This window comes from Lacibacter luteus (assembly GCF_004118265.1).
Lineage (GTDB): Bacteria > Bacteroidota > Bacteroidia > Chitinophagales > Chitinophagaceae > Lacibacter > Lacibacter luteus.
Map to the genome: position 1 here is coordinate 173,015 of NZ_SDHW01000003.1, position 383,663 is coordinate 556,677.

328 protein-coding genes, 1 pseudogene and 1 riboswitch (1 of these 330 cut by a window edge) are annotated in these 383,663 nt (G+C 40.0%); of the genes and pseudogenes, 188 read left to right on the forward strand and 141 right to left on the reverse strand.

Going from position 1 to position 383,663, the window contains the following annotated elements; genetic code table 11:
• The 4 genes from porK to porN all read left to right on the forward strand — a co-directional run.
• Positions 1 to 224 carry the end of a T9SS ring complex lipoprotein PorK/GldK gene (gene porK / locus ESA94_RS11830; RefSeq protein ID WP_129131117.1) on the forward strand. It extends 1,045 nt beyond the left edge of the window, so 224 of the gene's 1,269 nt are visible here — the last part of the coding sequence; the start codon falls outside the window, past its left edge; the stop codon is at positions 222 to 224.
• Between the two features lie 105 nt (positions 225 to 329).
• Positions 330 to 1,079, forward strand: a complete 750-nt coding sequence (porL, locus tag ESA94_RS11835; protein WP_129131118.1) for a type IX secretion system motor protein PorL/GldL — start codon at positions 330 to 332, stop codon at positions 1,077 to 1,079.
• A 66-nt stretch (positions 1,080 to 1,145) separates the two neighbouring features.
• Positions 1,146 to 2,669 (forward strand): type IX secretion system motor protein PorM/GldM, encoded by a 1,524-nt coding sequence (gene porM, locus ESA94_RS11840; RefSeq protein WP_240671042.1) that lies wholly within the window; start codon positions 1,146 to 1,148, stop codon positions 2,667 to 2,669.
• A gap of 59 nt (positions 2,670 to 2,728) precedes the next feature.
• A complete protein-coding gene (porN, locus tag ESA94_RS11845) occupies positions 2,729 to 3,802 on the forward strand; it encodes a type IX secretion system ring subunit PorN/GldN (protein ID WP_129131119.1) in 1,074 nt (357 codons plus the stop codon).
• Between the two features lie 258 nt (positions 3,803 to 4,060).
• On the opposite strand, the gene uvrC is transcribed toward porN, so the two are convergent.
• From uvrC to gpmI, 7 genes are all read right to left on the reverse strand, one after another.
• Positions 4,061 to 5,875: an excinuclease ABC subunit UvrC gene (gene uvrC, locus ESA94_RS11850; protein ID WP_129131120.1), complete on the reverse strand. Its 1,815-nt coding sequence runs from the start codon at positions 5,873 to 5,875 to the stop codon at positions 4,061 to 4,063.
• Between the two features lie 2 nt (positions 5,876 to 5,877).
• Positions 5,878 to 6,447, reverse strand: a complete 570-nt coding sequence (locus ESA94_RS11855; RefSeq protein ID WP_129131121.1) for a hypothetical protein — start codon at positions 6,445 to 6,447, stop codon at positions 5,878 to 5,880.
• A gap of 58 nt (positions 6,448 to 6,505) precedes the next feature.
• The gene (locus ESA94_RS11860; RefSeq protein ID WP_129131122.1) at positions 6,506 to 7,870 is read right to left on the reverse strand and encodes a hypothetical protein; all 1,365 of its coding nucleotides are present in this window, start codon (positions 7,868 to 7,870) and stop codon (positions 6,506 to 6,508) included.
• A gap of 32 nt (positions 7,871 to 7,902) precedes the next feature.
• Positions 7,903 to 8,487, reverse strand: a complete 585-nt coding sequence (locus ESA94_RS11865) for an RNA polymerase sigma factor (protein ID WP_129131123.1) — start codon at positions 8,485 to 8,487, stop codon at positions 7,903 to 7,905.
• Positions 8,488 to 8,597: 110 nt separating this feature from the next.
• Positions 8,598 to 10,871 (reverse strand): TonB-dependent receptor, encoded by a 2,274-nt coding sequence (locus ESA94_RS11870; RefSeq protein WP_129131124.1) that lies wholly within the window; start codon positions 10,869 to 10,871, stop codon positions 8,598 to 8,600.
• Positions 10,872 to 10,966: 95 nt separating this feature from the next.
• Entirely contained in the window at positions 10,967 to 11,419 is a 453-nt protein-coding gene (locus ESA94_RS11875) for a hypothetical protein (RefSeq protein WP_129131125.1), read from the reverse strand.
• A 46-nt stretch (positions 11,420 to 11,465) separates the two neighbouring features.
• Positions 11,466 to 12,983 carry a 2,3-bisphosphoglycerate-independent phosphoglycerate mutase gene (gene gpmI / locus ESA94_RS11880; RefSeq protein ID WP_129131126.1) on the reverse strand — a complete coding sequence of 506 codons (1,518 nt, stop codon included), beginning with the start codon at positions 12,981 to 12,983 and terminating at the stop codon, positions 11,466 to 11,468.
• Positions 12,984 to 13,162: 179 nt separating this feature from the next.
• Here gpmI and ESA94_RS11885 point away from each other — a divergent pair, with 179 nt between their 5' ends.
• The 4 genes from ESA94_RS11885 (at position 13,163) to ESA94_RS11900 (ending at position 15,150) form a co-directional block, all read left to right on the forward strand.
• Complete coding sequence (locus tag ESA94_RS11885) at positions 13,163 to 13,543, forward strand: DUF4783 domain-containing protein (RefSeq protein WP_164972724.1); 381 nt, start codon at positions 13,163 to 13,165, stop codon at positions 13,541 to 13,543.
• An 87-nt stretch (positions 13,544 to 13,630) separates the two neighbouring features.
• Positions 13,631 to 14,491, forward strand: a complete 861-nt coding sequence (gene nadC / locus ESA94_RS11890; RefSeq protein WP_129131128.1) for a carboxylating nicotinate-nucleotide diphosphorylase — start codon at positions 13,631 to 13,633, stop codon at positions 14,489 to 14,491.
• Between the two features lie 3 nt (positions 14,492 to 14,494).
• A complete protein-coding gene (locus ESA94_RS11895; protein WP_129131129.1) occupies positions 14,495 to 14,839 on the forward strand; it encodes a translation initiation factor in 345 nt (114 codons plus the stop codon).
• Between the two features lie 62 nt (positions 14,840 to 14,901).
• Positions 14,902 to 15,150 (forward strand): hypothetical protein, encoded by a 249-nt coding sequence (locus ESA94_RS11900; protein ID WP_129131130.1) that lies wholly within the window; start codon positions 14,902 to 14,904, stop codon positions 15,148 to 15,150.
• On the opposite strand, the gene ESA94_RS11905 is transcribed toward ESA94_RS11900, so the two are convergent.
• On the reverse strand, positions 15,140 to 15,385 hold the full coding sequence (locus tag ESA94_RS11905; protein WP_129131131.1) for a (4Fe-4S)-binding protein: 246 nt from the start codon (positions 15,383 to 15,385) through the stop codon (positions 15,140 to 15,142). The genes ESA94_RS11900 and ESA94_RS11905 overlap by 11 nt on opposite strands.
• A 79-nt stretch (positions 15,386 to 15,464) precedes the next feature.
• On the opposite strand from ESA94_RS11905, the gene apaG reads away from it, so the two are divergent.
• Complete coding sequence (gene apaG / locus ESA94_RS11910) at positions 15,465 to 15,851, forward strand: Co2+/Mg2+ efflux protein ApaG (RefSeq protein WP_129131132.1); 387 nt, start codon at positions 15,465 to 15,467, stop codon at positions 15,849 to 15,851.
• 113 nt (positions 15,852 to 15,964) lie between these two features.
• A complete protein-coding gene (locus ESA94_RS11915) occupies positions 15,965 to 17,047 on the forward strand; it encodes a fatty acid desaturase family protein (protein ID WP_129131133.1) in 1,083 nt (360 codons plus the stop codon).
• Here the strand turns inward: ESA94_RS11915 and gldB are convergent.
• Positions 17,044 to 18,087, reverse strand: a complete 1,044-nt coding sequence (gldB, locus tag ESA94_RS11920; RefSeq protein ID WP_129131134.1) for a gliding motility lipoprotein GldB — start codon at positions 18,085 to 18,087, stop codon at positions 17,044 to 17,046. The genes ESA94_RS11915 and gldB overlap by 4 nt on opposite strands.
• A 191-nt stretch (positions 18,088 to 18,278) precedes the next feature.
• On the opposite strand from gldB, the gene ESA94_RS11925 reads away from it, so the two are divergent.
• The 3 genes from ESA94_RS11925 to serS all read left to right on the forward strand — a co-directional run bounded on the left by ESA94_RS11925 (position 18,279) and on the right by serS (position 21,912).
• Positions 18,279 to 19,961 (forward strand): NAD+ synthase, encoded by a 1,683-nt coding sequence (locus tag ESA94_RS11925; protein ID WP_129131135.1) that lies wholly within the window; start codon positions 18,279 to 18,281, stop codon positions 19,959 to 19,961.
• A gap of 76 nt (positions 19,962 to 20,037) precedes the next feature.
• Positions 20,038 to 20,472 (forward strand): GNAT family N-acetyltransferase, encoded by a 435-nt coding sequence (locus ESA94_RS11930; protein WP_129131136.1) that lies wholly within the window; start codon positions 20,038 to 20,040, stop codon positions 20,470 to 20,472.
• A gap of 168 nt (positions 20,473 to 20,640) precedes the next feature.
• Complete coding sequence (gene serS, locus ESA94_RS11935; protein WP_129131137.1) at positions 20,641 to 21,912, forward strand: serine--tRNA ligase; 1,272 nt, start codon at positions 20,641 to 20,643, stop codon at positions 21,910 to 21,912.
• A gap of 62 nt (positions 21,913 to 21,974) precedes the next feature.
• Here the strand turns inward: serS and ESA94_RS11940 are convergent, their stop codons facing one another.
• Together ESA94_RS11940 and ESA94_RS11945 are read right to left on the reverse strand one after the other, a co-directional pair.
• The gene (locus tag ESA94_RS11940) at positions 21,975 to 22,955 is read right to left on the reverse strand and encodes a zinc metalloprotease (protein WP_129131138.1); all 981 of its coding nucleotides are present in this window, start codon (positions 22,953 to 22,955) and stop codon (positions 21,975 to 21,977) included.
• Positions 22,956 to 23,100: 145 nt separating this feature from the next.
• On the reverse strand, positions 23,101 to 24,090 hold the full coding sequence (locus ESA94_RS11945) for a zinc metalloprotease (protein WP_129131139.1): 990 nt from the start codon (positions 24,088 to 24,090) through the stop codon (positions 23,101 to 23,103).
• A 259-nt stretch (positions 24,091 to 24,349) separates the two neighbouring features.
• Between ESA94_RS11945 and ESA94_RS11950 the strand changes: the two genes are divergently transcribed.
• The 4 genes from ESA94_RS11950 (at position 24,350) to ESA94_RS11965 (ending at position 29,111) form a co-directional block, all read left to right on the forward strand.
• Positions 24,350 to 25,006: a hypothetical protein gene (locus tag ESA94_RS11950; protein WP_129131140.1), complete on the forward strand. Its 657-nt coding sequence runs from the start codon at positions 24,350 to 24,352 to the stop codon at positions 25,004 to 25,006.
• Positions 25,007 to 25,147: 141 nt separating this feature from the next.
• Positions 25,148 to 26,572, forward strand: coding sequence for a DUF1800 domain-containing protein (locus tag ESA94_RS11955; protein WP_129131141.1), 1,425 nt, complete (start codon positions 25,148 to 25,150; stop codon positions 26,570 to 26,572).
• Positions 26,573 to 26,648: 76 nt separating this feature from the next.
• Positions 26,649 to 27,848, forward strand: a complete 1,200-nt coding sequence (locus ESA94_RS11960) for a DUF1501 domain-containing protein (RefSeq protein WP_129131142.1) — start codon at positions 26,649 to 26,651, stop codon at positions 27,846 to 27,848.
• 204 nt (positions 27,849 to 28,052) lie between these two features.
• Positions 28,053 to 29,111, forward strand: a complete 1,059-nt coding sequence (locus tag ESA94_RS11965; protein ID WP_129131143.1) for a glycosyltransferase family 4 protein — start codon at positions 28,053 to 28,055, stop codon at positions 29,109 to 29,111.
• Between the two features lie 90 nt (positions 29,112 to 29,201).
• On the opposite strand, the gene ESA94_RS11970 is transcribed toward ESA94_RS11965, so the two are convergent.
• The 5 genes from ESA94_RS11970 to ESA94_RS11990 all read right to left on the reverse strand — a co-directional run bounded on the left by ESA94_RS11970 (position 29,202) and on the right by ESA94_RS11990 (position 34,430).
• Positions 29,202 to 31,259 carry an OPT family oligopeptide transporter gene (locus ESA94_RS11970; RefSeq protein WP_129131144.1) on the reverse strand — a complete coding sequence of 686 codons (2,058 nt, stop codon included), beginning with the start codon at positions 31,257 to 31,259 and terminating at the stop codon, positions 29,202 to 29,204.
• A gap of 121 nt (positions 31,260 to 31,380) precedes the next feature.
• On the reverse strand, positions 31,381 to 32,139 hold the full coding sequence (locus ESA94_RS11975) for a Bax inhibitor-1/YccA family protein (protein ID WP_129131145.1): 759 nt from the start codon (positions 32,137 to 32,139) through the stop codon (positions 31,381 to 31,383).
• Positions 32,140 to 32,211: 72 nt separating this feature from the next.
• The gene (locus ESA94_RS11980) at positions 32,212 to 33,018 is read right to left on the reverse strand and encodes a hypothetical protein (RefSeq protein WP_129131146.1); all 807 of its coding nucleotides are present in this window, start codon (positions 33,016 to 33,018) and stop codon (positions 32,212 to 32,214) included.
• 84 nt (positions 33,019 to 33,102) lie between these two features.
• Positions 33,103 to 33,960 (reverse strand): polysaccharide deacetylase family protein, encoded by an 858-nt coding sequence (locus ESA94_RS11985; protein ID WP_129131147.1) that lies wholly within the window; start codon positions 33,958 to 33,960, stop codon positions 33,103 to 33,105.
• Between the two features lie 170 nt (positions 33,961 to 34,130).
• Positions 34,131 to 34,430 (reverse strand): hypothetical protein, encoded by a 300-nt coding sequence (locus tag ESA94_RS11990; protein ID WP_129131148.1) that lies wholly within the window; start codon positions 34,428 to 34,430, stop codon positions 34,131 to 34,133.
• A 133-nt stretch (positions 34,431 to 34,563) separates the two neighbouring features.
• On the opposite strand from ESA94_RS11990, the gene ESA94_RS11995 reads away from it, so the two are divergent.
• The 6 genes from ESA94_RS11995 (at position 34,564) to ESA94_RS12020 (ending at position 41,138) form a co-directional block, all read left to right on the forward strand.
• Complete coding sequence (locus ESA94_RS11995; RefSeq protein ID WP_129131149.1) at positions 34,564 to 35,913, forward strand: T9SS type A sorting domain-containing protein; 1,350 nt, start codon at positions 34,564 to 34,566, stop codon at positions 35,911 to 35,913.
• Between the two features lie 309 nt (positions 35,914 to 36,222).
• The gene (locus ESA94_RS12000; RefSeq protein ID WP_129131150.1) at positions 36,223 to 38,067 is read left to right on the forward strand and encodes a 2-oxoacid:acceptor oxidoreductase subunit alpha; all 1,845 of its coding nucleotides are present in this window, start codon (positions 36,223 to 36,225) and stop codon (positions 38,065 to 38,067) included.
• Positions 38,068 to 38,256: 189 nt separating this feature from the next.
• Complete coding sequence (locus tag ESA94_RS12005) at positions 38,257 to 38,694, forward strand: hypothetical protein (protein WP_129131151.1); 438 nt, start codon at positions 38,257 to 38,259, stop codon at positions 38,692 to 38,694.
• Positions 38,695 to 39,435: 741 nt separating this feature from the next.
• Positions 39,436 to 40,383 carry a DUF2975 domain-containing protein gene (locus tag ESA94_RS12010; protein ID WP_129131152.1) on the forward strand — a complete coding sequence of 316 codons (948 nt, stop codon included), beginning with the start codon at positions 39,436 to 39,438 and terminating at the stop codon, positions 40,381 to 40,383.
• A 1-nt stretch (position 40,384) separates the two neighbouring features.
• Entirely contained in the window at positions 40,385 to 40,621 is a 237-nt protein-coding gene (locus ESA94_RS12015; protein WP_129131153.1) for a helix-turn-helix domain-containing protein, read from the forward strand.
• A gap of 70 nt (positions 40,622 to 40,691) precedes the next feature.
• Positions 40,692 to 41,138, forward strand: coding sequence for a RidA family protein (locus ESA94_RS12020; RefSeq protein ID WP_205755971.1), 447 nt, complete (start codon positions 40,692 to 40,694; stop codon positions 41,136 to 41,138).
• Here ESA94_RS12020 and nth read toward each other — a convergent pair whose 3' ends face one another.
• The 4 genes from nth to eno all read right to left on the reverse strand — a co-directional run bounded on the left by nth (position 41,139) and on the right by eno (position 43,814).
• Positions 41,139 to 41,783, reverse strand: a complete 645-nt coding sequence (nth, locus tag ESA94_RS12025) for an endonuclease III (protein ID WP_129131154.1) — start codon at positions 41,781 to 41,783, stop codon at positions 41,139 to 41,141. It abuts the gene before it with no gap.
• Positions 41,784 to 41,822: 39 nt separating this feature from the next.
• Complete coding sequence (locus ESA94_RS12030) at positions 41,823 to 42,068, reverse strand: anti-sigma factor (protein WP_129131155.1); 246 nt, start codon at positions 42,066 to 42,068, stop codon at positions 41,823 to 41,825.
• A 91-nt stretch (positions 42,069 to 42,159) separates the two neighbouring features.
• The gene (locus ESA94_RS12035; RefSeq protein ID WP_129131156.1) at positions 42,160 to 42,453 is read right to left on the reverse strand and encodes an FtsB family cell division protein; all 294 of its coding nucleotides are present in this window, start codon (positions 42,451 to 42,453) and stop codon (positions 42,160 to 42,162) included.
• A 68-nt stretch (positions 42,454 to 42,521) separates the two neighbouring features.
• Positions 42,522 to 43,814 (reverse strand): phosphopyruvate hydratase, encoded by a 1,293-nt coding sequence (eno, locus tag ESA94_RS12040; RefSeq protein ID WP_129131157.1) that lies wholly within the window; start codon positions 43,812 to 43,814, stop codon positions 42,522 to 42,524.
• Between the two features lie 228 nt (positions 43,815 to 44,042).
• Here eno and ESA94_RS12045 point away from each other — a divergent pair, with 228 nt between their 5' ends.
• Positions 44,043 to 44,609, forward strand: coding sequence for a DUF4126 domain-containing protein (locus ESA94_RS12045; protein WP_129131158.1), 567 nt, complete (start codon positions 44,043 to 44,045; stop codon positions 44,607 to 44,609).
• A 15-nt stretch (positions 44,610 to 44,624) separates the two neighbouring features.
• Here ESA94_RS12045 and ESA94_RS12050 read toward each other — a convergent pair whose 3' ends face one another.
• The 5 genes from ESA94_RS12050 to ESA94_RS12070 form a co-directional block, all read right to left on the reverse strand.
• Positions 44,625 to 45,053, reverse strand: a complete 429-nt coding sequence (locus ESA94_RS12050; RefSeq protein WP_129131159.1) for a DUF3592 domain-containing protein — start codon at positions 45,051 to 45,053, stop codon at positions 44,625 to 44,627.
• Positions 45,054 to 45,119: 66 nt separating this feature from the next.
• The gene (gldA, locus tag ESA94_RS12055; protein WP_129131160.1) at positions 45,120 to 46,013 is read right to left on the reverse strand and encodes a gliding motility-associated ABC transporter ATP-binding subunit GldA; all 894 of its coding nucleotides are present in this window, start codon (positions 46,011 to 46,013) and stop codon (positions 45,120 to 45,122) included.
• 46 nt (positions 46,014 to 46,059) lie between these two features.
• Complete coding sequence (locus tag ESA94_RS12060; RefSeq protein ID WP_129131161.1) at positions 46,060 to 47,967, reverse strand: gliding motility-associated C-terminal domain-containing protein; 1,908 nt, start codon at positions 47,965 to 47,967, stop codon at positions 46,060 to 46,062.
• Positions 47,968 to 48,155: 188 nt separating this feature from the next.
• Positions 48,156 to 48,401: a DUF6814 family protein gene (locus ESA94_RS12065; RefSeq protein WP_129131162.1), complete on the reverse strand. Its 246-nt coding sequence runs from the start codon at positions 48,399 to 48,401 to the stop codon at positions 48,156 to 48,158.
• A 42-nt stretch (positions 48,402 to 48,443) separates the two neighbouring features.
• The gene (locus ESA94_RS12070; RefSeq protein ID WP_129131163.1) at positions 48,444 to 49,973 is read right to left on the reverse strand and encodes an MFS transporter; all 1,530 of its coding nucleotides are present in this window, start codon (positions 49,971 to 49,973) and stop codon (positions 48,444 to 48,446) included.
• Positions 49,974 to 50,201: 228 nt separating this feature from the next.
• Here ESA94_RS12070 and acs point away from each other — a divergent pair, with 228 nt between their 5' ends.
• On the forward strand, positions 50,202 to 52,142 hold the full coding sequence (gene acs / locus ESA94_RS12075) for an acetate--CoA ligase (RefSeq protein WP_129131164.1): 1,941 nt from the start codon (positions 50,202 to 50,204) through the stop codon (positions 52,140 to 52,142).
• 70 nt (positions 52,143 to 52,212) lie between these two features.
• Here acs and ESA94_RS12080 read toward each other — a convergent pair whose 3' ends face one another.
• The 7 genes from ESA94_RS12080 to ESA94_RS12110 all read right to left on the reverse strand — a co-directional run bounded on the left by ESA94_RS12080 (position 52,213) and on the right by ESA94_RS12110 (position 58,014).
• Positions 52,213 to 53,856, reverse strand: coding sequence for a hypothetical protein (locus tag ESA94_RS12080; protein WP_129131165.1), 1,644 nt, complete (start codon positions 53,854 to 53,856; stop codon positions 52,213 to 52,215).
• 66 nt (positions 53,857 to 53,922) lie between these two features.
• A complete protein-coding gene (locus tag ESA94_RS12085) occupies positions 53,923 to 54,483 on the reverse strand; it encodes a L,D-transpeptidase family protein (protein WP_129131166.1) in 561 nt (186 codons plus the stop codon).
• A gap of 173 nt (positions 54,484 to 54,656) precedes the next feature.
• Complete coding sequence (locus tag ESA94_RS12090) at positions 54,657 to 55,064, reverse strand: DUF4332 domain-containing protein (RefSeq protein WP_129131167.1); 408 nt, start codon at positions 55,062 to 55,064, stop codon at positions 54,657 to 54,659.
• Positions 55,065 to 55,181: 117 nt separating this feature from the next.
• Entirely contained in the window at positions 55,182 to 56,039 is an 858-nt protein-coding gene (locus ESA94_RS12095) for an outer membrane beta-barrel protein (protein ID WP_129131168.1), read from the reverse strand.
• 24 nt (positions 56,040 to 56,063) lie between these two features.
• A complete protein-coding gene (locus tag ESA94_RS12100; protein WP_129131169.1) occupies positions 56,064 to 57,143 on the reverse strand; it encodes an anti-sigma factor family protein in 1,080 nt (359 codons plus the stop codon).
• 97 nt (positions 57,144 to 57,240) lie between these two features.
• Entirely contained in the window at positions 57,241 to 57,726 is a 486-nt protein-coding gene (locus tag ESA94_RS12105; protein ID WP_129131170.1) for an RNA polymerase sigma factor, read from the reverse strand.
• A gap of 87 nt (positions 57,727 to 57,813) precedes the next feature.
• On the reverse strand, positions 57,814 to 58,014 hold the full coding sequence (locus ESA94_RS12110; RefSeq protein WP_129131171.1) for a hypothetical protein: 201 nt from the start codon (positions 58,012 to 58,014) through the stop codon (positions 57,814 to 57,816).
• A 201-nt stretch (positions 58,015 to 58,215) separates the two neighbouring features.
• Here ESA94_RS12110 and kbl point away from each other — a divergent pair, with 201 nt between their 5' ends.
• Entirely contained in the window at positions 58,216 to 59,415 is a 1,200-nt protein-coding gene (kbl, locus tag ESA94_RS12115; RefSeq protein ID WP_129131172.1) for a glycine C-acetyltransferase, read from the forward strand.
• Positions 59,416 to 59,483: 68 nt separating this feature from the next.
• Here kbl and ESA94_RS12120 read toward each other — a convergent pair whose 3' ends face one another.
• Entirely contained in the window at positions 59,484 to 60,395 is a 912-nt protein-coding gene (locus ESA94_RS12120; protein WP_129131173.1) for a hypothetical protein, read from the reverse strand.
• A gap of 95 nt (positions 60,396 to 60,490) precedes the next feature.
• On the opposite strand from ESA94_RS12120, the gene blaOXA reads away from it, so the two are divergent.
• The 10 genes from blaOXA to ESA94_RS12170 all read left to right on the forward strand — a co-directional run bounded on the left by blaOXA (position 60,491) and on the right by ESA94_RS12170 (position 71,926).
• Positions 60,491 to 61,315, forward strand: coding sequence for a class D beta-lactamase (gene blaOXA / locus ESA94_RS12125; protein ID WP_240671043.1), 825 nt, complete (start codon positions 60,491 to 60,493; stop codon positions 61,313 to 61,315).
• 155 nt (positions 61,316 to 61,470) lie between these two features.
• Positions 61,471 to 62,493 carry a VWA domain-containing protein gene (locus ESA94_RS12130; RefSeq protein ID WP_129131174.1) on the forward strand — a complete coding sequence of 341 codons (1,023 nt, stop codon included), beginning with the start codon at positions 61,471 to 61,473 and terminating at the stop codon, positions 62,491 to 62,493.
• Positions 62,490 to 63,122, forward strand: a complete 633-nt coding sequence (locus ESA94_RS12135) for a tetratricopeptide repeat protein (protein ID WP_129131175.1) — start codon at positions 62,490 to 62,492, stop codon at positions 63,120 to 63,122. The genes ESA94_RS12130 and ESA94_RS12135 overlap by 4 nt, the downstream gene beginning before the upstream one ends.
• Before the next feature lie 103 nt (positions 63,123 to 63,225).
• Positions 63,226 to 65,328: a (E)-4-hydroxy-3-methylbut-2-enyl-diphosphate synthase gene (gene ispG, locus ESA94_RS12140; RefSeq protein ID WP_205755972.1), complete on the forward strand. Its 2,103-nt coding sequence runs from the start codon at positions 63,226 to 63,228 to the stop codon at positions 65,326 to 65,328.
• Between the two features lie 32 nt (positions 65,329 to 65,360).
• On the forward strand, positions 65,361 to 66,134 hold the full coding sequence (locus tag ESA94_RS12145) for a hypothetical protein (RefSeq protein WP_129131177.1): 774 nt from the start codon (positions 65,361 to 65,363) through the stop codon (positions 66,132 to 66,134).
• A 423-nt stretch (positions 66,135 to 66,557) separates the two neighbouring features.
• Positions 66,558 to 68,159 (forward strand): L-aspartate oxidase, encoded by a 1,602-nt coding sequence (gene nadB, locus ESA94_RS12150; RefSeq protein ID WP_129131178.1) that lies wholly within the window; start codon positions 66,558 to 66,560, stop codon positions 68,157 to 68,159.
• 5 nt (positions 68,160 to 68,164) lie between these two features.
• Positions 68,165 to 69,079: a lysophospholipid acyltransferase family protein gene (locus tag ESA94_RS12155; RefSeq protein WP_262708032.1), complete on the forward strand. Its 915-nt coding sequence runs from the start codon at positions 68,165 to 68,167 to the stop codon at positions 69,077 to 69,079.
• A gap of 298 nt (positions 69,080 to 69,377) precedes the next feature.
• Positions 69,378 to 69,854: a hypothetical protein gene (locus ESA94_RS12160; protein WP_129131180.1), complete on the forward strand. Its 477-nt coding sequence runs from the start codon at positions 69,378 to 69,380 to the stop codon at positions 69,852 to 69,854.
• Between the two features lie 622 nt (positions 69,855 to 70,476).
• Positions 70,477 to 71,283 (forward strand): sensor histidine kinase, encoded by an 807-nt coding sequence (locus ESA94_RS12165; protein WP_129131181.1) that lies wholly within the window; start codon positions 70,477 to 70,479, stop codon positions 71,281 to 71,283.
• Entirely contained in the window at positions 71,261 to 71,926 is a 666-nt protein-coding gene (locus ESA94_RS12170) for a response regulator transcription factor (RefSeq protein ID WP_129131182.1), read from the forward strand. Before ESA94_RS12165 ends, ESA94_RS12170 begins: the two co-directional genes overlap by 23 nt.
• A gap of 35 nt (positions 71,927 to 71,961) precedes the next feature.
• On the opposite strand, the gene ESA94_RS12175 is transcribed toward ESA94_RS12170, so the two are convergent.
• The 4 genes from ESA94_RS12175 to ESA94_RS12190 all read right to left on the reverse strand — a co-directional run bounded on the left by ESA94_RS12175 (position 71,962) and on the right by ESA94_RS12190 (position 75,186).
• A complete protein-coding gene (locus tag ESA94_RS12175) occupies positions 71,962 to 73,368 on the reverse strand; it encodes an MBL fold metallo-hydrolase (protein WP_129131183.1) in 1,407 nt (468 codons plus the stop codon).
• 84 nt (positions 73,369 to 73,452) lie between these two features.
• Positions 73,453 to 73,776, reverse strand: a complete 324-nt coding sequence (locus ESA94_RS12180) for an ArsR/SmtB family transcription factor (protein WP_129131184.1) — start codon at positions 73,774 to 73,776, stop codon at positions 73,453 to 73,455.
• Between the two features lie 100 nt (positions 73,777 to 73,876).
• Positions 73,877 to 74,551 carry a tRNA (adenosine(37)-N6)-threonylcarbamoyltransferase complex dimerization subunit type 1 TsaB gene (gene tsaB / locus ESA94_RS12185; protein WP_129131185.1) on the reverse strand — a complete coding sequence of 225 codons (675 nt, stop codon included), beginning with the start codon at positions 74,549 to 74,551 and terminating at the stop codon, positions 73,877 to 73,879.
• A gap of 2 nt (positions 74,552 to 74,553) precedes the next feature.
• Positions 74,554 to 75,186, reverse strand: a complete 633-nt coding sequence (locus ESA94_RS12190) for a 3-hydroxyacyl-CoA dehydrogenase family protein (protein ID WP_129131186.1) — start codon at positions 75,184 to 75,186, stop codon at positions 74,554 to 74,556.
• A gap of 68 nt (positions 75,187 to 75,254) precedes the next feature.
• On the opposite strand from ESA94_RS12190, the gene ESA94_RS12195 reads away from it, so the two are divergent.
• The gene (locus ESA94_RS12195) at positions 75,255 to 75,638 is read left to right on the forward strand and encodes a RidA family protein (RefSeq protein WP_317127873.1); all 384 of its coding nucleotides are present in this window, start codon (positions 75,255 to 75,257) and stop codon (positions 75,636 to 75,638) included.
• Between the two features lie 40 nt (positions 75,639 to 75,678).
• On the opposite strand, the gene ESA94_RS12200 is transcribed toward ESA94_RS12195, so the two are convergent.
• From ESA94_RS12200 to ESA94_RS12210, 3 genes are all read right to left on the reverse strand, one after another.
• Positions 75,679 to 77,226 (reverse strand): Rne/Rng family ribonuclease, encoded by a 1,548-nt coding sequence (locus ESA94_RS12200; RefSeq protein ID WP_129131187.1) that lies wholly within the window; start codon positions 77,224 to 77,226, stop codon positions 75,679 to 75,681.
• Positions 77,227 to 77,516: 290 nt separating this feature from the next.
• Positions 77,517 to 78,419, reverse strand: coding sequence for a tetratricopeptide repeat protein (locus ESA94_RS12205; RefSeq protein WP_240671044.1), 903 nt, complete (start codon positions 78,417 to 78,419; stop codon positions 77,517 to 77,519).
• Between the two features lie 61 nt (positions 78,420 to 78,480).
• Positions 78,481 to 78,807 (reverse strand): HU family DNA-binding protein, encoded by a 327-nt coding sequence (locus ESA94_RS12210; protein ID WP_129131188.1) that lies wholly within the window; start codon positions 78,805 to 78,807, stop codon positions 78,481 to 78,483.
• 180 nt (positions 78,808 to 78,987) lie between these two features.
• On the opposite strand from ESA94_RS12210, the gene mutY reads away from it, so the two are divergent.
• The 7 genes from mutY to ESA94_RS12245 all read left to right on the forward strand — a co-directional run bounded on the left by mutY (position 78,988) and on the right by ESA94_RS12245 (position 85,957).
• Positions 78,988 to 80,103 (forward strand): A/G-specific adenine glycosylase, encoded by a 1,116-nt coding sequence (mutY, locus tag ESA94_RS12215; RefSeq protein WP_129131189.1) that lies wholly within the window; start codon positions 78,988 to 78,990, stop codon positions 80,101 to 80,103.
• A 63-nt stretch (positions 80,104 to 80,166) separates the two neighbouring features.
• A complete protein-coding gene (locus tag ESA94_RS12220) occupies positions 80,167 to 80,598 on the forward strand; it encodes a single-stranded DNA-binding protein (protein ID WP_129131190.1) in 432 nt (143 codons plus the stop codon).
• A 64-nt stretch (positions 80,599 to 80,662) separates the two neighbouring features.
• Positions 80,663 to 82,006 carry a gliding motility-associated protein GldE gene (gene gldE, locus ESA94_RS12225; RefSeq protein ID WP_129131191.1) on the forward strand — a complete coding sequence of 448 codons (1,344 nt, stop codon included), beginning with the start codon at positions 80,663 to 80,665 and terminating at the stop codon, positions 82,004 to 82,006.
• A complete protein-coding gene (gldD, locus tag ESA94_RS12230) occupies positions 82,007 to 82,627 on the forward strand; it encodes a gliding motility lipoprotein GldD (RefSeq protein ID WP_240671045.1) in 621 nt (206 codons plus the stop codon).
• Between the two features lie 49 nt (positions 82,628 to 82,676).
• Positions 82,677 to 83,273, forward strand: coding sequence for a DUF3109 family protein (locus tag ESA94_RS12235; protein WP_129131192.1), 597 nt, complete (start codon positions 82,677 to 82,679; stop codon positions 83,271 to 83,273).
• A gap of 9 nt (positions 83,274 to 83,282) precedes the next feature.
• Positions 83,283 to 84,659 (forward strand): LutB/LldF family L-lactate oxidation iron-sulfur protein, encoded by a 1,377-nt coding sequence (locus ESA94_RS12240; protein ID WP_129131193.1) that lies wholly within the window; start codon positions 83,283 to 83,285, stop codon positions 84,657 to 84,659.
• Between the two features lie 8 nt (positions 84,660 to 84,667).
• The gene (locus ESA94_RS12245; RefSeq protein ID WP_129131194.1) at positions 84,668 to 85,957 is read left to right on the forward strand and encodes a polysaccharide deacetylase family protein; all 1,290 of its coding nucleotides are present in this window, start codon (positions 84,668 to 84,670) and stop codon (positions 85,955 to 85,957) included.
• 31 nt (positions 85,958 to 85,988) lie between these two features.
• On the opposite strand, the gene rluF is transcribed toward ESA94_RS12245, so the two are convergent.
• The 12 genes from rluF to carB all read right to left on the reverse strand — a co-directional run bounded on the left by rluF (position 85,989) and on the right by carB (position 100,665).
• Positions 85,989 to 86,723, reverse strand: a complete 735-nt coding sequence (gene rluF, locus ESA94_RS12250) for a 23S rRNA pseudouridine(2604) synthase RluF (protein ID WP_129131195.1) — start codon at positions 86,721 to 86,723, stop codon at positions 85,989 to 85,991.
• Between the two features lie 18 nt (positions 86,724 to 86,741).
• A complete protein-coding gene (locus tag ESA94_RS12255; RefSeq protein WP_129131196.1) occupies positions 86,742 to 87,749 on the reverse strand; it encodes a DMT family transporter in 1,008 nt (335 codons plus the stop codon).
• 77 nt (positions 87,750 to 87,826) lie between these two features.
• Positions 87,827 to 89,329 carry a bifunctional phosphoribosylaminoimidazolecarboxamide formyltransferase/IMP cyclohydrolase gene (gene purH, locus ESA94_RS12260; protein ID WP_129131197.1) on the reverse strand — a complete coding sequence of 501 codons (1,503 nt, stop codon included), beginning with the start codon at positions 89,327 to 89,329 and terminating at the stop codon, positions 87,827 to 87,829.
• A 64-nt stretch (positions 89,330 to 89,393) separates the two neighbouring features.
• Positions 89,394 to 91,463: a ComEC/Rec2 family competence protein gene (locus tag ESA94_RS12265; RefSeq protein WP_129131198.1), complete on the reverse strand. Its 2,070-nt coding sequence runs from the start codon at positions 91,461 to 91,463 to the stop codon at positions 89,394 to 89,396.
• Between the two features lie 144 nt (positions 91,464 to 91,607).
• Positions 91,608 to 92,078 (reverse strand): DinB family protein, encoded by a 471-nt coding sequence (locus tag ESA94_RS12270; protein WP_129131199.1) that lies wholly within the window; start codon positions 92,076 to 92,078, stop codon positions 91,608 to 91,610.
• Positions 92,079 to 92,309: 231 nt separating this feature from the next.
• Positions 92,310 to 93,503 (reverse strand): carbamoyl phosphate synthase preATP-grasp domain-containing protein, encoded by a 1,194-nt coding sequence (locus ESA94_RS12275; protein WP_129131200.1) that lies wholly within the window; start codon positions 93,501 to 93,503, stop codon positions 92,310 to 92,312.
• Between the two features lie 93 nt (positions 93,504 to 93,596).
• Entirely contained in the window at positions 93,597 to 95,171 is a 1,575-nt protein-coding gene (locus ESA94_RS12280; protein WP_129131201.1) for a hypothetical protein, read from the reverse strand.
• A 73-nt stretch (positions 95,172 to 95,244) separates the two neighbouring features.
• The gene (locus tag ESA94_RS12285) at positions 95,245 to 95,601 is read right to left on the reverse strand and encodes an SxtJ family membrane protein (RefSeq protein ID WP_129131202.1); all 357 of its coding nucleotides are present in this window, start codon (positions 95,599 to 95,601) and stop codon (positions 95,245 to 95,247) included.
• On the reverse strand, positions 95,601 to 95,753 hold the full coding sequence (locus ESA94_RS21445) for a DUF5989 family protein (RefSeq protein ID WP_164972725.1): 153 nt from the start codon (positions 95,751 to 95,753) through the stop codon (positions 95,601 to 95,603). Before ESA94_RS21445 ends, ESA94_RS12285 begins: the two co-directional genes overlap by 1 nt.
• Positions 95,754 to 95,766: 13 nt before the next feature.
• Entirely contained in the window at positions 95,767 to 97,632 is a 1,866-nt protein-coding gene (locus ESA94_RS12290; protein WP_129131203.1) for a carbamoyltransferase family protein, read from the reverse strand.
• Between the two features lie 64 nt (positions 97,633 to 97,696).
• The gene (locus ESA94_RS12295; protein ID WP_129131204.1) at positions 97,697 to 98,791 is read right to left on the reverse strand and encodes an SGNH/GDSL hydrolase family protein; all 1,095 of its coding nucleotides are present in this window, start codon (positions 98,789 to 98,791) and stop codon (positions 97,697 to 97,699) included.
• A gap of 227 nt (positions 98,792 to 99,018) precedes the next feature.
• On the reverse strand, positions 99,019 to 100,665 hold the full coding sequence (gene carB, locus ESA94_RS12300) for a carbamoyl-phosphate synthase large subunit (RefSeq protein ID WP_129131205.1): 1,647 nt from the start codon (positions 100,663 to 100,665) through the stop codon (positions 99,019 to 99,021).
• A 556-nt stretch (positions 100,666 to 101,221) separates the two neighbouring features.
• Here carB and ESA94_RS12305 point away from each other — a divergent pair.
• Together ESA94_RS12305 and bcp are read left to right on the forward strand one after the other, a co-directional pair.
• Positions 101,222 to 102,928 (forward strand): peptidoglycan DD-metalloendopeptidase family protein, encoded by a 1,707-nt coding sequence (locus ESA94_RS12305; protein WP_129131206.1) that lies wholly within the window; start codon positions 101,222 to 101,224, stop codon positions 102,926 to 102,928.
• A 2-nt stretch (positions 102,929 to 102,930) separates the two neighbouring features.
• A complete protein-coding gene (gene bcp, locus ESA94_RS12310) occupies positions 102,931 to 103,515 on the forward strand; it encodes a thioredoxin-dependent thiol peroxidase (protein WP_129131207.1) in 585 nt (194 codons plus the stop codon).
• An 8-nt stretch (positions 103,516 to 103,523) separates the two neighbouring features.
• Here the strand turns inward: bcp and ESA94_RS12315 are convergent, their stop codons facing one another.
• Entirely contained in the window at positions 103,524 to 104,597 is a 1,074-nt protein-coding gene (locus ESA94_RS12315) for an acyltransferase family protein (RefSeq protein WP_129131208.1), read from the reverse strand.
• 178 nt (positions 104,598 to 104,775) lie between these two features.
• Between ESA94_RS12315 and ESA94_RS12320 the strand changes: the two genes are divergently transcribed.
• Both ESA94_RS12320 and ESA94_RS12325 read left to right on the forward strand, forming a co-directional pair.
• A complete protein-coding gene (locus tag ESA94_RS12320) occupies positions 104,776 to 105,156 on the forward strand; it encodes a hypothetical protein (protein WP_129131209.1) in 381 nt (126 codons plus the stop codon).
• A gap of 87 nt (positions 105,157 to 105,243) precedes the next feature.
• Positions 105,244 to 105,510 (forward strand): DUF4157 domain-containing protein, encoded by a 267-nt coding sequence (locus ESA94_RS12325; protein ID WP_240671046.1) that lies wholly within the window; start codon positions 105,244 to 105,246, stop codon positions 105,508 to 105,510.
• Between the two features lie 19 nt (positions 105,511 to 105,529).
• Here ESA94_RS12325 and ESA94_RS12330 read toward each other — a convergent pair whose 3' ends face one another.
• Positions 105,530 to 106,981 (reverse strand): NADP-dependent isocitrate dehydrogenase, encoded by a 1,452-nt coding sequence (locus ESA94_RS12330; RefSeq protein ID WP_129131211.1) that lies wholly within the window; start codon positions 106,979 to 106,981, stop codon positions 105,530 to 105,532.
• Positions 106,982 to 107,062: 81 nt separating this feature from the next.
• Positions 107,063 to 107,803 carry a biotin--[acetyl-CoA-carboxylase] ligase gene (locus ESA94_RS12335; RefSeq protein WP_240671047.1) on the reverse strand — a complete coding sequence of 247 codons (741 nt, stop codon included), beginning with the start codon at positions 107,801 to 107,803 and terminating at the stop codon, positions 107,063 to 107,065.
• Between the two features lie 96 nt (positions 107,804 to 107,899).
• On the opposite strand from ESA94_RS12335, the gene rsfS reads away from it, so the two are divergent.
• From rsfS to ESA94_RS12370, 7 genes are all read left to right on the forward strand, one after another.
• Positions 107,900 to 108,313 (forward strand): ribosome silencing factor, encoded by a 414-nt coding sequence (gene rsfS / locus ESA94_RS12340; RefSeq protein WP_129131213.1) that lies wholly within the window; start codon positions 107,900 to 107,902, stop codon positions 108,311 to 108,313.
• A 99-nt stretch (positions 108,314 to 108,412) separates the two neighbouring features.
• Positions 108,413 to 110,458, forward strand: a complete 2,046-nt coding sequence (gene ftsH / locus ESA94_RS12345; RefSeq protein ID WP_129131214.1) for an ATP-dependent zinc metalloprotease FtsH — start codon at positions 108,413 to 108,415, stop codon at positions 110,456 to 110,458.
• A gap of 8 nt (positions 110,459 to 110,466) precedes the next feature.
• On the forward strand, positions 110,467 to 111,102 hold the full coding sequence (locus tag ESA94_RS12350) for a LutC/YkgG family protein (protein ID WP_129131215.1): 636 nt from the start codon (positions 110,467 to 110,469) through the stop codon (positions 111,100 to 111,102).
• 171 nt (positions 111,103 to 111,273) lie between these two features.
• Positions 111,274 to 111,699 (forward strand): gamma-glutamylcyclotransferase family protein, encoded by a 426-nt coding sequence (locus tag ESA94_RS12355; RefSeq protein ID WP_129131216.1) that lies wholly within the window; start codon positions 111,274 to 111,276, stop codon positions 111,697 to 111,699.
• 34 nt (positions 111,700 to 111,733) lie between these two features.
• Positions 111,734 to 112,489 (forward strand): UDP-2,3-diacylglucosamine diphosphatase, encoded by a 756-nt coding sequence (locus ESA94_RS12360; RefSeq protein WP_129131217.1) that lies wholly within the window; start codon positions 111,734 to 111,736, stop codon positions 112,487 to 112,489.
• Complete coding sequence (locus tag ESA94_RS12365) at positions 112,486 to 113,289, forward strand: hypothetical protein (RefSeq protein WP_129131218.1); 804 nt, start codon at positions 112,486 to 112,488, stop codon at positions 113,287 to 113,289. The genes ESA94_RS12360 and ESA94_RS12365 overlap by 4 nt, the downstream gene beginning before the upstream one ends.
• Before the next feature lie 35 nt (positions 113,290 to 113,324).
• The gene (locus ESA94_RS12370; protein ID WP_129131219.1) at positions 113,325 to 114,398 is read left to right on the forward strand and encodes a mechanosensitive ion channel family protein; all 1,074 of its coding nucleotides are present in this window, start codon (positions 113,325 to 113,327) and stop codon (positions 114,396 to 114,398) included.
• A 120-nt stretch (positions 114,399 to 114,518) separates the two neighbouring features.
• Here ESA94_RS12370 and ESA94_RS12375 read toward each other — a convergent pair whose 3' ends face one another.
• The 3 genes from ESA94_RS12375 to ESA94_RS12385 form a co-directional block, all read right to left on the reverse strand.
• Positions 114,519 to 115,031, reverse strand: a complete 513-nt coding sequence (locus ESA94_RS12375; RefSeq protein WP_129131220.1) for a thioredoxin family protein — start codon at positions 115,029 to 115,031, stop codon at positions 114,519 to 114,521.
• Positions 115,032 to 115,052: 21 nt separating this feature from the next.
• Entirely contained in the window at positions 115,053 to 115,505 is a 453-nt protein-coding gene (locus ESA94_RS12380) for a MerR family transcriptional regulator (protein ID WP_205755973.1), read from the reverse strand.
• Positions 115,506 to 115,687: 182 nt separating this feature from the next.
• A complete protein-coding gene (locus tag ESA94_RS12385) occupies positions 115,688 to 116,659 on the reverse strand; it encodes a M23 family metallopeptidase (protein ID WP_129131221.1) in 972 nt (323 codons plus the stop codon).
• 109 nt (positions 116,660 to 116,768) lie between these two features.
• On the opposite strand from ESA94_RS12385, the gene alaS reads away from it, so the two are divergent.
• The 5 genes from alaS (at position 116,769) to ESA94_RS12410 (ending at position 123,927) form a co-directional block, all read left to right on the forward strand.
• The gene (alaS, locus tag ESA94_RS12390; RefSeq protein WP_205755974.1) at positions 116,769 to 119,384 is read left to right on the forward strand and encodes an alanine--tRNA ligase; all 2,616 of its coding nucleotides are present in this window, start codon (positions 116,769 to 116,771) and stop codon (positions 119,382 to 119,384) included.
• A gap of 103 nt (positions 119,385 to 119,487) precedes the next feature.
• Entirely contained in the window at positions 119,488 to 120,033 is a 546-nt protein-coding gene (locus ESA94_RS12395; RefSeq protein WP_129131222.1) for a GNAT family N-acetyltransferase, read from the forward strand.
• 49 nt (positions 120,034 to 120,082) lie between these two features.
• Complete coding sequence (locus tag ESA94_RS12400) at positions 120,083 to 121,135, forward strand: PDZ domain-containing protein (RefSeq protein WP_129131223.1); 1,053 nt, start codon at positions 120,083 to 120,085, stop codon at positions 121,133 to 121,135.
• A gap of 203 nt (positions 121,136 to 121,338) precedes the next feature.
• The gene (gene gatB / locus ESA94_RS12405) at positions 121,339 to 122,793 is read left to right on the forward strand and encodes an Asp-tRNA(Asn)/Glu-tRNA(Gln) amidotransferase subunit GatB (protein WP_129131224.1); all 1,455 of its coding nucleotides are present in this window, start codon (positions 121,339 to 121,341) and stop codon (positions 122,791 to 122,793) included.
• Positions 122,794 to 122,796: 3 nt separating this feature from the next.
• Positions 122,797 to 123,927, forward strand: coding sequence for an AhpC/TSA family protein (locus tag ESA94_RS12410; protein ID WP_129131225.1), 1,131 nt, complete (start codon positions 122,797 to 122,799; stop codon positions 123,925 to 123,927).
• A gap of 67 nt (positions 123,928 to 123,994) precedes the next feature.
• On the opposite strand, the gene ESA94_RS12415 is transcribed toward ESA94_RS12410, so the two are convergent.
• The 5 genes from ESA94_RS12415 to ESA94_RS12435 all read right to left on the reverse strand — a co-directional run bounded on the left by ESA94_RS12415 (position 123,995) and on the right by ESA94_RS12435 (position 136,060).
• Positions 123,995 to 125,440 (reverse strand): RagB/SusD family nutrient uptake outer membrane protein, encoded by a 1,446-nt coding sequence (locus ESA94_RS12415; protein WP_129131226.1) that lies wholly within the window; start codon positions 125,438 to 125,440, stop codon positions 123,995 to 123,997.
• Positions 125,441 to 125,460: 20 nt separating this feature from the next.
• Complete coding sequence (locus ESA94_RS12420) at positions 125,461 to 128,604, reverse strand: SusC/RagA family TonB-linked outer membrane protein (RefSeq protein ID WP_129131227.1); 3,144 nt, start codon at positions 128,602 to 128,604, stop codon at positions 125,461 to 125,463.
• 295 nt (positions 128,605 to 128,899) lie between these two features.
• A complete protein-coding gene (locus ESA94_RS12425; protein WP_164972726.1) occupies positions 128,900 to 130,333 on the reverse strand; it encodes a RagB/SusD family nutrient uptake outer membrane protein in 1,434 nt (477 codons plus the stop codon).
• Positions 130,334 to 130,356: 23 nt separating this feature from the next.
• Positions 130,357 to 133,476 (reverse strand): SusC/RagA family TonB-linked outer membrane protein, encoded by a 3,120-nt coding sequence (locus ESA94_RS12430; RefSeq protein WP_129131229.1) that lies wholly within the window; start codon positions 133,474 to 133,476, stop codon positions 130,357 to 130,359.
• Between the two features lie 178 nt (positions 133,477 to 133,654).
• The gene (locus ESA94_RS12435) at positions 133,655 to 136,060 is read right to left on the reverse strand and encodes an efflux RND transporter permease subunit (RefSeq protein ID WP_129131230.1); all 2,406 of its coding nucleotides are present in this window, start codon (positions 136,058 to 136,060) and stop codon (positions 133,655 to 133,657) included.
• 184 nt (positions 136,061 to 136,244) lie between these two features.
• On the opposite strand from ESA94_RS12435, the gene porZ reads away from it, so the two are divergent.
• The 3 genes from porZ (at position 136,245) to ESA94_RS12450 (ending at position 143,204) form a co-directional block, all read left to right on the forward strand.
• Positions 136,245 to 138,539, forward strand: a complete 2,295-nt coding sequence (gene porZ / locus ESA94_RS12440; protein WP_129131231.1) for a type IX secretion system anionic LPS delivery protein PorZ — start codon at positions 136,245 to 136,247, stop codon at positions 138,537 to 138,539.
• A gap of 6 nt (positions 138,540 to 138,545) precedes the next feature.
• Entirely contained in the window at positions 138,546 to 139,295 is a 750-nt protein-coding gene (gene recO / locus ESA94_RS12445; protein ID WP_129131232.1) for a DNA repair protein RecO, read from the forward strand.
• Between the two features lie 96 nt (positions 139,296 to 139,391).
• Positions 139,392 to 143,204 carry a TraB/GumN family protein gene (locus ESA94_RS12450; RefSeq protein WP_129131233.1) on the forward strand — a complete coding sequence of 1,271 codons (3,813 nt, stop codon included), beginning with the start codon at positions 139,392 to 139,394 and terminating at the stop codon, positions 143,202 to 143,204.
• Positions 143,205 to 143,255: 51 nt separating this feature from the next.
• Here ESA94_RS12450 and ESA94_RS12455 read toward each other — a convergent pair whose 3' ends face one another.
• Positions 143,256 to 144,410, reverse strand: coding sequence for an amidohydrolase family protein (locus tag ESA94_RS12455; protein WP_129131234.1), 1,155 nt, complete (start codon positions 144,408 to 144,410; stop codon positions 143,256 to 143,258).
• A 67-nt stretch (positions 144,411 to 144,477) separates the two neighbouring features.
• Between ESA94_RS12455 and prfA the strand changes: the two genes are divergently transcribed.
• From prfA to ESA94_RS12470, 3 genes are all read left to right on the forward strand, one after another.
• Positions 144,478 to 145,539: a peptide chain release factor 1 gene (gene prfA, locus ESA94_RS12460; RefSeq protein ID WP_129131235.1), complete on the forward strand. Its 1,062-nt coding sequence runs from the start codon at positions 144,478 to 144,480 to the stop codon at positions 145,537 to 145,539.
• A gap of 318 nt (positions 145,540 to 145,857) precedes the next feature.
• Entirely contained in the window at positions 145,858 to 146,781 is a 924-nt protein-coding gene (locus tag ESA94_RS21800) for a thrombospondin type 3 repeat-containing protein (RefSeq protein ID WP_129131236.1), read from the forward strand.
• Positions 146,782 to 146,924: 143 nt separating this feature from the next.
• Complete coding sequence (locus ESA94_RS12470) at positions 146,925 to 147,500, forward strand: hypothetical protein (protein ID WP_129131237.1); 576 nt, start codon at positions 146,925 to 146,927, stop codon at positions 147,498 to 147,500.
• Positions 147,501 to 147,874: 374 nt separating this feature from the next.
• On the opposite strand, the gene ESA94_RS12475 is transcribed toward ESA94_RS12470, so the two are convergent.
• From ESA94_RS12475 to ESA94_RS12490, 4 genes are all read right to left on the reverse strand, one after another.
• A complete protein-coding gene (locus ESA94_RS12475) occupies positions 147,875 to 148,252 on the reverse strand; it encodes a VanZ family protein (protein WP_129131238.1) in 378 nt (125 codons plus the stop codon).
• Positions 148,252 to 148,629 (reverse strand): glycine cleavage system protein GcvH, encoded by a 378-nt coding sequence (gene gcvH, locus ESA94_RS12480; RefSeq protein ID WP_129131239.1) that lies wholly within the window; start codon positions 148,627 to 148,629, stop codon positions 148,252 to 148,254. The genes ESA94_RS12475 and gcvH overlap by 1 nt, the downstream gene beginning before the upstream one ends.
• A 151-nt stretch (positions 148,630 to 148,780) precedes the next feature.
• Positions 148,781 to 149,440, reverse strand: a complete 660-nt coding sequence (locus ESA94_RS12485) for a peptidylprolyl isomerase (protein ID WP_129131240.1) — start codon at positions 149,438 to 149,440, stop codon at positions 148,781 to 148,783.
• Positions 149,441 to 149,785 (reverse strand): hypothetical protein, encoded by a 345-nt coding sequence (locus ESA94_RS12490; protein WP_129131241.1) that lies wholly within the window; start codon positions 149,783 to 149,785, stop codon positions 149,441 to 149,443.
• A 193-nt stretch (positions 149,786 to 149,978) separates the two neighbouring features.
• Here ESA94_RS12490 and ESA94_RS12495 point away from each other — a divergent pair, with 193 nt between their 5' ends.
• The 4 genes from ESA94_RS12495 to ESA94_RS12510 are packed head-to-tail and all read left to right on the forward strand — an operon-like array spanning position 149,979 to position 153,763.
• Positions 149,979 to 150,980, forward strand: coding sequence for an AAA family ATPase (locus ESA94_RS12495; RefSeq protein WP_129131242.1), 1,002 nt, complete (start codon positions 149,979 to 149,981; stop codon positions 150,978 to 150,980).
• 26 nt (positions 150,981 to 151,006) lie between these two features.
• Positions 151,007 to 151,879, forward strand: a complete 873-nt coding sequence (locus tag ESA94_RS12500) for a DUF58 domain-containing protein (protein WP_240671048.1) — start codon at positions 151,007 to 151,009, stop codon at positions 151,877 to 151,879.
• Entirely contained in the window at positions 151,876 to 152,766 is an 891-nt protein-coding gene (locus ESA94_RS12505) for a hypothetical protein (RefSeq protein WP_129131243.1), read from the forward strand. The genes ESA94_RS12500 and ESA94_RS12505 overlap by 4 nt, the downstream gene beginning before the upstream one ends.
• Complete coding sequence (locus ESA94_RS12510) at positions 152,759 to 153,763, forward strand: vWA domain-containing protein (protein WP_129131244.1); 1,005 nt, start codon at positions 152,759 to 152,761, stop codon at positions 153,761 to 153,763. Before ESA94_RS12505 ends, ESA94_RS12510 begins: the two co-directional genes overlap by 8 nt.
• A 29-nt stretch (positions 153,764 to 153,792) precedes the next feature.
• Here ESA94_RS12510 and ESA94_RS12515 read toward each other — a convergent pair whose 3' ends face one another.
• The gene (locus ESA94_RS12515; RefSeq protein WP_129131245.1) at positions 153,793 to 154,185 is read right to left on the reverse strand and encodes a GxxExxY protein; all 393 of its coding nucleotides are present in this window, start codon (positions 154,183 to 154,185) and stop codon (positions 153,793 to 153,795) included.
• A gap of 116 nt (positions 154,186 to 154,301) precedes the next feature.
• On the opposite strand from ESA94_RS12515, the gene rsgA reads away from it, so the two are divergent.
• Entirely contained in the window at positions 154,302 to 155,228 is a 927-nt protein-coding gene (rsgA, locus tag ESA94_RS12520; protein WP_129131246.1) for a ribosome small subunit-dependent GTPase A, read from the forward strand.
• Positions 155,229 to 155,271: 43 nt separating this feature from the next.
• On the opposite strand, the gene ESA94_RS12525 is transcribed toward rsgA, so the two are convergent.
• Genes ESA94_RS12525 through ESA94_RS12530 form a run of 3 tightly spaced genes read right to left on the reverse strand, consistent with a single transcriptional unit; the run spans position 155,272 to position 156,395 of the window.
• On the reverse strand, positions 155,272 to 155,583 hold the full coding sequence (locus ESA94_RS12525; protein WP_129131247.1) for a DUF3630 family protein: 312 nt from the start codon (positions 155,581 to 155,583) through the stop codon (positions 155,272 to 155,274).
• 54 nt (positions 155,584 to 155,637) lie between these two features.
• The gene (locus ESA94_RS21450; RefSeq protein WP_164972727.1) at positions 155,638 to 155,814 is read right to left on the reverse strand and encodes a hypothetical protein; all 177 of its coding nucleotides are present in this window, start codon (positions 155,812 to 155,814) and stop codon (positions 155,638 to 155,640) included.
• 47 nt (positions 155,815 to 155,861) lie between these two features.
• The gene (locus tag ESA94_RS12530; protein WP_129131248.1) at positions 155,862 to 156,395 is read right to left on the reverse strand and encodes a gamma carbonic anhydrase family protein; all 534 of its coding nucleotides are present in this window, start codon (positions 156,393 to 156,395) and stop codon (positions 155,862 to 155,864) included.
• Between the two features lie 168 nt (positions 156,396 to 156,563).
• Between ESA94_RS12530 and ESA94_RS12535 the strand changes: the two genes are divergently transcribed.
• Complete coding sequence (locus ESA94_RS12535) at positions 156,564 to 157,745, forward strand: aspartate aminotransferase family protein (protein WP_129131249.1); 1,182 nt, start codon at positions 156,564 to 156,566, stop codon at positions 157,743 to 157,745.
• Positions 157,746 to 157,764: 19 nt separating this feature from the next.
• Here the strand turns inward: ESA94_RS12535 and ESA94_RS12540 are convergent, their stop codons facing one another.
• Positions 157,765 to 160,263 carry a DUF5686 and carboxypeptidase-like regulatory domain-containing protein gene (locus ESA94_RS12540; protein WP_129131250.1) on the reverse strand — a complete coding sequence of 833 codons (2,499 nt, stop codon included), beginning with the start codon at positions 160,261 to 160,263 and terminating at the stop codon, positions 157,765 to 157,767.
• Positions 160,264 to 160,433: 170 nt separating this feature from the next.
• Between ESA94_RS12540 and ESA94_RS12545 the strand changes: the two genes are divergently transcribed.
• The 6 genes from ESA94_RS12545 to ESA94_RS12565 are packed head-to-tail and all read left to right on the forward strand — an operon-like array spanning position 160,434 to position 164,287.
• Positions 160,434 to 161,099 (forward strand): hypothetical protein, encoded by a 666-nt coding sequence (locus tag ESA94_RS12545; RefSeq protein ID WP_129131251.1) that lies wholly within the window; start codon positions 160,434 to 160,436, stop codon positions 161,097 to 161,099.
• 20 nt (positions 161,100 to 161,119) lie between these two features.
• On the forward strand, positions 161,120 to 161,422 hold the full coding sequence (locus tag ESA94_RS12550; protein ID WP_129131252.1) for a winged helix-turn-helix domain-containing protein: 303 nt from the start codon (positions 161,120 to 161,122) through the stop codon (positions 161,420 to 161,422).
• A 51-nt stretch (positions 161,423 to 161,473) separates the two neighbouring features.
• Positions 161,474 to 162,820, forward strand: coding sequence for a cell envelope integrity protein CreD (creD, locus tag ESA94_RS12555; RefSeq protein ID WP_129131253.1), 1,347 nt, complete (start codon positions 161,474 to 161,476; stop codon positions 162,818 to 162,820).
• On the forward strand, positions 162,817 to 163,293 hold the full coding sequence (locus tag ESA94_RS21455) for a Coq4 family protein (RefSeq protein WP_164972728.1): 477 nt from the start codon (positions 162,817 to 162,819) through the stop codon (positions 163,291 to 163,293). Before creD ends, ESA94_RS21455 begins: the two co-directional genes overlap by 4 nt.
• Positions 163,294 to 163,299: 6 nt before the next feature.
• Complete coding sequence (locus tag ESA94_RS21460) at positions 163,300 to 163,641, forward strand: diacylglycerol kinase family protein (RefSeq protein WP_164972729.1); 342 nt, start codon at positions 163,300 to 163,302, stop codon at positions 163,639 to 163,641.
• Positions 163,642 to 163,645: 4 nt separating this feature from the next.
• The gene (locus tag ESA94_RS12565; protein ID WP_129131254.1) at positions 163,646 to 164,287 is read left to right on the forward strand and encodes a DUF1361 domain-containing protein; all 642 of its coding nucleotides are present in this window, start codon (positions 163,646 to 163,648) and stop codon (positions 164,285 to 164,287) included.
• Between the two features lie 4 nt (positions 164,288 to 164,291).
• Here the strand turns inward: ESA94_RS12565 and ESA94_RS12570 are convergent, their stop codons facing one another.
• A complete protein-coding gene (locus ESA94_RS12570; protein ID WP_240671049.1) occupies positions 164,292 to 167,738 on the reverse strand; it encodes a hypothetical protein in 3,447 nt (1,148 codons plus the stop codon).
• Between the two features lie 70 nt (positions 167,739 to 167,808).
• Between ESA94_RS12570 and ESA94_RS12575 the strand changes: the two genes are divergently transcribed.
• Positions 167,809 to 168,450 carry an MBL fold metallo-hydrolase gene (locus ESA94_RS12575; RefSeq protein WP_129131255.1) on the forward strand — a complete coding sequence of 214 codons (642 nt, stop codon included), beginning with the start codon at positions 167,809 to 167,811 and terminating at the stop codon, positions 168,448 to 168,450.
• On the opposite strand, the gene ESA94_RS12580 is transcribed toward ESA94_RS12575, so the two are convergent.
• The gene (locus ESA94_RS12580; protein ID WP_129131256.1) at positions 168,439 to 169,950 is read right to left on the reverse strand and encodes an oligosaccharide flippase family protein; all 1,512 of its coding nucleotides are present in this window, start codon (positions 169,948 to 169,950) and stop codon (positions 168,439 to 168,441) included. The two genes, ESA94_RS12575 and ESA94_RS12580, sit on opposite strands and share 12 nt — an antisense overlap.
• 100 nt (positions 169,951 to 170,050) lie before the next feature.
• On the opposite strand from ESA94_RS12580, the gene ESA94_RS12585 reads away from it, so the two are divergent.
• Positions 170,051 to 170,689, forward strand: coding sequence for a hypothetical protein (locus ESA94_RS12585; protein ID WP_129131257.1), 639 nt, complete (start codon positions 170,051 to 170,053; stop codon positions 170,687 to 170,689).
• A gap of 40 nt (positions 170,690 to 170,729) precedes the next feature.
• Here the strand turns inward: ESA94_RS12585 and ESA94_RS12590 are convergent, their stop codons facing one another.
• Together ESA94_RS12590 and arfB are read right to left on the reverse strand one after the other, a co-directional pair.
• Positions 170,730 to 171,761: a cytochrome-c peroxidase gene (locus tag ESA94_RS12590; RefSeq protein ID WP_129131258.1), complete on the reverse strand. Its 1,032-nt coding sequence runs from the start codon at positions 171,759 to 171,761 to the stop codon at positions 170,730 to 170,732.
• A 2-nt stretch (positions 171,762 to 171,763) separates the two neighbouring features.
• Positions 171,764 to 172,168: pseudogene (gene arfB, locus ESA94_RS12595) on the reverse strand (alternative ribosome rescue aminoacyl-tRNA hydrolase ArfB); the annotation flags it as partial.
• A gap of 62 nt (positions 172,169 to 172,230) precedes the next feature.
• On the opposite strand from arfB, the gene dtd reads away from it, so the two are divergent.
• The 5 genes from dtd to ESA94_RS12620 all read left to right on the forward strand — a co-directional run bounded on the left by dtd (position 172,231) and on the right by ESA94_RS12620 (position 175,975).
• Positions 172,231 to 172,683: a D-aminoacyl-tRNA deacylase gene (dtd, locus tag ESA94_RS12600; RefSeq protein ID WP_129131259.1), complete on the forward strand. Its 453-nt coding sequence runs from the start codon at positions 172,231 to 172,233 to the stop codon at positions 172,681 to 172,683.
• A 36-nt stretch (positions 172,684 to 172,719) separates the two neighbouring features.
• Complete coding sequence (locus ESA94_RS12605; protein ID WP_240671050.1) at positions 172,720 to 173,058, forward strand: nucleotide pyrophosphohydrolase; 339 nt, start codon at positions 172,720 to 172,722, stop codon at positions 173,056 to 173,058.
• A complete protein-coding gene (locus ESA94_RS12610; RefSeq protein ID WP_129131260.1) occupies positions 173,055 to 173,996 on the forward strand; it encodes a hypothetical protein in 942 nt (313 codons plus the stop codon). The genes ESA94_RS12605 and ESA94_RS12610 overlap by 4 nt, the downstream gene beginning before the upstream one ends.
• Before the next feature lie 61 nt (positions 173,997 to 174,057).
• A complete protein-coding gene (locus ESA94_RS12615) occupies positions 174,058 to 175,515 on the forward strand; it encodes a glycine--tRNA ligase (RefSeq protein WP_129131261.1) in 1,458 nt (485 codons plus the stop codon).
• 106 nt (positions 175,516 to 175,621) lie between these two features.
• Positions 175,622 to 175,975 (forward strand): hypothetical protein, encoded by a 354-nt coding sequence (locus ESA94_RS12620; RefSeq protein ID WP_129131262.1) that lies wholly within the window; start codon positions 175,622 to 175,624, stop codon positions 175,973 to 175,975.
• 64 nt (positions 175,976 to 176,039) lie between these two features.
• On the opposite strand, the gene ESA94_RS12625 is transcribed toward ESA94_RS12620, so the two are convergent.
• On the reverse strand, positions 176,040 to 180,953 hold the full coding sequence (locus ESA94_RS12625) for a S8 family serine peptidase (RefSeq protein ID WP_164972730.1): 4,914 nt from the start codon (positions 180,951 to 180,953) through the stop codon (positions 176,040 to 176,042).
• Between the two features lie 310 nt (positions 180,954 to 181,263).
• On the opposite strand from ESA94_RS12625, the gene mfd reads away from it, so the two are divergent.
• From mfd to ESA94_RS12655, 6 genes are all read left to right on the forward strand, one after another.
• A complete protein-coding gene (gene mfd / locus ESA94_RS12630) occupies positions 181,264 to 184,683 on the forward strand; it encodes a transcription-repair coupling factor (protein WP_129131264.1) in 3,420 nt (1,139 codons plus the stop codon).
• A 77-nt stretch (positions 184,684 to 184,760) separates the two neighbouring features.
• Complete coding sequence (locus ESA94_RS12635) at positions 184,761 to 185,801, forward strand: sensor histidine kinase (protein WP_129131265.1); 1,041 nt, start codon at positions 184,761 to 184,763, stop codon at positions 185,799 to 185,801.
• Positions 185,801 to 186,508 carry a LytR/AlgR family response regulator transcription factor gene (locus ESA94_RS12640; RefSeq protein ID WP_129131266.1) on the forward strand — a complete coding sequence of 236 codons (708 nt, stop codon included), beginning with the start codon at positions 185,801 to 185,803 and terminating at the stop codon, positions 186,506 to 186,508. Before ESA94_RS12635 ends, ESA94_RS12640 begins: the two co-directional genes overlap by 1 nt.
• 226 nt (positions 186,509 to 186,734) lie before the next feature.
• Complete coding sequence (locus ESA94_RS12645) at positions 186,735 to 189,362, forward strand: TonB-dependent receptor (RefSeq protein ID WP_129131267.1); 2,628 nt, start codon at positions 186,735 to 186,737, stop codon at positions 189,360 to 189,362.
• Between the two features lie 153 nt (positions 189,363 to 189,515).
• A complete protein-coding gene (locus ESA94_RS12650; RefSeq protein ID WP_129131268.1) occupies positions 189,516 to 189,881 on the forward strand; it encodes a DUF4870 domain-containing protein in 366 nt (121 codons plus the stop codon).
• A 120-nt stretch (positions 189,882 to 190,001) separates the two neighbouring features.
• Positions 190,002 to 190,658, forward strand: a complete 657-nt coding sequence (locus ESA94_RS12655) for a hypothetical protein (RefSeq protein WP_129131269.1) — start codon at positions 190,002 to 190,004, stop codon at positions 190,656 to 190,658.
• Positions 190,659 to 190,725: 67 nt separating this feature from the next.
• Here ESA94_RS12655 and ESA94_RS12660 read toward each other — a convergent pair whose 3' ends face one another.
• Both ESA94_RS12660 and gyrB read right to left on the reverse strand, forming a co-directional pair.
• On the reverse strand, positions 190,726 to 190,923 hold the full coding sequence (locus ESA94_RS12660; RefSeq protein WP_129131270.1) for a hypothetical protein: 198 nt from the start codon (positions 190,921 to 190,923) through the stop codon (positions 190,726 to 190,728).
• 173 nt (positions 190,924 to 191,096) lie between these two features.
• Entirely contained in the window at positions 191,097 to 193,085 is a 1,989-nt protein-coding gene (gene gyrB / locus ESA94_RS12665; RefSeq protein ID WP_129131271.1) for a DNA topoisomerase (ATP-hydrolyzing) subunit B, read from the reverse strand.
• Positions 193,086 to 193,341: 256 nt separating this feature from the next.
• Between gyrB and ESA94_RS12670 the strand changes: the two genes are divergently transcribed.
• The gene (locus tag ESA94_RS12670; protein WP_129131272.1) at positions 193,342 to 194,274 is read left to right on the forward strand and encodes a helix-turn-helix domain-containing protein; all 933 of its coding nucleotides are present in this window, start codon (positions 193,342 to 193,344) and stop codon (positions 194,272 to 194,274) included.
• 6 nt (positions 194,275 to 194,280) lie between these two features.
• Here ESA94_RS12670 and ESA94_RS12675 read toward each other — a convergent pair whose 3' ends face one another.
• Positions 194,281 to 194,886, reverse strand: a complete 606-nt coding sequence (locus ESA94_RS12675; protein WP_129131273.1) for a hypothetical protein — start codon at positions 194,884 to 194,886, stop codon at positions 194,281 to 194,283.
• Between the two features lie 381 nt (positions 194,887 to 195,267).
• Here ESA94_RS12675 and ESA94_RS12680 point away from each other — a divergent pair, with 381 nt between their 5' ends.
• The 11 genes from ESA94_RS12680 to ESA94_RS12730 all read left to right on the forward strand — a co-directional run bounded on the left by ESA94_RS12680 (position 195,268) and on the right by ESA94_RS12730 (position 214,849).
• Positions 195,268 to 197,619 (forward strand): TonB-dependent receptor, encoded by a 2,352-nt coding sequence (locus tag ESA94_RS12680; RefSeq protein ID WP_129131274.1) that lies wholly within the window; start codon positions 195,268 to 195,270, stop codon positions 197,617 to 197,619.
• An 11-nt stretch (positions 197,620 to 197,630) separates the two neighbouring features.
• The gene (locus ESA94_RS12685; RefSeq protein ID WP_129131275.1) at positions 197,631 to 198,752 is read left to right on the forward strand and encodes a PepSY-associated TM helix domain-containing protein; all 1,122 of its coding nucleotides are present in this window, start codon (positions 197,631 to 197,633) and stop codon (positions 198,750 to 198,752) included.
• A gap of 152 nt (positions 198,753 to 198,904) precedes the next feature.
• The gene (locus tag ESA94_RS12690; RefSeq protein WP_129131276.1) at positions 198,905 to 201,256 is read left to right on the forward strand and encodes a TonB-dependent receptor; all 2,352 of its coding nucleotides are present in this window, start codon (positions 198,905 to 198,907) and stop codon (positions 201,254 to 201,256) included.
• Positions 201,257 to 201,322: 66 nt separating this feature from the next.
• Positions 201,323 to 202,477, forward strand: coding sequence for a PepSY-associated TM helix domain-containing protein (locus tag ESA94_RS12695; RefSeq protein WP_164972731.1), 1,155 nt, complete (start codon positions 201,323 to 201,325; stop codon positions 202,475 to 202,477).
• Between the two features lie 142 nt (positions 202,478 to 202,619).
• On the forward strand, positions 202,620 to 205,079 hold the full coding sequence (locus ESA94_RS12700) for a TonB-dependent receptor (protein ID WP_129131278.1): 2,460 nt from the start codon (positions 202,620 to 202,622) through the stop codon (positions 205,077 to 205,079).
• Positions 205,080 to 205,179: 100 nt separating this feature from the next.
• On the forward strand, positions 205,180 to 206,574 hold the full coding sequence (locus ESA94_RS12705; RefSeq protein WP_129131279.1) for a PepSY-associated TM helix domain-containing protein: 1,395 nt from the start codon (positions 205,180 to 205,182) through the stop codon (positions 206,572 to 206,574).
• A 273-nt stretch (positions 206,575 to 206,847) separates the two neighbouring features.
• On the forward strand, positions 206,848 to 209,160 hold the full coding sequence (locus ESA94_RS12710; RefSeq protein WP_129131280.1) for a PSD1 and planctomycete cytochrome C domain-containing protein: 2,313 nt from the start codon (positions 206,848 to 206,850) through the stop codon (positions 209,158 to 209,160).
• Between the two features lie 263 nt (positions 209,161 to 209,423).
• Entirely contained in the window at positions 209,424 to 210,869 is a 1,446-nt protein-coding gene (locus ESA94_RS12715) for a DUF1501 domain-containing protein (protein ID WP_129131281.1), read from the forward strand.
• Positions 210,870 to 210,877: 8 nt separating this feature from the next.
• On the forward strand, positions 210,878 to 211,909 hold the full coding sequence (locus ESA94_RS12720; protein WP_129131282.1) for a 6-bladed beta-propeller: 1,032 nt from the start codon (positions 210,878 to 210,880) through the stop codon (positions 211,907 to 211,909).
• Positions 211,906 to 212,691: a chitobiase/beta-hexosaminidase C-terminal domain-containing protein gene (locus ESA94_RS12725; RefSeq protein ID WP_129131283.1), complete on the forward strand. Its 786-nt coding sequence runs from the start codon at positions 211,906 to 211,908 to the stop codon at positions 212,689 to 212,691. The genes ESA94_RS12720 and ESA94_RS12725 overlap by 4 nt, the downstream gene beginning before the upstream one ends.
• A 4-nt stretch (positions 212,692 to 212,695) precedes the next feature.
• Positions 212,696 to 214,849: a c-type cytochrome domain-containing protein gene (locus tag ESA94_RS12730; RefSeq protein ID WP_129131284.1), complete on the forward strand. Its 2,154-nt coding sequence runs from the start codon at positions 212,696 to 212,698 to the stop codon at positions 214,847 to 214,849.
• A gap of 59 nt (positions 214,850 to 214,908) precedes the next feature.
• On the opposite strand, the gene hemL is transcribed toward ESA94_RS12730, so the two are convergent.
• The 7 genes from hemL to hemA all read right to left on the reverse strand — a co-directional run bounded on the left by hemL (position 214,909) and on the right by hemA (position 222,355).
• On the reverse strand, positions 214,909 to 216,195 hold the full coding sequence (hemL, locus tag ESA94_RS12735) for a glutamate-1-semialdehyde 2,1-aminomutase (RefSeq protein ID WP_129131285.1): 1,287 nt from the start codon (positions 216,193 to 216,195) through the stop codon (positions 214,909 to 214,911).
• Between the two features lie 88 nt (positions 216,196 to 216,283).
• Positions 216,284 to 217,261, reverse strand: a complete 978-nt coding sequence (gene hemB / locus ESA94_RS12740; protein WP_129131286.1) for a porphobilinogen synthase — start codon at positions 217,259 to 217,261, stop codon at positions 216,284 to 216,286.
• A 60-nt stretch (positions 217,262 to 217,321) separates the two neighbouring features.
• A complete protein-coding gene (hemF, locus tag ESA94_RS12745; protein WP_129131287.1) occupies positions 217,322 to 218,287 on the reverse strand; it encodes an oxygen-dependent coproporphyrinogen oxidase in 966 nt (321 codons plus the stop codon).
• A 70-nt stretch (positions 218,288 to 218,357) separates the two neighbouring features.
• On the reverse strand, positions 218,358 to 219,389 hold the full coding sequence (gene hemE, locus ESA94_RS12750) for a uroporphyrinogen decarboxylase (protein WP_129131288.1): 1,032 nt from the start codon (positions 219,387 to 219,389) through the stop codon (positions 218,358 to 218,360).
• Positions 219,390 to 219,455: 66 nt separating this feature from the next.
• On the reverse strand, positions 219,456 to 220,124 hold the full coding sequence (locus ESA94_RS12755) for a uroporphyrinogen-III synthase (RefSeq protein ID WP_164972732.1): 669 nt from the start codon (positions 220,122 to 220,124) through the stop codon (positions 219,456 to 219,458).
• A 25-nt stretch (positions 220,125 to 220,149) separates the two neighbouring features.
• The gene (gene hemC / locus ESA94_RS12760) at positions 220,150 to 221,145 is read right to left on the reverse strand and encodes a hydroxymethylbilane synthase (protein WP_240671051.1); all 996 of its coding nucleotides are present in this window, start codon (positions 221,143 to 221,145) and stop codon (positions 220,150 to 220,152) included.
• Entirely contained in the window at positions 221,117 to 222,355 is a 1,239-nt protein-coding gene (gene hemA / locus ESA94_RS12765; protein ID WP_129131290.1) for a glutamyl-tRNA reductase, read from the reverse strand. The genes hemC and hemA overlap by 29 nt, the downstream gene beginning before the upstream one ends.
• 248 nt (positions 222,356 to 222,603) lie before the next feature.
• Between hemA and hemH the strand changes: the two genes are divergently transcribed.
• The 8 genes from hemH (at position 222,604) to ESA94_RS12805 (ending at position 228,172) form a co-directional block, all read left to right on the forward strand.
• Positions 222,604 to 223,662 carry a ferrochelatase gene (hemH, locus tag ESA94_RS12770; protein ID WP_129131291.1) on the forward strand — a complete coding sequence of 353 codons (1,059 nt, stop codon included), beginning with the start codon at positions 222,604 to 222,606 and terminating at the stop codon, positions 223,660 to 223,662.
• 128 nt (positions 223,663 to 223,790) lie between these two features.
• On the forward strand, positions 223,791 to 224,147 hold the full coding sequence (locus ESA94_RS12775; protein WP_129131292.1) for a four helix bundle protein: 357 nt from the start codon (positions 223,791 to 223,793) through the stop codon (positions 224,145 to 224,147).
• Between the two features lie 32 nt (positions 224,148 to 224,179).
• Positions 224,180 to 224,722, forward strand: a complete 543-nt coding sequence (locus ESA94_RS12780) for a CopD family protein (RefSeq protein WP_129131293.1) — start codon at positions 224,180 to 224,182, stop codon at positions 224,720 to 224,722.
• A 60-nt stretch (positions 224,723 to 224,782) separates the two neighbouring features.
• Positions 224,783 to 224,874: riboswitch (TPP riboswitch) on the forward strand.
• A 163-nt stretch (positions 224,875 to 225,037) separates the two neighbouring features.
• Positions 225,038 to 225,766, forward strand: a complete 729-nt coding sequence (locus ESA94_RS12785) for a class I SAM-dependent methyltransferase (protein WP_129131294.1) — start codon at positions 225,038 to 225,040, stop codon at positions 225,764 to 225,766.
• Positions 225,750 to 226,817: an AIR synthase family protein gene (locus ESA94_RS12790; protein WP_129131295.1), complete on the forward strand. Its 1,068-nt coding sequence runs from the start codon at positions 225,750 to 225,752 to the stop codon at positions 226,815 to 226,817. The genes ESA94_RS12785 and ESA94_RS12790 overlap by 17 nt, the downstream gene beginning before the upstream one ends.
• On the forward strand, positions 226,818 to 227,444 hold the full coding sequence (locus ESA94_RS12795; protein ID WP_129131296.1) for a thiamine phosphate synthase: 627 nt from the start codon (positions 226,818 to 226,820) through the stop codon (positions 227,442 to 227,444). It abuts the gene before it with no gap.
• 2 nt (positions 227,445 to 227,446) lie between these two features.
• Positions 227,447 to 227,719, forward strand: coding sequence for a Trm112 family protein (locus ESA94_RS12800; RefSeq protein WP_129131297.1), 273 nt, complete (start codon positions 227,447 to 227,449; stop codon positions 227,717 to 227,719).
• A gap of 90 nt (positions 227,720 to 227,809) precedes the next feature.
• A complete protein-coding gene (locus ESA94_RS12805; RefSeq protein ID WP_129131298.1) occupies positions 227,810 to 228,172 on the forward strand; it encodes a hypothetical protein in 363 nt (120 codons plus the stop codon).
• Between the two features lie 139 nt (positions 228,173 to 228,311).
• On the opposite strand, the gene hemN is transcribed toward ESA94_RS12805, so the two are convergent.
• Positions 228,312 to 229,676: an oxygen-independent coproporphyrinogen III oxidase gene (hemN, locus tag ESA94_RS12810; RefSeq protein ID WP_129131299.1), complete on the reverse strand. Its 1,365-nt coding sequence runs from the start codon at positions 229,674 to 229,676 to the stop codon at positions 228,312 to 228,314.
• Between the two features lie 160 nt (positions 229,677 to 229,836).
• Between hemN and ileS the strand changes: the two genes are divergently transcribed.
• From ileS to ESA94_RS12890, 16 genes are all read left to right on the forward strand, one after another.
• Positions 229,837 to 233,223, forward strand: coding sequence for an isoleucine--tRNA ligase (gene ileS, locus ESA94_RS12815; protein WP_129131300.1), 3,387 nt, complete (start codon positions 229,837 to 229,839; stop codon positions 233,221 to 233,223).
• A 1-nt stretch (position 233,224) separates the two neighbouring features.
• The gene (locus ESA94_RS12820) at positions 233,225 to 234,061 is read left to right on the forward strand and encodes a TraR/DksA family transcriptional regulator (protein WP_129131301.1); all 837 of its coding nucleotides are present in this window, start codon (positions 233,225 to 233,227) and stop codon (positions 234,059 to 234,061) included.
• A gap of 291 nt (positions 234,062 to 234,352) precedes the next feature.
• Positions 234,353 to 237,208: a triple tyrosine motif-containing protein gene (locus ESA94_RS12825; protein WP_164972733.1), complete on the forward strand. Its 2,856-nt coding sequence runs from the start codon at positions 234,353 to 234,355 to the stop codon at positions 237,206 to 237,208.
• Positions 237,209 to 237,384: 176 nt separating this feature from the next.
• The gene (locus ESA94_RS12830; protein ID WP_129131303.1) at positions 237,385 to 240,522 is read left to right on the forward strand and encodes a SusC/RagA family TonB-linked outer membrane protein; all 3,138 of its coding nucleotides are present in this window, start codon (positions 237,385 to 237,387) and stop codon (positions 240,520 to 240,522) included.
• A gap of 20 nt (positions 240,523 to 240,542) precedes the next feature.
• A complete protein-coding gene (locus ESA94_RS12835) occupies positions 240,543 to 242,195 on the forward strand; it encodes a RagB/SusD family nutrient uptake outer membrane protein (protein ID WP_129131447.1) in 1,653 nt (550 codons plus the stop codon).
• A gap of 14 nt (positions 242,196 to 242,209) precedes the next feature.
• Positions 242,210 to 242,719, forward strand: a complete 510-nt coding sequence (locus ESA94_RS12840) for a hypothetical protein (protein WP_129131304.1) — start codon at positions 242,210 to 242,212, stop codon at positions 242,717 to 242,719.
• Positions 242,720 to 242,841: 122 nt separating this feature from the next.
• Positions 242,842 to 244,578: a cellulase family glycosylhydrolase gene (locus tag ESA94_RS12845; protein ID WP_129131305.1), complete on the forward strand. Its 1,737-nt coding sequence runs from the start codon at positions 242,842 to 242,844 to the stop codon at positions 244,576 to 244,578.
• Between the two features lie 6 nt (positions 244,579 to 244,584).
• The gene (locus tag ESA94_RS12850) at positions 244,585 to 247,218 is read left to right on the forward strand and encodes a glycoside hydrolase family 2 TIM barrel-domain containing protein (protein ID WP_129131306.1); all 2,634 of its coding nucleotides are present in this window, start codon (positions 244,585 to 244,587) and stop codon (positions 247,216 to 247,218) included.
• Between the two features lies 1 nt (position 247,219).
• Positions 247,220 to 248,740 (forward strand): PemB family protein, encoded by a 1,521-nt coding sequence (locus ESA94_RS12855; protein WP_129131307.1) that lies wholly within the window; start codon positions 247,220 to 247,222, stop codon positions 248,738 to 248,740.
• A 19-nt stretch (positions 248,741 to 248,759) separates the two neighbouring features.
• A complete protein-coding gene (locus ESA94_RS12860) occupies positions 248,760 to 249,920 on the forward strand; it encodes a glycoside hydrolase family 88 protein (RefSeq protein ID WP_129131308.1) in 1,161 nt (386 codons plus the stop codon).
• Positions 249,921 to 249,988: 68 nt separating this feature from the next.
• The gene (locus ESA94_RS12865; protein WP_164972734.1) at positions 249,989 to 250,591 is read left to right on the forward strand and encodes a TetR/AcrR family transcriptional regulator; all 603 of its coding nucleotides are present in this window, start codon (positions 249,989 to 249,991) and stop codon (positions 250,589 to 250,591) included.
• Positions 250,592 to 250,661: 70 nt separating this feature from the next.
• Positions 250,662 to 251,261, forward strand: coding sequence for a TetR/AcrR family transcriptional regulator (locus ESA94_RS12870; RefSeq protein WP_164972735.1), 600 nt, complete (start codon positions 250,662 to 250,664; stop codon positions 251,259 to 251,261).
• On the forward strand, positions 251,261 to 251,857 hold the full coding sequence (locus ESA94_RS12875) for a TetR/AcrR family transcriptional regulator (RefSeq protein ID WP_129131311.1): 597 nt from the start codon (positions 251,261 to 251,263) through the stop codon (positions 251,855 to 251,857). Before ESA94_RS12870 ends, ESA94_RS12875 begins: the two co-directional genes overlap by 1 nt.
• A gap of 1 nt (position 251,858) precedes the next feature.
• Complete coding sequence (locus ESA94_RS12880; protein WP_205755976.1) at positions 251,859 to 253,253, forward strand: TolC family protein; 1,395 nt, start codon at positions 251,859 to 251,861, stop codon at positions 253,251 to 253,253.
• A 12-nt stretch (positions 253,254 to 253,265) separates the two neighbouring features.
• Positions 253,266 to 254,342, forward strand: coding sequence for an efflux RND transporter periplasmic adaptor subunit (locus tag ESA94_RS12885; protein ID WP_129131312.1), 1,077 nt, complete (start codon positions 253,266 to 253,268; stop codon positions 254,340 to 254,342).
• A 59-nt stretch (positions 254,343 to 254,401) separates the two neighbouring features.
• Positions 254,402 to 257,587: an efflux RND transporter permease subunit gene (locus tag ESA94_RS12890; RefSeq protein ID WP_129131313.1), complete on the forward strand. Its 3,186-nt coding sequence runs from the start codon at positions 254,402 to 254,404 to the stop codon at positions 257,585 to 257,587.
• Positions 257,588 to 257,657: 70 nt separating this feature from the next.
• On the opposite strand, the gene ESA94_RS12895 is transcribed toward ESA94_RS12890, so the two are convergent.
• From ESA94_RS12895 to ESA94_RS12905, 3 genes are all read right to left on the reverse strand, one after another.
• Positions 257,658 to 258,617 carry a bile acid:sodium symporter family protein gene (locus ESA94_RS12895; RefSeq protein ID WP_129131314.1) on the reverse strand — a complete coding sequence of 320 codons (960 nt, stop codon included), beginning with the start codon at positions 258,615 to 258,617 and terminating at the stop codon, positions 257,658 to 257,660.
• A gap of 120 nt (positions 258,618 to 258,737) precedes the next feature.
• Positions 258,738 to 259,136: an RNA recognition motif domain-containing protein gene (locus ESA94_RS12900; RefSeq protein WP_129131315.1), complete on the reverse strand. Its 399-nt coding sequence runs from the start codon at positions 259,134 to 259,136 to the stop codon at positions 258,738 to 258,740.
• Between the two features lie 169 nt (positions 259,137 to 259,305).
• Positions 259,306 to 261,129, reverse strand: a complete 1,824-nt coding sequence (locus ESA94_RS12905) for an ABC transporter ATP-binding protein (RefSeq protein ID WP_129131316.1) — start codon at positions 261,127 to 261,129, stop codon at positions 259,306 to 259,308.
• Between the two features lie 52 nt (positions 261,130 to 261,181).
• Here ESA94_RS12905 and ESA94_RS12910 point away from each other — a divergent pair, with 52 nt between their 5' ends.
• Together ESA94_RS12910 and ESA94_RS12915 are read left to right on the forward strand one after the other, a co-directional pair.
• On the forward strand, positions 261,182 to 261,547 hold the full coding sequence (locus ESA94_RS12910) for a ribosome-binding factor A (protein WP_129131317.1): 366 nt from the start codon (positions 261,182 to 261,184) through the stop codon (positions 261,545 to 261,547).
• A 13-nt stretch (positions 261,548 to 261,560) separates the two neighbouring features.
• Positions 261,561 to 262,859, forward strand: coding sequence for an FtsX-like permease family protein (locus ESA94_RS12915; protein WP_240671052.1), 1,299 nt, complete (start codon positions 261,561 to 261,563; stop codon positions 262,857 to 262,859).
• A 77-nt stretch (positions 262,860 to 262,936) separates the two neighbouring features.
• Here ESA94_RS12915 and ESA94_RS12920 read toward each other — a convergent pair whose 3' ends face one another.
• The gene (locus tag ESA94_RS12920; protein WP_129131318.1) at positions 262,937 to 263,776 is read right to left on the reverse strand and encodes a transketolase; all 840 of its coding nucleotides are present in this window, start codon (positions 263,774 to 263,776) and stop codon (positions 262,937 to 262,939) included.
• 176 nt (positions 263,777 to 263,952) lie between these two features.
• Between ESA94_RS12920 and ESA94_RS12925 the strand changes: the two genes are divergently transcribed.
• Both ESA94_RS12925 and frr read left to right on the forward strand, forming a co-directional pair.
• The gene (locus ESA94_RS12925) at positions 263,953 to 265,101 is read left to right on the forward strand and encodes an MraY family glycosyltransferase (protein WP_129131319.1); all 1,149 of its coding nucleotides are present in this window, start codon (positions 263,953 to 263,955) and stop codon (positions 265,099 to 265,101) included.
• A 75-nt stretch (positions 265,102 to 265,176) separates the two neighbouring features.
• Complete coding sequence (gene frr, locus ESA94_RS12930) at positions 265,177 to 265,740, forward strand: ribosome recycling factor (protein WP_129131320.1); 564 nt, start codon at positions 265,177 to 265,179, stop codon at positions 265,738 to 265,740.
• 46 nt (positions 265,741 to 265,786) lie between these two features.
• Here frr and ESA94_RS12935 read toward each other — a convergent pair whose 3' ends face one another.
• A complete protein-coding gene (locus tag ESA94_RS12935) occupies positions 265,787 to 266,656 on the reverse strand; it encodes a DMT family transporter (protein ID WP_129131321.1) in 870 nt (289 codons plus the stop codon).
• A 75-nt stretch (positions 266,657 to 266,731) separates the two neighbouring features.
• Here ESA94_RS12935 and ESA94_RS12940 point away from each other — a divergent pair, with 75 nt between their 5' ends.
• The 4 genes from ESA94_RS12940 to ESA94_RS12955 all read left to right on the forward strand — a co-directional run bounded on the left by ESA94_RS12940 (position 266,732) and on the right by ESA94_RS12955 (position 269,936).
• Positions 266,732 to 267,478, forward strand: coding sequence for a PPK2 family polyphosphate kinase (locus ESA94_RS12940; RefSeq protein WP_129131322.1), 747 nt, complete (start codon positions 266,732 to 266,734; stop codon positions 267,476 to 267,478).
• Between the two features lie 96 nt (positions 267,479 to 267,574).
• Positions 267,575 to 267,952: a large conductance mechanosensitive channel protein MscL gene (gene mscL / locus ESA94_RS12945; RefSeq protein WP_129131323.1), complete on the forward strand. Its 378-nt coding sequence runs from the start codon at positions 267,575 to 267,577 to the stop codon at positions 267,950 to 267,952.
• A 102-nt stretch (positions 267,953 to 268,054) separates the two neighbouring features.
• Entirely contained in the window at positions 268,055 to 268,993 is a 939-nt protein-coding gene (locus ESA94_RS12950) for a DUF3078 domain-containing protein (protein ID WP_164972736.1), read from the forward strand.
• 73 nt (positions 268,994 to 269,066) lie between these two features.
• Positions 269,067 to 269,936, forward strand: a complete 870-nt coding sequence (locus tag ESA94_RS12955) for a segregation and condensation protein A (RefSeq protein WP_129131325.1) — start codon at positions 269,067 to 269,069, stop codon at positions 269,934 to 269,936.
• A gap of 36 nt (positions 269,937 to 269,972) precedes the next feature.
• Here the strand turns inward: ESA94_RS12955 and ESA94_RS12960 are convergent, their stop codons facing one another.
• Both ESA94_RS12960 and dxs read right to left on the reverse strand, forming a co-directional pair.
• Entirely contained in the window at positions 269,973 to 270,566 is a 594-nt protein-coding gene (locus ESA94_RS12960) for a hypothetical protein (protein WP_129131326.1), read from the reverse strand.
• Between the two features lie 79 nt (positions 270,567 to 270,645).
• A complete protein-coding gene (dxs, locus tag ESA94_RS12965; RefSeq protein ID WP_129131327.1) occupies positions 270,646 to 272,568 on the reverse strand; it encodes a 1-deoxy-D-xylulose-5-phosphate synthase in 1,923 nt (640 codons plus the stop codon).
• A 197-nt stretch (positions 272,569 to 272,765) separates the two neighbouring features.
• Between dxs and ESA94_RS12970 the strand changes: the two genes are divergently transcribed.
• Genes ESA94_RS12970 through ESA94_RS12980 form a run of 3 tightly spaced genes read left to right on the forward strand, consistent with a single transcriptional unit; the run spans position 272,766 to position 275,908 of the window.
• Entirely contained in the window at positions 272,766 to 273,821 is a 1,056-nt protein-coding gene (locus ESA94_RS12970; RefSeq protein ID WP_129131328.1) for a sensor histidine kinase, read from the forward strand.
• A 36-nt stretch (positions 273,822 to 273,857) separates the two neighbouring features.
• Entirely contained in the window at positions 273,858 to 274,598 is a 741-nt protein-coding gene (locus tag ESA94_RS12975) for a LytR/AlgR family response regulator transcription factor (protein WP_129131329.1), read from the forward strand.
• 23 nt (positions 274,599 to 274,621) lie between these two features.
• On the forward strand, positions 274,622 to 275,908 hold the full coding sequence (locus tag ESA94_RS12980) for a M28 family peptidase (RefSeq protein WP_129131330.1): 1,287 nt from the start codon (positions 274,622 to 274,624) through the stop codon (positions 275,906 to 275,908).
• Positions 275,909 to 275,979: 71 nt separating this feature from the next.
• Here the strand turns inward: ESA94_RS12980 and ESA94_RS12985 are convergent, their stop codons facing one another.
• The 3 genes from ESA94_RS12985 to ESA94_RS12995 form a co-directional block, all read right to left on the reverse strand.
• Positions 275,980 to 277,539 carry a DUF6770 family protein gene (locus ESA94_RS12985; RefSeq protein ID WP_129131331.1) on the reverse strand — a complete coding sequence of 520 codons (1,560 nt, stop codon included), beginning with the start codon at positions 277,537 to 277,539 and terminating at the stop codon, positions 275,980 to 275,982.
• Positions 277,540 to 277,554: 15 nt separating this feature from the next.
• Positions 277,555 to 278,934 (reverse strand): M48 family metallopeptidase, encoded by a 1,380-nt coding sequence (locus ESA94_RS12990; protein WP_164972737.1) that lies wholly within the window; start codon positions 278,932 to 278,934, stop codon positions 277,555 to 277,557.
• Between the two features lie 87 nt (positions 278,935 to 279,021).
• Positions 279,022 to 279,777, reverse strand: a complete 756-nt coding sequence (locus tag ESA94_RS12995) for a geranylgeranylglyceryl/heptaprenylglyceryl phosphate synthase (protein WP_129131333.1) — start codon at positions 279,775 to 279,777, stop codon at positions 279,022 to 279,024.
• Positions 279,778 to 280,195: 418 nt separating this feature from the next.
• Between ESA94_RS12995 and ESA94_RS13000 the strand changes: the two genes are divergently transcribed.
• Together ESA94_RS13000 and ESA94_RS21755 are read left to right on the forward strand one after the other, a co-directional pair.
• A complete protein-coding gene (locus ESA94_RS13000; RefSeq protein ID WP_129131334.1) occupies positions 280,196 to 283,573 on the forward strand; it encodes a vitamin B12-dependent ribonucleotide reductase in 3,378 nt (1,125 codons plus the stop codon).
• A 685-nt stretch (positions 283,574 to 284,258) separates the two neighbouring features.
• Entirely contained in the window at positions 284,259 to 284,384 is a 126-nt protein-coding gene (locus tag ESA94_RS21755; protein ID WP_262708034.1) for a hypothetical protein, read from the forward strand.
• A 49-nt stretch (positions 284,385 to 284,433) separates the two neighbouring features.
• On the opposite strand, the gene ESA94_RS13005 is transcribed toward ESA94_RS21755, so the two are convergent.
• The gene (locus ESA94_RS13005; protein WP_129131335.1) at positions 284,434 to 286,863 is read right to left on the reverse strand and encodes a hypothetical protein; all 2,430 of its coding nucleotides are present in this window, start codon (positions 286,861 to 286,863) and stop codon (positions 284,434 to 284,436) included.
• Positions 286,823 to 287,902: a hypothetical protein gene (locus tag ESA94_RS13010; RefSeq protein ID WP_129131336.1), complete on the reverse strand. Its 1,080-nt coding sequence runs from the start codon at positions 287,900 to 287,902 to the stop codon at positions 286,823 to 286,825. The genes ESA94_RS13005 and ESA94_RS13010 overlap by 41 nt, the downstream gene beginning before the upstream one ends.
• Positions 287,903 to 287,965: 63 nt before the next feature.
• Here ESA94_RS13010 and ESA94_RS13015 point away from each other — a divergent pair, with 63 nt between their 5' ends.
• The 13 genes from ESA94_RS13015 (at position 287,966) to ESA94_RS13075 (ending at position 299,933) form a co-directional block, all read left to right on the forward strand.
• Entirely contained in the window at positions 287,966 to 289,315 is a 1,350-nt protein-coding gene (locus tag ESA94_RS13015; RefSeq protein ID WP_164972738.1) for an alkaline phosphatase D family protein, read from the forward strand.
• A gap of 28 nt (positions 289,316 to 289,343) precedes the next feature.
• Positions 289,344 to 289,823: a YcxB family protein gene (locus ESA94_RS13020; RefSeq protein ID WP_129131338.1), complete on the forward strand. Its 480-nt coding sequence runs from the start codon at positions 289,344 to 289,346 to the stop codon at positions 289,821 to 289,823.
• A gap of 335 nt (positions 289,824 to 290,158) precedes the next feature.
• Positions 290,159 to 291,889, forward strand: coding sequence for a T9SS type A sorting domain-containing protein (locus ESA94_RS13025; protein WP_129131339.1), 1,731 nt, complete (start codon positions 290,159 to 290,161; stop codon positions 291,887 to 291,889).
• A gap of 113 nt (positions 291,890 to 292,002) precedes the next feature.
• Positions 292,003 to 294,252, forward strand: a complete 2,250-nt coding sequence (locus ESA94_RS13030) for a TonB-dependent receptor (RefSeq protein ID WP_129131340.1) — start codon at positions 292,003 to 292,005, stop codon at positions 294,250 to 294,252.
• Entirely contained in the window at positions 294,230 to 294,754 is a 525-nt protein-coding gene (locus tag ESA94_RS13035; RefSeq protein ID WP_129131341.1) for a DUF2269 family protein, read from the forward strand. Before ESA94_RS13030 ends, ESA94_RS13035 begins: the two co-directional genes overlap by 23 nt.
• Positions 294,755 to 294,787: 33 nt before the next feature.
• Positions 294,788 to 295,087: a 2TM domain-containing protein gene (locus tag ESA94_RS13040; protein ID WP_129131342.1), complete on the forward strand. Its 300-nt coding sequence runs from the start codon at positions 294,788 to 294,790 to the stop codon at positions 295,085 to 295,087.
• Between the two features lie 24 nt (positions 295,088 to 295,111).
• Positions 295,112 to 295,750 (forward strand): hypothetical protein, encoded by a 639-nt coding sequence (locus tag ESA94_RS13045; protein WP_129131343.1) that lies wholly within the window; start codon positions 295,112 to 295,114, stop codon positions 295,748 to 295,750.
• Between the two features lie 64 nt (positions 295,751 to 295,814).
• Positions 295,815 to 296,402 (forward strand): hypothetical protein, encoded by a 588-nt coding sequence (locus ESA94_RS13050; protein ID WP_129131344.1) that lies wholly within the window; start codon positions 295,815 to 295,817, stop codon positions 296,400 to 296,402.
• A 4-nt stretch (positions 296,403 to 296,406) separates the two neighbouring features.
• Entirely contained in the window at positions 296,407 to 297,066 is a 660-nt protein-coding gene (locus ESA94_RS13055) for a hypothetical protein (RefSeq protein ID WP_129131345.1), read from the forward strand.
• Positions 297,059 to 297,343 (forward strand): winged helix-turn-helix domain-containing protein, encoded by a 285-nt coding sequence (locus tag ESA94_RS13060; RefSeq protein WP_129131346.1) that lies wholly within the window; start codon positions 297,059 to 297,061, stop codon positions 297,341 to 297,343. Before ESA94_RS13055 ends, ESA94_RS13060 begins: the two co-directional genes overlap by 8 nt.
• Positions 297,344 to 297,400: 57 nt before the next feature.
• A complete protein-coding gene (locus tag ESA94_RS13065) occupies positions 297,401 to 298,336 on the forward strand; it encodes an ABC transporter ATP-binding protein (protein ID WP_129131347.1) in 936 nt (311 codons plus the stop codon).
• Entirely contained in the window at positions 298,314 to 299,189 is an 876-nt protein-coding gene (locus ESA94_RS13070; protein ID WP_129131348.1) for an ABC transporter permease, read from the forward strand. Before ESA94_RS13065 ends, ESA94_RS13070 begins: the two co-directional genes overlap by 23 nt.
• 18 nt (positions 299,190 to 299,207) lie before the next feature.
• A complete protein-coding gene (locus ESA94_RS13075; RefSeq protein ID WP_129131349.1) occupies positions 299,208 to 299,933 on the forward strand; it encodes a hypothetical protein in 726 nt (241 codons plus the stop codon).
• 82 nt (positions 299,934 to 300,015) lie between these two features.
• On the opposite strand, the gene pdxA is transcribed toward ESA94_RS13075, so the two are convergent.
• A complete protein-coding gene (gene pdxA / locus ESA94_RS13080) occupies positions 300,016 to 301,107 on the reverse strand; it encodes a 4-hydroxythreonine-4-phosphate dehydrogenase PdxA (protein ID WP_129131350.1) in 1,092 nt (363 codons plus the stop codon).
• Between the two features lie 227 nt (positions 301,108 to 301,334).
• On the opposite strand from pdxA, the gene ESA94_RS13085 reads away from it, so the two are divergent.
• From ESA94_RS13085 to ESA94_RS13100, 4 genes are all read left to right on the forward strand, one after another.
• Positions 301,335 to 301,736 carry a hypothetical protein gene (locus ESA94_RS13085; RefSeq protein WP_129131351.1) on the forward strand — a complete coding sequence of 134 codons (402 nt, stop codon included), beginning with the start codon at positions 301,335 to 301,337 and terminating at the stop codon, positions 301,734 to 301,736.
• 61 nt (positions 301,737 to 301,797) lie between these two features.
• Entirely contained in the window at positions 301,798 to 303,762 is a 1,965-nt protein-coding gene (locus tag ESA94_RS13090; RefSeq protein ID WP_129131352.1) for a T9SS type A sorting domain-containing protein, read from the forward strand.
• Positions 303,763 to 303,815: 53 nt separating this feature from the next.
• The gene (gene rsmA, locus ESA94_RS13095; RefSeq protein WP_129131353.1) at positions 303,816 to 304,571 is read left to right on the forward strand and encodes a 16S rRNA (adenine(1518)-N(6)/adenine(1519)-N(6))-dimethyltransferase RsmA; all 756 of its coding nucleotides are present in this window, start codon (positions 303,816 to 303,818) and stop codon (positions 304,569 to 304,571) included.
• Positions 304,572 to 304,598: 27 nt separating this feature from the next.
• The gene (locus ESA94_RS13100) at positions 304,599 to 305,522 is read left to right on the forward strand and encodes an NAD(P)-dependent oxidoreductase (protein ID WP_240671054.1); all 924 of its coding nucleotides are present in this window, start codon (positions 304,599 to 304,601) and stop codon (positions 305,520 to 305,522) included.
• Here the strand turns inward: ESA94_RS13100 and ESA94_RS13105 are convergent, their stop codons facing one another.
• A complete protein-coding gene (locus tag ESA94_RS13105; protein WP_129131355.1) occupies positions 305,523 to 306,071 on the reverse strand; it encodes a DUF2911 domain-containing protein in 549 nt (182 codons plus the stop codon).
• Positions 306,072 to 306,107: 36 nt separating this feature from the next.
• Positions 306,108 to 309,668: a PAS domain S-box protein gene (locus tag ESA94_RS13110; RefSeq protein ID WP_129131356.1), complete on the reverse strand. Its 3,561-nt coding sequence runs from the start codon at positions 309,666 to 309,668 to the stop codon at positions 306,108 to 306,110.
• A 546-nt stretch (positions 309,669 to 310,214) separates the two neighbouring features.
• On the opposite strand from ESA94_RS13110, the gene greA reads away from it, so the two are divergent.
• The 3 genes from greA (at position 310,215) to ESA94_RS13125 (ending at position 311,570) form a co-directional block, all read left to right on the forward strand.
• Entirely contained in the window at positions 310,215 to 310,685 is a 471-nt protein-coding gene (gene greA, locus ESA94_RS13115) for a transcription elongation factor GreA (protein WP_129131357.1), read from the forward strand.
• A gap of 88 nt (positions 310,686 to 310,773) precedes the next feature.
• Complete coding sequence (locus tag ESA94_RS13120) at positions 310,774 to 311,175, forward strand: HIT family protein (protein ID WP_129131358.1); 402 nt, start codon at positions 310,774 to 310,776, stop codon at positions 311,173 to 311,175.
• Positions 311,176 to 311,177: 2 nt separating this feature from the next.
• Positions 311,178 to 311,570, forward strand: a complete 393-nt coding sequence (locus tag ESA94_RS13125) for a hypothetical protein (protein ID WP_129131359.1) — start codon at positions 311,178 to 311,180, stop codon at positions 311,568 to 311,570.
• Positions 311,571 to 311,605: 35 nt separating this feature from the next.
• Here the strand turns inward: ESA94_RS13125 and ruvC are convergent, their stop codons facing one another.
• Entirely contained in the window at positions 311,606 to 312,172 is a 567-nt protein-coding gene (gene ruvC / locus ESA94_RS13130; RefSeq protein WP_240671055.1) for a crossover junction endodeoxyribonuclease RuvC, read from the reverse strand.
• Between the two features lie 88 nt (positions 312,173 to 312,260).
• On the opposite strand from ruvC, the gene ESA94_RS13135 reads away from it, so the two are divergent.
• Positions 312,261 to 313,196, forward strand: a complete 936-nt coding sequence (locus ESA94_RS13135) for a lysylphosphatidylglycerol synthase domain-containing protein (RefSeq protein ID WP_164972739.1) — start codon at positions 312,261 to 312,263, stop codon at positions 313,194 to 313,196.
• An 87-nt stretch (positions 313,197 to 313,283) separates the two neighbouring features.
• Complete coding sequence (locus tag ESA94_RS13140) at positions 313,284 to 314,087, forward strand: DUF3108 domain-containing protein (protein WP_129131362.1); 804 nt, start codon at positions 313,284 to 313,286, stop codon at positions 314,085 to 314,087.
• Between the two features lie 76 nt (positions 314,088 to 314,163).
• Here the strand turns inward: ESA94_RS13140 and ESA94_RS13145 are convergent, their stop codons facing one another.
• The 5 genes from ESA94_RS13145 to ESA94_RS13165 form a co-directional block, all read right to left on the reverse strand.
• On the reverse strand, positions 314,164 to 315,024 hold the full coding sequence (locus tag ESA94_RS13145; RefSeq protein ID WP_129131363.1) for an MBL fold metallo-hydrolase: 861 nt from the start codon (positions 315,022 to 315,024) through the stop codon (positions 314,164 to 314,166).
• Entirely contained in the window at positions 315,021 to 316,316 is a 1,296-nt protein-coding gene (locus ESA94_RS13150) for an MFS transporter (protein WP_129131364.1), read from the reverse strand. The genes ESA94_RS13145 and ESA94_RS13150 overlap by 4 nt, the downstream gene beginning before the upstream one ends.
• Before the next feature lie 64 nt (positions 316,317 to 316,380).
• Positions 316,381 to 317,202, reverse strand: coding sequence for an undecaprenyl-diphosphate phosphatase (locus ESA94_RS13155; RefSeq protein ID WP_129131365.1), 822 nt, complete (start codon positions 317,200 to 317,202; stop codon positions 316,381 to 316,383).
• Between the two features lie 114 nt (positions 317,203 to 317,316).
• Complete coding sequence (locus tag ESA94_RS13160) at positions 317,317 to 317,553, reverse strand: DUF3098 domain-containing protein (protein ID WP_129131366.1); 237 nt, start codon at positions 317,551 to 317,553, stop codon at positions 317,317 to 317,319.
• A gap of 117 nt (positions 317,554 to 317,670) precedes the next feature.
• On the reverse strand, positions 317,671 to 318,549 hold the full coding sequence (locus ESA94_RS13165) for a cell division protein FtsX (RefSeq protein ID WP_129131367.1): 879 nt from the start codon (positions 318,547 to 318,549) through the stop codon (positions 317,671 to 317,673).
• A gap of 372 nt (positions 318,550 to 318,921) precedes the next feature.
• Here ESA94_RS13165 and leuS point away from each other — a divergent pair, with 372 nt between their 5' ends.
• From leuS to ESA94_RS13180, 3 genes are all read left to right on the forward strand, one after another.
• Positions 318,922 to 321,690 carry a leucine--tRNA ligase gene (leuS, locus tag ESA94_RS13170; protein WP_129131368.1) on the forward strand — a complete coding sequence of 923 codons (2,769 nt, stop codon included), beginning with the start codon at positions 318,922 to 318,924 and terminating at the stop codon, positions 321,688 to 321,690.
• Between the two features lie 51 nt (positions 321,691 to 321,741).
• Positions 321,742 to 322,161: a hypothetical protein gene (locus ESA94_RS13175; protein ID WP_129131369.1), complete on the forward strand. Its 420-nt coding sequence runs from the start codon at positions 321,742 to 321,744 to the stop codon at positions 322,159 to 322,161.
• A gap of 113 nt (positions 322,162 to 322,274) precedes the next feature.
• A complete protein-coding gene (locus tag ESA94_RS13180; RefSeq protein ID WP_129131370.1) occupies positions 322,275 to 325,397 on the forward strand; it encodes a S41 family peptidase in 3,123 nt (1,040 codons plus the stop codon).
• A 192-nt stretch (positions 325,398 to 325,589) separates the two neighbouring features.
• Here the strand turns inward: ESA94_RS13180 and ESA94_RS13185 are convergent, their stop codons facing one another.
• The gene (locus ESA94_RS13185; protein WP_129131371.1) at positions 325,590 to 326,678 is read right to left on the reverse strand and encodes a hypothetical protein; all 1,089 of its coding nucleotides are present in this window, start codon (positions 326,676 to 326,678) and stop codon (positions 325,590 to 325,592) included.
• 82 nt (positions 326,679 to 326,760) lie between these two features.
• On the opposite strand from ESA94_RS13185, the gene ESA94_RS13190 reads away from it, so the two are divergent.
• Together ESA94_RS13190 and ruvB are read left to right on the forward strand one after the other, a co-directional pair.
• On the forward strand, positions 326,761 to 327,456 hold the full coding sequence (locus tag ESA94_RS13190; RefSeq protein WP_129131372.1) for a peptidoglycan DD-metalloendopeptidase family protein: 696 nt from the start codon (positions 326,761 to 326,763) through the stop codon (positions 327,454 to 327,456).
• Positions 327,457 to 327,580: 124 nt separating this feature from the next.
• Entirely contained in the window at positions 327,581 to 328,612 is a 1,032-nt protein-coding gene (gene ruvB, locus ESA94_RS13195; protein ID WP_129131450.1) for a Holliday junction branch migration DNA helicase RuvB, read from the forward strand.
• Between the two features lie 65 nt (positions 328,613 to 328,677).
• Here the strand turns inward: ruvB and ESA94_RS13200 are convergent, their stop codons facing one another.
• The 3 genes from ESA94_RS13200 to ESA94_RS13210 are packed head-to-tail and all read right to left on the reverse strand — an operon-like array spanning position 328,678 to position 331,206.
• Positions 328,678 to 329,478, reverse strand: a complete 801-nt coding sequence (locus tag ESA94_RS13200) for a TerC family protein (protein WP_129131373.1) — start codon at positions 329,476 to 329,478, stop codon at positions 328,678 to 328,680.
• Positions 329,479 to 329,494: 16 nt separating this feature from the next.
• The gene (locus ESA94_RS13205) at positions 329,495 to 330,601 is read right to left on the reverse strand and encodes a quinone-dependent dihydroorotate dehydrogenase (protein WP_129131374.1); all 1,107 of its coding nucleotides are present in this window, start codon (positions 330,599 to 330,601) and stop codon (positions 329,495 to 329,497) included.
• The gene (locus ESA94_RS13210) at positions 330,601 to 331,206 is read right to left on the reverse strand and encodes a hypothetical protein (RefSeq protein WP_129131375.1); all 606 of its coding nucleotides are present in this window, start codon (positions 331,204 to 331,206) and stop codon (positions 330,601 to 330,603) included. Before ESA94_RS13210 ends, ESA94_RS13205 begins: the two co-directional genes overlap by 1 nt.
• Before the next feature lie 140 nt (positions 331,207 to 331,346).
• Here ESA94_RS13210 and ESA94_RS13215 point away from each other — a divergent pair, with 140 nt between their 5' ends.
• From ESA94_RS13215 to ESA94_RS13235, 5 genes are all read left to right on the forward strand, one after another.
• Positions 331,347 to 332,525, forward strand: a complete 1,179-nt coding sequence (locus ESA94_RS13215) for a thiolase family protein (protein WP_129131376.1) — start codon at positions 331,347 to 331,349, stop codon at positions 332,523 to 332,525.
• Between the two features lie 157 nt (positions 332,526 to 332,682).
• A complete protein-coding gene (locus ESA94_RS13220; RefSeq protein WP_129131377.1) occupies positions 332,683 to 334,368 on the forward strand; it encodes a DUF1800 domain-containing protein in 1,686 nt (561 codons plus the stop codon).
• Between the two features lie 17 nt (positions 334,369 to 334,385).
• Positions 334,386 to 335,963: a DUF1501 domain-containing protein gene (locus ESA94_RS13225; RefSeq protein WP_129131378.1), complete on the forward strand. Its 1,578-nt coding sequence runs from the start codon at positions 334,386 to 334,388 to the stop codon at positions 335,961 to 335,963.
• 65 nt (positions 335,964 to 336,028) lie between these two features.
• Complete coding sequence (locus tag ESA94_RS13230) at positions 336,029 to 338,416, forward strand: TonB-dependent receptor (RefSeq protein ID WP_129131379.1); 2,388 nt, start codon at positions 336,029 to 336,031, stop codon at positions 338,414 to 338,416.
• 41 nt (positions 338,417 to 338,457) lie between these two features.
• Entirely contained in the window at positions 338,458 to 338,892 is a 435-nt protein-coding gene (locus ESA94_RS13235) for a DUF2721 domain-containing protein (RefSeq protein ID WP_129131380.1), read from the forward strand.
• 58 nt (positions 338,893 to 338,950) lie between these two features.
• On the opposite strand, the gene ESA94_RS13240 is transcribed toward ESA94_RS13235, so the two are convergent.
• Together ESA94_RS13240 and ESA94_RS13245 are read right to left on the reverse strand one after the other, a co-directional pair.
• Positions 338,951 to 339,379, reverse strand: a complete 429-nt coding sequence (locus ESA94_RS13240) for a DUF983 domain-containing protein (protein ID WP_129131381.1) — start codon at positions 339,377 to 339,379, stop codon at positions 338,951 to 338,953.
• 76 nt (positions 339,380 to 339,455) lie between these two features.
• A complete protein-coding gene (locus tag ESA94_RS13245; RefSeq protein ID WP_129131382.1) occupies positions 339,456 to 341,315 on the reverse strand; it encodes an ABC transporter ATP-binding protein in 1,860 nt (619 codons plus the stop codon).
• Between the two features lie 212 nt (positions 341,316 to 341,527).
• On the opposite strand from ESA94_RS13245, the gene ESA94_RS13250 reads away from it, so the two are divergent.
• From ESA94_RS13250 to ESA94_RS13270, 5 genes are all read left to right on the forward strand, one after another.
• Positions 341,528 to 342,406, forward strand: coding sequence for a glycosyltransferase family protein (locus ESA94_RS13250; RefSeq protein WP_129131383.1), 879 nt, complete (start codon positions 341,528 to 341,530; stop codon positions 342,404 to 342,406).
• 26 nt (positions 342,407 to 342,432) lie between these two features.
• Positions 342,433 to 343,215, forward strand: coding sequence for a glycosyltransferase family 2 protein (locus ESA94_RS13255; protein WP_129131384.1), 783 nt, complete (start codon positions 342,433 to 342,435; stop codon positions 343,213 to 343,215).
• Positions 343,216 to 343,230: 15 nt separating this feature from the next.
• Positions 343,231 to 343,992, forward strand: a complete 762-nt coding sequence (locus tag ESA94_RS13260; protein WP_129131385.1) for a glycosyltransferase — start codon at positions 343,231 to 343,233, stop codon at positions 343,990 to 343,992.
• 12 nt (positions 343,993 to 344,004) lie between these two features.
• Positions 344,005 to 345,102, forward strand: coding sequence for a glycosyltransferase family 4 protein (locus ESA94_RS13265; RefSeq protein WP_129131386.1), 1,098 nt, complete (start codon positions 344,005 to 344,007; stop codon positions 345,100 to 345,102).
• Between the two features lie 63 nt (positions 345,103 to 345,165).
• Complete coding sequence (locus ESA94_RS13270; protein ID WP_129131387.1) at positions 345,166 to 346,452, forward strand: O-antigen ligase family protein; 1,287 nt, start codon at positions 345,166 to 345,168, stop codon at positions 346,450 to 346,452.
• Positions 346,453 to 346,459: 7 nt separating this feature from the next.
• Here the strand turns inward: ESA94_RS13270 and ESA94_RS13275 are convergent, their stop codons facing one another.
• From ESA94_RS13275 to ESA94_RS13335, 13 genes are all read right to left on the reverse strand, one after another.
• The gene (locus ESA94_RS13275) at positions 346,460 to 347,194 is read right to left on the reverse strand and encodes an ABC transporter ATP-binding protein (protein ID WP_129131388.1); all 735 of its coding nucleotides are present in this window, start codon (positions 347,192 to 347,194) and stop codon (positions 346,460 to 346,462) included.
• A gap of 9 nt (positions 347,195 to 347,203) precedes the next feature.
• The gene (locus tag ESA94_RS13280; protein WP_129131389.1) at positions 347,204 to 348,001 is read right to left on the reverse strand and encodes an ABC transporter permease; all 798 of its coding nucleotides are present in this window, start codon (positions 347,999 to 348,001) and stop codon (positions 347,204 to 347,206) included.
• Positions 348,002 to 348,003: 2 nt separating this feature from the next.
• Positions 348,004 to 350,163 carry a glycosyltransferase gene (locus ESA94_RS13285; RefSeq protein WP_129131390.1) on the reverse strand — a complete coding sequence of 720 codons (2,160 nt, stop codon included), beginning with the start codon at positions 350,161 to 350,163 and terminating at the stop codon, positions 348,004 to 348,006.
• Positions 350,160 to 351,116: a hypothetical protein gene (locus tag ESA94_RS13290; RefSeq protein WP_164972740.1), complete on the reverse strand. Its 957-nt coding sequence runs from the start codon at positions 351,114 to 351,116 to the stop codon at positions 350,160 to 350,162. The genes ESA94_RS13285 and ESA94_RS13290 overlap by 4 nt, the downstream gene beginning before the upstream one ends.
• Positions 351,056 to 351,769 carry a rhamnan synthesis F family protein gene (locus tag ESA94_RS13295; RefSeq protein WP_129131392.1) on the reverse strand — a complete coding sequence of 238 codons (714 nt, stop codon included), beginning with the start codon at positions 351,767 to 351,769 and terminating at the stop codon, positions 351,056 to 351,058. Before ESA94_RS13295 ends, ESA94_RS13290 begins: the two co-directional genes overlap by 61 nt.
• 89 nt (positions 351,770 to 351,858) lie before the next feature.
• Positions 351,859 to 352,803 (reverse strand): glycosyltransferase family 2 protein, encoded by a 945-nt coding sequence (locus ESA94_RS13300; RefSeq protein ID WP_129131393.1) that lies wholly within the window; start codon positions 352,801 to 352,803, stop codon positions 351,859 to 351,861.
• On the reverse strand, positions 352,793 to 353,491 hold the full coding sequence (locus tag ESA94_RS13305) for a hypothetical protein (RefSeq protein ID WP_129131394.1): 699 nt from the start codon (positions 353,489 to 353,491) through the stop codon (positions 352,793 to 352,795). Before ESA94_RS13305 ends, ESA94_RS13300 begins: the two co-directional genes overlap by 11 nt.
• On the reverse strand, positions 353,488 to 356,730 hold the full coding sequence (locus tag ESA94_RS13310; RefSeq protein WP_129131395.1) for a glycosyltransferase: 3,243 nt from the start codon (positions 356,728 to 356,730) through the stop codon (positions 353,488 to 353,490). Before ESA94_RS13310 ends, ESA94_RS13305 begins: the two co-directional genes overlap by 4 nt.
• A 76-nt stretch (positions 356,731 to 356,806) precedes the next feature.
• Positions 356,807 to 359,659 carry a methyltransferase gene (locus ESA94_RS13315; protein WP_129131396.1) on the reverse strand — a complete coding sequence of 951 codons (2,853 nt, stop codon included), beginning with the start codon at positions 359,657 to 359,659 and terminating at the stop codon, positions 356,807 to 356,809.
• Between the two features lie 207 nt (positions 359,660 to 359,866).
• Positions 359,867 to 360,253, reverse strand: a complete 387-nt coding sequence (locus ESA94_RS13320; RefSeq protein WP_129131397.1) for a hypothetical protein — start codon at positions 360,251 to 360,253, stop codon at positions 359,867 to 359,869.
• A gap of 21 nt (positions 360,254 to 360,274) precedes the next feature.
• Positions 360,275 to 361,342, reverse strand: a complete 1,068-nt coding sequence (locus ESA94_RS13325; RefSeq protein ID WP_129131398.1) for a glycosyltransferase — start codon at positions 361,340 to 361,342, stop codon at positions 360,275 to 360,277.
• Positions 361,343 to 361,502: 160 nt separating this feature from the next.
• On the reverse strand, positions 361,503 to 362,309 hold the full coding sequence (locus tag ESA94_RS13330) for a glycosyltransferase (RefSeq protein ID WP_129131399.1): 807 nt from the start codon (positions 362,307 to 362,309) through the stop codon (positions 361,503 to 361,505).
• An 11-nt stretch (positions 362,310 to 362,320) separates the two neighbouring features.
• A complete protein-coding gene (locus ESA94_RS13335; protein WP_240671056.1) occupies positions 362,321 to 362,866 on the reverse strand; it encodes a magnesium chelatase subunit ChlI family protein in 546 nt (181 codons plus the stop codon).
• On the opposite strand from ESA94_RS13335, the gene ESA94_RS21805 reads away from it, so the two are divergent.
• Complete coding sequence (locus ESA94_RS21805) at positions 362,854 to 363,234, forward strand: helix-turn-helix domain-containing protein (protein ID WP_129131400.1); 381 nt, start codon at positions 362,854 to 362,856, stop codon at positions 363,232 to 363,234. The two genes, ESA94_RS13335 and ESA94_RS21805, sit on opposite strands and share 13 nt — an antisense overlap.
• A gap of 467 nt (positions 363,235 to 363,701) precedes the next feature.
• Here ESA94_RS21805 and ESA94_RS13345 read toward each other — a convergent pair whose 3' ends face one another.
• From ESA94_RS13345 to ESA94_RS13360, 4 genes are all read right to left on the reverse strand, one after another.
• Positions 363,702 to 364,238, reverse strand: coding sequence for a hypothetical protein (locus tag ESA94_RS13345; protein ID WP_129131401.1), 537 nt, complete (start codon positions 364,236 to 364,238; stop codon positions 363,702 to 363,704).
• Between the two features lie 79 nt (positions 364,239 to 364,317).
• The gene (locus ESA94_RS13350) at positions 364,318 to 364,998 is read right to left on the reverse strand and encodes a response regulator transcription factor (RefSeq protein ID WP_129131402.1); all 681 of its coding nucleotides are present in this window, start codon (positions 364,996 to 364,998) and stop codon (positions 364,318 to 364,320) included.
• Between the two features lie 3 nt (positions 364,999 to 365,001).
• Positions 365,002 to 365,805: a sensor histidine kinase gene (locus tag ESA94_RS13355; RefSeq protein ID WP_129131403.1), complete on the reverse strand. Its 804-nt coding sequence runs from the start codon at positions 365,803 to 365,805 to the stop codon at positions 365,002 to 365,004.
• A gap of 687 nt (positions 365,806 to 366,492) precedes the next feature.
• Positions 366,493 to 366,972 carry a hypothetical protein gene (locus ESA94_RS13360; RefSeq protein ID WP_129131404.1) on the reverse strand — a complete coding sequence of 160 codons (480 nt, stop codon included), beginning with the start codon at positions 366,970 to 366,972 and terminating at the stop codon, positions 366,493 to 366,495.
• A 208-nt stretch (positions 366,973 to 367,180) separates the two neighbouring features.
• Between ESA94_RS13360 and ESA94_RS13365 the strand changes: the two genes are divergently transcribed.
• The 9 genes from ESA94_RS13365 to ESA94_RS13405 are packed head-to-tail and all read left to right on the forward strand — an operon-like array spanning position 367,181 to position 374,064.
• Positions 367,181 to 367,591 (forward strand): TIR domain-containing protein, encoded by a 411-nt coding sequence (locus ESA94_RS13365; protein WP_129131405.1) that lies wholly within the window; start codon positions 367,181 to 367,183, stop codon positions 367,589 to 367,591.
• Positions 367,592 to 367,606: 15 nt separating this feature from the next.
• Entirely contained in the window at positions 367,607 to 368,029 is a 423-nt protein-coding gene (locus ESA94_RS13370) for a TIR domain-containing protein (RefSeq protein WP_129131406.1), read from the forward strand.
• 5 nt (positions 368,030 to 368,034) lie between these two features.
• Entirely contained in the window at positions 368,035 to 368,619 is a 585-nt protein-coding gene (locus ESA94_RS13375; protein ID WP_129131407.1) for a toll/interleukin-1 receptor domain-containing protein, read from the forward strand.
• Positions 368,616 to 369,584: a caspase family protein gene (locus ESA94_RS13380; RefSeq protein ID WP_129131408.1), complete on the forward strand. Its 969-nt coding sequence runs from the start codon at positions 368,616 to 368,618 to the stop codon at positions 369,582 to 369,584. The genes ESA94_RS13375 and ESA94_RS13380 overlap by 4 nt, the downstream gene beginning before the upstream one ends.
• A complete protein-coding gene (locus tag ESA94_RS13385) occupies positions 369,524 to 370,156 on the forward strand; it encodes a toll/interleukin-1 receptor domain-containing protein (RefSeq protein ID WP_129131409.1) in 633 nt (210 codons plus the stop codon). The genes ESA94_RS13380 and ESA94_RS13385 overlap by 61 nt, the downstream gene beginning before the upstream one ends.
• Entirely contained in the window at positions 370,146 to 371,234 is a 1,089-nt protein-coding gene (locus tag ESA94_RS13390) for a hypothetical protein (protein ID WP_129131410.1), read from the forward strand. The genes ESA94_RS13385 and ESA94_RS13390 overlap by 11 nt, the downstream gene beginning before the upstream one ends.
• Before the next feature lie 3 nt (positions 371,235 to 371,237).
• Positions 371,238 to 371,924, forward strand: coding sequence for a hypothetical protein (locus ESA94_RS13395; RefSeq protein WP_129131411.1), 687 nt, complete (start codon positions 371,238 to 371,240; stop codon positions 371,922 to 371,924).
• Between the two features lie 50 nt (positions 371,925 to 371,974).
• Positions 371,975 to 372,874, forward strand: coding sequence for a hypothetical protein (locus ESA94_RS13400; RefSeq protein ID WP_129131412.1), 900 nt, complete (start codon positions 371,975 to 371,977; stop codon positions 372,872 to 372,874).
• The gene (locus ESA94_RS13405; RefSeq protein WP_129131413.1) at positions 372,814 to 374,064 is read left to right on the forward strand and encodes a DUF4407 domain-containing protein; all 1,251 of its coding nucleotides are present in this window, start codon (positions 372,814 to 372,816) and stop codon (positions 374,062 to 374,064) included. The genes ESA94_RS13400 and ESA94_RS13405 overlap by 61 nt, the downstream gene beginning before the upstream one ends.
• A 10-nt stretch (positions 374,065 to 374,074) precedes the next feature.
• Here ESA94_RS13405 and ESA94_RS13410 read toward each other — a convergent pair whose 3' ends face one another.
• From ESA94_RS13410 to ESA94_RS13440, 7 genes are all read right to left on the reverse strand, one after another.
• On the reverse strand, positions 374,075 to 374,860 hold the full coding sequence (locus tag ESA94_RS13410) for a hypothetical protein (protein ID WP_129131414.1): 786 nt from the start codon (positions 374,858 to 374,860) through the stop codon (positions 374,075 to 374,077).
• Positions 374,861 to 375,003: 143 nt separating this feature from the next.
• Complete coding sequence (locus ESA94_RS13415) at positions 375,004 to 375,942, reverse strand: ArdC family protein (RefSeq protein WP_129131415.1); 939 nt, start codon at positions 375,940 to 375,942, stop codon at positions 375,004 to 375,006.
• A 134-nt stretch (positions 375,943 to 376,076) separates the two neighbouring features.
• Positions 376,077 to 376,541 carry a hypothetical protein gene (locus tag ESA94_RS13420; protein WP_129131416.1) on the reverse strand — a complete coding sequence of 155 codons (465 nt, stop codon included), beginning with the start codon at positions 376,539 to 376,541 and terminating at the stop codon, positions 376,077 to 376,079.
• Positions 376,522 to 376,761 (reverse strand): hypothetical protein, encoded by a 240-nt coding sequence (locus ESA94_RS13425; protein ID WP_129131417.1) that lies wholly within the window; start codon positions 376,759 to 376,761, stop codon positions 376,522 to 376,524. Before ESA94_RS13425 ends, ESA94_RS13420 begins: the two co-directional genes overlap by 20 nt.
• A gap of 196 nt (positions 376,762 to 376,957) precedes the next feature.
• Entirely contained in the window at positions 376,958 to 377,242 is a 285-nt protein-coding gene (locus ESA94_RS13430; protein WP_129131418.1) for a helix-turn-helix transcriptional regulator, read from the reverse strand.
• Positions 377,243 to 377,490: 248 nt separating this feature from the next.
• The gene (locus ESA94_RS13435; protein WP_129131419.1) at positions 377,491 to 379,146 is read right to left on the reverse strand and encodes a UvrD-helicase domain-containing protein; all 1,656 of its coding nucleotides are present in this window, start codon (positions 379,144 to 379,146) and stop codon (positions 377,491 to 377,493) included.
• Positions 379,133 to 380,899, reverse strand: a complete 1,767-nt coding sequence (locus ESA94_RS13440) for an ATP-dependent nuclease (RefSeq protein WP_129131420.1) — start codon at positions 380,897 to 380,899, stop codon at positions 379,133 to 379,135. Before ESA94_RS13440 ends, ESA94_RS13435 begins: the two co-directional genes overlap by 14 nt.
• Positions 380,900 to 381,382: 483 nt before the next feature.
• Here ESA94_RS13440 and ESA94_RS13445 point away from each other — a divergent pair, with 483 nt between their 5' ends.
• A complete protein-coding gene (locus ESA94_RS13445) occupies positions 381,383 to 383,029 on the forward strand; it encodes a recombinase family protein (protein WP_129131421.1) in 1,647 nt (548 codons plus the stop codon).
• 58 nt (positions 383,030 to 383,087) lie between these two features.
• On the opposite strand, the gene ESA94_RS13450 is transcribed toward ESA94_RS13445, so the two are convergent.
• A complete protein-coding gene (locus ESA94_RS13450; RefSeq protein ID WP_129131422.1) occupies positions 383,088 to 383,423 on the reverse strand; it encodes a hypothetical protein in 336 nt (111 codons plus the stop codon).
• Positions 383,424 to 383,663: the final 240 nt, after the last annotated feature.

Consider the following 383,663-nt stretch of genomic DNA (forward strand, 5'->3'; position numbering starts at 1 on the left):
GTGCTTACAACTTTGCACACGACATGAACCCCGACATTCGCTATAATGCAAAAGACAGCGATCCTCCCCGTATGAAACGTAAAGTTGTACGTGGTGGCAGCTGGCAGAGTGTAGGTTATTTCCTGCAAACAAGTACACGTAACTACGAGTACCAGGATACAGCTAAGTCTTACATCGGCTTCCGCTGCGTAATTAACCTTCCTCCAATGATGCGTAAGCGTTAATAAAACAGTACACAATTTTTTAAACCCAATATTTATTTTTTAGAACAAAAGCGTTGTTTTTGAGCTAATCTCAAACCATCATTTACCTTTTTAAAACCAACTTTTATGGCAGTTTCTAGATCAACCGAAAAAATCACAAACATCATCGTATCAGCAGGTGCAGCCGTTGTAATCTTTGGCGCATGGGCAAAAATCTTACACCTTTCTTTTGCCGATATGATGCTTACAGTAGGACTTTTAACCGAGGCAGGCATTTTCGTTGTATATGCGTACTTAGCAACACAGGGCTATGGCTTACACGACGACGGTCATAAAGCAGCAGCTCCTGCAGGAACTCCTGCATTAGCATCTTTAGATAAAATGTTACACGAAGCAGATATTACACCTTCTAACCTGAAAAGCCTGGGCGAAAACTTCCAGAAACTGAACAGCACAGTTGGTGGTATTAAAGATGTAAGCGATGTAGTTGCTTCTACAGGCGAACTCAGCGCATCATCAAAAGAAGCTGCAAAAGTTTTAACCGGAATGAAAGATGCTTACCAACAGGCAGCATCAACTGTTTCTTCTTTCAACCTTGCTGCAGAAGGTACAAAAGCTTACCACGAGCAAGTACAGGTAATGACAAAAAATCTCGGTTCGTTAAACACGATTTATGAACTGGAATTACAGGATACCAATAACCATCTTAAGGCAATGAATAAATTCTACGGTAACCTTACACAGGCTTCTGAAGCAATGTTGGGTAGCGTAGATGATGCCAAAAAAGCGCAAGAGCAAATTGGCAACCTTGCTAAAAACCTCGGTACACTTAATAACATCTACGGAAATATGATCAACGCCATGCAAGGCCGTTAATAATGAATCAACAGACGAATTAATTACCAAAACTATTTCCTGATTTAAAACCAAAATCCGAAAAAGATGGCACTACCTAAAGAGCCCCGGCAGAAGATGATTAACCTGATGTATCTGGTGTTAACAGCATTGTTGGCACTCAACGTATCAGCCGAAATCATCAATGCATTTAAAGTTGTAGATAATAGCCTTTCCACTACCAACGCAGTTGTTGACCGTGCAACGGGAACAATTATGGAGTCGTTCAAACTGAAAATGCAGGATCCAACTTCTAGAGCAAAAGCAGAAGTTTGGATGCCTAAAGCGCAAACTGCTGTACAGCTTACAAAAGAAATGAGCGACTATATTGATCAGATCAAAATGAAAATAAAAGTTGAAGCAGGATATAATCCAAACGATCCTGAATCGACTTTTAAAGAAGATAATGTAGATATTGCTACCCGTATCATGGACAAGCAAGGCGAAGGCGAAAAGCTGCGTAAAAAACTGGAAGAATATAAAATCAAAATGCTTGCTATTGATCCTGAAGTAGGAAAAATGTTTGCAAGTAATTTGCCGGTAAATACCGAAATACCAAAATTGAAAAACAGCAGTATTAAAAATCCTTCATGGGCATACGCTTATTTTCACATGACGCCTACAGTAGCGGCATTAACAATGCTGAGCAAATTCCAGAACGACGTTAAAACAACCGAAAGCCGTTTGGTGAATGAGTTCCACAACCGTGTAGGCCAGGTAGTTGTACGTTTCGATGCGTTTGAACCAATTGTGGGTTCTAACACCACTTACCTTTTCCCGGGTCAGGAAATGGAAATTACTGCCGGTTTAGGAGCTTTTAGCAAAACAAAACTTCCTACTGTTTCTATTGCAGGTGCGCCAGTAACATTAAATGAAAAAGGCTTAGCTGTTAAGAAATTTAAAGTGGGCAGCACTAGCGGATCGGTGAAAGTAGTTGTAAACTATACCGACCAGGATGGTAATCCGCAAACAAAAGAATCTGAAATCAACTATACCGTTGGTACTGCAACAGGCGCTTTTGTAAGTGCTGAAAAAGTAAAAGTATTATACATTGGTTTAGATAACGAACTCGCTGTTAGCGGTGGTAATGTAGGCGATGAAAAAGTAAGCGTTAGCATCAACAACGGTACATTAGCTAAAATCGGCCCCGGCCGTTATGTTGCAAAACCTGCTTCGCCCGGTAAAGCAATCGTAACCGTAAATGCAGATGGTAGACCAAGCAGCTTCGAGTTCCGTGTTAAATCGGTTCCTGATCCTGTTGCGATGGTTGGTCCAAGTAAGGGTGGTCGTATGCAGTCAAACGTATTTAAAGCGCAGCAAGGTGTTCGTGCCGAATTGGAAAACTTTGTGTTTGAAGGAGTTCAGTATACTGTTACGGGATATGTTATCTACATGACAGGTGCAGGTTTCCCTGATCCGCAATTCCGTCAGGTAAGCGGTAATACATTCTCTGCTGTACAAGATCTCATTAATAAGGCAAAACCTGGCACAACGGTTACTTTGGATGAAGTACAGGTACAGGGTCCTGGAGGTCGCAGAAGAATCCCCGGTATATTCTTTAACCTTTATTAATTGTGCGTTTGCATATTATTTCAAAGAAAATTGCGTTTAAACAGAATAAAACGGACAAAATGAAAATGAAAAACCTGGGTATTGGATTGGTAGCGCTCTTACTGATTTCTTCAGTAGATGCTGTTGCTCAGACTCAGCCAAGAAAGAAAACAACCAAGAAGACGACAACTCAACCGTCTTCTGGTTATGGAAGTTCCGGCTACGGAGCACCTGCAAATACGCAGCAACAACCTACGCAGAACTCTGCTTATGGTAACAATAACCAACCGCAGCAATCCAATCAGCCGCAAGCCAATATTCCAATTGTTGTTGTCCCTAAATCAGGAAACAATTCTTTAGATACTGTTATCCCTTCTTTACGTAACGATGCGTCAATTGAACGTAACCTGATCAAGGACCGTCAGCCATTGGCATATGAGCACATTCGTGAGGATGATGCGGTTTACCGCCAGCGTGTGTGGAGAGAAATTGATACACGTGAAAAAATGAATCTTCCTTTCCGTTATTCGGCAGATGAAGACAACGGTAACCAGCGTTTCATTGCAATTATTTTAAAAGCAATCAGAGACAGAGAAATAACAGCATTTGATGCAAATGACGATCGTTTTACAACACCTCTTACTCCGGCTAAAGTAATGGAAGCATTTGCCGGTGGTGTTGATACTGTTCCGGTTTATGATATGCAGGGTAATATCGAACGTTACGAAGTACGTACACGTGAGTTTGATCCTGACAGTATTTACCAGTTCCGTATTAAAGAAGAATGGGTGTTCGATAAAGAATCGTCACGCATGTTTGTAAGAATCCTGGGTATTTGTCCTGTTAAACCTGTTTACACAACACAAGGTACGTTTGTAGGTATGTTCCCGATGTTCTGGGTTTATTATCCTGATGCACGTGGTGTTCTTTCACGCTACGAAGCATTTAATGGTAAAAACTTTGGTGCACGTATGACATGGGAAGAGTTGTTCGAGAACCGTATGTTCAGCAGCTATATTACCAAGTCAACAATGGATAATCCTTACGATCGTCGTTTGAAAGATTATATCAAAGATCCGATCCTTCGTTTACTTGAAGGTGAAAATATCAAAGAGAAAATCTTTAACTACGAACAAGATCTTTGGCCGTACTAATAATATCACTTTTAAAAAAGCCGTCTGAATAAGACGGCTTTTTTAATGCAGGAACCCCAGCAAAACTGACTTTCAATTTGTTGAAGTATGTATAATCAGTAGGTTGAAAAATAGATAAAAATAGGTGCAAAAATACTCGCATAAGGGTATTGCACTTTTCTCATGAGTTTGTATCTTTACCTCGGTTTTTCATAGGATATTGGATTTTAAAGACGGGGCTGGATTTCTATCCTGGCCCCATTTTTTTGCCCTTTTGATTCATTGCGCTTCTGTTTCTTCCAATGCCTTTTTTACGATCATTGCTTTGCTTTCGCCAATTACTTTACTCAACTCTTCAACAGATGCTTTACGGATATTGTTAACCGATTTAAACGCTTTTAAAAGCATTGTAATTGTTGCTTCTCCAACTCCCTTAATACTGTCGAGTTCAGTTTTAAACGTGCCCTTACTTCTTTTGGCACGGTGAAAAGTAATGCCAAAACGATGTACTTCATCACGTATGCTGCGGATAAGACGTAAGCTCTCACTGTTATAATCAAGTTTAAGCGATTGCTGATCGCCGGTAAAGAAAATTTCTTCTACGTTTTTTGCAAGTCCAACAACCGTCATTTTACTTTCCAGCTGTAATGCTTTAATACTTTCCATTGCAGATGATAGTTGCCCCTTACCACCATCGATAATTACAAGCTGAGGAAGAGCTTCACCTTCTTCAACCAAACGTTTATAACGGCGCATCACAACTTCTTTCATTGAAGCGAAGTCGTTAATACCTTCAACTGTCTTAATATTAAACTTGCGGTAATCGTTCTTACTCGGCTCTCCGTTTTTAAAACAGACCATTGCTGAAACGGGGTAAGAGCCCTGGAAGTTCGAGTTGTCGAAACACTCGATATGCACCGGCAATTGCGGAAGATGAAGATCTTTTTGCAGCTGCTCAATAATGCGCAGATTGTTTTCTTTTTTTCGATCAGTTAACTGCAGTGCTTTTTTACGTTTGTATTCTTCAAAGAAAATAGCTGCATTTTTTTGGGAGAGTTCCAACAATTTTTTCTTTTCACCAGCCTTTGGTACAGTTATTTTTAATTGTTCATCGAGCAACTCGATTTCTACTGGCAAGATCAATTCGGGCGAAAAACTCTCGAACCTGTTCCGGATATAACTCACAGCAAACTCGAGGATCTCTTTTTCGTTTTCACCGAGTCTGCTTTGCAGTTGAAGATTTTCTGTTTGGATGATGCTGCCGTTCTGCACCATCATATAATTGAGAAAAGCTTTTTCTTCGTGTATAACCAATGATATTACATCTGCATCGCCAAGCTTTGGATTAACTACTGTTGATGTAGCACGGTAGCTTTCGAGGTGTTCAATTTTTTTCCGGTTGATCTCTGCTTTTTCAAAATTCATATCGGCTGCAAACTGTTTCATTTCTTCTTTGAGATGACGGATAACAGGCGACAGGTTTCCTTTGAGGATATTCTTTACCTGTTCGAGGTTTTCTCCATAATCTGCTTCTGTTTGTAATCGCTCACAAGGTCCTTTACAGTTGCCTAAATGATATTCCAGGCAAACCTTATACTTGCCCTTTTTCAATTGTGATTCTGCAAGGTTTAGTTTACAGTTACGGATGGGGATGTGCTGACGAATAAAATCAATCAGGTCTCTCACCTTCGCAACCGATGTAAACGGACCTAAATAAGTTGAACCATCTGCAATTTTCTTTCGGGTAAGAAAAACACGGGGAAAGGGTTCGTTTTTAATAACGATAAAAGGATAACTCTTATCATCTTTCAGATCAATATTAAAAACAGGTTGAAACTGTTTAATGAGTGAGTTCTCTAAAAAGAAAGCATCCTGTTCTGAATTAACAACTGTAAACTCAATACTGTTAATGCGACGAACAAGCTCCTGTGTTTTGTACGACTGAAGTGTTTTTGTAAAGTAAGATGAAACACGCTTTCGCAGGTGCTTGGCTTTTCCTACGTACAGTAGCTTTTTATCTGCATCGTAGTACTTGTAAATTCCCGGTTGAGCAGGAATGCCCGGCAATACTTTTTTTAATTCAGCTTCGGTCATAATCAGTTTTCTTCACGTTCATCCCAGATCACCTTTTCGGTAATTGTTTTTTCCGGCTGATCCTTTTTTGCTTTAGAAGTAATAAGCACTAAACTTTTATTATGCTTCCACAGTAACTGCTGAACAATAGATGAGTCGCCTTTCTCTTCGTGTCTTACGAGGTATAATTGTGTAATCGTTTCTTTTTCGGGATTTACATAAATATCAACACGTGTTACAGGAATATCTTCATCTGTTGCTTCGTAGTTAAGTGTGAGTGATTCTATTGTTTCGTCGGCAAACGTTACTTCTTTGAAATATTCCTCAAAGTTTTTCTTTTCTATTTCTTTTACCAGGAACGGCTGCAGTATTGCTCTAACCTGTTCTTTTGTAATAAACTGAGAATCGGTGTAAATGCTGTCTTGCTGTACAACTTTTAAAAATGCAAAAGGAACTGTATCAATATATTTCAGCTGCCCTTTTAAGTAAGAAGAAACATCAACATAATCTCTTGGTTCTTTTGGCTTGCGTTTACAACTTCCTAAAAGCGATAATGCAGTAATGGTTACAGCAATGAATAATAAATGCTTCATGCTGTAAAAATATCGAAAACTACTGTGAATAGTAAAGGCTGTAAACTTCCTGTATTGCCTAGCGTAGTGTTTTAACAAGGCCTATCCTGAAGCCATAATCAACCAGGTGTTCCTTGATTGGGTAATCGCCTCTGGTATTAGAGAAGAGCTGGTACCGGAGTTGAGGACCTGCCTGCAATTGAATGTCGTTCATATTCCAACGAAAGAATGTTTCGATGGATGAGTTTAAGTTAAGGTTACTCAGTAAATCGGGAGCTTTTACGTATTTCTTCAGATCGTTGGTAAGAAAGTATCCCGAAGCAGAAAGTAAATAAGTAGGCTGAACATTTGCAGCCATATGGAACTGCAGGTTACGTTTGCCGGCCAATTTAAATTCAAAGCCAACAGGTATTGCTAATTGGAAGGTTTCGTTTTTAACAACGCTTAAACTGCCCGAATCGGCTCTTAAAGCAGAAATACGCTGTACTGTTCCTGATGAACCAAAAGAAATCGTTGCAACCTGTGGACTTGATCTGAACACTTCAACATTATAGCGTGTATAATTTAACTGTAACCCTGTGCGGAAACGTACATTTTTTGATGCTGGGAAAAGTATAGCCGCACCTGCTTCCATACCAATGGAAGGCGTATGCCTGGCAACATTTTCCGGGTTTTGATTTTGCAGGTTGCCAAACGTTAAACGGTTATCGCTATAAAGAACCCTGTAGCTTGCGCTGGAGGTAAGATAAAACTGGATCTGTTTTTTTAGTGGCTGTTTTACAATAACAGGAACATTTACCTCGTAGTTAAGTTCTGCATCAGTTAATGTAGAAGCAGCGGCGGGTTCAGTTATAGTTGTATGCGATGGTTCTGCAGGTGCAGCAATCAATTCAGGTAATGCTGATTTTACCTGCGGAATGCGTTGTGCAGGATCAACAGACATTAACCTGCTGTCTGCAGAAATTTTTTCAAGCAAAACTGTATTTTCCGGTTCTTCATTTTTTACTACAGGAGCTGTAACCTGCGCTACATTTATTTCTGCAATCGATTCTGTTAACGATTCATCAACTGATGCTGTTACAGTGTGCTCGTCGTCTTTAATTATGACCTCTGCAGATTTTTTATTGTTGTTTTTGTGTATGGAAATAACAGGAGTTTCGTTTGCCGCAACATTTTCGTCTGCATCTGTATCAATAAACTGTTGTCCGGCATTTGAACTGAAGAGTTCGGTATTGCTCAACTCATCATCACCCGTAGAAATTGCAATACCAAGAAGAAGTAAAGTGCTTAAACCAAAAGATTTGAAATTGAATGTGCGGTTACGGCGACGGATCTGTTTTTGAATATGCTCCCACGATTGCTGGGATGGGTACATACGATACTCATCGGCCTTTTCCTTAAGCGATCCTTCAAATGATTCATCCCTGTACATAAAGCGCTCCATAATCAGTTTTTGGTTTGGTTGTACGGACAATGTTAAAACCGAACATGGGCTGCTGCAACCCATTCATCCTGTCTCTGTGGCCGGATAATAATTTTCTTTTGAACTAAAATCTGCTCCAGCATGGCCTTGGCTCTTGTGTATTGCGAGCGGCTTGTACTTTCTTCAATATCCAGCATTTGTGCAATTTCACGATGCGTGTAACCGTCAATCGCAAAAAGGTTCAATACCGTTCGGTAACCAATAGGCAGCATACGAATACATTCTACAACCTGTTTGGCCTGGATAATTGAAGGAACACTATCTTCTCTTACCTGTATGGTATGGGCTTGAGAAATGTCCACACTGTCGTTAAACTTCTTGTGTTTTTTAAGATGATTAATACAGGTGTGTACGATAATGCGCCTGATCCAACCTTCAAAAGAGCCTTTGCTTTGAAACTGATGAATTTGTGTAAACACCCTGATGAAACCTTCCTGCAGCATGTCTTCTGCATCTTCCCTGTTGCGGGCAAAACGATAACAAACAGCCAACATTTTAGGGCTGTATTTGCTATACAACTCTTGCTGTGCGGCGGGCTGATTTTTAAGACATCCCAGTAAGATTGCTTCCTCAGTCATTTACAGATGGGTTTGCAACCCTGAATTTAGACAAATTAGTTGAAAATACTGCTGCTTTCCTGTCAAAAAAAAAGCAGGAAAGCAGCAGTATTTAAATGGAGAAAAAGGGACTAGAATTCTACCCTTGCAGCTATAATAAAGTTTCTGCCGGGAGCCGAAAAGCCCGAAGCAAAATAGCGGTAGTTGCGATCGAAGATGTTTTCAACAGTAAACTGTAAGGTAACAGGTTTAAAACTGTAAGAAGTGCGCAGGTTAAATGTTGCCCAACCCGGCATTCCATCAGCTGTTGCGTATTGTGCATTGTCCTCACCGTCTGCATTGTAGTCGTCCAGTTTTTTCCAGCCATTGTAAAGTGCAAATGCTTCGGCAAAAAAGTTTTTGTTCTGATAACTGATACTTGTTTTACCAAATGCAGGAGGTATATGATCGAGTGGTTTGGAAGAAACCTTTTTGCTCACTAACGCATACGTTCCATTTGCTTGTTTTTCGTAAACAGATGAATTTTTTGTTGCATCGGTTTGAAAACGTCCTTCGGTGAAATTGATTTGGCTGCTGAACGTGAAATGTGTTGCAAAGTTGGCATACACAGCGCCCGATACACCAAACAGGTAAGCTTTGTTTGCATTGGTATTTGCTAACACCTGGCTTAATACACCGTTATACACAATAGAATCCTGTCCGTTTAAACGATAAGGGGCTTTTACCAACGCATTGCGGAACCAGGTATAGAATGCAGTAGCTTCAATACGGATAAGCTTGCCAATGTTTTGACTGATGCCGAGATCGATGTTATACGTTCTCTCCGGTTTTATGTTCGCATTTGGTACAACCACCTGGCGGGCTGCTGTGCTCGATTCGAAGATTTTTGCAAGATCATCAACGTTTGGTGCACGAAAACCACTTGCCAAATTGACGCTTAGTTTTGTACCTGCTGCAGGTAAATAAACTAACCCAACATTACCTGTAACAGTTGTGTTGTTCTGCTCAATTTCTGTAAACGGAAGATTCAGAAATGAGTTATCGGTAATGGTTGATTGCAGACGTATGGTTTGTAAACGCAAGCCATCATTCAGCACAAGCTTTTTGTTTTTGAATTTGTACACGTGCTGTGCAAATAAGCCTGCGTTAAGTTGGCTGTTCTTACCATTTGGATAACGTGTATCGAGCTTGGTTGATGCGCCTGTGTTGATGTTTACCCGTGAGGCTGTTGATTTAAGTGTGTTGTATTGCCCATCAATTCCAACTGTAAGTTCATTGCCACCCCAGATCTTACGTGTATCTAAAACAAAGCCTGCTACCTTTACTTTTTCAACTCTTCCGTCTAAACGATCATAACGGCGATAGTCACGTGTGTAGCGGCTTTCTTCAATATCCTGGTAATTGAGGTTGAGGTTAATATTATCGAACCAACCAGCTTTCGCAATGCTCAATTCATAAGCCGTAAGCAAACGTTCCTGCGGGCCATAATACCATTCTGCATAACGTAAAGTGCCATTACGTTTATCCTGTAAACGATCATAGCGGGGAACATTTGTTGTGTTTGAATACTGAACATTCAGTGTATGCGAAACGTTCTCCGATTGTTTGAACAACAACTTCTGCAACATATCCCATTGTTTATATCCCGAGAATTTCTGTACCTGCGGATCTGGATTTTTTACAACAGTATCGATGCCATTAATGCGTGTCATAAACGAATCTCTTCTGCCAAAGGTTGGATAATCGGAAGGATAGTTTTTGCCCATGCGCATATCGCCAAAATCGCTGTAAGTGTACGATTGCAGCCATGCAAATTTTTTCCATCCGAGATTGATGTCTTCATGCACAGTTTTTTCGTTGTTGGCAGAACTGTAGCGTGCAAAACCCGATCCTTTTACAAGTGTGTTACTGTTGCTTGATAAAACAGGATCTTTTGTACGGAAATGAACTACACCACCCAATGCATCGCTGCCGTAGATAGTTGATGCAGGCCCGTACAATACTTCCATACTGCTTAACATGTTCTGATCAACAGTAATGGCATTCTGCAAATGCCCTGCACGATATATAAGGTTGTTCATACGAACACCATCGACAACCAGCAATACACGGCTTGCTTCAAAACCACGTATAACCGGGCTGCTGCCGCCTTGTTGACTTTTTTGTACAAATACATTACCTGTATTGATCAGCAGGTCGCCTGTGTTCTGTGCATTAACACGGCTGATGTATTTTGAACTGATCACATCAATACGTTGTGAAACGTTTAATTTTTTTTCGGGAAACTTGCTTGCACTGATCACTACTTCCGATAATTCTTTTGAAGCGCTATCGCTTACTGTTTCCTGCGCATTTGCCCATAAGCCGGCAACACTTGCCAGGAAAGCAATTGTAATTTTTCTCATTCGTTTGGTTTGATGAATATAAATACCAATACCTGTCAACAAGATGTTTAAGCATCAGTTGCAGATATCATTTTTTAAAAACAGACTACATGTATTTATACAAACCGGGGAGGAGGTTTCAGAAAACCGATATAAGGGTTATAATAACGGCTCTTATGAAATGAAGGATAGCTCTTTTTAATAACACTTATTTGAGGTTGGGGAGAGAGGTAATCCGGAGTTACATCTGCAAGCGAGAACAGTTTAATGCAATAACGTGCTTGTTTTGATTGTTCCTGCGAATGTGTTGCAGCAAGTTTTTTCAGTTCTTTTTCTTTTGCATCGTACAGGCCGGTAAGTACAAGCATATCGCCTTCCTGCTTTATGCATTTTACATCAAACATCTCCGTACCAACTACGCATTCTTTGCCGGGCTTTACCCATTGTATTGAACTTGCTTTTATACGAATGCTTACGAGTTCTTCCTTCTCCAGTTTCTCCAGCATTTCGTGTTGAACATGCAGCTGTTTTATCTGCAGATAAACCGGTATTACTACCGGAATCAGCATACAAACAAATAAAACAGCTGCAGTTATGGTTCTTAGTACATACATTTTAGGAGATCAATACATCACCAGTCATTTCAGCCGGAACGGGCAAGCCCATCATGGCTAAAATAGTAGGTGCAATATCTCCTAATTTGCCCGGTTTTACTGTTCCTTTCCATGAGCGGTCGATAACAAACAACGGAACAAGATTTAATGTATGAGCAGTATTAGGAGTTCCATCTTCGTTAATAAGATAATCGGCATTGCCATGATCGGCTGTAAGAAAAACAGTATAGCCATGATCTAATGCTGCGGTAACAACACGCTTCACACAAGCATCTACAGTTTCAACTGCTTTAACCGCTGCACTAAAAACACCAGTATGGCCAACCATGTCTGCATTGGCATAATTCAAACAAATAAAGTCTGCTGTTTCGTCCTGTATTTCGGGCACAATAGCATCTGTAACTTCTACAGCACTCATCTCCGGTTGCAGATCGTAAGTAGCTACTTTTGGTGAAGGGATCATAATTCGTTTTTCACCTTCAAATGGTTTTTCTCTGCCGCCGCTGAAGAAGAAACTTACATGCGGATATTTCTCCGTTTCAGCAATACGTATTTGTGTACGGCTGTGTTCTTCCAAAACTTCGCCTAATGTTTTTGTAAGATTGTCTGTAGCAAAAATAACGTTTACATGCTTGTATGTTTTGTCATACTCCGTCATAGTGGTGTAATGAAGGTTGAGTTTCTTCATACCAAAGTCCGGCATATCCTGTTGCGTTAACACCTGTGTTATTTCACGGCAACGATCGGTACGGAAGTTGAAACAAATCACTGCATCACCATCTTCAATTTTTGTATTCTCAACTTTTGTATTGATGATCGGTTTCAGAAACTCATCGGTTACTTCGTTAGCGTACGAAGTTTCAACTGCTTTCAATACATCATCTGTTTGTTCGCCCACAGCATTTACCAATGCATCGTAAGCCAGCTTTACACGCTCCCAACGTTTATCCCGGTCCATTGCATAATAACGCCCCGTAACGGTTGCAATGGCACCAACTGTTTTATCGAGGTGTTGTTGTACGTCGGTTAAATATCCTAATCCGCTTTTAGGGTCTGTATCACGGCCATCGGTAAACGCATGTACCAATACGTTGCTGAAACCTTTCTCTTTGCAAAGCGTAGTAATAGCTTTTAAATGACTGGTGTGTGAGTGTACACCACCATCGCTTACCAAACCAATGATGTGTAATGTTTTATTGTTGCTGATGGCATAATCAATACTGTTATTTAATGCCTTGCTCGCTGAAAATTCGCCGCTACGTACAGCTACATGAATACGCTGTAATTCCTGGTACACAATGCGGCCTGCACCAAGGTTTAAGTGTCCAACTTCACTGTTACCCATTTGTCCATCGGGTAAACCAACTGCTTCACCACAAGTAATAAGGGTTGTGTTTGGGTACTGGCTGTAAAGACTACTAACGAATGGTACATTGGCGTTTTGGATGGCGTCGGCGGTGGGTACTTGTCCGAGTCCCCATCCATCCATTATTACGAGAATTGCTTTTTTCTTTGTCATACCGCCAAAATTACTTTATTTGGGTCAAAATCATTTGATTAGAAAAGCTGACAACTAACAGCCAACTTTATGCGTCTGAATAGTTGGTTTGTGGCATGTTTTTCGTACTCATTGCATGCAGACGTGACCGTAAATCCGGGTCGCATGCAGAAAACTTAATTAAACAGGAACGTATGAAAATGAAACATTTTTTACACTCGATGTTTTTGATGTTGTTGGTAACGGCCTTGGTTGCTTTTACCCAAAAAGACGATATTGTTGCTGCGCTTAAAACAGGAAGCGTAGAAAAAATGTCGAAGCACTTTGATAACATGGTTGATGTTACATTGCCCGGCAAAAGCAACTCTTTCAGTAAAGGACAGGCAGAGTTAGTGATTAAAGATTTCTTCACGTTAAATAAAGTAAAGGGATTTGAGTTACAGCATTCCGGAAGTAACTCTTCTTCTAACTTTATCATCGGTACATTAGTAACCAGCGGCGGCACTTACCGAACAACGGTTTATATGCGTACCAAAGGCGATAAAAATCTCATTCAGGGAGTAGAATTCGAACAAAAATAAAAGAGAACATAAATATGAGGAGGCCCACTGTTTCAGAACAGCGGGCCTTTTACATTTTAGTGCTCACTATTCCTTTAGTTTTGTAACATGGTAGCCAATTACAACGAACTGTTACAGGAACTTATTTCTTCGGCATTAAAAGAAGATATTGGCGAAGGCGATCATTCAACACTCAGTTGTATATCGGCCGATGCAAAGGGGAAAGCTGTTTTAAAAATTAAGGAAGCAGGAGTGTTGGCAGGTATGAAGTTGGCAGAAGCCGTTTTTCGTCATCGCCAGCCCGATATTGTTTTTCATGCGCATAAACATGATGGTGATGCGATGCAGCCCGGCGAAATTGCTTTTGATGTAGAAGCATCTGTACATACCATTTTACAATGCGAACGGTTGGTGTTGAATTGTATGCAACGCATGAGCGGTATTGCTACCCTTACACGTACCTATGCAGAAAAGCTGAAAGGCTATAAAACACGTATTCTCGATACACGGAAAACAACACCCAATTTTCGTTTGCTGGAAAAAGATGCTGTGGCTATTGGTGGAGGGTACAATCATCGTTTTGCTTTGTACGATATGATTATGCTGAAGGATAATCATATCGATTACTGCGGTGGTATTGAAGCCGCTGTTGAAAAAGCATACAACTATGTACAAACAGTAAAACCCGGTTTAAAAATTGAAGTTGAAACCCGCAACATCGACGATGTAAAGCGTGTGCTTGCAACAGGCAAAGCTAACCGCATAATGCTCGATAACTTTACTCCCGAGTTGATAAAAGAAGCGGTAGCGTTAATAGGCGAACAGGCCGAAACAGAAGCAAGCGGAGGAATTAATCTCAACAATATTGAAACCTATGCGGCAACAGGTGTAGATTTTATTAGTGTAGGCGCATTAATACACCAGGCACGCAGTTTGGATTTAAGTTTAAAAGCAGTTATAAACAATTAAACGATGAGTAAGAAAAATAAACCGGATAACAGGGGCTTTGTGTTTAGCACCGATCCGAACTTTCGTTTTGAAGAAGAGCGTGAAGAACAGGAAACCTTACCGCCGGCACAGCAAAATTTACGGGTGAAACTGGAAACCAAACATCGTGCTGGTAAAACGGTTACATTGGTAGATGGTTTTGCAGGTACAGATGAAGATGCAGAGAAGCTGGGCAAACAGCTAAAGAATTTGTGTGGCACAGGAGGTTCGGTAAAAGACGGCGAAATAATTGTGCAGGGCGATCATAGGGAAAAAGTGCTGCAGTTTCTTTTGAAGAACGGTTACAGTAAAACGAAAAAAGCAGGGTAAGTCTTTTTTTGTTTTAATTACCTTTACAATCATTCAAAGCTATAAAAACCAACTGACCCGTGATGTCTATTATTCTTCTTGGAGCATATACTGCAAGACTTGAACTGTTTAAATTCTTTTTCTTTTTCTCCTTTGGTATGCTAATCTGGAGTTGCTATTTGTTTTACGAAAGTTCGGGTTCGAACAGTCGCAAAAAGAAGAAAAAAAGAGCAGTCATCTTAATGGTTCTTTCTTCAGTAATTGTTGCAGGAATGTCGGTTATATGGTTCCTGAGTAAAACCAATATTGGAGAATACTGGTTCAGGAAATAGAGTTGTGTGAAGCACCTTCTTCATTCATAAAATAGCTGAGCGCACCACTCGGGCATTTTTTTACCTGTTCAATAATAGCATTGGTTGCTGCGGCATTTGCGTTGATCCAGGGCCGTTTGCCGGGGTTAAACACAGTGTTCAAACCTTTCCAGCAAAGTTTGGAATGTTTACAAAGTTCAGGTTGCCATACTATGGTTACTTCGCCGTTTGAATAATGATGTATTTTTTGTGACATAAGCAGTGAGTTTTAACCGTTCTTCAACCAAGTGAACGTATTTTATAAAATTCGATTATTTTTATATCAAATAAATAAAGTGGTATTTCAAATTTCAGAAGGAGTAAAGGTAAGTGTAGAAACCTACTACCAGCCGGATTACAGTAACCCGGTTGCTTCTGAATTTATGTTTGCCTACCGTATTACCATCGAAAACAACAACACATTTGCGGTTAAACTTTTACAACGGCACTGGAATATTTTCGACAGCAATGGATCGTATAAAGAAATTGATGGTGATGGGGTAGTGGGTGTACAACCCGTTATTCTTCCGGGCGATCAGTACCAATATGTAAGCGGCTGTAACCTTAAAACCGAAATGGGAAAAATGCAGGGCAGCTATACCATGGAAAATATACACACAAAAAAGGAATTTGATGTACGGATTCCGATGTTTGAAATGATTGCACCATTTAAAGTCAATTAAACTTCTGTAAAGCTTTGTTACGATAGCCCTTAAAAAGGAGATAGCTGGGTAATTAAGGTTATCTTCACGCACTGTCATTGTCGTTTCGATATAAAAAGGCAGTAATTTAACAAGTGGCAAGAGTTTCTTTCAATAATTCCAATGCAGTTTTCTTTACAGATCTGAAGCAATCGGTAGAACAATATTTTACGAATGAATGCATCAGGAAAACAGGCAATTTTAAATTGTATCTGAAGACAATTGTACTCATACCAACAGCGATTGCCATTTACATTCTACTGTTATCTGTTTCAATGCCGGCATGGGTAGCAATTGTATTATGTGCAATGTTTGGTTTTGTATCTGCAAGTATTGGTTTTAATGTTATGCACGATGCATGTCATGGAAGTTACAGCCGTAAAAAATGGGTAAACACACTTTTAGGCTATTCACTCAATGCATTGGGTGGCAATGCATTTATCTGGAAGTTTAAACATAACATCATACATCATACGTATACCAATGTAGACGGGGTAGATGATGATATTGCACGAAGCCCTTTGCTTCGTCAATGCAGTACGCAGTTATGGAAACCTGCACATAAGTATCAGCATGTTTATGTGGTATTCCTGTACGCTATTTCATCGTTGGCATGGGTAGCCTATCTTGATTTTGATAAATACTTTAAACAGAAGGTGAACAATACGATGATGCAGAAAATGAAAATTTCTGATCATGTTATTTTCTGGGCGAGTAAAGTACTCTATGTTTTTTTCTATGCGGTTCTTCCCATTATGGTTCTTGGATTTGCTAAATGGTTGGTGGGCTTTTTCGTAATGCAGTTGGTACTTGGTTTTGTTCTGGCAATTGTATTTCAGCTGGCACATGTAGTGGAAGACACTGAATTTAAATATGCCGGCGTTAATGAGCAGGTTCTCATCGAAAACGAATGGGCTGTGCATCAAATTAAAACCACATCAAACTTTGCCGCACGCAATAAAATTCTTTCCTGGTTTGCAGGCGGTTTAAATTACCAGGTGGAGCATCATTTGTTTCCACGCATCAGCCATATTCATTATCCGGCTATCAGCAAAATTATTCGGCAGAAATGCAAAGAATATCAACTGCAGTATAATTCTATCAGAACCATGCGAGGTGCTATTGCTTCACATTTCCGAATGATGAAACAGATGGGGCGTAATCCACAAACTGCTTAATGGGGTTTATACCCCGATTCATTAAAGATTGTTTTGTTGGGGGTACGCATCAGTTGAGCTACTGTAACAGAAGGCTTTTTCTCCATATATGCTTTTACAATTTCCCAGCCAAGATAAGCACCGATGTTACCGGGGCTTTGTTCGGGCATACCCTGCGTGGTTGGCCCATCGGTGGTAAAGTTTTGCGTTAATGCAGGGTCAATTTCAAACAACAGGTTTTGTTGAATAAAGAAGTTGTACATGCTGCGTTCATTTTCTTTACACCATTCGAGTTGTTTGCCTGTATAACCTATAAGTAAAGTATCGTTAGTGGTTGGTAAAAACTGTTGCAACAAATACAAACGCTTTCCCTTTTCAATAAAACGTTCAATTAATGGATAGCGGCTGCTGCTGTCGGGATACAAATCGTCGATCACCAGTTTAAATACATCGCCTGCAATATATTCTTTGCTGAAACGGGCGCTTCTGTATTGCGGTGCTACACTGCTGATATAACCCGGATCATTATAAATGCTGAAATCTTTTCCGAGGTAAAACTGTAAGCCAATGGCGAGAAAATCTTCGCCCATATAATTGGGACTTGGTTCGTTGTTACTCATTGGGGCCAGTGCATCCATTGGGCCAACAGTGGTAATGATCGTTGGTACTTTATAATCGGGGAAATAATATTTTACATAACGGAAACCATTCTCCAGTTCTTTGGTTGTGCTGCTGAAATCTTTATACAATTTCTGCGATTCCTTATACACCACCTGGTTGAGATTGAGAAAACGTTTGCTTCCTTCAAACGCCAGCTCGTTGGTATCATTCACCGGTCCAAGCCCCAGTACATGATTCACAAACAGGGGAAGAAAAACAGGATACTTTTCTTCCAGTTTAAATACTCCGGTTTTGGCATTGTTGCTGTCAATGGCAAAGAAATCCTGCTCAAAGCGTTCTGTTTTTAAGCTGAGCTTGATATGCGAAACATCGGGTGCATTGTTGCCGCTGTTGCAGGCAGCAATGCTGATAAGCAGTAGGATGGGTATTAATTTTTTCATGTGTTCATTTTTACTGTTCTTTTTGCCACATAGTAGAACCATAAAAACCAGCATCGCTGTTGGTAAAATTAGCTTGCTGATTTTTATGGTTATTTCATGTTGTTCACTAACGGCATATTGTTGGGTTTGTTGTAAGCCGCCCTGTTAAAAGAAGCAGCTTAAAAGAAACGCAAATTCCTGAAATTTGTGGAATGAAGATTTTCTTAGCGCAACAAAATTATCATATCGGCAATTTCGAAAGTAATACACAAAAAATAATTACCGCTATTGAAGAAGCCAAACGACAGGGCGGAGATCTCATCCTCTTCAGCGAACTGAGTGTTTGCGGCTATGCGCCCCGTGATTTTCTGGAGTTCAATGATTTTATTGAGAAATCGTACAAAGCCATTGATGAAATAAAACAACATGCCGATGGTATTGCTGTGCTTGTTGGCGCTCCAGATCGTAACAAGCAGCGTGAAGGAAAGGATCTGCATAATGCTGCTTTCTTTTTACACGAGCAGCAAATAAAAGCAGTGGTGCACAAAACCTGTTTGCCCAACTACGATGTGTTTGATGAGTACCGCTATTTTGAACCGGCTTACGATTGGAACATTGTTGAGTTTAAAGGAAAGAAATTAGCCATCACCATTTGTGAAGATATCTGGAACCTCGGCGATAATCCACTCTATCGCATTTGCCCGATGGATGAACTGATGAAGTTTTCTCCTGATCTGATGTTGAATCTTTCTGCATCGCCATTTGATTATACGCATGTGGAAGACCGCAAGGCAATTGTTAAACTGAATGTACAGAAATACAAACTGCCGATGCTGTATTGCAACAGTGTGGGCAGTCAAACAGAAATTGTTTTTGATGGCGGTTCGCTGGTGTTTGATAAACATGCAAACATGATTGAACATTTGCCATTGTTTGAAGAAGCATTGGTAAGTGTGGAGTTGAATGATGACGGAACATTTGTACAGCCCATACAAACAAAAGCCGAAGCTGTACCCAACGAAGAATTAAATCCCTTGCATTTAGATGAAACACTCAGCGTAAAAGAAATTCATGATGCCATTATTCTGGGTATTCGTGATTATTTTAAAAAGATGGGTTTCAGCAAAGCAATACTCGGCAGCAGTGGCGGTATCGACAGTGCAGTAACATTGGCATTGGCCTGTACAGCATTGGGTAAAGAAAATGTGCGTGCTATTTTAATGCCTTCACATTATTCAACCGAACATAGTGTGAGCGATGCTGAACAGTTGAGTAAGAAGCTTGGCAATCCCTATGATATTGTACCCATCAAAAATATTTACGATAGTTTCTTAACCGAACTGAAACCGATCTTCAACGATCTGCCTTTTTCGTTGGCCGAAGAAAATATTCAAAGCCGCAGCAGGGGAAACTTGTTGATGGCTATTGCCAATAAGTTTGGGTACATCTTACTCAATACATCCAACAAAAGTGAACTGGCAACGGGCTACGGTACGTTGTATGGTGATATGGCTGGTGGACTTGGTGTGCTGGGTGATTGTTACAAACTGCAGGTATACGAACTGGCGAAATACATTAACCGCAACGAAGAAATTATTCCGGATAACATCATCACCAAACCGCCAAGTGCAGAATTAAGACCGGGACAAAAAGACTCCGATTCATTACCCGATTACTCCATACTTGATAAAGTGTTGTATCAATACATCGAACGCCGTCAAGGACCCAAAGAAATTAAAGCACTGGGTTACGATGCTGCATTGGTTGATCGTGTATTGAAAATGGTAAACGTAAATGAATACAAGCGTAACCAGTTTTGTCCCATCATTCGTGTAAGCCCCAAAGCGTTTGGAGTGGGAAGAAGATTGCCGATTGTGGCGAAGTATTTAAGTTGACTGTAATTAGGTCGTCACGTCTGACGCCTCGTCTGAAGGATGTAACAAATGCACCACAAACAAAAATATTATCATCATGCCAAAAGAAGGTTTTGCTATTACTACTGAAACTGATTTTTTTAATGTAGAATACATTCATGCATTTCTCTCTGCATCGTATTGGGCAGAAAACATTCCCATTGAAACAGTACAGAAGTCGATCGATCATTCATTGTGCTTTGGTGTGTTTCATTTGGGGCGGCAAATCGGTTTTGCAAGAGTGATCACTGATAAAGCCACCTTTGCTTATCTCGCCGATGTGTTTATTGATGAAGCTTATCGTGGACAAGGGTTAAGCAAATGGCTGATGGAAGAGATCATGGCGCATCCTGACGTACAGGGCATTCGTCGCTTTATGCTTGCTACAAGAGATGCACATGGCTTATATACACAATTTGGTTTTGGACCAATAACATTTGTTGACCGCTGGATGCAGATTCACAAACCGGATATTTATAAGAAGGCAGAGTAAGTAAGAGTAAATGCTTTCTGTTTTAAACAACGCCCATCTCGACTCCGCTTGATGGGTTTAACCGTCCTTCGACCCGATTGCTATCGGGTTCGCTCAGGACTTAATGGTTTCGTAGCTCGTACTTCTAACTTCGTACTTCCGCTTATCTTTGCCGCAAATTTTTGAGTTATGTTACAATTGGCATTTATTCGCCAGAACAGGGATTTGGTGAAAGAAAGGCTGGCCGTAAAACATTTTGCTGATGTAAGCCTTGTTGATCAGATCATTGATCTGGATGAACAACGCAGGAAAACACAGTTAGAGAATGATGAGCTGGCAGCGAAAGTAAATGCAGCATCGAAAGAAATAGGGATGCTGATGAGTAAAGGACAGAAGGAAGAAGCCGAAGCGAAAAAAGCAGAGGTGGCACAGTATAAAGAATCGTCGAAAAACATCGCTGATCAATTAAGTGCATTGGAGCAGCAGGTAAATGATTTGTTGGTGCGTTTACCCAATCTTCCCTCAACATTAGTGCCTGTTGGAAAAACAGCAGAAGATAATGTGAATGTGAAAGAAAGCGGCGATGAACCGGTGTTACATGCCAAAGCAAAACCGCATTGGGATCTGATTGAACAATACGATATTGTAAATTTTGAATTGGGTGTAAAGATCACGGGCAGAGGTTTTCCTGTGTACAAAGGAAAAGGAGCGAAGCTGCAACGTGCATTGATCCAGTATTTTTTAGATTACAATACAGCTGCAGGTTATATCGAATACCTTCCGCCGTTTATGGTAAATGAAGCATCTGCTTACGGTACCGGTCAGCTACCCGATAAAGAAGGACAGATGTATTACATGCAGGCCGATAACTTTTACATGATCCCCACTGCAGAAGTACCTGTTACCAATGTGTATCGTGATGAGATTGTAAAAGAAAATGAACTGCCGATAAAGATGACAGCCTACACACCTTGTTTCCGCAGAGAAGCAGGAAGCTTTGGTGCCGATGTGCGTGGGTTGAATCGTGTACACCAGTTCGATAAAGTTGAGATCATTCAGCTTACGCATCCTGATAAAAGCTATGCAACATTGGATGAAATGGTGGCGCATGTAGAAAAGCTGTTGCAGAACCTCGGTTTGAAGTATCGTATTCTGCGTTTATGCGGTGGCGATATGAGTTTCACTTCTGCTCTTACTTACGATTTTGAAGTGTGGAGTGCAGCGCAAAAGAAATGGCTGGAATGCAGCAGCGTAAGCAATTTCGAAAGCTTCCAGACCAATCGTATGAAGATCCGTTTCAAAGATGAAAAAGGTAAAACACAATTGGCTCATTCATTAAACGGAAGTTCATTGGCGTTGCCACGAATTATGGCGGCGTTGCTGGAAAACAATCAAACCGAAAGTGGTATTGTAATACCTGAAGTATTGCGTACTTACTTTGGTTCGGATATGATCAACTAAGAAAAGTGCTATCAATAAAAAATGCCCTGCTAACAGCAGGGCATTTTTTATTTTAAAGAATCCTATCGGGCAAGCGATTCACGAGGCCCACCAATAGCATAAGTTGCCTGCACACGCAATGCCTGGCCTTTTGTAAACATATACATGCAGGCATCATCGGTATAATCCATATAATTCATGGTCATTTCAATGCCACCATCGCAAGTGCTTATTTTATTTGCCGGCGGGCAACCAAAGTTGTAGGTATAATGGAGCGGCGTATCATCAACATAATCATTACCACACTGGCGATCGCCCCAGATATGCCGAAGATTAAAATAATGACCTACTTCATGCGTGGCAGTGCGGCCAAGATCATAATCGGTATAAAGACCAAAGCCACCACCACGGCCAAATGCAAGTGTATTGATCACCACACCATCGGTTGCTTTATTACCACCGGGGAATTGTGCATAGCCAAGAATGCCGCCACCTAAATTACATACCCACATGTTTAGTGATGTTTCGGGGCTGGTTGCATCAATACCACCACGTTTCGCATACTTCATTGCGTTGTTGGTAGAAAATGCTGTTATTGTTGTGTGTTTGCGGATGACCTGCGTTAATACAAAACGTATTTTGATATCACCCGATTTTACATCGTTATAAGTATTGGTTGTAAACAGATCTCTGTTCGTTGCAGCAAAGTCTTCATTCAAAACATCTAACTGCGATTGAATCTGTCTGTCAGAAATATTTTGTTCAGGAGTATTGTACAATACGTTTACAACAACAGGTAATTCAAGAACGCCGTTTACTACTTTGCGATAGGCAGCAGGGTTTTGCATAAACCGGTTTGTAAATGCTTCAATTTCGCTCATGCGGTCTTTTAAAGTTGGGTCTGCTTTTAATTGTTCCAGGAAAACTTCATAGGTACGGCAGGCTTTTCCCGGAGCTGCTGCGATGAACAATTCTTCAGCTTTCGGTGCGCTTACCTGTCGATCCGTTTTTTCACAACCGATCACAATCAATAACAGAATGATGAAAGAATATTTTGTTCTCATACATGTAGTTTAGAATAATGAATAAAAACCACCTATAAGCTACAATATTTACGGCACTATTAAAAGCATACTACGCATGTTTTTCATAAAAAAATAGTCCCGCCATTTGGCGGGACTTGTTTTCTCATGTTGATTATATAAAACCTTAGGGAATTAAACTGGCTCTTGGTCCACCTATTGCATATGTTGCCTGCATGCGTGAAGCCTGTCCGGCAGTAAACATATACATACATGCATCATAGGTATAATCCATGTAGTTCATTGTCATTTCAACTGGATTGCCTGCGCAAGTGCTGTAATGAGGGTATGTTGGGCATCCGCCATTCGATGTGTTGTGTGTAGGCGTATCACTCACACCGTCATTACCGCAAGTGGCATCGCCCCAGATGTGACGTAAATTAAAGTAGTGACCAATTTCATGTGTGGCTGTTCTGCCTAAGCCATAAGGGGCAGTTGCAGTACCAACCCGGCCAAAGTATTTTGAATCAATAACTACACCATCTGTTGCAAGACTTCCACCAGGAAACTGTGCGTAACCAAGTATACCACCTCCAATTGTACAAACCCACATATTAAGTGTTGTAGCAGGACTTGTAGGATCGATACCGCCTTGTTTAGATTTTTTCATTGCATCTCTGGTACCCCAAGAGTTTTTAGATGTTTGTTTTCTGGTTGTATTAGCTGATGTCCAGATAAAGCGAATCTTAGTATCACCTGAACGGGCACCCTGAAATAAAGCAGGCGTTAATGAATAATCACTGTTTGTTGCACCAAAATCTTCGTTCAATACATCAATTTGCGATTGAATTTGTGCATCGGAAATATTTTCTGCTGATGTTCTCCAAAGCACATTTACTTGCACAGGCACTTCCATTACCCCATTTACAAGTTTGTATGCAGATGGGTTTTCTAATACTTTTTGGGTGAACTTTTCAATTTCATCCATTCTTTTTTTAATTGTTGGGTCTGCCTTAATGTTTTCCTCCAACACTTCATAACTGAAGCAACTACGCAACGTAGTATTGTTTGTTTCAACCACAGCATCTTCTTGCTTGGTTTGTTTGTCCGATACGGATTTGCTACATCCAAATAACAGCAGCAATGAACCCGCTGCTAACACAGATAACTTCTTCATGCTTTTTTAAAGTTTGGTTTAAGTGTAAAAAAAAGACATCGGAAGTTATAGATTTTTTGCTCCCAATTGTTAGTTACGGAAATATTTTTTTTGAAACAAGGCTGCGTTTTATTCGCTTATAGTAGAACTACTGTGGATAAGCTGCTTTTTTATTGGAATTATACAAGTGAGATATTTTCTTAATGTTTTTATAAGAAACATTTCTTTAAGATTTTTTATGATTACAGGTATCTAACATTGTGTTTAACAACTAAATGCTATGAAAAAAATTATTACACTTTCAATTATTGTATTGCTTGCGTTCAATGCTTCAGCTCAGTTTCAAAAAGGAAATAAAGTATTGGGATTTGGATTGAATGTAAACAGCTCCTCACGTGAAATTACCTACGACCCGGGCACACGACTAATCAAAACAAATACGCTTAATCTAAATGCGGAATTAGGCTTTGCAAAATCAGCAAGCCAACTCAACGGTTTTTATTTGAGCTCTGGTTATGGTAAAACAAAATCGTTTGCCGCTTCTTCTTCATCCGTTTACAATACAAACCAAGCGCTTCATTTAGGAGCTGGCTATTTTGCAAGAAAGTATATGCCATTGGCAAATCGCTTTTTTGTTTTTGGTGAAGTAAGAGCAGGCGGCTTTTATTCTGCTAACTATCGTGCACGTTTGGAAGATGCCTATCAGCAGGAATTCGGTGCATCTGTTTCATTAAAGCCTGGCTTGGCATATAAAATTAATGAGCGGTTTTTAGTAGAGTTAAGTTTTGCCGATCTGGCTAATGTAACTTATTCGCAACTGGAATATGAAACGGGTTTAGGTAATAAAAATATCAATCGCAATTTCAATCTTGGCACAAGTCTTGGCCTTGGTTATCTCAGCAATATCGGTATCGGTGCACGCTGGATCATTAAATAATTATCAACTTATTATAAGAACACCTATAGCAGAAGGGACACGCAGGTGTCTCTTTTTTATTTGCAATAAGTTTTTTTGTTTTTAAACGTTCATAGTTAAACCTTTAAAGAACGAAAACGTCAATAGCAAATAATATTTCTCATGGCAGTATCTGTTCAGTTAAAAAATCAGCATTTATTGTGGCGTGCAGGCTTTGGTCCGGCAGTTGAGCAATGGGGCGATCTTGCAAAAACATCTCCTTCTAAATTTTACGAAGCTTTAGTGAAAGCTTCCGGAAAGGAACCCATGCCGTTAAAGGTTGCAAAGAATTTTGTAGACGGATTAATGAATGGGGTAGATGGCGTGCGCCGTACGGAGATGAGTAAAGAAGAAATGCAGGCCATGCAAAAAAAGTCGAGAGAAGAAATACGCAATCTCAACTTAGAGTGGTTAGATGAAATGGTAAACAGCGAGCAGCAGTTGCGTGAAAAAGTTGCATTGTTTTGGCACGGACATTTTGCATGTCGTAATCTCAACGCATTGTATCAACAGGATCTGTTACAGGTTATCCGTGCAAATGCATTGGGCAGTTTCGGAAACTTGCTGAAAGAAGTAAGCAGAAGCGCAGCCATGCTTGCATTTCTGAACAATCAACAGAACAGAAAACAAAAGCCCAATGAAAATTTTGCCCGTGAAGTAATGGAGTTGTTTACCATGGGGCGTGGTAACTATACCGAAAAAGATATTAAAGAAGCTGCACGAGCATTTACCGGTTGGCAGTTTAAATTAAACGGCGAATTTGTTTTTCGCCCTGCTATACACGACGATGGACAAAAAACAGTGCTTGGTAAAACAGGCAATTTTGATGGAGATGATATATTGGATATTCTGTTAGAACAAAAGCAAACAGCTGTCTATCTTACAAAAAAGATCTATCGCTTTTTTGTAAACGAGCAGGTTGATGAACAACATGTACAATGGCTCGCAGACAGGTTTTATAAATCCGGTTATGAAATTAAATCGCTGCTCAAAGATGTTTTTACCAGCGACTGGTTTTACGATGAAAAGAATATTGGCTCACATGTAAAATCGCCTGTTGAATTGCTGGTGGGTATTCGTCGTGCAATGCCTATGCAGATAGCTAATGAAGATGCACAACTGTATTTGCAAAAAATATTAGGACAGGTTTTATTCTATCCGCCCAATGTAGCCGGTTGGCCCGGTGGTTTAAACTGGATCGATAGTTCATCGCTCATGTTTCGTATGCGGATACCACAACTTGTAGCAACAAAAGAAGCATTCAACATCAAAGCAAAAACAGACGATGACCAGGATATGGGCAGGGGAAATAAATTACCCGGCCGGGTTGTTGAAACAACCATTAATTGGGAGCCTGCAACAAAGCAATTGGAAAAAGTAAAGCGTGAAGAGTTGCTGCAGCAAATTACATCCATTATGTGGCAAACAAATTCGGATAAGTTTAATAAGGCAATGGTTGAAAAGTTTGTTGATGCAGGTTCTCGTGAACGTTACATTCAAACAGCAATCATTCAGTTAATGTGTACACCGGAATATCAAATGAGCTGACACAATTTCTGATTTCAGATTGCAGATGTTCGATTTTAAATCTGCAATCGCCATTCTAAAATCTAAAATCGACCTCATGTTAATACAGCGTAAAGAATTTTTACAGATCGGTTCACTGGCAACAGCATCGTTAATGATGCCGCAGTTTTTAAAAGCTTTTGAATCGGGTAAGCTTGTGCCTCCGGGCAATAAGGTTACGGTTATTATTCAGCTAAGTGGTGGTAACGATGGCTTGAATACTGTAATCCCTTACCGCAACGATTTGTATTACAGCAATCGTCCAAAGCTGGGTATTCAACGTAATGCTGCTTTGTCGTTAACCGATGAAGCAGGATTGCACCCTTCGCTTACTGCGTTTAAAGATTTATACGATGAGGGAAGCATGGGCATCTTTAACAGTGTAGGTTATCCCAATCCCGATAAAAGTCATTTCCGCAGTATGGATATATGGCATACCGCAAGCGACAGTAAAGATTACTGGAACACAGGTTGGGTTGGTCGTTACCTCGATGCACAATGTAAAGGTTGCGATAAACCAACACAGGCACTGGAAATTGATGATGTATTAAGTCTTGCATTGAAAGGTGAAAACATAAAAGGACTTGCACTGGAAGATCCGAGACGTTTGTATACTACAAGCCAGGAACGTTATTTCAAAGAGATGATGGCACAGCATCAACACGATGCACATGAACAACCGGTTGATTATTTGTATAAAACAATGGCCGAAACAATTTCAAGTGCCGATTATATTTTTAAACAAAGCAAACAACACCCATCATCCGAATCTTACCCGGCAACCGATCTGGGTAAAGGATTAAAAACAATCGCATCACTTATTTTCAGCGAAATCAATACAAAAGTGTATTACATATCGCTTGGAAGCTTTGATACACATATTAACCAGGAAGGACAACAGAAAAGGTTGTTTACAGAATTGAATGATGCTGTAAAAGCTTTTGTAAAAGATCTGAAAGCAAATAACCGGTTTGATGATGTGTTGTTGTTTACCTTCTCCGAATTTGGAAGAAGAGTTGCACAAAACGCCAGCAACGGAACCGACCATGGTAAAGCAAACAATATGTTCTTTATTGGTGGCGGATTAAAAAAGCAAGGTATCTACAACCCATTGCCCGATCTAACTAATCTTGACGATGGTGATGTGAAGTTTCAGTTAGACTTTAAACAGGTTTATACAACTGTGCTTAATAAATGGTTGGGTGCGGATGCAGGGAGTATTTTAAAACAAGCTTATCAACCATTGGATTTTATATAGCCCATCAATTATTTCCTTTTTATTTCTTTAAAGCAGGCCATCTCCGGATGGCCGCTTTCGTTATAACTTCTTGGTTTGTAGTGCAAACATTAAGCCTGCCGTAAAATTACTGTAGTAAGATTAGGTGGTAACTCCTATTGTTTAAAGGGGCTGGTGATTCTATATTTGTATTGTCCAATTATTCGAGAAACCAAACATCGTCCAATGTCCATGGAAGTAGCATACTTCTTTCGCAAAAAAAGATTGCATGCATTCAGTATTGAATCCTTGTTCAATAATGTGCAGGCGCAGGTTGCAGAAACCACACACTTCAAAGCATCTAAGATTGAAGTGCCTTCCATCAGAAATGTATTTCTCAACATTTTTAATTCAAACAAAAAGCAGGCGGAGATCAACCACATTACCGGTGATATCCACTATGTATCGCTTGGCTTAAAAAAGAGCAATACCATTCTTACTATTCATGATTGTGTGTTCTTAACCAAGTACAGCAAAACAAATCTGAAGTATTGGATGTTTAAGTTTTTCTGGTACCAGTTACCCATGTGGCGTGCAAACACCATTACGGTTATCAGCGAAAAAACAAAACGTGAACTGATTGCACTTACCGGTGTGCGTGCAGATAAAGTAAAAGTGGTTCCCAACTTTGTAGATCCACGCTTTGAGTTTACGCCTAAAGAATTCAATACGCAAAAGCCACGCATCTTACAGATCGGTACAAAAGAAAATAAGAATATTCACAACCTGGCGAAAGCATTAAAAGGCATTAGTTGCGAATTGCATATTGTTGGAAGCATTGATGTGCAGACACAGCTTGTACTCCAGGAAAATAAAATTGATTTTAAAACACATACCAATCTTTCGTTTGATGAATTGAAGCAACAATACATTCAAAGTGATATGGTAGTGTTTGCATCTACTTACGAAGGATTTGGCTTACCCATTCTTGAAGCATGTTCTGTTGGTCGTCCGTTGGTAACCAGCCGCATTTCGCCAATGGATGAAATTGCAGATGATGCAGCATGTAAAGTAAATCCTTACAATGTACTCGATATACGTCGTGGTATTTTAAATGTTATTGAAAACGAAGAATACCGTGACCGTTTAATTAACAATGGCTGGAAAATGCGTTACCAATACAGCATAGCCAATGTTACCGGTAAGTATACAGCGCTGTACGAAGAAATTGCAAACCGTAAAGAGCAGGCGTTTTCTATTCTTGGTCCTGCAAAAGCAGCAGCTTCTTTTTTAGGTTTAATGTAATCGTACTTTCTGACCCATTCGCATAGTTGTAGTTTTAGAAAAAGAGCCTCCATTCGGAGGCTCTCATATTTTACAACAAAGTCATTGTGTTTACGACTCCTGTATCTTTTCTGTTTTTTGTATGCCGATGCGGTATAGCACAAAGCCCATCAACACAAAGAACAATGCACCGAGCAAATAATAGCCATTTTCAGAAAGCCCATCAACCAACAAATGCTCAAGATTAACTGCTTTCAAAAAGTTACGTGTAACGTCAGGGGCAGAAATGAAAGCAACAATAACTCCTGTTAATGCACCTCCGGCAACAAGACCGGTAGCAAATAAATTGCCTTTGCCTAAATCTTCTTCTTCTGCACTTAATACTTCTCCTGATTTCTTTTTCTTCATGTCAACAATACCACGGATAGCACCACCGATAAAAATGGGTAATGTAGTTGATAAAGGAAGATATAAACCTACCGCAAAGCTGAGCGATTTAATGCCGCAGAGCTCCATGGTAATAGCAATTGCAACACCCACCAACACAAACTGCCAGTCAAGATTAAATGAAAGAATTCCTTTTATCAATGTTGCCATTAATGTTCCTTGTGGTGCAGGATATTCATCGGTACCAATGGCATGTGTAATACCTTGTGCAGCCATTTCTGCTGTTGGGGTATCCAATACTTTAATGGTTGCGCCAATAGCAATTGATGAAACGATAGCACCAATGAATAAAGCCAACTGTTGGTTTTTTGGTGTGGCACCAACAATGTACCCTGTCTTGAGATCCTGCGATGTTGCACCTGCATTCGCTGCTGCAATACAGATCATACCACCAACAACAAGTGCCATTGGTTCAAATACTTTACCCGTCCAGCCAACTGCAATAAAGATGAGACAAGTACCCATGAGTGTAGCAATGGTCATACCGCTGATGGGATTGTTGCTCGAGCCAATCAAACCAACAATGCGTGATGATACAGTAACAAAGAATGCACCGAACACAACTACGAGTAAGCCGAGTAATAATTTGCTGCCGATACTGTCGCCGGGCACTTGTGGTAAAACTGCCATTAACGCAATCAATACCAAACTGCCGATGCCAACGATCTTAATGTTGAGGTCACGCTCTGTTCTTCTTACTTCAACAGCTTCGCCGTCTTGTTTTTTAATTGAACCAAGACTGCTTTTGAACGATGAAATAATTGTTGGAATGGTTTTGATCAACGTGATAAAACCTCCTGCTGCTACAGCACCTGCACCAATCTGGCGAATGTATGCACGATAGATGGCTGTTGAATAATCGCCGAAGCTATGTGTAACAGGATCCCACCCACCGGGGCCACCTGCTTTTGTAACATCTGCTAAGTAACCAAGTTTTGCTAATTGTGCTGCAATAGTATCGGGTGGTACAAGCGATGCCAGTAATGGTGTAAATGCAAACCATGCAATAACACCACCGGCCACAAGTACACCACTGATCTTTGGGCCAATGATGTAACCAACACCTAAATACTCCGGTGTAATTTCACCACTCACTTTTGCAGAAGGAAAAAATTTGTTTGCCTGCTTCGTCATCCAGAAAGGAGTTTCTGCAATTACATGAAAGATCTTTTGCAGAATGGCATACACAAATGCAAAGCCCAACCCCATAAAAGCAGTTTTGGCAAATGATCCTCCACGTTCACCGGCTTTTAACACACTGGCGCAAGCCGTTCCTTCGGGGTAGGGAAGTGTGCCATGTTCTTTTACAATCAATGATCGCCGCAAGGGGATCATCATTAACGTACCAAGAATACCACCAAAAATGGCAAGCGTAAGAATGGTAAAGTAGTTGAAAAATTGCGAGCTGTCTTTCTCACTTAAAAACAAAAAGCCCGGTAATGTAAACACTACACCTGCAGCAATACTTTCGCCGGCACTGCCTGTTGTTTGAATGATATTGTTTTCGAGAATAGTTGTTTTGAGTGCCCACCTTCCTAATGTAATGGCAATAACAGCAATGGGAATAGATGCACTCACGGTTAAACCGGCTTTTAATGCAAGGTAAACGGTGGATGCACCAAAGATGATTCCGAACGCAGCACCAACGAGTACACTTTTAATAGTGAACTCAGGCATCTTACTGTCGTCGGGAACAAAGGGTTGAAACTTTTGCTCGGACATGTTGTAAGTTGATTTAGAAAAAGGAAGATAGGGAAAAACGATCAACTGTTATTACTGATGCTGAGCAGCAATAAAAAACGCCGCTAAAGAAGCGGCGCTGTAATTCTTTGCAAAGGCGATTTTATTTTCTGTCGTTCAGTTTTGAAAGTAAACGGAGTATCTCAAGGTAGAGCCATACCAATGTTACCAGCAAACCAAATGCACCATACCATTCCATAAATTTTGGCGCACCCATTTCGCTGCCACGTTCAATCATATCAAAATCCAACAACAGGTTTAATGCTGCAATGCCAATTACTGCAAGCGAAAAGACAATACCGAATGTTGAGCCTGTTGTAAGAAATGCGAAGTGAATGCCGAAGAAACCGAGTATCCATGTAAGAAGATAGAAAACAGCAATACTTGCGGTTGCTACAAACAGGATGGAGCGAAAACGTTCGGTTACTTTAATAATGCGGAACGAATACAACAGGTACATACTTGCAGCTACTGCAAAGGTGAGCAATACTGCGTGCATAATAATATCAGGATACTTTTCCTGGAAAGCAAAGTTGAAGTAAGCTGAAATTGCACCTACAAACAAGCCTTCCAATATGCCGTAAGCAGGAGCTAAATAACCACTCCATTCTTTTTTAAACGTAATTACCAATGCAACAACCAAACCGCCCAATGCTCCGATCAACAAATAAGGCAGAATATTTTTTCCCTCGTTAAAAGCTTGCCAGCTGAATGCAGCACCCGCCATTACCATCAGCATCAGGAATGCGAATTTGTTCATCGTTCCCCTTACTGTCATTGTTTCGTAGCTGTTATAGCCCGTTGTTGTTTGCTGAAATTGTTTTTCGCTGAGGGTAGGGTTGCCCGATTTAAATAAAGACATAAATCAAATAATTTATTGGGTGAAGGTAAAAATTGTTTTTTACGCTACACACATTTTTAAGCCATGTTTTGTTTATTGATTGGTTTTGTAAATAAACCAGATGCCGGCGCCGTGTGCTTCACGATCGTAAAATTTTTTCATGCGGTAACGATTATCTACAATGCCAAAATCAAATTCAAGCCGAACTGCGTAGTTTTTCTTTTTTGTAAAAGCATATTCAAAACCTATTGGAATCATTGCCTGTGTTTGGAAGTGTTTTCGGCCTTTTAGATCAGGCATTTTTGTAGTGGTTTGCAGCCAACCTATTTGTGTACCGTAAATCAATGTATCAATTTGTTGTTTGTATCGATTTCTTATTGTGTAGCCTGTTTGTAAATGCAGTCCTAAAAGCAATTGAAAATTTTTAGCAAGTGTAAATCTTCTGTTGAAACCTATATTAATGCCAAGAAATTGATGCCGATGGGTTATGGAGTATTGATAGGCGATTCTTGATGTATCGCTGTTCAATTGATAAGTAACGTTACTAATCGTTCCTGTTCGCCGGCCGTCGTATTCTGTAAGAAACAAGCCAAATTGTATGTTGTGTTTTTTCCAAAAGTTTGTTCGTCCTTTTTGCTTACCAATCTCTGCGTTCAGGTAAAACGAATGAAGGTTTGTAGTGGACGGATTTCCTGTAAGCTCGTTGTAAGGAAAATTGTTCAAAAAATTATTGTAACTATCTGGGTCTTTTAAAAAATTACTAATGGTCAGCGGATTATTTCCTTTTGAACCATATTCAAATACTCTATACCCGGCACTGTAATTTTTAATTTGCCATTGCTGGGGGAATGCAGTTATAAGGAGAATTAATGCAAACAGAAATAGAATAAGCTTCTTCATACAGTCAGGTGTTTTATTTTTAGTAACAGCGTTTATCTGTATACCTACTGCAAATTAAATATTATTTTAAATCAACAATATTGGTTACTTCAATCCCGGATAACGACTGATGAATTCGATTTCATATTCCTGTTTCGTTTTCATCTGCTTAATAAAATTTCTGAGTGATGCAGTGCTGATTGAATCAACAAACGTCTGGTCGTGTGTAAGCAGCACAATATGATCGGGTGTTTTTGTTTTGTTGTATACAAGCATACTGTCAACCTGCTGTATTAATTCAGCGCTGCTTTGCTTCAATTTCATCGAATCGTTGTAATGCCATTCAAGGTCCCAACCCATTACAACAAAACCGTTGCTGTATAACGAGTCGGCAGCAGCTTTGCTTTTAGCAATATCACTTGCATTAATCGTAGTGGTACGCCACATGTTACGGCCGGGTGTTCGTACAATGCGGTTGTTGAGTTGCAGCGAATCCTGTGTGCGTTCAAAATCGGCAACAACAGCTGTGTCGTTACTGTAAAATTTTGAAAACTTGTTGTGCGCATGTGTGTAACTATGGTTGCAGATCTCAACCCAGGCATTGTGTTGCAAACTGTCCCATGTAACTTGTTGTTCTCTGCTGCCATATACATGTTCGCCCACAACAAAAAAGCTAACCGGAACCTGCTCTTCATTCAGCACCTGCAATACATTGCGAGTGCCTTTGTTAGGTCCGTCATCAAACGTAATGTAGAGTTTCTTTTTCTTTTTGGGCGGGGGTGCTGGTTTGGCTGCAGGAAGTTTACTTTCTGTAACCGGCAGTACAATACTTACCAGTTCGTTGTTGACTTTACTATAACTGCAGCTACTGAAAAAAAGGAGAAGAAAAAAATGGGGAAGATAGCGGGTGAGGTTTACAGGCTCACCTTCATCGTCGGCAGACGATGATACATTTTGGTTCATAAAAATTTAATTGATTGTTTAATTCGGACATGAAATTATTCTGCAGCAACATCACTTGCAACTGTAACATCGTTAAAGATTGTGTAAAACAAAAAAGCGTTTTCATGTGCAATGAAAACGCCTAACAATTTAAGATACATCCGGTCAATCATTCAAATTACTTAGCTGAATTAAACGGTGCCGTTGTTCGTACCACCAGTTTCTTTTTTCTTAAACAGATCATTAAAAAAAGTTTCCGCTTCGCCCATATAATCTTTCATACTGTCGGCGCCTTTGGTTTTTAATTCTTCAAAATAATCACCTGCTTTACCTGCAGCTTTTTCAGCTTCGTCTTTCAGGTTGTTGGCTTTTGCTTTCAGGTCGGCGTAAAGCTTTTCCTTTTCTTCATCGGAGAGGCTGTTGTATTTGAACAAAGCATAACCGGCAGCTGCGCCCAACAAAAATGTTGCGATGTGTTTGGGGTTAACCATAGTTGTGAGTTTTATTATGATCAATCAATTATCAGTCCAGTTAATGCGGCTGCCAGCTAGTCACAGATGCTAAAAGAAAGCAATTCTATTTCTTACGCCAGAACTTATATTTGTAGATACCAAAAACCAGCGCATGAAAAAAAGCTATCTTTCTGTACTGTTTTTACTTTTTGTTTTTTTCTCGCACGCCCAATTTACAACAGGGAATTTAGTGGTTGTACGACTCGGGGACGGTGTTACTGTTTACAATGGAGGCGCCGCAGCCCGTTGTTTCCTTGATGAATATACTACAGCAGGCACATTTGTACAATCAGTGCCAATGCCTGTTACCACTTCGGGTGCAAACAGACGGTTTATGCTGAACAACGGATTTACCGGTGGGCTCATCACGTTGTCGCTTGATAACCGCTATTTATTATTGCCGGGATACGATGTGGCTGAATCTTCTCAACCCCTCACATCGCTTACCGCTGCTGTTGCTCCGAGAATTGTGGCAAGGATAAATAAAAACGCAGTCATAAACACAACAACAGTTACCGGGGCTTATGATGGGGAAGCTGTTGAAAGTGCTTACAGCCCTAACGGTACAGATATTGCCGTGGCAGGATCGTCGGGCAATCCGGTTGTTACAGGAACGGGTGGTGTACGCTATGTTGTAGCAGGTGGTACATCTTCACTTACTGTAAACCTTGCCAGCTTATCCAACTATCAACTGAATGTCTTTAATAATCAGCTTTATCTTTCTTCCGAATTCAACAATGTTTCAATTGGCGTTTTTTCCGGAACCTTTCCGGTAACAGTAACACCCTCTATTACCAATCTGCCGGGATTACCTACTACAGGTGCTACTCCTGTAGGTTATTTTTTTGCCGATCTTGATAACACAATTACAGGCGTTGATGTGCTGTACATGTGCGATAGAAATGCATTTGGCGGTGCTACCGGAAACACAATTACAAAATATTCGCTTGTTGCAGGGAGTTGGGTAAAAAACAATTCTGTTGCGGTAACTAATCCGTTGGGATTAACTGCTACTGTAAGTGGCTCTACTGTTACATTGTATGCAACAAGCAGTACCAAACTGTATTCACTGGTTGATGCATCGGGCTACAATTCCAATATCAGTGCTTCGCTTACAACACTTGCAACCGCTTCAGCAAATACAACTTTTAAAGGGCTTGCTTTTGCACCATCAGTATCCGATGGTGTAACTGCTGTTCGTGAAGAAGAATTCCTGAATGTTTCAAAAGTGTTTCAGTCGTCTGCTGCCAGTTTACAGGTAGCTTGGACAGCAAAGAAAACGGAAGTGATTATTCTTTCTATTACAGATCTTTCGGGAAGAACAGTTTATCGTTCATCAACCAAAGCTACAGCCGGTTTTAATGAGCGGTCGTTACCAATTCAATCGCTGGCAAGAGGATCGTATGTTTTAAAAATAACAAATGGCAGAGAACAAAAAGTTCATCAGTTCATTAAACAATAAAAACTAAACCCACCAATTGGTGGGTTTAGTTTTTGAATTGCGATTTTGCATTTAATACATGTTGAGTGCGTTACTGCAATTTGCAAACGAGTTGCGATGAGTTTATGTTTAGCCATGGTTGCAACACTTTTCCATACAGCTCTACTAAAAGAGCCCGATTTACTTATAGATTAAAAGCAGGCAGTGCCGGAATTGCCCGAAAAGATTGCCTGTACATAAACAAATGCCCGTTTGCCTGAAAAAAATGTGGCTTAAAAATGATTAATATCAATTTTTTCATAGCTTGAAGCGGCCTAACTTTGCCCCGTTATGACTAGAACCCAGGAAGTTTTACAAGACGTAGTAATCAAGTTCGCCGGCGATAGCGGCGATGGTATGCAATTGACCGGTAGCCAGTTTACCAACAATACTGCTTTAATGGGTATTGACCTGGCAACCTTCCCCGATTTCCCTGCCGAAATCCGTGCTCCGCAAGGAACCCTTGCCGGTGTAAGTGGTTACCAGTTGCGCTTTAGCAGCGACAGTGTGTTTACCCCCGGTGATGAGTGCGATGTGTTGGTAGCCATGAATGCTGCTGCACTGAAAGCAAACCTCAAGGCTATCAAGAAGAGCGGAACAATCATTGTGAATACCGATGGTTTTGATGCAAAAAATCTTCGCCTTGCCAATTATGCCGATGGTGTAAATCCGTTGGAAGATGATAGTCTTACCAACTACACGGTTATTAAGATGGATGTTACCAAAATGACCCGTGAAGCATTGAGCGATATTACAATGGGTATGAAAGAAAAGGACCGTGCAAAGAACATGTTTGTACTCGGGTTCCTTTACTTTATGTACAACCGTGACATGGAGAATACCATCAACTTCCTGAAAGAAAAGTTTGGTAAGAAACCCGATATTTTAGAAAGTAATATCCGTGTACTCCGTGCCGGTTATAACTATGGCGATACTACCGAAACATTCACTACTACTTACAAAGTAGAGAGAGCCAAAATGGAAAGCGGTGTGTACCGTTCTATTATGGGTAACCAGGCGGTGAGTTATGGTTTAATTGCAGCTGCACAGAAAAGTGGTTTGCAAATGTTCCTCGGTTCTTATCCTATTACTCCTGCGAGCGATATCCTGCACGAACTTTCACGCCACAAAGCTTTTGGCATTAAAACCTTCCAGGCCGAAGACGAAATTGCTGCAATTACTTCAGCCATTGGTGCTGCTTATGGTGGAGCGTTGGGTGTAACAACCAGCAGTGGTCCGGGTATTGCATTGAAAGGCGAAGCAATGGGTTTGGCGGTGATGTTGGAAATTCCTTTATTGGTCATCAATATTCAGCGTGGTGGCCCTTCTACAGGTTTGCCAACCAAAACTGAGCAGAGTGATCTGATGCAGGCTTATTATGGCCGTAACGGCGAATGCCCAATGCCAATTGTTTCTGCATCAACACCTGCCGATTGTTTCGATGCAGTGTATGAAGCTGTGCGTATTGCAGTACAACACATGACTCCGGTAATGTTCCTCAGCGATGGTTATATCGCCAATGGCGCAGAGCCCTGGCGTTTTCCGAAAGAAGCTGATTTACCTGCGATCAATGTAAACTTCAAAAAAGGACTCGACGAAGGCGAAGAAAAATTACAACCGTATAAGCGTGATGAAAAACTGGTTCGTCCATGGGCTATACCCGGAACAGCCGGTTTGGAACACCGAATTGGAGGTTTGGAAAAACAAGATGGTACGGGTAACATCAGTTACGATGCCGATAACCACCAGCACATGGTGAAAACAAGACAGGCAAAGGTTGATAAGATCGCTGATTATATTCCTTTACAAAAATTAGACAGCGGTGCTGCAACCGGTAAAGTATTGGTTGTGGGCTGGGGTAGCACCTATGGTGCAATTAAAAGTGCCTGCAGCGAATTACAGGCGCAGGGTAAACAGGTAGCACATGCACATCTGCGTTATATCCGTCCTTTTCCTAAAAACCTCGGCGAAATGCTGAAGAGTTATGATACGGTATTGGTGCCTGAGATCAACAACGGCCAGCTCATTCGTATTCTGCGTGATGAATATTTTGTAGATGCGAAAGGTTACAATAAGATCAAAGGTGTACCCATCACCAAAGGGGAGTTGATTGAAGAGATCGGTAAGTATTTGTAAGTCTTACTTTCAAAAATACCAAAAGGCCTATCAGAAATGATGGGCTTTTTTTTTGTGTAGATTTTCTTATCGGTTGGTGGAGATACGAACCGATAAGGTAAGGCGGAAAGACAATACTTATTATGGTTACCATCCATTTTCAGGAAGTGATATATTTAGGAAATAGAAATTCTTCATACTAAGGAGTTAATGAAAAAGATGATATTTTACAGTTTATTAGTTGTATTTTTTTTGTCTTGCGGATCTGCTGATAAAAAGCTATTTATCAAGTCAATGCAGCTGAATACCTCAGTAAGAGTTGATTGGTACTTTTACAGTTTGGTTTCTAATTTTTCCAGAAGTTACATTCAGATATCTAAATCAGATACCGAAACTAAATTTTTTGAAAGCTTTTATATTTCTGATTTTAATTTCAGGGCTGATACATTGGCGGTTCAGTTGTATAAGAATGGTTACAAAATAGACTCAGCGGCACTTTTACAAAGTGGTTTTAAAATTATCATTGATACAACCGGCGGTATATGGAATCAAGCTTCGAGTAGATTAGGGCGTCTTCAAAGAAGAAACATTGAGTGTTCTAAACCTCATTTTGAGGATAGTCATTGTCCTAAAAATGAATGTTACTGACAAATATAAAGCCCAGTAGCTCTGGTCTTATCTTTTTATTTGCTGCCGAGTACAGCATTGCCATTCAACACCTAACCTAAAAAATGCAGGAGACTCAACAGGTAAGGAAATAGGACGATATATAGTAATTAATATGGAATAAAGCTGTTTGGAATAACTCTAAAATGGCTTAACAAATAAAGAAAAGTAATTATCACAATACTCAACACAATACTATCACTGTCAAGATCTTTTTTATGACTAAATCTATTATACAATAAAAGTATTAGCACTTGAATCAAAAAAGACGGTAAGTAATCCCAAAAACTATATACATAATTATTTCCCATTTTCCCTTTTAAAAATAAATGAAGAATATTCAAATATCTTAACCCAATGAAGATGGCAATATTGATTGCTATGAAAACTGTTTTTCTAACCATTACTTTGAAAATACTAATTAACTATTACTTTAACACCATGTGGTACTTTCATACTTTGGATAGAGTAATTAGCAACATTCGTATTGGCAACCTTTTAATATGTTTTGCCTTTGTTGCTGTTGCAATTGTTGAATGTTGTACAAAGATTAGAGCAGTAAGTACTACAGCCCACTGTCGGAGATTGGTAAGTATTTGTAAGTCTTACTTTCAAAAATACCAAAAGGCCTATCAGAAATGATGGGCTTTTTTTATTTGAAGGAATTCTGAAAAAAGGTAATAATTTATTGTTTATCGGTAAATTTTATTCTATAATTGCGATATGAAAAAACTCCTACAAAATCCCATCGCTATCATTTTATCTGTACTTGCAAGTGCCTATTTCCTTTTTCTTTTTCTGAGTTGGACGTCAGAATCCGTAAGCTTGTCAAATAGTTATAACTCCTCGGTAATTGATAATCCTGTAAATGACACTTCGTACGGAGGATTATTTTATAAACCAACTATCAATGATTCTTTACCGCATTTTCAATACAAACAAATTGAAGACAGCCTTATACAAAAAAATGAACTTCGATTAGGAAACAATGAGATTGGTGGTAACAGTTTTTCTAATGGGCTGATTGGGTTTACTGAATCGGCTGAAAATGATCAGACAGCGTTGAATAGCAAAAAAAGTAAGCAATACTTTTTATCGCTTGGAGGTTTTGAACTGGAAGAAGATGTGAAGTTTTATATTGAAAGGAACTCATACAATCTTGTGTATGTGCAATGGGATACTGTTCAGAGAACTGGTGATAATATAGAAAGGATAGGTACTTATAAAAGTGTTGTAATTCCTGTACAATATTCAAAAAGAGAGAAAAAAATACTAATTCCTATCTCGGCTAAGCAATATAAAATAGGTTACATTTTACTAATAGTACTAAGTATATTAATGGGTGCGATGGCATTGTATGTAATCTTTGGTTATCCAATACAGTTCTTAGTACGTATATCAAAAGGCCAGGCTTTTACTGAAGTTAATGTTGCAGGGTTACGAATGACTACACTTTTGCTCTTTCTTTTTTTTATTGGCTCAGTAGTATTTCCGTTTATTCTTCGAGTTATATTTTCTTCGTATATACATCCACTATTTAAGCCGCTCAAATTCTGGTCGCAACTCTATGATTGTTTGCCATCGTTTTTTTTAGCCGTGCTTGTTTTTGCCATTTACATTGCATTTAAAAAAGGGTATAAATTGCAAAAGGAACAGGAGTTAACTGTATAACATGCCCATTGTAGTAAACCTTGATGTAATGCTGGCAAAACGTAAAATGTCGCTCACCGAATTGAGCGAACGTGTCAATATTACCATGGGGAATCTCAGTATTCTTAAAACCGGTAAAGCAAAAGCAATTCGTTTTTCTACGTTAGACGATATCTGTAAAGTATTACAATGCCAGCCAGGCGATATTCTGGAATATATGTCGAATGAAGATTATGAACGACTGATGTCTAAAGAATAAATTACCACTGATGGATTTTTCGTTTTTCCATCTGACAATAGCATTTAATTTGTTTTCAAATCTTATGATCATGAACAGAATATTCTTTCTTGCTATGTGCATTGTTTTATCGCTTACAACAATTGCACAGCAAACAAAGGCCCCAATTGAAAAAGAAAAATGGCATTGGGGCAATCCCAACAAACAAGATACTGCATCGGGTTATGCACAAACACTTAAAGTGGGTGATGTGCTGTACATATCGGGTACGGTTTCAACAACACTTGATGAAGCAGGAGTAAAACGTTTGTACAGCGGACTGGAACGCTCATTGAAACAATACGGATTAACTTTTCAGCATGTGGTAAAAGAAAATCTGTACACTACCGATATTGAAGCGATGAAGCAATTGAACGATGTGCGCAAACAGTTTTACAAAGGCGATTTTCCTGCTGCTACCTGGGTACAGATAACCCGGTTGTTTATGCCCGAAGCAAAACTGGAAGTTGAGTTGGTAGCACATTTTCCAAAGCAATAATTACCGGTTATTCTTCTCAAAATATTTACAGCAATGCTGCAAGCCACATTCCCTGCATTTGGGTGTGCGTGCAAGACAAACATAACGGCCATGTAAAATAAGCCAGTGATGTGCTTTATGAATAAGTTCGGTTGGAAAATTTTTGATGAGTTCTTTTTCTACTGCTAAAGGAGTAGTAGCAGTTTGTTTTACAAGGCCAATTCGTTTGCTTACACGAAACACATGCGTATCAACCGCCATATTGGGTTGCTCATCCACAACAGAAGTAATTACATTGGCTGTTTTACGTCCAACGCCGGGCAATGTTACAAGTTCATCAACTGTAAGCGGCACTTCACTGTTAAACTCGTTTACAAGCTTTTGTGCCATGCCAATAAGATGCTTGGTTTTGTTGTTGGGATAAGAAATGCTTTTGATCAGCGGAAACAACTCGTCGAAGCTCGCTTTGCTTAAACTTTCTGCATCGGGGTATTGTTCAAAAATGGCAGGAGTCGTCAGGTTTACCCGTTTATCGGTGCATTGGGCACTTAAAATAACAGCTACAAGTAATTGGTACGGGTTGTCGTACAAAAGTTCGGTTTCTGCATCGGGTGCATGTACAGTAAAATAATCGATAACCGATTGGTAACGTTCTTTGGTAGTCATTCAAACATGGTATTGAACGACGGCGAAATTAGGGAAAGATCAGTTTGAAGAAATATCTGTTGTTGCCAGCGATTTGTTGGCATATTTAAGAATGGATAATACCGTTTCTGTTCGGGGTGCAAAACTTACTTGTGAGAGTCGTTGAGCGGCTTTTTTAATTACTTCGAACTTTTCTCTCAGTGTCCAGTCTTCGGCTAAAGCTTTCTCAATAGCCTCATTTTCTGCTGGGGTCGTTTCCTTATAGAGATATTGTAACAAGTCTTCCGGCGTAAATTTTTGTGTCATAAGCAATCCTTTTTGTTTAGGTGGCTTTCCATAAGGATGCTTTTCTATTAAACGCTGTTGGTAAACTTGTATTGTGTGGGACGAAGCTATTTTATTCGTCGAAGAGGAAAATGTCCTCGTTGTCCTTTTTCATGTAATACTTCTCCCTGGCGAGACGTTCGTAGGCTGCCGGGTCGTTTTTACGGCTTTCAAGCTCAGTTTTAGCCGCTTCGATCTTCTGATTATAATAAGTATTACTGCTTCTCAGTTCGCTGAGTTTGCGGTAACGGCTTACCTGAGTAAGAAAATCGTTCCTGTCAACAAACAGCATCCAAACCGCAAAACCAATAATGGTTAAAACGTATTTGTTTTTTAAGATGGGAGGAATGCCTGTTAACAGTTTCATATTTTGTTTATGGATAATAGTTTATGGTTCATAGCAAACTACTATGAACCATGAACTATTAACGAATGTTACTTACCAAATTTAATCTTTCCTTTTGGATATACAGCATTTCCGCTCAGCATTTCTTCAATGCGGATCAGCTGGTTGTATTTCGCCATACGGTCGGTACGTGAAGCAGAACCGGTTTTGATCTGGCCACAGTTTAACGCAACAGCTAAATCAGCAATAGTTGTATCTTCTGTTTCACCGCTTCTGTGACTCATTACAGATGTGTAACCTGCGTTCTGTGCCATTTGTACAGCATTGATGGTTTCAGTTACAGTACCGATCTGGTTTACTTTAACCAGGATGCTGTTAGCAATACCTTTATCAATACCATCTTTTAAACGCTTAACGTTCGTAACAAACAGATCATCGCCTACCAACTGGCATTTGCTGCCGATGCTTTCTGTTAATTTTTTCCAACCTGCCCAATCATCTTCAGCCATACCATCTTCAATAGAAACGATCGGATATTTATTTACCCACTCAGTCCAGTAAGCAACCATTTCATCGCTGCTGATTACTTTACCGGGATTGCTCTTGTAGAATTTGTATGTGTTTGTTGCTTCATCGTACATTTCGCTTGATGCAGCATCCATTGCAATGCCAACTTCTTCACCTGGTTTGTAACCGGCTGCAGTTATTGCTTCGAGTACAGTTTCTATTGCTTCTTCGTTGCTTTGAATTTCAGGAGCAAAACCACCTTCGTCACCAACGTTTGTGCTGTAGCCTTTTTTCTTTAATACAGATTTAAGGTTGTGGAAAATTTCAACACCCCAACGTAAGCCTTCGCTGAAAGAAGGAGCACCAACAGGGATGATCATAAATTCCTGGAAATCGATTTTGTTATCGGCATGTGCACCGCCATTCATGATGTTCATCAACGGCATTGGCAATACAGTTGCATTAACACCACCGAGGTAACGATACAAAGGTAAACCGCTTTCTTCTGCAGCCGCTTTTGCAACAGCCATACTTACAGCCAATGTTGCATTTGCACCAAGATTACTTTTGTTTTCTGTGCCATCAATTTTTAATAATAAAGAATCGATGTAGGCCTGGCGTGTAACATCAATACCGATGAGTTGATCTGCAATTACATCGTTTACGTTTGCTACAGCTTTTAATACACCACGACCAAGGTATTTGCTTTTGTCGCCATCACGTAATTCAACCGCTTCGTGTTTACCTGTACTTGCACCGCTTGGTACAGCAGCACGGCCAATAATACCATTTTCGGTTATCACATCTACTTCCACTGTTGGGTTACCACGACTGTCGAGGATTTGTCTTGCATGAATGTCGGCAATGAAGCTCATAATCTTGAATTTGTAGTTTAAGTTATAGTCCGGAAGTCGGGAAGAGAAAAGACCGGAAGAGAATCAGTTCCAAAACAGCTGTCAACAGCAGAGTCAATTCTTTCGGACTTTCTGACTCTTCTCTTTTCTGACTTTTTTTGTTTGCGCTGCAAAGAAAAGACATTCAACGGGAGGAACAATGATTATAAGCAGTGAAAATGATTATTTTTAACTACAACAAACGATTGTATGGAAGTACAACTGGTTACAGCTGCTGCTATGGGAATTGCATTGAGTGCCTGTTGCGGTTTTCGTGTGTTTGTGCCAATGCTGGGCGCAAGTTTTGCAGCCTGGCAGCACTGGTATGCATTACCTGCAGATATGCAATGGCTGGGTTCGTTGCCGGCCCTGCTTTGTTTTGCTACAGCGGCAGTATTGGAAATTGTTGCGTACTATATTCCGTTTGTAGATAATCTGCTCGATACAATTGCCACACCTTTGGCAGTTGCTGCAGGAACTGTTCTTGCAGCTTCGTTTTTACCTATTGCCGATTTTAACCCGTTGTTGAAATGGATACTTGCCATTATTGCCGGAGGTGGTGCTGCGGGTACAGTACAGGCAGGTACCGGTTTGCTCCGTTTGTTTTCTACAAAAACAACAGCCGGTGCCGGAAATGTAGTTGTATCAACAAGCGAAAATGCAGCAGCCATCAGCGGAACAGCATTAAGCTTTATTGCTCCAATAGTTATTGCAGTGCTGATGTTGTTGTTGATTGGATGGATATTGGTGAAGGGGCTGGGGAGTATAAGAGGCTGATGATCACAGGAAAGTTTAATCAAAAAAAACTTTGTACAAAAATCCTAAGTTCAAGCTGACCAGAACAATTGCTATCAGAATAATCTCCATTGCTTTAGAAAGTAAATAAGTGTTGTAATTGGCAATCACTTCTTTCGGATTGTTGCTATCATAACAAATACCAATTGAGGATCCTACTACTGGTTTCTTAAATGAAAAATTATCCGTTTGATATTCGTACCTGGTATTATTGACGAAATACCGGATCAATGGGGCGTATTGCGTATGGCCGTCGGAATCGTCTTTTTCTGCAAATCCAATGATTTCTCCTTGATCCTTCTGTCCGTTCACAACGAGTTTGTTTAACCTGAAAAATTCAGGGATTGCATTTTTCAAAAAAACACGATAGCTAATGATATCGAAAATTAAAATTCCAACAATCGATAAATACAATAAGATATTCATTTATTTCTTCGATCTGTCTTAATTTGAAGAAATTCTGTTACGATGATTGCAATTGATTATACATTCCTACGATGTCAAACTCCTGAACACATCTTCCAGCGAGTTTTCGTCACTCTTCAACGAAAGCACATTCAGTTTTTTTTCGATCGATAATTGCAACAATTGTTTCTTTACTGCATCAGGATTATCTGTGTTAAATTTCCACGTTGTATTATTTAAGCGAATACAATTTTGAATGCCTTGAAACAATGATTCATCCACTTCTTCTTTAATTTCAAGAGTAACAGAACCCGAGTGTGCATTTTTTACCAAGAGCGAAAGCTTATCATCTGCAACAATAGTTCCTTTATTAATGATGATAACACGTTCGCAAAGTGCCTGTACTTCCTGCATGATGTGCGAAGAGAATAAAACTGTTTTATTTTTACCCAACTCTTTGATCACATTTCTGATCTCAACAATTTGATTTGGATCTAATCCGCTTGTTGGTTCATCCAGGATCAATACTTCAGGATCATGAATAAGTGCTGCTGCCAAACCAACACGTTGCTTATAACCTTTTGAAAGTTGTGCAATTTTTTTATGCGCTTCCGGCGTTAAGCCAACCTGCTCAATTGTTTTTTGGATTTTGTCTTTTGGATTTTCTACAGCATGTACTTCAGCAATAAACGAAAGATATTCCCGTACATACATATCGTAATACAAGGCATTGCTTTCGGGCAGGTAACCGATCTTTTGTTTTGTTTCAGTCGATTGATCGTTAACCTTGATGTTGCACACCAACGCTTCACCTCCGCTTGGTTGCAGATAGCCTGTGATCATTTTCATAGTTGTGCTTTTGCCTGCACCATTGGGACCAAGAAAACCAACGATCTCGCCTTTATTCACTTTAAACGAAATACCGTTTACAGCTTTTTGTTCGCCGTAAATTTTTACCAGGTTATTTACCTCAATCGACATACACTGTGTTTGGGTCAAAAATAAAGTAAAATCAATTCAGTAGTTGCTAAGGAATAAGCAATACAGTTCCCTTTTGTTTGTAGAGTTTATCGTTGCGTTTATACACAAGTGTCCATACATACTGCCCGGGAGGCGCTTTCTGATTATTCATTGTGCCATTCCAGCCAATGTTTAAAGAACTTGAAACAAAGATTTGTTGCCCCCATCGATTGTAGATCTTGAGCTCAAAGGAGTCGATACGGAAATAAGCTTTTGCTTTTAAAACATCATTTAAGCCATCGCTGTTAGGTGTAAATATATTCGGCACAAAGATCATGTCTGCGCAATCTTTAAAATCGATCATGATTTCATCGGTAGCCACGCCGCAGAAATTACTTACTGCTACGGTATATAATCCCGGAGTTGTAACGGTAATACTTGTATCAGTTGAATTATTACTCCACAAGTATGCTTCAGCCAATGGATGTTTTGCATGCAGTGTAACCTGCTCGCTGTAGCAAAGCGATGTGTCGTTGCCCAATGCAACAGTTGGTGTAAAGTTGCGGCTGATGATGAATGTATCTCTGCGGCTGCAAACATTATCAGTTGTAAGTAAAGTATAGGTGCCAATGTTAGAGAAAGTTCGTTGAGCCGATGTATTACCATCGTTCCATAAATAAGTTGTAGGAGCTGTTTGCTGTACATCAACCGGCAGCACTTGTGCATCGCATAACACCGTATCTGTTGGTGTTAATTGCTGAAAAAGATTGGGCTGCACTGCAACAGTAATAGAACCGTTGCTTACACAACCACCATTTGTTATTAGCTGAAGATTATAAGTACCTCCATCATTTACACTTGCAGTTGAAAAGATCAAAGAATCATTTTGGTTATTGATGATTGTTGATCCCTTCGACCAATTGTATTGCAAAGCTGTTACAGGTGTTGAAATATACAGAGGCAGTTGTTCGCAAACAGGTGCATTGCTGCGTAACTGTGCTGCCTGCGGCCTGTAGACGTTTGCATTGATAACAGGAGAAATGGCTCTGCAGTTTGTGGAATTAATATTCACTGCTTCTGCAACAAGTAAACGATACGCACCGCTGTCGCTTGTTTGTGCATTGCTAATGCTGAGACTGGTTGTTGTTGCAAATGGAATATTCGCCCAACCATTACCGTTATTAAACTGCCATTGATAAGCAGGGTTTGCATAAAAACCATTAGCAACATTTACACTTAATTGCAGGTTGCTGCCAATGCATGCATCGTTACTGTTTTGGTAAGCACCATTTAAACTGGTGGTCATTGCCGGTCCGCACAATGTAAATTCAATATCATCCAACGCAAGATCGTTGCCGATGCCACCGGCCTGGTTATTGAAGATGCGGAGTATTACAGAGGTTTCGCCAGTAGGTAATGCAAAGGGAAATCCATAACGCTCCCATGTAAAATTGCTGTAACGGGGAATTGTTGGAGTAATAAAACTTGCCAGAACATTACCTGATGTTGCACTGCTTATTTCAAACCGGATAACAGGATCGAGTGGGTTACTTAAACCAAGTGGAATAAGATTAGCGATCCATGCAGAGAAATAGAGTTGCGAACCCGAGCACAAATTATTTACTCTTGTTTCATAAAATTTTCCTGCAGTATAATCTGCATTGATCACCATCATATTTCCGCCCGAAGAATGATCGTAACCGATATGCCAGGAATTAAATTGCCTGCCACCTGTTGCAATATCGGCAGTTGTTTTTCTGATGCCATACTCGCCATCATTGATCAAACCAAGCGAATCAAACGCATAGGTTGTAATGCCCGGTGCAAGTGGTGAGCCTGTTAACGGTGAACTAAGGCCACCGCCAAAATTTTCATAAAATAAAACATTGCCTGTGCATTGTGCCGCAACAAACTTGGTGCAGGTTGTAAGCAAAAAAAGAAAGACAAATGTTAACGCTAATCGATAGTTGTGCATGATGTTGGGCCAAACTCAAATGTAACCATTATTTATATGCAGAAAAAAGCCCCCTGATGAAGATCAGGGGGCTTAAAAAAACCAACCATATGAACAGACATCGAACAGAATCAATAGGGAATTGTCCGTGTTCTTTCAATAAAAAAGACCACGCTGCTGCTCAATTCGCTGCACTGGTAATATATTTTTTAGTCTGCAACATCGTCCGAATTTTCCGGCAATTGATCATATTCACCTTGCAAAGCATACCATCCGAAAATGACCATGCCAATTGCAATTGGTATAAATACAATTACAAAAACAGCCCATTGAATTTTTGTATCAATAACAGGCTTGCTTTTTATTTCGGCAATGGCAGTGCTTATAAGGAAGTAACAGGTTAATGGCCCCAGTAACATCCAAAGAATGCCGGCATATCGTTTCAATTTATTCATAACATATATTGTAAAGCGTAAAGGAATGATTTATTGTAAGTATTAATCGTTTACGTTCGGGTCAATTTTATTGTTAATGTATAGCGTACCAATGATCATACAAACTGCTGCTACAACAATCGGGTACCACAAACCAATTAATGCATCGTTGGTATAAATGGTGGTAAGTAATGTTGCAATAAACGGTGTTAAACCTCCAAACACACCATTGCCAATGTGGTAGGGCAAACTCATAGATGTATAACGGATCTTTGTCGGGAAAAGTTCAACAAGAAATGCAGCAATCGGACCATACACCATTGTAACAAAAAGAATCAACAGAAATACCAATGCTGCAAATTTTGTGTACGTTGCTGTATTTAAGGTAACGCCCGAATACAGGGGTTTGGTATCGGCAATACGCATATTGTTTGCCTGCAGAGTATCAGTTTTTGTTTCAGTAAATTGTATGTTGTCTTTAGTTTGAAAAACTGTTTTTGTTATTGCCAGTGTTTGATTTACAAGAACAGTAGTGCTGCTGTCTTGCTTTACAACAACAAGCTCCTGTTGCAGCCATTCTTTTACATTGGTATCGTTTTTAAACATGGTAAAGATTGGCCGGTACAATAAAACACCCGCCAGCATACCAATGATCATGATCCACTTTCGGCCAATCCTATCACTCAAACTTCCAAACACCACAAAAAATGGAGTTGCAAATACAATTGCCCAAATAAGTATTGTACGGCTCTGATCAAAATCGAGTTTACAAACATTTTCTAAAAATGATTGCGCATAAAACTGTCCGGTGTACCAGATAACACCCTGGCCCATGGTTGCGCCAAACAATGCAAGCAGCACCATTTTTAAATTGCCTTTGTGTGCAAAGCTTTCCTTCAATGGATTCACCGATGTTTTGCCTTCTGATTTTAATTTGGCATACAAAGGCGATTCGCTCATTTTTAAACGGATGTAAATTGATACACCTACCAATAGAATGGAAACAAGAAAAGGAATACGCCAACCCCAATCGTTAAACTTGGCAATTGATTTTGCAGGATCACTATCCAAACCATGTCGTGTTAAAAGAATTACACCCAACGATACAAATAAACCAAGAGTTGCAGTTGTTTGAATCCACGAAGTAAAATAACCACGCTTGTCTGCAGGTGCATGTTCTGCAACATAAGTTGCTGCACCACCATATTCGCCACCCAATGCAAGGCCCTGCAGTAAACGCAACAGCAATACAATAATAGGTGCTGCAAAGCCAATTTTATCATAACCCGGTACCAGGCCAATACCAAATGTGGCACCACCCATTAATACCAATGTTAAAAGAAAAGTGTACTTGCGCCCAATCATATCGCCGAGGCGGCCAAACACCAATGCACCAAAAGGGCGCACAATAAAACCTGCAGCAAATGTTGCAAGAGTGGAAAGTAATGCTGCTGTTGGATTTGTTTTCGGAAAAAACTGGTTGGCAATAACCGTTGCAAGGCTGCCGAAAATGTAAAAGTCGTACCATTCAATTAAAGTGCCCAGCGATGATGCACCGATAATCTTCCAGATACCTTTGTTCTGAGGCTTCATGCAAAAAACATATTGAGTTAGTGATCGTAAAAAATACGCATTGATTAATGCATGCAGCACATGCTTGCAAACAGGCTGCGGCAAATCAATCGTATCAGTCTTGAAATATAAGCTATCTGTTTCAACACAGTTGTTTGCTTTTGAAAAATAAATATGCAAACGTTCCCAAACAGCCTGTACGGCTATTTTTGCTAACTTGTGACCCTTAAAATTTTCAGATCGTTTGCTATGAGTTATCCTTACCAAATTACTTCGTTAGAACAGTACAAAGCTGATTATAAAAAAAGTGTGGAAGAGCCCGAAGCTTTCTGGGGCAACATTGCTGAAAACTTTCAGTGGCGCAAAAAATGGAACAAAGTTTTAGATTGGAATTTTCGTGAACCGAAAGTAGAATGGTTCCAGGGTGCAAAACTCAACATCACCGAAAACTGTATCGATCGTCATTTGGCAACAATGGGCGATAAGCCCGCCATTATTTGGGAACCCAACAATCCCGAAGAGCGTGTGCGTATTGTAACCTATAACCGTTTGCATAAACGTGTTTGCCAGTTTGCGCAGGTGTTAAAAAACAATGGTGTTAAAAAAGGCGATCGTGTTTGTATTTATATGGGCATGGTACCCGAGCTGGCGTATGCTGTGTTAGGCTGTGCAAGAATTGGTGCTATACATAGTGTGATCTTTGGTGGCTTTAGTGCACAAAGTATTGCCGATCGTTTGTACGATGCACAGGCTGAATTTATTGTTACCTGCGATGGTGCTTACCGTGGCAATAAAGATATTCCACTTAAGAGTGTTATTGACGATGCGTTAATCGGTAACCGCACTGTAAAAAAAGTAATTGTGTACACCCGTACACGCACGCCTGTATCAATGTTAAAAGGAAGAGATGTATGGTGGGAAGATGAAATGGAACATGCAGAACACCAGGTGGAACAAAATGGTGTGGTATCTTTTCCTGCAGAAGAAATGGATGCAGAAGATCCGTTGTTTATTTTATATACAAGTGGTTCAACAGGTAAACCAAAAGGTGTGGTGCACAGCAGTGCCGGTTATATGTTGTGGACCAACTACACATTTGTAAACGTCTTTCAATACAAGCCAGGTGATGTGCATTTTTGTACTGCAGATATTGGCTGGATAACAGGACACAGTTATATCCTTTACGGTCCGTTAAGTGCAGGCGGCACATCATTAATGTTCGAAGGTATTCCTACATGGCCCGATGCAGGACGTTTCTGGGATATTGTTGATAAGCATAAAGTAAATATTCTGTACACTGCACCAACAGCCATACGCAGTTTAATGGGTTTTGGTTTGGAACCTTTGAAAGGAAAAGATCTTTCCTCATTAAAAATATTGGGTACTGTAGGCGAACCAATTAATGAAGAAGCATGGCATTGGTACGATGAGCATGTTGGTAAAGGCAAATGCCCCATTGTTGATACCTGGTGGCAAACAGAAACAGGTGGCTGTTTAATTTCAAATATGGCAGGCGTTACGCCGGCCAAACCAAGCTGGGCTACATTACCAATGCCGGGTGTGCAACCGATACTGGTTGATGAAAAAGGAGAGGAGGTAACAGAGGCAGATGAAGACGGCATTATTAAAGGTAACCTGTGTATTAAAGCGCCATGGCCTGCTATTCTTCGTACAACTTATGGCGATCATGAACGTTGCAGACAAAACTATTTTGCAACGTATGAGAATTTATATTTTACAGGTGATGGTGCATTGAAAGATGCCGATGGCAATTTCCGTATTACAGGTCGTGTGGATGATGTATTGAATGTAAGCGGCCATCGTATTGGTACAGCCGAAGTAGAGAATGCCCTTAATATGCACGCAGGTGTTGTGGAAAGTGCAGTAGTGGGTTATCCGCACGATGTAAAAGGACAAGGCATTTATGCTTATGTTATTTATGGGCACATGCACAACAACGATGAAGAGCTTACACGAAAGGATATTCTGCAAACAGTAACACGTGTAATTGGCCCCATTGCAAAGCCCGATAAAATTCAGTTTGTAAGCGGCTTGCCTAAAACTCGTAGCGGAAAAATTATGCGCCGCATCTTACGCAAAATTGCAGAAGGTGAAACCGGTAGTCTTGGCGATACAAGTACTTTGCTTGACCCTGCTGTTGTAGATGAAATTGTAAAAGGAAAATTATAAAAGTAAACCCCGCCGAAGCGGGGTTCTTTTTTACAACGTGGATTTTGGGTAAACTCCTGTCGAAAAATTTTTATTCTAAAGGCATTTTAGCAAACCACAATGTTTTACCGCTTTTGTTTTCGCCAAGGAAAACAAGTTGCCCTTTACCAATTGGCAGGAAGGGATATTTGTTGTTTACATAGTAATCGCTCTTGCCCTGACCAAACTGTGCAAACTCACCAATGGCTGCATTGTTAATATTAATTACACTTACACTTGGATAAACAAGAAACTTGTATTTGCTTTCGCCGAGTTCACGTTCTGTTTTAACACCGGCCATTTCCATAATCATCCAGTACAGTTTACTTCCATCGTTGCTGAACACAAGTGTTTGGCTGTTGGGCGACATGCTTGCTTCTTTATCATTTTCTTCTCGGCGTACACCATAAGCTGCTTTTAACGAACCGGTGCTGCTGAAGTGCATCATGATGATATCTTCATACTTGATTGTGGGGCCACCACCTGAGCCTAACACTTTTACACCTCCCGATTTTTTATACTTCTGTCCGGTTAAGAAAATGTCGCCTGTTGGTGAAACTTTCAGATCGGCGATGCGGAATTTTTTTCCGGTGTATTCAGGTTTTTTCTTTTGCGATGCAGGCGATTTTGCTTTTGCTTCAAAATCATCCAACGTATTGTTGGTAACAAAATCTACTTTTCCATTACTGATCTTAACTATCTGGAAACCTTTTGCTTTAAACTCATCGTTTTGTCCTTCTCTTGCATCAGACGAAGGTTGCGGAGCACTGAATTTTTCATTGTAATAATCATCGTCGCTGCCTGTTGCTCCAAGAATCAATACGCCGTCGTTTGTTTGTACAAACATGTTACCATTAAAAATCCCGGTCTTCGATTTAACAGCAATGCGTTCTTTTATTTTTCCATTGTAACCTAAACGTACAAATGTGTAATTGGTAGGATCAGCATCTGCAATGTTTTTCATACCCTTGCCGCCCATTGGTGCAAACAGGATGAGAATATCATCTTCTGCATTTGCATCTTCGTCGTTATCGGCACTGCTGATGCCCGCAATGGATTGTGGTGTATCGAAGTTGATGGTTTGATCGCCAATGCGGTTCATCTCTGTATCAAACCGCATTACATGTATTTCTTTGTACTGGCGCATAGGGTCTTTGGCCATTGGTCCTTTTGCGCCTGCAATTACTAATATACTTTCCAGTTCATCCTGTTCGGTATGAGCGAGGTAAAACAGTTTTTCACCATCATCGGTTTTGGGTTTCAGTTTGTCGGCTAACGAAATTTTTGAATCGTAGCCGCCCCAGAACCAGTTCCATTTTCGTTTAATGATCTTACGGCGAAGCACCAATGTGCCCATGAAGTTTGTTTCAACTGTAAGCGAGTTGAGTGTGTATTCTTCTCCTTTATCAACCCTATAGCCTTTTACTTTTTCCATCGGCTGTTCGCTCTCTTCCATTCCTTTAAAATTGAAATCGAGATCGAAGCGATAGGTTTCGAATTTTGCTTTTTTATTGGTGGCTTTGGTAACGTAGGTCATCGTAAGCTCGTTCTTACCATCTTCAATAACGGGTTCGTACAAATAACCTTTGTTGGCTTTCTTAGAAATTTCGTGTGTGCCTTCTTTCGAAATTTTTTGTGCAGATAAGCTGATGCCGCTGCAGATAAAAATCAGCATCAGGCTGAGTTTCGGTTTCATGTTGTGGAGTTTGAAACCAAAGGAACTTTTTTTTGCAGGCTTATGCCATACCGTGCTGCGGGTATTTTAATGGAGGATGGTTACTTCGGTACCAACGGGTAGCAGATCGTACAATTCTTTTGCATATTCCCGTTTGGTAGAAATACAACCGAGCGTCCAGTTATAATAGTAATCAACAAACCTGTCTTCGTTACGTCGTGTGGCATGGATGCCGATACCGCCACCGGGTTTTGCATTGGCCGGAATTACACCTTGTGATTTGCGTGTGTTGAATTTTTCAAGATCTGTTTGTGTTGGATAATCAAGCAGGAGAAAATGTCCCCATTCGGGATGAAGTTTTTTTGCAATGATTTTGAAATGACCTTCAGGTGTCCGGCGGTCGCCCTCCATCATCTTATCCGTCATTTCGCTGGTGCCAAAAACAACCGGGTAAGTAGATACCCATCCTTCCTCATCGTACAGCTTCAATTCGTAATGACTTTTGTCAATAACGATCCGGTAATTGCTAGAAACACGAACGGGCTTTTTAGAAACCGTAGCTGTTTTGTTTCGATGAAAAAAACTGAAACCCGACAGGGCCAGCATTACTGCACTGCAAATAACCAGCAAGGTTGATTGGCTTTTCATTTTACACGTTGTTTTCGATGGTACGTATATAACGACGGAAAATTATTCCATATTTTCTGTTGTAAATCTAATTAACAAACTATTGATGGCAATGGGGATAAATAAGCGAGCTACAGAAAATAAGAAAGCCGCTTGTTGGTAAGCGGCTTTTTTATTGTACATCGAAAAATTGCTTAGTGAAAAACTTTTTGCTCCAGTGTTTTTGCCTGCGCAATCATATCGGCTAATGTATCGGCTGATGGTATTTTACCTGTTAAACCAAATTGCTCATTGGTTTCAACAAGTTTACTGTGCAGGTTGTCGGCGTTGCGTGTAGCCAATTCTTTTACTGTATCTACACCGGCAGCTTCCAGCAACTCTGCTGTTTGCCCGGCAACACCGTTGATGCGATGAAGGTCTGCATGATTAACCCAGGTAAGAATCAGGTTTTCGGGAATACCCGTTACTTCATTAATACCCGATCTTCCTTTTTTGGTACCACCTTGTGCAAGCAGATCGTTTGTTGTAAAAATGGCCATAGTTTCAAGTCTTGCTGCATAGTTGGGGCCAATCCCTTCAATATCGATTACTTTATAGTTCATCTGTTTTTTTTGAGTGAGCAAATTAAGGAAAATACCCACCCCAACACCAATCGGCAGACTATAAAAAAGCCGCTCCCTTTCAGGAGCGGCCTGCCAGAGAATACAGCGTTAGCTGTATTACCAGCTGCTAAGCCGGATACCAATATTGTAAGGTGTTTGTTGTAATCCGTTTTTGTGTAATTCGTTTAAGGCATAGCTACCATAAAGACGCACTGCACCAAGATTTAATTCGCCAACAGCAGAAAGTTTCCAGGGCTCGAGGTTAAAATCGCTTCTTACTTTTTCTTTTCCGTTTTGTTCGCTTTTCATTTTCTGGCGGGCAGCATACAGGTAACCTGCACTTACACCTGCACTGAAACCATAACCTTTTTTACGTTTAGGTGCAAAGTTGAAATCGAGCATAACAGGTACAGTTAAATAATCGGCTGCCAGTTTGTTTTTACGGTATTTGATATTGTCGATGGTAATGTTAGTAGTTGGCTCTGTATTGTAACGCACACTTTTTTCGAAACTGTAGTTGTTCATTTCAACACCTAAACCATATTTAAGATTTACTACGTGTTGAATAAGATTAACACGCTGCATAAAGAACCAAACGTTTACGTTTATTGAACGGCCATTGCGTAACTCAAGTTGTTCTTTTGTACCACCGGGGAAAAAGGCCTGTGTAGCAGGTGCTGCGTAATTTGTTTGATCGTTTACATTGGAGAAACCAAGATCAACGATCAGCCAGTTGGTACTCACGTTCGATTTTTTTGATTCTTTCCGTTTTTTAATTTCAACGGTAGTACCATCGTTATCATTGTCATCATCATCAGACTTCTGATCTTTCTTTTCTTTACCATCATTCTTTTTAATGATGACCATGTTGCCGATTTTAATCGTGTCGGCACTTTGTGGTTTTGTGGTGTCGGTTTGTGCATTAACGCCAAGGCATACGATGAGACCAAGCAATGCGAGTAGAGACTGCTTCATAAAATTTCCGTTTAAAGTTTTTTGTTATTGGGTGTTTACTGCAAACACAGCAAAGCGTACTTCGGAGCTGCCTGATTGAATACCGGTTTTACGTTCAAACGTCCGTTTTGCTTTTTTAAGTAAGCCCGCTATACCTGTTCTGCGTTGTCTTTCTTCGGTAAGAAGTTCATTGCCTTCTTCGTTGTCAACTGCAGCAACATCGTTATTGTAAATGGTATAAGCGGCGTTGGTTGCTGTGCTTGTTTCTATAGGTTGTACGGTTGGTGTTGTAGAAATGTTACGTGGAAAATCAGAATTATTTTTCGCAACATCTGTTTTTGTTGTTGTTACTGGAGTTAACTCAACATCGGGTTGCTTAATTGTAGCTGTTTTGCCTGTATTGTTGGTTACTACAGGTGTAGATCCTGTAACAGTATTTGTTTTACTATTGCTTTGTACGTTGTTTGTTTCAGCTGCAGCAACAAAATTATTTTCCTGATGTTGAAGTTGATTTTCTTCTTTCAATATTTCTTTAACTGTCTTTTGATTTTGTTTCCCTGTTTGTTTTCCATTTTTAAGATCAGCAGTTACAAACTTTGTCGGGTCGGTTGTATTTTCTTTACCTATCAATAACCACATTGCACTGCCAAGCAATACAACAACTGCTGCAGCTGCACTCCAGCGGCGTGCTGTTGCACTTAACGAAAACACACGGGCCGGTTCGGTTTGTTTGTACAGTAGTTGTTTATCGGGAAATACTATTGAGTTGTCAGGCGTTACCTGGCTGCGGCGTAACCACAAAAGATCTTTCTGCAGATCGACATTTGTAAGTAATTCTTTTTCTACGTTGGCTTTGTCGGCAGCAGTTAATTCTTCATCAACATACATTAACAGTTGCTCTTCGCTTATTGCAGGTTCTTCAACCGGTTTTAATAAGGATTGCACAAACGATTCATCAAGTTTGGCATCGGTATTAAACGTAGATTGACTGATGAGGTTGAACTCTTCTTTCAGGTCGGGGTTGGCCGCCACGAAAGCTTCCACAATTTTCCGTTGCCCGGCTGTCAACTCATTGTCGACATACAGGAGGAAAAACTCTTCGTAATTATGGCGGTTAATGTTCATTGTTTGTTTTTTGTCCGAAAGTCGGTAAGACCGAAGTCCGGAAGATTATTCATCTGTCAGCATTTTTCTTTCTGACTTTCCGACTAATAACTTCTAACTACATCACGTTCTCAATACTCACTAAATAATTCTTCAACTGCAAACGTGCCCTGTGCAAATACACTTTTACCTGGCTTTCGTTCAATCCCGTTATTTCACCAATCTCTTCGTAACTGTATCCTTCATAATCTTTCAGCAGTACCAGGCTGCGGGCTGTTTCGCTTAAGCGTGCCAATGCTTCTTCCAGTACTTTCTTCATATTGTGCTGCGGCCTGTCCTGTATACGCACTTCTTCTGCAAATTCATCTTTCAACGTCATCCGTTTGTGTTTGCGTATATGATCGATCATTTGGTTATACGCAATCGTAAACAGGTACGATTTGCTCCGCTCGGCATCCACATTGTCCTTATTCACCCACAATTTTTCGAAAGCACTCTGCACAACATCCCGTGCATCTTCTTCGTGCCCCAAATTTTTGAGGATAAAACGGTACACGTTGTCGGCATACCGGGTCACACATTCATTATATTCTCTGGCGGTCATAAATCAGTTAGTGATCCGTGATGATAAGTTTAACTATCTGTGTTACGGACACATCAATAAAAAGTTACAGCTAAAGGAAAATATTTTTTAGAGCGATCCTGAAAACGAATCTAAAATAAAGAACCCTGTTTGGGGAGCATTGTTGCTGGCAGGTTTTTCCTGGCAGGTTTTTTTGCATTTGGGTGAAGCAGGTGCGAGTTTCTTAGATGTAGATGTACCGGAAAGCAATGCCCATGAAGAAACTGCTACAAGAATAACAGCGGCCAATAAGATTAATTGCTTTTTCATCTGCTTTGTAATTGCTTTTTCTTTTACCGGTTATTCTGCTTTGGAACAGCCAAACTGAAACCCGGTTACGATATACGACGAAGGTAGAGCTAAAATGTTACAAACGCCCCACATATTTATGTGAATTTCTAAAAGGTGCAATCGGTTACACGTGCAAGGAGTGGTGAATCGCCCTAAATTTGTCGCCTAAACTATTGACGTATGAATGCGAAACTTGTGCAACGAATTGCAAATGAACTGGATGAGATAAAAGCCAATGGGCTTTTTAAGACCGAACGAATTATTGAAAGTGCGCAGGGACCTGAGATAATGGTTAACGGAAAGATTGTTCTTAACTTCTGCGCCAATAACTATCTGGGGCTTTCATCGCACCCGAAAGTAATTGAAGCGTCGAAAAAATACATCGACCTGCGTGGTTACGGTATGAGCAGTGTTCGCTTCATTTGTGGTACACAGGATATTCATAAAGAACTGGAAGCTAAAATTTCGAAATTCCTCGGTACAGAAGATACTATTTTATATGCAGCTGCTTTCGATGCAAATGGTGGTGTGTTTGAACCGTTGTTTGGCGAACAGGATGCCATCATCAGCGATGCATTGAACCATGCAAGTATTATCGATGGTGTGCGTTTGTGCAAAGCTCAGCGTTTTCGTTACGAACATAACAACATGGCCGATCTTGAAACAAAACTCCAGGAAGCAGCCGGTGCCCGCAACCGTGTAATTGTTACTGATGGAAGTTTCAGCATGGATGGTACTATTGCGCAACTGGATAAAATAGTTGAACTGGCAGAAAAATATGATGCAGCAATTATGGTTGACGAATGCCATAGCAGTGGTTTCTTAGGTAAAACCGGCCGTGGCACACACGAATACCGTGGTGTAATGGGTAAGATTGATATCATTACCGGCACATTGGGTAAAGCACTCGGCGGTGCAAGCGGTGGTTTTACCAGCGGAAGTAAAGAAGTAATTGAAATGCTTCGTCAGCGTTCACGCCCATATCTTTTCAGTAATACATTAGCACCAAGTATTGTTGGTGCATCCATTGCAGTAATGGATCTGTTAAGCGAAACAACAGAGTTGCGTGATAAACTGGAAACAAATACCAAATACTTCCGTAGTAAAATGACAGCGGCAGGGTTTGATATTAAGCCAGGCGACCACCCGATTGTACCTATTATGTTGTACGATGCAGTGGTGGCACAAAACTTTGCAGCCAAATTGCTGGCTGAAGGTATTTATGTGATCGGCTTCTTCTTCCCTGTTGTTGCAAAAGGCCAGGCACGCATTCGTGTACAGTTAAGTGCTGCACACGATCAGCAACATTTAGATAAAGCCATTGCTGCATTTACAAAAGTGGGTAAAGAGTTAGGTGTGTTGAAGGAAGTAACAGCATAAATGCTGAATTCATAAAAAAAGCCGGTACAAATTTTTTGCACCGGCTTTTTTATTGGTATCAGTTTAGTTTATTTGATTGTTGGAATTAATCCACGCACGCCCATATCAACCAGTGTTTCCTGTTTCAAAGGTTCCCATTTGCCATTTGGGTTAAGGTCTTTCCACTCTACACTTTTGTTGGTGCTGAAACTGCATTCCACAACTATATCTTTTGTTTCATTACCGGTAATTTTCAACTTGCCGTTTGCAAATGCAGCGGTAACTACGCAACTGCCTGCGGGAATAGGTGAAGTATTGAAGAGTGGATTTACAACAGTGGTAGCACCTGCAGGCGCTTGTCCGCTTTGCACAACGGGAATAGTTGTACCAAGTACAGACACATTTGTTTCAAATCCCCAAAAACCTTGCGTACGATTACCGTTCACTGTAACACTTTGTGCTTTTACCGTAAAGTTTTTGATGTAGGTATTAAAACCAATGAATGAAGCCAGTGTGGCATTCATATCCTGGTTAATGGATACGCCGTTGATGCTTGTATCAACTCTTATTTTTACATCTCCATTTTGATAGGCAAGTGAAATACGTATCCATTCATATTCACCAATTGCAACCTGGTTGATGGGTACTTCATAGAATACTTCGTTATTACCTGCTTGTGGAGCTTTTTCATAATCAATGGCATTGCTGCCGCCAGTAGTTGTTTCGGCAGCACGGTATAAAACCGCCCCTTTTCCAAGCAGTGTAAGTGCATTTGGAGCCAGCTCAATATAATGCGCACTCATTTTATTCATCACGCCACTTTGCGCTGCGTTACCTGCCGGTATGGTAGAAGGCTGCCCGATATTGTTGAGTCGCACCTGTGTTGAATCGAATTTAAATTTGAAGATGAGTTTGGCGTTACTGTTGCCTGTTTCATTTTTCTTACAACCTGTTATAAAGAGCACTATTGCCAACAATGAGCAGATAAGAATACGGTACATGGGTGGTTGGTTTTAGCTTCTCTAAACGTCGTGTAAAAAAGCTTATTGTTTTCCCTGAAGTTTTAAGAGCGCATTCACATTCTAACTTTACTTTTGTGCCAAATTTCAACGGTATGCGTCTTGTTTCTGTTTTGGTAGCGGTTGTGCTAGTCTTCAATTCCTGCTCCATTAATAATTTTTCGATCGATAACGACCTGCAGCAATATTTCGACAAATACAAAGTAAAAGGGTCGTTTGCCATGTTCGATAATGCACAGGCGCATTTTACCATTTACGATTCAGCAAATTTCCGCAAGCGCTATACACCTGCTTCAACATTTAAAATTGTTAACTCGTTAATTGGATTAGAAACCGGAAAGATCTTCGATGAAAAAATGATCATTAAATGGGATGGTGTTGTAAGAGAAAGGGAAGAATTGAATAAAGATATGAGCATGGAAGAAGCGTTTAAAGTTTCTTCTGTTCCTTACTACCAGGAAGTGGCCCGCCGCATAGGAAAAGATACCATGCAATATTGGCTCGATTCGATCAAGTATGGTAACATGCAAATTGGCAATGCTGTCGATTCGTTCTGGCTCAACAATCAATTAAAAATTTCGCCCGATGAGCAATTGGGTTTGGTGAAGCGTTTATACTTCGAACAATTACCTTTTCAAAAACGTACACAACAGATCGTTCGTAAAGTAATGTTGCAGGAAGATAACTCACTCTACAAACTATCGTACAAAACAGGTTGGGGCTTCGATGAAAAAGGCGATAATGTAGGTTGGATTGTTGGCTGGATTGAAGAAAACCGTCACCCATATTTCTTTGTACTGCTGGTACAATCGCCCGACCGTAATTACGATATGCGTGCAAACCGCAAAGCATTGCTCAACGATATTCTGAAGCATTACGACTTTATGCAGGGAAAGAAGTAAAGCAGTTTATAGTTTCTGGTTTCTTGTTTATTGTTGAATGGTCTTCGACAGACTATCTGCTAATGACTATTGGCCATCGACTTTACAAACCTTGGCGCAACTTTTGCAGGCTCTTTGTCGTTATTCCGGTATCTTGTAACTGAAAAACGCAAACTTTGTTTTCCTTCGCCCATATTGCATATTTATTGTTACTGCTGCTGCTTATTCCCGCAGCAATCTTGTTTGTATTCAACAAACGCTGGAAGAAGAAAACAAAAAAGAAGATCGGTGATGAACAATTGGTCGATCTGCTTACGGCTAATCATTCAAAGAAAAAATTCTCTGTAAAATTTTATTTCATTTTAGGGGCAATGGCACTTACTGCTTTAGGCGCTGCTAATTTGCGTACAGCCGGTAAAGCAGAGTTGGTTAACAGAAAGGGGAGAGATATTGTTATTGCCATGGATGTAAGCAAAAGCATGCTGGCCGATGATGTTAAACCCACACGTTTAGACAAAGCCAAACAGTTTGCAACAAAATTGCTGGATCAATTGCCCGACGATCGTATTGGTTTGATCTGGTTTGCAGGTAAAGCGTATTTGCCCATGCCGTTAACGGCCGATCAGGGTGCTGCCAAACTTTTTATTCAATCTGCAGCTCCCGATGCGGTACCCACACAAGGCACTGTAGTTGGCGAAGCATTACGACTTGCAGTTGAAAGTTTTCCGCAGGATAGCAAACGCTATAAAATTATTGTGCTGATAACCGATGGAGAAGATCACGATGATGCTGCAGAAAGAATGGCGAAGGAACTAAAAGACCGGGGCATTCTTTTATTGACCATTGGTTTAGGTTCTTTGGAAGGTTCGGCCATACCTGATCCTGAAACAAAAAATTATAAGAAAGATAAATTCGGCCAAACTGTTATTACAAAACTGAACGAGCCTTTGCTGAAGCAACTGGCTGCTGTAAGCGGTGGCTTGTATGGCAACCTGGAAAATACGGATGATATGCTGAAGGATGTAATTGCAACAATCAACCAGGTTGAAAAGAAAGCAGTGGAAGGTGAAGTAAGTCCAACAAATTACAACAACTACTTTATGTGGTTTTTGCTTGGGGCATTGCTGTTGCTTATTGCAGAACTTTTTATATCAGAACGAAATAAACCAGCAACAGTTGTTGCGAAGAAAAAAGGATGAAACTGATTTTTACCATATGCAGTTTAATGTTGAGTGTGTTTACGTACGCACAGGAGGGTGATGTGGTAAAAGGAAACCGTTATTACAAAGAAGGGAATTACGAAAAAGCAGAAGAAGCTTATCGCAAAGCATTGGAAAAAAAGCCAACACCTGTTGCCGGTTATAACCTTGGCAACACTTTGTATAAGCGTGAAGAAATTGAAAAGGCTTTAAAAGCATTTGATGAAGCAATTGAAGCTACAGATGATCCTGCTTTAAAAACAAAAGCACTTTATAACAAAGCTGTGCTCTTGCATAAAAACAACCGTATACCTGAAGCAATTGCGGCATATAAACAAGCATTACGTTTATCGCCCAATGATGAGGAAGTACGGAAGAACTTGCAGATAGCTTTGCGCACACAAAAGCAACCGGAAGAAAAAAAGAAAGAGCAGAAGAAGCAGCAAAAGCCCAAAGAGGAAAAGAAAAAAGAGCAACCAAAACCACAGCAACCCAAGCCTCAAAAAAGCAAGCTTACCAAAAAGCAGGCAGAGCAATACCTGAAAGCACTGGAACAAAAGGAAAAAGAGCTCCAGGAAAAAGTTCAGAAAAAAACAGGTGCTCCCAACCAGCCCGAAAAAGACTGGTAGGCCATTTATGAGTTCAGATTTACGATTTTAGATTTATTGGAAGTAATTAGGCATCACAACTGTAATTTTACATATCTAAAATCGAAATTCTGCAATCTCAATTATGCATTTATATACTCCTTCCTTAACGGATTACAAACGACTGGCCACAAGGGAAGTTAAGATTGGCGATCTGCTATTGGGCAACTTCAATCCTATTCGTGTGCAAACAATGACCACGACTGACACCATGGATACGCTTGGTACAGTAGAGCAGAGCATCCGTTGTATTGAAGCCGGTGCAGAACTGGTGCGGATAACAGCCCCGTCAAAAAAAGAAGCAGAGAATTTACAGAACATAAAAGATGAGTTACGCAAACGTGGTTATAATACTCCGCTTGTTGCTGATATTCATTTTACACCCAACGCTGCCGAAATTGCTGCACGCATTGTAGAGAAGGTTCGTGTAAATCCCGGCAACTATGTTGATAAGAAAAAATTTGAGCAGATAGAATATACCGATGCGGAATATCTGGAAGAGATCGATCGTATTCGTGAACGCTTTACACCACTGGTAAAAATCTGTAAAGAGCATGGCACTGCTATGCGTATCGGCACCAATCATGGTTCTTTGAGCGACCGCATTATGAGTCGTTATGGTGATACTGCAATTGGTATGGTTGAAAGTGCAATGGAGTTTTTGCGTATTGCACGTGCAGAAAGCTTTCACAATATTGTGCTGAGTATGAAGAGCAGTAATCCACAGGTGATGGTGCAGGCTTATCGTTTACTGATACAGCATATGGATGGTGAGTTTAACGAATGTTATCCCTTACATCTTGGTGTAACCGAAGCAGGCGATGGCGAAGATGGTCGTGTAAAAAGTGCAGCAGGTATTGGTACATTGCTTGAAGATGGCATTGGTGATACCATTCGTGTAAGCTTAACAGAAGATCCGGAATTTGAAATTCCTGTGTGTCGTGATTTAGTAAAACGTTATTCAGTAGGCAGTCGACAGACAACGGTCAAAAGTATCGTGCCTGCTATGAATGGTAACAATTTGAATAGCGGGGATAGTGGGGTTGTGGCCTCACCCTTCGGGGGAGGTCGGGAGGGGGCTTCTTTACCTTATTCTCCTTTTCAATACAAACGAAGAGAAACATTTGAAGTGGGCAACATTGGCAGTAAACATGTGCCCGTGGTAATAGCTGATTTGAGTAAGTTGAAAAACATCACTCCAAAAGATCTTGAGCAAGTAGGTTATAAATACGATGCGGATACTGATAAGTGGAGTATTGGCGATATGGCAGCCGACTATATTTTTACAGCTAACCGTAAGCTTAATTTTGATTTGCCCGGTACATTAAAAGTGATCGTTTATCCGGAGATATGGAAAGAAACAAACGCAACAATTGCAGGTGAACAAAAGTATTATCCCATTTTCATGGATAGTGGTTACGCTGAAGCAGAAGAGAAAAACGATCAATTGAATTTTGTGATGATTGATTGTTATAATGACGAAGAAACCATTAACGATTATACTTATCTCGATCAGTTGGCAAATGACCCAACAGTTGTACTTTGTTTAAGCAGCACCAATAAAAATGCCATGCAGAGTGTACGCAGGATGTTTGTTGAATTGATGAACCGTAGTATTAAAAACCCGGTTGTATTAATTACCGATAGTAACTGGAGCACAGCCGATGAACATCTTATTCATTACTCAACCGAATGCGGTGCATTGTTGCTCGATGGTATGGGCGATGGTATTTGCCTGGGTATGAGTGCAGGCAGTTACGAAATGCAAGCTGCAAGCTATTCGCAAAATACAAGTGGCAGAAATTATCTCAGTAATCAATCACCTGAGCAGTTTATCAATAACACAGCATTCAGTTTGTTGCAGGCAACACGTACACGCATTTCTAAAACAGAATACATCAGTTGTCCAAGTTGCGGAAGAACATTGTTCGATCTGCAGGAAACAACTGCAAAGATCCGTGCAGTTACCAACCATCTCAAGGGTGTTAAAATTGCAATTATGGGTTGTATTGTAAATGGCCCCGGTGAAATGGCAGATGCGGATTTTGGTTATGTAGGCAGTGGTCCCGGAAAAATTACATTGTATAAAGGAAAAGAAGTTGTAAAACGCAGTGTAGACAGTGAAGTAGCTGTTGATGAGCTGATTAATCTTTTAAAAGAAAACGAGGCTTGGGTAGAGCCTGCATAAATTCAATCAAACACTTTTAATAAACACAAATCATGTATAAGTATTTTTCTGTTGTTATTGCAGCCTTATTGTTTTTAACATCGTGCAGCATGCACGAAGAAATTGATCTTGCAAAAGAAGGGAACGGGTTTTATAAGATCGATGTTGATATGAGCCAGATGATGGCGATGGTAAAGAGTATGAGTGGTGAAAAAATTCCCGACAGTGTTTCCAACAAAGTAATGGATACCGTGTATTCGTTAAAGGGAATGATTGATTCTTCGGGAGGTGATTTTACAGCAGAAGAAAAAAAATATTTCTACAACGGAACCATGCATGCAAAAATGAACATGCCGGAAAACAAGATGAGTGTTGTGTTGCAGTTTCCGGTAAAGAACGCAGCAGACTTAAAAAAGTTTTTTGCAGTGTATGATAAAGTTGATTCACTGAACAAACAAAAGCGCCAACAGGAAAAGGAAGCTGAGGCAACGGCAGAAAATAATGCTCAGCTCGATCCTTCGAAAGGAATGATGAATGGCAATTTGCCGTTTAAGCGTACTCCTTATATAATTACCGATACAAGTATTGAACGTATTGCTGTAACAAAAGAAGCAATGCAGGAGCAAATGGGCGAAGAAATGAAAGGTGCTGAAATGTTTATGTCGCAAATGAACATGATGGTTACAATTAAGTTACCACGCCCTGCAAAAAGACTGGAAGGTAAGAATGCAAAACTTTCAGAAGATAAACGTACCGTATTCCTTTCGGCTTCGATGGCAGAAATGATGGATAATGCCGATGCAAATACATTTAAAGTAATTTTCTAACAACTGCTTGTATGGTTGGGGGTGTATGCATAAAAAAATTCTGCACATGCCCCCATCATTGCATAAAAGCTGATAAGCTAGAGCCCGTGCAGAAGAGTTTTTTTATGGATATCTATCTTCCTTTTTCTAAACAAATTCAATACCAAAAAACGTGTATTTGTAAAAATTACAAACATGTCGTTTTTATACGTTCAATTACATTCGTGTATGTTTAACGAACATAATTTCATTAATGATTTACAAAGGGAATTGGGTGTTTTTCTATAATGAGGAGCTGTAATAACAGGTCAGCTTCATATTAGAATTCAAAGGTATGCATCAAACATTTTTTTCGCAAGCTTTTTTTTAAAAAAAATCTTCACAAAAGTTGCAAACAAACATAAACATCTATGTTTCATTAACTTTAGTTTTTGATAGAATAATATGCAAACAGATTTTCTCGTAATTGGTTCGGGCATTGCAGGGTTAACGTATGCAATTAAAGTAGCAGAGGCATGCCCCGATAAACAAGTGTTGATTGTTACAAAATCAATGGCAGACGAAACCAATACAAAGTATGCACAAGGTGGTATTGCTGTTGTTAACGATTTGGAGAACGATAGTTTTGAAAAGCATATTGATGACACGTTAATAGCAGGCGATGGCCTGTGCAATAAAGAAATTGTTGAAGTTGTAGTGAAGGAAGGGGCTTTAAGAGTAAACGAAATTATTGAATGGGGCGCCCGTTTCGATAAAGAAAAGGATGGCGATTATGCCTTAGGAAAAGAGGGCGGGCACAGCGAGCACCGTATTCTGCATCATAAAGATGTTACCGGTGCCGAAATGGAAAGAGCATTGCTGGAAACAGTTAAGAATCTTCCAAATGTTCAATTTGTTAATCATTTTTTTATTGTTGATCTTATTACACAACACCACTTTGGGTACCTGGTAACAAAATCAACACCCGATATTCAATGCTTTGGGGTGTATGCTCTTAACCTGCAAACGAACCGTATAGAAATTATTCAATCGAAAATTACCATGTTGGCAGCAGGCGGTAATGGCCAGGTATACAGAACCACAACTAACCCTTCCATTGCGAGTGGCGATGGGGTTGCAATGGTTTATCGTGCAAAAGGCCGCATTGAAAATATGGAGTTCATCCAGTTTCATCCAACTGCATTGTACCAGGCAGGACAAAAAGGGCAGGCCTTTTTAATAACAGAAGCCGTGCGTGGCGATGGTGGAATTTTACGCAATCATAAAGGTGAAGCATTCATGGAACGTTACGATGAGCGAAAGGATCTTGCTCCACGTGATATTGTTGCAAGAGCCATCGATAGTGAAATGAAAATAAATGGTACAGAACATGTTTGGCTTGATTGCAGGCATATGGATCTTGAAAAATTTATTCATCATTTTCCGAATATTTACGAAAAATGTAAAAGCCTTGGTATTGATGTTGCACAACACATGATACCTGTTGCACCGGCTGCACATTATAGTTGTGGCGGTATTAAAACCGATGAGTGGGGCTGTACTTCTATTAAATATTTATATGCAGCAGGAGAATGTGCAAGCACCGGGCTTCATGGAGCTAACCGGCTTGCCAGCAATTCTTTACTTGAAGCGATGGTATTTGCTCATCGAAGTAACCTCGATGCTGTAGAAAAAATGAAAACATTTGTTGCAGTACAAACAGAATTGCCCGAATGGAATGCGAAAGGAACGAGTGTGCCTAAAGAAATGATTTTAATTACACAAAGCTTGAAAGAACTGCAACAGGTAATGAGCGATTATGTAGGTATTGTGCGCAACGATATTCGTTTGCAACGTGCCATGCGCAGGCTCGATTTGTTGTGGGAGGAAACAGAGGAGCTTTATCGTAACACAACTATTTCACCCCAAATAATGGAGTTACGAAATATGATTACCGTTGGTTATCTTATTACAAAAGGAGCTGCTTTTCGTAAAGAAAGCAGGGGCCTGCATTTTAATACCGATTATCCGGAGAAAAATCCGCTGTTGCAGAACATTGTATTGTAAGCTGATTGCGATTACAGAATTTATACCTTCATACCATGTACTATATCCTGTACGGATTTTTAAAACTGCTTTCCCTTACTCCACTACGCATGCTCTATTTTTTGAGCGACTTTGTGTATACATTACTTTTTTATGTTTTCGGCTACAGAAAGAAAGTGGTGATGAATAATTTAATGATCGCCTTTCCAGAAAAAACAGAGAACGAACGGAAAGAAATTATGAAACAGTTCTATCATAATTTCTGCGACAATTTTATTGAAATGATCAAACTGATGTCGTGGAGTACCGAAGAAATTAAACGACGCTTTACGTGTAATATTGAAGTGTTGAATGATCTGGTAGGAAAAGAACAAAGTGTGCAAATAGTTTCTGGGCATTATTTCAACTGGGAAATGGCTAATCTTGGCTTGGGTGCATTATCAAAAATGCCATTTGTGGTTGTATACATGCCCATACGTAATAAAGTTGTCAATAGAATTGTGTATGATTTAAGAAGCAAGACCGGTGTAATATTGGTTGCTGCTACTGATTTCCAAAATCAGGTAAAGGAGCATTTAAAAAAGCAGTATGCATTAATTCTCGTAGGGGATCAAAATCCCGGGAATCCGGGGAAAGCTTATTGGACAAATTTTTTCAGCAAACCTGCACCGTTTGTACGTGGCCCGGAAAAGGGTGCAAGAAGAAATAATACGGTTGTTATATATGCTGATTATTATAAAGTAAAACGGGGGTATTATGAATGCAGATTTGAAGTGGTTACAACAGATCCAAATAGTTATAAAGAAGGAGAACTTACTCGCCTCATTGTAAATAAAATTGAACATTCCATTCGCCAACGTCCTTCAAATTATTTGTGGAGCCACAGAAGGTGGAAACATGAATGGAATGAAGCGTACAGAAGTAAATGGATCTCGTCTTGATCGTGTGAGTGATTATTCGCTAAATCTTGTAAAGAATAATATCTTTTTCTCTAATTCATTTTTGGGAAAGCATTTTACTACAGAGCGAAAAGCTTTGATCAAGTATCCCATTGGTAGGCATTTGTCTTACACGCTTTCTTAACCTCACACAGGCATCCATATAAATGCAAAGCTGAAAAATCTTTACAGGGGTATTGTGTTTTGAACAAGGGGTGAAAACACCCATTCAAATAAGTCCCATATTATTTTTATTTGATTCAGGTAGTTAATGTATTGTTTTAAAACTTAAATTGAAAAGATGTCCAGAATTTCCACAGGTAAAGCCAGAGGGCTTGCAAAAAATTATCGTGATCATAAACTCGACAAAAAATTAAAACCAAACGACACAAGAGGCATTTGGTTTGGTAAAGAAGTATTTTATGAAGCACTTGGGTTAGTTAGAGATTCGGAAACAGGAATGCTGAAGGAAACAAAACTCCCGTATATGGAGGCAGAAGTATTTCCTGATGGAGTAAGAATTTACATGGCAGCTTATTCCGAAAATCACGAAGATGATAATAAAAAGGGAAGACTAACTGTAGTGCTGGTTCCAACAGGCGAAGGTAAACCTGGTGGCCCGCTTCATTTCGATATTTTATCAAATCCGGATCAACCACCAAGTGGCCTTGATGATGAGGGAGATGATGACGAAGACGATGATAAGGACACGCAGTTTAACGACGGTCAACTTTGTCCTCCTCCGGCTTGCGATCCGGAAGGACTTTTAAATTTTTGATTTTGATTGATTTTATCTACATCAGCTTCATTGCTGTTTCTGTAATTACGGGCTTGTTTTTGCTAAAAAAAACAAGCCCTCTTTGGACCAGAGTGTTGGTTATTTTTCTTTGTGTAACACTGGTTAATGAGGTGTTATGTTATTTCCTTAAAAAAAACAGGATTAACACGATTGTTTTTTACAATTGCTACTTGTACTTCCGTTTTCCGATGTTGGCGTGGGTTTACTTTGATGTGCTGAGGAATAAGAAAATTCAAAAGAATATCTTTTTATCGTTTCTCGGTTTAACCGGTTTGTTTTTTGTTTTTAATTTATTCTTTTACAAAAGTTTTTTTGTATTTCATTCAGGTTATTTTCTTGCAGGGGGCATTTATGTAATTATATTATCGCTCCAGCACACTTACTTTTTAATGGATAAGGAAAGCCCTCACAATCCTTTAAAGGAGCCTTTCTTTTGGATTAGCAGCGGATTCCTGTTGTATTTTTTAGGGGCGTTACCTTTTATAGGAGCAATCAAGTTACTTACAAAGTATAACACCATACTTGCATCGCAACAATTGATCATAACAAAATCAATGAGCATTGTATTATATTCATTAATCACAATTGGCTTTATTCTTCAATGGCGGAGAAAGAATTACTCATATTAATTATATCTGTAACAATCATTCTTTTATTACTTGGTCTGTTTATTTTGATACTGTTTGTGTTTTATCAAAAGCGACTGCTGATTAATAAAGCAAAGCTTGAAAAGTTACAAAGTGAAACACTCAAGTCGCAACTTGAGATACAGGAGCACACGCTTAAAAACATTTCGCAGGAGATACACGATAATGTTGGGCAAGTGCTAACATTAGCAAAACTTAATCTTGCAACTACTGTAATTGACGAAGTAACTTCTGCAGAAAAAATCAAAACAAGTCAACATCTTATTGGTAAAGCCATACAGGATCTGAGAGATCTCAGCAGAAGCCTTAATACCGACTATGTTGAGGAAATGGGGCTGCTGCGAGCTATCGAATACGAGTTAAGCTTATTAAAAAAAACAGGTGCTATCGAAACCGGGTTCAGCATTAACGGTACTCCTGTACGACTTGAAAAGCAGAAAGAACTGATTCTTTTCCGCATAGTGCAGGAAGCAATTCATAACGTTATCAGGCATGCAGATGCTTCTGTATTAAATACTGCTATTGTATTTGGTAACGGCCAAATAGAAATAGCTATTAATGATAATGGTAAAGGATTTAATCTTGCCCCATTGAATAATCCTGACAATTCAGGTTTTGGTCTTGGTATCCGCAATATGCATGCAAGGGCAACACTGATAGGAGCAAAGTTTTTTATGGATAGTAAACCGGGAACCGGTACAAAACTAAACCTTCAATTACCAATAAATAATATAACTGATGAAACAACACCCGAAAATTAAAGTAGCATTGGCGGATGACCATGTGCTGTTACGAAACGGATTGGCTGCAGTGGTTGGCAGCTTTGGCGATTATGCTGTTTTGTTCCAGGCCGATAATGGAAAACATTTTCAACAACAGATCAAAGAGCATGGCGAACCGGATATTGTATTGATGGATATTAACATGCCGGAAATGGATGGTTATGCAACGTCGCAATGGTTAAAAGAACATTATCCGCTCGTACAGGTAATTGCACTTTCGATGTACGACAATGAAAATGCAATTATTAAAATGTTTAAAGCAGGAGCAAAAGGATATATTTTAAAAGATAGTGAACCTCCCGAGCTAAAACGTGCCCTTGATTCTGTAAGAGAAAAAGGTTTTTATTACTCAGAAATGGTAACCGGTCGGTTAATTCATACCATTAACAAAATGGACGAAGCCAATGCTCCTAAGAATGAAGTAAACGGATTAAATGATCGTGAAGTTGAATTTCTGCGCCATGCATGTACCGAAATGACATACAAAGAAATTGCAGAAAAAATGTTTTTAAGTCCACGTACAATTGATGGCTATCGTGATGCTTTGTTTGAAAAGCTTGAACTTAAAACAAGAGTAGGCCTTGTAATGTATGCGATCAAAAACGGAATTGTGAATGTTTAAAAAAAGAAAGCCGGTAAATCCGGCTTTCTTTTTACTTAATTCAATACACTCTTTTCCTTCACAATCTCAATCTTCTGTTCTTTAATTTTATCGAAACCGCCAACCACGTTACGGAGGTTATGAAATCCTTGTTTTTTTAAAATTGAGGAGGCAATTACACTACGGTAGCCACCGGCACAATGCACATAAAGGTTATCTCTGTCCTCAATGTTGGCAATTAAACCGGGATCGTTCATTTCGGCTAATGGAAGATTTACAGCATCTTTTAAATGTCCTTCTGCAAACTCTGTTTCTTTACGTACATCAACCACAACTAAATTATCATCGTGTGGAAGATCCATCGCAAGTTCATCTGCTTCCACATCAATAATCATATCAATTTCTTCACCTGCCTGCTGCCATGCTTCAAACCCACCGGCTAAATGGCCGCTTATTTTTTCGAAACCAACACGTGCAAGCCGTGTAATGCTTTCTTCTTCTTTTCCCTGTTCACAAACAAGTACAATGTTTTCATCAAAAGATAACAGTGCTCCTGCCCATTCTGCAAAACGTCCTTCAAGGCCAATACTTACAGAGCCGGGCACAAAGCCGAAAGTAAATAGTGAAGACGGTCGTGTATCGAGTAAAAAAGTATTGGGTTCTTTAATAAGGTTTTTAAATTCTTCGATTGTTAATGCTGTCATACCTTTTTCTAAAACTGTTTGTAATGATCCGTAACCTTCTTTGTTAATGCGTGCGTTAACGGGAAAATATTTTGGAGGTGCTTCCAGTCCTTCGGTTATGGCTTTAATAAATTGTTCTTTTGATTGCTGCTGTAAAGCATAGTTCGTTTTCTTTTGTTCACCTATAGTGCTGTGTGTATCGGGTCCGAGGCTTTTACCACAGGAACTTCCGGGACCATGCGCAGGGTAAACAATAACATCGTCTGCAAGCGGTACAATTTTTTCCTGCAGTGAATGATATAAATTTCCGGCAAGCTCATCTTTTGTTACTTCACCACCCTGTGCAAGATCGGGGCGACCAACATCGCCAACAAACAACGTATCGCCGGTAAAAACGCAATGGGCTTTTCCTTCTTCATCTTTCAATAAAAAACAGGAGCTTTCCATTGTATGGCCTGGTGTGTGCAGTACTTCAAGCGTAAGGTTGCCAATTTTAAACTGTTCATGATCTTTTGCAACATAAATTGAAAATGCAGTTGATGCATCGGGCCCATAAACAATTGGAGCATTTGTTGCCTTGGCAAGATCGAGGTGGCCGCTTACAAAATCGGCGTGTATATGTGTTTCAAAAATATACTTGATGGTTGCTTTACGCTCTTTTGCAAGGTTGATGTAGGTATCAACATCTCTCATTGGATCGATAATCGCACACTCACCCTCACTTTCAATATAATAAGCTGCTTCGCTAAGGCAGTTTGTGTAGAGTTGTTGAATGAACATAAATAATTCAGTTTCTGCAAATGTACGTAAGCAGAAGAACTGTAAGCGATCGACGGCAGTTGTGTAGTAGAACGAAGATGTTAATTACCCCAGCAGACTTTTAATAAACTGTTCTATTTCGTTAAGCCTGTCGTGGTTAACAGTGTACCAAATAAACTTTCCTTCACGTGTTGTTTTAACAATATTGCTCCGGCGTAAAATTGCTAAGTGCTGCGATGCAACAGATTGTTCTAAACGAAGCTTCACATAAATTTCAGTTACGGTTAACTGCCCATTTTCATTAATCAATTGCAATATCTGTTGCCTCAATTTGTGGTTGATGGCTCGTAAGATAAGCGCCGACTTTTTTACAGCATGGTAATCTAACGTAATAGGAGTATTACTTTCCTTTTTTTTGGTTACAGCCATGGGAGGGTATATTTTGTGGTTGGGTTCGTAATTTTTCGACTATCTCGAACCGTAAAACTAACCGTAAAATTACGGAAATCATTGTCGTAAAGGACATAGTTTATTGCTTTCCAATATGAAAACCTTTGCCGTATTCCGGTGCAGAATATGCAAGGGAAAGGAAATTTCCAGCATTATAATATCGTTCGGCAATTGCAACTGCATTCTTTGAACTCCAATGAGTTGAGATAAATCTGGCATTTGCACTTGTGCAAATATTCTGCCATTTAACAGACCCATCGCCAAAAAAGTAAACCAACCGGGAGGTAAGCTCTTCTGTAAAAGAGGCTGAATCGAGCACTTTTGGGGTTATAGGAGACAATAATTCCAGCTCGGAAGAATAAACAGCGGTAAATACTTCCATTCTTCGGGCATCAATCATGGGGCAAAGTACAAACCCGGTTTCATCAGTTAGCTGTTCACGGGCGGCAACACTCATTACCAAGGTTGTTGGTATACCAATTAACGGAATGTTTAGAGCAAAGCTCAGCCCTTTGGCTGTAGCCATACCAACACGCAAACCAGTATAAGAACCCGGGCCTGTTGTTATCGCCACACCGTTCAATTGAGTTAGTGTTAAACCTAATTCGTTCAGCAGGCTTTGTATTGCCGGTTGTAAAAAGGAAGCATGGTCTTTTTGCGAAGCACTTGTTTTTATACCATGCAGCACAGCGTCTTTTGCAACTGCAACAGATGCATGTGTTGTGGATGAATCGATGCAAAGCAACAAAGCCATTTTTAGTTCAATTGTTTTAAGATGGAAGATGCAGGTTGGTAGCGTTTATCGGTAGCTGAAAGTTTTTGCAATAAGAAAGCGATATGATTTAATCCTATCTTTTTGCTCCATTCAAATGGACCCATTGGATAGCTTGTTCCCAATTTCATGGCAATATCTATTTCTGCTTCAGCAGATACGTTTTCTTCATTGGTCAAAAATGCCTCATTAATAATCATACTTACGGTTCTTGCACTTACAAAACCGGCAACATCTGCAGTAATACAGGCTTTGATCGAAAACTGTTTAAAAATGTTTTCGAATATTGATTGATGCGATGGATGTACTGCAAATTCAATTATTGGCCGATCTATAAAAACTGGCCAATGATTAAAACGTGCAATAGTATGTTGATGCTCAATTTCTAAATCTTTCAGTGTATGCACAACCGAGCCTATTAAGACCGGCTTATTGATTGATTTATATAAACTGATCTGCTGCTGATTTTCTTCAAAACACAAATCAATAATCAGGTCTGCAAAGCCGATATCATCTGAATTTGCCTCTGGCTTAGTTCGGCATTGGAAACCATCGAATGGAAATGTTTTGCCAAAGAGCGAATTGCAGATGGCTGAACTGATGAGCAGAATATTCATTGCCGCAAATTTATAGCGAAGCTTGGCAACTTGCTTTTTTTCTTGGGCCAAAGGAGTATGTTTGCGGTATGATGGAAAAGAAAATTATTCAAACGGAAATGGCGCCGGCGCCAATCGGTCCATACAACCAGGCAGTAGCTGCAGGAGGGTTCTTATTTATTTCCGGACAGGTTTGTATTAAACCCGGAACCAGCGAGCTGAACAATTCCGATATACAGGCAGAAACGCACCAGGTGATGCATAACCTTAAAGCAATTTTGCAGGAAGCCGGTACCGACTTTAACAGTGTAGTTAAAACAACCATTTTCCTCAGCGATATGAATTTGTTTAGTGAGGTAAATGAGATTTACGGAAAGTATTTCGATGGTGCTTTTCCTGCACGAGAAACGGTTGCAGTAAAAGGACTACCGAAAAATGTGAATGTTGAAATTAGTATGATAGCAACTGTATAACTAAACAAAAAAGGATGATCAATTGATCATCCTTTTTTGTTTAGAGTTTAATTTCTTCTTCGTGGTTATCAAAGAAATGATATTCAGTAAGGTGGTAAGCTGTATTTGCTTTTACCTTGATCTTTTGCTTATACTTCCAGCTCCACTTCATTCGCTTCGACGGGAAGCCTTTGCGTAAGTAAGCTTCCATGATCGGGTGTACAGCAATCAGCAGTTCTTTATGTTTTTGCATAACGAGGTAGCTGATGTTCTTTTCAATTTCATCTTCCAGTATTAATGTAGATGAAACTTTTCCGGTACCATTACAGCTTGGGCAAACTTCCTGTGTATTGATGTTTACCTCAGGCTTCATACGTTGCCTTGTAATCTGCATCAAACCAAACTTGGAGATGGGGAGGATTGCATGCTTGGCCCTGTCGGCACGCATGAATTCTTCCATTGCTTCTGCAAGTTTGCGTTTATTGTCGGGCAACTTCATGTCAATAAAGTCAACCACAATAATTCCACCTATATCACGCAAGCGTAATTGTCGTGCAATTTCCTCTGCTGCTTCAAGGTTTGTTTGTAAAGCATTCTCCTCCTGGTTGGCACTTACACTTTTGTAACCACTGTTAACATCAATAACGTGTAAAGCTTCAGTATGCTCTATAATTAGATAAGCACCACTGGCAAGGTTCACTGTTTTACCAAACGAAGCTTTTACCTGTTTGGTAATTCCGTAGTTATCAAAAATGGGAGAGCCGTTTTGGTAGAACGTAACAATATCTGCTTTGTCGGGCGCAACTTTTTGAATGTAGTTAAGTGCGTCGTTATAAATATTTTTATCATTTACTACAATGCGGTTAAAATCGGCATTGAGCAAATCACGCAGAATGCTTGTGGTCTTATCGGTTTCGCCAAGAATTTTTGCAGGTGCTACAGCGTTTTTAAGATTGTGCTGAATCTGCTGCCACATAGCGATGAGATTGTTAAGGTCTTCATGCAGTTCGGCAGTATTCTTTCCTTCAGCTGCAGTACGCACAATTACACCAAAGTTTTTGGTGCGGATCGACTCTACAATCTTTTGTAAACGCTTACGCTCATCACTTGAATGTATTTTGCGTGATACAGCAACAATATCATTGAATGGGGTTAACACTACAAAACGACCAGGCAACGAAATTTCGCAACTAAGGCGGGGGCCTTTTGCGGCAATCGGTTCTTTCAGAATCTGCACAAGAATATTAGGCTTGCCATTCAGCACTTCGCCTATTTTTCCTGTTTTGATAATTTCAGCTTCTGTTTGGAACTTACTGAAATCACTGATGCCTTCGCTTTTATCTGAAATGGAAAATGCTGTAAACTTCAGGAGTGAGCGTACATAGGGGCTGAGGTCGGTGTAATGAAGAAAACCATCTTTCTCAAAACCAACATCTACAAATGCAGCATTCATACCCGGTACAAGCTTTTTTACTTTTCCCAGATACAAATCACCTACTGTAAAACTTGCATCATGACTTTCCTGATGAAGCTCTACCAGTTTCTTATCTTCTAACAATGCAATTTCAACCCCGGTCGGGGCTGAATTGATGATCAGTTCCTTATTCACTAAAACGTCTTTTAAAATTGAACTATGCTACTTCACCTGATCAGAAGGAAGGAGGCCACTGTAAACAAATGTATACAAGCAAGCAGACAAATTTCTGCAATGGCCATAGCGAAGCAGAGTCCCGTTTATAAAGCGGGACTCCGTTCAATTTCAGAAGATCTTATTTGTTCTTCTTCTTATGACGGTTCTTTCTAAGACGTTTTTTACGTTTGTGCGTAGCGATTTTATGACGCTTTCTCTTTTTTCCGCAAGGCATGTTTAATACTATTTACGTTCGTTAAAAAATAGGGTTATAATAATTTAATGTGGTCTTCAATCTGTTTCAGCATTTCAGGATTGCTCTTGAATTTGCCTTGTGTTTCGAGCGATTTTACTGTTTGTAAAAACAACTCGTATTTCTTTTTAGCATTCGCCTTGTCGCCGCTCTTCTCATACGTGTCAGCTAATCGTAAGATCAACTCCAGGTTTTGGGGTTCCAGTGTTAAAACTTTTTCGAAACGTTCAATTGCTTTTGGCAACTGGCCGCTGAAGGTGGCACCCACACCTAACATGTATTGCGCAAACCTGTTATCCGGATCCTTTTCTGTTACTTCTCTAATCAATGCAATACCTTTCATAGGAGGTTCGTTACCTGCCCCACCAAAAAAGTACGTACTGCCTAAGCCAACCTTTGTAGAATCGTTTGCCGGATTAACGGCTAATGCCTTTTCAAATAACTCTTTTGCTTCCTTGGCCAGCCATACTTGTAGCGGTTGTTCCGATACTGCCTGCGCCTCCCTTAAAAACAAATGGGCTGCAAAGGTGAGGTTTTTCTCCGAATTTTCCAACTTAGCAGCTTCTCCAAGATATTTGGCATACGGAACAAAGGCGCCGATGGTATCCATCCAAAACGCCGACATGGTTCTATAAACTTTTATTTGTTGATTTTTTACATCGCCCCGAACAACTGAATTCTCCCATTCGGTTACTTTTTGTAATTGCGATGCATTGAGTCTTTTTTTAGCCAGGCCTAACATGGTAGGAAAGTCAAGCACAACATTGCCGGTATTGGCTGCAGGAGGGGCTGCAGTTTTACTGTGGTCGTGACCGGCATGATCATCGGCCTGTGTTTTTGGTACGGTTCTTCCAAAAAAGAACAAAAGAAAAACTGCTGTTATAGCAGCAGTTACATATAAAATTTGTTGCCTGCTCACACGAATAATTTAGAGCGCAAAGCTACGGCAAGATGGGAGCACTTGTTCGTTCTTAACAGAATTAGTCTTCAGAATCGTCAGGCTCATTTTCCGAGCTGCCACCGCCGGTATAACGGCTTTTTACTTCCTGAACAAATTCTTTAGCCGGTTTAAAGGCAGGAATATAATGTTCAGGAATATGTACTGCTGTGTTACGCTTGATGTTACGACCAATTTTTGCCGCTCTTTTCTTGGTAATGAAGCTTCCAAATCCCCTGATGTAGATGTTCTGACCTGCAGAAAGGGAATCTTTCACCTCTTTAAACATTGTTTCAAGTGTAACAAGAACATCCACCTTGGGGATGCCTGTTTTTTCTGAGATTTGATTCACGAGATCTGCTTTTCTCATGGGTAAAAGTTTATGGGTTGTGATATTTAAGACTAATATCCTGAATAAAATTCAAAAAATGAAACATATTGGCTAAAAAATCTTTCAGAACTGGTTGATTATGAACAATAAGTGGTTTTACGTGTTCTGTTAGTTTGTGCTATTTTGCAGTTTGTTTGTTTAATACAGTTCAAAAGCAGCATGAACCCATCAACCAGATTCCGGCAAAAGCTAATAAAATGGCATACTTCAGAAAATACAAGGGCGCTTCCGTGGAAGGAAGAAAAAGATGTTTACCGCATTTGGCTTAGTGAAATTATCCTGCAGCAAACCAGGGCAGATCAGGGTTGGAAATACTACGAACGGTTTACAGAAGCTTACCCAACAATAACTGATCTGGCAAAGGCATCCCTTGAAGAAGTATATAAACTTTGGGAAGGGCTTGGTTATTATAACCGCTGCCGAAACTTGCATAGTACTGCCAAATACATAGCTTTTGATCTGAAAGGAAAATTTCCAAACACATTTGAAAGTATTCTGGAGTTAAAAGGAGTTGGGCCATATACTGCAGCTGCTATTGCCTCTTTTGGTTTTGGATTACCACATGCTGTAGTTGATGGCAATGTGTTTAGAGTGTTGAGTCGTGTATTTGGAATTGAAACAGCAGTTGATAGTACTGCGGGTAAAAAGCAATTTCAGCAACTGGCAAATGAATGTCTTGATGCGAAAAGTCCGGCTGCTTACAACCAGGCTATTATGGATTTTGGCGCCACAGTATGTAAGCCGGATTTGCCCGGGTGCAAAAGCTGTTGTATGCAATCGTTCTGTGTTGCGTTTAAAGAGCAACGGGTAAATGAACTGCCGGTAAAAGAAAAGAAAATTAAAATCAGGAAGAGGTGGTTTCGTTTTTACATTGTTATGCATAAAGATAAAGTTGCAGTTCAGAAACGCACAGCAAAAGACGTATGGAGCAATTTGTACGAATTTCCGAACGAGGAGTTTTCTTCCGAAACGGAATGGAAACAGGCAGGAGCTTTAGCAACAGGCTTATGGTTAAAGGGCGAAAAGATAAAACAACCGCACCAGGTACTGTCTGTAACAAAAGCAATTAAACAGCAATTGAGTCATCAACTAATTTGGGGGAATGCGGTGCTTGTACTTCTAACCGGAAAACAAACTTCTTCAAACAAGTGGGAGTGGAAAACAGCAGATGAAGTTAAACAACTGCCTTTTCCGAAATTATTAAATGATTTTCTAAAAGCAGCGGTTCTTGAATTTTTTACCGGTAAGCATGGAACAGTAAAGCAAAAAACGTAATTTAGAAGGAACGACGAAAACGTTTGGAACTGATTTACGCATTCTGCACTTAAAAATTATTGTATGAGAGGAGTTAACCGTGTAATGCTGATAGGCAATTTGGGAAAAGAACCCGATGTACAGGTGTTAGAAGGTAATATAGCTGTAGCAAAATTTCCCCTTGCAACTACTGAAACATTTAAAGACAGAACCGGAAAACTGGTTAGTCAAACAGAATGGCACACCGTTGTACTTTGGCGGGGCCTTGCAGAACTGGCGCAAAAATACCTGCATAAAGGAAGCCTGGTATATATTGAAGGTCGTTTAAAAACCCGCAGTTGGGAAGATAAGGAAGGTGTAAAAAAATATGCAACCGAAGTTGTAGGAGACAACCTGATTATGTTGGATAAACGAGCCGATGGAACAGGCCGAGCGGAAAATTCTGATCCGTTAACAGGTTATCATGGCGATGATATTCCGCCGATTGGTGAACCAAGTGTAGACCTGCCTTTTTAGGAAATACCAATGCGTTGTTTATTTTTGCCCGTAGGCGGCATATTGTTCACTTAATTTTGATGTTTTGGATTATCAGCACGCAGGCACTTTATTATTATTTCTCAAACCCGTTTTACTTGCAATAAACAGCCAGTTACTTACAGTATTGGTGCTGGTTTTTCTGTTGTTACTTTTTCTATCCTTTGTTGTAAGCGGAGCAGAAGTAGCTTTTTTTTCTCTTCGGTATAAAGATTTAAATGTAATTAAAACAAAAACCGACGCACCATCCCGCCGTATTGTCAATCTGCTTGAAGAACCAAAAGTGTTAATGGCAAGTTTACTCTCTGCAAATGTCATTTTCAATCTTGGTCTCGTATTTCTCACCAACTATCTTGTAGATGAAGGTTTTGGTTTACAGCATAAAGTATTTTGGGCTGAGTTGATTGTAAAAGCACTGGTAATTGCAGCGTTCATTTTATTGTTCTGTGAAATGTTACCCAAAGTATGGGCTTCGCAAAACAATATGTTCTTTGCATATTTTGCCAGCTGGTGGATCGACGCCTTGGTCTATCCTTTGTTTAAATCAACAGGCAGCTGGCTTGCAGGCTATTCCGACAGTATTGAAAAAAGAATCACCCGTCATCAAACTTCATCTTATAAATCGGAAGAACTGGATTATGCAATTGACCTGATGAGTGAAGAAGAAGCAACTGTAGAAGAAAAGCAGATATTAAAAGGGATTCAGAACTTCAGCAACATTACTGTAAAACAGGTAATGCGTTCACGGCTCGATGTAAGCGGTATTGATTATAAAAGTACGTTTACAGATGTAGTAAAACAGTTACAGGAGTTACACTACAGCCGTGTGCCGGTTTATAAAAACAATCTTGATGAAATTGTTGGCATTTTACAAACAAAAGATCTGTTGCCACATGTGAATGATGAGGATGATTTTCGCTGGCAGCAATTAATGCGTACACCATTTTTCGTTCCAGAACATAAACTTATTGATGATCTGTTGAAGGAGTTTCAGCACAAACGCATTCACTTTGCGGTAGTGGTAGATGAGTTTGGCGGCACAAGCGGAATTGTTACAATGGAAGATGTTGTAGAAGAAATTATCGGCGATATTAAAGACGAGTTTGATGACGATGAAAGCGTAAACAAAAAGCTCGACGAAAGCAATTATATTTTTGAAGGAAGAACCATGGTGCATGATGTATGCAGAATTATGAATCTTCCGCCCGATACATTCGATCCTGTAAAGGGCGAAAGCGAATCACTTGCAGGCTTGGTGCTGGAACTTGCAGAACGGTTGCCAAGAGTAAATGATATGCTTGAAACAGGCGATTTTCAATTTACAGTATTGGAAGTTAGCCGTAACAGGATAGAAAAAGTGAAAGTGACGATTAAACCAATGTTAGATTAAATGAAACAACTGCATTTACGTACTGCGTACTTTGTACCTCGTACTTTTTATATTCTTAGTTTACTCATAGTTTTTATTGCCTGCAATTCCGATCCCCGTCCACGACCTAAAGGTTATTTCAACATTGATTTTCCTGAAAAGAAGTATGTGTTGTTTGATGAGCCGGGTTATCCATACACATTTGAATATCCTGTTTATGGCAAGGTAATCAAAGACAGCACTTTCTTTGAAGCCAAGGCAGAAAATCCTTATTGGGTAAATCTTGATTTTCCTGAGTTCGCAGGACGTATGCATATTAGTTACAAAGCTGTAGGTGGGGCGAATAAGTTTGATATGCTGATACAAGACGCATTTAAGATGACCAGCAAGCACAGCTTAAAAGCAACATCAATTGATGAAATTCCGGTGAAAGGCGGTGCAGGTGTAAGCGGATTTATTTTTGATGTAGGCGGCAATGCAGCAACAGGTAAACAGTTTTTTGTTACGGACAGCAGTAAACATTTCCTGCGTGGGGCTTTGTACTTCGATGCTACTCCCAACTATGATTCAATAAGACCTGTTGAACAGTTTCTGTACAAGGATATGCAGCATTTGATTCAAACGCTGAAATGGCGCAATTAAGCCCAACTATCTTCTCTTACTTTTTCTTACACGGTCGTATCTTTGCGCCATGATAGTAATTGACGAAATCTACATCAGCGATGAAGTGGTGGAGGAGCAGTTTGTATGCGACCTCAACAAATGCAAAGGTGGCTGCTGTGTAGATGGTGATGCAGGTGCACCTCTTACAAACGAGGAACTGAACGAAGTGATCAACGGGTATGAAAAGATCAAACACTTGATCACAGCAGAAGGACGTAAGATTGTGGAAACTGAAGGCTTTTATCATTACGACCAGGAGTTTGGCTGGGTAACACCCACCATCAGCAATGGTATGTGTGCTTATGGTATTGTAGATGAAAAAGGAATTGTAAAGTGTGCATTCGAACAACAATACTATGCAGGCGAATTGAAGTGGAAGAAACCCATCTCCTGTCATCTTTATCCCATCAAGATCAGCAAAAGCAAAAACACCGAGCAACAATATGTGAACTACGAACCGAGAGATCCGATGTGCAATCCCGGTTGTGTAAACGGACAGAAGTTGAAAGTGCCGGTGTATGTATTTTTGAAAGAAGCGATCATTCGCAAATACGGCGAAGATTTTTATGAAGTGCTTTCGCAAATAGCCGATCAGTATTACGCATCAAAAGAAGCAAAGAAGTAACTTTAATTCATGAGCCAGACTTCCGATAAATTTATTGCAAAGAGTACCATTAAGGCTGCCGATCTCGACCATCGTCGTACGATCAATTTCAACATTGGTAAGTACAATGCAAAAGTGCCGGAGGGAAAACAGCAGTTTACACAAATGCTTACGGCACGTGAGCGTGCAAAGAATGTAAAGTGGCGAGCATTGGAAACACTCGATCAGCAACTGGAAGAATTTGAATTGCAGTTAACACGCAGAGGTGGTAAAGTATTATGGGCTGAAAACGCTCAACAGGCTTGCGACGAAATTTTGAAGATATGCGAAGCACGAAACTGCAAAACATTGGTGAAGAGCAAAAGCATGGTGACGGAAGAAATTCATCTCAATGATTTTCTTGGTAAGCATAATATTGAAAGTGTAGAAACAGATTTGGGCGAATACATTCAGCAGTTGGATGATGAACCGCCTTATCATATTGTTACTCCCGCCATGCACAAAAGCAAAGAAGATGTTGCCAAACTCTTTGCTGAAAAGTTAGGAACCGATCCTAAAGCAACACCGGAGCAACTTACACTCACTGCAAGAAAAATTCTTCGTGAAAAATATATACAGGCCGAAGTTGGTGTAACCGGTGCAAATTTTATTTTGGCTGATGTTGGCGGCGTTGCTGTTACTGAAAACGAAGGCAATGCAAGATTGAGTTGTGCTTTTCCAAAAACACATATCGTTATTGTTGGCATTGAAAAAGTATTACCAAGCATCAACGATCTTGGTTTGTTCTGGCCTTTGCTTGCTACTTACGGAACAGGACAAAATGTAACGGTGTACAACAGCATCATCCTCGGGCCAAAACAACAAGGCGAAAAAGATGGTCCGGAAGAAATGATCGTTATTCTTCTTGATAACGGAAGAACCAATGTGTTGAAGAATCCGAAGACAAGAGAGAGCTTATACTGCATCCGTTGCGGAGCCTGTTTAAATGCTTGTCCTGTTTATAAAAATATTGGCGGACATAGTTACGGTACAACCTACAGCGGTCCTATCGGAAAAGTAATTACACCACATCTGAAAGATTTGGGTGAATACAAACATCTCAGTTATGCATCATCGTTATGCGGTAATTGTACAGAGGTTTGTCCTATTCGTATTAACCTGCATGAACTGCTATTGGAGAACAGATATGAAGCAGTGGAAGAAGGTTATGTTTCCTTTGGCGAACGCATGGCCTGGAAGGTTTGGAAAAAAGTATCAATAAGCCGTAAACTCATGAATACCGGCAGCAGTAAAGTACGGAGCTGGATGATCAATAAATTTGTAAAAGACTGGACACGCAACCGTGGCGAAATGCATTTTCCGGAAAAAAGTTTCAATCAACTTTGGCGTGAACGAAACGGGCAGTAAATTCAAACATGCTTGTTTACACAGCACATAACACATCCCGTTTTCAATACATTGTTCAACTGCTGAGTGAACGTTGGCAGCTTGTGTTTGATGTAACTGATGATGCAGAAGTTTTCAAACAAAGTAAGGATACTAAACTGCAATACTCTAGTGAGCGGATTTCTTCGGAAGGATTCTTTATTCAATCAACAGGATTATTACAACAACACGACATCCGTAAACAACGGATCACCTGTTTTGAATGGGAAGGCGTGAAAGCGTTTTATCAAGCAGATGATGATTTTGGGTTTGATCTTTTCTCCTCCGTCTTTTTTCTCATTACCCGATACGAAGAATATTTGGAATATGAACCTGATGAATACGGTCGCTATGCACACTGGAATTCATTGGCATGGAAAGAAGGATTTTTGCATCAACCTGTCATTGATATTTGGTTGACGAAGTTTGAAGAGAAACTAAAAGCGGAGTTCTCCTCATTCACCATTCCCCACTCAACATTCACTTTCCTCCCTACTTACGATATTGATATTGCCTGGAGTTATAAACACAAAGGTTTGTTGAAAACAATAGGCGCAGCATTAAAACATCCATCAACCATTGCAAAACGTTTACGTGTATTGAGTGGAAAGGAAAACGATCCGTATGATTCATATGCATGGTTGGAGCAACTGCATGAGCAATATGCACTGCAGCCAATTTACTTTTTTCTTTTGGCTAAGCGACAAAGCGAATACGATAAAAATACTTCTCCATCGAAATCTGCTTTGCAGCAACTGATCCGTACAACAGTAGCAAAGGCAACCATTGCTTTGCATCCTTCAACACAAAGCACTGTCAACACAACTTTGCTGAAGCAAGAAAAAGAATTGTTGCAATGGATCAGCAGAAAGAAAATTGCAGCTACACGAAATCATTATATCCAGTTTCATCTGCCACATTCATATCAAGCATTGATCGTAAATGGATTTACTGATGAGTATAGCATGGGTTATGGAACAGTGAATGGCTTCCGTGCATCTACATCACGTTCATTTTTGTGGTACGACCTAGAGAAAGAAGAAACAACTGCTTTGCGAGTGCATCCATTTGCATACATGGAAGCCAATTCGTTTTACGAACTGCATCAAACACCGGAGGAAGCATTAGCAGAAATGAAACAACTTTGTGCAGAAGTGCAGAAAGTAAACGGCACGTTCATTACTATTTTTCACAATCACTTTTTAGGAACAGAACCAATGTTTAAAGGTTGGAAGGAGATGTATGAAGTGTTCGTGGAAGAATTACAAGGTACGAAGTAAGAAGTTCGCAAATTACTCACCACTCACTTTCTTATTGCTCATTCCTCGAACCATCCAGCATCTTCATCATCTCCTGCATTTCAGGTTCACTTAAGTAACGCCATTTACCCATTGCAAGATTGCCCAACTTAATATGCATGATGCGGATGCGTTTTAAGCTCACCACTTCGTAACCGAATACTTCGCACATACGACGGATCTGGCGGTTCAATCCCTGTGTAAGAATAATGGAAAATGTTTTGCTGCTGATGGTACGCACTTTACAGGGAAGTGTGGTTGTGCCGAGTATATGCACACCTTTACTCATCTTCGCTGCAAAATCAGTGGTGAGTTTTTTATCAACTGTAACAATGTATTCTTTTTCGTGTTCGTTACCTGCACGAAGAATTTTATTTACAATATCACCATTGTTGGTTAAGAAGATCAATCCTTCTGAATCTTTATCCAATCGTCCTATTGGGAAAATGCGTTTGGGATGATTGATATAACGGATGATATTGCTGCGGTCTTTTTCATCTGTTGTAGAGGTAATATTCACAGGTTTATTAAAGGCCATGATGAACCAGTTATTCTTAGCTGTTGGTTTTACTTTCAGCAATTCATCATCAATAAACACTTTATCGCCTGGGTTTACTCTTGCACCGGACAACGCAACGTTTTCATTAATCGAAACCCGACCCTGCTCGATCAGTTTATCTGCTTCACGGCGTGAGCAATAACCTGTTGCACTGATGTATTTGTTGAGACTGATTTTTTCTTCGGCCATGCAGTAAAGATAACAGGATTAATTATCGGCAACATCACGCTGCTCTTCAGCCGTTTTCTTATACGCTTTGTTCACAAGATAAACACCCAGCAACGCTACCAATCCACCGATAGTAAGTGTAACCGAAATCTTTTCATCAAACAGCAATACACCAAACAACACTGCCACAACAGGATTTACATAAGCATAAATACTGGCTTGTTCTGTCGGTAGATTTTGCAATGCGTAGAGATAACAGATGAATGCGATCACCGAACCAAACAAAACAAGATAACCGATAGCGGCCCATGCCTGCCATTTAATTTCAGTAAAAGGGGTAAAATTTTTATCGGTTGCAGAAACTGCAAGCAATGCAGCACCGGCAATCACCATTTGGAAACCTAATCCGAAATAGGGATTGAAATTGGCCGCTTGTTTTTTTGTGTAGAGCGAACCGAAAGCCCATGTCCATGTGGCAACAAGTGATATAAGAATACCAAAACGAAAACCCGGATCAAAGAAGTCATGCAGGTGCTCGTAAAAGATAACGCATACACCACCAAACCCGGTCATTAAACCAAGGATAGCCATTGAAGGAATTTTTTCCTTCGAACCAAACAGGTTAATGATCACGATCCACAATGGAAAGATAGCGCCCATGATTGCACCAAGACCGGAAGAGATATATTTCAATCCCCATGTGCTTAATCCGTTGCTGAGTACAAAATTGAGTAGGGCTAAAATGAGCAGAGGTACTAATTCTTTTCCTCTCGGAAACTGTGCGCCTTTAGCAATAAAAAAGATCATGTAACACAAACCGCCGAGTAACTGTCGCATACCCGATAACTGAATAGCAGACGACATATGTTGCACACCCACTTTCGATGCGATCCATGTAGTACCCCACAACACACACACAACTGCCAATGCAAACAATGCTTTTGCCCTTGTTCCTTTTTTGCGAATGGTTAAAGGATTAAAGACAGACAGGCTTTTGATTGCATCTGTTGAAACGTCGAGTGCTTTGTTGAATTGGGGTTTGCGCATGTATGAATTGATAATTGAATAATGGAAAATTGATAATGCCCCTTTGAATTATTCATTATCAATTTTCCAGTTATCCTTTAGTGTTTAAAATGTCGCATGCCGGTGATCACCATTGCAAGATCGTTCTGCTTGCAATATTCGATCGAATCATTATCACGGATAGAACCACCAGGCTGAATAAATGCAACAATACCTGCTGCATGTCCTAACTGCACACAATCATTGAACGGGAAGAAAGCATCACTCGCCATGACTGCTCCATTGAGATCGAAGTTGAATTGTTTTGCTTTTTCAACTGACTGACGCAATGAATCGATACGGCTTGTTTGTCCGCAACCTTTGCCCACCAGTTGTTTGTTCTTCACCAATGCAATGGCATTTGATTTTAAATGTTTGCACACAAGGTTGGCAAAAGCAAGATCTTCTTTCTCGGCCGCAGTTGTTTCTCTGTCACCAGCTTCTTTCCACTCGGTGTAATTGCCTTCATCTAATCCCTGCACCAACACACCATTCAAAATAGATTTATATTGCTCTTTTACTTTTGGTTGTGCTTTCAACTGTAATAAGATGCGGTTCTTTTTCGATTTCAATACTTCCAATGCATCAGCAGCATAAGAAGGAGCGATCAATACTTCAAAGAAAATTTCGTTGATGGCATCTGCAGTTGCTTTATCAATTTCGCCATTGCAAACCAATACACCACCAAATGCACTTTCATTATCACCTGCGAGAGCAGTATCCCAACTGTCTTTCACCGTTGCACGTTGTGCTACACCACATACATTGGTATGTTTGATGATAGCAAAAGTTGTATCTGTAAATTCTTTGATGAGTTGCACCGCTGCATCCACATCAACCAGATTATTATAAGAAAGTTCTTTACCATTTAATTGGTCGAACAATTCACCAAGGTTGCCGAAGAAACGTGCAGTCTGATGAGGGTTCTCACCATAACGCATGATCTTTTCTTCTTTGTTGAAAGGCGTTTCAACAGCCGATTGGTGGAAGTAATTAGAGATGGCAGTATCGTAAGCTGTACACACATCAAATGCTTTGATGGCAAATGCACGACGTTGCTCATAACTTGTTTCACCATTTTGTTCACGCAGGATATTTTCCAATACAGCATATTCTTTTTTCGCTGCCAATACCACAACATCTTTATGATTTTTTGCACCGGCACGGATCATCGATGGTCCGCCGATATCAATTTTTTCAATGATCGCTTTTTCATCGGTAGTTGAAGCAACGGTTTCTTCAAACGGATAAAGATCAACGATCACCAGATCCATTTCAGGAATATTGTATTGCTTCATTTCAGCTAAATGCTGTTCATCATCACGCTTGCCGAGAATGCCACCGAATACCGAAGGATGCAATGTCTTTACACGACCACCCAAAATAGAAGGGTAGCTGGTTAAATTTTCAACAGGCACTACAGGCACACCAAGTTGCTCAATAAATTGCTGTGTACCGCCGGTAGAATAAATGGTTACATTTTGCTCGTGCAGGAGCTTTACCAATGAATCAAGTCCGTCTTTGTAAAAAACTGAGATGAGTGCCGATTGAATTTTCTTCATAACAAGGAGAGAATTTTTTGCCACAGAGGTGGCGTTCTGTTTTAGAAGCCGCAAAGGTAAGCCTCTACAGGTTCATCACAAAAGCGCCCTGCTCACTTGTGCAGAAAAAGTTAATGCCCAGCTTTTGGCAGTCGGCTTTCCAGTATTTCAGCTTCCATTGCGGGTTTGAACTGTCGAACACCAATAACTTACAGTTGATCGTTTTTTGCAATTGATTGAGATAAAGTTTTGGATTTTGGGAGATGATGACCACATCGGCATTGATGTTTGTTGTTGAATCGTAACGGTAAGAGCGGTTGATGTGCACGATGGTTTTGCCATTGAGTTGCCATGAACGGATGCCGGGAATAACCGTATTGGGCTGATGATAGGTGCGGTGTGCAATGCGGGAAGGTTTAAGATGGAAGTTGCGTAGAAAACCATCCTGCAGTAAAACAGAATCACCAGCGAAATAATATTGATTGCCCAACATAAAATCGATTGCTGTGTGTTGCGATAAATTATAAACGACCAGCTTTTGTTGTTGTATAGTTTGGTAACGATAGAACGATTGCACAGCAAAAAAGCAAACGATACTGCCAAGCAACCAACGCAATGCTGGTTTATTTTTTTCGATAAGCCAGATACCTGCAGTTGCGATGATAGCATAAAGCAAGATGGTTTGAATGGGTGAATGTTGAATACCATCAATAACGGCAAAGCGAAAATGATCGGCCCATAAAATAAATTGATTCATGAGCCAGAGTAGTTTTGTGATAAGCCAACCGGTTGCGTTTGCAAGTATTGTTATGGGAGAGATGATCATTAAGAAGATCAAGGCAAACAAAACCAAACTTGAAAGTGGTACTGCAATAAGATTGGTGATAAGAAACAGCGTTGGTGCCTGGTGAAAATGATACATGCACAACGGCAATGTGAGTATTTGTGCTGATAGCGTTAGAGCATTCAACTTCCAAAGCCAATCGAGTGATTTGTTTTGAATGGCAATCCAATGATAGATCGGTTTCATGAAGAGGACAATGCTTAATACCGCAGCGTAGGATAATTGAAAACCTACATCCCACAACAGAAACGGATTGAAGAACAATAATGCAACAGCCGATGCCGCCATGCTGTTGTAAATATTTCCTTTTCGGTCGATCACTTCGGCACCAACAATTACCGTAAACATGATCACAGCTCTTAATACAGATGCACTGGCACCTGTTAACAAACTGAACAACCAAAGCAATGCAATGACAAGAATAGCTCTTATAATTTTCATTCGCTTGTTACGGTTAAACCGTTTGAACAGGAACATGAGTAAACCGTAGATCAACCCGAGATGCATACCACTTACTGCAATGATGTGAACCACGCCGGTGTTACTGTATGCCTGCACCAGGTCTCTGTCAAGATCATCACGATAACCGATGAGTAATGCTTCGGCGATGCTTTGTTCCATATCGCCTTTTACATGCTTGCGTATGGTTTGCAGAATATAACTACGCAGTTGAAACATTGTTTTGTAGAAGAAGGATGTTTGTTGCTGCGGTAGTTTTTTGTACTCGCTTGATTTTACAAAGAACTGATGGGTGATACCGTTGAATAAGGCGTAGCGCTTGTAATCGAAGCCACCGGGATTGCCTGCATTTTTTATTTCCTGCAAGTTGCTGCTTACAAGAATGATGTCGCCGTATTGCAAAACAGGGGCAATGCTATCCTTGCGGAAATAGATCATTGCTTTGCCCGTTACTTTTCTTGCTTTTTGATTGCGATAAACAACAGTTATTTCGCTGAGTGCTTTGTATGTTTTTTCCCGTTCGCTTAAGGGTTCCAGTAAACGAAGTTGCACCACATCGCCATCTTTGTAATAATGCCCGGCCCAGTTCGATTGATGTGGTGTTTGTTTTAACCAACTGAGTGCAATGCCAAACGCAATGAAAATTATGTTGAACGCAACTCCATTGATCCAACTGTTGTAATACTTGCTTCGTTCACCACTGAATTGTAAATAGAGATAGACAGGAAGTGCAACGATAGCTGCTATTACAGCAACCTGCCAATGCAATGAAAAATACCAACCGCATAAAATGCCGGCAATAAGTGGAAGTAAAACCCTGAGATAGGGAATGTTTTTCCAGATGGGGATCATGGGTTGCTGTTTCTATCAAAATAGAAACAAGAGCTTCGATGTAACAGGGGGATTTAACCCTTTTTAGTTGGAAAGAGTTGCTCACGGAGCACACTGATTTGCACAGAAAGAATCTGTGTTTCTCTGTGTAATCTGTGAGCCATCTTATTCGCCCAACAGATTTTTAAGAAATGCAATTTGCCCGAGATGGTAAATATTATGCTGTATCAATCCGTTGAGCAGGAAACGAAAATTGTATTCACGGTAATCAACCATTTCACTCAGGAAGGCATCATCCTTTGTTTGCAGTTCCGCAACGAGTTGTTTGTGTATTTGTTCAAACTCGTTCAAGCCTTTTTCCCAAGTATGTTGTTTAGGATCAATGATGCGCCAATCCATTTGTTCTGCTTCTTTGAGATCGTAGTCCTTTTTGTTTTGCACCCGATTTAAACAGAACTCAGCCCATGTGATCATGTGGTATAATATTTCAATGGCTGCATGTGAGTTTTTGGGGTTGATGTACACAACAGCCGGATGAATTTTCCGCAGCATCGGCATAACGGCTTCGCCATACCAGGGCTGACCGCTTAATACCCGTTCGAGATTGGTGATGATGGATTGTACTTCTTTGTTCATCTTTCTAAGTTAAGAAGAATAGTCGCTACCTGCAATGCAGTACAAGAGTGCGACGCAACAGTTAATGCTATGAAATGCAAGAGCTGGTATCAAAAAAATAACATGCCGGAAAGACGGGGAGGCGAAAAGAAAAACTTACCGGCTTCCCGCCTTTCCGGCAAATAAATGGTCTGACGGCCTAAGGGCCGTACCGACCAAAAAAAACTCCGCAACAAGTGCGGAGTTCGAAATTTATTTACTGAGATACATACTTCTGTCTTTATACAACTGACGGAAGTAAGGATCACGGAGATTTTTAATAAAGCGGATGGCTTCACCGGTACTCTTCATTTCTGGCCCGAGCTCTTTGTTTACATTCGGGAATTTGCTGAAGCTGAACACAGGTTCTTTAATAGCATAACCGGTAAGCTTTTTCTCGAATGTGAAATCGGTGAGTTTGTTTACACCCATCATTACTTTGGTAGCAACGTTGAGGTAAGGGATCTGGTATGCTTTTGCAATGAACGGTGTGGTACGGCTTGCACGTGGGTTGGCTTCGATCACAAACACTTTACCATCTTTAATGGCAAACTGGATGTTGATGAGACCTTGTATTTTCAATGCTTTCGCAATCTTCTTTGCATACTCTTCCATGGTTGCAACGATCATGGGCGTGAGGTTGAACTCAGGCAACACCGCATGACTATCGCCACTGTGAATACCGGCCGGTTCAATATGTTCCATTACACCCATTACGTGGAAATTTTCACCATCGTAGATAGCATCAATTTCAGCTTCCTGGCAGCGATCGAGGAAGTGATCAATGAGGATCTTATTACCGGGCAGGTGTTTGATGAGACTCAATACTGCACTTTCCAATTCTGTTTCGTTGATAACAATTCGCATCCTTTGACCCCCCAATACATAGCTGGGGCGAACAAGCACCGGATAACCTACTTCTTTTGCCACTTCAATAGCATCATCGGTAGTATAAGCCGTACCATATTTTGGATAAGGAATCTCGAGTTCTTTCAACAGATCGCTGAAACGGCCACGGTCTTCGGCAATATCCATACTGTCGAACGAAGAACCGATGATGCGGATTCCTTTTTCGTGCAGACGTTTTGCCAGTTTAAGGGCTGTTTGTCCACCCAACTGAACGATAACACCATAAGGTTGTTCCAGTTCAATAATTTCCCAGAGATGTTCCCAGTTAACCGGCTCGAAATACAGCTTATCGGCCATATCGAAGTCGGTACTTACGGTTTCGGGGTTACAGTTCACCATGATCGCCTCGTAGCCACATTCTTTGATGGCGAGCAGACCATGTACGCAGCAGTAATCAAATTCAATACCCTGACCGATTCGGTTGGGACCACTACCGAGAACAATAATTTTTTTACGTTGAGATGGAATGGATTCGTTGTGAAGGATCGTATTTGCCATTGCGGTGCAAAGGTAGGGGTGTGGCAAAAATTTTCAGGGATTTTTTCGGGCAAAATTTGACGAAAAAACTAACAGGCATGAGCGGGATGCCTGTTAATGATATGTCTTGACCTGGTAGAGGCTTATTCCTTGCTTAACAGCGACAGGATCAGATTCAATAAATGCTGCGAGGCGTGGAAAAAGGTAAGAAGTAGAGGGTGTGAGCAGAATATAATCCGGACGATGTTGATAAATAGTATTCAAGCGATCCTGTTGTGAAGCTTTGTTTGAAAAGAAAAGGGTTACCTGCTCTTTGCGTTGATCAGCATCGTTCACCCAGTAAACAGGATAAACTGCAGCTACAACCTTGCCTCCAAGTGCAGGAATAAAGAGACCCGTTTGCAGATCTGTTAAAACGATAGATGATCTTTTTTCCAAAATCGGCTCAAGAAAGGACAATGCATCCGCTTTTGCAGAATGACCTGCTTGCTGAAAAGAAGTTGAGTCGGAAGCTATTTGTCTTCTCTCATTATTAAGAGACCGGAATATATTTTTTGTTTGAAAAAGATATGGCAGCGTGAGAATGAAAATTAATGTAAACCAAATTGCTTTGGCTTTTCTGATAAGCAATAAATTTTTTACAAGCAACAAATGAATTACAATAACAGCAAATGCAAGCATTCGTCCTAAGCCGTATGATTTTGTATAAAACCCAACAGCGTAAATCAATAACAATAATAACAGGCTGACATATAAAGGCCATTCTTTTTTCCAGTTCAGCGATTGTGTGAATAAAACGAGAACAGGCAATAAAAAAACGGGAAATATTTTCCAGGCTATATGTTGGTAAAGTACCAGGCTGTCGGAATGAAATTGATTTCCACTTTCTGCATAGGTAATAAGTGAGAAGAAGGGATAATATGGCCAGAATCCTGCAAGAGTAAGTGCAAGTGCTCCGGCTCCAACGAGATAGGTTGTTTTTTTAAAAATGAACTGTTGATTGAATTTTTGTTGCTGTAAAATGCTCAGATAAACACAAAGGATAAGTGAGCCAGTGAAAAGAACAGTTAAAGGATGTGTGAGACCAATGATAAAAAGCAAACAACTCAGGACAACAGTTAAGGCAAGCTCTTTTCTGACCGATGAAGAAACTATCAGTAACTGTTTTGAAACAGCTGCAGCGTATACCGAACAAATAAATGCAAATGTTGATGGGTACGATAGCGTAAGTGTAAAAGAACTGAAATGAAAGAATGAGCTGTAAAGAGGAGCTTGTGATCCCCAGAAAAAAAGAGTTAAAATAAGAAGCAATAAAAAAGCCTTTGCATGATCTTTCTTTTCAGAAATAAACATGGTTGCCAATAAGTAAACTGCTGAGAAAAACAACAACAGGTTAGCGATCATGGCTAAGTTGAGTAACGTAGAAACCTGGATGCCGGTTAGTGAAATAATTGCACCGAGAAAAACAGAATAGGGCGAAAAAAAAGCATGTGGTACATCAACATTTAAAATTGGATGCCCAGGTTGTTGAAGATGTAATGATAATTCTTTTATTACAGCGTTATGTTCCCAGTAATCGCCTGTCCATTGCGACCGTTCAATGAAGAATAATTGCAACAGGAATAATAACCCACAAACAATGATCGAAGCGATTGCCCATGGATTAAAATGTTGTTTGATTCTTTTCATTGGTATGATTGATTTTTCAATCAACAAGCGGCAATTTAGTTTGTAAAAATTTGTGAGATTTTAATAAAAGTATCTACCAAGGGTTTTGTAAATCAGAAGCTTGATATCGTTTGTTTCTAATTTGAAAGTAAGAATTAATACTGTGGTTGTTGGGAAGGTTTTTCTTGCCAAAAAGCTTGCGCAGAAAAGCGATAGGTGTGAGAATGACAAAGAATATTAAAAATAATAGAATGCGGCTGTTGATATAACCCAATACTTTGGCCAGCATCAACCAGGCCCAATGAATTATTTCACCAAACGGAGAAATTGCAAAACCAAGAACTGAAATTGCAACGGGCGCAAGTAGCCAGTAATTCTTAAAAACCAAAAATAGTATTGCAAAGCCGGTGGCTATTACTAGCAGTGAAGTATGTTTTTGTTTCCACCTCATTAAAAAAGTGAATAGATAAAAGGTGCAGCAGCAGAACTGCCACCGAAAATAAGCAAGGCTCCCAGTAATAACATAACAATGATGATTGGTGCTAACCACCATTTTTTACGCTCTTTTAAAAAGGCCCACATGTCTCTTAAGAATTCAAACATAGTTGTTACAAAGTTAATCAGCCTTCAGTGTTTTCTTCCAATCATCTTTTTCTTTCCATTGCGGCTGATCGGTTTTGCTGAAAAGATAATTTTCAATGACAAGATAATCCATTTCGGTACGCATGAAACATTGATAAGCTTCCTGCGGCGTACAAACAACCGGTTCGCCACGAACATTGAAACTGGTGTTGATCAACACTGCACAATCTGTATGTTGTTTAAATGCACTGATGAGCGAATGAAAAGCAGGATTGATTTCCTTGTGCACTGTTTGTACACGAGCTGAATAATCAATATGTGTAACAGCTGGCAAACTGCTACGTTGGAAATACAGCTTATCCGTTAAATTCAATTGGTGATAATTATCCGGGACCGGATGCTGCAATGTTTGCTTCACCGGTTGTACCAATAACATATACGGTGATGCAGTGTTCAACTCAAAATAATTCTGCACATCTTCAGCAAGAACAGCAGGGGCAAAGGGACGAAAGCCTTCCCTGTATTTGATCTTCAGATTTAGTTTCTTCTGCATTTCAGGATTACGTGGATCGGCAAGAATACTCCTGTTGCCCAATGCACGGGGACCAAACTCCATTCTGCCCTGGAACCAACCAATTACATTTCCATTGCTGATATGTGCTGCAACTGTTTTATTTAATTCATCTCTGGTGGTGAATGTTGTTGGAATGGCTTTGTATTGTTGAATAACTGTTTCAATTTCTTCAGCTGAAAAAGATGGGCCTAGATACGAACCTTTCATGGCATCCATTGCGGTTGCAATGCTTCGTTCTTTTTCAAAATAAATATGATGCGCTGCCAATGCGGCACCAACAGCGCCACCGGCATCGCCACTGGCAGGCTGAATGAACATATTTTCAAACAAATGACTGTTTTGCAGTTTGCCATTTGCTACACAGTTCAATGCCACACCACCCGATAAACAGATATTCTTTGCACCCGTAATTGCTTTTGCATGTGCAGCAAGCTTCAACACAATTTCTTCGGTTACCTGTTGAATAGCGAGTGCTAGATTACAATGCCGTTGTGTGAGTTCTTCTTCTTCTTCGGTTCTTCGTTTAAAACCAAACAGCGTTTCAAACTTTTTATCCTTTACCATACGCAGACCAACTGCATAATTGAAATACTGCTGATCTAAATACACCGATCCGTCATCATAAATTTTTACCAGCTTCTCTTTAATGATGGAAACAAATTGTTTTGTTTGTTCTGCCGATGGATCGCCGTAAGGAGCGAGCCCCATCAACTTGTATTCACCGCTGTTTACTTTAAAACCTAAGTAGTAAGTAAACGCAGAATATAACAAGCCAACAGAGTGAGGGAAGTTGAGTTGTTTTAATATTTCAATATTTTTCCCCTTGCCTTTGCAGATAGTTGTCGTTGCCCATTCGCCCACACCATCAATGGTGAGTATCGCTGCATCTTCAAAAGGCGATGGATAAAATGCCGACGCTGCATGGCTGAGATGATGTTCAGGAAACAACAACTTCAGTTTCTTTTTATCGTAGAGTTGAATTTTCTTCAACTCATCACGAATCTGTTTTTTGAGAAACAATTTTTCATTTAACCATACAGGCATAGCCATTAAGAAAGATGCAAAACCTTTTGGTGCAAATGCGTAATAGGTTTCAAGCAAGCGTTCGAATTTCAGTAAAGGCTTATCGTAAAACACAACAGCTTCCAGTTCATCAATAGAAATACCTGCTTCTCTTAAACAATAATCAACTGCTTTGGCGGGAAACCCGGCATCATGTTTCTTTCGGCTAAAACGCTCTTCCTGTGCAGCGGCAATGATCTCACCGTTTTTCAGGATAGCAGCAGCAGAATCATGGTAAAAGGCTGAGATGCCGAGAATGTACATGGCTGCAAAATAAGCGATTTGATAGAAACACGGATGACACTGATTTAGGCAGATGATAAGGGATTTAATCTGTGCCAATCAGCTTCATCTGTGTTATCTGTGACTCTATTATCTCTGCAACTTTCGCCGCTCCTTGTTTATTAAAATGAATGAAATCGTAGTAATAAACCGTGTTCTTCGGCATCTGTTTCGCCAGGTCAATAACAGTTGCTTGATTGCTGAATGAACGGACAACATTGTTATACTCTTCCAACACCTGTTCCTGCAACAAATTGTTTTTGCCGGGATTACTTTCATGAAATTTCAGATCCATCTGTACGCCACTTGCACTGTCTTTAAACGCACCATATAATGACGGTTGCGTTAATAGGATAGGTTGAATATGATTGGCTTTGCAGAGCGTAACAATCTCCTGCAACCTTGATTGGTAACCACTGAGATAATTCTTTTGCCTGGCAATTGTTTCCTGTATGTAAACCGGAGTATAACTTGTATCCTTCAGTGTTGTAAAGTCAATATCCTTATGGATCAAACCCTTTTTGTAAGCCGAACGGATATTGTACAGTTGAAAAACAGTCGCACCGATCTCGGTTTTATTCAACAATGATTTAAAAAATGCTTTTACCGAACTGTACTGCAATTTGTTTTCATTCATCAAATCAAACTGTTCAGGCTTTTCTGTTTCAACGTCGTTTACACCGGTGAGTAGTACAACATATTTCGGCTTCAGTTGAATGATATACTCCTTCATCAACAACAAATGCCCAAAGCTTGAATGCCCATCAATACCGGCATTGTTCACCCATACATCCGGAATGGAATCTTTCAATTCTTCGCCCAACAAAAAAGGCCATGTGGTGCTGTCGCTCAAAAATCTGCATTCAGTTGTGCTGCCACCAACCGTGATGATCGAATTTAGTTTTGAAATACTATCGGTTGGCATTGGTCCACGAAAACCCAATGCATTTCTGCTGTAAGCAATTTTTGCATCTAGTTGTTTGATCCATTGGTTATCGAACACTGTTTGCTGATTGGCTGGTAACACTAACTTTCCATGTTTGGTGAAATTGGTGAAAGGGTTATAAATACGCAACACAATTTCACACAGCACAAGTGCTACAAGCAAACCAAAGAATAATGCTTTCAGGTTTTTGATCATGGTGCTGTAAGATAAATACAGTTTGTGATAGCTGTAAATAAATACAATAGATACACAGATGCCACTGATTTATGCTAATTGTAACTGATTTAATCTGTGCTCATCCGTTACATCCGTGTTATCTGTGACTCTATTTTTTGCCACGGAAGCACAGAATACACAGAAAAGAAAAAGCAGCGGAATAAACCACTGCTCTTTTTATCTTTTTCACTTTTTTAAACTCTTAGTTATTCAAAAGTCGAATAGAAATACGGCGTCTTCGCTTCAAATTCAGCGCTGCAGGTATCTACCATTTTGTACACACGGGTAATACCCCAAGCTTTACGCTTTTCGTAGAGCTCATCTTCGCTTGCATCTTCTTTCATAATGCGGCAGATTTGCTCATCACCAAAGCCCATGCGTTTTGCTTCACGCAACAAAGCTTCCGGTAATGTTTTCATATCATGCTTTGCCAGTTCTTTTTCCATGTTCACAATATCCTGAATCTGGTAAATGAACCAACGGTCAATCTTGGTTGCTTCAACAATCGTCTTCACACTCACACCCGCCATCAACGCATCTTTAATACGGAAAATGCGATCCCATTTCGGAACCTTGATGTATTCGATCAACTCTTCTGCATGTTTTACACTTTGTCCGTAGTAGCCAAGACCAACTGCATTGTTTTCTAAACTCTGACAAGCTTTTTGTACTGCTTCCGTAAAGCTGCGACCAATACTCATCACTTCACCCACACTCTTCATCTGTAAACCCAAACGGTCATCAGCACCTTTGAACTTGTCGAAGTTCCAACGAGGCATTTTTACAATCACATAATCCAATGCAGGCTCGAAGTATGCAGAAGTAGTTTGCGTGATCTGGTTTTTCAATTCATCCAATGTGTAACCAATCGCCAGTTTCGCAGCAATTTTTGCAATAGGATAACCGGTTGCTTTACTTGCCAAGGCAGATGAACGGCTTACACGTGGGTTGATCTCAACCGAAATGATGTCTTCGTTCTCAGGATTCAAAGCGAACTGTACGTTACAACCACCGGCGAAGTTGCCGAGGCTACGCATCATTTTGATGGCCATGTTACGCATGTTCTGGAAAGCTGTATCGCTCAAGGTCATGGCAGGCGCAACAGTAATACTGTCGCCGGTATGCACACCCATAGGATCGAAGTTCTCAACCGTACAAATAATTACTACGTTATCATTCTTATCACGTAACAGTTCCAATTCATATTCTTTCCAGCCAAGCAATGCTTTTTCAACCAGTACTTCGTGGATAGGACTTGCCTGCAACCCTCTTTCAAGAGCAGCATCCAGTTCGTCTTTCGTATTCACAAAACCACCACCGGTACCACCCAGCGTAAACGAAGGACGGATCACCAACGGCACACCAATTTCCTGTGCAAATTCTTTACCCTCAAGCAACGAGTTGGCCACCTTTGAAGGTGCCACGCCAATACCGATCTGGATCATTAGCTGGCGGAATTTCTCCCTGTCTTCAGCAGTATCGATCGCCTTCACATCCACGCCAATCATTTGCACGTTGAATTTTTCCCAAACACCCAGCTCATCCGCTTCTTTACAAAGATTGAGGGCTGTTTGTCCACCCATGGTAGGCAAAACCGCATTGATCTGTGGATTTTCTTCCAGGATCTGTTCAATACTTTCAACCGTAAGAGGCAGGAGATATACACGATCAGCCATCATCGGGTCGGTCATGATGGTGGCGGGGTTACTGTTGATCAGAATCACTTCAATCCCTTCTTCACGAAGGCTGCGGGCTGCTTGCGAACCCGAATAATCAAACTCACAGGCCTGGCCAATCACAATGGGGCCGCTGCCTACTATCAGCACACTGGTTATCGAATTATCTTTTGGCATGGGGAGAATTTGGCTGCAAAAGTATTGGATTGAGCGTTAACCTGAGCGTGAAATTTCAACCGATTTTCAAGGTTTTTTGGTAACGGTCGTTAGGAATACTGTTGAACAGCATTGGCGTCGCACTCTTGTACAACAGTAAAGCCATCAAAAGACCCACCCCAAAGATCTGTCCTATGTGTAACATGTTGCTGCCCCTCCCAAGAGGGGATGGTCAGGTTGCTCTTCATTTTTGAGCAACCTTTTGCCCGTTCATCCAAAGGGTGACTGCAAAACTAACGGAACGAGTAAACAGGCGTCATTTATCATCTTCTCTTTTTTTCTTTCTTTTTCTGTGTTCATCAATCCCAACAAAAAGAAGCACAGTAACAAGGGATGCGGCTATTGCTTCAAACGACATATTTAAGCGATAAAGAAAAAGCAGAAAATACATGTTGTATAAAAGTAGCAGGCCGACAAATTGAAACAGGCAATTGTTATTCACAATCTGCAACCCATTGTTAATACTGCATCGTCTGTAGGGGGCAAACACTTTCGTTCATCTTCCTATTTTTGTCGCATGCTCAAACACTTTCTCCTTTCTTGTTTTTCATTTTTCATTTTTCATGTTGCAACTGCTCAGCTTTTTCCCGAGCAAAACTATCCAACCAATTACTTCCGTTATCCGTTGGATATTCCGTTAAAGCTGAATGCCAATTTTGGCGAAATGCGTCCCAATCATTTTCACATGGGCTTGGATCTGTTTACACTTCGCAGAGAAAATTTGCCGGTGTATGTTCCTGCCGATGGATGGATCGCTAAAGTAAAAGTTGATCCCAATGGTTTTGGTAATGCTATTTATGTAAACCATGCCAATGGCTATACCACTTTGTATTGCCACATGAATACATTTCCAACAAAAGTGTTGCAGGCTATGAAAGAAGGACAGTATGTAAAAGAAAGCTGGAAGGGTGATGTGGAGTTTGCAAAAAATCAATTCCCGGTTAAGAAAGGAGAGCTCCTTGCATATAGCGGAAACACAGGTGCGTCTGCTGGTCCGCATGTGCATTATGAAATCCGCCGCACCGATGATGATGCCTGTTTAAATGCATTGTTGTTTCACCGCATACACGATGTTACGCCACCCGATATTACCAAGCTTGCAGTATACGATCGTACAAAAAGTACGTATGAACAAACACCAAAAACAATGATGCTTACACGGGCAGCAGGTGGGTATGCTGTTGCCGGCGGAACAATTACTGTTAACAGCGAAGCAGTTTCATTTGCTGTTGTTGCAACCGATCGTGTAACAGGTGTACCCAACAGCAACGGAATTTTTGAAGCAGTGGTTTATGTTGATGAAGAAGCTGTAAGTGGTTTTCGTGTTGATGGGATTGACTATTTGCAAACACGTTATTTAAACGCACATATCGATTACCGTATTAAAGCAAACGGCGGATCGTACTATCAACATATTTCTCCTTTGCCCGGCGATCGGTTACCGATCTACTATAAAAAAGGCGATGGCCTCATTCATTTGAGTGATACTGCTGTACACGAAGTAAAGATTGTAGTGAAAGATGCCAACAGCAATGCATCAACTGTTCAGTTTAAATTAAAACGTTCGGCATGGACTTCTGCTGCAGCAAACGTGCAAAAAGACAGTCGCTACATGCTGCCCAACCAGATCAACATATTTGAACAAGGCGATGTGCAGATGGTGAGCAGTGAAAAAAGTTTTTATGATGCTTTCCGTTTTGTGTACAACTATAAAACAAGTGCAACAGCTTATTCAAACATTCATGTGATGCATTCGCCAACAATACCTGTGCACGATTCCATGATGTTTCGTATTAAGCCTAACAAAGAAATTCCGACAAGTGCACGAAACAGAGTTATCATGATCCACAATACAAAAGGTAAAATGGTTGTGGAGCGTGCAACATTGGTAAAAGGTTGGTACGAAGCAAAGAGTCGTGACTTTGGCGAGTTTTGGTTAGAGGTTGATGAGATAGCACCAACACTTACAGTTGCAGGTGTTGCTGATGGAGGAACACTAGTTGCGGGTTCGCCTATTACTGTTACTGTTGCTGATAATAAAAAAGCAATCTATAGTTTTCGTGCAGAGCTCGATGGACAATGGTTAATGTTTGCAGGGCTTGGCCCGGTGTTTCGTTACAAGACAGATGAGTATTGTCCTATTGGCGATCATGAATTAAAACTTACGGTGGAAGATGAAGCAGGAAATGTAACAGAGCGTATTATTCGATTTACAAGAAAATAAAAATGGCAACGAAGAAGAGTTCAGCAAAGAAGACAGTTAAAAAAGCAGTAAAAAAAGTTGCAAAGAAAAAAGCAACTGCAAAAAACGCAAAGAAAGAACCGTTTAAAAATTATGTAACAAAATTGAAAGCCGGTGATGTTGCTCCTGCTTTTGAAGGTATTGATCAGGATGGGAAAGCGGTTTCATCTCTAAGTTATAAAGGCAAAAAAATCATTCTTTATTTCTATCCGCAGGATCTTACTGCAAGCTGCACGGTACAGGCTTGCAATCTGCGTGATAATTTTGCTGCCTTAAAAAAACTCGGCTACGAAATAATCGGCGTAAGCGAAGACGGAGTTGAAAAGCACAAGCGATTTGAACAAAAGAATAATCTTCCCTTTCGTTTAATTGCCGATACCGATCATAAAGTAATTGATGCATACGATGTGTGGGGCAAAAAACAGTTCATGGGTAAAATTTACGATGGACTTGTTCGCACCACATTTGTCATCAATGAAAATGGAACAATTGATGTGGTTATTACAAGAGTGTTGACCAAAATTCATACACAACAAATATTGGATGCATTGCAGGCAGCAGGTAAATAACGGGTTTGTTATTTATTCCATCTTTTTTGAAGCCAAATTCTTACAGGTGTGTCATAACATTTCATCACCACATAACTGAAGGCAATCAGCAATACTGTTCCGCAACTAACGATAACAACCAATGTTGCTGTATCGGGTTTTTGTTCCAGGAAATAGTGACCGAATACCCAGATGAACGCATAATGCGTCATGTATAGCGGATAAGAAATAGCTCCTGAAAATGTACACAGCGCTTTTGTTTTTTCCGATAAGCTTGTACCTGCTCCCAGCGAAACAAGCAATGGAAAATATATCAACACAAGAAAACCTTCGGTTAACCAGTTCCATTTACCAAACGGAAAAAGAAAAGCGGCTGTTAACAACAGGGTTAATCCTGCAAACCCGATTTTGTTTTTAATGATCCAGTTGCAGCGGTAAATTAGCATGCCTGCTAAAAAAGAGTAGGCAACACGTGCACCGCCATGCCAAAAAGTTTCACCGTTCCAACCGCCAATAATATTTCCTGCATGTGCAAGTACAATACAAACAGCAATGGCCGCTATGGCTGTTAATACAAACATGATCTTTTTGCTGAGTTTATGCAGGATGAGTGCATAAACAATGTTGGCAACATATTCCCAAAACAAGGACCAGGCAGGAGCATTAAAACCAAACAGGTTAAATGCCCGGGATTCCATTATTGGTAAGGGTACAAGAAAAACAGCGGCAATAAATAACAGAGCGATCGTTCCACTGCTATACGCTGTTGTTTCTGTTGAAAACGGATCAAGGAAAAAGCCAAACAATCCTAACACCGATCCGAGTATAACCAACGGATGCAAACGGATCATCCGCAATTTAAAGAACGATTTAAGGCTTGTTGTTTGCAGCCGGTTATCGTATGCATAAGCAATTACAAAACCAGATAGACAAAAGAAAAAATCAACGGCAAGAAACCCATGTGCAATAAAGTTTTTTGTAAAGTCGGTGATGATCCATTCCATAAAATGAAACACCACTACTGCAATAGCAGCAACACCCCTTAACCCATCCAGTACCAAAAAATGCTTTTTGCTTTGCTGCACATGATTAACTAAGTCCATACGATACAGTCGTTAATGATTATTTGAAACGATGTTGCAACATACAATTTATTTTAATGAAACCGCCGTGGATGCAGCGAAACAGGATTAGCGGTAATCTATACTGATGATGTTGTTTGCGAAGGAGCTGCCTGCGTGAATAATTTCAACTATTTTCAAGTACTAAAATTTCATCAACATGAAAGCGCTTGTCATAATCTGCAGTATCTGCGCAATTGTTTTTTATTCAGCCTGCAAAAAAAGCAGTTCCGGTACGGGTGGTAATAACAATGGAGGAAGCGGTACAACGTTCACACCGAATTGCACAGGTGCTGCTATTCAGTTTAGTGCTGATGTTGCCCCCATCATATCATCGTCCTGTGCAACAAACTCCGGATGTCATGCAGCCGGGTCAACTCAAGGACCCGGAGGACTTACAACGTATGCTCAAATTAATGCAGTAAAAGTGCAGATAAGAGCTGCAATTATCAGTGGAGCAATGCCCAAGAACGGAACGCTCACTGCTGCTCAAAAGAATTCCATCATTTGCTGGATAGATGCCGGAGCGCCGAATAATTAACAGATTACAAGAATACCTATATACATGTGAGTGCGTCTTTAAGACGCATTTATTTTTTTAGCAATGAAGATTAAAACAAATTCTTTTTTGGCTGCAATAGCAGCAAGAAATTTAAAAGCAGGAAAAATTGCAATGGTTGTCGGCAATGTTATTCATCTGCACAATACTTCTGCCGAAGAATTTTTACAAAACGAACGTTGGGTTAAACACGAAATGGCTCATGTTGAACAATACAAACGTTACGGAACGATCAGGTTTTTATTATTGTATACCTGGTACAGTATAAAACATGGATATACAAACAATCCATTAGAAGTTGAAGCGAGAGCAAAAGAAAAAGAGCCTCATTGCTGAGACTCTTTTTAAATTTCGATTATTGTCCTTGTGCCAGACTATAGGCTTTTTTATCACCCCACATGTTCAACAACTCAAATGAACATATTTTGAAATTACCGCTCATGCTTACATACAGGCCAATTACATCCTGTTGGTTCAGCGGATAATCTTCAATGCTTTCGAAACGTACATTGTACTGGTTTACAAGATTGGTATAAACCGAACCTGTTGGCCAAACCTGTGTACCCCTGTTGCTGATGTTTACCAGTTTAAACTTCACACCCGCATGGCGTTGGCATTTTTCGGCAATTGCAGCAGGTTGTTCATCGCTTTCAATAAACAGATCTACACCAACAATGGTTTCTTCCTCAGCTTCGGTTGACACCATCATCGCATTCGACTGCAGTTTCATTGGTGTTGGTGTGCCCGGCTTGTTAGCGATAATTTCTTTTGCACCTGCCTGGGGCTGTTTACCAAAATTGCTGATGATGGCTTCTGCAAATTGTGTTGTATTAACAGCAGGAGTTGATTTGTCGCCAAAGTCGCCTGTGTGTACTCCGTTTTCAAGTGTGTACAATAAAGCGTTTTCAATTATTGCAGCATTTTCGGTTAAACCTACGTGGCGCAGCATTGCCAAACCACTTAACAACAATGCTGTTGGATTGGCGATATTTTTTCCTGCAATGTCCGGAGCTGTACCGTGTACTGCTTCAAAGATGGAAATATGATCGCCGATGTTTGCACTTGGTGCAAATCCTAAACCACCAACCAAACCAGCACAGAGATCGCTCACAATATCACCCTGTAAATTGGTAAGTACTACCACATCAAAATTGTCCGGACGGGTAACCAGCTTCATACAGAGATCATCCACAATAATATCATCAGCTTTCAGATCAGGATATTCTTTTGCAACTTCATAAAAACATTCGAGGAATAATCCATCGGTTATTTTCATAATGTTGGCTTTATGTCCGCAAGTGATGCGTTTTGCATTTTTCTGGCGGGCCATTTCAAACGCATAACGGATTACCTGCATACTGCCGGGGCGTGTAATAAAACGGCGGCTTAATGCTACGTCATGCGTAAGCATGTGTTCAATACCACCATAGGTATCTTCAATATTTTCACGAACTACTGTAATGTTGATTGGAATGCCGGCTTTGCTGAAAACGGTATCTACACCATGCAGTGTTTGAAAGTCTCGTTTGTTGGCATAAGTGTTCCAGGTTTTGCGGGCGGTAACGTTGATGCTTTTTACACCTTTTCCTTTTGGTGTTTCCATGGGGCCTTTGTAAAGCAAACCCAAATTTTCAATGGTTTGCTTGGCTTCCGGCGTCATCCCGTTATTAAAGCCTTTGTCGAAAACCCATTTACCCATTTCAACAATTTCGTACTCAAGAGGCACGTTGTTGGCATTAAAAATTGATAAAACAGCATCCATTATTTCCGGGCCAATTCCATCGCCTTTAGCTACAGCAATTTTCATGTTGATAATTTTTTTGGTGCGGCAAAGGTAACATGCGTTAGGCTTCTAAAAGAAGGAAGACGTTAAAAAAAACAATAAATCTCACAGAAGCCATTCCACTTCTCCAAACGAAAAGCATTCTTCTGCATCAACGCCGGTACTTAATTGTCCCTGCAGGTTAACTCCGTTGATATGTGTGCTGAAAATGCGGCGTTCTTTTTTTAACCGTACCGTTTGCTGTTTACGAAACAAATGTTGATTGTAATGCTGAAAGAATGCATCGAACCCCATTTCATTCAATTGCTGTAATGCATGTAGTATGGCAGCATGAATTTGTTTTGCCAATGCAGTTACATTGGTTTGCCTGCCGGTAATTTGTTTGATGGATACAGGGTTTTTAAGATTTCCGAAACCGATTTGATTTACATTGATGCCGATGCCGATAATGGCCCATTGCCATTGCTTGCCCCGCAGCACATTTTCAATAAGAATGCCCCCTGTCTTTCTGTCACGCCAATACAAATCGTTGGGCCATTTAATACAGGCTTCATCACCAACATAATTTTCCAATTCGTTGCGTACGGTTACGGCTACCGTTGCCAGCAGCTGAAAGGCCTGCGCTATCAGCAAATCGGGTTTTACCACAATGGAAAAGCTAAGGTTGGCACCAGGCTCGGTTTCCCAAACCTTTCCCCGTTGTCCTTTGCCCTTGGTTTGATGGTGGGCGAGCACAGCCGTTCCGTGTTGTGCCGTTCCTGCATGAATCAGCCCCATGGCATAGTTGTTGGTACTGTCCACTGCGTCCAGTTCAATCCAGTTGTAATTTGTTTTTTTAGGCGACAAGGTTGATGAAGATTGACTAATTTTGAACAAATTAAAAGTAAAATGCTGTGATCGGGCGTCATAGCAAAAAGAATTATTCATTAAACCACCAAGCGATTGAATACAACATCTCTGTTAAGTGACCGGAGCAAAGGATCAAAAAGCACCCCTGTACGCATTAACCGAAACAGCAAACTTTTTAAAACCATTTTACGGGCTATCCAGGAAAAGAAAGCTGAGCATATTGTAAGTCTAGACTTGCGAAAAATTCCCGAAGCTGTATCCGATTTCTTTATTATTTGCGATGCTACCAGCACAACACAGGTAAAAGCAATTGCCGATCATATCGAATACCTGGTAGAAGAGGAATGTGGTGAAAAACCTTACCGCAGCGAAGGCCGCACAGCGTTGCAATGGGTGTTGGTGGATTATGTAAATATCGTGGTACACATCTTTCAGCCCGAAACACGTAAGTTTTACCGGCTGGAGGAAATGTGGAGCGATGCTGCAGAAGCCGATCATGAATCATAACATATCGTTACCAAAAAATTAATAACATTTACCCGAAACTTTTATTCAATTAGTTGTAATACTATCTGAACTCCTGAATGAAGGGAAAAAAACAAGAAGATGAGCTTGAATCAAGGAAATAACCCGGAAAATAATGGCGAAAAAGGCGACGGCCGCAAGCCGTTTCGTTTTAATATTTATTGGCTTTATGCTTTAATTGCAGCTGTACTAATTGGCTTCAACTTATTTAAAGGTATTACACCTGCAAGTGTTGAAACATCACAAACTGTTTTTGAAGACAGTATGTTGATGAGAGGCTATGTTAAAGAGTTGAAGGTAATCCGTAACAAAGGCGAAGTAAGAGTAACACTAAAGCCCGAAGCGTTTAACGACCCTGCAATTGCTAAAAAGTTTTCGGGTAAATCGAAACTCGATAAAACAAAAGGTCCGCATTTATACTTCTCTATTGCCGATGTAAAATCGTTTTCCGAACGTATTAATAAACTGGTTGATGATCATGCAGCTGTAACCGGCAAACCGATCATTGATTACGACGAAGAAGAAAACTGGTTGAGCCCGCTCATCAGTTTACTCTTACCTATTCTTGTATTGATAGGGTTGTGGGTATTGCTGATGCGTAAGATGAATAGTGGCGGTGGCGCCGGCCCCGGTGGCGGCGGTATCTTCAACATTGGAAAATCACGTGCACAATTGTTTGAAAAAGGAACAAAGGTGAATGTAACCTTTCAGGATGTTGCTGGTTTAGACGAAGCAAAAGTTGAAGTGATGGAGATCGTTGACTTCTTAAAGAATCCGAAGAAATATACAGCACTCGGTGGTAAAATTCCAAAAGGTGCATTGTTGGTGGGCCCTCCCGGTACGGGTAAAACCTTGCTGGCAAAAGCAATGGCGGGTGAAGCACAGGTACCTTTCTTCAGCATAAGCGGTTCCGATTTCGTAGAGTTGTTTGTAGGTGTGGGTGCAAGCCGTGTGCGTGATTTATTTAAGCAGGCAAGAGAAAAAGCACCTTGTATCATTTTCATTGATGAGATCGATGCAATTGGTCGTGCACGTGGCCGTAATGCTATTGTAAGTAACGACGAACGAGAAAATACATTAAACCAGTTGCTGGTTGAAATGGATGGTTTCGGTGGCGATACCGGTATCATCATCCTTGCAGCAACCAACCGTCCTGATGTATTGGATTCTGCCTTGTTGCGTCCCGGTCGTTTCGATCGTCAGATCTCAATTGATCGTCCTGATGTAAAAGGTCGTCAACAGATCTTCAACGTGCATTTGAAAGCCATCAAAATTTCTGAAACACTCGATATTCATAAACTGGCCGAACAAACACCTGGCTTTGCCGGTGCTGATATTGCCAATGTTTGTAACGAAGCCGCATTAATTGCTGCACGTAAAGGCAAAGCTGCAGTTGATATGAGCGATTTCCAGGATGCAATTGATCGTGTAATCGGTGGTTTGGAAAAGAAACACAAACTCATCAGCCCCGAAGAGAAAGAGATCATTGCATATCATGAAGCAGGCCATGCAATTTGCGGATGGTTCCTCGAACATGCATACCCGTTATTAAAAGTAACCATTGTACCTCGTGGTACAGCAGCATTGGGTTACGCTCAGTACACTCCAAAAGAACAGTATCTCTACAATATTGAGCAGTTGAACGATCAGATCTGTATGACGCTGGGCGGTCGTGCAAGTGAAGATATTTTCTTCGGAAAAATTTCTACTGGTGCAAGCAACGATCTGCAGCAGATCACTAAAATTGCTTACTCAATGATTACTGTTTATGGTATGAATGATAAGTTGGGTAACATCAGCTATTACGATCCAAACCAGGATCAAACATTCACGAAGCCTTACAGTGAACGCACTGCAGAAATGATCGATGATGAAGTACGTAAGTTGATTGAAGAAGCATACGAACGCACAAAAGCGTTGTTGACTGAAAAGAAAGGCGAAGTAGAAAAGCTTGCAAAAGCATTACTGGAAAAAGAAGTATTGTTCCAGAGCGATGTTGAATTGCTGATTGGTAAACGCCCATTCGAACATAAAAAGCTGTTGGATGAAAATGGCGATACGGTTCATCACTCAACAGATAACGATGCACAAAGCAGCGAGCCAACTATTACACCACTTCCTGCATAAGTAAGTTTATGAGTGTATCTGCATCAAAAGAAAATATTCTAAAAAAAATAAGACAGGCACTGAGTCATCCGGTGCCTGTTCCGTTTCCTCAAAGCGAAGGCAACAGCAGCGTGTTTCAACCTCCGGTTGACGATATGGCTGTACAGTTTGCACAAGAGTTTACCAAACTGCAGGGCAAGTTTGTGTTTTGTGCCGATGAAAAAGATATGGCCGAACAACTGTTGCAACTTGCTGCAGCACGCAAATGGGATAAAGTAGTTTGTCGTGAGCAAAAGTTGCAGCAGATATTTAAGCAGCTCAATATCCCTATTAACTTTCACGATAATCTTTCGGATAGTGATGCAAGTTTTACAACTTGCGAACTACTGGTAAGCCGTACAGGAACAATGGTACTCAGCACCGGTAACGAAAGCGGTCGCACTACCAGTGTATATGCACCGGTGCATGTGTGCATTGCTTACACAAGCCAGATGGTGTACGATTTAAAAGATGCATTGCAGGCACTTCGTGAAAAGTACGGCAATCAATTACCTTCTTTCATCAGCTTTGCAACCGGCCCCAGCCGTACGGCGGATATTGAAAAAACATTGGTTGTAGGTGTACACGGTCCGAAAGAAGTGTTTGTGTTTTTAATTGAAGGCTAAAAAGGAAGCTGGGAATTGGTCCCGATAACTATCGGGATTGGATTTTGGTTTTTGTCCTTTGTATTTTGGTTTTTCTTCCTTGAACCTTGTTTCTTTTTTTCTCTTTTTTTCATTGGAAATTGAACATTGGATTTTCTTTTCTTGTGCCTTAACTCATTGTATCTTTAAGCCATGAACGATGCCATTCATTTAATTTTTGTTTACGGTAGTTTGCGCAGCGGATTTCCCGGTCCGGCATTTCAATACATTGCACCTTATTTTACCAAAGTAGCAGATGGAAAAGTAAAAGGAAAGCTCTACGATTTAGGAGAATATCCTGCCGCTTTGCCCACAACAGAAGACGCATACATTATTGGTGAATTATACCAGGCTAATTCAGCAGAAGAATTTGGTTGGGCTATTGCACAGTTAGATGATTACGAAGGCGTGCACCCCGAAGAAGGTGAAGAACAGTTATACGAACGTGCAGCAACAACCATTTATACCGACAAAGCTGAGTTTACTGCATGGATCTATTGGTACAAATGCGATGTAACCGGCAAGCCCGTAATTGAAAGCGGTGATGTGCTGGAATATCAGCGCAGCAAAGCAAATTAACAACGGAGTTACAGAGCTTCTTTATATTTGTTTGATGCAGATTCCCGAAGGCAAAAAAATATATTTTCTTTCCGATTTTCATTTGGGGGCACCCACTTATGAGCAAAGTCTTGTTCGTGAAAAAAAGATCGTTCAGTTTCTTGATGAAATTAAAAGCGATGCAGCTGTAATTTTTATCGTGGGTGATATGTTCGATTTCTGGTACGAATATCGCACAGTGGTTCCAAAAGGGTTTGTTCGGTTGTTAGGCAAACTTGCAGAGATCACCGATGCGGGTATAGCTGTTCATTTTTTTGTTGGCAATCATGATATGTGGATGAAAGATTATTTGCAGACAGAATTGAATATACCTGTGTATTACGAACCGAAAGAATTTGGATTCAACGGCAAGCAATTTTTAGTTGGTCATGGCGATGGATTAGGCCCCGGCGATCATGGATATAAAATGCTGAAGAAGATTTTTCGCAACCCGGCATGTCAGTGGTTATTTGGAATTTTACCGCCGGTTGTTGGTGTGGGCCTGGCCAATTATTTAAGCCGGAGAAGCCGTGCACAAACCGGCGCAACAGAAGAAACATTTTTAGGTGAAAATCAGGAATGGCTTATCATCTATTGCAAAGAAGTGCTGCAACAAAAAAAGTTCGATTTTTTTGTGTTCGGGCATAGACATCTGCCCATTGATTTTCGTCTGACTAATGAAAGCCGGTACATTAACCTTGGCGACTGGATACGTTATTTCAGCTATGCAGTGTTTGATGGAAAAAACCTTGAACTGAATTATTACAAATGAGCAAACATGTACTCTTACTGATCAGTCTTTTTGTAATGTTGTCTGTAGCAGCACAGGAAACAGCATTTACAGAAGCTAAAGCTATTGAAGGGGAGTACAGCAATTTTACAGTTGATAATCTTGGTAATTATTTACTGCTGTCGAAAAACAATCAACTGAAAAAACTTACAGCTAACGGCGATTCTGTTGGAGTGTTTAATGATGTAAGGCGTTATGGCAAGCTGCATTCAATTGATGCAACAAATCCATTAAAATTACTGCTCTACTATAAAAATTTTGCAACAGTGGTTGTACTCGATCGGTTTCTAAATATTGTAAACACGATTGATCTGCGTAAGCAGAATATTTTCCAGGTAAAAGCAATTGCACAGAGTTACGATAACAATATCTGGGTATACGATGAACAGGCAAGTAAACTGAAGAAGATCGGTGAAGATGGAAAAGTACTGAGCGAAACAGTTGATTTCAGAATGATCTTTGATGAAGCACCAACACCTGTGCAGATCTTCGACCAGGATGGTTTTGTTTATCTCTACGATCCCGAAAAAGGCGTGTACGTGTTTGATATTTACGGTACATTCAAAACCAAATTATCGTACACAGGCCTCAGCAATTTAACAGTGGTAGGCAAAACAATTATTGGTATCGAAAACCAATCGCTTATTGCGTACACTACAGGTACATTTACCGAAAAGCGGTTGACCTTGCCCGTTCCGGCGGCTCAAATAGAAAAAGCGGTTATACGTCCCGGTCATTTTTATGTGTTAAAGAGCGACCGTATTCAGCATTTTACATTTTAAACGTTGTCTCACTCACCGAGTTTGTATTTTTGCGTATGCAAGAATTTCTTCACACGATTGTTTTAGATAATCCGCTTGTAAGTTATTTATGGATAGCAGGTATTCTGCTGGCCATGTATTTATTGAAAGGAATTGTTTCCCGTTTTCTCTGTGGTTTGTTGTATGGATTTTTTCCCGGTGCAAAAAAGTATGTAAGCCGTAATCAGTTTATTGCATTGGTGTTGATACCAATGGAATGGTTTGTTGTATGGATGGTGGTTATTTTTTCTTTTCATAAACTCAACTTCCCCAAAGTACTCGAGGTGGAGTTGTACAAAATAACCTCGAAGGAAATTATTGAAGCAACAGGTAAAGCCATATTAGTTGTATTATTCATTCGCCTGTTACGCCGCTTCATCGATTTTCTTGCATTGGTGCTTAAAGCAAAAGCCGATCAAACAGAAGACCAGGCCGATAACCAGCTGGTGGTTTTCTTTCGTGATTTCTTTAAAGCCATTGCACTCATTATTGGTGTAATTATGTTTTCGAAGTTTGTGTTGAAGTTTGATGTGTCGAACCTCATTACAGGACTCAGCATTGTTACTGCTGCAATTGCGTTGGCTACAAAAGAAAGTCTGGAGAACCTGATTGCATCCTTTATCATTTTCTTCGATAAGCCCTTTACACTCGGCGATCTGGTAAAGGTCGAAACCATTACAGGTACAGTAGAGAAAATTGGTTTACGAAGCACCCGCATCCGTACCGATCAGAAGACATTTGTTACGATGCCTAACAAAAAAATGGTGGATAGTATTCTCGATAATCTTTCGTTACGTACACAACGTAAAGCCGAAATAAAACTGGAGCTTAGAGTAGATACTACTGCACAACAATTAATGAAACTGCAACAAAAAGCCGGACAGTTATTGGAGCAACATGAACTGATTGAGTCGGGTACTGCCTTTGTAACCGAGATAGGCGCTAAATCAATTGCAATACAGGTTGATTATTTTACTGCAGTAATTGATTTCAATGTGTTCCAGGAACTGAAACAAACCATCAATCTCGAACTCATCAGCATTATGAAATCGCTGCAGATAGAACATGCAGCTTTACGGGAGGCGGAATAACATAAACGTCATTGCGAGTTAACAACTCCGGCCAAAGCGTGGGAGGCACGAAGCAATCTTCAACAACGGAGGGAAAGAGGTTACTCGTAAAACAAAAGGAATTGTTGGAATATGCTTTGGCTATTTTGCTTTCGCTAATACCTCAGCCAATTCTTTATCGTACACACCGTACTTACCATATTCTTCAACACGGCCGATTTCTTTGCCGGCTTTCAGTACAAGAATGGTAGGCGCTTTCGTTACATTTAATGCCTGGCATAATGAACCAAGCGTTGTTTTGTTACGATCAACACCAATTATCGTCAGGCGTTTTTTATCGAAGCCAACCTGGTTCAACAGTTTTAAAAACTGCGGATACACATTGTGCGAATCTTCGCACCAGGTGCCAATGAATACAACAAACTGAATCGTGTCTTTTACTGCAGTAAGCGTTGTTACACAATCAGCATTGGGTTTATACCAGCTGATGTCGTTCTTCATCCAGGAAAAAGCTTCATCGTTCTGTATAATTTCCGGGCTTAAAATTCCTTTCAATGTTTTTAATCCATTGTTGGGGTCTTTCGAAACTTCGTATTGTACCTGTGCAGAACTATTGAGGGCAATGAGTAAAAATGCGGCTGTTAAAAATTTCATGTGTTTGCTTAAACGTTTCAATTAAAGGTCGGCCTTGATCGTTAACAGGAATTGTTTTATCTGTTGCAGACTTTTTACAAGCTCAAAACGTGCATCGGTTTCATCCTTATGTTTTTTAAGGTAATCCTTTGCAGCTTCAATGCTGTATTTTTTATAACGCAACAGGTAATAGATAAGATGCACTTTTTTTAATTCGGTTGCATTAAAAAAGCGATCTCCTTTTTTATTCTTTCTTGGTTTTAAAAAACTAAACTCAGTTTCCCAATGGCGAACAGATGAAGGATTGATCTGGAACATATCGCACACTTCACCAATACTGTAATACAATTTTTTGCTTAACTCTTCATCACTGGGTAGTTCAACAAACATCGTTTCATCAACAGGTTCTTTCAAACTTTTTCGTCCACGTTTTTGTTTGGGCTTGGGCGGTTTATTCAACGGCTTACGTCCACGACGTGGCGCTGCTTTCGGCATGCCATCATCCTTGGGCGTAAAATCAAAATCAAATGATATTTGCGATTGCGTTGCCAGCGGAATGTAGTTTCAGCAAAAGTAAGGAAACAGTTGATAGCTTATGGTTGATAGTTCATCGCAGTCTCCGATTGTTCATCCCTCAATGTTGTATTGTCTATGAACTATGAACCATCAACTATGAATTAATCAAAACTCTGGTTACCCGTTGCAGCAATTTTCAGCATACGGTCAAACTCTTCCGGCGAAAGATCGTTGTAGAAGAAATAGATGGGGTCAAGATCACGACCGTTTTTATGTACTTCGTAATGCAGGTGAGGGCCGGTACTTTTTCCCGTACTTCCAACCCAGCCAATTACTTCACCTCTGCGAATTTTTTGTCCGTTTCTTGCTTTAACACGAACCATGTGTCCGTATAATGTTTCATAACCGTAACCATGATTGATCACCACATGATTACCGTAACCATTACCTGTATTGCCGGCGAGAGTTACGGTGCCATCAGCTGTTGCATAAATAGGCGTACCCTGTGGTGCAGCAAAATCGAGCCCGGCGTGAAACTTGGTGGTTTTATAAACAGGATCGATACGGTAACCAAAACCCGATGCAAGTCTTGAAAGTTCTTTATTACTTACCGGTTGAATGGCAGGTGTTGCAGCTAACAATGCTTCTTTGTTCTTCACCATTCCTTCAATAGCAGTAAACGAAGTGGTTTGTGCATACAGCCTGTTGCGGAGTGTATTGATCTGTTGAATAATGGATGTATTGAGTTCATCTTCGCTAAGGCTTGCTATTAAACGGTCCTCAGCTTGTTTTTCAATCATTTTGGCACGGGCACTGTCGGGCAAAGGATTGGCTTCAAAAATAGAACGGTAAACCTGGTTATCACGCTTTTCAATTTCACGCAGGCTTTGGTTCATGCGTTTGATCTCTTCATTGAGGATGCTGTAATTATCTTTCAGCCGGTTATTTTCTTTATGTAGTTTTTGTTCGTTGGCAGAAGGAAAATAGCGGTAAGATATCTGCATAAACAGAAACCCTGCTACTGAAACAGCAGCAAGAAAACTGAAGACACGCAACAACTTTACACGCAGTGGTGTAACCAGTTTTTCGTACCGGAGGGTGTTGGTATTATAGAAATACTTGACTTTCTTCATACAGGCAATCCGCAGTGCTGTGGTTTAACTTACCTTTGCTTCCCCTTTTGGGGTATTTACAAAGATAGGAGTATCACTTCTCAAAAATCAATCCAAATAACGGTTGAACATGATGACAGCAGCAGAAATAAGACAACAATTTTTAGATTTTTTTGCATCTAAGAAGCACCAGATCGTTCCTTCTGCACCCATTGTAGTAAAGAACGATCCTACGCTTTTGTTTACCAATGCAGGTATGAACCAGTTCAAGGATTATTTCCTCGGCAACCGTAAAGCAGAAAATCCAAGAGTGGCCGATACGCAAAAATGTTTGCGTGTTAGCGGTAAGCATAACGACCTGGAAGAAGTGGGCGTTGATACTTATCACCACACCATGTTTGAAATGCTGGGCAACTGGAGCTTTGGCGATTACTTTAAAGCTGAAGCTATTGCATGGAGCTGGGAGCTGCTTGCTGAAGTGTATAAAATTCCGAAAGATCGTTTATACGTTACCGTGTTTGAAGGTGATGCAAAAGAGAATCTGCCGAAAGATGAAGAAGCGTGGAATGAATGGAAGAAAGTGATTGCAGAAGACCGCATTTTACTTGGCAATAAAAAAGACAATTTCTGGGAGATGGGTGATACAGGACCTTGTGGCCCCTGTACCGAAATACATGTTGATTGTAGAACTGATGAAGAACGTAAACAGGTTGATGGAAAAACATTGGTGAACAACGATCATCCGCAGGTGATTGAAATATGGAACAATGTATTCATCCAGTTTAACCGAATGAAAGATGGATCGCTTGAGCAATTACCCGCCAAGCATGTAGATACAGGTATGGGTTTTGAACGTTTAACACGTGTACTGCAAAACAAACAAAGCAATTACGATACAGATATTTTTACCGGCACCATTGCAACTGTTGAAAATATTGTAGCCAAAAAATATACTGCAGGTGATGATAAGGAAAGCGTAGCGTTTCGTGTACTGGCCGATCATATCCGTGCAATCTGTTTTACCATTGCCGATGGACAGTTACCAAGCAATACCGGTGCAGGTTATGTTATCCGCCGGATTTTAAGAAGGGCTGTTCGTTACTACTATTCTTATCTCGGTTACAAGCAACCGTTATTACATCAGCTGGTGCCGGTATTGGCAACACAGTTTGAAAATGTATTTTCTGAACTAAAAGCACAGGAAGCATTTGTACAAAAAGTAGTGAAGGAAGAAGAGGATGCTTTCTTACGTACATTGGAAAAAGGATTGAAACGTATCGATGATATCATCAATACTACTAAAGAAGTAATTGATGGTAAAGCTGCGTTTGAGTTGTTTGACACCTATGGTTTCCCCATTGATCTTACACGTTTGATTGCGGGCGAAAACAAATTAGCCATTGACGAAAAGGGTTTTGATGCAGCATTGAGCGAACAGAAAGAACGTAGCCGTGCTGCAACAACAATTGATACCGAAGATTGGGTAGAAGTGCTGCCAACTGATAAAATTTCGTTTGTAGGTTACGATGCTGTTACAGCAGAGACAAAACTCGTTAAGTATCGTAAGGTAAACATCAAGGGCAAAGCTGCCTGCCAGTTGGTATTGCAATCAACACCTTTCTATGCAGAAAGTGGTGGACAGGTTGGTGATACCGGTGTGTTGTTGTTTGAAGGCGAAGAAGTTGTTGTTACAGATACAAAAAAGGAGAACGATCTCATTATTCATTTCACTGAACAATTACCTGTAAACATCACAGGCGTTGTTGCAGCCAAAGTAAATGCCGATCGTCGTAAGAAAATAACAGTGCATCATTCTGCTACACACCTAATGCATGCAGCATTACGTAAAGTATTGGGTACACATGTGGCACAAAAAGGTAGTTTGGTAAACGATCAATACCTGCGTTTCGACTTTTCGCATTTTGCAAAAGTGACCGATGAAGAAATGGCACAAGTAGAAGCGATCGTTAATGAAAAGATCCGTGAAAATGTTCCGGTAATCATTAAATCAATGCCAAAAGAAGAAGCAATTGCTATGGGTGCAATGGCATTGTTTGGCGAAAAATATGCTGATGAAGTACGAGTAGTTATTATCGACCCAACTTATTCTATTGAGTTGTGCGGTGGTACACATGTTGGTTCAACAGGTGAACTTGGGTTATTTAAATTCACAAGTGAAGGTGCGGTAGCTGCAGGTGTACGTCGTGTAGAAGCCGTTACAGGTTTTGCCGCTGAGCAATATGTAAATGAACATTTTGCTTCAATCCGTGCAATCCGAGAGCAACTTAAGAATCCAAAGGATCTGGGCAAATCAATTGAAAACCTGCAATCGGAAAACAGTGATCTAAAAAAGAAACTGGAGAAACTGGAAGCACGTCAGCTTGTTGCTTTGCGTAACGAACTGTTGCAGAAAGATGAGATCATTAACAATGTAACCTTCATTGGCGATATAGTTGAAGTAAGCAATGCAGATGCGTTGAAGAAAGTTTGCTTCGATCTCAAAACAAATCTCAACGATTATGTAGCTGTGCTTTGTGCCAACATTGATGGCAAACCATTTGTTGCAGTAGGCATCAGCGATACGGTTGCTGCAGCGAAACAACTCGATGCAGGAAAAATCATTAAAGAACATATTGCTCCATTGATCAAAGGTGGCGGTGGCGGACAAAAAACGTTGGCAACAGCCGGTGGCCAGGATGTAAGCAACCTGCAACAGGTGATTGAGAAAGTGAAAGGTTTATTATAGTGTCTGACGTCTCATAGAGCGTCTGACACATTTAGGAAATTCATTCAAAGTATAAAACTACCGTAGTCAAAAGCTGCGGTAGTTTTATTTTAAACCTCATCATATGCAAATTATTTTCGAAACAGCAAGATTATACTTTCGTCAATTTACAAGTGAAGATGCTCCACTCATCTTTGCATTAAATCAACATGCAGCAGTTGTAAAGTACGTGCACGAACTTCCGTTGTTAACGGTAGCCGATGCTGAGCGGGTGCTGCAAAATTCCATTCTTCCGCAATACAGTAAATATGATCTTGGACGGTATGCTGTATATACAAAACACAGCAATGCGTTTATTGGCTGGTGCGGTTTAAAGTACCGGCAGGAAATTGATGAGGTGGATCTTGGTTATCGTTTTATTCCCTCATCGTGGGGCAAAGGTTATGGTACCGAAGCTGCAGCAAATACATTGCACTATGGTTTTCAAACAAAGAAACTCAATCGTATTACAGGCAGGGCACATATCGAAAACATTGCTTCGCTAACTATACTTCGGAAAATAGGTATGCAGTATCTCTGTAACGAAGTGGTTGATAATTGCCCGGTTGAAACCTATGAAGCCTTCAACCCAAATGTTAAAAAATCAGAAAATCTCCGAAATAATTCGTAAATAAGAAAATCTTCGTACATTAGCTTCATCAAATTAAAACCTTATTCAAATGAAGCGAATTTCCTTGTACGCAATGGCCCTTGTAGCCGCTACCCAATTGCTTGCTGTTGCAGCATCTGCACAGGATAAAGTAGAGAAGAAAGAAAAGCGGGTGAAAGAAGAAAAGAAAGAACAGATCATCATTCGCAAAAAAGGCGATAAAACAGAAAAGACCACGATCGTTATTGAAGGCGACAAAGTAACTGTAAACGGAAAGCCCGTAGAAAAGGGCGATAAAGATGTGATCATCCAACGCTTTGATGATGATATGCTCATGCTCCGTTCACCGAAGCTGCGTGTTAGTCCGCCAAGAGTTTATCACCGTTACAATGGTGCTCAAAACTGGGAACTGTTTAACAGCGATCAGTTTAAACACGATTTTAAAATAAACTGGAAAAGCGGTGCATTGCTGGGCGTTGTCAGTAACGATCATGCAAAAGGTGCTGAATTGGAAACAGTACAAAAAGAATCGGCTGCAGAAAAAGCAGGCCTGCAAAAAGGCGATATCATTACTAAAGTTGGCGATAAGAAAATTACAAGTCAATCCGACTTAAGTACAGCTATCCGTGCACAAAAGCCAAACGATGAAGTTGAGATTTCCTACATACGTGATGGAAAAGAAAAGAATGTGAAAGTAAAGCTGGGTGAAGGAAAAGGACCGGAAGGCATGCATGAATTTAAAATGGAAATGCCCGAATTTAAAGAGTTTAATCCCGGTCAGTTTCATCTGCAGATCCCCCGTTTTGAAGGAATGAATGAGAATGTGTTTATGTACAGAACCGGTCGTCCGCAGTTGGGTATTACCATCCAGGATACTGAAGAAGGAAACGGCGTGAAAATTCTGGAAGTTGATGCGGATTCACCTGCTGCAAAAAGTGGTTTGCAAAAGGATGATGTGATTACGGAAGTAGATGGCAAAGCTGTTAAAACAGTTGGTGAAACAAGGGAAGCACTTCGTGGTAAACCCGAACAAAATCTCTGGAATGTGAAGTTGCTACGGGGCGGCAAAACGGTAAACGTAGAAGTGAAGATTCCGAAAAAACTGCAAAAAGCCGATTTATAAATTTTTCTCATGCTCTGATATAGCGCTGCCCCCGTTTTTTAACGGGGGCTTTTTTGTGCATTTACTCACATAAGCTTCCACCGAAAACGGGTATTTTTGCGAACCCTGAAACCAAGGAGACCCTGAGCGAAGTCGAAGGGGCTTCTATAGAATATTGAGCGAAGTCGAAATATTCGGTAGAAAATGGAATGTTATTTACAACTATGTCAAATTATTCAGAGAAATACGAAGCCGTTGTTGGTTTGGAAGTACATGCACAATTACTTACAAAAAGTAAATTGTTTTGTGGCGATGATGCCAGCTTTGGTGCATTGCCCAACACACATGTCAGTCCGATCGTGTTAGCACATCCCGGTACTTTACCCAAACTTAACAAAGATGCTATTGCGTTGGCCGTACGGATGGGGCTTGCCTGCAATTGCGAAATAGAACGCAAAAACTATTTTGCACGCAAGCATTATTTCTATCCCGACTTACCGAAAGGTTACCAGCTTTCGCAGCACACCACACCGGTTTGTATTGGTGGTTTTGTAAAAATTAAAACAACAGAAGGCGAACGCAATGTGCAGCTCAACCGTATTCATATGGAAGAGGATGCAGGAAAGAGTATGCACGATCAGGATGATGTTTATTCTGTTGTTGATTACAATAGAGCAGGTGTACCCTTAATTGAAATTGTAAGCGAGCCCGATCTGCACAGTGGCGATGAGGCTGCGGCTTATTTAACAGAGGTTCGCAAACTTGTACGTACGCTTAATGTGTGCGATGGCAATATGGAAGAAGGAAGTTTGCGTTGCGATGCGAATATTTCTATTCGTTTAAAAGGCGATCCTAAACTTGGAACTAAGGTTGAAATTAAAAACCTTAACTCAATCCGCTTCTTAAAAAAGGCGATCGATCATGAAGTAATGCGCATGATTGATATGAAAGAGAAAGGAGAAACAATCTTGCAACAAACAAGAGGATTCAATCCCGATACAGAAACAACATTTGCTATCCGCACAAAAGAAGATGCAGATGATTATCGCTACATGGCCGATCCGGATCTGCCACCGTTTATTATTTCCGAAGAGTTTATTGCAAACATCCGTGCATCATTACCGGAGTTAAGCGAACAAAAGAAAGAACGCTTTATGCAGCAATATGCACTACCTGCTTATGACGCAGGTTTGCTGAGCGAAGACATGGAGCTGGCTGCTTATTTTGAAGAAGCAGCAAGATCATCAACACAATACAAACAGATCGCTAACTGGTTATTAGGTCCGGTTAAATCGGTATTGAACGAAGAAGGAAAAGAATTGGCAACGCTGCCGTTAACACCTGCACAGCTTGTATCCATTTTGCAGATCGTAGAAGAAGGAAAGGTGAGTCATACAATGGCGGTGCAGAAATTATTTCCGGCTATGCTTCAATTAAACAACGGATCACCGGCAGAACAATTGGCACAGGAGTTGAACCTTTTGCAGGAGCGTAACGAAGATGCATTGCAGCAATTGATTGAAGAGGTATTAAACAGCATGCCGCAAAAAGTAACCGAATACAAAAAAGGAAAGAAAGGATTGCTTGGTTTGTTTGTAGGAGAAGTAATGAAAAAGTCAAAAGGTAAAGCCGATCCCAAACTGCTGAATCAATTAGTAACAGAAAAATTAGCGAATTAAATTATGATAAAGAAAATCGGAATCGTTGTTATCGTTGCGGCAAGCATGGCAGCATGTAAGAGCAATGGAAGTAAAAATTTTACTGTAAGCGGTGAAGTAAAAGATGCTCCGGCAACAGTGGTTTATCTTGAACAGATCTCGTTCGAAAACATGCCGCCGCAGGTATTAGACAGTATTACAGTTAAGGATGGAAAATTTTCATTGAAAGGAAAAGCAGCAGAAGAAAGTTTACTGCAGCTTCGTTTTCCGCAGGTAGAAAAAAGTCCGTTGTTTTTTGTAATCAACGACAAGTCGGATATTACGATCAAAGGCGATTGGCAAGATATACGTAAAGTAAGTTACAGCGGTTCGCCTGCAAGTGAACGTTTGCAAAAGTTTGTTGACTCCTTATCGGTAACGCAACAGAAATTATACGCCATGCAATACCAGTTGCAAAACGAAGTGCAGGGCGATAGTTTGCGTATGATAAAGCAGAATGAAATGAACGGTATGTTATCCGCATTTCGGGAGTATGTAAAGAAAACAGCTGCTGAAGATAACAGCCCGATGGTAAGCATGTTTGCAACCTCCATAAATGTTGGAGTCGATGCTGCTGAAAACGAAGCGATGTACAACAATCTTGTAAAGCGTTTTCCAAACCATACAGGTATTCAATCGGTAGTAAAACAGTTTCGTGAAAGTGTTGCACAAGCGCAACAACCGAAAGCATCAACACCTCCTGTTGGAACAGTTGCACCGGATATTACCATGCCCGATGTAAATGGTAAAAATGTTTCGTTAAGTAGTTTTCGTGGTAAATATGTGTTGGTTGATTTTTGGGCAAGCTGGTGCGGCCCATGCCGTGGCGAAAATCCAAACGTAGTAGCAGCCTACAATAAATTCAAGAATAAAAATTTCACTATCGTTGGAGTATCGCTCGATAAAACAAAAGATGCCTGGATAAAAGCAATTCAGGAAGATGGTTTAACATGGACACATATCAGTGATCTTAAATTCTGGGATAGCGAAGCAGTAGGTTTATATGGATTCAATGGAATTCCTTATAACGTATTGATTGACCCAGCCGGTAAAATTATTGCCGACAATTTAAGAGGCAGTGCATTGGAGCAGAAGCTGGCAGAAGTGTTGCAGTAAAAATATTTACTAATAAAAAAGCCCCGCCAATTGGCGGGGCTTTTTTATTATGCTCAATTGGTTATAATTAATAACCAGTATTTTGCTGACAGGATTTGTTTACCAATAATTCTGCAATTGAAATTGGCCAAATGTACTGATTGGCTGATGGCGCTACTGAACCAACGGATCCTTTAGCAGGGAATGTTGCGTTGGTACGTGCGATGTCAGAAGATCTGAAACCTTCGCCGAGTAGTTCAATTCTTCTTTCATTCAAAATTAAATTTACCAACTCATCTTTTGTTGCTGGAGTAAAATCTGCAATGGTTGCATCAGAACGCTTACGAATAGCATTAAGAATAGCAAGAGCTCTTGCATTTACAGCAGTGCCTGCTTCATTTCGGGCTAATGCTTCTGAAAGATTCAGCATTACCTCAGCATAACGAATTACAGGGCTCCAGTCAGCTGCGTTGTTTGGATTTGGGAATTTACGTAACCATGTTTGACCTCCGGATTCAACTAATAAACCTCTGCGTGCGTCAGAAGTTCTCCATCCGGCATCAGCATAAATACCTGGTGCAACTATATTTAAGGCAAATTCGCCACCACCGTTAGGGCCTGGGTTATAATACCATCCCAATCCATTTTGTGTGCCGGGCACATCTAATGCAGTAAAAGGCATTGAGAAAATTGCTTCAGCTGAAGTGTAATTGGTATATACCGTAGCAACATTTGCTAACAAACCGTTTGCAACACCTGTTGATGCGTTCCAAGGGGCAGCGTTCGGTACGAGTTTGTTTCCTTCGGTAATAACATTAGCCCATTGACCCATGTTTAAATACACTCGGGTTTTCATTGATGCTGCTGTGTTTTTATGCGCACGGGTTGTATTAAGCGTTGCGTTTGCATATGTAGAAGGAAGGTCTGTTTCTGCCTCGTTGAGATCTTTTATAATTTGTGTATAAATCTCTCCAGCTGTTGCACGGGTTTGATTTTGATCTCCACTTGAAGTTTCAGGCTGCAATTTGAGAATGATGCCCAACTTGCTTCCATTACCATCAGTATATGGGCGGGCGTACAATTGCATAAGAATAAAATAAGAATTTGCTCGAACAAATTTTGCTTCTGCAATCAGATTCTTCTTCAGACCATCACTTATTGTTGATTTTGTTAAACCATCAATTACAACATTGCAACGATTAATTGCTGCATAGCCGGCAGCCCACAGATTTTGCACTTCGTTAGCACTGGCTGTTAAGTTAAACTGCCATGTAAGCCATGCTGTTACTGCATTGTTTGTTCTGTTAATAAATTCCTCGCCACGAACATCCTGGTAAACCTGGTAACGGCCAGCTAACATGTTACCGTTTTTAATGGCAGAGTACAAACCATTTACCTGTTGTACCGAACGTGAAGAATCGCTGAAAGCAACAGCGTCAGACAATGCTGTTTGAGGAATGGGATCGAGTTTTGATTTGTTACAACTAACTGCAGCGGTAACAATCAGTAGAAACGATGCTATTTTAAGTTTCATAATGTTCTTGTTTTAATTAATTATAATCCAATGTTAACGCCAACGTTAAAGCTTCTAGCTTGAGGTACAGAGTTGCGATCAACACTTGGGTTACCATTGCCATTACCGTTTGAAGAAATTTCAGGATCGTATCCTGTGTACTTCGTTAAAGTAAAGGCATTAAGGATTTGTGCATAGAAACGGAAATTGTTGATACCGATTTTTTCTGTAACAGTTTTAGGTAAAGAATAGCCTAAGGTTAAAGAACGCATTTTAAGGAAGTCTCCTTTTTCAACGTTTTCGCTCATAACAATACCAGAGCCGTTTGAAATATTATCGCCGAATACAATGCGAGGAATGGTTGTTACATCGCCTGCTTTGGTCCAACGGTTTAATACTTCTGTAGAGTTGTTCCAGCTACGCATATCTCTTAAACCTGCTTTTGTACCATTGTATACATAGTTACCGCCACTGAAGAAGAACAGCATGTTCAAATCAAAACCATTATAACGAATGGTATTATCCCAACCTCCTGTCCATTTAGGAAGTGCTGGACCCATAATAATTCCATCGTTTGCCTGATCTGCAACACGTGGAGCAACGGCGCCGGATGAAACCAATGTCCAACGTGAAGCTACAGGAGCCGCATGGTTGTATTGTACTGCCGTACCATCACGATAATAGAAGATTCGTTGTCCGTTTGCAGGGTTAACACCACCTGAACGTACAACATAAAAACTACCGATTGACTGACCAACACGGATCATGCTTGGGCGCTCAAGACCCGATGTTGCCGGTTGAATATCGGCATTACCTGCAGCAAGAGCAGTTACTTCGTTTTTCAATGTTGTTATGTTGAAACTCGTATTCCAGGAAAACCCTTGTTTTTGGATAACGTTGGCATTGATTGTAAATTCAAAACCTTTGTTGCTCATACTACCAACGTTGGTAAGAATTGAGTTACCGGGAATACCTCTTGATGGCGCTTGTGGTTCTGCCAGAATAAGATTATCTACATTGTTAATGTAATAAGTAGCTTCAACATTCAAACGGTTTTTGAGGAATCCAAGCTCAAGCCCGATGTCAGTTTTCTGACTGGTTTCCCACTTAAGGTTACGATTACCTGCCTGTGAGAAGAATAAAGAAGGATTACTGCCATATAACCCACTGCTGAAAAAGCTCCAGAATGCAAAATCATTAATACCTTGATTGTTACCAACAACACCATAACTGCCTCTAAGTTTAAGATTGCTTAAAACGTTAGAGATATCTGAGTTTTTGAAAAACTCTTCTTCACTAACTACCCAACCGGCAGAAGCACCCCAGAAGTTACCATATTTATTTTCTGGAGCAAATGCTGAATAACCATCACGACGGCCGTTAATTGATAAAAGATACTTTTTATCGTAATCGTAGTTTACACGACCAAAGAAAGAAACCAGATAGTTTTCGCTAAGGAAGTTTGCGAAAGGCACAATGGTATTGAAGCCACCCTGAAATTCGTTGTAAAACGGATCGGTTACACCTTGACGGTTTGCACCCCATCCATCAGAGGAAGTATATTGCTGTTCGTTACCTACAAGTGCAGTAAGATTGTGGTTGCCAAAACTCTTTACATAGTTCAGTACATTGGTCCAGTTCCATCTTCTGAATGTTTGAAGGTTATTAAAGGCAGAACCACCGTTTGAAACACCATCACCATGTAATGCATTCTGGAATGTTTTGTTTACAACATTCAGATTGTCGATGCCAAATGTTGTACGGAAGCTTAAACCATCTATGATTTTTACATTACCGTACACGTTTGAAATAATGCGATCGCTTGTTGAAGAGAACCGGTTAAGATCCAATAAAACCTGAGGGTTTGTAAACTGTAAAGCTGTAAGATTACCGCCTTGTCCGATTGTATTACTTACAGTGTTGATGTTATATGCGCCGTTGTTCAAATAAACAGGAACGTTTGGCATCAGGTTAAAACCTAAACGGGCAATACCGGATGTTGCAAATGCGCCACCTGGAACCGATCCTGAGTTAACGCCTGTATTATTTGTATTTGCATATTGAAATTTGCCACCGATAGTAATGCGGTTATTTACTTTATGATCAAGGTTCATTGTGGCATTTAAACGTGTGAAATCGTTTTGTCTGATCATGCCTTCCTGCTTGGTATAGCCAGCAGAGAAATAGTAATTTGTTTTTTCGTTAGCACCAGAAACACTTACGTTATGATTTTGTGATGTTCCTGTTCTGTAAATAACATCATACCATTTTGTATCAACAGGGTTTCCATCTGGACCGATATAAGGATAAAAACCTCTTGTAGTTCCATTAGGAGGAGTTCCTGCGTTTGTTAAGCCTTCGTTCTTGATGGTTTCGTATTCACGACCATTAAGAACAGGTATAAGATTGTATGGTTTTGTAAAGCCAACCCATGCATCATAGCTTACACGTGCACGGCCTTGCTTACCTTTTTTTGTGGTGATGATTAATACACCGGCAGATGCTCTTGAACCATAGATCGCAGCAGCTGCTGCATCTTTTAAAACCTCGATGCTTTCAATGTCGGTAGGGTTAATATCTCCCAGAGGGTTGTTTGCGGCATTACCATTACCAACATCTCCTGAAAAAGATGGAATACCATCAACTACAACAAGTGGAAATGAACTTAAGCTGATTGAGTTTACACCACGTATACGAATAACCGGAGGATTATTAACAACACCGTTCGGGATTGTGATGCTAACACCAGCTGCACGACCGGATAATGCCTGATCGAAACTTTGTACAGGTAAATCCTTAACCTTATCGCCTCCAATAGTTACAACACTACCGGTAAGATCTTTTTTGCGTACTGTACCATACCCTACAACCACAACCTCTGACAATGCTTTGTCTTCGGATGCAAGTTTTACGGCAAATTCGCTTCTGTTGCCAATACTTACTTCTTGGGCGGCAAAATTTACAAAAGTAAAAACCAAAATTCTTGCTGATGCCGGAACAGTTAATCGGAAACTTCCGTCTGTTCCTGTAGATGTACCAACTGTAGTACCTTTTACTGTTACGGATACGCCGGCAAGAGGGCTTCCGTCTTTTTCGTCTGTTACCTTACCGGTAACCGTCTTATCCTGTGCTAGGATCTGTAAAGAGCACAGCAGAAAAGACATCATAATTACAAGTTTTCTCATGTAGTGTTGATTTATGATTGAAAATTGATTCCAATACGAATAGGGTTTAAAATAGGTTGGAATTATGAATATAAGGTATTCGGGAAAATATTGCAGCAATCACAAAACCAATTCGTACAAATTTTCTAATCTTTTACCTGACTTAAAAATTAGACAAGATTTATCGTTTAAAGCTGCACATTACCATAAACAATTGCATTTGACGCTTATTTACAGGATGCCTCAGAATTATTTTCTTAAATAAAAAGGCCGCCTCACAAATGAGGCGGCCTTTATTTAGTTGGAAAACTATTTATTATTTATAACCCGGATTTTGTTGCATGTTCGGATTAGCATTCAACTCAGTTTGCGGAATTGGTAATACGAATCTGTAATCATTTGCAGGTAAAGTTTGGCCTGTAACCGTAGGTGCATCAGCAGCCAAACGTTGTACAGCTAAGCCTTTACGTTTCAAATCCCAAAAACGATGACCTTCAAATGGCAATTCTTTAAAACGTTCTGTTATAATCGCATCTATCGCCGCCTGTTTAGTAGCAAAAACTTCATTTACATAACCTGTAATGCGGGCAGCACGTAATGCATTAATATCGCTTTCAGCACTGTTTGCTCCGGTTATTTTGTTTTGCTCAGCTCTTGCTTCAGCACGGATAAGATACATTTCGCCTGTTCTGTAAACTTTTGCATTGTTTACATTTTCAGTACCGCTACCAATACCACCACCAATGTATTTTACAACTATACGGGATGGGCGACCGAGACCAGAATAAATAGGTTCGTCTTTAATATAAGTTGCAAAACGAACGTCGTTTGTCTGATCGTAACTGTTCCACAGTTTTGAAGAAGGCTTCCAGATGTTTGTACCAGGAGCCGTTACCAAGCCAGTGTTTCTGAATAATGAACCAATACGGCCACCTACAGAAACTGTTCTTACTAATTGGAATGCAACTTCAGTTGTATTTGCATCAGACCATATACCAGGAAATTGTGCCGATGTAGCTAAAGGCAAAGCATTAATGTATGCCGTTGCATAGGTTTCAGCATCTGCCCAGTTACCAGTGTACAATGCAATACGTGCATGAAGCCCATTAGCAGCCGCAAGTGTTGCTCTGTTTTTATCAGTCAGATTGTTTGGAAGCAATGGTTTTGCTTCATTGATATCTGCATTGATTTTTTGGAAATATTCTGCGAGTTGAATTCGACCTTGCGGAAGTAAGTTTGGCGTTGTCATGTAAGGCATTGCCAAAGCAGTAGCATTATAGTTTCCGCAATAGTATCTGAACAATTCAAAATGACAATACGCTCTTAAAAAGAGTGCCTCGCCTTTTAAACGAGCACGTTTTGTATTGTCGCCAACTTTTGTAGAGTCTGCTGTATTAACAACTGCAAGAATACGATTTGCTCTGTCAATAATAGTATAGTTGGGGTTAATAGCTGTGAAGTTATCACGGATACCAACATCTGTAGGTGAATATTGCCATTCGTGTGTTGTTGCTGCATTGTAAAACTCACCGGCAGTAGCAACTTCATCAGAAAGGGTGGAGTTGAACAAAATGCCCATTTCAACACCAACACCTGCATATGCACCAATAACAGCTGATTCTACGTTGGTAACGGTTTTTAATGCCACATCGCCGGCAATAAGATCTGTTTCCTGGATGTTGATCAACTTCTTACAAGAAGAAGCAGATAACAATGCAACCAAAGGAAGTATTAATTTATATTTTTTCATTTTTTCAAACATTTTGTGATCGATTAGAAGTTAATATCCAAGCCTACAACCATTGCTCTAGGGTTCGGGAATTCGTGCAAACTGATATTGTTATCATCTTCAGGATCCTGACCACGCCAAGGGCTCCAGATAAAGAGGTTCTGACCTTGTACGTAGAATTTAGCAGACTTAATTAAGCGGAAGCTGCCAACTGAAATTTCAGGAATTTGATATGAAACATTCAGGTTTCTGAAACGAAGGAATTGTGCTTCGTGTACATCAGACGAAGTAAAGCCTCTGTCGTAAGCAGGTGATTGATAATACTTCACATCACCTGGTTTTTGCCATTGGTCAGTTAACAGAATTCTGTTAGCGTTAACTGCGTTGTGGTAACCAGGGGTACCTCTGGTTGTCCAGTTTTCTGTATTGTTATAACGTGTAACATCAAACTGGTAAGAGAATAATGCACTGATTGTAAAACGTTGAATACGTACATCAGCAGTAAAGCCACCAATGTGTTTAGGAAGGAATGTACCGAATTTGTGGAACAATGCACCTTCGCTAACATTGGTAGTTGTAGTTCCATCTGCTTTTTCAAACATTGGACGACCTGTTGCAGGATCTGCACCAAGGTAATGTTGTGTATAGTGTGTACCGTATGGCAAACCTTCTTTAATAATAAAGGTTCCTACAACGTATTCACTCACAAGTCCAAGGTCTTCAATTTTGTTTTTATTAATCGAGTGGTTACCACCGATCGTGATATCAATATTCTTTGTTTTAAGAACATCAACACTTACAGTAAATTCCAAACCCTTGTTCGACATTGTACCTGCATTAATTGGCAAAGTACCGCCTCCAAAACCTGAGTTACCTGGCAATGGTTGACTTACGAACAAATCTTTTGTGATGTTTCTGTAAGCTTCAACAGTAAATCTTGCTCTGTTTTTCCATAATGCGAAATCAACACCGATGTTTGTTTTCTCAATGGTTTCAATTTTCAGATTAGGGTTACCTGGTGTTGCCGGAACTAAACCGGTAAGTGATGAACCTGCAAATGCATTTGTATTAGAGAAAGTAGGCATTTGAGGACCGAGATAGTTAGTAACACCATAAATACCGCCACCTGAAATTCCGTACGTGCCGGTACCAATAGATCCAATGTTAGGAACAGCGCCATAAGATGCCTTCACTTTCAGATCTGTTAACACGTTTTGATTGCTCAGGAAATTTTCTTTGATCGCATCCCAACTAAGACCAACAGCCCAAGTTGTGATTTCTTTGTTTGCTTCATTCAGGATTCTTGAAGTACCATCTCTTCTTAAGCTACCGCTGATTGTATACTTGTTATCATATGTATAGCGACCAGTTGCGAAATAAGAACGGATACCAAATCCGGATTTAGCACTCGATGCAGGTTGTGTATATGTACCTGATGTAGTTGTTAAAGAACCTGCACCTTGTCCTGTTTGGTTTAAACGTGGATCGAGGTTATAAAGTACAAATCCTAAACCTTTTTGATAGCCTCTTACAACTTCGAAATAAGCTCCTGCTTCGAGGTCATTCTTACCAAAGCGTTTAGAGAAAATTGCAGACGTTGTATTAATGAGTTGTGTTCTCATTCTAAACGTTTCAGCATCATAGCCAGAGTTGCCAGGTAATTGAAGACTACCAACATAAGAGTTGGCATTAATTGCACGTTGAGCATACTCACTACCAATATCAACACCAAAGGTGTTTTTAATTGTTAAATAAGGCATGATTTTGAAAGCAGTAGTAATACCTGAGTTGATTTTGATTTGCTTATCAGTCCAGGTAGAATTGTTAGCACCTTCAATTGCGTTGCCGATTTGTTTCAGGAATGTTGCTGTTTGAGCGCCAAAGAGTAAGCTTCCATTAGGTCCGCCATATGGATTTTCGTAAGGTTTTGCTCTCCAAACAATCTGGAAAGGGTTACGTGGCGAGTTACCATACCAGGAACCTTCGTTTTGATCGGTATGTGAAAAACCAACCAATGTATTGAATTGCAGGCTGAATTTGCCAATTGTATTGTCAAGATTAAATCTTGTAGTGTAACGCTTTAATCTTGATTTCAGATCCACACCTTTCTGATCAAAATATGAAGCAGACATGAAATATCTTGTAGCAGTAGTACCACCACTCATATTAATTTCATGTGTTTGCGAAAGACCTTGTCTGAAAAGGATATCGTAAAAATTAGTGTTGATACCACCTAAACTGTCACGCAGAAAATCTCTGCGAGCCTGCTCAGTAGAAGTTGCTGTTGCGTAAGTTGGATTCAATTTTGAGTAAGCCCAACCAGCGCCGGTACTTGCAACACCCATCAAGCCTAAACGTTCTTCATACTGCATAATTTCAGTAGTATTCATCATGTTAAACTTATTAGGGTTTGGAGCTTGCGTCATACCAATCTGAGAGCGATAAGTAAAGTTTGCCTGTCCGGATTTACCTCTTTTGGTTGTAATTACGATAACACCCAAACCACCACGTGCACCATATTGTGCAGCAGCGCTCGCATCTTTCAATACTGTAATTGATTCGAAATCGTTGGGGTTAACAGTTTGCATGTCGAAAGAAGGAAGAGGAACTCCATCTACAATAAACAAAGGCTGTTGACCTGCACCTGAAATTGACGAAATACCACGGATTGTGATATTTGCACTTGCTCCAGGCTGGCCGCTTCCTGAGTTTACCAACATACCTGGTGCACGACCTTGCAGGGCTTGATCAAATGCTCCAACCGGTACAGTTTCCACAACTTTGCCGCTTAAAATTGATGCAGAACCAGTAAACTGGGTCTTCTTTTCACGTGAATAACCTGTTACAACAACTTCCTGCAGGTTTTTTTCATTAGAACCTAAACCAACATTAATTGTAGATCGGCCACTGATGGCCATTTCTATGGTTTCGTAGTTAACAAAAGTAAAAATGAGGGATTTAGCAGAAGAGGGGATACTCAATCGATAAAGTCCATCGGCACCAGTGGTTGTTCCAATAGTTGTGCCTTTTACTGTTACAGATACTCCTGCCAATGGAGTTCCGTCTTTTTCGTCTGTTACTTTACCGGTAACAGTTCTGTCTTGTGCAAATACCTGTGTAATACACAGTAAGAGCACAAACGCAATACTTACAAGTTTTCTCATACTCGTTTAAGGTTTATTAGTGAAAATTGTTTCAGTTGTTGAAGTGTTATCAGAGGATTAAGTCAGTTATTTTGGGTGCTTTTTAAAAAAAGCGATGCCAAATGTAACGGCAAATGTTAAGACTTGTTAACAGGAAGACAGAAATATTACAATGTTGCTGCTTTAAAACACAATTTTTTTATGAACGGTATGTCTTCTTTTTACCTGTAGTAATTAATAACACAGGTAGTAACACAAGGTTCGTGATCATGGCTACTAAAAGCGTAAGCGATGTAAGCCAACCCAATGCCTGTGTTCCGCCAAAGCCTGAGAAGCAGAAAATAATAAAACCAGCTACCAATACCAGTGATGTATAAATAATACTGATGCCTGTATGTCGAATGGTTTGTTTTACTGTTTCAGCAGTTTCATGTTTGTGCAAGGGTAATTCCTGTTTGTAGTTAATTAAAAAACGGATGGTAACATCAATGGCAATACCAAGTGCAACACTGAAAACCAACACGGTACTTGGCTTTAGCGGAATGCCAACCCAGCCCATTACGCCGGCTGTTATAACCAAAGGAATAATATTTGGAATAAGTGAACAGATAAGAATACGTAACGATCGGAACAGGTATAACATGCACAATGCAATTAATAAAAAAGCCCAGAAAATACTTTCTTTTAAACCGTTAATAATAAAACGACTGCCTTCTACGAAAATAATACTCGTGCCTGTTAACTGAATATTTGCCGAACGTTGTAAACGGCTTGAATCAATTTCGGCTGCTTTTACTTCCCCTTTGTTGATCATTGCAGCATATTCAATGCTGTCGGCGTTAAACAATTCTTCTGCTTTTTGTTGAACTGCTGTCAGAATTTTCGGCAAGCTGTCACTGCCAACATCGGCCATGTTTACACTAATGCGGGCTTTTTGTTTTGTGCTGTCAACAAAGTTGCTTACCAGTTTTACGAAGTTGTTGTTCTTGCTGTTACTGTCTGCTTTCATTTGCAGATAAGGTGCAAGAAATGCAAGATCAAATTCATTAGGCACCTGGTACATATTACTATCGCCATCGTAATAAGCCTGACGTGCAAATTTCAACCCTTCCGTTAATGCAAGTGCTTTACCAATTTCCGGGCGACGTTGCAGATATTGTACAAGCGAATCAATTTTTGTTAAGTTGGAAATACTGCGTACTGCACCTTGTTTCTTTTTAGTGTCAACCACAATTTCCAATGGCATTACACCGGAAAAATGTTGTTCAAAGAATTTCAGATCAACATAGAGTTTATCATTTTTTGGCAAATCATCAACAATGTAACCAACGCTTTTTAAACGCATAACACCCATTAATGAAACCAGTACTAATACTGTTGTTGCAGTGTAAATGTATTTTGGATGATTGAATACCCACAACTCAATACGCATGATCCATCTGTTGAGGCGCTCATTTTCGAGGTAACGTACATGACGTTGTTTTGGTGCAGGTAAATAACTTAATACAACCGGAATAAGAATAAATGAAATGACAAACAGCACCATAATGTTGATGCCAGCAACAATACCAAACTCACGAAGGATTTGGCTTTTGGTTAACGCAAATACTGCAAAACCAATGGCAGCAGCAATGTTACAGAAGAGTGTAACAATACCCATCCGCCCGATCATATTGATGAGCGAAAGATTTTTATCGCCTGTTTTTTTATACTCTGTATGAAATTTATTGAGGAAGTATACACAGTTGGGAATACCAATTACAACCATCAATGGCGGAATCAATGCATTAAGGATGGTGATCTTATAACCAAACATCACCATTGTTGCAATGCTCCAGATAACACCAATAATCACCACTGCCATGCTTAACCACATGGTGCTGAACGAACGGAAGAAAATCAACAGAATTAATGCAGAAAGCAATACCGAGCCCAGTAAAAAATATTGCATTTCCGAAGCTATACGTGTACTCATTACCGTACGTACATGCGGCAAACCACTAAGGTGCATGGTTGTATTATATTCTTTCTCAAATGCAGTTACGAGTTTAATTACACCGTTAACTGATACATCTCTTTTCTTTGAGTTAAGAACTTCTTTATTAATGCGCACAGCAATCATGTACACGTTCGCATCAGGGTTATAGAACAAACCCTTATAAAACGGAAGATTGTACAATACCTGTTTGCAACTGTCGAGTTGTGCCTGTGTGGAAATTGTTTGTGGAAACACAGTTACGGTACGTAATTTTTCACCGGTTGTATCTTTTATCAAGGCCACAGCCGCACTAATGCTAAGTACATCTTCAACACCTTTTACTTTTTTTATTTCGCTTTGCAAGTTGGTGAACGAACGAAAGAAATTCAACTCAAACAGATCTTTCTTCTCAAAGCCTACTACCAGCAAACTACCATCTTCACCAAACTTCTTTTTGAACGCTTCGTATTCGAGGTATTTCGGATGATCGATAGGAATTGCTTTTGCATTGTCGTAGCTGCGTTGCACTTTGGCAGCAAAAAAAGCCATTACGGCGGTTGAAAGAATTACAGCTATTAAAAGAGGAAGTCTGTTACGCAATACCCATTTACCCAAGTTATACCACATGCTGTCAGATACGTTTAATTTAAAATAAGCAGCGCAAAGAAACGCCATTCTGCCTGAAAACATGCAGAAAATTTGGTCTTAAATGCGCCTGTAAACGATAGCAGTATTGAATTTGCCTGCAATCTTTCGCTTTGCAGCATCGTTTTTTAACAGCTGTTTCAAAACCTGCTAAATTTGAGAACTGATGAGAGCTTTATTTCTATTCGTTTCCATAACAGCAGTGCTGCAGGCTGCTGCTCAATTGCAACCTATCGGCCGATGGCGGGAGCATATGGATTACCGTTCAGGCAAACGTGTGGCACTTTCCGCAAACAGCGTGTTTACGGCTACAGAGTTTGGCGCCTACATGGTTAGCAGAAATGAAGGAGAAATTACCCGGCTTAGCAAGGTGAGTGGTTTCAACGATGTAGGTGTGCGTACACTCAACTATTCTGTTGCAGATGAAAAGCTGTTGATTGCTTACAAAAACAGCAACATCGACATATTTTACAGAAACGATATCATTAATATCCCTGACATCTTACGAAGTACCGTAACAGGCGATAAAGCCATTAACAACATCAGCTTTTATAACAGTAAAGCTTATCTCAGCACAGGTCTTGGTGTAGTGGTTATTGATCTTGCGAAATACGAAGTAAGCAATACATTTCTTATCGGTAACAGCGGGGGCAATGTGCAGGTAAATGGTTTTGCTGCGGATGCAACCCGTTTTTATGCAGCAACAGAAGAAGGTTTGAAAGTTGCAAACCAATCGAGTGTTAATTTAAACGATTACCGAAACTGGACGAACATCAGCGGAACAAATGGATTACCTGCCGGTGCAGTAAAGCAGGTGTTTATCATCAACAACACAATTGCTGTTCAATACTTCAATACCATTTATGTGTTGAATGGAAACAGTTGGCAAGCGGTGTATACAGATGCCTGGCGTTGGGAATCGTTAAACGTTAGTGATGGTTCTTTTTTGCTTTGTGAAGAACGTTTCAGCTGGGGTGATCGTCGTGTACTCGTACTCAGCAGCAATGGTGCAATTACAACAACTGTACAGAATAATAATCAACTACGCTATCCCATGCATGCCGTAAAAAGCGGTAATGAAATATGGATAGCCGATTATGAAAAAGGCTTGGTAAAAGCAGAAGCAACAGTATTTGAGCGTTACAACATCAACTCTCCATACGGTCCTTTGGATGGCGAACTTTTTTTCCATAAAAACAAATTGTATGTAGCAGGTGGCAGTGTTAATGCCGCATGGAACTACCAATACAATGGCACAGGTTTTTTTACTTATGATGGGAATGAGTGGAAAGATTATAACCGCTTTACGTTGCCCTGGATGGATACGGTACTCGATGTAATTGCCGTTACAGTAGATCCAAGAGATGAAACGATTTATGCCGGTTCGTTTGGTGGCGGGTTGGTTGAATTAAAAACAGGAAACAGCTTTAAAATTTACAAACAAAATTCTCCGTTGAATGTTGCAGTAGGCGATCCGAATAACTATCGTGTTGGCGGCATGGCATTCGATCTCAATAACAATTTATGGATCAGCAATTTTGCCGGCAGCAATAATTTTCTGGTAAAGAAAGCCGATGGTAACTGGCGTAACTTTCGTGTGCCTTTTTTAGTACAGGATAATATGGTGGGTGGTATTGTAATTGATGATGCAGATCAGAAATGGATACAGGTGCCTCAGGGGAACGGGTTGTTTTGTTACAATCACGGAACATCCATTGATAACACGGGCGATGATCGGTGGAAATGGTTTCAAACAGGTAGAGGAAGCGGTAACCTGCCAAGCAATATGGTTAACTGCATGGCAAAAGATAAAGATGGGTTTATCTGGATTGGCACCGATAAAGGCATTGCAGTTATTCAATGTCCTGGAGATGTGTTTACATCAAACGGATGTGAAGCTTTTCAACCGGTTGTACAGCAGGATAATTTTGCAGGGCTCTTATTCGAGAATGAAGATGTGCGTACAATTGCAGTTGATGCAGCAAATCGAAAATGGATCGGCACGCTCAATGGTGTTTGGCTAATAAGTGCTGACGGCGAAAAAGTGCTGCAACGGTTTACAGCAGAAAACAGCCCGTTACTAAGCAATGGTATTATACGCATTGCAATCGATCAGGCAACAGGTGAAGTTTATTTTTCAACTTTCAATGGTATTTGCAGCTATCGGGGAAGTGCAACCGAAGCAAGTGAAAATCCCGATAAGGTAATTGTATTTCCAAGCCCCGTACCTGCTGGTTACGGCGGCACCATCGGTATTCGTGGCTTGCCCGAAAATGCAATTGTAAAAATTGTTGAGTTAAACGGCCGGCTTGTTTATCAAACAAGAGCACTAGGTGGGCAGGCTGTTTGGAATGGTCGTGATTATAGGAACCAACGTGTTGCAAGCGGTGTTTATCTTGTACTTGCAAAAGATGAGTTTGGAGCGGAGAAGCAGGTTGGTAAAATTGTATTCATCAAATAACAAGTAGTGAGCAATGTATTACATACAACAAAGGCCGTTGTTTTGCGTACAGTTAAGTATGGCGAAACAAGTCTTATTGTTGCCGCTTATACCGAATTGTATGGCTTGCAGAGTTATATAGTGCAGGGCGTAAGAGCAAGCAGTAAAAAAGGTGGAGCAAAAGCAAATTATTTTCAGCCGGGTTCAATACTGGAATTGGTTGTTTACCATCACGATCTCAAGAATCTGCAACGCATTAAAGAATTCCGCTGGAGTTTTTTATATACCGAACTGTTTGCAGATGTTATTAAAAACAGTGTAATGCTGTACATGATGGAGCTGTTGCAGAAATGTGTAAAGCAACCCGAAAACAATCCCGATCTGTTTTATTTTGTAGAAGAAGCATTGATGGAATTAGATACGGCCTCAGATACGGTTACAGCAAATTTTCCGTTATACTTTTCGTTACACCTTACAAACTTCTTCGGCTTTCAAATGAATACCGATGATGCAGGAACGCATACGGTTTTTGATTTGCAGGAAGGAAGTTTTGTAGATACACATCCGCAACATGTGTATTACATTGAAGGGCAGGCTGCACAACTGATGAGTGAGGTTTTGAAAGCTATGCAGCCGCATGAGCTTGCCGAGGTACCTATGAATTACCTGCAGCGGCGCCAGTTACTCGAGGCTATTGAAACCTTTTACATGTTACATATGCCCGAATTTTCTAAACTGAAAACCTTACAGGTATTACAGGAAGTTTTATCGCCATGAAGAACATTTATACCGAACTTTAGCAAATTGTATGTGCATTCTTTTTAACTGCGCATCTTTATATAAACAACTATTCGAAACCACACTTTAAAACGTATGAAATTCAAACCCTTTGTAGTTCTGTTACTCCTGCTTGTATGTAGCTCTGCTTTTGGCCAGGCAAACAAAAAGCCATCAAAGTATCCAAGCCTGTTTTGGGAAATTACCCGGAAGGGATCAAGCAAGCCTTCTTATTTATTCGGCACCATGCATGTAAGCAGTAAGCTGGTGTATAATTTACCCGATTCGTTTTACATGGGTATAAAAAATGTACAGGTAGTTGCCTTGGAAAATGATATGGCTTATTGGCAACAGGATATGGACAAGTACGACATGGACCCCATGAGCTTTATCAGTAACCGCAACCGTAGCGGCGATAATTTGTCCATCAATACATTTAAAATTCATAAGTACGAAGAGCTCATCAAGTATGCATTGGCAAGTAATCCTTCGGTTATCAACAACCTGTTGTACAGAACATATGGCGGTAAAACATCCGACTTTGAAGAAGATACTTTCCTTGATATGTTCATTTACCAATGCGGAAGAAAATATGGCAAGAAAACTGCCGGTCTTGAAAATTTTGATGAAAGCATGCAGCTGATGATCGAAGCTGTAAAGGATGCTGCAAAAGATAAAAACAAAAAACAACGCAGCTACGATAACTACAACAGCGAATATTCGTTCGATAAACTGGAAGAAGCTTACCGCACAGGTAATCTCGACCTGCTTGATAGTATCAATCGTTACAATTCACAGTCGGAATTGTTTGATGAAAAATTTCTTTATCGTCGTAACGAGATACAGGCTAATTCGATCGATTCAATTATAAAAGCAGGAGCATCGGTTTTTGCAGGTGTTGGTGCCGCACATTTACCGGGTAACCGTGGTGTAATTGAATTGCTGCGCAGTAAAGGGTACATTGTTCGTCCGGTTAAAATGTCGGGGCGAAGCAACCAGGAAAAAGATGCAGTTGATAAAATAACAGTACCTGCAGCAATGCAAAAAATAACTGCAGAAGATGGAACATATCAGTTACAGGCGCCGGGGGCTTTCTTTTCAACCAATCATCCGTTTTTTAACCAGGTACAGCATGCCGATGTTAGTAATGGCAGCTATTACATGGTAACAAAAATCAGCACCAACGCATTTATGTGGGGACATAAAGATGCACGTGTACTGGAAGTAATCGACAGTTTATTGTACGAAAGCATACCTGGGAAAATTTTGTCGAAGGAAGTGATCAGCAAAAATGGTTACCAGGGTTATGATATTGTAAACCGTACACGCCGTGGCGATGTGCAGCGTTATAACATTTTTGTTACACCTTTTGAAGTACTCATTTTTAAAATGAGCGGTATTGGTAATTATGTAAGCAACAGTACCGAAGGCAAAGAGTTTTTTAACAGCGTTCAGCTAAAGAATTATAAGGAACAAAAAATAACGGGCAAACTATTTACACCCGCAACAGGTGGTTTTGCAGCAGCATTTCCACACCAACCTTTTTTCAATATAAAAGAGAACAACAGATTGTACGATGCTGCAGATGAACAGAACCATTACCGCATTGTTGCAACTTCAATACATAGCTATACAAAAAGCGATGAGGATACGTTTGAACTAAGTCTTGCTGAAGAAAGTTTTAAAGCGTCTGAATTTATAGACAAGCAGCTCGAACGTAAACAAATAAAACACAAAGGTTATCCTGCATTGCATACCCGCTTCAGAGATAAAGAAGGAAAACTGTTTACGGTACGGTTTATTTTGCAAGGCCCGCATTACTACGCTTTAATTGTGCATGCCGCAAAAGAAAATCCTGCAATAGAACAATTTATCAACAGCTTCGAAATACAGCCATTTGTATATGGAAATGATGTGGTGCAGAAAGACACGGCACTTTATTATACAGTGAACACGCCTTACTATCCTGTTCCTAAAAGAAAAACAGATTTGAAAGAGCTTGCAGGTATTTACGAACGGTTGAGTAGTGAAGAGGATACAAAAGAAGAGTTTGTTTACAAAACAATCACTGAATCAAAAGTTATTCAGAACGATACAACTGGCGAACGTATTGAAGTGAACTTTTATAAAATGCCTTTCTATACGTATGTAAAAGACAGTGCAAGCCTTGCGGATGATGAATACAACGATACAACAAGGATTACACGCTGGCAGCAAAAAACAGTGTTGCCCGATAAGATGAATGTGTGGGATACTTATTTGTCTGACAAGGGGAGCAGCCGTATGGTGCGTGTAAAATCGTTTCTTAAAGATGGGATGGTATTTACCATACAAACCCTGGGAGATACGCTTACAAAACCAAGTCCGTTTATCAACCGGTTCTTTGAAACATTTAAGCCCGACACTACATTGAAAGGCTTTGATATCATGGTAAAAAAATCAGGGTATTTTTTCAACGATTTTCAGAGTGCAGATACTGTATTGCACAAAAGAGCAAAAAAATATATTTCATCCATTGTATTAGACTCGGCTGATTTTCCTCAGCTGAAAAATGCAATTGAAAAAATTAACTGGAAAGAAAAAAACTATCTCGATACCAAGAGCGCTTTAATTAAACGCCTGGCAAGTATTAAAACAACAGCTTCATCAAAATACCTGCACGATTTATATTTTGCTGCAGGCGATACAATTCAGTTGCAGTATGTAGCATTGGAAGCTTTGTTGCGCCAGCAAACAGCGACTTCTTATTCTCTGTTCAGAGATATTGTAAAAGCAGAGCCACCCATTATTGAACAAGGAAGCGATGAATATAATTACCGACGTTACAGATCAAGCGGCTATGGTATCTTGTCTGATTTGCCTTATGGCGAAGAAGATGACAGTGATGATGAGTTTGTTGATAATATGAGCGATACCTTGTTGCTTGTAAAAGCAATTTTGCCCGACCTGTTACCCCTTGTAAACCTGGAAGATTACAAAGATGATATGATGGAATTACTGGCTGATATGGTTGAGGACAGTGTAATTACAGCAGCAGATTATCAGATGTATTTTGATAAGTTCTTACTGGAAGCAAAACATTTGTGGCGCAAGCAGGTTGTTGCAGAAAAGAAACAATCTATTCAAAAAGCAGAAGCAACAAAAAATAAAGAGGAGGATGCTGACGATACAGATATTCTAACAGTAAGATCGTATGATGAAGAAGATGAAACAAACGATGATCTTATTTTGTACAGCAGATTATTGATTCCTTCCATTACAAAAAACACATCGGTGCAGGCATTTGTAACGCAACTGCTGCAGTCGGAAAGTAAACAGCTTAAATACGATGTTATGGAAGTGTTGCTGAAAAACAAACAGCAGGTTCCCGACAGCTTGCTTCGCTTCTTTGCATCGAAAGACGAATACCGTTATCGCCTGTTAAGAGATTTGAAAGAATGGAAAATGGAAAAGTTGTTTCCTGCTAAATACCGTAACCATAAAGATCTTGCAATAAGCAAGCTGCTATGGGATAGCGATAATGACAAACCAGATACTGTTTCGTTTATGAAACGCTACGCTATTACCATTACCGGTAAAAAAGGATATATCTACTTCTTCCGTTACAAAATGAAGAAAGATGATGTGCAATGGAAAATTGCTACTGTTGGGTTAGTGCCCGAAGCTGAAAGTGAAATTGAGTTTGAAAGCGAGAAAATGTGGAAATACTATAACCGCTATTCGTTTAACAACAGCGGCGATTATGAATTTACACAGTTTACAAAAACGGCATTGGAAACAGATGTGCCCGAAGAAGAGCAACTGCAAAAACTCCTGAAGAGGATTTTAATTACGAGCCGTTCAAGCGGTGCAGATTTTTATAGGGGAGAAAAGAAATCGGTTGTAGATGTTGAATCGATGTACGAGTAAAAAAATATAGTCTTAAACAACAAAAGCATTCCACTGGAATGCTTTTGTTGTTTAAAGCAATCGCTTAGATGAGCTGAAATCTTTTTCAAGCAATACGATACCGGGTTGTTTATTTTTTTCGAAGCTGCCAAGATCGTTTTGCCATTGCAAAGCTTTTGCTCCATTGAGTGTAGCCATTTGTAATGCCTGCTCTGCAGCTATTGAGCTGTGTTGAAGTAAAGCCTGTATTTCTTTTGTAACACTCAGTTGCCAGTTGCTGCTGTAACTGTCGGTGCCAAGCACTATGTTGCAATGTTGTTGTTGAAACAGAGCAACGGCAGGCACTTTATTCTCAATGTATAAATTGGCGTTTATGCAAAAGCAATATACAAGTGTTAATCCGTTTGCTGCAGCGTATTCATTGGCCCACACAATATCTTCTTCGCACATGAATGTGTTGTGTATAAGAAGTATTGTTTGACCGTTGTTGAAATAGGGCAGGTAAGAACGTATACTGCATTTACCTGTTACGGGAAAAGGAGAACGATCGAGGCCAAATATTTTATAGAAGCGCAGAAAATCGCCGCTGCCTGTTTTATACAACTCATCTTCTGCTGCAGTTTCCTGATTGTGTACAGAAATAATTTTTCCGGTTGTTGCAGTATTGATCAATTGAAACGTTAAAGGCGAAATACTGTAAGGGGCATGCGGTGTTAATGTTGTGCGATGATGAGTTTTTAATTCATCGGCAACACTTGTGTAATGTTGCAGATTGCTTGCTGCTTTTTCATCGCTGAAACCGAGCACTTCAACAAAATTGTGCCAACGTAGTTTACTGCTTTGTTTTACAACAACTGTATCGGCTGTATTGCCAATATCGCCAACGGCAACAATACCGTTTTCAAACATTTCCTGTTCTGCTTTTCGAATTTCTTCCTGTATCAGCTCCTGTTCAAATCCACGTTTCGAAACAACTGAACATAAAAAATCAACCAATCCTGTATGTGGTGGAATGATGTTTTTCAAGTGACTCAGTTCGAGGTGGCAATGGCAGTTGATCAATCCCGGCGAAAGAATGCCTGAATAGGTTTCAACATCTTCTCCGGCATCAGCAGCAGCAGCAATCTCAATCACTTTCCCGGTTGCGTCTGCAATAAGTGTATCGTCGGTTTTTCGCAGCGTATAACCATCAAACAATTCATCTGCCCTGAATTTCCTGTATTGCATGCCGATTTCATTTAAATTTGCCGCTCAAATTTAAGACGAAAGCATTTCCTTTCAGGAGCAGATTACTATGTTAGATAAGTTAGAAGCAATACAGGCAAGATTTGATGAAGTTGGTGTAGCACTCACCAACCCCGAAATAGTTGCTAATAACAAGCAGTTCTCTGCCTTGAGTAAAGAGTACCGTAGTCTTGAAAAAATTGTGCAGGGCAGAAAGGAATATCTTTCCATCATCAGCGATGTGCAGAGTTATAAAGAGGCATTAAACGGTAGCGATGAAGAGTTGAGAGAACTGGCAAAAGAAGAATTACCTCAGCTGGAAGAAAAGCAAACGGAAATTGAAAAATACATTCGCCAGTTGCTTATTCCGAAAGACCCACAGGATGATAAAAATGCTATTCTTGAAATACGTGCAGGAACCGGTGGCGATGAAGCAAGTCTTTTTGCCGGCGATCTGTTACGTATGTACATTAAATATTGCGAACGCAGGGGCTGGAAAACAGCTGTACTCAGCGAAAGTGAAGGAACAGTTGGTGGTTACAAAGAGGTGCAGCTGGAAGTTACAGGCGATGATGTATATGGTATTTTGAAATTTGAAAGTGGTGTGCATCGTGTACAACGTGTACCAGCTACAGAAACCAGTGGCCGTGTACATACCAGCGCAGCAACTGTGGCTGTAATGCCCGAAGCTGAAGAAATTGATTTTGAATTGCGGGATAGTGATGTAAAAATGGAAACTGCCCGAAGCGGTGGTGCAGGCGGACAGAACGTAAACAAAGTTGAAACGAAAGTAATGTTAACACACGTACCAACAGGTACAGTAGTAATATGCCAGACAGAACGTACACAGCTGGCTAACCGTGAAAAAGCCATGCAGATGCTGCGTACACGCCTGTACGAAGAGCAGGTACGCAAGCAGGAAGAAGAAATTGCCCGCCAAAGAAAGAGCTTGGTAAGTACGGGCGACAGAAGTGCGAAAATCAGAACGTATAACTTTCCACAGGGCCGGGTAACCGATCACCGTATTGGTCTTACCTTATACAATCTCGATGCGGTGTTAAACGGCGAAATTGAAGAGCTGATAGATGCTTTACAGTTTGCTGAAAATGCAGAAAAGCTTACGCTCCAGTAAGTAGAACTTCGCAAGGCTATAGATTTATAACTACACAGGGTTTGCTGATTCCTCTATTTCCTTCGGAGGAATTACACAATTACTTTGCAGCATATTCAGATATGGTAGACGTGACATTATCTGAACTGCAGGTTCTTTTATTCGTAAGACAATTTGTTAGCCGCTTTGGCCTAAAGCAAAACTTTTATAAACAGTTGGCATATTCTTAGTTCAATTGGTTGCAGAAAGGAATGCAGAAGGCAATCGTGCAGTTTGTGTTTCGGTAAAAGAGTCTACTAACATAAAATCCAATATTTTAAAAAAACAAATCCGACCGTTATGAAGAAGTTGATTGTCTATGCCTGTGCATTAGTGCTGGTGGCATGCCAAAAAGAAAATTCAAATCTTGCAGAAAAAACCGTTACTGCAGAATCTGTATCCAAAAAGAAAATTGAGACCTGCGATTTCCTGCAGGGAAATTACAACAGCATTCGTAGGGGTGAATTATTTGCAGACAATGTTATTTCAGGAAGAGGGAAAGACGTGGATAAAGATGGTATTCCTGATAATTCAGATAACTGTAAGTCTACCTACAACCCCGATCAGGCTGATAGTGATAAAGACGGTATCGGCGATGCCTGCGAAACCACAACTTCAATTGTTACCAATCCGGTTGTTACCAGTTCTTCCTGGGTATTATTTCTCGATTTCGACGGGCAAACAGTAAGCAGCCCGTACTGGAATGGCGGTATTACTTTTTATGCAACTCCCTCTGGTTTTACCAGCACAGAGATAGCAAACATTATTGCAGAAGTTAAAAATGATTATTCTGCATTTGCTAATATTAAAATCACTACAGATTCAACTGCTTATTTTGCTGCAGCTGCTAACAGAAGACAGCGAATCATTGTTACACAATATCATGAATGGTATCCTGGAGCAGGTGGTGTTGCTTACATCGACTCATGGACATGGGGTCTTGATATTCCGGGCTTTGTATTTTCAAAAGCCTTAGGCTACAGTCAAAAAAATGTATGGGAAGCTTGCTCGCATGAAGGCGGACATACCATTGGGTTATATCATCAAACAAAATATGATAGCAATTGTAACTTCCTGGCAGAATATAATTCCGGTGGAAACGGAGAAGCTCCAATTATGGGCAACTCTTATAATCAGCCGATAGGCAGGTGGTGGGTAGGCTCATCAACAAGTTGTAATGCCATTCAGGACGATGCCGTAAAAATTGCTGCCAAAGTAAAATAATAACATACCTCTGATTCTTATACTCCAACGCCCGGTAGCAATACCGGGCGTTTGTTTATACAAGAAATAGTAATAAATATTTTATCTGTTGCACTTGCATCCCGATGTGTTTTAATGTAATTTGATAGATAAAATGAATAAACATGTTTGATCAATTATTGAATCTTGTAAAACAACAGGCAGGCACCGCTATTATTGATAATCCCGATATTCCGAACGAGCGAAATGATGAAGCTGTGGCAGATATAACCAACAGTATTACCGGAGGTTTGCAACAAGCTCTTGCAGGTGGTCAGTTTAAAGATGTGTTGAAGTTATTAGGAGGTAAAGGAGGTGATGTTGAAACAAATCCTTTGGCCGGCCAACTTTCGGGTAATGCAATCTCCTCATTAATGGAGAAATTTAATCTCAACCAGGGCCAGGCGGGAAATATTGTAAGCAACCTTTTGCCGGGTGTATTAAACAAGTTCATTTCAAAAACAAACGACCCTTCGGATAATAGTGTCGATTTACAGGGAATTTTTAGTTCTCTAACCGGCGGTAGTACTAACAGTCTTGATATTCAAGGCTTACTCGGTCGTGTAACACAAGGCGGTTTGGATAAAGATGGGGACGGTGATACCGATTTCAACGATATTATCAATATGGTAAAAGGCGGCGCTTCTCAACAGTCTGGTGGAGGTGGTGTTATGGATATGGTTAAAGGGCTTTTTGGCTGATAATTACTATTAATCAAAGCATGTTACAACTAGATGCTCCATTGAGTAAAATGTGGTTGGCATGGTTTTAGAAATAGATGGTATAGAGAACGCAAAAATGCTTTTAGGATATTTTAACAATCAAACCGTAAACTTTGGAATGCATTTAGCGTCTTAAATATGAAAGTTCTTTAAAGCAGTCAAATTTTCTCATAAGCAGTTAGTTTTGGTTACGGCCCCTGTTTCTACCGGGGCCCGTTTTTAAAACACAAATGCTTTAGAAAACATTAACATAGAGGTGACAGGTTAGCGTTGTGGATAGTGCGAACTTTGTGTAACAAATCTGAATTTAAATTTTTCTCATAAGCAGTTAGTTTTGGTTTCGACCCCGGTTTCTACCGGGGTCTTCTTTTTATACCAACCCAACTTACAAATACAAAGGCTCCTGCAGCATCGGCAAACATATCCCAAACATCAAAATCCCGGCCCACCCAATCCTGTACATATTCGGTAGCTATGCCATAAATACTGGTACAGATGAAAATAAGAAGGTAGTACAAAAAGTGGTTTTGCCTTTGACGGATATAGAAGGTCCATAAAGCCGCAACTATTCCAAACAGGAAAAAATGAATGACTTTATCGAGTTGTACGATCTCGATCTTTCGTTCGCTGCCGAGTGCAGCTGGTGGAATAACAAGCAGTATAAAAACAATGACCGACCAAATAATGGCCGGCCATTTTGTAGAAAAGTATTGTTGAAGTTTAATTTTCATTACGCAACTAAAGCACTGTAAGCTGCTGCATCCATCAGTTGCTCAACATCTGCAGGATTGTTTACAGTAACTTTTACCATCCAGCCAGCGCCGTATGGATCTGTATTCACCGATTCAGGTTGATCGTTCAAAGCACTGTTTACTTCGCTGATGGTTCCTGCAACGGGTAAAAACAAATCACTTACTGTTTTTACAGCTTCTACTGTACCAAATACTTCTTCTGCATTTAATGCTTTACCAACGGTGCTGATATCAACATACACAATATCGCCTAATTCTCTTTGTGCAAAATCGGTAATGCCAATTGTTGCAACATTGCCTTCTAAGCTTATCCATTCATGGTCTTTTGTGTAGCGGAGATTTTCTGGAAAATTCATGTGTTTATTTTTTTGTTCGCCGTTTTCGGCTGTTGTTATTTGCCACCTGGTTTTTTGCCCAAATACCCGTTGCCGGTTGATATGCTTTACTAGTGAGCATATCGGGTGTATTTGTTTTTTAAGCGCTGCTAAATTGATTGTTTTATTGCAATCAGAAAAATAAAAATTTCCGTTTCAGTTTCATGCGGATGATGCGTACATCTTCTTTAGGCCTGTCGTACTGATCACGCTCCATTTGCGCAATCGTATCCACTACATTCAACCCTTTAACCACTTCGCCAAACACCGTATAGTTTTGATCGAGATGCGGGGCTCCACCAATAGTCTTATAAACAGTTCGGTAACGCTCGGGTATTTTTCGGCCACCCATCCGTTTTACTTCCACATCATTCAACGTACTGTCGGTAAACTTTTTCCCTTGAACAATATAAAAATGACTGCCACTGCTGGCCTTTTCAGGATTGTTATCTCTTGCCGCTGCCAGCACACCACGTTTGTGAAACAACGAGCTGTCGAACTCGGCAGGAATTTTATACGACAATCCGCCGTTACCATAACGCTTACCGGGCACCGACTGCTTAGTAGAATCATCGCCGGCCTGGATCATGAAATCTTTTATTACACGATGAAATAAAATGCCGTTGTAAAATCCTTGCTTTACAAGCTTAACAAAGTTGTTGCGGTGTAAAGGTGTTTTATTGCTCAGCTTTACAATAATGGTTCCCTTACTGGTAATAATCTTCACCTTTCGGTTACGGGCATCCGCAGTAAACAGCAGCAACAAACAAAAAACGAATAAAAAATACTTCATCTAAAATCCGGTTTGTTCAAAGTAAAGCAATACATGATCCTTAATGAAATTTTCCTGTTCACGCATGGTCATGTTGGGCATTGCTTTTAACTGTTCAAAATGTGGCCAGCCATCATCATCAAAACGATCGAATTTAAAATAACCGCTTTGCGACAGAAGTGAGCATACTGCTACATGCATCAGATCCTGTTTTTGCTCTTTGCTGAATTTATCTTTCAATTCTCCGAACTCCTGAATGCCGATCAGGAACAGAATCGACTCGAGATCGGGCTTTTTACCAAAACGTTCTACCAGTTTTTGTTCAAGGTGCATCCACCTTACAAATAAATCATTCCTTGCATCCATAGAGTGCAAAGATAATTGTTCAGCAACTTCGTAAGTTTTCGAAGGTAGAAGTACGCAATGTTTTGTATTTCAAAAAAAATCATGAGCATTCAAAAAGTTCGGCCTTTTTTTTGCGTTCTTGGTAATGAATTTTAATACAAGCGTCAGGAAAAGAATTAGATGCGTTGTATTTTCACAAAAAAACCAAGATTACATGTTAAAAACCGCAGAAGACATCAAGGTATTGAACGAAAAGATCCAGTATGCAGGCAGTTTTCTCGATCGGCTTCGTGCAGAAGTGGGTAAAGTGCTGGTAGGGCAGACATATATGGTAGATCGCCTGTTGGTTGGTTTACTCGGCAATGGCCATATTTTACTGGAAGGCGTTCCCGGTCTTGCAAAAACACTCACCATTAAATCGCTTTCGCAGGCAATTAATGCAAAGTTCAGCCGCATACAGTTTACACCCGATATGTTACCGGCCGATGTAATTGGCACCATGATCTATAACCAGCAGAAGAACGAATTTTTTGTGCGTAAGGGGCCCATTTTTGCCAATTTTGTTTTGGCCGATGAAATAAACCGTGCCCCTGCAAAAGTGCAGAGTGCTTTGCTCGAAGCCATGCAGGAACGCCAGGTAACGATTGGTGAAAACACGTTTAAGTTAGATGAACCATTTCTTGTACTGGCAACACAAAACCCATTGGAGCAGGAAGGTACGTATCCGTTACCCGAAGCACAACAGGATCGTTTTATGTTGAAAGTGGTGATCGATTATCCCAAAAAAGAAGAAGAGCAACTCATCATCCGTCAAAATACGCAACAGCTTTCTTCACCAACAATCAACCCGGTTGTTTCTATTCGTGAAGTAACAGAGGCAAGAGATCTTGCCCGTACGATTTACATGGATGAGAAGATTGAAAATTATATCCTCGATATTGTATTTGCAACACGTAAACCAGAACAGGTGGGGTTAAGTAATCTCAAACCATTGATCTCTTACGGCGGTTCGCCACGTGCATCGATTAATATGGCATTGGCGTCAAAGTCTGTAGCGTTTATTCATAAGCGTGGGTATGTATTACCTGAGGATGTGCGTTCAATTGCAGCTGATGTATTGCGTCATCGTATTGGTTTAACCTACGAAGCCGAAGCAGAAAATATTTCGGTAGAGGAGATCATTAACCAGGTATTGAACACGGTAAAAGTGCCGTAAACCTTAACTCATAACTCGTAACGGTTTTGTTAACTACCGAAGAAATATTAAAGAAGGTACGTTCGCTTGAAATTAAAAGCAAACGGCTCACCAATCACATGTTTACCGGCGAATACCACTCGGCATTTAAAGGACAGGGCATGAGCTATAAAGAAGTGCGTGAGTATCAGCCCGGCGATGATATCCGTTTCATTGATTGGAATGTAAGTGCACGTTACGCACATCCGTACAGCAAAGTGTTTGAAGAAGAACGTGAGCAAATGGTGTTCCTGTTAATTGATAACAGTGCAAGCATCAGTTTTGGTACACATCTGCAACGAAAAAAAGATCTTGTAACTGAGTTGGCGGCTGTACTTGCTTTTTCGGCAGTAAACAATAACGATAAAGTAGGTGCTATTATGTTTGGCGATAAAGTGCAACGGTTTATTTCACCCAAAAAAGCAAAACAGCACACGCTTTATATTGTTCGTGAAATGTTGAGTAACGATGCAGCATCGAGCAGAACAAATTATGCAGATGCGTTTCGTATGTTCAATAATGTGTGCAGGCGTAAAAGTATCTGTTTCCTCATAAGCGATTTTTTAGGCAAGGGTTATGAAGAAGCATTGCGTGTAGCTGCTGGTAAACACGATGTAATTGGTATAAAAATTTACGACCAGCTGGATATGCGTTTGCCCGATGCAGGATTGTTACAGGTTGCCGACGCAGAAACCGGCGAGCAACGCTGGCTCGATACATCGAGTGCATTGGTACGTTACGAATACGAAAAAGATTTTCATAAGCATAACGATTATGTAAAGGAAGTGTTTCGTCGTGCAGGTGCCGATCTGTTGCATATGCGTGCAGGAGATGATTATGTAAAAGTGTTACAGAAATTTTTTATTAACCGCAGCAGATGAGTCAACGCATTATCATTTTGTTTTTTTGTTTGATGCTTTCGCTTTGTATACATGCACAGGTAACAGGCGTTGTTTCGACTAATAAAGAAAAAATATTAATCGGCGAGCCGTTTACTATGCGGTTCGAGTTAAAAGCCATCAGCTCATCTGCAAACATACAATGGCAACTGCCCGACACCATTCCACATTTTGAAGTGATAAGCATCGACAGCTCGGATGTATTAATACGGAAGATTACATTAACCAGTTTCGACAGTGGTTTGTGGGCTGTTGAAAACGTTGCTGCATTTGTTCCTTCAAACGTAAACGGGCAACCACAGTTGCTCAGGTTTTCGCCAAAGGAAATGCTGATCGAATATGATACAACCGGAAATCAACTGATGAATGATATTAAACCGATTGTTGAAGTAAATGCAGGCCAGTGGTGGATAGGAGTAATTGTGGCTGCAGCAGCACTCATCAGCTTAATTGCTTTGATTATCCTTTTCAGAAAATGGAAACAAAAGAAAGCAGCTGTAGTAATTGATGAATCGCCTGGTACAGCACTGGAAGATGTGTTGAAAAAAATTCAACAGTTGCGAAAAGAAGCATGGTCTGCACAACTCGATCAGAAAAGAAATTTTTCCGAATTGTCGTTTGCAGTAAAACGTTATTACGAACGAAAATTGCGGGTGCCATTTACTAAACTTACTACCGACGATTTTGTGTTGCAGTTAAAGCCGCATCTCATCAACGATCGTGTTATTACACTTACACAGGCTTTGCGTTTGGGTGATTCTGTAAAGTTTGCAAAATTTGCTGCTGCGGAAAGCGAATGTGTACAGGCATTGGATAACCTGGAGGCAACCATTAAACAATCAGAAAAAGAATTGAATCCCGATGCTTAGTGAATGGTATCAACATATTGTATTTGCTTATCCTTACTTGTTATGGTTACTCTTGTTGTTGCCTTTGCTTATTGTTTGGTATACGCTCTCTCAACGTAAGGCAAGTTCTTCTGTAACTGTATCTACACTCAGCATTTACCGCAGCACAGGAACAACAAAAAATGTATTGCGGCACATGCCGTTTGTGTTGCGTTTACTTTCACTCGTATTACTCATTGTTGCAATAGCACGGCCGCAAACACGCAGCAACGAAGAACGTGTTGAAGGAGAAGGTATCGATATTATTTTGTGTATGGATGTAAGTGGAAGTATGCTGGCAGAAGATTTTAGCCCCAACCGTTTAGAAGCAATGAAAAAAGTTGCCAACGATTTTGTAGATGCACGTAAAACGGATCGTATCGGGCTGGTTATTTTTTCAGGCGAATCGTTTACACAATGTCCGCCAACAACCGATTATGCAGCATTAAAAAGCCAGATATATGCAGTGCGTAGTGGTATTTTGCAGGATGGTACTGCTATTGGTTCGGGATTAGCTACAAGTGTTGAACGGTTGAAAGAAAGCGAATCGAAAAGCAAAGTGGTTATTCTTTTAACTGACGGTGAAAACAACGGAGGATTAATACCGCCAAGCACTGCCAAAGAAATTGCCAAAGCCTACCAGGTTAAAGTGTACACCATTGGTATGGGTACAGAAGGTTATGCAGCTTTACCACAGCAAACAGCCGGTGGTGTAGTGCGTACAATGGAAAAAGTAAATATTGATGAAAAGCTGTTAACCGAAATTGCCAACGAAACAGGGGGCAATTATTTCCGGGCAAAGGATAATGAAACGCTTAGTAAAATTTATGCTGATATAGATCAACTGGAAAAATCGAAAATTGAAACAAGCCAATTTTCCCGTTACTCCGAAGAATACTATCCGCTCGTTTTTGCAATAATGGCCTTGCTTTTACTGGAAGTTTGGTTGCGGTATAAAGTGTTGCGGAAGTTTCCGTAGTTGCCACGGAGGCACGGAATACACGGAGGTTAATACACCACACGTTTTATAGCAAGCTTCGTTCTTCCAAAGTTTAAGATTAACCCGACTTTGCAGCCAGAGCATTTTAAGTAGTTGATTGTTTGAGCGTAGTCTTCATCCACAATTCCTTCTTTTGCCTTCACTTCAAGGATGACATTATCAAACACAACAAAATCTGCATAAAATTTATGCGGTAGAATAATTTCTTTGTAAGGAATGCTATACATTTTTTCACGTGTATACTTGTGACTTCTTTTTCTGAACTCGTATTCAAAAGCATCCTTATAAACGATTTCTAAAAATCCATGACCAAGTATTTTGTGTATTTCTATTCCGGCGTTGATGATCTTATCTGTCTCATCTTTAAAGGGGAAGTCTGCAATTCTGATTTCAGGTGCCATGTTGGTTATTTTTTGTACATCAAATTACTAAGCAACAAAATCACATACAAGCATCGTCTCAATACATTTCCGTGCATTCCGTGACTCCGTGGCAAAAAACACTTTTCTTTGCATCAATGAAGGCCGTCATTTATAAATCTACAGGTAGCTGGTACGTGGCAAAAACCACCGAAGGTAAATTTGTGCAGGCTCGTATCAAAGGCAAGTTTAAAATTGATGGTATTACATCTACCAACCCTATTGCTGTTGGTGACGAAGTGGAGATGATGCTGGATAACGATGTTGAACAGACATGGATCATTTCAGAAATCAGCGACAGGCGCAACTACATCAACCGGCAAAGCCCGCATAACAAACATCAGCACCATATCATTGCATCCAATCTCGACCAGAGTTTGTTGTTTGCTACATTGAAAGAGCCCCGTACTTCGCAAGGGTTTATTGATCGTTTTTTAATTGCATCAGAAGCCTACCATATTCCCAGCATTATTGTATTTAATAAAGCTGATGTGTACCGGAAAAAAGAACAGGAACAGTTTGAAGAATGGAAGAATATGTACGAAGCAGTTGGCTACAAAGTGTTTCTTATTTCGATGGAAACGGGAGTGGGCGTTGATGCGGTAAAGGCGTTGTTGAAAGATAAAACTACATTACTGAGCGGTCATTCAGGAGTTGGCAAATCAACTTTTATTAATGCGGTAATGCCCCATCTTGATCTGCGAACGGAAGAAGTAAGTGGCTGGAGTGGAAAGGGTATGCATACCACCACATTTGCTGAAATGTTCGACCTGCCTTTCGGTGGTTGTATTATTGATACACCGGGTGTAAAAGAATTTGGTTTGTTTGAGATCAGCCGACAGGAACTATCGCATTATTTTCCCGAAATGCAGGCCCTCATAGGCGAATGTCAGTTTAATAATTGTCTTCATCTTGAAGAGCCGGGATGTGCGGTGAAGCAGGCGGTGTCAACAAAAAAAATACATCCTTTACGTTACATTAGTTATTGCGGCATACTGGCCACTATCGATACAAAGAGTTACTAACTGCAGAAGATCATCGGCAGCAAACAAAACTTAGCAGAACTTATTATTCTTCCGGAGAGGCATCTTTCAAAGCATCAACCAATTCTGCAATTGCAGCATTTTCAAAATGATCGCTTTTTTCTTCCAATGAAGGAAAAACAGAAACACCATTAAAAATGTTGAAGCTGAGGGTTAGTGCTGTGCCTTTGTACAAAAAGTCCCAATAAAGCGCTTCAAAATCGTCGAGCTTTTTGGTAAAAGAAATTTTCAGTCTGTCGGCAAGGATATCTGCCCAGCGATGAAATTCTTCAAAACTGGCGTCATCGTCTAAAACTGCTTCGTTATATCCTACATGGTTGCGTAATGTTGGATTCATAGCGGTATTTTTTTGGGTGTTATTAATGGGGGTTAGTAAGCCCGTATATATCTGTTAACTGTTAAATCGTTTTGCTTTCTTCACTTTTTCACCGCTCAGCAATCGCTCCGCACCAACATTTTTGCCATTGGTAGGACAGCCTTCTTTAGGTGTACGTTTAAATACGTTGCAACTGGTCATCATAAATGACAATAAAAAAAGGACAAGTGCTGCTTTGATTATGCTCTTCATATACGTTTTATTTTGACGTTTGGATATGGACAATAGTTGTACCGTTTTTATTTTTCTTCTGTTACGCTTTCCTTAAACCAACCTGCATACTTAAGGTAGTTATTGGCAATGCGGTTTATTTCTCCTTGTATCAACTCCTGGCTGATGTCTTTTACTTTTTTTGCAGGCACACCGGCATAAATGGTTCCGGCTTCAACAATCGTTCCCTCAAGTACCACCGCACCTGCTGCTATAATGGAATTGCTGTGTACCACTGCATTATCCATTACAATAGATCCCATACCAATCAACACATTGTCGTGCAGGGTGCAACCGTGAACCAATGCATTATGGCCGATGCTTACATTATTACCAACGATTGTTTTCGTTTTTTGGTATGTGGCATGCAGCACCGCACCATCCTGTACGTTTACTTTATTGCCCAGCCGAATGCTGTTTACATCGCCACGTATTACGGCATTGAACCAAATACTGCATTCGTCGCCCATTACTACATCACCAACAATGGTAGCATTGGGAGCTATAAAACAATCGTTGCCAAACTCGGGATAAACACCTTCAACAGGAAGTATTACGGGCATCGGAAGCGGGTTTTAATTGAACTGTAAATTTCGCAATGTTTTTTGAGGGTTCATATTATTTCATTGTTTTTTTCAGAGAAAATTGAACGTATCGAACCTCGAATGCCTGCAAAAGCTTGTTTTTAGCAACAGCTGCCTTAAGTTTCCCGACATTTGCATCCATCAGTTATGAATCAACGGGAACTTTTTCTGAAACACGTGGCACAAACATCGCCTGCACCACTTGCACTTGAAATTGTAAAAGCCGAAGGCTGCAATATGTGGGATGCGAAGGGGAAAGAATACATCGATCTTATTGCGGGCATCAGTGTTTGCAATGTGGGGCACCGGCATCCGAAAGTGCTTGCAGCTATTCAACAGCAGTTAGACAAATACATGCACCTCATTGTGTATGGCGAGTTTGTTGAAACGCCGCAGGTACAATATGCCAAACTGCTTACCGATCATTTACCTGCATCGCTTAATTCGGTCTATTTTACCAATTCCGGTGCCGAAGCAACCGAAGGTGCTATGAAGCTGGCTAAACGTGTTACCAACCGTGCAGAAATTGTTGCGTTTAAAAACAGCTACCATGGCAGCACACAAGGTGCGTTGAGTATTATGGGAGATGAATACTGGCGCAATGCATTTCGTCCGTTGTTACCGGCAGTACATCATGCCAACTATAATTCGTTTGAAGATCTTTCCCTCATCACCACAAAAACAGCTTGCGTTATTGCAGAAACTATACAGGCAGAAGCAGGTGTAAATGCTCCAACAAAAGAATGGATGCAGGTATTACGACAACGTTGTACCGAAACGGGAACATTATTAATACTCGACGAAATACAATGTGGCTTTGGCCGCAACGGAACGTTGTGGGCCTTTGAACAGTTTGATGTGGTGCCCGATGTGTTACTCTTAGGCAAAGCATTGGGCGGCGGGATGCCGTTGGGCGCTTTCATTGCAAACAGGGAGTTGATGTGGAAGTTTACTGAGAACCCGGTGTTAGGCCATATCAGTACGTTTGGTGGACACCCGGTTTGTTGTGCAGCAGGTATGGCTGCAATGCAGGTATTGCTCGAAGAGAAATTAGTTGATGCGGTGTTTGAAAAAGAACAGTTGTTCCGCAGTTTATTACAACATCCGAAAGTTGAAGCTATCCGTTCACGTGGTTTGATGATGACGTTGGTCTTTGATAGTTTCGAAACAAACAAAAAAGTAATTGATGCATGTATTGCCAATAGCGTAATTACCGATTGGTTTTTGTTTGCAGCCAACTGTTTACGTATTGCCCCGCCATTAACTATAACGAAAGAAGAAATTAAAAAGGCTTGTTCGGTAATTGTGCGTTGCTTAGATGAGCTGTGATTTGCTTCTGTGGCAACAATTAAAACTGCAACCTGAAGCTTCCAAAAATACCAAAGCGTTTGTATTGTTCCTGTGGCAAGGGTTGTGGTAACAAACGCCACACAAAATCGAAACGCAGTACACGAAAGATGTTATCTACACCTGTTCCCACTTCCATATAAGTTTTGCCATTAAGCGATTGAAATTGATGGCCACGATCGAATACTGTACCCACCTGGTTAAAGCTGCGGTTGGCTTCGCTTAAACTGCCCCAGAGCATTTTCGCTGTCCAGAACTGGCGGAACTTGAGTTTGCGTGTTGGAGCTAACCAGCGGAACATACCGTTGCCGATATTGTGTTCTAAATTGATGCCTGCATATTCATCACTCAAATATTCAAACCTGTTCATGAGGTTGAACGCATACTTGTTGTAATAAAAAATTTCATTACCGGGATGCATTTCCAGCAGAGGGAAAGGTAATGTGCCATACACTTTTCCGCCATATACATTGTAATAGAGCTCGCCGTAGTTGGCTACTTTAAAATAATCGTGTACGGATAAACTTACACGATGGTATTGATAATTGCTTTTCAAAAAACCGGGAAATCCTCTGCTGTATTTCAATTCAGCAATAGGATAAGGGCTGCCTAAACTGGAACGTAAGAAAGTACCTTCTAAAAAACGTTCGAGGTAAGCATAACGTATACGGAAACCAACTTCTGTATTATTCAATGCTTCACCTGTACCATCCGGGTAAATTGATTTGTCAGGTAAGGAACGGATAGGGTTGAATTTTTTTCGTGTTGCAGAAATCTCAAACGTAAAACCTGCATGTGTTTCTTTTGAAAACTCAATGCGTTGTTGTTCTACATGTAAAAACTTTATCGGCACCTGCGATTTGCGTGCGGCAAGTGTAAACACATTATCTGTTCCAACTTCATCGTAATAACGTTGACCATTATCGTAATCGTTGGTGTAGGACATGTATAAACGCACACGGGGATCACGCTTAAACAAATGCGTTATTTCTGCACGGCCTTTAAATTTTTTATCAGTAAAGCCATAAGCAAGGTAACCACGCAACCACCATGTTTTACTGAAGTTTGTACTTGTTCCAATATCCAGTCGTGTACGGAAACCTTCCACAATATTTGAACTCATTACATTGAACCATGGACCATATTCAAAACTGCCGAAAGCTTTATAACCGGTTGCCAGGAAATTAGCAATATCGCTGTAGCGTTTAAACAATGGCATATTCTGCAACGTATCGATCATGTTGTAAATGGCTTTTTCATTTTTAGCCAAGTCTTCATGTCTCGATTCTGTCCAATAGGTTTCCGGTTGTTCAGTAGAACCCGCCAGTAAAATGGTTTCTTCTAGCTTTTTATTTTTCTGCAGTTTCTCCCACACCGTACCCGAGTTGATAAGAATGTCTTTGTAGGTAGTGGTCTTTCTTCCCGTAACCCCGAATTTTTGTTTACCTATGGCCGATACATCCATGATGAATTTATCCTTTGCTAAGAACCAAACACTGTCGTTCACCAGTTTGTACTCCTGTACAATGCTCAGCTTTTCTACATAGTTTACATTAGCTTCTTTGGATAAACGCAGGTTCATTTTTTGCACGGCAAAGGTTGTATCATGTATCCAACAATCGCCTTCAAATGTATTTTCACCTTTTCGTTTTGGAGAGAATACCAAATGAAAAAAGCGTTTGCCTGCAACGTATTGTGTATCGGGCACACGGTAATTGTAAAACGCATCACCATTATCGCTGATGGGGCTGATGAAGCGTTTATCGAAAACCGGTATGTAGTTGTTGTACACGTTAATGTTCTGATCCATACCACCTAATAACTTCTGCACGCTTTCGTTTTTTAAACCCGATGTGCGGCTGGCTTTAATTTCTTCTCTACGGCGTAACGGCGTTTTTTGAAAATAGTAATTGGAAATCGTTTCGGTAAGGAACACCGGAAGAAATGGTTTTTCTTCACTTGTACTGTCGATGTTCTGATCCATGATAAAACCAAACGGTTTTAATGGGCGAATGTTCTTGAACTTTTCTTTATTGAAACGGTTGAGATCGATCTCCAGTTTGTTATATAATTCGTATCCAAAGTTTTCAAAGCGGTAGCGATCGTTTACAGGTTTTTGCCGAACTACTTTTCGCCATAAAATCCATCCTCTTCCGTATTTCGATTTCACTACTACTTCTTTTCCTGCGCTGCCACGTTCGAGTTGAATGGTTAGAAAAACAGTATCGGTATTTGTATTGGGAATGGGAGCAGTAATGCTGTTATAGCCAACATAGCTGATGAGTAATGAATCGGCAGAAGTGATAGCCGTAAGATGCAGTGTGAAATTTCCTGCAGAATCAGTAAGCTTACCGGTGTTTGTGTTTTTTAAAACAACAGATGCAAACGGGATGGGTTCGTCGGAGTGTGAATCTTTAACGATGCCGGTTATCACTTTTACTTGCGAAAAAGCCGAAATACCTGCAACACATAACAGTACTAAAAGAAAGCTATACTTCATCCGGTTATCTGAGTGATCGTTGAAGCGATAAAATTAGCGATTCCTGTTTTGCTGCCATCAGGAGATTTACTTCGATGATTGCGCTTTTTCGGAAGTTAATGTTAAAAAGAAGCTTCAAAATTTGGAGAAATGGCTTTTTTTGAATTTACTTTGTAAAACAAAGTGCTTTTATGACAGATCAAAATCAAACGCTTGAAACAATAAGGGACATCCGTAACATTATGGACAGAAGCAGCCGCTTTTTAAGCTTAAGCGGTTTAAGTGGCGTTGCGGCAGGTGTTTGTGCTCTCATTGGTGCATGGTTTGCCAACAATGTTATTGAGGGATCTGATGCAGCGAGAACAGTAAAGGCTGGAGGTGTGCGTGAATACAAAACTGTAGATGATGGTCTGGGTATTCTTCATTCGTTTATGGGGCACCGTTTGTTTATGATTGCAGGTATAACATTGGTATCGGCAATTGTTGTAGCAGTTATATTCACTTATCTGCGCAGCAGTAAACAAGGTATTCCTTTGTGGAGTTCAACATCGCAACGTCTTATATGGAATGTAGCAGTACCACTTGCAGCCGGCGGATTGTTTTTATTAAAATTGATTGAAGCAGGAGTGTTTGGTTTAATAGCATCAGGCTGTTTAATTTTTTATGGTCTGGCATTGGTAAACGGCGCAAAGTATACACTTGGGGAAATACGGTTTTTAGGATATGGTATGCTGCTGCTGGGTATAATCAGTTGTTGGTTTCCGGGTTATGGTCTTTATTTTTGGGCCGCCGGTTTTGGATTACTGCACATTATTTACGGAATTGTAATGTGGAATAAATACGAGCGGCAGGCTTAAGCGAATCAGAACAGGAATGCATGAAGAATCCGATTGAACAATTACAGAAAGTTTTCGACAGCCGTGTGCGGCTGGGCGTTATGAGTGCACTGATGGTGAATGACCAGGTAAGTTTTAATGAGCTGAAAGAACTTATACAGGTAACCGACGGTAATCTTGCATCGCATTTAAAGGCATTAGAAGAAAATGGTTTTATAAAAGTGAACAAGGGCTTCGTTGGCCGTAAAACAAACACAACTTATGCTGTTACAAAAGCAGGAGAGAAAGCTTTTCGTTTACATCTCGACGCATTGGAGCAAATGATCAAACAAATGGGGAAGTAATTTTTTTGCATATATACTTTGTAATTCAAAGCACTTTTAAAAAATGATACAATGGACACACAACAACAAACATTCTGGCAACGCTACGGGCTCTTTTTTAAATCGATGGTCGTTGGTTTTCTTATGCTCGTATTACTTATTCCTGCTTCTTTTATTCAAGGCCTGGTGCGGGAGCGGCAGGAGCGTCAAACGGAGGTAATTGCAGAGGTAAGTTCAAAATGGGCTTCGGCACAAACCATCAATGGTCCGTTTTTATTAATTCCTTATTTAGATTATCAGCCTGCAGAAAATGGAAAAGTACTTGCATACAAACGCATGCTGCATTACATGCCCGATGCATTGGAAGTTGATGGCAAACTCATGCCCGAAGTAAAACACAGAAGTATATTCAAAATTGTATTATACAAATCGGATATTCTGCTAAAGGGGAAAATTTCTCCTTTGCAATTGACAAAAGCAGGAATTGATCCCAACAATATTCAATGGAACGAAGTGCGGTTGTGTTTAGGCATTACCGATAACCGTGGTATTGCGGAATCGCTTGTATTGAACTGGAATGGTCAGCCAATGGAAATGGAGCCCGGCTTTCCCGAAACAGAAATTGCAGCTTCGGGAGTAAGTATGCTGGTGCCCGATGCTGTCCGTTTAAAAGATTCCGCATCAACATTTCAATTAAAACTAAAGCTTAACGGATCGGAACGTTTATACTTTACACCATTGGCGAAACAAACCAGCGTACAAATGCAATCGAGCTGGCCCGATCCTGCATTTGACGGAAAATTTTTACCACAGCAATCTGTTGTAAAACCCGAAGGCTTTACAGCAAAATGGAACATCCTGCATTTTACAAGAGATATTCCACAGGTATGGAAAACAGGTAAGCACGATGTACATACGTATGTTTTTGGTGTTGGGTTATTGCAGGGCATCGACTCGTACAGTAAAACCATGCGTGCAGTAAAATATGCATTGCTGTTTATTGCACTTACCTTCTGCTTATTCTTCTTTATTGAAATACTGAAAAAGCGGAGTGTGCATCCGTTGCAATACATTCTTGTTGGGCTGGCGCTTTGTATTTTTTATACGTTGCTTTTGTCGGTATCGGAATACACAGGTTTTAATATTGCTTATGTTATTGCATCGCTGGCAACAATTGGTCTTATTACAACCTACACGTACAGCATTTTTAAAAAAGCCGGAGTAGCTGCTGCACTAGCCGCTTTCCTCTCTGCTCTTTATGGCTTCATTTATATTTTAATTCAGTTGCAGGACGGTGCATTGTTATTCGGCAGTATTGGCTTATTTATTCTGCTTGCAATTGTTATGTTTTATTCAAGAAGAATTGATTGGTATGGTGACACTAAAAAATCTGTAAACAATTCAACACCTGTTGTATGATAAAGTTGCTGAAGAAATTACGGAGCCAGTTGCTGGTATTGCTTACACATACGTTTGCATTGCCGGTGTTAAAGATCGTGCGGCGGAAAAAGAAGTTCCCGTACAACATGGAACAATTGAGCGCATTGCCTTTTGATACTGTTGGCAACGAAGTGTGGCAATTGCTGAATGAAAATAATCTTCGTCTGCTGCCTTATTACGAACGGCACGATATTAAGCATGTGGTGCTGGGTTATCCCTTTAGCGATGAAGGAGAAGTGTGTCTGCAGTTCTTTATGCTGGCAAACAGGCGTGTTTCGTTTCCTGTACTTGCAACAGTTATTTATGGGTTGGCAACAATGCCGGAGTATTATACTTCGTTCCGTAAAGCTTATGCAAGAGGAAAGGAAGCCGGAGATCTTTCGAAGCTTGATTGGTTTGGTATTATGCCCGAACTGTTGATGGATGTTCGCAAAAACTATAATGTAAAATAAAATTGTATGCGATCGTTTTATTATGCCATTAGTGGTTTAATGTATGCATTACGAAGAGAGTATAACCTGCGGTTACATGCAGGCAGTGCAGCTGCTGTATGCATCGCAGGACTCTTTCTGCATATTTCAAAAACAGAATGGTTGCTTGTGGTTGCAGCAGTTGCAGCAGTTATTGCAGCAGAGTTGATTAATACGGCCATCGAAGTATTGTGCAATCATGTAACGCCCGAACATCACCCGGCCATAAAACAAGTGAAAGATATTTCAGCTGCAGCAGTACTGGTAGTTAGTGGTGCTGCGGCAATAACCGGGGCTATCATCTTTATTCCTAAACTTTTTTCATTGTAAATCTATGCAACGCATCTTTATCTATTCTGTGGGCTTTTCCATTTTATTGTTTGCTTTTCGGGTATTCTATACCGGTAGTTTCATGTTTTTCTTTATACCGTGGAATTTATTTCTGGCATGGTTGCCCTTATTCTTCAGCACTAAACTCAACGATGCAGCTTACAGTTTTCGCAATGTATTGTTGTTTGGGTTGTGGTTACTCTTTTTTCCAAACTCGCCTTATTTAATTACCGATCTGTTTCATTTGCAGGAACGGGCAGGTGTGCCATTGTATTTCGACCTGGTATTGTTGTTTATGGCTGCCTGGAACGGTTTAATGATGGGTTTGTTTTCGCTGCGTAATATTGAACGTGTATTGCTGCAACGGTTCCCGGCAAAAAAAGTAAATGTACTGATCGTGTGTTTTATTGTATTGTGTGGTTTTGGTATTTACCTCGGCAGGTACGATCGGTATAACAGCTGGCATATACTTACACAGCCATTCGATCTGCTTTATGGAATTGGTACGAAGTTGATTTCTCCATTTGAATACCCACGTGTGTGGGCAGTAACAATTTTGTTTACAGTCGTGCTGTTGCTGATCTATGAAACACTAAAGAAAATGCCTGCTCTTTTTGGAGAGCAGGCATCTGTAAAAAAGAATTGAATCATTAGAAGTCGAAGCCCAACGACACATGCATTTGCGGACGGCCTTTGAATATGCCACTCATCTGCCAGCCTGCATCGTAACGGATAAAATAACCAAGCAGTGTACTTCTTGCACCAAAACCATAGCTGCCGAGGAAAGGACCAATGCCCGGTGCTTTAATGGTTACAGTTACAGGGCTGTTTGGATTACTGGGATCGCTGTACGTAATTTCCGGACGACCAATTTTATTGTACTGACCATTCCATGCAGTACCTAAATCGATAAACTGCACCAGCTGGAAGTTGCGCAGAAATGCATTGTTAATTGGCTTATTAAAGAGTGTAGCAAAAACAGGCAAACGTAATTCACTGTTAATTACAACTGCATTATTTCCGTTAGCAGCGTTTTGTGTAAAACCTCGTAAGTTAACAGCAAGCGATTCGTAAACATAGCTTACATCATTTGCTGGTTTGTTGGCAGTATTAAAGTAACGTTCTTTAACCGCACCATTTCTTATAACCTGGTTTGGTCCAAACATTAACCAGCCATCAGTACCACCAAGGTAGTAAACCAATTTATTATCTCCCCATGAAACATCTGCTGCACCACGTACTGCCCAGATAAAGTTGCGGTAAATGCGCAGGTAATGCCGTACATCAAAACCAAAATTAAATGTATTATCGCCGGGGCGCACTGCATAGTTACCTCCTAAACGATGGAACATTTCCATCCACGCTTTTGCACGGAACCCAACCCAGATATTTGTTGCAGGGTTGATACTGTTATCGTGTACAAATTCTGCACGACCTACTGCAAAATTTTCATCAAACGGTTGTTGTTGTAATGAGCCGGGTACCTGGTCATCGCTCTTGATATGATACATATCACGACGTAAAGCTGCGGTAAAACGTAAGCTTTGTACTTCGTTGAAAGGATAAGAAACATTACCTTGATAAATGCTGGTAATGCCCTGTACTGAATTACTGATGGTGCCGCCGGATGTTTGCAAACCAAGTGAAGAAGTTGAGCGGTAGTAAGTAAGTCCCCAATCGATACGGCGACGAAGATTATCGAAACGCATGTACACTTCATTATCCTGCAAACCATAGTTCATACGGAACATACCGGTAAACTTATAATCCTCCATAAACTCCATTGCACCTACACGGAACATGCCGTTTAACGGATTATTATTTCCAAGATTTACAGGGCCTGTTGCACCGGAATAAGGTTGAAAGCGGTTAATGAGCAATGCACTGTTCGATGCAAAGTTTGTACTTACATTATCAATAAAATATTTCTTCTTGTATGGGAACAAACGCATGCGGCTAAGCACTTCTTCTCTGCTTTGTGCTTTAGCACCCATCAGCTTTTCTGTAGTTTGTTGAGCAGAATCAGTTTTAAATTCTGTTTCAAAAAAATCGGTAGGTGGTTTTTGTATTGCCGATGAACTATCTACAATATCGGTACGTTGATTTTTATCTTCGCCTGCAATTTTATCGAGCCTTGTCATACGTTTCACATACTCGGTAGGACGTGCATTTACATTACGTTTGCGCAATGTGTTTTCATCAACTTTTAATTTGTACAGGAATTTAAACTCGCCCTGGCGGTTAACTTCTGTAACCTGCCCGTTATCGCCTGCAATGCGTGTTTCCAACACACTACTTTGATAGTTGGTGATGGGGAAGGTGTACGAACTATCGTCGGTAACACGGAAGGTGTAAACCGAATCGGGCTCCTGTTTATTCCATGCCTGTAAGGTTGAATCGAGTTCTTTCGGTTCGGGGTTACGCAACAGTTCATCGCCAACCTGGAAAATAGTATCTAAACCTGCCGCAGTAGTACTGAAGAAACCTGCCCAGCGGTTACCAATACCATTTTGCTCACTGATGAATGTAAAGTGATTCATGTTGTATTGCATGGGGTAGCGGGCATTACCATAAGGTATATTACTCAGCTGCGAAATTTGTTTGAATTCTGATTTGTTCCAGTTATCGATGAGGAAAACATTGTAACGGTCTTTGGGTAAAACCGTATCGCCTGTTGGAGCATTGGGCGATGGACGGTTACTGGAAAAGATGATGCCTGTTTTGTTAGGAAAGGCAACAAAGCTTGCATCCAGATCGTCGTACACATCGTTGGTAACCTGTTCTTCTTTCATGCGATCGATCTTGTAAACAAACACATCGCTTTGGCCACCTTTAACAGCACTCATCACCAATGTATTTGCATCGAGCATGTATTGCATATCATTCACCTGTTCAAAAGGCAACTCCACATTCTTTACTGTTTTAATGCGGCGAAAAGCATCGTACACATTCAACAACACTTTTCCTTTTTCCCAAACAATCATTGCAATACGAGTGCCTTTCGGATCCCATGCCAGCAATGGATAATTCGGATTGGGTTGTTCTTCGAGGTTACGAACACCACTCTTCCACAATACCTTTTCCGAAATAAAATTCTCGTTCAGTATAACTCTTGTTTGTCCTTTTTTGTATTCAACAACAGCGTAGGTAAAGCTCTTTGGATTGGGGTTTGCCTGGAAACGGAAATAATCAGCTTTGCCAATTTCTTTTGGTAAGGTTAAACGACCTGCAGGTACATTTCTTCTTGCACGGATATCTTTAAAATATTTATCACGGTTGTAAACCATGAAATCTTTGAGTAAATCCTTCAGTTTCTTTTTTGCAATGGTATTGGTTGCACGGTTTACATTTTTATAAATACGGCTGAGGTAAAGCATGTACGTAACATTTTCTTTACGATACTTCTCTTCAATATAATACCAGAATGCATGGCCGGCCAATTCGGGTTGTACATGTGCAAAGTGGTAGAAGTTTTTGTACTCCGAACCAATCATCGCACTTTTTAATTCGTTATCAAGTTTAGGGCTCCAGTTTTCTGCTACGTAAGAAATATAACCATCCGTCATCCATTGTGGTAAATCCAGCAAAGCCTGGTTTTGTGCAAACTCACCCAAATCATCACCAAACAATAATGTTTCAACAAGCACTTTGGCAATACCTTGTTTTATCTGGCGGCGGAGATCGTTATGATCGCCATTGTAATAAACCACCATCTTGTTATTAACGAGCTTGGTTAAACCGCCGGCGTTGGGGTAGTCGAGCCCCATGCCAATGTTTGATTGTTTAAAATCGTTGAAGTTGTTATAAAGTACAATATTGATGCGGCGCTGTACTGCAAACTCAACAAAATCTTCAATGCCCGGCAATTCTTCTTCTGCCACCTGTGTTGCAAACTTGGCCAGCTCCAAACCGTTAAGCGTATAGTGTACATTAAAGTTTGGACTTTGATAAAAGCTCCATTTAAACTTAGTATGCTGCACACGGTTCTTCCCAAACTCCACCGTGTTTACCTGCGCAGAAATATGATTTAAGAACAAAATAAAAAGAAGCGATGCTGTAACAGTAAGTCTTAGGAAGCCTTTCACTTGAATTCGCATATTTTCGTGTTGAATCATTAAGAGAAGTTGGTTTGGGAAAACCAGTATTTAAAAGTACAAAAATCAATCCATGTTCATTGTTAAAGCTTTTACATTCAGCCCTGTTCAGGAAAACACATATGTACTGTATAACGAACAAAAGGAGGCGTTCATTATAGACCCCGGCTGTTATTTTGAAGAAGAACGGGAAGAGCTGGCCCGGTTTCTTCACCAAAACAAACTCACTCCTGTAAAGCTCCTTAACACGCATTGCCACCTCGACCATGTGTTTGGTAATAAGTGGGTACATGAACAATATGGTTTGGAATTACACCTGCATCCAAATGAACAGCGTGTATTAGACTATGCTCCGGCCAGTGGTTTAATGTGGAACCTACCTTTTGATAATTACAATGGTCCGCTGCATTGGTTGAACGAAGGCGATGAAATTTTACTGGGAAGCGATAAGGTTAAGGTTTTGTTTGCTCCCGGTCATGCTCCCGGGCATGTTTGTTTTTATTGCGAAGCACAAGGCTTTGTTATTGGAGGCGATGTATTGTTCAGGGGAAGCATTGGCCGTACCGATTTACCCGGTGGTAACCACGAAACTTTGCTCAACAGCATCCGTACACAACTGTTTACATTGCCCGACGAAACAACGGTGTATAGCGGTCATGGACAACCGACAACCATCGGTTACGAAAAAAAGTACAATCCTTTTTTAGCGGGCTGATATAAACTTGCCAATGTAGGGCAGGCCTTGCAATTCCTTTCGTTCCACCTGTACCACAAGCCAGGTAAAAAAGCCCAGCAATAATGTGCCGGTAAGTATGCTGAACCATAACGGTGCATACAGTAACAGAATCAGTTTATGCAGCACTACCAGAATGGTTACAACTATAAGATAGTTGATGATTTTTTTACGGGCATAAGGAACAGGATAATGCTTTTGGCCCAACACATAACTGCTCACCATCATCAATAAATAACAGCTGAAGGTTGCAATGGCTGCACCCCAGTAATGAAACTTGGGAATTAATACAATGTTGAGTAACACGGTTACTACAGCCCCGGCAATGGTAATAACTGCACCATACATATTTTTATTGGTGAGCTTATACCAAACGCTGAGGTTATAATAAATGCCGAGGAAAATATTGCCCATTGCCAGCAACAGCACCACATTCATACCCTCGCCCCATGCTTTCGATTTTAGAGTGAGGATCCATTTCAAAACATCGAGATACAACCCAATGCCAAGGAACAAAAAGCAGCAGGCTATTACAAAAAACTTCATTACCCGTGCATAGGTGCGTGGCGCATCTTCGTCTTTGGCCCGGTTAAAAAAGAAAGGCTCGGCTGCCATACGAAAAGCCTGTATCATAATTGTAATGAGTACAGCAATACGATAAATATTGGCAAACACACCCAGTTCATGTTTGGCTTGTTCCTTTGGCAGATCAACCACATGCTGGTACACCAGCCGGCTAAGCATATCATTGATCATACCACCTAAACCAACAACGATAAGTGGGTAGCTGTAGTTCATTACTTCTTTCCACAATGCACTGTCGAAATTGAAACGGATCTGCTTCCATTCCTTCCAAAGCAATAGAAAGGTAAACAGGCTGCCACACAAATTACCAATGAGGTAATAACCAATGCCCACATCTTTACTGTAAAAAGTGCCAATGAAGCTATCGGGATTGTTTTTTGCGTAAGAAGGAAGAATACCAAGAAACGTAAATACAATAAGAATGTTTACAGCAATGCCTGCCACACGAACAAAAGCATATTTCTTCGGACGGTTCTCCTGTCGCAAACGGGCAAAGGGTAAAGTAGCTAACGTGTCGAAGAACAAAATACCCAGCATCCAGATAATATATTCAGGGTGATCGTTAAGCCCGGCCGCTCCCGCAATGCTGCCACGAAAAATATAAAGCAAAACCGAAAACAAAATGGTTGTAACAAAAATGGAAAGGCTTAAGGTATTGTAAAGAGCTGTTCTGTCTTTTTCGTTCGAGTAACGGAAGTAAGCTGTTTCAACACCATAGGTAAATACAATACTTAAAAAAGGAATGATGGCATAAACCTGCGTAAGATCGGCCGTAACGGATGGCTGTGCAAAAATGAATGGCAATGCCATGTTCATTAAATAACCCAGGAAGCGACTTGCGATCGTGGGTAAACCATACCATAAAGTTTGTCCGGCTAATTTTTTTACGCTGCTCAAGTAAGGATAATTACGATTTGTAAAAATAGGGAAACATCAAACCAATATCATGCAACCGATATGTATTGTTTTCTATCTTCAACTCACAAAATAAGTTTATATGAAAAAACAGCTACTCTTTTTAGTTGCTATCTTTTTGGTTGCAGTGAGTGTGAAGGCTCAGAACTTTGGCGAACTGGAAGTGCAAAAGAAAAAAATTCCTGCTATTATTACTGATGTACCCTACACTCCATCTGTAACTGAAGATGCCATCAGGCAAAAATTCAGCCAAATGGGCTATAGTGCAAAAGAAAGTAAAGGGGTGTACACGTATAAAGCAGTACGGATTCCTGAAATAATGGAAGAAACCTTTGATCTGTTATTGAAAGTTGAACGCAAGAGTCGTAAGGAAAAAGATGAAAGCGTTGTGTACTTCGTGGTAACCCGGGCAAATGAAAATTATGTAAAAGCTACTGATGATGCAGTATTGATCGCTAAAATAAAACAGTATTGTCTTGGATTTATTCCGTTAGCAGAAGCACAGGCATTGGAAGTAGAAATTAAAGGCCAGGAAGACAAAGTAAAATCGAATGAGAAAAAGCTGAAAGATTATGAAGATGAAAGTGTGAGCCTGGAAAAACGTTTACGCAAACTGCAGGAAGATATTGAAGAGAATAAGAAGAATATTGAAAAGCAGAAAGGCGAAGTAGAAAATCAGAAAAAAGCATTGGATATACTTAGAGCAAAACGAAAAGCTTAGTGCAATGTTTAATAGCAGCCCCGGTAATGCCGGGGTTTTTTTATTGTGGTGCGGCAAAGTTGCTGTTGCCGGTAAAATTGTTATCGGTTAATGTGCGGAAGAAATCGATGAGTGCTGTGCGTTCGTTTGTTGACAGTGAAATGCCATTGCTGAGCAACGGATCGATTGTTACACTTTGCTGCACACCTGTCTGGTAATGATCGAATACCTGAGAGAAGGCAACAAATCTGCCATCGTGCATAAACGGGTAACTTTTAAACAGGTTGCGTAAAGAAGGTACACGAAATTTCAACGAATCGGTTTTGTTATTTGTTACACGCATACGTCCGAAATCGTTTAATGCAGTAACGGGCAAACCTATATTGCGGTAGCTGTTGTTGGTGAACAGTGGCTCGGTATGGCAACTGTTGCATTTGCTTAAGAAAACACTATAACCCGCTTGCTCACTGATTGTAAACGATGCAAGGCCCAGTTTAACTGAATCGTATTTTGTATTGGCGCTGATGAATGCGGAAATAAATTGCGTGAGTGCAGCATAGATACGCTGCTGATTTATTTCGGTACTGCCATACATTTTCGCAAACTGTTGTGGATAGCGGCTATCGGTTTTAAGTTTATTGATAACAGATGTTATGTTTTCGTCAAACTCAATACTGCTGTTAATATGTGCAGTGTAAACATCTTCCAGGGCAGTGTATTTTCCGTCCCAGCCAAAGCTTGTTTGCCATGCAAGGTTAAATAAACTCATGGCATTGCGTATGCCATGCGCACCATTTACACCATGACTTAAATCGTGATTGTATGTACCAAATGCAGCAACCTGTTCGTGGCAGGAGCCGCAGGAAATGCTGCCATCTTTTGAAAAACGGTTATCGTAAAATAAACGGCGGCCCAGCTCAAACCCTTCTTTGGTTATTGGGTTACGTTGATAATAATCTGAAGCAGGGAAATACGCAGGTACAGCAACAGGATAAGCCGTTAGTTCCAGCTTATGTTTACGGCAGGCATCCATTGTCCAAACAAAGAGAACAATGAAGGTTGCAATAAAAAAAATGCTGTTTCTTTTTTGCATAGTTAATAATCCGATAAACGCACTTTCTTACGGGTTTGTTTTTGCTCGCCCTGCTTTTTCTTGCTCTCGATCCGTTTTTCTTTTGCTGCCCTGGAAGGTTTGCTGGCAATGCGTGCTTTTTTAGGTGTCAGCGCTGTTGCAATCAGCTCGTTTATTTTTCGTATCACTTCTTCTTTGTTCGATTGCTGTGTACGGTGCACCTGACTTTTTACCAGCAGCATTCCTTCTTTATTAATACGGTTGCTGAGCTTTTCGAGCAGCAATTGTTTTTGCTGATCGGTGAACATAGCCGATGATGCAACAGCCCAATAGCCCATCACCATTGTTTCTACCTTGTTTACATTTTGTCCGCCGGCGCCGCCGCTACGTGCAGTCTGAAACTGAATTTCGCTGCTCACATCTTTTATCATACATCAAACCCGAAGCGTTGTATTTTCGGTTTTCGAATGTACAACCAAATAAAGAATTTATGAGAGCGGTACTGCAACGAACAGCACATGCATCTGTTAAAGTTGATGGACAAATTACCGGTGCCATTGCAAAAGGGTTGCTGGTTTTAATTGGTATTGAAGATGCAGATACAACAGAAGATATGGAATGGCTGGCAGCAAAAATTGTGAACCTGCGCATTTTTGATGATGAGAGTGGCGTAATGAACTTGAGTGTAAAAGATGTAGGTGCCGATATTTTACTGGTGAGCCAGTTTACATTGCATGCATCAACAAAGAAAGGAAACAGGCCATCGTACATAAAAGCAAGTAAGCCCGATTTTGCAGTGCCGATGTATGAAAAGATGATCGTACAACTGGAAAAAGAACTGGACAAAAAAATTGAAACAGGGCTGTTTGGTGCCGATATGAAAGTAGAGTTGTTGAATGATGGTCCGGTTACGATTGTAATTGATACGAAGAATAAGGAGTAATTTGATAATTATTGAATTTGAAAATTTGAAAATGAAATGGCAACAGAATTGACAATTAAACAGGCGCAGGTTGAAGTGGATCAATGGATTAAAACAGTAGGCGTGCGTTATTTTAACGAGTTGACCAACCTTGGAATTTTGATGGAAGAAGTGGGAGAGTTGTCGAGGTTAATGGTAAGAAAGTACGGCGAGCAATCATTTAAAGAAAGCGATAAAGGAAAAGAACTGAGCGACGAGATGGCCGATGTGCTGTGGGTATTGATTTGCCTGGCTAACCAAACAGGTGTTGATTTAACAGAAGCACTTGAGAAGAATTTTGAGAAGAAGAATATTCGTGATGCCAACCGGCACCAGGAAAATGAAAAGTTGAAATGATGAATAGTGTTGACCTGTCTGAAGAACAACGAATAGAACAAGCTATAGAATATTGCCTGTTGTTATTTGAGGAAGGAATGTTTGAAAGCCAAATTATAACTACAATACAGAATGTTTTTAAGTTAAGTAAAGTAAATGCTGAATTATCTTTTTTAAAAGCTAAGCAGTTAAATGCAAAAAAGTACAGTAAATCAAGGGTTAGAAAAGTTTGGATAGTAGCTGTCAATTTTATTTTAACGACGCTAACTTCTTTATTGATTTATATAGCAGCAGATGAAATGGAGAGTATAGTTTATAAAATTGTTGCTGCTTTGTTTGCACTAACCTCATTTTCCAGTTTAATTATTCTGTTCAAACTTTTGTTTGAACGATTAGAGTTAAACAAAAATATTACAACTAAAAGCAGATCCAATCCAGTAATTTTTCAAATACTTGTTATTGCTGTTTTCTTCTTTTGTGCCTTCCTGTTCATCTACAAAACAAAAGATGGGGAAGTTGATATCAATAAAATAAAAGAAATTAATCATTTGATTTTAAAAGAGAAAGTAAAAAAGGGAGAAACCGGTGGCAAAACATCCTATTATTATTACGAATTTTATTTTCATAATAATCCACATAAATTTCGGATTCCGCAGCAGATATATAAATATTCGAATGAAAGAATTGGTGAAACCGATTTTAAAGTTGGAGATACTCTTTCTATTCAGGTACGTGAATTTGATTTGCCGGAATTTGAACAAAAAACAGATCCGACGGTCATAAATATTATTAATATAACTCTAAATGGGAGATTTGTCATTGATCATGTTAAACGAAATCTAAGTATACGAAGGTCAAACCGAGAGAATTTTTCCTATGCAGCCATCGCCTTACTGATGATTGTTTTAGGAATTGTTTTTTTTGAAATTTATCAAAGGTATCTAAAGCCCAATCACTAACGTTACTGCATAAACTACCCTCCAAAACGCTTATCTTTGCCCACCTTCAAAAACAGCGAACATGGCGAACGAAAAGCTTTTTGCAAATATTATCTCTCACGCTAAGGAGTATGGCTATATTTTTCAGTCTTCAGAAATTTACGATGGTTTAAGTGCGGTGTACGATTACGGCCAGTACGGATCGCAGCTGAAGAAAAACATTCGTGATTTTTGGTGGAAAAGCATGACCCAGCTGCACGACAATATCGTTGGTATTGATGCGGCCATCTTTATGCATCCCACCACCTGGAAAGCCAGCGGCCACGTAGATAATTTCAGCGATCCCATGATCGATAACAAGGACAGTAAAAAACGCTACCGTGTAGATCATTTAATTGAAGGTTTTGCAGAAACACTGCCTGCTGCTGAAAATGCAGCTTTGATTGCAAAAATGGAACAGCTGTTAGCGGCAGATGATTTTGCCGGCATTAAACAGCTGATCGAGGATAATAAGATCAAGTGTTCGGTAAGTGGCACTGCTAACTGGACCGATGTGCGTCAATTCAACCTCATGTTCTCCACCGAGTTTGGAGCTGTAAGCAGCGACAATCCGGACGATAATATTGTGTACCTGCGTCCCGAAACGGCACAGGGTATTTTTGTAAACTTCCTCAACGTGCAAAAAACCGGCCGTATGAAAATACCGTTTGGTATTGCACAAACAGGTAAAGCTTTTCGTAACGAAATTGTGGCCCGTCAGTTCATTTTTCGTATGCGAGAGTTTGAACAAATGGAGATGCAGTTTTTTGTTCGCCCCGGCACAGAACTGGATTGGTATGCAAAATGGAAAGAAACCCGTTTGCAATGGCATAAAGATCTTGGATTACCTGCTGAGAAATTGCGTTTTCACGATCACGTAAAGCTGGCACACTACGCTAATGCAGCGGTTGATATTGAATTTGATTTCCCATTTGGCTGGAAAGAACTGGAAGGTATTCACTCCAGAACCGATTACGACCTCCGTCGCCACCAGGAGTTCAGCAAAAAGAAAATGCAGTATTTCGATAACGATCTTAATGCAGAAGGTAAACCATACGGCAACTATATTCCTTATGTAGTTGAAACTTCGGTTGGTTTAGATCGTTTGTTCCTCACTGTGTTGAGCAATGCCTACCACGAAGAAGAAGTACCGACAGCGGAAGAAGGCAAAACAGATGTTCGTACAGTTTTACGTCTTCCGGCTAAAATTGCTCCCATTAAGCTGGCGGTGTTTCCGCTAACTAAAAAAGACGGTTTGCCCGAACTGGCAGAAGACATTATTAAAGATTGCCGTCCGCATTTTGCCTGTTTTTACGAAGAGAAGGATGCAATCGGTAAGCGTTACCGCCGCCAGGATGCCATTGGAACTCCTTTCTGCGTAACAGTTGACCATCAAACCAAAGAAGATGGAACCGTTACCATCCGAAACAGGGATACTTTAGTACAGGAAAGAATACCCGCTTCAGCCGTTAAACAATTTATTATCAATTCTATTGCATAATTGCTGGAAGTGAATTAATTTGCCCCCTGAGCGCTCAAATTTTTATTAGCAGACCCAAATCAATACTTGCAAACGGCAATGTTATTGACCTAAACTTTAGGAAGAAATGATAGACCTTACTCAATTAACCCTTGAAATCCTAGGTTTCATACCAGGTGACATCTTTGGCCTAACACAATCAACCCTTGAAATTCATATCGTTCTTTTCGGTGGTTTGGTTTTTGTGAGCATGCTTGTTGGGTTCTTGTATGGCCGCAAGAGCATAAAGGCTAAAGAAAAGCGGATATTAGAAGTTGAAGAAGAGATGCTGGCTGCCCATCAGGAAATTCTGCAATATGCAAAAGCCAATAAGCAGCTGAAAGAAACCCTGGAAAAAGCAAAAATCCCTTATCCTGTTACCCGAATAGATGAGGAAGAAGATGAAAAAGTAAGAAAAATTCCTCTTGGTAAAATTGGATAACTTCAATAAACGAAATAAAAAAAAGAGCCATTTGGCTCTTTTTTTTATTGACTGTATGTTTAGCTTATAACTTGCCTTTCGTTATTTTCTTCGTGTATTTTTCTTTCCCTTTTGTATCTCTTATTTCTACAAAGTAAATACCCTGTGGCAGTTGGCTGATGTTGATTCTTGTGTCGCTGTAATCTGTTTGCAGCAGTTTCATTTCCTGGCCAATACTGTTTACGATACGTACTGTAATTGAACGCACCTGTGGTTTATTGCCTACATCAATCATTAAGTTGCCCGCCTCATCAGGAAAAACGTTTTTAATAAATACGCCTGTTTCCGGCACGTTGGGTACATCGGTTACCAGTTGTGTTAAACCCATATCTACAGCATTGATCCAGAATTCGGAGAAGCTTTTTACTTTAAACTCTGCATAATAGCCGTTGTTAAATGGCACAACATCAACTTTACCCGAATCAATAAACTGGAAAGTGCCATCTGTACCATCGTTAAGTAACCCGTTTTCGAACGAGGCGTAACCGCTGTATTTTGTTACTGCCGCAAGAAACGCATCGGTCAACTTAATGCAACCCGTGCAACTTGTTGCAGATAGTAACCTGACAACTTCCTGTTCTGTAAAATACAATCGTACAAGCACACTGTCGGTTGGTGCATTTGCAGAGCTGATGACAAGATTACGATCGAGATAATACTGGTTGTTCATGTAGCGCACAGGGTTCGTATTGATGTAAACACTAACATCGGTGCTGCCAAGATTTTGTCCTAATGGATTGATAGATGCAATACGGTTACCGCCGCTGTTAAAATGTACCCAGTTATTACCGGTTACTGTTTGGTTGTTATTTATAACATCAGCACCGGTGTAAACTGTTACTTTATCAAAGATGTGGATATCATCAATGCCCGCACCTTCGTATTGTGTTAATTCATCGCTTTCCAAAACAAAACGGAAACGGATATTAGCTGCATTCGGCAACTCTGTACTCGATACATGCCAGCGCTGTATACTTTTTCTCCACGATTGATTATTACTCGAATCGAACCAGTTGGTTCCGTTAACAGCTGTTAAACGTTGCCAGTTGTTACCATTATCAATACTGTATTCAAGCGAATGATAATCGCAATTACAATTATCTTCCTGTTGCGATATATGACTAAAGCTTAGAACAGGTTGTGTTAAACCACTCAGGTTAAAGCATGGAGAATAGAGATAAGCAATTTCATTTTGTTTGTATCCGCCGTTTAAAGTGTTGTACCAGCCTTTGCCTTCGCTTGCCGATCTGTTCATGAGCGATTTATCGGGTTTACCCCAGCGCCAGCTGCTGTAACTTAACGTGTCGGTAAACCAGTTGCCGTTGCTGTTATTAAAACGTTCGAGATATGGAAATGTATTTACAACAGCACTGCTGTAAACGTACTGATTGGTAATGCTGTCGTTTACAGGATAATCATCACCTGGTAATTGAACCCATGCGTCAATTTTATGTGCTTTTAAAACAGATAAGTCGGCAGTTGTGGTAAACGTATAATTTATTTCGCTGTTGGCAGGTAACGAACTGATGCTGCCTGCAACAGCCGTTCCATTATTAATGCGGTAGTAAACCGGTACGTTATTAAATACAGATGCAGTTGTATTTTTTACTTTGATGGTTACAGCAGTTGCACCTGCATTGCAAAGGAATGTGTCTGGTGCAATCAACTGTGTCAATAACACATCGTTGTTTGTTTGTACAATCCGTAAATCGTCGAAAGTAAAACCATCGTCCATGTCGGTTGCGTCAAGATCGTAGGTGGCGTTGTTGGCAGACGTTGTACTCTGCTGGTCGAATCGGATTTGAAAACTTGAACTTAATGTTTGTCCGAGTTCATTAATATTAATGCTGATTCTTTTTGTGTCGCCAGGCTTACCTTGATTTGCGGAAAGATCATATATTTTCACCCAAGGTTGTACATCGCTGCCACGCATCCAAACAGCAGTTCCGGGTTGTTTTAATTGCCCGTGATTTTTAAAATTGAAATCGAAACGTAAACCTTGTGCGGCAGTATAGTTGCTAAGGTTTACTGTAGCCGATAATTGATTGTTTGCTAATGTGCCGTTGTAAGTTATCGCATCTAATGTAATAGCTTTACCTCCGTTTACAGCAACACCACTGTTTACAAAAGTGCGCAGGCGGCCATTGTTGCCGGTAGTAAAATCAAAAGCAGGTAAGCTGTTTAATGCAAAAAAACTTGTTTTGTATTCTGATGTATCAGCAGCTTCAAATGTTTCAATAAAAGGTAACAGCACCGGAGCATTCGCAACATGTCGTACGGTATAAGTAAACTCATCATTTGCTGTTTGAGCATCGCCTGTTTGTTTTACGGTTACCTTAACGCTGTACGTTCCGGGAACAACAAAGTTTGCAGGTGTGGTAAAAGTGTAATTTGCAGTTCCTCCTGCTGCAATAGCCGCAGATGATATTTCAGAAATAACAGCACCTCCGTTTATTTGATAGGTTAATGTATAACTGCCGCTTGTTGCAGCATCGTCGAGATTTTTAATACGCACTGTTACAGGATGTGCAGCCGTTAACGCATTGCTCGTAAATAGTCGCCCGTTTAACGGAGAAAGTAGAGAGTCTATTTTTAAATCTTTATCAAATTCAGCAGCAGTACAGGGAGTGCTACCTGTAGGTGTAATTGTTCTTGCAGTTGCTCTTATGCCAATCGAATCGTTTATGCGTGCACGTACTGTAAACCAGTATGCCTGTGTTTTATTTAAGCCATTTACACGATAGCTGGTACTTGTAGTTGTACCCAATGATAAAAAACTCCCGTTTTGTACTTGCAATACTTCATAATCGGTAGCTCCGGTTACAGTAGCCCAACTAAGGTTTACATACCCCTCGCAAGGAGCTGCAACGGTAATTACAGGACTTGAAAGAATTGTAAAAGTACCGGACATCGTTACAGTAGTACCAGTACCATTTCGGGTTACCCTTATTTTCCCTTTGTTTGTGGGTGTATTAGGAACAATCCAAACATACCTGTTTGTACTTGCAGAAACATTGTTATTAATTACTGACCAAGATACTCCTTCATCCAACGATACTTCAATTGTAAACGAATTATTGCTGTTATCGCTGGCATTCCATCGAATTACTTCCGAAGTGGCGGGACCGATTTTTTCTCCTCCAACAGGGTATTCAAGTTTTATTTCATTTCTAAGAAACTCATATGTAACAAAATACTCCTGTGGCCCGGTTGGGATTGTACTACCGTTCACCTGAATGGTAATATTTGAGCCGGGATTTGAAAATGTAACCTGCTCTATATTGTTAATATTATCGATACCACGAACGGCATTGTTATTAACAGTACCGGGTGAAGGATTCAATATCCATGGTTGGTAGGTTGTAACTCCATCTGTAACGGTAAGGTCAAGATCGTTTACCAATGCTTTTGGCGCCAATGGTGAAGCTTCTTTATCGTGCCAGTACAACATCACTTTTACCTGTGTGGTTCCAGGCGGTACTGCGATTATTTGAGATTGTAAAGTGCCTGTTGTTATACTATTACTGTAATAACGTACTTGCTCAATGGCTTCTACCGCTTTTCTCGGGTTAATTAAACCGAAGCCCCAGTTATAATCGGGTCCGGGGTTTCCACGGTCATCGCCTGTGTTACAAATGATCGCTTTTAACAATGCCGATTTCGGAAGGCTGTTTGCATGAATTTGTTTATAGCGTTCTGTTAGCAAAGCCCAAACACCTGTAACAAAAGGAGCTGAGTGGCTGGTACCATAACCGCCAGCATATCCATTATTCGATGAAGTGGAAACAACATTATATCCACTGGCTACAATTTCAGGCTTAATACGTCCGTCTTTTACGGGTCCACGACTTGAACTTACATTTAGTGTATCGCTGTCAATGGAGTAATCGCCAACATCTAAAACATTCTTCGCTACCTGGTACCCACTTTTGATTGTTGCAAAAGAAGCAGGATAAGGAGAACAGGTTTTACCGCCATCGTTGCCACAGGCGAATATATGTTGCAGAAAAGGATTGTTACGCATTTGCAGGTCGGCATACAAACTCAGTTCGTTGTACTCGCTGTTACCTGGACAATTCGCCAAACCATTATAATACGAGTTGTTGGTAACTGTCATCTTATAATCAGCAAAATATAGTCCCGACTTAATAAGAATATTATCATAGAAATCAGCAATTACAACTGCCTTAGGAGCAGCTCCTCCGTAACGTTCAACAATTAATCCTTTGCCAATAACAGAACCTGTTACAAGCCGTCCGTGGTTATACGAAATAAACACGGGGTTACGATTAATGAGATTGTCGTCATTGTCAAGATGGCTGGGATTTGCATCATCTCCAACGCCGACAAATACACCAGAGCCGGATAGTTTTCTTCCGGAAGTTTGACTGCCGGTAAGATTGGTCAGTCCAAACATTTGCCTCTCCCTTCCGTTTAATGGTTGCACTTTTAAAAAAGAAAGATTAATATATGCTACAAACGGAAGTTCACTCACAGCTTTAATAATAGTTGATGAAATTGAAACCTGTGCCAACCCTTGGTTAAGGAAGTCGCTTTTTGTAAGCTGAACCCCTAAGCCTTCCAGTTTGCTTTTTACATCAGTCCATTTAACGCCTTGTACAAGTTGTAGATTAAGTAAAGTAGAAACCTCCTGTTTGTTGTCGGATAAATAAACGATCAATTCATTTCCCAGTTTTGCTTCAGCTGGCATTTGTACAAAAGCTCTTACACCGGCATTGTACAATTGAGAAAACAACGGCAGTTTTTTCATACGTACCTGGTAAACATTATCAGGTAAATAGGTAAGTAATTCAACTCCAATTTCTTTAAGCAATAGTTGTTGGGCGTTGGTAGTTGGTTTTTCAAATGCAAGTAAAGAATAACTCCACTCGCCCATTCTGCCTTTACGAAATTCGTTATTAATGCTTTCAACAGTCATGTTTTCCCTAACTGTTAAGTCGCCGGTTTTTAACCGGATGGTTGTTATGCTTTTTTGCGCATAAAGCGAAAAGGAAAGGCTGGAGAACAACAGAAACACAATTAAGATCCTGCAACCAGAATATAAAGTCCCCAAAGTTGTTTTTTGAAATAATCTACGTAAAAGAAGGAAAGGCGGATATGCGTATTTCATGGAACAGGTTTTCAGAATTTGGATTAACTCAAAAATAGGTAATATAACCATAAAACGAAAGCTTTTGAGCGATTAGTTCTTATGGAAGATAAAGGCCGCCTTTGTATCTTTGCCGCCTGTGAATTTTGAGTTGTTGCAGCAAAAGTTTAGTGATGACCCCCGCCTTTTTCAACTGGCGGACAGGCTTTCTTTTGCCCAAACGCAACGCATCTATCTCAAAAACCTGCTGGGAAGTGCTTCGCAGTTTGTAGCAGCTTCGGTGTTTAATCATCCATCTCAGGAAAATTACAACCACCTGTTTATTGTAAACGATGCGGAAGAGGCGGCTTACTTCCACAATTCGCTGGAGAGTATTACCAACGAACTCAACCTGTTTTATTTCCCGTCATCGTTCAAACATCCCAAGAATTTCCGGCTGCTCAACTCATCGCATGTAATGTTGCGTACGGAAGCGTTGACGAAGTTTTCCATGCCCACAGGCCAACGTGTTGGAGCAATGGTCACTTATCCCGATGCGTTGTTTGAAAAAGTTGTGTTGCCCAAAAAACTGCAAGGCAATATGCTGCTCATCAAAACCAACGACACGCTTGACGTTGACAACATGATGGGCTTTTTGGTTGATCTTGGTTTTACAAGAACTGATTTTGTGTACCAGCCCGGGCAGTTTGCCGTACGTGGTGGTATCCTCGATATTTATTCATTCGGTAATGAGAAACCATATCGTATTGAGTTGTTTGGCAACGATGTGGACAGCATCCGCATCTTTGATCCCGAAACACAGTTGAGCGAACGGAGATTGGTGCAGGTAAGCATCATTCCCAATGTGGAAACGCAATTTGAAAGTGGAGAGAAGGTTTCGTTGTTTGATTTCCTTCCGGAAAACACCGTTGTGTGGGTGAAAGATTTTGATGTGGTGAAGGAGCGACTACTCACTATGGAAGAAGATCTGGAGCAGTTCCTGAAATTACCTGCATCGAAACAGGATCATGATGAAGATGATCGACTGGAAAAAATTGATCTGAACGAACAAGATTTTATCACTGCTGCAATCGTTGAAAAACAAGTACAGCAATATCATACAATTGAGTTTGGTTATGAACCGCACTTGTTAAACACTGTTGAAGAACAGAACAGGTTCGTGTTGGAATATCATACCAAATTACAACCTGCATTTAATCGTCGCTTTGAATTACTGATAAGTGATTTGAAGAGTTGGAGTACAAAGAAATTCGAGTTATTCATCTTCGCCGAAAATCCTAAACAACTCGAAAGGCTGCACAGCATCTTTGCTGATCTGAAAGCAGAAATACCCTTCACTCCAATTGCATTGGCAATTCATGAAGGGTTTATTGATGAAGGCCTGAAGATCGTTTGCTATACCGATCATGAAATTTTTCAGCGTTATCATAAGTACAAAGTCAAGCAGGCGTATAACAAGAGCAAGGCATTAACCATTCGTGCATTAAAAGAATTGCAGCCCGGCGATTATGTAACGCATATCGATCATGGTGTGGGTACATATAGTGGTTTGCAGAAGATAGAAGTGAATGGTGTAATGCAGGAAGCTGTGCGGCTGATCTATAAAGACAGTGATATTTTGTATGTGAACATCAACTCACTCCACAAAATTTCGAAATACACCGGTAAGGAAGGTAGTGTTCCCAAGATCAACAAACTCGGCAGCGATGCATGGCAGCGACTGAAGGAAAAAACAAAAACGAAAGTAAAAGAGATCGCTTTCGATTTGATTCAACTGTATGCACAGCGAAAAGCACAGGAAGGTTTTGCACATACTCCCGACAGTTATTTGCAAACGGAACTGGAAGCTTCGTTCATGTATGAAGACACGCCTGATCAGAGCAAAGCAACGGCTGACGTAAAGAAAGATATGGAATCGCCATCACCAATGGATCGTTTGGTGTGTGGTGATGTTGGTTTTGGTAAAACAGAAATTGCAATCCGTGCAGCGTTCAAAACTGTGTGCGATGGAAAGCAGGCTGCCATCATGGTGCCAACAACCATTCTTGCTTATCAACACTACAAAACATTTAAAGATCGACTTAAAGATTTTCCTGTCACAGTTGATTATGTGAACCGTTTCAAATCAACCAAAGAGAAGAAAGAAACCTACAAGCAGTTAGAGGAAGGCAAAGTTGACATCATCGTTGGTACACATGCCTTGCTGGCAAAAGATGTACACTTTAAGAATCTTGGTTTACTGGTAGTGGATGAAGAACAGAAGTTTGGTGTAGGGCATAAAGAAAAAATTAAAACACTCAAGACGAATGTAGATTCGCTCACACTAACGGCTACACCTATTCCACGTACGTTGCAATTCAGTTTGATGGGTGCAAGAGATCTCAGCATTATGAACACGCCACCGCCTAACCGTCAGCCGATACAAACGGAAGTGCAGGTGTTCCAGGAAGATTTTATTCGTGATGCAGTTTATTTCGAAACAGAACGTGGCGGGCAAGTCTTCTTTATTCATAATCGTATTGCTGGGTTAGCGGAGATGGCTGCTATCATTCAACGTTTGTGTCCCGACCTCAGCATTGGTTTTGCACACGGACAAATGGAAGGTCATGAACTGGAAGAACGCATCTTCGATTTTATCGATAAGAAATACGATGTACTTGTTTGTACAAACATTGTAGAAAGTGGTGTGGACATTCCGAATGTAAACACCATCATGATCAACAATGCCCATCAGTTTGGTTTAAGCGATCTGCACCAGTTGCGTGGACGTGTAGGCCGCAGCAACAAAAAAGCATTCTGTTATTTGCTGGCGCCACCCATGAGTACATTACCGAACGATAGTCGTAAGCGTTTGCAAACATTGGAACAACACAGCGAATTGGGAAGCGGTTTCCAGATAGCCATGCGTGATCTGGATATTCGTGGTGCAGGTAATATGCTTGGCGGTGAGCAAAGTGGTTTTATGGCCGAGATCGGTTTTGAAATGTATCAGAAAGTATTGGATGAAGCCATTCGTGAATTGAAACGTACCAAGTTCCGTGAACTGTTTAAAGAAGAAATTCAGGAGCAGGAAAACTATGTGAAAGATTGTGTGATCGATACTGATCTTGAAATATTGATTCCCGATGCGTATGTTGAAAGTATTGCTGAACGTTTGAGTTTGTATACAAGACTCGACAACTGTGAAACAGAAGAAGATCTTGTTGCATTCCATACAGAACTTATCGATCGTTTTGGTCCCATACCTCCACAGGTGGAAGATCTGTTTACCACTGTGCGTTGCCGTAAGCTGGCGGTTGAACTTGGTTTTGAAAAAATGACCTTGAAGGAACAAATACTCCGTTGTTACTTCATTAACAATCCCGATTCGCCTTATTTTGAATCACCGGTGTTCCAGGGCATCATGCAGTTTGTGCAAACCTCACTCAACAAAGCGCAACTGAAACAAACCGGCAAACTCTTCCTGTTGGTTGTAAGAGATATGGATAGTATGGAAGCATTGCTGCGCCTGTTAACCCGTATGCATGCTGCGGTTGTGGAAAAACCGGTTTCTGCTTAAGCCTTCTCATCGACAGATTTTCCCCTTTCGTCGCAAAACAGAAAACTTTCAACTGAATAAATAAGTACTTTGTATGCATGAGCGGCAAATGGTATACACGCAAATCGGTTGTTTTTGGAATGCATGTTTTATTCTGGGCATTATTCCTTGCGCTTCCTTTTTTACTAAGACCTGTATCTGATAGCAGGGCACACACAGACGAGAAGCCTGATGGCATGTATTACCTGCATTTTATTAAAAACTTTCTCTGGATCTCGCTCTTTTATTTCAATGCGTATTTTTTGATACCGGTATTGTTTTATACAAGAAAATATAAACGTTACATACTTGCATTGCTGGCATCGCTTCTTTTTATATGGCTGGCCGACAGGTTTATGTTCGCTTTGTTAATGCAGGGATATGAATACAGGTTGCGTAACTTTTTAGTGTTTAATCTTCCTGTGTTTATTTTCATCACATTGGCAAGCACCGCTTTCCGTACTATTCGTGACAGGATTACAGAAGACAGTGAAAAGCAGCAACGACAGAATGAGAACCTGAAGACTGAACTTTCATTTTTACGTTCGCAGGTAAGTCCACACTTCATGTTCAATATCTTAAACAACATGGTGGCACTGGCAAGAAAGAAATCGGATATACTGGAACCTTCACTGATCAAACTTTCTTCACTCTTACGTTATATGTTATACGAAACAGATGAAGACAAAGTATTGCTTGATAAGGAAGTTGATTACCTGCAAAGTTATATTGATCTGCAACGTTTACGTTTTGGCAAGAATGTACAGATCAATACCGAACTGCAGCAAACAGCCATTGCTTATACCATTGAACCAATGTTGCTGATCCCATTTGTGGAAAATGCATTTAAGCATGGTGTTGGTATGATCGAAGATGCACAGATCGATGTCAACCTGAAAGTAGAAAAAGATCAATTGTATTTTTCTGTGCGGAATAAATTCAGTGCTGCGAGCGAAAATGAACCGAAAGACAAAACATCGGGCATTGGTTTGGCGAATGTAAAAAGACGTTTAAATTTATTGTATCATCAAAATCATTCGTTGATGATTGATAAACGGGATGGTTGGTTTACTGTTTCACTTCAATTAAAACTGCATTAATGCTTCGTTGTATTGCAATAGATGATGAAGAACTGGCACTTGAACTGCTGGCAGATAACATCAGCAAAGTTCCTTTTCTGCAATTGGTAGCGGCCTGCAACAATCCGCTGGAAGCGTTACGCATTATGCAGCAGGAACAGGTTGATCTTGTTTTTATTGATATACAAATGCCGGGGTTGAATGGTCTGCAGTTTATTCAAAGCAGTCCGCAACAATGCATGTTCATTCTTATTACCGCATACGAAAAATATGCACTGGAAGGTTACAACCTGAATGTGGTTGATTATCTGTTGAAGCCGGTCGAGTTGAATCGTTTTATACAGGCATGCAATAAAGCCAACGAACTGCATCAGCTCAAACAAAAACCAAAACAGGAATCTACTCAACAGTCTTATTTTTTTGTGAACGTAGAATACAGTCTGCACAAAATTGAAAAGGCTGACATTACCTGGATCGAAAGCCTGAAAGATTATATTAAGATTCATCTCAAAAGCTCAACCAAACCGGTTATCACCCGCATGAGTTTAAAATCGGTGGAAGAGCAATTGCCTGCACAGCAGTTTGTGCGTATTCACAAGTCTTTCATCGTGGCTGTTGCGGCCATTACTTCTATTCGTAAAAGCAGTGTGTTTATCCAGGATATGGAATTGCCCATCAGTGATAATTTCAGGGAGAAGCTCTTTGCAGTTATCGGTCGTGCTGAATAGCCAGTCCGAAGCTTACAAGTGCCTTTTCGTCATTTCGATCCCGCCCGTAGCGGGAGAGAAATCCCTTTTTTTTCGGACAGTTTAAAATTTATGAGACCTCTCCTTACGTCGAGGTGACGTTAACTTACAGATATCGCTCTTTTCGTCGCATCATTTTCCCTTCTCGTCTCATTTGCCCTAATCAGCCCTTCTCGCCGGTCTACTTTTACATTATAAATTATCTCAAATGAAAAAGTTTATTCTGGCACTTGTGGCAATCGTCACTTTTCAAATAGCAAAGGCGCAAATGCCCGGTGCTGCTCCTAACCAGGCACCTCCAAGTATTGGTCGCATTTATGGAAAATTGATTGATAGTACAGGAAAGTCAATTGAAGGCGCTTCGATTGTTGTATTGCAAAATAAATACGACAGTGCAACGAAGAAAAGAAAGGATGTATTGTTGAAAGGAACCATCAGTGCAGCCAATGGCGATTTTAATATTGAAGCCTTGCCGATCATGGGCCCATTGAAATTAACCGTATCGGCTACAGGATTTGAAGCATATACACAAACAGTAACGTTTCAACCGAAAATGCCTGCGGGTGCTGCACAGCAAAAACCTGCTAACGGACAAATGCCCGATATGAGTGCAATGGCTTCTGCATTTGAAAAAGATTTAGGTAAGCTGAGCCTGGTAAAATCGGTAAAAGAATTATCGGAAGTTGTTGTAACAGCAACAAAGGGAAGATTGAAAATGGATATTGATAAAAAGGTATTCAGTGTTGATCAAAATATTGTGAGTGCAGGAGGTACTGCAGTTGATATTATGAAGAACGTTCCTTCGGTGAATGTTGATATTGATGGAAATGTAACTATGCGTAATGCATCACCACAAATTTATATTGATGGTCGCCCAACAACTTTATCACTTGATCAGATTCCTGCAGATGCCATTGAAAGCGTAGAGATCATTACAAACCCATCTGCAAAATATGATGCATCGGGTGGCAATGCGGGTATATTAAATATTGTATTGAAGAAAAATAAAAAGAACGGTTACAACGGTAACGTAAATGTGGGTATTGATAAACGTGGTGCGATCAATGGCGGCGCAAGTTTAAATCTCCGTCAGAATAAATTTAATCTTTCATTGAGCGGTTTTGGTAACCAGATGAAAAACCGTAACACAAGTTCAACAGATATTACAAGTTTGCTTACAACGCCGAATGTATTGGTAAATCAAACAGGTAGTACAATTATGAATGGTGGTTTTCTGTTTGGCCGTGCAGGTGTAGATTATTTTGCCACTAACCGTTTAACGCTTTCATTGTCTGCTGTAAGAGTGCATGGTGAGTTTAGTCCTGATGCTGTTTTGAAAACGGACAGCAGTTATAACAATGCTTCGTACATCAGTTTCAGCAACCGTACAACAGCAACAAAAAGAGAGTTCAACGCAACCGGCATACAAGGTGGGTTTAAATATTTATTTCCAAAAGAAGGAGAGGAGTTAACAGCCGACTTCAACATTTTCAATGGCCGCAATAGTAACAACCTTAATTACAACACCGGCATCTATACCTATGAAGGCGGTGCAAAAACAGGAGAAGTATTGCAGCAGATATTGGGCAGTGGCACAAACAACTTTGTTACCATCCAGGCCGATTATGTAAAACCATTCAGCAAAGCCGGTAAAATTGAAACAGGTGCAAGAGTGCAGTTGCGCACCATGACGAATAATCAATCGAACTACATGTTCAATAATTCAACAAATGAATATGTGTTGGTGCCGAACGCAACAAGCAATTATAAAAACAAAGACAATGTATATGCAGCATATATTTCAGTAGGAAATCAGCATAATAATTTTGGGTACAAAGTTGGTTTGCGTGCAGAAAGCTCTGATTATACCGGAGAGTTGACAGATACAAAACAAAGCTTCAGCAATAAATATCCGTTGAGCTTATTTCCATCATTGTTCTTAAGTCAGAAGCTGAGCGATAAGCAGGAGTTGCAGTTTAGTGTAACACGTCGTGTAAACCGTCCGTTCTTTATGCAGGTGATTCCGTTTATTGATTCAACAGATCAGTTGAACTGGACAAGAGGTAATGCAGCGTTGAAACCTGAGTTTACCAACTCGGCTGAAGTATCGTATTCAAAAACATTTAAAGGAGGCAATACAGTTTTAGTGTCGGCGTATTATAAATACACAACCAACTTAATCACACGCTTCCTTGATACAGTTACACTGGCATCAGGCGAAAAACGTCCGATCAGTACGTATCAGAATGCACAGTCAAGTCAATCGTATGGTGTTGAGTTTACATCACAAAATGTATTGACAAAGTGGTGGGATCTGAATTCGAATCTCAACATTTATAATTCAAAGATCAATACAGATAATATTACAGGCACATCGCAGGCTGCAATGTGGAGCTGGTTTGCAAAAGTGAACAATAACTTTAAACTGCCTGCCGATTTTAAAATTCAGTTATCGGGTACGTATCAATCAAAAACCAATTTGCCGGTGAACCAGAACAGTGGTATGGGAGGTCCGCCAATGGGTGGTGCGCAAAGTGCAGCGCAAGGATATATTAAAGCCAACTGGGGTATTGATGCCGCTATCTCCAAAAGTTTCTTAAAGAACAAAGCAGCAACTGTAACATTTAATGTGAATGATATTTTCAGAACAAGAAAGATGGATCAGTATTCAGCAAGTTCGTTCTACATACAGAACAGTTATCGTTTAAACGATGTGCCGATGTTCCGTATCAACTTTGCATACAAGTTTGGCCAAATGGATATGTCGCTCTTCAAGCGTAAAAATATGAAAGCAGAATCTGAAGGCTCGCAAGGAGCCATGCAGGGAATGCAGTAAGATTGTTTTTAGATGAGAGGTTTAAACCCTGTGCACTTGTTGCACGGGGTTCTTTTTTATGGGCAGTACAAAATTTAGTCTTATTTTTAAGGAGACAAAGTTGCTGTTCTTCCTTCTTTAACCGAATACTTTAAACATTAAACCTTTTAATCAATGGAACAAAACTTTGCAGATTTAAGAGAAGTACGGTATGCCAATGTTAGCGGCGATGAACGCTCTATAGCGATCCTAACACATGTCTTATCGATTTTCTTTTCAATTATTGCCCCACTCATTATTTATCTTGTAAAAAAGAACGACTCACGTTATGTTGGTGAACATGCAAAAGAAGCTTTGAATTTCGGAATCAGTGTGTTTATCTATTGCATCATCTGCATACCGCTGATCTTTTTAATAATTGGTATTTTTCTGTTGATTGCTATCGGTATCGGTTCTCTCATTCTTTATATTCTTGCTGCAGTAAAAGCGGCAGATGATGTATTGTACAGGTATCCGTTTACCATCCGCTTCATCAAGTAATTTTACTTTTTTTAAGTTAATTCATTGATAAAGGCTTTCAATATGAAAGCCTTTTCTATTTTTGGTACTGCAATTGATCCTTTTCCTATGACATGTTGTTGTTCATTAAAACCGAAGCTTATGAAGCATATTCTACTCTTACTCTCTCTTTCTTTAGTTATTTCTTCCTGCGCCAGAAAAAAAATGATGGAACGTGTACAGCAGTACAACATCCGCACTATTGCTATCTTACCGGCACAACTGGAAGTAACAGGTAATATTCCCAAAAAGCTTACAGCAGAACAGGTAAAGGAAATGATTGCCAAAAACAACGCATTTCTTAATCGTGCTTTATACATCGACCTGGTGCAGTATGTAGATACCCGCTTGCGTCGTTACTCACAAGTACAGTTTCAAAGTTCGGAGCGAACAAAAAAGCTGTTGGAAGAAAAAGGGCTTAGTGATTCTGCTGTTTGGCAAATGGATCCGATGGAGCTGTCGAAAATATTAGGTGTTGATGCGGTAGTTTCAACTAAGGTTACGCAAAATCATATTCTCAGCGATGAAGTAGCATTGGGCGTGGATATTGTTGGTGGTATTTTAAACAGAACAATACCCGGCATTGGTGTACCTACGGGTGCAGCACGCACCAGCGATATGTTTGTGAGCAGTGCTTTAATTAAAGAAGGATATACGGTTTGGAGCACTCGCTTTACCAACCAAACCGACTGGAATTATCCGTTCCAGCAATCCATACAAAATGTAACAAGAGCTATTGCAAGACGGTTCCCGTTATAAGAAAGCAAAAGCAATAAAAAAGTCCTGTACACATTGTACAGGACTTTTACTTTATGGTAGAAATTAATTAATCCCAACCTTTCTTAGCAGTACCTGCTTCAATGGCAGCCAATGCTTTTGCTTCGCTCAGCAAAGAAGTTAATTTGTTCCCTTTACCGTCGTTGCCTTGAGCCATATATCCGCCCTTAGCTGTACGTGTGATCACTGCATCCAGAATTGGAACATTCTTCTCTTTCGTTTTTACATTATACGCTGTTAATTGCATAGTTTAAATGTTTATGGTATTAGTAAATTAGTTGTCTTTCGGCTTTGCCGTGCGGGCTAAAGTACGGCTTTTAGGCAAAAAGCCGGTAAAATGCTTTCCACAGCTGTAACCAAGTGGTTTTCAACAAAAAAAGCGACTTTACAAGTCGCTTTCTGTATATGCTTTGTTCTTAATTACACATCAATGTTTGCATACTTGGCGTGGGTTTCAATAAACTCACGGCGTGGTGCTACTTCATCACCCATCAACATACTAAACACACGATCTGCTTCTGCAGCACTTTCAATAGTTACCATTTTCAGTGCTCTTGTTGCAGGATTCATGGTTGTTTCCCAAAGCTGATCGGCATTCATTTCACCCAAACCTTTGTAACGCTGTACACCAACACTCTCATCTTTACCGCCACCAAACTTCGCCACATATTCTTTGCGTTGCTCTTCGTTCCATGCATAAGCCATTTCTTTACCTTTCTTTACCTGGTAAAGTGGTGGTTGTGCTAAGTAGAGATAACCCTGCTCTACAAGCGTGGTCATATATCGGAAGAAGAAGGTAAGAATCAACGTTGCAATGTGGCTACCATCCACATCGGCATCCGTCATGATAATGATCTTATGATAACGGAGCTTGCTGATGTCGAGTGCTTTTGGATCTTCAGGGGTGCCCATCTTTACACCAAGAGCAGTAAACATATTACGGATCTCTTCGTTATCGTAGATCTTATGCTCCATTGCTTTTTCCACGTTCAGAATCTTACCACGCAAAGGAAGAATGGCCTGGAAGCTACGGTCACGACCTTGTTTGGCTGTACCTCCTGCCGAATCACCTTCCACAAGGTATAATTCGCAACGTTCAGGATCACGATCAGAACAGTCGGCCAGTTTACCCGGTAAGCCACCGCCAGTTAATACGGTTTTACGTTGTACCAACTCACGGGCTTTGCGTGCAGCAGCACGTGCCTGCGCTGCAAGAATAATTTTTTGAACAATGTTCTTAGCGTCTTTCGGATTTTCTTCGAGATATGCTTCGAGCGTACGGCCAACAGTACTTTCAACAATGCCGGCTACTTCACTGTTACCAAGCTTGGTTTTTGTTTGTCCTTCGAATTGTGGTTCGGGAACTTTTACCGAAACGATGGCGCTCAAACCTTCACGGAAATCATCACCTTCCACATCCACTTTTGCTTTTTCAAACAAACCTTCACGTTTACCATAAGCAGTGAAGATACGTGTGATGGCACGGCGGAAACCCGTTACATGCGTACCGCCTTCAATCGTATTGATGTTGTTTACGTACGAAAAAATATGTTCGTTGTAGGAATTGTTATAGATCATGGCCACTTCAACTGCAACATTGCTTTGCTCATCACGACCTTCCATATAAACAACCGATGGTAACAACGGATCACGCTTACCATTACGGTCGATCATTTCAACAAACTCCACAATACCACCTTCGCTGTAAAATGTATTGGTATAAGTAGCACCTGCTTCATCGAGCTCACGCAGATCGTTTAATGTAATGCGGATGCCTTTATTCAAAAAAGCAAGTTCACGCAAACGTGCTTCAAGAATTTCTTTTTTGTAAAGTGTGACAGTGAATATGCTGCCATCGGGCCAGAAATGAACACGTGTACCTGTTGCATCACTCGTACCAATTTCACGAACAGCATATTGCGGAATCCCAATTCTGTATTCCTGTTCAAACATTTTTCCTTCACGCTGTACTGTTACATGCAACTTGGTAGAAAGAGCGTTTACGCAACTTACACCCACACCATGCAAACCGCCCGATACTTTATACGAACCTTTATCGAACTTACCGCCGGCGTGCAACACGGTCATTACAACTTCAAGTGCTGAACGCTTTTCTTTTGTATGCATAGCGGTGGGGATACCACGGCCATCGTCCTGCACACTAATGCTGTTATCTTCGTGAATGTTAACGGTAATGTTTTTGCAATAACCTGCAAGCGCTTCATCGATCGAGTTATCTACCACTTCATATACGAGGTGATGTAAACCTTTTTCGCTGATATCGCCGATATACATGGCGGGACGTTTACGAACCGCTTCTAAACCTTCTAAAACCTGGATACTGTCGGCGCCATAACCTGCGCTTTGTGCTGCTGCGTCGAGGGCTGTTTCCTGTAACTCTGTACTCATATATTGCTTCTCAAAAATCTGATTGGGAGTGGTGAAAATAGATTCGGACAAATGTACGGAAAAGGCATGGGTTGAGGTGAAATAAACGATTGTTTTTCACCCACAAATTCCACATTTCGCAGCCATTTTTGAGCGCTGTTTTTGATATACGAGCGAAAGCGCAAGCCTGCATTTGCGTAAGTAGTTTAAAACATGACAAAACTCTGTCAATCAACAGCTCTTTACAGCAAGTGTAAGTAGTTATCTTTGCTGGCCCATGCAGCAGGTAAATGACATACTTACACTCGCCAACCGAAATCCGGTTTTAACCCATGAGCTGGATTTGGTGTATGAGCAGGAAAAACAGATTCCGGGCTCTGTGCAGTATGGTATTTACCGGTATAAACTGCAACCGCATGTTACTCCCGAAGACACGGCCGTACTGCTGTACAATTACGAAACCAAGCACACCAAAGAACGTAATATTGAATTACGCTTTTGTGTAAACGGCAATAAGTATTGTAACAGCAAAACCTGTGCAAACGGTGTTTGTAAAAAAACATCGGCCGATTGCGAAGCAAACCCAACAATTGATGTGTTTCTGTTCCGCTTTTCTCCTGCTTATCTTACACCCTTTGTAAAAGGCAGAACCATTGTTACCAAAAGCGATCGTGTACTGGCGTTTAAAGAAAAACAATCGTTTTCTACTACGGTTACTCTTTGCAGCAAAATCAGAACAGTACTCGATAATCTTTTGCAGCACAACTACAGCAATGCACTTGAAAATATTTATGTAAACAGTCAGCTGCAGAGCCTGTTGCTTTATGGGCTGGAGTGTTTAACCGATCAGAAAGCTGAAGAAAGTTTTGTTTGCCGTTTTCTTGCAACCGATACAGCACAGGAAACTATTTTGCAGGCACGTGAAGTGCTGCTGCAACGCATTGGCGAACCTATTACCATTAAAGAGTTGAGTCGTAAAGTAGGTACCAATGAATGTTATTTAAAGAAAGGGTTTAAAGAAATGTTTGGTACCACCATTTTCGAATTCTATCAAACACAACGGATGGAGCATGCAAAATATTTGTTGTACGAGAAAGGATTAAGTGTAACAGAAGTAAGTGCAATGCTTGGCTATTCTTCCATCTCTCATTTTTCCACCGCATTTAAAAAACACACCGGGTTAAAACCTTGTGAGTTGTTATTCCGCTAAAACTTTTCAGGAGTTGATGTTTGCATGAAAGCTTTTTACAACAGCTTCATTATCGTTTTTAAGTACAAGAGAACCGGTAAAAATTAACAGAAGTCCCACAAGCTCTGTAAAGTAGAATATTATACTGATGTCCATATTGCTGTGCGATTTTCCAAAACCGGGCAGCAGACCTCCAATTGTAATAATAAGAATACCGAAAAACCTTGTTCTGAATCTGGTTGACTTGCTGTATTGAAACGCAGAAAAAAATGCAGCTCCGGTAAGTAAAACAAAACTGTATAAATGAACAACTCTTGTCATTGGCCGGATGAACTCCCATTCAAACGCAGATCCGTTTAAACGGTTACCATCAGGAATAACAGAAACAGGAGAAAGCAAAACATATACTGCGGCAACAAGAATATATGCTGCGCCAATAAGCATTAGTATATCGGCAGTTTTTTTACGAAGTATAAGATAGAGTAAACCCGTAACCAGTGCCCAGCCGCCTACCAATGCACCGCTTATATACCAAAGCTTGAAGTTAAATGCATTAAATCCTGATAAGGAATGGATGCTTTCTGCAAAAGCCCCTGCTCCGTATGCAGCCATGCCTAAAGCAAACCACAACATATAAGATGTATGGGAACGACGTAGAAAATCCTTCAGGAGGATTGCAAAAAAAACAAACGACAAAACCGTTGTTGCTACAGGTAAAAGGTACATAAAAGTTTTGGTTGCTGATTTAAAAGTACAAAAAAACCGACAAGTAAACTTTCGACATAACGAAAATCATAAAACGTATTTGTTATGATGTAACTGCAACAAGGGTATGCATGTAAATTGAAGTTTCCCATTTGCGTAAACCAATTTCCCGATTCGGGAGCACTCATCATTTCTGCACAAATATTTTTGCATCCGCTTAACAGTAACTGTTGAGCAGTTAACAACTTGCAGAAGCAACGTATTTTCTTCTGTATGCATGCCATCGAACCCAATCAATGATTCAAAAAGATGAAACAAATCTGCTTACTTATCCTGTTGTGCAGTACTCTGTGTTTTTCGTTTGCACAAACTGCAACAGGTATTATTAAAGGAAAAATCACCACTGCCGATAACAAACCCGGTGAAGGTGTAACCGTATTAGTAAAGAACTCTGTAAAAAATGCTGTGGCCGATAATGAAGGTGTGTTTGAATTAAAGAACATGCAGCCCGGCAGTTATACACTTGTTATCAGTCTTGTTGGTTATAAAGATACCGAACAGGATGTAACCGTTGAACCTGGTAAAACAGCTACGGTTGATGTGCAACTCAGCTTATCAGATAAAGAACTGAATGAAGTTGTTGTTGTTGCCAACAAAAACAGTTTTAAAACAAACCGTGTATCAGGATCGTTGCGTTTAAATACGCCTATTCTTGAAATACCACAAAACATACAGGTAGTTACAGCACGCCTTATTAATAACCAGCAGATCTTTGATATGCTGGAAGGCGTTACACGTAACGTTAGTGGTGCAACACGTGTTGAGCATTGGGATAACTATGCACGCATCACCATGCGTGGCAGCAATGTAGCAGCATTCCGTAATGGTATGAATGTATCTACAACATGGGGACCATTAACAGAAGATATGAGCATGGTGGAGCGTATTGAATTTGTAAAAGGACCAGCAGGTTTTATGTTGGCGAATGGCGACCCAAGTGGTTTTTATAACGTCGTAACCAAAAAGCCTAGCGGCCGTAACAAAGGCGAAGTAAGTGTATCGGTTGGTAGTTTTGATTTTTACCGTGCTACCGCTGACCTTGATGGTAAATTATCAAAAGATGGAAAGCTGTTGTACCGCATAAATGTAATGGGACAATTGAAAGGTTCTCATCGTCCGTACGATTTTAACAACCGTTATACTGTTGTGCCGGTGTTGAAATATTTAATTGATGAAAAAACATCGGTTACATTAGAATATACGCACCAGTTCTCCGAAGTAAATGTGATCGGCTCCAACTATGCTTTCTCCAAAAGAAAGTATGCTGATCTGCCTCGCACTTACACCACTGCAGAAGTAAACATGCCTTCTACAAAAATGAACGACCGCAATGCGTTGCTCATCTTCGATCATAAATTTAACGACGACTGGAAGTTTACTGCACAGGCTGCATATTTCAATTACACACAGGTAGGTGCTTCGCTCTGGCCATGGGGTTTTGATGCAAGCAACGACAGCTTAATGCAACGTGGTATGAGCATCTGGGATATTCTCGGCATCAGCAAAATGGGACAGATGTATGTGAGTGGTGAAGTGGCAACCGGCAAAGTATCGCACAAAATACTGGCAGGTGTGGACATGAGTAATAAAGAATACTTCCACGACTGGAACCAAGGTGGAGTTGTTGGTACCGCTGATTTTAATATTTACAATCCGCAATATGGTACTTCCATTATCCCAACGTTTGATCGTTCAAAAGATATTCGTCAGCGTGGTGTGCGTTATTATAATGGCTACAGTGCATTTTATGCGCAGGATGAAATTGGTTTCTTCGAAAACAAACTTCGTTTAACACTGGCCGGTAGATATACCACACTCAACACCGGTAATGTGTACAGCGGTGATTTTAAAAGCAGCAAATTCACACCACGTGTTGGGTTGAGTTATTCAATTGATCGCAACACAGCCGTGTATTTTGTAAACGATCAATCTTTCCTTGAAAACTTTGGTGCCGATTGGCAAGGCAAAGCATTTGATCCGCTTACAGGTACAAATCTGGAATTGGGGATTAAGCGTGACTGGTTAAAAGGTAAATGGAATACATCGGTATCTGCTTACCAGATCACACGTAATAATGTATTAACTGCCGATCTGGATCATCCGAATCCTACCGGTGGTTTTTATAACCGTCAATCAGGTCAGCAGCAAACAAAAGGTGTTGAAGTAGATATTCGTGGCGAAGTGGTGAGTGGACTTGACATTTTGGTAAACTATGCCTTTACCGAAGCGAAAGTGACAAAAGACAGCGATCCTAAAAATGTAGGTGTGCAGGTGCCCGGATCAAGCAAGCATATTCAAAACAGCTGGATCAATTATAAAGTACAGAATGGAGCATTGGCCGGTTTCGGTGTATCACTCGGTTACCAATGGCAGGTGCAACGTTCTTCCTGGTATGTGTTTGATGGCAGCGATAAAAGTTTACCTGATTACTTCCGTTTAGATGGCGGTATTTCATATCAAAAAGACAAGATCGGGTTCAACTTGTTTGTCAATAATCTTCTCAATAAGTATCTCTATTCGGGTGGTCCTTATGCCGATTATTTTTACTGGCAGGCAGAACCCGGTACCAATGCACGTTTCAGCATTAACTATCGCTTTTAATTGCATTGAGTATGACGTTTAAAAAACTCATTGGAAAAATTCACCTCTGGCTCGGACTAGCGTCCGGGCTGGTGGTTTTAATACTAGGCATCACCGGTTGCATTCTTGCATTTGAAGTGGAGATACGAAATGCAACAGAGAAATTCCGTTTTGTAAAAGCGGAAGACAAACCTTTTCTGCCGCCATCTGCATTAAAAACAATCGCAGAAAAACATCTTGCTTCTAAACTTGCGTTAGGTGTTGAATACCCGGGAAAGAATAAAGCCGCATCAGTGATGTACTATGATGAAACACATTATGAGATCGTGTTCATCAATCCCTACAACGGTGAAGTACTGAAGCATAAAAACATGACCAAAGACTTCTTTCGGATTGTACTCGATGGTCATTTTTACTTATGGTTGCCACATGAAATCGGTCAGCCAATTGCAGCAAGCGCAACACTTATTTTTTTAGTAATGATGATCACCGGATTAATTCTTTGGTGGCCACGCAACAAAGCTGCACGCAAACAACGCTTCAGTGTTAAGTGGAGTGCAAAATGGAAACGTAAGAATTATGATCTGCATAATGTGCTTGGTTTTTACATGACATGGGTGGCCATCTTTTTGGCCATTACAGGTTTGGTATTCGGCTTTCAGTGGTTTGCAAAATCGGTGTACTGGGTTACAAGCGGCGGTGAAACAAAACAGGAAGACAAACATCCTGTTTCGGATACAACAAAGCCTGCAACTGTTGCCAACATGGCCGATTATCTCTGGCAAAAACATTTGCATGAAGTGCAGCCGAATGAAAGCATGGGTATTTATTTCGCACATACATCAACCGATCCGTTTGAAGTGGTGGTGAATCATAAGCCAGGCACTTATTACAAATCCGATTTTTATCATTACGATCAATACAGTGGTAAACATTTACCTGCGCAGGGTAGTTACGATGGCAAGTTCAAGGATGCAAAGCTGGCCGATAAGATCGTTCGCATGAACTACGATATGCATGTGGGCGCCGTGCTGGGTATTGCCGGTAAGCTGCTGGCCTTTTTTGCCAGCTTGATTGCCGCCAGTTTACCCGTAACCGGTCTGCTCATTTGGCTGGGACGAAGGCGAAAACAAGCAACTGTTTTTTCTAAATAACAAGAGGCACGCTCAAAGCGTGCCTCTTTCTGTTTTGAAACCTGCATAAATTCCTTATTTCGTAAACGCTTTTTACTGATAGATGATGGCTATCAATCTTAGCTGACTGACATTTGCGGTCTGAAAAAATAAAACAGATAAATCAAGCTAAGATGAACAGACGATTTTTATTCCTTTGCCTTTTTGTGTTTCCACTGATTGCATTTGCACAAACAGGAACAATTAAAGGAACCGTACAAACCAATAACAAAAAAGCAGCTGCTTCAGCTTCTGTTCGTTTGAAAGGACAGAAGAAAGCAACCATTACTGATAACGAAGGAAGTTTTGTTTTTGAACAGGTTGAAGCAGGTATTTATAAACTCGAAATATCAGGTGTTGGCTACCAGCTCACGGAAAAAGAAGTAACTGTTGCGGGTGGTGAAACAACTGAAGTAAACATTGAGGTAACAGAACTGCAAACACAATTAACAGAGATCATTGTTTCCGCAGGCCGTACTAAAGAAACCATCGACAAAGTACCGGCTTCAGTTTCAGTAGTAGGCTATAAAACACTTCAACAGAATCTGACCATTACGAGCAATCCTGGCGATATCTTAGAAAACCGTGTTCCGGGTCTTGCTCCAAGTACTGGTCTTAGCAGCAACTCGGGGCAAACACTGCGTGGCCGTAGTTTGTTGATAATGGTGGACGGAGTACCACAATCAACACCATTACGTAACGGAGCTATGGATCTTCGTGCATTGGACCCTGCCGTTGTAGAACGTATTGAAGTAGTAAAAGGCGCTACGGCTATTTACGGTAATGGTGCTGCCGGTGGTTTGATCAATTATTTTACCCGTGCACCTAAAACAGGTAAACTTTTTAACAGCCAGACTTCTGTAGGTTCAACCGGTTCGCTGGTAAATAATTCCAATAGTATGGGTGGGCGCTTAAGCCAGATGTTTTATGGTAATACAGGAAAACTGAGTTATGTACTGAGTGGTGTGTATGAACAGACAGGCGAATATAAAGATGCTGATGGCGATGTGTTACCTCCTGTATATGGTTTGGGCGAAACTGATTCGTACAACGCTTTTGCAAAACTTGGTTATGAATTTTCGCCAAAGCATAAAGTGCAGGCCAGCTATAACTTTTTCAGCAGCCGCCAAACAACCAATTATGTTACAGTAAACGGCGATTATAAAACCGGTAAAAAAACATCGGCCACCGAAGGCCAGTCCAAAGGTGTGCCACAAGGTGTAAGGGGAAATCATAACCTGGGCGTGCAATTCAGTGGAGAAACAGGTGTTGCCAATACACGCTACGATGCTGATGTGTATTATCAGAGCGTAGATAATATCTTTTTCTTTTCCGAAGCATTTGTGGGCGGTGGTATCTCCCGCATTTTATCGAAGAAAACAGGTGCACGATTGGTGCTCAACACTCCGCTTACTTATAACAACTTTGATGCAAACTTTACTTATGGTTTAGATGCACAACGTGATGTTACATCGCAACCACTGGTTGATGGTCGTGTGTGGGTACCTGAGATGGATATGTTTAACCTTGCACCATTTGTTCAAACAAAACTTACCTTTTTTGATAAACTGGTATTGAAAGCTGGTGTGCGTTACGAAACAGTAAATATCGGTGTGGATGATTATGCAACATTACCAAGCCGAAATACAACAACAGGTGTTGTTACGCCAGCAATGGATGTAAAAGGCGGTACTTTAAAATATAAAGCACTGGTGGCAAACGCAGGCTTGCGTTATAATCTTTCCGATTATTTTTCTCCTTTCGTCAGCTTTTCACAAGGGTTCAGTGTATCGGATATTGGTTTGGTGCTTCGCTCTGCAAGAGTAAATGATATTGCAAAGATCAATACCGAAGCTGTAATTGTAAACAGTTACGAAACGGGTTTTACCAGCAAGATCAAAAACATTCGTTTTGAAGCAACCGGTTATATCAGCACTTCGAGCCTGGGCGCCAACAGTGTGTACAACAACGGTGCATTTGTTGTTGTGCGGGCTCCTGAATTCATCTATGGGTTTGAACTGGCAGCTGATGTACAGGTGTTGAAAAACCTGCAGGCAGGAGTTTCGTATAGTTATGTAGAAGGCAAACTGGATGCAAACAACGATGGCGATTACAAAGGGCAAACGGATGAATACCTGCCCGGTCAGCGTATTTCGCCTCCCAAAATTGCAGGGCATGTTGATTATGCAATTCTGCCCGGTAAGCTGAATGTGCTTGTACAATACACAGGCATTATGAGCCGTAACCGTTTTGCAAAGAACAGTGCAGGATCATACGATCCTTACAAAGCACCGGTAAAAGCATATAATCTGTTCAACACATCTATCGGTTATAACTTCAATGCAAGTACATCGCTCAACCTGGGTGTAGAAAATATGTTCAACGAAAATTATTTCACGGCCCGTTCGCAATGGGGAGCTTTTAACGACAGCTACACCAAAGGAAAAGGTGCATCGTATCGTCTTACACTCAATGTGAAAATTTAATTTTGCAACACACTATACAATAGTCCCGGCTTGCCGGGACTATTGATTTTAAAACAGGGAATGGTATTGAAAAAACTCATCGCACAAATTCACTTATGGTTGGGGCTGGTTGTTGGTCTCATCATTATTATCATTGCATTAAGCGGTGCTATTTATTGTTTTGCTCCGGAGTTGCAGAACCTTACACAGTCTTACAGGAAAGTTGAAGCACAAAACACAGCCTTTCTTCCTCCGTCACACATCAAACAAATTGCTGAAAAGCAATTGCCCGGTAAACCGGCTAAACGTATTTATTACGGAAGCAAAGAGCAGTCGGTGCAAGTATTGTTTCGTGATAAAGAGAAGTACAGTTATTCAGTATTTATTGATCCTTACAATGGTCGTGTTTTGAAAGTACGCAACAATAAAAAAGATTTCTTTTCTGTTACACTCGATCTGCACCGCACCTTGCTTATTCCGCACGGGCACGAAGTAGTACGTTGGAGTACGGTTGCGTTCTTTCTCATTATTGTAAGTGGAATTGTTATCTGGTGGCCACGTAACAAACGTGCAGCAAAGCAGGGATTTGTTCTTAAGTTAAATGCATCTCCCAAGCGTTTGAATTATGATCTGCACCGTGTGTTGGGTTTTTATGCAAGCTGGGCCATTCTTCTCACTGTGTTCACAGGACTTATCTGGACCTTTGACAGTTTTGCTGATCTTACTTACAAACTTACCGGCGCTAAACGTTCTGTTGTGCAAAAGAAACCACCGGTGAGCGATACCACTTTGCTGAGTAATGCAGATGCATTGAACACAGTATGGGCAAATGTGCATAAAGATCTTCATCAACGTTATGCAGCTATGCTGTTTGTATTGCCTGATAAGAAGAGCGATCCGATATTACTGCGTGCAAATCCTGAAAATAGAACATTGTATAAAACCGATTTCCGTTATTTCGATCGTAACAGTGCAGTTGAAATAAGTGGGGCTTATGTATGGGGTAATTATGCTGATGCAAAAACAATGGCCGACCAGATCAAACGGATGAACTATGATATTCATACCGGTGCAGCCTGGGGATTACCCGGACGTATTGCGCTGTTTTTTGCAGCGCTGATCGTTGCCAGTTTACCGGTTACCGGATTTTATATCTGGTGGGGGAAAAAGAAGAAGAAGAAAACTACGGCAAAAAGATCAGTTCATCTTAAAAAGCAGGAATTGGAGCCTGTGTTAGTCTGATAAACGAACAACCGTTCTTACATAATCAGGAAAAGAGGCAGGGAAAACCTGCCTCTTTCCGTATTGCGTAAACAGTTTTCCCGATTTTGAAACTATAAAAAACTGGTTCTGATGACATTTGCACCCGAATAAAATGTGAATTATGAATCGGACCATTCTAACGCTTAGTCTCGCAATTATTAGTTTAACAGTATCAGCACAAAATAACCTTGAGGTTGGAAGCAGCTCTGCCAGAACTTCTTCTCATCCTACACCAGCCCCATTAGTAAAGGGTGTCGTACGCACGAAAGACGGTAAACCTGCAAGTGCAGTGAATATAGTTTTGAAAGAAACAAACAAGGGAACAATCACCAACGATGCAGGTGAATATTTCTTTTATGCTCTTCCTGAGGGCAGATATACGCTTGTTGTTTCTTTTACAGGATTAAAAACAGTAGAAGCAACAATTGAAGTGAAAAAAGGAGAATCTGCTGTACAGGATTTTGTATTGTCTGAAAATGAAACCGAACTGCAAGAGATCGTTATCAATGCATCAAACAATGTAAATGAAAAAATAACTGCTGTTGGGAAAGTAAATATTAAACCAATGGATCTGCCACAGGCTGTAGCAATTATCGGCGAAGCAACGATCCGTAACCAACAGGCACTACGTTTAAGCGATATCATTAAAAACGTAAACGGTGTTTATTTGGGTACTACCCGTGGCAATACACAGGAAGCGTTTATGGCACGTGGTTATAGCTTTGGTAATAACAACCTCTTTAAAAATGGTTTCCGCATTAACAGCGGTGCAATGCCTGAGGTTAGCTCGCTTGAAAGTGTGGAAGTGTTGAAAGGAAGTGCAGCAATCCTTTACGGTAACGTAGCACCGGGTGGTATTGTAAACATGCGCAGCAAAAGACCAAAATTTACGTTTGGTGGTGAAGTAAGTATGCGTACCGGAAGTTTTGATTTGTACAAACCAGCTATTGATATTTACGGACCTCTTTCTAAGAAAGTAGCTTTCCGTTTAAACGGTACGATTGAATCAGCAAACAGTTTCAGAGAGTCTGTTTCTTCTAAACGTTACTATATCAACCCAACAATATTGTTCAACATCGGCGAAAAAACATCGTTGTTGTTACAAGCCGATTACCTGAAACATGATTTTACGCCTGATTTTGGTATTGGTACAATCGGAACAACTTCATCTACGAATATTGGTAAAACAATTGCAGATGTACCCCGTTCAAGATTTATGGGTACAAGCTGGCAATACACAAATACTGTCCAGTCAACAGTAGGAGCAGAACTTGAGCACCGCTTTAACAGCGATTGGCAATTGACTGCTGGTGTATCAAAAGCATTTTATCAAAGAGATTATTTTGCTGTTGAAAGAATTCAAGCAGATCCGAATGGTAAATGGAAGCGTCCGCTTGGTAAATTCAATAACAAAGAAGATTACTATGCAGCACAAGCAAATATAAGCGGCGATTTTACTACCGGAAAACTAGGCCATAAATTGCTTATTGGTGTTGATGCAGATCAATACTATACAACAAACCTTACTTCGGCTATTACAGGTGTTATTTATGATTCAATCAATATCCTGAATCCTGCAGCATACGTGCAAAGAACTGATATTCCCGTTGCTGTTTGGAACAAGCGTGATGAAATTCCTGTTACTAGGTTTGGTGCTTATGTACAGGATTTAATTACCATCACTAAGAAGTTGAAATTGCTTGCTGGTGTTCGTTGGTCGTACCAGATCACTGATCAAACAAAATCATACTATCCTTTGAATAAAGATTCAATGGCTTATAGTGGTACAGTTCAGATCGCCAAAGCATTTTCTCCAAGATTTGGCTTGGTTTATCAGCCAACAGAAAAAATGTCTGTCTTTGCCAGCTATGCTAATTCATTTACACCAAATACAGGAACAGATATCTATGGCGGTGCTTTAAAACCATCCATCATCGATCAGTATGAAGTAGGTATTAAGAATGATTTCTTTGATAAGAAGTTGAGTGCAAATCTTACAGTTTATCAAATCATCAATAACAATCTTGCAATTATTGCACTGGAAGATAAGAACGGTAACCTCAATACCAATACAACAATCAAACAACTGGCAGGACAAACAACCAGCCGTGGTGTTGAAGTAGATATTCAAGGTCGTCCGTTTGAAGGATTGTTTGTAGTAGCTGGTTATAGCTATAACAATATGTACTATAGCAAAACAAATAAGGGCAATGGAAGTTTTGTTGAAGGTCAACGTTTGGTAAACACCCCTCAGCATACAGCTAACGCTTCAGCTTTCTATACAATCAGTAAGGGAGCATTAAAGGATCTGAAGTTTGGCGCTGTGTTCAACTATGTTGGCGAACGTCAAACAGGTTGGAACAATACTTACCAGGCAAACGGAACAATTTTAAACAGAATGTTCAGTGTGGGTGCTTTCAGTACAGTTGATGCAAGCATTGGTTATACTATTCAGAAGTTTTCCGTAATGGCGAAACTGGCTAATATTACCAATACCTACAACTATTATGTGCATGAGAATTATAGTATTAACCCGATTGCTCCACGTAGTGTTGTGGCAACGGTTTCTTACAAATTCTAAGCAGGAAAAATAAAAGAACATCGTCTAAAAGGGACACGTGAAAAGCGTGATCCCTTTTTCTCATAAATCCCGAAACGTAAAAAAGCATAGAAATCAACAAATGGCTAAACAGGAAATAAAAAAATCACGCTGGCAAAGAGTAAGAAAGTTGTTTAACGACATTCACTTGTGGTTAGGCCTGGCGAGTGGTTTGATCGTTATTGCAGTTTGTTTCAGCGGAACAGTGTATGTATTTAATACAGAACTTACTGAAAAGGCAGCACCGCATTTATACAAAGTACAACCCGTTGCAGGTAAAGAGCGCATTCCGGTTGATTCATTACTGGAGAAAGTAAAACAGGAAGGAGGCGGCGCCATTACAGGTGTTACCATTCCTGCAGAGTTAAACCGCACCTACCAATTCAATGTAAAGAAAGCAGGTGAAGAAGGACCGAGAGGCGGCACTACTTATTTTGTAAATCCATACACTGGCGAAATAACAGGTAACTCTAAAGAGAAGAACGGTACCAAAGAATTTATGGGAACGATGTTCAGCCTGCATCGTTGGTTGTTGTTAGATAAAGTAAAGAAGCCCATCATTAAAGGTGTAGAAAACAGGAAGCTGGGCAGCATGATCACCGGTTGGGCAACCATCATTTTCACGTTGGGTTGTATAACAGGTTTGGTCATCTGGTTTCCACAAAAAGTAAAATACTGGAGACAAGGATTGAAAATAAAATGGAATGCAGGATGGAAACGCATCAACCATGATCTGCATAATTCATTGGCATTTTATGCACTCATCTTTTTATTGCTGATGGGCTTAACCGGTCCGCAATGGAGTTTTGAATGGTACAGGACAGGATTGCAAAAAACACTCGGCACTTACAAGCCTGCAGAAGGTGGAAAAGGTGAAGGCAGACCGGGTGAAGCTGGAAGAGAAAGAAGAGAAGGTGGTGAACGCAAAGAAGGAGAAGGAAGAAAAGAACAAGGTGGCGATGCAATGGCAGGTAAAGAAGTTCGTGGTGGAGAAAAAACAGATAGTGCAACTGCAAAGCATGAACATGCTGCTGATACTGCAGCGGCAGTTACAACATTAGCGATTGCTGATTATGTAAGAGAAGCTGATAAGGTGTTGCCGTATAGTGGAAATTATGTGATCACACTTCCTGCTGATGCAAAAGCCAAGACCATGATCACAAAAACTAAGCTGGGCTTTTTTGCTCCGGCCGCAGGTGATCGTATTACAATGGATCCGAAAACAGCCAACATTGAAAAGCTGGATATTTTTAAGAAGAAACCATTTAATGAACGTGTAGCAGGATCGATCAAAGCCATTCATGTTGGAAATGTGTACGGCACATTTACAAAAATTCTTTACTTCATTGCCTGTTTAATTGCCACAACATTGCCAATTACAGGTACAATGATCTGGCTCAATAAAATGAAGAAGAAGACGAAGGGTAAAAAAGAAGAACCGGTAGTTGCACTAACCGGCGATGAAAAAGTAGCGTAATAGATTGATAGTCTTTACAAGACCGAACAGGGGTTGAGATTTATGTTCCATAAATTTCAGCCCCTGTTTGTTATATAAGGCTGAATCAATACATTTGTCGGCACAGGAACGGGATGTTGTTTATTTAAAAGCGCATCTGCGGTTGTATAGTTTAGCTGAAACTCTGATTACAAGTGTATATTTAATTGTCGATTGCATAGGGCATACCTTTGCAGTTGATGATGTTTGAAGTGTTTAAAAAGGATCATTGATCCCACAATTGCCGCTTGTAACATGAACCGATTGCTTACTTGTACTGTACTGATCGTTGCAGCTATTGCAACATTGGTTTCCTGCTTTAATAACAGCGGGAACGAAGAGACATTACCCAAAAACGTCTCTTATAATTTTCACATCCGTCCCATTCTTTCCGACAAATGTTTTAAATGTCATGGTCCCGATGCAAGTCATCGTGAAGCCGGTTTGCGTTTAGACATTGCCGATAGTGCTTATGCCCCTCTTCTTAATACAAAAGGAGCATTCGCCATTGTTCCCGGCAAACCCGAATTGTCGGAATTAATAAAACGCATTTCTTCTACAGATTCTACAATGGTGATGCCCACACCGGAATCGCATCTGGGAAGTTTATCTGAACATGAAATTGCTTTGTTTAAAAAATGGATCAAACAGGGAGCAAAGTATGAGGCACACTGGGCATTTACAATGCCGGTAAAAATTCCATTGCCTGAAGTAAAAGACAAAGAATGGGTAAAGAACGAGATCGATCGTTTCATATTGGCGAAACTTGAAGAAAAAGGATTAACGCCAAATGAAGAAGCCGATAAGGAACGCTTATTGAAGAGAGTAAGTTTTGATCTGACAGGTCTTCCTCCATCACTAGAAATGATGGATCGGTTTGTTGCAGATAAATCGGATGTTGCTTATGAAAAGATGGTGGATGCATTATTGCAATTGCCACAGTATGGCGAGAAGATAGCGGTGCACTGGATGGATGTTGCACGCTATGCAGATAGTTACGGCTACCAGGATGATAATATCCGCACACAATGGCCCTGGCGTGATTGGGTGATTCATGCATTCAATCAAAACATGCCTTACGATCAATTCGTTACCTGGCAGGTGGCGGGTGATATGTTACCTGATGCAACAAAAGAAAATATTTTAGCCACAGGTTTTTTCCGCAATCATAAATACACCGAAGAAGGCGGTGTGATTGAAGAAGAATACCGCATTGAATACCTCATTGATAAAACAAAAACATTCACCAAGGGTATTCTTGGAATAACCATTGAATGTGCACAATGCCACGATCACAAGTATGATCCGTTTTCGCAGAAAGATTATTATTCACTGCTCGCATTTTTCAACAACACAAAAGAAAAAGGTTTTGAAGGCGATGTAGGAACATCACAACCTGCAAAGAATCCTGTGTTGACTATTACTGCTGAAGACCGAAAACATTTGCTTTCCTATATCAATGCAAAAGATACCAATGCACTAACTGTTTCGGTGATGGGCGAAAGAGATACGCTGCGTAAAACCTATTTGCTGAATCGTGGAGTGTACGATCAACCTGCGGATGAAGTGCAACCAACGGCCGTAAAAGCTGTGATGAAGTTCGATACTGTAAAATTTCCACGCAACAGGATAGGACTTGCTAAATGGACGGTTGATAAAAAGAATCCGCTTACTGCAAGAGTGTTTGTAAACCAGGTGTGGCAGGAGTTCTTTGGAAAAGGATTGGTAAAAACATCAGGCGATTTTGGTATGCAGGGCGAACTGCCTTCGCATCCTGAATTACTTGATTGGCTTGCTGTTGATTTTATGGAGAACGGATGGAATGTAAAACGATTGGTAAAACAAATTGTAACCTCTGCCACTTACAGGCAATCAGGAAAAGTAAAAGACATTCATTTGAAAAAAGATCCTGAGAATATTTACCTGGCAAGATCGCCACGCCAACGATTGAAAGCAGAATTTGTACGGGATATGTATTTAGCCAGCAGCGGTCTTTTAATAAAAACAATTGGCGGCGCCAGTGTGAAACCTTATCAACCGAAAGGAATTTGGGAAGCAGCATCTTCAGGTAGAGGTGTGCTTGCTACTTACAGACAAGATCATAATGATGCATTGTACCGTCGTGGGCTGTATAATTTTATTAAACTTACTGTTCCTCCTCCAAGTATGATCATGTTCGATGCAAGCAACCGTGATCAATGCGAAGTGAAACGGTTAAAAACAAATACGCCATTGCAGGCATTGATCATGATGAATGATCCTGCAGTGCTGGAAGCATCAAGAGTGCTTGCACAACAACTGTTGAGCGAACGATCAACTGCTGATGAAAAGATCAGCAAGGCATTCCGATTGATCATCTGCCGGCAACCATCAGCAACAGAGAAAAAAATATTGAACGAATATTATACCGAACAGTTGCAATTGTTTCAGCAGAATAAATTGAATGCAGCAGTTACAATTAAAGTAGGAGAGTATCCAATTAACAAAGAACTGAATCAGCAAGAAGTAGCAGCGTTAATGAAAACGATCAATACGGTTTATAATATGGAAGAAGCAATTGTAAAGTAATTGTCTGAACCGGGATTTGTGAGATTATAGGATTGATGAGATAAGAAAATCATGAAATAGAATTGAAAAAAGCGGGCGACAAAAAGAAGATAATTAATACAAACGATGAAGTGCTTAATTCCTGTAGATGATTTATGTATAAAAGCATGGCCTCTCCTCCCGGGAGTAGATTGAGAGGTGGGTTGCAGAAGAAAAGATAAACGATGAAGTGAGAGACACAACGAAGATGCCATAAAAAACATTTGCTGACTAAATAAATAATTATGCAAAACGAATTTCTTGAACACAGGCTTGGCATGAACAGGCGAAGATTTCTTTCAAGCCTGGGCATGGGCATTGGTGGTGCAGCATTGGGTTCGTTGTTGATTCCCGATCTGTTTGGCAACAGCGAAGAAGAAATGTTGATGACGGGCTTGCCGCATTTTGCACCAAAAGCAAAACGCATCATTTATTTGTTTCAGAACGGTGCGCCATCGCAACTCGATCTGTTCGATTACAAACCAACGCTGCAACAAATGCATGGACAAGATCTGCCTGCATCTGTTCGTATGGGTCAGCGATTAACAGGTATGACGGCGGGCCAGGAAAAATTTCCATTGGCAGGATCGATGTTTCAATTCAATCAATACGGACAAGCAAGAGCATGGATCAGTGAACTGATGCCGCATACAGCGAAGGTGGTGGATGATCTCTGCATTGTGCGTTCCATGTTTACGGAAGCGATCAATCATGATCCGGCATTAACTTTTTTTCAAACAGGTGCGCAGGTTGGTAATCGTCCGAGTATGGGTTCGTGGTTGAGTTATGGTTTGGGAAGTGAAAATAAAAATCTGCCTGCGTTTTGTGTGTTGCTTTCAAAAGGCAAAGGCAACGGGCAAGGTGTTTATTCAAAATTATGGAGCAATGGATTTTTAGATTCATATCATCAAGGTGTGCAGTTCAGCAGTGGCGATAACCCGGTGTTGTATCTCAACAATCCTGAGGGCATGGACAAAGCTGACAGAAGAAAAATGTTGGATAAGCTGGCGGCACTCAATGATGAATCGTATAAAGAATTTGGTGATCCGGAGATCACTGCAAAAGTGCAGCAATACGAAATGGCTTATCGCATGCAAACATCAGTTCCTGAAATTACTGACCTGAGTAAAGAGCCTGAAGATATTATTAAACTGTATGGCCCCGATTGTTTAACACCGGGAACATATGCAGCTAATTGTTTGCTTGCAAGAAAATTATCGGAGAACGGCGTTCGCTTTGTACAACTTTATCACCAGGGTTGGGATGGACATGATAATTTACCAACACAAATAAAAGGACAATGCCAGGATACTGACCAGGCATCGGCAGCATTGATCACTGATTTGAAACAACGTGGATTGCTTGATGAAACATTGGTGATATGGGGTGGTGAGTTTGGTCGTACCAATTATTGCCAGGGTCCATTAACAAAAGATAATTATGGTCGTGATCATCATCCACGTTGCTTCAGCATCTGGATGGCAGGTGGTGGCGTAAAGCCAGGCGTGTATGGTGAAACAGATGAGTTTGGTTATAACATCATTAAAGACCCTGTGCATGTACACGATTTTCATGCAACTGTTTTACACCTCATGGGCTTGGATCATGAAAAATTAAACTTTAAATATCTCGGTCGTCGTTTCCGATTGACAGATGTGGCCGGTAATGTAGTAAAGGGATTGATAGCATAACATGCATTATGAATCGTAAACAATTTATTCAACAAAGTTCTATTGCAGCAGCAGGCATGTTTTGTGCACCGGCAATCATTGGTGCAGCAAAACCTGAAACTATTTTAGGACATAACAACAAACGTTATCGCATCAATACACAATGGAGTAAAGCAAATGCGATGCAATACCCGGTGAAGGATTGTCATGAAATGGTGCAGGATAAAAATGGTCGCATCATTTTATTGACCAACGAAACGAGGAACAATGTGATGATTTATGATAAGAGCGGAAAGTTGATCAGCAGTTGGGGACATGAATATCCTGGTGCACATGGTTTAACGCTATTCAATGAAAACGGGGATGATGTATTATTTATTTGTGATAATGATCTGCACCAGGTGATCAAAACAACAACAGATGGAAAAGTGTTGATGAAACTTGATTATCCGAAAGAGATCAATGCTTATGCGAAGGCAGAAGAATATATTCCAACTGAAACTGCCATTGCTTCTAACGGTGATATTTATGTTGCCGATGGTTATGGAAAAGATTTTATTATTCAGTACGATCATAAAGGAAATTATATCCGGCATTTTGGAGGAAGAGGAACAGGCGATGAATTTTTATTGAACGCACATGGTATTTGTATTGATGATCGGGATAAGAACAATCCCTGTCTTGTTGTGAGTTCACGCCAGCACAATGCATTTAAACGTTATACGCTTGATGGTAGATACATCAATACTATTTCATTGCCCGGTGCATGGGTTTGCAGACCAGTGATTAAAGGCGATTACTTATATGCTGCCGTTTTACAAACGAATGCAAGACAGGGTGAGCAATCGGGATTTGTACTGATACTTGATAAGGATTACAAAGTAGTATCGAATCTTGCTGGTAACCTGCCGGCGTACAATAAGGAGATGCCACAGGAAATGTATCAAACCATCAAAGTGTTCAGGTATCCGCATGATGTGTGTGTGGATGATGAAGAGAATGTGTATGTGGCACAATGGAACTCAGGGCAAGTGTATCCGTATAAACTTTCTCCTTTATGATGAAGCAGTGGCTGTTTATACCTTTACTACTTATTTGTTCTGTAGGCTACAGTCAGCAGTTGTTTCAACTGGCTCCGCCGTTGTTGAAATACCAGTCAGCTTTTTTTGAAGGCAGTTCATCAGTTGAGATCATGTTTGAGCAGCCGGGAGCAGAAGTGAGGTATACATTGAATGGTAAGGAACCTACTGCAAATGATCTGCTTTACGTAAAACCTTTACGCATTACAAAACAAACAACACTGAAAGCAAAAGCCTTTGGTAAAAATTTTCTTCCATCAGAAACAGTGCAGGCATTGTTTATACACGATGGAAAAAAGATTGCGGCAATGGATTTTTCAAAACCAAATGAAAAGTACAGCAGTTCAATTGCAAATATTTTGTTTGATAATACCGGTGGGCTTTTGAATATTCATAATGGCACATGGCTGGGTTATAATAACGATACAGTTACGATCACCATTCAGTTGCAAAAGAAAGAGAAGATCAGTTCTGTAGTAATTGACATGTTACAGGATGAAGCAAGCTGGATCTTCCTGCCCGCACAAATGCTGCTGTATTATTATGATGAACAGCAGCAAAGATTTTTACCGGCGCATAAAGAACAATTTTCGTTTGAAAAACAATCGCCGAAACAAACTGTTGCAAAACTCATTCGTTTAAAGCAACAGTTGCAGACAGATAAACTGAAACTGGTATTGTTGCCTTTGCAACAGATTCCCGACTGGCATGCAGGAAAAGGAAATCATGCATGGTTGTTCATTGATGAAATAAAAGCATATTAAACTCATGCAACGTTGGAAAGCTATCATATTTAATGTATCAATTTTACTCAACTGTCTGCTGCTGTTTTTGCTGTTGTTTGAAAGCAGGTTAACGATCCCATCGTGGTTGCAGGTAACAGGTCGTATGCATCCGTTGATATTACATTTTCCGTTGGTGTTAATAATCGTATATGCATTCGCTGTCATTATACTTCCGCCACATAAAACAAAAGATGAAGTTGCTTACAAAAATGCAGTGTCGTTGTTGTTGCTGATCGCAGCATTTACAGCTGTTGTTACATCGCTGATGGGTTTGTTTTTATCAAGAGAAGAAGGTTATGATCCCGAAGCATTGTGGTGGCATAAATGGGGCGGTGTTGCTATTGCGTTGTTTACATTAGGTTGGTATGCTTTTCATAAACAGGTGCAGGCGAGAAAACTCTTAACACTCATCAGTTCATTTTTTGCATTGTTGCTGATTGTATTTACAGGTCATATAGGTGCCGGCATTACACATGGCGAAGATTTTTTAATGGCACCCATGATGAAACAGCAAACAACCGCACCTGTTTTATTTGCAGATGCAGAAGTATATACGCACATGGTGAAGCCGATACTGCAGGCAAAATGTATTTCTTGTCATAGTAATCAAAAAGCCAAAGGTGAATTGGTGATGGAAACAGAAGAGCTGTTGTTGAAAGGAGGAAAGAACGGTAAACTGTGGGATACAAGTGCTGCTGATCTTGGTTTATTACTTCAACGTCTTCATCTTTCACAAGAAGATAAAAAACATATGCCGCCAAAAGGCAAGCCTCAGTTGACTGATGACGAAATTGCTATCCTTACTTACTGGATTAAAAAAGGATCAGATTTTCGGTTGCGTGTAACTGATCTTCCTGTTGGTGATACCTTGCAGCAGATCGCTGCAAAACAATTTTCTTCAACGGGTAATGAAGTGTATGATTTTGCAGAAGCTGATCCGGCTGTTGTTACAAAATTGAACAGTGTGAACAGGGTTGTGAGTGTTGAAGCAGAAGGTTCGCCGGCACTCGCTGTTAACTTCTTCAACAGGAGTTTGTTCAACAATGGACAGATAAAAGAATTACAGAAAATAAAAAAGCAAATCGTTTCACTAGATCTTGCAAAGATGCCTGTAGAAGATGCGGATCTGAAATTGATAGCAGAGATGGAAAATTTGCGGCGTTTGAATCTGTCGTTTACAAATATCAACGGCAGTGGATTGGGTGAGTTAAAGAAATTAAAATTCCTTCATAGTATTGGTTTATCAGGCACAAAAATTACAGCAGCACATTTGGAGCAGCTCCGAAGTTTTCCTGAGTTGAAAACAGTTTATGTATGGAATACTGCTATAGCTGTAAACGATATAGAGCGTTTAAAGCAAAAAATAAAAGCAATTGATTTTGTAACAGGATTTAAAGACGATACAACTATTCTGAAATTAACCACACCTGTGCTTTTGAACGAAGAGGTTTTTATTACAGATGCTTCTATTCCATTAAAACTGAAACATTATATACAAGGATCTGTTATTCGCTATACAACCGATGGAACAGAGCCCGACAGTATTCACTCGCCTGTTTTCAAAGGCAATGAACAGGTAAGCAGTAACACGATGATTCGTGCCAAAGCATATAAGACAGGCTGGATCAGCAGTGATATACTGGATGCATATTTTTATAAAAGCACATTTACTCCCGATACGGTTGTGTATTTAAAACCGGCGAATAAAAAGTATGACGATGCGCAAGGGAAAATGTTATTTGACAGACTGAAAGCAGAAACGAATTTCCAATTGGGTAATTGGGTGGCTTTTCGTGAGAACAGGATGGAGTGTTTGTTTCCTTTTTCAAAACCGGTTACAATGCAAAGCATCACATTAAGTGTATTGGTTGATGTGAACAGTTATATTATGCCACCACAACAGATAGAAGTGTGGGGCGGCGATGATGCACAACGTTTAAAATTGTTGGGACGTATGTCGCCTGAACAGCCCGGCAAGATTATGCCAAGTTTTATGAAGGGATTTGAATGTAAGTTTACAGCTGCTACTGTAAAATATATTAAACTCATTGCTACACCCGTTGGCAAACTGCCTGCATGGCATCCCGGAAAAGGTGATAAGGGTTGGATATTTGTAGATGAAGTGTTGCTGAATTAATAAACACTCATTTGTAGCTGATCACAAATGAGTGTTTATTAATCAAAGAAAGAGTTGTGTTATAAAAGCTCCTGTAAACTTTCTTTTGTTGCAGCAATGGTCGTATCTAAATCCTCATACGTTAATGCATTATTGAGGAACCAGCTTTCAAAAGCCGATGGTGGTAAGTACACACCACGTTTCAACATCGCATGAAAATATTTTTTGAATAATTCATTATTCGCTGAAGCCGCACTTGCAAAATCAACAACTGCATGATCACTGAAGTGAATACTGATCATTGAACCAAGCTGATTGATGACATAGGGTCGACCCCAAGCTTTTAATACTTCGTTCAATCCATCACGTAAGTAGATGGTTTTTTCTTCCAGTTCTTTATAGATGGATGGATTGTTTTTTAATTCATTCAGCAAAGTATAACCGGCGATCATGGCAATGGGGTTGCCGCTTAATGTTCCGGCCTGGTACACATTTCCAAGAGGAGCAATCTGCTGCATAATTTCCTTCTTACCGCCAAACGCACCAACAGGCATACCACCACCAATTACTTTTCCATAAGTAACCAGATCAGCTTTAATACCCAAACGTTCCTGTGCACCACCTGCTGCTAAACGGAAACCTGTCATCACTTCATCAAAGATGAAAACGATTCCTTCTTCATCGCATAACTTGCGCAAGCCTTCATGAAAACCTGGTTCTGGTAAAATACAACCCATGTTACCTGCAACAGGTTCAACAATGATGGCTGCAATTTCTCCTTTATGTTCTACTGCTAATTTCTTCACAGCATCAAGATCGTTGTACGCTGCTGTTAATGTATCATTCGCCACACCAGCAGTAACACCGGGTACTGTTTGTATGTTGAATGTAGCCACGCCACTTCCTGCTTTTACTAAAAAAGAATCAGCATGACCGTGATAATGCCCTTCAAACTTGATGATCTTATTTCTGCCGGTATAACCTCTTGCCAAACGGATAGCACTCATACATGCTTCTGTACCGCTGCTCACCATTCGTATCAGATCAACATTCGGTACCATGCTGATGATGAGTTCCGCCATTTCAATTTCTAATTGTGTTGGTGCACCAAAGGAAGTTGAGTCTGCTGCTTTTTCCTGGATAGCTTTCACCACGGGTTCGTATGCATGACCAAGGATCATTGGTCCCCATGAAGCAATGTAATCGATGTATTGATTACCATCTGCATCATACATGTAAGCTCCCTTTGCTTTTTGCATGAAGAGAGGTGTACCACCTACACTTTTAAATGCTCTTACGGGTGAGTTAACTCCGCCGGGAATTGAGCGTTGGGCTCTTTCAAATAATTCTTTACTCTTATCGTACATGAAGAATAATTTATTGATGTTTGTTTTCACGCAAAGAGCGCAAAGAAAATAAGGCGCAAAGATTTCCTTTGCTCCTTTGCGTGAAAGACTACTGGTTTAAAATTCTTACAGCATCTTTTGCAAAATATGTAGCGATCAGATCTGCGCCTGCACGCTTGATAGAAGTAAGCACTTCCATGATCGCTTTGTCTTCGTTGATCCATCCTTTTTCTGCAGCTGCTTTGATCATCGCATATTCGCCGCTGATGTTATAAGCGCTAACGGGAACGTTCACTGCATTCTTTACTTCACGGATGATATCTAAATAACTCAACGCCGGTTTCACCATCACAATGTCTGCACCTTCTTCCACATCCATCACTGTTTCTTTAATGGCTTCAATGCGGTTTGCATAATCCATCTGGTAAGTCTTCTTATCACCAAAGCCGGGAGCACTATCCAATGCATCACGGAAAGGACCATAAAAACAAGATGCATATTTTGCACTATAGCTCATGATACCTGTGTTGATGAAATTATTTTCTTCCAGTCCTTTTCTTATAGCACCGATTCTTCCATCCATCATGTCGCTTGGAGCAACCATATCTGCGCCTGCTTCTGCATGAGAGATACTCATCTTCACCAATGCTTCCACTGTTTCATCGTTTACGATCTGTCCATCTTTCACTATACCATCATGACCATAAGATGAATACGGATCGAGAGCCACATCGGTCATCACATACATTTCCGGTACAGCATCTTTAATAGCTTTGATGCTGCGTTGCATCAGTCCATCTTTATTCCATGCTTCTTTACCGGTGTTATCTTTTAATTCATCTTTTGATTTAACAAAGAGCAATACAGCTTTCAAACCCATACTCCAGAGTTCTTTCACTTCGTTCACCGTTACATCTAAGCTGTTACGATAATAGCCGGGCATAGAAGCGATCTCTGTTTTTACATTCTCACCTTCATCAATGAAAAGCGGAACGATGAAATCATCAGGAGTAAGAATGGTTTCTCTTACGAGACTTCTTATTGCTTCTGATTTGCGAGTGATGCGATTTCTTCTTTGTAAATACATAAGACGTTTATTTAATGAACCGCCAACAGGGTTTGCAACCGCTGTCGGGGTTGTAAAGTTCTAACAGCTATTTGATTTTTTCGCCCAAGCAATCCGTTCTTCTTCACTTATTTCATTCAACCAATCTCTCGGATGCAAACACACTTCCTGCAATTTATATTCTTCACTGCCAAATTTCGGTTGATAATTATACTCAAAACGAACCGTAGGAGGTAAGCTCATCAAAATACTTTCAATGCGTCCGTTGGTTTTTAAGCCGAAGATAGTACCACGATCATGCACTAAGTTGAACTCTACATATCTTCCTCTGCGTACTTCCTGCCAGTGTTTGTTTTCTGCTGTGTAGGCAGTGGGCTTTCTTTTTTCAACGATGGGGATGTATGCATCAATAAAAGCATTACCGCAACGCTCTGCAAACTGCATCCAGAAATTAATATCCTGTGTTTCGTTGGGACGTTTGTGATCGTAAAATATTCCACCAATGCCTCTGCGCTCATTACCACGATGTGTATTTACGAAATAGTTATCGCAGGTTTCTTTCATTTCGGGATAGAACGATTTGTCGAACGCATCACATGCATCTTTATAGGTCTGATGAAAATGTTTGGCATCTTCTTCAAACAAATAATAAGGTGTTAAGTCAGTACCGCCACCAAACCAACGGTCGATCACTTCATCGTTTTCATTGTACAGCTCAAACATGCGGTAGTTGCAATGTACTGTTGGTACAAATGGATTGTGTGGATGAATCACCAGACTCAAGCCACAGGCAAACCATTTTGCACCGTTGATCTTGAGTTGTACACGCATGGTATCGGTTACATCTCCAAATACAACGGAAGTATTTACACCTCCTTTCTCAATCACATTTCCATTGGCAATGACACGTGTCTTTCCGCCACCACCTTCAGGTCGCTGCCATTCATCTTCCATGAATGTTGCTTTACCATCGCTCTGCTCTAAAGCAGCACAGATGCGGTTCTGCAAATCATGAATGAATGATATCCAGGTTTCTTTAACGTTCATATAATGAATGATGAGTGATCAGTGATGAGTTGTTGAGCAGTCACGCCACTCATTATTCATCACTCATTACTCATTTTTGATATTCCTTCACCGCCTCCACAAATGCTTTTGCATGATCAACAGGTACATTGGGTGTAATGCCATGACCAAGGTTGGCAATGTATCGCTGTGTACCAAATGCATCGATCATTTCTTTTACTGCTTTTTTAATTTCAGGAATTGGTGCCAGCAATTTCGCCGGATCAAAATTACCCTGAATGGTGATTTTGTTCTGCGTAAACTCTCTTGCCAATTGCGGCGTAATACACCAATCGATACCCACACCGCTGGCTGCACTTTCACTGATATCTTTCAACGCATGCCATGTTCCTTTCGGGAAAAGAATCACAGGCGCATCATCTTTCAATGCTTCTGCTATCTGGAATAAATAAGGCTGAGCAAATGCTTTAAAATCGACCGGACTTAATGAACCTGCCCAGCTATCAAATACTTGTACCGTGTCTGCACCTGCTTTCACCTGGTTCTTTAAATAGACAATGGTAATGTCAGTGATCTTTTGCAGCAACTGGTGAGCAAGCAATGGTTGCGTGTAAGCAAACTGTTTTGCTTTATCCCATGTTTTGCTGCCTTTACCTTCTACCATATAACAAAGAATGGTCCACGGCGCACCGGCAAAACCGATCAATGGTACACGACCATTCAATTCTCTTTTTGTTAAACTCAATGCATCGTACACATACTTCAAACTTTCTTCTGCACCGGTTGTGATCAACGCATCAACATCTTTTTGCGATGCAATTGTTTTTGGTAACGATGGCCCTTTGCCTTCTTCCATCAACACTTCCACACCCATTGCCTGTGGTATCACCAAAATATCGCTGAAGATAATAGCAGCATCCACACCCACCTGGTCAACAGGTTGCAACGTAATTTCTGTTGCAAGCTCCGGTGTTTGACAACGGGTAAAGAAATCATATTTCTCCCGCAGCTTAATATAATCGGGTAAATATCTTCCTGCCTGGCGCATCATCCATACCGGTGGGCGTTCTACAGTTTCTCCTCTGAGGGCTTTTAATAATAAATCGTTCTTAAGTTGAGTCATAATAAAATGAATGATGAGTAATTAGTGATGAGTTGTTGAGCAGCGACGCCACTCATTATTCATCACTCATAACTCATTAAAAAAATCCATCGCCTGCCTTACCAGTTCTTCTTTGCCCGGTGATTTGCCAATGATGATGGTGTTGTTACAATATTGTTGAACTGCTTTTGCTGTGGTTGTGCCAATGGCGAATACAATTGTTTGGTCAGCGATTTTGTTGCTGCTGAAAAAACTTGTGACAGCACTTGGGCTGTAAAATAAAATGCCCTGGTATTGCTTGCTTACTTTGTGCGGCGTGTGGATGGTTTCGTACACCATGATCTCCTGCACATCAATTCCTTCTTTGCGAAGGATAGCAGGTAACTCATCTCTGCGTTGTTCGCCACAGAAGAAAATCACTTCATCCACATCAGCTGCTTCAATTATTTTTTCGGCCAGCTCTGCTGCAGAACCTGCAGTTGCTGCAACACTATGTTCGCCAAAACTTTCCTGCAGCAGTTTTTTTGTTGTATTCCCCAAACAGTAAATAACCCAATCGGGAAGTTGACTGTCCTGTTGTGCCAGTACCGCTGTTACGGCATTCATACTTGTAAAGACAACAGTGGCCGATTGCATGTATGCCTGTTCAATTTCCTGCTGCACTTCTACAGATTGAATAGGCTCTGTTTCTATAAACGAGAGTTCATCAATAGCAATGCCTTCTTCTTTCGCTTCGCTTACAAGCAAAGAAGTCAATGGCCTGGTTGATAATATGTGTATGTTATTTTCCTGCATTCTTTATACTATCTGCAATGGCTTGTCCGCCGAGTGATAAAACTTCTTCTGCCGCTTCAAGTCCCAAATGCGCTGCATCGGGAATGGAAACAGTGTTTTCATATTCCACTTTTTCTTTTCCATCAAGCGAAAAAATATTTCCACGGAAATGAATTTCCTCATCCAACACTTCTGCATAGGCACTGATGGGTGTTGAACAACCGCCTAACAAGGCACGTAAAAACTCACGTTCAATTTTTGTACAAAACGCCGTATCGGCATCGTTAAACTCAACGCATGCTTCCAATGCATATGCATCCTCTTCTCTGCACACAACCATAACTGCACCTTGTGCAGGAGCAGGCAACATCCAATCAAGTTCAATAGAGTTTTCAGGACGAAGGTTGATGCGTTCCAAACCCGCAGCTGCAAAAATGGCCGCATCCCATTTCTCTTCTTTCAACTTGCGTAAACGTGTGTTTACATTGCCACGCAGATTTTCAACAACAGAAGTTGGATAACGATGTAACCATTGGGCTTTTCTTCTGATACTGCTCGTTGCAACCGTGAGTGGAGAAGATTCGCTATTCACGATTGACCATTCACCATTCACAAAACCCAACTTATCACTCATTACTGACAATTCATTTTTCAGTACCAACAGATCTTTCACCGGCCCACGTTTTAACACCGCTGCCTGTATAATACCTTTTGGTAATTGCGTAGGCACATCCTTCATAGAATGTACCGCTATATCAATCTTGTTATTGAGTAATGCGCTGTCGAGGCTGCGGGTAAACACACCTTGCACACCCATCTCATATAATGGAGTACTCAGGTCAATATCGCCTTCGCTTTTAATATAAACGAGTTCAGTTTCGTAGCCGTATTGAAGTAATAAGTTTTTTACCTGTGTGGCCTGCCAAACTGCTAACTCGCTTTCCCTTGTGCCGATGCGGATAATTTTTCCCATTTTATTCTGTGCCGGTAGCAATAAACTCATTGATGGCTTCAATGTAATAACAGCCTCGCTGGTTTTGCTCTTTCATTTTTGAAGCCATGCAATTAATTACCTTCTGAATTTTTTCATCGGTATTTTTTGTGCAGGCTGTATGATGCGGTTGCAAAGTTATATATAATGGGGAAGTATGAATTTCTTTGAGCTTTGTTTTTACGGCTTTCAGCACCGGCACATGCTTGCGCATCTGGTACCAATCCATAAATTCAGCTGTATGTTCTTCAATGATGGCTTTTGCTTTGGGCACTTCTGCTTCACGCTTGGCAAGTGTCTCATCTTTCAGCTTCGATAACTGATCTACATTTACCAGCGTTACATTTTCCAATGCAGCAGCCGCAGCTTCAACATTGTTGGGTATTGATAAGTCGATAACCAGTTTCTGCTGTTTGCTTTTTAATTGTGCAGCAAGAATAGTTGGCTCGGGTGAGTTTGTTGCTACTAAAATAATATCTGCTTCCGCCACTTGCACGCTCAGCTCTTCAATTGGTGCAGATTGTAAACCCAACTCATCTGCCAATACGGTTGCCTTTTCTTCGGTACGGTTGATGAGCGTAATATTATTTGTACCGAGATAGTCAACTAAATTTTTACAGGTGTTGCGCCCAAACTTACCTGTGCCAAGCAATACGATCTTTTTATTGCGGATATGCTTTACATGTTCACGAATAAACTGAACAGCAGCAAATGAAACCGATACCGTGCCATCACTCAGCCTTGTATTGTTCTTAATGGCTTTGGATGATTGCAGCATGCAGTTCACCAAACGTTCTGTAAATGCATGAATACGCTGGTGTTGTTTGGCGGTTTTTGCAGCTTGCTTTATCTGGCCTACAATTTCATAGTCACCCAGGATCTGCGAATCCAATCCGCCACCCACATGCAACAAATGATCGATTGCTTCTATTCCTTTTTTTACATAAGCTCTTTCACGAAACTCTTTGCTGCAACCTTCGGTCTGGCTGCAAAGCAACTCTTCCAATTGTGCCAACTGATCTGCAAAACCATAAATTTCGGTGCGGTTGCAGGTAGAAACCACAAAGGCTTCCTGCACACCAAATTCAGGGGCCTGGTTCAGTAAGGTTGCATATTGTTCGGGAGAAAGGGCAAAACGGCCACGCATTTCTGCATCGGTTTTGCGGTAGTTGATACCCGCTATAAAAAATTTCGATATGTCTTTTGTGCCGTTTTTGTGCATGGTGATTGTACCAAAAATCCTAAGCGCAAAAGTAACCTCGGGCATCGCATCAACCTAAAAATTCTGTCATTGCTTTGTCAAAAGAAAAAGTGATTTTAATCAGTTGAACGAGTGTTCATTATCACTGAAAATGCTTATGAAAAAATGCATCAATTCATTGCCCGAAACAGTCATTTCATACAAGTTTTATTGCAGAATGAACTTTTGTTTTGTATTGCGGTTACTTTTGCAAACGATTAAAAACAGATATGGAGCAAACAGCAAAAAAAGGGATCCTGTTGATGAATCTTGGTTCGCCCGATTCCACAGAAGTAAAAGATGTTCGCCGTTATTTAAATGAATTTTTAATGGACGAACGGGTAATTGATATGCCTTACCTGAAACGACTTCTGTTGGTAAAAGGGCTCATTACTCCTTTTCGTGCACCCAAATCGGCAGAGGCTTACCGTACCATCTGGACAAAAGAGGGCTCTCCGCTCATCGTTCTTACCCAGCAATTACAAGAAGCGTTGCAGCAGCAGGTAGATGTACCGGTTGAAATTGCCATGCGTTATGGCAACCCGACAGTACAGCATGGTTTTGATGCATTGATGAAAAAAGTACCCGGACTGGAAGAAGTGATTGCTGTGCCTTTGTATCCGCATTATGCTATGAGCAGCTACGAAACTGCAGTTGAGTATGCAAAGGAAATTCATCAGAAACAGGAATATCCGTTTAAACTGGAGTTCATTAAACCTTATTACAATGAACCGAATTATATTGAAGCATTGGCTGAAAATATAAAACCATATCTCCAACAGGAGTACGATCATATCCTGTTCAGTTATCATGGTATTCCTGAACGTCATTTAGTTAAAACTGACCCCACAGGTTCTCATTGTATGATGAACGGAAATTGTTGCAGTACTTCATCGGCTGCTCATGCAACCTGTTATCGTCATCAATGTTTTACCACAACCAATCTTGTTACAGATAAATTGGGTATTACAAAAGATAAATTCAGTGTGTCGTTTCAATCGAGACTGGGCAGAGATCCCTGGCTGAAACCTTATACCGATTTCCGATTGACGGATATGCCCAAAGAAGGAATTAAAAAACTGTTAATCCTTTGTCCGGCGTTTGTAAGTGATTGTTTGGAAACGTTGGAAGAAATTGAAGAGCGTGGCAAGGAAACATTTATGGAAGCAGGTGGTGAAACGTATAAGATGATCCCTTGTTTAAATACGCATCCTTTATGGGTGAAGACGATTGCTGATTGGACAAAAGCAATTGTAGCTGGGAATAAGGAGATGGTGCTGGTGAAATGAGTGATGAGTAATGAATGATCAGTGGTTGCCTTCTGGCACTCCCGTCTGACGATAGCTTAGGGGGAAATGAAGGTTTGACAAACGAAAAGTGTTTTTTATTTTGAAGTAAACTTATAAAACACTGTTCTATGTTTCTTCAACTTGCTCACACCAAAACCGATCTGTTTGCAACATCAAAATCATTTGCACTTGAATGTTATAAGGTAACCAGGTCTTTTCCTCCGGATGAGCGATTCGCCATGACACAGCAGATCCGCAGGGCAGCACTTTCAGTTCATTTAAATATAGCAGAAGGTTGCTCAAGAAAGTCGATAGCCGAGCGAAAACGATTTTTTGAAATAGCAAGAGGTTCGGTCATTGAAATTGATACGGCTTTTGATATGGCCGTTAATCTTGAATATACCTCACCTGATAAACTCATTGTTTTAGGACAGTATTTAGTAAGTACATTTAAACAACTATCAGCAATTATCAATCATGAGTAACCACTCATTACTGATCACTCATTACTCATACCATGTATCTCTATATTAAAGCTCTCCATATCATCTTCATCGTTACCTGGTTTGCGGGTTTGTTTTACATGCCCCGATTGTTTATTTATAATGTAGAGGCAAACGCAAAGGACGAAAACAGCCGCAAGGTTTTGCAGGAACAGTTTGGCATTATGATGAAGCGTTTGTGGTACGGTATTACCTGGCCATCGGCTGTATTAACGTTGATTTTTGGTGTTTGGGTTTTATTCGAAAGTGGGTACTCAAAAATTGTATTTGAACCTGCCGGAAGATGGATGCTTATCAAACTCATCTTTGTTGTACTCTTATACTTCTATCATTTCTCCCTGCATAAAATATTAAAGCAACAAACAGCAGGTATTTTTAAGTATTCATCACAACAACTCCGCATCTGGAACGAAGTGGCAACTATTTTTCTTGTTGCTGTTGTAATGCTGGTGGTGGTAAAACAAAACCTCAGTGCACTGTGGGGTGTGCTTGGGTTGTTATTATTTGTTGTGTTGTTAATGAGTGCGATTAAGATTTATAAACTTCTGCGAAAATAAACTACTGTTCATCTGCAGGAAATAGTTTTCATCGTTTCATTTCTGCCCTTACCTTTACATCGTCATTGCACGGGGTGCTTCATAGGAAGCTGAGATTATACCCGTCACCTGATTTGGATAATGCCAACGGAGGGATGCAGACGGATAAATTTATTCTTGTCCATTTTCGTTTGGTATTAACGGAAATGGATTTTTTATTTCTGTTAATACCTGCGGCTTCTCCAAGGTGATTTCTTATCAGGTATGCCATATTTCATAATGACTGATGTTATTTATCAGCATGCAATAAATATGGCATACCTAAAACAGTTCAACATGCAAGTAGAAAAAAGAGAAGCCGGATTAATTCCGCAACATTACCGTAACTGGCAGGGAAGACCGGAATGGTTCTTCAATCGGGAACATACCGATACGTATGAGCAGTGGTATGAAGGTCGTTACAAACGTGCCGAAGTGTGGCAGAAGAAAGTAATGGAACAACTCGTATCGAAAGATAAACGGGTGAAAACATTGCTGGAGTTTGGCTGCGGTACCACACGCTTTACCCGTTGGTGGAAAGAGATCGGCATTGAAGCAACAGGTGGCGATCTGTCGCCATTAATGCTGGGCCAGGCCATTCATTTATTTGATGGCGATCTAGTGTTGGCCGATTCGCATCACATGCCGTTTAAAGATCACAGCTTCGATACATTGGCATTCATCACCACATTTGAATATTACAAAGATCCGGTTAAAGTAATTCGTGAAGCAGCAAGAGTAGCGAAACATGGCATTGCAATGGGCATGATGAACCGAAACTCAACAAAAGTGGTACGCCGGAGAGTGCAGGAATTATTTGGTGCCAACCCGTTTTATCTCACTGCAACATTTTATTCACCAGCTAAACTCACTGCTATTATTGATGAAGCGTTGAAAGGAAGAAACTACAGCATTGAATGGACCTGCACCGGTTTGCCGAAATGGTTTCCTGTTCAGCAATGGAGTTTACCATTGGGCGATTTCTTTGGACTCTACATTAAACTGGAAGATGAGCAACATTTATAACAGGCAACCCGGTAAACTTAATCATCATTCCTTTGAAGAAATGATTCTGCAACGATGTGGTGCTGAACGAAACGAAGTAAGCACCGGTGCTGCATTTGGTGTAGATGTTTCGGTGATCGATCTGCCGAATGGATTGGCAATGGCGATGACGAGTGATCCATTGTCGTTAATACCATCGTTGGGTTTGCAGGAATCAGCATGGCTATCGGTTCATCTCATGGCGAATGATATGGCTACAACTGGTTTTGCGCCCATGTATGCACAGTTTGTACTAAATCTTCCTGCACAATTTTCAACAGCAGATTTTCAAACTTACTGGAACCATATTCATCAATACTGCAAAGAAATTGGTATTGCCATCACCGGTGGACATACTGGATTTATTGAAGGTCAAAATTCAACCATTGCAGGAGGAGGAACTTTTACAACTGTTGCTGCAAAAGAACAGATCCTTACTTCGGCAAAGGCAAACGAAGGCGATGTTATTCTTGTAACCAAACAGGCCGCATTAACAGCTACTTCTATTCTTGCCATGAGCTTTCCTGAAACAGTGAAGAACAACGCAGGAAAAGATGTGTATGAAAAATCCTGTGAACTTTTTTGGCAAACATCTTCTTTAATCGATGCATTAACTGCAGCCGGTATAGAAACAAAGTTTACAGAAGTAACTGCTATGCACGATGTAACAGAAGGCGGCGTATTAGGAGCGGTGTATGAATTAGCTGTTGCATCGAACAAAGGCGTGCGTTTGTACAATGATTCAATTCCCATTGGAGAAGTGCAGCAAAATGTTTGTGCATTGTTTGGAATTGACCCTCGTTATGTAGTCGGCGCAGGAGCCATGATCATCACTGTAAAAAAAGGAGCAGAACAAAATGTGATCGATCGATTGAAAAAGAAAAACATTGCATGCACAGTGATAGGTGAAATAACTGCGAAAGATAAAGGGAAGAAGATCGTAGTAGATGATAAAGAAGAAGAGCTTATCTACCTCGAGCGTGATCCCTACTGGCATGCATTTTTTAACGCCTATAAAAAAGGATGGAAGTAAATGGAAACGAAAATTAATAACGGAGTTTACCTTGTTGTTGATCCTTCAATAGAACAGCAACAATTGTTTGAACATTTGGCAGCAGCGCTGGAGCAAGGTATTGCTGCAGTACAGTTGTGGGATCATTTTCCAAATGAAAACGCTAAGCAGGAAATTATTCCGGTTGTATGTGCCATGTGCAAAGCGTCAGCAGTCCCGGTGCTCATCAACAACGATTGGCAACTGCTGAAAATGTATCCTTTGGATGGTGTGCATTTTGATGCGTTGCCGGAAAAGCTCACGTCGATAAAAAATGAGATCGGAAGAAATTTTCTTGTTGGTGTAACGGTTAACAACGATCTGTCTGTAGTTGAGCAGGCCGAAGCAAACAAGCTCGATTATATTTCTTTCTGTTCCATCTTTCCATCATCAACCAGTAACAGTTGCGAACTGGTATCGTTCGATACGATCCGAAAAGCAAGAGCCATCACAGCGATGCCGATATTTTTGGCAGGGGGCATTCGCTTAGATAACATCAGCAAACTTTCAGAGCTTGATTACAATGGTGTAGCCATTGTTTCGGGTATCATGAAAGCCGATGATCCTGCTGCAGTAACAAAACAATACAATCAACTTTTAAAAAAATAACGATGCGTTTAAGTACAATTGATAAATTATGCTGCCCTTTTGATAAGGCTGACCTGCAATTACAGGTTATTGCAAAAGATCTCGAAGAAAATATTATTGAAGGCATCCTCACTTGTAAAACCTGTCAGCGGTATTATCCTATTGTAAAAGGAGTACCAATTATGAGTCCTGATGAATACCGTGAGGTAAAACTGGAGCAACCTATGCTGGAAAACTGGCAGCAGCATTTGCAGGGCAAACAGGCAGATCAGTTCCGGCTTTTAGCTGATGAATAGCCGGTAAAAGATTAGTTTTTTGTTGAGCGAAAGAAATTATTAGTTTTAGCGTCAAACAACTGCTATCTGGCAAAACCAAACCAAAAACGAATGAAAAAAACAATTCTTCTGTCGTCTATCTGTTTATCATTTGTGCTGATCATCTTTTCCTGTTCACGCAAATCGGCTGCAACATCTTCAGTAAGTAAAAAAGTATCTGCGTCAGCAGCCATGTACGAGTCGAGTGTAAAGCCATTGATCGCTCTGCGTTGCTCTCCCTGTCATATGCCAGCTGAGGGTGGAAAGAAAAAACCATTGGACAGCTACGACAGTGTAAAAGTGCTTGCGGCGGATATGCTTCATCGTGTTGAATTAAATCCGGGTGAAAGAGGTTTTATGCCTTTCAAAAAGCCAAAGCTTACATCAGAAGAAATTGCTGTATTTAAGAAGTGGGCTGAAGAAGCAGCAAAATAAACTGCTGATATAATTTTTCGCCGCAGCTTTCCCGACGAACATCATGAAAGTTGCGGCGATTTTTATTTCGTTAATCCCGACTTGCGATCAATCCAGAGTAATAGCCGAAATACTTCCGGGCTTCTACTCATTACTCTTATTAAATTGCCTTGCTGAACATTGGCTGCACTGCATCCCGTTGCAGGTAAAGATCAAATGCGCTACAGATATTGCGTATAAACTGGCGACCCTTTTCCGTTACAACCAATCCATCATCATTCAAGTAAATCAAACCATCATCAAGCGGTTGCTGCAGCTGTGGCAATACATATTTTTGAATCAGTCGTTGATCATCTCTGCGAAAAACGGCATAACCTCTGCAACTGATGCTGAGAATATATTTGCGGAACGATTTATCTTCTTCGCTTAGAAAATAACCTTTAAAAATGGGCAACTCTTTTCGCTCAATGCATTCGTAATACTCATGCAATGATTTTTTGTTCTGTCCAAACGCAACTCCAATGTCACTGATGCTTGAAACACCCAGCCCTAACAGCATCGAAGTATGTTGTGTGGTATAACCCATAAAATTGCGATGCAGTTTTGCAGTTTCCCATGCAAGAAAAAGTTCATCATTCTGTAAGGCAAAATGATCCATACCAATATCGCTATAACCGGAAGCTGTAAGCAATTCTTTTCCCTTAAGATATAACTGCAGTTTTTCTTCGGGTGATGGTAAATCATTCTCATCAAACAAACGCTGCCCTCTGCTCGTCCACGGTACATGCGCATAGCTGTAAAATGCAATACGATCGGGCCGTAATTCAATCACTTCATTGATCGTTTTTGTAATACTTGCCAGGGTTTGTTTCGGCAAACCATAGATGAGATCATAATTCACCGAAACAAAGCCAATGGCCCGTGCTTCTTCGGTTGCACGTTTTACATTTTCAAGGGGTTGAATGCGGTTGATAATGCGTTGCACTTCGGCATCGTTATCCTGCACACCATAACTGATGCGGCGAAAACCGAGATCATACAATGTTGCTAAATGTTCTTTTGTGGTATTGTTGGGATGTCCTTCAATACTAAACTCGTAATCGGGATGAAGTACAGAACGATCCTTAATAAAATTGATGAGTCGTTTAAGATTTGCCGGCGAAAAGAATGTTGGTGTACCTCCGCCAAGATGCAGTTCCCGGATGATCGGTTTTTCGTGAAGAATGGAAAGATAGAGTTTGAATTCTTTTTCAATCATGCCCAGGTATTCTTCTTCCACACTGTGATTGGTTGTAATTTTTTTGTTACAGCCGCAATAGGTACACAGCGATTCGCAAAAGGGCAGATGAATATATAAACTGATTCCTTCTTTGTGATTGTGCAGCTCAAATTGCTGTTGCAACAGGTAAATGTATTGTTGCTGATTGATGCCTTCGGCCCATACAGGAACGGTTGGATAGCTTGTATAGCGAGGTACGGGTTTGTTGTACCGGCGTACCAGTTGTTGAAATACTTCGGGTTGCATGGCTACAAAATTCCCTGAAATGAATACCAGTGATGATGATGAAAACCGCCGCCTGGCCTGATTTCAGTCAGTTTTGAAAAAGGCTTTTGCGGGTGTTCAGAACCCCCCTGAACTTCTTACCTTTGGCGACTTTTAGACGAATTACGACCGATTTATTCATATGAGTACGAAATACAGAGAGTTTTCACAGCTGAATTTACCTTCCATCGAACAGGAAATACTGGCCCGCTGGGATGCGGAACAGGCATTTGAAAAAAGTATTGCGGTTAGGGATGGGGCTACACCTTTTGTGTTTTACGAAGGTCCGCCCAGCGCCAACGGTATGCCCGGTATTCACCACGTTATTTCACGTACGCTGAAAGATTTGGTGTGCCGCTACAAAACCATGAAAGGTTTTAAAGTAAACCGCAAGGGTGGATGGGATACGCATGGTTTGCCCATTGAGTTGGGAGTGGAAAAAGAACTCGGTATTACCAAAGAAGATATTGGTGTTAAGATCACTGTTGAAGAATACAACAAAAAGTGCCGTGAAGCGGTACTGCGTTATAAAGACAAGTGGGATGAGATTACAAAGAAGATGGGTTACTGGGTTGATCTGAATGATCCCTACATCACTTTCGAGAATAACTACATTGAAACTCTCTGGTGGTTGTTGCAGCAGTTGTACAAAAAAGGATTGCTGTACGAAAGTGTAAGCATTCAACCCTATTCACCTGCGGCAGGTACAGGTTTAAGTTCGCATGAGCTGAACCAACCCGGCACGTACAAAGATGTAAAAGACACAAGTGCTACGGTGATGTTCCGTGCAACACAGGATGAAAAGAGTAAGTTCCTGCACGATGCGGTGCATGGCGCAGAAGTATTCTTCATGGCATGGACAACCACACCTTGGACATTGCCGAGCAACCTCGGCTTAACCGTTGGTCCAAACATTGAATACGTATTGTTGCAAACATTCAATCCATACACACATCTGCCGATTAATGTTGTATTAGCAAAAGATCTCGTACACAAGTATGTAAAAGCAGAAGGAGAGAATGGTGATTTTGAAGGATACAATGGGGAACAGAAATTATTGCCTTGGAAGATCATCGCATCATTCAAAGGTTCGCAACTGGAAGGTTTGAATTACGAGCAACTGTTGCCATACGAAGCCAACAGCATTGATGAAGTAAAACGTATTACACCCGATGCTGATCCTTTCCGTGTATTGATCGGCGATTTCGTTACAACAGAAGATGGTACTGGTATCGTTCATACTGCACCTGCATTTGGTGCAGATGACTATCGTGTGGGTAAGAAATTCAACATTGGTATTTTAACCATGGTTGATCGTGAAGGAAAATTCCTTGATGGTTTGGGTGAGTTCAGCAACCGTTATGTAAAGAATTACAAAGACGATAAGGATTATGTAGATGTGAATGTTGACATCTGCGTAAAACTGAAAAAAGAGAACAGGGCATTTAAAGTTGAGAAATACGAACACAGTTATCCGCATTGCTGGAGAACAGATAAACCCATTCTTTATTATCCGCTTGATGCCTGGTTCATTAAAACAACTGCCATCAAAGACAAGATGGTGGAGTTGAATAAAACCATCAACTGGAAACCAAAATCAACCGGCGAAGGTCGCTTTGGCAACTGGCTAGAAAATATGGTTGACTGGAACCTCAGTCGTTCACGTTTTTGGGGAACAGCATTGCCTATCTGGAAAACAGAAGATGGTGAAGAAGAAATTTGTATTGGTACAGTTGAAGAGTTGAAAGAAAATGCAGCGAAAGCCGATGCAACGTTGGGCACCGACAATGCAAAATATTTAGGTAACGATATTGATCTGCATAAACCCTACGTGGATGAGATCATTCTCATTAGTGCAAGTGGCAAACCCATGAAACGTGTGCCAGACTTAATTGATGTTTGGTTCGATAGTGGTGCCATGCCTTACGCACAATGGGGATTGGATCATGAAAAAGTGAAGAAAGGCGAGAAGTATCCGTTTAAACTTCCTGCAGGTGTTGAGAAGTTTGAAGATCTCTATCCTGCCAGCTTTATTGCCGAAGGTGTGGATCAGACACGTGGTTGGTTCTATACATTGCATGCAATTGCATCACTCGTGTATGATAGTGTTGCTTACAAAACTGTTGTAAGTAACGGGTTGGTTTTGGATAAGAATGGTAACAAAATGAGTAAGCGTCTCGGCAACGTTGTGAACCCGTTTGAAACCATTGAGAAGTTTGGTGCCGATGCTACACGCTGGTACCTCATCACCAATGCATCGCCATGGGATAATTTGAAATTTGATATTGAGGGCATCAAAGAAGTGCAACGCAAATTCTTTGGTACACTTTATAATACGTATCAATTCTTCGCTTTATATGCAAACGTGGATGGCTTTGCTTTCAAAGAAGCAGCGATCCCGGTAAAAGATCGTCCTGAAATTGATCAGTGGATATTGTCATCGCTTCATACACTCATCAAAAAAGTGAACGAAGCAATGGATGATTACGAACCAACACAGGCCGGTCGTTTAATTGAAGAGTTTGTTGATGAACATTTGAGCAACTGGTATGTGCGTTTGTGCCGCCGCCGTTTCTGGAAAGGGGAGTATGAACAGGATAAGATCAGCGCTTATCAAACATTATATGAGTGTTTGGAAACCGTCCTCCGTTTAATGGCGCCTGTTTCGCCTTTCTTCAGCGATGCTATTTTCACTGAGATGAACAAAGTGAGCAACAGGTTCCAGGCAGCATCTATCCATCATGTCGATTTCCCGGTTGCCAATGATGCCTTTATCGATACAGCTTTGGAAGAACGTATGCAGCTGGCGCAGGATGCTTCATCGTTGGTGCTGTCGCTCCGCAAAAAAGTGAACATCAAGGTTCGTCAGCCCTTGCAGAAAATATTGATCCCCGTGCTGAGCAATGGTATGAAAGAGCAGTTCAGCAAGGTGGAAGATATTATCATGAGCGAGGTAAATGTGAAAGAGATCGAGTATCTCACGGCCGACAATACCTTCATCAAAAAGAAGATCAAACCCAACTTTGTAGCACTGGGGAAAAAGCTTGGAGCAAAGATGAAAGCGGTGTCAACAGCCCTGGCAACCTTCACCCAGGAACAAATTGCACAAATTGAACGTGAAACTGTTTATAATCTGTTAGTTGATAATGAAACTGTTCCATTATATTTGACAGATGTAGAAATTCTCAGCGAAGATGTACCCGGTTGGATGGTAACCAATAAAGGAGCCGTAACCGTGGCGCTGGATGTAACCATAACCCCCGAACTGCTTAACGAAGGCAATGCCCGGGAACTGGTGAACCGCATCCAGAAGATCCGCAAGGAGAGCGGGTTTGAGCTGACTGACAGGATTGCTGTAGAGGTATCTTTCAACGAGATCCTCGAGCCATCTATCACTCAATTTAAATCCTATATTTGCGCCGAAATTTTGGCAGACAGCCTCGAAATGGTTCCCGAAATAACCAACGGAACAGATATTGAGGTAAATGATTTTAACCTTAAAGTTCAAGTACTCAAAAAAGGAGGATAGAATGGCAACAAAAAAGAAAGCAGCCAAACCAGCCCCTAAGAAAGTGGCTAAACCCGCAGCTAAACCTGCACCTAAAAAAGCGGCCAAGCCTGCTGCTAAAAAGCCAGCTCCTAAACCTGTCGCTAAAAAAGCTGCAGCTAAGCCTGCACCTAAAAAAGCGGCAAAACCGGCTCCAAAGCCAGCTGTTAAAGCAGCAAAGCCAGCTCCCAAACCGGTAGCAAAGCCTGCAGCCAAACCAGCCCCGGCCCCTGCCGAAAAGCCCGTGAGTGCAATTAAACCGACCGTTAAACAAGCAATCAAAGATTTGAAAAAAGAAGCAAAAAAACCGGCTCCTCCAAAAGAGATCAAGCCCATCAAAACATCGGTGAATACATCGGTGAAATATCAACCCGATTTTACAAAATCAGTATTAGACAAATCAGTGGAAGAAAAACCTCAAGGACCGTTGGTTCGTTACAGTGATGCCGATCTGCAGGAGTTCAGAGAACTCATCCAACGTAAACTGGAAGCGGCAAAGAAAGAATTATCTTATTTACAGGGTCTCATCACCCGTAAAGACGATCAGGGTGGCGATGGTGACGATGGTCGTTACATGACTATGGAAGATGGTAGTGTAAGTATGGAGCGTGAACAACTGAGCCAAATGGCCAGCCGCCAGATCACTTACATTGATCACCTGGAAAAAGCCCTGATGCGTATTGAAAACAAAACTTACGGCATCTGCCGTGTTACCGGTAAGTTGATCGATAAGGCACGTTTGCGTGCAGTACCTCATGCAACCCTGAGCATTGAAGCAAAAATGGGTATTGTAAAAGGTCCTCAACCAGCCGGAGAATAAGAAATTACTGTAACAGTAACTTTATAAGGTTGTCAGCTCCTGCAAGTTGACAACCTTTTTTCGTGCATCTATTTTTCCTTTGCTTCAACAGTTTCTTATGTACGTTCATGTGTTGGCTGGCAAAGCTGTACACAAAATCAAATCCTGCTTTCCTGAAAGGCTTGCTGATTTTATCAAACGTTAAGTATTTCTCTTTGTTTATTGTATCCGCAGATTATTTATCTTGACCACTTGAAAACAATAAATTGGGTAACGGGGATCTTGCTGATGGCTGCATGTGTTGCAACCCAAATGCTTTGTGCCCAAAATACCATCGGTATACCCAATATTGTAAACTATACCAAGCAGCAATACAATGCAGGCAGCCAGAACTGGGGCGTTGTGCAGGACAAAAACGGTATCATGTATTGGGCCAATAACGATGGACTGTTGAGTTTTGATGGCGTTTTCTGGCGCATGTACAAATTGCCGAACAAAACAATTGCACGTTCTGTTGCTGTAAGTGATGATAATAAAATATACGTTGGCGGACAGGGTGAGGTAGGTTATTTTTCCCCCGGCAGCAGCGGTGAGTTATTCTATACTTCACTAAACAAACTCATCCCTGCTAAAGACAATGATTTTGCTGATGTTTGGAATATCTGTTTTTATCAAAACCGTGTTTTCTTCAGGGCCAACAAGAAAATACTGGAGTATGATGGTAAAAAGGTGCTTGCTTATAATAGTGGGAACTGGGGTTTTCTTGGTTCTGTGAATGGCGAATTGATTGCAAATGAAATTGACAAGGGTCTTGTTTATTATTCAAACGGGCAATGGCTTCCTAAAATAAAAACGGGAAAGTTGCCAACTGATAACCTGTTGCTTCGATCGGCATTATCGTTAACAAAAGACAGTACGCTACTTGTATCGCTTATGCATGGCCTGTTCATTTTGCATGGCGATACTGTTTCTGCTTTCACAACGCCGGATATAAAAGAGGTTGCTTCAAAAAATATTTCTTCGGCCTGCATGATCTCTGCCGATAGAATTGCACTGGCAACAAATCTTGGCGGCTGTATCATAATTAATAAACAGGGAAAATTTATTCAGCGTTTTACAAAGAACGAAGGCATACAAAATAACAATGTGCTGAGTGTAATGGCCGACAAGAATAAGAACCTGTGGTTTGGTTTGGATAATGGTATCGACCTCGTTACCTACAGCAACGCCATCCGTAATATTTTCCCCGATCAACAAAACAGGAATGCAGGTTACACATCAACTATTTTCAACAACGAATTATATCTCGGTGTATCAACCGGTGTCTATCGTATCGGGCTTGACAAATTGTTTAACGATATCAGTTATACCATCGGCACGTTTGAGTTTGTAGAAAACTCACAAGGGCAGGTTTGGAATTTGTCAACCGTAAATGACAAATTGTTGATGGGGCATAACAAAGGAGCTTTCATTATCGAAGGAAGTAAAGCATTGCCGCTTGATGTACGTTCAGGATTTTGGAGTTTTCAACCTTTGTATGCAACACAACCTTCATCAGTAATTGTTGGCGGAACGTATAATGGTATCAGCTTTGCGAATTATAATAATGGAAACATTTCTATGCCTGTTGTAAACTCAAATGTTGAGTCTGCACGTTTTGTAGCAATTGGAAAAAACATTATCTGGATCGCACATCCATATAAAGGACTTTATAAAGTCAGTTATGATGCGACTGGCATCGGCAATTCAGAAAGATATATCGACAAGAATAAAATACTCTCAAGCAATCATAACAAGATCTACAAACTGAAAAATAAAATTGTCCTTACTACCGATAACGGCATTTTTGAGTACGATGAACAGCAAAAAGATTTCATCCGTTCTGTTTCACTTGAAAAACTATTAGGGAAGGCGCCTGTAAGTTACTTGAAGGAAGATGCAAGTGGCAATATCTGGTTTAGTCGTGACCGAAAAATATCGGTCGTTGATCGTTCATTTAAAGAACCACGTATTGTATTAATACCGGAGATTGATGGTCGCATTATGGCCAATGGGTTTGAAAATATTCTTGTGATCGATAGTAGCAATGTGCTGATCGCAGCCGAGAAGGGATTCTTTCACATCAATTATGCATTGTATAAAAAGAACCGGTTGCCATTGCAGGCGCTCGTTCGTAAAGTTCAATTGAGTAATGTGCAGGAAAATGGATTGATCTATGGTGGATACAACCTGCTTTCATCTATCCCTTCTGTTAAGTATAAATACAACTCCCTACATTTTGAATGTTCATCAACATTGTTTGGGCAGGAACTGAACACAGAATACAGCTATTACCTTGAAGGGTTTGATAAAGATTGGTCGGTTTGGACGAGAAAAACCGAAAGAGATTATACAAACATACCGGCGGGTTATTACACGTTTAAAGTAAAATGCCGCAACAACCCCGACAATGAATCGAAGGAATCGGTTTTTGTATTTAAGGTACTTCCTCCCTGGTATCAAACATGGTGGGCTTATAGCTTATACGCTGTTTTGTTCTTCAGCCTGATCTATCTTTTTTACAAACGTCAGCAGAATAAGTATAAAAGATTGCAACAACTGAAATTGCAGGAACAACAGCGCAAGTATGCCGAGGAACAAAAACAACTGCAACTGCAACATCAACTTGAGATCGAACAGAACGAAAAGCAGATCATTGAACTGAGGAACGAAAAGCTGCAATCGGAAGTAGAACATAAAAACTCCGAATTGGCGTCGTCGGCCATGAACCTGGTGCAGAAAAAAGAACTGCTCAGTAAATTGAAAGAAGACCTTGTGCAATATAAAGCAGCACCCGACCAAGGGAAGGCCGGCAAAGAGTTCCAAAAAATCCTGAAGCTGATCGATAAGGAACTTGACCACAACGAGGAGTGGGAGCAGTTTGCCGTACACTTCGATAGCGTGCACACCAACTACCTCAAAAAACTAAAAGAACAGTACCCATCCCTCACCACTTCAGATCTGAAACTGGCAGCTTACCTCCGCCTCAACCTCAGCTCAAAAGAGATCGCCCAACTCATGAACATATCCATTCGTGGGGTTGAAACCAGTCGTTACCGGCTTCGGAAAAAACTTGATCTGGCAAATGAAATGAATCTTTTCGATCATCTCATCAAAATCACAACTTAGGTTTGATTTTTCTTCAAAGAATTTTCAGAAAGCGCTCCGACGTAGCCATGATTTTCATAACTATTTATAAATCAATAATTATTATTTCCATTGTAGAGGTTTTGGCGTAGTGCTTTTTTTGGAGGAGGGGGCCTTAAATGAGCAATTTTGAGTTACAAAACAAAATTGCTGCTCATATGAAAGTTCAAAAAACTTTTCATGCCCAAAAGTCCCGGCTTTGGACATGGACCCAGGTCCTCTCTTTCTTTTTTCTATTTCTCCTTTCCGTTTCTTCACTTTCGGCTCAATCAAAACTGCTTGCTGGAATTGTAACTGACGCCACCGGAGCCCCGGTTGAAGGCGTGAACGTTGTGGTTAAAAATTCAAACAACGGAGTTACAACGGACAAAAGCGGGAAGTTTTCCATTAATGTAAATATTGGCAATGTGTTGGTGTTTTCAAGCGCTGGCTTTGTTACACAGGAAGTAGCGGTTGATGAACGGGCGACCATCAATATTGTACTCGCCAACAACGCCACCTCACTGGAAAATGTAGTGGTGATCGGTTATGGCAGCCAGAAAAAAGTAAATCTGAGTGGTGCCGTTGCCGTGGTGAATGGAAAAGATATTGTGAACCGACCAGTTCCGAATGTTACTGGTGCGTTGCAAGGTGTATTGCCGGGTGTAACTGTTATCAGGAGCAGCGGTAAACCCGGTGCGGAAGGATATGGTATTCGGGTAAGAGGATTTACTTCAGCCAACAATGCATCGGCGCTTGTTTTGGTTGATGGTGTTGAGCAGGATATTAATCTGCTCGATCCAAACGATATTGAATCGATCTCTGTGTTAAAAGATGCATCGGCATCTGCCATTTATGGTGCAAGAGCTGCGGCCGGTGTTATACTCGTAACAACCAAACAAGGTGCAGCAGGAAAAACAAGGATCAATTTCAACAGTTATTACGGAATCAATATTACTGCACGTCAGCCTGAGCGTTTGAATTCATGGGATGAGCAAACATTGATTGATGAAGCTCGTTTTAATGCAACAGGTGCAAGAGAATTTAATGCTGAACAAATTGAATGGTTGAAGAATCCGAATTTCTCTTCACGCCCCAACCCAACAGCAGATCGTTGGGAATATTTCGGAAACAACAATTGGTTGAAAGAAGGGATGGATAAGATCAATCATCAGCAAAATCATTCCTTATCGATTGGTGGCGGCGAACAAAAATTAAACTATCTCCTTTCAGGAAGTTATTACAAACGTGATGGTGTATTACGTTTTGGACCTGATGATAACAAGCGCTACAATATCAAACTCAATGTAAACAGCGAGTTGAACAGGTACCTGAGTTTAAAAGTTACAACAGGTTACATTGGTTCGTTCACAAGAGAAAATTCATATGGCACAGAGCAGATCATTAACAGGTTGTATCGTAGTCGTGCACGTCAATCGCTGTATGTTCCAAAAGATGATGTAACAGGTAATATTTATAATGGCGATCTGCAGGTGAACGCAGTTGACATTGAAAAAAATGCCGGTATGGAAACACGTGATTACGAAACGTTCACCGGCAAGATCAATTTCCAGGTAAAGAATGTTATTAAGGGATTAACGCTCGATGTAATTGCATGGCGTAATCAAAGTTCTTACAACTTGGAGAACCAGGCCAAAACACTTTACTGGTATGGCCGTAGCACAAACACTGTTCGCTTTAGTATCAACACACCAAACCAGCTTACGTTGGTGAAGAACAAAGCATACCAGAACAACATGCAGAGTTTTCTTACTTACAATTTCAAATTGAAAGATCATTCATTTACGTTGTTGCAAGGTGGCTCGTATGAAGAGTATCGGAAAGATGAAGCACAGGCAACAGGACAAAGCATGCCAAGCAATGATTTCTTCAGTTTAAACTTTGCTGATCCGTTAACGAAAACAAGCAGGGATATTGTACAGTCGTGGGCACTTGCTTCTGCATTCGGACGATTTAACTATAATTATAAAGGACGATATTTAGCTGAAGCATCATATCGTTACGATGGAAGCTCACGCCTTGTGCCAACAAACCGCTGGCGTTTCTATCCTTCATTCTCTGCAGGCTGGAGAGTTGACCAGGAAAATTTCATGAAGAACTTTTATTTCGTCAACAATTTAAAACTGCGTGCTTCATGGGGTACATTAGGTAACAGTGATGCTTTAGGTTATTATGATTACCTCGCCTTGTTAACAAGTGGACTTAGCACAGCAAACAATGTTGTGTTCAATAATACACGCACACAATATGTGTATCAGTCAATACAATCTTCACCCGATCTTACATGGGAAACTGTCACACAATCGAACATTGGTCTTGATCTTGGTGTGTTGGCAAACAGGTTAACGGTTACACTTGATTATTATGAAAAGATCGTTACTGATCTGTTGGCAATTCCAAATCTTCCAAACATCATTGGTGTTACTCCCGGTTATATCAACTCTGGTAAATTAAAAAGTTGGGGAACAGAATTAGATGTTAAATGGAGAGATAGAATAGGTAAAGTAGATTATCGTGTTGGTTTCAATATTTCCGATAACCAGAATAAACTGCTTGAATACAATGATCGTAATTCAATTGGTACAGGAGGTGTAATACAATACCTCGAAGGTTTTCCGATGAATTCTGTTTGGGGTTTTAAAACAGATGGCTTCTTTCAAACACAGGCAGAAGCTGATGCATACAAAGCAAAAGTGGTGTATCCATTCTTTGCAAATCCAAAGCCTGGTGATATGAAGTATCTCGATCTGAATGGTGATGGAAAAATTGATGCAGGTGGTGGTACGCCAGATAATCCAGGTGATCTTGTTTTTCTTGGTACAACCAATTCACGTTACACGTATGGTTTTGATTTGGGTGCAACATGGAAAGGTCTTGACTTCTCAATCTTTTTCCAGGGAGCGTTGGTACGCAAATTCCTCATCAGTGAAGAAACATTGTCGCCAATCCTTGGTACAGCCGATATGCCATGGACCATTCACATGGACCGTTGGACACCCGAAAATCCGAATGCATTTTTCCCACGCATGTATCAAACGAGTGCACACAATTACCGGCCATCAGATCGTTGGGCACAGAATGGTAGTTATTTACGTTTGAAAAATGTACAGATCGGTTATACTCTTCCAATAAAGAATAAGAGCATAAAAGAAATCAAAGTATATGTATCAGGTCAGGATCTGTGGGAAGCAACAAAAGTGTTGAAAGTATTCGACCCGGAAGTGGGTAATAATGTTGGCGCAACAACTTATCCATTCTATCGTACTGTTGCATTTGGTTTAAATATTTCACTTTAATCAATCAAGTCATGAAAAAGATGAAACAACTTTCAATATATATCATTACTGCTGCTTTGTTATTAAGCGCATGTATGAAAATAGATCGCTTACCGGAAACAGAAATACCTGACACTGGTTTCTGGAATACAGAGAACGATCTGATCAGTGCCACCAACCGTCTTTACCAGGAACTTGATGGCGATTGGGTTGATAACAGGGCTGATGATGCAGTGAATACAAGTCCCAACACAGTGAGCACAGGTGCAAGATCAGTGCCTAATACAAGTGGTGATTGGAACGAACGTTACGATGAAATTTTTACAGCAAATAATATTTTAGAGAAAGGAGTTCGTGCAAAAGTAACAGACGCTGTGCGTAACCGTTATTTTGCTGAAGCACGTTTCTTCAGATCTTATGCTTATTTCAAACTGTTGAAACTTTATGGCGATGTACCGTTGTTGTTAAAAACATTATCTGTTACATCGGAAGAGTTGTATATGGCCCGCACACCACGTGCACAAGTGATTCAACAGATCTATGATGATCTTGATTTTGCTGCAGCATGGTTACCTACAAGAGCAAATTTGCCAGCTGCACAGTGGGGAAGAGTAACAAAAAGTTCTGCATTGGCATTAAAAGCAAGAGCGGCATTGTACGAAGGCACAAGAGGAAAATTTCATGCGAATGTAACCGACTGGCAAAATCATTTGACCATTGCAGTGAATGCCGCAACAGCAGTAATGGCAGAAGGGCATACACTATTCTCAAACTATGGCAACCTGTTTATACAGGCAGGTGAAGGACAGGCCAACAATGAAAACATTTTTGTGAAGATATATGGTGTAAGCAATGCAAACCTGTTATTAGGTCATAATCATTCAAGAGGTTTGGAAAACGGTCAGCTTGCTCCAACAAGAAATTTATTACGTCAGTATTTGTACAGCGATGGTTTGCCAGCGTTTAATGTTGATGGCACAACGCCTTCTGCAACACGTTCTGCAAATTTTGTGGCAGAAGCAAGCGAAACAAGTTACAATACCATTCTTGATAACAGGGATCCACGTATGCTGTTCTCTTATTTCAGGGCAGCTGAAGAAGCCTATCAAGGTCCATGGGTGCCGAAAACTTCATTGGGTATCAGAACTGCTATTGCTCCAAAGAAAGCATTTAATAAAATTGATCAGAACATTGTGAACGCTGCAACAGTTGACAGAATACTCATTCGTTATGCGGAAGTATTGTTGACATACGCAGAAGCAAAATTTGAATTGAACGGAACCATCAGCGATGCTGATCTTAATCTTACCATTAATGCATTGCGTACAAGAGTTGGGTTTGCACCGAAGTTGACCAACGCATTTGTAACAACCAATAACCTGAGTATGCGTGAAGAGATACGCAGGGAACGTACAGTTGAATTAGCATTGGAAGGTTTCCGTTACGATGATATTATTCGTTGGAAAACTGCAGAGAACGTATTACCTAAAGATCTGCTTGGTGCAAAATTCATTGCAGCAGAATGGGTTGGTACAAACCAAAACAGTTTGACGCTTACATCTGATAATGTATTGAGAGTGGAAGCTGCCAGCACAAGAACATTCAGGGCCGATCGTGATTATCTCTACCCTGTTCCTTTGAATGAAATAAGTCTTAGCCGTGGCAATGTAACGCAAAACCCTAATTGGAATTAATAAAACGAACTACAATGAAACAAATCATTTATATACTTATTGCAATAACAGGCATGCTTGCAATTGCTTCCTGCGAAAAGAAAGATTACCCGATGGGGTTGGAAGAATACGAACATCATTACTATGCCATCTTTGTTCCAAACAATAACACTGCGGTAACCGTAACAAGATCACAAACAGCTTTGTTGAAATTTCCTGTTCAGTTTTATTCAAGCTTTACCAGGAATTACGATGCAGTGGCGAGGTATGCAGTAACAACAGCAGGTATTAGTAATCCGGCTGTGCGTGGACAGGATTTTGATATTGTAGATAAAAACGGAGTGGTGATTCCTTCGGCAGATACATCTTACAATATGATCTTTTCGCAGGCAAAGCAAGCAATGGATACCATTTACATTAAACTGTTGAACAATGCAACGCCCGGTGCACGACGTATGGAAATACAAATGCTGGAGAACAAAACATCACAGTTCTACGTAGATATATTTTCAACAGCTTTCAGAAGACCTGTCACCATCAACTAAACGTTAGCAGTAGTTTTATATAGTAAGAACCTTCATTATTGAAAAGCGAAGTTGAAGAATAAACCGGAGACTTCCTTTTCATAGTGAAGAAATACAGTATTACCTTTTGCCAAACAAGCAGCATGCACAGAATCAATCTACTTCTATTTTTTATTGGTTTAAGCATTAACAGTAACGCACAGTTTTTGAAAACAAAGGCTGATGCAATTGTGAATGAAAAAGGTGAAAAAATTATTCTTCGTGGCATGGGGCTTGGCGGTTGGATGTTGCAGGAAGGATATATGTTCCGTTTATCTTTTCTTGGTCAGCAATACCGTATTAAAGAAAAGATCGCTGATGTTGTTGGTGAGGAGAAAACAAAATTGTTCTATGAACAATGGTTGCTCAATCACACAACAAAAAAAGATATTGATGCAATGGCTGCATGGGGATTTAATTCCATACGCTTGCCGATGCATTTTAATTTATACACGCTTCCTGTTGATGATGAACCGGTGAAAGGGCAACATACATGGATCGAAAAAGGATTTGCCATGACCGATAGCTTGTTGAGTTGGTGCAAGGTAAATAAGATGTATCTCATTTTAGATCTGCATGCAGCACCGGGCGGACAAGGAAATGATCTTCCTATTTCCGATAGAAATCCATCAAAACCATCGTTATGGGAAAGTGAAGCCAACCGTGAAAAGACCATTGCTTTGTGGAAGAAGTTAGCAGAACGATATGCAAACGAACCATGGATCGGTGGGTATGATATCATCAACGAACCTAACTGGGGATTTGAAGATCCGAAGAATGACTTTCGTGGTACTGCCGAAAAAAAGAATGAGCCATTGAGAGAATTGATGATTGCCATTACAAAAGCCATTCGTGAAGTAGATAAAAAACATATCATCATCATTGAGGGAAATGGTTTTGGAAATAATTACAGAGGTGTGTTGCCGCAATGGGATGATAATATGGTGCTGAGCTTTCATAAGTATGGCAACTTTAATACCGATGCTTCCATCAAAAACTTTTTAGACTTACGCCAGCAATATAACATGCCATTATGGTTGGGCGAATCGGGTGAAAATTCAAACACATGGTTTACCGAAGCAATTGGCCTCGTGGAAAAACATGGAATTGGTTGGGCATGGTGGCAGGAAAAAAAGATGGGCATCAATAATCCATTGGAAATAAAACGGCCGGAGGGTTATGATAGGCTCTTAAACTATTGGTCGGGTAAAGGGCCAAAACCAACAGAAGAAGAAGCATGGAATACATTGCAACAGTTATTGCAGAACGTCAAATTTGAAAACAATGTTTTTCATCCTGATGTGGTGGATGCAATGATCAGGCAGGTGCAATCAACTTCAACAATCCCATTCAAAAAGCATGTGATCAACAAAAACACAATTATCAAGGCTGTTGATTTTGATATGGGGCGTCAACGCTTCGCTTATTACGATACAGATTCTGCACGCTATCAATACACACCCGGTGTAAATACAGATGGCAATAAAGGTCACACCTACCGCAACGATGGTTTAGATATAAAAACAGGAAATGACGGAGCTTATGTAACCGATATTGAAACAGGCGAGTGGTTACAATATACAGTAACAGTGAGTGAGGCAGGTAGGTACAAGGTTTCATTTCTTATTGCAACAGATAAAGACAGTTGTTCGCTTTCACTACAACAGGATAGCAAAACAATCATCAACGGAATTGCATTGCCTGCAACAGGTGATATGCAGAATTTTCAATCATCATCCACATCGATTATTTCTTTAAAAAAAGGCACAACGGTTTTTCGTGTGCTTGCTGCAAAAGGCGGATTTATTTTTTCAGCCATTCAATTCACAAAAACGAAATAACAAGTTTTGAAATTCATCCTTTCCCTATATGGTCTGTTGCTGACAGGATTTATCTATGCACAACCTGCTGCCATTACAAACATTAATCATGATTGGTTGTTTGCAAAAGAAAACAAACCAGCACAGGCAAAATGGGAACCTGTTCAGTTGCCACATACATGGAATACGGATGATGTAATGGATGATGTGCCCGGTTATTACAGGGGTGTTGGTTTATACAAGCGAAAACTTCCGATCAATAAAAAACTGAAAGGAAAACAAATCTATCTTTTGTTTGAAGGGGCCAACCAATTTGCAGAAGTGTTTATCAATGGAAAGAAGGCTGGTGAACATACAGGTGGTTACTCTGCTTTTAGTATCGCTATTACAGATTTTGTGAACTTTGAAAAGGAAAATGAACTGTTGGTGAAAGTGGATAATAGTTTTAACCAGGATATACCGCCGCTCTCTGCAGATTTTACATTTTATGGTGGTCTTTACCGTGATGTATGGTTGAAGGTTGTTGACGCTGTTCATTTTTCAGTGCAGGAGAATGGACAATATATTACCACGCCATCTGTAAATGCAAAGAATGTAACTGTAGAGGTGCAGACGGTCATTAACAATAGCGAATCCGTTTCAAGAAAGATAAAGATCAATACCTTCGTCAGGAATAAAAAAGGAATTGTTGTTGCTTCTTCTTTGCAGCAGGTGCAAATAAAACCCGGCACTGTTCATTCGTTTCGCCAGCCGGTCATCAATGTAAAAAGTCCGCAACTATGGTCGCCTGAATTGCCTTATTTGTACACAGTAACTTCTGAAATAAAAGATGCGGTAACAGGCAAACTATTGGATGTTGTTACAAACAAACTTGGTTTTCGCTGGTTTCATTTTGATGCAGCAAAAGGTTTTTTCCTCAATGATAAACCTGTTAAGCTGGTTGGCACAAGTCGCCACCAGGATCATAAAGGATTGGGAAATGCAGTTCCTGATAAACTTGTAGTAAAGGATATACTTCTGCTCAAAAAAATGGGTGGTAATTTTTTACGTGTTGCACATTATCCGCAAGACCCTTCAGTGTTGGCAGCATGCGATAGCTTGGGCATTTTAACTTCTGTTGAAATACCGGTGGTGAATGAAATAACAGAAACCGAAACGTTTTATAGTAATTGTCTTGCCATGCAGGCAGAAATGATCAGGCAACATTATAATCACCCCAGTGTGATCATTTGGTGTTACATGAACGAAGTATTGCTTCGTCCACATTACAATAATGACAAGGAAAAACAAAAAAACTATTTTGCTGCTATTACCAAACTTGCAAAAGCATTAGACAGTGTTACACGCAAGGAAGATCCTTCCCGTTACACCATGATCGCTCATCATGGCGATTACAAACGTTACAATGAAACAGGGTTGAACAATATTGCAATGATTGTTGGCTGGAATCTCTATTCAGGTTGGTATGGGCCAAACATGTCAGACTTTCCTGTATTTCTTGATACGTTTCATAAACGGCATCCAAACACACCCATTGTTGTTTCAGAATACGGAGCAGATGCTGATCCACGTATCCGCAGCACAGCACCTGTGCGTTTTGATAAAAGTGTGGAGTACACAACAAAACTGCATCAATATTATTTTACTGAAATGATGAAGCGGCCTTTTGTTGCAGCAGCAATGATCTGGAACCTGGCCGATTTTAATTCAGAAACAAGAGTTGAATCAATGCCGCATATCAATAACAAAGGTTTGCTGGAGTGGGACAGAACTGCAAAAGATCCTTATTATTATTACCAGGCTATGTTATCGAAAAATGCATTCATTAAAATAATGGGCGCTTCAACAATTGCCGGGATTGCAGACAGTAGTAATTTAATTTGCACAAGACAGGTACAGGTTGCTGCAAACATTGATGAAGTTGAACTGATCCTGAATGGACAAACGATCGGGAAAAAGAAAACGGTTGACGGGTTGAGCGAATGGCAACTGCCATTTAAGAATGGAAACAATGTAATTGAAGTGAAAGGAGAGTTTGCCGGAAAAATGCATAGCGATAAAAAGATCGTAACGTTTTTATTGCAGTCACATCATTTTGATCAGGTGTTGAAATTTGAACAACTGAATATCCTGCTTGGCGCCAAACGTTATTTTGTAGATGATGAAAAGCAGCAATGGATTCCTGATCAACCATACAAAGAAGGAAGCTGGGGATTCATTGGTGGTAAAATATTTCAGATACCCAATAGTAACCGCTTGCCTTACGGCACCGATAAAAATATTGCAGGCACAAATAATGATCCTGTTTATCAAACACAACAGATCGGTATTAAAAAGTATCGCCTTGATCTTCCGGCGGGTGATTATGAACTCACTTTGCATTTTGCCGAACTGTTGGGTGGGCAGGTAAAAGAATTGCCTTACAATCTTACCGACCCCGAACGGATAGAGCCAAATGGGAAAAGAATTTTCAATGTGTATATAAACGGCAATTTGCTGCTCGATAATTTTGATATTGCAGCTCAATATGGTTCTGCAACAGCAGTAAGTAAAAAAGTAAAAGTTTCAGTAACCGGTAATACAGGTATTGAAATTGATTTCCGGTCCGTTGAAGGCGAACCCATATTGAATGCATTACAGGTTAAAAAACTAAACAAGTAAGATGCTGAACAATTTTCAGTTCATAATAAATACAAGTGTAATTGCGGTTCTGCTTTTCATTACTACACCTACAACTGCACAGCAAACCTGGAGTTCAAAATATGTGCAGGTAAAAAAAGATGGAAGCATTGTGTATGCAAAAGATGAACTCGGAAATAGCATTCCTGATTTTAGTGGAGTCGGCTATCAGCGAAACAGGAAACCGTTGCCTGTTGTACCTGTTGTGAAAACAATTGATGCCAATGCTGATAATGATGAACAAACTATTCAGTCAGCCATTGATGAAGTAACCAAAATGAAAATGGATGCCAATGGTTTTCGAGGAGCCATCCTGTTGAAGAAAGGAGTTTATAAAATTCCGGGCACGATCCGTATTAAAACCAGCGGCATTGTACTGCGTGGTGAAGGTGAGGAAACAAAACTTATTGCAACAGGAAAGGGACAGCGAAAACTGATTGTTGTTACAGGTGCAGGTGAACTAAAAGAAACAGGAGGATCAAGGCGCAAGATCACGGATGCTTATGTGCCTGTTGGAGCAAAATCTTTTACAGTTGGAAATGCAAATGGATTAAAAGTTGGTGACAGCATTGTTCTGTATCGCCCTGCAACAAAAAACTGGATCGAAGACATTAAGATGAATGAAATAGAAGTGAGAGACAGCACTACAAAGCAATGGAGTACTGCAGAATATGGATTGCATTACGAACGTGTGATCACCAAAATTGAAAACGACAAGATCTATATTGACAATCCTGTTGTAATGGCGATGGAGGAGAAGTATGGTGGTGGTGAAATTTATCTGTACAGTTTTGCCGGTCGTATTTCAAATGTTGGAATAGAAAATTTGTTGTGTGAATCGGAATATACAAGTGATGAAGATGAGGATCATGGATGGGATGCTGTTTTTTTCAATCGGGTAGCAGGTGGTTGGGTAACAAAAGTTACAGCCAAACATTTCGGTTATTCCTGCGTGAACCTTGGTTACCAGGCAAGAAATATTACCGTGAGTGATTGCAATTACATTCAACCAAAATCAAAGATCACGGGCAGCCGTCGTTACTCATTTAATAACGATGGACAATTAAATCTTTTCATGCATTGTTTTGCTTCAGAAGGCCGGCATGATTTTGTGAACGGTGCAATGGTATGCGGCCCCAATGTATTTTACAATTGTAAAGCCGAAAATACAAAGGCCGATATCGGTCCGCATCATCGTTGGGCAACAGGAACGTTATTTGATAACATTATTACCGATGGTGAATTGAATATACAGGATCGTGGTAATTGGGGAACAGGGCATGGATGGGCCGGTGCAAATATGGTGGTATGGAATTGTACAGTTGGTAAAGCGGTCATTCAAAATCCATGGGCATCAGCAAAAAATTATGTCATTGGGTTGAAAGGAACAAAATACAGCGGACGATTAACAGGAAGACCCGATGCTGAATGGGAAGGACAAAACAAAGATGGATTAACACCGCAGTCTTTGTATATGACGCAATTGAAAGCAGCAACAAAATAATATTCACACAACAATATTTATGAAGTATAAATTAATAGCCGTAACAGTTATCAGTTTATTTGTTGCGGAACTCAGTATTGCACAAAGCACCAATAAAGTATTTGAAGATGCAGAGAAGCAACTTGCACTCATGTACAGGGAAGCAATTGCAAACCGCAACGACAGACGCATTTTCCCAAGAACATTGCAGCATGATTCAATTCACCTCGTAGTGTCAAACGATTGGACTAGTGGTTTTTTTCCCGGCATGTTATGGTTTATGTATGAGTACACGAATAAACCGGAGTGGATCACAAGAGCAGAAGAGTTTACAGCTTTGATGGAGCGTGAACCAAAGAACCGCAACTCACATGATGTTGGGTTTAAAGTGTACAACAGTTATGGTAATGGTTATCGCCTCACACAAAATGAAGATTATAAAAAGCAAGTGTTGCAGAGTGCAGCTACATTGGTCACAAGATTTAATCCAACAGTTGGATGTATCCGTTCATGGGATTTCGGCAAATGGCAATACCCCGTGATCATTGATAATATGATGAACCTTGAATTATTATTTGCTGCTACAAAACTCAGCGGCGATTCATCTTATTATAAAGTAGCGGTTGCACATGCAAATACTACACTCAAAAACCATTTCAGAAAAGACTACAGTACATTTCATGTAATGGATTACGATACCATTACAGGCAAAGCAATTGGCGGAAGCACACACCAGGGTTATGCTGATGCATCGGCATGGGCGAGGGGACAGGGCTGGGCTTTGTATGGTTATACCATGTGCTACAGGGAAACAAAGAACCCTGCTTATTTGCAACAGGCCGAAAATGTTGCAGCGTATTTAATGAATCATCCTTCGTTACCTGCCGATAAAATTCCTGTGTGGGATTTTAATGTGCCCAATCTTAACAGTGAACCAAGAGATGCATCGGCAGCAGCTATTATTGCATCGGCTTTGTATGAGTTGAAAGATTATTCAAAGAACAAGAAGCAATACAAAGCATTTGCCGATAAGATCATGCAAAGTCTTAGTCAACATTACCGTGCGCCAATGGGATCGGCCAAAGGTTTTATTCTCTTACATAGTACAGGACACAAACCTGTAAATGGCGAAGTGGATGTGCCATTGATCTATGCCGATTATTATTTTTTAGAGGCGTTGTTGAGAAGAGACAGACAGTAGTTTAATCTTTTCAACAGTATATGCCAGCGAATCATTTCCATTGTTTTTTTCGTTTACTTTGGCAATTCATGGCAGTAGATCAGAAACAGGAAATGATTATTGATGCGGCGATCAAACGGTTTGCACATTTTGGGGTGAACAAAACCACCATGAATGAGATTGCAGCTGATCTTTCCATTTCCAAAGCATTGCTGTATTATTATTTCCCCGATAAGAAGAGTTTGTTTGCAGCTGTGCTCAAACATATCACTTCAGCAGCAGCCATTTCGTTCGATCAGGTGCTGGTCGGCGAAAGCGATCCGCAAAAAGCAATTCTTTCTTTTCTCGATAGCCGTACCGATTTTATTATCCGCTATTATAATATTGTTGAGTACCTGCGCAACATGCGTCAGCCCGGACTTCCCCCCGAATTAAAGGCAATTTTCGACGATATCCGAAAACGGGATCTCGGCCGGATTGCAGAAATTATGGAAAAGGGGAAAAGGGACGGCATCTTCCAGATGGAGAATGCAGCAAAAGCTGCCGAACTGTATTTCGATTTCCTGGAGAGTTTTCGAATGGCCTACTTTGCTCAAAGCTCCACTTTCTTCCCGGATGGCAAACAATTCCGTGCACTCCTCAAGCGGGAAAAAGAATTTTCTGTCATTTTTTTGAAAGGTTTAGCGAAGTAACAATTTTTTTGCCTTATCTTTGACTTTTAAATCAAAAAAGTCAGTAGGTCAAAAAGTAAAAAAGTTAAACGTGAAAGGTGCGGTAAAACAGGAACAGATTCTGGAGGCGGCCATCAGGCGCCTGTCGCATTTCGGAGTGCATAAAACAACACTCACCGAAATTGCCGACGACCTGAGCATTTCCAAACAGGCACTGATGTATTACTACCACGATAAAGCATCGCTTGTAACCAGCGTACTGGAAAAAATAGCAGGTGATTACATCGTAGAGGTAAAGAAACTGATGGCGAAAAATCTATCACTCAATCATCTTTTTACGGGGCTTGTGGATATGCGTCATTCTTTTTTTGGCAGGTATCACATGCTGTTTATACAAATGAAGACTGATGGCTTTACACGCAGCAGTTCAGAAATCGAAGCAACTAGAAAGCAGGCAGAACAGGCAGAACGAATAGCATTGGCAGAAAGGTTGAAGAGTGAAATAACGCAAGGAACCATTCGTGAAATTGATACAGATACAACAGTGCAGTTAATGCTGGATACTATGGCAGCTTTTGCCTACAGCATGCAGTTTACCTGCCCCATTCCAACAGAAGATCAGCTGCAGCAGTTGTTTGACCGGCAAAAGAATGCTGTGCTTTTAATGATTAACGGAATAACAACAAAGTGATGACAGCACGCATTCAACAAAAAGCACGTGAGTTATTTTTTAAGTACGGCATTAAGAGTATTTCGCTTGATGATCTGGCGAAGCGTGCAGGTATTTCAAAGAAAACATTGTACCAGCACTTTGCCGATAAGCAGGCCATTGTACACGAGCTGCTTGATGAATTGCTGAGCAGCTACGAACAGGCATTTAAACATTGTGCAGCGAAGGCAGCAAATGCAGTGGAAGAAATAAGTATGCAGGCCGATGAAGTATTTCCGGCATTACCGGAAGTGAGCCGTTTGTTTTTTTACGATCTGCGTAAGTATGATGCAGCAGGGTGGAATAAAGTGAGCAGTTATCTTAACCAGTTTCTGCTGCCATGTTTCATTGCAAATATTGAAAGAGGAATGAAAGAAGAATTATACCGGGAAGAATTGCCCGTTGATCTTACTGCTGAAATACGCATGCAACAGATCAACACCATATTCGACAGTACCGAATTCTCCACCCGCAAACTGCATACTGTGCAATTGATGAAAGATCTATCACAATTCTATTTGCATGCCATAACAACAACAAAAGGAAAAACAGTTATCAGGAAATATTCAAAACAATAGAATGAAAACAAAGCAACAATCACAAACCAAGAAGCCTGTACTGCAAGGCATGAAGAGCAAGCTGTTTCTGCTTCTCTTTTTCCTTCCGGTACTGGCTGGTGCGCAGGAAGCAAAAACGCTTACCCTGAAAGAGGCATTGCAATATGCATTGCAGGCCAACAGGGATGCACGCAAAGCAAAACTGGATATTGAAAACGGTCAATACCAGGTTGATGAAGTAAGAGCAAGAGCATTACCACAGGTGAGTGGCTCTGCATCTACTACCTATAATCCCATCCTTATGTTAAGTGCAGTGCCGGGTGAATTAGCAGGGAGACCGGGAGAAACATTTCTCGTTGCCTTCGGACAGAAATGGAATGCAGGTGCAACAGTATCTGTTAACCAAACCATTTTCGATAACTCGGTATTTGTAGGATTGAAAGCTGCAAAAACAACTGCAGAGTTCTACCGCATTAATGCACAGCTTACCGAAGAACAAATTATGGAACAGGTGGCCACCACTTATTACCAGGTGTTGGTGCAACGTCAGCAACTAACGGTGATCGATAGTACCTTAAAAAATATGCTCACTACAAAGAAAGTGTTGCAGAGTTTGTTGGATAATGGCTTGGCAAAGAAGATCGATCTCGATAGAGTTGTTGTCAACATCTCTAATATGCAAAGCCGTCGTCAGCAATTGCTGAACGGTGTTGCGTTACTGGAGAACCAATTAAAGTTTTACATGGGTATGCCCATCAACACGCCGATCATTGTTCCGGATATCGACTTGAACAGTATTCGTCCACAGGCCGTTGCTAAAGCCGATTCAATTGATGTAAATAGTCGTACAGAAATGCAAGTGTTACGTAAACAGGAACAGTTGCTCAACTATCAAAAAACATCGATCAAAGGAGCAAACTTGCCAACAGTTTCCATTGGCGGTAACTATTCGTACAATGCGCTGGGTAATAAATTCCCTTTGTTCAAAGGTCCAAGCCAGGGTGTTAACTGGTTCGATGTTTCATCGATCAGTCTCAATATAAAAGTACCCATCTTCAATGGTGGTGCCACAAAATCGAAAGTAAAACAAGCCGATGTTGCTATACGCAAACTCAACGAAGATATCAACTATACCAAGCTGGCTTTGAATCTTTCGTTTGAAAATGCAAAAACAAAGATCAACAACAGCATCATTACACTCAATACACAAAAAGAAAATGTGCAGCTGGCAGAAGAAGTGTATTTCAATACCATGAACAATTACAACAATGGGTTGGCTACACTAACCGATCTGTTGAATGCAGAAAACTCTTTAACCGAAGCACAGAATAATTATTCCGCAGCCTTGCTCGATTACAAAGTATCGGAAATACAATTACTCAAAGCACAAGGCAACTTACAATCATTATTAAACTAACAAACTATACAAATGAAAAAGAATTCATTCGTAAAAATTATTACCGGCATTGTTATCCTGGCAGCAGCAGTTGCATCAATTGCCTGGGTATTGAAACATAACAAAGCAAAGAACAAAGCAAAGACGGATGTGGTGGCGCAGGCTGCAGGTGATGTGTCTGTAAAAACAGGTACAGTAGAAAACCTTGCACTCGATCTTGATTTTGCAGTAAACGGAAATTTTGCACCATGGGCACAAATGGATTTTGCAGCTGAAAGTTCAGGTCGTGTTGTAAAATTATTAGCTGATGAAGGTACTTATGTGAAAGTAGGTCAAACATTGGCGATTGTTGATGCAGGTGTATTGAATGTGGATCTGGAAAGCGCACAAACTGTTCTGGATAATGCAGTGCGTGATCAGCAACGTTTTGAAAATGCATTTAAAACAGGTGGTGTTACACAACAACAACTCGACCAGGCAAGGCTGGCTGTTGAAAATGCAAAAGCACGTGTAGCACAATCGAAGATCCGTGTGGGTGATGCAAACGTACATGCAACCATTAACGGTGTGGTGAACAAGCGTTATGTAGAACCCGGTGCGTATGTAACTCCCGGTTCGAAATTATTTGAACTGGTAGATGTTTCGAAACTGAAGTTAGCCGTAACCGTTAGCGAAGGACAAGTAGCACAATTAAAGATCGGCGATACGGTGCAGGTGAAAGTAAGTGTGTTCCCCGATAAAAATTACCGTGGTCGTGTAACGTTCATTGCAGCAAAGGCTGATGCATCACTCAACTTCCCGGTTGAGATCGAACTGGCATCAAATCCAGGCAACCAACTCCGTGCAGGTATGTATGGTACGGCTGTATTCCGTTTCGGCAACCAGACAAAATCGCTTGTTGTACCACGTACTGCATTTGCAGGTAGTGTAAGCAGCAACCAGGTGTTTGTTGTTGGCAGCGATAATGTAGCACGCATCCGTAAAGTAATTGCAGGCCGCATTATGGGCGATAAAGTACAGATACTCGAAGGTGTGAACGAAGGTGAAACTGTGATCATCAGCGGACAGATCAACCTTGTTGATGGAAGTAAAGTAGCACTGATAAAATAATTGTTGACTAACAGGAATAACAACTTCTGCTATGCAGCTGTTGTTTAAAAATAATTGAAATGAAAATAGCAGAGATATCGATCAAACGACCCACGCTCGTTATCGTACTTTTTATTGTACTGATACTGGGTGGTATCCTGAGTTATAAATCGCTCAACTACGAGATGCTGCCGAAGTTTTCTCCTTCGGTGGTATCGGTGGTAACTGTTTATCCGGGTGCTTCGCCCGGCGAAGTGGAGAATACTGTATCAAAGAAAATTGAAGATGCGGTTTCTTCCATGGAAAACATCAAGAAACTGGAAACACGTTCGTATGAAAGTCTTTCCATTGTAACCATTACACTTAACAGTGGTGCCGATGTTGACTATGCATTGAATGATGCACAGCGTAAAGTAAATGCGGTATTAAAAGATCTGCCGGATGATGTTGACCCGCCATCACTCAACAAATTTTCTTTGGATGATTTACCGGTGATGACCTTATCAACTTCAGCAAAGCTGGATGAAGCTGCGTTCTTCGATCTGATGGATCAGCGTATTGCTCCGGTTATTTCCCGTGTGGCAGGTGTGGCGAAAGTCAACCTCATCGGTGGACAGGAACGTGAGATACAGGTGAACATGGATGCGAACAAACTCGAAGGTTATGGTTTGTCGTTATTGCAGGTTCAACAGGCTGTATTAAATTCCAATCTTGATTTCCCTACAGGTAGTGTACAAACAACCGAACGTGATATCCTCATCCGTTTATCGGGTAAGTATAAAAACATTGAAGAGTTACGCAATCTTGTAGTTGCAACAACGACTGCGGGAGCACAGGTGCGATTGTCGGATGTAGCCGACGTGCAGGATGCAACAAAGGATATTGAAAAAGTTGCACGTGTAAACCGCCAGTCGTCTATTGCGGTGCAGATCATTAAACAATCAGATGCAAACGCAGTAGCAGTAAGTGAAAAAGTAAATGCAGCGATTATAAAACTGCAGAAAGATTATGCGGCATCAGGATTAACTATTAATGTAGCGAGTGATAGTTCGATCTACACATTGGAATCTGCTAATGCGGTGATCTTCGATTTGTTTCTCGCCATTATACTCGTGGCATTGGTAATGTTGTTCTTCCTGCACAGTATACGGAACTCGTTGATCGTAATGATCGCTATTCCTGCATCACTTATCTCAACGTTCATTGGTATGGCGCTGTTGGGTTATTCATTAAACCTGATGTCGTTACTCGCCTTGTCGTTGGTGGTAGGTATATTGGTGGATGATGCCATTGTGGTATTGGAAAATATTTACCGCCACATGGAAATGGGTAAGAACCGTGTGCGTGCTGCTTACGAAGCAACAAAAGAAATTGGTTTTACCGTAACATCTATTACGTTGGTAATTGTGGTGGTGTTCTTGCCAATTGCACTCAGTACAGGTTTGGCTGCTGACATCTTAAAAGAGTTTTGTGTAACGGTATCAATCGCTACATTGTTATCGCTTCTCTCTTCATTCACCATTGTACCGTGGTTGTCTTCACGCTTTGGTAAACTGGAACGTGTTACAGGTAAAACATTCTTCGGCCGCATCATTATTGGGTTTGAAAAAGTATTGTACAATTTCACCAACTGGGTTACCGGTATTTTAAAGTGGAGTTTGAATCATAAGAAAACAACCTTAGTAGCAGTATTTGCGTTGCTCATCGGTTCGTTCTGGTTAGTAGGTGCAGGATTTATTGGTGCAGAATTTTTTGCAAAGAGTGATCGTGGTGAATTTTTAGTGCAGATCGAATTACCAAAGGATGCATCCATTGAACGTACCAATGCATTGGCACAAAAAGCTGAAGCGTTCCTGCAAAACAAAGAAGGTGTTACACGTTTAATTACCACTGTTGGTCAAAGCAGTGATGGTATGGGTGGTACACAGGCAACGCCATACAAAGCAGAGATCGCTGTACAGCTTGTGCCTAAGAAAGAACGTGCAGATGATGCAACGGTGTTTGCTGCAAAAACAAAACGTGAGCTGGCGCCATTACTTGTAGGTGCAAAAGTAAAAACAGTTCCAATCAGTATTCTTGGTTCGGCTGAGCGTGCACCGTTAGCATTGGTGGTAACAGGTCCCGATCTGGATAGTGCATTGGTATTTGCAAATGCAGCAATGGCTGAGTTGAGAAAGATTCCCGGTGCAACAGAAATGAAACTTTCGGTTGAAACAGGTAATCCTGAAATTAACGTGCAGGTTGATCGTGATAAAATGTCGGCTCTTGGTTTGAATTTATCAACTGTTGGTGCTACCATGCAAACAGCATTCAGTGGTAACACAAATGGTAAGTTCCGCCAGGGTGAATATGAATACGATATCAATATCCGTTACGGAAGTTTCAACCGCAGGAGTATTGAAGATGTAAGTAATCTTTTGTTTACTAACAGTAAAGGACAGCTGATACGTTTATCACAATTTGCAACCGTAAAAGAAAGTTCTGGCCCAAGCCAGTTAGAACGTAGAGATAAAAGTGCATCGGTAACAGTAGAAGCACAATCTGTTGGTCGACCAACGGGTACTGTTGCACAGGAGTGGCAAAAGCAATTTGAAAAATTACCGGTTCCAACAGGTGTGCGTTATGTATGGAGTGGTGATATGGAAAACCAGGCCGAAGGTTTTGGTACAATGGGTATTGCATTGCTGGCAGCGGTAGTGTTGGTGTACCTCATTCTTGTTGCGTTATACAACAACTTTATTTATCCGTTTGTGGTGTTGTTCTCTATTCCGTTAGCCATCATTGGTGCATTCCTTGCGTTGGCATTAAGTAATAGTTCGCTGAACATCTTTACCATTCTTGGTCTCATCATGTTGATTGGTTTGGTGGCGAAAAATGCCATTATCCTGGTTGACTTTACCAACCAACGTAAAGCAGAAGGTGCAAGTACATTTGATGCGTTGATTGATGCGAACCATGCCCGTTTACGTCCCATTCTGATGACGACGATTGCGATGGTGATCGGTATGTTGCCGATTGCATTGGCAAGTGGTGCAGGTGCTGAATGGAAGAATGGTTTGGCTTGGGTAATTATTGGTGGTTTGATCAGTTCGCTGTTCTTAACACTGGTGATTGTACCGGTGATGTATGCCATCTTCGATAAACTCATTACAAAGTTCACACGCAAAAAAGCAAAACCTATTGAAGAATTGTTGGTGGAAGATTACGAGCCAACAAAAGAATTTCATGAGTCGTATGATGAAGGTTTTAATCCTTCGCATGTATAGTTAAAAGTTGATATTGGTTACAAAGGGCTGTGTTCTCACAGCCCTTCTTTTTTGTACAGCGGTTGCCTGTTTATCGCTTGGCAAGTTTTGTTGCAACAAAGCTTATGAAGAATATCTGGAAGGCATGAAACAGCATCAGCGGAAGTAATATGATACCGATAGCGGCTGTATTGCCAAATAGTATTTTTGAAAACACCGTACCATGTACCAGCGATTTTTTTGTTCCGCAAAACTGAGCGGTTATGCGGTCTTCAATAGTAAACCGTAAACGTTTGGCAATAGTACCTGTAAGAAAATAAAGCAGGAAGAACAAACCTGTTACAACGGCAGAAAGCAATAACAGATCAAACCATTGAATACTGCTGAAGATCTTTTCTTCAAACGATTCAGCAAAGCTTTTATAAATGATCAGCAGTATTACGCTCTTATCAAAGATCGTAAGCTGTTTGTTGTACCGCACCGCATATTTTCCAAAGAAGCGTTGCAATACAATACCTGCAATTACCGGTAACAGAATTTCAAGGAGTAATTTTTTGTAAATAACTGCAAGATGAAAATCGGCTGCGGCAGTGTTCAAAAATAAACCCATCCATAATGGCGTAATGATAATGCCGATGATGCCCGATATGCTTGCATTAAAAATTGCTGCAGGAATATTTCCCCTTGCAATGGAAACCATTACTACCGATGAAGAAACGGTAGAAGGCAGGGATGCAAGGAATAACATGGCAAGCCAGAGTGTTTCCTGTTGCATTGATTTTGCCAGTGGATAAAACAGCAAAACAACCAATGGAAAAAGAAGAAATGTTGAAAGCTGAATAAGTACATGCAGCTTCCAGTTTTTTAAACCGGCTATCAGTTTTTCCGGACTGAGTTTTAAACCATAAAAAAAGAAGATAAGCGAAATACCCACAGAGCCGATTGTATCTAACGGAACAACACTTTTGTCTGAACCCCATTGCGGAAAGAAATATGCGAACAGAATAACAGCGATGATGTATAAAACAAACGGATCGGTTTTTAATTTCATGAATGGATTATTTCTGTTTAGCAGAATGTGGTACAAAGGTATGTGCAACACATCTGCAGTTGTACGAAATAAAAAACCCTTCGTTGCCGAAGGGTTTTATGTAGACGAGTTGTTGTTTGATTAATAGTCTCTGCTATAACCACCGCCGCCACCTTTGTAGCCGCCGCCACCGCCACGGTTGCCGCCGCCGCCACCTTTGTAGCCGCCGCCACCGCCGCCACGGTAACCACCACCGCCGCCGCCACCAAAGCTGCGTTTTTTGAAGCCGCCATCATCTTTCTTAGGCTGTGCTTCGTTTACTACAATTTTACGACCCTGAACGTCAGTGTCGTTCAATTGACTGATAGCAGCTTGTGCTTCTTCTGCATTGTCCATTTCAACAAATGCAAAGCCTTTGCTACGGCCAGAAAATTTGTCGGTTAAAATTTTGGCAGAGCTAACTGAGCCAAATTGCTCGAACAGAGCAGCGAGGTCTTCGTTCGTCATAGACCAGGCGAGGTTTCCTACGTAAATGTTCACAATAAAAAAATTAAAAAAAAACAAATTATGAACCAGATAGCAACTGAAAACCGATGGAAACTGATCGAAGGAAAAGCGCCTGGAGCTTCAGAAAGCAGGAACTGAATTCATGTTAACCTTATAAAGATAGGGGATTTAAGATGAAAGTAAAAAGCCCCCGGCCAAAATCTTAGCGTACTTCCTGCATCTCCACCAGCTTCCGGTAAAAGCCATCCAGGGCCACTAATTGGTCGTGGGTACCCCTTTCAACGATCACACCTTTCTGTAAAACAATGATTTCGTCGGCATGGCGAACAGTTGATAGCCTGTGTGCAATCACCAAACTGGTGCGGTCCTGCATCAGGTGATTAATGGCATCCTGTACTAACCTTTCGCTCTCGGTATCAAGCGAAGAAGTGGCTTCATCCAGTATCAGAATGGGCGGATTCTTTAAAACAGCCCTTGCAATGGTCACACGCTGGCGTTCGCCACCACTGAGTTTGCTGCCACGGTCGCCAATACCTTCGTTATAACCATTCTCTTTTTGCACAATAAAATTGTGTGCGTTGGCAATTTTTGCCGCTGTTTCAATTTCGGCAATAGCTGCATCGGGCTTGCTTAATGCAATATTGTTTGCAATAGTGTCATTAAAGAGAATGGGCTCCTGTGTAACGATGCCCATCAGTTGCCGTAAATTTTCAATTGAATAGTTTTTGATGTTTACACCATCTAAAAGTATTTCACCACTTGTTACATCGTGAAAGCGGGGAACAAGATCGGCAAGTGTAGATTTGCCCGAACCGCTTGATCCTACCAATGCAACAGTCTTTCCTTTCTCCAATGTAAGGTTAATGTTGTGCAACACTGTTACATCGTTATAAGCAAAGGATACATTTTTAAATTCAATACTTTTTTCAAATGAAGCAATTGAAACAGGGTTTGCAATTTCTTCTACTACAACAGGCGCATTAATAATTTCTTCAATACGCTCAATGGCAGCACTGCCTCGTTTGGTATTATAGTAAGCCGATGAAAGCGATTTTGCAGGATTGATGATCTGCGTAAAGAAAACGATATAGGTAATGAAACCATCCGATGTAAGTCCTCCGGCATTATTACCCAACACCAATTGACCGCCAAACCATAACACTCCACTCAATACTAACACACCCAATACTTCACTTAAAGGAGATGCCATATCCTTACGGAAATTGATTTTATTTCGGATATGATTTAAATCGGCATTCATTTGATGAAACCTGCCGCCTAATAATTTTTCGGCAGTAAAAGCTTTAATAACACGAATACCTCCAAGCGTTTCATCGAGGATGGAAAGCACCATGCCGTTCTTTTCACCTGCTTCTGTTGATTGACGTTTTAACGAACGGCTTACTCTTCCAATTATGAAACCCATCACCGGTAAAAAGATCAAAAGAAATAAAGAAAGCTTCGGACTAATGACGATCATCCCCACCAAATACAAAAGAATATTCAAGGGTTCTTTGATCAGCACTTCCAATGCCATCATTACGCTCCATTCCACTTCGTTCGCATCATTACTCATTCTTGAAATAAGATCGCCCTTGCGTTGCTCGGTAAAAAAGCCAACAGGTAATTTCAAAACCTTATCGTACAAATCGCCACGTAAACGGGTTAACACACCGTTACGCATTGGTGCAAGTATGCGGTAGGAGAGATAAAGAAAAACGTTTTTTAACAGGATCGACGAAACAATGATGAGGCAGATAAATGCCAACGCCGATAGTTCGCCTTTTGTTACAATAAGTGTACTGATCTGGTACATCAGATAATCGAGCAGATCGGAAGCGGAACGAACTGTTTCCGGTGCAACGAGTACCAGGTCTTCTTTGTTGAATAATAATTTAAGAAACGGTGCAAGCATGGCCAGCGAAACCATTGAAAAAACAATGGAAAGCAGGATACATAAAAAGTAAAGTACAATCTTGCCGCTATAGCCACGCAGGTATTTGAAAATTCGTTGAAACTGTTTCATGCTGTTAAACCCCGCAAAGTAACTACTTTTACAGCGTTTAAACGTTGCAGATATGTTAGAAGGTAAAAGACAAAAACAGATAGCGGGTGTTATTCACGAAGAAATGACAGGCATTTTCCAGAAACTGGGATTGAGTATGATTGATGGCGGATTGGTATCTATTTCTTCGGTAAAGGTTACGCCCGATTTACTGGAAGCCCGTATTTATTTAAGTGTGTTCCAGGCAAAGGATAATGAAGCGGTGTTGAAAAAAGTGGAAGAGAAAGCATTTGAAATAAAGCGTGATCTTGCTGCTAAAATGAAAAATCAGTTACGCCGTATTCCCGAAATAAAGTATTACCTCGATGATACACTCGACCATGTATTTAAAATGGAAGAGTTGTTTAAAAAGATTGATGAAGAGAAGAAAAATGAGTGATGAATGATCCGTGATGAGTGTGTACCCGAATATTGAAGCGGTACTCATCCTTCCAGATACCTTACTCATTATTCATCATTCATTACTCATTACCTTGAACTTCTTATTTGCCTGGCGCTATTTCCGCTCAAAAAAAACTACCAATGCCATCAATATCATTGCATGGATTACGGTATTGGCAATGGCCGTGGGCACAGCTGCATTGGTGGTGGTGTTGAGCATTTTTAATGGGTTTGAAGGATTGGTAAAAACATTGTACTCTTCTTTTTATCCCGATATACGCATTACTGCAAAGCAACAAAAGATCATGCTGCTTGATGATGCAACAGTTAAAAAAATAAAACTGCTGCAGAATGTAAAAAGCCTGAGTATGGTGTTGGAAGAAAATGTACACCTGCAAAACGGCGACTACAGAACCAATGCTGTGATTAAGGGTGTTGATGATGCCTATGTGCAAACAAGTGGCGTAAAGGAAATGATCACATCCGGCCAGTTTGAATTGGGCAGTAACGAAACACCTGCATTGGTGCTGGGTGTTGGTATTGAAGGCGCCTTGAATTTACGCAGCGATCGTTCGGTTACACCTGTTACGGCTTATTTACCGAAGCGTGGAGTAACATCAACTAATCCGCTGGATGCCATCAGTACAGTTAACCTGCAACCGACCGGTGCATTTTCCATACAGCAGGATTTCGATAATAAATATGTGCTCACCAATATTGATATTCTTAAAGAAATGTTGGGCTTAAAGCCAAACGAATACAGTGCTGCCGAACTGAAGTTGAAAGATGTAAAAGCCGAAGCAGAAACCATTGCAGCAATACAAAAACTAGTAGGTAATAACTACCTTGTAGAAAACAGGTATCAGCAAAACCGTTCGTTATTTGGTGTAATGCAAATGGAGAAATGGGCCATCTATGGTATCCTTTCACTTATACTCATCATTGCATCGTTTAATATGATTGGTGCATTAACCATGCTGGTGCTGGAGAAAGAACAAGACATTCAAATACTGCAGGCAATGGGTGGAGGTAAATCGTTTGTGCAGCGTATTTTTTTAACCGAAGGTGTATTGCTGGCGTTGATCGGCAGTGTTATCGGCATTGTACTGGCGCTTATCTTCTCTTATCTGCAGGTAACCTTTAAGCTCATTCCTTTGCAAGGTTCTTTTGTAATTGATTATTACCCAGTGGTAATTTCCATTACCGATATTCTGTTGATCCTAGTTACTGTGTTTGTAATTGGCTTACTTGCTTCATGGATCCCTTCTGTAAAAGCAGCGAAGCAAAAAGTATCGTTAAGGGCGCAATAAGTTTTGCAAAGTCATACTAAAACAAAAAAGCAGAGAATAATCATTCTCTGCTTTGTATCAAAAAAATATACTTCTGATTAATAATCACCCAGGCTTGTTTCACCTAACTGGGTAAGTGCTTTTGCAAGCTGCTCATCGTTCGGTGCAATGCCATGCCATTCGTGACTTCCTTCCATAAAATCAACACCTTTACCCATTGCAGTAATCATCAGGTTTACAATCGGCTTTCCTTTACCCACAAATGTTTTGGCTTTTTCCAAACCTGCAACTACCTGGTCCATATCGTTACCATCTTCAATAACCAGTGTTTCCCAACCGAAAGCTTCAAACTTCGCTTTCAAATCGCCAAGACTCATTACTTTGGCAGTAGGTCCGTCAATCTGTTGCCCGTTCCAGTCAATAGTAGCAATTAGGTTATCCATTTTATGGTGGGCAGCAAACATCACCGCTTCCCAAATCTGGCCTTCCTGTAATTCACCATCACCATGTAAGGTATAAACAACTGTATTTTCTTTATTTAAGCGCTTGGTATAAGCTGCGCCAATAGCAACACTTAAGCCCTGGCCTAACGAACCTGATGCAACACGTACACCGGGTAAATGTTCATGTGTGGTAGGGTGGCCTTGTAAACGGGTATTGAGTTTACGGAACGTAGCCAGTTCATTTACCGGAAAGTAACCGCTTCTTGCCAATGTTGCATAAAAGATGGGCGAAATATGGCCATTTGAAAGAAAGAAAAGATCTTCTCCCGCAGCATCCATATTAAACGACGGGTCGTGTTTCATCACTTTAAAATAAAGGGCCGTTAAAAAGTCGGTACAGCCAAGTGAACCACCGGGGTGTCCGCTCTGACATCCGTGCACCATACGTACAATATCTCTGCGGAGTTGGGTTGCTATTTCTTTCAGTTCTGCCATAGTTTTAAAAGTTGCGGGCAAAGCTAAAAGAAAAAGCGGTTTAAAGCGTAAAACTTTACAGCCTGCAAAAGATTTTTGCCAAACAGACAAACTAGCGTTTTTACGCAAAATGAAACAATGTTTTCCTTTTAGGCTCAGAACATTTAGATTTGCGGTACACTTGAACAATCAACTGCATGGATCACCTGCTCATTGGTTCGGTTATCGCCTTCCTAATTACGTACTCAGCTATTCCCATTATTATACGGGTTGCAGAGGCTAAGCATCTGTTTGATGTACCGGATGACGACCGGAAATTGCATAAAAATCCTATCCCTTCGCTAGGGGGTATTGGCATTTTTGCAGGGTTTATTCTGGGTTTTTTAATTGCTGTACCAGCAGGCTTGCCTGAGGTGCAGTATTACGCAGCTGCTTTTCTGGTTGTTTTCTTTTTGGGGCTGAAAGATGATATTGTGGTCCTCACTCCACTTAAAAAGTTCCTTGGTCAGTTACTCGCAGCATTTATAATTGTTTACAAAGGCGGAATTGTGATTGATGGGCTTTATGGATTTATGGGGTTTGAAAAAATGCCCTTTATTCTTAGCCTGGCATTTACTTATTTAACCATTATTGTAATTACCAATTCATTTAACCTTATTGATGGAGTAGATGGGTTGGCAGGATCGCTTGGTTTATTTACCAGCATTTGCTTTGGTATTTATTTTTATATGGCGGGATTGCCTTTCTACTCAATGATGGCATTTGCCATGGCGGGCAGTTTGGGTGCGTTCTTAATTTTTAATATTTCGCCGGCAAAAATTTTTATGGGCGATACAGGGTCGTTGTTACTTGGTATTGTAAACTCCATACTGGTAATCAAGTTTATTCAGGTTGCTACAGTTCCAACTGCAAAAGTGTATTTGCCTGCAGCCCCGGCTATCGGGTTTGCAATTCTTTTTGTTCCCTTGTTCGATACTCTTCGCATTTTCGCATATAGAATATTATCCCGACGTTCTCCTTTTAGTCCCGATCGTAATCATGTGCATCATCTGCTGCTCGAAAAAGGGCTCAGTCATAAAATGGTTGCCTTTCTTGCAGTGGCATTTAATGTTGTAATTGCCGGGGTAACAGTGCTTGCACGTGAACTCAATATTACCTTTCTTTTGTTGGGTCTCATCAGCGTTGGTTTTTCTGTTATCAGCCTGCTTATTTATTCTAACAGGGCCAACCGCAGAAAATTATTTTCGTTGGAGAAGAAAGCCGAAAAAAATAAAGAAACAAGGGTTATACCGTTGGCTAAAGGAGCTGCGGCGCCTGTTCCTGAAAAAACTGAAGCCGCTAAATAATTGCTTTTCGTTAGTGATTTTTATACAGCAATTCTTACAATTCTGTAGGTTTGCACCTCATTAATTTCTAAACGTATGTCAGAAGATCTGTCGTTAATTATGGATGATGCTGATGAGCACATGAAAAAGGCTATTCAGCACCTGGAAGTAGAATTAGTAAAGATTCGTGCAGGAAGAGCAAACCCAAATATGCTCGATGGTATTGTGGTAGATTATTACGGCTCGCCTACACCAATTGGCCAGGTAGGCAATATTAGTGTTGCCGATGCAAGAACGCTCACCATTCAGCCATGGGAGAAAAATATGCTGCAGCCGATTGAACGTGCGATCATCAATTCAAATATTGGTTTGGCTCCGCAGAACGATGGTAATATTATTCGTTTGTTCTTACCGCCATTAACAGAAGAGCGTCGTAAAGAATTAGTGAAACGTGTTAACGCAGAAGGTGAACATACAAAAGTTGCTGTGCGTAACATCCGTCGTGATGCTATTGAAGCAATCAAAAAACTGCAGAAAGACGGTTTGAGTGAAGATGCCGCAAAAGATGCAGAAAAAGATATGCAGCTGTTAACCGATAAATTCACTGCACAGATCGATAAACATCTTGAAGCAAAAGATAAAGAGATCATGGCTGTTTAAGCAACAGCTTGATAATGATTAAAGGGAGCGGTTATCGTTCCCTTTTTTATTGCCTGTTGGTAATGTAAACACCGGAAAGAATGATGAGCAAACCTGCCATTTGTAACAGACCAACTGTTTCGCCAACAAGCAATCCCCAGCCAATTGCTACAAACGGAATTCCATAGGTAACCATTGTTGAGAACAATGGGCCCGCACGTTTCAGGAGCATGTAAAAAAGGATAGAGGCAATGGCTGTTCCAAATATGCCCAATACCGATGCTGCACTTATTGCTCTTATTACCGAAACATCGGATAGTTGATGTTGTGTAAAACCGTTGTAAAGTAATACAGCAAGTGAAGCCGGAATTAATGATACAAATGCAATGGCAGCAATATCAAGCGAGCCAACATGTTTCAGGTACCGATTCGTCATGTTTACATTTAACCCGTACGATAATGTTGCAAGAACAATCAATACAGCAAAGAAAACATTGTTACTTGATGCGCCGTTTTTTTGCGAGAGGAACAACAGCAGCATACCGCTGAATCCGATTAACACACCAATGATTTTTTGTGCCGCCACTTTCGACTGAAAGAATAGAGCACCAATAAGAATTACAAAAAAAGGCGTAAGCGCATTCAACATACCTGCAAGTGCACTGTCAATTTGTGTTTCTGCAATGCAAAATAAAATGGCAGGAATAAAGCTGCCGAGTATGCCGGTAAGCACTAATAAGCCAAGATCTTTTTTTTGCATGCGTTGAAACGATCGTACTGCAAAAGGAAGCAATACCAATCCTGCACTTAACATACGGATGGCTGCAACTTCGTATGCCGATAACTGTTTCAACCCTTCCTTCATTAAAATGAAAGAGCTGCCCCAGATAAAACAAAGCAATAAAAAAAGAAGCCAGTTAAAAAGTTTTGGATGCATAGCAGAAGCTGCAAAGATGTTGGAAAATTATGGATTCATCCCTGCAAGTTTTATATTCGTATAAATGCAGTTATTATGGGCAAAATAAAATTATCATCAATAAGTACCAAGGCGCCAAAGGGTTTAAACAAAGCAAAACTAAAAGCGAAAACCGAAAAAATTATTGAACAGCTCGATGAACTGCAGAACAGACTTATTGCAGAAAATAAACATTCGCTGCTGGTAATTATACAAGGTATGGATGCAAGCGGTAAAGATGGTTTGTTGCGTGATGTGTTTGGATCGTTGAATCCTTTAGGTGTTTCGGTAAAATCGTACAAAGCACCAACGCCGGAAGAATTAAGCCATGATTTTTTATGGCGCATCCATCAGCATGCACCTGCAAAAGGCATGATACAGATTTTTAACCGCAGCCATTACGAAGATATCCTTATTACCCGTGTGCACGGATGGTGCAACGATGAAACGGCGGTAAAACGAATGAAGGCGATCAACGATTTTGAAGAGTTAATTACAGAGCACAACCATACACATATTCTTAAATTCTACCTGCATGTGTCGCCGGAAGAACAACAGGCCCGATTAAAAGAGCGAGTACATGATCCACGCAAAATGTGGAAGTACAACGAAAAGGATTTTGAGGAAGCCAAATTGTGGAACAAGTACATGAAGTATTACCAGGATTGTTTTCAGCATTGCAACAAAATACCCTGGCAAGTTATTCCTGCCGATCAGAACTGGTATAAAGAGTACGTAGTTGCACAGAAAGTTTACGATACATTGAAATCGCTCAACATGCAGTATCCGGGTCTGAAAAAATAAAGTTTGTAAATGACGTATTTTTTTACAGATTTGTAATACCCGCCACGTTTAGCAATCAATCTGTTTTATTTATTCATCACAATAAAAACCACAATTATGGGAATGCTCAAAGAATTTAAAGATTTTGCAATGAAAGGCAATGTAGTTGATTTGGCTGTCGGTGTTATTATCGGCGGAGCTTTCGGCAGTATTGTAAGTTCATTGGTTGAAGATATTATTACACCTGTTTTATTAAAGCCTGCTTTAAAAGCAGCCGGCGCAGCTAATATTGAAACATGGGCACCGGGTGGTGTTTTACTTGGTAAATTTATTGCAGCTGTAATTTCGTTTATCGTTATTGCATTTGTTCTATTCCTGATAATAAAAGGAATGAATTCTGCAAAGAAAAAAGAAGAGGCGGCTCCGGCTCCGCCACCTGCAACACCCGAAGATGTTTTGTTGCTGCGTGAAATTAGAGATGCTTTAAAGAAATAATAAAAACTCTTTTTGTAAATGGCAGCAAAGAATTTTCTTTGCTGCCATTTTTTATTACTGGTATGGCGCAACATTTGCTGTGCTTGCCGCAAACAAATACTTATGATGAAACAAGTAATGCTTACTGCAATTATCGCAATTGGTACAGTAACGTCTTTTGCACAGGATGCTGAAGTAAAACGTTTAAAAGATGAATCGAACAAAACCGTTAAGAAAGAACCCGAACAAAAAGATGGCTGGACAAAAGGTGGCGTGTTTAATCTTAACCTAAGCCAGGGGGCAAGTCGTAACTGGGCCGCCGGAGCCGAAAAATTTTCATTCTCTGTAAATGCATTGGCCAACACATTTGCTTATTACAAAAAAAGAAGAAATGCATGGGATAACAGTTTGAATGTGCAGTATGGTATTGTAAATGCAACCAGCATTGGTACACGTAAAAACGATGATCGTATTGATCTGCTTTCACGTTACGGTTACCAGCTGGGCGATACAGCTAAAAGCAGATGGTATCTTTCCGGATTAGTGAACTTACGTACACAAATGACAACGGGTTACAACTATACAGTTGAACCAAAAGAAAAGAATTCGAACTTTTTTGCACCTGCCTATCTGTTGGTGTCGCCGGGTATCATGTACAAGCCCAATGCAACATTCGATATTTTTCTTTCGCCGGTAACAAGTCGTTGGGTTATTGTAAACGAGGCGAATAAAGATATCCGCAGGCTGTTCAATTTTACCGATACCACAAAAATGGCCATTAACGAAATAGGTGCATTTTTAACTGCCAATTTAAAAAAAGACCTGGCAAAAAATATCAACCTTACCAGCAGGCTCGATTTGTTCAGCAATTACAAAAACAACCCGCAGAATATTGATGTGTTCTGGACCAACACACTGGGTTTCAAGGTGAACAAATACATTGGCGTGAGTTATAATTTCGACCTGATTTACGATCATGATGTGAAAAATGTAAAAACAGGCGGATTGCTGGGCACACAGCTGAAATCGTTGCTGGGAATCGGCTTTACCGCTACATTTTAGTACGGTTTAGTTCCCTACATTTGCAAGTCCCGAGCCACCAGGTTCGGGACTTGTTCGTTAAAACAGAAATACTTTGCAAACAGAATCATACCAGATAAAACTCCCGCAGTTCGAAGGTCCGTTCGACTTACTGCTCTTCTTTATTGAACGTGATGAGCTGGATATTTACAATATTCCCATTACACGCATCATTAAAGACTTTATGGATTACATCCATAAAAGTGAGCAGTTGAACATTGAACTGTCGAGTGAATTTATTTTGTTTATCTCCACACTTATGCGCATTAAAGCAAAAATGCTGTTGCCACGTAAGGAAGTGGATGATCAGGGTAATGAAATTGACCCACGCCAGGAGCTTGTTGACAAAATTCTTGAATATAAAAAGTTCAAAGAAGCGAGTGTGGAAATGGCCGAAATGGAAGCCATGCGTATGCTGATGGTGAAGCGGGGTAACATTGCCAAAGAACTGGCAAATATTGGCGAAGAAACCGGCGAAGGCACCGAAATACAAACCATTACCATGTTTAAACTGATGAAGACGTTTGAACGGGTGATGAAGAAACATCACGAGCGCTTTAATAAACCCGTGCATACGGTGGTGCAATACAATTACACCATGGAAGGCAGCCGTGAATACATGTTGGATATGGTAAAGACGGAAAAGACCATGCCATTTGAGAAATTGTTTGATGTGGTAGAGAACCGCATTCACGCCATCTTCTTATTTCTGTCCTTGCTTGAACTTTCGCAACAACGCTATATGACCTTGCTGGTGGGTGAAGGGAAAAACAATTTTATTGTTGAGTGGAACGACGACAGACCTGCTGATATCGACAATGATATTTTTGAGCAGAAGACAGAAACAGAAACTTCATCCGAACAGGGGGCAACAGATGAAGAGTCGCCACAAACAGAAAACGATAACGAAACAGAAGAGCAATAAGAAAACGCCGTATCGATTGATGCGGCGTTTTTGTTTTTAATCGATTTTGTAAACTTTTAATTCGAAATTATACCCATTCATGATATAATAATCGTTCAGAAATACCATTTCTAAATTTCCTCCCGGGATAATATCTAAAAGCACGTAGTCTAAATCTTGTAATGGGCTTGTTTTTGTATCTACAACAATTGAGTCAGCACCAGATGCTATGATAAAACAAGTCGATGTCGAGGAGCTATCACTAAAAAAACGAATTGTGTATGGTTTGTGATGTTGGGTGCTGAAAGAAAAAATTGAATCTGTTTCAAATTTAAATTTATTCAAAAGCAACTCGTAGTGCTGGCTTGTATTAACAACGTAGCCTAATTCGAGAAAACGTTTCGCTAATAGATTATTTGAATCAACATAACCCATGTCAATAGGATTTGAAATCTCCTGTTTTTTTACATAAGCATCAATTTCTTTTTCATTTTTTATGAATTGTATATCTGCAAAAGTTCGCCTGAACTCGATATCGCCAATTTGGGAGACATGAATATGTCCAATGTTCGTTGACTTAGGTTCTTTCCGTTTGCTTCTGCAACTGAAGCAATACAGTAAGAGGGAAAGTATCAGAAATGAGTATTTCATTAAATATGGTTACTTAAAGCTATTAATAAAAAAAATCCCACCGCTCTACAGTAGGATTTTACTTTCTACAAAGAATAATTTATGCTTTTACTGTAACCCGTACACCCATCATCTCTCTCACAGTTTTCACAATACCATTTGCATCAATACCAATTTCTTCATACAGTTGTTTAGGCGTACCGTGTTCAACCAAACGATCGGGGATACCCATGATCTTTACTTCAGCCTTGTAATTATACTGCGCCATAAATTCCAATACTGCAGAGCCAAAACCACCAACAACAGTTCCGTCTTCAACGGTTACCACTTTATCGAATTTTGCAAATACTTCATGGAGCATTTCTTCATCGATCGGTTTTGCAAAACGCATATCGTAATGTGCAGGGTTAATGCCATTGTTCTTTAATTCACGAATAGCACTTGCGGCAAAATTACCGGGGTGACCAAAAGAAAGAATTGCAATACCATCACCATCTTTCAGCTTACGTCCTTTGCCAATCTCCATTTCTTTCATTTCTGTTCTCCATTCCGGCATTACACCTTCACCACGTGGATAACGGATAGAAATCGGCAATGTATGTGAATCGAGTTGAGCTGTGTACATCATGTTGCGTAATTCTGCTTCGTTCATCGGCGCAGCAACGATCATATTGGGGATGCAGCGCATGTATGCAATATCGTAACAACCATGATGTGTTGGCCCATCTTCACCAACCAAGCCTGCACGGTCTAAACAAAATACAACCGGCAGTTTTTGAATAGCTACATCGTGCACCACCATATCGTATGCACGTTGCATAAAGGATGAATAGATGTTACAGAATACTTTCATGCCCTGCGTTGCCATACCTGCACTGAGTGTAACAGCGTGTTGCTCGCAAATACCCACATCAAATGCACGGTGGGGCATTTTGTCCATCATGAATTTTAACGAAGAGCCACTTGGCATAGCAGGTGTAACACCTACGATCTTTTCATTTTTTTCTGCCAGCTCAATCATCGTATGTCCAAATACATCCTGATATTTGGGAGGCTGTGGCGTATCGAATTTCTTTTTATGAATTTCGCCGGTTACCTTATCAAACAAACCTGGCGCATGCCATTTGGTTTGATCTTTTTCAGCTAATTCATAACCCTTTCCTTTTACGGTTACAATGTGCAGCAATTTAGGTCCGGGAATATTCTTCAGATCTTTCAACGTATCAACCAGCTTGGTAATGTTGTGACCATCAATAGGACCAAAGTAGCGAAGCTTTAATGCTTCAAACAAATTGCTGTTCTTGTTTACAAAACCTTTAATGCTGTGCTCCAGCTTGCTCGCCATTTCACGGCTGAAGGTTTTGCCAACAGGCAGTTTGCCCAAGGCATTCCACACTTCATCCTTGATTTTGTTATACGTTGGCGAAGTAGTAATATCTGTTAAGTATTCTTTTAATGCACCAACGTTGGGGTCGATGCTCATACAGTTGTCGTTAAGAATAATCAGCACATCGCTGTCTGCAACACCTGCATGGTTCATGGCTTCAAAAGCAAGACCGGCAGTCATAGCACCATCGCCAATTACCGCAATGGATTTACGGTTTTCGCCTTTTAGCTTAGCAGCCATTGCCATACCCAATGCTCCGGAAATAGAAGTGGAGGAGTGACCAACACCAAACGTATCGAACTCACTTTCGCTCCGCTTTGGGAATCCGCTCAAACCATTGTATTTACGGTTGGTATGAAAATTATCTCTGCGGCCTGTAAGAATTTTATGACCGTAAGCCTGGTGACCCACATCCCAAACCAGCTGGTCGTATGGTGTATTGTACACGTAATGAAGGGCTGTAGAAAGCTCTACCACACCCAAACTTGCACCGAAGTGGCCACCGTGCACACTCACCACATCAATAATGTATTGCCTTAACTCGTCGCAAACCTGCGGTAATTGATCCATGGGCAGCTTTTTAAGATCGGCCGGGGAATCAATTTTGCTCAACAATGAACCGGGTTTAATTTCCATATTTTCCAGAATAATTAAGTAAAGGTAAAAAACTTACGGGCAATAGCAGCACCCGGATTTGATTAACAGCGAAAGTAAAAAATGGTTGAAGCGAACCTCAAAACTTCAGCAGAAAATCAACCATTTACCCAAATAATTAGCCCTTTGTACCTTTCGGGGGTTTAATCACTTATCTTAAAGGTTAGATTTGTACACACATGCGTGTTTCTTTAAGTAAAATAGGAGCTTATTGGTGGTGCCAGGCGGCAGGCTGGGGCGGTAACATGCTCATGAATTTCTTTTTTGCCTGGACCTACAACAGAGATATAACCTTACCTTTTTTTCTGCGGTCGCTGATCATTGCTGTTTTGGGTGTAGTAATCACGCACTTTATGCGGTGGGTAATTATGAAGCTCAATCTGCTGCAAAAGCCTATTGAACGGCAGGTTATTTATTTTCTGTTGCTTACGGTTTTGTTTTCGATGATTCTTCCGTTTCTTTCCTTATCGCTTTTTAACCTGTTTAATTTGTTTACACCCGAACAACGTGTGTACAGTTTTACACGTTTGTTTTTAGGTTCGGCCGCTAACTCGTTTGTAACATTGTTGGTTTGGAATCTTATTTATTTCATTTACCATTATGTTGAGCGCTTTCGTATGCAGCAGCTCGATGCATTGCAAATGCAAAGTGTGGTGAAAGAACTGGAGTTGAAAACCATTAAAGCACATATTAACCCGCATTTCATTTTTAATTCACTTAACGGCATCCGTGCTTTGGTTGATGAAGATCCTGCACGTGCACGTACAGCTATTACAGAGTTGAGCAATATTCTGCGTAACAGTATGCAGGCCGATAAGCAGGAAACGGTTCCGTTTGAAAAAGAACTGGCAATTGTTAAAGATTATCTTGCTTTGGAGCAAATGCGTTTTGAAGAAAGGCTGGTTGTTAATTTTGATATTGAAGAGGATACACTCGATCAACCCATACCACCAATGATGTTACAAACGCTGGTGGAAAATGCAATTAAACACGGCATCAGTAAAAATATTTCGGGAGGTGAAATAAAGATCATTTCCCGTTTTGTAAAAGATCAGCATGAATTGGTGATCCGCAATACAGGACGATTGAATGGTGAGGTAAATGCAGATGGTTTTGGTATTTCCAGTACACAAAGCAGGTTAAAACTGATGTTTGGCGATAATGCAGGCTTTTCAATAAGCGATGTAAACGGAAATGAAGTTGAGGCAAAAGTAACCATGCCCGCTTCGGCATAATAATTTAAAACACCCTTATCATATAAAAAGACAGATATGAACAAAAAAGCAATTATTATTGACGACGAACGCTTAGCCCGTAATGAACTGAAAAAACTGTTATCAGATTTTCCGGATATTGAAGTGATTGATGAAGCATCGAACGTAGATGAAGGTTTGCAGAAAATTGAAGCACTCAATCCCGATCTTATTTTCCTCGACATACAAATGCCCGGCAAAACAGGTTTCGATCTGTTGAGCGAACTCGAACGGACACCCGAAGTGATTTTTACCACTGCTTACGATGAATATGCATTACGTGCATTTGAAGTGAATGCATTGGATTATTTGTTGAAGCCGATTGAACCCAAGCGTTTGGCAGATGCATTGCATAAACTCGACGAAGAAGAAAAAGAACATACTGGTGGCGATGGCGAACCGATTCATGTAAACCGCAGCATGCTTGGCGAAAACGACCAGGTTTTTGTAAAGGATGGTGAACGTTGCTGGTTTGTGAAGTTGAGTGATATCCGTTTGTTTGAAAGTGTGGGTAACTATGCGAAAGTATATTTTGGACCAAACAAACCACTCATCTTAAAATCGCTGAATGCATTGGAAGAACGTTTGGATGAAAAAATGTTTTTCCGTGCAAACCGTAAACATATTGTAAACCTCCGCATGATTGAAAAAGTTGAACCTTATTTCAACGGAGGTCTGCTGCTCGAAATTCATGGTGGCGATAAAATAGAAGTAAGCCGCAGGCAAGCGGTGAAGTTTAAAGAAATGATGAGCTTATAAAGTAAACCGATCATTAAAATAAAATGAAGAAATTAAACCTGACGTGGTTACTGCTTTTTGTAACCACGTTTTTATTAGCCCAGACAAAAGCCGATCAAACCATTAATGCCAAAGAAGTAGAACGTATTGAAGGTGTACTTGCTTCGGACGAAATGAAAGGCCGCAGAATTTATTCGCCCGAGTTAGACAAAGCTGCAGATTTTATTGCTGCTGAATTTAAAGCAGCAGGTTTGCAAACATGGAACAACAGCGGCACATACCGCCAGGAGTTTTCGATGATAACGCCACGTTTTAAAGGATTAACATGCAGCTTCGATCAACAACCTGTAGACGGAAAGAATGTGGTTGTAATAACTACAACTGCAAGCTTTTCAATGAATGAAAAATCAGGTTACGAAAAAGTGAAATTGGGTGCAGGGTTAAATCTGTTTGGTGAAGCACAGAAATACATCCGCTCAGATAAAAATTATTTAGTGCTTGTTGATACTTCGTACAGCAAAAACTTTGGACGGCTTACCGGCTTTAAGCGTGGAATGTTTCCAATGAAGAACAATGTAGTGTTTGTATTAACAACAACAGATCCGGCAGCGTATACCATCGAAGCTCAACACGAAATTGTTGAACAGAAACTGGCCAATGTTGTTGGCGTATTGCCGGGCAAAAGCAAAAAGAATGAGTATGTAATTTTCTCCGGACATTACGATCATATCGGTATCGGTAAGCCTGTTGATGGCGATTCTGTTTTTAATGGTGCGAATGATGATGCTGCAGGTACAACAGCCGTGATCTTGCTTGCAAAATATTACAAGGCATTAAACAATAATGAACGTACCATCATCTTTGCTGCGTTTACTGCAGAAGAATCGGGTGGATATGGTGCACAGTATTTTTCCCGCCAGTTCGATCCTGCACAGGTAGCTGCCATGTTTAATATTGAAATGATCGGTACCGAAAGTAAGTGGGGTAAGAACTCGGCCTACATTACCGGTTACGAAAAAACAGATATGGGTGCTATTATGCAAAAGAACCTGGAAGGAACAGGGTTTACTTTTTACCCCGATCCTTACACCGACCAGAATTTATTCTATCGTTCCGATAATGCAACACTGGCACGTTTAGGTGTTCCTGCGCATACCATTTCAACTTCCAAAATGGATAGTGAACCAAATTACCACAAAGTATCAGACGAAGTAGAAACGCTGGATTTAGATAATATGACCATGATTATAAAGTCGATTGCATTAAGTGCAAGAAGTATTGTTGCCGGAAAAGATTCGCCAACGAGAGTGAAAGTGGATGAGTTGAGGTAACAGATTATTGTCCTAAAGGGAATAAAAAAAGGAGCATTGCTCCTTTTTTTATTTAATGTTGATGCTTGAATTTAGTTCAACTTTTCAAAATGCAGATCAATCTTTTTATCCTTTCTGTAATAATCCAGAATCAACACCTGGCCTTGTCGAGCAGGTAAAACAATTGATCTTGTAGCGTCTGATTTTGTTTGAATTTTATCCTGTGTTAGCTTACCGTCGCTGTATGTTATAGAATTGAAAGTGGTTCCTTTATAATCTTTACCTCGTTCAAAATCGCTATAACAAATAGAAAATGAGCTATGGTCTTTGTTTACCTGCGTATAAGCGTAGTCAAAACCACTGTAATAATATTTGATTTGTTTGCCAAGCATTTGCGTGCTTACAAATTCTGAACCACCTAAGAGTTGAATATCATTGTCACTCTTCTTGTAGATTGAAGCTTCTTTAACTGTAAAATCTGGATCAAATTTAATCACAAGCATATCTGTTACTTTCAACTTAACCATACTGACACCTGAGCTTCCACTTCCTGAAGCCCCTGCAAGAATTGTTGAGGCAATTCCAAGTCCGCTTGCTGCTTTTTTATAACCTTCACCGATTGCATAAATGCTGCCATCTTCTGTTTGAATCATATTATGAAGAAACATGTATCCAAAGTCATCAATTTTACCACTTCCACTTGTGCCAAGATGTTTACCAAGATCAAGCGCCCAGGTAGAATATTTTTCACTCAGCGTTTTTCCTGTTTCATCAATACCAACAAACGCAAAACCTTTTGATTTATCTTTCATTACATTTCCACCTTTGTCAAAAAACTCTCCGTAGAGATAGGCTTTACCATCATTCAATACAGACATGCTGATAGGGTAAAAATTATATTTTCCTTCGTTGGTAGATTTTTGAAACAAGAGTTTCCCGTTTTCTAGTGATAAACCCAGTATGAATGATTCCGGGTTGCGGTCAAACCTGCTTGAATATTTAAGCATTTCTACATACACTACATTTTTATGCGTGCCCAGGTAATCACCCACAAACATTTTACCGTCCATAGCCGGAACATAAGTCCATTGTTTTTTTGCATCAGTACCTACGTAGCTGATCTGAAACGTAAAATCCTTATTGTCACGACTGGGAACATTTGAAATAAACCCTTTTCCTTCTACAGGATATAACCCTTTAAAGTTATTGTCCTCATCATCTAACAAATAGTTCATCCTTAAGTATGCCTCGTCTTTTTTCGAAATGCTTTTTGTGTAAGAGAATTTCTTTGTACCATCGGCTCCATAAACCTGGTAGTCAAGAATGTTATCGTCAGAATTATAAAACAAGAACACAAGATCAGTTCCGTTAAAAGATGATTCAATAATGCTGACGTTTTTTGAATCCTGGAATTTCAGCTCTTTTAACTTGTTCAGGCTTTGATCCATGATTTGTAAAGTGTATTCATTTGTTTTACGGTCGATCTTGTCGCTCACGTAAAAAAAGTAATAGCCTTTCACTTCACTACCTTCCTTAATAGCATCAGAATTGCGCAGTACGCTTGATTTCTGGATATTGGCAATACTTAATTTTTGTGCCTTTGCGGCTGTAAAAAAGCCCATAAGCATCAGGAAAACTGCTAGTTGTTTCATTTCTGTGGTTTTGTTTTAATGTTGATTGTTGTTTTTTTCAGCTATGTTTATTTGTTCAGCTACCGGCTGAAATTCTTTTATTGGTAAGAGGTAACGGTTACAAAATGCAATTGTTACTTGTGCCATTTCATCAAGGCGTATGCGATTGAGCATTCGCAAAAGTTCATTATAGTCTTTTGAATAGAAATTATTCTCTGTATCGATCAACAAACCTGCTTTGTGATTTTTTTGTTGCTCATATAATTTATTCAGATCTCTTGCAATTAAGTATGCCGCAAGATTCGTTTGGTTTTGTTGTTGTAATAAAAGCAGGTTGTAATAAATATTTCGACTAACATTACCTGATTGATAGGTGTGTTCGATCATTTCAAGCAGTAACTCTTCTTTTAGTTTACGGAAATAGAATTCATCAATCAGGAAATCTTTGCCGGTATTTTGCGAAGCGACAGAGTCTTTCAATGCAGCAATCCGAACAGAACAATCAGGATGTGTTTTAAATGAATCAATTTCTTTTGCCCTTTCTGCAACTGAGGGCTCATTTATTTTGCTGAATATAGCTGACTCTTCCTGAATCCATTTCTTCTTAAACGGATAATTTTCGAAGTTGAATACCGTTTGCACAGTAAGCTTAGGGAAACCAGTTGCTTTATCAACCGTGTCGAGCAATTGCAATAATGACACAATGCCACTTGCGTTATATCCGGTATTCTTAAAAAAAGTGAACGCTTGCATATCAGCTTCCGTTTCCTTGGTACGGCTATGCTGCCTGCTGTTAAAAATTAAATTCCGGCTGAGTTTTTCAAGTTCTTTGTTTACACCAAACTCTTGTTTAGAAAGTTCCTTAAGTTTTTTTTGAAATTCAGGACTGTTGGTTATTGTAATGTACTGATCGACCGATTTTAATGTGTGCGATTTATAATAATGCGCCAGCTCATGACATAAGACAAAAGCAAGTTCAGCTTCATTACGCATATGAATAACAAGCCCTGCATTAATTGCAATGGAGCCGTCTCCCATACTGTATGCATTTGGCCACCAATCACGGGTAAAAAACAAGCGTAACTCGTCGGCCTTTAAAACAGGATTTGCTTTAATGATTCTGTTTAGTATTTGTTGGAGGTATTCATAAGGTTGTTGTGCAGTGATGGCGCTTTTGCCGGAAATTATTTTTTCAATTTGCTCAAAATGCAGCGTATAGATCTCTTCATAATCTTTTTTTAATGAAGGATTAACTTTACTGAGCCATTGTGCCTTTACATTTTTTACAGATTGAATCCAATTCTTTTTCAGAATTGTATCGTCCTTTTGAAACTGGTAAAATGGATTTTGTTGCGCCACTGCCCCAAAGAAAAATAGCAGGCAGCAATATGTAAGGATAGGGGATTTCAGGCGCATAATGATTAATTCAGGGTTGCGATTATTTTTTACAGCTGCAAAATGCATAGCATTAATGCGGGTAAAAATAATAAAGAAGCGGAGAAATTATGCTTTAACCGGCACACTATGTATAGCTGCTGCCATTTCCTTTATAAGTGTGGCGTTTTTCTCTATAGCATTGCCAATAACAATTACATCGGCACCTGCTTTACAGTTGCGATATGCTTTTTCTGGATCGGTAATACCGCCGCCAATAATAAGAGGAGCTTCAATTTGTTGAGCCACTGCCTGTATCATGCTTTCGCTGATGGCACGTTTGGCACCACTGCCGGCATCCATATAAATTACTTTCATGCCCAGCATTTCGCCGGCCATTGCAGTACACATGGCAATTTCATTTTTATCGGAAGGGAGAGGAGTGGCATTACTGATGTACGACACGGTAGTAGGAGCGCCACCATCAACCACCATATAACCGGTAGAAATTATTTCGAGACCGCTTTGCTTAACAAAAGGAGCAGAAATTACATGCTGACCAATTAACAACTCCGGATTGCGACCCGATATTAACGAGAGGTACAATAAACCATCGGCATATTTGCTGATCTGTGAAGGACTGCCCGGGAAAAGAATAACCGGAATATCGCAGCTTGCTTTTAGTTGTTGCACCACTTCATCTAACCGGTTCGAAATAACAAGGCTTCCACCCACAAAAAAATAATCGACACCAGCATCCACAGAAAGTTTCACCAGTTGTTCAACGGCCAACGGATTTACTTTATCGGGATCAATTAAAACAGCAAACGATTTTTGTCCTTTCTGCTTTTTTTCCAGTAACTGCGTATAGAGGTATTGATTCATTAATGCTCAGCTATAGGTGCAAAAATGCAAAAAAATGTTCAGCTTTTTCAGAAACCCTTCTATTTATCTGTATGGGTTTAAATGCGCCTGTTATACCGGCCTGATTGCCGGCTTAAAAATCTGCGCTTACAGCAAAGCGTTAGTTTAACTTTCGGTTAATAACGCCCTGTAATGCAGCAAAAACAAGGCTATGGGATTTATTTGCTAACCGCAAAGACTTTTTTCTGCTCATTTTAAAAAAGGGTGGTTGAAAACTCAATATCCACACCGAAAATCACGCCCATATTGAGTTTGAGCCGATTTCCACAAGCTGTGCATATTTACCCCTTTGTCTGTATTACTTGAAAAAATATTTTCGTATTCTGTCGTTTAGCGATTTCTTAACCCAACTACTAACCCACAAAACTTACAGTTCATTATGGCCAGCAAAAAGAAAATGGAACAGGGGCTTCAGTTTAGCCGCCGGTTTACAAAAGAAGGTGTTTCGCCCTTCGATTTGTTTGAGTATGACTACCGTACATCTGTGATTCGTAATCCGACAGGTGAGGTGGTTTTTGAAATGAACAATGTTGAGGTTCCCAAACACTGGAGTCAGATAGCAACCGATATCCTGGCACAGAAATATTTCCGTAAGGCAGGTGTGCCGCAGCCGGATGGAACATTGGGTAGAGAAACATCATCGAAACAAGTAGCGCATCGTATGGCGAATTGCTGGCGTGTGTGGGGCGAACGCTACGGATATTTTGCAAGCGAAAATGATGCACAGGTTTTTTACGAAGAACTTGTGTACAGCATATTGAACCAGGTTTGCGTACCTAACAGTCCGCAATGGTTTAACAGTGGTTTGTACGAAAGCTATGGCATTAAAGGAAAGCCGCAGGGCCACTACTTTGTTGATGCCAACGATGGACAGTTAAAGAAATCAACTTCGGCATACGAACGTCCTCAGCCACATGCCTGCTTTATCCTCAGCGTTAGCGATGATTTGGTGAACGATGGTGGTATTATGGATTTGTGGGTGCGTGAAGCAAGGATCTTTAAATATGGTTCGGGTGTAGGTACCAACTTTTCTACCATTCGTGGCGAAGGCGAAAAACTGAGCGGCGGTGGTACATCAAGTGGTTTAATGAGCTTCCTCAAAATTGGCGACCGTGCTGCAGGTGCTATTAAAAGCGGTGGTACTACACGTCGTGCAGCGAAAATGGTTTGTCTCGATTTAGATCATCCAGAGATCATGGACTTCATCAACTGGAAAGTGGAAGAAGAAAAGAAAGTAGGTGCATTGATCAATGCAGGTTACAGCCACGATTACGAAGGTGAAGCATACCGCACAGTAAGCGGACAAAACTCGAACAACTCTGTTCGTATACCCAACGAATTTTTCGAAAAATTAGAAAAAGGCGAAGACTGGGAATTGAAAGCACGTACCGATGGTCGTACCATGAAAAAAATTCCTTCGCAGGAAGTATGGAACCAGATTGCTTACGCTGCATGGCGTTGTGCTGACCCCGGTACACAGTATGATACAACCATTAACGAATGGCACACATCTCCCAAAGGCGGACGCATCAATGCAAGTAACCCTTGCAGCGAATACATGTTCTTAGATAATACAGCATGTAATCTTGCTTCTGTAAATCTTCGTCGTTTGTTCGATGAGGCAACACAAACATTCGATGTGGAAGGCTTTGAATACATCTGCCGTTTGTGGACAGTTGTATTGGAAGTTTCTGTATTGATGGCGCAATTCCCTTCGAAAGATGTTGCACAATTATCTTACGACTATCGTACACTTGGGTTGGGCTATGCCAACCTTGGTTCGATGTTGATGGTAATGGGTATTCCTTACGATAGTGAAGAAGCACGTGGTATTGCCGGTGCATTAACTGCTATCATGACGGGGATCTCTTACAAAACATCTGCAGAAATGGCTTCGTTCCTTGGTGCATTTCCACGTTACGAAGAAAATGCAGAAGATATGTTGCGTGTAATGCGTAACCACCGTGCTGCTGCTTACGATGCAGAGGAAGCATATGTTGGTTTAAGCATTAAACCACAAGGTATCAAAGCACAGTATTGCCCTGATTATTTACTGAAGAGTGCCTGCAAAAGCTGGGACGATGCTGTAGCACAAGGTGAAAAATATGGTTACCGTAATGCACAAACAACTGTAATTGCTCCAACAGGAACAATTGGGTTAGTAATGGATTGCGATACTACCGGTGTTGAACCCGACTTTGCATTGGTGAAGTTTAAAAAACTGAGTGGTGGTGGTTATTTCAAAATCATTAACCAGTCTGTACCAACTGCATTGGTAAAACTCGGTTACAGCGAAAAAGAAATTGATGCAATTGTAAAATATGCTGTTGGTGCGGCTTCATTAAATGGTGCACCGCACATCAACCCACAATCGTTAAGCGAAAAAGGATTTATTGCAGAAGAAATTAAAAAGCTGGATGCTGCAATGCTTTCTGCTTTTGAAATCGGGTTTGTATTCAACAAATTCACATTAGGTGAAGAATGTTTACAACGCCTTGGCTTTACTCCCGAGCAGTACAACGATTTTGAATGGAGCTTACTCGAAGCACTCGGCTTTACAGATGAGCAGGTTGAAGAAGCAAACGATTACATCTGTGGTACAATGACGATGGAAGGTGCTCCTTTCTTAAAACTGGAACACTATCCTGTATTTGATTGTGCAAACAAATGCGGTAAAAAAGGCGAACGTTACATTCACCACAGCGGCCACATTCGTATGATGGCGGCTGCACAACCATTCTTAAGCGGTGCAATTTCTAAAACCATCAACCTGCCCAACGAAGCAAAGGTTGAAGAAATTGCAGAAGCGTATTACGAAAGCTGGAAGCTTGGTTTGAAAGCTTGTGCATTGTATCGTGACGGATCGAAGCTGAGCCAACCTTTAAGTACAAAAAGCGATAAGAAGAAAAAAGATTCAACAACGGTAGCCGCAGAAGAAACAGCTCCTGCAGTGATGGATGGTCCTGTTATTGTTGACATGGCCAAACTTACAGTTGAAGAGTTGCTGGAAGAGCTGAACAAACGTGTACAGGCATCGCCCGATACAAAACTGAAACGTCAACTGGCACGCATTGTTGAACGCAGAACTTTACCTGCTAAACGCCGTGGCTTTACACAAAAAGCAAAGATCAACGGCCAGGCTATTTTCTTACGCACAGGCGAATACAACGATGGAACTCTTGGTGAAATCTTTGTTGATCTTGCAAAAGAAGGCAGCACTTTGCGTAGTTTGATGAACAGCTTTGCAATTGCTATTTCTGTTGGCCTGCAATACGGTGTTCCGTTAGAAGAGTTTGCAGAGAAATTTGTGTTTACCAAGTTTGAACCAAGCGGTATGGTAGACCATCCGAATATTAAAACAACAACTTCAATTGTTGACTTTGTGTTCCGTTGTTTGGCATACGAATACTTAGGCCGTACAGACCTGGTACATGTTTTAGATAAACCGGATATTGATAATACCGGTACTGATGACTGGGATGATATTCCTACCGGTCTTGAGTATGAAAAAAAAACACCGGAATTAAGTGATGTTCGTGTTGTAGCTGCAGCACCAAGCACAGCACCGGTACAAAAAGCACAACGTGTGGCAACAACTCAGCCATCAAAAGTTGAAACAGGATTGGATGCAATGAATCTTGCAGCGAAGAGCATGCAAAGTGATGCACCGGCTTGTAACACTTGTGGACACATCACCATCAGAAGCGGTACTTGTTACAAGTGCTTAAACTGTGGTAACAGTATGGGTTGCAGTTAATGATAAAATAATTAAGGCCTTTCACGGAAAGGGTGAAAGGCCTTAATTAAAACTTAGAAATAAAATAATAAAAAACCCCGCCTTTAATGGCAGGGTCAATGTCTTGTCGGATTCAATTCGCACTTGGTTGCCGGCAAAGAAAACAAGATGAACAATTGATCAGATCAATCGGTTTGGTGAAAAGTCTCATTAGCTGAGTAAGAAACCTTACATCTTGTCTTGAAATGGGGACTTACATTCATTTATGTAAGATCTCCATTTTTGTTTAGTGAAAGTAGTGATCTCAACCATTATAAACAAGTTCTTTTTTTCGATAAGAAATTAGAATTCACAATTTATTCAGACCTATTTTTTTGACAAAGTAAAAAGCGATTATTGCATATCTAAAACGGTAGTTTTTCTAAAAGTTGGATTATTGATGTATGATTGAAGTATCCGTTTTCTCAATAACTAATCTCAACAGAGGTTCCTATAATAAACGCTCCGGTTCCCCGGAGCGTTTCTGTTTTCAGTTGCTGAAATAAAATCAGTAGATGCTGAAAAAATAAGGAGTAATTCTACAACGTATAATTTCTATTTGCAGTTGTTTTATGAGAGAATACTCTTATTTGTAAAAAGATATTGAATAGGCTGTTGGCCGAAGCATTGCAAACAAGTATTTTTAAACCGAAACAAATCCGTACCAATGAAGAAAGCAATCGTCTATTCGGTATTGCTGTTAAGTATCGTTTATCTGAGCAGCTGTAGCAGAACACTTACACCCTATGAAGCCGCAAACGGAACGTATCGCAAGTGTATGCGTGTAAGATAATAAAAAGAAGCCCCCGCAATTGCGGGGGCTTCTTTTTGAGAATGCTTTTTTAGTTTGTTACATAATCTTTTAAATACACACAGGAGTTAAATACCTCGTTATAGGTTTTTGTTTGTTTGTAGTTTTTGATCAGCTCCGGAAAATATTTATTCCGTTGTATGTCTTTCGCATACTGCTCATTTGCTTTTTCGTATTGATCGTAATCGGGATAGGCATTATAGTCGGGCACTATCATTTGCTTTTGCGAACATTTTGCAGCCATAAATAAACATCTTGCCTGGAAGCTTTTATCTGCAGTTAATTCTTTTGCCTTTAAATAATATTGCTCTGCTGCAAAAACACCATAATACTCTTTTTTCCAGGCCTCTTTTTGCGTTAAGCCGGTAAGTCCGTCGTTACCACTCCAGCCATATTCCTGCAGCAACCAGCTGTTGCCCCAGTAGCTTGCTTGATACAATCCGTTTGCCAACTGATAAAATGCTTTTGCCTTTTGTTCGTTTGTTCCGGTTGTACTTTGCTGCACCAGCCCATTCATTTTTTGAACGTACTGCAACTTGTTGTAAACAACAGTGTCCTGTTTGGTAGGTGCATGTGTATCGTACAACAGATCGGCAAAAGGGTTTGCAGCAAGGTAGGTTTTGTAAGGGTCTTTTTTATAATAACTGCTGCTAACCTGTTTCAGCCATCGTTCGGCATTGTTCCAGTTTTGCTCACGCAGGTAAGCAGTGCCGGCAACATCGGCTACTTCATCTTTTGTATAGCTGTTGTTATCGACCATAAATTTTTCCCAGGCTGTTTTTGCGGAGGAAGTAACGAGCTGGTATAATGTTTCAATCTCTTTTCCTTTTAGTTTAGTGCGCAGATACGATAACGAGCTGTAACTCCAGTAACCATAATCTTCGTATCCATCGTATTTCACATACATGATCTTATCTGCACAACCCAATGCCAATGCTGCTTTATGTGGTTCGTTTTGTTTTTCGTATTGCACTGCAATAATTTCCGAAAACAGATTGCGGTAGAATTTCTTCCATTCTTCATCCTGTTTTGCTTTTGTTTCCAGCCATTGAACGGAAGGTAAAATGCCTGCTTCAAATGCAGCGTCAAGCTTTCCTTTTTGATTGATTTGTACCAACAGGTTGGTGAGCATCCATTGATCTTTTACTTTATCTGTAAGTGGCAATTGTTTTGCCGATTGCAGATAAGTAGTTGCCTGTTTTAAATCTTTACTCATGTAGGCGATATATGCCGCAGCAACTTCAAACAAAGCTTTATTTGTAACAGCAGCATTGCCTGCAACATTATGGCAGAACTTCATCATTTGTTTTGCCTGCTGTTCGCTTGCAGCATAAAGGCTATCGTAGTTTGGTTTATCAGCATCCCATCCAAACAAACTCCACGAGTACATGATCTTTTCGCCTTTCAGTTTTTGTATAGATGGATGCAGGTATTTTTCTTCCAGCTTATTTACTTCACGGGTTGTAAGCAGCTCAAGCATTGGAGACGAAGGATCGAGCTGATAAATACTTTGCAGGTGCAGCAGATCATCGGCTGTGCTGTTCAATGCATAAACAGCAATAACATTTGCTTTCTCTTTATTTGTTTTGCAGTACTTCAACACGGCTTCTTTTGAAATACCAGGCTCATCTTCGTTGTTTTCGGTACTGAATATAAAACTGATGTAATTACTTCTTCGTTTAACAGCATTATCGGCACAGAGTTGAGCAAAGCGGTAAGCAGCTTCTTCCCTTTTGCCTGTACGCAATAATGCACCTGCATACAATGCCTGCGATAAACTATGCAATTCACTTTTGGTAGTATTGGTTGCTATGTAGCTGTTGTAATAACTGATGCAGTTTTTGTATTGTTCTGTATAATGTGCAAGCCTTGTAACCTGGTAGCCATAACGTAGTTTAATGAAATCGGTTTTAGCAGCAGTCCATAATTGAATACCGCTTTTAATTAAGCGTTGCATTTTTACACTGTCCCGTGTAAGATCTTCCCAGGGGTTTTCATCGCCTGTAACAAAAGGCTCTACTTGTTTTGCATACAGTAAATAACCCAACGCTTCAAGGTCTTTCGATTGCATGAACCATTTAGTAATGCTGTTTCGTTTTACTGAATCGGCAACGGTAAGCGGTTGTTTCTTTTCAAGATGATTATAGATTGCTGCAAGTTGTTTGTAACTGTACTTCAATACAAAATCCTGCACCTCTTTTTGAGAAGCTGTATTACCTGTGTAGGCAACCCACTCGGCGCTTGTTACTTCTTTAGTTGAGAGTGGTTCAGCTTCATCATATAAAAAACGATAACCTGTATAATAAAATGGACGATAGGTTTCATCGGTCTGCAGCTTTTGCGAAAAGAAACTTGTATAGTAATCATATGGGTCTTCGCTTGGTCCGCAACCAATTAAATTTTGCGGAAAGCAAAGAATGCTACTGCTGATGAAAACGGCTATACAAAGCTTCCAGTTCATGTGTTGGGTGTTTAGATAAAAGTAATGGATCGAGATGATATAATAAGATGCGTGTTTGTTGGTTGATGGACGAAAGATGCTTTGAAACATAACCGGCTGTTTCTTTAATAGCGGCACTGCTGCTTTCTTCATAACGCAATACATCGCCTTTGTAGAATTGAATGTTGCTGATGCTTGTATCAACCAAAAAACGATACCGGTTATTCTGTTTAGTGCAAATGCTGCTGCTTAAAGTTGACGGGTCAACAGTTTGTACGATTCCTTTAAATTGATTGTTGCGGAACAATACCGACCATTCGAATAAAGGCAGCGCCACATCTAACTTTAAAGGATAACTGCTTAAACCGCTGAGATACTTTTTTAACTCCTCCACTTCAATAATGGAATTGCCGGTAGCCGGATTTTTAAGATTGCCCATATTGTAACACATCAGCAAACCTTTATCAACAGGAGGTATACCTGTTCGGCTGCTGAATTTCACCTGGTGCAAACGTATTGTTGCAGACAGTAAACTGTTTTTAAAAAGTACGGATGATTGCATCTGGCTCTTTATCTGTTGCAGCAGAAAAAAATAGGCAGCCTTTGTTGCTTGTGTCCAGTCGCAATCGATCTGGAGTTCGCTGTAATGTTCGGTTGTAAGTTGCTTGCTGATGTTGGTTAGAAGTACAGTAATGTTTTTAGCCAATGAGCGAAGTGCAGCCGAGTCGCTTTGCTGCAATGTTTCATTAGTAATAAAAACAACAGGCACAATTGCAATGTTTTTATTTTTTAGCTGTACTAATGTTAAGCTGTCTGCTGTTAACCTTGCTACCGGTGCGGAACCATTACCATCGCTTGCAACTGTAACATCAAAATATTTTACATACAGTTGCTGCACCTGTAATTGTTGCAAGCTGTTTAACTCAGTGCTGCCGAGTAGCAGTTTGCTTTTCCAATAATAAAAGCCACGTTCAACAAAACGTTGCGGTTGCTGCCTGCAACTGCTTATAAAAATTAATAAGCAGATAACAGGAATGCAGTAGCGGCAAACCCGTTTCATCCAAACATTTGTTACATTGCAGCGTTCCAATAAATTAAAATTATGTGCGAAAATAGGAGAAGCATGTTTCGTTTGGCATACCTGCCTGTACTGATTTTTATTGCTGTTACTGCAAAGGCTCAGTTGGTAAGCGGCCCCATGCTTGGCCCGGTTGAATTACGCACCGCTAAATTATGGATAGAAGTAGTACCCGGCAGCAGTGCCGATTTTTGGTATTGGAAAAAAGGAGAGTTAGCAACAGCAAAACGTGTTATTAAAGAAACAAGCGTCGATCAATGGTTTGGCCCTTTACAGTTTGATGCGGTAGATCTTGAACCAAACACAACTTACGAGTATCGGTTTCGTATTAACAATACCGGTAACATCAAACCAATGAAATCGGACGGCACGTTCACTACAAAAGAACTCTGGCAATGGCGTAAACCCGCTCCCGACTTTGCGTTCTTAACAGGATCCTGTGCGTACATCAACGAACCTCCTGTTGACAGACCCGGCAAACCTTACGGCGGCGACTCGTCTATTTTTGAAACAATGGCGAAAGAAAAAGCAGCCTTTATGTTTTGGATGGGCGATAACTGGTACACTCGTGAAGTAGATTACTACGACGCATGGGGTTTATGGAACCGTGCAAGCGATAACAGGGCTGCACCGGTAATGCAGAAATTCTGGAAATCAACTTCGCATTATGCCATGTGGGATGATCATGATTATGGCCCTAATGATATTGGTGTAAACTACATTCTGAAAAATATTTCCCGTGAAGTATTTATGAACTATTGGTTAAATCCCAGCTATGGGTTTAACGATAAAGGTATTTACACCACGATCAGTTATGGCGATGTTGATATTTTTATTATGGATGATCGTTGGTGGAGAAGTGCTGATAATATGAAGGACTCTGTAAACGGAAAACCAAACCCCGATAAACAAATGTGGGGTAAGCAGCAGATAGATTGGTTGAAGAATTCCTTACTCTACAGTAAAGCAACGTTTAAGATTATTGCAAACGGAAGCCAGGTGCTTAATCCTGCATCGCCTTTTGATAAATTATTGAACTGCCCGGTTGAATATTATGATGTAATGGGTTTTCTTGAAGACAATAAAATTCCCGGTGTATTGTTCATGAGTGGCGACCGGCATCATAGCGAAGTAATAAAAGTAAACAGAGCATCTGCATATCCTTTGTACGATATCACCATTTCTCCATTAACAGCGGGCACACATACATTCAGCGGACCGGAAAAAAACAATCCGTATCGTGTAATTGGTATTGATGAAAAGCAGAATTATGGTAAGCTTAGCTTTACCGGCGAAAAGGGTAAACGAAAACTTACAGTTGAATTTTTTGGTGTAAAAGGAGAAAAACTGGGAGAGTGGAGTGTAAACGAGAGCGATCTGAAGTATAACCGGTAAATTTGCAGGCTTATTAAACAGAACAGGCATGAACATTTCTTTTACATATAACCGCAGCAAAGTAATACAGGCACTACGGTATCATTTTATTTCCAAAAAGGAAATTCGTTTGCTCATCATTTTTGTAAACGTGTTTGCTTTATTTGCAGCTGCCATGTTCTTCTGGAAAAAAATCACACCGGTTGCATTTTTACTCAGCTCTTTTTTGTGGTTTGCATTAATGATCTCTTTTTGGTTTATTCTGCCACTTACCGTGTATAACAGAGCCAAAACGTTTAAAGATGCTTTTAATCTTACTTTTTTGGATACCTACATGCATATCGAGAACAACAACGGAAGTAAGAACTGGAATTACAACTCATTTAAATACTTTATTGAAACGCCTAATTTCTTTCATCTGTATATCGACGACCGGTCGTTCTTCCTCATTCCAAAAGATGCTTTTGTTAACGACGACGATACGCACAATGCCCGTGTTTTGTTGCGGGATAAGATAGGGCAGAAGTAGTTTTTGAACTTAACTCAATTTTTTTTCCTTCAATAAACCGGAATATTATTATTCAGTACTTACTGTAAATCAAATTTTTAGGGTTTTCACATAGGGATATTACGAGTTTTTTGCATCGGAAAAATCCGAAAAAGTATTGCATTCGTAAATCCTACGTATTATGTTTGTGGTGAGTTAAGTAGATACCCCTAGAAAACAAAACAATCATCCGTCTGTGAAAAAGTACAAGTTCCCTCGCTTTCTTCAACAGTAATTCACGGCACTTATTGGTTTATTTTTTGGGGTTTGATCACAAATCAAATTCTGCTTTTCTACCCGTACCTAAAAGAGATTGTATGAAAACAGTTGTACTCGTTTGCACGCTTTTTCCTGTAGTTTTTTTTACACAGGCGCAAAGCTCAAAAGATTTACCGGCTCCTGTGGCCAATCTTCAAACCCTTGCAGCAGGGAGTTATGTTATTCCAATGGATAATACACTGCAACTTAATTCCTCGGGTTATTTTAATTTAAAAAGTTACGGTCTTATTATGCACTTACTGAACAATGCTGTAAAAGTTAAGTGGGCAATTAAAGCAGGTAAGACAAAAGATGGTACCGACTTTTCAGGAACTGCAACAAGGTTATTGCCAACTACAACAGCAATCCCTTCTGTTTATAATTTTCTTGCAGGCCCGTTTGTAATTGCAGCTGCGGACACAACAGGAGTGGCTGCAAAAATTCAATCGTTTTACACAAGCAATGGACTTACTGGTACAGACAGACCTGCCGTTTATAAATTAACATTGGCATCTTCAAATGTCGACATCCGTTATGATCTTACAGGTTTTATTCCTAAAGGAGTTATATTAAATGATGGTGCAAATACTGCTGTACACACAGGGTACATGACAAAGTGTGCAATACCATCAGCAAACTATGCTATTGGATCTGCAACCGATCTTGTTAGTAAATGCTATACGTTTGCAAGCGAACCTCATATTGATGCAACATCAATGAACAGTACTTATGCAAATGCTGTTCGCATATTCACCAGCTATGGCGGCAATTTTTTAGCACAATGTGAAGCTGTTTTGAGTTATGAAAACAGCACATCGGGTCATTTTCACACAACCAATGGCATATCAAAAGTAAATACAGCTATTGCAGCTTCTTCTACAGTTTATCCTAATCCCGATCTTGCATATTCGCAGTACCAGGCGGAGTTTGATATTGCACAAAGTGGAAGTGTACGTAACTGGGTACTCGCTTCGGGCAGCTCCTATCAGAACAATGCACATGTTCATGCATCTGGCGGCACAGTGGCATCGCCAACACCTGTAGGCGCAAGTGTTGCTAAAAGAAACAGTTCAACACAAGCAGGCGGACTTATTTTTTATATCGGTAATCATGAATTTACATCCACAACAAGCTATAGTTCCATTAATGGAATCCGAATGTACATGAATGCCTTTCTTACGCCAACTACATTAGGACGTACTTGTACAATGGGCAGTTATTTAATGGCGGTGTTAACATTGCAACTCAACGAATTTTCGGTACAGCAAAAAAACGAATATGCTGAATTAAACTGGTCTGTTCCGGAAAATTCTACAGCGAGTCAATTCATTATTGAACGCAGTACCGATGCCGTCAATTTCCGGGAGGCCGGTATTGTGTTTTCAAAAACGGGGATGAACGAGAACGTAATGTATAAGTTTAAAGACCTGGTTAGAAAAGCGAATACTTCAAATCTGTATTACCGGATTCGTTCTGAAGATGAGAAAGGAAAGTATGAGTATTCGGAAGTTCGTGTTTTAAAAATCGAGTCAACGAATAGTTCTACAGCTGTTACAACTTATCCTAATCCCGTTGTAAATAAGGTTTCTGTTTCATTACCTGTTGCATGGCAGGGTAAGGAAATCAGTTATGAAGTAATTGATATGAACGGGAAAACAACCGCCTCTTTTAATGGCGCTGTAAACAGTGTTTTGCAGGAACTGAGCATTGGGCATTTAAAAGCCGGGTATTATTATCTCCGCATACAGTGCAATGGAGAAACCATCAACAAGCAAATACTCAAAAAGTAATCTACGGGCCATTTATAAACAAAATCCGGGTCTTTCAAGGCCCGGAAATTTTTTATGTATTAAATTTGGTTTATAAAATAAATCAGTTTATGTTTGTGTCTTATTTATAAGAAATGAAGACCTTAACCTTACTCATCAGCCTTATCATCACTTTCCAGAGTTGGAGCCAAACCAATATCAGTGGAACTGTTCTTGACAATAAAAAGAAACCTGTGCCGGGTGCATCTATCGCCATTAAAGACTCGTACGATGGTGCAACTGCCGATTCGTTGGGGCGGTTTAAGTTCAAAGCATTTGATAAAAGCAACCAGGTATTGGTGATTACTGCAATCGGGTTTAAACCGCTTGAGATTCCTGTTGAATTAAAAGGTGGAGAACTTACTATTCCCGTTCTGTTAAAAGAAGAAATAACCGAAATGAGTGCAGTAGTAATTACAGCAGGATCGTTTGAAGCAAGCGATCGCAAACGTGCAGCTGCAGTGCTTTCTTCCATTGATATTGTTACAACAGCCAGTGCTAATGGCGACGTTACAGGTGCGTTGAAAACATTACCCGGTGCACAACAGGTAGGTGAGAGTGAAGGCTTATTTGTTCGTGGCGGTACTGCTGCCGAAACAAAAACATTTATTGATGGTACGTTGGTGAACAATTTCTTTTTCAGCAGTGTGCCGGGCATTGCACAACGTGGACGTTTTTCGCCGTTCATTTTTAAGGGAACAGTTTTCAGCACGGGTGGTTACAGCGCTTTGTATGGTCAGGCTTTATCTTCTGCATTGATACTGGAGTCAATTGATTTGCCCGAACAATCATCGGCCAGTTTAAACGTATCGGTAATTGGTGTGGGAGCAGGTTTTCAAAAACTCAATAAACAAAAATCTGCATCTTGGGGTATTAACTACGGTTATACAAATCTTACTGCAGCATTTGCCGTAATTAAACAGCAGCAGGATTACAGTAAAGCACCAACTGCTCATAATATCGATGCCAACTTCCGTATTAAAACATCGAAGAATGGTATGTTGAAGTACTATGGTTTTTATCTCACAAACAGTTTGGGCTTTCGTCAAAACAGCCTCGATTCAATGGGGTATAAAGATCGGTTTGGGTTAACCAATGGCAACATGTACCATAACCTTAGCTGGAAAGAGAATTTAAAGAATAAGTGGAAGTTGAATGCCGGTGTTTCTGTTTCTACCAATAAAGATGATATTGCTTTTGGTATGCAGGATGCAAATAAGAACGATGTGTTGCTCACCGGTTTGGAATACAAACAGTTTGATGTAAACAATAAAGGTTTTTATGCCAATGCACGATTGGTGTTGGAAAAGAAATTCAGAGGATTGAATACACTTCGTTTTGGATCAGAGTTCAATCACAGCGACGATAAAAATAAGTTCACAGCATACAATGGAATGATCTTTAAATCACGTTTGATTGAGAATGTATATTCTTTGTTTGCAGAACAGGATGTGTACCTCACCAACAAACTTGCAGCAAAACTGGGAGCAAGAGCCGAGCATTCTGCTTACTTAAATAAAACGAATCTTGCACCACGTGCATCGCTTGCATACAAACTGGGTAAAGAAAGCCAGGCTTCATTGGCATATGGCATCTTTTATCAAAATCCTGAACTGCGTTACCAACCTGCTGTTAACCCGTTAACGTTTATGAAAGCAACACATTACATTGCACAGTTTCAGAAAACAACAAGTGCCACCACATTTCGTGTAGAAGCATTTTACAAGCAGTACGATAACCTTATTAAAACACAAAGCATAAACGGTCGTGAAGTTGGCAGCAGTAACAAAGGCTTTGGTGAAGCAAGTGGCTTCGAATTGTTCTGGAGAGATAAAAAGAATGTAAAGAATCTTGATTACTGGATCTCGTATTCTTTTCTCGATACCAAACGTGATTTCTTAAACTTTCCTACAGCCATTACACCAAATTTTGCGGCAAAACATACGGCTTCATTGGTAATGAAAAAATTTGTTACAAAGTTGAAGACTAATTTCAATTTATCGTACAACTATGCAAGCGGAAGGCCGTATTACAATATCCAGTACGATGGTAATACCAACAAAACATTCTTTGCAGATAAGGGACGTATTCCCGATTATCACAACGTAAGTTTTGCATTGAACTATCTGCCTTCGATTGGTAAAACCAATGCAAAAACATTTGCAGTGTATGTGCTGAGTGTAAGCAACATCTTTAATATAAAACAGGTGTACGGTTATAATTATTCCGGTAATGGAATGCGCAAAACAGAACTGGTGCCACCATCCCGCATGTTTATTTTCATTGGTGCATTTATCAGTTTTGGAGTAGACAGAAGTGAAGATGCGATCAACAATAATCTTTAATACAAACGATATGATGTACCTGTTGTTTAAAATAATTCACCTGCTGGCCGTTGTAGCCTTTTTGGGAAACATCGTTATTGGATTGTTCTGGATGAAGTGGGCTTATCGAACTGCAAATACCGGTTATCTGCAGCATACAGTAAACGGTATAATTGCAGCTGATAGAATCTTTACGCTTCCCGGTGTTGTTGTAATTACAATTGCGGGCATCATGGCTGCAGTAAAAGGAGGCATTCCTATGTTGAGCACCGGTTGGATATTCTGGTCGATCGTTTTGTTTACCTTATCAGGAATCATCTTTATGGCAAAGGTTGGGCCGTTGCAAACCAAAATGAAAAACTACCTCACACAAAGCATCAGTAACAATAGTTACACAAACGATGAGTTTAAAAAACTGATGAAGCAATGGGAGTTCTGGGGCTTGTTATCGGTGCTGACACCATTGCTTGCATTTTTATTTATGATTTTAAAATGGCCATTGTTAAGTCCTTTGGCTGCATAAAATAAATTTCATTACCATTCAACTTTATCTAACATGAGTAACTTTCAACGCATCTCCGATGCAAACGACGACAAAGACAAAAAACTGTGGGAGCTTGCACAAAAGCGGGTTGCCTTCAAACGTCATCTTGTAACCTATGTAATTGTAAATGCATTTTTATGGGCAATGTGGGCTATCAATGGCCCCTCTAATTATCATGGTCGCATACCCTGGCCTTTATGGTCAACGATCGGTTGGGGAATAGGGCTGGCCTTTCATTTTGCCGGCGCTTATATTACTACGGGCGAAAACAGTGTAGAGCGGGAATATGATAAACTGAAAAACAAACAATAAACTTTCATCATCAAAACAAAACACATGAAGAAGATACTTCTTGCGATCCTTTTTGTAAACATCGTTTTTGCTGTAAGTGCACAAAGCGAACGCTATACCGGTGCTATGGCAAAAAATCTGCAGGCAATGGGCGAAGCAAAAACTGCCGATGCTATGCTCGATGTGGTAAATGCATTTGAACGTATTGGCAATGCAGAAAAAACACAATGGTTACCTTATTACTATGCAGCAGTTGCACAGGTGTGGCATGCGTTTATGGTAAACGATCCCAAACAAAACGATGTGCTGGGCGATAAAGCAACTGCGTTTCTTGCCAAAGCAGAAGAGCTGGAAAAAAACAATTCGGAAATAGCGTTGGTAAAAGCAATGATCGCTACTGTAAAAATGATGGTTGACCCGATGAGCCGTTACATGCAGTACGGTGCAATCATTGCAGAGAACACCGCATTATCGAAAAAGCTTGATCCGAACAACCCACGCCCTTATATGTGGGAGGCACAAGGCATCAGTCGTACTCCAGAACAATTTGGTGGTGGTTGTGGAAATGCAAAACCGGTGTTTGAAGAAGCAACCAAACGATTCGAAACATTTAAACCTGCATCAGTACTTCATCCTAATTGGGGTAAAGAGCAAAATGCCCAGGCATACGCTGCGTGTAAATAATGTGTATTAGTCCCGGAGGTTACACTTCGGGACTATCTTATTTTTGAAGTTTAAACAACAGTACATGGAGCAACAAGACTTTTCAGCAAAAGACAGTCTGCAACTGATCGAATCCATGATCAGCAAAGCACAAAACCGTTTTAACGAAAACGGTCATCTGTATTTATTATGGGGCTGGGTGGTTTTGCTTTGCAGTATTGTAAGTTTTGTTTCCATTTACTTTTTCTCAAATTTTAAAAACCTGATGTTCATCTGGATGCTTACGATTCCAACAGTCGTTTACCAGATGATCTATCTTGCCCGTAAAAAAAAGAGTGAAGGAGTACGTACCTACACCGATGAGATCACCAATTTTGTTTGGGTTGTATTTGTAGTAATGGGTTTTCTTGTTGGCATCATCATCGGCAGGAGTGGTCACCCGGAATTGTTTAATCCGCTTATACTGATGCTTTATGGAATGCCCACTTTTTTATCGGGTGTAATTTTAAAGTTTATGCCGTTACGTTTAGGCGCCATCAGTTGCTGGGTACTTGCACTGTGTTCTGTTTTTATTCCATATGAGTTTTCTTTTTTATTATTGGCATTGGCAGTAATAACAACCTGGATCGTTCCGGGTTATTTACTTCGTTTACGTTTTAAAACCCAGTCTTGATTTTATGGAAGAGAAACAATTAACAGAACAGGAAAGCCTGCAGCTGATTCAGCAAATGATCAGCCGTGCAAAAAACAATTTTGTTGATACCGGCATTGGCCCTATTCTCTGGGGTGCTGTTATCAGCTTTTGCAGCATCGTTCAGTTTCTGATCATCCATTTTCAATGGCACTTGCCGTTTGATGTGTGGATACTTGCATTGGCAGCCATTATTCCCCAAATATTTATTTCTGTGCGTGAACGTAGAGAACGTAAAGCAAAAGGCTGGGATGATGATATTATGAGTTATGTATGGCTATGCTTTGGTATTGGCGTGTTCATCGTCAACTTTTTGAACAATGTGGCAGCCGATGCAGTTAATCCATTGCTGAACGATTACCGTGAGATAACAGGCAAAGAAAATATTCCCAATTTCTGGACATACGGGTCTTCTTATTTATTGTTTGTGTACGGTTACCCAACCATTGTTACGGGTGCTGCACGAAAGTTTAAATTGATGACAGTTGGTGGAATTGTTTGTTGGGTAAGTGCATTAATAAGTGCGTTCACCATTACCAAGTTCGACTTTCTGCTGATGGCTGTTTCTGCTGCTTTGGCCTGGTTGATACCCGGCATTGTGTTACGATCAAACTATTTGAAGGGAAAGAACGAACAGCATGTTTAAAGATCTTGATCCCATATTACATTCGCAATTACGGCTTGCCGTTATGAGCCTGCTTATTGGTGTAAAGGAAGCGGAGTTTACATTCATTAAAGAAAAAACCGGTTCTACAGCAGGTAACCTCAGTGTGCAGATAAGCAAACTGAAGGACGCCGGTTATGTTGATGTGCTGAAGCAATTTAAAGACAACTATCCGCAAACGATCTGCAAAATTACTCCGCAAGGTGTTACCGCTTTTGAAACCTATGTAAAAGCCTTGCAAACTTATTTGCCTAAATAAGTTTTCGGTTTTATCTACCCTTATCTTTACTTACGTATTGTTACAGCAGTAATAATTATGGAAGCAATTATTAAGGTTAGCCATCTTACAAAAACATTTCGTGAATTAACCGCAGTTAACGATCTCTCCTTTACCGTACAAAAAGGCGATGTATATGGTTTCCTCGGGCAAAATGGTGCAGGTAAATCAACCAGCATCCGCATGCTTTTAACTTTAATACAACCTACCAGTGGCAGCATTGAAGTTTTTGGTTACAATCTGCAACATCACCGAAAAGAAATCCTGCGCAATACGGGTGCAGTTATTGAACGGCCCGATCTTTACAAATATTTATCGGCTTACGAAACGCTTCAGTTGTTTGCAGCCATGAGCAGTGTTAAACTCACAAGGCAGCAGTATATGGATCAGCTGGAGCTTGTAGGTTTGGCGCAACGTGCCAACAGCAAAGTGCGTACGTTTTCGCAGGGTATGAAACAGCGCTTAGGCATTGCCGTTGCATTGGTACATAATCCTGAGCTGATTGTATTGGATGAACCAACGAATGGTCTCGATCCGCAGGGTATTGCCGATATGCGTAATTTAATTTTGATGCTGCGGGAAAAGATGAAGAAAACGGTGTTGGTGTCGTCGCATTTGTTGAGCGAAGTGGAGCAGATCGCTAACCGTATGCTCATTATTGATAAAGGAAAAAAGCTGGTGGAAGGAACAGTGAGCGAATTATTTCACCCGGATGATACGGTGGTATTGATCGAAACAACCAATCAGCCGGCCTGCGAAGAATTGCTGCGCAACAGTAACTATGCAACACAGTTAATAGGTATTGATGCAGCCGGTATTGAGTTGAAGTTGCGGAAAGAAGAAGTGCCCGTGTTAACAAAGATGTTGATCGAAAACAACATCAGCATTCTGGGTATTCATGCATGCCACTCACTGGAAGATTATTTTTTAAAGATCACAACAGCCAATCAACATGTGGAGCCTTTTAAAAATTGAATTGTTTAAAGTGTTTAAACGTCCACGTACTTACATTGCGTTTATTGCAGTGTGGGCAATTGTGTCGTTAATTCAACTGGCAATTTATGTTGACGGGCCAAAGTACATGGATTTTGTTTTGCGTGATGTGAAAGAAAGTTTTGATGTAATTGGTGATCCGCTCAATGGTTATTTTGTTTGCTTTGTTATTTTACAAACCTTGTTGATACATGTGCCGTTGCTGGTAGCATTGGTAAGTGCCGATATGGTTGCAGGCGAAGCAAACATGGGCACGTTGCGTTTACTCATCAGTAAACCGGTAAGCCGTACAAAATTATTGCTGAGTAAATTTTTTGCATCGGCAATTTATGCCATCATACTGCTGATATGGATTGCCATCCTTGGTTTGTTTTTATCAATGGTAGTTTTTGGAACAGACGGATTGATCAATGCCAAGAGTTATGAGATAATTATTCTTAATGGTAATGATGTTTTCTGGCGCTATCTCTGTGCATTTGGTTTCGCAGCGCTGGCTTTAATCACTGTTTCATCGCTCGGTTTTTTCTTTTCCATATTTGCCGAAAACTCATTAGGACCAATTGTTGCAACCATGAGTGTGATTATTGTGTTTACAATTTTAACAACGCTAGATATTCCGTTGTTTCAAAGTGTAAAGGATTTTTTCTTTACCACGCACATGATTGGCTGGAAAGGGTTTTTTGAAATGAAGACGGATGCAGAAGGAATGTCGATACCGGGCACCATCCGTAACCTGCCGGCTGTATTACGAAGTGCAGGCATCCTTTTACTGCACATTCTCATCTTTACAGGGTCGGCTATTTTTATTTTTAACCGTAAAGACGTGTTAAGTTAATAGTTAAACACAATCTGCATGACAATATTCAGCAAACATAAAAACAAGGCGAACGTATTACCGGTTATGCTGGTTCTTACCTCTTACTTCTTACTTCTTACCTCATTCAACAAAGAGCTTACTGCCGATGAACTGGTGAAGAAAGTAAAAGCAAAAATGGATAAGGTGAACGATTATGTAGCTACCGGCAAAATGAAAACCGATGTGGTATTTATTAAAGCCCCTGTTGCAAACATAAAATCGTATTACAAAAAGCCGAACAGGTTTGCCATTAAACGGGATGGGGGAGTATCGTTATTACCCAAAGGCGGTGTAAGTGTAAACGTAAGTTCGTTGTTGTTAACCGATGAGTACACGGCTATTGATGCCGGTAAAACAACGCTGGGTACAACTGCAGTACGCATCATTAAATTATTGCCGTTGAGTGAGAAGAGTGATGTGGTATTAACTACAATGTATATTGATGAAGCTAATCTGCTTATTCGTAAAGCAAGTACCACTACAAAAGAAAACGGCACCTACGATATGGAAATGCAGTTTGGTAAATATGCCGATTGGGGCTTACCCGACAAAGTGGTCTTTTCTTTTAACACGAAAGATTATAAACTGCCTAAAGGAATTACATTGGAGTACGACGATGGCAGCAAAAAGCCCGAACTGCCTAAAAACAAAAAAGGAAAAGTTGAAATAACTTACAGTTCGTATGTAATAAACAAAGGCGTTACCGATGCTATGTTGAAATAGAAAAGTTGCCGGTTACAGGTTACCGGTTCCTTGTCTCTTGTTCCTTGAGCCTTGTATTTTGTTTTTTGGATTTTCCTCCCTGTTATTCTTCCGTAAGCTTTTCATCTACAGCTCTTGCCAGCATTGCAGCACTCATTTTACGCATTGGGTTTTTGCGTGCATCTGCATAACCAAGCCGGCTGCGGAATATATCGATAGCAGTAAACAATGCAGCTCTTGTACTCGACTCGTCTGCTTTTCCTTTTCCTGCAATATCAAACGCAGTTCCATGATCGGGGCTGGTGCGGATGCCGCTTAAACCTGCGGTGTAGTTTACACCTTCGCCAATGGCGAGCGATTTAAAAGGTATTAAGCCCTGGTCGTGGTACATCGCCAACACTGCATCAAATTTTTCGTATTGTCCTCTTGCGAAAAATGCATCGGAACTATATGGGCCAAAACAAAACACATCGTTCTGTTTTGCTTCTTTAATTGCTGGTTGAATTATTTCTGCTTCTTCTTTACCAATCAATCCTTCATCGCCTGCATGCGGGTTTAAACCCAGCACTGCAATTTTTGGTTTTGTAATGCCGAAATCTTTTTTCAGCGACTGGTTCATGATCTTCAGCTTACTTACAATACCCTGTTTGGTAATATGCGCAGCAACTTCTGCAACAGGTATGTGTTCGGTAACCAATGCAACTTTAATATTATCGGCCACCATAAACATCACCACATCGTTTGCTTCAAAGGCAGCTTTTAAATAAGGCGTATGCCCTGTGTATGGAAAGCTTTCGGACTGTACATTTTTTTTATGAATTGGAGCAGTAACCAATGCATCAATGTTTCCATCTTTCAAAGCCTGTACAGCATCGCTCAACGATTTAATGGCATAAGCTCCGCCTTCGTTGTTTATCTGGCCGGGTTGAATGTTTACTTCTTCTTCCCAACTGCTGAACACATTTACCGTTTTTTGGCTCAGACGTTCAAAATCTTTTATTGCCTGATAGCTGAAGTTACCTTCTGTTGCCAGTTTTTTATAAAAGTTAATGCTCTTGTTCGATGCAAATACAACCGGTATGCACAGGTCGGTAATGCGGCTGTCGTTAAGCGCTTTAATGGTTACTTCGAGGCCAATTCCGTTTAAATCGCCGGAGGTAAATCCGATAACCGGTTTTTGTTCAGCTTGGTTCATGGTTTAAAAATTACCAGCAAATGTACTGGTTTGTTTATTTACTGTTATTACGTAAGCATTTGAATGTCATTGATGCATTTTTTCCCATACAGGGAATTATCTATTGCTGTTGCGGAAATTACGGCATTTCAATGGTAAAAAAAGATTGCGTAATAAGTGGAAATTCATGACCGAAAATTATGAGTTGCGTTTGAGGGACTGTATTTTGCATTCAAATCTTGATCCCCATGAAAGCAATAATCATTGGCACAGCGCTAATGCTGTCTTCAGCACTTTCTACAGAGGCCTCTAATGGCGTATCATCTGGCAAAACTGTAATGGTTAAGCCAGTTGCAGCACAACAGGAAATTGGTTATTTCCGTATTCACAGAATGGCAAACGATGTTTCGCTCAGCTGGGTAGTTTCAAATCCTGCCGAAGTTGAATGCTTTAGCATTGAACGTTCCTTTGATGGTGTTAATTTCTACGAAATTGATGCTGTTGGATGTGATGGCGCAGCCACTCAAAAATACAGAGATAATAGCGTGTTTCCGGGTTATCTGTACTACCGTATTAAAGTAAAAAACGCCGATGGAACATCGGTTACTTCTGCAACTGAAATGATTCGCATCGTTAGTCGCAGAGGTTAAAAAATCTAAAGCTGCACAACATCGTTGTGCAGCTTTTCTTTCATTTTTTAATCCATTCTCTATGAAACAACTTCTACTCAGCTTGTTTCTTTTGTTGATAATCGGGAGCAAAAATCTTTCTGCTCAAATTACATCGCCCCAAATCAAAGCCGGTTTCGGGATAGATGCGGAATTGCGCAGCAACTTTTTCAACGGTTTTCTGCAGGTTGGTAACGATGACTGGTTTAGCCAGAACGTTGTTACAGGATCCGGTGTTGGTGAGTTCATCATCGATACAACAGGAGCTGCTTATATCGTTTCCCGTTATGCATCAACCCCATCTACACGTATGCTTCCGTTCTTCAGAAATATGCGTTTCCCGCAATTTTCTGTTGTAAACGGACGGTTGTTGATAGATGCCGTTTTTATCCGTGATCATCATGGCGATGATTCTACGGTTTTTGCTTCCGGTAGTAATAAAAACGGAATGAACCCGAATACATGGACGACTCCGGTGTCGCAAGGTATCCCCGATAAAAACGATATCCTCGATATGTTTATGCATGTTCGCAGAGAGGGTACCACCACAGCCGATTCGCTTTGGTTATTTGGTGGTGTATCGATCGATAATACTACGGGTAACCGTTATTTCGATTTTGAAATGTATCAAACAGATATTTATTACGATAAACCTTCACTCAAGTTTTATGGTTATGGTCCGGACGATGGACATACTTCCTGGCAGTTTGATGCTTCGGGAAATATTACCCGTACAGGCGATATTATTTTAACCGCAGAATATGGTAGCTCTAACCTTTCATTTATTGAAGCAAGGATATGGGTACATAAAGATGCGTTATTATCTACTCCTAATGCATTTAACTGGAGTGGGTCTTTTGATGGTGCAGGTTCTGGAGCAACTTATGGTTATGCCGGTATTACGCCCAAAACTGCGGGCAATTTTTACTCCGGCTTGCAAAGTAGTAATGGTACATGGGCAGGGCCGTTCAGTCTTGTACTGCAAAACAACTCTGTTACTACTACATATGCTGCAAAACAGTTTATGGAGTTTTCGGTAAACTTAAGCAAGCTTGGTCTTGATCCGCTGGTTACATCAAATGATATTTGTGGCCTGCCATTCAGAAGAATTCTTGTAAAGTCGAGAGCATCTACATCATTTACGGCAGAATTAAAAGACTTTGTTGGTCCGTTTAGTTTTTTCCGTGCACCAAGAGCTGATGTAGCAACCGATTTTCCGTCGTTATGCCCTGGCGGTGCAGCGGATATTTGGGTAACCAATGCGCTTGCAACTTCGCAATATACATGGTTTACCACCAATGGTAATATTGTTGGTTCAAATGTAGGCGATCGCATCAATGTCGATCAGCCGGGTACCTATGTAGTATCGCAGGTGTTGATGGATAGTTGTGGTAGTACCTATGCAACAGATACCATTCAGCTTACCATGCAAAATTTTTGCGAAGTACTTACAACAAAACCTTATAATCTTAATGCCCGTTTGCAAAACAAAACGGCGTGGGTAAACTGGAATACTTCAAGCGAAGAAGGAGTTGCTTATTATGAATTACAACGGAGTTACAATGGCAGGAATTATTATACCGTTGGTAACCGTATACCGCCACGAAGCGGAGGTGCATATCTTGAATTAGATGATTTGCAACAATGCGACCAAACGCAGGTTTTTTACAGGGTAAAATATGTTGCCTCATCGGGCGGAAAGATTTATTACACCAATGCTGTTCGCCTGTATCTACGTCGTAACAATAATTATACACTTACAGTTGCACCTAATCCTGTTCACGAACAGTTTAGAATAAGCTTTACTGCCGATCGTATGGAAAGTGCAGAAATAACCATCACCAACAGTAGTGGGGCACTGGTACACCGTACAATTGAACAAATTAAACCGGGCACCAACGAATGGCAAATAACCAATACTGCCAGTTGGAGCAACGGACAATATATTGTTCAGGTAAAACTGGGTAACGAGGTTTTCCGAAAACGCTTAATTGTTTCGCATCAATAAATCAAAAAAGCCCTCCTCTACGGGGGGCATTTTTTTTCTGCTACTTTTGCAGTGTGCAGTACACATTAAAGAAATCTCTTGGTCAGCATTTTTTAAAAGATGAAAGCATTTGCCAGCGAATAGTAGATGCTGTTTTGGAAGAACATCCGCAACGGTTGGTAGAAGTTGGTCCGGGGGCCGGCGCAATCACCAAATACTTTTTAAAGGAGTCTTCAATTGATTTTAAAGCGGTAGAACTGGATGATGAAAAGATCAGCTATCTCGAACATACATTTCCTGTAATAGCCGGCAAGCTTATTCACAAAAGTTTTCTGGATGCTGATATACCGTTCAATGACCGTTTTATGGTTGTTGGAAATTTCCCCTACAACATATCTTCTCAAATTCTTTTTAAAGTACTTGACTGGAAAGAGCAGGTAGATTGTGTGGTGGGCATGTTTCAGAAAGAAGTTGCCCAACGTGTAGCATCCAAACCCGGTAATAAAGCGTATGGTATAATAAGTGTGTTGGTACAGGCTTATTTTGATGTAGAGTATTTGTTTGATGTGGATGAAAACGCATTTAATCCGCCACCAAAAGTTAAAAGTGGTGTTATTAAACTAAAGCCGGCGAAAACAACTCCGCAAATGGCAAGCGAAGAAAAATTTAAGCTACTTGTTAAAACAGCGTTTAACCAACGAAGAAAAATGTTGCGTAACGGTGTTCGTGGCATATTTCCTGCAGAGTTTTTAAGCAACGAAATTTTTAATAAACGTGCCGAGCAATTATCTGTAGAAGATTTTGCAACGCTTACGTTTCAGATGAAATAAGATCGATCAACAACAATTTATTTACCGGTGAAAGTTATTATTACAGCAAAATGTCATCCCTATCTGCAAACAAAGCTTGAAGAAGGAGGTTACGAAGTGCATTATGCACCGGCGATTACATACGAAGAATTAACCGAACAAATTAAAGATGCAGCCGGGCTTGTCGTTTCAACCCGTGTGCGTATTGATGCTGCATTGCTGGCACAAACAACAAAGCTTATGTGGATCGGCCGCCTGGGCAGTGGTTTGGAACTGATCGATCTGCCTTTTGCAGAAAGCAAAGCTGTTAAAGTGTACAGCAGCCCCGAAGGTAATTGCGATGCTGTAGGTGAACATGCATTGGCGATGTTGCTGAATTTAATGAACAACATTAACAGCAGTTTTGAAGAAATAAAACAACACATTTGGCTGCGTGATGAAAACAGGGGAGTAGAACTCAATGGCCGCACTGTTGGCATTATTGGTTTCGGGCATACAGGCAGAGCATTTGCAAAAAAACTCCGGGGCTTTGATGTAAATATTCTTGCGCACGATAAGTACCAGTACGAGTTTGGTGGCGAACAGGTAAAAGAAGCTTCGCTTGAACAGGTGTTGCGTTACAGCGATGTTATTAGTTTGCATTTACCGTTAACAGCAGAAACACATCATTATGCAGGAAATGATTTTTTTGCGGCTGCCAAACAAAAACCTTTCTTTTTAAATACTTCCCGTGGGCGGGTACATGATACAGCTGCTGTTATTGAGGCATTAAAAAATGGATCGATTGCTGGTGCAGGATTGGATGTGCAGGAAAACGAAAAATTAAATACGTATACAAGCGAAGAGTTGCAGCAGCTCGATTGGTTGGCAGCGCAACCCAATGTTGTGCTTACGCCGCATATTGCAGGTTACACACACGAAGCTTTTTATAAAATGAGTAAAGTACTCGCCGATAAATTAGGATTGCAGTAATCAGTGCTGTATTGTAACAGGAATTTCGATGCGCATTTTTTCCCAGGCAATTGCAAGCTTATCTTCTTCAATAAAATATTGCAGGCGTTCGGTAACAGCATTGCTTTGAATGGGTTTTACTTTTACCCGAACAATATCATCTTTCGCATTATACTCATCGGTTAAATGCTGCTGGTAATTTTTGTTGAGGATAAATATCCATTCGCCATTTGAAGGAATGGTAAAGATGGCATACGTACCTGCGGCTATTTTTTTGCCTGCAATAACAAAAGGTTTATCTATTTCAATATTAGTAGCAGCATGCGCACCGGTAACCCATACTTCATCCATGGGCACTACACCGCCCCAAATAATACGTCCACGTACACCCGGCGAGTAGTAGTTGATGCGGATGTTGGCATTGCCTATTTTACCAACGGCCGCACATTTAATACTCTTTTTTGTGGTATCCTTTTTTGCGTTGGGGTTATAATTGATCTCGTTGGTTTGAGCAATTGTAAGTTTTGTACATGCTGCAAGCAATAAAAGAGTAAGAATGTATTTCATCATTATACTTTCAATAAAAGCACTAATATACGTTAACAACTAAAGAGGAATGGATATTTCTAATGTATAACCTTCGCCGGGTGATGTGGTAACAGTAGAAGTTCCTTTAAACAAGCCAAGACGTCCGTTTATGTTCTGCAGGCCAATACCATTAATCTTATTACCGGCCGTCATGCCCACACCGTTATCAGCAATTTTCATAATAAAATGATTGTTTACGGTTGCTATTTCAAAAAGTACAGATGTAGCTTTCGCATATTTTACAATATTGGTGCATTGTTCCTGCGCAATTCTGTAAATATTAATTTTAACATCGCTGTTAAGCAGCTCTTCTTTAAAATGGTCGTTGATAAATTCAACGTTTGCAGATGCAGGTTCAAGCATGTTGCCTGCAAGTTGTTTTAATTGTACTAACAGACTTTCTTTTTCAAGGTTTGGTGCAACGAATAAATGCGCTATTTTTCTGTTCTCATTAATTACATCGTTCAGGTTATTCATTGCAGTTGTAATGATCTGTTCGGTTCTTTCCGGGCTTTTCTTAACCATCGACAGTATAAGATTCGTGCTTACCAATATCTGGTTTACGTTGTCGTGTAATTCCTGGCCTATTGCATGCCTTTCTTTTTCCTGAGCCTTTAACATAGCATGGGTTATTTTTCGCTGCTCTTCAATCTGCATCCGCAATCGCTCCTGTTCAATGCGTCTTAGTTCCGATATATCTTTTCCGGTAATACAAACACCGGTTACTTCACTATTATTTATTACAGGATTAAATGTATAGTTGATCCACATAGGGGCCTTGCCCGGTTCTTCATGCATCCGGTCGAATTCAATGTGCTCACCTTTTAAAACTTTAGCAATTACAAGGCGCAGGTGTTTTTTACGATCTGCTTCAATAAAGTCGAAAATGTTTTTATTAACGATCTCTTCGTCTTCAATATTAAAAATAATGCTGTGGGTAGCTGTTTTATTCAGTGCTTTTATAGTTCCGTTTACATCGAGCAATACAAAGCCCTCCGACGTATTTTCGAAAATAGTTTTAAGGTTTTCTTCTGATTCAATTACTCTTCTTCTGCTCTCGTTTTGTTTGGTAATATCTCTTGCTATCGATGAAGCACCGGTAATAATACCGTTACTGTCATGTATTGGGGAAATACTTAACGAAACATCAATCACAGCTCCATCTTTATGTATGCGTTGTGTTTCGTAATGTTTATATACTTCTCCATCGGCAACTTTTCGTATTACAAGATCTTCTTCCTGTTTCAACGGATCTGGAATTAGTTCTCTTATATTCTTTCCGATGATCTCCTGTTCTGTATACCCAAAAATATACTCAGCTCCTTTGTTCCAGCTTGTAATATTGCCTTCGGGTGATTGACTGACGATTGCATCGTCTGATGAATTAATGATGGAAGTAAAAAGTATCCGTTTTTCTTCGGCAACCTTTCGGTCGGTAATATCAACAGAAAGGATAAAGATGCCTTCGGGAATCGGTTGAATACTCAGTTCAAACCAATACTTTGTTTTGTCGGGGAATTCAAACTCAGATTCAAGATGCGTTGCTTTACGGGTACTAAAACATTTTTCAAGCTCCCTGTATAATGCTGTTTGTTCTACACCGGGATATAATTCCGGTATTGTGCGTCCATCGAGGAGTTCTTCTTTTGTATACTTACTTTGTTTAACAAGGGCATTGTTTACATAAATGTAGCGCCAGTCGAAACCAATCAGCTGTGCACCTTCAAGCATATTGTCGAGTGTGTGGCGAAACTGTTCCTCGCTTGCAATTAATTTCTGTTCAGAAATTTTTCGCATGGTTACGTCTCTGAAATTGGCCACAACTGCATTGATGCCATCTACATGTAAAAGGTTGGTTAATGTGCCCTCACACCAGTAATAATATCCTTTAGCATGTTGCACTCTGCTAATAAATTCCACAGGCGTGCCGGGATGATTCAGCGCCTCGGCAAACTTACCCTGTATCACCGGGAGGTCTTCCGGATGTGCAAGACCGATCGCATATTCATCACTTGTATGTCCGGTAATACGATAGCCTGTAGGGCTACGGTAAATAAGGTTTGAGCGTTCATCGGTCATAGCAATCCCCTCAGCACTATGTTCAATCAGTAGCCGAAAACGTTTTTCACTTTTAATTAATTCATCTGTACGTATCTTAATCTTTTGTTCAAGATCGTCATTGATTTTTCGTAATTGTTCCTCGAGTGTTTTTCGTAAGCTGATGTCTTTTATAACGAAGAGTAAAGAGGTAATTTCACCAGCTTCATTTCGTACAGCATTGGCAGTTACATCGCCAGTAAACGAACTTCCATCTTTACGGAAATACTCTTCTTCTCCTTTCCACCCGCCAGTTTCAAATACTTCCTGTTCAATGTGTAAAATCTTTTCAGGCGAAAACCTGATCATACCTAATTCAATTGCTGTTTTGCCAATTGCTTCTTCTTTTGAGTAGCCCAATGTTTTTTCCGATCCTTCATTCCAGCTGATGATCCGTTTATCAAGTCCACGAGACATGATGGCATCCGAAGAATGTTCTACCATGTTGGCAAGGTGTTGTACCTGTGCGCTAAGTTCTTTTTGCAGAGTAATATCAAAGTTAACCGATACATAGCCCGTAATTACACCTTTTGCATCCTTAATTGTAGTAGACGATGATCGTACAAAAATTATTTTACCCGATTTTGTAACACGTTTTAATTCTCCCGACCAGTAATCATTTTTTGCAATCTCTTTAAGAGCAACAGCTATTTCTTCTTCGCTTATGTGGGTTTGCAAAAGGGTATTAACATCTTTTCCGAGTGCTTCCAAACTGCTGTACTCAAATAGTTTTTCTGCACCTTTATTCCAGCTTGTAATTCTTCTGTCTGCATCTATTATATAAATAGCATCGTGTGCTTCATTGATTTGTCTTGTTAATAGTTCAAGGTGTTTTTGCGTTTTTCTTCTGTTTTTAATATCGTTGTAGATATTGTAAAGAAAAAAGAATGAGAGGATTAAAACCCCGAGCAAAACACTGTATAAAATAAAATTTAGTTGAAAGAGCCGGGTATTTGTTGCCGATTTTTTTAGCTGCAGCATGGCAATCTCTGTTGCTTCCAATTTGTTGCAAAGCGAATCAATTTTATCCGTATAAAATTTTCCTTTTCCGCTTTCAACAAGTTTAATGGCTGCCGGCAAACCTGCTTTTACCCTTGTTTCAACCATCTGCTGCGAAAAGCTAATGCGTTCTTTTATGTAATAGCTGATAGAATCTAGCTGTTGCCGGTTGTTATTATCTGTATTAAGCAACTGTTGGAGTAAGGCAAGTTCTTTTTTAAAGTCATTTTCAGATTTGTACAACGGATCCAGAAACTCTTTTTTACCTGTAATAACAAAACCTCTCGAACCGGTTTCGTTTTCATAGGCAAGCAGTACCAATTTCTGAATATGAAATAATACCTGTTCTGTATGCGAAACAGATAAAGATGCTTCTTTAACATTCTTCGATTGCCTTACCGTTACGTATAACACAATTGCAAGGCTTGCAAAAAGCAAGATTGCAGCAAGCGACAAGGTTTTATTAACCGATATTTTTATCATAGTTACAACTGGCAGAATGTGATCAATCTTCTGTCTTAAGTAGGCTCAAACTTATAGTTGCTTTAAAGGTTACCGCCGGAATTTCTTGAGTTTGGAATGCAGAAACTCAGGAAAAATTAAAAATCAGGCGTATTGGTTGTATTTAACAAAGAAATACTGATTTTAAATTTAGCAATTTTTATATGTAAATAAAAAGAGAAGAGGAATAAAAAATGAAGGCAGGTTGCATTTTGCAGCACTTCTTTTCTGATTTGCTTCTGTTTTTCTCAGTTGATAATCAAGAGGGGGTAGAAAATGCGGGGCAGGCGTATACATGTAAGTAAAGCAGTCTCTTTTAAAAAGTCAAACCCCAATTATCAGTACTTAAACGAAGCCAAACAACTGTTTTTGGTTTCCAAAAAAACTTTACTTTTGTACTTAACAAAACAGCAACGCTTCAAACTATCTTGAGGCGTTGTTATTTTTTTGTACTACTACGCCGAAAATAAAGAGAATAAAATTTGTTGGCTATGTAGTATAAGTATAACCACAAAGCAAGGAGGATTTATGAGCGTACAATATGTTACGAAAGAAACACTGGAAAAACTGCAAGCCGAACTGCAACATATGCGTGGAGTGGAACGCCCTGCAGCGTCGAGAGCAATTGCCGAAGCACGTGAAAAAGGCGATTTAAAAGAGAATGCAGAATATGATGCTGCAAAGGAAGCGCAGGGTTTGCTCGAAGCAAAGATCAGCCAGTTAGAAGGCGTTATTGCCAATGCCCGTATTGTAGATGAAAGCACTATCGATACAAGTCGTGTGGCTATCTTAACAAAAGTGACCATTACCAATATTGCAACTAATAAAAAGATCACCTACCAGATTGTTAGTGAAAAGGAAGCCGATCTGAAAGCTGGAAAAATTTCGGTTTCATCGCCTATTGGCAAAGGTTTACTTGGTAAAGAAGTGGGCGATGTGGCCGAAGTACAGGTGCCTGCAGGTATGGTGAAGTTCAGAATTGAAGAAATTACTGTGTAAGGTTGAAGGTTTAAGGCGAAAGCTGTAGGGTTAGTTACGCAACTGTCAGCTTGAAACAAACAATCGGCATTTAATAAACGAAAACAGTATGAGCAGCATTTTTTCAAAAATCATTGCAGGCGATATTCCTTCGTATAAAATTGCAGAGAACGAACAGTTTTATGCATTCCTCGATATTTTTCCGTTGGTAGAAGGACATACTTTGGTTGTGCCAAAAAAAGAAACGGATAAGTTGTTTGATGTTAGCGATGAGGAATTAGCAGCTTTGCTTGTATTTGCCAAACCAATTGCCAAAGCAATGGAAGCAGTTTTTCCCTGCGACAGAGTTGGCATTTCGGTTGTTGGCCTGGAAGTACCACATGCACATGTACACCTGGTGCCGATTAACAGTGCAGATGATCTTAATTTTACACGGCCGAAATTAAAGTTGACGGCTGAGCAAATGCAGGCAACACAACAAAAAATACTCGACCAACTAAATCAACAGTAAGCATGAACGAAGTTCAATACGATAAATACGGTTATAAGAAGAAGGGTGGTAAACGAAATCCCCGTCCTCAATTAGTTACAGTTTTTTGTGTCTTGCTGTTTGCCTGGGGCTTGTGGGAAATCGCATCGTCCTATACAGGCAATACAGCTTTAAACAAAAGTGGTGTAGATACATTGTATCCCGCTGTAAATGCGCTGATGATGGTGTTCTCATTTGTGGCATTAAGCGGAGTGTGGAGTATGGAAAAATGGGGGCCGATCAGCTTTGTTATTGTTGTGGCATTAAAAATTGTTGTTGATTTATTATTCGGACATTTCAACCCGATCTATTTTGTTGGTTTTATCCCTGCAGCATTATTCCTGCTGAACATGAAAAAAATGCGGCGCACAGATTAGATAGCTGATGTAGTCAAGCTCTCTGCTTTATTGATTCATTTCTTTTTTACACGTGCAGGATTTTGTTTTACAAAATCTTCCCAGTTTTTTACTTTTCCCAATCCCTTCAACAAAGGTTTGCTTGTTTGAAAGTGATGGCATAAAGCAACCGACAGTGCATCGGTAGCATCAAAGTATTTTGGTTTGGCTTTAAACTGTAAATGCTGTTGCAGCATTTGCCAAACCTGCTCTTTATCGGCATTACCATTACCGGTTACCGATTGTTTTACTTTTTTGGGAGAGTATTCTGTAACTGATAAACCAGAACTCATCGCTGTAGCAATGGCAACGCCTTGTGCCCGCCCCAGCTTCAGCATACTCTGCACGTTTTTTCCAAAAAAGGGCGCTTCAATCGCAAAGTCGGTAGGGTGGTGATGTTCGATGATCTCTTTTACTTTTTCGTGAATCAATTGCAGGCGCAGATAAATGTCTTTGTGCTTTGCCAGCTTCAGCACATCCATTTCAATTAAATGCAGTTTTTGCTGCTGTATACCAATAAGTCCGTAACCCATTACTACAGTACCCGGATCGATACCCAATATGATTTTAGAAAAACTTTGCAAGGAGCAGATTATTTTTGACCAAAATAAACAGAAACTGAACAGGAACTTCAAAATCATTGTCAATTACTTTCTTGGCCCCGTACTTTTTGTGTGGATCAGCGTTTCGCTGTATAACCAGGTAAAACAACAGCCTGATCTGCCCAATGCATGGCTACAGGTAAAACAGGCTTTTTACGGAGCAAACAGCTGGATGCTGTGGTTAGGAATTTTATTGATGCCTGTTAACTGGGGATTGGAAGCATATAAATGGTACTTGCTGGTAAATAAGTTACAGCCATTTTCATTCAGCAAAGCATACGAGTCGGTATTGAGTGGTTTGTCGCTTGCCATGAATACACCCAACCGTGTGGGTGAGTATGGTGGCCGTATTGTTTACCTGCAACCACAAAACCGTTTAAAAGGGGTTGCACTTACATTGGTAAGCAGTGTGGGCCAGCTTTTGATCACTTTAGTTTGCGGGTTAGTGGCCTTGTTGCTCATGCGTAAACAAATTCAACTGGTACAGCTTGACGGTAATCATTTATCGGGCATATTGCTTCAGGTATTTTTATGGTCGGTGTTGTTTTTTATTGGTATTACCGCACTCTTTTTTTTCCGGATGCAGTTACTGGCGAAGATGCTGCAATGGATTCCATGGTTGAAAGAAAAGTTAGCGTTTGCAACTGTACTCGATTACTTAAATAACAAGACTTATTACAGCATATTATTTTATTCTTTTTTACGTTTTGTTGTTTTTGCCTTGCAATACGTTTTAATATGGCAGGCATTACGGGTAAATTTGCCCTGGTGGGAAGGTTTTTGGAGCATTGCATTAATTTTCCTGGTAATGGCTATTGTACCGAGCTTTGCCATTGCTGATGTGGGCATCCGTGGTAAAGTGGCCATTGCAATTATAGGTGTGTTTAGCGCCAATACATTGGCAATACTTGCAGGCAGCGTGTTGGTGTGGTTATTGAACCTTGTGTTGCCCGCCCTGGTAGGTAGTTTGTTGCTGCTGTCGATAAAAATATTTAAGGAACGATGAAACCATCTGTGCAAAAGCATTGTCTATATACAAAATCTGCCGGGAGGATCCGGCCAAGTGGAATTGAAAAGCATTAAAACCTGTGGCATGAAGAGCATTGTAGTATTGTTAAGTTTTTTATTACTGTCGTTTACAAACCAGCCAACCGTAACAGGCGACGAATTTTGTGGAAATATCCGTAATACAGCCTGGCACGCAGGCGAATCAATAAACTATCATGTGTATTACACGCTTGCAGGAATTTATGTTTATGGCGGCGAAGCAAATTTCAATATCTACAATGAACGTTACAATGGTAAGCCCGTTTATCATTTAGTGGGCGATGGTAAAACAAACTCCTTTTTTGATGGATTCTTTAAAGTGCGGGATAAATACGAAAGTTATATTGACACCGCTACTTTGCAACCATACAAGTTTGTACGTAATATGCTTGAAGGTGATTTTAAAAAATTTGAAACCGTAACGTTTAATCAGCAGGCAAACACAGCCACATCGCAGGGCGGAACATTTAAAACACCTGAATGTATACAGGATGTATTAAGTGCCATATACTATTCACGTAATATCGACTTTAATAAATACAAACCCGGCGATCGCATACCTTTCAATATGTTTATTGATGATAAGACGTATGGGTTATACATACGCTATCTCGGTAAAGAAAAAATAAAAACCAAGTACGGAAAGTTTAATGCCATTAAGTTTAAGCCTCTTTTAATTGAGGGTACCATTTTTAAAGGTGGTGAAAAAATGACGGTGTGGGTAAGTGATGATGCCAACCGTATTCCTGTACGTATTGAAAGCCCCATTTCTGTAGGTAGTGTAAAAGTGGATATGATGGGTTACAAGAATACACGGTATAAATTAACCGGCCTCATCAGTACGAAATAGTTAGAGGTAAGGTACAATAGTGAGAGTGAGTCCTGAGCGAACCCGATAGCTACCGGGTCGAAGGACGGTTCTGTAACTATACTTCTTCCAAACGAAAACTCTCCTTCATTCTTATTCCTTTCTCTGTTTGATGCACCGTACAGCATTCGATCTTCGGATCGTGTTCAAAGAACAGGATATAATCATTCTCCACAGCTTCGGTTAAGAACGCTTTCTTCTCACTCAACGTTGTAAGCGGAAACATATCATACGCCATTACATACGGAATAGGAATATGTGCAGCTGCAGGAAGCAAGTCGGCCATGTACACAATCGTTTTACCCTTGTAGTTGATCTGCGGCAGCATCATACTTTCGGTATGACCACTTACAAAACGAACAGAGATATTTTCGTTAAACACCGAAGATGATAGCTGGTGGAACTTCCGTTCGCCCGGAACAATAAATTTCAACTGACCGCTTTCTTCTATCGGCAGAATGTTTTCTTTGAGGAAAGATGCTTTTTCCCTGTCGTTTGGTTGTGTAGCCCATTTCCAATGTGCTTCATTACTCCAGTAAGTTGCGTTCTTAAATGCAGTTACCAATTTGCCATCAACCAGATCAACAGCTCCACCACAATGATCGAAATGTAAGTGGGTAAGAATTACATCAGTTATATCATCTTTACTGAAACCATGTTTTGCCAATGATTTCTCCAGTGTGTCATCGCCATGCAAATAATAATGGCTCCAGAATTTTTCATCCTGTTTGGTACCGTTACCTGTATCAACCAATATCAACCGATCTCCATCTTGTATTAATAAACAACGCAAGGCCCAGCTGCACAGATTATTTTCATCAGCAGGGTTTAGTTTGTTCCACATACTTTTTGGCACCACACCAAACATAGCACCGCCATCTAATTTAAAATAACCGGTATCGATCGTATAAAGTTTCATGACAATGCAGTTTGTTCTTTACGTTGTGTACGCAAGGTATGCCAAAGAAATACAAGACCCAGTACAAAGAATATGATGAGTACCAGTATGGAGTTACGCATATTCTTCGTAATGCCTTCAATAAAACCAAAAGAGAACAGACCGATAACAATGGCAAACTTTTCTGTTACATCATAAAAGCTAAAGAACGAAGTAGTATCTTTTGTTGCAGGCATCAGCTTGGCGTATGTTGCACGGCTCAATGCCTGTATGCCACCCATTACCAAACCAACAAACGAAGCAACAATATAAAAATGCATTTCAGTCTGAATATAATAACCACCAACACATGCACATATCCACAACAACACGGTAAAAATGAGTACCTGTATATTACCAAACCTTCCGGAAAGTCTCGACATTAGCAACGCACCAAGAATTGCAACAAGCTGTAGCAGCACAGCTGTAATGATCAGCTTTACATTTTCAAGGTTCAGAACCTTAATGCCGAAATCAATGGCAACGAGCAACACTGTTTGCACACCCATGCTGTAGAAGAAAAAAGCTGTTAAGAAACGTTTCAGCACAGGCATATTCGCAACCTGTTTCCACACCAATCGTAATTCATGAAAACCATTTACCAGCACATGCTTTTTTAATTTACGTTCGGTTTTGTTGCTTTGGTTGGGTAAACGGCTGAAGGGAATTTGTGCAAACACAACCCACCAAACACCAACCAACAGGAACGTGATCTTTAAAGGAAGTGCAGGATTTTCTTTCATTACTACCACCAATGCAAAGCCCACCATCTGCAACAAAACACTGCCGATATAACCCATAGTAAAACCTTTTGCACTGATGCGGTCCATATCTTCTTCGGCTGCTATTTCCGGTAAGTAAGAGTTGTAAAACACCTGCGAACCATAAAACCCAATACCTGCAAACATGAAACAAACAAGCCCGAGTGTTACATGATCTTTATCAAAAAAGAACATGGTAGAACAACTGATGGCGCCGAGGTAACAAAAGAACCGCATGAAGTTTTTCTTATTGCCTTTATAATCGGCAATAGAAGAAAGAATAGGTGATAACAATGCAATGAGCAGGAAACCAAAGGCTAACACATAATCCTTCAACTCTGTGTTTACAAATGTTCTTCCGAGAAAAGTGATACCGTCAGGGAAGTTTTTTATACCTGTTACGGCTGCATAGTAGGCCGGAAAAAAAGTAGTGGTAATAACAAGATTGTAAACACTGTTGGCCCAATCGTACATGGCCCAACCGTTTACTATTTTTTTAGAAGCAGTCTGCATAAGATGGTTTTAAGTGGAGCAGGTATAACCCTGTTCTATGAAAATAGCACAATAAACCGAAATGTTATTTCAGGTAACCGGTCATGAACAGGATGAGGAGAATGATACCCGCAATAATTCTGTACCAACCAAACAAACGGAACCCATGCTTCTGCAGAAAGCCGATAAAGAATTTAATGGCCAGCATCGCTACAACAAAGGCCACCACATTACCAATAATGAAGGCCTGGGTATTTTGTGTTGATGAAAGAATAAGATCGTAGCCTTTCATTTCAACACCATTCTCGTTCCAGTCTTTTAAGAATAATGAATAACCGGTAGCAGCTGCCATGGTCGGCACAGCAAGAAAGAACGAGAATTCAGCAGCCAATGAACGTGTAAGCTTTTGCTGCATACCACCAATTATGCTGGCTGCACTGCGGCTTACCCCGGGTATCATGGCAACACATTGCCACAAACCAATGATGAATGCTTTGCCAAAGGAGATATCTTTTTCTTCGCTGATGGTATGTTGCTTGAAAATATTATCAATGAACAGTAAAACAACACCGCCTATCAACAATGTAATGGAAACAGTCAGCGGACTTTCAAGTAATGCATCTATCTGATCGCTGAAGAGTTTGCCCAGCACCAGTGCCGGTATTACAGCAACAATGAGCTTTGCATAAAATTGCCAGTTCTGAACCTGTATAAATTTTTTCCAGTATAAAACAACAACACTGAGGATAGCTCCCAGCTGTATAGCAACAGTAAACAGTTTGGTAAAATTGGTTGGGGGTACATTCATCAAACGCTCGGCAAGGATCATGTGGCCGGTAGAAGAAACAGGAAGATATTCAGTTAAACCTTCTACGATTGCGATGATGATGGATTCAATTGTATTCACGAAGAGAAATTTGAGAAGTTGAAAATTTGAGAATTTGAAAATGAAAAAAGCCAATTCAAAAATTCGAAATCAATTTTCAAATTTTCAAATTGGCTCATCTTCAAATTATATAGCTTACTCTTTTGGTTTTTTCATAATGGCGTAGATCTCCAGGATCAAACCACCAATAATCAAAATGGGAGCAAGTGTAATACGACGGAAGCTGTACACTTCCTCTTTATTGAACACATTGGGGTCGGCACTTTTGCCACCGATCATTAACAGGAAACCGGCAAGCATTACCACGCCGCCAATCAACATCCACTTATAGTTTTCTTTTGTAAAAATGCCTGCAATTTTTTTCTGGCTCATAGTCTCGTTTTGAGGGGTGCAATATAAGGATTTTGGGGTAGTTGATGGATCATGGTTCATAGTTCATGGAAAAAACAAAGGCGGTCTTTCTATGAACCATGAACTATTAACTATGAACTAATACAATTCATCCAACTTCATCCGCAAATACTTCATTACGCTGCGGTGTGTGCTGTACAACGAAATACCTACACCAATTACAATGATGGAGCCAAAGAGAATGAGATAGATCTTCGGATCACGAAGCGCTTTCATATCCGGAATATAACTTTCGGCCCAGGTAATAACTGCCCATATAGCTGCAATGGCAATGCCTGCGCTGATGAGACCGTTCACAATAGCCCGCACATTCATTGGTTTTACAATAAACCCACGGGTAGCGCCCACCATCTGCATGGTTTTAATCAAAAAACGGTTGCTGAACATGGCCAGGCGAATGGTTGTGTCAATCGACACAATAACGATGGCGCTGAGTAAAATTGCCACCACCAGCAAGGCCAATCCAATCTTCCTGGCCCTGTCGTTAAGCGATGTTACAAGGTCTTTGGGGTATTGTATTTCGCTGATAACACCGGGGAATTTGCTGTTGAGGTCGGCTGTAATTTTATCCAGGCTGTCTTTTTGCACATAATCGGCTTTGGCAAAAAAGTCGATGCTTTCGGGCAGGGGATTCTCATCGAGAATCTTATCCCAGCTTTCGTTGCCGTCTTTATTATAAATTTCTTTGGCCATTTCTTTATTTACATAGGCCGAAGATTTTACATAGGGCTGCGCCGCTACGTAGGTTGTTAAACTGTCGATCGATTTTTTGTTGGTGGTGCTCAGCCATGCATGAAACTGGATGTTTTCACGCAGGGTGTTACCCACTTTTTGAAAATTTAAGAAGATCCATCCTAAAATACCGAGAATGAAGAGCACCAGGGCCACACCAATGATACTGTAGAGGTAAGATGGTTTGGAACGTTTCATCGATGCTTTGTTCGGTTGTTGCGCCATGCCGTAAAATTTTGTAAGTTCTTGAAAATGAAAAATCCCGCCCTACACAGGATACGGGCAAATTTAGCAGAAATCTCCTGCACAAGCCCCGTAATCCTTAATTTTGTTGCCCGTAAAACGGGTGCTTTCTGTACTTATTTTACGGGTGGTGCAGAAATGCTGCATAAAGAAGTTTTTTTAAGTCTTCTTTCACAGCTTTGGGCATCGTTCCTTGCGTCGCACACTTCGGGTGCAATGCAAGGCTCAGCAAACAGATTACACAAAGTTCACCAAGACCGGCACAAAGTACACAGAGCTTTGCGTTCTTTGAGAATTCCTTTGTGTACTTCGTGAAACAAAAAATCGATTATCACAAACTAACCGCAACGGTACATGGAATACAAGTTCAGAGATATTGAGAAGAAATGGCAGCAGCAATGGATCAATACAAATGCCTACAGGGTTTCGAACGTAAGTGAGAAGCCAAAGTTTTATGTGTTGGATATGTTTCCTTACCCAAGTGGGGCAGGTTTGCATGTGGGGCATCCGCTTGGGTATATTGCCAGCGATATTTACAGTCGCTTCAAACGCCTGAAAGGGTTTAATGTATTACACCCGATGGGTTACGATGCATTTGGTTTACCTGCTGAACAGTATGCCATTGAACATGGTGTGCATCCTGCGGTTAGTACCGATCAGAATATTGCCAACTTCCGCCGACAGTTAGATAATATCGGTTTCTGTTACGATTGGGAACGTGAAGTGCGTACCTGCGATCCCGGTTATTATAAATGGACACAATGGATATTCTTGCAACTCTTCAATAGTTTTTACAACCGTAAAACAAACAAAGCTGAAAAGATCGATGTGTTGATTGCATCGTTTGAAGCAGAAGGTTCTGCCACTCACGGCTATCGGCTCACGACTGCAGGCTTTACTGCTGATGAATGGAAAGGCTATGATGATGCAACAAAGCAAAGCATACTCATGGATTATCGCCTGGCTTATTGCGGTTATGGCGAAGTGAATTGGTGCGAAGCATTAGGAACTGTATTGGCGAATGATGAAGTAGTGAATGGCGTAAGCGAACGTGGTGGACATCCGGTAGTGAAAAAGAAATTGCGTCAATGGTATTTGCGCATTACAGAATATGCCGATCGTTTACTCGAAGGATTGGAACGCATTGAATTCAGCGAAAGCATGAAGGAAATGCAAACAAACTGGATCGGGAAGAGTAGTGGAGCGGAAATTGATTTTGCAATTAAAGGGAATGAACAAAAGTTAAGAGTATATACGACCCGGCCCGATACCATCTTCGGTGTTGACTTTATGGTAATTGCTCCAGAGTTGGATTTGGTTGACCAGATTAAATCTGCTGAACAAACAGCTGCAGTTGATGAATATATTGCTTATGTAAAAAGCCGCAGTGAACGTGAACGCCAGGCAGAGAAAAAGATCAGTGGTGTGTTTACAGGTGCGTATGCAGTGAATCCGTTTGATGGGAGAGAAATTCCCATCTGGATTTCTGAATATGTATTGGCGGGTTATGGTACAGGTGCTATCATGGCGGTGCCTTGCGGCGATGAACGTGATTTCAAATTTGCACAGCATTTTACTATTCCCATCACCAACATCATTGGTAAACATTTCAATGGTGAAGAAGCCAACGCAACCAAGGATGCTGTTTTAGAGAAGAGCGGTTTCCTGAATGGCATGCCGATGCGTGAAGCAAGTGAGATCGTAATTAATAAACTGGAGGAGTTAGGAATTGGGTTGAGGAAAGTAAATTTCAGAATGCGTGATGCAGCGTTTAGTCGCCAGCGTTACTGGGGCGAACCATTCCCGATTCAATGGAAAGGCGGCACTGCTTATCCATTAAGCTCAACGGAGTTGCCATTGCTGTTACCCGAAGTTGATAGTTATAGTCCCGGTCCGGAAGGCGAAGGTCCGTTGGCAAATATTCCTGAATGGGTAGCAAAAGAACTGGAAACGAACACCATGCCCGGTTACGCAGGCAGCAGTTGGTATTTCTTACGATATATGGATCCGAAGAATGAAACTGCCTTCTGTGATCGTAGCGTAAGTGATTATTGGGGACAGGTTGATCTGTACATTGGTGGTACAGAACATGCAGTTGGTCATTTGTTGTACAGCCGTATGTGGACGAAAGCTTTGTACGATCTTGGATTTATTGGTCATGATGAGCCATTTAAGAAGTTGGTGAACCAGGGGATGATTCAAGGTTCATCACGTTTTGTGTATCGTATCAATGGCACCAACACATTTGTATCAAAAGGTTTATTGAAGAGTGAAGAAGAATATGAAGGAAGGAAATTAGATAAACTGCATGTGGATGTAAATTTTGTGGATGGCTATGAATTAGATGTGGAAGCCTTTAAGAAGTGGCGGAATAATGAACATGCAGGTGCTGAATTTATTTTCGAAAGTGATAAATATATCTGTGGCTCTGAAGTTGAGAAAATGAGTAAGAGCAAGTTCAATACGGTTAACCCCGATGATCTTGTAAATAAATATGGAGCCGATACATTCCGTATGTATGAAATGTTCTTAGGTCCTGTTGAAATAAGCAAGCCTTGGGATACAAAAGGTATTGAAGGTGTTCATCGCTTCCTTAAAAAACTCTGGCGTTTGTTTTACGATGATCTGAAAGGTCAAATGTGGAATAACGATAAAGCAACTGATGCAGAATTGAAAGTGTTGCACAAAACCATCAAGAAAATTGAAGATGATACCGAACGTTTCAGCTTCAACACCGGTGTAAGTACCTTCATGATTGCTGTAAACGAACTCAGCGATCTGAAATGCAACAAGAAAGAAATTCTTGAACAGCTGCTTATTCTCTTAACACCATATGCGCCGCATGTAAGTGAAGAGTTGTGGAGTTTGTTGGGCAACAGTGGTTCTGTGCTTGATGCATCCTTCCCGAAATTTGAAGCGAAGTATGTAACCGAATCAACCAAAGATTATCCTGTTGCCATTAACGGTAAAACAAGAACAGAGTTGACGCTCGATCTCGCCATTACACAAGCCGAAGTAGAACAGATCGTGTTGAGCAATGAAATTGTGTTGAAATGGCTCGATGGCAAACAACCAAAGAAGATCATTTATGTAAAAAACAAAATGATCAATGTGGTGATATAATTTATGCGATGGGTTAACCGCCGCTTTATCCTTAAAATTTCAAAACAAACAATGAAAAAATTAGTAGTGATCGCAGCTGTTGTTTTTGCTGCATGTAATTCGAAACCCGAAACAAATCAGCCTTATGTAGAAGAACGTGCAACAGTCAGCACAGAGCCGGTAAAAGAATATTCGTTTACCGATGCAGATAGTGCAAAATTTAAAGTGCAGTTGTTCGAACAAAAAAAATCACTCAATTACGAAGTGAAGTTTTCGTACAAGGAAGCTGCCAGCGAAAAAATCATCACGCTGCCAAACATGGGCATTATGCCAAAGCCTGAGCTGAAAAAAGGTGCGAACGATCTGTCCTGCATCATTGGTTTTTACGATGCCGATAGCATTTTTATGGAATACCGTCTTGTAAATGTTGAGAAAGGATTATTGGGTTACAAACACCTGAAAGAATACCAGGTAGAGCAACCAAAGAAATAGTACAACCTGTACAGTAATAGTGAAGGTTGATGAATGGTTTTTCGCCATTCATCAACCTTTCTTCATTTTGGGATAAAAGAGTTTGTATTTTCCAACGATAAAAATCATCAAGCATGAAGCAATTGTTTTCATTTTTATTCTTTAGCCTTATCAGTAGTATTGCTTTTGCTCAAAGCAACACTCACTTTCTTTCAAACCCCACACTTTCACCCGACGGGCAAACGGTTGTGTTTGCATTTGAAGGTGATCTGTGGAAAGCCAATGTCAACGATGGACAGGCTACCCGCATCACCGCCATGCAAGGTTATGAAACATCGCCACGTATTTCACCCGATGGTAAGTGGATCGCTTTTACCGGAAGGCAGTATGGTAATGCCGATGTGTTTGTGATACCTGCTAACGGCGGCGATGTAAAACAGATCACGTTTCACAGTGGTAACGACGATGTAACAAGCTGGAGCTGGGATAGTAAAACGATCTATTTCAACAGTGGCCGTATGGGACAGATCGCAGGTTTTAAAGTAGCTGCATCTGGTGGTACACCGCAACGTGTGTTTGGCAGTAATTTTTTTCAGTACGATCATAATTTAATGGAGCATCCCACAACAGGTGAGATCTTTTTCAACGATACCTGGGAAAGTGCGAATCAAATTCAACGGAAACGATACAAAGGACCTTTCAATCCCGATATACAATCGTACAATTTCAAAACCAAACAGCATAAGAAGTACACAACATGGGAAGGAAAAGATTTTGCTGCAACGATTGATAAAAGCGGAAACGTATTTTATATCTCCGACGAAAACAATGGCGAGTACAATCTCTACACATTGGATAACGGAAAGAAAAAAGCACTCACCCGTTTCTCTTCTTCTATTAAAACACCGCAGGTAAATGCCAATGGTGGTAAAGTAGTGTTTGAAAAAGATTACCAGTTGTGGTTATACGATGTAAAGACAGATAAAGAAAGCAAACTGAATATTTCGATTGTGCGTAACAACGTGTTGCCAAAAGAAAAAGATTATGAAGTGCGTGGCAATATTTCTGCTTTTGATGTATCGCCCGATGCAAAAAAATATGCGTTTGTGGTAAGAGGCGAATTGTTTGTAAGTGATGTGGATGGAAAATTTGTGCAGGAGATCAAACGTGGATCAGCAGAACGTGTGCGTGAAGTGCGTTGGATGAGCGATAACAAAACCATTGTGTTTACGCAAACAGCCGATGGTTATACCAACCTGTTTACTGTTCGTGCCGATAGCAGTGCAACTCCTAAACAACTCACCAGCGATAAACAGAACAATCGCAGCTTAGTAGTAAATAGAAAACGCAACATGCTTGTGTACTTAAGTGGGCGTAACGAGGTGCGCCTGCTTGATCTGAAAACACTGCAAAGCAAAACCATTGTGAAGGATGAACTCTGGGCATTTCAAAACAGCGATCCCGGTTTTTCGCCCAACGATGAATATGTTGTGTTTACTGCACGCCGGAATTTTGAAGAAGATATTTTAGTCCATCACATCAAGAGTAATAAAACCATCAATCTTACCAACAGTGGTGTAACAGAGAACAGCCCGATCTGGTCACCCGATGGTAAGTATATCTACTTTGTTTCGCAACGTTTGAAACCATCGTATCCGTTTGGAATGGCGAATGCAAAAGTGTATCGTGTAGCATTGGAAAAAATGGATGAGCCTTATCGCCTGGATAAGTACAACGAACTATTCAAAGAAGAAAAGAAAGATGCAAAACCAACTAATGCTGATTCCGGTAAAGTGATCACAATTGATACAGATCTGATCATGGAACGCCTCGAGCAGGTTGGTCCGTCCTTTGGTGCACAATACCTCATCAACGTATTTCAAAAAGGAGAGAAGACAACAGTATTATATGTCAGCAATCATAGTGAAGGAAGATTTTCTACATGGAAAACAGTATTGGAACCTTTTGAATCAACCAAGACGGAAAAGATTATCGGTGGCGATGTTGGTGGATTTGATGTGCTTGAAGTGAACGATAAATATTTTGCACTGGGTAATGGTGTTATTCACAAATTGAACCTTGATGCAAACCGTGCTGATCCTGTGAATATCAGTTACACCTTCCGCCGTAACCTACAGGAAGAATTTAACCAGATGTTTTATGAAGCATGGGCCGGCATGGAAGAAGGTTATTACGATGAAACTTTCCACGGCTTGAACTGGAAGAAAACAAAAGAGTATTATCAACAGTTCCTTCCTTTCCTGAACAATCGTGCCGATTTGCGTACACTGCTCAACGATATGTTGGGTGAACTCAACTCATCACACCAAGGCTTTGGAACATTTGGTGATGATGAAAACATTGCATTAACAAGTGCCACGATGGAAACAGGTATCATCTTCGAAAATGATGAGCCGTACAAAGTGAAATACATTGTAAAACGTTCGGCAGCCGATCGTAAGAACATCGATATTAAACCGGGTGATGTATTGCTGAAAGTGAATGATGAAACAGTTGATGCAAACAAAGATCGCAACGCTTACTTCACACTTCCATCACGTGACCGAGAACTGAAGCTTACATTTAAACGTGGTGCTGAAACGGTGAATGTAAAAATTCATCCGCAGTCAACATTGTTTAGTAATCTCTACGATGAATGGGTTGATAACAACCAGAAACGTGTTGATGAAAAAAGTAAAGGACGCATTGCTTATGGTTATATGAAGAACATGGGCACAGGCGAACTGGAACAGTTCATTAATGATATGACACAGGAACTGTCAACAAAAGATGCACTCATTTTCGACCTTCGGTATAACACCGGCGGTAATGTGCACGATGAAGTGTTGAAGTTTTTAAGTCAGCGTAGTTACTTGCAATGGAAATACCGTGAAGGAAAATTAGCACCGCAATCAAATTTCTCACCTGCAGATAAACCAATTGTATTGCTCATTAATGAACAATCGTTGAGTGATGCGGAAATGACCGCACAAGGGTTTAAAGGATTGAAGCTTGGTAAGATCATTGGTAACGGAACTTATCGCTGGATCATTTTCACCAGCGGTATTGGCTTGGTGGATGGCTCAAGTGTGCGTATGCCGGCCTGGGGTTGTTATTCACTCGATGGAAAAGACCTGGAGATAAATGGTGTGCAGCCGGATATTCTCATCGTCAACAGTTTTGAAGATAAACTCAATGGCAACGATCCGCAACTGGATAAAGCCATTGAAGAAATATTGAAGCAGATCAAGGGATGAGTGATGAGTAATGAATGATGAATGTTGAGCTGTAGCAGCTATTCAACTCTAAAACGAAGGGTGTACATCAGTACACCCTTTTTATTTGCTAAATCATCTTTGTCTTTTTCTCTGTGTTCTCTGTGCCCTCTGTGTGAATAAACATTGTAAGCGTAGCGAACAATCTTTTTTCCTCTTTCACTCTCTTAGCTCTCACTCTTTCCGCACGAACCGTATCATCGCACTGCTGTTCTCGGTACTTTCAAGATTAGCGGTATAACGCACACCGTTTACATAAGCGATCATGTAAGAAGTATTCGGTGGAATAGCTCCAAGGTTTTCGGCCACCATTACCAATTCATTATTTTCGGTTAACTCCTTCACTGCAAACTTTACCACATACGGTTTATCACTCAGTTTCACATGTTCAAATACCAATCGGTTGTTCATGAATAGCGAAATAGAATCACCATCGATCTCCGCATTATCATAAAAATGAATTTCAACTGTGTCGCCGAGTAAAGGCAATTCTGTTGTTAATACTTTTTTTCGCTCAATAAATTTTTCGGTAATGGTTGGTGGTTTTGTAACAACAACTGCCGGCTCTTTTACAGGTGGCTTGTTTTCCGTTTTGGTAACAGGCTGTGTTTCCTTAGGAATAGTGGTTTGTGGTTGCAGAATAACAGGATCAGGTTTCGGTTCTTCACGCTTCGGTTGCTCCGTTAAAACAGGTGGTGGAGCTACTGCAACAATTTCAGGTTGCTTTCCAACTTTATGAATAGCCGCCACACTGTCTATGAAATAAGGATCGTTGGCACCAACGGTGTAATTATCGATCACAAAGTTCCATTCATCGGTAAACTGTGGTTGCTCCACTTTATCTAAATGCAGATCACCTTTATTCTTTTGTTCTTCTTTTGTTACTGCTTTTCCATCGAGCATCATTACAGCACCACCGGGGCAATTAAAATCGGCTTCCATCAATAACGGCACAGCGCCCGGAGAAGTAATTGCAATACGCCCTGTTTTTGCTTCTATCAATTCATCATCCCACCAAACCACTTCATTGGTCTGCGTATTGAAATAACCTTTCACCGCATAACGCCGATAGTTATTTGGACTTTCATAGTAATACGAAGTGCCGAATAAACTGTCGCCACGTTGGATCAGTTTCAGTTCAAGTTTGGCTGGTTTTAAACCATTGCCCACTTTCCCTTTCCATACTCCGGTGATCATTTGGGCATGTGTGAGGGAAACAAAAACCAACACCGCAATAACAGTAAGTAAATAACGAAGCTTCATAGTTATGTGCCTACAACGTACTGTTGGCCGGAATATTTTTTGTTCGGTAAAAATTAACAACTCTGCATCCTACCTTTATGCTATGTCATCTTCGCTTATTCCCATTCTTGAAAAAAATAAACACAGCTTTCATCCTGTTGTTCCTTTTGATGCTGTAACAGATCGCTTACTGCAAATGGATTTTACGGAAGCAAATAAATCTCTTACAAAAGAAGTGATTGAAGATGTTGCAAAATTCAGCACTTATGTTGATCAGCAGTTAAGCGATGCAAATGCATTGTATGGTATTGGTGGTTATGCCGAACATCGGACAGTGTACAGCAGAAGCAACGTGTTTGATGCATCCGATGGCGGCGAACCAAGACGCTTGCATTTGGGTACCGACATATGGGGCAAGGCAGGAACACCAGTGTTTGCTGCATTGGGCGGAATGGTGCACAGTTTTAAATTCAATAATCGTTATGGTGATTATGGTGCAACGATCGTATTACTGCATCAATTAGAAAGCGCCGCATTTTATACATTGTATGGTCATGTTAATTTAAAAGATCTGGCGTTGGTAGAAGGGCAATACATTAATCGTGGGCAGGAGTTTGCACATTTTGGTGAGCCACATGAAAATGGTCACTGGCCACCACATCTGCATTTCCAGATCATCAGTGATATTGAATTGAACGAAGGCGATTATCCCGGTGTATGCAGAATGAGTGATAAAAGTTTTTATTTAAAGAATTGCCCGGATGCTGATTTGATTTTGCAGATGAATCAGTTTTTGTAGGTATGCCATACTTCTTTGCAGACTGATGAAAGAAATGGGAGCGCCACTAAGTATGGCATACCTAGTACACCACTATTCACTATTCACCACTCACCATTCACGTTTTTTCTTAGTTTTACACCCAATGGCCAACCCCAATTTAAATAGCGATAAAGAAGGACTGAGTGCAGCAGAAAAGGAATTTGAAAATAATATTCGTCCGTCGAATATAGAAGAGTTCAGCGGCCAGCAGCAGATCATTGATAACCTCAAGATTTTTATCAAAGCGGCAAAGATGCGTGGCGAAGCATTGGATCATGTTTTGTTTCATGGTCCTCCCGGTTTAGGTAAAACAACACTCAGTCGCATTGTTGCAAATGAACTGGGTGTAAGCATCAAAGAAACAAGCGGACCGGTGATTGAAAAGCCCGGCGATCTTGCAGGCTTGCTTACAGGATTGGAAGCAAATGATGTGTTGTTCATTGATGAGATCCATCGGTTGAGTACAGTAGTGGAAGAATATCTCTACGCAGCGATGGAAGATTACCGTATTGACATTATGATCGATAGTGGGCCCAATGCAAGAAGCATCCAGATCAACCTTAATCCTTTTACATTAATTGGTGCAACAACAAGAAGCGGTTTATTAACTGCTCCGTTGTTATCACGCTTTGCCATTAAATCACGTTTGGAATATTACAATGCAGAAACACTGCAAAAAATTATTCAACGTGCTGCAGGTATTTTAAATGTAAAGATCACCAGCGATGCAGCAAGGGAAATTGCAGGACGCAGTCGTGCAACACCACGTATTGCTAATGGACTATTACGCCGTATGCGTGATTTTGCAATGGTGTTGGGTAACGGTGTTATTGATCTGGGTGTTACACAACATGGATTGAAAGCATTGAATGTAGATGAATATGGTTTGGATGATATGGATAATAAAATTCTTTCTGCTATCATTGATAAATTTAAAGGCGGACCAGTGGGCATTACTACCATTGCAACAGCAGTTGGTGAAGAGCCCGGCACACTGGAAGAAGTGTATGAACCATTTTTAATACAGGAAGGTTTTCTGCAACGTACGCCAAGAGGAAGAGAAGTAACAGCAAAAGCGTATGAGCATTTAGGAAAGAAACCTTACGGTGGAATCAATCCAACATTGTTTACGTAAGCAACAGCATAAAAAAAGTCCCCCGTTTTTAGCGGGGGACTTTTTTTGAATCTTATTACAAAGGTTTAATGCGCCTGATCGCTTTCATTTTTTTCTTCCAGCTTAGGTTCATTTAATTCAACTACACGTTTTGCTTTCATTCTGTTGCGCATCACCATGTTCAGCATTTCTACAGTAAAAGAGAATGCCATACCGAAGTAGATATAATTTTTCAAATGCAGTTCATGTGCCGCTTCAGCATTCCATCCTTCAATCACCAAACTCAACCCGATCATTACAAGAAATGAAAGCGCAAGCATTTTCAGCGTTGGATGTTTATGAATAAAGCCGGCGATCTTCGGACTGAATAAAAACATCACCGTCATTGCAATAACAACTGCAGCGATCATGATCTCTACATGTTTGGCTGTACCACCGGCAGTAATGATACTGTCGAAGGAAAATACCGCATCAATAAGAATGATCTGGCCAATGGCCTGGCCAAACGAAATTCCTTTTGCATTTTTCGGATCCTGGTTGGGGTCTTCACCTTCCAGCTTCTGATGTATTTCGTGTACCGATTTGTAAATAAGAAACAAACCTCCCGCCAACATTACCAGGCTTGCGAGGTCAAATCCTTTACCTGCAATTGTAAACACAGCTTTCCCTTTTTGAGATAAGAGCCATCCTAATCCCATCAGCAATAAACTACGGGAAAGAATTCCGGTGATCATCCAAAGCCGTCTTGCTTTCTTCTGGTCTTTTAATTCTTTTAAACGGTTAAGGATGATGCTTACAAAAATTACATTATCGATACCAAGCACAATTTCGAGTACAACAAGTACAATAAAACTGATAATGCTTTCGGTCGTAAAAAGATGTTCCATGTTTCTTCTTTAATTCCTATTGATGAATGTTGTTACAGATTTTCTTTGCAATGCCGGGACCTTCATAAATAAAACCTGTCCACACCTGCACAAGTACGGCGCCGGCATTCAATTTTTCATTTGCATCGGCCGATGTAAAAATACCTCCGCTGGCAATAACCGGAATTACACCGTTTGTTTTTTGTGTGATGTATTGTACGATCTCGGTACTGCGTTGTTTCACCGGTAAACCACTTAAACCACCCGCACCAATTGCAGTTACAGTTGCAGCATCGGCGGTAAGTCCTTCACGGCTGATGGTTGTATTACTTGCCACCAATCCATCGAGTTGAATTTCACGGGCAAGATCAATAACATCATCTAACTGCGATTGTGTTAAGTCTGGTGCTATCTTCAACAAAATCGGTTTTTCAACAATCGAATCTGTTTTCAACTTCAAACGTTCGGTGCGTAATGTTTGTAAATGCGAAAGAATTTTTCGTAACGAATCTTTCTCCTGCAGTTCACGCAGGCCCGGTGTGTTGGGGCTACTTACATTCACAACAAAATAATCTACGTAATCAAACAGCTCGTTAAAACAGATCTCGTAATCCTTCCATGCATCTTCGTTTGGCGTTACTTTGTTTTTGCCAATGTTACCGCCGATGATCAATGATGAATGATGAGTGATGAGTTGTGTACCGCTGCTATCGTACTTCTTACTTCGTACCTCGTTCTCTCTCCATTTCTTCAATCGCTCCGCTACAACCTTCACACCTTCATTATTAAAGCCCATGCGGTTGATGATGGCCTTGTCTTTTGGTAAACGGAACAGGCGTGGTTTGTCATTTCCATCCTGTGGTTTTGGTGTAACCGTTCCAATTTCTACACATCCAAAGCCAAGCACTTCCAGTTCACGCAGGTATTTTGCATTTTTATCAAAACCAGCTGCAAGACCAACACGGTTTTTAAATTCAAGTCCCCAGCTTTCAAATGCAAGTGCTTTATTTTTTGTTTGAAAATTTGCAGCGAGTATTTTTTTTATAAAGTCAACTGAGCAGAAAAAACGCAGTGCATTCATGGCGAAGTAGTGCACTTTCTCAGCATCAAACCAAAAGAAAACGGAACGTATAAGTTGATACATTAGTTCTTTTGTTCCTTCCGGAACGTTTTAAGTTTGGAAATAACAGCAGCATCTAATAATTGAGCTGCAAGCGGATGATCAGGTTCAAAATTCAAAAAAGTCCATTCGGGTGAAGTTTCATCTTTAACAGCAACCATGTTCGTATTTACATTTACTACAAACTTTTTGCTTGCTGCATCGTACCGAACATTTTTGGCTCCGTATTGCGATTTTAAAACGTTTAACATTGTTGTGTTGCCATCGGCGGCATCCGATGCTTCCTGCTTTATTTGCATGCGAATCAACATCGAATAACGAATGAGGTGGTAACTTCCTTTATTTACAACAACCAATGGCGAAATGCTGCCATATTGTAACGAATCCATTTCCATTTTCACTTCATCATCGCCTGCAAAAGTAGATTTGAAAATTTCAATCAGTTGCTCCCTCGGTGCAACCGTGAAAACTTTTGGGTAGATATAGTCCATCAGTTTTTCAAAATCGAGCGCCTGGTTAAGTTTTAAGAATGTATCGAGCCGGCTTTTCATGGCAGCATCAACCTCTTGTGCTGCTGCGGAAAAAGTAAAAAGGAACCCGATCAAAAAGAGAAATACAAGCTTTTTCATACCATGTTATATTTCAGGGCACAAAAAAACCGCTTAAAAAGCTGTCTGCAAAAAGTTTTTCGACAAAACAGGATTTCTGTACATTTGATATAGAAAGTTGCATAAACAACTATTTAACGATTGAACCAAAAAGAAATTCTATGCAGGAAGCATATATCGTGGCGGGTTACCGCACAGCAGTGGGCAAATCAAAGCGTGGCGGGTTTCGTTTTACACGACCCGATGATCTGGCGATTGATGTGATCAAAGGATTGCTGGCAAGTGTACCCCAGCTCGATCCTAAGCTGGTGGATGATGTGATTGTAGGCAACGCAGTGCCGGAAGCAGAACAGGGTTTGCAGGTGGGCCGCATTATTGCAGCACGTGCAGTAGGTTTTCATGCGCCGGGTATGACGGTGAACCGTTATTGCGCCAGTGGTTTGGAAACAATTGCCATTGCTACCTCGAAAATTCGCATGGGCATGGCTGAGTGTATTATCGCCGGTGGTACAGAAAGTATGAGTCTTGTACCAACTGCAGGTTGGAAAACAGTACCAGCGTATTCCATTGCGAAGGACGAACCGGATTATTACCTGAGCATGGGTTTAACGGCTGAAGCTGTTGCCAAAGAATACAATGTTAACAGGGAAGATCAGGATCAGTTTGCATTCAACAGTCATATGAAAGCAAAAGCAGCCATTGAAAATGGTTATTTCAAGAGCGGCATTTTACCCATCACGGTTGAAGAAGTTTATCTGAACGAGAAAGGCAAAAAGCAAACAAGAAATTTTGTGGTTGATACCGATGAAGGTGTGCGTGCCGATACCAATACAGAATCGCTGGCGAAGCTGAAACCGGCTTTTGCAGCGAATGGTTCTGTTACAGCAGGTAACTCTTCGCAAACAAGCGATGGTGCTGCTTTTGTGTTAGTAATGAGTGAACGATTGGTAAACCAGCTGGGCTTAAAACCAATTGCCCGTTTGGTGAACTGTGTTTCGGCAGGTGTGCATCCACGCATTATGGGTATTGGTCCGGTGGAAGCAGTACCCAAAGTATTGAAGCAGGCCAACATGCGTTTAAACGATATTGACCTGTTTGAACTGAACGAAGCCTTTGCATCGCAAGCTTTGGCAGTTATCCGTCAGCTTAATCTCAATCCTGAGATTGTGAACATCAACGGTGGTGCCATTGCATTGGGTCATCCCTTGGGTTGCACCGGTGCTAAGCTCACCATCCAGATCACGAACGATATGAAGCGTCTCAATAAAAAATACGGTATTGTTACAGCCTGTGTGGGTGGCGGTCAAGGTATTGCCGGTATTATTGAGAACATTGCGTAGTCTCTATTTCGTCGTAATAAAGCAGAGTAGTCCCGCCCTTGTGGCGGGATTTTTTTTTATGGGATTTTTCCCAAGTAGTCTTTTTTATCCTCCCCATTAAACTTTTGTAACTTAATGAGCTCAAATCTTGGATTTCTTGTCTAAACCAAACTGCCTTATGGATCGTAGAGCATTTCTTACAGCTGGCAAAAAAAAGCAGACCGATCTACACATACAACCCACAGTTGTAGCCGGTAGAACTACTACAGGTTTGAATTTGTATGCCGGTGTATGGACCAAAACAGAAGTAACACACTTATTAAAACGAACCATGTTTGGCTCACGCCTCAGCGACATCAGTTATTTCGCTGCCAAAACAATGAACGAAGCAGTGGATGAATTACTGAATCCTGTTTCTCCATTACCGACACCACCTTTAAAAGATTATGATGGTGTAACCGGTGCAACCACACCCGATACTAGTGTACCCGATGGAACAACCTGGGTGGATAATGTAAACAACGATGGAACCATTCAAAGCCGTCGCAGAGCTTCGTTTAAAAAATGGTGGATGGGTTGTATGCTGCAGCAGGATAGAAGCATCAGAGAAAAGATGACTTTGTTCTGGCATAATCATTTTGCAACAGAAACAGTGGATGTAGGCAATGCTAATTTTTTATACAAACATGCCAATCTCTTGCGTACAAAAGCATTGGGCAACTTTAAACAACTGGTGAGAGATATTACACTTGATCCTTCAATGCTTATTTATTTGAACGGACGATTGAATACAGCTACTGCACCCGACGAAAACTATTCACGTGAGTTGCAGGAGTTGTTTACGTTAGGAAAAGAAAACAATCCCAACTATACGGAAGCCGATGTAAAAGCAGCGGCAAAAGTTTTAACCGGATGGCGGGTTGATAATACAGTGAACACGTTTCATTCTTACTTCACCTCATCTCGTCACGATGCAACGAACAAAACATTTTCATCTTTCTTCGGCAATACGGTTATTACCGGCAGAACAGGAACAACAGCAGGCGATCTTGAGTTAGATGATCTGTTGAATATGATCTTTGCAAAGAATGTAGAAGTAAGCCGCTTTATGGCAAAGAAGCTTTATCGCTTTTTTGTGCATTACGATATTGATGCAGCTGCAGAAGCAAATGTAATTGATCCACTCGCTCTCATTCTTCGCACAAACAATTGGGAAATAAAACCGGCACTCACAGCCTTGCTCAAGAGCGAACATTTTTTTGATGCAATGAACCAGGGTGCAATGATCAAATCGCCCATTGATCACACTATTGCGTTGTGCAGGGAGTGGGAAGTTGTTTTTCCTGATGTGGCAACACTTTATGCTGATGCGTATGGTATGTGGAATTATGTAATGACGGTTGCAGCCAACAATCAGCAGAACATCGGCGATCCACCCAATGTAGCTGGTTGGCCTGCTTATTACCAGGTACCACAGTTTTATGAATTGTGGGTGAATACGGATACGTTACCGAAACGTAATCAATTCAGCGATCTCATGATCGGTAATGGTTATTCACGCAATGGAAAAAAGATTGTGATCGATGCTGTTGAGTTCACAAAAAAATTAACGAATCCCGGCGACCCGAATGAGTTGATTAACGAAGTATTTGATCTGTTGTTCCAGATACCGATTTCGCAATCGGCCAAAGATCAATTGAAAAAAGATTTCCTGTTAACCGGTCAAGACTCTGATTATTACTGGACCAATGCCTGGAATATTTATCTCGGCGCACCAACCACAGCCAACTACAATACAGTAAATACCCGTTTGCGTGGTTTGTATAAATATTGTATGAACCTCGCCGAATACCAGTTGGCTTAACATCAAAATCTGATTCAATGAAACGCAGAGATTTTTTACAGAACACAATACCGGCAGCCATACTGCCATCCATCATTGATAATTTTTCCATTCGTGTGTTGGGTGATAATCCGGTAATGGCAGCGTTGCTGAATACATACGTTGAAACAGATCGTGTATTGGTCATCATTCAACTTAATGGCGGTAACGATGGTTTGAACATGGTGGTACCACTTGATCAATACAGCAACTACTACAATGCACGAACCAATATTGCCATAGCACAAAACAAAGTGCTTACGCTCAGCGGAACAAGTGCAGTAGGCTTACATCCATCGATGACGGGTTTACAAACCATGTACAACGAAGGCAAACTTCGGTTAGTGCAGGCTGTTGGTTATCCCAATCCTAACTTCTCTCATTTTCGTGCAACAGATATCTGGATGAGTGCCAGTGACAGCGATGAACAATTGTACAGTGGTTGGGGCGGCCGTTATCTCAGCGATCAATATTCCAATTATCCGGTTGGTTATCCAAACACAACCATGCCCGATCCTTTAGGTATACAAATCGGTTCTTCCGCTTCATTAACATTCCAGGGGCCGAGTGTAAATATGGGCATCAGTATTTCAAGCGCTACTAATTTTTATAACCTCATCAATGGTATTGAAGATCCTGCACCTGCAACAAAAGCCGGTAATGCATTGCAGTATGTGCGTTTGGTTGCCAAACAATCCAATCAATACGCTACACGTATTTCAGCTGTAGCAGCTGCAGTACCAACACAAGGAACATATCCATCAGGTAATACCTTGGCCGATCAGTTAAAAATTGTTGCACGATTGATTAAAGGAGGATTGAAAACAAGAGTGTACATGGTAAGTATGGGCGGCTTCGATACACACTCTGCACAAACAAGCACCGATACTTCAACCGGCACACACGCTACCTTAATGCAAAGGTTGAGTGATGGCGTAAAAGCATTTCAGGATGACCTGAAAGGTTTAGGTATTGAAGATCGTGTAATCGGAATGACTTTCTCTGAGTTTGGCCGTCGTATTAAATCGAATGCAAGCACAGGAACCGATCACGGAGCTGCGGCACCGATGTTTGTGTTTGGTACAAAAGTAAATCCTGGCATCACAGGTGTTAATCCAACCATACCAACAACAGCAACGGTAAACGATAACATACCAATGCAATACGATTTCCGAAGTGTGTATGCTACTATTCTGCAAAACTGGTTTTGTGTTGATAATGTTACACTTCAAACCATCATGCTGCAAAATTTTCAGCAACTTGGTTTATGTGCAAACGGCAATTGTGTTACAACCAATGTAGATGACAACCGCAACGCAGGCATCACATTAATTTCAAACTATCCCAATCCATTTACTTCATCCACCACCATCAGCTTTACCACAAAGGGCGGGCATACGTTGGTGCAGATCATGGATGCGTTGGGGCGTGTACTTACAACGCCTGTCGATCGCACATACAGTGCAGGTAAGTATCAAATCAACTTCGATTCACATACCTTACCTCCGGGTGTTTATTACATGCGTTTCCAGAATGGAAGCACCCAGCAGGTAAAACCTATGCTGAAGGTTCGGTAAAAAATAATTTTGGAGGTTTAAAAAGCTCAAGCTTATATTTGCAACGTTGTTTCAAAAAATTAAGCATGAGGTCAATCTTTATTTTTTTAGCCCTGTTTGCAGGTGTACAGTCAGCGTCAGCTCAGAACAAGACATTTAGTTTAAAAGGATCGGTTGTTAATATAATCGACAAACAGCCATTACCGGGAGCAAATATTTATCTGCCCGATCTTCGTCGTGGTGTTATTGCCGATAATACAGGTGCATTTACAGTGAAGGATATTCCTGCGGGAACGCATCTTATCGAAATCTCGTATGCAGGTTTCAGCAGCATCATTGTTTCTGTAGATTTTGTGCAGGATACCGAACAGAAATTTGAATTAAAGCCAACTGTTGCCGAACATAACGAAGTAGTGGTAACAGGAGTTTCAACAGCAACATCACTACGTAAAGTATCTACACCGGTTGTTGTAATGCGTAAGCAGGAATTGTTGCAAACAGGCTCTGCCAATATTATTGATGCACTTACCCGTAAGCCGGGCATCAGCCAAACATCCACAGGCCCGGCAATAAGCAAACCGGTTATTCGTGGTTTGGGTTTTAACCGTGTGGTTGTAATTAACGATGGTTTGCGCCAGGAAGGTCAGCAGTGGGGCGATGAACATGGTATTGAAGTAGATGAATACAGTGTGCAAAAAGCAGAGATATTAAAAGGCCCTGCTTCATTGATGTATGGAAGCGATGCTATTGCGGGTGTTGTCAACTTCATCAGCAATACACCTGTAACAGAAGGAAAGATTAAGGCGAACCTTTTTGGTAATTATCAAACCAATAATCATCTGCGTGGTTTTTCGGGCAACATTGCAGGTAACAAAAATGGTTTTCTGTTTAACGCATACGCATCATCAAAAGATGCAGCTGATTACCGCAATGCAAAAGATGGTTATGTATTCAACTCGAAGTTTAATGAACGTAATGCAGGCGGAATGATTGGCCTGAGCAAGAAATGGGGTTACAGTCATTTAGTGTTCAGTAGTTTTAACCAGAAGCTTGGTTTGGTAGAAGGCGAGCGTGATGCTGATGGCAACTTTATTAAATACGGTGGTACGGCATTGGAAACTGTTGCAACAAACGATGATTTTCTATCCACCAAACCAACGATACCTTACCAGCATATTACACACGAAAAGCTGGTGAGTGATAACAGTTTCTTTTTGAAAGGCGGAAAGCTGAATATTAATGTTGGCGCACAACGTAACCAACGCAGGGAATTTGGTAATGCAGAAGATCCTGAAGAAAAAGAATTGTATTTCGATTTGAAAACACTCAACTACAACGCACAGTATCATTTTAAGCAAAAGAACAACTGGAAACTTTCGTTTGGCGCAAGTGGTATGAACCAGCAAAACACAAACAAAGGTGAAGAAGCAATTATTTCTGATTACAGTTTGAGCGATATCGGTGCATTTGCTTTCACGCAAAAAAAATGGAACCGTTTCGATTTCAGTGGTGGTGTTCGTTTCGATCGTCGTTCGGTAAACGGTAAAGAAATGCTTGATGGTGCCGATGTTAAGTTTGAATCGTTCAACCGTAATTTCTCCAATGTATCTGCAAGCGCAGGGTTTACCTATGAGTTTCCAAAAACTGCATTGTTGCGTTTTAATATTGCAAGAGGATTCCGTGCACCAAACATGGCTGAGTTAAGCAGCAATGGCGCACACGAAGGAACAAACCGTTACGAAGTAGGTGATAAAGATCTGAAGTCGGAAACAAGTTTGCAGGTTGATGCCGGTATAGAATTGAATGCAGAGCATATAACTTTCACTGCATCGTTATTCCACAACAGCATTAACAACTATATCTTTTTCGAAAAGCAACCTGCTGTAGCCGGTGGCGACTCGATTCTTACAATTGATGGTGAAGATTTTTATCTTTTCCGTTTTGTACAACAGGATGCACGTTTGTACGGTATGGAACTGTCGTTAGATATTCACCCGCATCCGTTAGACTGGCTGCATTTTGAAAACTCATTCTCTTTTGTACGTGGACAGTTAGCGAAGGCTACAGAAGGAAATAAAAATATTCCGTTTATACCAGCTGCAAGATTATTCAGCGAACTGCGTTTCGATTTGTTTGCACATCAAAACAAAGTGTTTAGAAATACCTATTTCAAAGCAGAGCTTGATCATAATTTTGCACAGAATAATGCCTTTACTGCTTATAACACAGAAACAACAACCGGCTCATTTACTTTATTGAATGCAGGTGTTGGTGGAGAATTGATGCGCAAAGGCAAAACCTTAGCTGCTGTATATTTCCTTGTATCGAATATTGCTGATGTTGCTTATCAGCATCATTTAAACCGTTTGAAGTATGCAGGTGAAAACCCACGTACGGGTCAACCAGGCGTGTACAATATGGGGCGCAATTTCAGCATTAAAGTAAATGTACCGCTGGAGTTTAACTGGAAATAAAAAGCCTGCGTGGATAAGTCGTTTCTCTGTAATTTTCAGTTATGAACGACTTATCCATTAACACACCTGCATTGTTATTTCCGGCTATTACCTTGTTAATGCTGGCATATACCAACCGCTTTCTTGCCATTGCAGCATTGGTGCGTAAACTGCACGATGAATATGTGAAAGAAGAAGAGCAGGTTCAGTTGCACAAACAGATCAGTAATCTGCGTGCACGCATCAGCTATATCCGCAACATGCAGGCTTTAGGTGTACTCAGCTTTTTGCTGTGTGTAGCATGTATGTTTCTTATTTTCCGTAATTACGATGTGGCTGCAAAATGGGTGTTTGCATTAAGTTTGCTGAGTTTACTTGCATCGTTATTGTTTTCGTTGGTAGAAATTATTCTCAGCACAAAAGCAATTGATGTGGAGTTGAGCGATATGGAATTGAAACGCCCCAGTTTGTTGAAGCATTTGCTGGATGATGAATAAGATGATGAGTGATGCGTACGGGAATCCAATTATCATTGATTACTCATCACTCATTATATCAATAATCAAATTTTTTAGGTTCAGAAGTTTCATACTCTCCGTCGTAGCGAACAAAAAAGTAGAGATAAATGGTGCGGCTTAATCGCATAAGCCAAGGTTGCAGTATCAATAACAAAACAGCATTCAACCCTAGCCACCAAAACACACGGTTGTCGTTGAATGATACACCAATCAATACCCACCAGGCAACAAAAGTTGCAACAGAAATAGCCACTGTTAAAGCATAGCTTACATAGCCTGTTCCGTACCAAAAGCCCGGTTCCATATCAAATTTCTGTTTGCATACACTGCAGTCTTCGTGCATATCGAACGTATGCTTAAAGTTATAGGCACTAAATGGTTTAAACAGCTTTCCTCTGCGGCAACGTGGGCAGTTCATGGAAAGCATACTCCACAAATAATTCGGCTTTGGTTTAGAAGAACCCATGCAAAAAATTTTTGCAAAGTTAACCTATCTGCAATTGTAGAAAGTGATATACATCACTTTGCAAAAGAAAATTTAACTAAACACCGGGAGCAGCAGCGGCAATTTTCTTACGTTCGCCAATTTGCTGGCGCCACATGGCATAGTACAAACCTTTTTCTTCGAGCAATTGCTGGTGATTGCCTGTTTCAACCACATCGCCGCCTTCGAGTACATAAATACGATCGGCATGCATAATGGTGCTGAGCCTGTGTGCAATTAAAATGGTTATCTGGTTGCGTTGCGAAGAAATTTCACGGATGGTAGTTGTAATTTCTTCTTCTGTTATGGAATCGAGTGCTGATGTTGCTTCATCAAAAATGAGTAAACGTGGTTTGCGTAACAATGCACGGGCAATAGACAAACGTTGTTTTTCACCACCACTTAACTTCAATCCACCTTCCCCGATCATTGTATCCAATCCTTTTTCGGCACGGGTCAGTAACCGCTGGCAACTTGCTTTGTTCAATGCATCTAAAAGATCCTCTTCACTTGCTGAAGGATTTACGAATAGCAGGTTTTCTTTAATGGTGCCGCTGAACAGTTGTGTATCCTGTGTTACAAAGCCAATCTGGTTGCGGAGGTCTTCAAAGTTGATGGAGTTTTCATCCATGCCGTTGTACAGGATCTTTCCGTTTTGCGGACGATACAAGCCCACCAATAATTTCATCAACGTTGTTTTACCTGAACCAGATGGTCCCACGAATGCAACTGTTTCGCCTGTTTTTACATTGAAGCTGATATCGGTAATAGCGTTTTGCGATGCTGTTTGATGTTTAAACGAAACATTGTTGAACGATAAGGTTTCAATTGAACCTAAGTGCAAAGGATTAACAGGCGTTGGTTCCGGTTGTTTTATCATCAACTTATCGAAGTTGGTAATACTTGCTTCCGCTTCACGGTAAGAAAGCAATATGTTTCCGATCTCCTGCAGCGGACCAAATACAAAGAAAGAAAAGATCTGCATAGTTACCAGTTGCCCTGCATCCATTTCGCCTTTGTATATCACCCACATCAACATAAATAAAATAACCTGGCGAAGTGTGTTTACAAATGTACCCTGCACAAAACTGATGCTGCGGATGCGTTTTACTTTGGTTAATTCGAGTCCGAGAATTTTAAATGTATTCTTGTTTAAACGGGTTACTTCCTGATCGGTTAAACCTAAACTTTTTACCAGTTCAATATTGCGTAGCGATTCGGTAGTGGCACCCGCCAGTTGTGTAGTTTGTGCCACAATATTTTTCTGTACAGCTTTTACCTTTTTACTGAGGATATTACTGATGATGACCAATAGAAAAATGCCGCCAAAATAAATAAACGGTAAACTCCAGTGAATAGATGCTGCATAAACAGCAACGATTACAATACCAATAATAACCGGGAATAACAGGTTGATGAAAGCCGATACAAACTTTTCGGTATCGGTACGCACTTTGGTTAATATGGAAAGTGTTTCACCGCTTCGCTGGTCTTCAAAATCCTGGTATGGCAGTTTCATGGCATGCTTCAAACCATCGGTAAAAACTTTTGCACCAAACTTTTGTGTGGTAAGATTTTGAAAATAATCCTGGAATGCTTTTGCAATACGGCTGATCATGGCAACAGAAATCGAAGCAATGAGTAACCAAACCACACCATATACCGTTACCTCTTTAGGCACTTTGGTTATTTCACCGTTTGCTTGAAGCTTTAAACTAACATCGGTATAAGAAGTCTTAGCAAAAAGAAAATCGTTCCAGTTAAATGGTTCGATCTTTTGATGATAGGTGCCTAAGTTGATGAGTTTTCCGAAAATGATGGGGTCGAGTAACGAGAATCCGCTGTTGATTGCAGCAAGAAACATGGTTAAGGCAATTAGCCCTTTGTAGGGGGCAAGATATTTTAAAAGCAGTTTCATATAATAGTTTATGTAAAAGGATGATATGTTTCAAAGCACGCTCCACTTTTAAAAATAAGACAAGTTTGCAGGAATAAACAGGCTTAACAATGCAAATACGGGCATCTTCTGCCTGCATTTATTCTTTTGGGGAGGTATTTGCACCGAGGTAATCGATTTCTGCCAAAATGAACGTATTTAAAAATTTGTTTACTTTGGCGATATTATACATCATGAAGATTACCGGAGTAACCATTGTTCGTAATGCTGTTTTAAACGATTTTCCTGTTGTAGAGGCTATTACGTCGGTGTTGCCTGTGGTAGATGAAATGATTGTTAGTATTGATAAAGGCGATGATGATACCGATGGGCTGATACGCAGCATACAATCGCCCAAGCTGAAAATTGTGTATTCCACCTGGGATATGACACTTCGTAAAGGCGGCCGGGTCTATGCATTGGAAACAGATAAGGCTATCGATCATGTATCGGCCGATACCGATTGGATCTTTTACATTCAGGCAGATGAAGTGATTCATGAAAAATATCATGCAGTCATCAGGCAAACTGCAGAAAAGTATGTAAGCAATAAACGGGTGGATGGGTTTTTATTTAACTACCTGCATTTTTATGGCACCTACGATTATGTAGGCGATAGCCGCAAATGGTATAAAGATGAGATACGCATAATCCGTAACGACAGGAGTATTCGATCATACAAAGATGCACAGGGGTTCCGGCGGGGAGAAGCAAAACTTGATGTGGTAAAAGTTGCTGCAGAAGTTTATCACTACGGCTGGGTAAAAAGCCCCGAACAGATGAAACGTAAGTTGAAGAATGTGCAGCGTTTCTACCATGCCGATGATCAACAGCTGGAAGCTTACCTGAACGGCCCCGATTTTTTTGACTATAATGAGTTTGATGCATTACGAAAATTTACAGGCACTCATCCGCAGGTAATACAGCAACGCATCGCAGCACGCAACTGGCAAGTAGAACTCGACATTAGTAAAAAACATTTGTCGCTTAAAGACAAATTGCTGTACAGCTACGAAAAACTTACCGGTAAGCGTTTGTTTGCATTTAAGAATTATAGAAACATTATAAAGTAAAAACGGTTAAACCAACACAAGTATCTATGGAGTGTACTCTTGTTATATCTACCTATAACTGGCCGCAGGCACTCGACCTTGTGTTAAAAAGTGTATTAAGGCAACGGGTGTTGCCGGGCGAAGTCATTGTTGCCGATGATGGATCGAAAGAAGAAACGAAGCAATTGATCGAATCGTATCAGCAAGGGTTTCCTGTTCCGTTAATTCATATGTGGCACGAAGATGATGGCTTTCGTAAAACCATTATTCTCAATAAAGCATTTAAAGCAGCTAAAGGGGAATATATTATCCAGATAGATGGCGATATTATTATTCATCCCGATTTTATAAAGGATCATCTTAAGTTCAGCGAAAAAGGATATTATATAAAAGGAAGCAGGGGCTTGTTAACGAAAGAGCTTACAGAAAAGATATTAACAAGTAAGCAGATCAACTTTTCGTTGTTACAGGCAGGAATAAAATCAAGATTTAATGTTACACGTTTACCATTGGCATCCCGACTATTGTATGGTAAACCTGATAATACCCGCAAAGTAAAGGGTTGCAATTTTGCCGTATGGAAAAGTGATTTTATAGCTGTTAACGGCTATAACAACGATGTAAAAGGTTGGGGGCATGAAGATATTGAACTGGCTGCAAGGTTAGTGAATCATGGTGTGAAACAACGGCATTTAAAACTGGCTGCAATTTGTTTTCATATTCATCACGAACTTGCTTCGAGGCATAAAGAGGCACACAACTTGCAATCGTATTACGATGTTATTCATAACAAGGTTGAACGTTGCGAAAGCGGTTACGACCAGGTATAATACAAAAACAAACAAGTGAGTTCAGAACATAAGCTGCATATTAATGGTGATGCACATACAGTGCACGACCCTGCTGTAACTATTATTGTAGTTACGTTCAACGCTGGCATCGTTCTGGAGCATTGTTTACAATCCATCATGCAGCAGCCGTTTAAAAATTATCAGCTGCTCGTATTTGATGGGCAAAGCACCGATGATACCATTGATATTTTACACAAGTACAATAAATATATTTCTTACTGGCAGTCCGAACCGGATAAAGGCATTTACGATGCTATGAACAAGGCGCTCCCCTTTGTAAAAGGCAAATGGGTTTATTTTTTAGGAGCCGATGATGAATTGTTACCCGGCTTTTCAAAAATGGCCGAGCATTTACACGATGCACAAACCTTGTACTACGGTTATTGCTATATGTGCAGCAAGCGAACAAACAAACGGCTTACTGCTTATGAAGTTGCCAAAGTAAATATTTGTCACCAGGCAGTGTTTTATCCGGTGCAGATATTTATCAAGTACAAGTATAATATTGAGTACGTGGTATATGCAGATCATGCATTGAATATTCAATGCTGGGGCGATCCAAACATTCGCAAGAAGTTTATGCCAGTTGGTGTTGCAAAGTTTAACGATACAGGTTTTTCCAGCTATGCTACTGATAAAGTATTCGAAGCACAGAAACCGGGTTGGATAAAGAAATATATGTCGAAATACATTTATATCCGTTACCTGTTTCGCAAGTGGAAGGCAAAACAGAAAAGAGAATTAAATTTTCGATAGAAACCTCAGCAAGTGATAAAAGTTTTATACGATCATCAAATGTTTTCGCTGCAGAAGTATGGCGGCATTTCAAGATATTTTGCAAATTTGTTTTATTCTTTTCAGAAAAGCGCAGATGTTGAAGTAGAAGCACCGGTCCTTTATTCGGGCAATCAGTATCTGAAAAACGAAACCTCTTTATTGCCCGGATTTTTGGGTAACCTGCTTGCTGCCAAAAAAAGCCGTATGTATAAATGGAATAAGCAGTACAGTAAGTATCAATTGAAGACTGCTGCTTATGATCTTTTTCATCCTACTTATTACGATGCTTATTTTCTGAAGGATCTAAGAAAGCCATACGTAATTACTGTGCATGATATGATTTATGAATTGTATCCGCAATATTTTGATACGGCGGATAAGTTTGTTATGCAGAAGGAAACAGTTATAAGAAATGCAAATCATATAATTGCAATTTCCGAATCAACCAAACGTGATCTGCAGCGGTTTTATAATATTGCTGATGATAAAATATCTGTCATTCATCATGGTTTTTATCCTGAAACAACTTCTGTGAAACCGGCCGGTTTTGAACTTAATAATTACCTCTTGTTTGTTGGCGACAGGGCTAACTATAAAAACTTTCAACTCTTTGCCGAAGCTGTTGCTCCTCTTTTGCAACAAAACGATCTGTTGCGGATTGTATGCACAGGCGGTGGTTCTTTTACAACAGCAGAGACTGTTTTTTTTGCCGGGCAGGGTATAGTTGATAAAGTGCTGCAGATAAATGCAACAAATGAAGAGCTGAATTATTTGTACAAGCATGCAAGCGTTTTTGTATATCCTTCGCTATACGAAGGATTTGGATTTCCGATTCTGGAGGCGTTCGCAAACAACTGCGTTGTTGCCTGCAGTAATACCAGCAGCTTTCCGGAAGTTGGTGGGGATGCTGTGGCGTATTTCGACCCCTTCAGTAAAGAAGAAATGTTTACAGTAATTGCATCGTTACTTAGTAATACATTGTTAGCTGAACAATTAAAGGAAAAAGGGAAACAACGTTTGAGCTTATTTAAAATGGAGAAATGTGTGGCAGCTACAGCTGATGTGTATCATAAACTGCTGAAGACCTAATAAACTTCCGTTATACTTTGTAGCTTAAGTTGATTACGGGTACTTTTGCAAACAACCTGATTTATGAAGACATTATTGTTATTGGATGCAGAAGGGCAGCAGTTGAAATGGCAGGAGAAAGTTTTTTACTGGCTTGTTGTTGTTTTTTTTATTTCACTATTTGTACCACGTGCACCTGTTGCTTCTAACATAATACTGGGTGCTTTTGTAACACTTTCATTTGTTTATAACAGTATCAGGGAAAAGTTTCAGTTGCTGAAACAACGACCATTTATTTTTTTAATTATAGCCTATTATTTATTGCATGTTATAAGCATCACCTGGTCGATCGATAAGCAGGAAGCGACAACACAATTGGCAATCAGGCTGCCCCTTCTTATTCTGCCACTTGCAATAGGAACTGTTTTTATTAAGCAAGCGTTGGCCGATCGAGTACTGCTTGCAATTGGATTAATTACAACCGGCGTTGCAGTAATAAGCCTCGGGCTTTCATTTTCGCAATATATAAAAACAGGTAACTCCGGTTTTATGTATAACGATAGCCTAACTGTTCACTTCCGGCAGCAATCAATTTATGTTGCCATGTTGCTTAACCTTTCAATAGCTGGTATTGTTTATTTGTTGCAACGAAAAGGAGTAGCACAAACGTTGCAGGGATTGCTTTATCTGTCGTTGGTTATTTTGTTTGTGTATCACTTTCTGCTGGCGAGCAGATCGGCAATGCTGTTGTTGTACGGCAGCTTATTGATCTTTGCTTTTTACCATGTAATTAAGAAACGTAAATATCTCGAAGGAGCTACATTGGTTTTAGGGTTAGTGATAGGTGCGTTTATGTTGTTCAAATTTTTTCCAAAAACTGTTCAGCGGTTTAAAGAGTTAGCGTATACCAATTTCAATTTTGAAAGCAAGGCAGCCGAAAGTCATTACGATATGCAGCTGGACAGTGCACAATGGAATGGTGCCAATACAAGGCTTGCATTATGGCAATGCGGCTGGGAGCTTGCGAAAAATAATATGTTTAAAGGAGTTGGTATTGGCGATAGAGTTGCAGAGATGAATAAAGTGTATGGGAAAAAGAATTTTACAATGGCTATCCAAACCAAAAAGAATGTACACAACAGTTACCTCGATGCCTTGCTTACGTTTGGAACAGGAGGGGCCATCTTATTCCTGTTTGCATTTGCATTGTTGCCGCTCTTCTATGCAGTACGTTCCGGCAACGGGTATTATTTTTTTGTTGTAACAGTGTTTATTGTATCAATGCTGTTTGAAGTATACATAGGCAGAAGCTTCGGTTGTATGCTTGTGGGATTCTTCTATCCATTTATAGCTGCAACAAAAAAGAACTAATGGCCGATTATTGATTATCGGCCATGTATAGTTCAATTGCTTTTTCGGTATCGCCAAAGTAAACCATTTCGCCGTTCTTCATGTAGCCAGAACGGTTACAGTATTTGCGGATCGTATCCATACTATGACTAACCAATACGACTGTTTTACCTTCAATCCATGAGCTTTCAAAAACTTTGATGGCTTTTTCCTGGAACTTCATATCACCTACAGCAAAAATTTCATCGAGGAACATAATGTCTGCTCCTGCATTTACGGCGATTGAAAAACCAAGACGGGCCACCATGCCGGAAGAGAAGTATTTGATCTTGGTATCAACAAAATCACGAAGTTCAGCGAAGTCGATAATGGTATCGAAGATGGCATCGATCTCTTTGATCTTTAAACCCAACACCGAACCCGATACATAAATATTTTCACGTGCAGTCAATTCATGACTCATGCCTACTCCAAGATTCATAAGCATGGTGCTGCCATTGATTTTTACATAACCTGTATCGGTTGGGTAAACACCTGCAAGCAGTTTAACCAGTGTTGATTTGCCGCAACCGTTCCTGCCAAGCAACCCAATACATTCTCCTTTGTTTATTTCAAAGGAAGTCATTTTAAGTGCAGGTACTTTCTTCTTCCTGGGAGGATTGAACAAATTGAACAGACGGTGCTTCACCGTATTGTGACTGTCTTCCGATATCTCAAATGTTTTACTGATATTTTTTGCGCTCAAAGCGATCACTTTTTCCATTGTAATTTTTTAGAGTTTTTCAGCTGCTTTAGAACCGAGTTTGTTAAGGGCTATCAATCCGAGGAATAAGAGAAATATTGCGTAAACAAAATCCCAAATCAACAATTCATAATCGGGATACGTCTGTTGCATTAATACTCTCCTTGCATTAATAATAATACCTGCTATTGGATTGCCATAATCAAAGGAAGGCAATGCCTCTTTGAATACTTTAAGGCTATAGAAAATAGGGGATAAGAAAAATAGGAAGCTGGTGAATACCTGCCATATTTGCGAAATGTCTTTTGCAACAACATAAAGATTTGATAGAATTAATGATACTCCCAAAGAAAGAATAAAAAGATTTAGAAAAAGAGGGATAGCCCATAAGATATGGGCTGATACTCCTCCTGATTCTTTTTCAAGGAAGTTATAGAATAACAAAAACATTACAAAGTTGAAGAAGAAGCCGATTGAATTACTGAACAATGTTGAAACATAAATTTCAAGTTTATTCATATTGCTGTATTCATACAGGTATTTCTTTGTATTTAATATCTGTGTAGTGCCGGTGGTAGACTCAACAAAGAAGTTCCAGATTATCAAACCAATAAACAGGAAAGAGGCAAAAGCAGGAACGTCTGATTTTAAAACAGTCTTGAAGACAACATAATATATACCAATATCCATAATTGGTTTCAGTAAAGCCCACAGTAAGCCAAGTTTGTTTTCATAATAACGAAGTTTAAATTCAATTTTAGCAAGTAGCCAAAGACGTTCAAGTTTATTACTACTACTTACCCAATCTTTTACAATTTTTAGAAGCATATTTATTTTTTTAGAAACCGGTATAATTTATAAGCAATTTTTTTAGTACATCTGTTTCGCTTTATGAGTTTTATTACTTTTTGCGAATGCTTTCCTAAGAAAGGAATTTTATCAGACAGATAATAGTCTAATGTGGGATTATCGTATTGAATGCCAGCCCCATTTGTATTATAAAGATTAACTAACTCGTGGGAGTAGCTACTAAAAAGTGAACTAAATGTATTACTGATGTACTGTACAAGTATATTTTTCTTGTCTTTTGTAACATCCCGAATCATCGAATTTTCACGAACTCTGTATCTGAATAAAGGTTCAGGTATGACAATGCCACCATAACCTACGGCAAGCATACTTATAACAGATGCATAGTCTTCAAGACCTGTAAAAGTCATTTTTGTATCATATAAGCCTGCTGCTATAATACTCTCTTTTTTAAAAATTATTGCACTTGAGTTAATCAGATTATGATACAAAATCAATGGCGGCTCTGGTGAAAATGTAGGCCATATTTTGTTGGAGCCTTCAAAGTAGCGTGTCCAGCAACCAACAAAATGAACATTCTCATAAGTTGACAATACTTTTGTTGCAATTGCATAGTACTCAGGCTCAACAATATCATCTGCATCAAGCACAGCAACATATTCACCACTGGCAGCTTTAATTCCTGTATTTCTGGCGGCACCAACACCCTTGTTAACAGTGTCAATGACGACTATCCCGGCCACAGCTCTGTAAGCGTCTAGCTTTTTAATACTTTCTTCTTCTGTACTGCCATCATTAACAATAATAATTTCATTGACTTCACAAGAGCTGTTTTTGACTGATCGAATTGTTTGATCCAGATAACGGCCCATATTATAATATGGAACCACAACAGAGATGTTTTTATTTCCTTTGGAGCTGGTACCATTTTTTGAGACAGCCTGATTAAACCGAATATATGGGAACTTTGTTTTAGAGCTTTTTTGAAGGACAACAAGATCAATGACTTGCTTTTTACTTTCGTAAATTTTTTGATAACCAAAATATTCACTGATTCTTTTCTGCGCTCTACTACTAATTTCCTGCTTTTTTTGTTTGTCAAGCTCAAGAATGGTGATTAATTGCTGTCGAAATGAGCCTGATTTTTCATGGTCGAAAATAAAACCACTTATTTCGTTTTCAACTACTTCACGGTGCCCACCCTGTTCTGATACCAAAACAATTTTCCCTAAACTCATCATTTCAGCAGTAACATAAGGCAAGTTATCATTATTGCTTGGCACAATGATAACCTCTGCCTTTTCCAGGCGTTTTTCAATTGCAGATGGTTCAATCCGATCTTCAAGTTTAAGTAAGCCTGCACTTAAATAAGATTTATACTTTTTTCGTACGATGGCTCCCATTGATAAACCTTCAGGGTGGTAGACAATATCTTGTCCTCCAATTAAGGTTAGGGATCTTTGAAAACCTTCGTCCCAAAGTTGTTTAAAGTAATTTAGTAATTGTAATATTCCCTTCTGAACTGTTAGTTTGCCAAAAAAAATAATTTCATTTCCGCCATCAATGGTAGATTGTAGCTCACGAAATGAGTAGGGGTTTGGAATGACAGAAATATTCTGATGATTGAGGGTAAACCTTTTGCTTAGCTCATCAACCATAAACCGGCTGGGAGAAACAATATGATCTGCTGCTTGTAAACAGAAGCGCTCCATTTCGCATATCCAGTAATTCGGATATCGGTATTCGCTAACATGGTTATACTCCATATAGAGAAAAGAAGGAGAATGCATCGTAACAAGCACTGGCACGTCTTTGCACCATTTGTAACCAAGATATTTAAACTGTAAAAGATAATACGCAATACCAAGATATTCCTGCGCTTCAATGATATCAGGTTCACCTTCACTCTTGATAAACTCTTTAATTAGATTTGCAAACTCATAACTGATATTTGTTACATGGCCCAAAAAGGCGGTTGATTTTGTAGCTGTAGCGTTGAAGCGAATAATTCTGATCATGCCATCATTCACGATAGTAGTACTTTGAACAGCTACATCGTGAACAAAAACAGAAACAGAATGCTTGTGTTGTTCAAGCATTTTTGCTGTATGATAACAGTAAGTACTAATACCTCCTCCAAAAAAAGGGGGATATTCAGTTGTTAATAGCCAATACTTCAAAGCTTGTATTTTTTTGTATTATCATCATAGAGAGAGCGAAAGCTTCTTTTGCCTGTTATAACTTTTAAGATATGCCCAAATCGTTTATACCAAAGCGGCAAAATTTCATATTCGTTCTTGTAAAAATTAATTATTTCTAGCGCACCGTCCTTGCCTCTTAGTATCTCTAAATATTTTTTTTGATTTTCCAAATCTGCCTTTGCAATATCCAATTGATATGACAGTAATTTGGAAGATGAACTCAAGAAACTAAACATTTTAAGCATTTCAAATTGAAGTGGCTGCTCTTGTAAAAGTCTATCTTCTGCTTTTTTTAACTCTTGAATTATCAGTGCTATTTCCAAACTTCTAATTCCAATATACTTAGCTGAGTAGAATTTGTTTTTTAAAATATCGTAATAGCAGTTACAAATATCAGTTTTTGATAAATGAATGGGAAAACAAAAGTTGTCTCTACTAGAAAAAGGAGTTGGATCATTGGAAAAATACATAGGGTATATGCCGTTGTATCCTTGCGCTTGAAATGTTTTATTCATTTCAGTGATAAATAAAATTAATTCAGGCGTCCCTTTGTCAACTGAATTAAAACAAATAACAGGCTTTTGTTCTACTCTATGGTAATTTGGATGAAAAGTATTTTGTACCAAAATATACCTTTCATTTTTGATGTCCTCAAGTATTTTACTAAAATCTACTTTTTGAAATGAATCCAAGTATATTGAAAAAGTAATATTCCCAGAATCAAAAATCGACCCAACGTGGAGAGTAGATGCTGAGAATTCATTTAACGATCTCACGCCCTTTATATCGAACGCAATATGCACTTGCTCTGCAAATCCTTCATTTAATGAAAGCAAATCAGCGTTCGAGGTTATTATAGTGAGTGTATTTATCATATTCCTTTTATCGAATAGCCCTGATTGATTGCAATCCATGTTAGCATTCTTTCCCATGCATGTGTTTGAGTTCCAAATTGATCATCTAATACATTGCCTGATTCAAGCCCCTCTCTTATACTCAAAGGAGGATGCTTTAAAAAGAAATTATTGAATACTTCTGCCCGAACCCAAAACATTGTTCCGCCGATAAAACAGAATTTTTTACTGGTAAACTCATATTTCTGTATTAGATTCTTCAAAATTTTGTTCGAAGTGCTGTTAAAATTCTCACTCTTCCTGTCATATTCATTTTTAATAAACTCTTTTGCTCCTACAATTCCCAGGTTCTTTTGTTTAAGAAACATTTTCTCTATTTTTTGAATATTTTCCTGTGTAATTATCGCAAATAATTTTTCACGCCATACATTTCCGAATGGGCTGTGAGGACTTTTTTTATCATGAAGGAAAATATAAAAGTCAGCTTTTAGATTCAATTGTAAACTTAAATCGAGCAAAGCCAGTTTGCCACCAATATCTTTACCCACGTTTGTTGAGAATATTATCAGCGCATCACTATATTCTTTTTTTATATCTCGGTATATTTTATGTTTGTCCTCGTTTTCAATCCATATGTTAATTAATAGCTGAAAGGAAGAAGTGATACTTTTTAAGTAAGGATATATAGTAGTCCACCCGTCTCTATAAAAAATCGAATAAAATATGATCATTCCCTAATTATTTGAACTTGTTAGAACACACTCTTAGCAGGATAGTCGTTGTGATTAAACATTGCTTATTTCTAAAAATAAAAATGAGTTTACTCTTTAACATACTCAATGATTTCATCCCTGATTACTTTATTTGAAAGATAAATTTCTTCCGGATTAACGATACCCATCTTCTGCATGTTATTAATCTGCCAATATAGCAACCAAAAAATATGGTCATTTCCTTGAAAATTAAAAGATTCCAGGAGTCTGATTGAACTGAAGGAAAAATCTTCTTTTTTTAATGAGGGTATAAGTTTAGAATTAAATCTGTCGATGTTTGATGCAATGATCCAGCAAATCTCAAAAAGCATCCACTTGCGGTTGCTCGAAATGGTATTTGTTTCATGAATTCTATAACTCAGCAAACTTTCTTCTAAATTAAAGCAGTTAAAATTGGAGCAAACACGCAACAAAAAATCCCAATCATGCGTAAATCTGAGGTTGCGCATACCACCAATTTTTTCATAAACAGTTCTTTTAAAAATCATATTGCTAGTTGTAGATACGAAATTTGCCATCAAAGCATTTAAGGCATAGTCAGGGCTTCCGGCAAAGGTCAGTTCCTTGTTCTTTAAATTCCAAGGTTCCATATTTCGCCATGCCATTTTTGTGCCTAATATAGTTTCATTAACATTTATAATATCTAACCACGTAGAAATGAAGTCTATCGTCGAGTCGTTCTGAAATATCTGTAGGCATTTCTCTATCCTTGTAGGATGGTACAGATCATCTGAATTTAGTATTGTCAAATAATCTCCTTTTGATAATGCCAATCCTTTATTAATAGCGTTGTGAGCGCCATTATTAGATTGCTTAATATGTTGAATCCTGTGATCTGTATAAGCTGAAATAATTTCATTTGATGAATCTACCGAGCCATCATCGATGATAATAAGCTCAAGATTTATATATGTTTGCTTTAATACACTGTCAATACATTTGCTAATATATTTTTCGTGGTTATAACTTGGTATAATTATACTAACTAACATATTTATAGGCGTAATAAGTTTTAATTATTTTTTCTAAGTAGCTTTCATCAAAAACAATTTCTAAATCGGAAAATATCTGTAGAATTTCTGCTTCTAGTAAAATGGGAAAGTCGTTTTCTGAATTTACAATTAATTTTTTCAGGGCTTTCTTTTTAGTAAAAAATTCTATAGCACTGATTATGGTTTCGATATCATAATTAATTGTTGAGATCAGGTTAACGGTTTTATTGCGAAGTAGGTTTTCTGTGTTAATGTATTCAATTACTCTTTTAACTGTTTCAATATCTAATAAATTCCTCTTGCTATTTATAAAAACTGGAATAGTTTCATTGCTTACAATTTTATTGTATATGAAGTTTGTTAAAGTTGCAGGATTGTTTGAGTGACCTACAACCTGAGGCAACCTGTAAATGGTGAAGTTTTTGAATCGGGAAGTAATGAATTTTTCAAGTCTAAGCTTGTGTTGGTAATATTCTTTGGTCAAAAAAACTTCAAAATTTACAAAATAGCTACTAAAATAGATGAGCTTTCTGTCCGTGTGCAAATATTCTTGTAATAAGGTTTCTTCACGTAAAAAAGGTTTATCATCTATTTCTGAAGAATTTGAAACCCCACTGCAAAAAAAGAGGACATCATCTCTGTCAATGCTTCTCATTGCTGATGCCAGCATACCATTTCCTATTATCATTTTCTTAATCTGTTATTTATTGCGGTGGTGAAGCATTCTCTATATTGTAAGGAAATGTTTGAAGGGCTAAACATTTTTGCAACTTCCTCTTTTGTATTTATTGCGTTTGATTTTAAAGAATCTTTTTTTTGTAAAAACTCTTCGAATTTCAGAAAGTACTCTTCTACATTTCCTATTGTTGAAAAAACAAGACCGTTGCCAAATTTTTCAAAAATAAGTTTAGTATCTCCAACATCAGTAGAAATACCAGGAGTTCCAACAGAGAGAGCCTCCAGTAATGCTATTGATAGTCCCTCGTAAAGTGATGTGAAAATAATTGCTTCACTTATTTTAGAAAGCTCAAAAGTATTTTCAATATAGTTATGTCTAATGATTGATGCCGCCAAATCGTTTTTAGCAATATATTGATCAGCCTGTTCACTCATTTCACCACTTCCTACTAAAATAAATTTATATTCACCCTTGTATTTGGCTGTTATTAACTTGATTAGCTTCAATAAATCCATTGGAGCCTTTTGCTTTGTAAGTCTTCCAACAAAAACAAAATATTTCTGAAATTCGTTCAGATTGTATTTTTTTCTTAATGCTTTGTTTTCTTGTTGGATGGCTTGTTCTCTTTTTTCTAATGACAGGGTTGAGTAAATGAGATCAATATGGTCAGAAGCTATTCCTGCGGTATTTTCGAAAACCTCCTTTATTTTAGAATTAATCGCAATAAATCTGTCAAAAGCAAGAAGGCCTTGATCTTTTGCTTTATATAATTGCACCCAGCCTTCAGTAGTATCATAGACCTGTTGGTCAACGATGGCCGCACTATTAAATAATTTTCTGATATTAAGTGTAGATGCGGCTAACCAAGGAGATCCATTGCAGATCCAAACCAAATCTGGCGAATACGCATTTCTCAATGCCTCAAGATAAATCAGTATATCATCATGACTGGACAATTCGGTGAGGTCATAAATGCCTTTACAGGTTTTTAAAAATTGATGATGCAGGCTGCCTTGAGGTTTTGCAAGACGTTCAAACGTAACTACAATAAAATCATATTCATCCGTAAGGCGGGAAATGGCTTCTACGGTATTTCTTTCAACCCCACCAACAGCCAGAAAAATTGGAAAAACGAAAGCTGTTTTTTTAGTTTTTGGTAAAGTATCATATCTTTCAAAAAAGATCGATTTCTTAGGAAGTTTCGACAAAGCTGATTTATAAAAAAAGCCATGTGCATTTATTTCAAACTGCCCATTTGGAAATAGGAAATTGAAATCTTTTGCTTCATCACACTTCTCACTAATTAACCGGATAATTTTACCTGTATTAATATCTGGAGATTCTGATAAATGGTTACTGTATTTATAGATGAAATTATTATTGATTTTTTCTGAGATACCAATGGCGGGTAGATCATTAAGTCCTAAGGATAACAAAATGACATCAGTTTTGGGATATAATTGAAAAAATAAAATTAGCTGACTCATATTTGCCGGATGAAGCAGGAAGTCTGCTTCCGGGGCGTACACATAATTATCTCCAGGCAGATCAATAGCCTGACTAGGTAGTAGAAATTTTATATACTTCAAATCATTTTCGTATAGAGACCGAAGCTTTTCGATATGTTCCAGATCTTTTACAAGGATGGTTAAATAAACCAGTTGCTTAATATTTAAATGCTTTTTAAAGCCGGGAAGCTCAATAATCTCATTAAGATGTTTTAAGTTTTCCACAACATTTGGCCAATAATGGCAGTAAAAAACTTGATCATAAACAGCTGCGTTAAGCTTTAATTTTTGATGCACTATTCCTTTCTCGTAATAGAATCTAAAGACGACTCTATAAACCTGTGATAAGTGATGTTCTACTTGCATTCTGTTTACTTCTTTACTGTCTTCGATATATTGACAGATATTGACTACATCTTTAATAATTTCAGCATTTAAAGCTGTCTCAGTCATACCCAAAAGATAGGTATTCCATTGTTTTAATATAGTGTCAACTTGCGTAAACCATTCTGATTCTTCATTATGTAACTTTTTGAAGACTACGGCCATTTCACCAGCAGTTTCTTGTCGCTTACAAAAGGAGCTAATACTTTTATAAGGATGGTAATGTTCAACATGAGCTTCTGGATAATAATAAATCTCCATTCCTTTTTTTGAAAGCCTGAATCCAAGTTCTATATCTTCGAAATTAACTTTGTAAAACTGCTCATCAAAGATGATTTTTTCGGAGAGTACAAATGCCCTGTCAATACTTATATTACTCGTGTAAAAATGCCTGAAATCAATATACTCATGCGGATTAAATGCATTAAAACTAAATTGTTCCTGGCCTATCTCCGTAATATGCTTCATCAACATGTTAACTTCGATATCTTTGTGCCAAATGATTTCTCCAAGTACTGCTTTACAAACTGGCAGTTCTTGTAATTTTTCATAATGTTGATTGATAATTTCTGGATTGGGAAATATATCATCACCCATAATTAATAATTTTTCGCCTTTGGCTGCTAAAATCGCACTATTTCGGGCCTTAGCTGCACCACCGTGCTTGTTCTTAATTATTTTAAGAGGTAATCCTTTTGCATTTTGAAAAATTGCGACGGATCCATCATCGGAACCATCATCAGAAAAAATCAGCTCATAGTTATATCTTGTAACTTTATCTACTTTTTTCCAAGCTTCTAAGAGCTTTGGAAGTAATTTGGAACGATTATAGGTAGGTATAATTACACTGACTTTTATTTCAAAAAAATCTTTTTGCTTTCTGTATTTGTATTCAGAGTATTTTTCTAGTAATATTTTTTTTACCTTACTATTGGTTTTAGTGATGGCAAATCTTATCCCTTTTTTTGCAACCGTGATAATTAGTTTTTTTATCAAAGACTTATCGATGTTCGCCTGTTTAGATAGAAAAAGTAATTTTTCAATACCAGTTATTTTTTTTGGAATAAGCACAGTGTCATGCCTTGAGTTAATACTTCTTCCTTCTTTGTGGCCATGTTTGACATAGTGAAACAAAGGATTTATTCCTGATTGTTTGATATCTGGATAAGTAGTAAGGTAGTAGTTGGTTTCAAAATCAGGAGAAGGATTTCGACCTTCTTTCCATCCATGAAGAATATAATGCTTCAAAGGTTCCAATCCAGCGTTTTTTACATCTGGATAAGATTGAAAGTAGAATTGAGAATCAAAAAAGCCGCTTTTTTTAATGCTAAAGTACTCTTGCCGAAAATTTCCCATATTAAACAGATAATTATGTCTTTGAACAACTAAAGTAAGGTTGCAGTGGTTTAAGAATTGAATTGTTTTCTATAACTCAACTGATCACCTTTTTCCCTTTTAATTTGTTATATAATACTGCTACAGCATTTTTTTTCTCATAAAATTCGTCGAGCTTTTTGATTACAGAGTTGAGTGTTTCTATTTTTTCGTTTTTCTGAATGTTCAAGGCAATTTCAGTTTTTAAGAGACCGCTTACATCCTCGTGCTTTTGCTGCAACTCATTTATCCGGTGTTGAAATGCTACTTTAATTGAATGGAGTTCTTTTTTTTCTGTTTCCAGCCTTCTGGTAGTATCATAAAGCATATTGCTTTGATCTATTAGTTTGCTCACTTGTTCTGAAAATGTTTGTAGCTGTTGTTTTAAGTCAACCAATGCAGCCTCTTTTGCTTGCAGGTTTGTTTCAAGTAACTCCTTAGCAATAGCGTTGAGTTTCAATTTTTCCTGAAGCTTTATATTTTCCGTAAGTTGGGCTGTACTTTTTTCTCTCAACAATAGTATGAGGGTATTGCTGTCAGCAGCTTCTTTCATTAACGCATTCACTTTGTTATTTAGTGAATTGATTTGCTCCTGAAACGCTGATGTTTTTTTGGGGTCTTGTGCTTCATGCAGCAATGAAACCAGTTTTTCATACATCACTATATTGAGCGATTCTTTAGCCGCAAAAAATTTCAACTCTTTGTCTATTGAATTTAGTCTCGATACTATGTTTGTTTGGCTTTCCTCATCAGTATTTGCGGTGTAGTTTAAAGTTGATGGAAAATATTTTAATACCTGAAGTTGTTCGTTACTTAAAGCAGAAATGGATATCTCGATAAATGTGGCATTCTTAAGTTGGAGATTAGACGCCTCGTTTGATTTAATAATGATATAGGGATCGTCGGAAGCAGCTATCTGTACTGTTTTCCCCGGCCAGTTAATTTTGTCTTCAATTAACAATACATCATTTTGCTCATCCGCTATTTTATTCCATATCCATAAAACCGACCCCGCGTCATCTGTAAGTTTTATATCATGTATGTTTAGAAGCCCAATTCTATTTCCTATATCAAGCCTTATTGCGTCAATTTCGGAGGAGTTGATTGGTGTTTTGTATCTAACTACATTAATTTCAGTAGTCAATTCTGCTAATTGCGAGGCAGAATCAGTTTCAGAAAAATCAATACCGGGGTACCTCCAAAAAAATTGAATTGCTATTTGACTTAATGGTTCAAATACTGAATTCTTAAATAAATGGGCTTGTAAATACTCTTCAGTATCGGAATATTTAATACCGGAATCAAAGAAAACATCAGGAACTGTTTCAACAACTTCTTTCAACAACTCTCTTTCTTTTTCTCTGTAATACACCAAATCCAATAACTCCTTATTAAAAATATCTTTTAATACATCTAATACAATTTCGGACCGACTATGATAATAGCCGCTTTCCGGTCTTTGAATCTTATCAATGTAGCTAAATGAATAATAAAAGCCTCTAAATAGAACATAATCTAACCGTAACTTCTCTTTTACTAGCCATTCTAAATCAAATAATTGAAAGCCTTCTCCATTTTCTAAGCCAAAAGCATTAAAGGGACTTGCATCGAAATATTTACCATCAAGAAAATAATATCCTTCCTCGGTTTTTACTGATTTCGAAAGCAAATATGCAGCCCATGGTTTAAACCAATTATAAACATCAGTAATATGCCAGTTTTTTTGATTAACTATTTTTAATAACCCATTTAAGTATAGATCTCCTTGTATATATTCATGCTCCGTTAGATCGTGAACTATTTTTTTAGACCTGTTTTGAAATGCCTGATGTTTTTTTTCACGACAAACCAAGTAGCCATTCTCATTTTTTATAAACTTATTTACTTTACAGAATTCGGGCTTTCTTGATTCTGTACTAAATGTATATGCCAGGGCATTTATTTCAAGTTTGCTAACATCTGAGTTGGAAGCCAATACTAAAAATGAGTTGGCTAAATCTCCTGTTAGGTTGTTTTTAGCAATTAAAGGCCACACGGCTTCCTCTGAAAAGCTGGACGGGTAGGGAGAACTTTTATAGTAGGTTGTTCTTGTTTTTAAAATATCAGCAATATTTATTGTCTGATCCTGTACGCCATTAGTTGTGATAATCGCTAAAGGAAATTTATAATCGGGAAATGCAAACAAAAAATCCTGCACTTTAAATTCGGCGTCGTGAAGTAATTGTTCAAGCTCTTTTTTCCCAAATGTAACAGGCCCCTTTTTATCGTATCTGTTCTCAAGCCCAATATACGGCTCATCGAGATGATCTTCAGGGGCCCCGGCGAAATACTTTAAGCCTAGCCTGTTCTCAATAGCAATAATCAACGACCCATCTGGCTTTAAGAACTTTTTTGCTTTTTTTAGTATTTCTTGTATTGGGTTTTGTGCGTCGCTATATATACTCGAACACTCAAGCACACCAATAAGAGTAACAATGTCAAATTTTTTATCTATATCAAAATCCAGAAAGTTATCATTATATACTTGTACATTCTGTAAATCTCGGCACCTCATTCCTGTAATCTCAGATCTTCTTCTGCCACCTTCTAATGCAATTACTTCTTTTCCTGTTTCAGCCAAATATCTTGTTATGGCACCACATCCAGATCCTACTTCTAATATCTCGGCATCTTTAATAATATTTATTACTGGATATAGCAAGTTTACTCTCTGAGAACTTAAATGATATTTGGTAGGCCAGTCGATTATTTTTTTATTTAATTCTTGTGATCCAACAGATAAATCCTCCGAAGTTTGAATAGCATTTAAAATATTGGCTTCGTTTTCATCTCCATCAGAATAACGAAAGGTTTTTTTTTCATTTGGCAGCCATACAAAACCCTCCTTTGTGTACCTTTCAGATATATTCATGAATCTGTTTTTTTTGATTAAAAGACTCGACCACTATTCTTCTGATGTGTTCAAGTCTTCTTCGAGCCTTTTACATGTAAATTCTTTTATCGGTATACAGTTAAAAATGCTGTTCAGCCATCATGTAAAATAAACCAATGTAGAAGCTGTTCTTATTAATAAACACTTATTCCTTACCGTGTAATTTCAAGTACCAATGGTTTCTTGTTATTTTCTAAACAGCTTTTCTCTCAATGTTCCCAGCAAACTTCTTTTTTCATACGTCCGCTTATACCACTCAATATCATTCTGGTAACGGCGTATATCTTCAAGCAGTTTATTAATCAATTGTTTCGATCCTTCCTGTCTGCGTATTTCATCTTTCAGCTGTTTTTCAGCTTCTTCTTTTTCTTTTTGTTCATCGAGCAACTGTTGCTCCATTTTTTGCAGCTGGTCAATAAGATCTTCTATACGGTCACGCTTATCGTCATTCTCCGAAAGAAGATGCGTATAAACCTGGCGTAAAACATCTTCCAGGGGAAGATCTTTTAAGTTGCCTGCTAAAGCAACCAGTTTGCCCGTGTCGTTAGGTTGTGTTTGTCCCTGTGTTCCCATTTTTGTTAGATATAGAGTGGTTTAATAGGCGTAAGCAATACGATAATTTCCGGCACTGCTGGCTGCATTAAATTCTGTGCTGCACAAACTTTTTGAGTAAGAGCCCATAGCTTCCAGCATAAACGGATTGTTGATATAATAGAGGATTTGTGTGCATGCCTGTTCGATGGAGTCATACAAATCGCCATTTAAACCATAGCGGATAATATCTTTATTTCCAATGCAATTTGAAAGAATCAGCGGTTTGCTTAACGCCATTGCATCAAGCACACCAAAAGAAAGACCTTCATAATCGGCAGTGGAAAGATAAAGGGATGCTTTTGAGAGTTCTCTTTTTACATCGTCCTCCAACAACCATCCGGTAATACGTATGTTGGGCGAGGTTAATACACCTCTGTCTGCACCATCACCTATCCAAACAAATTCTACATGTGGATACAATAAAAAATGCTCAGCTATTTGGTTAAACCGTTTTGGATTTTTTTGTGCAAGAATACGACCGCTAAAAGCAATGGTGAATTTCTCTTGGTTATAATCGGCATTTCTTACCGGCTTAACAGAGCTGGTGCCATTGTTTATATAAGTTGCCTGAATCCCTAAGTTGCGATATGCTTCAGCCTCCGATGCAGAAACGCAGACTACTTTTCCCCCAAATGAATTGCCAATCAATTCAAGTTGTTTATAAACTGCCCGTTTAACACGACTGTCTTTTACAAGAAAAGGAGCGCCGTTGGGAGTGTAAATAACCTGTTTAATATTCAGCCATCTGCAAACCAACCTTCCTAAAAAACCGCTTTTTGATGAGTGTAAATGAACAGCGTCTACATTACGGAAACGTTTAAGAATGGTATATAATTCAAATAATGCACGGGTGTCTTTTACAAGATGCAACCCTCTTTGGGCCGATTTCCAATGAATGAATTTTACCTGGCTGGGGGGGAAAAGTTTTTTTACCTCGGCTCGTTCCATTACTTCCGGCCGCTCTCCATGTATAACAATATGATAATCTTCCGGCAGATGCTCTACCAGTGATTTTACAAAGGTTACTACACCGCTTGCAAACGGTTCCACAACATGAACAATTCTCATTTACAGGTATTGTTATTTTTCTCAGGTCTTGTTTAACTAGTTATCAACCATGACAAGTGTTAAACGTAAACCGCTGCAAAGTTATTTGCTTGGCAGTTAAGAGGCTGCACACTTATGCTTCAAAGAACACACTTATGAACTTTGACGATTTTTTATTTTTTCAATGTGGAAAAATAAAACGCTTAATTGGGGTGATGAGTTTATATGGAAGCAATAAAAGTAAATATTGCCGTAATAAACCAACGCAAGTTAACAATTTATTAAAGCCGTAGTGCTTTATTATCTTAGTTTTTGATTTTATCTGTTGTCGTCTTTTTTGTGCACTTATTCCTTGTGTGTTTATTTCTGTTTCAACTAACATTTCCTGCAGAATGTGCGTTTGAAATTTCTTCATTAACTCAAAGAAAAAAGCATAGTCTTCTGCATAAGGGAAATTGTAAGGATAAAGTGCTGTTTGCTTAAGCGATTCGTTTCTGTACATAACTGTGGGGTGTATAAAACTGCACTTTAGATGCATTTGTTTGCGAATTACATAATGCTTCTCTGCAGCTTTGTAAACGAATCGGATTTTTTTTACGGGGTCAACAAACAAACACAAAGAACCAAGTAGTGACATGTAAGTGTTTTCATTTAAAAATTTCACTTGCTTTTCAAAGCGCTCTTCTCTGCATACATCGCCGCAATCTAACCGGGCGGTATACAATGCATCGTTTCGTTGAAGGATTAAACGGAGACCGGTATTTAACGCTTCCGTAATTCCTTTGTTTTCGTTGAAGCGGATGATCTCTATCTGCAACCGTTGCAGAACATCTTCCGGCAGTAACTCCATTGTTACGGGCACAGTACTTCCATCATCTACAAGCAAAATCCTGCATTTGCCTTTAGGATATACCACCGAACGAAGCGACCGGATCAATCCTTCAACATTATTGTAGCATGGAATTAAAAGATAAAAATCGAGCATCATCAATGTTATACTTAACCCGCCCAACCTTCTCTGTCTAAACTGCGGTATTGAATGGCTTCGGCCAGGTGTTCAATTTTAATATCGTTGCTTTGTGCAAGATCGGCAATGGTACGACTAACTTTTAAAATACGGTCGTATGCCCTTGCACTTAAATTTAATTTATCCATTGCAGCTTTTAACAACGTTTGCCCGGCTTGCGAAATAACGCAGATCTCTTTCAGTTGTTTGCTGCTCATTTGTGCATTGGCGTAAATGCCTTCCACATCTTTGTAACGTTGCTCCTGTATTTCACGTGCTGCAATAACCCGTTCACGAATAACAGCACTTGCTTCGCTGTTTTCTGTTTTTGATAATTCGCTGAAGGGTACAGGTGTTACTTCCACATGCAAATCGATACGATCTAACAAGGGACCCGATATTTTATTGAGATATTTCTGGACTGCACCGGGCGGACAGGTACATTCTTTTTCAGGATGATTGTAAAATCCGCAAGGACATTCCTGTGTTGCCTTTTTCCAAAAAGAAATCTGTAGCTGAACGTCCAATGCCAAATTCATATCCTAAAGTGCTGAAAACCATAGGAGATCATATACGAGCATGGAGAATTAAAAATAATGTAACACAAAGTAAGTTGGCAACTCTTCTGCGAGTTTCAGAGGATACAATTGTGGGATGGGAGAAAAATAGGAATACCCCAACTTTTCGACAGATGCCGGCCATTACTGAATTGTTAGGCTATCTCCCCGTCAAAATTGATATGTCTTGCGTAGGTGGGAGGGTGCTTCAGTTCCGTTATTTAAATGGCTTAAGTCCAAAAGATTTTGGTCGGTTGATTAACACTGATCCTTCTACCGTGAGGTCTTGGGAGAACAATACTCAATTTCCATCCTTCAAAAAGCTACTTGTAATTGAGGGAATAATCTAATTTGGATAAGATACGGGTACTTTGGAAAAAATGGAATATGGCTCAGGGTGCTAACATTTGTTCTTTTTCGATTTTACTTAAATGAACCTTTTCTAGATAGATTTGCCTTTTGATCTAATATTATATGCAGATAAAAGATAAAATCGAATTGAAAGAAGCGGCCATACGGTTACAACTAGAGACATTACGGAAAAAGCTTAATGAGGGACGACAACGTTATAATCAGAACAATAACGACTGGCAATACTATCCGTCTTTGACTCATACAGAGAAAAAGTTAAATGAGCTTTTGGAGTTTTTTGACCTTGAGAGCCCAAGAAACGAATGAAGAATATTTCAAATAATTTGTTACTTTGTGATGATAATTTGTATAGGGATTATTAATAATTTCTTCCAAAATATTGGCACAATAAAACTGTTTGCTAAAGAGACAGGCACAGTTAAACCATCTGGTACCAATACTTCAACTAAGGGTGGTGGGAAAAAATAGTGCTAATTATTACTCCTGCAGTTAAAAGGGTTGAAAGTACTGTAGTTATCAATGCAACGCCATAAAATAATTGACGCTGTGTGTTTTTCTTTATCAATATTTCAATACGTTCTTGATAACGTATGAGTTCGTGATAATAAATGACTGTTGTTTTTTCAGTTTCTGTATAATCTGGATTATCCAAATAAGTGCAAAAGATCTCTTCTGGGGGAGACCCTTTGAAAATAACTCCCTTTGGAAACATCAAAATAACAACACAGAAAAGGTCAATTAGAAATAAAAAACTCAGTAAAACAATCCATTCATATTCAGGATTTGTTTTAAAATTATATCCAACGAAGCCAGACATTGCGACAATCGTGATCTTTCCAAGACCTATTGATTTTTCCGTTAATGAAGTTGATTCGCCTAAAATATCATCGAATCTGTCTTTTGCTTGACTAAATAGGAATTTATAAGACTCAAGGGGAAGATTTTCCCAGTTTTCGGCAATATCCTTCCAAGCACGTGGCATAATTAGAGGTTGAATAAATTTAGTTAATATTAGAATGAACTTTAAAATCCCAACAGCTTAATATTTTACCGACGATCCGTTAAATTTTAACCAGATTGTTTTTCACTGCATACATAGCCAAGCTTACTCGGCTTTTAACCTGAAATTTCTGAAAGAGAGATTCTCTATACCCATCAATTGTTTTTGGACTCAGATTCATTCGATCAGCAATCTGACTATACGTTAACTCGGTGCAAGCCAGTTTGAGAAACTCTCTTTCGTTCTCCGTCAAAATAAGTGCAGATCCTTGTTTTAGTCTGATTTCCGGGTTAGTGGACTGAATATTCTGTGCCATTATACCGGAAACCAAGTCGGAATAATAAAACCCTTTATTTGCGATTGCTTCAAGAGCTTGATGCATATCCTCCACTTCAATATCTTTTGATAAATATCCTTTTACACCCATTCGAAGCATTCTCATAATAGGCTCCTCTGTTTCAAACATCGACACAACAAGAATGCTTATGTCTGGATGATATTTTCTGAGCCAATCGACTGCTTCATATCCATTTAAGTCCGGCATGTCTATGTCCATTAGAATGATGTCGGGAGGAGATTTACTTTTTAATTTATCCTTCAAATCATTCCCATTTTCTGCTTCAAAAAGAATAGAATATTTATTCTCTTTATCACCAAGGCTAATTAGCTTTATTAATCCTTTGCGAAATAGATTATGGTCATCCACAATTGCGATCTTTAAAGGTGTCTTTGTTGGTAACATACATTATTTTGTTTGCTCTCTTGGTATAATTATAACGAAAGATGTGCCCTCGTTTGGTTTGCTGTTTAGCAAGACTTCCGCATTGATAAGATGTGCTCTTTTCTTAATATTCATAAGTCCAGTGCTCCCTTTCTCTGCTACTTGTTCTAATGCTAGATCAATGTCGAATCCAATTCCATCATCCGCAACCTCAAGTCTGAAGGAAGTGGGTGAAAAAATGATTGTAGCTGTGACTCTTTTTGCTTTTGAGTATTTTACAGTATTGTTGAGGATTTCCTGACAAAGACGGAATAATATTATTTCATGCTCAGCAGCAAAACGATATTCTTCTCCGGTCTTGGTTATACTGACTTCATATTTTTTTGTTTTAGATAATCTGGTCAATTCATTATCGAGAGCTTTTACAAATCCAATGTGTAATATGTGATCGGTATTTAAACTGCTGCTCAACGCTTTTAATTCCCCTAAAAGCTGTTTAGCCAAAGATTTTGTTTCAAGGATATTTTCTTTTATTTCACTTGAACTTTGTGGTAGTATTTCTGATAGATTGATGTTAATAAGAGAAACGAGATGACTGAAATTCGCATGTAGTTCTTTCGAGATGTGGTCAAGCGTTTGTTCCTGAATTTCTAACTTTGATTGAAGTAATGTCTGGTTAAATGCCTCTCTGAGTTCTAATACTTCCTGTTGGTGTCGATATCGTTTTCGCTGGTATAAAAAAAGGAAATATATAAGGGTACCGCCAATGAGTAATATCAGAGTCGTTGAAATTATGATTGTAAGTGCTATCACTTCTGAGGTTTGCATAAAAAGGAGATTAAAAAACAAAAACACATAATCGTATTGAGAGTAGAGTTGATATATAAATAGGAGAGCGCCATGGAAATGTTTTCTTTAACTAGATAATTAAAGAATAGGAAAAAGGGAAGCGTACCTGAATAATAAATAAATGATCCCACAGAAATCCAGACTGCAGAGTTCGTGTAGAGTTTTATAAGCTTATTATCATTGGCTACTTGGTGAAAAAAGCTAAGTGATAGCATTATGGTAGTGGTGTTTGCAAAAATAATAGTGTATGTGTTTACATTATGCGGAGTTTGGATAAACAAGTAATTAATAAGAGCAAAAAGAAAAAATGGTATCGAAGACCAGACAATAAGCTTTTTGACAGTGCTTGCTGTAAGTATCTGATAAAAGAACAATAAATTGAATAAATGCCTAACTAAAATAAAGCCGTTGTATACCCATAAATTTGAAGGGGTAAAATTCCAATATGCTGTTTTATGAAAACCCCATTTCCAAGTAATAGCAAATACTTCAATTGTAAAAGTTGACAATAATAATATTGAAAATAATCTATAAGGCTTAGTCCATTTAAGCCCGAAACTTTTCAGGCTTAAAATGGCGCTAAACAATAATGGAATTAGGTATATATAATTATAACTCAATAACCTCTGCACCCACTCAATTTACATAATACTTGCAATATTTGTATTAACCGATTTCAGTTGGTGGTGGGTCGCAAAGTGGAGGGCAAGGTGAGCCAAAGTTAAAATCCTTTTTACGTGCAGAAATCGGATCATCACCGGGAAATACAATTACGTCTCTTTCAAGCGTTGATCTTTCTGCAAAGTCAGCTTCGTTCTCAAGTACAATATCTGGGTGATATGTATTGTTGCCTACAATCAATTCCCTTGTTGTGTTCATTACCAAACAAAGCTGCCCTTGAAATTCATGCCCTTGTTCATACATACCAAGATGAATTCTGATGCCATCGCCTCCTGCATGTTCTATTTCTTCTAACAGTTTAGTGAGATGTTCTTTTGAATACCAGATACTTTTTGTATCAGGTTTTCCAATAGCATTACTGAGTATTGAATGCTTTTGTGATACATAACTTCCGATGCGGTCATTCGTAACAGCCTTGCCAACAAAGAAAAACGGCAACGGTTTGTAAGAGACTTGATTTTGCATAATAAATGATTCTCCTTGATTTTAATTGCAAGAAGTACATGCAAGCTATAAAGTTTCCTAACTGCTAAGAACAGCTGAAATCAATAACAGGAAAAATCCCCTTCTACATAGACTGTTAAGCCTTATGAGAAAAAGGGGATTTTTCCTGTATGACACAGGTTTTTTCCATCATCGAAATTAGTCAGCTTTGACAGAAATAAATAACATCATGGCAAATCCAAGAGCATTTATCAGTTTCGATTTTGATAACAATAAAACGGAAAAGGATCTTTTTGCTGGACAGGCAAAAAATTCAAGAACACCATTCAACATTGAAGATTGGTCATCTAAATCCCATCTTCCTCAAAATGAGTGGGAGGCTTTAATTAAGAATAAGATTAACAAATGCAATATGCTGATTGTGCTTGTTGGGAAAAAGAGCCATTCAGCTTCCGGAGTGGAAAAGGAAATTTCTTTCGCCAAAGGAAATAGCGTTCCTGTATTCGGGATATACGTTGACGAAGCAAATACATCAACCAGTTTGCCTGACGGATTGCAGCGTAATAGAACAATTAGTTGGGATTGGGAAAAAATCGCAGATGCCATTGATCAATGTATGAAAGAGGGGAAAAATAAGTAGAAATAAAGGGAGGATATGTTGAACGAATTACTAGAATGGCTTTTCGGTACGGAAGAGAAAAAGGAACGAAGAAAAGTATTTATAAGTTTTGCTGTCGAAGACAAAAAATACAGAGATTTTCTGGTTAGCCAGGCAAAAAATGATCGGACTCCTTTCGACTTTATTGATATGTCTGTAAAGGAGCCTTGGGATGAAGACGAATGGAAACGCCAGTGCCGAAAAAAAATAAGAAAATGTGACAGCATGATTGTCTTGTTGAGTAAGAATACATGGCATTCAAGCGGATCGAGATGGGAAATAAAATGTGCAAAAGAAGAAAGGCTTCGAATAATTGGTATGCATGTACGGAAAGATGATAAAGGTGCTATCCCACCAGAGTTAAATGGGAAGCGAATTATTGAATGGTCATGGAAAAGTCTTGAAAAATTTTTAAACTAAACTTTATGTCACTATATAACAGCGATTATTTTATTAGATTGTCAGAAAACAAATCTGTTACTCTCAGAGACAAGATTTTTTCTGAAAGAACCCAAAAGCATACTGGGTTTGATATTTTTTTATCGCACAGCAATCTTGACCGAAAATTGGTCGAAGGAATTTATATCGAATTAACCAGCAAGGGTTTTTCGGTGTATGTAGATTGGATCATTGATCCGCATCTTGACAGGAACAATGTAACCAAAGAAACGGCGGAGCTAATCAGAAGCAGAATGAAATCTTCCCGCAAACTTTTGCTCGCCATGTCTACCAATGTCAGTCTTTCTAAGTGGATTCCTTGGGAGTTGGGTTTTGTTGATGGAAAGACAAACCGATGTGCGCTCTTTCCCGTATCGCCGGGTAGTTCCACACAAGCAGTATTTCACCGAAGCGGATATTTGTTACTCTATCCTTATTTGAAAAAAGCAAGAATTTTTAATTCAGAAGATTTATATCTCACAGATGCTGCGCATTCATTTGTCTTAGCAGACAGCTGGATCAGAAGAGATGCAAACCTCATTTATAATAATACAAATATCGATGTCTTATGAGAAGAGCTTTAGTCGTTGGAATAAACAATTATCCTACTTCACCACTACGTGCCTGTATCAATGATGCTTCTGCGTTTGGTAATACCATTGAAACGCATGGAGATGGTGATCCCAATTTCGCAGTGATGCTTCGTACGGATGTTCCTACAAAAGGACAGTTGTCGGAACTCGTCGATAAATTATTTAACTGTGATGATGAAGTGGCGTTATTTTATTTTTCGGGTCACGGGTTTGAAAATGATTTAGGAACTTACCTGGTTACACCAGATGCTTCAAAAAATGATGTTGGTCTTTCCATGACTGATTTGCTGGTAATGGCCAATAAATCGAAAGCAAAAAACCGTGTCATCATTCTTGATTGCTGTCATTCAGGCGCTGCTGGTACTTCTCCGATAACGGGAGGCAGCATTACATCCATCAATACTGGGGTAACCATATTGACTGCAAGTAAGTCGGATGAAGCGGCCATTGAAGTCAATGGCCATGGTGTGTTTACAAATTTATTACTTGATGCATTGCAGGGAGGCGCAGCTGATATCAGGGGGGAAATCACACCTGGAAGTATCTATGCCTATATTGATCAGGCATTAGGCATATGGGACCAGCGACCTGTTTTCAAAACAAATATTACCGAATTCATTTCACTGAGAAAAATTAATGCAAAGGTTCCAAAAGAAACACTACGAAAAATTACAAAGTATTTCAAGGCACCCGAAGAACATTTTCCGTTGGATCCTTCTTATGAGGATACGAATTCAGAAGAGGTGAAGCATGAGCTTGTTCAGCCTTATGCAGACGAAAATAATGTGGCTGTATTTAAGGATCTACAGAAATTTCAAAGTGTTGGATTGGTCGTGCCGGTCGATGCGCCCTATATGTATTTCGCTGCGATGGAATCAAAAGCATGCAGACTTACGGCACTTGGCTATCATTACTGGCGCTTGGTTCAGCAAAAGAAAATCTAAAATTAAGGATGCCTGTGCATTATAAATATGAAGTGGCGATTTCTTTTGCTGAAGAAGATCGGAACATTGCACTTGCTTTGAAGTTGGCATTGGGAATAGCGGGTTTTACAAGTGTATATTATTATCCAACATATCAGGGCAAAAACTGGGGAACGGAGTTGGCTGAACAGCTCACGAGGACATTTTACGAAGAAGCAAGGTATGCCATTGTGTTGTTGTCGGCACATTATTTCGCTGTTGAGAAAAAATATACGAAGGTAGAGTTCAAAGCAATCAAACGAAGAATAAGATCAGACCCTAAAAATGTTTACTTATTGCCGATCAAACTATCTGCTGATTTCTCGCTGAAAAATTATCCTGGCCTGTCAAATTTAAATTATGAGTTGTGGAATTACGATCCTGAAAAAGTTGCACAATATCTCAAAGAACAATTCGGGGATGGTTTGATTGAGCTTAGAAAAACAACAGATAATATTACAAAAATTAATAATATTGGTAATGATGCTCTCATTATCATCGGTAGCACGATCAGAAATCTTCACAACAATCAATTTAAAAAAGATGGAACCTGATGAAGTAAAAAGTAACCTTGCAGAAGAACTACCCGCTTCGGATCAGCCTCTCAACGGATCGGGTGATGAAAGACCAGCGACAGTAGAAGAAGTGCAACCGGCTGACAGCAATGCAACGTTTCACAATACGGGCGATGATGCAGTTCTGATTGATGACACCGAGATAGACGAGTTAACGATCAATAAAGCTGGGAGAGATAACAATATCACGCAGCATACAAATGTGTTTAAAAGTCCGAAGGAACAAAGATTTTCTTGCCCTTATTGTGATGTAGAGTCAGAAATTAAAAAATACGGGAAACACAAATGCAAGAATTGTGAACGAACCTTTATCATTAAAAGTGAGCGGAACAAAGACATCCTTTTGTATAAAACTTTACTGCCGGAAGAAGCCCGGAAGTTTGATAAACTGCTGGCACATATCAATAACAATCTGAGAGATAAAAGTTATGAAGCTGCCTATGATTACTGCAAAAAAGCGGAAGAACTGGCTCCAGGTGAAGTGGCTACTTGGGAGAAGTTTGCGATCACAGAATTTTTACTGGAGATAAAAAAAGTAGGGGGAAAGCGAAAGCCAACCGCTGAAATTATCCGGTCAGTCAGAAATCATATCGACAAATGTAAAGATCATGGTATGACCGAAGAGGAGTATGAGCCATTGGTCGTAGATATTGCCAACTGGTTATTTAATATTGAACGGCAAAGAATTAATTCTGTACAGGCTTCTACAAGGGACAGTACGAATTCACCGAAGTGGTCAAGATCGAATTTTGTTTATCTGCAAAACTTATTGGATTCATTTGAAATCTGTTATCTGTTGTACAACGATACGCTTTTCCTAGAAGGTTATGTAAATGAGCTGGCCAAGGAATATAAGTGGATCATTAAAACAAGTGACGGAAAATTAATTAATAACCCGGCTTGTGCGCCTTTCAATGCAGTAAAAAAAATGGAAAGCCTGGTCGAAAAGATAAAGGTAAAAAAGAAGTATAATGCACCTGACATCGCCGAGGAACGTTTTTTGATCAAGAAGGCTCATCACTTAAACATTATCTCAGTCACTCAGAAATCAACCTGACCAATGGCCATTAAAAACGTACAAATCGAATTATTTGAAAGTAATTTATTCGTCGAACTGGAAGCGGAAGAAACGATGACCTTCACGATACTGATTGCAAAGTTAAAAGCAGCGGAACATTTGCAACCGGAAAAGGTTTATTATATCAAGACAGCAACTGGAGCAAGCGTCAAAGAAAGTAACAGTTTCAATTTTTATAAGCAATCCTATTTTGTGATCACGGAAAACCCTGATTGGAAGACGCAGGAAACCACCGGTCCGGGTTTGAATGATGTTCCGGTAGTAACAACTGATCTGATGATGAATGATGATAAGTATTGGGTGCTTCCTTTTTTAACGGGTGTCTCCTGGAAGAATGATGAGTTGCAATCGCAATTATTTTGCCTGGATAAAATTGAAACATCAAGTGGCAGGACGATGTCTGTTAATATAGTCGTTCAATATAGTCCACTTGACACACCCCCCTCAAGTAGAAAACATATTTACGACAGAACATTGAAGATGAAAGAAATTCTGGCTGATGCCCTGGGCGTTGAACTTGTCATGAATAATATTACAGAAATGAATTTCCAGGATCACGCAGCAAAACTTTCGGAGAAGATTCTTTACTATTTGACTTCTCATATGGAACTCAAATGGGGAACAAAGATCAGTTTTGTTGCCATCGTTGGTTTCAGGGAGCTGGTTTGAGAAAGAAAAAGAAATAGAGCCTTTTTTTCAACGTTTTAAATACACATTTAATGGTAGAGGATAAAGCATCCCTTTTTTTTGATGTTCAAGAAGGCAGGTTTATTCCTAAACCGTTGGAACAAGCCAACGATGCACTGCCGGTCATTGTATTTTTTACATCCGATAAGAAGTTTCTGCTTGACAATGAGCCTGCAACAATTCGTTGGGAAGTCCGGCACGCAATATCCGTTTCATTAAATAATCGTTCAGTTGGTTTAACGGGTAGTATGCAGTTTCATGCACGAAAGCCGGAGATATTGAAGCTAAAAGCCAACAGCAAACATCATCCACCTGTAGAACAAAGCCTTTACATTGGAGTTGATATAACCCCACCTGTTATTCACTATTTTAGGGCTGACAAACTATGTACGGTAAGGGGGCAATCCATTACACTTTCCTGGAAGGTTAGCGGTGCCGCCAAGGTTAGGATTAATAATGGAATTGGAGATGTTTCGGATAAATCTGAGATCACAGTTCAACCTAATGAAGATGCAGCAGGTATATACACGTTAGTGGTAGAAAATTATTTTGGAGGAAGATGTGAATCCAGCGTTTCTATCTCCTTTTTTCCGATTCCATTAATTGAAAAAGTTTTTCTGCCGGAACCTGCATTTGCATCTGAATTGATCTCACTTGATAAACTGACATTTCATGCAGAGATCGAACTGCAAAATAATATATGGATCAGTCAACCGGTCTACACAAACCTGACAAAGCTTACAAGGTTAGAATCAATTGCAACTAAAATAATCGTGAACAAAACCGGGTTCGAGTCAGTGCTGTTTCCGAACAATGTTTTTTGGCAATTAATAAAAAAACAAAAAGAGATCAGTCACCTAATTAAATCAATATGGAAAAACAGGGTAAAGGATCTGCTCAAACAAAGTTTACACAGCGGATTGAAGGATTGAATAAATTATTGTGCAGAGTCGCAGGTTCTGATTTAACGATTTTAAATCATCCAAAATGCTCACATGAAGTAAGTCGTCATGCAAGGATCGGTGCGATTATTATTTCTACGGCAGTACTTGCAACGGTATCCATGTTTTTTGCCTTACAAACGATCAGCGGGTCCTACTTTGTTGGAATCGTAGCGGGGATTATGTGGGGCATGGCTATATTTGTTTTAGATAGTTATATTATTGCCAGTTACAAAAAGAATGATAATAAATGGATTGAGTTCAGGCTGGTGTTACCACGACTGCTGCTGGCATTTGTATTGGGCTGTTCGATTTCCATTCCGATGGAGTTAAAGTTTTTTGCAACAGAGATCGCAGATGAACTAGTCAGCATGAAATCAGAAAGACGGATGGAGAATCAGGTCAAAGTTAACCGGGAGTATCATGAACGTGTGAAGCCTTTCAGAGATGAAAAAGAAAAACTGGAAATAGGGAATGAATCATTGAAAAAAGAACTTGAGTCTGTTATGAAAGAGATCGCTTCTTTGAATGATCAAATGTCCTTGGAGAAAACCGGTAAAGGATTAACGCAGCGGGAAGGTAAGGGCGAATCCTATCTTGATCTTGAAGAACAAAGAAATTATAGGAAGAATGTCAAACTACCTCAGATTGAAAAGGTAAATTCTACGCAGATCGTGGCGAACCTCCGAAGAATTGGCGAGCTTGATTCGCAGATTGCATTGATAGGGAAGCCAATTCCTGAAGATATAGAGTTTAGTGGATTAAGTTCTCAAATGGATGCGCTCAAACGATTAACATCAAAAAATCGATATGTGTTGTTTGCTTATTGGGTTTTCTTTTTTCTCATTCTCGGAATGGAAACAGCACCGATTTTTGTCAAATTCTTTTCGCAAAAGAGCAGTTATGATGAAATACTGGCTATGAATGAATATGAAGTGTTTATTGAACAACAGAAACGGAAATCTGATATACATCAGCTGATCAATTCAGAAATAGAAGCTGTCCGATCAATCAATGAAAAAACGGTCACTGCTCAGAATGCGGTGAATGAGAAGCTGATGAAGATTATTGCAGAAGCTCAGGGAGAGATAGCAGAAAAGGCGGTAAGGTTGTGGAAGTTGCAACAATTAAAGAAGATTGACGAGAATGTAGAGCAATATGTTGAGTCAAAGATTTCCTGACATGACAGGGCTAGCTGGCTAGTTTTTTCCACTCTTCAATCGAGTTTTTTAAACTATCACCACGCAATGCCAGAGAGCCATTCATGAGTAAGTAGCCAATAATCACTTTTCCAAGTTTCTCTTTATCATTTAGTGCTTCACCAACCATTCCATTGATAGCGTCATTATCTTTTGGTTCGTACCCTTCAGTTTCAAATTTTTCAACCAGAGCATCTTCATACATATCAACTCCATCAATATCTAGGGTATTGTAGCTATATAGCCAATCGATGACTGATTCTAAATTTGAAAAATCCAATTGTTCAATTTCGGAGAATTTTTTATCAATTATGCTTTGCTGTTTTTGAATCAGCTCATTCTTTTCCTTTTGAACTGCTTCTCTTTTTTCTATTGCCTCGGGGGAGTTATATCCGGCATTCTCCCATTCTTTTACAGCAGATTCTGCGGTCGAACCTTTTTTAATGATTATTGGAATATCATTAAAATCCATAGTTATTGAATCGATCTCTTTTGCAGTAATGATCTCATCAATAGTTTGATCTGTAAAAATCATTTCATAAGTAAATAATTTAACATCTAGTTCATCAAAGAGATCAGAGGCAGCATCTTTAATTTCAGATTCGTCTCGAATACCTTTTTCTTTGATATGGCTTATAATGGCAAAAACCTTCACCAGCTCTTCTGCTGTTACGTCTACAGACCTTCCCCAAAAAACACGTTCTATTTGGTCTTTACTTATTTTAAGAGAAACAGGGTTTATTTTTTCATTATTATTTTCTGCTCTAAATCCTTCCATATTTAATAAAACACACTTAATGATAATTGTAAACCCATTATATCAAAAAGGAACAACCGGAGCAATCGGGATAAGTGACTGATACAAGAAAAAAGCCCGGAGTAGAAACTCCAGGCTGTAACTCTAACTAACCCAAAAAGAATTCAGACATTCTCAGTGCGCTCTTTCAAGTCAGTTTTCGGTTTTTCATCTGACTGTTCCCGCACCTGCAGGATTAAGTCAACCGCCTTTTGTGCGTGCGCACTGGCCTGCACCACAAACCGTTTATTATCCTTTAGCTTTTGCAACCAGCCGTTGATATAGGCGGCACTGTTCTCCAGTTCTTCCACACCAATACCGGTAAAAGAGGAGAGGAAGGCACTGCCCATCTCAGCGATTAGTTCCTCCTGACTATAGGCTTCAGAGCCAAACTCATGCATGTCTGTAACCGTTGATCTACCCAAACGTTTTTCATGACCGGTGCTATGCACCAGTTCATGAAAAAGCGTGGCGTAGTAGGAAGCAACGGTTTTGAAACTCTTTTTCTTCGGCATGTTGATATAATCCTCTGTGATGTGGTAGTAAGCACGTTGTTCTTTGTGCTGAATCTCTGGGCAGGAAGGAAATGTATGAATGACTGCTTCACATTCGAGTATCGGATCAAAATCGTTGGACAATACTTCTTGCTTAGGAAACAGTCCTTCGGGGATGTCCCTGCACTGCGCAATGTTGAAGACTTTGTAATACCTGAGCGTTTGCACCATCTTCGGATTGCCTTTGTCATCTAACTCCTCTGGGTGCTTATGTGAGCTTTTCCAAAACACCACCACATGCCCCTTTTCATCTTTGTTCACACTGGCACCAATGGTTTTGATTTGATCCCAGGTGAGAAACAGGTTTTGTTGGTAGTTCAGAGACAAGAGCAACCAGAAATTAATACCCCGATATGGTCGCTTACTAAGCAGGTTTTTGGGAATACCTGCACCATCATCGGTCCAAGGCTTTTTCCATGGCACAGTACCTTGTTCAAGGAGCTCAATAATACGGTTGGTGATAATTGCATACACATCCAGCTTTGCGGATGGACTTTGTTGAGAATCCATAATTCAATGTTTAAATGGTGAATGAACTTGATTTCAGAATGATTGTATAGGAAAGCACAGAACTATATAAGGGAGGGAAATTTGCACCAGATGCAAATAAAAAATGCAGGAGTTATCCTGCATTTTTTATTGTTCTATTCTTTAAGCATTGCAACCGCAACCGCTTCGAAGAGTTTCGTGTAGTATTTCTTTTTGTTCTTTAACTCTTTTTGAAAACAGTAACTCAGCTGTGGGTAAAGATCGGTTAAGGTGTGCATGACCTCTTTTTTGCTTCTCTTTTCCGGCTGATCGCACATTGCGTAGATGGTCTCCGGTGTTTCAGTGAAGAACACGATGTGATGCTGTTTGCAAAACGTTCTAATGGCGTCCAACACTGTTTTAAAGGCATCAGTTTGGTGGTAGGTGTAGGGCATTGACAAAACAGCCTTTTTAATAGAGTATTGCCGGACACACGGCTCCAGGCTGGTGATTATTCGGGTTGCTTTAGCGGGTGACCAGGGAGATTTATCAAGACGAATTGAGTAGTCCAGTAAACGCCCCTCATGGATGATTGCAAGCCCAAGGAGCCGTGTGTTCGTACTAATACCCAGCACCGCCATACTTGTCTCCTTGGTTGATAAGAAAGTTATACAATGCTGCACGACTTTTTCTGATTTTGGTCTCATCGAGTGACAGAACTTTTTGCAGTACCCGTCGCAGAAACTCTTCTTTGTATTTCCGTACATATTTCAGGTGCATGGCAATGGAATCTCTGTCATGGAGCGAATCCGCAATTTCATTGGCCAACCTGATTTCATAGGGTGTGAATTGTTCATTCATAGTGATTAGGTTAATGTGCTGATATAATAGTTGTACGTTCAAAAACGATTCGTTCTTTTTTCATTCGTTTAATCGTTCGTTTATATACAGTAATTTTTCAAATAACTGAGTTCGGTGCCGCAAGCAGCATCGACAAGTCAAAAGGACATCAAATGTCCTTTTGACGTTTGCCCGGAGGTAAAAAAATACTATGTACTCATGGTGAAAAAGATTGTTGACTGTTACTATGGTCAAACTGACCTGATAAACTATGCTCATTTCCAGCTGCTTCCCAGAGGCAATCAAACAGTTCATGCGGGGTGCTGTGATACATTCGTGCAAGCAGAAACACATGATCAAGTCGTGGAGTGGTGAGTCCGTGTTCCCAACGTGAAAGAATACTGGTATCAGTAAGGCCGAGCATGGTGACGACTTTTTTCTGCGAATACCCGAAGCAGGTGCGAAAGAGTTTTAGTTTATTTGGATATCGACTATTCTCCATGCAAAAAAGTGTATAGAAAAAGAACGCAGTCTTGAAGTGAGGGTAATTTGTTTGTAGAACAAATCTGTGGATAACTCAAAAAGTCAAACCCCACGTATGTGGTGTTAAATAGTGAAAAGATTTAATTGTGTTCTGTTTTCATTGACTCATTTGGTAAAAATGTTTCCTGCAACTTATGTTCATAGGAGAGTTTTTCTTTTCGAGATGCAATTACGGCAGCTTATTCATTAAATACTGTAAACATTCTGTCATTTAATGTCTTTCTTTTTATATCTTAAGTTTTCTATGTTGTTAAGCCAAATAAATTCCGAGTCCGCACCGTTTTTTGTCTTTTCTTCATGATTAGTACGCTTTGTGCTTGATAGTAAAATACAAGCCTTCTTCGCTCTGGTTATTCCAACATAATGTAAATTCAAATCCTGTGTCCAGTCTCCATAAATAGGATTTTTAAAATCATTGTTTTTCCCAGGTTGTTTGTTTGGAAATATCCATTCATACATGTCCAGATGTAATACAAGATCGAATTCTAGGCCTTTGGATTTGTGTAGTGTCAGAATGGTTATTTCATTATCGCTGGCTGGCTCATACGATTTTAATTCTGAAGGATTATTTATGACCGCCTCTAGTAGGGCTATAGATTCCGTACTTTTTGAATTGGGAGCAATAATTTGTGCAACGACAATGAATTCTGTAATCAGCAGGTCTATATCCAATTGATCTCTGGAAACAATCGTTTCAATTATCTTTTTCGAATCTGTGAGTTTTTTTAAATCAGCGGTATTGAATTTGTCATAGGTAGTAAATACTTCGATGACATCAATAAATTTAAAGTCGTTGTCGAAAATAAAATAAAGGAGATTTGAAAATATAGCAGACCAGACGTTTAAGTTTATATCTAAATCATTACTGATAGATAATTTGTGTGGCACTTTGAGTGTTTGATTAAGAATTTCCCCTGTTCGTGTTGTTCGGGTTAAGATTGCAATCTGATTTCTTTTTTCAATTACAAAGTCTTTTTGAAGTTGTTCAATATTCTTATCAACCCATGCAGCAATGTCTTTTTCATTGCCTTCGATTCTCCTAAAAAAGATTAGATTTTGATCTGTTGGAATGAGCTCGGTCTTTGGATTTAGCAGATAATTTGAATAATTAATGATAGAGGGATGGCATCTGTGATTTTTATCAAGTTTGAAATACTTAAAAGAGTCATCCTTTGTAAGTTCTTCAAGATATTTCGCATCCTTTCCAGAAAAAGCATAGATCGACTGATTTAGATCTCCTACTGCAACTGCCTTAATGTTTAGAAATTTAATCTTAAGAAATATTTCATGTTGTTCATAACCCGAATCTTGGTACTCGTCAATATAAATATATTTGTATCTCGCTCTAATATAATTCTGACATGCTACCGAATTGGTAAAAACATAGTTTGCAAAAACGCCAATTGTTTCAATTAAAATAACACCATTCAAGAAATGATCTTTAATGATTGAGATTTGATCATCTGTGATTTCTTGAAGGGTTATATTCCTATAAAACCAACTTAGAGTATCTATTTCTTCGTTTGGGAGTGATTGGATTTTACTTATTTTAATATCTTTTTTAGGAATCCCAAAAATATGTTTAGCAAAGGGAATTATTATTTCTGACAAATTGAATTTATCAATTGTGCCAAAAAAAGAACTCATTGGATTTTCACCATTTGAAAGGCTTCTGCTTTTTAATTCTATACTAGCTTTATTTGTATAAGATATTGCAATGATTCCCTGATGTTCGAACAGAGACTTTAAGTTGTGTTTTATTTTTTCCGATATTACGTATGTCTTACCGCTCCCAGGAGCGGCAATTACTACAGCATTTCCATCATGCTCCAGTATTAATGTTTGTTGATCAGTGGGCTTCATTCTGAATTATATCAATGATTTGTTTACAACTTCGCAATGGTTCTGAGATAGGGTCTTCAGCTAATTTTGCAAGACTATCTTTGTTGTCTTGAAGGAAAGCATACATAAAAGAGGCTTTTCTTTTTTGCATTGCATCAATTATTTCGGATTCATCTAAATCGTTAAAGTACTTTTTGATGTCTTCTTTAAGGACGGTATTAAAAAGGTCGTTTTCCAAATCAGTTTTCGACAAATACATATTGTACGATGCAAGGTCTTCAATTATGATTGAAGCAGAGTTTTTATTTATTTCTGCAGGCATGTTGGTTGGGAAGCCGGTTAGGTTTGCTTCGTGTTCAGCAAGAATACTTTCGGTATCATCGTCTTTAGTAAAATGTTCACGATAAAAGCCAATACATCTTTGAATTCCCGCATAGCGCCACTCCTCTTTTTTAGGTATTTTAAAGATGTCATTGTCAGTTCGAAGAACCCATTCTATTTCTAAACTATTTAATATCTGAATAAATGTTGAAAACCCAATGCCGTCAACCATCAAGATGCTAATATTTAACCTGTCTAAATCAATATTTAATTTTTTTGACAAAGTCTTGTAAAAAAGTTCCTCTGAAGGGCCTTCGATTAAAAGGACAACATCTGAAAAAAAAGCTTCCGCTGGAATAATGCTAAGTCTATAACCAAAATCTTTAAATGCTTCATCAATGATTTTTGAACAACCATTAGATGCTGCCCTCGTAGCTCCTTTATCATTAACAAGTCTAACGATTGAATTTGGACTGAATTCTGAAGCAATTTGTGGAGAATGAGATGTTAATAGTACTTGTCCTTTGAGCGATTGGTTTAAATAGTCAGCTAATTTTCTTTGCTGATGGGGATGTAGGTGTGCTTCAGGTTCTTCAATACAAAATATTGTTACTTCTTTGAGGCTCTCTTCAGTCAATTCATTTCTTGATGCCCATAACGCAAGATAAATTTGATTAAGTCTGCCGTCACCGCCAATTAGAACACTTTGCTCATTGCTTTTGGATGCTATTGAAACGTTTTTAATAAATTTATCAGCATTTGAAATACTTGCATCAAACACAATTTTTTGCTTAGTGTGATGCAGCGATAATTTTAATAGTTCTTCGTTTATTGTACTTGTAGCCGAAGAAATGAAGTTCAATTTTGGAATTTTATCATCTACAGCTTTTAGGTCTGTTTGAATTTCTGCATATAATTTATCATCATCACTTGTTTCCTTTTCGGTTCTATTTTCTTTGGCAAGTTGAAATAAGTAGCTTTTTTCTCTATTAATATAGTTGTGAAAATCACGTCTACTACTGATATACTTTAAGTTTAATACTTTTCTATAGTATCTGTCTTCTATTTCTTCTAGAGTTTTTGAACTAGTACCTGCGAATAATTTATAGGTTTTAGACCCACTTGCCTTGTCTCGATATGCCTGATACGACAATACTAGTTTTTTATCGTCACTTATTCTGCCTTTTAATTTGGAAACAACGCAATCGTCATCTACTTCTTCAAAGTAAACTGTAATCGAAAATTCATTTGTTTCTTCAAAAGCATAAAAATCAGAATCTGTTGGTTCGATATCATAATCAGATAGGCCTCTATCAAGTAAAAGGCGTAAAGCCCATAGTAGATTTGTCTTTCCAACATCATTTGCGCCGATAATTAGCGACTTTTTGTTAAGCCTAATTGTTGCATTTTTAAAATTCCGGTATCCTACTAATTTGACTTTTGATAATATCATGTTAGAAGTTTTTGCTTTGCATGAGTTAGTTTTTATTCTGTATTTTATTGGTGATTATTGGTAAGTAGGATAGATAACATTATGGTTTTTCATTTAACGAATCATTCTTATTGAGTTATGCGTATAGCTTAAATATAATAAAAATCTTCTTCTATTTTACCATAAGTGGCAATGGCTTATAAATCCAAATTTGTTCTTATGACAAATTTCCCTCCCTTATATCGCCTGTAATAAATGTGTACACTGCCTCATATTAACAGGTACATGAAGGCGTGATAGAATAGCGATGCTATACAAAAGAGGGAAAGCCTCAGAATTCTATAAAGATGACAGTGAGGGGGAACACTCTCTTTTGTATAGCAACAAACGGGGCATTGGTTCTCCCTCACTGAAATTTTTAGACACCAGTGCTGATGATGTATCTGAAGAACAGATACTGGAATACCTCGCCCAGATTATCATTTCTATACACTACAACACCCTATGCATGAAGAACACACAAAACACTGCGTCATCTACTGTCGAGTCTCTACCAAAGAGCAGGCAGAAGAAGGAAACAGTTTAATTACACAAGAACGCCTCTGCCGTGAGTATGCCGCAACAAATGGATATACCGTTGCTGAGATATACATTGAACAAGGAGAGAGTGCAAAGACAGCAGACCGCACTGAGCTGAAAAAAATGATTTCATACTGCACCACAAAGAAGAATCAGGTGAAGGCTGTTGTTGTGTATAAAATAGATCGGTTGTCACGTAATACTGATGACTACAGCCAAATACGTATGATGTTGAAACGGTATGAAGTAGAGATTAAATCGATTTCAGAATATTTTGAAGATACTCCTGCCGGAAGATTTATGGAAAATATCATTGCTAATGTTGCGCAGTTTGATAATGATGTACGTGCAGAGCGATGTGCCGGTGGTATGAAAGAAGCAGTCAAAGAAGGTCGCTATGTGTGGATGGCTCCGTATGGCTATTCGAATGTAAAGGTGAATGGAAAGTCAACCATTGCTCCAAACGAATTAGCAGGGCTTGTTCAAAAGGTTTTTGAACGGATTGCAACAGCACAGTTACCATTGGAGGAAATAAGACAAGAGATGATTGCTGTTGGCTTACGGATGCCAAATGGAAACCCTATGTCAGTAAATAATTTTCATAAACTGGTTCGAAGGGAATTGTATTGTGGCGTGATTAAAAAATTTGGAAGTGAATACGAAGGTTCATTTGAATCAATTCTATCGAAAGAACTTTTTTATAAAGTGCAGGATATTATCAATGGAAAGAGGACAAGGGCCAGAACTGCTCATGACACTGATTTTCCATTAAGACGCTTTTTATATCATCCACAAGGAAAAGCTGTTACCGGTTGCTGGGCAAAGGGTAGATTAAAAAAGTACCCGTATTATATGGTTCATGGATTTAAGGTGAATATCCGAAAAGAATTATTAGAAGAAACATTTGCAGGCTGGCTGGATAATTTCAAATTCGATATAAGCACATTCGAACAACTGAGAAAACAAATCGAGGTAACACTAAACGGGTATGAGTTGCTAACTCCTGGCTTTAAACAGCAGGTAGAAAATCAAATAAAACAGGTAAAAGAAAAACAGTCTGCAATTATTAACAAGAACATACAAGGAGTTATCCCTGATGAACTTTGCCGTGAGAAACTACAGGAACTTTACATTGAGCTTCATACCCTGAATCAACAGATTAATCAGATAATGCAACCAGTAAAAGATCTAAGTGCCGTATTAGATACAGCCCGAAAAGTATTGCTTCAGCCGGGGCAGACATGGAAAAATGCGAACTATAAGGATAAATTGCTGTTACAAAGTTTTTATTTCCCGGATGGAATTGCCATATATAAATCTGGGAGTCGAACACCAAAAGTATGTAAGCTTTTAAAGGTTAAATCAGATTTTAGGGTGTCAAAATCTCTTAATGTGGACATTAGGAAAAATAAATCGAACATACTCCACAAACAAATTTCCCTCCCTTGGCAAGAGCTTAAAATCATTGAAGAAGAGAATAAAAAAGACAGTTCATTAACAACGATGGAGACTGTTCAAGAATTGTTAGTCTTATCAGAGCTTTTTAAAATGGAAAAGGATCGCTTGAATTAAGCCTCCGAACTCCTAATAAAAAAACTATTGTTTTCACAATAGTTTTCTAGATAACAATTCACTCCAAGCTGTCTGTATAACTTTTCGATACATTATGAAATACTGTTGCCTGGCAAAAGACTTCAAACCTTTCATATGTAATTTCTATCAGCGCATCAAGTGTTTCTTCAACAGCAACAAGTTTTTTATTATCAGGAGAATAGACTTCAATAAGTATATTGAAGTCTCCCGGGTCTTGAGGTTGGAGGCAACCTATAAAAAATACCTTTAGGTTTCCTTCTCTCATGTGGTGCTGCGTCTCAAGAACACGAGCGATAACTTTTTTACGAAATTCTTCAAGTTTAGATCCTTTTGTATCAGGAGTGGCAAGGAACATCTTTATTACAAGTGACATACGCTGTAGTTTTTGTTTACTGCACTTTACTACTAGTCTAGAATATGTCAACTATTAAAGCTCTAACTATCTGAGAAATAAAAAAAGACCTCACTAGAGGTCTTAATCATTACTGTAAATACCACCCAAACTAACCCCCTTCCGCCATTTTAAATTGACCCCCTAAAAAAATCATCCAAAAACTGGTGGAGAGATGTTCTGAAGCTGTTAAAGAACTGGCTGTTTTTTGTTTATCAAACG

Bases quoted from the DNA above. Each gene is read 5' to 3' on its own strand.
- porL (WP_129131118.1), top strand. From the start codon at position 330: ATGGCAGTTTCTAGATCAACCGAAAAAATCACAAACATCATCGTATCA.
- porM (WP_240671042.1), top strand. From the start codon at position 1,146: ATGGCACTACCTAAAGAGCCCCGGCAGAAGATGATTAACCTGATGTAT.
- porN (WP_129131119.1), top strand. From the start codon at position 2,729: ATGAAAATGAAAAACCTGGGTATTGGATTGGTAGCGCTCTTACTGATT.
- uvrC (WP_129131120.1), bottom strand. From the start codon at position 5,875: ATGACCGAAGCTGAATTAAAAAAAGTATTGCCGGGCATTCCTGCTCAA.
- ESA94_RS11855 (WP_129131121.1), bottom strand. From the start codon at position 6,447: ATGAAGCATTTATTATTCATTGCTGTAACCATTACTGCATTATCGCTT.
- ESA94_RS11860 (WP_129131122.1), bottom strand. From the start codon at position 7,870: ATGGAGCGCTTTATGTACAGGGATGAATCATTTGAAGGATCGCTTAAG.
- ESA94_RS11865 (WP_129131123.1), bottom strand. From the start codon at position 8,487: ATGACTGAGGAAGCAATCTTACTGGGATGTCTTAAAAATCAGCCCGCC.
- ESA94_RS11870 (WP_129131124.1), bottom strand. From the start codon at position 10,871: ATGAGAAAAATTACAATTGCTTTCCTGGCAAGTGTTGCCGGCTTATGG.
- ESA94_RS11875 (WP_129131125.1), bottom strand. From the start codon at position 11,419: ATGCTGATTCCGGTAGTAATACCGGTTTATCTGCAGATAAAACAGCTG.
- gpmI (WP_129131126.1), bottom strand. From the start codon at position 12,983: ATGACAAAGAAAAAAGCAATTCTCGTAATAATGGATGGATGGGGACTC.
- ESA94_RS11885 (WP_164972724.1), top strand. From the start codon at position 13,163: ATGAAACATTTTTTACACTCGATGTTTTTGATGTTGTTGGTAACGGCC.
- nadC (WP_129131128.1), top strand. From the start codon at position 13,631: ATGGTAGCCAATTACAACGAACTGTTACAGGAACTTATTTCTTCGGCA.
- ESA94_RS11895 (WP_129131129.1), top strand. From the start codon at position 14,495: ATGAGTAAGAAAAATAAACCGGATAACAGGGGCTTTGTGTTTAGCACC.
- ESA94_RS11900 (WP_129131130.1), top strand. From the start codon at position 14,902: ATGTCTATTATTCTTCTTGGAGCATATACTGCAAGACTTGAACTGTTT.
- ESA94_RS11905 (WP_129131131.1), bottom strand. From the start codon at position 15,385: ATGTCACAAAAAATACATCATTATTCAAACGGCGAAGTAACCATAGTA.
- gldB (WP_129131134.1), bottom strand. From the start codon at position 18,087: ATGAAAAAATTAATACCCATCCTACTGCTTATCAGCATTGCTGCCTGC.
- ESA94_RS11925 (WP_129131135.1), top strand. From the start codon at position 18,279: ATGAAGATTTTCTTAGCGCAACAAAATTATCATATCGGCAATTTCGAA.
- ESA94_RS11930 (WP_129131136.1), top strand. From the start codon at position 20,038: ATGCCAAAAGAAGGTTTTGCTATTACTACTGAAACTGATTTTTTTAAT.
- serS (WP_129131137.1), top strand. From the start codon at position 20,641: ATGTTACAATTGGCATTTATTCGCCAGAACAGGGATTTGGTGAAAGAA.
- ESA94_RS11940 (WP_129131138.1), bottom strand. From the start codon at position 22,955: ATGAGAACAAAATATTCTTTCATCATTCTGTTATTGATTGTGATCGGT.
- ESA94_RS11945 (WP_129131139.1), bottom strand. From the start codon at position 24,090: ATGAAGAAGTTATCTGTGTTAGCAGCGGGTTCATTGCTGCTGTTATTT.
- ESA94_RS11950 (WP_129131140.1), top strand. From the start codon at position 24,350: ATGAAAAAAATTATTACACTTTCAATTATTGTATTGCTTGCGTTCAAT.
- ESA94_RS11955 (WP_129131141.1), top strand. From the start codon at position 25,148: ATGGCAGTATCTGTTCAGTTAAAAAATCAGCATTTATTGTGGCGTGCA.
- ESA94_RS11960 (WP_129131142.1), top strand. From the start codon at position 26,649: ATGTTAATACAGCGTAAAGAATTTTTACAGATCGGTTCACTGGCAACA.
- ESA94_RS11965 (WP_129131143.1), top strand. From the start codon at position 28,053: ATGTCCATGGAAGTAGCATACTTCTTTCGCAAAAAAAGATTGCATGCA.
- ESA94_RS11970 (WP_129131144.1), bottom strand. From the start codon at position 31,259: ATGTCCGAGCAAAAGTTTCAACCCTTTGTTCCCGACGACAGTAAGATG.
- ESA94_RS11975 (WP_129131145.1), bottom strand. From the start codon at position 32,139: ATGTCTTTATTTAAATCGGGCAACCCTACCCTCAGCGAAAAACAATTT.
- ESA94_RS11980 (WP_129131146.1), bottom strand. From the start codon at position 33,018: ATGAAGAAGCTTATTCTATTTCTGTTTGCATTAATTCTCCTTATAACT.
- ESA94_RS11985 (WP_129131147.1), bottom strand. From the start codon at position 33,960: ATGAACCAAAATGTATCATCGTCTGCCGACGATGAAGGTGAGCCTGTA.
- ESA94_RS11990 (WP_129131148.1), bottom strand. From the start codon at position 34,430: ATGGTTAACCCCAAACACATCGCAACATTTTTGTTGGGCGCAGCTGCC.
- ESA94_RS11995 (WP_129131149.1), top strand. From the start codon at position 34,564: ATGAAAAAAAGCTATCTTTCTGTACTGTTTTTACTTTTTGTTTTTTTC.
- ESA94_RS12000 (WP_129131150.1), top strand. From the start codon at position 36,223: ATGACTAGAACCCAGGAAGTTTTACAAGACGTAGTAATCAAGTTCGCC.
- ESA94_RS12005 (WP_129131151.1), top strand. From the start codon at position 38,257: ATGAAAAAGATGATATTTTACAGTTTATTAGTTGTATTTTTTTTGTCT.
- ESA94_RS12010 (WP_129131152.1), top strand. From the start codon at position 39,436: ATGAAAAAACTCCTACAAAATCCCATCGCTATCATTTTATCTGTACTT.
- ESA94_RS12015 (WP_129131153.1), top strand. From the start codon at position 40,385: ATGCCCATTGTAGTAAACCTTGATGTAATGCTGGCAAAACGTAAAATG.
- ESA94_RS12020 (WP_205755971.1), top strand. From the start codon at position 40,692: ATGAACAGAATATTCTTTCTTGCTATGTGCATTGTTTTATCGCTTACA.
- nth (WP_129131154.1), bottom strand. From the start codon at position 41,783: ATGACTACCAAAGAACGTTACCAATCGGTTATCGATTATTTTACTGTA.
- ESA94_RS12030 (WP_129131155.1), bottom strand. From the start codon at position 42,068: ATGACACAAAAATTTACGCCGGAAGACTTGTTACAATATCTCTATAAG.
- ESA94_RS12035 (WP_129131156.1), bottom strand. From the start codon at position 42,453: ATGAAACTGTTAACAGGCATTCCTCCCATCTTAAAAAACAAATACGTT.
- eno (WP_129131157.1), bottom strand. From the start codon at position 43,814: ATGAGCTTCATTGCCGACATTCATGCAAGACAAATCCTCGACAGTCGT.
- ESA94_RS12045 (WP_129131158.1), top strand. From the start codon at position 44,043: ATGGAAGTACAACTGGTTACAGCTGCTGCTATGGGAATTGCATTGAGT.
- ESA94_RS12050 (WP_129131159.1), bottom strand. From the start codon at position 45,053: ATGAATATCTTATTGTATTTATCGATTGTTGGAATTTTAATTTTCGAT.
- gldA (WP_129131160.1), bottom strand. From the start codon at position 46,013: ATGTCGATTGAGGTAAATAACCTGGTAAAAATTTACGGCGAACAAAAA.
- ESA94_RS12060 (WP_129131161.1), bottom strand. From the start codon at position 47,967: ATGCACAACTATCGATTAGCGTTAACATTTGTCTTTCTTTTTTTGCTT.
- ESA94_RS12065 (WP_129131162.1), bottom strand. From the start codon at position 48,401: ATGAATAAATTGAAACGATATGCCGGCATTCTTTGGATGTTACTGGGG.
- ESA94_RS12070 (WP_129131163.1), bottom strand. From the start codon at position 49,973: ATGAAGCCTCAGAACAAAGGTATCTGGAAGATTATCGGTGCATCATCG.
- acs (WP_129131164.1), top strand. From the start codon at position 50,202: ATGAGTTATCCTTACCAAATTACTTCGTTAGAACAGTACAAAGCTGAT.
- ESA94_RS12080 (WP_129131165.1), bottom strand. From the start codon at position 53,856: ATGAAACCGAAACTCAGCCTGATGCTGATTTTTATCTGCAGCGGCATC.
- ESA94_RS12085 (WP_129131166.1), bottom strand. From the start codon at position 54,483: ATGAAAAGCCAATCAACCTTGCTGGTTATTTGCAGTGCAGTAATGCTG.
- ESA94_RS12090 (WP_129131167.1), bottom strand. From the start codon at position 55,064: ATGAACTATAAAGTAATCGATATTGAAGGGATTGGCCCCAACTATGCA.
- ESA94_RS12095 (WP_129131168.1), bottom strand. From the start codon at position 56,039: ATGAAGCAGTCTCTACTCGCATTGCTTGGTCTCATCGTATGCCTTGGC.
- ESA94_RS12100 (WP_129131169.1), bottom strand. From the start codon at position 57,143: ATGAACATTAACCGCCATAATTACGAAGAGTTTTTCCTCCTGTATGTC.
- ESA94_RS12105 (WP_129131170.1), bottom strand. From the start codon at position 57,726: ATGACCGCCAGAGAATATAATGAATGTGTGACCCGGTATGCCGACAAC.
- ESA94_RS12110 (WP_129131171.1), bottom strand. From the start codon at position 58,014: ATGAAAAAGCAATTAATCTTATTGGCCGCTGTTATTCTTGTAGCAGTT.
- kbl (WP_129131172.1), top strand. From the start codon at position 58,216: ATGAATGCGAAACTTGTGCAACGAATTGCAAATGAACTGGATGAGATA.
- ESA94_RS12120 (WP_129131173.1), bottom strand. From the start codon at position 60,395: ATGTACCGTATTCTTATCTGCTCATTGTTGGCAATAGTGCTCTTTATA.
- ESA94_RS12135 (WP_129131175.1), top strand. From the start codon at position 62,490: ATGAAACTGATTTTTACCATATGCAGTTTAATGTTGAGTGTGTTTACG.
- ispG (WP_205755972.1), top strand. From the start codon at position 63,226: ATGCATTTATATACTCCTTCCTTAACGGATTACAAACGACTGGCCACA.
- ESA94_RS12145 (WP_129131177.1), top strand. From the start codon at position 65,361: ATGTATAAGTATTTTTCTGTTGTTATTGCAGCCTTATTGTTTTTAACA.
- nadB (WP_129131178.1), top strand. From the start codon at position 66,558: ATGCAAACAGATTTTCTCGTAATTGGTTCGGGCATTGCAGGGTTAACG.
- ESA94_RS12160 (WP_129131180.1), top strand. From the start codon at position 69,378: ATGTCCAGAATTTCCACAGGTAAAGCCAGAGGGCTTGCAAAAAATTAT.
- ESA94_RS12165 (WP_129131181.1), top strand. From the start codon at position 70,477: ATGGCGGAGAAAGAATTACTCATATTAATTATATCTGTAACAATCATT.
- ESA94_RS12170 (WP_129131182.1), top strand. From the start codon at position 71,261: ATGAAACAACACCCGAAAATTAAAGTAGCATTGGCGGATGACCATGTG.
- ESA94_RS12175 (WP_129131183.1), bottom strand. From the start codon at position 73,368: ATGTTCATTCAACAACTCTACACAAACTGCCTTAGCGAAGCAGCTTAT.
- ESA94_RS12180 (WP_129131184.1), bottom strand. From the start codon at position 73,776: ATGGCTGTAACCAAAAAAAAGGAAAGTAATACTCCTATTACGTTAGAT.
- tsaB (WP_129131185.1), bottom strand. From the start codon at position 74,551: ATGGCTTTGTTGCTTTGCATCGATTCATCCACAACACATGCATCTGTT.
- ESA94_RS12190 (WP_129131186.1), bottom strand. From the start codon at position 75,186: ATGAATATTCTGCTCATCAGTTCAGCCATCTGCAATTCGCTCTTTGGC.
- ESA94_RS12195 (WP_317127873.1), top strand. From the start codon at position 75,255: ATGATGGAAAAGAAAATTATTCAAACGGAAATGGCGCCGGCGCCAATC.
- ESA94_RS12210 (WP_129131188.1), bottom strand. From the start codon at position 78,807: ATGAGAAAAGCAGATCTCGTGAATCAAATCTCAGAAAAAACAGGCATC.
- mutY (WP_129131189.1), top strand. From the start codon at position 78,988: ATGAACCCATCAACCAGATTCCGGCAAAAGCTAATAAAATGGCATACT.
- ESA94_RS12220 (WP_129131190.1), top strand. From the start codon at position 80,167: ATGAGAGGAGTTAACCGTGTAATGCTGATAGGCAATTTGGGAAAAGAA.
- gldD (WP_240671045.1), top strand. From the start codon at position 82,007: ATGAAACAACTGCATTTACGTACTGCGTACTTTGTACCTCGTACTTTT.
- ESA94_RS12235 (WP_129131192.1), top strand. From the start codon at position 82,677: ATGATAGTAATTGACGAAATCTACATCAGCGATGAAGTGGTGGAGGAG.
- ESA94_RS12240 (WP_129131193.1), top strand. From the start codon at position 83,283: ATGAGCCAGACTTCCGATAAATTTATTGCAAAGAGTACCATTAAGGCT.
- ESA94_RS12245 (WP_129131194.1), top strand. From the start codon at position 84,668: ATGCTTGTTTACACAGCACATAACACATCCCGTTTTCAATACATTGTT.
- rluF (WP_129131195.1), bottom strand. From the start codon at position 86,723: ATGGCCGAAGAAAAAATCAGTCTCAACAAATACATCAGTGCAACAGGT.
- ESA94_RS12255 (WP_129131196.1), bottom strand. From the start codon at position 87,749: ATGCGCAAACCCCAATTCAACAAAGCACTCGACGTTTCAACAGATGCA.
- purH (WP_129131197.1), bottom strand. From the start codon at position 89,329: ATGAAGAAAATTCAATCGGCACTCATCTCAGTTTTTTACAAAGACGGA.
- ESA94_RS12265 (WP_129131198.1), bottom strand. From the start codon at position 91,463: ATGATCCCCATCTGGAAAAACATTCCCTATCTCAGGGTTTTACTTCCA.
- ESA94_RS12270 (WP_129131199.1), bottom strand. From the start codon at position 92,078: ATGAACAAAGAAGTACAATCCATCATCACCAATCTCGAACGGGTATTA.
- ESA94_RS12275 (WP_129131200.1), bottom strand. From the start codon at position 93,503: ATGGCAAATACGATCCTTCACAACGAATCCATTCCATCTCAACGTAAA.
- ESA94_RS12280 (WP_129131201.1), bottom strand. From the start codon at position 95,171: ATGAAAAGAATCAAACAACATTTTAATCCATGGGCAATCGCTTCGATC.
- ESA94_RS12285 (WP_129131202.1), bottom strand. From the start codon at position 95,601: ATGAGGTGGAAACAAAAACATACTTCACTGCTAGTAATAGCCACCGGC.
- ESA94_RS21445 (WP_164972725.1), bottom strand. From the start codon at position 95,753: ATGTTTGAATTCTTAAGAGACATGTGGGCCTTTTTAAAAGAGCGTAAA.
- ESA94_RS12290 (WP_129131203.1), bottom strand. From the start codon at position 97,632: ATGTACATTCTCGGCATCTCAGCCTTTTACCATGATTCTGCTGCTGCT.
- ESA94_RS12295 (WP_129131204.1), bottom strand. From the start codon at position 98,791: ATGATCAAAAACCTGAAAGCATTATTCTTTGGTTTGCTTGTAGCACTT.
- carB (WP_129131205.1), bottom strand. From the start codon at position 100,665: ATGCCAAAAGATAATTCGATAACCAGTGTGCTGATAGTAGGCAGCGGC.
- ESA94_RS12305 (WP_129131206.1), top strand. From the start codon at position 101,222: ATGCTCAAACACTTTCTCCTTTCTTGTTTTTCATTTTTCATTTTTCAT.
- bcp (WP_129131207.1), top strand. From the start codon at position 102,931: ATGGCAACGAAGAAGAGTTCAGCAAAGAAGACAGTTAAAAAAGCAGTA.
- ESA94_RS12315 (WP_129131208.1), bottom strand. From the start codon at position 104,597: ATGGACTTAGTTAATCATGTGCAGCAAAGCAAAAAGCATTTTTTGGTA.
- ESA94_RS12320 (WP_129131209.1), top strand. From the start codon at position 104,776: ATGAAAGCGCTTGTCATAATCTGCAGTATCTGCGCAATTGTTTTTTAT.
- ESA94_RS12330 (WP_129131211.1), bottom strand. From the start codon at position 106,981: ATGAAAATTGCTGTAGCTAAAGGCGATGGAATTGGCCCGGAAATAATG.
- ftsH (WP_129131214.1), top strand. From the start codon at position 108,413: ATGAGCTTGAATCAAGGAAATAACCCGGAAAATAATGGCGAAAAAGGC.
- ESA94_RS12350 (WP_129131215.1), top strand. From the start codon at position 110,467: ATGAGTGTATCTGCATCAAAAGAAAATATTCTAAAAAAAATAAGACAG.
- ESA94_RS12355 (WP_129131216.1), top strand. From the start codon at position 111,274: ATGAACGATGCCATTCATTTAATTTTTGTTTACGGTAGTTTGCGCAGC.
- ESA94_RS12360 (WP_129131217.1), top strand. From the start codon at position 111,734: ATGCAGATTCCCGAAGGCAAAAAAATATATTTTCTTTCCGATTTTCAT.
- ESA94_RS12365 (WP_129131218.1), top strand. From the start codon at position 112,486: ATGAGCAAACATGTACTCTTACTGATCAGTCTTTTTGTAATGTTGTCT.
- ESA94_RS12370 (WP_129131219.1), top strand. From the start codon at position 113,325: ATGCAAGAATTTCTTCACACGATTGTTTTAGATAATCCGCTTGTAAGT.
- ESA94_RS12375 (WP_129131220.1), bottom strand. From the start codon at position 115,031: ATGAAATTTTTAACAGCCGCATTTTTACTCATTGCCCTCAATAGTTCT.
- ESA94_RS12380 (WP_205755973.1), bottom strand. From the start codon at position 115,505: ATGCCGAAAGCAGCGCCACGTCGTGGACGTAAGCCGTTGAATAAACCG.
- ESA94_RS12385 (WP_129131221.1), bottom strand. From the start codon at position 116,659: ATGAAGAAAGTCAAGTATTTCTATAATACCAACACCCTCCGGTACGAA.
- alaS (WP_205755974.1), top strand. From the start codon at position 116,769: ATGATGACAGCAGCAGAAATAAGACAACAATTTTTAGATTTTTTTGCA.
- ESA94_RS12395 (WP_129131222.1), top strand. From the start codon at position 119,488: ATGCAAATTATTTTCGAAACAGCAAGATTATACTTTCGTCAATTTACA.
- ESA94_RS12400 (WP_129131223.1), top strand. From the start codon at position 120,083: ATGAAGCGAATTTCCTTGTACGCAATGGCCCTTGTAGCCGCTACCCAA.
- gatB (WP_129131224.1), top strand. From the start codon at position 121,339: ATGTCAAATTATTCAGAGAAATACGAAGCCGTTGTTGGTTTGGAAGTA.
- ESA94_RS12410 (WP_129131225.1), top strand. From the start codon at position 122,797: ATGATAAAGAAAATCGGAATCGTTGTTATCGTTGCGGCAAGCATGGCA.
- ESA94_RS12415 (WP_129131226.1), bottom strand. From the start codon at position 125,440: ATGAAACTTAAAATAGCATCGTTTCTACTGATTGTTACCGCTGCAGTT.
- ESA94_RS12420 (WP_129131227.1), bottom strand. From the start codon at position 128,604: ATGAGAAAACTTGTAATTATGATGTCTTTTCTGCTGTGCTCTTTACAG.
- ESA94_RS12425 (WP_164972726.1), bottom strand. From the start codon at position 130,333: ATGAAAAAATATAAATTAATACTTCCTTTGGTTGCATTGTTATCTGCT.
- ESA94_RS12430 (WP_129131229.1), bottom strand. From the start codon at position 133,476: ATGAGAAAACTTGTAAGTATTGCGTTTGTGCTCTTACTGTGTATTACA.
- ESA94_RS12435 (WP_129131230.1), bottom strand. From the start codon at position 136,060: ATGTGGTATAACTTGGGTAAATGGGTATTGCGTAACAGACTTCCTCTT.
- porZ (WP_129131231.1), top strand. From the start codon at position 136,245: ATGAGAGCTTTATTTCTATTCGTTTCCATAACAGCAGTGCTGCAGGCT.
- ESA94_RS12450 (WP_129131233.1), top strand. From the start codon at position 139,392: ATGAAATTCAAACCCTTTGTAGTTCTGTTACTCCTGCTTGTATGTAGC.
- ESA94_RS12455 (WP_129131234.1), bottom strand. From the start codon at position 144,410: ATGCAATACAGGAAATTCAGGGCAGATGAATTGTTTGATGGTTATACG.
- prfA (WP_129131235.1), top strand. From the start codon at position 144,478: ATGTTAGATAAGTTAGAAGCAATACAGGCAAGATTTGATGAAGTTGGT.
- ESA94_RS21800 (WP_129131236.1), top strand. From the start codon at position 145,858: ATGAAGAAGTTGATTGTCTATGCCTGTGCATTAGTGCTGGTGGCATGC.
- ESA94_RS12470 (WP_129131237.1), top strand. From the start codon at position 146,925: ATGTTTGATCAATTATTGAATCTTGTAAAACAACAGGCAGGCACCGCT.
- ESA94_RS12475 (WP_129131238.1), bottom strand. From the start codon at position 148,252: ATGAAAATTAAACTTCAACAATACTTTTCTACAAAATGGCCGGCCATT.
- gcvH (WP_129131239.1), bottom strand. From the start codon at position 148,629: ATGAATTTTCCAGAAAATCTCCGCTACACAAAAGACCATGAATGGATA.
- ESA94_RS12485 (WP_129131240.1), bottom strand. From the start codon at position 149,440: ATGAAGTATTTTTTATTCGTTTTTTGTTTGTTGCTGCTGTTTACTGCG.
- ESA94_RS12490 (WP_129131241.1), bottom strand. From the start codon at position 149,785: ATGGATGCAAGGAATGATTTATTTGTAAGGTGGATGCACCTTGAACAA.
- ESA94_RS12495 (WP_129131242.1), top strand. From the start codon at position 149,979: ATGTTAAAAACCGCAGAAGACATCAAGGTATTGAACGAAAAGATCCAG.
- ESA94_RS12505 (WP_129131243.1), top strand. From the start codon at position 151,876: ATGAGTCAACGCATTATCATTTTGTTTTTTTGTTTGATGCTTTCGCTT.
- ESA94_RS12510 (WP_129131244.1), top strand. From the start codon at position 152,759: ATGCTTAGTGAATGGTATCAACATATTGTATTTGCTTATCCTTACTTG.
- ESA94_RS12515 (WP_129131245.1), bottom strand. From the start codon at position 154,185: ATGGCACCTGAAATCAGAATTGCAGACTTCCCCTTTAAAGATGAGACA.
- rsgA (WP_129131246.1), top strand. From the start codon at position 154,302: ATGAAGGCCGTCATTTATAAATCTACAGGTAGCTGGTACGTGGCAAAA.
- ESA94_RS12525 (WP_129131247.1), bottom strand. From the start codon at position 155,583: ATGAATCCAACATTACGCAACCATGTAGGATATAACGAAGCAGTTTTA.
- ESA94_RS21450 (WP_164972727.1), bottom strand. From the start codon at position 155,814: ATGAAGAGCATAATCAAAGCAGCACTTGTCCTTTTTTTATTGTCATTT.
- ESA94_RS12530 (WP_129131248.1), bottom strand. From the start codon at position 156,395: ATGCCCGTAATACTTCCTGTTGAAGGTGTTTATCCCGAGTTTGGCAAC.
- ESA94_RS12535 (WP_129131249.1), top strand. From the start codon at position 156,564: ATGAATCAACGGGAACTTTTTCTGAAACACGTGGCACAAACATCGCCT.
- ESA94_RS12540 (WP_129131250.1), bottom strand. From the start codon at position 160,263: ATGAAGTATAGCTTTCTTTTAGTACTGTTATGTGTTGCAGGTATTTCG.
- ESA94_RS12545 (WP_129131251.1), top strand. From the start codon at position 160,434: ATGACAGATCAAAATCAAACGCTTGAAACAATAAGGGACATCCGTAAC.
- ESA94_RS12550 (WP_129131252.1), top strand. From the start codon at position 161,120: ATGAAGAATCCGATTGAACAATTACAGAAAGTTTTCGACAGCCGTGTG.
- creD (WP_129131253.1), top strand. From the start codon at position 161,474: ATGGACACACAACAACAAACATTCTGGCAACGCTACGGGCTCTTTTTT.
- ESA94_RS21455 (WP_164972728.1), top strand. From the start codon at position 162,817: ATGATAAAGTTGCTGAAGAAATTACGGAGCCAGTTGCTGGTATTGCTT.
- ESA94_RS21460 (WP_164972729.1), top strand. From the start codon at position 163,300: ATGCGATCGTTTTATTATGCCATTAGTGGTTTAATGTATGCATTACGA.
- ESA94_RS12565 (WP_129131254.1), top strand. From the start codon at position 163,646: ATGCAACGCATCTTTATCTATTCTGTGGGCTTTTCCATTTTATTGTTT.
- ESA94_RS12570 (WP_240671049.1), bottom strand. From the start codon at position 167,738: ATGCGAATTCAAGTGAAAGGCTTCCTAAGACTTACTGTTACAGCATCG.
- ESA94_RS12575 (WP_129131255.1), top strand. From the start codon at position 167,809: ATGTTCATTGTTAAAGCTTTTACATTCAGCCCTGTTCAGGAAAACACA.
- ESA94_RS12585 (WP_129131257.1), top strand. From the start codon at position 170,051: ATGAAAAAACAGCTACTCTTTTTAGTTGCTATCTTTTTGGTTGCAGTG.
- ESA94_RS12590 (WP_129131258.1), bottom strand. From the start codon at position 171,761: ATGCAAAAAAGAAACAGCATTTTTTTTATTGCAACCTTCATTGTTCTC.
- dtd (WP_129131259.1), top strand. From the start codon at position 172,231: ATGAGAGCGGTACTGCAACGAACAGCACATGCATCTGTTAAAGTTGAT.
- ESA94_RS12605 (WP_240671050.1), top strand. From the start codon at position 172,720: ATGGCAACAGAATTGACAATTAAACAGGCGCAGGTTGAAGTGGATCAA.
- ESA94_RS12610 (WP_129131260.1), top strand. From the start codon at position 173,055: ATGATGAATAGTGTTGACCTGTCTGAAGAACAACGAATAGAACAAGCT.
- ESA94_RS12615 (WP_129131261.1), top strand. From the start codon at position 174,058: ATGGCGAACGAAAAGCTTTTTGCAAATATTATCTCTCACGCTAAGGAG.
- ESA94_RS12620 (WP_129131262.1), top strand. From the start codon at position 175,622: ATGATAGACCTTACTCAATTAACCCTTGAAATCCTAGGTTTCATACCA.
- ESA94_RS12625 (WP_164972730.1), bottom strand. From the start codon at position 180,953: ATGACTGTTGAAAGCATTAATAACGAATTTCGTAAAGGCAGAATGGGC.
- ESA94_RS12635 (WP_129131265.1), top strand. From the start codon at position 184,761: ATGAGCGGCAAATGGTATACACGCAAATCGGTTGTTTTTGGAATGCAT.
- ESA94_RS12640 (WP_129131266.1), top strand. From the start codon at position 185,801: ATGCTTCGTTGTATTGCAATAGATGATGAAGAACTGGCACTTGAACTG.
- ESA94_RS12645 (WP_129131267.1), top strand. From the start codon at position 186,735: ATGAAAAAGTTTATTCTGGCACTTGTGGCAATCGTCACTTTTCAAATA.
- ESA94_RS12650 (WP_129131268.1), top strand. From the start codon at position 189,516: ATGGAACAAAACTTTGCAGATTTAAGAGAAGTACGGTATGCCAATGTT.
- ESA94_RS12655 (WP_129131269.1), top strand. From the start codon at position 190,002: ATGAAGCATATTCTACTCTTACTCTCTCTTTCTTTAGTTATTTCTTCC.
- ESA94_RS12660 (WP_129131270.1), bottom strand. From the start codon at position 190,923: ATGCAATTAACAGCGTATAATGTAAAAACGAAAGAGAAGAATGTTCCA.
- gyrB (WP_129131271.1), bottom strand. From the start codon at position 193,085: ATGAGTACAGAGTTACAGGAAACAGCCCTCGACGCAGCAGCACAAAGC.
- ESA94_RS12670 (WP_129131272.1), top strand. From the start codon at position 193,342: ATGCAGCAGGTAAATGACATACTTACACTCGCCAACCGAAATCCGGTT.
- ESA94_RS12675 (WP_129131273.1), bottom strand. From the start codon at position 194,886: ATGTTGTGGTTTGCTTTAGGCATGGCTGCATACGGAGCAGGGGCTTTT.
- ESA94_RS12680 (WP_129131274.1), top strand. From the start codon at position 195,268: ATGAAACAAATCTGCTTACTTATCCTGTTGTGCAGTACTCTGTGTTTT.
- ESA94_RS12685 (WP_129131275.1), top strand. From the start codon at position 197,631: ATGACGTTTAAAAAACTCATTGGAAAAATTCACCTCTGGCTCGGACTA.
- ESA94_RS12690 (WP_129131276.1), top strand. From the start codon at position 198,905: ATGAACAGACGATTTTTATTCCTTTGCCTTTTTGTGTTTCCACTGATT.
- ESA94_RS12700 (WP_129131278.1), top strand. From the start codon at position 202,620: ATGAATCGGACCATTCTAACGCTTAGTCTCGCAATTATTAGTTTAACA.
- ESA94_RS12705 (WP_129131279.1), top strand. From the start codon at position 205,180: ATGGCTAAACAGGAAATAAAAAAATCACGCTGGCAAAGAGTAAGAAAG.
- ESA94_RS12710 (WP_129131280.1), top strand. From the start codon at position 206,848: ATGAACCGATTGCTTACTTGTACTGTACTGATCGTTGCAGCTATTGCA.
- ESA94_RS12715 (WP_129131281.1), top strand. From the start codon at position 209,424: ATGCAAAACGAATTTCTTGAACACAGGCTTGGCATGAACAGGCGAAGA.
- ESA94_RS12720 (WP_129131282.1), top strand. From the start codon at position 210,878: ATGAATCGTAAACAATTTATTCAACAAAGTTCTATTGCAGCAGCAGGC.
- ESA94_RS12725 (WP_129131283.1), top strand. From the start codon at position 211,906: ATGATGAAGCAGTGGCTGTTTATACCTTTACTACTTATTTGTTCTGTA.
- ESA94_RS12730 (WP_129131284.1), top strand. From the start codon at position 212,696: ATGCAACGTTGGAAAGCTATCATATTTAATGTATCAATTTTACTCAAC.
- hemL (WP_129131285.1), bottom strand. From the start codon at position 216,195: ATGTACGATAAGAGTAAAGAATTATTTGAAAGAGCCCAACGCTCAATT.
- hemB (WP_129131286.1), bottom strand. From the start codon at position 217,261: ATGTATTTACAAAGAAGAAATCGCATCACTCGCAAATCAGAAGCAATA.
- hemF (WP_129131287.1), bottom strand. From the start codon at position 218,287: ATGAACGTTAAAGAAACCTGGATATCATTCATTCATGATTTGCAGAAC.
- hemE (WP_129131288.1), bottom strand. From the start codon at position 219,389: ATGACTCAACTTAAGAACGATTTATTATTAAAAGCCCTCAGAGGAGAA.
- hemC (WP_240671051.1), bottom strand. From the start codon at position 221,145: ATGAGTTTATTGCTACCGGCACAGAATAAAATGGGAAAAATTATCCGC.
- hemA (WP_129131290.1), bottom strand. From the start codon at position 222,355: ATGCACAAAAACGGCACAAAAGACATATCGAAATTTTTTATAGCGGGT.
- hemH (WP_129131291.1), top strand. From the start codon at position 222,604: ATGGAGCAAACAGCAAAAAAAGGGATCCTGTTGATGAATCTTGGTTCG.
- ESA94_RS12775 (WP_129131292.1), top strand. From the start codon at position 223,791: ATGTTTCTTCAACTTGCTCACACCAAAACCGATCTGTTTGCAACATCA.
- ESA94_RS12780 (WP_129131293.1), top strand. From the start codon at position 224,180: ATGTATCTCTATATTAAAGCTCTCCATATCATCTTCATCGTTACCTGG.
- ESA94_RS12785 (WP_129131294.1), top strand. From the start codon at position 225,038: ATGCAAGTAGAAAAAAGAGAAGCCGGATTAATTCCGCAACATTACCGT.
- ESA94_RS12790 (WP_129131295.1), top strand. From the start codon at position 225,750: ATGAGCAACATTTATAACAGGCAACCCGGTAAACTTAATCATCATTCC.
- ESA94_RS12795 (WP_129131296.1), top strand. From the start codon at position 226,818: ATGGAAACGAAAATTAATAACGGAGTTTACCTTGTTGTTGATCCTTCA.
- ESA94_RS12800 (WP_129131297.1), top strand. From the start codon at position 227,447: ATGCGTTTAAGTACAATTGATAAATTATGCTGCCCTTTTGATAAGGCT.
- ESA94_RS12805 (WP_129131298.1), top strand. From the start codon at position 227,810: ATGAAAAAAACAATTCTTCTGTCGTCTATCTGTTTATCATTTGTGCTG.
- hemN (WP_129131299.1), bottom strand. From the start codon at position 229,676: ATGCAACCCGAAGTATTTCAACAACTGGTACGCCGGTACAACAAACCC.
- ileS (WP_129131300.1), top strand. From the start codon at position 229,837: ATGAGTACGAAATACAGAGAGTTTTCACAGCTGAATTTACCTTCCATC.
- ESA94_RS12820 (WP_129131301.1), top strand. From the start codon at position 233,225: ATGGCAACAAAAAAGAAAGCAGCCAAACCAGCCCCTAAGAAAGTGGCT.
- ESA94_RS12825 (WP_164972733.1), top strand. From the start codon at position 234,353: ATGCTTTGTGCCCAAAATACCATCGGTATACCCAATATTGTAAACTAT.
- ESA94_RS12830 (WP_129131303.1), top strand. From the start codon at position 237,385: ATGAAAGTTCAAAAAACTTTTCATGCCCAAAAGTCCCGGCTTTGGACA.
- ESA94_RS12835 (WP_129131447.1), top strand. From the start codon at position 240,543: ATGAAACAACTTTCAATATATATCATTACTGCTGCTTTGTTATTAAGC.
- ESA94_RS12840 (WP_129131304.1), top strand. From the start codon at position 242,210: ATGAAACAAATCATTTATATACTTATTGCAATAACAGGCATGCTTGCA.
- ESA94_RS12845 (WP_129131305.1), top strand. From the start codon at position 242,842: ATGCACAGAATCAATCTACTTCTATTTTTTATTGGTTTAAGCATTAAC.
- ESA94_RS12855 (WP_129131307.1), top strand. From the start codon at position 247,220: ATGCTGAACAATTTTCAGTTCATAATAAATACAAGTGTAATTGCGGTT.
- ESA94_RS12860 (WP_129131308.1), top strand. From the start codon at position 248,760: ATGAAGTATAAATTAATAGCCGTAACAGTTATCAGTTTATTTGTTGCG.
- ESA94_RS12865 (WP_164972734.1), top strand. From the start codon at position 249,989: ATGGCAGTAGATCAGAAACAGGAAATGATTATTGATGCGGCGATCAAA.
- ESA94_RS12875 (WP_129131311.1), top strand. From the start codon at position 251,261: ATGACAGCACGCATTCAACAAAAAGCACGTGAGTTATTTTTTAAGTAC.
- ESA94_RS12880 (WP_205755976.1), top strand. From the start codon at position 251,859: ATGAAAACAAAGCAACAATCACAAACCAAGAAGCCTGTACTGCAAGGC.
- ESA94_RS12885 (WP_129131312.1), top strand. From the start codon at position 253,266: ATGAAAAAGAATTCATTCGTAAAAATTATTACCGGCATTGTTATCCTG.
- ESA94_RS12890 (WP_129131313.1), top strand. From the start codon at position 254,402: ATGAAAATAGCAGAGATATCGATCAAACGACCCACGCTCGTTATCGTA.
- ESA94_RS12895 (WP_129131314.1), bottom strand. From the start codon at position 258,617: ATGAAATTAAAAACCGATCCGTTTGTTTTATACATCATCGCTGTTATT.
- ESA94_RS12905 (WP_129131316.1), bottom strand. From the start codon at position 261,129: ATGAAACAGTTTCAACGAATTTTCAAATACCTGCGTGGCTATAGCGGC.
- ESA94_RS12910 (WP_129131317.1), top strand. From the start codon at position 261,182: ATGTTAGAAGGTAAAAGACAAAAACAGATAGCGGGTGTTATTCACGAA.
- ESA94_RS12915 (WP_240671052.1), top strand. From the start codon at position 261,561: ATGAGTGTGTACCCGAATATTGAAGCGGTACTCATCCTTCCAGATACC.
- ESA94_RS12920 (WP_129131318.1), bottom strand. From the start codon at position 263,776: ATGGCAGAACTGAAAGAAATAGCAACCCAACTCCGCAGAGATATTGTA.
- ESA94_RS12925 (WP_129131319.1), top strand. From the start codon at position 263,953: ATGGATCACCTGCTCATTGGTTCGGTTATCGCCTTCCTAATTACGTAC.
- frr (WP_129131320.1), top strand. From the start codon at position 265,177: ATGTCAGAAGATCTGTCGTTAATTATGGATGATGCTGATGAGCACATG.
- ESA94_RS12935 (WP_129131321.1), bottom strand. From the start codon at position 266,656: ATGCATCCAAAACTTTTTAACTGGCTTCTTTTTTTATTGCTTTGTTTT.
- ESA94_RS12940 (WP_129131322.1), top strand. From the start codon at position 266,732: ATGGGCAAAATAAAATTATCATCAATAAGTACCAAGGCGCCAAAGGGT.
- mscL (WP_129131323.1), top strand. From the start codon at position 267,575: ATGGGAATGCTCAAAGAATTTAAAGATTTTGCAATGAAAGGCAATGTA.
- ESA94_RS12950 (WP_164972736.1), top strand. From the start codon at position 268,055: ATGATGAAACAAGTAATGCTTACTGCAATTATCGCAATTGGTACAGTA.
- ESA94_RS12960 (WP_129131326.1), bottom strand. From the start codon at position 270,566: ATGAAATACTCATTTCTGATACTTTCCCTCTTACTGTATTGCTTCAGT.
- dxs (WP_129131327.1), bottom strand. From the start codon at position 272,568: ATGGAAATTAAACCCGGTTCATTGTTGAGCAAAATTGATTCCCCGGCC.
- ESA94_RS12970 (WP_129131328.1), top strand. From the start codon at position 272,766: ATGCGTGTTTCTTTAAGTAAAATAGGAGCTTATTGGTGGTGCCAGGCG.
- ESA94_RS12975 (WP_129131329.1), top strand. From the start codon at position 273,858: ATGAACAAAAAAGCAATTATTATTGACGACGAACGCTTAGCCCGTAAT.
- ESA94_RS12980 (WP_129131330.1), top strand. From the start codon at position 274,622: ATGAAGAAATTAAACCTGACGTGGTTACTGCTTTTTGTAACCACGTTT.
- ESA94_RS12985 (WP_129131331.1), bottom strand. From the start codon at position 277,539: ATGAAACAACTAGCAGTTTTCCTGATGCTTATGGGCTTTTTTACAGCC.
- ESA94_RS12990 (WP_164972737.1), bottom strand. From the start codon at position 278,934: ATGCGCCTGAAATCCCCTATCCTTACATATTGCTGCCTGCTATTTTTC.
- ESA94_RS12995 (WP_129131333.1), bottom strand. From the start codon at position 279,777: ATGAATCAATACCTCTATACGCAGTTACTGGAAAAAAAGCAGAAAGGA.
- ESA94_RS13000 (WP_129131334.1), top strand. From the start codon at position 280,196: ATGGCCAGCAAAAAGAAAATGGAACAGGGGCTTCAGTTTAGCCGCCGG.
- ESA94_RS21755 (WP_262708034.1), top strand. From the start codon at position 284,259: ATGAAGAAAGCAATCGTCTATTCGGTATTGCTGTTAAGTATCGTTTAT.
- ESA94_RS13005 (WP_129131335.1), bottom strand. From the start codon at position 286,863: ATGAACTGGAAGCTTTGTATAGCCGTTTTCATCAGCAGTAGCATTCTT.
- ESA94_RS13010 (WP_129131336.1), bottom strand. From the start codon at position 287,902: ATGAAACGGGTTTGCCGCTACTGCATTCCTGTTATCTGCTTATTAATT.
- ESA94_RS13015 (WP_164972738.1), top strand. From the start codon at position 287,966: ATGTTTCGTTTGGCATACCTGCCTGTACTGATTTTTATTGCTGTTACT.
- ESA94_RS13020 (WP_129131338.1), top strand. From the start codon at position 289,344: ATGAACATTTCTTTTACATATAACCGCAGCAAAGTAATACAGGCACTA.
- ESA94_RS13025 (WP_129131339.1), top strand. From the start codon at position 290,159: ATGAAAACAGTTGTACTCGTTTGCACGCTTTTTCCTGTAGTTTTTTTT.
- ESA94_RS13030 (WP_129131340.1), top strand. From the start codon at position 292,003: ATGAAGACCTTAACCTTACTCATCAGCCTTATCATCACTTTCCAGAGT.
- ESA94_RS13035 (WP_129131341.1), top strand. From the start codon at position 294,230: ATGCGATCAACAATAATCTTTAATACAAACGATATGATGTACCTGTTG.
- ESA94_RS13040 (WP_129131342.1), top strand. From the start codon at position 294,788: ATGAGTAACTTTCAACGCATCTCCGATGCAAACGACGACAAAGACAAA.
- ESA94_RS13045 (WP_129131343.1), top strand. From the start codon at position 295,112: ATGAAGAAGATACTTCTTGCGATCCTTTTTGTAAACATCGTTTTTGCT.
- ESA94_RS13050 (WP_129131344.1), top strand. From the start codon at position 295,815: ATGGAGCAACAAGACTTTTCAGCAAAAGACAGTCTGCAACTGATCGAA.
- ESA94_RS13055 (WP_129131345.1), top strand. From the start codon at position 296,407: ATGGAAGAGAAACAATTAACAGAACAGGAAAGCCTGCAGCTGATTCAG.
- ESA94_RS13060 (WP_129131346.1), top strand. From the start codon at position 297,059: ATGTTTAAAGATCTTGATCCCATATTACATTCGCAATTACGGCTTGCC.
- ESA94_RS13065 (WP_129131347.1), top strand. From the start codon at position 297,401: ATGGAAGCAATTATTAAGGTTAGCCATCTTACAAAAACATTTCGTGAA.
- ESA94_RS13070 (WP_129131348.1), top strand. From the start codon at position 298,314: ATGTGGAGCCTTTTAAAAATTGAATTGTTTAAAGTGTTTAAACGTCCA.
- ESA94_RS13075 (WP_129131349.1), top strand. From the start codon at position 299,208: ATGACAATATTCAGCAAACATAAAAACAAGGCGAACGTATTACCGGTT.
- pdxA (WP_129131350.1), bottom strand. From the start codon at position 301,107: ATGAACCAAGCTGAACAAAAACCGGTTATCGGATTTACCTCCGGCGAT.
- ESA94_RS13085 (WP_129131351.1), top strand. From the start codon at position 301,335: ATGAAAGCAATAATCATTGGCACAGCGCTAATGCTGTCTTCAGCACTT.
- ESA94_RS13090 (WP_129131352.1), top strand. From the start codon at position 301,798: ATGAAACAACTTCTACTCAGCTTGTTTCTTTTGTTGATAATCGGGAGC.
- ESA94_RS13105 (WP_129131355.1), bottom strand. From the start codon at position 306,071: ATGATGAAATACATTCTTACTCTTTTATTGCTTGCAGCATGTACAAAA.
- ESA94_RS13110 (WP_129131356.1), bottom strand. From the start codon at position 309,668: ATGATAAAAATATCGGTTAATAAAACCTTGTCGCTTGCTGCAATCTTG.
- greA (WP_129131357.1), top strand. From the start codon at position 310,215: ATGAGCGTACAATATGTTACGAAAGAAACACTGGAAAAACTGCAAGCC.
- ESA94_RS13120 (WP_129131358.1), top strand. From the start codon at position 310,774: ATGAGCAGCATTTTTTCAAAAATCATTGCAGGCGATATTCCTTCGTAT.
- ESA94_RS13125 (WP_129131359.1), top strand. From the start codon at position 311,178: ATGAACGAAGTTCAATACGATAAATACGGTTATAAGAAGAAGGGTGGT.
- ESA94_RS13140 (WP_129131362.1), top strand. From the start codon at position 313,284: ATGAAGAGCATTGTAGTATTGTTAAGTTTTTTATTACTGTCGTTTACA.
- ESA94_RS13145 (WP_129131363.1), bottom strand. From the start codon at position 315,024: ATGAAACTTTATACGATCGATACCGGTTATTTTAAATTAGATGGCGGT.
- ESA94_RS13150 (WP_129131364.1), bottom strand. From the start codon at position 316,316: ATGCAGACTGCTTCTAAAAAAATAGTAAACGGTTGGGCCATGTACGAT.
- ESA94_RS13160 (WP_129131366.1), bottom strand. From the start codon at position 317,553: ATGAGCCAGAAAAAAATTGCAGGCATTTTTACAAAAGAAAACTATAAG.
- ESA94_RS13165 (WP_129131367.1), bottom strand. From the start codon at position 318,549: ATGGCGCAACAACCGAACAAAGCATCGATGAAACGTTCCAAACCATCT.
- leuS (WP_129131368.1), top strand. From the start codon at position 318,922: ATGGAATACAAGTTCAGAGATATTGAGAAGAAATGGCAGCAGCAATGG.
- ESA94_RS13175 (WP_129131369.1), top strand. From the start codon at position 321,742: ATGAAAAAATTAGTAGTGATCGCAGCTGTTGTTTTTGCTGCATGTAAT.
- ESA94_RS13180 (WP_129131370.1), top strand. From the start codon at position 322,275: ATGAAGCAATTGTTTTCATTTTTATTCTTTAGCCTTATCAGTAGTATT.
- ESA94_RS13185 (WP_129131371.1), bottom strand. From the start codon at position 326,678: ATGAAGCTTCGTTATTTACTTACTGTTATTGCGGTGTTGGTTTTTGTT.
- ESA94_RS13190 (WP_129131372.1), top strand. From the start codon at position 326,761: ATGTCATCTTCGCTTATTCCCATTCTTGAAAAAAATAAACACAGCTTT.
- ruvB (WP_129131450.1), top strand. From the start codon at position 327,581: ATGGCCAACCCCAATTTAAATAGCGATAAAGAAGGACTGAGTGCAGCA.
- ESA94_RS13200 (WP_129131373.1), bottom strand. From the start codon at position 329,478: ATGGAACATCTTTTTACGACCGAAAGCATTATCAGTTTTATTGTACTT.
- ESA94_RS13205 (WP_129131374.1), bottom strand. From the start codon at position 330,601: ATGTATCAACTTATACGTTCCGTTTTCTTTTGGTTTGATGCTGAGAAA.
- ESA94_RS13210 (WP_129131375.1), bottom strand. From the start codon at position 331,206: ATGAAAAAGCTTGTATTTCTCTTTTTGATCGGGTTCCTTTTTACTTTT.
- ESA94_RS13215 (WP_129131376.1), top strand. From the start codon at position 331,347: ATGCAGGAAGCATATATCGTGGCGGGTTACCGCACAGCAGTGGGCAAA.
- ESA94_RS13220 (WP_129131377.1), top strand. From the start codon at position 332,683: ATGGATCGTAGAGCATTTCTTACAGCTGGCAAAAAAAAGCAGACCGAT.
- ESA94_RS13225 (WP_129131378.1), top strand. From the start codon at position 334,386: ATGAAACGCAGAGATTTTTTACAGAACACAATACCGGCAGCCATACTG.
- ESA94_RS13230 (WP_129131379.1), top strand. From the start codon at position 336,029: ATGAGGTCAATCTTTATTTTTTTAGCCCTGTTTGCAGGTGTACAGTCA.
- ESA94_RS13235 (WP_129131380.1), top strand. From the start codon at position 338,458: ATGAACGACTTATCCATTAACACACCTGCATTGTTATTTCCGGCTATT.
- ESA94_RS13240 (WP_129131381.1), bottom strand. From the start codon at position 339,379: ATGGGTTCTTCTAAACCAAAGCCGAATTATTTGTGGAGTATGCTTTCC.
- ESA94_RS13245 (WP_129131382.1), bottom strand. From the start codon at position 341,315: ATGAAACTGCTTTTAAAATATCTTGCCCCCTACAAAGGGCTAATTGCC.
- ESA94_RS13250 (WP_129131383.1), top strand. From the start codon at position 341,528: ATGAAGATTACCGGAGTAACCATTGTTCGTAATGCTGTTTTAAACGAT.
- ESA94_RS13255 (WP_129131384.1), top strand. From the start codon at position 342,433: ATGGAGTGTACTCTTGTTATATCTACCTATAACTGGCCGCAGGCACTC.
- ESA94_RS13270 (WP_129131387.1), top strand. From the start codon at position 345,166: ATGAAGACATTATTGTTATTGGATGCAGAAGGGCAGCAGTTGAAATGG.
- ESA94_RS13275 (WP_129131388.1), bottom strand. From the start codon at position 347,194: ATGGAAAAAGTGATCGCTTTGAGCGCAAAAAATATCAGTAAAACATTT.
- ESA94_RS13280 (WP_129131389.1), bottom strand. From the start codon at position 348,001: ATGCTTCTAAAAATTGTAAAAGATTGGGTAAGTAGTAGTAATAAACTT.
- ESA94_RS13290 (WP_164972740.1), bottom strand. From the start codon at position 351,116: ATGGGAAAGAATGCTAACATGGATTGCAATCAATCAGGGCTATTCGAT.
- ESA94_RS13295 (WP_129131392.1), bottom strand. From the start codon at position 351,769: ATGATCATATTTTATTCGATTTTTTATAGAGACGGGTGGACTACTATA.
- ESA94_RS13300 (WP_129131393.1), bottom strand. From the start codon at position 352,803: ATGTTAGTTAGTATAATTATACCAAGTTATAACCACGAAAAATATATT.
- ESA94_RS13305 (WP_129131394.1), bottom strand. From the start codon at position 353,491: ATGATAATAGGAAATGGTATGCTGGCATCAGCAATGAGAAGCATTGAC.
- ESA94_RS13310 (WP_129131395.1), bottom strand. From the start codon at position 356,730: ATGGGAAATTTTCGGCAAGAGTACTTTAGCATTAAAAAAAGCGGCTTT.
- ESA94_RS13315 (WP_129131396.1), bottom strand. From the start codon at position 359,659: ATGAATATATCTGAAAGGTACACAAAGGAGGGTTTTGTATGGCTGCCA.
- ESA94_RS13320 (WP_129131397.1), bottom strand. From the start codon at position 360,253: ATGGGAACACAGGGACAAACACAACCTAACGACACGGGCAAACTGGTT.
- ESA94_RS13325 (WP_129131398.1), bottom strand. From the start codon at position 361,342: ATGAGAATTGTTCATGTTGTGGAACCGTTTGCAAGCGGTGTAGTAACC.
- ESA94_RS13330 (WP_129131399.1), bottom strand. From the start codon at position 362,309: ATGATGCTCGATTTTTATCTTTTAATTCCATGCTACAATAATGTTGAA.
- ESA94_RS21805 (WP_129131400.1), top strand. From the start codon at position 362,854: ATGCCAAATTCATATCCTAAAGTGCTGAAAACCATAGGAGATCATATA.
- ESA94_RS13335 (WP_240671056.1), bottom strand. From the start codon at position 362,866: ATGAATTTGGCATTGGACGTTCAGCTACAGATTTCTTTTTGGAAAAAG.
- ESA94_RS13345 (WP_129131401.1), bottom strand. From the start codon at position 364,238: ATGCCACGTGCTTGGAAGGATATTGCCGAAAACTGGGAAAATCTTCCC.
- ESA94_RS13350 (WP_129131402.1), bottom strand. From the start codon at position 364,998: ATGTTACCAACAAAGACACCTTTAAAGATCGCAATTGTGGATGACCAT.
- ESA94_RS13355 (WP_129131403.1), bottom strand. From the start codon at position 365,805: ATGCAAACCTCAGAAGTGATAGCACTTACAATCATAATTTCAACGACT.
- ESA94_RS13360 (WP_129131404.1), bottom strand. From the start codon at position 366,972: ATGCAAAATCAAGTCTCTTACAAACCGTTGCCGTTTTTCTTTGTTGGC.
- ESA94_RS13365 (WP_129131405.1), top strand. From the start codon at position 367,181: ATGGCAAATCCAAGAGCATTTATCAGTTTCGATTTTGATAACAATAAA.
- ESA94_RS13370 (WP_129131406.1), top strand. From the start codon at position 367,607: ATGTTGAACGAATTACTAGAATGGCTTTTCGGTACGGAAGAGAAAAAG.
- ESA94_RS13375 (WP_129131407.1), top strand. From the start codon at position 368,035: ATGTCACTATATAACAGCGATTATTTTATTAGATTGTCAGAAAACAAA.
- ESA94_RS13380 (WP_129131408.1), top strand. From the start codon at position 368,616: ATGAGAAGAGCTTTAGTCGTTGGAATAAACAATTATCCTACTTCACCA.
- ESA94_RS13385 (WP_129131409.1), top strand. From the start codon at position 369,524: ATGCAGACTTACGGCACTTGGCTATCATTACTGGCGCTTGGTTCAGCA.
- ESA94_RS13390 (WP_129131410.1), top strand. From the start codon at position 370,146: ATGGAACCTGATGAAGTAAAAAGTAACCTTGCAGAAGAACTACCCGCT.
- ESA94_RS13395 (WP_129131411.1), top strand. From the start codon at position 371,238: ATGGCCATTAAAAACGTACAAATCGAATTATTTGAAAGTAATTTATTC.
- ESA94_RS13400 (WP_129131412.1), top strand. From the start codon at position 371,975: ATGGTAGAGGATAAAGCATCCCTTTTTTTTGATGTTCAAGAAGGCAGG.
- ESA94_RS13405 (WP_129131413.1), top strand. From the start codon at position 372,814: ATGGAAAAACAGGGTAAAGGATCTGCTCAAACAAAGTTTACACAGCGG.
- ESA94_RS13410 (WP_129131414.1), bottom strand. From the start codon at position 374,860: ATGGAAGGATTTAGAGCAGAAAATAATAATGAAAAAATAAACCCTGTT.
- ESA94_RS13415 (WP_129131415.1), bottom strand. From the start codon at position 375,942: ATGGATTCTCAACAAAGTCCATCCGCAAAGCTGGATGTGTATGCAATT.
- ESA94_RS13420 (WP_129131416.1), bottom strand. From the start codon at position 376,541: ATGGCGGTGCTGGGTATTAGTACGAACACACGGCTCCTTGGGCTTGCA.
- ESA94_RS13425 (WP_129131417.1), bottom strand. From the start codon at position 376,761: ATGAATGAACAATTCACACCCTATGAAATCAGGTTGGCCAATGAAATT.
- ESA94_RS13430 (WP_129131418.1), bottom strand. From the start codon at position 377,242: ATGGAGAATAGTCGATATCCAAATAAACTAAAACTCTTTCGCACCTGC.
- ESA94_RS13435 (WP_129131419.1), bottom strand. From the start codon at position 379,146: ATGAAGCCCACTGATCAACAAACATTAATACTGGAGCATGATGGAAAT.
- ESA94_RS13440 (WP_129131420.1), bottom strand. From the start codon at position 380,899: ATGATATTATCAAAAGTCAAATTAGTAGGATACCGGAATTTTAAAAAT.
- ESA94_RS13445 (WP_129131421.1), top strand. From the start codon at position 381,383: ATGCATGAAGAACACACAAAACACTGCGTCATCTACTGTCGAGTCTCT.
- ESA94_RS13450 (WP_129131422.1), bottom strand. From the start codon at position 383,423: ATGTCACTTGTAATAAAGATGTTCCTTGCCACTCCTGATACAAAAGGA.